This window comes from Spirosoma aerolatum (assembly GCF_002056795.1).
GTDB classification, from domain to species: Bacteria; Bacteroidota; Bacteroidia; order Cytophagales; family Spirosomataceae; genus Spirosoma; species Spirosoma aerolatum.
Genome location: NZ_CP020104.1, coordinates 403,699 through 750,000, shown reverse-complemented (window position 1 = coordinate 750,000; position 346,302 = coordinate 403,699). Strand labels below are relative to the sequence as shown.

Below are 346,302 nucleotides of genomic sequence, written 5' to 3'. Positions count from 1 at the left end.
TGTAACACCCATCGCTTTACAAACGGGCAAGCGACTTTTACGCCCACGGTTTAAACGAGTCGATGAAGCGGTGGACTGGTTGACCCAGAATCCGAACTGCTATGCTGAAATCACGCTGCAAACCCCAACGTACCTGACCAGTGAGGAGCGACGTCAGCTTCAACAGGCGCATACATCCCTGGTGACGATTATTCCGGATGTACGGGATATGGACGAACCTGAACAGGTAACAGCACCTGCCATCGATCTAACGCAAAGTATTGAATCGCTTTTCGCGAATTATTTTAAAAGCCGAAACAAAGGGCAGGAACCCAATGACCGCCTGCAACAATTGTTTCGGGAGATTTTAGCTACCGAACCTGAATGATTCCTATTAAACTGTCGATCCAGGGCCTTTATTCGTATCAGGACGTACAGACCATTGATTTTCAACGTCTGACCAGTTCCAATGTCTTTGGCATATTCGGGCGGGTGGGCAGCGGCAAAACATCGCTTCTGGAAGCCATCAGCTTTGCCTTATATGGCGAAACCGAACGACTGAACAGCCGCGACAACCGTCAGTATAATATGATGAACCTGAAGTCGAATCACCTACTGATCGATTTTGAGTTCCAGGCTGGCCCTCAGCAGCAGTTGTATAAGTTTGTTTATGAAGCCAGGCGGCATCCTAAAAAACACCACGAAATCAATCCTGGTGAACGACGCCTGTTTGTCCGTCAGGAGAACGACTGGCAACCCCTGGGCAATGAAAAGGAAGACGTTTCGGTAATGACCCGGCAGATTCTGGGCCTCGACTACGATAATTTCAAACGGACAATCATTATTCCGCAAAACCAGTTTCGGGAGTTTCTGGAACTTAGCCCAGTCGAGCGAACCAAAATGATGAACCAGTTATTTAAACTGGATCAATACGATTTGTCGGGACGAGTTAGCAAACTCAATAAAGCCAACGACGATCAACTCGCCGAATTACGTGGGTTGCTGGCTCCGCTGGAAACCGTTACGCCCGAATCGATTACGCTGGCAGAGAATCATATTGCTTCGACGCTGGATGCTGTCCGAGCCAAAGAAGTCGAAATTGATCAGCTAGAATCGGTTGAACGAAAGCTGGTGCAGGCGCAATCCCAGACGCAGACACTGATGAATCTGCAACGCGAACTGGGAGTTCTGCAAACTCAGGAAGCTACTTATCAACGCCTTCGGCAAACTATTGCGCTGTACGAAACCTGCCGACTGGTATTCCAAAGTGATTTGGTTAATCTGCGAAAATTGCAGGACAAACAAACAGGTCTATTACAGGCTGAAAAGAAAACGGCAGAGCAACTCTCGGAATTGACGGGCCAGTTAGTGGGGTTTCAATCGGTGTACGAAGCGACGAAAAAAGCGTATGAAGGTCGTGGCCATTTGCAAAAGCAGATTGATGAACTCGACACGGTACAAACCATACGAACGGTTCAGGAAGCGGTTGCGCTCCAGCAGCGCAACCGTCAGCACATTGTCGGTCAGCTTGAACAGGTACAGGAAGCCATTGAGCAGCATAAAACCAATCGAAAAAAGCATCAGGCACTCACCGAAGGGCTGTTTGGGCAAACATCCGAATTGGAGCGGCTTTATCAGATTGAAAAATGGTTTGCTGTTTACAAGCCTTTAAAGCAACAAGCCGATGACTTAGACAAGCAGTATGCCGACTACGAAGCTACGATCAATGAGATCAAACAACGAAAAGATACGTCTCTACTGAGCTTCCCCGCCGAATGGGGCCGCTTTACCCTTAAAACGCTCCCGGCACAGATCGATTCGGAACTGGTCCGATTGAAATCGGCCCGGAGAGCGCATGAAAAGGCTTATCAGAACGCATTCGTTCAACAGGAGTTAAGCCAGTTTACCGAGTCGTTGACCGAAGGGGCTCCCTGCCCACTTTGTGGTTCCGAACATCACCCCATTCGGCATCAGTCCCGCACAAAGCCTAACATGGAAGCAATTCGGCAACTGGTAACCGAAAGCGAAAAAACACTCCAGTCAGTCAGTCAGCAGATTGACGACACGACGGCGTTACGGCTCACAATCGAAGGATTGGAAAAAGAGCTGCGTAGTGCTCTGGAAAATAGTAAACGATTGATTCAGGAGCGAACCGCCGTGGTGCAGCGACTGACCGAACACGAAGATGCCTTTATCTGGACCGACTTTGATAAACGCCAAGAATCTGACCTGACGGATGCCATTCGGCTGCAAAGTGACCAGCAAAAGCAATTGCAGGAAGCGCAGAAGGCTATTCAGGAGTTGACGAAACAGATTGAAAGCCTGGAAGCAACTAAGTGGGAAGAAGAGCAGCATTTAAATGCATTCGACAAAGAGATTGCTGGACTGAACGGGCAGTTGAAAACCGCTGTTGAATCGCTGGAGAATTTTCGGCTGGCCGAAGTACAACAGTGGGATTTAGGCCAGATCACAGACCTGCGCGATTCGCTCATCAACGCCTACGAACAAACGAAAAGTAACTTCGAAACGGCTGATAAGCAGAAAGCCGACGCCGAAAAACGACAGGCGACCTTAACCGAACAACATCAGCAAGTCGCCCATCAATTAACGGAGTTAGTGACCGACATTCGGGAGATCGAGGCTGTTATAGCCCAGAATCTGGTTAAGCAAAACCTTACCCGTGATGTAGTCGAGCAGGTTTTACAGAGTACCGTCGATATCGATCAGGAACGGAGCCGTATTAATGAATACGACAAAAAATGTGCAGGGTTACGAAAACAGATTACCGATCTGGAGAGCGGCCTTGCCGAATCGCCTTTCGATCCGGTAGCCTTACAAACAGTTCAGACTCAGTTACAGGCCCTACACAAACAGAAAGACAATCTGAATAAGGAAATTGGGCAGCTTACCAATGTTCTGACAACCCTGAAACGCCAGTGGACCGAGAAGCAGGAGCACCAGAAACGGTATGATTTGCTAGACCTTCGGAAGCATGATTTAAAGAAGATGGACGAGATGTTCCGGGCGCAGGGATTTGTCAATTATGTTTCGTCGGTATACCTGAAAAACCTCTGCGAATCGGCCAATGATCGGTTTTTCAAGCTGACCAACAACCAACTTAAGCTGGAACTTGACGAGAAAAACAATTTTCAGGTACGCGATTACCTCAACGGGGGCGAAGTGCGAAGTGTAAAAACGCTCTCAGGGGGTCAAACCTTCCAGGCCGCTTTGTCGCTGGCACTGGCGTTATCAGACAATATTCAACACCTGACCAAAGCCAAACAAAACCTCTTCTTTCTGGATGAAGGCTTTGGCACCCTCGATAAAGATTCCCTGCAAACGGTCTTCAAAACCCTGAAGTCACTCCGTTCTGAAAACCGGATTGTGGGTATCATTTCGCACGTAGAGGAGTTACAGCAGGAAGTAGACACCTATATTCGGGCTGAAGCCACGGAAAACGGTAGCCGGATTATTCGAAGCTGGGAGGAATAAAGATAACCTCACTCCCACAGGAGAGGAGTGAGGTTAAATACCCTACTTCAATCCCCAATGCTCCACAATCAGCCCTTCATCCAGCCGGAAAACATCATAGAAGACCGTCGGTTTCTGCTGCCAGGTTCCTGACGACTGAACGACGACAAAATCCCCTTCGGCAATGATCAGAAGCACTTTTTCAACCGTTTGGTACTCCGGCTGTGGCTGCAAATAGGTTTTTAAACCCGAAAGGCCATTCGCAATTTCGGGCCGATGCTGTTTGAGCGTATCAGCAACGAAGTCGGAAAGCTTTTCTAGCTGACGATTTATAAAAATCTGCTCCATACAATCAGTAACCAAAGTTTTGTTCTGGCTTGTTGACTGTGGTGTTTCGCGGGGCAAAGGGCCATCGATGAGCGCGTGCCCATTCAGAGTCGTTTCGGGCTGGTCGGCCATAGCGTCCCAATGCTCCACAACCTGTCCATCCCGAAATCGGAACAGGTCAATAACGGCTTTCTGTTTACCCGCCCAGCCAAAGCTCATGTTTGTAACCACATAGTCGCCTTCGGCAATCAGGCGCATAAAAGGTGCTGATGTCGCAGGTGGTTTAGGCATCTGCTTCATATAGGCAAGCGCTTCCAGCAAGCCCGGCTTCCCAGGTTTTACGGTTGTACTATGCTGGATATAATCGTCGGCGATGATTTGTTCGGCAAAGGCCAGGTCGCCTTCCCCTACCGCCCGACGGTAGAAATCGCGAATGATTGATTTATGGATGGTTTCTTTTCCCATGATGATTCTGTTAGAAATTGATCGCCTGGCTGTCGTGCACGAAAACAACAGCCAGAAGGAGGCTGCCAGACACAACATCCCCGTGATGAAATGACACGATTTCATCGATTAGACATTAATTAATATGTGAATGATAACCGATGCCTAATCGTCGATATAGATTAAGCCTTTCGCTACACAGATTGGTGCAGCTAAACCGATGCAACCTGCCAGAACGTAGCAGTCGTTGTCGGCGCGAATCGGTAATAGGTGATGCGATCTTTCAGTACGGCAAAGTTAATAAATCTTGAACACACGCCAGAATCAACAGCGCCTATTTACTTTTACTACCCGAACCATTCGAAACGTTCTGATGAAAACCCTGCTTACGCTTCTCTCTTTTGGCACATTGATACTGGTTGGCTGCCACTCCACGAAACCCAGCACCGCAACGAATGATCAATCCCGGTCTGCTCCAACTGCCGACCCATCCAAGCCCATGACAACCATCGCTTTCGGCTCGTGCAGCGACCAGAAGCGCCCCAAACCGCTATGGGATGATATCGTGGCACAGAAGCCTGACCTCTGGATCTGGCTGGGCGATAACATCTACGGCGATTCGGAAAATATGGATACACTCCGGGCTAAATATGCCATTCAGAAAGCCAATCCGGGGTATCAGCAGTTGCGCCAAACCTCGACAATCATTGGCGTTTGGGATGATCATGATTACGGAGTAAACGATGGTGGAAAAGAATATCCAATGCGAAAACAAAGCCAGCAAGTGATGCTCGATTTTCTGGACGTGCCTACCGATAGCCCTTTACGCATGCAGGAGGGCGGTTATTCCTCGCACGTATATGGTCCAAAAGGACAACGAGTGAAAGTCATTCTGCTGGATGCCCGGTATTTTCGTGACCCGCTTAAGAAAGAGAATAAGAAAAATGTACCCGACCCAACGGGCGATATGCTGGGGGAAACCCAGTGGCAATGGCTCGAAAACGAACTGACTAACTCCGATGCCGATGTGCATATTATTGGCAGTGGGGTTCAGGTATTGCCCGAAGAACACGTCTATGAAAAGTGGGCCAACTTCACGACTGCCCGCAAACGGCTACTGGATTTATTGAGCAAGACCAAACCCAAAGGCGCCTTTTTCATCAGTGGTGATCGCCATATGGCCGAAGTATCGAAGGTTAACGTACCCGGTCTGTCCTATGACATATATGATATTACCAGCAGTGGGCTGACACACGTATCAGCTCCCCATGAAGAACCCAACCGCCACCGTATTGGCAACATGGTTACGGAACTAAACTATGGACTAATTACCATCAATTGGGCTTCAAAGCCATTAACGGCAACGGTACGGATCAACGGTGATAACCGGGCAACCTATTTAACCCAGGAGATGAAATTTTAGTGGAATGTCGTATCGGTTTTGAGAAACCTCTCAAGGTTAGATGTGAGTATCTGACCACACAACATGCAAAAAGGGATACGTTCATTCGTATCCCTTTTTGCATGTTGTGGCCCATCGCCAGCCTATACGACTCACTTGGCTCTTATGACACTTCAACTCACTTTCCTAACGGTTCGTACCGATGTGCCGAACGTTCCGACCTCAATCGCGCTCATACTAGTGAATCCATTTTAAAACAGTAAATACCATGACACGACACACGTCAATCCTATCACTAGGTCTGTTGCTGGCTTTGGCAGCCTGTCAATCCCAAACGCCCCTGCCTTCGACTCCCGCTAATTTGCCCGATCAGTCAAATGATTCGATTCATGTTTTCAAAAAAACGAAAGTCAGTTGGTCCGATACCGATTATAAGGAAGTCGAATACGACGCAGCCAATGTACCCATTCGGTATACGACCCAAAACCTGTACATCCAAAATACCAACCAGGTTCGGAAAGTAATCTACAATTTCCTGTACACCACTAACCGACTGACGCGTCTGGAAGCCTCCAACGGATCGTATGTGACCTACACCTACGATGGTAACAACGTCAGGCTCACGCAGGAGTTTGCGCCCAATGGCCAATTAGCAACCACGTACACCTATCAGTATTCAGCCGATAACAAGCTAACTCGGGTAGACATTACACAGGGTGAAGGGCCGAACAAAACCGAAACCGCTCGCACGTTTGCGTATGATGCTAAAGGAAATCTGACGCAACTGGTTGATTTAAGCAAAGATGATCAGACCGGAGGGTATCGGGAAGAGCTGGTTACTCGGTTTACGGGCTATGATTCGCACAAAAACGTATCGAATCTATGGACGCTTTACCCCTTTCTGCCCAACGTAACTTTTCAGGTGAATAACCCATCGACAATCACACAATTTACGAAAGGGCCCGATGGTAAGGAAATGCAGATTCATCAGTCGGTTTATACGTACCAGTACAACAGCCAGAAGTACCCGACCGCCCATACCCAAACGGATGCCGGTGGTACGCTAACCGCAGCGTATTCGTATGTAGGTTTGAATTAAATAACTAATCGAATAAAAAAGCAGCGTGGCTCGATATAGAACCACGCTGCTTTTTTATTCGATTAATTATTTATTACTCTTTCGTGATCAGATTCATTACTTCCTCCGAGATACCAGTCATCGAGAAGCCACCATCGTGGAAGAGGTTCTGCATGGTTACCATGCGAGTCAGGTCGGAGAAAAGGGTGATAACGTAGTCGGCGCATTGATCAGCCGTAGCGTTACCCAGCGGAGCCGTTTTGTCGGCAAAGTCAAAAAACTTGTCAAAACCACCGATACCGCCACCCGCTGTGGTTTGCGTTGGCGACTGCGATACCGTATTGACCCGAACTTTGCGGTATTTTCCATAGCGATAGCCAAAGCTACGGGCAATGGATTCGAGCATGGCTTTAGCATCCGCCATGTCGGTATAGAACGGGAATGTCCGTTGGGCAGCCATATAGGTAAGTGCCACTACCGAACCCCACTCATTGATAGCGTCGAGCTTGTAGGCGACCTGCATCATTTTATGGAACGAAACAGCCGAAATATCAAGCGTTTGTTTGAGCCATTCGTAGTTCAGATCGGTGTAGGCTTTGCCCTTACGGATGTTGGGGCTCATGCCGATACTATGCAGCACAAAATCGACTTTACCGCCCAGCACTTCCTGCGATTTCGTAAAAAGATTGGTCAGGTCGTCGACCGAGGTAGCATCGGCCGGAATAATTTCGGCTCCTGTTTGTTCGGCTAACTGTTTGATTTCGCCCATGCGCATGGCAATCGGCGCGTTAGTCAGCGTAATACTAGCCCCTTCTTCTTTCGCTTTCAGGGCGATTTTCCAGGCGATTGATTGTTCGTTCAGAGCACCCGAAATGATGCCGCGTTTTCCGTTCAGTAATCCGTAAGCCATATGTATTGATCAAAAATGGATAATGATTAATGGATAATGAATAATGGATTAGTAGCGTGAAGGCCACTCATTTTTCATTATTCATTGCACATTATTCATTAATCCCTCAAAGTTAGGTTATTTTTTTGTCGAATTGCCCTTGTGACTGAAAGCTACTCCTGCAACGAGTGTTGTGGCCTGAGGCAATTTTAGCACATCGCTCATAAAAGCTTCTGTTGCCCGATACACGCCTGGTAAGTCTTTCGATGTAAAATGCGAGGCTATTACATGCGCATCAGCATCTGGAAACGCTTCTTTTCGTTTTTTATCGGCAGGTGTACCCAATTCATCATACATCTTCAGCATGGCAGCTACCGATACCGTCTGATCTTGATGGTCTTCATCTTTATAATAATACCCCAGAAATACCGGCTGCTTCACCTGCTGAAACTGTTCGGGCGTCATGTAGGTATCGAGCATCGTCTGGAGCGTAATCAGACCGTTCGTATGGTATTTCGGCAACCAATACCGCGACCGTTCGCCACTGTAATGGGTATTAATCAGGTACTCGCCCTGAAATACCTGATCGAGAATCTGTTTTCCCCAGGGCCCCGTCACCAGTTTTAAAACCGGATTGGCAACGGCTATACAAGGTGAATACAAAATCAGCCCGTCAATTTCGGGGTGATGAGCCGCCAGATACAACGACAGCATACCTCCTGCCGACGTACCCATAACGATTACCTTTTCTCCCAAAGCCTTACCGATAGCCAGTGCCCGTTCGGCCGACGCTGCGTAGTTGGCAGGTGTAATGTTTTTAAAGGCATCGGGTGCGTTAATGCCATGTTCGGCTGGTCGGGCGAGGTACAGATTACAACCAAAGTGTTTGGCAATTTCTTTATGAATGGGGTCGCCTTCGGCCCAGCTCGCCGAAAAACCGGGCAGATACACGATGCTGTACGGTGTTCTGACTTTATGCAGGCTATCGACCCAGACAATCCGGGCTTCATTGTCGGGTCGTACATCCGACTGACGCTCCAACTCGGCAATACGTTGCTCCAGTTGTACCAGATCGGGATCAAGCGTAATAACCTCATCCTTAACGGCATCAGGATGTGCCGTTGGGCCGACCCAATACCCTATGCCGAGAGCAACCAGTAATAGACCAGAAATAGCGAATAGTCGTTTCATACGTATTCTTTTATATCCATCCGAATGCGCCAGTCTTTGGGCAGATAATTATTGACCCGATTGCCGACCCCTTTTACCCAGCCCAGATTCAGCCCCTTGTACCGAGCGAGTAACCAGCCTTTGACGGGCTCGTCGAATACCAGATTTTCTTTCTTAAAATACCGGAGCGCGTTTTCTTTACTTAGCTCAATAGCCGGTAGATTCTGATTACAGTCGGTACTGAGAGCCAGGGCGTGCGACGGAATAAAATCCTGCCCCTTGAACTGGCCCATCTCCAGGCCAAAACCTTTGTTGCGCAGGGCGCTATCCAGAAACAGAAACGTTTTTTCCAGCGATTTCGGTAAGGCCATCACGTCGCCGTTGGGCTTTTCCCAGAACGAAAAATTGGCGGGATGTTCCAGCCACTTCATGGCCGTCGATGTTTCGCGCGGACGCAGTGCCCGGATACTACGGAATGTGCGGGCATCCAGTTTGACAGACGCCGTAAAGGTCATTTTCTGAAAAACACTGATAAAAAAGCCTTCTCCCTGCACTCGATGTGGATAACATTGGTAACCAACGGAGTTATCCACATACTTTTCAACAATCTGCCAGTCAGCGGGTAAAATCAGCGGACGGTTCCTGAATCCGTTTTCAGTCAGATACCGAACATTGTCAAGATTCTCGCTGTCGTTGTAGGTACAGGTGCTATAAATCAAAATACCCCGTTCATCCAATAGTGGAATAGCCGCATCCAGAATCCGTTTCTGCCGGGCCGAGCAAAGTTGAACACTCGCTTCCGACCATTCCTGAATAGCGTCCGGGTCCTTCCGGAAAAGCCCTTCGCCCGAACAGGGTGCATCGACCACGACCACATCAAAAAAGCCTGACAGATTGGTCATGTCTTCGGGGTCGTGATTCGTTACCACTACGTTTGAATAGCCCCATTTGTCCAGATTTTCGCGCAAAACCGATACCCGGCTCCGAATCACTTCATTGCATACCAGCAAACTATCGACCGACAGAGCCGACGCTAGTAAAGTACTTTTGCCGCCGGGCGCAGCGCATAAGTCCAGCACACGGAGCGGGCGACTCAGCTTTACACTTTGCTTCAGGGCTTCGTACAACAACATCGACGAGGCCTCCTGCACATAATACGCACCCGCCTGAAACAGGGGATCTAGCGTAAAGCTCGGGCGTTCCGCTAAATAAAATCCCTGAATCGGCCCCTTATCGTTACACCAGGGAATCGGATTCAAATCAGTCGTATCGTAAACGGGCTTACGGGGGTTCAGACGGATGCTGACGGGTGCTGGCCTTGTCAATACTTGCTGGAAATCAGCGAATTCAGAACCCAATTGTGCCTGCATCTGGTCACGAAACGCAGAAGGAAGATCGGTCGGTGACCCGGAAGCCGTGTGGAGGTCATAAGCATTCATTGGACAAAAATACGGAACAGTCGTCCGGTTTTCACTAAACTTGCAGCATGGCAGCTATACAGGATCGCTTTACACACATCAAAACGTTCATATTCGATGTCGACGGCGTATTGACCGACGGCAGTGTTCATCTGCTGGCATCGGGCGAACGCTTTCGTTCCGTTCATATTCGAGATACTTACGCCATCGAGCAGGCTCTAAAAGCGGGGTTTCGGGTTGGTATCTTATCTTCGTCCAATGCCGATGGCGTTCGGAACTGGCTAACCAATATGAATGTAAAAGACATTTTTATGGGTGGCCCTTCTGATCAGAAAGTAAACGCCTACCTCGGCTACATTGCCCGCGACGGTCTGAACGAGTCGGAAATTCTCTACATGGGCGACGACCTTCCCGACTACACCATTCTGAGTCGCCCGGATGTATTGAGCGCCTGCCCAGCCGATGCGGTCGATGCGGTACAGGCCATCTGCAAGTATATATCGCCCAGGCCGGGTGGAGGGGGAGCCGTTCGGGATGTTATTGAACAGGTCATGCGTGCCCAGGGCAAGTGGCCTTTCTAAGCTTTATTACCGAAAAAATCACTACTATTCAACGTATTCCAATGAATGATTTAGCAGAACGCGACCGGGCTGTGATCTGGCATCCGTTCACGCAGATGCAAACAGCTCCTGCCCCCATAGCTATTGCAAGCGGCAAAGGCTCTGTACTTTACGGGACAGATGGCCGCGAGTATCTGGACATGATCTCGTCATGGTGGGTCAACTTGTACGGACATGCCCATCCTCATATTGCTCAACGGGTGGCCAAGCAGCTTCAAACACTTGAGCATGTCATTTTTGCCGATTTCACGCACGAACCAGCAGTTGAACTGGCCGAGCGCTTGCTGGCTATTTTACCCCAAAATCAGAAGCGGGTTTTCTATTCCGACAATGGCTCAACGGCTGTTGAAGTAGCTTTAAAGATGGCGTTCCAATACTGGCATAACCTGGGCAAACCCCGTCGAAAGGTAGTGGCGCTGGAGAATGCCTATCATGGTGATACATTTGGCGCGATGGCTGTTGGCGGTCGAAGTGCCTTTACAGCCCCATTTGCGCCTTTTCTATTCGATGTCGATTACCTGCCTACCCCTGTTCCTGGTCAGGAAACCGATGTACTGCAACAGGCCGAAGCTTTATTTACAGAAGACACAGCGGCTTTCATTGTCGAGCCCCTGGTACAAGGCGCAGGAGGTATGATTATGTATAAGCCCGAAGTACTCGACAATTTAATTAAGCTGGCACGTCGTCGGGGCACACTAGTTATTGCCGATGAGGTCATGACCGGCTTTGGGCGTACAGGCCGTCTGTTTGCTTCTGATCATTTGGTGGAAAAACCCGACCTGATGTGTTTATCCAAAGGGCTGACGGGCGGTACCATGGCCTTAAGTATAACCACCTGTACACAAGCTATTTACGAAGCCTTCCTATCGACCGACAAACATAAGACACTTTTCCACGGACACTCATTTACAGCTAATCCAGTGGCCTGTACAGCCGCCTTAGCCAGTATGGATCTGCTACTGTTGACCGAAACCCAGCAGGCGATTCAACGAATTACCCAAAAGCACACTGAGTTTGTCCAGGAATTAGCTAACCATTCAACGGTTGAAAATATCCGGCAACAGGGTACTTTACTTGCCTTCGATTTGAAAGCTGGCGAACAAACGTCATACTTCAATAGTATTCGCGATGTAGCGTATAGCTTTCTGCTTGAACGGGGTATTTTGATGCGTCCACTTGGCAATGTTTTATACCTGATGCCACCTTATTGTACTACGAATGCGCAATTGAATTATACCTATAATACGCTTAAAGAATTACTACGTACACTATAGCGCACCACTTGACATTTTGGTTTTAAACACACATTTTTGTGGTATAAGCGGGAATAGCTCAGTTGGTAGAGCGGCAGCTTCCCAAGCTGCAGGTCGCGAGTTCGAGACTCGTTTCCCGCTCACCCATAAAACCCATGATAATTAGCCGGTTAGCAGCGATGTTGATCGGCTTTTTTCACGCTATAGAAGTTCCGGTTGAGACGCTGATTGAAACATCTCCTCCTGATTCTTTCTTTCTCTTGATGAGGCAATTAGCCAGATCCAATTACTATCAATATTTTTCGCCTTCCAATAGTTAACGAAGCGGCTAACCTACTCAACAATTACTTATTTTATACGACTCCTAATTGGCCTGTTTCTGCTGCTTTCACTGACTTAGTGCAAAGAACCGTCCGTTACGGTCCCTAACGACATACCGGATTTTCTTGCCGACTGGGACCGCACTAGCTCACCCAGAAATTGACTAGCACGTACTTCCCCGGAAATCGCTTAGCTTCTGAGCGACACCCTTTTCACCCAAGCGTCACGGTCGGAATGCCGCACTACCGCCGTTGCGGTCCCGACCCTTTTGCCCACTTTTTTTGACAACGTACAGTATAATTCTAAGTAAGTTATTTTTAAGCGTTTAAGCTAGCTCTAGCCAGCTAACAGAACTCACCACTAACTTATTCATGAAAACCAGTACCTACCGTTTCATCGCTGCTTTGGGCTGCCTCCTGCTACAGGTTGTGGGCAGCGTCTCCGCCAACGCCCAGCAGGGACCTCCTGTGTCGCTCCCTGCCAACATTACCGCCATTCAGGCCATTACGCCCCAGGGGGAGTTACCCGGCCGGGTCATTCCGTATTACCTACGCAGTGGCGAAGGCGAACGCTACCTGGTTGGTGGCTTCGTCGCTTGTCTGATGGCCCGGGGTATCGATACCGATAACCTGTATGAGTGGACTGTGCTGACAGGTGGAAAGGGGGCGCTGCTGCCTTCGCATACCCATGCCCAAACGCATGAGGTAATTTTTGTGCTCGATGGCGAAATTGACTTGTGGCTTTCCGGCCAACATTACCGCATGATTAAAGGCGATTTCGCTAGCATTCCGCCCGGAACCACCCACGCCTTTCGGATGCAGTCGCATCATACTCAGTTGATGTCGATGAACAGCGGTCATCAGATGACCGCGCTTTACAGGACGCTGGGTAAACCGTATGCGGGGTACGTGCAGCCCTCAGATGAGATTTCCGCCTTGGACCCGGCCGCGCTCAAACAGGCTGAGAAAGCCGCCGACATCTACTTTGATGGCAAACCTCTATTGGAAGGCAACGCTCATCGCGTCGTTGACACCAAACTACCTAAAAGCGTTGTGCCGTATGTACTGGCCGCTGGCGAAGGGGATCATTATACCATTGCCGATCAGTTGTTTGGCATCCTCTGCGACAACGCGACCACCAACGGTAAACTGCTGGTAGTCACCTGCGAAGGCCCGGCTGGGCCGATGATCGGAAAACATTTTCACATGAAGCACTCTGAAACGTTTTTTTGTCTTGATGGGCAAATGCGGATGGTGTCGAACCAGGTGACGCTCGACGTATACCCCGGCGATCTTGTCACGCTGCCAGCAGGTACGATTCATGCTTATCAGCACCTGAAGCCGTATACGCATCACATAGGTTTGCTGACACCGGGCATTTTTGAGTTATTTTTCCGTTCGCAGGCCCCCTCCACGCAGCATGTCTATCCGCAACAGCCCACGGGAGGCCTCAACGCCAGCCGGTTTGCCGAGCTGGACATCGTGCCCTTGGAGCGTCCCGGCCCGCCACCCTCGCCCCGGCACTAATTTCTCAAACCAGCGAATGCCCAGCTTCTGAGCCGGGCATTCGCTGGTCACATATCCTCAGCTACGTCGCGCGCATTGTTTATTAATTCAATGCTTTTAGGAAAAGCTTCACCTGTGAAACACGCTTTTGCCACTGTGTCTGTCAAATAGACTGAGGCTCATATAGGCTAGTAAAAAAAGAAGAAAGCGGATTGCCAACTGGAAATAGTTCTCAGATTGAGCTCTCGTGGTCTGTCATTCCAGTGCGTTAATACTCTATAAACAGTAATGATACAAGCCTACCATTAAAAGGTAATTCTGAAAAAGACTCCTTACTTGGATGGTTTATTTTAATTACTCTCAACTACTATCCGTAGCATACGAAATAGTGCGAACAAATTCTTGGCGACGGCCAGTGTTTGCTGAGTCATTTCCTTATCTTGCTTACCTGTAAATCACTATGCTTATAAACATAAAGCTATTTTTCGATTTAAACCGTGGAACCAATTAACGCTATTAATCCAACCACCGGACGGGTCAGGTCCTTTTTGAAAAGCCTTCAACAATTAGCCTGGTTTGAATTATTTGAAAAATGGTTTGGCGTCGGCGTAAAACTGCTTTGGCTAAGCCTTTTTATTGCATTTTGTATTTACCTGCGCAAGGAGTATAAAAAAACCATTTACTACGTGCAGGATTTTAAAGTACCACCCGTTTGGGTAGAACAGGGCTACAGCGGAGAAGTCGTCAAACAAGCCATTCTCGATGAGATAGACACCATCATGGACGGTATTTATGGCATGAATCGGTCCATGGTGGGCAGTAATGAAGATAATACGGAATTTTTGAATGAGCTTTCCGTTGAAGGGTTTAACCTTCGGGCCGTTACTAAATCAATTCTGGCCCTGCTGGGCAAGCAAGATAAAACCATCGGAGGATACATTACCCTCAGCGACTCCAGTCAACACGTATCCATACAGGTATCTGAGCAGATCACCCAGCCCTTGTCCATCAGTCGACATGAACCCGCTCAAAACCTGATTCATAAAGCCGCGCTGGAGATTATGAAGGTGCGTTCGACGAAAGCCTTAATTACGTATTACATGATCAAGAAAGATTCGGTGATGGTGGATAAGGTGTATGCTTACCTGAAAAAACATCGGGAGTTGATGGCCGATTATTATTTCTACATGACTTCAGTTGCCGTTGCTTTAAATAGTCTGAACTATGAAGAAGCCTTTGCCTGGTCGGATAGTGCAGCCAGGCAATTCCCTAATGACAAGTTGGCTTATTATACCCGGGCAGAAATTTATATGACTTTAGCATCTCATAGTAAGGCCGATTCAGCAACGACCCGAAAACATAAGCAATTATTCGTTGACAACATGCGTAAAGTGGTAGAGCCAGGTCTACCGGCCCAGGCAGATAATTTGGCTCAGACCGCTACTTTTTATTTAGCCGGGTTCTATGCCCGGGAAAATGATGCAGAATCGCTAATCCATCTGATGGAGCATACTCGCCTGGAGACTAGACTGAGTGCTCCCATTTATAATGCATTAGCCTATGGCTACATAGCTCGCAAAGACTTTAAAAAAGCAGAAGAGGCTCTACACATTGCCATTGCTCAAGCGGGCCAGGTGGGCGACTATTGGGACTCCCTGGCTGAATTGCATAGCCTGAAGGGCAACGATTCACTAGCCGTAGTCTATCTAGGAAAGGCGTTAAAATCCCCTCAGAAATCAGAGGCCGTGTCAGCCAAAGCCTATCAGGGAGACTACCGCTGGCAGCGGCTACGCAAACGCACGGATTTTCAGCAATTGCTGAAACCGTATATGGCTGACGGCGTTTGACACGTATATAATAATCAATGTTCGCAATTCGCTCCCAAAAGAGACGACGGAGCGTTCATATATCTGAATCATAATTGGTGCGTTTGTAGAGACGCTTTTCTGCTTTATCTTTTTACCTGCCCAAGTCCTGCTATGCCTTTATCACTATTTTATCCTTATTCGTTAAGCGTCATGACCTGTCTAATTTTGAGGCACAATCCTAATAGTCGCTCACCTGGCCCGCTCACTGATCATGGCATTTAGCTATGGACTCCCTTGATATGTAGCCTGGTATGCATCGTAAATCCGGTCGTTGAGCAGCCCACTGATGGACTCAAATGACACGTTTTTGACCATGCCTGCTGCCTGTATACGACCTGCTTCCTGCTCTATAGCCGCCTGATACCAGCGGGATATCAGGCCGTTGTAAGCCCAGACATATAGTTCCCCATCGACGGCCACGTGGAATCCCCCATCATTCAGCTATTGAGTGTAAGCCAACTTGATGTCTCGCTTTAAAAAAGGACAGTTGACCACGCCTGAATAAATGCGTAGCTCTTCATCTTGATAACTTAGCTCGAAGTAGTCGAAATCGAGCTGGGTGAAGTTTACAGGCCCAGCAAACTGGCGTGGTCGTCCTTTGCCCTTGGTTTTAGCTCCCTTATCATGATAGCGCAGCGGGCATCTTGACATAATAAACTGATGATATGTAGATCCGTTTGCCTTGTAATTCGGTCAATAAAACTGGCTTTGGCAAAATTTGCCCTTTCATAGGCGTGTTGTGGTTTGGCTGTCAGATACCCAAAATTAACGCGCCTTTTTTATCCCTCCTCTTCTAGGAGATCATTGACGAACTATTGAATTAATTAAAGATTTGCTAAAAACGTCAACCCAACCAGAGCCCGCGTTTTTAGATTCCTAACCTAAGCTTCTTATTTATTGATTTTCGCCCTTATCACAGCTATATAACCTTTTCAAAATGACAAAAAACCTTACCATTTTGGTAAGGTTTTTTGTTTCCAATCTCTTTCACGATTGGCGTGCCCCTAAAATACACCATTGATAATCAGTCACATATACTCAACGACGAATGCTTTTGAAAAGTTTGGACACCTTTTTGGCACACTATAAAAAACTAAAACAGTAAAACTCGCAAACTATGGGTACGCTTCTGCTTCTACTGGGTTCGGCACTTGGCTGCTTTGTCATTTTCTACAAAGCCATTGAGTGGTTCGAAGGCATCTGATTTAACACGACTGACCATGATTACTCTCGTCTTTATTATCGCGTTGCTGGTTTTCGCTTACATGCTATACGTATTGATAAAACCAGAAAAATTTTAACCTATTTTTTAACTACACAATGACTAACGAAATTCTGGGCGTAGTGCTCATGTACGGTTTGACCGTTCTGTTAGCCTATCCCCTTGGCAAACTAATCGCCAACATCTACGCCAACAAGCCCAATCTATTCGACTTCATGGCTCCGCTGGAACGGCTATTGTACCGGATCGGGGGCGTTAACCCGGCGCAGCCGATGAACTGGAAAGAACATCTGGTAGCCCTGCTGACTATTAATCTGGTCTGGTTTCTGTACGGCTTTTTTATGCTGTTGTTTCAGGGTAGCCTACCACTTAACCCGGATGGCAATGCATCTATGACGCCTGACTTAGCCTTTAATACGGTTATCAGCTTCATTGTAAACTGTAATCTGCAACACTATTCCGGCGAATCAGGACTCACTTACCTGACCCAAACGGCGGTTGTCATGTTTTTTCAGTTCGTATCGGCTGCGGCTGGTATGGCCGCACTGGCCGTACTCTTTAAGGCTCTCAGCACACGGATGGGTACGGAACTGGGTAATTTTTACGAGTACTTCATCAAAAGCATCACCCGGATTTTGCTGCCGTTGTCGATCATTGTTGCCCTGATTCTGGTATTCAATGGCACGCCGGCCAGCTATACGGGCAAGGACACAATCATCACTATGCAGGGAGATAGTGTGGGCGTTTCGCGCGGACCAGCCGCGGGTATGATTGCGATCAAGCAACTCGGTACCAATGGTGGGGGCTGGTTTGGTGTCAACTCCGCTCACCCGCTGGAAAATCCAAGCTACCTGACCAATGTGGTAGAAGATGTTAGCATTATCCTCATACCGATTGCTTTAGTGTTTGCGCTCGGCTTTTATCTGAACCGACGAAAGCTGGCAAACTCGATTTTTCTGGTGATGACAGTGGGCTTTTTCTGTTTGCTGATTCCCTCGATCGTCGTTGAAATGAAGGGCAATCCAGCCATTGACAACCTGGGGATCAGCCAAACACTAGGTAGTCTGGAAGGAAAGGAAATGCGCCTGGGCTCGGCTGCGTCGGCTTATTGGGGCATTACTACAACAGCGACCTCCAACGGTTCAGTCAATGCCATGCATGACTCGATGACCCCTCTGTCAGGTGCTATGCAGATGCTCGATATGATGATCAATGCTTTCTACGGCGGGGTTGGCGTAGGGTTATTGAACTACTTCATCTTCCTGATCGTCGCCGTATTCATTGCCGGGCTGATGGTGGGCCGGACGCCGGAATTCATGGGCCGTAAGATTGAAGCCCGTGAGATGAAAATTGCCTCACTGATCGCCATCCTGCATCCCTTGCTGATTCTGGTTGGTACGGCATTAGCTTCGTATGTCTTTGTCAATTCACCTAACGCCGACTGGACCGTAAAACCGGCCAACTGGCTAAACAATCCGGGCTTTCATGGTTTTTCCGAGATGCTCTACGAGTACACTTCCGCTTCGGCTAATAATGGATCGGGTTTTGAAGGACTGGGCGACAACAATTTCTTCTGGAACTTCACAACCGGACTGGTGCTGATTTTAAGCCGCTATTTACCGATTGTCGGCCCCATTGCCATTGCTGGAGCACTAGCCAGTAAGAAATATGTCCCCGAAAGTGCGGGTACATTGGCCACCGATACAGCTACTTTCGGCCTGGTTACCTTCGCTGTCATTTTCATCATAGCAGCGCTGGCCTTTTTCCCGGCCCTAGCGCTGGGACCACTGGCCGAATTTTTCTCCCTCAAGTAACTGCTTCCGGCAAGTCCATCGAACAGGCTTACCGATAACGGATATTTATTAATTACTATGGCAAAGCAACAATCCCCGTCACTGTTCCAGGGTGAACTAGTGGGGTCCGCAATAAAAGCGTCATTTACCAAGCTGAATCCGGTACAGCTTATTAAAAATCCGGTGATGTTTACCGTCGAAGTCGGTACGTTCATTATGCTTGTGGTGTCAATTTACATTGCGCTTTCGGGCGATACGACTCAAGGCACGCTGAGCTACAATATTATCATTACGGCAATACTGCTGCTGACGATCCTGTTCGCCAACTTCGCCGAAGCCATCGCCGAAGCGCGCGGCAAGGCACAAGCAGAATCACTCCGTAAAACCCGTCAGGAAACACCGGCTAAAGTCATTCGGCCGGTTGGGAACATGAAACTGGACGAAATTCAAACCATTTCGTCCGCTCAACTCCAAAAAGGGGATGTATTCCTCTGCGAAGCGGGAGACATTATCCCTTCCGACGGTGAAATTATCGAAGGCCTGGCGACCATCGACGAGTCAGCCATCACGGGGGAGTCAGCACCGGTGATTCGCGAAGCGGGGGGCGATAAATCGTCAGTCACAGGGGGGACCAAGGTACTCTCCGACAAAATCAAAGTAGTTGTTACCACACAGCCGGGGGAGTCGTTTCTGGATAAGATGATTGCCTTGGTTGAAGGGGCATCACGCCAGAAAACACCCAACGAAATCGCTTTAACCATATTACTGGCCAGTTTTACGCTAATTTTCATTATCGTCTGCGTAAGTCTGAAACCCTTTGCCGATTATGCCAATACGCCCATTACAATAGCCGCGTTAATCTCGCTGTTCGTTTGTTTGATTCCGACGACCATCGGTGGGTTGTTATCAGCCATTGGGATTGCAGGTATGGACCGGGCTTTACGGGCTAACGTCATTGCCAAATCGGGTCGGGCGGTGGAAACAGCGGGTGATGTCGATACGTTGCTACTCGATAAAACGGGAACGATCACTATTGGCAACCGGAAAGCAACCAATTTCTATCCTGCCCCAGGTATCAAACAGGCTGACATGGTGCGAATTGCAGCGCTGAGTTCGCTGGCCGATGATACGCCGGAAGGAAAGTCGATTGTCGAACTGGCAGGAACGGAAGTCACGCGCAATTTGAATATGAACGGCGCTAAGCTGATCAAATTCACCGCCGAAACACGCTCGTCGGGTATCGATCTGCCAATTAATGGTCAGGCGAATGGTGGCGTGGTTCGGATTCGAAAAGGAGCTGTCGACTCTATACGAGCTATTGTTCAACGGGCTGGGAATCCGTTTCCGGCCGAAGTGGAAGCGACAGCCAACAAAATTGCAGCGAACGGGGGAACGCCGTTAGTCGTTATTGAAAATGAAGAGGTAAAAGGTGTTGTTGAATTACAGGATATCATTAAACCGGGCATTGCCGAGCGATTCGAGCGACTTCGCAAAATGGGTGTAAAAACGGTGATGGTAACCGGCGACAATCCGTTGACGGCCAAGTTCATTGCGAACAAAGCGGGCGTCGATGACTTCATCGCCGAAGCTAAACCGGAAGACAAAATGCAGTACATCCGCAAAGAGCAGACCGGTGGTAAGCTGGTGGCAATGATGGGTGATGGGACCAACGACGCGCCTGCGCTGGCGCAGGCTGATGTGGGCGTAGCCATGAACTCGGGAACGCAGGCCGCTAAGGAAGCGGGTAATATGGTGGATCTGGACAATGACCCGACCAAACTTATTGAAGTCGTTGAAATTGGCAAACAACTGCTCATCACGCGGGGCACGCTAACGACGTTTAGTATTGCCAACGATGTAGCCAAATACTTCGCCATTGTTCCAGCCCTGTTTGTGGCCAGCATTCCAGCGCTGCAAAGCTTAAATCTGATGCGGCTCCATAGCCCTGAATCAGCGATACTATCGGCGGTTATTTTCAATGCCATCATCATTCCGATGTTAATTCCCCTGGCACTGCGGGGGGTAGAATATAAACCCATCGGAGCCTCGGCTTTGCTACGTCGGAACCTGTTTATTTATGGTTTTGGCGGTCTGATAGCGCCATTTATCGGCATTAAGCTATTGGATTTGATCGTTGGCTTATTTCTTTAGTTTGTCTCACTTACCGTAGCGCTTATCGGGCAAAAAGCTGGGCGCTACCCCAAAATCATATAAAAATGAAAGCTCATATTGGACCGGCCTTGCGCCTAACGCTGGTATTACTGGTACTGCTGTCTGTAATCTATCCACTTGTCGTCGCAGGCATTGCCAAACTGGCTCCTGGCGGGGGCGATGGTGTCACCATTACCGCGAATGGGCGGGTCGTTGGCTATGCTCAGGTTGGCCAGAAATTTACGCAGGACCGCTATTTTAATTCCCGTCCGTCGGCGGTAGAGTATAACGCGGCCGGGTCGGGAGGCTCCAACAAAGGACCGTCTAACCCGGACTATCTGAAAACCGTTCAGGCGCGTATCGATACGTTCCTGGTTCATAATCCCGGTGTAAATAAGGCTGACATCCCGGCTGAACTGGTAACCGCTTCCGGCTCGGGGTTAGACCCGGACTTATCGCCTGCGGGAGCCAAAATTCAGGTAGCCCGCATTGCCAAAGTGCGGAATATCTCGGCGGAGCGATTGAATCAACTCGTTGATCAGCATACGGAAGGGCCATTGCTGGGTATTTTTGGGCCCGCCAAAGTGAACGTATTAGCGCTCAACGTAGCGCTCGACCAACTAAAGTAAGCGATTGCCAGTCAGTCCGGTTGATAACCGGGCTGACCGGTTCGTCAATCAGACAGCAGTATGATAACGCAGTATATAGGGCTTGAAGGCTTGTTTGGCCTTGCTGTCGGGCTGGCCGTCGTAGTTAGGCGCTACATGACTCGCGTGTTTAAAGACGAGCCGAACCCACAGTCGGAACTATTCCATCCTTGGAATGGACAGTAGCATCCATACGGCTATTAACTTTCTGACCAACACAAACCTTCAGCCTTATTCTGGAGATAGTGGGGCAACTTACTTCATTCAAATGGCAGTACAGACTTTTCTGCTGTTTGTGTCAGCGGGAACGAGTCTTGCTGTTGTCGTGGCGGTGTATTGGCAGACTCCTGTGTGAAAAAGCACTATACACCACCCACTACCGGCGTGTTGCCTACCGAGTCATGGACAATCGGACTGCTATTGACGGCCGGCTATCATCTTTATTATCGGGACCCCGGCAATTGGGCCAATCGCTGAGTTTTTAACCCAGGGTAACCTACCCTGATTTTCATCAATGCCTTCCTGTTCTACCACAAGCGTCGAGCAGGATCAACAACTTGAGTACAACAAAAACACAATTATGAAAACATTTTTTTCGACATCAGCCTTTATGGCTGGTGTATTGACCACATCGCTGGCCCAGACTACGGACACAACGACGACATCTGCCCCAACCCAGGCCCAGTCGACCATAGCGCCTAACTCGGGGCTAACCCTGTCGGGCTACATTGAAGCGTATTATGCTCACGATTTCACCGCCCCTAAAACGGTACAGGAACGCCCCGGTTTCATTTATAATCATAAACGAAACCGGGAGGTAAACGTCAATCTGGCGTTTATCAAAGGTGCTTACGCAGGTGAGCGCGTTCGGGCTAATCTGGCGCTTCAGGTCGGTACGTATGCGCAATACAACTACGCAGCTGAGCAGGCTCTGGTAAAAAACATTTTTGAAGCCAATGCGGGCGTTAAACTCAGTGGCAAGAAGGATCTATGGCTGGATGCTGGTATCTTCTCGTCGCACATTGGTTTTGAAAGCGCCATCTCCAAAGATTGCTGGACACTAACGAGGAGTATGCTGGCAGAAAACTCGCCCTATTACTTATCGGGTGCCAAACTGACGTATAACTCGTCGAATGGCAAATGGACCCTGTTGGGATCAGTACTAAATGGCTGGCAGCGAATTGCTAAACTGCCTGACTATAGTGGTCCATCGGTCAGTACGCAGGTGCAATATAGACCTTCCTCAACATTGACACTAAACTGGAGTACGTTTGTTGGTTCAGACCGCCCGGATTCGCTGAAACAGGGCCGCTTCTTTAATAATTTCTACGCCATCATTAACCCAGCGGGCAAGTTCGGGGTGATCCTGGGCTTCGATATTGGTTCGGATCGTAAACCTATCGTTAGCGGTGATCGCCGGGCAGGTAATGGCTCGTATGTATGGTATTCGCCAGTAATTATTGCTCGTCTGGCAACGAGTGAGAAAAGCTATTTGGCTGGCCGGATTGAATACTACGATGATAAAAACGGGGTCATCATCGCCACTGGCACCCCAAACGGATTCCAGACCTGGGGGTATTCGCTCAACTATGATTACGCGATCCTGCCCAATGCGCTCTTTCGAATCGAAGGCAAAGTGTACAATAGCAAAGACGCCATTTTTGAAACAACGAGTGGTTTTGGCCGTAGTAATACGTCGCTGACAACCAGTTTAGCCGTTTCTTTCTGACTACTTGATTCATAGTAAAGTCTAGATCAGTGGTAAGACAACTGACATGAGCGCATTTCTTATCACTGATCTTGCCATTACCCGGTACTGCTAAACCCTGGCCTTTTTACCATGTCTATTAAGTTGAAAGTCCAACTGCTGAGTTATGCGCTGACTGGCTTGCCGATTCTGGCCATTGCACTCGTCTGGAATCGGCTGCCAGATCGGTTACCCCTGCATTTTGATGAGCATGGCCAGGCCGATCAGTTCGGCACCCGTCAACAATGGCTAACCAACTTGGTCTGGTCGTTATTTTTGTTGAACCTACTTCGAAGGTTTTTTATGTACTGGGCCAATCGTCAACAGAATCTTCGTGCCAAACAACGCGTCATCCTCTGTCTACTCACGGCCGGATTTTTGACAGGGGTTTCGTTTCTACTGATCGCGCAGGGAGTGTGGGGCGTATCGCTTTATCAGCAATGGACACCCGTATTGTTTTTTCTGCTTGGCAGTGGCCTTGTTTACTATAGTGTGCCCCCTGATCTGCCTCTGGAGCAAAAAGAGCCGCACTTCGTTAACCTGACCCTGGTCAGGCAACTGGCCAACCGCCAGCGGATGCATATGCTATCGAGATTAGTGACCGTGCGGGTTAATTTGCTGGCCGTTCTGATCATGGTATTTGTTCCCGGTCAGGACCGATGGTCGGTGGGTATTCTGGCTAACCTGCTCGCCGTAGTTGGTTTAGCGGGTCTTTCCATTTACCTGCGTCGAAACGATGATTAACTTTAGTTGCATGATACTATCATTCACTCCCAATCTGATTAATGGCTGACGAACGAGATCAATCGGCGGAACAGTTTCTTCGACTTATCCAGGAATCGCGCCGGGGTAAGTTTAAGATTTATATTGGCATGAGCGCTGGGGTAGGTAAATCCTACCGTATGCTTCAGGAAGCGCATGCCCTTTTGCGAAGTGGCATTGACGTTAAAATCGGATTTATCGAAACTCATAACCGAGTTGAAACGCATGCCTTAATAGAAGGTCTTCCCATCATCCCCCGACGAAAGCTGTTTTACAAAGGTCGCGAGCTGGAGGAGATGGACGTGCAGACGGTTATCAATACCCATCCCGAAATCGCTATTGTCGATGAACTGGCCCATACGAATATTCCCGGCTCCAAAAATGAAAAACGATGGCAGGATGTACTGGAAATTCTGGATGCAGGGATCAGTGTCATCTCGGCGGTCAATATCCAGCATATTGAGAGTCTATACGATGAAGTCCATGAAATTACGAACATTGATGTGACCGAGCGCGTACCAGATCGGGTGCTACAAATGGCTGATGAAGTCGTCAATATCGACCTGACGGCTGATGAATTAATTACCCGGCTCAAAGAAGGGAAAATCTATGATCCGGCAAAGGTGCAAACCGCCCTGACGAATTTTTTCCAAGCCGAAAAGATCTTACACCTCCGCGAACTGGCCCTCCGCGAAGTGGCATCAGCGGTCGAGCGAAAAATCGAGACGAGTTTGCCAGCGAATTTGCAGGCAAAGTCGGAACGGTTTCTGGCCAGTATTAGCTCAAACCCGGAAGTGGCCCGTCGAGTGATTCGCAAAACAGCCCGGCTAGCGGCTTATTACAATTCCCGCTGGTATGTACTCTATGTGCAAACGCCTGATGAGTCGCCGGATCGGATACGGCTAGATCTGCAACGCCATCTGATCAATAATTTAAAGCTAGCTACGGAATTAGGTGCGGAAGTCATCCAGGCAAAAGGAAGCAATGTCGTCAGTTGCCTGATGGAAGAAGTGAAGCAACGAAACGTTACGACGGTCTGCATCGGCAAACCCCATTTTAATCTGATTCAAATCATTTTACGAACCTTTGCCTTTAACCAGCTGCTCAACCGGCTTTCCGAGTCGGATACAGACTTGATCATTCTTTCCTAACCTTGAAACGCAACAGCTAATGACCCTTAAAACCAAAGTATCACTCTCATTCGTTTTCCTCTTCGGTATTATTCTGGTACTAGGAGGACTGGGGGCATTTTATCTGAACCAGTTGGCTAACGATTCGAAAGCGATTCTGAAAGACAACTACATTTCCCTGGAGTTTGTCAGCAACATGCAGAAAGCTTTAGTCTCGCTGGACGATCCCGATGCGCTAAACGACTTTGAGACGAACTTAAAAAAGCAGGAGGCTAATCTGACCGAGGTCGGCGAGGGCGAGAATACCCGAGCTGTTCGTCGGGAGTTTAATCGGTTACGAGCGGGAGCTGTTGATGCTCCGACGATCAAACGAATCCAGCAGCATTTGTTTACTATTGAAGATTTGAACCGACAGGCCATTGTCCGCAAAAGCAATACGGCCGAAAAAACGGCAAAAAATGCGTTACTCTGGCTGGGTACGATTGGTACATTCTGTTTTCTGGTCGTGTTTTCGTTCGTAATCAATATTCCGTATTATATCGCCGGCCCCATCAAGGAACTGACCCAGGGAATCAAACGGATTACCGACCGACACTTTGAAGAGCGCCTGCATTTTCGGTCCAGTGATGAATTTGGAGAACTGGCCCGCTCGTTTAATTCGATGGCCCAAAAGCTCTATGAATTTGAACACTCAAATGTGGCTAAGCTTCTGTTCGAGAAAAAACGCATTGACACCTTGATCGAGATTATGAGCGAGGGCATCATTGGGCTGGACGAGAAGCGCCGAATCCTGTTTATCAATCCGGTGGCTGAGCGTTTACTGGGTGTTGAGCGAGGAAAGCTTATCGGCCAGTACGCTCCCGATGTAGCAACTTCCAACGATCTGTTGCGTTCGCTCATACAGGATATAATGATAGACACGGAGGCCACTCAAACCCCATTAAAAGCAGAATCGCGTCAGACGGTGCCGGGAGCGAGTCTCTTAAAAATTTATGATCCTGGCCTTAATGAAAAAGGGAAAGAAAGTTTTTACTCTAAAGAGATCCATACGGTTGAGGTAGTCCCAACCGGGGAATCTGAGCCCGTTCAGGCAGGCTATGTCATTGTGCTGTTAAATATTACTTCCTTCAAAGAATTGGATCTGGCCAAAACGAATTTTATCGCCACGGTCTCCCATGAATTGAAAACCCCAATCTCAGCCATCAAAATGAGCCTCAAACTCCTAAAGGATAGACGGCTTGGCACTTTAAAAAGCGAACAACAGGAAATGGTCACTCATATCGAGGAAAATACCGATCGATTACTTCGCTTAACCGGTGAACTGCTGAATATGGCCCAGGTCGAATCCGGCCAAATCCAACTTCAGATGCAATCTGTCAATCCATCTCATTTAATAGAGGTGGCTTCCAAGGCTTTAAAAACGCAGGCCGAGCAGAAACAAATTCGGTTTGTTCTGAAGCTGTCGCCTGATTTGCCTTTTGTTAAAGCTGATCCTGACAAAGCTTCCTGGGTCTTAATCAATTTTCTGTCCAATGCTATCCGGCACAGCCATGACCAGTCGCCTGTTGACATTATGGCCTGTCGTGTTAGCGATCAGGTCGAATTCACCGTTCGTGATTACGGACCGGGCTTACGAGCCGAACACCACGAACTCGTCTTTGATCGGTATTTTAAAGCCCCAGGCCTCAATGGTCAGTTTAGCGGGACGGGATTAGGGTTGGCTATTTCAAAAGAATTTATTCTAGCCATGGGTGGACAGATCGGTATACATTCAGGCGAATCACCGGGAGCTTCGTTTTACTTTCGGCTGGCAATCGCCTGACCCCTATGACTTAACCTGATTGGAATCGGAGCTTTATTTAGGGTGGTTGAAACAGTATGAAATGCTCAGAGACCTCCGGTTCTCATCGGCCGATCATTACATCACTCAATTAGTCTACTGAATGACTATGTACGGTTCAGTACTTGTCCATAATGAGGAATGAAACCCGTCGACTATTCCGGGTATGCATATACAACACCTGCCTCAGATCTACATGCAGGCTCATAGCGTTCAACGATGACGGCTTATGTTATCCAACCAATGCTAACCGAACTTAATAAATAGCCAAGTGCCTGTTTTATAAAACCAGGTGCAATCACACTGCCAGACTGATATAAAGGTCGTCGTCTGTAATCATCTAAGTTGAGCCATTGGTTTTTAACAACCACAGCTGGGTAAAAGCGGCCTGGAAAAAATGATCACCTTACTCTTCGGCCAGCGTTTGTGAAATGTTCATCCGGTAGACGCCAATGGCAGGCAACGCAGCCGCCAGCAGACCAATGCCTACAGCAGCTACCAGTAATAGCCATTCCTGAGGTAACAACCGAAAACCGGTTAAACTATAGTGGAATTCCTGGGCAATACCTGCCGAAAATAGTGCCAGTCCGATTCGGCTCAGGACAACGCCGAGTAGAAACCCGATCAGCGACAGAGCAAGCCCTTCCAGCAACAACATACCAAACAACTGCGTCCGTGTAGCCCCCATCGACAACATCAACGCCATTTCGTATTTCCGTTCCTTCAAGGAATTATACAGCGAAACAAAAACACTAATTCCGGAAATCACCATAATGGCCAGGGCCAGATATCGCAATGTATCCACCCCTACGCCCAGTAATGAGAAGAGTCTGTTGATCTCAATGGCCGGTAAAGCCGCCTGCAATTTGGAGTTACTGTTGATACCCCTCGCCAGCATCATGCCCAGCGGATTGCGAAACTGAATGAGCATGCTGGTAATCTCACGGGATTTTTCGGTCGGGTCGCGATCAGTCGGGCCGTCGCTCTCTGGCACCGGTGCCGGTGCGGCTTCCTGGTCAGCATGGGCTTCATCGGTTTGCGCTTCGCCATGCTCATGAACGGCCCAGACGCTGGCAATGGGTGTAAGAATCAAGCCATCAACGACCGAATTGCTGGGGTTTAGCAGGCCTACGACCCGATACGATTTGTCTTTATGCACATCACCTCCAGCATCCATCCCGTGCGAACCGTAAAACTGATCACCAATTTTTAACCCCGTCACCTGGGCGACACGAGTCCCCACAACTACTTCCAGGGATTTAGTGAATAGCCTCCCCTGCCCTACGGTTGCCCCATAATGCGTTAGGTAGGTGTGATTGGTGCCAACAATGCGAAAAGACTGGTAGTTGTCGCCCATGGCCAACGGAATGGCCGTTTTGACCATCGGATTGCGGGTTAACTGCTGGGCTTCGGCCAGCGGAATATTACCCGTCGGCGCATCGATCTGGTAGATGCTCGACAGGATCAGTTGCAACGGGCTGCCCTTGGCGCCCAGCACCATATCGACGCCCTTAGCATTTTTAGTAAACTGATCTTCCAACTTGTCATTGAGCAGTAACAACAACGAGATGATGGTAATACCCAGTGTCATCAACAGGCCACTTAGAAAACTGCTAAGCGGCTTATCGCGCAGGTTGGCCCAGCTAATGCGAACTAAATTCATGGGAAGGAAGAGTTAGAAAGACTTACAGCAATACCTGATTCATAAACTGGGTTTTCAATCGGGCATCGTGCGTCACCACAATCAGGCTGGAGCCAGCCTGTTCAGATTGTTCCCGTAGAAGCCCGATGACCCGGTTACAATTCTCATCATCCAGACTGGACGTAGGCTCATCGGCCAGAATAATCGACGGTTCGTTCATCAGTGCTCTGGCCAGACTTAGCCGCTGCTGTTCCCCCTGACTGAGTTGACTCGTTTTTTTGGTCAGGTGCTCCTGAAGACCTAACTGGCCAGCCAGCCGGTGCGCCCTGGCTGGCTTGGGAGCACGATCCGCGAAATAATTGGCCAGCAATAGGTTATCTTCTACCGTCAACGCGCTAACAAAATGGGGTTTCTGGTAAACAATGCCCAGATGTGCTGCCCGAAAGGAAGCCGTTTGCGCCGGACTCAGCTCCGTAAGTTCGGTTTTATCGATACGTATAGAGCCACTGACCGGTTTAAGCAGCGCAGCCAGCAGGTGGAGTAGTGTCGTTTTTCCGGTGCCTGATTTCCCCAGAATGAGCAGGGACTGTTTATCGCCACACTGCAGATCTGGAAACGTAAATTGTCGGTTTGAACCGTAAGCAAAGGTGAGTGCGTGCGTCGTAAGCATGGCTCTAAACTAAGAAAAACAAATCATTTTTGCAACCTTGTTGCAAATGATTTCACGATACAGCTAACCAACTACACACCTGCACGTTACAAGCGGTTATAAAAAAAGCTACAGCTATTTGCAACAATGTTGCAAATAGCTGTAGCTTTGCATTGGATTAAAAAGAGAATGGTATGTATATAGCCCAGTTGTGGCCTGGTCAGGAAAACCCTGAAGGCTTTATTAGTCAATCCGTTTACGCCTTACAGAATCGGTATGCTTTCGGCAATCAGTAGTCAGGCACTCCTGGCTGGGGTACTTATTTGCCTGGTCGCTTTGCTAGGTGGCGTGGCTTATTTTTTACCCGAGGCCTCGCTTCGCCGGGTCATTCCACTAGGTGCCAGTCTGTCCGTAGGTGTATTGCTGGGTGATGCCTTTTTGCATTTATTGCCTGAAGCCGTTGAGCGCCTTGGCAACGTGCAACTGGTCATGCAGTGGACATTAGGGAGTATGTTGATTTTTTTTGTTCTCGAAAAAGCTGTTCGCTGGTCTCATGCACATTCGCAACTGGATGTACTAACCCTGGCCGTCAAACCCATGGCTCCGATGAATTTGATGGGCGATGGCATTCATAATTTCATCGACGGCACGCTCATTGGGGGTGCTTTTCTGGTTTCACCCGAAGCGGGCTGGGCAACCACGCTGGGCATTGTCGTGCATGAATTACCCCAGGAAATTGGCGACATCGGGACACTAGTATGGGGAGGGTATTCGGTGCGCCGGGCCATCTGGTATAATCTGCTTTGCGCGACAACGAGCCTGCTGGGCGTGGGGGCTATTTTATGGACTGGATTATGGTTGGAAGGGTATACCGCTTATGCACTGCCACTAGCGGCTGGTGGATTTATTTATATCGCTGGGACGGATTTGATTCCCGAACTGCATCGGCAGACGGCCCGTCAGGCTCCGCTCTGGCAAAGTCTGTTTATTGCGCTGGGCGTGGGAATTATGATTTGTCTTAAATTTCTGGAATAAGTAAGCAAGAGTCACCCTGAACCATATGGATTTGGTAACCGATGAATTCCGATAAAACAATGAAAGGATGGCCTATACCGCTTCTTTTTACAGGACTGGAATGGGTATCTACTGGCGAGCTGTTTCTTCTGCGGAGGAGTTGGTCTCGAATCGATTGTTATGCTCAAGTTTGCCGGGGCTCCACGCCGTTATAAAACGGATGAACGGCAATGCTTTACGGGTAAGCTACGCCTGAACCGCACCGGCAGATAATATATATGAACTTAATAATATTCTGGAAGGAACGGTTGCCTGTTCGCCTTACTATATGGTTCCTGTTTGCTGCACCAGGCATGAATTAGTTCGCTGTTAATTCATTCACAACCTACTCTTACTCTTTACTAGCATATGAATCAAGCTGAACAACTGCTGCTAAGTAAGGGTGTCCGTAGCACACCGATTCGCAGCGAAGTCCTGCAACTTTTAATTCAATCGTCCAAAGCTTATTCACATGCGGAACTGGAACGCGCCTTTGGAAATGCGCTAGACCGGGTTAGTCTGTACCGATTTTGAATAGACTGATAAGAGCAGGTCTGGTTCAAAAACGGGTAGATTCAAAGGGGCATGGCTGCTTCTTTTACGCTCCGGCTTCCCCCCAGACCGTACAACCGCATTTCAAATGCTCCCAGTGTGAAACGGTTATCTCCTTACCCGAATTACCCGAAACCTACCTGAACACTGTACGTCAGTTTCACATTGATACGATTCAGGTTCTGGCGGAAGGTACCTGTGATACTTGCCGACATTTACTGCCCGAAAACAGATAATAAATCCATGGCAAAACCTGTAACTATACTGACGGGCTTTCTGGGAGCTGGTAAAACTACTTTACTGAATGCCCTGTTGGCTAGTCGGCCTCAAATTCGCTTCGCCCTTATTGAAAATGAGTTTGGTGAAGAATCTATTGATGGCCAGTTGGTGCTGCGGCCCGATATAGACGTGGTCGAATTGAGCAATGGTTGTCTGTGCTGTTCGCTGAATGACGATCTGCTATTGGTCTTAGAAACGCTGTCAGCTCGCCAAGCTACTTTTGACGAACTTATCATTGAAACAACGGGCATTGCCGACCCTACTGGCGTAGCTATTCCCTTTCTCATGCTCCCTAGTGTACAGCAAGGCTTCACGCTTAAACGCATCATTTGCGTTGTTGACGCCGAACGCATCGAGGAGCAGTTAAGCCAGACGGACGAAGCAATCGAGCAGATTTCGGGAAGTGATGTACTGCTACTCACTAAAATAGATGGCGTATCGGCTGAGGAAGGTATCCGGTTGACTCAGCTTTTGCAGGGGATCAATCCGCTGGCCAGAGTGATGGTCGGTCATCAGAAAGCCTATCCGCTGGAGGAATTGTGGACTGTCGAACGTGAAACGAGCCGTGCCAAGCAACCCACCAGGTTTCAACCCCTTTCTCTAAAAACCAACCCAATCCTATCTCGTCCGGCAGCGATTCCATTGGTCGAAAACCAGCCCGCACATCGGTATTATCGTCATTCGGATATTGTTTCGCTGAGCTTCTGCTTCGAGGAGCCATTTGATCTGGCTCAGTTATACCAGCGACTCATGACGTTACTGCTCTACCACGGTCAGGGCATTTACCGCGTGAAGGGTATCATTGCCGCTGCAGACCGTAAAGAACGGATGATTCTTCAGTCGGTGGGACGAACGATGACTTGTACCGAAGGGGCTGACTGGGCCGACCACGAAACCCGAATCAGTCGAATTGTTTTTATCGGCAAGTGGCTCAAACCAGCCGGTTTCGAGCTGTTACTGCAAGAAAGTTTAGCCAATGAGCCCTCAAAAACAAGTTTTGAGTCTACACAGTTGCCAACGACCCCTAAACTATCATGGAATAATCCATAGGTTCAACGGATTAACCGGCAATCTACAATCAGTAAATGACAGAAACAGACGGATTATCCATGCCTTTTTCTTCTACTAAGGTCTGCCAGTACCTGTTCCTGTTCCTACTGGTTATGATCACTTATTCGGTGGGGTCTGGACAAGCCATCGATTCAACGCTGGCTAACTACGTGCGGGAGAATCAGCAGGAGATTCGGCTAGTTGACGGGCAATTGCTGGGCTCAGGAGCCGATTGGCTCCGGCAGGAAGCCAATAAAGCACAGTTCTTTTTTGTCGGAGAAGAACACGATATGCGAGCCGTTCCCAATCTTCTGAGTGCGCTTTGGCCTGATCTGCTTCGAGTAGGCTATAAGCATGTAGCTCTGGAGGCAGGGCAATGGCTAGGCAATCGATTGGACACCTACGCCCGTTTTAGGGACCTCAATGCACTTTCCCAATTTCAACAAGCGGCTCTGCCACGCCGACCAAATATCAGCATCCCTCCATCCTCGGACGAGGACATCCGCTTTTACAACGTGCTGGCAAAGCACCGGCCCGCCGGTCAGAAAAGCGCTTTCATCTGGGGACTTGATTATGAATTCAAAACAACGCCTTTGCTCCAGCGGCTGGCAGCATTAACACCCTCACAGCCGAAGCTGCATAGGCAGGTCAATCAGGTATTGAATCAGGTAAGTACGGCTGAAGAAGCACATCAGTATTCGGTACAGCCGTTCAGAAACGATATCCTAACCATTCTTCGCTCATTGGACCCACGGCCAGGAACCGAAATTCAGTTTATTAAAGATGCGCTGCTTAAACGTGTGGGCGAAAGTACACCGGCTCCCGACCGAAGCGTCATCATGAAGCAGTTATTTCTACGAGCCTACCGGTCTGCCCAGCGTTTGGGAGAGCCAAAGCCGAAGGTATTACTGCGGTTCGGATCTTACCACGCCAAACGAGGCTTAATGAGCGATTATGGTACCTCGACATTGGCTAACTTCCTGGGTGAGCTGGCGGTGAGTGAGCGTACCGCTCTATTGACGCTAAAAATCATCTGCTGCTCACCTGACGAACGGAATTCTCCGGGAGCCCCTCGCCCCTGTACGCCCAGTGAACGGGTTTGGTTAAAGCCCATGCAGGCAGGTGCCAGCAATCCCTGGACGTTAGTAAACCTACTTCCATTACGAGAATCTGTTAAGCAGGGGAAGCTACAATTGGGGCCGGAACTGTTCGAGGTAATTACGGGCTATGATGCCGTTTTATTGGTAAAGCCCTATGAACCCAGTACATTTTCGACTGGTTCAATAGTTCGATAAGCCGTGTACAAGGCTACAGTACGCCCAATCGATCAGCTACTTAACGCTAACCGATTGGGCGTTTATCAATTACTTGCCAAACTGGTAGAAAATCCCCAACGTTCCATTGATATTACTGACGGGTTGGTTATAACCCGTAATCGTACGGCCCGAACTGTTGTTAATATTGTCGTAAGCGACCACAAACTTAGGCTTGGTGTTTGCATAATCTGCTCGCAGCGATAAACCCAGGTTTTTCACAATGGGAACCCGCAGGCCAGCACCCACCTGGTAAGCGAAGCCCGTAGCCGTAGCCTTATTTTGGGTGAAGGTTGACTGGTCTTCCAGCGCAACGCGCAGGGCCGGTAACGTAGCCGCCGAAATACCGACCAGCCCGCGTAGGTCAAGTGTTACCCGTCCGAAAGCAAACGAATAATAAGGACCGACCAGCAGATTATTAAATTTATAATGCTTGCTGGCCACGGTAGCCTCATCGACATCAAAATCTTCCCGATACCCATCGGCCAGGGCCATCGTATTGACGCCGTAATCGGACTGAGAAAGCGTAACGCCCAGGCCCAGATTACCACCGAAAAAGAAGGCTCCCTGCACGCCCAGTACGTACCCAGCTTTGGCAAAGCCCGAGGAGGCATTGCTATAATCGGCCTGACTAAAATTTCCGGAAACGGTATTGATGCCACCAAATACTTCGACAAACGCGTTAGGTTTGTTTTGAGCCTGTGCCTGAGCTAAGCTTATCAGCCCAATCAGACTTATGAATAATAGTTTTTTCATCAATTAAGCTAACTAAGAAGTGGGTTATTTAATCACGACAGGGAACGTAGTATCCAGATCGGAAGAACCGGGAGTGGCCGTGCCATTTTTAGAATTAGGCTGGTGACGCAGTACTACATTTAAGGAGCCCGTACCTGCCGTCGTCGTTTTGACATCATACGTAAGCCCAATCGGATAAGGTCCCGGCGATGGATTGGTATCCTTGTCGGTGATGGTGACGGTCAGCAGACTCGTAGGCGAGGGAGTATACACAAACAGGTGAATATTCTGGCGATCCTTGATTTCGGCCGTCACATCGGTCGCCGGTGTTTGCGATTTGTCGGATAATAGAATGACGCCTGAATACGTCGTGTTGGCTTTCAGATTGAGGGTTGCCTTACTGAAATCGGCCGATTTATCGAGGTTATCGACCGTTGCCGTGACTACGTCAGCCGAATTGGCTTTATTGGTCAGTTGTAGCGTAGCGGTGGTCAGTGACTCGTTGTCGATGGTTGGCGCTACGGACTGTTCTTCTTTGTTACAGCTACTTAGCCATAAAGTAAGTGGAACCAGCAGTAACCAGGATGGTTTGAATGAGTTATTCATAATGGTTGTACGATAATTTGTTACTTCATTTCACGGGTACATGCTTAAAGAAAATGCCAGGATGAAGCACTTGGCCGCTAGATGTACCGGTAAAACTACCTTTCCGCAACAAAGTTGCAAAAATGATGGATTAATTGAGTCGATTTACTAATTTTTAATGTATCAGGCAGCCCTGTGGAAGAAGGTAAGAAAGGATTAATGCACCAGCATTCGGCTGCTACGGGTCTGCTGGCTGGTCGACACCCGTACAACGTATAGCCCTGCTGGCAAACCGCTTACGGGCAGATTCAGTCGAGTGCTGGCTATGGCAGTATACGTCCAGTTACGCACCGGTCGGCCCCATTCGTCGAGAAGGGTTACTGTTAGGGGTTCGGTGCCGGTAAACTGAACCGAAACGGTGGTTTCCGTCAGGACGGGATTGGGCGAAAGCGTAACGGTAAGCTGGTCGGTGCCCGTTAACGGTGTCACCGTTTGAAACAGCCGGGCCCGTCGGGGGCTTAGTTGCAACACCGCTCGCATACGCTGGATTTGATCGGGGGTAAACAGACTCATGCATTGATCCGGCGAATAATCCATGTAATCTTCAATCAGATTACGGGTCTGAATGCCCTTACAGCTGGAATAAATGGGAGTACAATATAACGTCTGATTAGGCCCTTCGCAAGGTGGCGTGTCGGCCACATAATCATCCCCGCAGTCGCTATCACCCCAGGTATGAATCAGTCCCAGCCAATGCCCAATCTCATGCGTAGCAGTTCGTCCATACCCGTAGTAGCGGCTGGTGGCTGTGCCCGTCTGCCGACCAAAATACTGGTAGTCGATGATGCTGCCATCCAGACGATCATCCGCATCAGTAGGCAAACCGACGAGTGTATCGGCGGCTGTGGGAAACTGCGTATAGCCCAGGTAATTTCCGCTTAACGTAGTGACCCAAATATTGAGATAACGGTCACTGGGCCAGTCCACGATCTGCGAAAGCGTCAGGGCATCACTCAGGCTGTACGCCTGAAAGCTGGTCTGCTGGGGGTAGTAATGCCGGGTAATCCCATTAGTCGGTTGACCCTGAGGATCGGTCTGAGCCAGAAAAAATTCGATGCCCGTATCACTACCCGATGCATTGACAGCACCGGGTGTGCCCGCTTGGTAGCGGTAGTCCTCGTTCAATACCTGAATTTGGGAAGCAATCTGCTCATCGGAAATATTGGGATTATTATTGCCCCCGATTTGCCCACTGGGATTGGCGTGTACGACATGAACCACGATGGGAATGCGAAAGAGGGGCGTCGGCCCAGCCACGCGAGCCTGGCTTTGCTGGGCCGTAAACAGGCGGATTTTTTCATTCAGGGCGTTAAGCTGCAACCGACGAAGCGGATAATACCGCTGAAGAGTCTGCTCAAACTCGGTCGTACCGCAGCGGTGAACGCTTGAATCAAGGCCAACCGATTGAGACCAGCCCAGCATGGGCAACCAGAAACATCCTACAACCAACACGAGCTTGTATATGGACAGCCAACTCCCTATCCTCCTGGTAACACCACGATAAGCAACCGATATGACCGAACTAATTCTGTACAGGTTCATGCATCAATTCGATAGATAAGGTTGTTCTGATCAATTCGGTCTGTCCGTCGTTTATCATCTGTCCGAATAGGAGCGTTGAGGGGTCATCACTTCTCTGGCATGATCTCTCAACGCGCTACTGACGTATTCTTCATAAAAAATAGATTAAAATTTTAGCGGCAGCGCCAACTTTACACTCAGGTTTCTACCCGGCTCGTTGGTGAAATAACGAAATCGATTCAGGTAATCGCGGTAGGAAGCATTCGCCAGGTTACTGCCAGTCAGCACGACGTTGATCGGTTGACGACCCAAGGCTGCCGAAAAGCCTACCTCAGCACCCAGTAGAAAATAAGCGGCTGGTGGTGGAGCAAAATCGCCCGTAAAAATAACTTGCCCGTTCTCCTGTCGTTCCGTGACGGCCGGAGCGCGGTTCTGACGGGCAACGTATAGCCCACTTACCTGGGCATAAACGCGACTCAGTTTACCCCAGGAAGCCACTTCATAACGCAGGCTGTTATCCGTCCGGTTGGGTGGAATCGACACCAGATACCCATGATTGGTCTGGTCATAGGCATACAGTAGTGAGGTTTTCGACGTCAGGCTCAACTGATCGGTAAACTTATAGGTAACCGACGCATCGACGCCCCGAAAGCGGGCATTCACCTGCGTATAGCTATAGGCCGGAAAGGCACCCCGCTGGCGAATAATAGGAATTGAATCGGGTTTGAGATAGATATAGTTATTGATCTGATTATGATAAACACCGAGTTCAGCCGTTACCCGTTTTCCGCTGTAGGCCAGCACCAGATTGCCATTATAGGCCTGTTCGGGGCTAAGGTTCGGATTGCCAATCTCGTAGGCGACGGCGCTCTGGTGTAACCCATTGGAGTAGAGATCGGCTACGTTTGGCGCACGCCAGGCAGTGCTCAGGTTGGCTGTAAGGGTCAGGTCCGGGCGTAGTTGATATGACGCACCCAGCGAGCCGGTTACGTTCCCCCAACTGTGTGTCTGGGTATAGATCCGGTTGGTGGGTTCATCCAGAAAATAAGCGCGTAACCAGCGGTAGTCGTACCGCAGGCCCGCTTCCAGCGTCCAGCGATCGATCGCATAGCGCTGGATGGCAAACCCACCCAGACCATAATTGCGGAAGTTGGGAATGAGAAATAAAAATTCGCGCACATTTCCCTGTGTGATGCCATTAAGCCCTACACTGCCTGACCAGACGCCATTCGAGGGGTTGGGTTTAGCCGTATGTTCCCAAATCAGATCACCGGTATGGGTAACCAGTTTCAGGTATAATTCAGGGTTCAGTGAACCACTGAACGGGACATAATCATACTCCCGGCGCTCATTCTGCTGGCGGGCAAAGGTCGCGGTTAAGGTGCCACCCTGCGGGATACGCCAGTAAGCCCGCACTTTCAGCAAGCCGTGCGATACCTGTTGATTCGGTCGGTCGAGGGTATAGGAAAAGCCGGGCTGTGAAAGCGGTTCTGGTCGGCTCAGGGCTGCGTATAAATCGGCCAGACTACCCACCTGAGCGCCGGTAAATAAGCCAATTTTGGTATCGAACTGACTGTAATACACTTCAAGGCCAACCCGGCGATAGTCGTAGTGAATATCCCCCGAAAAATTGTTTTCGTGGTAACTCGTATTTTCCAGGAAATAGCCCGGTGCCCGCACGTAACCCGACCGCTTCAGCGTGCCCTGCAAGCGCCAGCTCAGACCGGTGAGTTTCTTGTCAAAAGCCCCTTCCAGATAGGCCGAGCCAACACCCATCCGCCCATTGGTAGCGCCCACCAGATTTACTTCTCCTCCGACGCCGGGCTGGGTTGGCATGGCCTTCGGTTCGACCAGGATCACCCCGCCGATGGCATCGGAGCCGTAGCGGATACTGGCGGCTCCCTTTATAACGGTTACCCGCGAAGCAATAAAGGGGTCAATCAGGGGAGCGTGCTCACTACCCCACTGCTGGTCTTCCTGGCGAATTCCGTTGTTGAGGGTAATAATTCGGTTACTGTATAGGCCGTGAATCACCGGTTTGGAGATACTGGGGCCGGTCTGGATGGAATACAATCCCGTTATCGTTTTCAGGCTCTCGCCCAGTGATTGACCCCGGGTTGCCGCCAGGGCCTGCCCCGATAATTCACTTTCCACCTGGAGTAGTTGCTGGGCTTCGGAGCGATGTTCGGTAACGACAACTTCCTGTAACGTAATGTTTTCTGTAATCAGGGTAATGACTGTATCCACCGGCCCGACCAGACCTGAATCCGAAACCTGAATCTGGCGCACCTGGGTTTCATACCCCTCAAAACGGTACTCGGCGGTATACTGGCCGGGACAAAGACCCGTCAACCGGAAGTGCCCATTCACATCGGTAACTGCTCCCTGGCGGGTTTCTTTCAGGTAGATGGTAGCACCCGGCAGGGGTGTGGCAAGCGCAGAGCCTTTGCGGTCTTTCCCCTGAATCAGCCCGGTCAGCGAATCCCGACAGGCGAGGCCCGGTGCAGGCTGGCTTGACCCCGTCTGGAGGGACCCGGTCTGGCTTAACCCGGTCTGGAGGGCCTGAGCAACTACAGCGTCAGCCAGCATGAACGAAATCAGTAAGGTTCCGATAAGCATACCTACCCATCTGTTGAACCAGTGGATGCCGGGCCGCTTCGGGTAATTAGTTGGCATATGTATTCATCACTTTATCCAACAAAACTACAACCTCTGCAACGATGTTGCAGAAAATTTTATCCTGCCGGTGAAAGCTGACCGAAAAAAATTATATTTGCAACATAGTTGCATTTACAATCAATCAGGTTCTACTCGCATGAATAAATTACCTGTTACGGTACTTAGTGGCTTTCTGGGAGCCGGTAAAACCACCCTGCTCAATCACGTGCTGCACAACAAGCAAGGCCTGAAAGTAGCGGTTATCGTCAACGACATGAGCGAAGTCAACGTGGATGCCCAGCTTGTGAAAGACCAGAATACGCTCTCCCGCACTGAAGAGAAATTGGTGGAGATGAGTAACGGCTGCATCTGCTGCACATTACGGGAAGATTTAATGCTGGAAGTGGAGAAACTGGCCCGCGAAAATCGGTTCGACTACCTGCTGATCGAGTCAAGCGGTATTTCTGAGCCGTTGCCGGTTGCCCAAACGTTCAGCTTTGTCGATGAGCAGCAGGGTATCGACTTGTCACGGTTTTCGCGGTTGGATACCTTGGTGACAGTGGTCGATGCCTTTAATTTTGGCCGCGATTTCGGCTCCGTCGATACGGTTTATCAACGACAACTCAACGACGACGCAGCCGATACCCGCACCATTGTCAATCTGTTGACCGATCAGATTGAGTTTGCCAACGTGATTATTCTCAATAAAACGGATCTGCTCAGCCGTCAGCAGGTGGGCGAGTTGAAAGCTATTTTACAGAAGCTCAATCCCAAAGCCAAACTCATCGAGAGCCAATTCAGCAAAATTGATCCAGCCCAGATTCTGAATACGAATCTGTTTGATTTCGACGAAGCTTCGCAATCGGCAGGCTGGATTCAGGAATTGCAAAATTATAAATCCGGTAAAGGTCATACGCCGGAAACCGAAGAATACGGCATCTCGTCGTTTGTGTTCCGGGATCGTCGACCCTTTCATCCGGCGCGGTTCTGGCACTATCTGAGCAAGAACTTTCCGGCGGGTATTATCCGTAGCAAGGGCCTGTTCTGGCTGGCCTCACGTCCGAACGATGCCTTGAATTTCAGCCAGGCCGGTGGCAGTCTGCGGGCCGAACACGCCGGGGTGTGGTGGGCCTCCATGCCATTTGCCAAACGAATGCAGTATGGTGCTTTTCTGGAAAATCAAAAAGCCATCGAAGCCCGCTGGCACAAGCGTTTTGGCGACCGCCAGAATGAATTAGTGATCATTGGGCAGGACCTGAACCAGGCGCAGATTACGGCCGAGTTACAGGAATGCCTGTGTACCGAACTGGAACTGAAGCACATGGAAAACCGGGGTGCGTTCAAAGACCCGTTCCCGGTTTGGGAATAAGTAAAACTCAACTATCATGGACTACGATGTGATGATTATTGGCGGGAGCTACGCGGGCCTGAGTACCGCCCTGGTACTGGGCCGCTCCCTCCGGCAGGTACTGGTCATTGATGCCGGGCAGCCCGCCAACCGACAGACACCGCATTCGCACGGTTTTCTGACCCGCGACGGAGCGACCCCAACGGAGTTATCGACCATTGCCCGTGCGCAATTAGAGACGTACTCGACGGTATCTTTTCGGGAGGATTTTGCCGTAACGGCGGTAGGCCAACCAGGCGGATTCAGCGTCACAACGGCGAATGGGCATTCGTTCACGAGCCGGAAACTGGTACTAGCCACTGGTTTGGTTGATCGTATGCCCGATTTGCCCGGCTTTGCTGAATGCTGGGGGCGTTCGGTACTACACTGTCCGTACTGCCACGGCTACGAAGTGCGTAATCAACCTGTGGGCATTTTGGCCAATGGCGATGTGGGGTATGAAATGGCGACGCTCATCCAGCACTGGAACGCTGCCTTGCACCTGTTTACCAATGGCCCGGCCACCTTCACGGAAGCGCAACGGCAGACCCTGCAACAACTCAACATTCTCATCATCGAGACGCCACTTACTGCCATTGAACACGACAATGGAGCACTAACGGCGCTGGTATTGGCAGATGGAAGCCGGGAACAACTCAAGGCGTTGTATGCTCGCCTACCCTTCAAACTTTCCTCTGATGTTGCCCAACAGCTAGGCTGCCAACTGACAGAACAAAATCTAATTCAGGCAACCGACTTTGGGGAGACAACCGTGCCGGGCGTGTTTGCCGCCGGAGACGCGACAACCCTGTTTCGGCAGGTCGCCATCGCGGTTGCCAGTGGTTCCAAAGCCGGAGCCTGGATCAATCGGGAACTGATCCAGGAGGACCTGCTGAACCGAATCGAAACGAACCTAATTGTGGGTTAAGTACTTTGTTGTGGGCGGGTGAGTATCCAAAGACAGCATGAGATGATTGGGTATTTTCAAGTTAGTCAAACACTCCCCGCCCGCCAAATTATATGCAGGTTTTAACTATACTATTTCTAAGCCGGTAGGATGCGAATTCTTTACTCGTTCGTCTTATTCGTTGTCATTGTCATGTGTGCCCAGGCACAGGATCGGGTTTCGGTTTCAGGCCATGTGAGAGACAGCTTAACGAAAGAACCTATAGCGGGGGCATCCATTCGGATTAAGGGAACATCGACCGGGGCCATAGCGAATGCAAAAGGGGCCTTTACGCTTCGAAATATAAGAAGTGGAGACCTGACACTCCGTGTGTCAAGTGTTGGCTATCAAACCGTCGAAAAATCGCTCACGGTTAACTCAACGATTGATGAACTTTCGGTGGATCTGTCACCTGAACTGACGGAGTTGCAAACCGTAGACGTTACCGGCACGACTGACGAACAGGCTGAAGAGAAGAAAATACGCAATAATGTGATGCCCGTGACGATTATCACGGCCCGGCAAATCGAAAACAGGGCCGGGAATCTAAACGAGATACTGGCTCGCCAGGCTGGGGTACAAATCCGGCTGAGTGGTGGCTTAGGCAGCGATTCGCGCATATCAGTCCGGGGGCTGGAAGGGAAACGAGTCCAGGTATTTATTGATGGCAACCCACTGAATACCCCCGACGGTACGCTGGGCATCAATGACCTGCCTATACAGATCATCGAACGTATCGAGATTTATAAGGGGGCCGTTCCTGCTTTTCTGGGGGGCGATGGCCTGGGTAGTGCCGTGAACGTCATCATCAAACATCGGGATGTCAGCTACATCGATGCAACCGTTTCGCGCCAGTCGTACAATACCCAATCATTGGGACTAATTCTAAAAAAAACCTTCGAAAAGTCCGGCATTGAGATCGGGGGCGGTATTTTCGACACCCGCAGCGATAACAACTACACTATGCAGTCGCCGTATCAACCCGACCTGCGGATTCAACGGGATCACGATCACTACCATTCGCTGCTAGCCGGAGGTTCCATCCGGTTTCACCACCTGTGGTTCGACGAAGTGGAACTGGAAGGGGCCTATGTCGCTAACAATAAACAGATTCAGGGCATCCAGCAAAATATTCAGCACGTCGAGAGCAACGGTTCATCGGGCGTGGGCGTGTTCAGCCTCACCAAAAAGAGCTTTGCCCACAACAAACTGGGGCTTCGGTACAATTTTATTTACGCCTATTTCAACGTCCAGTTCATCGACACCTCGTCGTACAATTATGACTGGTACGGCGGGCGCGTCCCCAGTCGGATTGGGCGGGGTGAGTTGGGCAACGGCCCCAATCTGTCGACCAATCTACAGCGCGACCATCGGCAGCGGTTCAACCTCGATTACCGCGTCAATAAGCTGCTCACGCTGAACCTGAATAACACGGCGCGGTATGTCTCCTATGATCCCCGCGACGATGTGGGCAATGCGTTTGCCGGAAAGAACCTCTACAACTTCCCCGGCTCCATTCATAACAGCATTACCGGGCTAACGGCAGAAACCCGCTTTACCAACGACAAACTATTGCTCTCGGCGGCCGTCAAACATTATTATAATCTGGTGCAGGGCTATAACACCAGCATTTACCTCAATAACACAACACCCGACCGGGTAAACACCCTGACGAACCAACCGGGCTATAATGCCGGATTTCGGTATAATTTCTCACCAGCCCTGCTGGCCAAAGGCAGCTACGAACGGGGCGTCCGATTACCCAACAATACGGAGCTTTTTGGCGATGGGGTGCTGATTACTCCCACCACCTACCTCAAACCCGAATTGTCGCACAACTATAATCTGGGGCTTGTGTATGATCACATCAACAGCCAGAGAAACCGGTTGCAGATCGAAGCGAATGGCTTCTACATGAATGTCGATAACCTGATTCAGCTCTCCGGTAATGGCCTGACGCTGGGGTATGTCAACTATGCCAGAGCCAACATCCGGGGGGTGGATATTGACGTAAAATACGACCTGACCAAAAGCGTTTACGCCAGCCTGAATACCACCTACCAGATACTGACCGACATTAACCGGTTTATTCCCGGCACAACGGTTCCTAACCCTACTTATAACCTGACGATTCCGAATACCCCCCAATTCTTTGCCAACTGGAATCTGGAATTTCATCGGGAGCACCTGGTTGGGCGAGACACCAAAACCCGGATCATCTACGACGGCAGCTTCATGAATCGCTACAATTACGGCTTCAACGTGAGTGTGTACGACCGGTTTTTTATCCCAACCTACGTCACACATACCCTTTCGGTAGAGCAGTCGTTCCGCCAAAGCCGCTACACGTTTACCGGAGAGGCCAATAATCTAACCAATGCATCGGTGATCAACAATTTCAATCAACCGTTGATGGGCCGGACGTTCCGTATCAAATTCCGTTACCTGCTGTTCGGGCCCGAATCGCCCGACCACCATCATTAACCAACCTGATTCATCTACTTTTTCTCAGTCAATCCATGAAACACACAATTACGCGCATCGGTGCCGCCCTGCTGGTTGCTTCGCTGGCCGGAGGGTGTTCCTCGTCGGAACCAACCGCCGACCCTTCTTCGGGTTTAGACAAGTTGCTTATTACCACCAACATTACCACGGCCAGCCCCATAGTTGGGTACGTGGGAACGTTGAAAGATTTAAGCGTTACGTCCTTCACCAATGCCAAATCCAGACAGTCGACGGAGTACCCGTATGTGACTGTGTATAAGAACGACGTGTTTGTGATGCCCCAACGCTTTGGCGACATTATACGGAAATACACCCGGCAAAGCGATGGCAACCTGGCCGAAGCCGGTACTGTGGTAGCCCCCGCCGGTTCTCAACCCATTTGTACGGTGATCGAAAGCGATACGCGGGCGTATACCACCTTGTTTGCAACCGGTAAAATTCTGGTGTTCAATCCCACGACGCTGGCGGTGCTGAACACCATCGATTTAACGAAGTATGCGCTGGGGGGCGATGGTAACCCCGATGCCAACGTGATGGCCTTCCGCGACGGAAAGCTGTACGTCGCCTGTAGCCAGACCAGCGACGGCTACACCAGCAAATTCCCCGTTCAGGTGCTGATTATTGACGTTACTAACAATTTCGCCATTACCTCGGCTACCGATAGCCGCAGTACCTGGGCGGGGAGTATCAACGAGCAGAAATCCATCTTTTTCGATGAAGCTGGTGATCTGTACATTTTCTGTGTAGCGTCTTACGGCTTTGGTGGCCCGACGCAGAAATGCGGCTTTTTACGCATTAAAAACGGCCAGACCGCCTTTGATCCCACGTACTTTTTCAACGTAGCCGATTACAGCATCACTGGTGTGCCGGGCAACAAAGTGGACTACTTACAGCGGATGCGTTATGCCGGAAATGGGATCGTTTACGCGACGGGTAACATTTACGCGCTGGCCAGCAACCCACCCAATTATGTGAACGACCGCACCTACGGTGCCTTTAAAGTGGATCTGGCCAACAAAACGATTACCAAGCTCAACCTGCCGTATTCGAACGGGTATGGTTCTTCGGTTGGCTTGTTTGAGAACAAAGTGCTGTTCGGCATTGCCGGTACGTCAGGGGTTGGGATTTATTCCTACGACCCAGCCACCAATACCGCCAGTCCATCGCCAATCGTCACAACGCAGGGTGACCCCAGTAGTATTGAGACGTTCTGATCAGGCTTATGCCTGTAAACAAGCCCCTGCTTCAACACGAGGCAGGGGCTTATTTGTGCAATTCTCCTGTTTCATATTTTTGCATCATTGTTGCAAAAACAGTAAATTGCTTCAAAATCCCAATCATAAGCCAAATGAAACCCTCGTTCGCCCCTGTATTGCTCCTGACGGCCTGCCTGTCTGCCTGTTCGTCGTCCGATAAGAAAGATCCCCTGATGGAAGAAGCCGCCGGGTATCACCAGCAGGCGACCGAGATTCAGGAAACGGTAGAGCCGAAAATTGAGCAGATTGACTCCCTGAAAAAAGTAATTCTGGCGCAGAAACTGCCGGATGCCCCGGCCCGGGTTGCCACGCTCGATAGTCTGAAAACGGCTTTTGAGGAATGGGAAGAGAATCTGGTCGAAGTGCCGGGTATGCCCCATGAGCACCACCATCATGGCGAGGGTGAGCATCATCACCATCATGATGCGACGCTGAAGGACCTGCCAGCCGATCAGATGCGGGATTTGCAGCGAGAAACACTCAACAATATCCGCCAGATCGAAGCCCGGCTGACGGCGGTGATGAAGTAAGTTATTTTTAACCATACAACCTCAATTCATGAAGCAAGTATTTACCGTACTACTTGTACTGGTTTCCTATTGCCTAAACGCACAGGCCATCACGGGCAAAATCGTCGATGCCACTACGGGCGATCCCGTTGTGGGTGCTACCGTCAAACTACTAACCACTAATCAGGGAACGGTAACGGATACCAGTGGGCAATTCATCCTCAACGGCAGCGGCACCCTACAGGTGTCCTTTGTCGGGTTTAAAACCCTCACCGCGAAAACCCGCGACCGCTTTTTTACCCTGGAACTCGTGCCCGAAACCGCCGAGCTGCAAACGGTGGAGGTAGTGGGCCGCGTCGCCAAAGACTATACCAGTGACTACTCCTTTTCGGCTACCAAGATTGCTGCGCTCAACAAAGATGTCCCTCAGTCGATCGGGACGGTTACGAAAGAATTGATGGCCGACCGGCAGGCGTTTCAACTGGCCGATGCGGTCAAGATTGTCAGTGGCGTTGCCCCCGCCAGCTTTTATAACCAGTACACCATTCGAGGTATCAGTCAGAACGAAGAAGGCCAGATCATCAACGGCATGCGCACCCGGCAGTATTATTTCCTGCAACCCCTGACGACCAACATCGAACGGGTGGAGGTGCTCAAAGGCCCGGCGAGTGCGTCGTTTTCCTCCGTCGATCCGGGTGGCAGTATCAATCTGGTGACCAAAAAGCCGCTGGCCGTCAACCGAAAGGAAGCAAGCCTGGGTGTGGGGAGTTTCAGCACGCTGCGAAGCACGCTGGATTTTACGGGACCACTGAATGCCCAAAAAACGCTGCTCTACCGCGTCAATGGGGCTTACCAGGAAGCCCGTAGTTACCGCGATCTGGTTCGCAACAACTCGGTGCTGTTCTCGCCCTCGTTTTCCTATGTCCCCAATACCCGCACGGCGCTGAACGCCGAGCTGATTTACAGCAACCAGTCAGGTACCCTCGACCGGGGGCAACCCATTTTCGGGGCTGTAGCCGGAAAAACGGACCTCAACAGTACACCGATTAGTCTGAATCTGGGAGCTCCGAACGACTTCTTTCAGTCGAAGCAGCTCATCATTATGGGCAATCTGACGCACAAGTTTACCGACCACATCAGCCTCAATGCGTCGTACATGAAGCAAACCTGGCAGGAAGATTTGCAGGAGCACCGGACTACCAATGCCTTTGCGGTTGACCTGACCAACAAACCCGTTACCTCGCTGGCAGGTATGCAGTTTGTGCAGCGGCAACAGTTCTGGAACGTCGACAACCTGAACGCCTACCTCAATGCCACGTTCAACACGGGAGCTGCCCAGCATGATCTGCTGGTGGGCTATGACCTGTCCGACTGGCATAAACTCAAAGGCGGAGGGCAGAATTCGGCGCGGGGATTTCTGCTTACCAACGGTACGGTAGCGGGCTCCTTTGTCCCGGCTAACGCAGCCAATTACCAGACTATCACGGTTGGGGGCGTAACCCTCCCCCGGCCAAACGTGAGCTATTTTGATCTGAATAACCCAACCTACACCATTCGGAATGTTAATGATTACGTACTGAATGCCCGTACCCCGCTGCCAGCCGCCCTGACGACCACCAATGCCATCTACGTGCAGGAGCAACTGCGCTGGAACAAGCTGTTGATCCTGCTCGGCTTACGACAGGAATGGTTTCGTGACATCACCAACTACCAGTCGCCGGGGGAACTGTCGTTTACGAAAACAGCCCTGCTGCCCCGCGTTGGCATCACCTATTCGGTACGCCCTAATTTGAATGTTTACGGTACGTATCTGGAAGGCTTTCAGGGGCAATCGAATACGGTAACGCTGCTACCCAACACCGGCAGTTTTTACAACACCGCCAAGTCAGCCAATCTATTCGAACCACTCCGCAGCGATTTGAAAGAAATAGGGCTGAAAGCCCAGCTTTTTGGGGGCCGCATCAGTCTGAATGCCGCCGTCTACGAGATCAACCAGCGGAACCTGCTGCTGAATGCCAACCTACCCACCTACCCCGACTCACTGGTGACGCGGGGAGCCGAACGCAGCCGGGGCTTCGAGATGGACGTAGCGGGTTATCTGTTGCCCAACTGGCAAATCAATGCCTCTTACAGCTACATCGATGCCATCATTGTGCAGGACAATGAAGCCAGTCTGATTGGCGCTCGTAAGCAGAACACCCCCGTTCACAGCGGCAACCTCTGGACGCGTTACAACTTCACGCCCAACTCGTCCCTGAGTGATCTGGGTATTGGATTTGGGATGCAATACAGCGGCAGTAAGATTCCCTGGTTTACACGCGACTTTGAGGTGCCCGCTTATACGCTCTTCGACCTGGCACTGTATTATACGCCCGCCCGAACCAACGTGCAGGTGGCCCTGAACATGAATAATGTATTCAATACTACGTACTGGATTGGTGCTCAGAACTACCTGCGGCTGTTCCCCGGTGCCCCCCGCAATACCATGCTGACGCTGACGTACCGATTTTAAGTGATCATGCTACAAACGCAACAACTTATTGCGGGCCAGGTCTGGTCAACGGCCTTTAAAAACCGGGCGGTTTTTGGCCTCCTGATCGGGATTGGGCTGCTACTGGCCTACGCAGCCGTAACGGGTTGGGTAAGCCTGCAGCAGCAGAACGAAACGGGCCGGAAGTACCAGCAACAGGCCCGGCAGGACTGGCTGTCTAACCCCGACAAACACCCGCACCGGATGGCGCACTACGGCCATTTTGCCTTCCGGCCCAAAGCCCCACTGAGTGTGTTCGATTTCGGAATGGAAAGTTTTCTGGGCAACACCATTTATCTGGAAGCCCACAAGCAAAACAGCGTCAACTTCTCGGAAGCGGGTTTTTCAACGGGACTGCTCCGGTTCGGCGAGATCAGCATGGCGATGGTGTTACAACTGCTATTGCCGCTGATGCTGTTTTTTCTGGGCTTCGGCACTGTGGCCACCGACCGCGAAACGGGTACGTTGAAGCTGCTGCTGAGTCAGGGCGTCAGCTGGGGGCAACTGCTGGTGGGCAAAAGCCTGGGGCTGATGGCCGTGATGCTCAGCCTGTATGGCCCGGTGATGGTGGTCACCGGTTTGCTGTGGTTCGGGTTACAGGGAGGAAGGGTCAGCGCTGATCAGACGATCCGGCTGTTGCTGTTGATGGGGGCTTATTTCCTGTATCTGGCTTTCTTCTGCGTCATCGCCGTGCTGGTGTCGGCCCGGAGCAAAACGGCCAAAACGGCCCTGGTGTCGCTCATTGGCCTTTGGCTGATGCTCACCCTGGTGTTGCCCCGTGCGTCGCAGGCCCTGGGGTCGTATTTGTATCCGGCCCCCTCGAAGGCCCGGTTTCTGGCCGACATTCAGGCCGATGTGCTCAAAGAAGGCGACAGCCACAACCCCAACGACCCGCACTACAAAGGGCTGAAAGATTCGCTGCTGACGGCGTACGGGGTCGATTCGGTGGGGCAATTGCCCTTCAATTACAGCGGGTTTGTGATGGCCGAGGGGGAGAAAATCAGTGCCCATCTCTACAACGACCACTTTGGGCGATTGCTATCGATCTACGACCGGCAGAACCGATTCGCCAAAGCGATGGCGTTTGTGGACCCCTACCTGGCCATTCGGAACCTGTCGATGGCACTGTCGGGCACGGACTTTGCCAGTTACGTCGATTTTCAGCGGCAGGCCGAACAGTACCGCTACGAGATGGCGCAAAAAATGAACGACTTGCAGATTCATTTCATCAGCAATAAGAAGCTCGGCCCAACCGACAAGCCCTACCAAATCGACAGGAAACACTGGGAGGAGGTGCCAGACTTCAGCTACCAGTCGCCGGGTGTCGAAAGCGTATTCGGGCACGAAGCCATCTCGCTGCTGGCGTTTGTCTTCTGGGCGGGGCTGCTGTGGTTTGTTATGGTGCGATTCACTAAAACCTTAACCGCTTTATGATCCGACTTGCGTTCATTCAGTTTATGCGTGCCGGTGGCACCCGAATTGGGCTTGTTTTTTTGCTGGTCGTTGGCATCATCTCGCTGTTTGTGGGGAAACAATTCGATCAGCGTCAGCAGCAGGCTGTTGCCGACGTTGTCCAGTTTCAGCAAACCGATTTTCCCCGGCAGGCGGCCATTCACCACGACGATCTGGGGTTGCTGCTGTATTATCTCAAATTTTCAGTCGTCAATCAAACCCGCCCGCTTACGGCCCTGGCCATCGGGCAGCGCGACGTGAATGCGTCCATACAGAGCGTAACGATCCGGGCGCTCGAAGGGCAGCAATATGATGCCGATCTGACCAACCCCGCCAACCTGCTGCTGGGCAATGTGGATTTCAGTTTTGTATTGATCTATCTGTTCCCGCTGCTGATCATTGCCTTCACCTATTCGATTATTTCGGCCGAAAAAGAGAACGGCACCTGGTCGATTGTCGCTGTGCAAAGCCGACACCTGCTGCGGTTTGTTGGGGGGCTTTTTCTGATTCGGCTGGGCGTATTGCTGGCGGTGTTAGGGATCATCATCGGTCTGGCCGTTCCGGTACTGGGTATCCCGATGGATAGTACGTTTTGGCTTTTCCTGGGTACTTCGGCGGGCTACATCCTGTTCTGGTTCAGCGTCTGTTTCTGGGTGGTCTCGCTGAAACGTTCGTCGAGCACCAACGCCATGCTGCTACTGGGTATCTGGCTGGTCCTGCTCATTGTGTTGCCAACGGGGGTCAATAACTACATCACCGCCCGCTACCCCGTGCCCGAAGCACAGGCCACTACGCTGGCCCAGCGAAAGGGTTACCACGAGAAATGGGATACGGACAAAACCGCAACGGTCGAGAAGTTCTACGCGCACTACCCGCAGTTCCGGCAGGTACCCACCGTGGCCATGCCCTTCGACTGGCGGTGGTACTACGCCATGCAGCAGTTGGGCGACGATGAGTCGGCGGAGCAGTCAGGCGAATTGCGGCAAAAGCTACAGCAGCGCGAAACGGCCAGCCGGACCATCGCTCAATTCATTCCTACGCTGCATACCCAGCTACAACTTGGCGAACTGGCCCGCTCGGGTCTGGGCAATCAGCTCCGGTTTCTGGAGTATACGGCCCGCTTTCACGAGAAGCTACGGCTGTATTTCTACCCCAAAATCTTTACGAATGCACCGGCCCTGGCCGAGAAGTGGACGGCTTTCAAAGTCGATACCTTCGCCGACGAAGCCCCGATTCATCCCGGGTCGGTTTGGGGACCGCTGGTTCTGTTTAGTACGCTCTTTGCGAGTCTGGGCTGGTTCCGGTTTCGCCAAACAATCTATCACCTGTAAACGCCCCAATGCCGTATGTTACAAGCTATTGAGTTAACCAAGCAGTACGTTCCGGGTCAGCCCCCTTCCCTCGACAAACTAAACCTAAGCGTTCAGCCGGGCGAAATCTATTGTCTGTTAGGACAGAATGGAGCGGGAAAAACCACGACCATCAATCTGTTTCTGGGCTTTCTGCAACCCACCTCCGGGCAGGCGCTGATCAACGGACTGACTGTGGCCGAGCATCCGCAGGAGACCAAGAAGTTTCTGGCCTACCTGCCCGAAACGGTCATGCTGTACCCCAACCTGACGGGCCTGGAAAACCTCGATTTTTTTGCCCAACTGGCGGGTTTTCGGCACACCACCGATGAACTGCACGGGCTGCTGAGTCGCGCCGGCCTCCAGACCGAAGCCCACGCCAAGCGGGTAGGTACGTTCTCGAAGGGCATGCGCCAGAAAGTGGGCATTGCCATTGCGCTGGCTAAACAGGCCAAAGCCCTGCTGCTCGATGAACCCACGAGCGGCCTCGATCCCAAAGCCAGCAACGAGTTTTCAGAAATCCTGACGACTCTGGCAGGGGCCGGTACGGCCATTCTGATGGCGACGCACGATATTTTCCGGGCCCGCGAAGTGGGCACGCGCATCGGCATCATGCGGGCGGGCCACCTGGTCGAATCGCTGTCGGCCAGTGACTTGACGGCCAACGAGTTGGAAGCTATTTATCTGCAAACGGTGTAGGCGAATAAGAAACACATAGCGATTGCTAATGCCATGATGAAAGAGTGGTTGAACAGATATCGTAACCGGATAGTCACGCTCTTCTGCGGCTCAATCATCAATGCAATCTTAGGAGGCTCTTTATTGGCGCAGGATGGCACGGTTTTCGCGCCGGAAAATCCGCCCAAAGAAATTACCGGGCTGAAAATTTCGGAGAACCTGCTCATCAATGGTCGGCTCGATGAGCCCGTCTGGCGTTTGGCCAAACCCGCCACCGGTTTTTTCCGGCAGTTTCCCGATCAGGGCGGAAAAGTGGCGTTCGATACCGAGGTTAAAGTGTTGTACAATGACCGGAACCTTTATTTTGGCTTTTTCTGCCCTGATTCGTTGGGTAAAAAAGCCGTGCGCGTACCCGACCTAATCCGCGATTTCGACTTCTTCAACTACGATCTCGTTGGGGTCAGCATCGACCCGTTTCTGGACCGACGCAACGCCATTGCTTTTCAGACGAACCCCTACGGTGCCCAACGCGATCTGTTATGCTTTGACGATACCTTCTTCGACCGTGAATGGGATGGTTTCTGGAAAGTACGCACCACCCGGACCGACTCGGGTTGGGTGGCCGAAATGCAGATTCCCTGGGCTACCCTGCGCTACCCTAAGCTCGGACCGCCCAACGCCAAACAGCAGGATTGGGGCATTCAGTTTGTGAGACGTACCCGCCGTATAGGCGAACAATCGTCGTGGTCGCCATTTCCACGGGCGTTTACGGCCTACCGCATGAATTACGCAGGCCTGCTCAAAGGCATTGAACCCCCAACGCCGTCGGTGAATGTACGCGTGCAACCCTACCTGCTGACCGATTACAAACGAACGTTTGTCGATGGCAAACAAGTGTCTGATACGTATGCCCCTAAGATAGGTGGGGAAATCAAGTGGGCCATTACCCCGCATACGGTACTGGATTTGACGCTCAATACCGACTTCGCCCAGGCCGACGTGGATCGGCAGGTGCAGAACCTGACACGGTTCTCGGTGCTTTTCCCCGAACGGCGGCAGTTTTTTCTGGAAAATGCCACGCTGTTCAACCTGGGCGACGACTTCAACCAACCCTTTTTCAGCCGTAAAATCGGGCTGTCCGACGATGGTACACCCATTCCGCTGGATGCGGGCCTGCGGCTGGTTAGCCGGAACTTAACCCAGAACATCGCCGGGCTACTGGTCCGTCAGCGTCAATCCGACGCAACGCAAACGGCTACAACGCATTTTGGCGTGCTGCGCTACAGCCGCAACGTGGGCAAACAAAATCGGTTTGGGGGCATGGTCACCGTCAACAGCAGCGAAGCCGGGTTTGGCAAACCAGCCGTCACCAATGCCACGTTTTCGGCGGATGGTTTTATTCGGATCAAAGACCCGTTCAGCTGGAATTTCATGGTCACCAAATCCCAAACATCGGGGGCGGGTGGCGACGGCTTTACGGCGCTCAGCAAATTTATCTTCAGCAACAATAACTGGTACGCCTTTCTGGTGCAGTCCATTATTACCAAAGACTACAATCCCCGGATGGGGTTCGTGTATGGGTCTAACCTGATCAACAACAACATCGGTGCGTATCACATTATCCGTCCGCGCTGGCGACCCAAGTTCATGCGGCAAATGGACCCTGGCGCCTACCTCGATGCCTACCATCGGGCCTCAGATGGTAAATTTCAACAAGCCGAGCTTACTATTTTTCCGATCTGGCTCATCGCTAATCGGGGCAACCGGCTGACGGGCAATGTCATTCCTACCTGGCAGGTCGTCGATGAGCCATTTCCCATCGTGGGCATCACCATCCCGACCGGCAAGTATTACTACACCCGGTACCGATTCTCGTATGATTCGGATTTGTCGAAGCGGTTTTCGGTGCAGACGCAACTCGAATTTGGCTCCTTTTACAATGGGCAACTAACGACGCTACAAGGTCAGGCCCGCTACTCGCCCATACCCAATGTATCGGTGAAGGTGGCTTACCAGCGGAATGGATTCAGGGAGGTTGGCGAAGACAACCAATCGGCCGTGACGCATTTGATTACGCCTGAGGTTCGGCTGTCGCTAACCCCCCGCTTCCAGCTTACGTCCTTTTATCAGCATAATTCAGTAGCATCCCGCGATGTCTGGAATATCCGCTTTGCGTGGGAATTCCAGCCACTATCCTTCCTCTATCTGGTGTATAACAGCAATAGTAACCAACTCTATAACAACTCGTTGAGACGCTTCGAAACGTACCGCAACGAGCAAAGCATTGCCAAGATTACGTACCTAAAACAGTTTTAACCATGATACAGAAACTGATTGCCCGAAATGAGTTTACTCAGACCCTGCGCGACCGCCGGTTTGTGGTGGCCGCTGGCGTGGTGTTGCTCCTGTTGTGCGTAGCTACCTGGACGGGATTCCGTACTTACCGCTCACTGGCTGAAAAACGTGAACAAGCCAACCAAACGGCGCGGGCTGCGTGGGTCGGCCAACCTGAAAAGAACCCGCATTCGGCGGCTCACTACGGCACCTTTGCCTTCCGACCCAAATCGTCCCTGAGTTTTCTGGATTTCGGGCTCGACACCTATACAGGGGCCAGCGTATACCTGGAAGGGCACCGGCAAAATGACGCTAAGTTCAGTCAGGCCGAAGATGCGACCGTGCTGATTCGGTTTGGGGAGATGACGGTCGCCTTTGTACTCCAACTGCTCATTCCGCTGCTGATTATCTTTTTGTGTTTCAGTGCCTTTACCCGTGAACGTGAAGAGCAAACGCTGAAGCTGGTTATCAGTCAGGGCGTTACGGCGCGTGAGGTGTTTTGGGGTAAAGTGATCGGCTACTGTCGGCTGATTGGGTTGGTGGTTGGCCCGGCATTGCTGCTGGCCGGCGTGCTGCTGTTCGCCCAAACGGGCTTTGAAGCAACCACCGACACCGCGCTCCGGCTCGTGCTGTTCGGGCTGCTCTACGCCCTGTACTTCTTTTTGTTTATTGCGGGGAGTGTGTTTGTATCGGCCCGCAGCGAGAGTTCACGGGGGAGTCTACTTACCTTGCTCAGTATCTGGATCGTAGCCTGTGTGATCCTGCCCAAAGCCACGGCCAACCTCGGCGAAAGCCTGTTCAGTGTCCCCTCGTCCTACACGTTCCGGGAAGCCATCAAAGCCGATTCCGAGAAAGGGATCGACGGTCACGATCCGGCCAGTGAACGAGCCAAAGCCCTACAGCAAAAAGTGCTGGCTCAGTACAACGTGGATTCGGTGTCGAAACTGCCCGTCAACTTCGACGGGATCGTGATGCAGGAGGGCGAGAAATACACGAGCATGGTGTATCAAAAGCACTTTGGGGCGGTGCAAAGCCAATTTCAGAAGCAAAATAGTCTGGCCACGATTGTCAGTTTTGTCAACCCGTATCTGGCCGTTCGAAACGTATCGATGGGCTTATCCGGGTCAGATTACGCCCACTTTCTGGATTTCAAGAATAAGGCCGAACAGTATCGGTTTGGGTTGGTGGAACGCTTAAACAACCACATGACGACGTTTTCTAAAACCGGCGACTGGGAGAAAACAGTCTCCCGCGACTTCTGGGCATCAATTCCTGATTTTCAGTACAATATACCGGCGGTGAGTTGGGTAATCGGGCAACACTGGCTTTCGCTGCTGGCCCTGTTGTTGTTTAGTGGGGGACTCCTCTGGCGCATAGCATCCGGCCTGAAAACGATTACACTTGATTAACGCTAGCTGATAGATGAACACCTTTCTACTGATTTTAAAAAACGACTGGCTTCGTCTATCGCGGGGTCGGGCGTTAAAACTGCTGGCGGGCCTGACTCTGGTAGCCGGGTTGTATGCGCTCCTGTACGGCCGGACGTTCGTGGGGCGGCAAAAAGCTACCATTGCCCAACTGACCCTGGACGAACAGACCCGACTCGACTCACTGGCCACCTGGGCGCGACTCGATACAAGTCTGGCAGCCAACAGAACCCCCGACCGGCTGGAAAAGTGGACTAAAGCCAGAAGTGCGTATGAGGTAAACGTACCTGAAGGCTATCACTTTGTGCCGCATGTCCCCTCGTCCCTGGCCCCCCTCTCGCTGGGTATGCGCGATCTGTTTCCTTATTACTATTATCTGTGGGGGGCTGCTTTTTACCGGCAGGTATTTACGCAGGAACTGGCCAATCCCCAAAAACTGTCCGTCGGCCATTTCGACTGGGCTTTTGTCGTAGTTTTTCTGTTGCCCCTACTGCTGATTGCCTTGTCGTATAACCTGCTATCGGCCGAAAATGAGCTGGGAACGTACACCTTGTTGCGGTCGCAACCCGTTACGCTGAGGCAAATCGTATTCGCCAAAGTGGCCTTCAGGCTGTTACTCATACTGGGCTTTTTAGTGATCGTCAGTGTACTGGCGGTGCCAATCCTGGGCATTAATCTGGCCGAAAGCGGCTGGTTACTGGCCAAGTTTCTGCTGGTATCGGTGGTCTACAGCCTGTTTTGGGGCGGGGTGATTGTTGCGGTCGTCTCTTTTCAAAAGACCTCGGCCTTCAATGCGCTGGTTTTGCTGGGGTGCTGGCTGGTGCTGGTGGTAGCCCTGCCAACAATGTTACAGCAGGTGCTCACGATCAGCCAACCCATTGACCGGACTACGCTGGAAAATCTGGTTCGCGATCAGTACAGTCAGCACTCACCCGACTCGGTAGTGCTCAAACCCTACTACGCCCGCCATCCGGCATATTACTTCCCCAGCGACACCGCCAAACGCGACCCGGAACTACGCCCGTACTATGCCCGTAACGAAGCGGTTGACCTCACACTTGGCCCGTTGGTCGAGCAGCACGAAGCCGCCGTGGCCGCCCGAGAGGCTACCGTCCAACAGTGGAGCTGGTTTTTACCCGCCGTCAACACGCTGGACCTGTTCAATGAATTGGCGGGTACATCGGCGGCTGCCCACCGCGATTACCTCCGGCAAATTCGGGATTTCCATAGCCGCTGGAACGCTTTTTTTCTGCCTAAAGTCTTTAAGAACGAATTATTGACCCCAGCCGATTATGACCGGCTTCCCGCCTGGCAGTTTCAATCGACAGCACCCGGTTTTGCCATTTGGGGTGGACTGCTGAAACTCCTGCTGGGTACGTTGCTGCTGGTTGGACTGGGCTGGTGGAAACTAAACAAATAACTGCTACGGATGGATAAGGTCGGTACGACGTACATACTAAATCGAGTGGCAACCTATTTACTGGTGGGTAGTTTACTGCTGTTCATGAGTTGCCAATCGGCTTCGCAGAGAGAGACCTCAAGCGGAAAAGCTACAGCGAGTCAGAACGATTATTTTCCGGCTAAAGCCGTTCCGGTTCATGCCAAACACTTTACCGTTTCTTATCACGGTAATTATAAAGTGGTGAAGACACAGGCCGAACTGCGAAGCTACGAGGGCAACGACCACGAAGACCAGCAGGACGTTCTGGTGCTGGTGCAACGCGGAACACCAGCACCGGCTCTGACGGGCGAACTGACTGGAGCTACCATTATCCCAATCCCGGCTCAGCGGATTGCGGTCAACCTGGAATCGAGCGAAGACTTTTTGACAGAGCTGGGTGCTAAAGATCGGATAGTAGCCGTCGGTGGATTGATTTCGTATGACGATACGCTTCGGCAGAAAGCCCAATCCGGTGCCATCGGGCAGATTGGTTACAGTTGGCTTCAACCGCCGAACGTCGAAGTGCTGCTGAAACGGCAGACCGACCTGTTTCTGATGCTGCTCGCCAATCTGGATTACAAATCTTCGCTGGCCAAATGCCGACAACTGGGAATCCCTACCGCGCCGGATTTCAACTGGGCCGAAGAGCATTACCTGGGGCAGGCCGAATGGATTAAGTACTATGCCCTGTTTCTCAACGCGGAAGCGCAGGCCAATGCCCTCTTTGCCGACATCGAGCAGCATGTGACCGACATCAAAAAACAGGTCGCTGCACAGCCAGCAAAACCCACGGCCATCTGGGGCTATTATGCCGGTAAAGACCGCTGGATCATCCATAGGAAAAGTGTTGAAACGGAGCTAATGGCCGACGCTGGGCTGATTAACGTATTTGGCAATCCAGCCGGCCCCTTGCGGAACAGCGGTGAGCCGATGACGGCCGAACAACTTTTGCAGGAAGGCAAAACGGCCCAGCACTGGATCATCGGCGACATTCACTCGGCGGCACTCCCGGCCGCTACGTTGCTGAACACGATGCAGGCCTGGCGCACCGGGCAGTTGTACCACAATTTCAAGCGCAGTAAACCAAAGGCCAACGCCTATGACTGGTACGGCATGGCCGTTGTATGGCCCGACCGGGTGCTGGCCGATCTGGTCAAGCTGACGCATCCGGGACTACTACCAGATCACCAACTGTACTTTATGGACGTATTCGATAAGACCACCAAATTCCCCGTCGAGGGGGGCGAACTCTGATGAGAAAAACGGTCTATTTCCTGCTATTGATTGGGGGGCTGCTGGTTTCGGCTTGCCAGTCTACAACAACGCGCACCTCCGACGATCCGAAATCGGACGTAGCCGGAAAGGACTATTTTCCGCATAAAGCCCAGGTCAACTACGCCAGACACTTTACGGTCTCGTATCACGGAAATTATAAAATAGTACGGACCAATTCCACCTTACGGGACTGGGGAACCAATGACCAAAGCCCCATTGAAGACGTAGTCGTGCTGGTGCAGCGCGGTACGGAACCGCCCTCCCTGAAAGGCGACTTAGCCAGGGCGCAGGTCATCATGGTGCCGGTAAAAAAGGTGGCCGTCAACATGGAGGGTACCGAAACGTACCTCGAAACGCTGGATTTGCTGCCGGGCCTGGTAGCCGTAGGTGGAACAAAATCATACAACGATTCGGTAAGGGCTCGAACGGAGCGGGGCGAACTGGGTCAGATTGGCTATAGCTGGTTTGAACCACCCAAGCTCGAAGTGCTGCTGCAACGGAAACCGGACATTTTCTTCATGGTTTTATCGCGGCTTTCCTTTGCGGGCTCGCTCGACAAATCGCGACAGGTAGGCATTGCCACCACACCGTTGTTCGATTGGGCCGAGATCGACTATCTGGGCCGGGCAGAATGGATCAAATACATGGCTTTGTTCTTTAATGAGGAAGAGAAGGCGAACGGGCTGTTTGCAACCGTCGAGCGGAACGTGGCCGAACTGAAGCAAAAAGTCAAAGACGTACCCCATAAGCCGGTTTGTGCCTGGGCGGAGTTTGCCGCCAAAGGGTTCTGGCTTTGTCAGGGAAATAATGTGGAAGCGCGTCTGTTACGCGACGCCGGAGCCACTAACCCCTTTGAAGATTTTTCTAAACCCGCCAGCGCCATCGGCGAAGCCTATACCGTTGAAGAATTTCTCGACCGCGCCCTCAACGCCGATTACTGGATATTGAGTAGCCGACCCTCGGTGGAATGGCCCCCTTCAGCCTACATGAATGGCTTTAAGGCCTGGCGGGAGGATAAGCTGCTGTACAATCACCTGCGCAGCAAGCCCGAGCATAACGCCTACGATTGGTACGGTCTGGGGCAGGTAAGGCCCGATCTTATTTTAGCCGACCTCATTCATCAACTGCACCCGGACGTATTACCCCATCACAAGCCCGTTTTCATTGGAAACTATGAACGAACAACGACGACTAAGTAGCGCGTGGGTGCTGGTCCTGCTGCTGGCTGCCGTGGGTTGCCGGACCGTGACTGACGAATCGAAAGGGGACGAAACTCAATCGGCCGGACCAGCCGTTGATTCGATTTCGACAAATCGGATGTCGATTCGGTACGCCCGTAATTTTTCGGTCAGTTACCACGACGCCTACAAAATCATTCGGCTGGCTTCCAATGATGAAGAGCATAACCAACTGAAGCCCCGGTACGTAGTCCTCGTCCAACGCGGCAGACCTAAACCCCAGTTGCCGGATAGCCTGGCGGATGCTTTAGTGATGGAGGTACCGGTCCGAAGCGCAGCGGTCAATGAAGACGGCGATGCGAGCCGAATCACGGCACTGGGGGAAATCGACAAGCTGATCGGCCTTGGGGGCGGAGAGATTTACGACCCCGAACTCCGTAAACGTTGGGAGCAAAAGCGGATTGCTTCTTTGGGCTACAGTTTTCATAGCCTTCCCGAAACTGAAGTGCTGCTTAGTTTACGGCCCGACGTGCTGTTTCTGTTTACCCATGACCCCGAGCAGATGAAGGGACTGGATCAGTTTCGGCAATTGGGCATTCGGGCCGTGCCGGTGCTGGCCTGGGATGAGCCTTCGTTTCTGGGTAAAGCCGAATGGATCAAGTTTACGGCTTTGTTCTTCAATGCCGAGGCCAAAGCCGACTCGCTGTTTACCCGCATCGAAACTCGTTGCCTTAAGCTGATGCAGTTAGCTCATCAACAGCGCCCACCGGTTAAAGTCCTGAGCTTTCATCCCTCCAACGGCCTGGGTTTCGCCCACCGCAACGATTTTTTTGCCTCCTACCTCACGGCGGCCGGGGGCGTCAATGTGCTGGCCGACCAGGGACCAAATCGAGTGGCCCGGATGACGAACGAAGAAGTGTACGCCCTGGCCCGCAACGCCGATGTCTGGATTGTGGCTGATACCTCCGATACCAGTTCTGAATGGCCCCCCGCCAGTTATCTGAACGGGTTCAAAGCCTACCGAAATGGGCAACTGTACCATTACCACCGGCGGGTTCATTATGCACATAATGCGTACGACTGGTACGAGACCGCCGAAGTTCGGCCCGATCTGGTACTGGCCGATTTAGTCTCGATTTTCTATCCCAATGTCCTGCCCGATCATTCGCTCTTCTTTTTCAAAAAAGTCCATTTGACGAAACAAAACTAGTCGTGACACCCCAAATGAAACTACGCTTGTTCTCCAATCCAGCCCTCCCGTACCGGCTTATCGTAGCGTTACTGGCGCTGGGTGTCCTGTGGCAATGTCGGTCGCGCTCTTCAGCGACTGCCGACACCAGTACCGGTGCAACGCAGCCCGATGCTTTTGCCCACAAAACGAGTGTCCGCCACGCCAGGAACTTCTCGGTTTCGTATCATGGCAATTACAAACTGGTCCGGCTATCCTGCTCGGCCGAAAACCGCAACATGGTCACCACGCAGTACGTCGTGCTGGTGCAGCGGGGTACGCCCAAACCCACGCTGCCCGACAGCTTAGCCGATGCTCAGCTCATTGAGATACCTGTACGAACAGCCGCAGCCAATGACGACGGCGACGTGATGCGGATCGCTACGCTGGGCTTCACCAATGCGTTGATTGCAATGGGGGGCGGTGGCATCTACGACACGACCCTGCGCAAACGCTGGGAACAAAAGAAAATAGCGTCCATCGGCTACAGTTTTCACAGTGCCCCGGCCCCCGAACTGATTCTGACCCTGAAACCCGATGTGCTGTTTCTGTACACCTACGACCACGAGCGGCTCAAAGCCTACGAAAAACTCCGACAGCTGGGTACCGGGGCCGTTCCGGTGTTTGCCTGGCAGGAATCCTCGTTTCTGGGCAAGGCTGAATGGATTAAGTTAACCGCCTTGTTTTTCAATGCCGAACAAAAAGCCGATTCGCTCTTTACAACCATCGAACAGCGATGCCAGGAGTTGACAAAGACGTATGGGCAGCAACGCCCCCAGACAACCGTTTTCAGTTACTATCCCCGAAAAAGCCCCGGTATAGCGCACCGCAACGACTTTATCGCCAGTTATTTTCCTGCTGCCGGGGGGCTTAATCTACTGGCCGACGAGGGGCCTCACAACCCCGTCGAGATGACCCACGAGCAGGTTTATGCCCTGGCCAAAGATGCCGATGTCTGGATCGTTGGCGACACCAGCGATGTCAGCTGGCCCCCAACTACGTACCTGAATGGATTCAAAGCTTACCGAACCGGGCGGGTCTACACGTATCAGGGGCGGGTGCGTCCGGAGCACGATGCCTACGACTGGTACGAAACGGCCGATGTCCGTCCTGACCTGGTGCTGGCAGATTTAGCCGCCATCTTTTACCCCAAAGCCCTGCCCGACCACCGCCTGTTTTTTTTCAAAAAAGTCCTACTGACCAAAGGGGCAAAAACCACGAACTGACGTCTCCATCAACCCGAAAACCGTATGCAATCAACTGCTTCACCCTTGCCAACAAAAGCGATTCCCGAACCGCTCATTCGCCCGTCCACAACGCCCCGTCGTGTGCTGGTTTTTAGCCTGATTAGTCTCGGGGTCATCGGCGTTTTTTTGCTCGAAATCAGCATTGGTGCTGTGTCGATTCCGGTTCGCGAGATCATAGCCGCCTTAACGGGAACCGCAGCTGATGACAGCACCGGCAAAATCATCATGGAACTGCGGCTCCCCCGCGCACTGGCGGCCTTGCTGGGCGGGGCGGCCCTGGGCGTAGCCGGAATGCACCTGCAAACGGTCTTTCGCAATCCCCTGGCCGAACCCTGGTCGCTGGGACTCATGGCCGGTTCGCAATTGGGTGTGGCACTGGTCGTGACGACGGCTTCGGTCGTAGGGTCGGCCTTTCTGGAGCAGCTGGCCTTTCTGAGCAACCTGAGCATTGTGGCCGGGTCGGCCCTGGGCTGTATCCTCGTGTTGCTGCTGATGGTGTCGGTTAGCCGGTACGTCAATACCGTTACCCTGTTGGTGTTCGGGCTGATGCTGGGTTTTCTGTCGCAGGGACTGGTCAGCATCATTCTGCATTTTACCAACCAATCGCAGGGAAAGGTGTTTGCGGGCTGGAATGACGGAAGCTTCGCGGGGGTGTTCTGGGAGCAGCTACCCTACCTGGCCCTGTTCGTGGGGCTGGGCTTAGCCGTCAGCATTGCGCTGGTCAAACCGCTAAACGCGCTGCTGCTGGGGGAGACCTACGCGCATTCGCTGGGATTGAACCTCAAGACAACCCGCATCGCTATTTTGTCCGCTACCGTTCTGCTGACGGCCCCGGTTACGTCTTATTGCGGTCCCATTCTGTTTCTGGGTATGATTATCCCGCATCTGACGCGGGGCCTGTTCGGTACGTCCGATCACCGGGTACTATTGCCGGGGGTAATTGGCGTGGGCGCATTGATTGCCATGAGCGCCGATCTGATGGTACACCTGCCCTGGGAACGGCATTTTCTGCACCTCAACGCCATTGCCGCCGTACTGGGTGCCCCCGTAGTGATGTGGATTATTCTGCGTAACAAACGGATGCGTTCCCTCTAATCCTACCGAGCCATGAAAAACGTGTTTCAGCTTCGTGACTTAACCATTGGGTACCAAACCACCGGGCGTCAACCGGTTTTGGTCGCCGAGAAGATCAACCTCGATCTGCGGGCGGGTGAGTTCGTATGCCTGCTGGGCCCGAACGGAGCCGGAAAGTCGACCTTGTTACGTACCCTGGCCGGCATGCAGAAGCCCCTGGCGGGTGTGGCCGAACTGGACGGAACCAATGTCCACGAATTGCCGCCCCGCGCCCTGGCCAAATACCTCAGCGTTGTCTTGACCGAAAAAGTGGACGGGGGTCTATTAACTTCCTACGAAATCGTCAGTCTGGGTCGCTACCCGTATACGAACTGGTCGGGGCAACTGACAGCGCATGACCACGAGCGGATTGCCTGGGCCATTGAGCAGGTTGGCGCTAATGGGCTGGCCCATCGCAGCCTGAACGAGCTGAGCGACGGCGAACGTCAGCGGGTGATGATGGCCCGGGCGTTGGCGCAGGAACCTCAGGTGATGTTGCTGGATGAAATTACGGCGTTTCTGGACCTGCCCCGTCGGGTCGAAGTCATGCAACTGCTCCAAAAAATGGCCCACGAAACCGGCCGGGCTGTGCTGGTCTCCACCCATGATTTGGACCTGGCCCTACGCAGTGCCGACCGAATCTGGCTGCTGGCCAAAGGTGGTGAACTGGTGGCTGGGGCACCGGAAGACTTGGTCCTGGACGGCAGCTTTGAGCGGGTCTTCGGCAACGACGGGCTTCTGTTCGACAGGCAAACGGGTGCCTTCCGGCTGGAAAAACCACTGACCCGAACCGTCACGCTGACGGGCGATGGCGAAACCTATACCTGGACGAAGCGCGCGCTGGAACGCAGTGGTTTCGCCGTAGAGCCCCTGGCCACCACCCGGATTACGATTGATTATGCGAACGGTCAACCCACATGGCTGCTGACCGAAAAATCGGAGCCCATCCGTTGCGATTCGATCTATCACTTAATGGCTACGCTGACACAATTGCACTGACTGAAGTAAATGACAATAATTCATTGTTTACAGTCAGGTGTTTGCTATAATTCGGTACTCATTATTCATCTACTACGTAATTGCCAATTTTTACTTTAATATACACTTCGAATGCCAAAACGCTTATTTCTCCATGCGCTCTTTGCGCTGGGCATCAACTCGGCCCATGCACAAACGAGTAATTACCCAACACATGCTCAAGTAGGGAGTCGCCTGACATCCCTGGCGGCTCAACACAAAGGTACTGCCAGTGTCAGCTCCATCGGTAAAAGCCGGGGTGATCGCGACATCTGGGTGCTGACAGTCGGCAAAGGTGATGCGGCCAAAAAACCAGCCGTACTCATCACCGCCGGTATCGACGGTACGCACCTGGCCGGTACGGAAATTGCCCTGCAAATGGCCGAGAAGATGCTGGCCAGCTCAGCCGACAGTGTAAAAAAACTGCTCGACAGCAAGACATTTTACTTTATTCCGAGCGTGAATCCCGACGCTCAGGCGCAGTATGCAGCCAAGCCACGCTACGAACGCCATGGCAACAACACGAGCTACGACGAAGACCGCGACGGCCATCTGGACGAAGACCCGGTTGAAGACCTCAACAACGACGGGTTAATTACGATGGTACGCGTCGAAGATCCGACCGGTACGTTTGTCGTCAGCAAGGATGATCCCCGGGTGCTGGTCAAAGCAGATCCCGCCAAAGGCGAAACGGGCAAATACCTCTACCTGACCGAAGGCACTGACAACGACAAAGACGGCGTGTTCAATGAAGACGGCCCCGGCGGAGTGGCCATCGATAAGAATTTTACGTTCGACTACCCGATTTTTACGACCGGCGCGGGCGATTACGCGGCCTCCGAACTCGAAACGCAGGCACTACTTCGGTTTCTGTACACCCATCCGGGCATTTTTGCTACGCTGACGTTTGGCCCGGCCAACAATCTGTCAGAGGCTCCCAGGTTTGACCCGGCTAAGGTGGCCAAACGGATTTTAACGGGTCCCTTAGCCAAAGATGCGACGGTTATGGATCAGGTATCCAAACTGTATAATGCCCGCACTGGCTTGAAAGATGCCCCGTCGATGCCGCAAGCCAGGGGAAATTTTGCTCAAACGGCTTATTTCCACGCGGGCCGGTTTAGTTTCACGACCCCCGGCTGGTGGGTTCCCCGTATCGAAACGCGGGGCGACAGTACCCGGCGTACCCCGCCATCTGGTGCCCCGAACGCAGGCGGAGCCCCTTCCACCACTCCGTCTGCCCCAGCCAGGGGCGGTGGCGGGCGTCCGGGAGGGGGGGCAACAGGTAGCACCCCGGCCCCGGCGGCTCCAGCTACGGGCGACGAAGACCTGCGGTTCCTGAAATGGGCCGACCGGGAAAAACTGACGGGTGTCTACACCAACTGGACTCCCGTTCGCCACCCCGATTTTCCGGATCAGAAAGTAGAAGTAGGTGGCCTTGTTCCGTTTGCCAAACTCAATCCACCGGTGTCTTACCTGACTGAGGCCGCCGATAAGCACCTGATCTTCCTGACGGGTCTGAGCGGGCAAATGCCGGAGGTCGATCTGGTCAATGTAAAAACGGAATCGCTCGGGCCAGGCTTGTCGCGGGTGACGGCCACCATAATGAACAAAGGGCTGCTGCCGACTTATGCCGAAATCGGAGATCGGGTACGTTTTGTGCAGAAAGTGAAAACGGAAGTAAAACTCAGCAACGGGCAGACCATCACCTCGGGTCGGCGACTCAACCTGCGGGCGGCCCTCGGAGCAGGTGAGAAAGAAGAGTACTCGTGGCTGATCACCGGTGCCGGTAAAGTCACTATCGAAGCGGGTTGCCCCACCGCAGGTACGAAATCAGTTGATGTCACAATTCGCTAAACGGCGGTTAAACCGGAAGCTTTGTTCTAAAAAATACGAACCATGAAATACCTCTCTTTATTTTTTCTGCTCGCGTGCACGGCCCTGCAAACGGCTTTCGCCCAGCAAACCGATCCCGATCTGAACGGGATGCGGGCCATTGGTACGCCCGCCAACCCCAAAGTCCCCTGGACGTGGAATTACTACATGGACTTTGCCGGCTACACCAAACTGGCCCAGGAACTGGCCAAAAAGCACCCCGATCTGGTGCGGGTCGAAAGCATGGGCAAGTCGTCGATGGGGCGCGATATGTGGGTGATTACGGTGAGCGATTTCAAAACCGGTAAGCCCGAACAAAAACCGGCCTTCTGGATCGATGGCAACATTCACGCCAACGAGTTGCAGGGAACGCAGTTCAGCATGTATACCGTCTGGTACCTGGCCGAAAATTTTGGCAAAGTCGATTTTATTACCCAGCTGCTGAAAGACAAAACGTTCTACATTTCGCCGTCACTCAACCCCGATGCTCACGAAAATTTTATGCACAAAGCCAACACGACCAGTTCGTCGCGCTCGGGTATGATTCCCCTCGATGACGATGGCGACGGGACGGCCGATGAAGACGATGTGGACGACCTCGACGGCGATGGGAATATTGTGCAGATGCGCCGTAAATCGCCGACCGGTCGTTGGAAAGTGGACCCCAGCAACCCCGTGCGCATGATTCAGGCCGCTCCCGACGAACCGGGTGAGTATGAACTACTGGGCAACGAAGGCATCGATAACGACGGCGACGGGCGGGTGAATGAAGATACGCCCGGTTCCTATGACCCGAACCGCGACTGGGGCTGGAACTGGCAGCCCGATTACGTGCAGAATGGCGCTTTCTACTTCCCCGGTACGCTGGCCGAAACTCAGAACGTAAAGAAATTTTTCTATAGCCACCCCAACATTGCCGGTGCCCAAAGTTACCATAATTTTGGGGGGATGTTTTTGCGCCCACCGGGTGCCGAGGAAGACCAGATGTACGTGCCCCAGGCCGACATTGCTGTATATGACCTGATCGGCAAGACCGGCGAGAAAATGATTCCAGGATACAAATACTATGTGCTCTGGAAAGACCTGTACACGGTCTATGGGGGAGAGATCGACTTTATCGGGTTGAATCGGGGTATCTTTATGTTCTCCAACGAAATCAATAACTCATACCGCCTATTCAATAAAAACTCAACAGCCGACCGGTTTTCCAACACGGAATTTGAGGAATTCGATAAGTTGTTGCTCCTCGGCGATGCCTACGTAAAGTGGAAGCCCATCAAACACCCCCAGTACGGCGACATTGAGATCGGGGGCGTAAAGCGAAACTATGTGCGGAATACGCCGGGCTTCATGCTGGAGGAGGAAGGCCATCGCAACATGGCGTTTACCTTGCTCCACACGTTCCATACGCCCAAACTGGAGATCATGGACATCAAATCCCGCGAACTGCCGGGGGGATATTCGGAGGTAACTGCTACGGTGATGAACCACCGCGCCATCCCGACCCACTCGGCCCAGGATCTTCGGTTTAAGATCGAACGGCCCGATTATATTACCCTCAAAAATGCACAGGTGGTGGCGGGGATGATTGTCGAGAATGCCGATCTGGGCCTAACCCGCGAACAGAAACGAAACCCGCAGACCATTGAAGTAGCCAACATTGGCGGCACGGTGTCAGGGGGCGGAGGCAATGGCTTCGGCGGTTTTGGTGGCGGGGGTAACTCGGTCCGGGTCCGCTGGATTGTTAAGGGCAAAGCCGACAAATACACCGTCGAAGTGGATAGCCGCAAGGGCGGGGTTGTAACGAAAACGATGTAATTCTTTTCAAGCGACTAAAAGCCACCCGTCTGGCCGACCGTGCTTTTGATGGTTGACCAGACGGGTGGCTTTTAGTCGCCTTCACTATTCCTTTTTTTACGTATACGTATATGCTAAAAAGACATCACGTTCTGGCTGTCCTAGTTTTCCTAGTCTCTATGGAGACGATGGCGCAAAATCTGAATTCGGTACGACAACAAATTCAGCACATCGTTGCCGGAAAGAAAGCCACGGTGGGCATCGCCTTAATGAGCGACGATGGGAAAGATACGGCCTCCATCTACGGTAACCGGCATTTTCCGTTGCAGAGTGTGTTTAAATTTCATATTGCCCTGGCAATGTTGTCGCAAATCGATCAGGGCAAGTTTTCGTTGGATCAACCCATCAAAATTCAAAAGAAAGACCTCTTACCGAAGCTGTATAGTCCGATTCGGGACAAGTATCCGAATGGCACTACGATGAACCTATCCGAAATGCTGGCGTATACCGTATCGCAAAGCGATAACGTGGGGTGCGACTTGCTGCTCAAACTACTCGGAGGGCCGGAAGCGGTAGAGCGCTACATCAAACAAAGCGGCACGAACGATATATCCATAAAAGTAAACGAAGAAACGCAGCAGGCGAATTGGGACCTGCAATTTAAAAACTGGACAACACCCAGGGCCGCCGTCAATGTACTGCAAACCTTTTATGTGAACCGGAACAAACGGCTGTCAACCCAAAGTCACGACTTTATCTGGACGGTGATGAAAGGCACCCAAACGGGTCAGGCCAGACTAAAGGGGCAGCTACCCAAACAAACGATTGTGGCTCATAAAACGGGTTCTTCGGGAACGAACAAGGCAGGAATAACCGCAGCCGTTAACGACATTGGCATTGTGTTTTTGCCCAATGGCCGCTATTATTTCATCAGTGTCTTTGTAAAGGACTCCAGAGAGAATGAAGACACGAATGAGAAGCTAATTGCCGACATTGGGAAAGCCACCTGGGACTATTTCATGAAACGGCTTCAGTGAACGGCACGATTACCGTTGACAATTCTTCCGGGCGAAATGCCCGGCTTTTATCATTCAGGCAGTAGGTAACGTCTACCAACCGGGAGCGTCTATCCGCAAAATCGCTTACTACGCCTGCAATAGTGATCAGTTGGGTAAATCTAAAAAACGGATCGCACCGGCCACCCTGCAAATTTGTCACTTGCCCCGATAGATGACGTAACCATCGCACTAATAGAGCGTTTACGTGAGACTGTTGTGTAGGCAATAATATTCTACAGTATTTCCAACTTCTAAAGGCCAAAAGCCATCACAGTCCGCAAAATCAGACCGCAGCTACGAACGGTCGCCGAAGCGGAACTTTTACGCTTAGTTAACCTTCTTTTACAGGCTATTGATAGATGATAAAAGCGAAACTTTTAGCTTTGAGGCCCACCGCAATGGTGGCTCAGCGCAATGGTTGATGTCCTTAAAAATAGAACGAGTAATGACTAAACGCGTATACGTTTGTGCTCTATGGATGCTTGTTTTGGGCACGTCCTGTAAAGGACAAAAAACAACACAACTCCCGAAAGATACTATCAATTACAATAGCAAAGACCCAGTCACTTCCTACGGGCCAAACTCAATGGTTCGGAATGTAAAGCAGGGTAGAAACGGAACTATTTTGATTGCCTCATGGAAGGGTATTCTTCGATACGACGGAAAATCGTTCACCAATCTCACCAGTAAAATAAGTTCGCCCAGCTTCTGGGATGTGCTGGAAGATCGAAAAGGAAACCTCTGGTTAGCTACCCGGGATTCAGGTGTTTATTATTACAATGGGAAGTCTTTTGAACATTTTACAACCAGGGAAGGACTTGCCAATAATTTTGTTTGTAAAATTTATGAAGATAGAGCTGGCATCGTTTGGTTTGGCACAGGAAATGGCCTGAGTCGTTACGACGGGAGATCCTTTCGAAATTTTACCACTAAAGAAGGCCTTTCCAACAATAGTCTTACTACGATCATGGAAGACAAAACCGGGAAATTATGGTTTGGCACCAGAGGTGAGCCCTGTTTTTATGATGGAAAGACATTTACTGTTTTCAGAACTAAAGAGGGTAAAGCTTTTACCAACGTTTGGTCGATCATCGAAGATAAAAAAGGGGCTATTTGGTTGGGTGACAATGATGGACTTTGGCGCTATGACGGCAGTAGCTATACATTGGTATCGAAGCGAGGTGCTTCAGCCATGATCGAAGATAAAAAAGGGAACATCTGGACTACTGGTAGCGTACATCCTCCGAATGGAAATGTCTGGGCACTTTCACGGTACGATCAAGCATCGTTGTACAAAGAAAAGCCAACTGTAACAGAAATCATGTCAATAGATGGACCGGGAATGCTTTGTGGGATTCTGGAAGCTACCGATGGGAGTATTTGGTTTGGCGCTTTGGAGGCAACAAGTGGCGTGTTTCGGTATGATGGAAAAAGCATTACGGACTTTAGACGGAAAGAAGATCAGAAATAATGTGTATACTATCTCTTTAAACGCCCTATTCACGAGATATAAAGATTCTCTGATCAGAGAATTCATACCATAAGGTATAGATCCTCACAATGTCATCCGCACCTGTGGCCCGGTCACAAATCAAACTCGAAATCTTACAAGCTTGCTGAGTTTGTGACCGGGCCACAGGTGCGGTCCCTTTTTTTAGATTTACCCTCAGTTGATGGGTAAAATACCGAGAAGCGCGACATCGTTCGTCCAACCAAGCGCTCTATTCCTCAGCAACCCCTTTGCTGGCCTGAACTCAACGGCAACAAGCCGTAAGACAAAAAAGTCTATACAAAATTTATAGCGCAGCTATTTGCAACGTTGTTGCAAATAGCTATTTTTGACTCGTAGATACAAATCGTTCGAATGATTCGGGCATGACGTTTATATCTTGAAGGTCTATGAACTATGCTTTACTGATTGATTAACCTGTTAAAAATCACAAGTTGGCGATGAAACAAATCACAGGTAGCATAGTGTGCTGGCTGCTTCTGAGTAGCCTGACGGTAGCTTCGGGACCGCCGGTTATTAGATGGGAACAACTGCGCGATGTACAGTTTAAGAAAAAATGGTATCCTGAAGAAAGTGTGGTCATGCTGTACCCTAAGTTCGGCCCTACAGTGAAAGCACTTAACGGGAAAGCTATCTCGATCACCGGTTATGTTATTCCCATCGACCTCGAAAGTGGGCTATACGTGGTGTCCGAGTTTCCTATGGCGGCCTGCTTTTTCTGCGGAGCTGCCGGGCCTGAGTCAATCATGACCCTGAAATTTAAGCGATTACCGCGCAAATTTCGTACCGACGAACGGCGTACCTTTTCGGGCACGCTTCGGCTGAATGCCGATAATATCTATGAGTTGAACTACATTCTGGACGGGGCCGAACTGCAATCCGACAACTCATGACCGTTTTGATCCGTACCTGCCTGTTGTTAGTTTTCCTGGTCGGTTTGCTACGGCCCGGTTATGCACAGGACCAGATGGACGCAAACCAGGGTGAAGCCGATACCTACAGCCAAACCTACGTAGCTCGTTTGCGCCGGGAATTAATAACTCTTGTCTGGTCATTCTATGCTCCCCCCTTCCGGCCAGGTGCTTTTGATTAACTACCTCCATTTGCTACATGACCGCAGGTTCTATACAAAAAACGGTTTTTTAGGCCGGATACATCGATTCAAACCACTACTGTGCTAGCCTATTCCTGATATGACTGAGGCTGAACAACTGTTACACAAAAAAGGTATCCGCATCACGACCCTCCGAACGGCGGTGCTCCACTTCCTGATGCAAGCCAGGAAAGCATTTACCCATGCTGATCTGGAACGGGCCTTTGATAAGCAGTTGGACAGGGTAAGCCTATACCGCTGTTTGCTGACACTGACCGAGGCTGGTATCGTTCAGAAATTGATCGACTCAGATGGCAACTGCTCGTACTTTTTCGAAGTAACGTCGGCAAACAGCCATCCCCATTTCAAATGTTCGCAATGCGAAACGGTTACTTGTCTGCCTGGCCTACCCGAAGACTACCTGAATACCCTGCGTCAATACCAGATTGATACACTTCACCTGCTAGCCGAAGGGCTTTGTGGCACGTGCAGGCAACAGGCAGACCGACAGAATCAATCGATAACAACCTCATTATCATAAGTTTAAACGAATAGTCATAACGTATTCTGCCACATCAGCGATCGTCCGCTGCGGCAATCTGATCCAAATCAATGAAACGTCGAGATTTCTTCCGCAATACAACAGCCGCTGCCCTGAGTACCTCACTGGTCGGGTCAGGCCGGGCTGCCGAGGCTAATTTGTCAACAAGCAAAGGCAAACGGGCCCAGAACATCATTTTTATGGTTAGCGATGGCATGAGCACCGGTACCCTGAATATGGCCGATCTGCTACGGCAGCGTAAAGAGGGCCGATCGAGCAACTGGTTAGGCTTATACCGCAACAACCGAGTACGGCGAGCCTTGATGGATACGGCTTCGGCTTCCTCCCTCATTACGGATTCGGCGGCTGCTTCCTCGGCCTGGGGCGGTGGCGTACGGGTCAACAATGGGGCCCTGAACGTAGGGCCCGATGGACAGGCTCACCGACCGATCCTCCAGAAATTCAAACAGGCAGGCAAGGCGGTTGGCTGCGTGACGACCGTACCCATCACCCACGCTACGCCCGCCGGTTTCTGCATCAACAGCAAAAGTCGGGGCAGCATGGCCGATATTGCTGAGCAATACCTGGGTCTGCGTTTCGATGTGATGATGGGGGGCGGTACCGAACAGTTCAGTGCCGATAAACGAGCCGATAAAAAAGACTTATTCAGTCAGTTTAGCCAGCAGGGATATCAGGTGGCGCAAACCCGCGCGGCCATGTTGGGGGCACCAGCTGGCCAGCCGCTGCTGGGCGTATTTCACGAAGATGGATTACCGTATTCGCTTGACCGGGCCAATAATACCGACCTGCAAAAAACCATTCCGACCCTGGCCGAAATGACTTCCACGGCTATCAGCCGGATGCAAGCCAATAAAAACGGGTTTGTGTTGCAGGTGGAAGGCGGTAAGGTAGACTGGGGAGCGCACGCCAACGACGTGGGAGCCCTGTTGTATGATCAGTTAGCGTTCGACGATGCGGTGCAGGTAGCCGTTGACTTCGCCGACCGCGACGGGAATACACTGGTGGTCATCACTACGGACCACGGCAATTCAGATCCCGCTCTACTCTACGGTCCGCAGGCCAACGCTAATTTTGACCGGATTCAGCAATTCCGGCATACGAATGAGTGGATTCTAACCGGAATTTCCAAAGACAGCACACCCGCTCAACTGATTGAACGGATCGAAGCCGCGCAGGGAATTGTCATTAAAGCCGATGAAGCCGCTGGCTTGTTGACGCATTACTCCCAGTTGGATGAGACGGGTGTGTACAATCCACGTAAACTTCCGTATCGGCAGTTAGCTGCCCTGCAAACGGCGCATACGTCGGTGGGTTGGGCTGGTATGGACCATACCGCCGACTTTGTGGAACTGGCCATGTTGGGTCCGGGAAGTGAGCAGTTACCGGGCCTGGTTAAAAATACGGATTTACATAACTTCCTGCTGAAAGCCGCTGAGGTGGACCACCAGACGGTAGACGCCAAATAAACCCATGCCAATAGACGTAACCTTACTAACGGGTTTTCTGGGGGCGGGCAAAACCACCCTACTCAACGCATTGATGGCCGACCGGCCCCAAACCCGTTTTGCCCTGATCGAAAACGAATACGGCGAAGAAGGTATTGACGGACAGCTTGTGCTTCGGCCCGATGCAGAAATTATTGAGTTGAGCGACGGCTGCATCTGCTGCTCCCTGAACGATAGTTTGCTCGATGTGCTGGAAGATCTCTACGACCGGCGCGACAGTTTCGACGAGCTGCTTATCGAAACCACCGGTATTGGCGATCCGGCGGGCGTAGCGGTTCCGTTTCTGATGCTACCGATGGTGCAGCGTGTGTTTACGCTCAAACGGGTGATTTGCCTGGTCGATGCCGAACTCATTGAGGATCAGCTACGCGATACGGAAGAAGCCATCCAGCAGATTTCCTTCAGCGACGTGTTGCTTATTAACAAAACGGACCGGGTTTCGGCCGTGTACCTTGCCAGCCTGGTCGAAACGCTGCGGGGCCTTAACCCATTCGCGCAGGTACTAACCGGCCAGAAAGAAAACTACCCGATTCGTGAACTAATGGCCATCGAACGGGAAACGGCCATCGCTCTGCAACCGGCCCGCTTTGTACCGGCCAAAGCGACTCCACGGCTAACCTTCCCCGGTTCACCGCCAACCCCTGCGAACCGCCCGCGTCCGCTGGGTACGTTGCCGCATCGCCACCATCATCACCGGCACAGTGATATTGTTTCGCTGAGTTTCCGCTTCGGAGAATCCTTCGATCTGATCCAGCTTCACCACCGGCTAACCATGCTGTTACTGTTTCAGGGCAAGGGTATCTACCGCGTTAAAGGGATCATTTACGATGCCAGCCGTCCGCAACGCTGGATTATTCAGTCGGTAGGCAAAAACCTGACGATGATCGACGGAGCCACCTGGGAAAACGACGAGCCGCGCCTTAGTCGCCTTGTGTTTATCGGCAAGTTGCTCAAACCGGCAGGCTTCGAGAAAATGCTGCGTCAGTGTTTTACCAAAGAACCTGTCTGGCAGATTACGAACCCGGCAGATTCGGGGTTCTCGGAGTAACGGGATGATGACGCCTACATGTACCGATCCGCTGTTCAACAGCACGAGTGGCTGCCATGTAATAGCTGACGTACCTGAAACAAGTTTAGCGTTCTTATAACATGGCCCATTCGTAATCAATCTAAATGCATCATTGTTGCAAAAACAGGCGAATAGATTATATTTGCAACAATGATGCATATATTCATTCTGTCTGATAACTTGTAAATGAACCGGTTGCTTTACATACAACTGGTTTTTGGCTGGCTTATACTCCTTATAAATCAGGCGCAGGCGCAAACGTACCGCTTGTCGGGGCAGGTGCTGGATACCAAGCAGCAGCCAATAGTCGGCGTCAGGCTGACTCTCGCCAACCGGTCATTATCGACGCTGACGGATTCAACGGGCGCGTTTCAGTTTATAGACTTGTCTCCGGGGTTTTACCAGTTAACTACGGAGCTATCTGACTATCAAACGCTTAGCTTTTCCGTTACCATTCGGCGAAGTCATGTCGTTATTCCACTGATTCTTCGACCTGCCCAAACGCAACTTGGGGAAGTAGTTGTGAAAGGCGATTACACCCAGGCCCGAAAACGGGATGAGTCGCTTAATCTGGAAGTGGTCAACCCAGACTTTATTCAGCGCTACTTGGGCGGAAGCCTGATGAAATCGCTGGAACGCTTACCAGGGGTCAAAACGATCGGCATCGGGTCGGGGCAGTCGAAGCCTCTGATTCGGGGGATGGGGTTTAACCGGATAGTCGTTGTGGATAAAGGTGTAAAACACGAAGGGCAGCAGTGGGGGGCTGACCACGGACTGGAACTCGATCAGTTTGCCGCCGGCGAGGTGCAGTTGCTAAAAGGAGCAGCCTCGTTTCTGTACGGTTCGGACGCAATCGGTGGGGCCATCGACGTAAAACCCGTTCCGTCACCGGCCCCGCACACGCTAGGCGGCTCGGTCGATCTAATCGGAAAAACCAACAATAATCTCTACGGTACATCGATCAATCTGTTTGGCCGCACACAGCGCTGGTTCGTTGATGCGCGGTTCACCGGACAGCGCTACGGCGACTACCGCGTGCCGACCGACCGGGTATACGTGTATGACTATGCCGTTGACCTGGACAAAAAACGCCTGCGCAACACGGCCGGACGTGAAACCGGGATGCACCTGAACATGGGTTACCTCAACGATCATTTCAGCTCCATCGTTTACGTCAGCCATACCTATAGCCAAAGCGGTTTTTTTGCCAATGCGCACGGGCTGGAACCCCGTCGGGTAGATCGCGAATTACACGACCGCTCGGATCGGGATATACTGATGCCCAGCCAGCAGGTAGCCCATGACAAGCTCATCAACCGAAGCGAGTATACTAAGGGAAACCACCGACTGTCGCTGGAACTGGGCTACCAGCATAATTTTCGGCAGGAATTCAGTCAGTATGTCAACCACGGCTATATGCCGCCAGTCTACCCCGACACGCTGGCAATTTCCCCTACCCTGGAGCGTCAGTTCGACAAACACGTGTATTCCATCAACGGACGCGACGAGCTGAGTCTGGGCCGGCACACGCTGACCGTGGGGTTTACGGGCGAGCGGCAGCAGAACCGGATCGGGGGCTGGAGTTTTCTGGTACCCGCCTTTACGCAAACGACATCGGGCGTGTTTGGGTACGATAAAGTACGGCTCAGCGACCAACTGGTGCTGCACGGGGCGCTCCGGTTCGACTACGGTCAGATTCACCTGTTGCCCTATACCGACTGGTTCCCCTCAACGGTGACGACCGGTACCACGACCGTTTCACAGCGATTGAACCGCGCCGAAGAACTTACCCGCACGTTTCGGAGTATGGTCTGGTCGGTAGGGGTAAACTACAACCGGGAAACGTTTGCCCTCAAAGCGAACCTGGGTAAGAGCTTTCGAATGCCCATTGCCAAAGAGCTATCAGCCAACGGGGTCAACTACCATTATTTCAGCTACGAGCGGGGTGATCCAACGCTTTCCCCGGAGCAGTCTTACCAGGCTGACCTGAGCGTAAGTGTGACTACCAGTAAGGTAACGGTGCAGCTCAGTCCATTTTACAACTACTTCCCTAATTACATCTACCTGAATCCCACGGCCCAGCACGACTACTTTTACGGAGCGGGAAACCAGGTGTTTCATTATGCACAAAGCCGGGTTATGCGCTATGGCGGGGAAATCCAGCTGAAATACAGGTTACTCAGTACCCTTAGCACGGAGTTACTGGGCGAATACGTGTATGCCCGGCAGCTATCGGGCGAGAAGCAGGGCTATACACTTCCGTTTTCGCCCCCGGCCTCAGTATTGTTCAACCTGACCTGGTCGCCTACCCTTAGCGGTAAGGTACACAACACGTATTTCTCAGTAGACTACCGGTTGTCGGCTGCCCAGAACCGGATTGTGCCACCTGAGAAGAAAACGCCGGGATATGGCGTGATCAATCTACAGGCTGGTACGCACCTGCATTTGTATAGCCAGCCGGTCAGGATCAGCCTCCAGGCGCAAAACCTGCTCAACACCAGGTATTTTAACCACACCAGCTTCTACCGGTTGATTGAACTACCCGAAGCCGGGCGGAACATCATTCTGTCGCTTACCATCCCCTTCTCATTGCTTACAACCAAATTAAAATAAACTAGTAATCAGTACAACCATGAATCGACAAGTCAACCAACGATTTGCCCACCTAAGCCGCACCATTTTTGCCTTTCTGCTTTGTGCCGCCACCTTTACCGCCTGTAAAAAAGACGAAGAACCCGCGCTGCCCATACCGACGGTTTCCAATGTGGAGATTGGTCTGGGCAACAACGAAATCGGGGTGATTGGCAAAGATTTTCATTTGAACGTCGAAGTATTGGCCGGCGACAAGATCGAAAACGTACAAATTAAAATTCTACCAAAGGCCGGAGAAACCTACGCCAAAGCCTGGCAACATGAGATCACCTGGACCGACAGCTATCAGGGTGTCAAAAATGCCACGGTGCATAAGCACTTTGATATTCCAGCCGACGCACCCGAAGGCAAGTATGACTTTCTGATTATTGTTAAGGATCAGAACGGTACTAAGCTGGAAGAGAAACGGAATGTTGCTCTCTACCTGGAGAAAAATCTGCCCGTTAACCCTGTTCTCTCGATTTTTCTTACCTACCGTAACAACGCACGGTATTACCGCAATGGAGCCTTCATCACGCCAGGTCAGGCATTAATAAAAGGGGACACGATCAAAACGCAGGCCACCATCTCCGGAGTGAAAGGTGATGGTAAGATGTACCTGCTGTTAATCAACAAGAAGCATAACCACCGCCCCGAGTCAATCGATAAAATTGACTTCAGCAAAGCCATTGTCTATGATGTCCTCGAGCACAAAGGCATGGCAACGGTAGGCGATTTTTCTAATGCTACGTTTGATCTGGTGTCGTTTAAACCGATCCGCGTCTTCCCGGCTTTTGCCATCGGAGCCGCCAATGACAACAATACGCCATCGCCCAGCCCGGTCAGCGGTGCTAAAGCCTGGGAATCAGGTACGTATTATTATGGGGTGATCTATAAAAACACGACCTACAACATGAGCTTCTTCCAGTACATCGAAGTTCCTGTTGAGATTAAGTAGGCCGTCAACGCAGGTTTGCCATAGCCGGCAAACCTGCTTCCCCGAATCCAAACGACCTGGCTCTGCCACTATTGGGCAGCAAAACCAAGCCATTTTCTAATGCATATGAAAACCAGAAGCTTTTCCGTGACGGTTGTTTTAGGCACTTTGCTGTTGCTTGGCGGCTGTAGTAAGGAGAATGAAATAACCCCCGATACCGAATATCCGGTAATCGACATTACGAGTGCCACGGCCTTTCCCAAGGGTTGTAGCACCGTCAACCGGGGCGGAACGTTTATGTTCCAGGCGCAGCTGAGCGACAACGCCCAGCTGGGCTCGGTGAGTGTGGATATTCACAACAACTTCGATCATCATAATCACAGTACGGAGATCGAAACCTGCAACCTGGACCCGGTGAAAACCCCAGTAAAACCCTTTCTGCTCATTCAGACGTACCCCATTCCGGCCAATTTGAAGACCTACGCCGTTCAGCAAGCCATTCAGGTGCCCGCCGACGTAGATCCGGGCGATTATCATTTCCTGATCCGGCTGACCGACAAGGAAGGCTGGCAGACCATCAAAGGCCTGAGCATCAAAATCAAGTAAATACACAATAGTAACTCATCCCAATTTTTATACTCATGAAGTTGACTAAATTCCCCTTTCTGGCGATTGCCCTTTCGGCATCGGTGCTGTTCTCCTGCGAAAAGGAAGAGCCTGCTGATCTTGTTAAACCTGAAGTGAAGACGTTTGAGCTGGGCACCTCCAACAGCCAGCAGGCCTACGCCGGTAAAGACATCCATATTGCGTCCGAGCTGGTAGCTGTCAATACGATCAGTAACATTCAGGTGAAGATTACGCAGAAAAGCAATGTAACGTATGCCTCGAAATGGCAAAAGGACACGACCTATACAGGCGTGTATGCCAATGTCAAGAATACTACGTTCCATGAGCACATCATTATACCGGTTACCGCAGGTACAGGCATGTACGATTTTACGATGCTGGTAAAGGATACTAAAGGCGGAGTAACGGAGGTAAAAAAAGATCTCGAGATTTTGTCCCTGAGTGATTTTACGCCCCCGGTCATTACCGTTACCGCTGCCCCTGCCAACGGCGCAACCTTTAAGAAAGGCGATGTTATTTCGATAAAAGGTACGGTTACCGAAGACAAAGGAATTGGTATCGTTTACGTGGGCCTGCTTCGGGAGGATCAAAAAATAAGCGACACCAGTCTAAACTCGACAAACTCGATTTCACTGGCCCTGGGGTACGATTTTAAAACGCCCACGATGGCCTACCCGTTTGACGCCAATATCACCGTTGGGGCGGCTAAGGACATGTTCAAGGATATCACGGGTACTAACGCCTGGCAATCCGGCAAGTATTACCTAATCGTCGTAGCGACCAACGCCTATGGCGCCAATTACGTCGTGTCTCCGCATTATCCCATTACAATCAATTATTGATTGTGAATTGGCGTGTTTGCAAACGGGTATTCTTTTCTCAACCAGATGCAGAAAGAACTACCATATGCCGATATACCTGTGAAGTACCTTTGTTGCAACCAAAAACGGACGACCTGATTGATGGTCGTCCGTTTTTGGTTGGTCATAGAGCCAGAACGTTACTGCTTCTTGCGGTGCTCAGCCATCATCTTTTCGTGGTCTTTGATCATCTGAGCTTCCTCGTCAATCATGCGCTTATCGTCCTGCATCATCTGCTCGTCTTCGGCCTTCATACGCTCATGATCTTTTATCATCTGTTCGTCCGACACTTCACCTTTCTCATGTTTAGCTTCCAGTTCGGCGTGCTCCTTCATCATTGCCTCATGTTTCGCTATGATCTGGGCATGTTCGACCAGCAGTTTTTCGTGTTTGGCTTCGATAGCTGCATGCTGGGTAAAGCTCTCGGGTAAGGCGTCATGAGCCGCTTTCATTTTTTCATGTTCGCCTTCCATCTGGTGATGGGTCGCTTCCAATTGCTGATGACTGGCTTCGAGTGAGTCGTGCTGAGCTATCAGCGTCTGATGCGATTCGCCCGATTTATTGTTTGATTGACAACCGACCAAAATGGCAATAACCAACGCAACGGCAGTCAGATAAGAAAAAAGTCGCTTCATGTATGTATAAGTTTGCCAAATGCAACAATGTAGCAAATATACTATTTTGGTTAGCCTATTGTTTGAGCTTCGACATTAAAATTTGACGGATTAAAAGTCAATGAATGGTCAATCCAATCAATTGCATAGTACCGGGCTACCTACATGATTGTCGGCTTTTTTATGGGTAGCGGATCTTTTCGGCTTCTCCCCGCTCAGAAATAAAACTCTGTTAATGAACAACTTATCGCAGTAATTGGCATTGACTAAAATCGTACGCGAAAACGTCGATCTATTTTGGCCTATTTATAATACGGATTACCTACTGAATCAATGGAGGCCCAGGGGTAGTGCCATTTGTCCATGTAAATATTACCGGGTGAAAAACTGTCGTTCGCATCCCGAAGTTTTTGCGTCAGTATTGTCTCCAGTTGCTGTTTGGTCTGGGCCATACCTGACTGATCGACCAAATTTGTCAATTGATACGGGTCTTTCAGATTGTCATACAATAGCCATGGACCATTCAGATCCCGTACATACGTGTACCGGGCTGTACGAATACCGCGATACTCGCGCCCACCCCGTGCGTAATTCCATTGGTGGAAGGGAACAATACAGGCAATCAGGGCTGCATCATCAGGACGAGGTGCACGCGGATTTCGGAAGAGAGCCGCAAAATCATGCCCTTCCACACTGGCAGGAATTTTCTGTCCGGTCATCGACAGTAAAGTCGGCATTACATCGGTTAAAGTAACGGGGACGTCGAGCGTGCTGCCTTTGCGGCTCAGTCCGGCGGGGTATTTGAGCAGGAAAGGGATGCGAATGGATTCATCCCAGGGTTTTTGTTTGTTGATCTGATCGTGCGAATACAGCATGTCGCCGTGATCGGACGTGAACACAAAGATGGTATTATCCTCCAGTTTGGCTTGTTTCAGGGCAGCCTGCAACCGACCAATGCAATCGTCGAGCGCGTTGATATGGGCGTAATAGCCTTTTAAAGCCCGGTTGGCTTCCATAGTATCCTTAACTGGTACATTTGGGCGCAACTGGATGGTTTGATTGGCGTATTTCTGGCGATATTCCTTCGGAGCTGTCTGGTAAGGATCATGCGGTGGGCCCCAGGCCAGTACCAGCAGGAAAGGCTTATCGCGGGGTTGAGTCATGAACGAAATGGCCGAATCGGTCTGGCTGATGGCGTCGTATTGTTGCCAGACAAACCGCTTGTTTACTTCATTGTAGTAAGGCGAATTGTTATAATCGTGGGTACATTCCAGAGCACGCCAATACTCGAAACCCTGCCGCCGATCGACCGGAATGGGCGCCAGTCGCCCCGGTGCGAAGTTCTTGTCCATTCCACCGTTGATGTGCCATTTCCCGATAAATCCCGTCCGATACCCATTTTGCTGACATACCTCCGCCAGCGTGACGGCTTCATTGCGAAGTGGTCGGTCATTATAAAATACTCCGTGGGTAGTAGCGTGTTGCCCTGTCAGCAGGCTTGCCCGGGTGGGCGAACAGACGGGCACTTCGGCAACGCACAGGCGGGCATTGACTGACTCACCGGCCAGTTTATCCAGATTGGGAGTGATCACCTGTTTATTACCTGCATAGCCAATATCCTGAGCCCGCCATTGGTCGGCCATTACGATCACAATGTTAGGTTTGCGACTACTGGGGGGAACTACGGCTGGGCGGCTAACGGGTGACGATGGTTTCCAGGCAATCAGGCCCATCAGGAATGCACCACCTACAAAAACAAAAGAATATTTCATAGCGGAATAAGCAGGTTATCGGGCGGCCTCTTTTAGTCGCTCAAAGATGGGCAGTAACGTTGTCTTCAGAGCCTTTCCCTGCGGCTGAGCCGCCAGATTGACAAGTTCCTTCGGATCGGCTTTCAGGTCATAGACTTCTTCGTAGGTATCGGCAGGTTCCCGAACGTTATAATAGTGAACGTATTTCCGATCAGCACTCAATACTCCTTCCGATTGCGGAATAAATACAGCCGGAATATTAATCGGATGCTCGAAATAGAATTCTTTTCGCCAGGGAGTTGCGGGGGTATCCATCAATTGGGTCAGCGTATGGCCCTGCATTCTGGCTGGTACCGACACCCCCGCAAACGTTAGCAGGGTTGGCGCAATATCAATGTTAAGCGTATACTGGTCCGTAGTTCGTCCGTGCCAGGCTTGTTGCCTAGGATCGTAGATGATCAGCGGTACCCGAATCGATAACTCATGGCCATACCATTTATCGGCAAAGCCATACTCACCTTCGTAAAAACCATTGTCGCTCGTATAGACGATGATCGTATTTTCTGATAAGCCACGCTGCTGCAACGAACGACGGAGCTGCCCCACCACATCATCTACCCCGGTAATCAGCCGATTGTAGGATTTGGTGGTTTGCTGAAATAGCGAATCGGTCGCAAATCGGCGGCTCCAGCGAATGCGGGACTCGTTCTTGTCGTTATGCCGAAACCACTCCGGAAATTGCCGATAATATTTATCCTGAGCCAGAACAGGGCGTTTTATGGTTTTGTCAGTGTAGAGTTTTCCGAAACGGTCGGCATAGGGAAATTCGGGATTAGCTGCATCCTGGGCGTGGGGAGCCTTAAAGCTCACCGAAAGGCAAAACGGCTTGCCCTGAGGGTTGGCCTGGAGGAACTCCTCCATTTGCTGGCCCATCAAATCGGTCAGATGAATCGGCTGGCCCTGGGCGTCCTTCGCAGCATAATTACCTTGTCCTCCGAAGCCACGCCAGTAGTCATAGGCTTCGGTCGGCATTTTGTTACCAACCCCATATTTGCCAATAAATCCGATTCGATAGCCTGCTTTTTTCAACAACATAGGATAGGTATTAGCCAACGCAGAATCGGTAAACGGGGTGGCAAAATCGATGATCCCATGACGGCGGGCGTATTGTCCGCTAAAGATGCTGGCCCGGCTAATGGCACAGATGGGAGTCGTCACATAGGAACGGCGGAAATAAAATCCATCGCGGGCCAGTCGGTCGAGGTTAGGGGTTTGGATGATGGTATTCCCTGCCACCCCAAGCGCATCCCATCGCTGGTCGTCGGCCAGCAAGAATATAATATTGGGAGCTGTGGGCAGCTTAGCTGAACAACGGTCCATCGGTCGAAAGCCGATGGCTACGATTCCGGCGACTAGTAAGAAAAGGAATGGTTTCAAGATGCTAAATATTAGTTGGGTTAATAGCCAGGATTCTGCTCAATTTTATTGATAGAAACCTCCGTATTCGGAATGGGCGCTACTAGTTTGGCGGGCGTAATAGCGTATGCTTCAGGATACAAGAACGATTTAAGCGATTTCTCCCGTTTGCCATGGGCAGTCATCACCTCAATCGCTTTTCCCGTTCGTTTTAAGTCATACCAGCGCTGATTTTCAAAACAGAATTCAACCTGCCGTTCTTTGGCAATCAGGGTTTGCAGTGCTGTCTTATCCAGGCCAGCCAGGGAATTTACCAAACCCGCTCGGGTACGAACCTGCTGCACGTAGGGAAGCGCTTCGCTCGTCCTACCGAGTTCATTAAGCGTTTCGGCATACATCAACAGTACATCGGAATAGCGCAAAACGGGCAGATTATCGCTACATCGATCGTCGGGAGCCGAAATAGGTGGTTTGTATTTGGCACAATAGGGTATGGAACGAATCTGAGAATCCCAGTCGACACCTTTCCAGAATCCGATGGAGACGTCTTTTCGTTTATCACCCGCTTCGAATGCGTTTATCAAATCCTGCGTGGGCTGATTCCACCCCGATCCAACGACACTGATATTCGGGCGTTTGGTTATCTCCCCGCCCGAAGTGTTGGGCGCAAACCAGAAAATGAACCGACTCGCCAGATCAGCGCTGCTTTCGGAGTACTGAATGGCAAAAAGTGTTTCTTTGTAATCCTTACTGGCTGGGTTAAAAACGTCAGCATAGTTGGGTTGCAGGCTATATTTCCCCGCCATAATCACCGATTTTAGCACCTGTTCGGCCTCGGCATAATTAAGTCGGGTCAGATACACCTTACCCAGCATGGCCAAAGCCGCCATTTCATTAGCGCGGCCCACCTCTTCCACATCCCTGGCGCTGGCAAAATGGGTAGCCGCCTGCTTGAGGTCGCTGATGATACTGGTATACACCTGCTCTTCCGTACTCCGTTTCACGTTTCCCGCTTCCTGCGACGTAATGGGCGTTAATACCAGCGGCACGCCCCCAAACTGCCGAACCAAATTGAAATAGTACAAGGCCCGCAAAAACAGCGCTTCGCCGGCACAGCGATCTTTATAGGAAATCTTTGACCAGCTTACACCGGTTCTTTCCAGTTCGCTGAGTAGTTTGTTGCACCGGGTTATACCGTTGTAGGAGAGGTTCCAGAAGCTGGAATAGGCTACGTTGTCGGAGGTGAAGATGAACTGGTCAATCACCCCTTTAGACGCTTCGCCCGTTTTGGTATTATACTGGAAACTGGCGTTATCGGAAATCAACTCCGCCATCACCCAGTGAATATTCTTTTCATAATCCCGAATCGGTACGTAACAACCATTGGCCAGTAAAATGTACTCCACTTCCGATTGGTAGAAATTCCCTTCGTTTAACGTCGTTTTGGGGTAGAGTTCCAGAAAACTGTTGGAGCAGCCTGTCAATACCAGGAGGAGGAATCCGCAAATGAGGTGTCTCATTTTGTTTGACGGTTAATGATGAATATAAAGCCCTGAACGAGTAGGATCAGAATTGTAAATTGAGGCCAAACGAGGTTGTCCGGGCCAGCGGATAGGACGTAATATCGAAACCGGGCGACAGCGTGTTGTCGATGCTTTTCGACTGTCCTTCTGGATTGGCGCCTTCGTAGCGGGTAAACATGGCCAGGTTTTGAATGGTCATGTACAGACGGCATCCCTCCAGAAAACCACTTTTCCGAACGAGTTTATCCGGAAGGGAATAGCCCAGCGATAGGTTGGCGATGCGTAAAAATGAAGCATCTTCAACCCACATCGTATTGACCCGGTGACCCCAGCTTGGCGTCAGCTTGGGCACTCCATATAACATACCCGTACCCGGATTGTCTGAACTCCGCCAGCGGTTTACCCACTCTTCGCGAACATTGAAAAATCCCTGCAGGTTATCGACCGTTTGCCGAAGTCCGTTCATTACGTGACCTCCAAAGGAGCCATTCACGATAATGCCCAGATTGAACCGCTTATAAGTCAGGTTATTCGTCAGCCCAAAAGTGAACTTTGGATAAGGATTGCCGATGATGGTGTAATCCAGCAAATCATTAACAATACCATCGCCATTGATATCCCGGTATTTAGGATTACCGGCATATACCTGTGCGGTTTTAGCCAGATTCGGATTGGCAATGTCGGCATCCGAATAAACGCCATCGAGTACAAAACCAAAAAACTGGCCAACAGGCTGACCCACAACGGTAACGTTCGTTGGATTGTTGTCGTTATTGCCCGATAAAATCCGGTCGCCATTGTCATTCAGGGAGAGTACTTTATTCCGGTTGAACGCGATATTAGCGCCAATGTCCCAGTTCAATGTACCCATAATGGGTTTGGCGCCCAGAGCAATTTCCAGTCCCTGATTGCGGACGTTGCCTTTGTTGACAACCGCTGTATTATAGCCCGTAATTGCCGGTATGACGTCGTTCAGCAGCATGTTTTTGCTTAACCGGTTATAGACATCGACCGTCAGCGAGAACCGCCCATTAAGGAATTCGGCATCCACCCCCGCATCGACCTGTTGCGATTCCTCCCAGGTTAAATAGGGATTGGCTAACCCTACATAAGAAGCGGATACCTGAGTCGATCCAAAAACGTAGGCACCTGAATTAATGGAGGCCAGATGAGAGTAATTACCAATGTTGTTGTTGCCGCTTTTGCCGTAGCTAACCCGCAGTTTAAGGTTATTTACGTACGGATTATTCTTCATGAACGCTTCTTCCGAGATTCGCCAGGCCCCAGCCAGCGACGGGAAATAGGCATACCGATTTCGGGAACCAAAGCGGGATGAGCCATCGGACCGGATGGTTGCCGTGAGCAGGTATTTTTCTTTGAATCCGTAGTTTATCCGACCCAAATATGAGATGATACTCCATTCGTCAATCGTTTGTCCCCAGGCACTGATGGCGGGGGCTGCGTTGATGGTCTGGATCAGGTCATTGCCGTAGGGGCCCGCCGTAAGGGTCAATGTATTCGTTGTATTTTTCTGGGTTGTGTAGCCCGCCACAGCATCGATTCGGTGATCACCGAACGCTTTTTTATAGGTCAGTGTGTTTTCGATGAGCCAGTTGAAACTCTGCCCGTTTGTATTGACCGAGCTTCCCGTTCCGGCTACCGGTGGCCGGTTTGACCCACCGACCGTACTGGGAACGTATTGCGAAAATTTGGAAGTCGACCAGATCGTATTGACGGAGGTTTTTACTTTCAGATCCGGGGTTATCGACCATTCGAGGAAGGCAATACCAATATTTTGAAATTGCTGCTGAGACTGGGTAGTTTCCCGAAGAGTAAACAAAGGATTAGCAAAACTCCAGGCCGAATGGTACTTACTTTGGGGCGAAACAATGTAGGGAATCAGGTTTCCGTTCGCATCATAGGGCGACATTACCGGGTTGGCCCAGTTCGCAACCCCAATCACATCTTCCCGGCTGGTGTTCGTATTAGTACGGGTTTGGTTGATGAAGGTTGGCTGGAGAGAAACGCCCACCCGAAACGCTTTTCCCAGATTCGAATCCATACCGAGCCGGGCACTGTATCGTTCAATACCGGTAAAACGCAATACCCCATCCTGTTTGAAATACCCAAGACTGGCACTCAGCCGCGAATCCTGTGATCCCCGGTTGAGATTGACGTTATAGTCCTGAATGGGTGCCGCCTGGAGAATCAGATCGTACCAGTCCGTTCCTTTTCCAACCAGTTGTTCGGGGTGCTGATACTCAGCTGGATAGTCGGCCAGGGTAGTGGCCCGATTTTCGGCCCGAAGCACGGCAATGTCAATTTTGTTGCGTTGCAGGTCAATAAACTCCTGCTGGTTCATCAATTTAGGCCGTCCTTTTTGGGGGACAACCTGAACACCCCGCATTACTGAGCCAGTGATCTGAGTGCGGTTAAACTGGCCTTGTTTGGTCGTAATCATGACCACACCATTCGCCCCGCGCGAACCGTAAATGGCGGTCGACGATGCATCTTTCAGAATGGTGATGGATTCAATGTCATTAGGGTTGATGAAGACCAGCGGATTCAAGTTTTGATTTAGCCCCGATGAATAAGGCATTCCATCGACTACGTATAAGGGCTCGTTACCAGCGCCCAGCGACCCACTCCCCCGAATGCGTATCGACGTACCCGCCCCCGGTGCTCCAGACACCTGCTGGATCTGTACACCGGCCACCTGACCAATCATCTTTTGATCCAGCGACGATACCGGCAAATCTTTAATTGCAGACTGGTTGAGGGTAGCTACAGCCCCCGTCACATCTTTAGCCTGCTGGGTACCATAGCCGACGACAACGACTTCTTTTAACGCTCGGTTGTCGGTCAGAAGGGCAACATTTACTATTGACTGATTGCCCAGAACCACTTCTTGAGGAATGTAGCCTACAAACGAGAAAATAAGAGTCGGATTTCCATCGGGTACCTTAAGGGAGTAGTTTCCATTATTATCGGAAGTTGTGCCTCGCTGGGTTCCTTTGATAATAACACTTACTCCTGGTAGTTCTTCCCCTTTTTCGTCTGTTGTTTTTCCGGTTACGGTACGGTCTGCCTTAGCGGGTTCGGCCATCGGCTCAACCGTTTCCAGCGTTGGGGGGATCATGAGGATGTCTTTTACATCGACCTGCATGTCGGCCCGTTGTCTGGGAAGCTCTTCCCTAGCGGTTGGCAACCGACGCACAACATAGCCGCCTTTAGCTAGTTTTTTATACCCAAATCCATTTGGGATCAGCACTTTGCGCAGGTTTTTTTCCAGTGAGCCGCTAAAATCAAGCTGATTGGCGGGCACCTTGATCTGCTGCATACTGGCCTCTTCGAATAGAATATCCACGTGATAAATCCGCTGCAGTTCCAGTAAGGCATCCTGCAAACGTATGGTTGAGGTTTGTGCCTGATAATAAGTTGGTTTTACGCGCGAGGTCGCCAGTAATTGCGCCGGTGCCGGAAAAAAAGAGAACAAAGCAAGTCCCCAGCAACTGGATAGTAGCCAAATTTTCATAGAGAAAAGGATTTAGAAATTAGTTTAGGGTCTTCGTTGAATCAGATAAAACCAGCTTTATTATCTTTCCCTGACGGATTACGTCAAACTCGAATAGTTCTATGAGTGCCTGTATGAGTTCATCTGCATTTTGCGCGTGAAATGTACCGGTAACACTCCGTTTGGTCAGGGCTTCATCCAGTTGAACCGTGACCCCGAAATTATCGCTGATCAGGGCTGCAATTTCCGGCAACGGTGTGTTTCGAAAGGTGTACTGATAATTTTTCCAATTGGCTCCCGTAGTTTGGTCAATGGACTGACGTCCTCGTTTTGGCCGTTCATTTGGGGTGAGGGTAACCCAATCGCCCGGTTTCATCGTCAGCGTATTGATTTGATTAGGCGTCGGATAACGTACCTTCACCTTACCCCGATTTAGTACCACCCGCGTATTATTCCGGCGCGTATTGACCGTAAATTCCGTTCCTAAAACAATCACTTCTACGTCATTGGCGGTATGCACTTTAAACGGGTCGTGCGAAATCGTATGCACGATAGCAAACTCTGCTTCTCCCTGTAAAAACACATCGCGGGATGAGGTTCTTAGGTGAAATCGGGGGATCTGAAGTTTTGAATTCGCGTTCAGCGTTACCCGGCTACCGTCGTCGAGTACCACAGATCGCACTTCCCCATAGTCGGTTGCAATGGTACGCATACTCCAGTACGGCTGGGTTAGGTACATAACGGCGAGCAGAAAAATTGCTACCGAAGCGGCCGCTAAAAAGCTCCTTACATGCCAACGTTTCAGTATGGGAACCTGACGGGTTGAGACGGATTGTGGTGATGCATCCAATTTGTGTAGAAACAGGGAATAAGCTTGATCGGGGTCGGTAAATACCTGTGGATTTTGGTGCTCCCATTCCTGTAACCAGCCATAATAAACCTGCTGATTCTCCGCCGTTTGCAGCCACTCCCGAAGCAGTTCGATCTGAAGCGGGGTGGTTCGCCCGTCGAAATGGGTGAATAGAAGCTCTTTGTTTATCGCAGTATTCATAGGTGAGGATTAGCTTACTAGTGCGTATAATAATCCTGGTAACAACAGACACAGTTCCTGACGAAGTAAATGCCTTAGGCTCGACAAAGCCCGTGTGATATGGCTTTCAACCGTTTTATGATTGATCTGTAACTCCTGGGCGATTTCAGCATGCGATCGACCGTCGAAACGGCTCATGATGAACACCCGCTGGGCTTGCAGCGGCAGCGTACGCACGATTTCATTAATACGTCGTAGCAGCTCATCCACCTGTAAAATTTGATCAGGTTGTTGAACGGTCGTATCCGGCTCGCTGTCATCAGGAAGTAAATCCAGCGAAGCCGATCGATTCAGATCAAATTTGATGTAGTTGAGCGCCCGATTCCGAACAGCGCGGAACAGATAGGCTCGATACGAAATGGTTATGGTTTGATAAACCTGATTATTCCAGAACAGCAGGAAAACTTCGCCGACAATATCTTCGGCTGCCTGACGGGAATAGACAAATCGGATGGCCGTACTGCACAAATCGCGGTAATAGGCCCGGAACAATAGTTCGCAACCCCGCTTCGGGTCGGTTTCAAAAGCCAGACGAATAAAATATTCGGCATCCAGCTCCTGGTTAGCATCGGTTGCTGACGGACCGGGTTCTGTGGGTTTCACGGAACGTTGTTGATTATACCTGAAAGCGACCGTCTGCATGGGCTCCATTCGTAGGGTTCGTAGCCTATAGACAATAAAAGCAGCCCTACCCCCGAGCCCAATTGAAACTTTTTTAGAAATTTATGAATCTCTCAAAGAATCCGGCTTAGTTTTAACGATTATTTTCTCCACTCCAGCGTAACTCGACTTAACAAATAGGAAAAGGCTGGGATGGCGAAGCGGCCCGACCAGAAGCGGCAACTTTTCTGACGAACGCATTAGGAAAAATCGCCCAAATGGTATCTATAGAGAACCACATATCAACTATGGGTCCCCTACCGTCTAATTCATTCCCAGGAAACCAGTCTGTTCGTCTGCTGCCTTCAAGCGGGCCTGATTCCATCGTATCGATGTATACTCAACGATGCTGACCGAAGCTATTGTTGCCGATCTGTTCAGCTTTTCTGGCAGAAGCGCCTGTTCGAGCGAATTACTTTTTCGTACCGGGCTTACCTGTATTGGGCCGTTCGTCAGCATTGTCTGCTTTACCTGCAACGGGAAGCTGGACATACGGTTTTGCAGGAACTGCTGTCAATTAACGAACAACTAAGCCCGACGACCCAGCCTTCCGAACAGCTTCATTTCGATGAACTCAGCGGGCAGATCGAAGGCCTTACTAATAGTTTTAGTCCACCCATTCGACAATGAAACGAGAAAATATTATTTAGTCAACGATCCCAATAATAACAGTTAGTGCATATCTTTCATCCACTGGTGGATCCGCCCAAACCACTCGTCGAACGCTGGGGTTTTGCCGAAGCCATGTTCGCCTTTGCTGTATATATGCAGGTTGGCTGGTACACCGTTTTGCTGGAGGGCCTCATAGAAGACCAAGCTGTTTTTAACGGGCACTTTCGAGTCATCACCCGCATGGGTTAAGAAAGTTGGCGGGGTCGTTTTGTCAATATGCAATTCGTTGGAATAGAGCCTGATTAGCTCCGGACTAGGTGACATACCAAGCAGATTTTTGCGTGTTTTCTCGCTGCCAATTTCATGCGACAGGCTAATTACCGGATAAATCAGGATCATAAAATCCGGTCGTAGGTTTATGGATTCAGGATTGTCGATGACCGGCTTTTGAAAATGAGTTCCGGCGGTAGCCGCCAGATGACCACCAGCCGAAAAGCCCATAATCCCGATTCGGTTTGGATCAACACCCCATTCGGTTGAACGTTGGCGAATGGTTCTCAGCGCTTGCTGGGCATCCTGCAAAGGACCAATAGATGGATCGATCATTGTTTTCTCACTGGGCAGCCGGTATTTCAGCACAAAAGCAGTCACGCCTATTTTAGCAAAGGCTTCGGCAATGTCGAAGCCTTCCCGTTTCATAACCAGCGTTTCGTAGCCACCGCCGGGGCAGACAATGACAGCCGTACCGGTGGCTTTTTCCTTGGCTGGTAAAAAGAGAGTCAGCGTTGGCCGAACGACATTGGATACACTCTGATCGGCTCGTTTTATTTCGTTGACCTCCGATGCTTTCACATTGGGTATGGCCCCCGTATACAACGGAATTTCTTGTTGAGCCAACCCGATGAGTGCTGAAAAGCAGCAGTAACCGATTAGTAGTAGTTTTTTTATCATGTTGAATGTGAAGCAAGATCACAGTTATAAAAGAAAACAATCACACAAGACGGTGGTGCTTTGCTCAATTACCAACCTATCATATAAGTAAATGGACAATGTAGAATGAAAATAAGATGAATATCAAGCATTCAGGGTCGGCCGTGCGGTTCATTTTACATTATTTATTGAACTATCCTTACCCTTTAATCGCTTTTGGCTTCAGCCCTGATACTTCTTCAATACGAACAGACTGACCGGTTTGCTTACTTTTGCGCGCGCAAATGCCGACCAGGATCGCCATGGCCCCATCCCGGCTTCCGGCCGTCTGGCGGAATGCATCCGGGGTGCTGGGGTTTCGAAAAATCTTATCCCGAAGGCGTGCATCCCCTCCGCCATGCCCTTCAGCCTGAGGCACTTTAATGTACTCGACCTCGCCAAAGTTTTTGGATAGCATGAGTTCGTCATAAGCTTCGATTGGCATTTTACCCGTTTCCTTGATCCAGGCTTCCAGTCGTCCCTTCGTTCCGTTAAAGGCAATCCGGTAACCTTCGTAAGGGGAATAGGTGGTCAGCGAATAACTGACATTAACCCCGTTGGCATACCGAATGGTAGCCGCCATTTTATCGTCGATGTTGACATCGTCTTTAAATACACAGCCATCTCGCAGGTAGCCATCATACTTCTCGTTGTCGACGTAGAGCGCCGTTAACCGTTTATCCTTCGTGATGTCCCAGTAAAAGTTACAGTCCTTCTTGTGGGAACAGCTTCGGCAGTTTTCCGCCCGGAAGGGCCCTTTTTTGCCGTAAAAATCTAACGTTCCCTGCGCATAAACCTGCTCCGGCTCGGACTCCAGCCACCAATTGAGCAAGTCGAAGTGGTGACTGGCTTTGTGTACCCACAAGGAACCGCTGTTTTCCTGGAGCCTGTGCCAGCGTCGGAAATAATCGGCCCCGTGATGAATGTCTAAATACCAGTGGAAGTCAACCGAAGTAATCGTCCCGATGACGCCTTCGCGCAGCAGTTCGTAGAGTTTCTGACGGTGGGGTGAATACCGATAATTGAAGGTGACCGTCACTTTTTTGCCTGTCCGCTTTTCGGCATCCAGAATAGCCCGGCATTTGGTTTCATCGGTGGTCATGGGTTTTTCGGTAATGATGTCGGCGCCCATCTCCATCCCTTTGATGATAAACTGATCGTGGGTCGCATCGACCGTGGTGACGATCAACACGTCGGGTTTGGTCTCCCGCATCATTTTGTCGAAGTCGGTATAGACCGGGCAGGTAACGTTCATCAATTTTTGGGCGGTAGTCGCTCGTCCAATGTTTTTGTCGCACAGCCCGACAAAATCGACGATATCACCAAATTCCTGCACGACGGGTATCCCCCACATACTGGTTCCCCGATGCCCAGTTCCAACCATGGCCACCCGACGTTTGGGCGCGTTTAATGTAAGAGAGGGAAGCGATGAGGCAGTAACCACACTGGCGGCAGCCATAGACGATTGTTGTAAAAAAACGCGTCGGGTAAGTTCGTTCGATTTCATTCAGGTATGTTTTGGTTGTCTATAAGCCGAAGACCAATTGATCAACGGGTCTTGGCGGGCCATTGCCAGTTCAGCAGGTCATCGCTCCAGGCAATGCCTATGGACGCATTTTTGTCGAAGTCTCCAGCCTCTTCACTCAGTGGCCCGGAACCGTGGAAGAGCATCACATATTTGCCAAAGGCAGGAACTTGTTTGAGGTTCAGGACCGCGCCCGCCGTCAGTCGCCCCTTGGCCCAGGGCCAATCCGACTGGCCCAGTGTTATGAGTCCGCCCCAGTCCTGCCAGCTTTTTAAATCCGTTGAGCGTTTTAAGCCGATACCGTTTTTCGGGGAATGCATCAGAATGTACTGGCTATCTTCGACTAACACACAGGCATTTTCGCCTGACTCGGTATGGCCGACAAAGGTCCAGTTACGTAGATCGTAAGAACTCGACATACTGACGCCATTCTGTTTATAAAAACACCACCATTTCCCCGGCGCGTCTTTGTCGGCCAGCAGATACGGATCGATCATTCGTCCCATATCCTTTTCTGTTACGGAAGACCCTTTCACGCGAAGCAACTCCGGGCTACTCCAGTGATGTAAATCCCGGCTGCGCATCGTAAAAATCCGGGCATCCTGGGTGGCATACCGAGGCATTTGATCAGTCGTATAATCGGGTCGGGGGTAAGTTTGCAGGCACAATACCCATTCGTCGCCCTGCCGGACAACATTGCCGGGACTACTGTAATTGAGCCGTTGGTCGCGGGGGGTTAGGGTGCGGATGGGTGTCCAATGCTGGAGGTCTTTAGTCCGACTCATGGCAACGTAAGCGTAAATTTTATGCTCCTCCTCAATGCGTACCAGTGTAAAAAAGACGTACAGACTATCCTGGTGATAGAGGAATGCCGGGTCGCGATAGGCCGTGTGCTCGTCACCTCGAAACAGAATAGGCGATGTCAATGCGGTCAACCGATTGTTAACGGGTGGCTCCGCTGGCCCAGACCGGGTAAATAACCCGGCGATCAGGTATAAAATCAGAAGCGGTTGCATACCAGTAGGCTAGCTTATTTTTTGTCATGCTGACGCAGGAAGCATCTTAACGCATCCATAATTATCAATGAGGAAATTTTGAGATGCTTCCTGCGTCAGCATGACAAAAACGCCTTTTTTTATAATCTATTTGTATCCCTAATAGACTAGCCCCTAGTGTACTTTTCTTCCGCCGATTGGCGGAAGAAAAGTACACTAAAATCAATACCCCGTGTTTTGCTTTAAAAGCGGGTTTATATCAATCTGCTGCTGGGGAATCGGGAACAGTAGATCCCGCTCCGAAACAGTCTTACCCGTTGCTTTCATCACCGTCAGGGCGCGGCCTGTTCGAACCAGGTCGAACCAGCGATGCCCTTCAAAGGCTAACTCAACGCGACGTTCCTGTTCCAGTGCGAGCCGGGCATCAGCCTGCGACAGACCAGTACGCTCCGCAAGTCCCGCCCGGACCCGAACCTGGTTGAGAAAGGGAAGCGCCTGACTGGTCTGCCCCTGTTCATTCAGGGCTTCGGCATACATAAGCAGCACATCCGCGTAACGCAATACAATCCAGTTGCCATCGCCATCATACGCAGTCGCCAAGGGGGTAATGAATTGCTTTTTTACGTAGGGATCATTGTACACCTGCTTACCATCGGTCCAGGTTTCGCTTAACGACACAGGTTTGCGCAGATCACCCGGCTCATAGGCGGCAATCATGTTCTGCGTAGGTCGGTTGTAGCCCTGCCCATTCCCCTGGCCCGTGACATAAACGGCGCCCCGTTTCGGCGAAAAATTGGTAGCATAGGTGCTGCCCTCACCTTGACTGCTGGCTTTATAGGCTACTTCAAAAATCGACTCTTTATTCTGCGCGTTGGCATCCAGAAACACGCTGGCGTAGGCAGGCAGCAAGCTGTAGGTACCAGCATCAATTACTGTTTTGAGCGTCTGGGTGGCTTTATCATATTGCTTTTGCGTCAGATACACTTTCCCCAGCAACGTTGCCGCAGCGCCTTTGGTGGCTCTACCTAGGTTGGCTCCGGTGTAACTCGCGGGCAGTTTTGCACTGGCATCGGCCAGGTCGGCTCCAATTTGGGTATAGATATCGGCTACTGGACTCCGATTGACTTGATAGGCATCGGCCCCGCTAATGGCCGTTGTTACCAGCGGAACATCGCCATACACCCGTACCAGATTGAAATAGGCTAGTGCCCGCAAAAATTTAGCTTCGCCGATCAACTGGTCTTTTTGGGTGGCGTCCGAAAAATTTACCGACGGTATCCGGCTCAGAACGGTATTGCACTGATTGATCAACCGATAATGGGCATTCCAGGCATCGGATATAAAACTGTTGGTAGACAGTAGGGTAAACGTATCAAAATCGCCATAGACCTGCGTGGTCCCTGCGTAATCTTCCTGTTCGGTATTGTCGGAGCGTTCTTCGGCAAATAAAAACCAGTTTCCGTACATGCCGCCCGTCTGTAAGGTCGAATATGCGCCCAGAATAGCCGTCTGAAAATCGGCCGGAGTCTGGTAAAATTTATCGATGTTGGCCGACGAAATCGGTGATAGGGCCAGGAAGTCGTCCTGGCAAGCCGAGGAGGCCAGTCCGAGTAGAAGGAGTAAGCTAGATGAAAAACGTTTCATGGAAAAGCTAGGGGTTAGAAGGAAGCATTCAGACCAACGGTGAAACTGCGAGCGAGTGGGTAAACCCCATAATCGACCCCTTCGACAAGCGGATTACCGCTGTAGTTTCGGTTGACTTCAGGATTGTAACCCGCGTATTTGGTAAACGTATAGAGGTTCTGGCCCGTCGTATAGATGCGTAAGCCCTGCATCCCGATGCGTTTGGCCCAGGGAGCCGGCAGTCGATACCCCAGCGAAACATTGCGAATCCGCAGATACGAGCCATCTTCCACATAGTAGGATGTTACCTGATTGGAGTTACCCGCCGGATACGCCCGTGGATGTTTGCCATCGCCCGGATTAGCTTCGCTCTGCCACCGGTTTACCACATCCGCATACGAATTGCTGGAATTGACGAAACCGAAGAAACGGCGCTGCAAATACAATACCTGATTTCCCTGCGATCCCTGTAGTAATATACTCAGGTCGAATCCTTTGTAGCTAATTGTGTTTGTTATTCCAAAAACAAATTTAGGGTAGGGCGTACCAATGACGGTCCGGTCGTTGGCGTCGATTTTTCCATCCCCATTGATGTCTTTGAATCGGAAATCACCCGGCCGGGTAATGACCGGTGCTGCCCAGGTTGGCCCCGCATCGACCTGCGCCTGGTTCTGGAAAATACCATCGACCTGGTAGCCATAATAATTGCTGATGGGCGATCCAATCTGGGTGATGTGCGTATCGGCTACGTCGGTAGAGCTACGAATAGGATCGCCTTTGGGCCCCAGAGCCAGCACCCGATTTCGGTTGAAGGAGATATTGGCGTCCGTAGTCCAGGTAAAGCCTTTCCCCACAATATTTCGACTCATTAGGCCAAACTCCAGCCCATAATTCTTTACCTGACCAATGTTTTGTAAGGCATTGGTAAAACCCGTGATCGACGGAACCGGCACATTCAATAGTAAGCCCGAGGTTAATCGGTTGTAATAATCGGCAGTCAGCAACAGGCGGTTGTTGAACAGACCAACTTCCAGACCGACATCTACCTGCTTGGATTTTTCCCAGGTCAGATCGGGGTTCGCGATGGATGAAGGTACCAGGCCATTGGCCAGCGCGCCCGTACCAGCCCCGGTGATGTAATTGGACGTGCTAATTAGCCCAATCGAGCCGTAGTTACTGATAAAATTATTTCCGTTTAGCCCGTAGCTGGCCCGCAACTTCAGGTCGCTAATCGCTTTGACCGACTTCATAAACGGTTCGTCGATGATTCGCCAGGCAGCCGCAACCGACGGGAAATTACCCCAGCGATTATTGGACCCAAACCGACTGCTGCCGTCCCGCCGGAAGCTAACGGTTAGCAGATACCGATCCTGGTAATTGTAGTTGATCCGACCCAGCCAGGACAAAAGGGCCCATTCGTCACGCGTTGTATTTCCCCCGTTAATCTGCCCCGCATTGAGGGTCGTCACCAGATCGTTGGGGAAATTGATAGCCGTTAAGGAGGTTCCATAATTCCGGTTTTTCTGAATGGTATACCCTGCCAGCGCCGTAAAGCCATGGTTTCCAAGCTGCCGGGTGTAGGTGGCGGTATTTTCGTTCAGCCAGTTATAACTCATCCCATCGTTGGCAAATCCTGACGGTACGGTTGGCGCTGGCTGGCCGGGGTTGCCAATTTTGGACGACCGAAACCGATCTTCCCGCGAGGCATTCAGGTCACCCCCAACGGTTACCCGCAGGTTGAGATCTTTCAGAAGGGAATAATCAGCATACACCGTTCCCAGCATCCGGTAGGCCAACTGCTGCCGATTTTCTTCATTGACAATCACCAGCGGATTTTCGGGCGTCTGAAACCCATACTGCATGTTGGTCATGGTACTATAGGTTCCATCGGGGTATTGAACTGGCAATTGGGGCAGGAAATTAAGCGTACCCGTGATTGCCCCCACCGACACGTGCCCTTCCACATCGACAACGCGCTGGGTTCGGACAGATGGCAGCAAACTGACCCCAATTTTGAGTCGGTCACTAGCCTGCGATTCGATATTGGCCCGAATAGAGTAACGCAGCAGGTTGGTATTGGGAATAATGCCCTGCTGGTTGAAATACCCAGCCCCTACCGAAAACGTAGTCCGTTCATTACCACCACTGACCGACACGTTGTAGCTACTGATGGGCGCGGCTCGGTAAAAGGCCTTCTGCCAGTCGGTATCGTATGGGCTGGGTTGAGTAAAGAAGGGCGGAATCAGGGCCAGACCGGCCGATGTTTTCTTCAATCGCTCTTCGTTGCTATCGGCCGGATTTCCCCCAATCACATCGCGATAATATTCATTTCGAGCCTCGATACCGATTTCGGCCAGTTGTGCGGCATTGAGCATCTTGATGGGTCGGTCCAGCGACTGGGTACCGACATACGCATCGAAATCAATCCGCGTTTTTCCGGCTTTTCCTCGTTTAGTGGTAATGATTACCACGCCATTTGACCCTCGAGAACCATAAATAGCCGTTGAGGAGGCATCTTTGAGTACGTTGATGGATTCAATATCGGCGGGATTGAGGGTCGTCAGCGGATTATAGTTCTGATCAAAGTTTCCCTGTACTGGATAGCCGTCAATCACATACAGCGGCTCGTTGCTGGATGAAATAGAGCCAGATCCCCGCACCCGTACTCGAACCCCACCACCTGGCGCGCCTGAGGGTTGGGTAACCTGAATGCCCGGTAGTTGCCCGGCTAATGCCTGATCAATACCGGCAACAGGCTGTGACTTTAGCTTTTCGGCTGTAATGGTCGATACCGCGCCAGTCACGTCCGATTTCTTCTGGGTACCATAACCGACCACCACGACTTCGTTAAGCGCTTTGGTGTCAGCGACCAGCTTGACGGTCAGTATGGTTTGGTTCTTAACGGCAACTTCCTGAGAGATGTAGCCGATGAACGAAAACACAACGATTTCAGCTTGATTGGGAATAACTAGTCGAAAATTGCCGTCCGTATCGGTAACGGTTCCCTTGCTGGTATTTTTGATCAGAACGCTAACCCCCGGCAATCCCTGCCCGGATGCGGCATCCACGACTTGCCCACTCAGGGTACGTTCCTGCACCTGCTCAAAAACGATAGAAGTAAGCGAAGGGGTAATGATTGGACGTGTGTCGGCAGTATTTGGTGATTCGGACTTTACTCCTTTTTTTGTACTGCTTACGGGTTGGATGACATAGGTGCGGGCATCGATCTGGATACACTGCAATTCCTTTGGTGCCAGAATCCGGTTCAGTGTTTCGGGAATATGCTCACTAAAATCGGCTAACGGGGGTGTCAAAATCGTAACCGAACGCACCAGGGCCGCCCGGTAATTAAAACGAACCCCATACTTACCTTCCAGTTGTCCAAGCAGGGTTTTGAGTTCCAGTGAATTGAGCGCTGGTTGGTTTACACCAGACGGGTTTTGATAACGAGCCAGGGCCAGGGTCTGGGCAGAAACCGAGCCGATTCCGCCCGTCAGTAGTGCCAACGCAGCAAAATGAAGGCACTCACGATGTAAGGGTTTAGGCATTTTTTACGTTCTTTGTTTTAGAATTTATAAATTGAATAGGCCACGCTCGCTGAGTGTGGTTTTATTTTTACAGGCCGACTGCCTGCGTCAGTTCACTGGACTGGGAATAAAGTAGATGCGGTTCTGGTACGGTACCGCTTTGAGCCCGAAGGTTTCGGAAAGAATGCGTAGGGCTTTCTCCTGATTATCGATAGGCAGTTCACCGGTAAATTGCTGATCGGCAAAGCCCTCGCCTTCCAGCACCAGTTGCACACCATATACCTCTCGGAACCGTTGCCCGAGAACCGCCATCGACGCATTTTCAAACACCAATAGTTTGTCGCGCCAGGCCGTCAGCGGGCGTTGCTGAGCGGCATTGACCTTGGCGAGTGTATAGCGCGATGCGCCTGTCTGGTAAGTTGCTAGCTGCCCTGGCTTCATCACGATTGTTTTTTGGCTAACCGGGTCGGTTAGAGCGATCCGCCCTTCTTCCAGCAACACCTGCGTCCGTTGAGATCTTGTATAGACCGTGAATCGGGTCCCCAATACGGCAATATCAGCCCGCTCGGCATGAACGATGAATTTTCGATAGCTTCCAGTCGCGTCGTTTTTCTGTTTCTGAACGGCAAAGAAACCTTCGCCCGTAAGCCAGACTTCCCGGTTCGACCGCCAATGGAAACGCGAGGGAATGCGCAGTCGACTGTTGGCATTAAGTCTTACCTCCGTTCCATCGTACAAGATAAGTGTCTGAAACTGGGCATTCCCGTTCTGAATCAGCCGTTCCTGAAAAAAATAGAGGTAGGCCCAAATGCCGATCAGTAGTGGAATCAGCGCGGCAGCGGCATAAGTCCAATACGATACGCGTGGCATGGGTCGGATCGTAGCGGTGTGCTCCACAGGTTCGGGCGTTCGATTGGCCAGCGTCCGCTGAAACAGATCAGCCGTGTATTCATCAGAAAAGGGAATCCAGGTAGCGGCCAGTCCCTGGGCGAGCAGCCGGGCTTGCTCAAACGAGTCACGCAGGTGTGGATAGGTTTCCACCAGCCCTTGCCAGTACGCCGTCATCTCTGGAGTTGGCTTCGCAATCCAGTCCCGAAAGGAAGCATCCATCAGAAATGCTTCGGTATCGTAAGGCAGGTAATCACTGTATGATTTCATACCATCAGGTTATTCTATCATACAGTGAAGAAAAAGCAGCCTTTTGTAGTATAAAAAATGTAAAAAATTTTCCTAATTGAAGAAAAAGAAGGAAATCAGTAAAGACAACTCTTTGTCTTTCAGAAGTATACGCAATTGTTTTAAACTCGAATAAATCTGTGAGCGGGCAGTTTGGTAGTTAATGTTCATCAACTCACAGATCTGCTCATACGACAGGTCGTTAAAGTAGCGGAGGTAAATTATTTCGCGTTGCCGGGGCGATAAGGCATTCATGGCCAGCCGGATTTTTTCGGCTCGCTCGGAATCAATATCCAGGGCGATGAGTTGCTGTTCAGCCGACGGCTCAATGCTAAACATCGATTGACCGACTTCATCCCGATCATCATCCCAGCCTGAAATAAACGGCTGCTCCCGTCGGTACTGCGCTTTGAGCCGGTTGCGAAGTGCCTTCAGCAAATAAAAGCGCACTGAAGCCGGCTGGGCAACCCGTTGCCGATAGTGCCATAGTTCGGTGAATACATCCTGAATGCAGTCTTCAACGGTCGCTAACGAGTCGCAAAGACGCAGCCCATAGTTGAGCAGATGCCGAATATGGAGTTGATAGAGTTGCTGAAAAGCCCCTTCATCGCCCGACTGGAACGTAAGCCAGAGTACTTGTTCGTTGGTCGGCGGTGTTACACTCATCTATCGACTGGTCTACTGGATTAAACAATCATTGCTCCACACTTCTAGTAAGCCTGATTACTGAAAAAGCTAATGATGAGAGGAAGTAGTTCAACGTGAACCTGTACTGGGTAGATTGGCTTTAAGTACGCGGGATTGCTTAAATTGGGCAATGATAGAGCCGCTTACCTGGCGATAAGGCAATTGGCTGCTTGGGGGAAGGCCAGAAGAGTCGTCAGCAAAAAAGATCCCCAAAGCAAGATTAATCGAAGCATCATAGAGGGTGAAGTTGAAAAGGATTCAGCTAATGTCCTCAATGACACCTGTGTAGTTAGAATGTTGCAGATTAGTAGCCGTCGTTTCCTGGTAATTGACTAGTTCGGCATGTAAGCTGGCCTAAGTACGAAAAACTTCATGTTGAAAAATAGGTCCCTTATGCGTTTCATGAAGCGCCGTTTATGTGGGTACACTTTATAGAAAAACAAACCGACTAATCAAAAGTAGTCGGTTTGTTTGTTCCTGCTAGGGCGCTTTATTGTATTCTTCATCCGTAACGGTTTGGAGCCAGTTGACGGCTCCTCCCTTACTCACGTTTGGATTGATAGCTATGTGGGTGAATTGGCCAGAAGGGCCTGCACCATGCCAGTGTGTCACCTGGGGAGGAATAGTAACCGAATCCCCTTCTCGGGGCACAGTAAAGAACTGATTATCGCGAATTTGGAATTGCTGCTGAAATATTGTTCCCGCTTTTACGACCGCCAATTTATGACCCGTGGGCATGTGAATCATGGGCTAATTGAACAATTTGAGCAGAAACTAAACGAATATTTATTAGGCGAAAAACTACGAACCGATGGCGTGCCAACGGTTGCTTACTTTGCCCAGGAGTTGCACTTATCACCCAATTACTTCGGCGATTTAATCAAAAAAGAAACGGGTAAATCAGCTCTGGAATACATCCAGCTTCATTTGATTGATCTAGCGAAAGAGCGGATTTTCGATACCAGCAAATCGGTCGGTGAGATTGCGTATGAATTAGGGTTCAAGTATCCCCAGCATTTTACTCGGTTCTTCAAGCAGAAAGTGGGGGTTTCACCTGTCGAGTGCCGAAGCTTAAACTAATTTAGCATTATCTGTGATCCCTGCAATGAAAGCTTGATATGCCTTACTGAATGCCTCATAAACCGCCCATTTTATGGAGCAAGGTTCTATATATCAGCATCCCCCTGCCAAGCTAAATACCGGTAAACCGTCGCTCGGCTTAAATGCAACAGACGACCGATCTCTAAAATAGAAGGCGTCTTGATGCTGCCTTAACTCCCTGAATGACTGGACAAAACTGTAAAGTCAGCCAGGGCACCGGTGCAATTAGCCCCTTTACATTCAGCAAATATGAGCAAATCAGGCTAAATTTCACCTCTGAAGATCGGTACTCTACAGTTCAGGAAGCCCTGCGTGAGGGCCATGCCGAAACCTGTCGTAAATGCAATCTGTAAGGTTGATATGCTCAGCCGAAAAGACAATCTCGCACTGACTAATTCGCGTTTGAGTCGTAGTATTATCTCTTCCAGTACCGTTGCTTTCTGTTCGCTCAGGCTGGTCAGCTTTTCCTAGGCCCCGACCTGCTTACAACTACGATAAAGCATTTCTCTTGGCATAAACTCAATAGTCTTCTAACGAAGTAGGTATAGCCATTAGATTCTTCGGTATCGCAGCGTCTTTCATGATGCCAAGCATGCAGATGTTCTTATCCTTTAGCTGCTTTTGACTTCGCCTGTAGCATTATAGCTCTTCAGCCGCCAATTGGCATTTTACCGAATCCAATTAACCATGCCTACATCCGACAACAACTATAGGTATTTTTCTCTACAGCAAATTAAGTAGTCCGCCCAGAAACACCAACAGCCAACTATTTAGCTATCTGTTAATTAGCAATCTATTCTTCCCCCAGTATAGCTTGGTACAATATTTAGGTGACCTACATATTAGTGTTTGTCTATTCAGTATGCGAAACGCTAGTCCATCATTAAAATATGGTTAAATTATCACCTAAACTAACGGCACGACAACCTGGTTTGACCAGCCTACGAGCGCTGGATGCTGCCAATTTCTTTCTGGCTGATGTTCGGGATGGCCTGGGGCCTTATCTGGCTATTTACTTATTAACAACTCTGCACTGGAATGCGCAAACTATCGGTATCGCTATGTCGGTGATGGGCATTGCTACTGTGGTTGCGCAAACACCAGCCGGTGCCCTGGTCGACCAAACCCGCCGAAAGCGTGCTTACTCAATCGTTGCTTCACTTCTGATTGCCCTGTCAGCCATCGTTACCATTACCGTACCAACCTACTCAGTGATTCTGGGAGGCCAAGCTATTATGGGCTTGGCAGCCGCCTGGTTTACGCCCGCTATTGCGGCCATCACACTAGGGCTGGTTGGCCCTAAAGGATTGGACAAACGAGTTGGGCGCAACGAAACGTTCAATCACGCGGGGAATGTTTTTGCTGCCATGCTGGCAGGCTTGCTGGGCTATTACGTAAGTACAAAAGGTATTTTTCTATTACTGGCGGCAATGTCTGTTCTGAGTAGCTTATCGATCTGGCGCATTCGAGAGGAAGACATCGACCATCAACGCGCCAGGGGATGTTCGGAGGAAGAGGAACAGGCGAACAACAACAGTTCAGGCTGGCAGGCATTACTCGGCAATCGGTCAATTCTCTTTTTTGCGCTGGCCTGTGTACTCTTTCATTTCGCTAACGCAGCGATGCTGCCACTGCTCGGTCAACGACTGGCCCAGGGAATCAATGCAGGGACATCTTCGGCATATATGTCGGCCTGTATCATTGTCGCTCAGCTCGTTATGATTCCTGTTAGTTACCTGACGGGGAAGCTGGCCCCGACCGGTCGCAAGCGGTTGTTACTGATTGGCTTTGCTGTACTGCCCCTTCGTGGCTTATTATACACCTTAACGGGCGATCCCATTTTACTAGTTGCCATTCAGGTTCTGGACGGTGTTGGTGCGGGAATTTTTGGTGTTTTGTCCATCCTGATTGTCTCGGATCTGACGCGCGGATCGGGCCTGTTCAATACTACGCAGGGAGCTATTGCTACAGCTGTTGGGCTGGGGGCCTCTCTTAGTAATGCCTTTGCCGGTATACTCCTGCAACAAACCAGTTACAATATCGCTTTTTTAACCCTGGCCAGTCTAGCCCTCATTGCCCTGGGTGTATTATGGTTTTTTGTACCGGAAACAGGGCCTCAGGCAAGCTAACTTCTTCAGCGCATAACTCTACCAATCAGGACGTTTTTATAAAACTGCCTTTACTAGATGACCAACTATAGCTTGTATCATATACCGAGTTTACTGGCCCAGTTAATTATTGTTGCTTCGCTAACCAAAGTTGCCAGTGATGACTGTGCGATTGATTCCAGCGGTTACAGCATAATGAAGACGGCTAGACGCTAACAATTTGACTTTTAGTAAGTTTTTAAGGAAACAACTTTATCTAATGAACGATGAACTTCCAGGAACTCATGCTCACCTACGGCTATCCGATGCTGTTTCTAGGCGTGCTGCTGGAAAGTGAAGCCTTTTTACTGGTCGGAGTGTATTTAGCCCAACGCGGGTATTTTTCTTTACCAGTCGTTATTGGCCTGGCCGCACTTTCCTCGTTTTGTATCACTCAGCTCTGTTTTCTGCTTGGTAACCGATACGGCTCAACCTTTATCAGCAAGCGGCCTCGCTGGCAGCTTCGTTATAATCGAATTGAGAAATTGATGAATCGTTATGGTACAGGACTGGTAGTAGGCTTTCGGGCACTATATGGCTTACGGGGAGCTATACCAGCCGCCGTAGGGTTGGCAGGCTTTTCCTCGATCCGCTTTATGACCTACAACGCCCTGGGGGCGCTCGTCTGGGCTATAACAGTGGCACTTATAGGGAACAATTTGGCCCAGGGGCTTCACCAGCTATACGATAGCCTTACTCCTCCCGAAACAATGATTCTTTCTGTAATAGCTGGTCTGGGCCTCTTATGGTTTCTTTACCGATTGGTGAAACGATCACGCTTAAAAAAACAGCCGTTATACAAACCTATAGAGTAGCAACATTCGATTTATGCGGTGAAGCCTTCATTAATTCAGAACGATCACCGACTTTCCAATCGATTTGCCCCGACGGGATTCCTGATAGCCTTGTCTGACATTTGAAATGGAGTATGTCTTGTCCAGTACAATCTGCAAGCCATTTTCAGCTAGTTCAACTAATTTACGGAATCCCTCAACGGTCGGCTTTAGGATCAGGATTTTCATTTTTTTTCCTGAAAAAAGATTATTTACAAATGAGTAAACAAGCGTCAGCGGGGAAGGTAGCGTACTGACAAAGAAGGCCTTGGGTTTCAATAAACGCTTGGCATCGGCAAAAGAGAGTTTGGTAGAAAGGTCAATCACTGCGTCGTACTGATTAGGCAGGCTACTGATTGGCTGTTTTGTATAGTCGATTACAGTATCTGCCCCCCATTTAGCGGCCTCGGCAACACCTTTCGTACTGACAACTGCCGTTACAGTAGCCCCGCGTTTTTTAGCAATCTGTACGGCAAATACACCAACACCGCCCGTAGCACCGTTTATCAATACGTCCTGACCAGGACTGATTGCGGCCAGTTGGTCAACAATTTGCAGGGCCGAGAGACCGGTTACGGGCAGAGCTGCGGCCTGCTCAAATGAAATGTTAGTGGGTTTTGCGGCAATATCTGTCTCTTTAACTACAATATAATCGGCCAAGGCTCCCCCTTTGAATACGTCCAGCAGGCCAATGACCGCATCGCCAGTTTTAAAGCGTGTAGCGGCACTGCCTGCCTGTTCAACAATACCCGAAAAATCGATGCCTACCGATTTGGGAAATTTAGATCCTGACATCAATTTCATTTCTCCACCATACACCTTCCAATCCAACGGATTGATGGAAACGGCTTTTACGCGGATCAGCAGTTGATCCTTGTTGATTTCTGGTACTGTCTGCTCGACTAATTCCAATATACTCTCGTCGCCAAACTGATTATAAATTACTTTTTTCATGTTGGTTAACTATTTTACGTTGAACAAAAGGCTCCAGGCCTGATGATAGCTTATCGGTGTATGCATGCACTTCTGGTTCCAGATCGACTGCCCTGATTTACCACTAGAGCTCAAACTCCCTAAAAAATGTTACTAAGTTGTTCTTTGCTCTGTGATGCGATTTTGTAGGGCAAAGTTGAAGCTTCCAATGAAGGGGAAATAGCGCAAAAAGCCAGAAAAATAGTCGAATCCGACAGCGCATCTCAGGCAAGCCATTCTCTTTCAGATACTCCTGTCTTATACTGGACAAGGATGTAAACGGATGTAATTTGGTTTGTCCCTGCGGGACTGGAAACGTTCTTCGAGGAGATTGGCCAACCGTTACATCCGGTCAGTTTCTGCTTCCGCCCCATATTGATGAAGTAACCATAAAAAACTACAGGTTATTGCCGAGAAGTACAGTAAGAAAGTGTTCTCGTCCAATTATTTGGGGGAAACTGCGCGTTATGAATACGAGTAGCGCTTCGGGTTCAGGCCATAGTGCTTTTCAAATATTCGGCTGAAGTGACTCAGATTGGAAAATCCCAGCTCATAGCCCACTTCGCCAACAGAGTGCTTGCCCTGCTTTAACAGAAATGCGGCTTCTTCCATTCGAGCCTGCTGGTAATAGTTGTAGATCGTGGTACCGAACGTTTGTTTGAACAGCTGTTTCAGTTTGGTTTCGCTCATGGCTGCGAGCTGCGCCAGGTCACGGATTACGGGCGGTACGCTCAAATCGCTGATGATTTCATTGCGAATGTGCAGGAGTCGTTCGGCATCAGCGTTGTTAATTGCCTGATGAGCAGCATTTTCCCGTAAAGATAATTTATAAAAAACCAGATAAAGCAGTTCCTGCACTTTGATCTGCATATAGAAGTGGCTCAGGCGATCATTCATATCTATGGCAGCCATGTTTTTAAGCAACAGCTTGGTTTCGGCTTCCATACGTTCGAAGAACAAAAAGGAATTACCACTGCCCGTAATGGTTTGAAGTACCGAATTAGGCTCTCTGAGGGCTAATAAGTCGGTTAAGCGAGGGGGCTTTATGGCAACAACGACGTAATGGATTGTTTGATGAGCAGGGAAGCGAATGGTTGAACTCATATCGTTAGACGTAACCTGGATAGCCGACTCATCGCGCTGCGAAAACTGTACTTGCGGGTCGTCATTGTAAGCAATTTCAAGAGCCTGGTCGTTGCTGTAAAAGAACACAGTGATCAGGTCATTTCCCTGGCCAGATGCATTGCGTTTAAGGACAAGCTCTTCCTTGAGTACGTACCGATGTATGGTTATTTTAAAGTCTGGCCCGAATGCTAACTTGCGTATATATCCCTCTCCTACATGATCTGGTATGACCAGTAGGCCGTTCTGTACCGTTGCCTGTATATACCTGGCAAAGTACGTCATAAAGTCAAAATCGGGGGTAGCGGTAAAACTGAATATCATGCCGATAAAACCTTCGGTTATTAACGTTCAGCTAATATTGCACAATGATGATCTATAAGAATAGGTTTGATAAGGAAAATGAATAGAGGCCTAAAATCCGTACAGAACATCACAGCTTGCACAGAACAGCAACCAAGCGTTGCGATTGCCTGCTGCGGGCAAAATAATGATCGAATCGCGTGGTTCAATCATCATACAGATTTAGAGCACAAACCCAGAGCCGATATTGGCTATCAACCAGCAACGCCGAGCAACTGTTGTCAGCGGCAATGGTTAAGGTCTGCCAGCTTTTACTGACAGGATCAGTTGGCCAAACAAGTAGGCGGCAGTGAGTCAGATTCAATATCTATATCATTAAGCGTACTATTGAGTGCAATAAGCCTATCTACGCCAAACCGTTTTACGAAGACCTACGTACCCACCAATCGTATTCGTATATAACTGACCAATATCGGCAGCAACGCTAGCCGTCAGCGAAAGCCCGTCTAACCAGTTCAGAGGCATACCTAATTGAATTACCGACGACAATTGTTTAGGCTTATTCGAAAAAAGAATGCCATAGGTACCCATATTCCGACTATATGACACCTTAGCCAGCAAACTGATTCGTCGCCCTACTCCGGCACGCATGGCTAAATGTGCTACCTGCACCCGGTTGTTATTGACGGCCAGGCTAGAGGGGTACACATACTCAGGGAGTACATCATCCTTTAGGGTAATAAACGGCGTACCTATAATACGATTTTTATAGGCCCAGCCCTCCTGGTACTGCCCATTGTTGAAATAATTATCATTGCCAGATAACCCATTCCATGGTTCAAATATCGGTCCTCCCTGGTCAAGCGTGCTAAGAAATTCAATTAGGAAATCGTCGACATGAAAGCCCGACGAACCTGATCTGACAGGCCGGATTCGTAACCCAGTCAATCCATCCGGTGCATTCTTAAAAAATACACCCGAGGCATCTTCATAGCTATGCTGATGATAAAGCATCAGATTAGCCGAGGGTAATCTCACTTCAACCCCCAGGTCGATACTGCCTACATGGTTCCCGTATAGATTTGTATAGTCGAACGAAGTGATTCGTGGATTATTTAGCCCATTGGTCCGAATCGCCAGAAATACATTCGGGAAATCACGAAGTTCGCCCGGAAGCTGGCCGTCAACCGCATAGTGGTAATCCAGATAATCGGAATGGCCGCCCCATTGAACGCTATGGTTGATACCCACATACCCTCGCACGGTGGCCGAAGGTTTACCAATTCGAAAAATAACCGATTTCTGATGCAGAAAGGAATGCTGCATGTACTCCGTATTGGCGAACCAACCATGAGCCATAAAGGCGTTGATGGCCAGCCACTGCTTGCGGCCCAGTGGTGCAAACCCCCGGGTTCCAAACTGAACCTTAGGAATCGGAAGCGCATTGCCAGACCAGGAATACGATCCCGATGTAAGAGTTGTATCGACTAACCCAATTACCTCTCGTCGACGACCAACGACAAACTCAATCTGCCGATGTGTGAGGGAAATGTAATACTCAGGGGCCAGCAGTTGGTTCTGTTTTCCGGCATTTCCTATGGCCTCGGCGCCATAAGTAAGCCGCCAGGCTCGATCTGGTGCTTTACCAAGTGTATCCGAAAGTACTACAGTCCCTTTAGCGCCCACACGCAGACTGCCAATTGGCGTCGAGTACGGAACAGTGCCAAACTGATTGGCCCGAAGCCAGAAGGGCGTTCGATCAGTTGACGAAGCCAAAGCCCCCACCTCTACATAAGCCTGATGAAAGCCTGCTGATTGGGCATGTAATAATTGATGAACACTAAAAAAGAGGATAGAAAATAAGTATATCTGCTTCATATGTAAAAATAGCTCTTTAATCTACAGAACTTCATATATGGGCAACTTTAGCTGTCTTTAAAAGCAATTTAGTAGTAATAGAAGCTCCAGATTATACAAATTGAACCCATGGTCGAACACATTCATTGGTACTTTTTTAGGCTGGGAATAGACTCAAACAACAAAGCCCGGCAAATGCCAGGCTCGTTGCAGCTTTTCTTAACTTAACCTATCTCATTCTATTGCATTGCAATTGTGCGGCTCGTTTGCTGAACGGGTTGAGTCGCCACATTAACCTGTTTGGTAATGCTGCCTTCAGCAGACTTAATTTCCAGTTCGTATTCGCCATCTGCCAAGTCGTTAATATTTAGCTTAACTGCGTATCGCGTCTCTTTTTTCCCCATAATCCGCTGATAGAGAACTTCTCCACCTTTATTACGAAGGAACACTTCAACTGGTTGATCGGCCGACTTCTGAACGGCCAGCCGAATTTGATGGTCAGCAGTAACATACGCGCTGGCATCGAAAGAAAGCGTTTTGGGGGTAGTCGGATTGAACAGAGTCGAAGCACTTAACAGGAAGGCAGCGGTCAGATTTGTCATTAGTGGTAACATGGCAGTTGTTGTGTTTACGTTTAACGATGTTGTTTACTGGTCTGCCCTAGTTAATCCAAAGCCTGTGCCAACTAAATCCACTAACTGATAATCAACATGTTAACTATTACATCTTACACATATAATGTCCACTAGTGGACAAGACCTGTTCGATGCCGGACAATGCGGACAACAAAAAGTCCCAACTTCCGCCGGGACTTCTAACTAGAAATAGCCTACCGATACCTACCCTCATAAACCGTTAATAATTCGGGCATACACATTGTTGGTGGGATTGGTATCGTACGTTCGACTACTATCATTCGTTACATTAATAGTTACATTAGCCGTACTGCCCGCATTGGCCGACGTTCGTGTAATCGTTACGCCCAGTATGGAAGTTTCTCCAGCACCGATGGATTGCCCGGAGTTCATTGTCAGTGAAAGTTGCTGGTTACTCACATTACGACTGATGGACCATTGGCCATTATTTACTGATGTCATTCCCGACCCCGATACATCGATGGTCGTCAATGACTGATTGAAGGAAAGCGAGTAGCCAGTCGGGGCCGAAACAGTAACGGTCACGCTACCCGGCGGTGTTGCGTAGCCTTCTGCCTCAAAAATAGTTACCGCAAAATTGCGAGAGTCGTTAGGGTTAAAATTAGATTGAGGCAACACGATTGTAGGGCTTAAGTCGGGAGCCTGATACATGAATTTGTAGAGCGCCCCCGCATCGCGACTCAGATAATATAGTTTTCCGTCCAGGCCCATCGATATGTTTAGGGAACTTCCCGGAAGGCCGGTAGCAAACGATGATGATGTAGCGGGAGTTGTCGACAGATCGAGGCTATAAATCCAGTTGCTGCATAAATCCTGGTAAAAATAGCGGCCAACAAGAGCAGGAGGATAGGTTGTACTGGCCGGATTAAAAAACGCTCCCCCCGTAATAGCACATCCACTCCCATTGCCTGAATGCGGATAAGCGAATACAGGGTTCGTATAAGCCTGGTTACTGCTGTTGCCTTCAGCATTGGGCCAGCCAAAATTCAAACCCGCCGTTGTTGCCTCATTGATCTCTTCCCAGGTACTTTGCCCAACGTCGTTTACAAAAATTCGCCCCGTGCCCGGTTGAACGGCTATCGTATATGGGTTACGCAGTCCATAGCCCCATATGCGTTTGCGCGGCTCCGACCCGGTTGGAAACGGATTATCGGCCGGTGCGCTTCCGTCGGCATTGATCCGCAAAATCTTCCCTAAATAATTGTCCAGGTTCTGGGCATTGGCGCCATTAGCGTTTTCACCAACGCCAACGTATAGTTTACCATCAGGCCCAAAACACATAGCCCCCCCATTGTGATTGGTAGCACTGCTCAGTGAGGTTAAATCCAGAATCACGACTTCGCTACCAGTCAGTACCACATCGCCATTGGCCGTATACCGACTGATTCGATTATGCGCTGACGAGCCTGGAACCGTATGGTACAGATAAAGGTAATGATTGGTGGTAAAACCAGGGTCAAGCGCTATACCAATGAGCCCGCGCTCACCAGAGTCATCGACCGTTAGCTGAATAAAAGGTGTAGGCAGCAACGATCCATTTTTTATCACCCGTAAAGCCCCTCCCTGTTCCGTTACGAAAATGCGGCCATCAGGCGCAAATGCCATAGCTGTTGGGCTGGTAAGGCCATTCGTTACCTGAACCTGGCTAAAGCTGGCAGGAAAGGTCTGAGCCTGAACACGACTCATTAACACCACCATCAAAGTGCCAACCAAAGTAATCAGCGTGCTCTTCTGAAGAATTGACCGATTAAGCTCCGCAAAATGGCCAGTTGAACCGTAAAAAGTTATCATAAAACGTTGGAATTATTGAAGAAATGGACATCTACAACAATCCAACAACAGAAGCCCTTACATCAATGTTTTTAAATATAAAATTCCGTATATATAATATAATTACATGATTTACTCTTAGGTAATTAGAGTAACAGACAAAATTGCTCCCCCAGCCAAAGGGTGTTATTAGATACCTTTATGCCAGCTATTCAGGCAGGTCATCACCTGTCTTACGGTATGCTGAAGTTCTTCTGCCGTATTCGGCTTTATTAGGTATTCGGCAGCACCTAAGTCAAGATAATCTTTCTTATCCTTCGAATTATATTGAGCGGAGAGCAGGTAAATGGGAATATCCTGACAACAGACATGTTCTAGAAAGGTAGTTAACCACGCTTTCTCCGATCCGTAGGGCACAATCCCATCCAGAATCATAGCCTTGGGCTTACTCTTTATTTCAGTAACGTTGGCGAGAAATGTTTCGGCCGAAAGAAACCAGTGAAGCTCAGTTGCATTGCCCCATTTTTTAAAGCCAAACTGCCAAAAGATAAAGTCTTCTTCATCTGCATCTAAAAAAGCAATCCATTGCTGAGGTACTACAGGTGCCATAGTCAATCCTAAATAAATACTCTATATACTTGTAGATCACCTGTAGTATACTCTGACTAAGCCAATTTTGTTTGGCCTCTCTTCATATGAAAGCGGATTAAAGCTGTTTAATCTTGCTTGTCAATAGAAAATATGCACATTAATTCTTTTATATTCACCTCAACTATACGTGTTATTATACCTTCCTTCAGCAGTAACCTATTCAGGCTAGTTTATTCACAGATGGCTCAACAGGAAATGCAGGCAGTGTTTATCGCTGACGATGATGAAGACGATCGTTTTTTATTACAACTCGCTTTTCAGGAGCATAGCCCTGAATGCCAGTTAGTATTTGCGGAAGATGGCATGGTATTAATTGATACACTTTTCCAGAGTCCGTTTACGCCCTGCCTGATCGTGCTGGATTTGAATATGCCGCGCTTAAATGGCTTTGAAGCGTTGACCGTTTTACGAAGTAACTCTCTGTATCAGCATACTCCGGTAGTTATCTTAACTACCTCAAATTCTCTAAGCGAACGTCAGTTGGCGTACGAGTTAGGAGCAAATGATTTTATTACTAAACCAATGAACCTAAAGTTGCTGGGGGATATTGTTCGCGAAATTCGGCAACACTGGCGATTGGATGCCTGCCTTTGATACTTCTGCATAAGGAGTTACTAAGGCTACCCTATATAGCCTTAGTAACTCCCACAACTGTCAGGCATCATCCTAATGAATTATCGGTTTTTAACAGTTCGGACAATACTGACAGTAGCCATTTTATTTCGGTTTCTATACGACCAATCAGTTCCTGTACCAATTTTGTCTCGAATTGTTCCAGATGTTCAGCTTCGAAGGCCATCTGGGCCAAAGCGGGCATACCTGCGCTCAAGGCTGTTCCTCGTAATTTATGCCCAGTCGCTTTAATCCCAGTTAAGTTCTCGTTGGTAAGCTGCTGCGAAAAAGCCGATAAGGCTCCCTGTAATTCGATTTCGGCCGCTTCGATTAGCATATTGGTAAAATCGGCATCATCCCCGGCCATCAATTTTATTACCTGAGGGTCAAAGTGTATCTCCTGGCTTTCACCCGGCTCCATTGGTTCGTCTCCATCCGCTGATGTTCCTAACCAGGTCTGGAATAGGGCAACAATGGCAGCTTCAACGATGGGCTTTGTGATGAAATCATCCATTCCGGCAGCAAGGCATTTTTCTCGTTCGCCTTTTACTGTACCGGCAGTCAACGCAATAATCGGAATAGGCTTTCCTTCTTCCAGTTCACGAATTTGCCGGGTAGCTTCATAGCCATTCATAATCGGCATCTGGATATCCATCAATACCAGATCAGGCTTATGTATGCTATAAGCCTGTACGGCCTCCTGTCCGTTAAACGCTTCAATCACCTGAGCGTCAGGCATAATCCGACCAATAATAGTTTTGGTCAGTAGCTGATTTACCATATTGTCCTCAGCCAGCAGTATCTTAACCGACCCGGCTCCCACCTGAACCGGCTGACTGGGAGAATCGGTACTTAACGGCTCGTCATGATGAACAATGCGCGATAAGGCCCGGTATAACTCTGTCATTTTAACGGGCTTAACCAGACGCTGGTTAATGCCTAGCGATTCACTGCTACGGATAATCCGCTCATCGTCGGATGAACTGTGTAATAGAATAATAACCTGCTCGTCGGCTAATGGTCCGAAGTTATCCCTAATCTTTTCAATCGTTTCCAGACCATCCATAAATGGCATATGGTAGTCCATCAGAATCACATCGAAGTGTTTGTTACGACTAATTTGCTGAAGGGCTTCGAATCCGTTACTGGCTTCTTCAACGTTGATTTGTCGCAGCAGAAACATCTGCCGTAAAATCAGGCGATTGTTTTCATTATCATCAACAATCAATACATTCTTAATCAGGCTTATATCGCGCCAGATAATGGGGTCGCCAGGCTCTGTTTTGAGCGTTACGTCGAAGAAAAAACAGCTTCCTTCGCCAGGTTTACTAACTAGTTGAAGACGGCTGCCCATCAGGCCCAGCAGTCGGTTCGAAATGGTTAGCCCTAACCCGGTGCCGCCATACTTTTTGGTCGTTGATGGGTCTTCCTGAGAAAAGGCATCAAAGATACGACCCTGCATTTCAGGCTTTATGCCAATACCCGTATCGCGCACTTCAAACCGGAACGTAGTAAACTCGTCTGTAGAGTCCCCTATGGGCATTATTTTCAGCTCGATCTCGCCTTTTTCGGTGAACTTCACTGCATTGCCCAGCAAATTGACCAATATCTGTTTTAGCCGTACCGAATCTGAATAAATAAAGCGCGGCAAATTGGCCTGGAGGTTGAGCAACATCTCAAGGCCTTTGTTCTGTGCCTGATAGGTAATAATATCGGCTGCCTGGCTGCTGATTTCGTAAATATCTATCTTTTCTAAAGCCAGTTCCAGCTTACCAGCTTCAATTTTAGAAAAGTCCAGAATATCGTTGATCGTGCTTAATAAGGCATTCGCCGACTGATCAACGATCGACAAATACTGATGCTGGGTTTCGGTTAAGGAAGTTTTCAAAAGTAGATCGGTGAAGCCAATCACCCCATTTAGTGGCGTTCGAATTTCGTGGCTCATGTTGGCCAGAAATTCGGATTTAGCCACACTAGCCTGCTCGGCCTGGCGCTTTGCTTTTTTGAGTTCATCACGTTGCTGGCAAGCTTCTGTAATATCCTGCGTGTACATCATGATGCCTCCAATGGAACCGTCGAACTGATACCACGGCCTTACTTCCCAGCACAAATACTGATCATGGTCCCAGCCCTCCGGTCGCCAGATGTACTCGTCCTGCCGTTCTACCGCTCCGTCAATACAGCGATTAATTATTTCCCGCCAGCTTTCCAACATACCGGGAAATACTTCGTAGAGCGACCGGCCAATTACGCTATCCGTCAGGTGGTAATCCTCCATCCACCGCTTACTGACCGCCAGGTAATTGACATTTTGATCAAACATAGCCACTGCCGCCGGTGCATGCTCAACGAAGGCCGCCAGCCGTAGCTTTTCATTAATTAATGCCTGCTCTGCCCTTTTTCTGTCGTCTATGTCCTGAAAGGCGCCATATACACGTTTGCAGATGCCGTTCTCAAATTCAGGTGTACCAACCACACGCACCCATATTTCCCGATCGAGCGCCGTAACAATCTGTAATTCGATATCGAATGGAGTGCCTTTTTCAATGGCCTGATCTACAGCAGCAACGATCAGCTCGTAATTGTTTCCTCTAAAGAACGTTTCGTCAGTATCGATCAAGGGTATATAATCGTCCGGTACGTCGTGAATAGCCTTGGTAACGGCCGACCATTGCATGGTTCTATGGATCATATCGGCTTCCCAGGTACCAATTCGGGCCACTTCATTAGTTTGTTCAAGCATCTGCTTGGTGGTTCGCAGATCAACTTCAAGCTGGTGACGACGCGTAATATCGATCGCATTGCCAATAACGTACGGCTCTCCATTCAGCTCATTTTCGAGAACATTTGTGAATAGCCAGATTTGCAACGACCCGTCTTTATGGATGGTGTGCATAATCCCGCTGGCTTTACCCGTTTTCTGGATACTTTTAAAATAAAAGCCTAACCCCTCCTGTTGTTCTGGGGGTACTATATCGTGCAAACGTCGGCCGACAATCTCTTCGGGTTTATATCCTAGTGCCTTGGCCCCTGCTGTATTGACGCTCAGGAATGTTCCATCAAGTGCATGGGTACACATCAACCCATGCGAGTTTTCAAAGAAGGAGCGAAATTTTGATTCGGACTGAAACAGTCGAATTTCTTTCTGTTTTTCTTCAGTAACGTCACGAGCAATGGCAAACAAGTAACCAGTTGCCGATTCGGGCGTAGCTACCCACTGCAAATGTCGATAGGAGCCATCCTGGCAGCGGAAGCGATAGGTAAAATTGAGCGTAGGTTTACCAATCGCCAACTGATTTATTTCCCGCTGAGCCTCCAGCCGGTCGTCGGGATGAACCAGGTCGAACAGAGAGGTAGCTAATAAGTACGCTTCATCCCATCCTAATACCTGTCGAAATGCCGGATTGATCTTCTTTAAAGAACCATCTGTTCCTGCTACAAAAATCAGGTCATTAGACAGGGTAAACAGGTTTTCAAAATAGATTAACTCCTGTTTCTGGCGATGCTCAACAATCAATCCTATAGCTATTTCGCCCAGCAACTTCAATGCCCTTTGCTGTTCTTCTGTTAGCTTTCGGGGGGTCTGATCGAGTACACAAAGAGTGCCTAATGCATTCCCGTCCGAATCCGTCATCGGATAGCCTGCGTAGAATCGAATATTTGGATTGTTGGTAACAAGAGGGTTGTCCCGGAATCGTTCATCCAAAGCAGCATCCTCTACTTCAAATAGGTGGTTATCCAGAATGGCATAGCTACAAAAAGCTATATCCCGGCTGGTTTCATCCATATCCAGCCCCACTTTCGCCTTAAACCACTGCCGATCTTTATCAATTAAGGATACTAATGAAATAGGGGTCTGGCAAATTAAGGAGGCCAACTCGGTCAACCTATCAAATGCCTCTTCTGGTAACGTGTCTAGGATTTGATAACGATGCAGAGCCTCCAGTCGCTTATCTTCGTTGAGTGGATAAGGCATATGTTTAATTGTTGATCTAAAAGAAAATAAAGATACAGACCCAAATCACACAAGTTCTCAATATCTATTATTCGTTAATTTTTAAGTATTGTTCTGTATTTTAACTATACAATATATTTCTAATATGAGCCATTTACGACCGATTAGCCTACTCAAGTCCGCTTACTAGTAGAATTATACCTTATCTTTAAACTAATTAATTACTAATGAGCCTGTTAATCATTTTGATAGATAGCTCAAAAAACGCTGATTCTAATAGAACCAGCGTTTCCAAATATCCTTTTTCCAGTCGTTCTCATCGACTTGGTAACAAAATAGATATAAATACAATAATTCGGTAACTTATTAATTATGCGGCCATCATTTTAGCGTGTTTTACAGGTGGCCTAGACGGCTAAAAATTAGATTTTTCCAATCAGCTTAAGGTAGGCTATAGGTTTAATTTATGCGTTAATAAGCCGGCTGCTGCCTATAGCAAGCTTAACAGGCCGACCTAAACCTGACTGTAACTCCCACATTTAATTTAGGGTAAGGGTTTACTTTAATATAACTGAGTTATTCTTATACCATAAAAGTAACAAATATCATTCTTTCATATACCATTTTATTGTTTTGATTGACATATAACCCATAAACTGTAAGTATCGGCACCATTTAATAGTTTTATGCAATTAAATTTTAACAATGAACCATAAAATAGGCATACCTATATTATATAATTTATATTTGTCAATAAAACCTAACCTATTGTTACCATAAAATCATGCATATGCCATTAAGTGATGAAGAAATGATTCGTCACCACTTACCTCATCAACCCAGTGAATGCTTTGAAACACTTTATACTCGGTATGTAAGCAAAGTTTATAAGCAGTGCTTATCGATGACTAAAGACAGTGAGCAAGCGCAGGACTTTACCCAGGATATATTCCTGAAGGTATTTAATAAACTAGATGCTTTTCAGCAGCGATCGAGCTTTTCTACCTGGATTTATGCAATTGCCTATAATTACTGCGCTGATCAGCTCCGCTTAGCAAAACGGCTTCCTACTGTAAATTTGGGCGACAGTATTGAGCAAACCTGGGACGGCCCGGCAGAAACGTCTGTTCACGATGATATGCTACAACTCGTGGCACAGGCTATGGAACGCCTTACCGTTGAAGAGCAAAAGTTGCTGAGGCTGAAATATGAAGATGGATTGAGCAACGAAGAGATTGCGGCCTTGTACAAAATCAACCTCAGTGCAGTAAAAATGAGGCTTAAGCGTAGCCGCGAACGAGTACAACGGTTGTATAGCCACTATTTGCAAGCCTGATCAACTATTTTCCTATTGCTTAAGAAATAGTCTGAATAGCCCGGTATTTAATCGGGCTATTTTCATAATCCATCGTGTAGACATACAACGTCTAGCCCTATATCTGGCCGACGCCCTTGTCATTCTTGAAGTTATTTATAGAACTGTCAACTCTTTACGGATACAGGACCAGCGCCGACGAGAAATCGGCAATGCCTGTCCCGTAGCCAGATGGACAAATACCCCGGTTGGCGTGAACTCAATCCGATCTATAAACTGACGGTTAACCATATAATGGCGATGCAATCGGATAAACCAGGTCGATGGGAGCTTAGCTTCCACTCGTTTGAGCGTGTAGGAAACCAAAACTCGCTGCCCATTCGTCCAGTGTAGCCAGGTATAATTCTCTTCTCCTTTCAAATAAACTAAATCGGCTACTGCCAGCCACTGTGCACCCCGTTCAGCATTATACACACGCATAGGGGGCCAGCAATGCAACTCCGATGAGTTCACTGCCGAAGAGTCGAAACGAAAAGTCATTGACAAAAAACGAATTTAACACCACGAATGCTAACCTGGTATATATCAGCAAAATGCGCCTTATAAACAATCAGTATCAATAAACTCTATCATCACCCTGTAAATACTAGTCCTATTAGTACCAGCATTTATCCTTCTCTTTTACGAGTTTACAATTATATCTACTTGATCACAATAATAAACAAATTATATAAATATAAACAATATCAGTAACAAAAATCATCTATTTATTAAACCTTGCTTTTGTCAAGTAGCTATTTCGTTAGTTCATTCGTTAGCTCACGTCATAGAGTTCGTATAAACTTTACCTATCAATTCATTCGTTGTATAGTACTATGTGATTTAGCGATCAGCCATTGACATTCATGCAAACAAGCTTACTTTCATAACAAGACTCATTTGATAGGAGCCGACATTCGTACGACAAAACAGACTCACTATGAACTACTATAACTCGATCATCGATACGATTGGGAATACTCCGCTGGTAAAACTAAATAAGGTAACAAAGGGTATACGAGGCACTGTTCTGGCCAAAATCGAATACTTCAACCCCGGCAACTCGGTTAAGGATCGTATCGCCATCCGCATGATTGAAGAGGCCGAAGCTCGGGGCATTATCAAACCGGGTGGTACAATCATTGAAGGTACGAGTGGAAATACAGGCATGGGGCTCGCCCTGGCGGCTATCGGAAAAGGGTATAAGTGTATTTTTACGATGGCCGATAAACAGTCGAAGGAGAAGATTGACATTTTACGTGCTGTAGGGGCTGAAGTAGTCGTATGCCCTACTAATGTTGCGCCCGATGATCCTCGTTCGTATTACTCCGTTGCCAAACGCCTTAACCGGGATATTCCAAATTCGCTATACCCAAACCAATACGATAACCTGGCCAACACAGCGGCTCATTATGAAACCACTGGCCCAGAAATCTGGCGCGATACCGATGGAAAAATCACTCATTTTGCCGCAGGTGTAGGCACAGGCGGTACGATCTGCGGCACATCGAAATTCCTGAAAGAACAGAATCCAGCTATTGTTTCCATAGGTCTGGATACCTACGGCTCCGTCTTCAAAAAATACAAGGAAACGGGTATCTTCGATGAGGGTGAGATCTATCCGTATCTGACCGAAGGCATTGGAGAAGATATTCTTCCTAAAAATGTTGATTTTGATCTGATCAACGAGTTTGTTAAGGTTACGGATAAGGATGCAGCTATCATGACGCGTAGACTAGCCCGGGAAGAAGGACTATTTGTAGGCTGGTCATGTGGCACGGCTGTACATGGTGCGCTGGAGTGGGCCAAAGACCATTTGACCGATGATGATGTACTGGTTATTCTTCTACCTGATCATGGCACTCGTTATCTGGCCAAGATCTACAATGATACGTGGATGAAAGATCATGGCTTTCTGGAAGATCGTGCATTCAAAACAGCCCGCGATATTATTCAGCATAAAAATGGCGGCCCCGCTGATCGCCGTTCGCAGCTTACGACGATCGGCTCAGGGGTATCGGTTAGCCAGGCTATTCATGTACTAAATCGGTACGGCATCTCGCAAATTCCGGTGACCGACGATACCGGACATATTGTGGGTAGTTTAACCGATTCAGCCATACTGAACAAGCTTATCGAGGACCCCACCGTGAAAGATCATCCCGTTAGTGAAGTGATGGATAAGCCCTTTAAATTCGTGGGGCTCGATAATACCATTGATGCCCTTTCTTCGCTTATCGACCGCGATAATAAAGCCCTGCTCGTTCGGGATGAAAAAGAACAGGTCCATATTATCACACAGGCCGACTTGCTGGCCGCTATGACAAGCTAACCGATTTACGCAGATTGCATAAGGCCATGGTGACGGAAACAACAACGCAGGAGCTGACAGCCCAACAGCCAATACCTTCCTACTTAATTTACGAAACCCTCAATGGACGCCCTCTTTATCGGAAAGGGTATAAGGAAGTATTTGCCAAACAAAAAACACCCGGCGAAATTATGGGTTGCAGGGACCTTCAAGCGATTATTGTATCGACTCTACACGCCTACATCTATAACCAGGCAAATCGGAAAGCTTACTGGATTGTTACAAACGAACCTGGTTAACAAATCCAATTGGGCGATAATTTGTCTAACGATATCGCGGTTTACGAGAAAGACAAGGTGACCGTGAAAGGCAAATTTTTCGATGTAGCCCCAAAGGTCGTTGTCGAAGTAGACATTAAAATTGACCAGGAAGCCTTTCCGGCGCGAGAGCAGGACTATATATATGAAAAGACCCAGTCTATGCTCGATTTCGGCACCGAACGGGTTATCTGGCTTACAACCAAATCGCGTAAGATCTTTGTCGCTAAGAAAGGCGAAAGCTGGCTTACGCTAAACTGGGATGCCACCGTTCCGGTACTGGATACCGTCACCCTAAACGTAGCCAATCTACTCACCGAAGAAGGAGTAATATAACTGTATGATGTAGGGTGTATGATGTATTTTGTTAGTACATACATCATACACCCTACATCATACATCTGTACCTTATCGCCGGTTGTCACTACCCTCCATCATGCTCAGATAGCTTAGATAACGGCTTTCCGCTATTTCACCTTCGGCAACGGCATCTTTGACGGCACATCCTGGCTCGTTGATATGCAGGCAGTTATGAAATCGACACTGATTTAGCCGATCGCGCATTTCAGGGAAATAATGACTGATCTCTTCTTTTTCCGTATCGATCAGCCCCAACTCCTTAATACCGGGCGTATCGATGATAAATGTATCGGGCGCTAGCTCAAACATTTCGGCGAAGGTTGTCGTATGAACCCCTTTATTGGCAAAGGTCGACACTTCGTTAGTACGCAAGTTCAGGTCGGGAGAAATAGCGTTTACGAGCGATGATTTCCCAACTCCCGAATGCCCTGACAGAAGAGTCACTTTGTGATCGAGCAGTTGCCGAAACGCATCAACACCTTCACCTTCGGTAGCCGACGTAGCCAGACACTGATAGCCGATTTGCTCATACATGTCCATAATCTCTTGCTGATAGGCCAGTCCTTCGTCGTTCAGAATATCGGTTTTGTTGAAAACAAGGGTAGTCGGAATCCGAAACGACTCTGCCGACACCAGAAAACGATCAACAAACCCTAATGAGGTTCGTGGTAATGTCAATGTTGCCAGTAATACAGCCTGATCAATGTTGGCCGCCAGAATATGACCATGAGCCGTTTTATGGACTGACTGCCGGATTATATAATTTTCGCGGGGCGCAATGTCGGTAATGACAGCCGTATTTTCGGCTTCATCCTCAACGTCAAAGGTTACTTTATCACCCACAGCAATCGGGTTCGTAACTTTGAGACCTTTAATCTTGAATTTACCCTTCAGCCGCCCTTGGTAAACGTGGCCGTCAATGGAACGGATGTCGTACCAGGAGCCTGTAGAGCGAATTATTAATCCGTGTTGCAAAATGTAAAGAGCGAAAGAGTGAAAGAGTGAATAGCTGAAAGGCGATGTTTGGATTTCGCTCATTCACTCTTTATTTGTTCTACCACCTGCATAACCTTTGCCGTTGCGCCAATGTTCCGTTGCACATATTGACGACTGATCCGGGCAGCCTCTGCCGGATTGCTGTATTGCCGGGAGAATGCTGTCATTAGTTCAGTTGTCGTGCTAACCGGGAAAGCAGCCCCTTCGGCTACTAAATCGACAGCCTCCTGGTATTTACTATACGCAGGGCCAAAAAATAGAGGCATACCAAACGTAGCCGCTTCCAGGATGTTATGCAAACCCTGCTTGAAAGCACCGCCAATAAACGCAAATTCGCCGTACTGGTACAAAGAAGAAAGCATGCCCACGTTGTCGATGAAAAGGATTTCGGCTCGCGAAGCATCAGCAGCACTTGCCTGCGAAAAACGGATCGACGATTTTTTCAGTAAGGTACGCCATTGTTCTATCTCGGCTTCCTGAATCTCATGCGGGGCAATTATTGCTTTTAAAGGCTTATCGAATGCATTCAGAAAGGGAATTATTACATGCATGTCTTCCGGCCAGGCACTCCCCACGACGAGAACCAGCTGGTTGTTCTTAAAGCGTTGAGCCAGGGGAATTTCCTGCTTCGCTGCAGCTACCTGCGCCACCCGATCGAAGCGCGTATCGCCCGCCAGTGTACACTGTTTTAGGTCAAGTTGTTTTAACAAATCCAGCGACTCCTGATTCTGTACCAGAATATGGTCGAAGTAGCGAAGCAGGGACCGATAAAAGCCGCCATACGGTTTAAAAAAAAGCTGATCAGGCCTGAAAATCGCAGAAAATGAAATGGTTGGTACTGCCGCCCGATTCAGTTCCCGAAGGTAGTTATACCAGAACTCATATTTGATAAAAAACGCTAGTTGAGGCTTTACGATCTCCACAAACTGACGAGCATTTGACGGTGTATCGGCTGGCAGATAGAGGATATAATCGGCACCATCATAGTTTTTTCGTACCTCATAGCCCGAAGGCGAAAAGAATGTCAACAGGATTTTATAAGCTGGATAGGTCTTTCGAAACGCTTCCATGACGGGCCTGCCCTGTTCAAACTCACCCAGCGAAGCGGCATGAAACCAAACAACAGGGCTTGTGTTACCTGCCAGCATTACCGTCAGTTTCTCGGCCCAATCGCGTCGGCCCTCATTCCACAGACGCGCTTTTGGATTGAAACGAGCAGCCAACTTCACGAGTTGCTGAAAAACAAGAATCCCTGCGTTATAAAGTCCCGAAAACAAGCTAATATGCGGTTGATTACACAAACAAAGCTACGAACTACTACGCAAACCTCCTGTTATGAAAGCCTACGACACATTGACCGACGCTCTGGAAGGACTCCGTCAACAAGGATTTACGAAAGATTACAACCTGAAACCCGATTGTTTGTATTGCCAGTCGGACAGTATCGAGCTACAACCCGCTGACTTCGACATTGTGGAGGTCTATCGCTTTGAAGGGATGACTGATCCAGGCGATGAGACGGTTCTTTATGCCATCGAAGCCCAGAATGGCGATAAAGGTACATTAGTTGATGCATACGGCACATACTCAGAAGCCATCTCTCCCGAAATGGCCGAAAAGTTGCGATACACACCCGAGAATTAGCGAACTTTTAAATTAATATATTAATTTTATATCAACAGAATGCATGTTGATACAATGAATTGGAATAAGTTAACAAGTGAAGCTCAGCTTGATACAATCAAAGAGGAATCGGTTAAGCGTCCAGTGATGATTTTCAAACATAGTACCAGTTGCTCCATCAGCCACATGGCACTCAGTCGGATGGAACGTAACTGGAACGACCAGCTCGGGGTTAAGGCCTATTATCTTGATTTGCTGGCCAATAAACCTCTCTCCAATAAAATAGAGCACGATTTCGGGGTTGAGCACGAGTCACCGCAAGTGTTGCTGATCAAGAACGGCACTTGTATTTATGATGCCTCGCATATGTCAATCTCTTTCGCCGGATTGCAGCAGGCAGTTTAACAAAGCATTAGGAGCAAGGGGTTAGTAGTGAGAATGGCGGACGCGTAATGTTTTTGCTTACGCGTCCGCCATTCTCACTACTAACCCCTTGCTCCTAATGCCAACTTTTACCCTTTCATCGTAATCCGGGCCCGGTGACATACTCCGCCAATGGGTGGATTAAATTTCGAAACGCTTACTTCAACAGCTTCTAAACTGTTGTAGCGGATTCGTATTTCCTGAATAATCTGATGAGCAATATGCTCGAGTAACCTAGCCGGTTGTTTCATCACATCCGCTGTGATCCGGTATAAGTCTTCGTAACTAACGGTATCACTCAAACGATCCCGACGCGCTGCCTCCGAAAAATCGGTTGTTACGAGTATGTCAACGGAATATTTATTACCAATCTTCTGTTCTTCGTCGTAAAATCCGTGATAGGAGAAAAACTCAAGTCCTTCTAACGCAATTGTTCCCATTTTCTAGCGCGAGCCGAAAACCCGCATAGTTCGTGGCGGGGCTTACCCACACTCCATTAAATCTGGTCGAAGAATGATCCGCCTTTCTTTACAGGAGCCTCTTCGGAAGCTTCTGGCTCTGGAGTTGTTGCTTCTTCCAGAACAGACTCCGGTACAGTGACATTGGTATGCTCTGACTGGGTTTCCTGAATAGCATCATCCAACTTTTCCAGGATATCTTTATCGTCTGGAATCGCTTCTGGAATTGACTCTTCCCGATCAACAAGAGGAGGCAATTCGCTTGCATCCGCACTACTGACCGGCTCCGTCTTAACGTCGTCCGATGTTTCGGCAGTGGGTTTAGTATCAGCTTCCTTTAGCTCATCTTTAATCTGACTTGACACCTCGTCGATTTTACCTTTCAGATTCTGCTTGCTGAATTTCTTCTCAAATCGGTCTACGCTATCTACCGCATTACTGGCTAATAATCGAATCTGAGACGCCAGATTTTCTTTATACCCTTCCAGGGCTTTAAAGTCATGTTCCAGCGATTTCAGGTCGTTGAGAATATTATCTTTCAGATAGCGTGCCTGATTTTCAGCGTCCTGAACCATCAACGCCGACCGTTTGCGGGCATCGGCGATGATCTCATCCGCTTTCTGTTTGGCATCGGCAATATATTTTTCTCCTGCTTTGTTGGCCTGTTCGGTAATATTGGCACTATTTTCCTCGGCGGTTTTCAAGGTTCGGAAAAGTGTCATTTCGATCTCCTTGAGTTTACCTAGCTCTTTTTCAGCTAACTCAAGCTGCATTTTCAGCATTTTATATTCCCCCGTTACACGTTCCCATTCCTGAGATAACGAAACCAAAAAGGCGTCAACGTCTTCGGATTTATAACCGCGCAACCCTTTCTCAAATGTGTGCTGCCGGATTTCGATAGGCGTAATTTTCATTGGTGCGCTACGATTTTAGAATTTATTGATACCAATAATGGTGAAATAACAGCCATTCCACGTATTTTACAAAAAATAGCCTGAAAAATAGGAGATTCCTATTTAACCGATAACTATTCCGACAATTTCCATACCGAAATCGTACGATCATCGCTGCCCGATACCAGTTGGTGCGAATCAATCCATAACAGCTTATTGACCGATGTACCATGACCTGCATGACGAGCCCGGTCAACTACTTTCAATAGCCGATACGTTTCGGCATTCCAGATCTTAATAGACTTATCCATGCTTGCCGTAGCCAGATACCGCCCGTCGGAACTGAACACTAGATGATTGATCGCAAACATATGGGCAACAATGGTATGTTGTAACGCGTACCCATTCTCGACATCCCATACCTTCAGATGGGCATCGCGCCCGGCCGTGAGCAGATACCGAAAGTCGGGCGAATAAGCGACCGTGAACACCGAGTTGGTATGACCTGAAATCGTTCGCTTGAGTTCATATGTTTCCAGATCGAAAATACGAATGTTATAATCGCTATAGCCTACGGCAAACTCCCGCTCCACCGGGTTTACGGTAATACAACGCGCCGATTGGCCAGAGGCTTTCAAGTGTTTCCGCACTACGAACTGATTGGCATCCAGCACAATCACAACTCCGTCGGAAAGAGCAACGAAGGCGTCCTGCTTATAAATCTTGATGTCGAAGATAGCAGCCGATGTAATTTTTAGTGAATGTATCTGCTGTTTCTGAACAGGGTCGATCCAGTGGATTCCCTCATAATTCTGTCCAACCCATAATAAACCTGTTGTCGGCTGAAAAGCCAGCGCATACACAGAGGCTGGTACGCTCGCTACCAGTCTTCCCAGATCAGGGCGGTCGAGTCGCCACTCGACAATTTGTCCATCCCCCCCGCCGAAAAAAACAGGTTCGGGGCCGATGCCTGTTCGAGTGTATAAACGCAGTCGCGATGCCCACCGAAAGTATCAATCTTTTCTACGATCACGTTGCAATGTAATTTTGGTTTGACGATCAACGATTCAGGCGCCTAATCATCAAACTAGCGAATCAAAGGTCGTAAACCTTTCTTTTTGTTCAGCTACTTCCGACTTTTGATTTGTGACTTTTCAGATAAACATAAACAGCGACTGCATCGCCACCCTCCGGGCGATCACCGATGATGAACAAGCTCTCAGGGAAAATCTACCGCTTACGGTTGCGGAAGAGAGCGAACTAGCCAGTATCACCCACCCCGCTCAACGAGTAGAATGGCTGGCCTGCCGTGTGGCTATTCAGCAGTTGACCGAGGCTCAGGGCGTATTGTACGTTGGCCTGCAAAAAGATGAGTATGGAAAACCGCACCTGATCGGGTCGCCCTGGCATATTTCCTTATCGCATACAAGTGGATGGGCGGCCGCTATTCTCCACCGATCACGACCTGTAGGAATCGATATTGAGCCGGTCCGTGATCAGTTCACGCGCGTTGTCCCCCGCGTGTTATCGGCCGACGAGATTGCCCATGCCGCCGGAAATCCGCATCGGCTGGCTGTATACTGGTGCGCTAAAGAGGCACTTTATAAACTCTATGGCAAACGGCAACTCACCTTTCGGGAACATCTGCACGTTGAGCCATTTGCCGACGATGCCAGCCAACTAATAGGGCATGTCCGCCTACCCGATCACGAAGAGGAACTAACTATCCGATGTTTTAAAACCGGCCCCGGATTGCTGGCGATAGCGTTTTAATGCATAATGAACAATGGATAATTCTCTTCAGATGCAGTTTATCCATTGTTCATTATGCATTAAAATGCTACCGCTGCGTATAATCGGACAAGGGTAATCCATCGCCGTCGTCGCGAACGGCAGCCATAATTTTTTCGACCTCCTGTACCCGATCCGTATCGCCATTTTTTTCAAACGCCAGCGTTAGGTTGCGCAGTACCCGCCGGACAATATCGGTATTGGTACAGGGTTGATAAAAGGCATCCAGCCGCTGAATATTCAACTGGTCGATGTACTGGTCAATATCTTTCGTCGTAAACACCAACCCCCGATTAAACACATTGATGTAGAACTGTACCCCATTGGTTTTATAAGTAAGCACAAACAGATTGGGGAGGTTGACTCCATACACCGGTAGATTCAGTCGACGGGCAATGAGCATATATAGCACACAAAGCGTGATGGGATTACCCCGTCGCGATTCGAGTACCTGATTGATCATCGAGTTGGCTGGCGAGTGAAAATGCTTTGTGTTGGGCGCGAATTTCAGTTTCGAGAAAAAGGCCGTATTCATAGCCTTGATTTGTTCGTCGGGATGCATATCGACTTTAAAATCGACCCACACATCGTAGAACAACTGCTCGACATCCTGCCGAAGTTTAGCCAGCGATAGGTCAGGATACTGATAGGTAGCAACGATCCACAATCCTTCCAGCAAATCCATGGCGCCACCGTTTTTCCAGTCGCGCATTCGTTCCAGAACGGATTCATATTGAAGGTCATGAATCAGTTCTTCAATCCGTTTTTGCAGTGCAGAATTAAAGCTCCCCTCCCATTCTGTTTCCAAAAGCGGAATCATTTGTCCCCCTATCTGCCGAATTCGCTGTTCGACATGCTCCACCACCTCCGGGTCCTCATCGTCTAGGAGCGAGATTAGGGCTTTCAATTCGTTGTCGTTCATTCGTTTATACCGCCTGAGAGAATTACCTCACAATAAAAACTGCTTTCGTAAACCTCCTGAATATACTACTTTTGTCTGGTTTTACGAGTCGCTATGCTACTATAGCAACAAAATTTTCCTAAAAAACGGTTTGACTCCTACAGATAATTCCTCCAAAATTCTGGTTACTGGTGGCGCTGGTTTTATTGGCTCCCACACGGTTGTTTCGTTGGTTGAAGCTGGTTTTGAACCGGTTATTGTCGACGACTTTTCGAATTCCGAACGCTCGGCGCTCGATGGCCTGCGGGCCATTCTGGGTCGAGATGTAACCTGCTACCCGGTCGACTGCAACGATGCAGCCGCCATGAACGATATATTTCAGAAAGAATCACCTTTGGGCGTCATTCATTTTGCCGCTTTTAAAGCCGTGGGTGAGTCGGTAGCAAAACCGCTGAAATATTACCGAAATAATCTCGACTCGCTAATGCTCCTACTGGAGCTGATGCCGAAGTACAACATACGCAACTTCGTATTTTCGTCGTCCTGCACCGTATACGGCCAGCCTGAACATCTACCTGTCACAGAAGCAACACCACGGCTTCCAGCTCAATCCCCCTACGGCAATACCAAATCCATCGGGGAAGATATCATTCGCGATACGGTACGGGCTCAAACGCCGGTCAAAGCCTTTGCGCTTCGGTATTTTAATCCAATCGGTGCTCATCCATCGGCCGAAATCGGTGAACTGCCTCTCGGTGTTCCGGCCAATCTGGTCCCATTCATTACCCAAACAGCCGCCGGTATTCGCTCCAGTCTGACGGTGTATGGATCCGATTACAACACACCCGATGGTACGTGTATCCGCGACTACATCGATGTGATGGACTTGGCGGATGCCCACGTTCAGGCGCTCCGAAAACTAATCGAAAGTGACGAAACGGCAAGTTACGACGTCATTAATATCGGTACAGGGCGTGGAGAAACCGTTCTGAATGTGATCAAAACGTTTGAAGAAGCCACTGGCGTTAAGCTAAACTATGTACTGGGCCCCCGTCGGCCCGGCGATGTAGAACAGGTATATGCCGATGTATCGAAAGCGAATCAGGTACTGGGCTGGACCGCAAGGCGTTCTCTGGCCGACTCGTTGCGCGATGCCTGGCGCTGGCAGCAAAAGATTAGTTAAAACGGTAGGCTGAAGCTTATAAACCAAACTAAAATGAAACTTTTAATTACCGGTGGAGCCGGCTTTATCGGGTCGCATGTGGTGCGCCTGTTCGTAACGAAATACCCAGAGTACCAGATTTATAACCTCGATGCGCTGACCTATGCCGGTAACCTGGCAAACCTGACCGACATCGAAAACGCGCCAAACTACACGTTCGTAAAAGGCGACATTACCGATGCCAAATTTCTGGAGGATATGTTTGCCGAAATGGGTTTCGATGGAGTCATTCACCTGGCGGCTGAGTCGCACGTAGACCGCTCCATCACCGACCCCATGTCGTTTGTCATGACCAATGTAGTTGGTACGGTAAACCTGCTCAATGCCGCTAAAAATAGCTGGAAAGGCAATTTTGAAGGCAAGCGGTTTTACCACGTTTCCACCGACGAAGTGTATGGCTCGCTGCACAACCCGGAAGATTTCTTCACGGAAGAGACGCCATACGATCCACAGTCACCTTATTCGGCCTCCAAAGCCGCTTCGGACCATTTTGTAAGGGCTTACGGAAATACGTATAAACTGCCCGTTGTGTTAACCAACTGCTCCAACAACTACGGCCCCAACCACTTCCCCGAGAAGTTGATTCCGCTGATGATTCATAATATTCGGAACAACAAGCCGCTGCCTGTATACGGTAAAGGAGAAAACGTTCGCGACTGGCTGTTCGTGGTTGACCATGCCCGCGCTATCGACACCGTTTTCCACAAAGGGACGCTGGGCGAAACCTATAACATCGGCGGATTTAACGAATGGAAGAACATTGATCTGGTGAACCTGCTTTGCCAGATTATGGACCGCAAACTAGGTCGGGAAGAAGGCACATCGGCCAAACTGATTACGTACGTCACCGACCGGGCTGGTCACGATCTGCGTTACGCCATCGACGCCCACAAAATCATGAACGAACTCGGCTGGCAGCCTTCGCTTCAATTTGAAGAAGGTCTCGAAAAAACCGTCGATTGGTTCCTGGCAAATCAGGAGTGGCTGGATAATGTTACGTCCGGTGCCTATCAGAGTTATTATCAGGGAATGTACGCGAATAGATAAATTTTGAATGATAGAGTGATTGAATGATTGACTGGTTTATCGCGTCAGCTATTCAATCATTCAATCACTCTATCATTCAATCATTCAGAAATATGAAAGGAATCATCCTCGCCGGGGGCTCCGGCACCCGCCTTCATCCGCTCACACTGGCTGTATCGAAACAACTGATGCCGGTTTACGACAAGCCGATGATTTATTACCCTCTGTCCATTCTGATGCTGGCAGGCATTCGGGAAATTTTGATTATCTCAACCCCGCACGACCTACCCCATTTTGAAAAACTACTTGGTGACGGCGAACGCCTGGGTTGTAAATTCACGTATGCCGTTCAGCCTAGTCCTGATGGGCTGGCGCAAGCCTTCATCATCGGCGAAGAATTTATTGGAAACGACAAAGTGGCACTGGTGCTGGGCGACAATATTTTCTACGGCTCAGGCCTGTCGAAACTTCTCCAGGCCAACAACGATCCTGATGGTGGTGTGGTGTATGCCTACCAAGTACACGATCCTGAGCGCTATGGGGTTGTTGAATTCGATAACGATTTTAATGTCCTGTCGATTGAAGAAAAACCGACCAAGCCAAAATCAAATTACGCGGTGCCAGGTCTGTACTTCTACGACAACGAAGTTGTGGACATAGCCAAAAATATCAAACCGTCGCCACGTGGCGAACTGGAAATTACGGACGTAAATCGGGTTTATCTGGAACGTGGTAAGCTAAAAGTAGGTGTTCTGGACCGTGGAACAGCCTGGCTTGATACAGGTACGTTCGAGTCGTTGATCCAGGCGGGCCAGTTTGTTCACGTCATTGAAGAACGACAAGGGTTAAAAATCGGCTGCCCCGAAGAAATTGCCTATCGAATGAAGTTTATTGATGCCGATCAGCTAGCTAAAATCGCTCAGCCGCTTGTCAAAAGTGGGTACGGAGCGTATCTGCTGAATCTGCTGAAATAAAACTTTTGTCATTCCACCGATATGAGGAATCTTAATTCATTCATAAATCAAGCTTGAGATTTCTCGTTCCTCGAAATGACAAAGCTCCGTAATAAAGAAGCCGGTCTCAGTAGAACCGGCTTCTTTATTAATCTATACAAAATTTTGAAATTCAGTTCAATCTATTAAATTCTGCGGGGCTGCCGACGCAGTTCAGACGGCAAAGCTTTCGCCACAGCCACAGGTGCGGGTTGCATTCGGGTTTTTGAACTGGAATCCTTTACCGTTCAGACCATCCGAAAAATCAAGCTCAGTACCCGCCAGATAGAGCAGGCTTTTGCGGTCGACCAGAATTTTAATGCCTTTATCCTCAACAACATGGTCGGTAGGCTGCTGGGTTGCATCGAACTGAAGGTCATACATCAGGCCCGAACACCCACCCCCCTGCACAGCTACCCGGATGGCATACTCGTCAGCCAGACCATCTTTCTGACGCAGTTCAATAATTTTGTTTTTAGCGATCTCTGATACCGTAACCATTGTCAGGAATGTACAATGAATAATGTATAATTGAATTGGCAATACAATCGTAGGTTTGCAGTGCCATCTAGTTAACTTTTACTGTATTGGAAAAGTTTCCTGATCATAGCCTCCATTATACATTGTGCATTAACCACTGTCATTCCGTGTATGCTTACCAACGTCGAACATATCGGCATTGCCGTTCGGGATATCGCTACGTCAAACGAACTCTTTACCAAATTGCTCAATGTAGCTCCCTACAAATCCGAAGCAGTTATCTCCGAAGGCGTAACCACGTCGTTCTTCCGAGTAAATGAGACGAAAATCGAGCTTCTCGAAGCAACGAATCCCGATAGCCCCATTGCCAGATTTCTGGAGAAAAAGGGCGAAGGTATTCATCATATCGCCTTTGAAGTCGACGATATTCTGTCGGAAATGGAGCGGCTAAAAGCCGACGGGTTTACGTTATTGAATGAAGTTCCCAAGCGCGGAGCCGACAACAAATTAGTGTGTTTCCTACATCCTAAAGGCACCAACGGTGTGCTGATCGAACTATGTCAGGAGATAAAGGAGTCTTAAGAATGAAAAAAAACAGTATCAACTTTCTGATTGGTTTACTAGCCCTGGTGGCGACTTCTGCCTGCTCGCAATCACCCGGTTATTTAGCTCGGTATACCCAGCCGGGCGTCGACGTTCAAAACTATGCCTTTTCGCTTACCTTAAGTGATTCGACCAACCTCATCCGTGGCGAAGCGACCATTCGATTTACCCGCGCCGACGATCGGCAAACCGTCTGGTTCGACCTGATCGGGGGCAAATCAGATACCTTACAAACGGGCATGACGGTTCGCTCGGTGAGTCTGGCCGATGGAAAGACCGCTCCTTTCAGTCAACGAAACGATAAAGTATTCATCAACCTGCCTGCCCAGCCGAATCAGGTAACCGAACTAACTATTCGCTACGATGGCACGCCGAAACAGGGATTGATCATCAGCCGGAACAAATTTGGCGACCGCACCTTCTTTGGCGACAACTGGCCCAACAACGCCCGGAATTACCTGCCCGTTGTTGACCACCCGTCCGATAAAGCCACCTGCTCGTTTGCGGTAAATGCCCCAGCCACTTACCGGGTCATTGCCAATGGCAAGTTTATGGGCGAAAGTAGCCTGACTAATGGCCGCAAACTCACCCGCTGGCAGGAAAATACCCCCATTCCAACCAAAGTGATGGTGATTGGTGCCGCCCGGTTTGCGGTAGATGAAGTAGGCTCAGTCAATGGAATTCCGGTGCAAAGCTGGCTATACCCCAACGACAGCCAGAAAGGGTTTGTCGATTACCGTCCCGCCAAAGAAATCCTACAATATTTCATCGACCGGATTGGCCCGTATTCGTATGAGAAACTGGCGAACGTGGAATCGACCACCATTTTTGGGGGCATGGAAAACGCAAGCTGCATTTTCTACAACGAGAAGGTAATTGTAGGACATAAAGATTCGGATGTGGAAGCACTGCTGGCGCACGAAATCGCCCATCAGTGGTTCGGCAACTCAGCTACCGAATCCGACTGGTCGCAACTGTGGCTGAGTGAGGGCTTTGCCACGTATTTCTCCGCCCTCTATCTGGAACATGCCTATGGCAAAGACACGCTCAACGCCGTTCTGAACCAGAATAAAGGGCAGATTTTTCGGTTTTCGGCTTTAAAGCCCAAAGGCACCATTGTTGACTCGACGGCGTCGAATCTGATGGATTTACTGAATCCGAATTCGTATCAGAAAGGTGGTTGGGTGCTGCACATGCTTCGGCATGAATTGGGCGACGATGTATTCTGGAAAGGGATTCGGGCTTATTATGCCACTTATCGCAACCGAAACGCTCAATCCAGCGATTTACAGGCGATCATGGAAAAAGAATCGGGTAAAAAGCTCAGCCAGTTCTTCCAGCAATGGCTTTATGAGCCGGGCTTCCCGGAAATCGTCTGGAGCTCCCGTTACGATGCAGCTAAAAAATCGCTGGTCATCGACGTTCGGCAGGCCCAACGAACGGGGCATCTGTTTACCATTCCGCTTACGTTTAGCCTTCGCGACAATCGCGGACGCGAACTGAGTCGTTCATCTAAGCTAACCCTCTCGGAGCAAACCCAGACGTACACGATTCCGGCAGCGACCAAACCCACCACCGTCGTCATCGACCCCGACAATACCGTATTGATGCGTAGTACCCAAATGGGCAACTAATTTGTTACTTTGCGCTTAACTAACCGCTTTACTACCATGCTCAAGCGCGTTTCCATTCAGAATTTCAAAAGCCTGAAAGACGTCACCCTCGACCTTCAAAAAGTCAACCTCCTCATAGGCCCGAACAACTCAGGCAAAACCAATTTTTTGAAGGCACTGGAGTTTTTTTTCCAAGCATTTTTATCCGACACTAATGCCATTGACCAAGGGAATACATATACTTTTAAGAAAGATGCTTTTTCCACAATAAGATTTAATTTTGATTTGATTCCTACTCTAAAATTGGAGTTAACTGCAAATGTTCCTATATCGTCTATACAAGCCAATAATATACAATTAAGTAAAAAAATTACCTTCCAAAACCGAGCGATAGATTGGCCAAACCGTGAAGAATATGATTTAGATGATGCTTTTATTGTACATGAACATATTCAAGTCCCATACAATAGTTTACTTATATACAAACCAGATCCTAATAAACTCAGTAAGCCAGGTCCTGTTGGAAGAGGAGAAGAGTCAGTTATTGCTGATGCGTCAAATCTTATTGCTTTTTTTGATCGAATTAGAGATGAGTATCCAGAATCTTTTGCCCAAATAAAAGCTGACATTTCTAAGTGTGTCCCAGAATTTACAGAAATTAATTTTCAGAACGTTGCGGCTACAGAAGCTTTAGTGAAAGAATTTGGTGACAAAACATTTAAACGAATTGGATTAACAGACGGGCGTCAAAAAACAATTTATTGGGCTAACGAGCTTTCCGAAGGTACTCTTTACTTTATCGCGCTCCTCTGCATCATCAATCAACCCAATCCACCAAAGCTTTTGCTTCTTGAAGAACCCGAAAAAGGAATTCATCCACGACGAATAGAAGAGGTCATCAATTTTATTTTTGGATTAGTTGATGATAAAGATATTCAGGTAATTATGACGACTCATAGCCCGGCCGTTGTCGATATGTTTAAAGATATGCCGGAGTCCGTTTTCATTTTTGACAAAGACGAAGAAGGAGCCACGCATGTAAAAAATCTTCAACGTGATATTATTGAACCAGAAACGGCCGAAAGCGAAAAAGCGGGCTTCGATCCTCCTCAATACCTCAATGGCTTAGGGGAAGCCTGGAAAGTTGGATTTATAGGCGGTGTACCTCGATGAATCAAGTAATTAGCTATGGCATTTTGTGCGAAGACAAAGCACATAAAAATTTCATTGAGCATTACCTCAACCAATGTCATCCAAACGTATTCCAACAAAATGACTCGTTTGGCTGGCAAATCAAAGCGTCAAACGCTAAAGAAGTAGAAGACGTCCTGCCCGATGCAACCCGACAAGCCTTCACAAAATTCAACTTAGATATTCTATTTGTTGGTAGGGATGCCGACTCTGTCGAAATCAGGCAAATCGACGCATTAAAGGTAAAATTAACGACACTCTGCCGGGCACATACAAAAGTGATTTTGATGATACCTGTCCAATGTATTGAACACTGGTTGCTTTACCTTCAATGGCGTCAGCAAAATCCAGGGTCAACTAAAAATGAGCCATTGGACCAAATGGCACGACATGAAGCTAAAGCAAAAATATACGGAGGCAAACTTCGGGTTGAAAAACAGCTTGAAAAAGCGAATGAAATCTTAGTTGATTTAGCTGCCGACTGGCTCGAATCTCGCTCTGGCAGTTTCAAGCATTTCCACAAACAGGTCGTTTCGTTTCTTGACAGCTATACCCGTTAAAACGAACCCGTTTCGCTGTTTGTCTTTACTTACAGCTACTTATGGAGATTGGTACCCGAAAGAAAATGGGATGCAGTAGATCTGCCTGCTCGCTGTAACTGACGTGAGGCAGGAAACTATAGGTTGTCAACTCAATGCGGGAGATCTGTTCTATTTCGAAAAGCTGCCATCGGCTGTTGGTTCTTGATACACAGGCCAGATCGCGGCAGTAGCCGTATAAAGTCAGTTTTCCAGAGCCTTGTCTGGGAAGCCCCAATTGGTACGGCTCCAACGTTCGCCAAGCTCCCTGAATGTTGATTTGAATGACGCGCTGATCCAAAATGGCCGACTCGATCGTAAAAAAGAGGCTTTTCTGAAGTATAGAGTTTTTCATCATAACGTTATGGTTTGTAGGCCGCAGCGAACCATGTCAGTTCACACATATAGCGTGCCAGTTTATTGGTTCACCTGCTGCATTTCCGTATGGCACACGTTTTTTACCAAGCTAAAGCCCTTACTGTAAGATACTGGTAATGAGTATTGTCTTATCTTGCTGGATAAACATTATTTACAACCTGCACTTCCTCATGAACTATTACCCTTCGTCGCTCACCGATCGGCGCTTATCCCTACGCTTTAGTAGCATCGTCGTTTATATTGTCTGTGCCCTATGGGCTACCTCTCCGGTATTGGCGCAGGCAGATACGGATATTTTTTTAGTCGATATCACAACATCACCACTAAAAGTGGGTATTCCGCAGAATATTACCCAGCGAAAAGGGTATGATAATCAACCGTCTTTTTCGCCTGATGGAAAAAGCCTGTTGTATACATCCATGCAGGTCGATGGGCAAACCGACATTTATCAGTATTCTCTGGACTCTAAAATCACTATACAATTAACCAGAACCCCCGAAAGTGAATACTCGCCAACCATAACTCCTGACCGGGCTTATTTTTCCGTCATTCGTGTTGAAGGTGATAAAACGCAGCGGTTGTGGAAATTCCCGTTGTCGGGTACTGGCGAATCCATATTGGTGCTTCCTGCCGTAAAACCAGTTGGTTATCATTGCTGGCTGGATTCTGACTGGCTGGCACTCTTTATTTTAGGGTCGCCCAATTCGCTCCAACTGGCGAAGGTAAGTACGGGCGATACCATTCGAGTAGCTACCAGCATTGGCCGAACACTGCTAAAAATTCCGGGGAAGCAGGCGTTGAGTTACGTTCATAAACAGGATGCTACCCACTGGGAAATACGGCAGCTTGACTTGAAAACACGAACATCAATGGGTATCGTACCAACTCTGGAGGGCAGCGAGGATTTTATATGGACGCCCGATGGCACGATTTTAATGGCCCGTGGGCCTGTATTGTATCAGTACAATCCTAAAACTACTTCAGGCTGGCAGCCCGTTGCCGATTTTAGTTCAGCCGGTATCACGCAACTTACTCGATTAGCCATTGATCCAGCCGGTAAAAAGCTGGCTTTGGTCGCCCAGTAAGAAACTTCGAATGGATGAAAAATATAAAATGCTGGCTCCTCTCAGACCAGCATTTTAGTTATTACTGCAACAATCAAGCCCATCGGTAGTTATGAAAAAGGCAAACACACTGGCTCTAAAAGAACCAGCGTGTTGCACTTTCCAACGGTGTTCTCTCAAACACCGTTGGAAGTGATTGCAATTTTTGGGCCGAATGTATTTATGCCTGAAGAGATGGAAATAAAATCTCAGGTGCCTACCTTCGTGCTATGAATACCAATAGCGACTACCAGGACCTGATTGATTTTTTTTCGGGCCGCGACCTACCTACTGGCCCTCAGCACATTAACGAATTCAGTGTTTTTTTTAACCTGTCCAGTGCAGTAAGCAACCGACTTAACCAGCTTAACAGCGACGTAGCCGCTACACGAAAGTCGGCCGCGCTCATGCTTACCGAAGTAAAACAGTGGCTACAGAATCAAGGGTAACCAGCTTATCGGTTATGTTCGCTTTTAGACACCGTTACTTCAGCGGGAGGAGGTAACAGCGGAACACCCACTCGAAATCTGAACTCATCCTGGTAGACACTTACCGATGGCTGGTCAAGCAGCTTATATTTCGTCATACTATCCTGCAAACCAGCCTGATTCGAAGCGGCTGTAGCCGTTCGGAGTTGACGGTTATTTTCTACATACAGCATCTTCTGCTCTGTATACACACGAATAGTTAGGGGCCGATCAGCCGAGATAATGTTGTGCCTGATGGCATTTTCGAACAGGAGCTGAAGGGTCAGCGGTGGTATCAGGCATAGCATAGCATGCTCATCTACAGCGATTTCCATAAATACTCCGTCACCAAATCGCGTCTTTAACAGATAAAAATACGATTTGATAAACCGGATTTCCTCGGCCAAAGGACACAGAGACCGCTCATCCTGTCGAAGCAAATACCGATATACTGACGATAATTCGTCCAGAAACAGCTCGGCCTGCTGGGCATCGGTGGTTATAAGCGACGAAAGTGAATTCAGATTATTGAATAAAAAATGAGGGTTGATCTGCGTTTTTAGCGAGTCGAGCTGGCTTTGTAAATTCACTTTTTTTAGCTCTTCGGCCTCTTCATAGGTCATTCGCCACCGCTGGTACAAATAAATGCCTTCGTAGACAGCCGCAATCTGAACAGTACCCACTACCGACACCAATGTATTAAAAAAATACGGCTTGAACTCAAACAATTCCGTTGAATGCCAAAGGCCTATCTGCTGGTAAAACCAAGTCTGGGTAATGCGAATAAAACTGGCAAAGACAACAAACCAACTGAACTGATAAAGCACCCGCTGCCATGTCTGCGTTTGTTCGGGGTAGCGTCGTCGGGAGAAAATGATGCCCCAGCGGTTAATTTCCCAAACGACTACACTACCCAGCACGAAAAAAAAAGGAATGCGCCAATCATCAGGATAAGGAACGTTGGTATACCCATACATAGCCCATTGGCCCACCAAGGCTAGCAATGGTACCCCCAGTATCCGCATCCATTTATCGTTCAGTGGCTGCATTCGGGCCTAACTATTAGTAAACGTATACAAAAAGGACAGAGTGATGGGTACTTACCATGTCTCTGTCCTCGTTCCTTACCCGTCTGGTCGTACGCGCTTAAAAAGCGAGTATTGTCTTCTCAATAATGTCACACGCTTCGTGAAGTTGCTCTTCGTTGATCACAAGCGGTGGTGCAAATCGAATCTTATCGCCGTGCGTTGGCTTGGTCAGCAAGCCGTTGTCTTTCAGTTTTAAACAGATCTCCCAGGCGGTTTCCTCCCCGAATTCCGGACGCTCGGAAATCACTATGGCGTTGAGCAGCCCTCTTCCCCGAACGGATTTCACGAGGTCGGTTTTCTGGCTTAATGCTGTCATACGAGCCCGGAACACCTCGCCCATTGCGGTTGCATTCTCGGCTAGCTTCTCATCGTCTACGACCTGTAATGCCTCCATCGTAACGGCACAAGCTAGTGGGTTTCCGCCATATGTACTGCCATGTTCACCCGGTTTTATAGTTAGCATAACCTCATCGGATGTCAATACGGCCGATACGGGCATCGTTCCGCCCGAAAGCGCCTTACCCAACACTAGTAAATCAGGTTTTACCCCTTCGTGATCGCAGGCAATACGGGTTCCCGTCCGCCCGATACCCGTCTGGACTTCATCAGCGATAAACAGCACATTGTACTTGGTACACAGGTCGCGTACACCACGTAGGTAACCCTCGTCGGGCACTACCACACCCGCTTCGCCCTGAATCGGTTCTACCATAAATCCGGCAATATTCGGATCACTTTTGAAGGTATCTTCCAGGGCGTTGAGGTCGTTGTAGGGAATCACAATGTAGCCCGGCAGCAATGGCCCGAAATCGTTGGTACTACTCGGATCGGTCGACGACGAGATAGCCGCCAGGGTCCGTCCCCAAAAGTTTCCAGCGGCATACACTGTTTTGGCCTGGTTCTGCGGAATCCCTTTCACTTTATACGCCCATTTGCGCGTCAGTTTCAGCGCCGTTTCTCCCCCTTCGGCCCCGGAATTCATCATCAGGGCTTTGTCGTACCCAAAATAGTCACAGAGGAATTTTTCGCAGATACCCGTCTGATCGTTGTAGAACGCTCTTGAGGTCAGGGTAAGCCGTTGCGCCTGCTTAATCAGAGCGTTGATAATTCGGGGGTGACAGTGGCCCTGACTGACGGCACTATACGCCGACAGAAAATCGAAATAACGCTTGTCCTCTACATCCCATACGAAGACACCTTCGCCCCGCGTCAATACCGCCGGGATAGGATGATAGTTATGCGCGCCATAGTGCCATTCGAGTTCCATGGCTTTATCGGCGGGCGATGTCGGGGTGATTGGTTCAATCGTCATAGCTACAAACGGTTAAAGTGAAAACGTTGATGAAGGCTTTTGGGCAGGTTGCAACTAAGCGGCTCCGTTGTCCGTTTATTTTCAAAAATACATGGATTTAGGCAGACCCACAACCCCTATGCCTGTACAACCTACCAGGAAGAAAGTCCCTGATTTAGTCGACGACGATTATTACTATACGCCGGAAGGCTATCTCGTCTTTACAGCAGCCTATCACCTCAAACGGGGTTATTGTTGCCAGAATGGCTGCCGACATTGCCCCTATGGTTTCAAAAAAAAGAAGCAATGACTTGCAGATTATGAATTATTTAGCGAATTTTGCGCCCTCATACGGAAAACGAGTACGGTAATGGCCAGAGTTTGTCAAATCACAGGAAAGCGCACCCGCGTCGGAAACAACGTTTCGCACGCTAACAATAAAACCAAGCGTAAGTTTTATCCGAACCTGCAAAAGAAGCGGTTCTTTGTTGAATCGACGGGTGAGTGGATCACGCTGAAAGTGGCTACGTCCGCTATCAAGACCATCAATAAAAACGGTCTGGAAGCCACCATTCGCAAAGCAGCTCAGCGCGGTACGCTGACCGCTTAATTTGCTACGATCTTATCTATAAGCCTCTTCCGGTCAGGAGGAGGCTTTTTGTGTTTGTTATTAGTGTCATTTGATAGTCATTCGTAATCATTAAGCCCCCTTGATTACGTTTAGCGATGAACCCTACAAATGCCACCAATGACTATCAAATGACCTGCTAAATGAAACTGAACTTTGAAGACCTCATTGTATTTGAAAATGAGGATTATATACTCATCAACAAGCCTCCGCATGTAGCTTCGCTCGACGAACGGACAACCGACCGGACGGGCATTAGCATTCTGCGGATGGCTAAGGAATATCATGCTGATGCGCAACTAGGCCACCGGCTGGACAAAGAGACATCGGGGATTCTGGCGATTGCCAGGAACCCGGAAGCCTATCGCCATCTGGCCATGCAATTCGAGCATCGGGAGGTGACCAAGCGCTACCATGCGGTTACCAATGGCGTACACAATTTCGATAACGTATCCGTCTACTTACCCATTTCGCCAATTAAAGACGGTACAGCTGTACGGATTGACCGGGAGAAAGGGAAGATTGCCGAAACGATTTTCAATACGCTACAGGCATTTCGGACAACAACGTTGGTGGAATGCATGCCCATAACGGGCCGAATGCACCAGATTCGGGTTCATCTGATGTGTCTTAAGGCACCCATTGTTTTTGATGCCACTTATGGAGGAGAGCCCGTCTATCTGTCTGATGTGAAGCGCAAATTCAACCTGAAGCAGGGCACTGAAGAACAGCCGCTCATCCAACGGGTAGCACTCCACGCCCATTCGCTGACCTTCGCCCTGTTGAATGGTGAAGAGCAAACGTTTGTCGCCCCTTATCCAAAAGATTTCAATGTGCTGGTCAAGCAGTTGGAAAAGTTTGCGTGAAGCAGACGTGAGGTAGAATGTACAATGAAAAATGCATAATGAACAATGATTTCTAGATGGATTCATTGTTCATTATGCATTTTTCATTGTACATTACCTAAATCTCCGTTCCTTCTTCGATTGGTTCAGGAATGTGGTGGCCAGAGGAATCAAGCGGGGTCGGTCGGGGCCGCTTACGGTTGATAATGTAGAATAAGGGCGGAATAATCAGCGGGGTAAACAGTAAGGTCGTCGTCAATCCGCCGATGATTACTGTAGCTAGTGGGCGCTGCACATCGGAACCGATACCACTCGAAATGGCGGCTGGCACCAGACCAATAATTGCCACGACCATAATCGCCATAATGGCCCGAAACTGTTCCTGAGCCGTGTCAATGGTAATTTCCATCAACGACTTCGGGTTATTGATCAGGTTACGATTCAGGGCCGATACCAGCAGTACGCCAGCCATTACCGAAATCCCAAAAATCGAGACGAAGCCCACACCGGCCGAAACGTTGAAGTTATACCCTCGCAACAACAAAGCCCCAATACCACCCGCCAGTGCAAACAGCAAACAGGTAAGCGTCAGAAAGGTATCCCGAACATTGCCGTAAAGCATAAACAGGAATAAGAAAACAACCACAATTGTCAGAGGAATCGAGATCGCCAGTTGACCGCCTGCCCGTTCGAGGTTCTCGTATTGCCCCCCGTAAATAACACTGTAGCCTTCCGGGATTTTTACGTGTTCGCGCACTTTCTGGCTAATCTCCTTGACAAAACCGCCCTGGTCGCGCCCCCGAATATTGGTTCGAACCGTCACCATGCGCTTGCCATTAATGCGGTAAATATTGGTTTGGCCCTGTACATAGCGAATGTCGGCCAGTTCGTTCATGGGAATCAATGCCCCCGAAGCCGATGGAACCTGAAGCAACCGGATGGCATCCATACTACCACGACTTTCGGGTGTGAAGCGAACCACAATATCGTACCGTTTGGCTTCGTCATAAATTGACCCGATGGCTTTCCCACCAATGGCTGCTTCGATCATGCTCTCGATTTCGGCCACGTTGATGCCATACCGGGCAGCCGCCGGCCGATTGATTCGAATGGCTAACTGGTCCTGCGGCCCCTCCTGCTCGATATTCACGGACACGGCCCCATTCATACCCCGTACCAGCGTGGCGATGCTATCGGCTTTACTGCGCATCAGCGATAAATCGCTACCGACAACCGAAATGGCCAGATCGGCAGCACTACCCGTCACAATCTCCATCACCTGGTCGATAATTGGTTGACCCGACGAGAAAAACGCGCCCGGAAAAGCCTCCTGCAACTGGTTCTGCATCGAACGGACAATCTCTTTCTTCGAAATCGTATCCGACCAGGTGCTGTAATCTTTGAGACCAATCAGAATTTCGGTACGGTCAGTTGGGAAGGGGTCGGTACCGTCATCGTTACGCCCGGCCTGGGTAATCACAAAGCTGACCGGCTTATAGGTACTGATAATATCCCGGATTTTAGGAGAGATCTTGGCATTTTCCTGAATCGTAATCCCCGACGGCATAAACGCCCGCATGAAAATGGACCCTTCATCCAACTCGGGAAGAAATTCAGTCCCCAGCTTCAGACCAAATCCAATCATGACCAGCACGACGATCATCCCTACGCCCACAACCAGACGTGGCACACGAAATAGTACTGATTTCAACAACCACTGATAACCGTGTTCCAATGGCGAAAGCAGCAGGTTTTTATGCTCTTTCAGCGGTTTGCCATCATGAGCCAATGCTTTCCGAAAAGCAAACGAGATCAAAACCGGGATTAAGGTCAACGCGCAGATCAGCGAACCAATGACGGCGAACGAAAGCGTCAACGCCATTGGACTGAACAGTTTTCCTTCTACCCGTTGCATGAGCAGAATGGGCATGTAGGCCAGAATGATGATCGTGACCGAGAAGAAAATTTCCCGTGCTACTTCGCCAGCCGACCGGGTTGTAACATTCACAATGCCCTGATTTCGCTCGGCCGGGCCCGACGATCGATATTTTCGGATCAGATGTTCGGCCATAACACTGGCACCATCTACAATAATACCGAAGTCGATAGCCCCCAGCGACAGTAGGTTGGCCGGAATACCGACCAGTTTCATCAGAATAAAGGCAAACAGCAGCGAAAACGGAATGGTGACGGTAACGACCAAAGCCGCTCGTAAACTGCCTAAAAACAGAACCAGCAAAATGGCAACAATCGAGATACCTTCGATCAGCGTGTGGGCAACCGTTTCGAGCGAATGGTCGATTAAAAAACCCCGGTCGTACAATACCCGCAGATGAACGCCACGCGGTAGTTCGCGGGCCTCCAGATCCGCTATTTTCGCCTTTAACAACTCAAGTACTTCGCTGGGATTTTCGCCCCGGCGGAGCAGCACAATTCCTTCGGTAGCGCCGATCACGTCCAGGTTTTCGTCGGGAATCCGATAGCCAAGAATCCCCGATGGCGACGGCGGGTTGATTTCGACACTGGCCACATCGCTCAGCAGAACCGGAACACCTTCGTTCGCTTTCAGGACGATATGCTGAATATCTTCGGGCGTTTTCAGCGCACCGAGCCCCCGAACGGCAAAACCCTGCCCTCCGCGCGCAATGATATTCCCGCCCGTATTCTGGTTGTTTTTCTGAACGGCATCGATTACATCCTGCAAGGTCAGGCTGTATTTACGCAGTTTTGCCGGGTCAGGAATCACCTGAAACTGCTTGATCGGCCCACCGAAGGTCGTTACATCGGCCAGCCCCGGCACCTGTAGCAACTGTGGAATGATAACCCAGTCCTGCAAATCCCGCAGTTGCATGGGCGTCATGCTCGGTGGCGCTTCGATTACATATCGATAGATTTCACCAACGGCCGTAGTCAGCGGAGCCAGTTCGGGCGATACGCCATCCGGCAGTTCGGCCCCCGACAGCCGTTCAATAACCTGCTGACGGGCAAAGTAGTCCGTAACGGTTTCATCGAAATTCAACTGCACCACCGACAACCCAAAGATGGTCCGTGAGCGTCGGTCGGTTACGTGTGGAACACTGTTCAGAACCCTTTCGATGGGAATCGTTACCTGCTGCTCAACCTCTTCAGCTGCCCGTCCGTCATACTTGGCAATGACAATGACGTTGGTATCGGCAATATCCGGATAGGCTTCAATCTTGAGCAGTTTGAAGCACCACAGGCCCAGGCCCATCAATGCCACGGCGCATCCGACGATGACCCAGCGGTTCCGGAGCGAAAATGTTATTAAATGCTGAATCATAATCAGTACCCGAAGCTCAACCCTTTCAATTGCAGGACATTGGCCGATACAACGGCCTCTCCGTCTTTCAATCCACTCTGCACCACAACCCGGTCGGCCCGTTGCTGCCCTAGCTGTACGGCCCGTCGTTCAATAGCCTGTGGCCCGGTTTTCACAAACACATAATCGCGTCCCTGCACCGTCACGACCGCATCGCGCGAAACAGTCATAAAATTGCCATCGACAACGCCAAACTGAACGGTAGCAAACATACCCGCCTTCAATCGACCATCGGGGTTAGCGACCGAAATGCGAAGTTTGATCTGGCGAGTGGTATTGTCGACGTAATCATTGACATTATCGATCACGCCCTGAAATCGCTCATTTGGAAACGCCGTAAAATTGAGCGTGCATTTCAACCCACTCCGAATACTACCAAACTGATTTTCAGGTATTTCACAAACCACTAAAATTGTATTCGGGCGGGCCTGCCGCAGTGCTTTCGGGTCGAAACCTGCTAGTTTCAGCGTCGCTTCGTCCGAAATGATGGCCGCTTCTTCATTGGCCAGTTGGGTTTGGGCTTCAATAACTTCCTTGCCCGATGCGGCCCCATGCGCCTGCAAATCCTTGATCCGTTCGAGATTCCCTTTCTGTGTCTGGATGTTGATCCGGTGTTGCAAAATGGCGGTGTAATTATCCGCCAAACCAGGGTCATCGAACAGCACCAGATGCTCGGCTGGATTTTCGACCGAACGAACCACCATAGCCGCGATATGGCCAGGAGCCGTAAAATCGGTGCGAACGGCCGACGAATGAACGGCCTGGGTTTCGAAGGCCCGCATCATAACCGCATCAGGAAACGTAATCTGGCTTCCGTCGGTGCTAATGGTCGGGCGAGGTATGGCTTTGACTACCGACCTGGGCTTTTCTTTACAGGCCGTTGACAAAAGCACGAAGGCAATAAGTATATGGCGAAAGGTCATGCTAGTATAAGTTGATCTGCCCGGTGACGTACAGCAACCGGACGTAATTCTGACGGTAGGCATAAAGACTCTGATAATAAGCCGTTTGGGTATCGAACCACGAACTTTCAGCCTGAAGCAGATCGATCAGCGTTGTGGCCCCCCGCAGATAGGCATACCGGACAGAAGCCAGTACCTGATCGGCATCGCGCCGAATGCCAACATACCGATCAATGTTCTGACGACTGGTCATAAACGACTGATACGCCGTTTGCACCTCCGCTCGGATTCGGGTCTGTACCAGCGTAGCCGCCTGACTTGCCTGCTCCTGCAATACCCTCGACTTCTGAATCTCCCCCTGATTGCGGCTATAAACAGGCAACTCAATGGTCAGGAATACACCTGCATATGGAATGGCATTCTGGGGGTTCCAGATAAAACCGGCCTCGTTACGCGGTCTAGCCAACACCTGCTGCAAGTCGACATTTCGTTTGGCCGATTCGATGTTGGCTTCAGCCGCCAGCACATCGGTTCGGTTGGCCGTAGCCAGTCGCAATAGGCTATCAGCCGTTGCAATAACGGTCGGGTATAATCTAAGTGGGTTTGTGAAAGCCGGATGGATGATCGAATCATTCATGGCCACATTCACACTATCGGCAATCCCCAGTACGAGCTGCAATTCATTCAGCCGATTGCGAAGATCCTGCTGGGCTGTACGGGTCTGGATGTCATACTGATCTGAAATCAACTGTGTTCGGGTCAGATCGGTGGTCGTAATAACCAGATTTTTCAGCCGTACCTTATTCAACTGTACCAGCGTATCCACATTGGCTTTGGCCCGCTGCAAGAGGGCTAGCTGAATACGGGCATACCAGGCATCGAGGTACCGATTGGCGGCCTCGAATAATAAATTCCGTTCCGTTTCGGCTACGCTCCGAATGGCCAGATTGGTATTGGCTTCGGCTGCCCGATTCCGGTACGTCCGTTTATGGTAAATATCAAACTCCTTGGTAGCTTGAAACCAGAATTGCCGCCGTTGCCGACTTAACAACCCAACGGCTTCGGAGCCCGGAGTAGGTGTTAACTGAACGAGCGTCTGGTTATTCAGCACCGGATTTGGCCGCAAATTTGCAGTTACCTGATCGGCCTGGGCCACATTGATATTGAGCCGTTCGACTCGGAGAGCCGGGCTATTAGTACGTACTTGTTGAAGCGTCTGTCGTAAGTTTAGTGTAACCTGAGCCGAAGCAGGCAAATAAAATAATCCAACAAACAGCAGAGAATATGATGCGATGTTTACCCTCATCCGCTTAGAAATGCCTAAACAAAATAACGCGTCATCAATTCGATTACCGAAGAATCAGAATTAAAAGGTAGTTAAATGTACTTATGGCTATTTTTACAAACTGTTAAAACCCGGCTGAATAGCCCAGGTCTTTAGAAAGGTGATTACTTAGAAAAAATACCTATACCTACTCTCAATACAGTACTATTATCCCTGGGTTGATACTATTTTCAAGCCATTGTCTACTTGTCAGCATTCCCACCGACTTTACCTGAAAATGAAATTCCTGATTTCCTTCTTCATCAGCTTATCCCTGTTCACCTCCTGCACACAACGCCCTCTACGAATCATTGACAAACCGATTGTTTTTGACGAGCAACGTCGGCAACTGTCTCTCGACTATCTGGCCAAACGGCACGGTCTTGAACAAACTGAACCATATATCAAGCCCAGGATGATTGTGCTTCACTGGACGGCTGTTCCGACGCTGGAGGCCACTTTCAATATCTTTAATCCTTCTGTATTACCGGGTCGTCCTGATCTTCAGGCAGCCAGCTCCCTAAATACTTCCGTCCCCTTCCTGGTCGATCGGGATGGCACCATCTTTCGCCTGTTGCCCGATACAACCTTTGCCCGGCACTGCATTGGCCTGAACTACTGTGCTATTGGGATTGAAAACGTGGGCAATAACGACCTGACCCGAGCGCAACTGAAAGCCAATGTGCAACTGGTACGGTACCTGAAACGTCACTATCAGGGAATCGACTACCTGATTGGCCATTACGAGTATACGGATTTCATCGGCACTCCGCTCTGGCGCGAAACCGATCCCAACTACCTGACCGGAAAGACAGACCCAGGCAAGTGGTTTATGCGTAAAGTCAGAAGTCGGGTCAGAGACTTACACCTGAAAGGCAGTCCCCGAAAACCCGACTCCGTCGATGTACCGATGTTATTACAATAGAAAGCGGGCTATTTCACTAGCTCACCTTTGCCAAACTTTGTTCCGAAGAAATCACCTTTGTTCCAGGTCGGGCGCTGCTCATCCTGGGCCGTCAGGTATCCTACTAAAAATTGCAGTTGGGCGTGTTTGGCGGCTGACTTAAAATCAAACGGCTGGTTCATATCGTCCTGGGGTGAGTGATAAATGGAGGCCCGCCAGTCGAGGTTGAGTTTGGTACCATCGAGGTTTGGATTACCCGTTTGTGACCCACTTTTAATGAACAGCGCCGGAATTCCCTGCCGAACAAAACTAAAGTGATCGCTCCGCATAAATACCGTTTGTTCGGGAATCGGGTCTGGACTAATCTCTACACCTAAAAAACTGGCTGCCTGTTTGACTTCTTTACTTAGGCTCGAATGTTCGGCTCCGTACGGCACAATGTCGAGTAGTGGATGAAAAAAGAAGGGCATATCGAGCGTCAGGTTCGCCACAATTTTGTCTTTGGGTACAGTTGGGTTTGAGGCAAAATAATCAGACCCAAGCAAGCCCATTTCTTCGCCCGTTACACATACAAAAAGTACCGACCGACGGGGCGCTTTGGGTAAAGACGTAAACAGCCTCGCCGTTTCGAGGTTGATCGCTACCCCTGATGCATTGTCATGAGCACCGTTGTAAATAGAATCCCCCTTTACTAAGCGACCAATCCCAAGATGATCGAGGTGGGCTACATACACCACATATTCGTTTTTCAACATGGGATCGGTGCCGGGTAATAGCGATACCAGATTAAATCCGGCCACATCTTCTACAAGTTCAGTCTGGGTCTGTATCCGCACCGACACATTGAGCGGAAAGGCCTGTGGGCGATTTTTATTAGCCTGTTTTATTGCATCGCTGAATGGCGTTGGTGCATTGGTAAAAAGCAGTCGAGCCGTTGAATCGCCCAGCGAAGCAGCCCCTTTGATTGCCGGGTAGGTGCGCTGGGGTTTCCCTTGCTTGTCGACCCAGCGATAAATACCCTGCCGATTGCGGGGCGCGGCTGTTTCGATGCGGTTGCGGAGGTCGGTAGGCATGCTAAAGGCAATGGTCCCCACAGCGCCATGCGCTACGGCATTCTCGGCCTTCGATGAGGAATAATACGCGCGTTGATTGGAGGGAAAACCAGCCGGAGCCCCATTCAGGAAAGCGACAATTTTGCCTTTTACATCGATACCGGCGTAATCGTCGTAGTCGAGTTCGGGAGCGGATACACCATAACCGACAAAAACGACCGAAGCCGATACCTCACTGGTTGGATGATCGGGATTCGGATTCAGGATAAACTGTTTGCCATATTGTAACGATTGTTCGCGGCCATTCGCAATCAGCGTCATCGAACTACCCGCTTCGTTAGTTTGCCAGCGACGCAGCGGTACGGCCTGCCGATACGACTTGTTTTCTCCTGCTGGCTGAAGCCCAAGGGCTTTAAACTGGGAAACGACGTAATCGGCCGCCATCGCAAAGCCGCGCGTACCTGGTTTCCGGCCTTTCAGCGAGTCGTTAGCCAGAATACGCATATGAATCTGAATAGCGTCGGGCCGGGCGGTTTTCACTACCTGTTGGGCATCGGTAGGAATGGCATTGGACTGTCCGAACGAAACACTGAGCCCGCAGAGTGTGAGGCATGAACTGAGAAGTGTTGTAGCAATTGAGCGCATCGGCAAATGAGGAAAGCAAACGAGTAGCTAAGATAAGCCGTCAATTCAGCAGAACCAATTGGAAACGTATGCCAACATATAGCTTTCCGGTCGGGTATGTACAAAGGTGATATATTTGGGCCCTCATATTTTTTGGGAAAGCCAGTCGAATGGCTGGCAAACACAACGCAAACGACAAACCATGAAGAAACGTCCGATAATTATAGATTGCGATCCCGGCCACGATGATGCCGTGATGCTCATGCTGGCCATTGGCAGCGACTTATTCGATATTAAAGCCATCACTACGTCGGCTGGCAACCAGACTCAGGCCAAGACGCTGAAGAATGCGCTGAAAATTATGGCCCTGACAGGTGCAAACATTCCCGTTTATAAAGGTGCCGATAAACCGTTGTTTCGTGAACTGATCATTGCCGATTATGTACACGGCGAAATGGGAATGGATGGCCCAAGCCTACCCGAACCTACGCTCCAGCCTGAGCCTTTATCGGCCGTTGAAGCCATCGCGAAGATGTTGACTGAGAGTGATGAAGCCATTACCCTTGTTCCGACGGGGCCCTTGACCAATATTGCCACGTTTCTGCTGGCCTACCCCCACCTGAAATCAAAAATTGAGCGTATCTCGATTATGGGCGGTGGGGCTTTCCGAGGCAATATGACCCCAACGGCCGAATTCAATATTTATGTCGATCCAGAAGCGGCTGCCATTGTATTTAGTTCGGGCGTACCCATTACGATGTGCGGCCTCGACGTAACCCATAAGGCGCTGGTATTTCAGGAGGATATTGAGCGGTTCCGATCCATTGGTAATCAATCGGGTACGGTGGTGGCCGAGTTGATGGACTTCTTTTCGATTTTTTATCGGCAGGAGCGTCCCGAACTCAACGGAGGAGCAGCCTTGCACGATCCCTGCGCCATTGCCTGGCTAATCGCGCCATCGCTGTTTGAGTCAAAATCGTGTTTTGTGGATGTCGAAACAGCCGGAAAACTGACTACGGGAACCACTGTTGTCGACTTTTTCAATGTTCTGAAAAAGACACCCAACGTCGAATTCGTGTATGATATTGACCGGGAAGGCTACCTTAATCTAATCTACGACGCCGTGCAGAAATTACCCTAAATTCTTTTTTCGACAGGATTTACAGAATTAACAGCCAGTAAAAACATCCTGTAAATCCTGTCGAAAACTTAAAACCACGGTCGCTTCACTTTAAAAGAGCGTTTCAAACCGCTGATCATCAGGAAGGCTCCTAACAGGCCGAAAATAATCGCGAGTGTGGTAATACCCAGAATAGCAAACACAACGGCTACCAAAATAACGATTACAGATGCTTTCAGTTTCCAGCTAATCCGTTGCCACCAGTTAAGCTCTTTCCGAAGCGGTATGCCCAGGCTTTGTCGAATCCGGTTGCCCAATCGAAGTTGATTCTTAGGCTTAGGCCGAGGGTCAGGCTGCTGGGTCGTTGTTTCTTTTTCTGTAGCCAACACACGCTCTACCCGCTGCATTCGCTGTTCGATCCGCAGCCGACTATCTACTTCATTTTTCAGACTCGCCACAGGCTCCGATACAAAAGCAGGCGCATCGGTTGTCGGTTGCTCGACAACAGAATCCACTTCCGGGACAATATCAGCAATTGGAACAGGTCGTTTTTCCACTAATAATCGGGTGGCTTCGGGATGAGGTGTGCGTTGAAAATAGGCAACGGGCCGATGGCATGACGACAGGAACAGGCAAAAAGTAGCTACTAAAAAAAGACTGTATTGTTTCATCAGGTCGCGGATTGTACAGATGACTGGCCAAAGCTAAAGTCCACTTTACAACGAATCAAAGCGGTCAGTTAATATGGCTCTGCCGAAAAAGCCTACCTTTGCCCCTATGAAACCAGAGAACGATCCTCGGCCCTGGCAGGTCGAAAGCTCCGAATATATCCATCAATTGCCGTGGTTTACGGTGCGCAAAGACGCTATTCGAATGGAGAATGGCGGTTCCATTCCCAACTATTTTATTTTCGAATATCCCGACTGGATCAACGTGGTTGCCGTTACAACCGAAGGGCAACTGGTTCTGATTCGGCAGTATCGACACGGTATTGGCGAGGTTCACTATGAGCTTTGTGCGGGCGTAATTGATCCCGGCGAAGAGCCACTGGTAGCCGCCCAGCGTGAACTACTGGAAGAAACTGGTTTTGGTGGTGGTACCTGGCAGCACCTGATGACCTTATCGGCCAACCCCGGCACGCATGCGAACCTGACATACTCATTCCTGGCTACGGGCGTCGAGTTGAAGCAGGCACAACATCTGGAAAAAACGGAAGAAATCACTGTCCATATCATATCGCGGGAACGGGCGAAGGAAATTATCAACGCGGGCGAAATGATGCAATCGTTGCACCTGGCCCCGTTGCTGAAATACCTTTTAGAAGCGGGATTAAGCTGATTTAGTGATTTATATGATTTTGTTTCTTATTGATCTAATAAGCTAGCACATTCTTTAAGCAAGTATCTTTGCAGTTTTAAATGAATGGATAGATAGATTTTAACGAAATCTGTTAAATCCTAAAATCTGTTAAATCCTGGTTAGAAGTGATTATCCCTCTTGCTCACCGCGCCGATCAGACGCAGGAATATTATTTTTCCGTTAAGCTGGCCGAAGTTCGCCGTCTTCAGGCCGCCGGTCACGACATTATCAATCTGGGCATTGGCAACCCCGATCTGATGCCTTCTGCCAATACCATCGGTGCGCTGATTCAGTCGGCCCAGCAGCCAACAGCTCATGGGTATCAACCCTACAAAGGAACCGTTGGCCTTCGCCAGGGCATTGCCAGTTTCTATAAGACTACGTATGGCGTTGATTTAAATTCCGAAACGGAAATACTACCGCTCATTGGCTCTAAAGAAGGCATTACGCATATTTCGTTAACGTTTTTGAATGAGAACGATGGTGTATTGGTGCCCGAACTGGGCTACCCGGCGTATCGGGCCGTTAGCCAGATGGTTGGGGCGCAGGTGAGCGAATACCCCCTTCTTGAACAGGGCGGCTGGCAACCCGACTGGGAAGCGATGACCGATCGGGTAAACGCATCGCCTGAAGGTTCCCCAACAAAGATTCTTTGGCTCAATTATCCGCACATGCCTACGGGCGCTCCAGCAACCTATGCGCTATTTGAAAAAGCAGTCCGGTTTGCGCATGACCATCAGATACTTATCTGCCACGACAACCCGTATAGCCTGATCCTCAACAAGAAGAAACCAATCAGTCTGCTGGCAGTCGATGGCGCAAAAGAGGTGGGCATTGAGTTAAACTCTCTCAGTAAATCGCATAATATGGCAGGGTGGCGCATTGGCTGGCTGGCGAGCAGCAAACCGTATGTGGACGCCGTATTGACCATCAAGAGCAACGTCGATTCGGGGCAGTTCAAACCGCTGATGGATGCAGCCGCCGAAGCATTGACTAATTCTGAAGCCTGGCATGAGGAACGTAATGCGGTTTATCAGGGTCGGCTCGATGCGGTTCACGCGTTTCTGGATGCACTGGGCTGTACGTACACGACCGATCAGGAAGGCTTATTCATCTGGGCCAAACTTCCCGATCATGTAGAATCGGCTGAAGCCTTTGTTGACGATCTGTTGCTCAACAAGCATATTTTCATAGCCCCCGGCTTCATCTTTGGCCCGAAAGGGAACCGCTACGTGCGTGTATCCTTATGCATGCCCAAGGAACGAATCAGAACCGGGATTGAACGGATTTTAGGATAAAAACGGATTTTGCTTTACTACTTCCCTCTTTTTACTCCTCAATGAATCTTGTAATGGAACAGATTTTTTTACGATTGTATATCCATTGAATTGATGCATCAGGATTACAAATATGGGGAGTTAACGCACCGTATTATCGGCTGTTCGATGGCAGTTCATCGAGTATTAGGTAATAGCTTTCAGGAAGTAATATACCAAAGGGCATTAGGTCATGAGCTTGGCATTTTTAACATAAGCTTTGCCCGGGAGGTCGATATGCCAATTTATTACAAGGGTGTATTGGTTGGTACAAGACGAGCCGATTTTCTTGCTGAAGACAAGCTGTTAGTTGAGTTAAAAGCGATTATTAAACTGGAAGAAGTACATCTGGCTCAAGCCATTAATTATCTGGAAGCGTACAATTTAGAAATTGGACCCCTAATCAATATTGGCGCTTCCAGCTTAGAGTTCAAGCGAGTTTTGAACCCTGATTTCCGCTTCATCCCAAAATCTGTTAAATCCCGGTTCAGATGACAGTTTCTATTGTAGGCATTGGTTTGTTAGGAGGCTCTTTCGCGCTGGCAGTTCGTGAAAAATACCCCAAAATGCGTTTTATCGGCGTCGATACGTCGTCGGTGAACGGGCAACTGGCGTTGGCCAAAGGGATTGTCGACGACGTACTGCCTTTGTCGGAGGCTATCGCTCAAAGTACACTGGTCGTCATGGCTACGCCCGTCAACACCATCATCGACTTATTACCAACCGTACTCGATCAGCTACCGACTGGGGCTACCGTCGTTGATTTAGGCTCAACTAAAGAAACCATTTGTGCCATTGCCGATGCCCATCCGAAACGTGCCCAGTTTGTCGCAGCTCACCCAATGGCCGGTACGGAGAACTCGGGGCCCGGCGCAGCTTTCCGCGAACTATTGCCGGGTAAAAACCTCATCATCTGCGACCGCGAAAAAAGTAACCCCGACAGTCTGAACCTGGTCGAAAGCCTATTCCGCGACATCGGTATGAAACTATTTTACATGACGCCCCAGGAACACGACCTGCATCTGGCCTATGTTTCGCACCTGAGCCACATCAGCGCCTTTGCCCTGGGCCTCACGGTGCTGGAAAAAGAGAAAGACGAAAAAGCAATTTTCGACATGGCCAGTACCGGTTTCAGTTCAACGGTACGGCTGGCGAAAAGCTCTCCGCAAATGTGGGCGCCCATCTTCGACCAGAATCGCGTCAACGTTTCCGACGCCCTGGCGGCCTACATCGAGTTTCTACAAAAGTTCAAACAGATTATCGACGAGCAGGATATTACGAATTCCCTCGAATTCATGCAGCGAGCCAACGTAATTCGACGGGTACTGGAGGGAATCGAGAAACGGTAAGGAAACAAAAACTTTACCGGGTTGCGGATACAAAAACGGTTTTAGATAGTTTATCAGGGGAACCTCCACCTATGGAGTATATACCCTGAATGATTAATAAAACCTATGCAATCAACTGAATCTGACGAATCAAAGCTGGCCGCACAGGCCGGAACAATTACAATTGGGGGCGATCTGACCGTCAACCGAATGGCTTATGGCGCCATGCGTATTACGGGCGATGGTATCTGGGGGCCTCCCAAAGACCATGACGAAGCCATCCGCGTATTAAAACGCACCCTGGAACTGGGTATCAATTTCATTGATACGGCCGATAGCTACGGCCCCTATGTATCGGAGGAACTGATCGCCGAGGCCCTTTATCCCTATCCAGATGGACTGGTTATTGGCACAAAAGGTGGCTTACTCCGAACCGGCCCCAATCAATGGCCCGTTGATGGCAGTCGCAAACACCTGGAAGAAGCGTTAAATGGCAGTTTGAAACGCTTAAAACTGGGCCGAATCGACCTTTACCAACTTCATCGTTTCGATACGAAAGTTTCGTCCGACGAATACCTCGGTTTTCTACAGGAAGCCCAGCAACAGGGCAAAATCCGGCACATTGGCCTGTCGGAAGTAGGTATTGATCAGATTGAGGAAGCCCGGAAGTATTTCGATGTCGTATCGGTGCAGAACAAGTATAATTTCGGGGATCAGACCTGGAACGACGTACTGAAATACTGCGAACAAAACGGCATCGCCTTTATTCCCTGGTTCCCGCTCAACGCCGGAAACGTTTCGGCCCAGCAAGCCATTCAGAAGGTGGCTGCCCGTCATCAGGTAGATGGTAAACCCGCTACCGATTATCAGGTTGCTCTGGCCTGGTTATTAGCCGCTTCGCCCGTAATGCTTCCTATTGCCGGAACGTCATCTGCCAAACACCTGGAAGAGAACGTAAAAGCTGTTACGATCAAATTAACCGACGAAGATCTGAAAGATATGCCTTTGCCTGCCTAAGTCAGAAGCCACCTGACGCAGCAAATAAAAATAGCCCGAAAGTTTGGAACTTTCGGGCTATTCTTTTCAAGGATGGTTCCCCTTAGGCTGCCTTTTCGAGCGACTTGATCCGATCCAGAGCGCTCTGCAATTCGGTCAATTGCTTCTGCAAATCCTCTTTGATGTAGGCTGGAATGTGATCTTTCTCAATCGCATCCTGATAAGCTTCAACAGCCGCATTTTCCCCGAACTCAACCGAGCTAAGGATGGAATCCCGGTCTTTGCCCGTCAGTGCTGACTTAATATCGATCCAGGCCCGGTGAATTTTGCTGGTTACGTCGGTTGATGTAGCGTCGGACACGGCCAGTCCATCGATTCGGACGATGTGGTCGGCCAGTTGGCTACGAAAGTTTTGGCTCTGCACTACATAGTGCCGGAAGATATCATCCAGCCCGGCATCTTCATTATCTTTAATCGCTTTTTCGTATCCCTGAATGCGGTCGTTATTGATTTTGACCAGTTCGTTCAGATCATCAACAATTTCGTCGTTCGTAATCATAACAGTTGATATTCGATTGGTTATTACTCGAATTTACAACTTGATGTACGGCCAAATGTTTACGAAAAGTCTGTTAAGAAATTATTTTAGGGAGTTGCCGTAATACTTCGTATCCGAACCGTTGACCCTTTCTCAAATTGGTATTGGCTTTCGGGACTGGTTAAGGATATCTGGTTGATGACACCGTCCCATCCAGCCAGTTGGCTGGTATTAATTTCGTACGTTCTGAATTGCCCGTCGCCAATAATTGGGAAATCGACATAACGACCGGGTATTTCGATAATGGCAATATCGCCAGGCTTTCGCCATACAAACCGAGCCACCGTTCCTTTCGTCTGAAAAGCGGCCTGTATGTAAATTTTCGGCACATCTGAAGCTTTCCAGTAGGCCATCGGGCTTATGATTCTGAACTCTCTTGCCGTTGGGTCGGCGCGGTACCAGCGCACATTCAGCTCATTCTGAATGGGCCAGCCCTTGTCGCGGGTATTTCCATAATACCACCCCTGCCGATCGGTAACAAATTTATAATTAGGTGCAGCAGGAGGCCGAGGTTGGTTATAGGCAAACTGCCGGATATCGGCCAATGACCCCACGATTAAATCGCACTCATATTCATACACGCCATTATAATCGACCAGTAAAGCGGGCTGGCTACATACATACCCGGATGACACATCAAACTCACCCCCTTCTTTCGTGACACCAAAACCCGCAGAGCTGAACCGCACCTCGCCTTTGGGCTTGTATAACCCAACCCCTCGTCCTGACGTATTGAGTAAGGCAATCCAGTTTTCAGTACCATACCGATTGATATTATCCTGTTCGCTGTATTCAGAAACAGCATCGTTCGTGAACGGCTTCAGACCATCATAGGTGATAATGCGGTAGTACGGGCCATTCAGGTACACACACGGAAATTCCTGCGTACGCGCTTCATACTGCGTTGTATCGGTCCGGTTGACCGTCATCCGACTGCGCATATGAACGGTATTTTCTTTCAGTTCAATCCAGTGTTCAAAGAAACAATCAGCGGGTTCGTTGAAGAGCGGCCATATAAGCGGAATTGTCTTGACATACAACGTGTTCTGTCCCTGCTGGTAACTGACAACCTGGGCCGGATGATTGAAATAGTCGCCCGTCTGAACTGGATTCCAACCCAGATTCCGCCACTGTTCAACAGGGTTTTTACCATTTACGCTATACGGATAAGGCCCTGCATAAAGGGAGGTCTGAATCTGACGGCCCAGGTCGTTGTTATTGACCATGTTCACATTACTGCCAGCTTCCGATAGATACGTGATAGCCCCACCAGCGTTTAGATCAATTGCCATACGAATTTTATCGTTGGCCAGATACAGTCGTTTCTGCGACGACTCCTGCGTTTGAGAAGGCAATCCCCCCCAGCCGGATTGGTTACAGCCGGTGCTTTATGTGGATCGGTCGATGGATAATCCCGAACGCAGGTGACAGCCAGGCAACTAATAAGAACGCAAACAATAAGTAAATAAGGTCGAGTCATAACGTAGTGACGTTTCGAATCTAAATTAGTAAAAAGAGCTCGTACGAAATAGTGTGCACTCCATATCTTATCCTGCGTTTTGTTCCGGCTTTGGCGCTTACGACCCCTCAGCAGTTACTCGTCCGATTGTATCGCATACGGGTGTCAGATTGGTACAATCTTAATAAGTACTGCCAGTATTCATCAACTTTTAGGATTCAGCTGCGTACTAAAAGGTTGTAAGCAATCCACAGGTACTTCACAAGCTATGTTCGTGATTCAACTAACTACTGACGGCTATAGCCAAAATAAATACCCATACACATCAAAAATGCTTACTTCTTATTTTATTCTGACATTCTCCTTTTCCATTCCCCGGTAAACCCCTAATTTTGCAGGATTTTTGACCGCCCCCTCCTACCAGGGGTCGCCAGATACTGCGCTTAGCTTATTGTTCATTCGGGGCCGCCCAGCCAATCCACTCGTGTGGTGGACATGCTCATGCGGTTCATTGCCCTGCTGAAAAATGCCTAAAAATACCAACATTCGCTCAGTACTGATTATCGGCTCAGGCCCTATTGTGATCGGCCAGGCTTGTGAATTCGATTATGCCGGTTCGCAGGCAGCCCGCTCCATCCGCGACGAAGGCATCGAAGTAGCTCTGATCAACTCCAATCCGGCTACGATCATGACTGATCCGATCAACGCCGATTATGTTTATCTGTTGCCGCTGGAGAAGAAGTCCATCGTCGATATCCTGAAAAAACATCAGGAGATGGGGAAACCCATTGATGCCGTTCTGCCGACAATGGGTGGCCAGACGGCCCTGAACCTGGCTATCGACTGTGACAAAGCCGGTATCTGGCAGAAATACGGTGTTCAAATCATCGGTGTTGATATCAAAGCCATTGAAACGACCGAAGACCGCGAGAAATTCCGGTTGCTGATGCTCCAACTAGGTGCAGGTGTCTGCAAAGGACGTACGGCCCGCTCGTTTCTGGAAGGCAAAGAAATTGCTCAGGAAATTGGCTTCCCGCTCGTTATTCGGCCTTCGTTTACACTGGGGGGCACGGGTGGTGGCTTTGTCAACACGCCCGAAGAATTCGATAAAGCCCTGACTCACGGCTTACATGCATCGCCCGTCCATGAAGTACTGGTGGAGCAGAGCGTTATGGGCTGGAAGGAATACGAACTGGAACTCCTGCGGGATAACAAGGGGAATTTCATCATCATCTGCTCCATCGAAAACTTCGATCCGATGGGTATCCATACTGGCGACAGTATCACGGTGGCACCAGCGATGACCCTGCCCGATACGCTGTATCAGCAAATGCGCGACCTGTCGATCCGGGTTATGCAGGGCATTGGGCAGTTTGCAGGGGGATGTAATATCCAGTTCTCAGTGAATCCACAAACCGACGATATTATTGTTATCGAAGTGAATCCGCGCGTGAGTCGTTCGTCGGCACTGGCATCGAAAGCAACGGGGTATCCGATTGCCAAGATTGCGGCCAAAATGGCCATTGGTTACAACCTCGACGAACTAATCAACCCCATTACGGGAACCACCTCGGCCTTCTTCGAGCCTGCCATCGACTATGTGATTGTGAAAGTGCCCCGCTGGAACTTCGACAAGTTTCCGGGTGCCGATCGGTCGCTGGGGCTACAAATGAAGTCGGTAGGGGAAGCGATGGGGATTGGCCGGAACTTCCAGGAAGCCCTGCAAAAAGCCTGTCAGTCGCTCGAAATCCGACGCAATGGTTTGGGTGCCGATGGTCACGAACTGACCGACCGGGCCGCTCTGACCGAAAGCCTGAAACACCCAAGCTGGAACCGGCTGTTCCATATCTACGATGCCTTCAAGGCCGGGATGTCGTTCCGAACCATTCAGCAACTGACCCGCATCGACCCCTGGTTCCTGCACCAGATTGAAGAACTGATCGAACTCGAACGCGAAATTCAGCAGTACGATCTGGAAGACCTCCCTCCCGAACTGTTGCGTACAGCTAAGCAGAAAGGCTATGCCGACCGCCAGCTGGCTCACCTGCTTCAGGTAAAAGAAAGCAAGGTGTATCAGTATCGTCAGGCGCACAACATTCGTCGTGTGTACAAGTGCGTGGATACCTGTGCGGCTGAGTTTGAGGCAAAAACGCCGTATTACTACTCAACTTTCAACAATCAGGTGCCCATCACGACCGACCACGCTGAGCCGGTTTCGGATCTGCCAGGCAACGAATCCATTCGGAGTAATCGCAAAAAAGTGGTCGTTCTGGGTTCGGGTCCTAACCGGATTGGGCAAGGTATCGAGTTCGACTATTCGTGCGTACATGGCGTACTGGCGGCTAAAGAAGCGGGTTATGAAACCATCATGATCAACTGCAATCCGGAAACGGTTTCGACCGACCCCGATATTGCGGATAAACTGTACTTCGAGCCGGTTTTCTGGGAACACGTTCACGCCATCATCATGCATGAGCAACCCGAAGGGGTTATTGTTCAGTTAGGTGGTCAGACAGCCCTGAAGATGGCGGAAAAGCTGACCCGGTATGGCATCAAAATCATCGGTACGAGCTGGGAAGCCCTCGACCTGGCCGAAGACCGAGGCCATTTCTCGGAAATGCTCCGCAAACTGGACATTCCGTATCCAAAATTCGGTACGGTTCGGGAATCCGAAGGGGCCATCGAACTATCGCGCGAATTAGGATTCCCGCTGCTGGTGCGTCCGAGCTACGTGCTCGGCGGGCAGAGCATGAAGATCGTCATCAATGAGAACGAGTTGGAAGCGCATGTGATGAAGATTCTGGAGACAATTCCCGACAACAACATCCTGCTCGACCATTTCCTCGAAAACGCAATTGAAGCCGAAGCCGACGCGATCTGCGATGGCGAAGATGTGTATATCATCGGTATCATGGAACACATCGAACCAGCGGGTATTCACTCCGGCGATTCATATGCCCTATTGCCACCCTTCGATCTGAGCGAAAACGTACTCAACCAGATTGAGGAATACACCAAGAAGATAGCCGTAGCGCTGAAAACCGTTGGGTTAATCAACATCCAGTTTGCCATCAAGGATGAGCAGGTGTATGTAATTGAAGCCAACCCACGCGCCAGCCGGACGGTTCCGTTTATCTGCAAAGCATACCAGGAGCCATACGTCAACTACGCAACGAAGGTGATGCTGGGTGATAAGAAGGTTAAGGACTTCACGTTCAAGCCTGTCAAGAAAGGCTATGCGATCAAAATTCCGGTGTTCTCGTTCAGCAAATTTCCGAACGTCAACAAGGAACTTGGCCCCGAAATGAAATCGACTGGCGAAGGCATCTACTTCATCGATGACCTTACCGATGATTACTTCCAGAAGGTCTACTCCGAGCGAAATTTATACCTGAGCCGGTAGTTTCCAATACACGAAGCGCCCCAACCTTTTCCAAAAGTTGGGGCGTTTTGTTTTTTCATCGGATGAAGATATGGCTGAACCCATCCGTAATATCGATGTCGTACAGAGTCAATTTCCCTGTCTGAAAAATCATCTGCTGATTGCCGTACAGAACCGGAACAAAGTTTTTGACAGCTCCCGAATACACCTTTTTATTGCTGACTGTTAGTACATACTCGTCAGGATTTTTCGCTTGCTGAACGCTATAGTCACTGGAAAAGAAAAGCGTATCGGAGCGCGTAATCGTCAGTTTTCCAGCTTCATCGAGTCGTAAAAGAACCTGCTCCCCTGCCTTGGGCTTATAGACGATTCCGGCAAAGCCACCTGCCGACTGCGACCATATCCAGTTTCCGACATAAGCTGGTGAGGCCGTTTCTTTATGGCAACCTACCAGCAGCATAGCTCCCAACAGCACAAAGACGAGTCGTTTCATACCGTATTATATCAACTTTCTGATAAGATACACCCGAAAACCGAAACGTTGGAATCAGAACCTTAAAAATCTGTTTACCAGCCAATTCTGTTAAAAACAACTGACCCACTTTACATCACGTAAAGTGGGTCAGTAAACTCCGAACCTGATTAATTAAAAGCCTAAACCGAGTGTAAAACCACGCACGGTTGGGTTACCAGAAAGGGTTGTACCTGCCGTAGCTGCCCCCGTTGCCAGATTAATGGTGTACACGCGTGTGGTGCCGCCAACACGCAACAAGGCATACGCTGTACCACTGGTACCGCCAATATCGAATCCATTGGTACTCTCAACCTCCACACCCAGAGATCCTACGCTCACCAGCGTGCCATTGTTGGGAGGATTTTGCTGAAACAGAACAGCCCCACCCGAACGAACATCAATATCGTACAACACTGTCGAGGTGGCTCCGGCAAAATTATTTGTGTACGCGGCTGCTGACACATTGGGCGCACTACCCGGTGGTGAAAAAGCTAAAGCGCCATCGGTAGCCGCCAGGGCTCCATTCGTAGGGTCCAGACGCAGGTTTTGTCCCGTATTGCTCACCACCCGAATCCGATCGACGGTAGGGTTGAAATCGAACCCAAAATCCGTTCCCGACAGCGTAAATAAACCAGGATTACCAACCGTTGTAACACTCCAGGTAGCTGAAGCGGCCACGGCGATGGTATAGAGTCGGTTCGAGCTACCCAGTACATAGAGTTGTCCATTGACCGGGCGCGTATCGATACCCAGCAGGGTTTCGCCGGGTTGCAATCCAGAGAGCGTCTTCGAAGTAATAGTGGTTGCACTTTGTGGATTGAAGATCAACAGGTTATTCGACCCATCCAGCGCATAGGCAACTGGCTCAGTCGGAATAGCCAGGCCGATTACATTGTTCTGCAAATCCCCCAATTTCTGCAATCGACCCGTCGACAGATTAATTTGTTGTAGTTCCGACTTCCCATTGAACGTCACCGCTACTAATCCTTCGCCCGTTGGAGCAATATCGAATCCGGCTGCTCCGGTGATATCCAGCCCTAGTGGGCCTACATCGACCAGCGTACCGTTATTGGGCGGATTCTGAATATACAACCGATCCGTTGCCGGGTCAATATCGTAGAGGGTCGTTGTCGTAGCGCCCGCCCGGTTATTGGTATAGGCTACTTCAGAAATGGCCGCTCCTGGTACGCCATTGATCGGGCTATCTGTTGCGGCAATCATCCCTGTTTCCGGATTTAGCCGTAAATCAATGCCCGTGTTGGTCACCAACCGAATCCGATCGACGGTAGGATTAAAATCCAGACCCATAATGGTACCAATATCACTAGATGTAAACGGAGTCTCCGTCAGTGGGCGAGCAACACCCGACGTTGGATTAATGATAAACAGGCGCTTCATATTACTCACGCCATAGAGTTGACCAGTAGCCGGACGAAAATCGATCGATAGAATCCGTTCGCCCTGCGGTCCACCCATCGGGAAGGTAATCGGTACAAAGTTCGAAGGGGCCGATGGGGTTCTGACACTGACCCGCCAAAGCTGATTGGCATCTGTCAATACATAGATATTCACATCAGGCAATAAATTCAGATCGGGCACCATGCGGTGATCCTGACAAGCGTTGAGTGTTACCAGACCGATCATCGCCAGGAAACCAGCGAAATGTCTGAGTAGTTTTTTCTGATTCATAATCGTATGGTTAAAATGGCATTAAAAACAATCAATGCCTATACGACCAGAGATCGAAAACGGATTTACAAAAATTAAAATTTGATTAAAATTTTTAATCTGAATAAACAGCTATGCTGATACTTTACCAAGCTTTTCTGAGACTTATGTAGCTTCCGAACGAGTCGGGCAATAGCTCACCCCGGTCCAGTGCAACCAACGTTGTCAATACCGTTCGAGATCGTTTTCCGATAGGCCATTGCGCTCCTAAGCTGCTCGAAAACTGGTGAAGTACATCCAAAAAAGGCTGCTTATACGAGCCAAAATTCCGACTGTACGACACGCGTGCTGTTAAGGCAGGCCCATTTCGAAACCCACCCATTGCGCCTATATACCACATCACTACCCGGTTGTTCGGATAATACCCGTTTCCGGTATACGCGTTATTGACATCCGGCCTGAAATCGGTACGGGGAAGGATAAACGGCGTTCCCAGCGTACGCCCTTTATACGACCATCCCTGAATATACTGACTGTGGTTGAAGTAATTATCGGCTCCCTGCCAGCGTGCATATGGGTCGAAAATAGGGCCGCTCTGGTCAGTCGTCGTCAGCCATTCGAGCACAACCCGCTGAAATCGAAATGTCGTTTTTGTGGGTGAATGATTCAAAAAGCGCAGCCCGGTCAGCCCATCAGGCAGGTTTTTTAGGGCTAATCCCGACGCATCATCATACATATGCTGGTGGTATAGCAGCCAGTTAGACGCCTTACCCTTCCATTCCATCGCTACATCATAGCTACCGACGTGATTGCCCAGCCGATTGGTACCATCGAATTCCGTAAAACGGTCATTCTGAAGCGCATCAGGGTACTTGCCCGTCACCAGGGAGAGGTAATCCTGAAACGACGTAGACAAACTTCCATTCACCGCTAATGGTGTACCAATCAGGTAATCGGCATGGCCACCCCACTGCACCTGATGATTGAGGCCTGCATAGAATTGAAAGCGCCAATGTGGTTTTCCAAGACGTCCGTACAGGTATTTCTGATGCAGATAACTTCCTTGTATATACGTATTTACCAACCAGCCGTGTGCATAGCCAACCCGAAACGCCAACAGTTTTTTAGTAAAGCCGATGGGTACAAAATTGGGCGTATGCAACTGAATTTTGGGGAAAGGCTGTGCATTACCCGACCAGGCCACAAAACCTGATGTGAGGAGTGAGTCGCCCAGGCCAGCCACTTCCCGCCGATTACCACCAAACAGTTCGAACTGCCCAAATCGTAATTTAACAAAGGCATCGGGTAGTAGAATAGCCGGATTGTCGGACGTAGGTTGCGGCCCGGCATTTCCTACAGCATATACCCCAAAGCCCCAGTCGAAGCGGGATTTTCGCCGGGCTGTCGTATCCGGGCGCCGTTTATAATCGCGTAGTATACCCAACCGAAGCGTACTGAATGACCCGCGAACAGGCACTGTATTGTACTGGTTCGTTCGCAGCCAGAACGGATTCTGAGGGGCCGATGTATAGCTCCCTCCCACTTCTACTGAATACCGAATCATAGTGGTATCCCGGACCAGCTGCGCCCAGGTCGACGGCACACTAAACACCAATAAAACAGCAACCAGACAGTGCGTTCGCATAGCCATTTCCAACACTCATGACAACGGTTGACAAACATACAGTTATCCTTCCTAAATCGTTTATCAGCCGTACAATTATACATACGGTCGAAACATATTTGGCAGTTTTTAGATTATATGGGGATAACCTGTCAGAGAACATATGAACGAAACCGTTACGTTAAACAATGGTGTTGAAATGCCTTTGCTCGGACTCGGTGTGTATGCCCCAAGTCAGACGAATGAAGTACAGCAGGCTGTAGAATGGGCGCTCGAAGCCGGTTGTCGCCTGATCGATACGGCAGCCGCCTACGGAAACGAACGCGAAGTAGCGGATGCGATCCGAGCTAGCGGCATACCGAGAAGCGATATTTTTATCACCACCAAAGTATGGAACGACGACCAGGGCTATAACCGAACCCTACGTGCTTTCAACCGAAGCCTGGAACGCCTTCGCATCGACTCTGTTGATTTATACCTTGTCCATTGGCCCGTTAAAGCCCATCAGCATGACACCTGGCGAGCCCTCGAAAAAATTTACAGCGAAGGCCGAGCCCGCGCCATTGGTATTGCCAATCATTATCCAGCTCACATCGACGAATTACTGACTCAATCCACTATTACCCCGGCCCTTAATCAAATCGAATTGAGTCCCTATTGTTATGTTCCAGAAGTGCTAGACTATTGCCAGCAAAAGCAAATTCAGGTAGAAGGATACGCGCCGTTGGTTCGGGGTCAGAAAAAAGATGATCCGAGATTGATAACACTAGCCAAAAAATATAGCAAAAGTACCTTCCAGCTCCTGATTCGCTGGTCGTTGCAGCATGGTGCGGTTACCATTCCGAAATCCGTTAAACGGGAACGCATTCAGGAGAATTTCGATGTCTGGGATTTCACGATTTCCGATGACGATATGGCCCTGATGGATACCTTTTATGATAACACCCGCATAGCCGATGATCCCAGAACAATGCTTTAAGGAGCCACATTAGCGTATGGGTAATGGTTCCCGAATGACACATTCGATCGGGAAGTTCGCACGCAATTGATCGGCCAGTGCCTGTAACCCCCATTCTTCACTACGACGGTGCCCTACGGCAATGACGGCTATACCCGTTTCATCGACTGCTTGCTGACCCGGTTTTCGATAGGCCCCCGTCACATACAGGTGTGCCCCTCGTTCAGACGCTTCCCGAATCAGTGTGTTCGTCATTGCCCCTACTACGGCAACGCGTGAACTCATGGGCTGCCAGGTGGCCATACTATGCCCGGCTTCGGCCCGATCGTAGCCACCAAACAGTTCCTGAATGGTATCGAGCCACTCATCAAATTCCCGCTGTGCTACATCCACAAGCATACCCAATGGACGTTGAGGCAACACGTTCCCATTTTTGGCCGAATCCTGCTTATATCCTAGTGGTTTCACATCGCTTGTTGCTCCCAATTGGGTCGCGAGCTGCCGATTATACCCAATCGATAACGATTCATCGAATGGCAGGTGATGGGTCAAAACACCGAAATCGTTAGGGAGAGCCGTCAAATCAAGTTGCCAGGGACGATGTAACCAAAGAGCATCCAACTGATTTTCCAGCACCCAATCGGGCAGCTTTAAGAACGGTTCTAATGCCAAACCAATCCGATGGATAGGTCGGCTGGATGGGTAGTAAATCCCGCCCCGTTCGGTTTCGGGGTATCGGTCGAGGGCTAAGCTGGCTTGTAGAAACCGGTCTATATCAGCCAGATAAACGGGTGCACTGTGCATTCTTGCTTAACTACTAATTTAGCAAAATGTTGAATGATAGAATGATTGAATTGTTGAATGGCAATCGCAAGCAGTTTTAGTCAACAATTCAATCATTCTATCATTCAATCATTACCTTTCACCCGTTTACTCAGATGAATTTGGATTTACCGAAAATAAAGTTGTAGTTTTGCAGCCTAAACTGGCCTCCTCAATGCCAGTCGATCAAAGCCGATGAAGTTCCTCGCTTAAAAACCCACGTGGTTTTTTCTTCTTCTCTCTAGTGTTGCTGCTCACAGGAGCAGTCGATTTCATTTCCATTTCACTCATGTAGTGCCTGTAGCTATTCAGCTATGGTCTAGTCTTTTTGTTCAATGACCAAATACATTCGGTTGTTACTGGACGCATTGCGCGGTTCAGAAACCAATTTTACATCGGGTAGCATCAACCGGGCTATCTTTCTTTTATCGGTCCCGATGATTCTGGAAATGGTGATGGAGTCACTGTTTGCGGTCGTCGATGTGTTTTTTGTGGCGAAAATCGGGACGCAGGCAGTTGCCACCGTGGGATTAACGGAATCGGTACTCACCATTGTGTACTCCATTGCAATTGGCTTAAGCACAGCGGCTACAGCTATGGTATCCCGGCGAGTAGGTGAAGACAATCGGCGGGGAGCCGCTCAGGCAGTAGGCCAGGTCATTCTGGTTTCGCTGGTTATGGCGATCCTGATGGGCGTACCAGGCTTTATCTTTGCCGAAGATATTCTGCGGTTGATGGGTGGCGACGAGCAACTGATTGCCAACGGAGCGAATTTTACCCGGATGATTTTTGCCAGTTCGCCCGCCATCATGTTATTGTATACCCTAAGCGGTTGCCTACGGGGTGCAGGTGATGCGTCGATGGCCATGCGGTCGTTATGGATCGCCAACGGATTCAATATTATTCTGTGTCCAGTGCTTATTTTTGGCTGGGGGCCTTTTCCGGAATTGGGCGTTATGGGTTCGGCAGTAGCCACCACGGCAGGCCGTTCATTGGGTGTATTGTATCAATTATATGCCCTGACACGTCAGAAAGGCGGAATTCAGGTTCTTCGCTCCGATCTCACACCCGATATGGAAGTTATTCGGAACATCGTCAGTCTGGCTATAGGTGGCACGAGTCAGTTTCTGGTGGGATCGGCTAGCTGGATATTTCTGACCCGCATCCTGTCGACTTATGGCAGCGATGTAGTGGCTGGGTATACCATTGCCATCCGAATCATTATCTTCACGATTCTGCCTTCGTGGGGTATGGCCAATGCAGCCGCTACGCTGGTGGGACAGAATCTGGGGGCGGGCCAACCCGAACGGGCCGAAATTTCAGCCTGGCGAGCTGCGTTCTGCAATATGATCTTTCTGGCTACGGTTGGCATAGGCTTTTTTCTAGGTGCAGCCGAAGTCGTAAGTCTGTTTGATAACAATACCAACGTGGTTGATATTGCCGTTCAGTGCCTGCGCGTATTTTGCCTGGGATACCTGTTTATGGCGTATGGCATGGTGTTAAGTCAATCGCTCAATGGCGCTGGCGATACCCGTACACCAACGATCATAAATATTGTATGCTTCTGGCTAATTGAAATTCCGCTGGCCTATACACTCGCCCATGTCTTCAACTGGGGTCCTCCCGGCGTATTCTGGTCGGTGGCCATCAGCGAAACGTTATTAGCCGTTATTGCCATTCTGGTGTTCCGTCGAGGGCGCTGGAAAACCGTTCAGGTATAATGAAAACCAAGTCGTTATGCCTGTTTTTACCGAAACTTTTACCCCTAAGGGGCCGTTCTAGTTATGTATGATGTATGATACAGGCAGTATGCTTAACTCCGTCCATACGGCCTGCATCATACATCCTATAACCTCCATTTTTTTATATGATTGAAACACACAAACAACCTGAAACCGCTGTATTGGTCGCGCTGATTACGCAAAAGCAGACAGCCGATCAAACCAAGGAATATCTGGACGAATTAGCATTTCTGGCAGAAACATCGGGGGTTGAAACGATAAAAGCATTCACCCAGAAGCTCGATCGGCCCGATACCCGCACGTTTGTCGGCAAAGGAAAGCTGGAAGAGATTCAGACCTTTATCATCGACAACCCCGTCGATTCCATCATTTTTGATGACGATCTGACACCAGCCCAGGTACGTAACCTGGAAGCTGAGTTCAAGGACATCAAAGTACTGGACCGGAGTCTGCTGATTCTGAACATATTCTCGATGCGTGCGCAAACGGCTCAGTCCCGCGTACAGGTCGAACTGGCCCAGTATCAATACCTTTATCCACGGTTAACCCGCATGTGGACGCACTTGAGCCGCCAGAAAGGGGGAACCGGGATGCGTGGACCAGGTGAAAAAGAGTTGGAAACTGACCGCCGGATTGTAAAAGATCGGATTGCGTTCCTGAAAGAAAAACTCGCCAAAATCGACAAACAAAGCGTAACGCGCCGGAAAGAGCGTGATCGACTGGTGCGGGTCGCGCTGGTGGGTTATACTAACGTAGGAAAATCGACACTGATGCGTACGATGGCAAAAACCGATGTATTTGCTGAAAACAAGCTGTTTGCAACGGTCGATTCGACGGTTCGGAAAGTAACCCTAGGCAACATTCCATTTTTGCTGACCGACACGGTTGGATTCATCCGTAAACTGCCGACCACGCTGATCGAGTCGTTCAAATCGACGCTTGATGAAGTTCGGGAAGCTGATATTCTGCTGCATGTAGTCGATGTATCGCATCCTAATTTTGAAGAGCAAATCGAGGTGGTCAATTCGACCCTGGCCGACATTAAAGCTGCCGATAAACCGATGGTGCTGGTCTTCAACAAAATGGATCAGTTTGTTCCGAAAGACGAATGGACGGGCCAGCTTGATCAGGATGATGACGATTCGCACGAAGAAGTGGCCATCCCGGTAGCCGTACGACGAAAAACAGCGCTGGAATATCTGAAGAAAACGTACCTGACCCAGAAAGCCGATTATGTTGCTTTTATTTCGGCGCAAACAGGCGAAAATGTGGGCGAGTTACGTGAGTTACTCTACGACCTGGTGAAAGAGAAGCACTACCAGATTTATCCAAACTGGTTGCATGTCCCACTCTCAGAATCAGCCGAATACGGCGATGGTTTGGCAGGCTGATGGTTTTTCGACAACTTTGCGTGATTACACTTCACCCCATCCCCTCTCCTGCCAGGAGAGGGGCTACTTTTGGTCCTGTAGTTCAACGGATAGAATAAGCGTTTCCTAAACGTTTGATACGGGTTCGATTCCCGTCGGGACTACGAAAAGCCCGTTTCTGATCCAGAAACGGGCTTTTTATATGGTAAGGTTAATTGCTTGATGTTACCATCCCATAATTTAGCGATTTCTCTCGACGGTCGAATCAATACCGAATCCACTGATAGATAACCATCAAAAGAAACTTGGTGCCACTTTATTTATACATATGTGAAAAATCTATTCTCAGAACAAGCATAGACTCTTTTTACCAGGAACATATTACCTAATCCAATAAGTACTATTACTTAAAATTATTTTAAATAAAAATTTATCATATACTACTACATCAAAGTAAGTAGTATCTGTTTTGTAGCGAGGTAAAGGGATAAAGGAAATAGCTAAAAATTACAAAATGCTGACCATTAATGGATTAATAAATAAACTAGGTTTAGGCTAACCATTTGCTCAAAAACTGGCTACTAGCTAAAACTTTTTAAAAATGGGGGAGTTTACAAACTGTTCAGCCTATAAAATTAGTCATTTGTACTAAGATCCATACTACATATTGTAGTCTTCATTACTTTATTACTAACTGATGAATCGTTTTATCACTGCCAACAGCCAGGCAACCCTTACTTGGGAGCGAGCCTTGCCTACGATCCATGATCGACAGAGACGTTCAATAAACCTGATTTGCTCCGGCCAATCTCTTTTTGCATACTACCCAAGTACGTTCCGAGCCCAACGCTCCTTCCCATCTCCTCAGCGTTCGAAACATCGCTCGCTCTCCAGGCTAACGGCCCATTTTACCACTGCCTATGCCACGCCCGTTCCTTACGGCCCATTGATTCTATAGGCGGCTTCTGTCATTCTCCTTTTGCAAATCTACGTCTGTTGAAACGGTAGGGACTTTTCCTTGAAGTCTTTCATCGAGTCAATCAGCATGCGTTCAGTATTGTCCATTGATGCAATTCGTTGGGATCAGTTTCTATGTCATTCAGAAATTGCTTAGCCCACTTTGCTATTAACCACTCACGCTATGATTTCTTCTGCTGACCAGATTACCCATTCTATTAAAATTCCGGGTTATTCAGAACCTGTTCTGCTAAACACGATTGTTCGCTTGCAGGGCGAAAGCAATTATACCTGGCTTCACCTTCAGGCTTCTAAAAGACCAATGTTGATCGCCAAAAATCTCAAATGGTTTGAAGAGATGCTACCAGATTTTGTGCGGGTTCATAAATCGGATTTGATCAACCCCAGTTTTGTTCAAAAGTATGATTATGCCAACGCAACCACGCTGGAAGTGAGTCTGCCTAACCAACAGACTATTCGAGTATCTCGCCGTCGAATTGATCCAGTCTTGCTGAAACTAAGGCATCACCGATCTAGTCTGCACTAACCTATAATGTATAATCATAAATTAACCATATCATGAGACAGTCCTTGTTGATGATGAGTAGTGTGCTGGCCAGCCTACTCGGTTTTATGGGTTACTGCTGGTTGCTGATCGACTGGTACCAGGACATGAAGTATGGACACTATGAGCGCGAACCTCTGGAAACGATTGTGGAATCGGGGGTCATCATTGCCTATTGTTATGTTGCCTTTCGATTTATCCAGCCTAAAGTAAAGAATATACAAGCATCTGCCAATCCAGCGGAAGATGACTTATCCACAAGGACTAAGAGTTCATCAACAGGCTGGTTAGGCAGGCTAATGATGCCCAGCACGCGTGCCAGGTTTGAGGGCGAAGCAGATCTGGGCAGCCGCCCCTACCAATCTAAGTAGCCGTCCATCAGTGGGACACTTACTCTCTCTTTCCATTTTCACCATTCACGTTTCAGTTGGCGCTGAAGACTTTTCAGCGCCAACTCTTTTCCGATTGCTACTCTCGTTATAGCTACACCTTTTATGTATGCTCTGCTTTAGGTACTCTTTTTCAGTCCCCATCTAACCAGTCGGTCTCAGGGAAGGCAAAAAATCCGTTATCGGACTGAAGTCGGTTTTTATGCGGCCTCCTCCACAACTCACTCTTTCTAGCTACAGGCTGCGTAATAACTATTTTGAAAGACGTAACCGCCCGCTCCTCCATTGCAACCGATATAGGCGATTTGTAAACCAATTCAATGGGTTTTAGTTGGGCATTCGAATAGATGGCTATTCGCAGCCTAAACAAAAATGAGTAATTCTAATCAAGCAAAATCAATAAAAACCCTATCGCAATATTGCGATTAATATTTTTACTAGTACCTTTGTGCTATGGGAGTTACGAAAACGGAAATTTTCACTGAACAACAAAATCGGATGGCCGATTTGGCTAAAGCGTTTGCTCATCCGGCACGGGTAGCCATCCTGCAACTACTGGCGCAAAGGAAGGCCTGTGTCTGTGGCGATTTAGTAGATGAACTGTCATTGGCCCAGGCAACTGTTTCGCAACACTTGAAGGAATTGAAACGCATTGGCATCATTCAGGGAGAAATCAACCCACCCCGTGTCTGCTACTGCATCAACGAAACCGTATGGGAAGAAGCCCGGCAAGCCTTTGGGGCACTGTTGGATACGTTTGTAGTAGCTGCTACCTGCTGTTAAGTCAGTGGCTATTTTTTTGGCCATATCAATCGTAATATTACATTAAACCGATAGATTAATCATGGAAACTACTGAGCAAATTAAAGAGGTCGTGCGCCAGAAATATGGTGCCATTGCCGAACAGCCTGAATCGGATGGCTGCGGCTGCGGACCTACCTCCTGCTGCGACCAATCCAGGCCGGGACTTAAGCTTGAAGCAAATGTGCCGATCATGATGGCGCAGGACTACAAGGAATTGGCGGGCTATGTTGCCGATGCTGACTTAGGTTTAGGTTGCGGTTTACCCACTCAGTTTGCCCACATCAAGTCCGGCGACACAGTCGTAGATTTAGGTTCTGGGGCAGGTAATGACTGCTTCGTAGCTCGTGCCGAAACCGGCGAAACCGGTCGGGTCATTGGCCTGGATATGACCCCAGCGATGATTGACCGAGCTCGTAAAAATGCGAAAACCCGGGGCTATACCAATGTTGAGTTTGTCTATGGTGATATTGAAGATATGCCCTTGCCCGACAACCTGGCCGATGTAGTGGTTAGTAACTGCGTCATGAATCTGGTTCCTGATAAGCAAAAAGCCTTTGCCGAAACCTTCCGTATTTTAAAGCCCGGTGGTCATTTCAGTATTTCCGATATTGTGCTGAACGGTGATTTGCCGCAGGGCTTACAGCACGATGCCGAACTGTATGTAGGCTGTGTATCCGGTGCTATCCAGAAAGATGCCTATCTGCAACTTATCAGAGACAACGGTTTCACTACCATTCAGATACAGAAAGAGCGGGAGATTCATTTGCCCGATTCTGTACTACGAAATTACCTGACCGAGGCAGAAATCACTAACTACCGTCAGCAGGAGCGTGGCATTTATAGCATTACTGTTTTTGCCCGCAAGCCCGTTCGCCTGACAGACAGTAAACCAGCGGCTACCGCTTGCTGTGGACCTAATTGCTGTAACTAATCCTAAAACCAAACTGATTTATAATGAAACGTATCCTCGTACTCTGTACAGGTAATTCGGCCCGCTCACAAATGGCGGAAGGCTATTTGCGATTCTTTGCCGATCAGTCGGAACACACTGAGCGAGCCGACGTTTATAGCGCGGGTGTAGCTCCTCACGGCGTAAATCCCCTCTCCATTCAGGTCATGGCTGAAGATGGCGTCGGTATTTCTCATCACACTTCCAACCATGTCGATGAGTACCTAGCTATTCCCTTCGATTATGTGATTACGGTATGCGACAATGCCCGCGAGCAATGTCCGCTCTTCCCGTCGAGCGCAGAAACGATTCACCACAGCTTTCCCGATCCGGGCCACCAGCCGGGTGTTGATACCCTGACGTCATTCCGTCAGGTTCGCGACCAGATTAAAGTTTTCGCCAAAGAATTCATCGAAACCAAGTTAGCCCATCACTAACTCATCCATCATGGCCATTCATATTGACACCGCTCAGCTCGACGATCAGGCAGCCGTTGAGAGCCTTTTAGCGCAAAGCGATCTACCCACTCAGGACTTACCCACAGGTCTACCCAATTTTTTCATTGCCAAAGAGGGCGAAACGCTGGTCGGCGTAGCCGGGCTGGAATCCTTTGGCTCGGTTGGTTTGTTACGTTCGGTTGCAGTTGATCCAACCTATCAGGGTAAAGGCATTGCAGCTCGGCTGATTGATCGCTTAGTAGATATCGCCAAGGCAGCCACTCTGTATTCGGCGTCAATTCGGGGGCTGCTTTTGCGGCTGTCATTGGTCCACTTATCGAAGTGCCAGTGCTGATATTGCTAGTCAATTTTGCCTTAAAGCAGCAAAATCGCTTCAGCACTCCTGCTTGAGAAGGCCAGCCTGCTAACGAATAGTAACTCAAGACCAGTGGATCGCCACATTCAACAGGAAGCTCCAAAGGCTGGCAATAATAAGAAGATTGATTAGGCCAGATGAATGGGTACAGGCCTTCCGAAGCCTTCACGTAAGGCAACACGGGCAGCATGATAGCCACACATGCCGTGTACGCCCCCGCCGGGCGGTGTGGATGACGAACAGATAAACATGCCGGGAGCCGATGTTTTGTAGGGCGATAAGGTTATGACCGGACGCGTATACAACTGCCCGATGTCGATAATACCACCGTTGATGTCGCCCCCAATGTAATTAGGGTTATAGGCTTCCATCTGTACGGTATTCATGGTGTGGCGGGCCAGAATCCTGTCGCGAAACCCCGGCGCAAACCGTTCGACCTGTTTCTCGATGGCCTCGGTCCGGTCAACGGTCGAGCCGTTTGGCACATGACAATATGCCCAGGCCGTATGCTTCCCGGCTGGGGCTCGGCTGGGATCGAACAGACTTTGCTGAGCCAGCAGGATAAATGGCCGATCAGGGTGGCTTCCATCAGAGGTTTCCTGCTCGGCCTGCGCTATCTCTTCGAACGTACCGCCAATGTGTATTGTACCCGCCTGCCGGCATTCGGGAGCGGTAAACGGAATTGGTCCATCCAGTGCCCAGTCGATCTTAAAAACACCCATGCCATAGCGGTACTGTTCCAATTGCCGACGATACAGGGACGATAAGCGATCTCCGGCAATGGAAAGCAGTTGCTTCGGTGTCAGATCGAACAGAACCACCCGCGTCGATGGAATATCGTTCATCGAGCGCACCAACCGCCCCGTCTCGATCCGACCTCCCAACGATTGAAAATAGGAGGCTAGTGCATTGGCTATCGTCTGTGAACCACCTTTGGGGATGGGCCAATTGTATAGGTGCCCGGCTGTAGTCATCACCAGGGCAATGGCCGATGTGGTTAGATTGCTCAGGGGCTGAATGGAATGAGCGGCCATACCAGCCAGTAATCCACGGGCTTCTTTGGTTTTGAACCGTTTGACCAATTGCGTAACGGGCAGCAGGGCATCCAGGCCAAAGCTAGCCAGATCGATAGGATGTTTTGGAAAACGCAAAGGCCCTAATACATCTGGTGCCAAACCCGGCCAGTGTCGAACAAGCGGTTCAAATAATTTCCGGTATGTTTCCTGGTCAGCGCCGAGCGATTGGGCCGTTTCTGTCAATGAATACCGAAGGGCTGCTGCCGTGCCATCGTCAAACGGATGGGCGGCTGCCACTGGGGGATTGATGAATTCCAGCCCATGTTCGGCCAACGGCAATTGCTGAAACAAAGGCGAACCTACGGCCAGCGGGTGAATGGCAGAACAAACGTCATGCACAAAACCGGGCAGGGTCAGTTCGGCCGAGCGCGTTCCTCCGCCAATGGTTTCCTTGGCTTCCAGCACCAGCACCGATAGCCCGGCCCGTTGCAGCGTAATGGCCGCACTAAGCCCATTGGGACCCGACCCTACGACTACGGCATCTACCTCGGTTTTCGCCATTTGCTTATTGTTTTAAATACATTCGTTTACTGTTTAGTAGGGTCAGATTCAAGAATCTGACCCTACTAAACAGTAAAATTCACCTTTCGGGTCGGTTCAGTACGCGCCCATCGGATTTGATTTGCCAGGCCGTGATGGGGTTAAAATGGTAGCCGCCATCCGAGCCCCTCGCTTCGATCAGTTGGGTAAACGTCGGCTGAATATAACCCGTTTCGTCGGTAACCCGGCTCATAATCTCGGTTTCAACGCCATTCCAGTACCACAGATAACGGAATCCGGTATGCGCTTTATCCAGGATCGGGTCCTGAAGGATGGCCAGTTGCCAGTTTTTGCCAAAATCGGTACTCACCTCTACACGCACGACTTTCCCCCGGCCGCTCCAGGCAATGCCCCGAATGTCGATCCAGCCTTTTTCAACCGTTTTCGGATAAGCCGGAAAGGTGATAATCGAGCGCGCATCCATGTCGAAGCTAAACTGCCGGATTTTACCGCCTTTGATGCTTTCGGTATATTTCGAAGTTTCTTCCCGTGTATGCCAGGGTGCATCGCCAAGCTCGATGCGTCGGAGCCATTTCACATTCGTATTACCTTCCCAACCTGGCAGAAACAACCGAACCGGATAGCCCTGTTCGGGTCGTAAGGCTTCGCCATTTTGGGCGTAGGCAATAATCGCATCATCCCAGCCTTTTTTGACGGGGATACTCCGGGTCATTACGGCCGCATCGCCCCCTTCGGCCAAAAACCAGCTTGCACTCGGCTTCACCCCGACTTCCCGAAACAGCGTAGCGAGTTTTACGCCCGTCCATTCGCTCTGACTCGTCAGGCCACAAATATCCTGCGGACTCATGGTTTCTTTACCTGTCCGAAAATTCCCCGAGCATTCCAGAAACGCAATCCGCGATACGGAAGGAAATCGTTTCAGATCGGCGATAGTAAACACCAGTGGCTTATCGACCAGCCCGTGAATCAGCAGCTCATGCCTGGCCGGATCAATAATCGGAATACCCGCATGATGGCGCTCGAAGTGTAGATCGGATGGGGTGATGATGCCGTAAAAATCCTGAAGGGGCGACCGCGATGAAATATCCGACGGTTTCTTGACAAGCTTTTCAAACGACGACCGCGTACCGACCTCGCCCGCCAGGGGACCTACACGCTTCGTCGGATCATCGGGTAGCAGTTCGGCAATAGATACACTTTCCTGAACAGTTTTTCCCTGCGCAGTCTGGACAATAGCCACAGCCGCCGTAGCGGTTCCGCCCAGCATGGCTCGTCGGGAAAGCTTCGTCGTCAGTTGATTGAGTCGAAGGATTTTCTTCATAGTACATACTTTAAACTAAACCGCTAGGGCGCAAAGACGCAACGAATAATCATCGGTTTTTAAAACTTTGCACCTTCGCGTCTTGGCGGCTTAATTCAATAACATCACTTTATCTCCGGTCCACCTTTCCGATCATCGGGGATGAATAGCGGTTGGGCTGGCATCTTCACGTTAGGAAGCGTTTGGGCATTGATTACGGTTTTTTCGTCGATAATACCGTTAGCAGTCAGCAAATAGGCAGTCAGGCTATACACCTCCTCGTTAGTGAGTGAACCCGGTTCGCTGAACGGCATGGCCCGCCGGATGTAATCGAATACGGTGGTGGCATACGGCCAATAATTGCCAACGGTTTTCTCCGGTCGTTTTTTCGTTCCTTCGGAAGCCGTTGTCACCAGCGATCCGTTTGGTCCACCAATTCCCCCTACACCGTGGCAGGCTGCGCATTTCTGAGCGAAAATCAACTTACCCACGGCTGGTTTCCCTTCGCCTGGGGGTAAGCCTTTCCCATCGGGCCGTACATCAATATCGAGCCGGGCAATTTCGGTCGAAGTCGCGGCCCGGCCAATGCCAAACGTAGCTGGAAATGTATCTCGAACAACTACAGGTGTTTTATCATATAACCAGCCCTGGCCTTCTGAATCAGGCAAAAAACTCACCCAAAACGTAACGATTGCAGATAACCACAGCAGGGTACTGTTTAGACTTTCCATAATGGTTTTTTTTGTCATCCCGAGGAACGAGGGATCTCAAGCGTCAGGATATTCGGGATCCCTCGTTCCTCGGGATGACAAAAAACTATCGAAACAAAAACTTAAACAACTTATCCGTTAATAACTCCCGGCTTTGAGGGTACTTTCGGATAAGGCGTATGGCCGCTGAACCCGATCAAGCACCACATAAATGGAATCTTTTTTCTCGTTAATACCCTGTAATATAACCCGTTGACCACCATTTTGCGCGGTATAGCTCAGAATCATCCGGTTTCGTTTTGTGGGTCGATTTTCGGCTTCAATCCCTTTGGTCCGACGAGTAGAGCGGGCAAGCGGATTAATTTTGGGGTCTTCCGTACCGATAATTGCCAGCGCTTCTTTCGGAATCCAGTTATCAGCCTCTTGCTTGTCTTCTTTTCGACGCTCTCTTCTCGACCGGGCTTTGGCTCCTTCGGCTGAACCACCCAAATCACGGTTATTGCCCAGAAACTCCCGGTTTTCCTGGTTACGCGCTCCCCGGTTCTTATCCTGCAAATACAGCACATGATGTACCGTATCTGCTTCGTAATAGAACACCCGCTGGCCACCTGCCACGCCCGTCAGTTCAAACGTCCGGTTAATGTCGCGCATGGGAGCTCCCCCACCGTTCGACAGGTCCAGTTCAACAGGTTTGTTCACTTTGAAGGTCAGCGTTGTCCAGTTTTCGAACGTAGCCTGTTGCCAGCGAAGCGAGTCGAGGGGTGAGTAAGGCAGTTCGGCCCCGTTTAGTTTAAACTGCGTCACGTTATAATTACCGCGTAGCTCGTTCAACCCTTTCTGAGCCGGTTGTTTGTAGGGATCGTACCGGAAATTGACATACTGAAGCCAGAACAACAATACCAGAAACAGCCCTATCGTGATCGTTTTCAGGCCAATACGCGCATATTGCTGCCAGCCGACAAACACGGGAGCAAAGTAATGAGGAATGGTTAATTGCTCCCGAATCAGCAGATTATACAGGTCTTTGATGTAGTAGATCAACAAAAAGCCCGACAGCAATACGAAATATGAGCTATAGCCATGCACCCCGCCATCGTAGGCAAAATTGACGTAAACAATATCGGCCAGTGCCCCAAACAGCAGGACACTACCCCAGAACGTGGTGGCCCGGAAGAATAGTAACGCACCGGCCAGAACCTCCACCACACCCGTAAATACTTCGTACCAGGGCACAATACCAATGGATAACCAGTAGATTTTCTGAGCCGTCAGATCCCCGAAATTCGTATTCAACACCCCCAGCGATGGATAGGGCAACTGCGTTGGCATAAGCTTGGTAAACCCAAAACCAATGATCCCAATACCAGCCCGATACCGTACCACCACTCGTAGCCAGTAATAGAGTAGGTTATAGTTGATAATCTGTCGATTCCGAACAACAGCCGTCCAGATCAACCCAACCACCGTAGCAAAGATGAGTGTGATAATCCAGGGGGCGTAGCCGTTTAGCGTACTGCCAAATAGCTTGTTACCAAACAAGGTCAGCCCGGAGCCGAAACGGGCAATGTCGTACAAATCGCGGTAATGCAGATGCAGCCAGTCGAACGAGACGAGTTCCTTGTACCAATCGATACTATTGGGCAGCGACATGCTGATGAAAAACACAAACGCAATGCGGAACAGAATCTTCTGGCTTTCGGTCCAGGCCGTATCTGGGTCAGCCTGAACGGATTGGCGGTCAACGGATGGTTTACCGCCGGTAACGTTTGAGTCAGACGACGGCGAAGCGATTAATTCTTCTGGCGTAATTAGGCCTAAATCAGCACGTTCGGGAGTTATATTGTGAGTTGCCATGATTCAGAAGGAGGTTAGAGTTTGAGCGATCCCCGCCGACCCGCTTTGGCAGCCTCGTCGATCAGGTATTTTTTATTCAGCTTGTCCAATACCGCATACACGGAGTCCTGCTTTTCATCGACACCCGCCAGCACAATACGGCCATCACCAGCTTTAGTATAGCTCAGTTGCAGGGTTTCGTTAGGGTAATGCGGATTCGCATTTTTAAGCGTCAGTAGTCGGCCAGTTGGGTCAACGGTGTAGCGATAATAGTGCCGTCCCTGCGAGCCTGCATATTCATAATCGCGCCCGGCATCTGTGGCCGACAGTTGCTCGGTATTATCATTCACCAGGTCAACGGGTCGGTTCGATTTAATACTAATGGTGTTCCAGGTTTCAAAAACCAAATCCTGCCAGCGAATGGGGTCTGTTTTCGAATACGGCAGCGTTTTACCAGCCAGCTTAAACTCACTGACATTGTAAATACCGGCTGCTCCGGTTAATCCGGGCGTTTTCGGAAAACGGACAGAACCCTGCCGATAGGTCGTGTACGTTGTGAAACCATAGAGCAATACAGTTAGCCCGATAAATGCCCCTTTCAACGACAGCCGACCGTATTGTTGCCATTGCTCACGCCATATCGGATGAAACCGATTGGGCACGGCCGCCACTTCGAGCGAAACCAGCCGAAACAACCGAACTGCATCGAAGGCAAACAGAACCAGTCCGAAGGAAATCAGCAGGCCACTATATACGTACTCACCCCCTTCATAAGCCAGGTTGGAGAAGAACACGTTGCCTAAAAACGGCAGCAGAATCAGCGTACCGATAGTCGACGTTTTCCGATGCAGCAACAGCAAGCCACCCACCAATTCGACCAGACCCAGAAACGACTCATAGGAGGGCACAATCCCCAGCGACAATGAGAAAAGTTTCCAGGCTGTATGATCGCCATAGGCCGTGTTCAGATTACTGATCGACGGGAAGGGTGCCTGCAACGGGAAGAGTTTGATAAATCCATACGCAATCACACCCAGTGCCAGTCGATACCGCAATACGACCCGCAGCCAATAAAACAAGGCATCGTAATTCGCTTTTCGATCATCGCGTTGCGACCAGACAACCGCACCAATCAGAGCCACAAGGGCAACGATACCCCAGTTAGCAAAACTATCTTCAGTACCCACAAAGCGGGGGGCATAATGCGACAGATTGAACAGGTAGCGCGTGTACCCGCCATCGAACGAAACCAGATTTCGGAAAAACTGCGGATCGAGTGGCAGAATCTGGATTAGGAAATAGAGGAATATGAACCGGAAGAGGCCTTTTTCGGCCGATGTCCAGCCACTGTCGGTTGGTAACTCGGCCTGTTGGTAGGTTTGCGGACTAGCAAACGTAGTATCAGAATAAGGCATAGTTAAGGAGTTTAGAAAGAATCAGTAGCCCGGATTTTGAGTAAGTGCTTTGTCGGTTTGTAGCTGCTGAACCGGAATCGGTAGTACGAACCGATTGGCATCGGTTAAGTTGAAAACCGCTCCGGCCCGACCCGTGCGAACAATGTCGAACCAACGATGAGGTTCCAGCGCAAGCTCGACTCGTCGCTCGTTTTCAATCGCCAGCAGCACGGCCTCTTTTGTCGAGGTCGTCGTAGCGGTCAGAGCCGTTAGTCCCGCCCGGTCACGAATGGCGTTCAGGTCGGTCAGCGCATCGGCCAGCTTATCCTGTTGCGCCCGAGCCTCCGCCCGAATCAGATAGGCTTCGGCAATGCGGAATATGTAGGATGGGTCGGAGCCGGGGTTGCGGTAGTAGAGGTTGCCATACCAGCGATTCTGATTGTCTTTCGCGACCAAGACCGAGCGATTGCCCCCAACAGCCGGATCGTTCAGCAAGGCAACCAACGCATCGTTAGGTGCCCATTGCCGGGTACCGCCGTTGGTTTGCGGCTGCCATTGCCCTCGGTGACTGTTCACTTCGGTGGTGCCGTTGTAGAAAATCTCGAACACCGACTCTGCCGTTCCCCGCGCATCATTCTGGAAGAAAGCCCCATACGGTTTCAGCAGCTTGTAGTTGGTCGCATCGCTGATGAGTCGGCTGGCGTAATCTTCGGCTTTGGCGTAATCTTTCTGATATAGATAGAAGCGGGATTTCAGCGCAAAAATGGTTTTCTGCGTAATTCGGTAGCGATCAACCGTGGTGGGTAACAGCGGCTCGGCGGTTTCGAGGTCTTTCAGCACCTGCGCGTAGGTTTCGGCCTGCGTGCTCCGCTTGATACCCGAATTGTCGGTTGGTTTGATGGTCGGGTCGGTAATGATCGGAACGCCACCAAACGTACGGGCCAGGTCGAAGTAAGCGAGTGCCCGTATGGCATAGGCTTCGCCCAGATACTGGTTTTTCAAGGCAGTAGTCAGGGCCGGGTCTGTTACGGTTGGGACTTTGGCAATAATATTATTAGCCCGGTTGATGGTCCGGTAAATCGCAATCCAGACACTCGAAATGGTCGAGTTATCGGCGTTCACCTTCTTGTTGATAAACTCCTGTACCTGCGACTGTGAGCCTGTCCATTGAATATTATCGCCCGACAGATAGCCAATCGACTGAAAACTTGTACCGTAATAGTCGCCACTGGCCAGAGCACTATATACACCCCGCAGCGCGGTCAGTGCCGAATTCTGATCGGTAATCGTTTCCGTATCGGAGATCGACTCCAGCGGTTTTACATCTAAAAAATCTTTACAACTACTGACCGTGACCAGCAGAAGCAGAAAAAAGAGAGAGTTGATTGATTTCATTGGTTTATGTATGATTGGTTGTACCACCTCACCCCCAGCCCCTCTCCTGATTTCAGGAGAGGGGTGACTCATCAAGGGTAGCTGTTTTTCCATAAGACCATGAGTTTCCTTTGGAAAGCGCCCCTTTCTTAGGATGGGTGGGGCAAATTTTATAAAGTCAAACTAATGCCCCCCTGAATACCAACAGGTTGCGGAGGTGTACCGAGGTCGATGCCTTGTGCGTTCTGGTCGCTGCTGGAACTGGATTCGGGATCGAGGCCGGTGTAGTTGGTAAGCAGCCACAGGTTGGTGCCAACGGCGTACACACGAACGTTTTGAATACCTAATCGGCTCGTGATTGCCTTCGGGACCGTATAGCCTACTGTCAGCGATTTTAGTCGTAGGAATGAACCATCTTCCAGCCAGCGACTTCCACCATCCCGGTAGTTGTTGACATTGATGCCATCGGGACGAGGCACGTCGGTCACGTCGCCCGGTTTCTGCCAGCGGGCCAGATTTGATTTAAAAATGATCCGAGCGTCGTCACGCGCTCCACCGCCTTCCCCGAAGAATCGATTGTGGTTATAAATCTTATTGCCGTACTGATACGAGAAGAACAGGTTCACATCGAAGCCCTTGTACGAAAAGCTGTTGGTAAGGCCACCAAAGAATTTCGGCCAGATACTACCTACCAGTTGCCGGTCGTCGACGGTGATTTTACCGTCTTTGTTTACGTCGTCGTACACCACGTTGCCCGTTTGCGGATCAACATACAATTGTTTGTACACCCAGAACGAATACAGTGGAAAACCCTGCTGTTGGAGAATCAGGTCGCGGCTACCGTATTTGAGTGGCGTCGCCAGCTTTTCGATCCGGTTCACGTTCTGCGCCACGTTAAAGCTGGTTGTCCAGGTCAGGCCACTTTGGCGGAGGTTAACCGTGTTGATACCCAGTTCAAAACCTTTGTTACTGATTTCGGCCGCGTTGCTCCAATAGCTGCTAAAGCCCGTTGTTCCGGCCAGTGCGATTTGAAACAGGCCGTTGGTGGTGTATTTATCGTATACGTTCAGCTCCAGCCCAATTCGGTCGGTAAAAAGCGATACATCCAGCCCGGCACTAATTTGCCGGGTTCGCTCCCATTGCAGATCGGGGTTACCCAGTTGCTGAGGGGCAATACCTGGGCTTCCCTGATAGCCCGTGCCACCCGTCCAGAGGCCTTGTGCGGCAAAATTGCCGATGCCATTCTGGTTCCCCGTTACGCCCCAGCTAGCCCGCAGTTTTAAATCGCTGATAGCCGTAACGTCCTGTAGGAACGATTCCTGTTTCACGCGCCAGGCCACTCCTACCGATGGGAAATAGCCCCATTTACGGGACGATCCGAAACGCGACGATCCATCAGCACGAAGGCTGGCATCGATCAGGTATCGACCGGCGAAGTTGTAATCGGCTTTGGCGAAAAACGACGCCAGGGTACTCTTGCTCCAGTTTTGCGAACTAGCTGTGGTGGCCGCCGATGAAATCTGCGTAAAATTATCGTTCGGGAAGCCGCGTCCTTCGGCATAGGTACGGGTCAGGTTATCGCTCTGTAACGTATTTCCGATCAGCACCCCAAAGGAGTGACTGGAACCTATCTTTTTCCGGTAGGTCAGTGTTTGCTCATTCAGCCAGGTGGTATACTGGCTAATACTCGAGGTGGCATAGCCGTTTGGGCTACCCGAAATCAGCTTGGAATTCCAGTATTCCGACTCGTTGTAGTTGTTGTAATCGATGCCGAAGCTGGTCCGCAATTTCAGACCGGGTAGCAATTGGGCATCCGCATACAGGTTACCGATATACCGCAGGCTGGTCGTATGAACATTGTAGTTGTTGATCAGCAAGGTCAGGTTGTCGAAGCCAGCCCGTCCTACCAGCACACCCTGATCGTTGGTCGGCGACAGGTACGTAGGCGTATGCAACGCTGCCTGTAACAATCCACCCGCAGGGCCATCGCCTGCCCGCCCCTGATTGCGGTATGTCCGGGTGAACGTATTGCTGACACCCACCTGTATTTTGTCGTTTACCTGCTGATCCAGATTAACCTTAAAACTGGCCCGGTTAAAGTTGATGGGCCGAATAATGGCTTCCTGCGTGTTGTAGCCACCTGCGATGTAGTATTTGGTGGATTGGGTACCACCAGACAGGGAGATGTCGTAATTGCGGAGTTGAGCCGTTCGAAACAGTTCGCCCAGTCGGTCGTAGGTTTTCTGATCTTCGGGTAAACCACGTCCCCCTTCTGAAACGGGTCGGAATGGGCGGTTGGCAAACGTTCGGTTCAGCGACGGTGTATCTTTACCCGTATTTACCCACCATTCATTCACCAGGGTGGCATGTTCGGGGCCAGTGGTTAATTCCCAGAGTTTGGCAGCTTTCGCGGCACCTGCCGATGCATCGATTTTCAGCGTCGACCGCTGCCCGAAAGCACCGCGCTTGGTGGTGATCAGTACCACACCGTTGGCCCCACGAGAGCCGTATAATGCCGTAGCTTCAGCATCTTTCAATACCTCAATACTCTCAATATCAGACGGATTAATATCAGCAATGGGCGAGGTAGCTTTTCCTCCGGTACCAATCGTCTGAAGGCTGTTGCTGTTAATAAATACCCCATCGACCACGTAGAGCGGGTCGTTACTGGCATTGATCGATGTAGCCCCACGCACGCGAATGTTGACCCGTTCACCCGGTACGCCCGTAGCACTCGAAATCTGAACGCCCGGTACTTTTCCCTGCAACTGGGCATCCACACTACCCACAGGAATGGATTTGGTATCGGCCGGATCGATTTTGGCAATGGAACCAATCAGATTTTTCCGTTCCGATGTGCCGTACCCGACTACGATAACCTCGCTAAGTTGCCGTGAATCAGTTGATAACTGCACTTTTAATGGTGCCGTTCCATTGACGCGCACTTCGATGGTTTTATAGCCAATGGCCGACAGAATAAGCTGATCACCTGGTTTAGCCGACAAGCTAAACTGCCCGTTTGCATCGGTAACGGTCCCTTTCGACTGACCTTTCAGAACAATATTGACACCGGGAAGTACTTCACCGTTATCGGCCCGGACCGTGCCGGAAAGTGTAGCTAGTGAGGAATTAGCGGATCTGTCGGTTGATTGAGCAATCAGATCCAGCGAAGTGAGTAAAAAAATTACCCATACTGCATAGAGTTTTTGCATTACTTTGTAATGGTTACGTGAGAAACAGGGTAGTCCACCCGGCGTCGCAAGCGCCTGATGGATCAAAAACTAGCTTGTTGTGACCTGCCGAAACGGTTGCCGCCGTTTCGGCCTTTTTATTCATCCCACCTATACCGGTTGCCGCCAGCCTAAGTGGTTTGATCGGTTATAAACTTGACAATTATGAGCCTTTGGTATGACCCCGATGGGGTCATACCAAAGGCCAAACTCTAGATTGCTTAGTCATTTACCTTAGCAAATAACCGGATGTAATACGTATACACGTAGCAGCCAGCGCAAAAGCCGACAATCGACTCAAGAGCCGCAAAAACGGCCAGTACACTAACTGGAATTAGGGTTGAAATGCCTGCTAATCGTAGTCCTGTTATCAGAATGGCAAAGCCGAAGCCAATGCGGGCCGCGAATTGCTTGGGAGCCTGATCGGTGCCTTTATAAGGCAAATGAAAAGTATTTACCAGGCTGTCGGCAATTGTTCCCAAAGGACTGTATTTTCCCAAATCGGTACTTCGAAGACCGAAATCGATAAACAGTAAAAGTGGCAAAGCCAGCCAATTCGTTAGCCAATACACGATGGCTATAAGCAGGACAAGGCCTGCCACCAGACGAACCTTCGTCTCATTGATCTGAACCCCACTCGTGGGACATATAAGCTGGTTGTTTATGTTTTTAGTTGTTTTCTGTATTCTTCGTCAATCACTCTGCCGAACACTAACCAGCCCCTGAATGGCGGATAACTGCCGATGAATCCGGGCCAGCCGATTATCGTCCTGTACCCAGACCGTCAGACGGCCATCCACCCGAACACCATTGCCCACAAACGACAGGCCCGTAATTCGACACTGGTCATCCTGCGGGACGGCATTGGCTACGTCATCTACGAAATTCAGTCGGTCAAACCCGATAATCTGGTAGACCAGTTGGCGGTTTCCTGTTGTTGAAGCTGATAGCATACCGGAAGCGAATTGTCGTTGAACGTTGTTGTTTGTTGATGAAGTGTAGATTAAAAAATATTTAATCTATGTATTTAATATAGATTTAGATAAACACTTAACTTTGTCTGTTGATCAAGGAATCGAACGGATATGGGACTAGTTAATCAAGGAATTACCAGAACTGGAACCGATGAAACTACACGGCTACTATCCTCAGATTAACAAGGATAATGGTCTATTTCACAACAACATCGAAGCAGGCAGAAGTCCATTACGAACTGAGTTTGTGGTCATTGACGACGTAAAGGTAAGTGGGAGATTTTTTATTTTCCAAATTACTATACAAAATTTATCGGATAAATATATTACCCTAAAACTCTATCGAAATCACACACTAAATAAAATACTATATGATCTCTAAAAGAGCAAAATACGCGATCAAAGCCATGAAAGCGTTGACCCAGGCGTATGGGAACGGCCCCGTGCTGATTGCTCGCATTGCCGAGCAGGAACACATTCCTCAGAAATTTCTGGAAGGCATTTTACTGGAGCTACGCAATCATGGGTTGCTGCAAAGTCAGAAAGGGAAAGGGGGTGGCTACATGCTGCGGGTGGAGCCGGATCGGATCACACTGGCCCAACTCGTCCGTATTATCGACGGCCCCATAGCACCAACGCCTTGTGTGTCCCTTCATTTTTACACCCGCTGCGACGACTGTGACAGCGAAGACACCTGCAAGATCAGACCTATCATGCTACGTGTTCGAGACGCCAACCTGGCCGTTTACGAAAAAACAACCTTGCAAATGCTCGTTGCTGGTATGAAGGAGCCAACTACGCTGATACCTGTATAATCCAGCGCTGGCTTTTGCTACATTTGCTCTACACAGGCAATGCAAACGCTGATTCGGTATGGCCCCGCTTACACGCCGACAACATCTTTACCTCCGCCTGGCGCTGGTGCCCATCGCTGCGCTGGTCGCTTCGCATGTGGTGTTTGGTCAGCTATTTCCGGGGCAACCGGGCTATCAGTTTCCCTGGCCTTATTTTCTGACGGTAGCTACGGTAATGGCTTCCTGCTGGGAGGTGAACCTGGTTGTTTTTGACTGGCTTGATTCTCGACTACCGTTTGGTCAGCAACCCACCCGGCGTTTGGCAGCTCAGTTCGTTCTGGGCGGAGTAGCTACGTTACTAACCTTTGCCGTTGTCTTTCCGCTTGCTCAACGGCTGTATACACACCACTGGCCAGCCCTGCCAACGGTGTTGAAAGGAATAACGGTTTGTATTACGCTGGCGTCTCTGCTGAATGGTGGTTACGTAGGGCTTTATATTTTACGGGCTTTTTTGACCGAGCGTGAAACAAAAAACCGGTCCATTTCCGAAAGTTCTGCGGGCTCCAACTCAATCGCTACGCCTTTATCAGTGCCCCAACTGGTTACAGTAGCCATGCATACGGGTAAACTCCGGCTCCCTGTCGATCAGATTGCTTATTTCTATTCAACGGGTGGGCTGATCTTACTGGTCAAAACTGATGGACAGCAGGTGCCTACGTCCTATTCTTCCTTTGCCCAATTAACACCTCAGCTCGACAATCGATCCTTTTTTCAGCTTAATCGCCAGTTTCTGGTGGCTCAAAACGCCGTTCGGACGGTTCAGGACGATACCAATCGTAAGCTGGCCGTACTGCTTGTTCCGGCCCTGCACAAGCAGCAACCGCACGAAGAGGTGATGGTTAGTCGGTATCGGCGTCCTGATTTCAAAAAATGGTTTGAGGCTAGTCCAATCGCCTGACCATTCATCGTTCGTTTGGATACCATTCATCGTCAGAGCGCTCTGTCCATTGCATTTCTGTCTGACGACTGACCTTCCTTTGCCATTGCAAGTAATAAGACTTGCGGTAACAGGCCGCTATCATGCAACCCAATCTTTCTCATCTATACGAAACGACACCGCTCTGGCTCGACGCTTTTTTTGGAGCAACAACGCTCTTAACTGGTTATTTTCTCTACAGCATGGTTCGACAGGTTTCCAAGCGCGCTTCGAATCGACTAATACCTGGCGTATTGATCTGGCTAACCAGTTTAGCTCTACTAGCCTACAATCAGACTTTTCTCCACCTCGATGCCAGACCGCCAGGTTTAGTACTGGTTATTGGTCCACCATTACTTTTTATAATAAGCCTATTCATTACACCCCATGGGCGGCTCTGGATCGAAAAACTACCGTTGTCGGCACTGACCGTTCTCCATGTTGTACGGGTTCCTGTCGAGCTAAGTTTGTACGGACTTTATCTGTACCATCAGGTGCCCCAATTAATGACGTTTGAAGGTGGTAATTTCGATATTCTGTCAGGGCTGACGGCCCCTGTTGTGGCTTATTTTACGTTTCAACGCCACCAGTTGTCAAACCGATGGCTCTTAGCCTGGAACATGCTGGCGTTGGGCTTAGTGCTGAATATTGTGATTCATGCCATTTTGTCGGCCCCCTTACCTTTTCAACAATTCGGTTTCGACCAACCCAATGTGGGCATTCTGAAATCCCCCTACGTCTGGCTGCCAGGTTTCATTGTTCCTACCGTTTTTTTCGCACACCTGGTTGCCATTTATCGGCTGATAAAGAAGACGGTTCATAACAAGCCAATCTGAACGATGTGTCAATTACTTACACATCTACCTCTACAGTAGTGCCTTCTTCGGCAAAAACCCGAAAGGTGCCGCCCAGTTCCTGCGCGCGGGTTTGCATGTTCTGAAGGCCGTAGTGATGACTCGATACAACAGTATTGTTCCAGTTGAAGCCGCAGCCATTATCATGAATTCTGAGATTAATCCGTCCGCCCGAACTCACCTGCAACTGCACGTTGGCTACCGTAGCCTGAGCATGCTTAACAACGTTGTTCAGGGCTTCCTGTACAATTCGGAACAGGTTCAGTACCTGAGTCGATGAAAGCCGCTGCGATTGCGAACCCGTCACCTGGACATCTACGTGCAGACCATCCGGCTCGTGGAAGTAGCGATTGATATACTGGTTCAATCGCTCGTCAAACTCTTCGACGGTAAAGCTTTCCTGATGAATGGCCCAAATGGTTTCGCGAAGTAGCTTGACAGCTTCGCGGGTGTGCATAACAATCGTTCGTAAGCGCGACGCCCATTGCTTTCCTTCTTTCGTCGATTGTTTTTCGGCCTGATCGCTAATGTGTGTCAGATTGGTCACAATGAAGGCTAAGTGCGCCCCTACGTTATCGTGCAAATCGCGGGCAATCCGCTCTTTTTCGACCAGAAGGCTATTTTTCAGCGCCAATGTCTGCACTTCGGCTTCGTAGGCCCGTTGCTGCTGATCGGTGCTTTCTTTAATAAGCCGCTCGGTCCGGTCGCGCTCCATTTTGTAGCGATAGGCCAAACCAATGGTCAACACCAGTACCTCAAACAAAGCCGCTACGGCATAATACGTAAAATTGGCGACCGGCTCAACCGTAGGAATCAAACCAAAATTGGCGAAGACCTGCCCAAGATTAAGGGCGTAGAATGGCGAAACGGCAATCAGATACAACCAGGCTTCGCCAACGTGATACCGCCGAACAATTCCCACCACAATATAGGCCCCAATCACGGGCATGGGAAACCAGTAAAAAATCGAGAAGATTCGCACCATAATCAATTCGACAGTGGGCGAAAAGGGGGTAATCAGTTCAATAGTCAGACCAAGCAAGCAGAAAAGGCCACACCAGAGCACCACCGTTCCGATGGTATGCCAGTGCCGGGAAGGCGTATTTTTGACCGATAGAAAGGTACGGACGAAGGTTAGCTGCGAATAGAACAGAATCAGAGGGAAGAGGAAATAGATATTCTGCCGGGGCAACCAGAACTGAAGCTCGAAGCCAAACTGATTCAGAAAGCCGTCGTTGATGACAAAAAAGCCGACCAGACCAAGCAGGCAGAAAATGTATTTCGAATAAATTTGGTCGAGCGTGGTCAGAAAAAAAATAAGGCTCATAACTGCCACAAACGTCAGCGCAAACAGCACACCTCCCCAAAATAAGTAGCCTTTCTGAACCAGCGATTCATAGGCCGACTCTCGAACCAGGCTAATGGGTACAAGTTGTGTACCCCGCTGTTTATACATGCGAAAATAGGCCGTTACGCGCTCATGAGCGGGTACAGTAAACGGAAACCAGTAGTGACGGTGATACCGCAGCCGCTGGGTAGCAGGCGTCTTCCAGCCGATTACCGGCGACGCCGACAACACTCGATTATGGCTATCGACAATAAAAAGCTGGAGGGAATCGAACGACCAGAAATCAATTTCGACGAGCCAGGCTTGTGACGTTATCGAACCGTTTTCCATCCGAAATCGTAACCAGACAGGCCGGGCCGCTTTTATACCCGTTACATAGCCAAAATTAGGAACTGGGGTGGCTATAGGCTGGAATGCAGCATTGGAAGATAGGCTGCTCACCTCCGAAATGGTCAGATTAGCCAGCGAGTCGCGAAGATAAGCTAGTTTCCCGCTTAACGACACTTTATCACCCTGAGCAGGCAAACGAATGACGGGCTGCTTACTGAGCGGTTGTGCTGCCAGGCGAAAAGTCAGTAAGCAACAGCTTAAAATAAGAAATACCTGTTGACTAAAATGTCGCATCAGTGATTTGAGGTACCACTAATGTAGGCATTGAATATGTTTAAATTTATGCTGTAATAATTTTTTTGTCATCCCGACGCAGGAGGGATGACAAAAACACACCTATTAGGAAGGAATTTTTAACGTTTAAACAGGTTCACTCTTTCGCTCTTTCACAACGAGTAGCCGCCATTGTATTGCCGCCTGACAAACTGGTTGGCATAGTCGAAGTTGGTAATCTTCATGGTATCGCCATCCCAGAGAAGCCGTTTACGCCCCGTAAACTTGCCCCCTTCGCGAGCCATGTAGGAGCGCGTGGCTAAATTCCCCATCAGAACCGTTTCGGTAAGCGGCCCCGACTGATCAAACGACGACGATGTATAGGCGCCATACCCTTGTTTGCAGGCTTTCACCCATTGCTGCTGATGCCCTTCCGTTTTGCCTTCGACCAGCGGTTTTTCGGGAGCAGGCAAAGCCGTATTGGCAAACTTATCGGCCGGAAGCAGTTTCGGATCGTTGCCGAACAGGCCACCCGTCAGCATTCCTTTGGTACCAATAAACAGAATACCGCCATTATTATCCCGGAATACCTCCTCATACGCTACCCCTTCGGGCAGTTGGGGCCGAATTCCCCCATCGAACCAGGAGAATTTGATCTCTTTTACTTTTTTATCGTCTGACGGAAAGGTCAGGTGAATGGCCGACGAGGGGGGGCAACTATCGTCAAAGAAGGCTTCTTTAAAGAAATCGGCATAGACCGAACCGACGCTGCATTCTACGGAAGTTGGGTATTTGAGTTTTAGGGCACGGAAAGGTACATCCATGAAGTGGCAACCCATATCGCCCAAAGCGCCGGTGCCAAAATCCCAGTAGCCCCGCCATCGGGTCGGCATGTAGGCTTCGTGATAATTGCGGTAGGGAGCGGTTCCGAGCCAAAGCGGCCAATTAACTTCGGGCGGTACAGGCTGCGACTCACCTTTGTCTTTGGGCGACCGTACCCCCTGCGGCCAAACCGGGCGATCAGTCCAGCAGTAAACCGTGTGTACATGGCCAATCATCTTTTTCTGAATGGCCGTTTCGATAATCCGCGTAGCATCGCCCGAACTCCCCTGATTGCCCATTTGGGTGACTACTTTATAGCGTTCGGCAGCCTGTGTCAGCATCCGGGCCTCGTAAATATCGTGGGTTAATGGTTTTTCGACGTATACATGTTTGCCTAGCTGCATAGCGGCCATCGCAATAGGCGCGTGCATGTGATCGGGCGTACTGACAATGACGGCATCGAAGCTTTTGCCAGCCTTATCGAACATTTCGCGATAATCCTGAAAATACGGGGCATTCGGAAACTGAGCCCGGTATTTTTTCGCCTGACGATCATCGACATCACACAGGGCGACGATGTTATCAGAACCATTATTATACGCCAATCGGATGTTTACATCGGCTTTACCCCCACACCCAACGGCGGCAATAGCCAGTTTATCGGATGGAGCAATAATTCGTGAGCCATTAGCCGATTTTCCACCCAGCACATGACGCGGAACCAGCAGAAAACTGGCCGCAGCCAGGGTACTATTTTCCAGAAATTGACGACGAGAGGGCTTAGGCATGACTGAATGATTGAATTGTTGAATGATTGAATAAGAATTAAATGGAATATGCTTACTTATCCATTCAACAATTCAATCATTCAACAACTCAATAATTTAATCACCCCATAATCTGGCCCATTTTCATGGCGATGCCCATATCGCCTTTGATTTTGAGTTTCCCCATCATAACGGCCATCATCGGGTTCAGGTCGCCGGAGCTCATTTTCACCAGGTTATCGATTGTTACCTGCAAATCGCAATCGGCGGGTTTGTCTTCGTTCGACACGACAGCCGGTGATTGTGTGGCATCGATATACACAACACCCTGGTCAGTTACGAGCTTAACGGTAGCGTTGATATTATCGGTATGTGTAACTTTGGTCCGAATTTGCTCGGTCAGTTCTTGCAGAGTCATTTGCTTTGGTTTTCGTTGGTATGTAGGAAACTCTGCCACGAAAATAAGGTTTTGGGAAGTTACATACGCTACTTCCTTTTAACAGGTTCTTAAAGGCGGAGATAAATCCGTTAGTATTAAACAGGCGGACATCCTGTCCGCGTTACTATGCGCTCTCAATTTTTAACCCTTCTTTGTATTCTTACCTTTCTGAGTTGTGCCTGGGGAATAGCGGATGCTGTCATATCGTTTTCGCAAACCGAAGCCGTATCCGAAACAACGCAGATCGAGCGAGAAAACAAGTCTGGCGAACAATCGCCCAAGCAGTATTATGAGGATCGCTCGTCGGGGAATGTACCCCTTCCCAACGATCAGGAGCTGGTTCGCCTACTGGCAATTGCCTCTTTTATTTACTCACTGATTACCTTGATTGGGGCCATTTTCATGTTCCGGCTACGTCGTATTGGCTTCTGGATTTACGTGGCCGGGGTTATCTGCGGATTTGTTTTACCCGTGGCACTGGCCGGGTTTGAAGCCCTGAGTGTTTCGTTTGGTGTATTTTTCAGCCTGCTCTTTGTAGCGCTATACTGGCTATCAATCAAAGAAATGCATTGACCATTTTGCTCCAAACGTATTCCATCATGAATTACTTTGCTTTTGGATTAACCATTCAAACGGCCATCAATTTTGAAGGTGTTTTACAGCCGTCGAATGAATCGGCCGATATTACGATTACGGAAGGGGCTGTTCCTGAAAAAGCAGGGCAGCTCACCCGTGTCCAGCGACGGGGGGTACGGGCAAAATTCGGCCGGACAGCCGATGCCATCATTATCAACTGGGACGGAATCGGCAAGTTTCGGATCAGCGACGGCAACCAGATTGTGTACCAGAATCTTGGTGCCGACGAAGGAACGCTGCGTCTATTCCTCCTCAGCGAGGTGTTTGGAGTCATTCTGTACCAACGTGGCTTATTTCTGCTGCATGCCAGCGCCGTAGAGGTGAACAACCAGGCCATCGTTTTTATGGGCATACCGGGTGCCGGAAAATCAACTACGGCAACGGCATTTGGGAAAGCAGGCCATACCGTACTGTCGGACGATCTGGTGGCAATACAATTGATCGACAACAGGGCCTATGCCATTCCTGCGTTTAGTCAGTATAAAGTCTGGAGACAGGCGCTAAACGGGCTGGCTATCGATGCTTCTGCCCTGTCTCCTTCTTTTGAAGGGGCGGAAAAGTTTCTGATCACCCAGCCACTGGATACATTTCCTAAAGAGCCGGTTCTGCTGCGCCAGATCAACATTCTTTTCCCGCCTAACTCCCGCGTCAACGAAGGCCAAATCAGCGCCATACGCGCTCCGGTCGAATTACTTCGGCATTTTCCGATACCCGTTCAGCTTTTAACCAAACCCTACCTACCCCAACATTTCCAGCAATCATTGCAAATTGCCCAATCAGCATCGATTCATTTCATGAAACGTACCAAAGACTTTCAGGCACTGGAAGCGTATGTAGCTGAGCTTGGGGGCGAACGGGTAGATTAGGAAGTTACTCGCTGCGTTAGCAGGACAAAAGTAATCTGGCCAGTCATTAAACCTTAGCTAGCAAAGCAGGATCATATACAGGTCGGCATGATTTTTCGTTTACTACGCTGACAAGTCGTCTGCGAATTAGTTATACATCAAAATCACTGCCTCAACTGTCTTATGAATCTATTTCGTTTCGCCATTTTCCTGCTCATAGTATCCCTGATAACTCCTTCTTTCGCCCATAACACCGACGACCCTGATGCGGTGCTGGGAAAATGGCTTAGCTCAAAGAAGAGGAACCAGGTCCAGATCTATAAACAGGGGAATAAATATTACGGCAAACTGGTCTGGATGCTTGAGCCGAACGATCCATCTACCAACAAGCCGAAAGTTGACACTGAGAATCCAGACGAAAAGCTACGGAATCGCCCTCTGATCAATATGGTATTGCTGAAAGATTTGGTTTACAAAGGCAACAATGTCTGGAGTGGCGGAGAAATTTATAACCCGGAAGATGGCAAAACCTACAATTGCGACCTGACGCTGAAAGACGCCAACACGCTCGATTTTCATGGCTACGTAATGGGAATCAGCCTATTAGGCAAAACCCGAACCTGGACGCGGGTACGCTAAATCCTATTCAACAATCCAGCGATTGAGCGAATTATGCCTGCCTTCCAGCACAACCTTCACAAAGCCGGAAGGCAGTTTGGGCACATCGAGGGTAGCGGCTTCGGCACTGGCAGGAACTTCGGCCAGTAAACTGTATTGGTCGCGTTGTCCTTCTTCAAAGTGATTGGTTGTCGATACCCAAACTTTTACGCTACCTTCCTGATCGACAGCTTTCCAGTTCAGTAAAAGCTTACCGGATTCTTTTCGGGCTTTAGGCTCTGTAATGGAGATTTTACCTGTCAGTGGAACACCGTCGAGTTCAAAGGCCTGCTCTTTCGGAATGGTTATGCCTAAATGACGGGCCATGGTTGGCATGATATCGACAATGGCGGGCGTGGCTGTTTTAAACTGGCTATTGAGGTCTTTGGCGTTCGTCACAATCCAGGTAGCCCGCTCCCGATCCGACTGCCCGCCATGGTTTTTGCCTGTATCGGCACTACGGCCATGATCGGTCGTGATGAAAAGCTGCCAATCTTCACCAAACGTTTTCTGACGATATTGAATGGCTTTCCATAAACGGCCCATCTGATCGTCCATTAGGCCAACGGCTTTATAAAACTGTTCGCTGTCGCCGTATTTATGCCCCATATCGTCGGTATATTCCAGATACACCCACGACAGATCCGGGCTTTCGTCCTGAATATATCGGCACGCTTCGGCAACTACTTTTTCGTCGATCCGGTGGATATAGTCTGATTGCTTATCGTGCGGAAAAAGCAGCGTATCATGTTCCAGGCCATCGAAAGAATAGTCGATCCGTAGGTTTCCGGTTTGGGGCAGGTCTTCGCCCACCAGTTTGGTCCGGTTATCGAGCCAGGTTGAAAAAACGGCTGTTTTCCGGGCGGGATATTGCTGTTCAAAAAAGCGAAAAATAGTCCAGTAGGCGTAGTTGGGCGCTTTGATGCTGTTGTCCCACACGTTGTGCTTATTGACCCAGGTGCCTGTAAGCAGGCTGTTATACCCAACCGCCGAAATGGTTGGCGTTTGCGAATAGCTGCTTTTTTGTCCGCCTACATAAGCCCGAGCGTAGCCACCCTCTTTGGCAATAGCTTTCAGATTGGGCGTCGGCTGTTTCTCGATGACGTCGGGCGGAATGCCGTCCACAATTACAAACAAGGCTTTTTTAGCTTTCGTTTGCGCCCAACTAGGCTGAGTAATGAGCAGGTAAGCGGCAATAAACAGGAGCAATTCTACAATCCGTTTCATGGGAACCAGTACGCCATTTTGCCCCAAAATAAGTGCAGTTCGGTGAATACTGGGCGGTCGGCCCGAAAACTTTACAGTTGGTTAATACCAGAGAACTGTTTCGTTTTTTGTCATTTCGACCAGGGGAGAAATCTCAAGCTTACTAATAGGCAAGTTTGAGATTTCTCCCCTGGTCGAAATGACAAAAAATGTTAAAATCCAATTGAATTACCGCCATCGACTGGCAGCGACACACCCGTAACATACCGGGCCGCTTCAGAAGCCAGAAAAACAGCCGCCCAGCCAATATCGGATGGTTTTCCGAACGCGCCCATGGGGGTTCGACGCATGGCGCGGGCAAAACGGTCAGGATCACCACTCATGGCCGTTTTGCTCATGGCCGTTTCAATAAAGCCCGGTGCAATCGAATTGACCCGAACCCCGTTGCCCGAAAATTCCGACGCCAGCACTTTCACCATGCCTTCCACACCCGACTTGGAAGCCGCATACGCAGCCACCCGGTCGATACCATAATAGGCCGCCATCGACGAAATCATGATGATCGAACCGCTTTGGCGCGCCATCATCCGTCGGGCACAGGTACGCGTCAGGCTAAAAACCGAGTTCAGGTTGGTATGTACGATCCGGTCGAAATCAGCGTCGGAGACCTCCAGAGCGGGCTTTTTCATATTGATCCCCGCATTATTCACCAGAATATCGATGGGCCCCAGCTCGAACTCAATTTTTTCGACCAGTTCCTCCAGCGATTCGCGGTCAGTTACGTCGTTAACCTGATAATGGGCGCGTTCGCCTAAAGCCTGTACAGCTTCGTTTAGCGGCTCTTCCCGACGGCCTGTGATGACGACACGGCCACCCGATTCTACCATGCAGCGGGCAATATCAAAACCAATCCCACTACCTCCGCCGGTGATTAGCGCTAGCTTACCTTCAAGTGAAAATACGGCTGGATATGTCAAATTTTCTGTTTGTGTCATTACGATTATACATAAATTTATCGAACGCAGATTTTTATGATGATTATGATTTGTTAAGATTACAAAATCATTTACAACTAACAATTGCCTGATTATTAGAAGCTTATCAAAGGATTATGATCTATAAAAATCATAATCATCATAAAAATCTGTGTTCTATTGTGCCAACAGCTATATTAATGGTATTACTCTATCGACTCTAAACTGCGCTCGATACCCAGTTCAAGCCCCCGCAGCTCAGCCAGACCGCGTAAGCGCCCGATGGCAGAATAACCGGGATACGTTTTTTTATGTAAATCATCAAGCATCTGATGGCCATGATCGGGCCGCATGGGAATAGCCGTTTCACCGATGCCTGCCTTTGTGCGTCGTTTCTGTTCCAGAACTATTTCTTTCATAACCGCATACATATCGACATCGCCCGCTAAGTGATCGGCTTCGTGAAAGTTACGTGGATCGGCTTCGCGCTTGGTCGTGCGCAGGTGAATAAAATGGATACGATTGCCAAACCGCCGAATCATTCCCGGCAAATCGTTGTCGGGTCGGATGCCCAACGAGCCCGTACAAAACGTAATGCCGTTCGCAAGTACATCGCAGGCATTCATGAGTTGTGCCAGATCAGCCTCCGTACTGACTACGCGGGGTAAGCCCAGCAATGGCCTTGGTGGATCGTCGGGATGAATGCACAGGTTGACACCCACCTCCTGCGCTACCGGAGCCACCTGCTGAATAAAGTAATACAGGTTTTCCCGTAATGCCTGATCGCCAATCTGACTATACTCATTGAGTAAGCCCTGAAAGGTATCCAGCGAAAAAGCCTCTTCGGAACCCGGCAATCCAAGCAAAACGGTATTGGTCAGTTCGGCAACCTGTTCAGCCTTCATTTGCGCCAGTTTCTGTCGGGACGATTCGATGATCTCCGGTTCGTAATCAGCTTCGGCACCGGGTCGTTTCAGAATATAAAGGTCAAACAGGGCGAAATCTTCCCAGACGAACCGAAGGGCCAGTGAACCGTCGGGCATTTCGTACTTAAGATTGGTTCGCGACCAGTCCAACACCGGCATAAAGTTGTAACAGACCGTTCGGATGCCACAAGCGGCCAGATTTCGGATGGATTGCTGGTACGTCTCAATATACCCAGAGCGGGTTGGCCGTCCTTTCTTGATATCTTCATGAACGGGCAGACTTTCCACGACTGCCCAGTGCAGTGATGAATACCGCTCGTTATCGGCTTCAATCAACTGCTTGCGTTTGGTGATTTCATCGATGGTCCACAGGTCGCCTACCGGAATCTGATGCAGGGCGGTCACAACACCCGTGCAACCTGCCTGCCGAATAGCCATCAGCGAAACTGCATCGTTCGGCCCGAACCAACGCATAGTTTGTAACATACTCATTTGATATAGTCAATACAATTTAAGTATCACCGCGAGGACGCTAAGGCGCTAAGAATTGACTATCAATCCATTTTAACCCTTGCGCCTTAGCGTCCTCGCGGTGAAAAATAGGGCTTGCATACTGATAGTTGACGAACGTATAGTTCGTTTAGGTCCCAGTCTCAAACTTACACAAAGAACGGAACATCTTTGGGGGCGTATTTCCGCATACCCTCTTCGTTGATTTCAACGCCAATACCGGGTTTTTCGGATAATGGAATAAACCCTTTCTCCACCATCGGCCCGTCGAAGGTAACGATCTCTTTGAACATAGGCTCCTCGTGGAAGTAAATCTGCCATTCCAGAATCAGGAAGTTGGGCACCGAGGCACATACATGGCTTGACGCCATAGCCCCCAGATACGACGCTACCATGTGTGGTGCAAACGGTACGTAATAGAGATTCGCCAGATTGGCAATTCGTTGTGCTTCACCCAATCCACCTGCTTTCTGCAAATCGGGCATAATGATGTCGACAGCACCAATTTCAAGCAATCGCCGGAAGCCGTGGGCCAGATAATGGTTCTCGCCCGCGCAAATAGGCGTTGTGGTAATCTCCCGGATTTGCCGATACGCTTCGGGATTTTCGGCCGGAATGGGTTCTTCCAGAAAGAGCAGTTTAAGCGGCTCCATCATCTTGGCGACCCGTCGGCCGGTCGTCATGTCGTATCGCCCGTGCATGTCTACGCAGATGTCGATTTTAGGGCCAACAGCTTCCCGAACCCCCGCAATCTGGTTGTACATCCGCTCTAACTCGCCGGGGCTGGCGGTCCAGTTGTAGGCATCATATTTATTGGGGTCGTTGCGCTCGTCGATGTCGTATTTTACGGCCGTAAAGCCCATATCGACCGCACGCTTGGCACTTTTACCAAACGACTCCGGGCTTGTATCCGTCTCCCGGTAGGCACCTGTATCGCAGTACACCCGGATTTTATCCCGAAATTTCCCACCGAGTAACTGGTACACTGGTAGGCCAAGCGCTTTCCCGGTCAAATCCCAAAGCGCGGTTTCGACAGCCGACAAAACTGATACATATATACCGGCCTGCGCTCCCTCAAAAAAGCCCGACTTCCGAACATCTTCGAAAATACGGTTGACATTCAGCGGACTTCGACCTTTAATCCGCTGGCCAATCAGTTTGACCAGGTGGTAGGTTCCGACCGACGCATCGACGGCTTCTCCACACCCCCAGATGCCCTGATTGGTATGCACTTTCACAAACAGACTATGGCCACCGCGCGTGTAACCACATTTGATGTCAGTAATTTTCAGATCGGACGGGGCCGATGATAACGGAGTCCGCTCGATGGCGGTTTCCAGCCCTTCGCCAAAGCTGGACAGCGCGCTGCCACTAAATACACTGGCTAACGCACTTTTGGTTAGAAATGAACGTCTTGAGGTTTTCATGAGGTTTTAGGAACGCTAGGTTTACCTATTTTTACCAGGTTCGATTTTTGAGATAATCCTGAATCTGCTCTTTTGGAACAGGAAGCTCATTAATGTGCGAATTCAGCCACTGCGAGAAGTCTTTTTCGATTTCATCCGACCAGCGTGTGTCGATTTGACCGGGCGTATATTTCTGCTCGCGCAGACGCTGATGGCCGAACATATCGCGCAGGCGAATGATCTCGGAGGTTTTCACCACTTTTTCGGCCAGATGGGGAGGAATGAAGCAAACTCCTCCATCGCGTCCTAGGACGATGTCGCCGGGCATAACCATCACTTTTCCGATTCGGGTGGGGCGATTGATGCCGACTAAGGTTGTGTTGAGATCGCCTTCCGGGTTATGGTGCGAGGGGTGATAGCTACGAAAATACGACGTAAAGCCACCAATTTCCTTCAGTCCGGCGATGTCGCGAACCGCTCCTTCGTACACGATACCATTGCCCGTTTTGGCGTAGATCGAATTACCCAGATTGTCGCCAATGGTTGGGCCATCTTCGTGCATATCAAACTGATCGACCACATACACATCACCTTTGACCAGCAAATCAATCGGCCAGGCATTCTGTGACTTCACCCGACCATCTTTGGTATGGCCTTTTTCATCCGTAACCCGATGAACATCAGGCCGACCCGGCATAAACGTAGCGGTTACCGCCCGGCCTACCAAAACACTGTCGGGGTTAATGGTTTGCCAGCCACCCGCATACTGGTAGCGGTATTTTTCGCCTTTCAGAACAGCCCAGGCTTCTTCCTGCGTAACCAGTTTCATCCGCTTCAGAATGGCATCGGGTACTTTGGGTCGCCCATCCGGAAAACGTTCACCTTTCCAGTCGGGCGTCAGGAAGATTAGCTCTTCCTTTGAAATCTGTTGTGCAACCGATTGCACGGTATGACCAAGTAAGATTAGCATGGTCAGCCAAATGAATACATGCTTCATATAGATTAGGATGTAAGGGGGTTTACAGAAGGTTTGTCAATTACAATGACAGCAACTATTTCTCTTTCTTCCAAAGCATATTCAGCGATTATCCTACCCTCGATAAGTAAAGGCAACCACAGGCCGGGTTTAAGATATAGTTTTAATAATCTGAAAAACTCCACTGCCAATGCGCAATAGCACAATTCAGTACACATCAACTCTTCTTTTCTTACTTTTTCTTACGGGTTGGACACAGGCCCAAACCCTGCGCCCCCCCGCTTATCCACTCATCACGCACGATCCTTATTTTAGTTTGTGGAGTATGACCGATAAACTGACCGACTCCCCTACCCGCCACTGGACGGGTAAGCCTCAATCGCTGGAGGGCATTATTCGGGTCGATGGTAAGCCGTATCAGTTTTTAGGTGCCGTACCGACAACCTACGAACCCATTCTGGCATCGGGTGAGTCGAAGCCTTATTCGGCTAAGTACACGCTGGAAAAACCCGACAAAGGCTGGGAGAAGGCTGATTATGATGATAGTAAATGGATGTCGGGCACAGGTCCTTTTGGCGATACCCCCGATGCGCATACCAAATGGGTCAACAGCCAGACCATGAAAGAGGGTATCTACGTTCGTCGGGAATTTACCTATGATGGAAAAGCCGATCTATCAAAACTTCTGCTGGTACTCAATCATGACGACGACGTAGTGATCTACCTCAACGGCACCAAAATTCTCGATAAACCCGATTACGTCAACGAATACATCTATCTGCCGTTCCCCGAAGCAGGTCAGAAGGCACTTAAAACGGGCAAGAACGTGCTGGCCGTTCACTGTGTAAGTCCACGCGGAGGGTCGTTTATTGACGTCGGTATTGTTAACCCCATCACCAACTCGTCGGTCTCCGCAGCAACGCAAACGGATGTGACGGTATCGGCAACGCAAACCCGCTACACCTTTATAGCCGGGCCTGTCAATCTAACGGTCAACTTCCTGTCGCCCCTATTACTCGACGAACTGGAGGTAGCGGCTCGCCCTGTAAGCTACGTTTCCTTCGATGTACAATCGTCGGATAAGAAGCCCCACTCGGTACAGGTATTTTTTAGTGAATCGGGCACCATTGCGACCAACACCATCGGCCAGGAGGTGATTACGAAAACGGCCCAGACCAGTGGCCTCACCTATCAGGTGGTTGGCACAGAAGCCCAGCCCGTATTAGGCCGTAAAGGAGACAATGTCCGTATTGATTGGGGGTATGCCTATCTGGCTGCTCCCCAACAGGCCGGAAACCAAACCGCATCGGGCTTGGCTAATGGGCTAAAACAGGGTTTTCTGGCAAAAGGCCAGTTGCCAGCTACGGGTACCCGACCAGGACCTAAGGCGGCTGTCGATATAGCCCTCGCTGCCGTGCTGGACTTCAACAACATAACCGGCCCAGCTACCAAACATCTCCTGCTGGGCTACGACGATCTGTATTCGGTGCAGTATTTCAAGCAGAATTTACGGGCCTGGTGGCGTCGGGATGGAAAAACGTCTATGGCCGATCTGTTGCAGATAGCCGAGAGCGATTACAACCGACTTCGTCAGAAATGCACCACGTTCGACGCCAAACTCCGTGCCGATGCCCAGAAAGCAGGCGGCAAAGAATACGCCGACTTGTGCGTACTGGCCTATCGTCAGACTATTGCTGCCCATAAGATTGTAGCCGGTCCCAAAGGAGAAACATTCTTTTTCTCAAAAGAGAATTTCTCGAATGGCTCCATCGGTACGGTCGACATCACCTATCCGTCGGCTCCACTCTTCCTGCTATATAACCCGCTTCTGTTGAAAGGCATGATGGAACCCATTTTTCAGTATTCGGAAAGTGGCCGATGGACCAAGCCTTTTGCCGCTCACGACGTAGGGACGTACCCCCTGGCAAATGGGCAAACCTATGGTGAAGATATGCCCGTGGAGGAATGTGGCAATATGTTGATTCTGACGGGTGCTATTGCCAAAGCCGAAGGCAATGCCAACTACGCTAAGCAACACTGGAAAACGCTGACTACCTGGGTAGAATACCTGAAAAAGGATGGATTCGATCCGGCCAATCAGCTTTGTACCGACGATTTTGCCGGTCATATCGCCCGAAATGCCAACCTGTCGTTGAAAGCTATTCTGGGTATTGCCGCTTACGGCCAACTGGCAGGGCAACTGGGCGACAAAGCCACGGCTGAAAGCTACCTCAAGACGGCGAAAGAAATGGCCGCTAAATGGCAACCCCTGGCTCTGGACAAAACCGCATCGGATAAAACGCATTACGACCTTACGTTTGAAAATCCGGCCGACACCTGGAGTCAAAAGTATAATCTAGTGTGGGATAAGCTTTTAGGTATCAACATTTTCCCCAAAGACATTGCCCAAAAAGAAATCGCCTACTACCTGACCAAGCAGGAGCCGTATGGCCTGCCACTGGACAGCCGCAAGACCTACACCAAGTCAGACTGGATTATGTGGACCGCTACGATGGCGAGTTCATCCAAAGATTTTCAGGCGCTGATAAGACCTGTCTGGCGGTATGCCAACGAAACCCCCTCGCGGGTGCCCCTTTCCGACTGGCACGAAACCGTCAACGCCAAACAGGTTGGTTTTCAGGCCCGATCTGTAGTGGGTGGTTATTTTATTAAAATGCTCGAAGGCAAACTGGCTAAATAAACGACCATGAAAAACCAACGTATCCGTGAGCTAACTATCGGAAATACCACTCTCAGCCTACTTTCCACCTTCCTCACTACCCAATTTGCGTTTGCTCAAACACCAGCCGTCAGCCAGCTTCAGCCTGCCCCCATTATGAGTCGCTGGGAAAAGCAGGTAACCCCCGAAAATGCCTGGCGCGAATACCCGCGCCCGCAATTGGTTCGGAAACAGTGGCAAAACCTGAATGGCTTATGGGAGTATGCCATTACGCCAAAAACAGCCCCGAAGCCAACCCAATTCAGTGGTCAGATTCTGGTTCCGTTCGCCGTTGAATCCACCCTGTCGAAAGTCACGAAATCGCTCTTACCCGACCAACGATTGTGGTATCGTCGCACCATCAGTTTACCACAGGATTGGTCTGGGCAACGGGTAATTCTCCATTTTGGCGCGGTCGATTACGAATGTAATCTGTGGGTCAACGATGGGTTGGTCGGCTCGCATACCGGCGGCTCCGACGCCTTTAGCTTCGACATAACCGATTACCTGAAAGAGGGCTCCAACGAACTGGTGCTGGGTGTAACTGACCCCACCTCAACGGGTGAGCAACCACGCGGGAAACAATTACTTAACCCCAACGGCATCTGGTACACGCCCGTATCGGGTATCTGGCAAACGGTCTGGATGGAGCCAGTTCCCAAACAAACCTATATCGAAGAAGTACGGCTCACCCCCGAACTGGATTCCAGCCGCGTTCGGGTGGAAGTATTGCTCGACAAACCCGCTAATAACTTTACCACAGCAGTTCGGGTAACGGCTTTAGACGGTAATCAGACAGTGGCCTCAACGCTGGTACGCGCTGGACGAGTTGCCTATTTATCGCTGAAAAATCCGAAACTCTGGTCGCCCGACAAGCCATTCCTGTACGATTACCGGGTTGACTTAGTGACCGTTACCGACCCCTTTGGCGATACGCCCCGCAACCGACGCCCACGCCAGGACGAAGCATTACGAACAGCTTACGCCAATGCCACCGTTACAGGGAATCCGCTGGATGTGGTAACAGGCTATTTCGCCATGCGCAAAATTTCGGTTGGACCGGGCCCCATTGCCAACCAACCGGTTTTATTGCTGAACAATAAGTTTGTGTTCCAGAATGGCCCGCTCGATCAGGGCTGGTGGCCGGGTGGTTTGCTGACTCCCCCTTCCGACGAGGGGATGACATTTGAAATCGATTTTCTCAAAAAGTCGGGTTTCAACATGCTTCGCAAGCACATCAAGGTTGAGCCTGAACGGTATTATTACCTCTGCGATAAGTTGGGGATACTGGTCTGGCAGGATATGCCATCGGGTTTTCTGGAAGGACAAAACGAATCGCCCGGCGATCAGTCGGAACCCATACGCCGGTCGAAAGGGAAAGAGCAGTTTGAGCTGGAATTGCGCCGAATGATGAACCGCTTGTACAACCATCCAAGCATCGTAACCTGGGTGGTTCATAACGAAGGCTGGGGCCAATACGATAACAACCGACTGGCCGATTGGGTAAAAGCTATCGATCCAAGCCGGACCGTCAACGCAGCCAGTGGCTGGAACGATCGTGGTGCCGGTGAATTCTATGACATTCATACGTATCAGGAAGAGCCCAACGCACCGGCTGCCAAAGCAAATCGGGTTGTTGTAATTGGTGAGTTTGGTGGTATTGGCTGGCCAGTTCAGGGGCATCTCTGGAATCCGAACATGCGTAACTGGGGCTATCAGACCTATCAATCGGCCGATGTAGTGGAGCAGGCTTATCGGAAGAAATACGCCAAAATCATTGAGTATTACCAAAAGCAGGCTTTATCGGCAGCAGTGTATACGCAGACAACCGATGTGGAAGGTGAAGTTAACGGCCTGCTCACCTACGACCGGGAAGTCATTAAAATTCCCGTTGAAACGCTTCGGCAAATCCACGCGCCGTTGTTTAAGTGAGTATAATCTGTGAGGTTGGGGTTACGAATCCGACCTCACAGATTATCGGTGAATTACCGTTTTTGTCATGCTGACGAAGGAAGCATCTTCGGAAATGACCTTTTATCCTGCCCCGAAGATGCTTCCTTCGTCAGCATGACAGAAAGACCCTAAACCTTACACCATCATGAAACGTAGAACCTTCCTAAACCAGTTGACCAGTGCTTCGGCACTTGCACTCAGTCCTGTAGTCGCTAGCCAGGGCGCTACGTCGCTTTTCGATTACGCGGGGGGCGACGATCTGATGAAGCACAAAATTGCGGATGTCAATTATACAGAGGTTCAACTGAAATGGCCACGTTTCGTAGGGAAAAACGCCCGTCGCGATATACACGGCTACGGCCCCAAAGTGACAGTCTGCACGCTCACCACCGATCAGGGAGCAAAAGGCTGGGGCCAGCCCAACGGTCGGCGGAATGACGAGGTGATTGCTTACATAAAAGGCAAACGAGTTGCCGACTTATTTCAACTAGCCCAGGGCGTTACTGATGCTAAAGCACTGGCCTTCGATGTTCCGCTGCACGATCTGGCGGGTGTTATTCTCAATAAGCCGGTTTACCAACTCATGGGCCAGAAGAAACCCATCCTGACCAAGTGCTATAGCGGCATGATTTACTTCGACGAGCTGGAGCCGAAAGAAGGGAAAGTAGGAACCCTGGCCAATGGATTCGACAAGATTCTGGAAGAATGTAAGCACGATTACGACATGGGCTACCGCCAGTTTAAGCTCAAAATCGGTCGGGGCAATATGTGGATGGAGAAATCGGCTGGTTTGCAGCGCGACATTGAGGTGACCAAACTCGTCGCCAAGACCTTCCCCAACTGCGACATTCTGGTCGATGGCAACGATGGCTTTACGCCCGACAGCCTGATTGCGTACGTAAAAGGCATTGGCGACATTCCCTTGTTCTGGATCGAAGAACCCTTTGCCGAAAACGTAGCCGATTACCGGAAACTGCGGGATTGGTTAACGGCAAATAAGATAAAAACACTACTGGCCGACGGCGAATACGACCCCGACCAAAAGCTCCTTCGCGAACTCGAAACGCAGAAACTAATCGACGTACATATTACCGATATCATGGGATATGGTTTTACACCCTGGCGAAAAATCATGCCCGAATTGCAAAAGATGGGCATTCAGGCTTCACCCCATGCGTTCGGCGAATTACTCAAAACCTACTATACCGCTCATCTGACAGGCGCTTTAGGCAACACCGTCACGATTGAAGGCGTCCCCTGCACCAGCGATGATATTGACTTTGGTGATTACAAACTGGTTGGTGGGCAACTGGTTCCCTCATCGGCTCCAGGCTTCGGCATGAAACTATTGAAAACCACCTAGTACCTTCCGATATGCTTCTTAGCAATTGCTATTTTTTCAGTAGCCCATTATGAACCAACTAGTTACTCTCCTGTTCGCAACCATATCCTTTCTGTGGATTAGCCTATCTACACCAGCAATAGCGCAAACGCCCGGTCCGAAAATGCTCTTTGCCGATAGCACTCACCAAAAGCCAGGTTTTTCGAAAGATCCACATGTAGTCTGGTTCAGGAATCGCTATCTGCTGTATTATTCACTACCGCTCTACAAAGACTCAGCCGGAGCCGAGCATTGGGGCATCGGCATTGCGGAAAGTCATAACCTAATGAACTGGCAGAAAATCGGCGAAATTGTCCCCACAACGGACTATGAGCAAAAAGGGTTATGCGCTCCGGGTGCGCTCATTCGCGATGGGGCCGTGCATTTGTTTTATCAGACTTACGGAAATGGCCGCAACGATGCGATTTGCCATGCCGTTTCGAAAGATGGGATTCATTTTGACCGAAATCCGACCAATCCTATTTTCCGCCCGGCCATCAGTGACTGGTCGTGCGGGCGAGCCATCGACGCGGACGTGATTCAATTTAAAAACCAGTATTTTCTCTATTTCGCGACACGCGATCCAGCCTTTAAAATTCAGCAGTTAGGCGTAGCGGTTGCTCCGGCCAACACGAATTTCAACCGGAGCGACTGGCGCCAGCAGGCGATCAATGGGCCGATTTTAAAACCTGAATTGCCCTGGGAAGGTGCGTGCATTGAAGCCCCATCAGTCATTGAGCGGAATGGTGTACTCTATATGTTTTATGCAGGTGCCTATAACAATTGGCCGCAGCAGGTCGGCATTGCCAAAAGTCAGGACGGATTGCATTGGGAACGGGTCCAGAATGAGCCTTTCCTGAAAAACGGCCAGCCGGGTTCCTGGAATGCCAGCGAATCGGGGCACCCACATATTTTTACCAATCCAGGCGGTAAAACCTACCTATTCTTTCAGGGTAACAACGATAAGGGCAAAAGCTGGTATTTGTCCAACGTACCCGTCAACTGGACTGCTTCAGGGCCAGTTTTGCCGAAATAGACGAAGAACCTGTTTTAACTTTTGTCCTAATCGCTTTTTTGTCATCCCGAGGAACGAGGGATCTTCGGATGAGCTGATTGAATAATCTCCATCCGAAGATCCCTCGTTCCTCGGGATGACAAATACACCCATCGTAGCTTGATTAGAGAAAGTTAAGATAGATTCCTATTTTTTTACAAAAAATAACTAATCATTTAGTTGTAAAACTAATTCATTAGTCATACTTTCGTTCAGTAAAGAAATAGCTGTGAACCTTATGCCGATTCGCGAACTCACCAAGGCTGAAGAAGAAATCATGCGTGTGCTTTGGCAACTCAAAAAGGGCTTTGTCAAAGATGTACTGGCCGAACTACCGGAGCCTAAACCTGCCTATAATACCGTTTCGACCATTATCCGCATCCTGGAAAAAAAGGAACTGGTTGGCTATACGGCCTATGGGAAAACGCATGAGTACTATCCGTTGATTACAGAAGAAGAATATCGCCGTTTTCAGACCGAGCAACTGATGGCAAACTACTTCGATAACTCACTTAAAAAACTGGTGTCGTTTTTCGTAAAAGACAAAAATATCAGCCTGAACGAAGCCGACGAAATCATCAAACTCCTAAACCAGCAGAAAGACCAATGAATACGCTCGACTATTTCCTTAAAGCCAACCTATATGGCCTCCTGTTCGTAGGCTGCTATTGGCTCCTGCTCCGTCGGCATACGTTTTTCAGCCTGAACCGGGCGTATCTACTGGTTTCAGCCCTAATCTCGCTGGTACTGCCACTTGCCAGTTTGCCCATAAGAGCAGTGGAGACACTGCCAGTACCTATGGGCGTGATTGTACTTCCTGTGTCTGCGATAGCAATGCCTGAGGAAACAGGGCCTGACTGGGCCGAAATCGGTTTTGTAGCCTATGGTATTTTTGCTTTGCTACTCATTCTGCGGCTGATTGTCCACGTCGCTCGATTAATGGCCTTTATCCGCCAGTCGAATCAGCATGTGTTCGAAGACTATGTAGTCGTAGAACCAACGAACACAGTCCCAACCTTCTCCTTTTTCCGGTATCTGGTTTTAAATCCAGACGACAAAAACAACTCAGTAATTATCCGTCACGAACTCGTTCATATCCGCCAGTACCACAGCCTTGATGTATTGGGCATGGCATTGTTAAAAGCGGTCTTCTGGGCCTGTCCGGCCTTGTGGTTAATTGACCGCATGCTCCGGCAGGTGCATGAATTCCTGGCCGATAAGGCCATTTCGCAACCAAGCGATTACGCCCATTTTCTGGTTCAGTACACTTTCGGTCAACAACCCGATGCGCTGGTAAACGGCTTTTTCAATCCATCATTGCTTAAGCAACGGATTCTGATGCTCCATCAGAAAGCCACTACGCGCTGGGCGCTGGGCAAATACATATTAATTCTCCCACTAGCGTTAGGGTTGCTGGCTATGACTACAGCCCGCGAGCAGATAACGGATATGGTCAGTCAGGTAACCGACGAGACGATCACCGTTTCAGGACGAGTGACAAACACTGCGGATGGAAAGCCATTGCCGGGAGTGAGTGTTATTCTTAAAAATACCAATGTGGGAACAACAACAGACATAAATGGCAGGTATCGACTGACCAAAATACCAAAAACCGCTTCGTTGGTCTTCAGTTTTGTTGGTTTTGAGACAACCGAGCTAGAGGTAAACGGTCGTTCATCAATCAATGCCAACCTGCGGATACAAAGCAATAAGTTGAATGAAGTGGTTGTCGTTGCCTACGAACCGGTCTCCAAGCCTACTAGCCAAACATATACAACGAACAAAGCCCAAAGCTCCTCTACAAGTAAGGGTGAAATTTTTACCGTTGTCGAGCAGGTGCCTGAATTTCCGGGTGGTATGCAGGCACTAGGTCTGTATCTCGCCCGTAATCTACGCTACCCCAAAGAAGCGCAGCAAAACCGGATACAAGGCCGAGTATTCGTACAGTTTGTTGTTACGCAGGAGGGTGATGTTCAAAACTTGCGTGTGTTGAAAGGAATTGGTGGCGGTTGCGATGAAGAAGCGGTCCGGGTTGTGAGCCAAATGCCCAAATGGAATCCCGGCAGGCAAAATGGAGAGGCTGTAGCGGTACAATACAACCTGCCCATTCAGTTCCAGCTAGAAAAGGTCGAAGATAAACGGACAGGGCAGGTATTAAAATCAGAATCTGATTCGTCACCCAATCGGGTTGCGCTCCACACTGATGTGGTTACTCCTGTACTTCGTTCACCTGACTCAAGCTTTACATTTATGAATGACAATCCAACTGTTCGTATTTCAGGCAATGGATTTCGAACCAGCGAGCCCTTATACATTATCGATGGCGTTGACGTGCAAAAGGAATCAAAGTCGAACGCTACACTACGCTTTAAAACGGTTCAGCAGTTGAATCCACATGACATTGAAAGCATCACTGTATTGAAAGATGCAGCATCCATTGCAGCTTACGGCGAACGGGGTAAAAATGGTGTCATTATCATAACTACGAAAAAGAAATGAATGCCTTTGCTTATCTCCTGACGGCTAGCCTGTTTCTTATCCTGTTCTACAGCTGTTACGCAGTATTACTTCGGCGAAACACCTTTTTTGGATTAAACCGGGCCTATCTACTTCTGTCTGTTGGGCTATCGCTGGCTTTACCCTTTGTCGAGCTTCCCGGCAACCCGCTTGCCTCCCTTCCGACGGGTACGATAACCTTACCGACGTTCGAGGTTGGTCAATCGACTAAAAGCCATTCCTCCTTAACGCTAGCCGATTGGGTCAGTATCGTCTATGCCCTGGGGATACTTATTATGCTTACGCGGTTAGCACTCAATGTATGGGCCGTTTTCCGGCTCATGCGTTTGGGGACGATTGAACGCCGGGCAGCTTATACATTGATTCGGCTTCCTGAAGATTCATCACCATCATTCTCGTTCGGGCCTTATCTGGTTCTGAATCGAACAGATGCGCTTATTAAGCCTGATGCGTTGCTCCGCCACGAGGAAGCTCACATCCGTCAGCGTCATACGGTCGATATACTCGCTCTGGAATTGATACAAGTAGTTTTCTGGTTCAACCCTGTGCTCATTTACTACAAACGTGCCTTACAGGAAGTCCACGAATTTCTGGCCGACCGCGCTGTTCTGAAAACGCCCCAACCCAACTATCCACACCAGTTAGTTGCCTACGCGCTCAACGTATCACCTTCGGCACTTATTACCCCTTTTGTCTCTAAATCAACCCTTAAACAACGCATTATTATGTTACAAAAACCTGCATCGAAACGCCGGGCGTTATTCGGTTATGCATTGGTTCTGCCGTTAGCAGCCTGTCTGCTTATGTGCACACAATCGGAACAAGATATGCCCGTTTCGTCGGCACGAAAACCCGTGAAAGTAGACGGTGAGGTATTTACGGTTGTAGAGCAGCATCCCGAATTTCCAGGGGGCATGGCCAAGCTGGGTGAATACCTGAGCGAAAACCTAAAATACCCGGAAGCGGCTATAAAAGCCAAGGTACAAGGTAAAGTATTTGTCAATTTTGTTGTGACAACTAAAGGCGAAATCACCGACGTAAAAATACTAAGAGGGATCGGCCACGGTGCCGATGAAGAAGCGATTCGGGTGGTTGAGCAAATGCCTAACTGGATACCTGCCCGCCAAAAGGGTAAAGTGGTTAATGTACGGTATAATCTGCCTATAAAATTTCAGTTGGAAGAAGATGACAATGTATCCGCAGTTAATGAGTTTTGGAATGATCTTAAAAAATACAGGAACCTAACTCTGGATAGTCAGCCTGTTAGTGAACAAGTTTTAAGAACAACCATTCAGGAAGCTCAACTTTCTGGAAAGCATATTTCGTTTGCGATTAACAACCAAACAAATACAGTGGCTTTCCAACACGTTGACAATTAGTGAACCAATAAAACCGTATAAGAAATTGGGCTAGTAAGGTACGAAAGCCACGCACCTTATTAGCCCAATTTTATAAAATCAACGAAAAGTCGCCTATTTCAGTCGTTCCTGCAAAATCGTCAGAATTAACTGTTGCGTTTGCTCCAATCTTGCCTGACCACTTTTTAGCTCAGACACATCAGATTTTAACTCTGAAATATCTTTCTCCACCCGATCAAATCGCTCATCTACCCGATCAAATCGGTGATTAACGGTTACTGTTAAATCGGCTACACCTTTGGCAATGGTTTCGATTTGCCGTCCGTGATCAACAGCAAGGGTTTCTAATTGTTCGACGCGTTCTTCCAGGTACATGGTCAAATATACAATTTTATTGGATACACGTACTAAGATGTCAGCAAGAACCAATCGTCATTCCTTATTCTTTTATTAATTTTCGGTTTGCTTTCCCATTCACGGTTTGCACCTCCAGCACATAGAATCCCTTGGGCAACTGGCTAATGTCCAGTGTAGCGTTACGCTGCCGGTCCCGTACAAGCGGTTGCAGAACAGTAGCGCCCGTTAGGGTACGGATTGATAAACGTTCAATGGTTTCGGTACCGGGAAGCTCTACGGTGAGCGTTGTATTGACCGGGTTCGGATAAACCGACAAGGCATCGGCCCAAGCCGGTTCAGTCCCGGTAACCGCCAGTATGTTGAACGTTCGCTCAACGGTAGAAGCAGCCGCATATTGATCATTCCCGTTCTGGAAAGCCTGTACCGTCACCTTACCTACCCCATTGAATTTCAGCGTTGAGCCACTGAGCGTTGCCGGGCCACTTTTCACTAGAAAGCCGACAGTCAGATTCGAGGAACAGGTCGCTTTCAGCACCAGATCACCCTGATTGACATACCGATCCGAAATCGCATCGAATGTAATCGTCTGAGCTGTTTTCTGGGCACGGGCAGCCGTCGTGTACCAGACAGGCCATTTCGCTCCAGTGTATAAAACGGAAGCATTGCCCGAAGCCGCAATTTTATTGGTTGCCAGATTAATGCCCAACACATCGTCGTTGGCCCCTGAAAACACGAGCATATTATCCAGCCGTGAATAGCTCGGGAAGCCCAGATCTTTGTTGTCGTAAATAATGTTTGCCTTGCCGGTACTTAGGTCGACCCCTACCACCTGATAGGTATCGTCGTTCTCGTTGAGGTAATCGAAGGCCAGCACATCAGGCGAATTTTTGGAGAATGAAGGGTTACCAATGCTTTCGCCTGCATCAAGGTTCGTAAAGAGCTTTTCGATTTGTCCCTTGGCGAAATTGCCTGTACTGTTGTTCCAGACATTGATAAAGCCTACGTCCCAATAATCAATATTGGCCCCGGTACTGCTTTTCAAGGCATTATAGGCATCATACACAATGTTTTCTCCCGTAAAATCCCACTCAAACGAATCGGCATACTGAACATCGCCCGTTTGAACGCCCTGTGCCGAAGTCGGATTATAGAGTTGAAACTGTAACCATTGCTGTTTGTCGTAGCTATACACCCAAATTGATCCATCAAGATCAGAGGTCAGAGCTGCCAGTTTCTTGCCATCGCGCGAAATGGCTACGTTATCCCAGATTGTCTCGTTGGAAATGATCGTTTCATTAGGTGTACCTGTCAGGTTAACGGCCCGAATGCGCTTATCGGTCGTAACATAGTAAGCATATTTTCCATCATCGGTAACGCTGGGGCGATGGAGCAACCCTAATGTCGATTTGAGGTCAAATTTGGCGGGCGAAACCCCAACGGTGGTCGAATAAACTTTCGAAGTGCCGGCATCAGCCAGTAAAACCAGATCCTGGCCCGATGCCGCAGGGATATCAGGTTGTTTGCCAGGGTTTGACTGGGTTCCATCAGTAATACCCACTGCGTCGAAGGCATTTTTGGCCGCCGTTACTTCAGCACCATTGGCCCCGTACAAATCGCCAGCGGCTTTAATAACTGCCAAGCGTAAGTCCAGAAACTGAGATGTACGTACCAGGTAGGTTGTCAAAGCCCGGTAGTACACCTGTTCGGCTTTGTCTTTCCCAATGGCCGTGGCGAATTTATAGAACGCAAAATTTGGAATACCGCTATTGGTATGAACGCCACCGTTATCCTCGCTGGTGTTTTCATACTGCGACATGGTAGCGGGCTGGTAGCCATTGGGATCTCTCGTTTTACCACCCTGATTCGGATTCGACAGATCGCGTAGGGCTCCTGAAGGCAACAAGGCAGGGGTGGCTATCTGTTCGCCTATAGTCCAGTTGGCACGGTCGATCATGGCGCCGAAAACATCGGCCATCGACTCATTGATAGCCCCCGACTGACTCTTATACTGCAAATTGGCAGTATTCTGAATAACGCCATGTGTCATTTCGTGTCCAGCCACATCCAGTCCACCAGCCAGTGGTTTCAGCAGTTTCCCGTTACCATATGCCATGAATTTCCCATTCCAATAGGCGTTATCCATCGCTTTTCCATCGTCATCAGGCATATTGACGATGGAAACCATCGTCTCGCCCGTACCACTAAGGGCGTTCCGTTTGAACGTATTCAGGTAATATTCGTAGGCAACTCCTCCGTTATAATGAGCCGAAACAGCCGTAGGGCTCCAGTCGGCGTTGCTGGTGGAGGTAATCTGGTAAAATTTCTGACTACTACCAGACGTATTTCGGGCATCAATCGTCCAGAGTGCCCCAACGGGGCTATCCGGCATTTTCGACGACGCCGATTTAAACATTGCCCGTGATGCATCGATCAGGTAATACGAATTGCCCGACTGCTGGTAGGTTTGAAATGATCGGGTTACGCCATTGAGGTCTTTACCCGCTGCTTTGATTGGCCCCACAAATGAGCAGGTATGGTTGTATTTATCCAGCACATCGCCAGTTTGTGCATCAATCACATATTCCCAGCGTTCGAGCATATTGGGCCGAACGGTCAATGCGTAGGCTAGTTTCGCCGATCCATCAGGCATCGTAAAAATGCAAAGTTCCCCTTCCGACGACTTTAAGTTCAGCAGATTATCCCCAAATGACCGAACAGTCGATGTTTTCCGAACATCCTTAAGCGCCAGATTCGACGCTTCAGCCAGGGCGAATGTAGGCGTTGTAGCTAGCCCTTCGGGCGCTGGCTGATATCGACCGTTGATCGACGTTACTTCGCCATCGGTCAGGTGGGCCACCAGTTCGGCTCCAAGTACCGGGATTCCTCGAAACGTCTGCGCCAGCCGAACGTGAGTTTGGCCAAGCTCATCCGTTTCAGTGCGGGAAATGGTAAAGTTCTCTTCGGGTTTATCGAGCTTCAACAGATCACGAACCTCTCCCATAAACTGAAACGTGACCGACACAGCCGCTGCCGCCGACAGTCGGGCTCCACTTTTCTGGGTAGTATTTGCCCCGAAAACATTCGCCTTTTTGCGCTCAATAAAAACAGGCAGGTTGGTCGTGGTATCCCGAACTACTCGTAGGCGAATGGGTTCAAGCGTCGATGGAGAAACCCCTTTGGCCAACAGCATCTGACCAGCCGAACGATTATTAGGCAGCGGCACAACGGTTGCATTTAGTCGCTGGGCCAGCCCCGCCGTGGGTGCCGAGGTTTTCAATTTGCGGCTAAATCCGGTAGTAGGCTGTTGCGCCATGGATACCCCTGTGGTAAAGAGTGCCAGAGCGAGTAGATGTGGTTTCATTAGGATTTGAGGTTTACAATATGAAGGCTTCGGTGTTCGGCAAATGACCGCATCCCTATTTCCAGGATAATCCCACCGGACACCAAATGCGCAGGCCCAACTTTATTTCAGGCGCAGCGAAGCCGGAATCATGGCCATGAACGAGTCGTAGAACTTCGGGTAATTCTCCGGAACCTTTTTATCGACAGCACCCCAGGTTACTTTGTGACTGACCTTACCTTTTCGCCACTGCACAAACTTGTATAGATTACCCGGCTGGTCGAACTTCGTTGCCTTGATTTTGCAGTTGACTTCGGCTATGGTAAATACCCGTTTGGTATTGGCCGCCGTCTGTTGGCCGATGAAGGTAAACGTAGTGTCGCGCGTCCGACGGCCATAAAGCTTTCCATTTTCCAGCAGGTAATAGGCCGAAGACGCCCCAGTAACCCCTCCTCCACTGCCTACAATAATCTGCCGCCCTTTATAATTGGTGGGTGTGCTGGCCGAAGCGGTTTTACGTACTTGCGGCATCTGATCGGCAGCCGCCCGGATGCCCTGCCCATAAGTATCAGACAGGTTACTCAGTACTGAAAGTGAAAGTAGGGTTAAGAATAGGTATTTCATGAAAAGACTAGGAAGACGAAACAAAAGTATTGAGCTATAGTAGGCTCGACAATACTGCATTTGTATGATTTGTGCAAAACAGCGTATAAGACGGTATATTACCTGGATGAGTCACTTATGGGGGCGTAGGCTGGCCGTAGATCGTCTGGGAGAACGATATCGATTTACCAAATACCCCTCGCTTCACATCGACTCTGAATAGGTTATCAAAATCCCCTGATTCGATCCGGGTCATTGTCGGTTGAGCCCCTAACCCTTTTGCAATTTCCAGAATGGTATTGCTGTGCCCAACAACCAGTAGTTGCTTTCCCCGAATCAGAGTGACCCGGTTCACAATAGCCTCGGTCGGCTTTGCCGGATAATCGATTAGTGGAAGTCCCAGCCGCGTGGCCAAGGGCTGAGCCGTCTGGCGCGTCCGTCGATAGGGCGTTGTAAAGATCGAATCGATGGAAGCATTACCCAGTTGATCCGCTAAGGCAGCCGCGCGAGCATAACCAGCAGGTGTTAAATTCGTCGTATCGGCTTCAGATACCTTTTCGGCATGGCGAACAATGTAAACCGTTGTGGTTGAACAGGCTGTCAGCCCTAAAGAGACAATAAGAGAAAGTACGTATATCAATCGCATAGCACGTAAGGCATGATTTTGAGCAAACAATGATACGAAAAAGCCCCCGGCCATAGGTCGAGGGCTTGGTTGGACTTCGTAAACGGTCAACCTTTACAATTCCCGAATCCAGATATTACGGAAACCAACAGGGTTGTTGTGGTCTTGCAGCAGAATTGGGCCCGCGCCATGTGCCTGAACTTTCGGATACCCAATGTATTCAGTTGTTCCCCGAATAGCGGTATGGTTCTGCACCAGAACGCCGTTGAGCAGCACCGTTACGTAGGCAAATTCGGTCATCATACCCGCCTTGTTGAATTTAGGAGCCTGATAGATAATATCATAGGTTTGCCACTCACCGGGTTTGCGGCTAGGATTCACCAGCGGAATCGCCTGCTTATAGATCGAACCGACCATACCATTTACGTAGGTTGGGTTGTTGTAGTTATCCAGTACCTGTAGCTCATAACGACCTTGCAGGAAAATACCACTGTTACCCCGTCCCTGACTAGTCCCTTCTACTTTTTCGGGTGACTTAAACTCAATATGCAGTTGAAAGTCTGTAAACTCTTTTTTCGAGCGAGCCGAAAAACCTCTGGTCGAGTACATCGCGCCATCTGTTACTGGCCATTTCAGGGGCCCTTCGTTGGTCTTTTCCCAGTTGGCGGGTGCATACCCTTTAATGGCCACCCACTCGTCCGTATTTTTTCCATCGAACAACACAATTGCATCGGATGGAGCGGTTGTTCCCGAAGCATTAGGCGCACTGGTCCCTGGAGTTACGACGGGGGGAACAGGCTCCCAAATCTCGGTTGATTGAGGATTTTGCTTGGCAGGCTCCGTTTGAGCCATAGCCCGACTGGCAACGAAAAGGCTGGCGATTCCGAGGCAGGCCACAAACGATAACGGTACGTTTTTCATGGAAAATGTTTCGAGTTAATGGATTCGTTGTAAAACGGTCAAAGATAAGTCGAACTAATCATTCGCAGTCTTTTAGCCGGAAAAAATGTAACTTTCGCCCTTCAAATCTTATGATAAATCTATGGTAAACCTATCCCTTTCAGCTCGTTTTAGCGGGCTAGTGGGCATTTTATGGGCCCTTGGAGCTGGACTTTCGCTGGGCCAACCGGCTCCGTCACCAGGTATTTCGCTACCCCTCAACGACTTAAGCGCATTTGTATCACCAACTCCCAACTGGCGTATTGTTGGTGGTGTTCGGGCCGATTTAGCCAAAGAAAACAGCCTTGTCACCACAAAAGGCACGGGTATTCTGGCAAACATTCCACTGGCTCACCCAACAGCCGATCCTAAAAATCCGTACAAATATGATCTGTTTACGACCCTGCAACACGGTGATATTGATCTGGAGCTAGAGTATATGATGGCCTCCAAATCCAATTCGGGCGTGTATCTGCAAGGCCGATACGAGATCCAGCTTCGCGATAGCTGGGATGTGCGGGCGCCAAACGTACACGATAATGGGGGCGTTTATGAACGATGGGATGAAAAACGGCCAGAAGGTCAGAAAGGCTACGAAGGCCATGCCGCTCGTCAGAATGTCAGTCGTGCCCCCGGTTTGTGGCAACATCTGAAAATCTCGTTTCAGGCACCCCGGTTCAACGCCAACGGACAAAAAACTGAAAATGCCCGTGTCATTCGGATTGAATTAAACGGCGTGGTGATTCAGGATGATGTTGAGCTGACCGGCCCAACGCGCGGTTCGGCCTTCGATACGGAAAGTGCCATGGGCCCTATCCGTATCCAGGGCGATCATGGTGCCGTAGCCATCCGCAACATCCGCTATGTGATGTACGACAAGCCCCGGCCAGAGCTGTTGAACCTGACGTATTCGGTCTATAAAGGGAAGTTTCAGAAAGAGCCCGAATACGACAAAACAGCCCCTGAATCGGAAGGGGCTACCAAAGTTTTGTCGGCTGCGGTGAGTCGGATTCCGAACGAGTTTCTGATTCGGTATCGGGGTACGCTCCGCGTTTCAGAACCGGGCGAATACCGGTTCAATCTGGGCGTACCGGGTGGTGGTGGTCAAATGAAAATCAACAATCAGGTTGTTGTAGCTCCTGGCGAATGGAATGCCAGCGGCAAAGCGACACTCCCTAAGGGCGACCTGCCGTTTGAGTTGCTCTATTCGAAATTTGTCGACTGGGCTCAACCGGCTCTGGGGTTAACCGTTGCCGGTCCGGGAGTACGGGAATTTGTGATCAGCGAAGGCGCTGGCAGCACTGGCGAAGAAGTTGACCCGATCATCGTTGAAGCGCCAACCAATACCATCCTGCGTAGCTTTATGGATATGCCGGGCGAAAAGAATACGCAGGGCCGCACACTTCGGGTTACCCACGCGATTTCTGTAGGGAGCCCAGAGCAGGTGCATTACACCTATGATCTGGACAAAGGAGCATTGGTACAGGTCTGGCGGGGTGGGTTTCTGGACGCGACGCCCATGTGGCACGATCGGGGTGATGGCTCGTCGCGCCCAAGAGGTATGGTGCAGCGACTGGGTGCTCCCGTGCTTTTCCTGAGCAAGTTATCGTCGCCCCAGGCCAACTGGGTAGCCGATACAACAGGCTCCGGTTTCCGCCCAAAAGGGTATGTCCTTGACGAAAACGACCTACCTACATTCCGGTATCAGAGTTACGGTGCTTCGGTCGATGATAAAATTCGGGTACTTAGCGATGGGCATGGTATCCAGCGTGAGGTGACCGTCACCAACCCTGCCAGCGATTTATATGCCCGGATCATCAGTGGTGCCAGCATCAGTGCCCTCGAAAATGGGATGTATCTGGTCGACGATCAGGCTTATGTTCGCATCGACAACGTAGCGGGCGCTAAACCGGCTATCCGCGAAAGCAACGGTCGGCAGGAGTTGATTGTGCCGGTAAAAGGGAAAGTGACTTACACCATCTTATTTTAATGAATAATTGACAATGAGTATTGCGGGCTGGTTGCTAAAATCCGCTTCCATTATTCATTCTTCAACGATATATCGTCATGAAAAAGATACTGACAACCCTCTTTTCCCTAGGCCTCTTTTCGGTGGCGGTGGCGCAGGAATCGCCCAAGGAAGAGGACTTTTTTAGAATTCTGAAAGTTAGTGCTCCCGAAGGCACGCTGCTCGAAGTGGGTGGCCTGACTACCTTACCCGATGGCAATATTGGGGTAGCTACCCGCCGGGGTGATGTCTGGATCATTGAAAATCCGACCAGCCGAAAGCCTTTTTTCCGCAAGTTCGCTTCAGGTCTGCACGAAATATTGGGACTGACCTACAAGGATGGGGCACTCTATTGTGCACAGCGGGGCGAACTCACCAAAATGATCGACTCAAACAAAGACGGGAAAGCCGACATTTTTGAAACAGTCTACGCCTGGCCACTATCAGGCCATTACCATGAATATAGCTTCGGGCCTAAAATTGCGCCCGATGGCCAGTTTTTCGTAACGGGAAACGTAGCCTTTGGTGATGAAGAATGGTGGCGGGGCGAAAGCCGCGTTCCCTGGCGGGGCTGGACCATGAAAATCAGTGAAAATGGCACCATGCAACCCTGGGCCACGGGCATGCGCTCTCCCTGCGGACTGGGCATTTTTGACGGTGAGCTGTTCTATGCCGATAACCAGGGCGACTGGATGGGCTCGGGAGGTGTTGTGCATGTGAAGAAAGGGGCCTTTGTCGGCCACCCTGCCGGTTTACGCTGGTCGAGCATGGCTAATTCGCCCGTTAAGCTAACTACTGAGCAATTCGATGCCAAGATCGACGAACGCAAACGCCGGGACGAAAACGGTCGGGCCATCAAACCCGAAAACGTGGTGAATGAAACGCCGAATCTGCTCTATCAGATGAAAGAGAAATTCCCCAGTGCCGACATCCAGACCCCTGCGGTTTGGCTGCCTCATGGTATTCTGGGTATCTCAAACTCCGAAATTCTGGAAATTCCGCAGGGTACATTCGGCCCCTTTTCGGGTCAGTTGCTGGTGGGCGATCAGGGCATGAGTAAAATCTCGCGGATATTCATGGAAAAGGTCAATGGCGAATACCAGGGCGGTGCTATCGAGTTTCGGAACGGGTTCCGGTCGGGCGTGTTACGAATGGCCTTTGCCAAAGACGGTTCCCTGTTTGTAGGCGAAACCAACCGGGGCTGGGGATCGGCTGGGGATGCCAACGAAGGTTTACAACGGCTGGTCTGGAATGGTGCTATCCCGTTTGAGATGCGTACCGTAAAAGCCATGCCCGATGGGTTTGAAGTCGAATTTACGAAGCCCGTCGACCGGAAAACAGCCGAAGACCTGGCCTCTTACCGGGTCGAAAGCTTTCTGTACAAATATCACCCGGTTTATGGTAGTCCAACCATCAACAAAGAGGCTTTACCTATCAAAGGGGTAAAAGTATCGGCCGATGGTCTGAAAGCCCGACTCATCGTTGGCGATCTGCGTCGGTATTATATCCACCAGTTGACCCTCGATGGCGTTCGTGGAGCCGAAGGGTCTTACTCACTGGTTCACCCTATTGCGTATTATACACTCAACAACATCCCAGACGGTGAAAAGCTGGCGATGAGCGAAGTAAGTACGAAAAATTCGGCAGCAGCACCCGCAACAGCTCCAGCCCCTGCGCCCGCTACTACCACTCCGGCAGCCGGCAAAAAGGCGCCCGCTAAAGCAACTACCGGCGGCAAACCCAAGTTGGTAGAAGGTCAGGCCGTGACGATGGCGAAAGCTCCTACCTACGAAGAAGTAAAAGGGTTGCTCACGCGGCATACCTGTGTTGCCTGCCATCAGGCCAATAAGCGTCAGGTAGGTCCGGCTTTTGCCGATGTTGCCAAACGCAAATACACCAACGACCAGATTGTGGAGTTGATCTATAATCCGAAGCCTCACAACTGGCCCGACTATGCGACCGAAATGCCACCCATGCCGCAGGTGCCTAAAGCCGACGCGCTGAAAATTGCAGCCTGGATCAACTCCCTTGCTCCTGCGGCTGGCAGTACATCGGCCGGAGAGCCTAAGCCTTAAAAAGGTAGTACACCCACCTGGCTCACTACGTAGTGAGTCAATCTTAAAAGCCGGATTAACGAAGCCTTCTGATTTCGTTAATCCGGCTTTTTTAGGTAAATCCCACAACGTTTTTCAAGCTGGCAAAAACCGGATTTTTCACTTAATTAAGCTACTATTAGCTATTTCACAGACAATTCGCCAGATAATAAAGTTAACAAAGAGCCTTCCTGATAAGTGGTAAATTTATCCATATAAACTTCCTCTATCATGACTATCCAATCTAATATTTCTGGCACAAATTCACCGGCCGGGAAAGCGAATCCATTTCGGTTATACATTAAATGGCTCACCTTCCGACGCCGGTGCCCCACCTGCCAGGATGCCCAGGCGCTGGACCGAACTCCCCGCCCTTTTGTACTCAAGTACCTACTGTTTTTCATTCCGACCCGCACTTATTTCTGCTACAAGTGCCGACACCGAGTGATTCGAATCGGTTAAACAGAATTTCAGCTTAGCCCACGACCGTATACCTAGCGCCAGCCTATTCATGTATTCGTAGCTGTACAATCCCTAAATCTGATACCTTTACGTCGGGTTATATTCAGAAATCATCATGAAAATCTGGCGGCTATTACCATTCCTATTTATTTGTCACCTAGGTTTGGCACAAACTTCCGATCAGGAGTTAAGCGATGATCCGGTGTTTACTACTATACTGAAACGTCGGCTCAAGTATCCGCGCGATGCCGAGTGGGTGGGTAAATACATGCGAATTTTTGCCGGATTTACTGTTGGCGATAAAGGCCGCGTTCAGAATATAACCATCCTGAATCAAAGCCCTACAGGAGCTCATCTGGGCTTTGAACCTATGGTTTTAGCTGCATTAAAAAAATTACCGTCGCTCAATCTACGGTATATAGGTAGTTATATTCTTCCGGTATCGTTCATCTATGTCGATTACCGTCATAAGGATCAACCATACATTCCCAAGAACACATTGTTCGTTGATGACTTGAAGGGCCGGGTCATTCTGAAAGAAATCAATGTATTTGGCAGTAGTGTAAACAGTCGGGAACGAGTACTTGCTGCTGATAAGAACCAGTCTTACTAACAACTCTTGCTTGTAAAACGGGGTCTTATCGGCAGCTTTATGAACTTCTATCTCTTCTTTCGCAAAAAATTGCGTATTTGTAGCGACAGTTTTCATCAGCACTATGATTACTTCCTCCGAAATGACGATTAAGCCGGCCATTCAGGAAAAGTTCGAGCACCTCTGGCATCTGGTGGGTAACACGCCCATGCTGGAGCTTTTTTATACCTACCAAGGCCAGCCCCGTTCCCTCTACGTGAAATGCGAGCATTACAACCTGACCGGTAGCATGAAAGACCGTATGGCCTTGCACGTATTGCATCAGGCGTATCGTCAGGGGCATATCCAACCCGGCGACCGGATTATTGAAGCCACCAGCGGTAGTTCGGGCATTGCGTTTTCGGCCGTTGGGCGGGCGCTGGGGCACCCGGTTACCATCATCATGCCTGCCGGTATCAGTCAGGAACGCATCGATATTATCCGAAGTCTGGGTGCCGATATTATTCTGTTTACAAAAGAAGAGGGTGGTTTTCTGGGCGCTATCCGACGATCGGAAGAAATGGCAGCTGCCGACTCGCATGTATTTTTGCCCCGTCAGTTTGCCAATCAATACAATGCTGAAGCCCACCGGCTCACTACGGGTAAAGAAATCTGGCTCCAGCTTCAGGGAGTCGATATTACGCCCGATGCCTTTGTGGCTGGCGTCGGAACGGGTGGCACGGTCATGGGTGTAGGGCGGTATCTGAAGTCGCGCAAACCCGATATTCGCGTCCACCCACTCGAACCAGCCGAATCGCCCACGTTATCGGTCGGGCACAAAACCGGCTCACACCGTATTCAGGGCTTTTTCGATGAATTTATTCCCGACATCCTGAAGCTAAACGAACTTGACCCAGTAGTTCAGGCCAGCGACGGCGACTCGATTCTGGTAGCCCAAAAATTAGCCTTACAGTTGGGCGTGGCCGTCGGGATTTCGTCGGGAGCCAATCTGATTGGAGCCATCAATTTACAGGCCGAGATGGGCTCCGAAGCACGGGTTGTCACGATCCTCTGCGACAGCAATAAGAAATACCTAAGCACCGATCTGGTCAAAGAAGAACCCATTAAGCCGGGTTATATAGCCCCCTATATCGAATTTACTGACTACCGCCCAATCAGCCGCTTGCTAGTCGGCCGTCCGGGTATATTCTGATCTATTTTGCGTTCTTTCTACCATAAGGTGTACACACGTACCGAAGTAAAGACTTTCGTTGCTTGAATCACTCAGGAACGTAAGCCCACATGCGTTACTAACTGACTCACAACCTCCGTAATCACTTCGTCCAGTTTTGTAATTAAGTTTTCCAATTGTAAAGAAGCCTGGTAGGTTTCCGCATTTTTATCCATGTCTTTCAGCACATCGGTTATAGAATGAATGCCAAGTGTCGCCACCGAAGGGTGCAACCGATGAGCAACCTGGCCAACTTTTTTGAAGTCGTTTGCCTGATACGCTGTTTTAATCTCTTCCAGCCCTGCAGGTGCCAGATCAATAAACATGGTAACCATTTCCAAAACAAATTCTTCATCGCCCTGAGCAATGGATCGCAGTTCTGCCAGGTCAAATAAGCTATCCTGCTTTTGAGCTTTGGCATGGGGCGTCGGGATGTACTCGTCTTTCCCCAACCATTTTGTTACGACAGTCAGCAGACTTGACTCATCGAACGGTTTGGCCAGATAATCGTTCATACCAGCCTTCAGAAACTTTTCGCGGTCGCCCGGTATGGCCAGGGCTGTCAAAGCAATAATTGGCAATTGGTTCTCTAAGGTTGCCCGAATCTCGCGGGTGGCTTCCAGGCCATCCATAACCGGCATCTGAACATCCATCAAAACAAGGTCGTAAGGCTGCTGTTCGAGTTTTTCAATCGCTTCGAGCCCTTGCCGTGCCTCCCCTATCACGGCCCCATAATTTTTGAGGATGGTAGCTGCCACTAGCCGGTTCATTTCGTTATCGTCCACCACCAGAATCTGACTTCCCGAAAGCAAATCGGTATTGATTTGTTCCTGCTGTTTTTGCGGCAAATGCCAGGATTCGCCTTTCCGAAAAGGAATAGTAAATGTCACACAGGTACCTGCTTCTTTTTGGCTTTCTACCCGTATCTGCCCCCCCATTAGTTCAACCAGATTCTTGCAGATACTCATACCGAGTCCCGTCCCGCCAAAACGGCGGCTGATTGAAGCGTCCTCCTGGCTGAAGGTTTGGAAAATCGTTTGGACAAACTCTTCATCCATACCAACACCGGTATCCTGTACTGTTGCCCGAATGGTTTGCTGTGTATCCTCTCCATCAATAACCTGACACCGTATATCGACCCCACCTTTATCTGTAAACTTAATCGCGTTCGAAATCAGGTTAAGAAATATTTGTGTTAGCCGGTAAGGGTCGCCTATTAAAACGGGTGCAATTCGGTCATCGAAAAATGAATTCGTAAATAACAATCCTTTTTCTTCGGCCCGGTGACTCATAATTTGCATCACCTTCTTAATAACCTGATGAGGCTCAAAGCCAATCTGTTCGATGGTCAGTTTACCGGCTTCGATTTTTGATAGATCGAGGATATCGTCGATGATAACCAGAAGGTTATCAGAAGCCGATTGGATCGTGTTAAGATAAAATAGCTGCTGATCGGTTAGCGGGGTCTTTTTGAGTTGATTGCTCATTCCCATAATGGCGTTCATGGGTGTTCTGATTTCATGGCTCATGTTGGCCAGAAACAGTTCTTTTGAGCGAGTTGATTCTTCGGCAACTTCCTTGGCGCGTTTGAGCGCGATTTCCAACTCTTTCTGATGAGTAATATCAATGTGCGTACCAATGATTTTTAACGGTTTTCCGGCGTCATCCTGCTCTATGACTACGCCCCGATCCAGTACCCAATTAATTGATCCGTCTTTATGAATGACCCGGTATTCAATCGAATGGCGGGTCAATACGCCTGCTCTATACTGTCGGTCATTTCCTTCCAGTAAATGCCGATCGGTCGGATGAACCTGACGCCACCATAAACTGGCGAGATCGGTTGACTGGTCGATTGGAAAGCCTAATAACTTGTTCGTTGGATTGGAAAAGTAGGTTTTCTGGGTGCGAAAATCATGCTCCCAATAATTATCGCCAACGTTTGTTAACGCCATCCGCAACTTTTCTTCATATTCTTTGAGCTGTCGCTGCACAATTTTTTCCTGGGAAATGTCTTCCACCATTAAAAAATAATGCGTAATTGTCTGCTCTCTGTCGGTAATGGGTTGACCACTTATGCGCGCCCAAAACCAGCTTTTATCCTGCCTGTAATAAACCCCTTCATGGCTAAAGCTTTCTCCGTTTTTAAACGCTTTGTCCATAAAAGCCTGATCCGTGGTATCCGTATGAGGCCCCCGGCACAACTCAAGCAGGGACTTACCTACAACCTGATCAACACCACATTGAGTGAGCTTTTGAAAGCCATCGTTCGACCAGAAAATTTTATTGTCCAGGCCGACGAAGATGATCCCGTTTTTATTGGCACTGGCCACGAGCGATAGTTTTTCCAGCTCGGATTCATTCTTTTTACGTTCAGATATGTCCCGGATAAACGAACAGAAGAATTCATCATCCCCCTGCTTTAAGGGAATGATGTATAACTCAATAGGAAATGTTTTTTGGCTACGATTTATGGCCGATAGCTCTAGTTGTTTGCCCAGCACAACACCTCTCTTCGTTTTTACATAGTCTTGTAAACCCCGTTCATGACCACTCCGATGGACAGCCGGAATAATGAGGTCGGCTAATTTCTGGCCAAGTACCTCCTGGCTTGTCCATCCAAATATTTTTTCGGCCTGGGGATTCCAGAATGTAATAACTCCTTCAATGTCAATCGTAATTATAGCGTCTAAAGCCCCATTCATAATCAGGCGGCTTTTCAACTCACTCTGCTCAAGGGCATCACGGCTCTTCTTCTGTTCGGTTATGTTGGTATAACTCCAGAGATGGCCTTTGTAATTTTCTTCAAGAAATATGGGGATATAATCTCGTTGGTAAATACTACCATTTGCCAGTTCCAGAATTTCGCCCCGAACCAGCTTTTTCTCAGCCAGAATGGTATTAATACGATGAACAAACCAATCGGGGTCTTTGAACAGGTGTTTAGACGCTTCGGCTGCATTGGTACAGTCGACGCCCTGGAGCGACTCGGGCGATGCAGGTATGGCAAATAAATCGCAAAAAACCTGGTTGGTAAAGACAACAGCCCGATTTTCGTCCTCTACCAGAACCCCATTCTCCATATTGGTGATCAGGGAGGTGAATATCTTCTCGGCATTTTTTCGTTTGTTGATTTGCTGATGAAGCAACCGGGCTATTGCCAATAAATCGTTGGAGTCTGTCTGGATTTCCGATCCACTGATCGTGTTAACAGCTTCTTCCAGCTTTTGAACGGAAAGTTTCTTTACTTCCAGCTCACGTTTTAATCGGGTGTGTAGCTCAATATAGTCTTTTTCACTAATAGCAAAGGCTCGTTCGGTTAATTCACGGTCCCGTTCATAGGCAAGGTATGAATGCTGAACAGACTCCAGGAATTTGGCCATCTCGGGCCGCTGCTGAAGCTCCAGGGGTAAATAGCGGTTAATCTGACGTACAAGCAACTGAGAATACTCCATACGGTGAGGTTAATTAATATGGAGAACTGATTGACCAGAAATCAAAGCTACCCATCGACAAAAAGGACCTGACCTTCAGTCCAGATAAGCCATTTAAATGTCATCAATTCTGCCAGCCATCCAGAAAACTTCAAATACTCTATATAGACTGTATTTTTTAAAAAAAGGTCAGGTAATCAGCCAGTTGAAGCGCGTCATTACAGGAATATTTATACATATTATGAGATAGATTACAAATATTACTTTATAAAGGGTAGCTCTCATAGAACGTTGATCATAAACTCTGCTGAAATCGATCAGTCAGGGCACATTACCAGGCGCTATTTGATGGCCTGTGCTACAGCGTACGCAGGCTTATCTCTGATAAGTTGAGTAGGTTTTCAGAAAAGTTTTACGCATTCTCCTTCCTTTCTGTTGATTGGGAATACGAAACGTTGGGGGCGCCACCTCCGTTAGAAGCTACGGCTTAACATCTACTATTTAACCGACAAGTTAAAGCTCAACTTGTTACCAACAATACCATAAGCTAAATTAGCATACATTCTTTAAGCCTATCAAGGCTTTAGTAGTAAATAAATACAACACAAAAAGCGTCTCTGGGTAATTCCAGAGACGCTTTTTGTGTTGTTAGAATCAATTATTATTTCAGCGAGATAACCCGGCTAGGGGCGGTAGGTTGCTGAGTAGATACGGTTACGGTATGGGTCGTTACCTCACTACCATTCGAAATCTCAACCTGATACACACCGTCGGGTAATTCATTTACGCTTAAACGGCTACGGTATGTATTTTCATTTTTGCCGAGGTGGTAGCTATATAGCACCTGACCGTTGTTGTTTTTCAACTTAATGTCGGCTGTGCTGCCTTTCTGTTTATCAAGCGCGATGCTAATTTTACCACTGTTGGTCGTATAAACCGCCGACTGATATGAAGCCGTTTTATCGGGGTTACTACCGGGGTTGGTTTCAGCAAAGGTAGCAGCCGATGTAACGATACCCAGGGTAAGAGCGAAAGCGAAGGATTTGATGAGCGTTTTCATTGTAGTATGTTGTTTATGTTATTGTTCGAAGCAGGTCGGGTTCTGTCCCGATTTGTTGCACCAAAGTTATAGGCAGTAGATGGTACTATGCATAACAAACTACCGGAACGGTTGCCGAATTGGATGAATGGTCGGAAATGCAGGACGACTGAGCGAATGGTATCGCTTTAAATCGGCTGAGTTAACAAAGAGCCTGTTCAACCGTTTATCCTTTCAGGCTGGAAGCGTTACTACCTTAAAAATAGCTCCTAAAAAAGTCTGCAATCCGGGAAACGTGTTGCCTCATTTTCCGGTTGAAAAAGTACCCATATCCTTTGCATAAAAGTGATCACATCACATCGTTTATGAATTTAGTACAGCGATACCAGCAGGTACGGGCGCGTAGCGAAGCCATTTGCCAGGGGCTGCACGCCGAAGATTTTGTCGTTCAACCCGTTGTGGATGTTAGCCCGCCCAAATGGCATTTAGGCCACACTACCTGGTTTTGGGAAACGTTTGTGTTGCTTCCTAACGCGGCAGGTTACTCGGTGTTCAATAGCCAGTACAATTACGTCTTCAACAGTTACTATGAAACTGTTGGTGCACGGGTTGTTCGTACAGATCGTGGGAACCTCTCCCGGCCTTCGGTAGCGGATGTGCAGGCGTACCGATCCTACGTCGATACCGCCATGATTCATTTTCTAACCGAACAGCGCCCCTTGTCAGACGCCTTACAAGCCACCATCCAGCTTGGACTAAATCATGAGGAGCAGCATCAGGAACTATTAATTACCGATATTAAATACATACTGGGCAACAATCCATTGCTTCCCGCTTATCCAACGGAGTATCCGAAACCCGATGTGCCTACGATTACGACTGAATCCTGGGTTAGTCTCTCAGAAGGTGTTTATGAAATCGGGGCTACTGGGGAGGGTTTTTGTTTCGATAATGAATTAAACCGTCATAAAGTGTATCTGGCTCCCTATCAGATTCGTCAGGAACTGGTTAGCAATCAGGAGTATCTGGATTTTATCCGGGCAGATGGGTATCAGGATTTTCGCAACTGGCACGCCGAAGGTTGGGAGTGGGTCAAATCCAATGCAGTGAAAGCTCCTCTGTATTGGCATCAATTAGACAATGAATGGTATCAGTATACATCCAACGGCCTTACACCCCTGATTAAGAATCAGCCGGTTTGCCACATCAGCTATTACGAAGCCTGGGCGTATGCGCAATGGCGGGGTGTTCGCCTGCCCACCGAAGCCGAATGGGAAGTAGCGCAGACCCGAATAGAGTGGGGCGCCCGTTGGGAATGGACCGAAAGTGCCTACCTGCCTTACCCTGGTTTCACGAAAGCCGAGGGAGCCATCGGTGAATACAACGGTAAATTCATGGTCAATCAGATGGTACTTCGGGGCGCTTCCGAAGCGACTACACCCGGACATAGCCGACCTACTTATCGAAATTTTTTCCACGCACCTTTACGTTGGCAATTCACAGGCATTCGCTTGGCCCGGTCCTGTTGATCAACGTAATCGGTCATTTTTATAAGCTCAACGCTTCGGAACGGGCATCCTGACAACGCCCGACACGTTTTGAAAGATATGAACGAAACACTTGTGGCTAGTACGTTCCGGCAGGATGTGCTCAAGGGGCTGAGCGCTCCTCACAAATACCTTCTGTCAAAATACTTTTATGATGCCAAGGGGGATGCGTTGTTTCAGCAGATTATGCGTTGCCCAGAGTATTACCTGACCCGAGCAGAAGCTGAAATTCTCGTGCTACAAAGTTCGCAAATCCTGCAACGCTGCCTGGATGTTGACCATCCATTTGACATCGTTGAACTGGGCGCGGGTGATGGCTCCAAAACGATCTTTCTACTAAAAGAAGCCCTGCGAATGAACGGTAGCCAGCAGTATTACCCAATCGACATTTCGCCCGATATTCTTTCGTATCTGAAACAAACACTTACCCCCAAGCTCCCCGGCATGCAGATCAGTAGCCTGGCCGGTGAGTATTTTACCCAACTGGAGCAACTACAAACGATTTCGGACCAGCCCAAACTGGTGTTGTTTTTAGGGGCAACCGTTGGTAACATGCTTCCCGATGAAGCACTCCAGTTTTTTCAGCAGCTCAAATCGTTTTTACGAGAGGGCGACCATTTACTCGTTGGCTTCGATCTCAAGAAGAACCCTCAAACGATACTGAATGCCTATAACGATGCGGGCGGCCTAACCAAGGCATTCAATCTTAATCTGTTGCATCGCATCAACCGGGAGTTGGGAGCTGATTTTAACCCCGATCAGTTTACCCACTATCCGATGTACGACCCTATAGCGGGCAGTTGCAAAAGTTACCTGATCAGCCGATGTGCGCAACAGGTAACTTTCGACAACGGCACAGTAATCAAGTTTGACTGGGATGAGCCGATCTATATGGAAGTATCTCAGAAATACAGCCTAGCGGACATTCACCAACTGGCGTTACAAGCAGGATTTAAACAGGTCGACGCTTTTTTTGACTGCCGACATCAATTTACCGATGTCCTATGGCGCGTACCCAATTCCGAATTATTACCGGGTCAATAACCCTGCATCCAGCACAAATTGAGCGCCTGTAACATAACGGGCTTTGTCGGATGCCAGATAGAGTACCATCGCCGATACATCTTCAGGTTCCACCCAGGGAACAGGTAACAGATTACCCGCCGACCGTTCGGCAATTTCCTGCGTGGTAGTGCCTTCCAGCGCGGCCAGACCGTCGTTCATGGGCGTATTTACACCGGTCGGATGAATGGAATTAACCCGAATGCTATGCGGAGCGAGTTCAATAGCCCAGGATTTGGTTAGCCCTACCAGCCCCCATTTCGATGCTGCATAATGACTCAGCCGATTCATACCGCGCAGGCCCGCAATCGATGAATTATTAATAATAACCCCTGATTGCTGCCGAATCATTACCGGAATAACCCGACGAGCGACTAGCCAGGCCCCTTTCAGGTTAATGTCGATCATGGCATCCCACTCGTCTTCTGGTAGTTCATGGGCAAGGCCATAGGCGCAAATACCAGCGTTGTTGAACAGAATGTCGATTCGGCCAAATCGAGCGACGGCCGCATCGACGGCATGAACAATATCCTCATCGCGTCGAACATCGCCCTGGGCAGTCATACATTGAGAACCCAGCGTTTCTACTTCTCGTTTCAGACCATCCAGCTCACTTTCCGAGCCGAGCGCATAGCCCGGATACGCCATCGGTTTAGCCAGATCGAAGGCCACAATGCTAGCGCCTTCGCCAGCCAGCGCCAGAGCTACGGCCCTTCCCTGTCCGTGAGCCGCTCCGGTAATAAATGCCACTTTATTCTGAAAATCAGCCATCAGGATTGCGCATGAATGGGGCCGGTCAACGGCAGATAAGGATATAGATACTCGTCGATGTTCACTTCCAGCACATTGTTGAATACGTTGGTCGCAATCATCTGGCCCGCAAAAGCAACCAAAATCACCTGTTGGGACTCGGAATAATGTTCGCCCATTGGCGCATACAGTTCGTCGGCAATAGTGCCTTTGTTTTGAGCAATCGCACTGCCAAAGTCAATCACCGCCTGTTCATGAGCTGTCAGCGTGAGATTTTCGGGCTGCTCACCATTATCGATAATGATCCGGCGGAAAAACGTCGTACACAACGGGCAGTTAGACCCTTCGGAGATGGCATGGGCATAGAGATAGGCCAGGCGAGGGCCAAGAATTTTCTTGACCTCTTCGTAGAGCGGATACCATTGCATATACACCTGAAACGCCAGCAATGAACGTCCTAGCGTGGCTTTCATATTCGTAATGCGGCTACCCGGATAGTCGCTAACGTGTGCATCAAAAGCCTCCTGAACGTCGGGAGTTGCTTCTGTTGCGGGCAAGGGGGTAATTCGGGGCATACACTAGCTGGTTAAGATACAGAACAGACCTGAGATGTTTTTACAATCGACTCAACCGTTCGGCGGCTTCCTGAAGAATAGCATCGTCTTTAGCGAAGCAGAACCGGAGTATTTTATAATCATTCTTCTGATGGTAAAACACTGAAACCGGAATGGCAGCAACCCGAATCTCTTTCGTGAGCCGAATAGCTAATTCATAATCCGACTCGTCGGTGATGGCTTTATAAGAAACCGTCTGAAAAAAGCTGCCTTCGGCGGGGGTACACGTAAAGCGGGAGCCTTTCAATCCATCCAGAAATACATCGCGTTTCCGTTGGTAAAAGTCGGGGAGTTGCTGATAATGAGTCGGATTTTGCAGGTAATCAGCCAGTGCATACTGAATCGGCGTAACTGTACTGAATGTCAGATACTGGTGAATCTTCCTAAACTCTGTGGTCAGTTCAGCCGGTGCCAGGCAGTAGCCGATTTTCCAACCCGTAATGTGAAATGTTTTCCCAAATGAGCCAACCACAAACGTACGTTCCTGAAGCTCAGGGTGGGTCATGAGCGAGTGATGCGTCCGGCCATCGAACAGGATGTGTTCGTATACCTCGTCGCTCATGAGCCAGATAGGGCGGTCGCGAATCAGCTCGGCCAGTTGATTCAGGTCATCAGTTGTCCAGGTATAGCCGGTTGGGTTATGGGGAGTATTGACCAGAACCATCCGGGTTTTAGCCGTTATCTTCTGACGAACTACTTCCCAGTCAACCGCATATTGAGGTGGAGTGAGGGTTACGTATACGGGTACGCCCCCGTTGAGTTCAATGGCCGGTACATAACTATCGTAAGCGGGTTCCAAAACGATCACCTCGTCGCCCGGACGAACAACGGATGCGATAGCCGCAAAAATGGCTTCGGTTGCACCCGACGTGACGGTAATCTCGGTATCAGGATTATAAGCTACTTTATACTGCTCGAAGGTTTTTTGGGCCAGTGCTTCTCGTAATGCCGGCACACCCGTCATGGGTGCATACTGGTTGAACCCTTTCCGCATATAAGTTTCCACCAGCCCAACCAATTCGGGGGAGCAATCGAAACCCGGAAACCCCTGCGACAAATTGATGGCTCCTACCTCAGAAGCCAGCTTCGACATGACCGTAAAAATCGTGGTGCCTACATTAGGAAGCTTGGAGGTCAAACGCGGTGCAATAGATGAATGCATAGGTACGAATCGGTCAGTACGACAACAGACCTGTTAACGAAATCTTGTCAATATACGGCTCTAATTCATTTGTATGATCCAGAACACGCAGCAATTCGATATCGTATCGTCGCTGACAAATCCACATTTCAACAAAAAATACATTGACCGCATACAAATGCAGCCAGAATCCGGGAATTCGACGTGCTTCGATCAGCTTTCCCTGCCGCCAGATCAGGTTTAACTGGTCTTCATAAGGCAGTTGGTGAAAGAATGCAGCCCCCTCATGGTTTTGTCCCATATACATACAAAGTCTCCAGCGAATGTTCGGGTTGATCAATGCGTTTCATAAGACGTTTCGTTTACCGTACGAACGACATGGGCAATGGCCTTCAAATCGAGTGACTGATCGAAATTGTCATCCAGAAAATGGTAGGCAATCTGGCGGTCAGGCCCAATTACATACAAGGCCGGGGTAAATGCTTCTTCCGAAATGCCCGAAATACGCTCCCAAACCGGATCATCCTCGCTATATACCCCGAACCGCTGTGCTACAGCCGATTCGGCATCGAAGGCTACCCGAAAGTCCAGGTCTGGTATCTGACGAGCTAGTACTTTAGGTGATTCATTGGAAAACACCACCAATTCGGCATCTTCACTCAATAATCGCTGATGGAGCCGAACCAGCGACTCAAGATAGGGCTTGGCATACCGCCCCCAGCAGGGGCAATAAAAGCTGACAATCAGCGGACGCGTGCCCACCAGATCGAAAATTGATGTAGCCTGCTCGGTCGGTTTCTGACCAAATACCGAAACACGCCAATCGCTGGCTGCGCCGGTCAGGCTAAAGAAGGGCGCCAGATCGCCCGTCAGCAATGGGCGTTTACGGGCCGTTCTCGGGCGGTTGAGCGCACTGGTTACGCTGCGGATGTGGCCTAGTTCGTTTTCAAATTCAAGAGTCATCGCTGTCGTTATGTTAGGTTATTAAGCTGTGAGCTGTATAGTCAATTATGAAATGGCCTGTTGTCCATAGATCAGACGCAGGTATCGTTTTTGCACCAGGGAGAAGTAGGCCCATAACGATAGAGCACCAATGTAGGCTAGTACAATCAGCATCGGATCGCCCAGTACAGCATATAGGCCCAGCCACAATATGGCCACCCGCCCGATTTCGAGGTAAAGAACCCACTGACGCTGTTCAAGCAGTGCCCCGCAGTTGATCAGAGTCAGTAGAATAAACAGGGCTGTCAGACACTGAAGGTGTCCCGGTACGGAGGCTTCGAAAAGCAGAAAAACAAACAGTATAAGCAGCGCACCGGCCAGTTGCCCAACCACATATCCGCGAAACCGTCGACTTTTTTGGTTTACAGCCGAACGACTCACCGCATCGGTCGCTAAAAACCGTTCTTCCAGTTCGGCCCGAATGCCTGGGTCGATCAAATCGGGCCGTCCAAAAATGATTTTTAGTTTTGCCGACCAGCCCGTTGCGCGGTAAGCAGCCACAAACACTTCGAGCAAGCCGTGAAAATGCTGCCACAAAAAGCTATGGCTATCCAGTGGCTTAGTCAGTCCATACACGGGTTCTGCCTTCTCTTCAATAAAAGTACCAAAGAGCTTATCCCAGATAATCAGCACATCGCCATAGTTTTTATCCAGGTATTCGGGATTACTGGCATGATGAACCCGATGGTGTGAAGGGGTCACGAATACATGTTCGAGCCAACCCAGTTTGCCAATTGTACGGGTATGAACAAAAAAAGGATATAGTCCATGTACCAGTAAAATAATCGTGATCATTTCGGCCGGAAACCCAATTATGGGCAAAACAGACCAGAACAGCGTACGAACAGCCGCCTGAAACACCGTAATCCGGGCCGAAACGGTATAATTAAAATCGTCGCTCTGGTGATGCACGACATGTACGGCCCAAAATACATTCATCTCATGCGCCAGCCGATGGTACCAGTACCACACAAAATCCGTCGCAATCAATAGGCCGATCCAGGTCCAGATACTGGCCTGAATATCGAACAGGGCGTAATGTCGGTGCAGGTAATCATACACAAAGTAGAATAGCCCAACCGTAAAGCTATCGAGTAACCGCTCGGCAATACCCACGTTCAGATTAGCTACCGAATTCGTAAACCGGAAATAGTTCTTTTTCTGAATCTTTGATACAAGGTATTCCAGACCTATAAAAAACAGGAACAGCGGGATGGCAAAAGCAAGCCAATTCATGGTTGTAATCATTTATCGTCAATGATGAGTCGATGCTACCACAACTCGCCCGAGCAGAAACGTTATTTAAGAATTTTTGCGCCTAGAACATGGTAAAACGGCGTTTTACTGGCGGCATGTTTTGGCTGATAATCACCCGTAATGATGGGAATGTACATCACCCGACGTCGGCTTTCGGCCCCCAGCTTCGGCGACTGCTCGACCCGGTGCCAGAGGCTACCATTATGGATGGTCAAGTCACCTGCTTCAATATCAAATCCAACTTCGCGTCGGTCGGGTCGATGATCAATAAATTGCCGTTTACGGAAGAGCGTCATCAGGGTATTTTGCCGATGCGTACCCGGTAAAACCCGTAATCCGCCATTGCTTTGGGGGCAATCGTCCAGATGAAGGCCCACATTCAGCATGGGCCGGATTCGGTGACCCAGAAACAGATCGCGCGGACTATCGGTATGCCAGCCCATTCTGGAAAAATTACTCTCCGGAGTACGAACGTAATGATTCACCACCAGGCCATCCTTTTCTTCTTCGCTGATTCGTCCTTCATAGGGTCGCAAAAGCGTTGTCAGTGCCTGCAATTCAGGGCTTTGCAGAAAGGTACTCAATACAGGGCTGAATAAGGAGGCAAAGGCAAACCGTTGCACAATAAGCTGGCCATGTTCATCGCGACCATATTTGATGGGCGTGCCATTTATTTTATCTACTTTCTCGGCAATCCAGTTGGCTTCTATACGCTGCAACGCCTGTATAAAAAGCCGTACGGTATCCCGACTCACAAAATTTTTGATATGGAGGAAGCCATTTTTTGAAAAAGAAGCTACCTGTTCGGCCGTCAGCCCGTCGATTGATTGTGGAGAAATTAGCGGTTCGTTAAGTACCATTGGTGTTCATGTTTTTTGATTCACTATTTAATATATAGAATTAGTATAGTAAATCGATTAATGAAAAGCAAACTGAGTGTTTGCCGAAAAAATTTGGTAAGTAAAAATACTTTATCAAAAACAGAACAGTAAAAAGTGTCTCAATGACATCTTTTGCCTGCAATCTTCATTTCAATTGTTCAGGTCAATGAATTATTTATTGGTTATCAACCGATTGACTAAATGAACTTTCAAACGTAGCCGCTTGCCTATCTCTAATCCTCTTTATTGATAGACAAAGGTGAATAACCAAATTTATAATTCCAAATATTTTTTGAATGATTGCTATGAAGAAAGTAGATAGATCAAATTTAATCCTTTCTTAATGTATAATTTAGAAAGAAAATTTTGTCTTTTTCAAATAATAAACCTACAACCAACTCTCTTATTCTGATGAAACACAGTTTATCAATGAAGGGTGGCACCTGCTGCCTCCTGCTTTGGGTCGCTTTCCTGATTAGTCAGGTAGCCCAGGCTCAGGACCGCCGGGTGACAGGCCGAGTCATTTCGGCAAAGGATCAACAACCTATTCCGGGTGTCAACATTCTGGTGCGGGATTCGCAGTTAGGTACCACGACCGATGGCAACGGAAATTTCGTGCTCAATGTGGGCCCCAACGCTACGCTGGTTTTCAGTGCGATCGGCTTTGCCGGACAAACGCAAGCGATTGGGAATCAGACGCAATTGACCATTACGCTTCAGGAAGCCGAACAGAACCTGGGCGAGGTTGTCGTAACAGCACTGGGGATTAAGAAAGAAGCCAAGCGACTAGGCTATGCCACCGCCACGGTTGCCCCCGACCAAATTACGACGAACCGGACGGTTAACTTTATGAATGCCCTGCAAGGCAAAATTGCCGGGGTTAACATTTCGAGCCTGGGTACAGGCGCAGCCGGTACTAGTAAAATCCGTATTCGCGGTCAATCGTCATTCTCAGGCCAGAACAACCCACTTATCGTTGTCAACGGGGTTCCCATTGACAATACCAACTTTGGACAAAACAACGGTAACGTGGGTGGCGACAACTCAGTGGCCAGTCGCGACCGAAACTATTCCGACGGAGGTGATGGTCTTTCGTCGATCAACCCCGATGACATTGAGGGCATGACGGTTCTGAAAGGAGGCACGGCGGCCGCCCTTTACGGCTCAAGGGCCAAAGACGGTGCCATTCTGATTACAACCAAAACGAGAGGTGCCAGCCAGGGTATTGGTGTTACCTACAATACAAACTTCACCACCGACCGTCCACTCGATTATACTGACTATCAGTACGAGTATGGTCAGGGTGAGTATGGCGTTCGGCCAACAGCCCCCAACCCAACATCGGGCGTTTGGAGTTTCGGCGAAAAATTCGCCGGGCAAACTCAGGTTCTGTTTGGTGGGGTAACGGTTCCCTATGAGCCGGTTCGTAATCGCATCAACAAGTTTTACCGAGACGGCTCAACCTGGACCAACTCGATAGCCGTATCGTCGAGCAGTGAAAAGGGAGGCTTTAACCTGTCTTTATCGAATACGGACAACAAAGGAATTACCCCCAACAACTCATTCAACCGGAAAACACTCAACCTGGGCTTCAGCTACAACCTATCGTCGCGGCTGACCGTAACGGGAACCATGAACTACTCGAACGAGTACAACAAGAACCCACCCCAGATTGCCCAGCAGGACAACAGTACGCCAACGGTCATCTACACCCTGGCCAACTCGATGCCACTCGATGTCCTGGAAGCCAATCAGATCAACCCAGCAACCGGCAATGAGTTCATTTACTCGCGCTTCATGAACCGGACCAATCCCTATTTCGTTCTGAATTACAAGTTCGAAAACATCCGTCGGGATCGTCTGTTCGGTAACGTATCAGCCCGGTATAACGTAACCGACTGGCTGTATGTGCAGGGGCGTGTTGGGCAGGATTACTGGTCGCGCGATCAGGATTATAACTTCCCCACCGGACAGGCTTCCCTAGCCGCAGCTCCGGCCGGTTATGTGAATGGTGCTTACGTACAGGAAGTTCGTCGGTTCCGCGAGTTGAACACCGACTTTCTGATTGGCGCTAATCGTAAATTCGGCTCAATTGGAGTTGACCTTACGCTTGGCGGCAACCAGCTCTACCGCCGGAGCGACCTGAATAGCACGATGGTAACCGATTTCGTCATTCGTGGGTTATACGTACCGCAAAACGGCCGTTTAAAAGATCCTACCTACGGACTTAGCGAGCGAAAAGTTAATTCGCTGTATGGAGCTGCTGAATTTTCGTACAAAGACTTCCTGTATCTGAACGGAACGGTTCGTAACGACTGGTTCTCGACACTGGCTCCGGCTAACCGAAGCATTCTGTATCCATCGGTAACGAGCAGCTTTGTCTTTTCGCAGGCGTTCAATAACCTGCCAGCTTGGCTGAACTTCGGTAAGTTACGGGCAGCTTATGCCGAAGTTGGTAGCGACGGCGACGTATCTCCTTACTCGAACAACCTGTTCTACTCAATCAACTCAGCCACCTTCGCGGGTCAGCCGGTCGGCAACATCACGTCCAGCACCATTCCCAGCTCTACGCTACGCCCAAGCCGCACGGCCGAAACCGAGTTTGGTCTGGAACTGAAGCTGCTCAACAACCGAATCGCCCTCGACATGGCTTACTACAACAAAGTCACCAGCGATCAGATTGTAGCGGCTCAGGCATCGGATGCATCGGGCTACACGACGAAGCTGATCAACAGTGGCGAAAGCCGCAACCGTGGGGTAGAAGTGTTGCTCACCTTATCGCCCGTACGAACCAAGAATTTCTTCTGGGATGTCATTCTGAATGGCTCATATAATGAAACCAAATTGTTGCGCCTTCTAACCGACTCGCCTGGTGAATCGATCGTGGTTGGTAATGGGATTTACGTAGGCGAACTGCGGCAGGTAGTGGGTATGCCCCTGGGTCAATTGTATACGTACGGTTACGCACGCGATGCACAGGGACGTATCATACATGGGGGCGATGGCCAGCCTAATCGTACGGCTACGCCGATCTCGTTTGGTTCGGCTATTCCGAAATATGTTGGCGGTATTACCAATACATTCAACTATAAAGGCATTAACCTGTCGTTTCTGATCGACTTCAAACTGGGTGGTAAAATGATCTCGGGTACAAACCTGAATGCGTTCCGGCATGGTTTACAGAAAGAAACCCTGGTTGGTCGCGGAGAAGCCGACAATAAAATGGTGGGTGTAGGGGTTAACGAAAAAGGTGAAACAAACGCTGTTCGGGCATTTGTACAGGATTACTATTCGGTAGGTCGTACAAAGAGTCTGGGTGAGCAGGTGGTCTACGATGCCGGTTTCTGGAAACTTCGCCAGATCAGCCTCGGTTACGACTTCACGCATTTCTTGCCAAAATCGCTGTTTATCAAAGGCATTCGGGTAAGTGCTATCGCCAACAACGTAGCCATTCTGAAGAAATGGGTGCCAAACATCGATCCTGAACAATTCGGCTTTAGTTCCGATAATCTGGTTGGTCTGGAATCAACAGGTCTGCCCACCACACGCAGTATTGGCTTTAACCTGAACGTTAAATTTTAAACGGGTTACGATCTGCGGTTTTACAGAACTCGGTTACGCAAAGCGGCCTTGTGTCGGCCACCGAAAACAGAAAACCGAATATCGTAAATCGACAACTCTTCTATCATGAAAAAGACATTTCTCTATACACCACTAATCGCGGCCTTGGTTGGCTTGAGTAGCTGCGATAAAGGGTTCGATCAGTTGAATATCAACCCAACGGCGGCTACGTCGTTAAATCCGACGTTTACGTTTAACAACGCTATCATTAATACGGCGTTTCCGGGGTCTACGTTAATTTTTGAAGAGGGCATCGTCCAGCAGATTTTTACCCCTAACTCAGGTATTAATTCGGGCGGAAATTTCAACATCGACAACCGAGGGCCCACGGGCAACAATGGTGGTCTGTGGCGTCAGTATTACCAGAATAATATTCGGTACCTGATTGATGTCATTACTCAAACCAAGTCGGATGCCAATCGGACCAACCTGTACAACATGGTCCGCATCTGGAAAGCGTATTCGTTTATGGTACTTACCGATACCTATGGTGACATCCCGTACACGGAAGCTGGACTTGGGTATCTATCGCAAAACACGACGCCCAAATACGACACGCAGGAGAGCATTTACAACGACATCATTAAGGAGCTAACCGAAGCTTCGGCTGCCCTCGACGCAGCGAAACCTACCGAAGCGGGTGAGGTTATGTATGCCGGTAATATTGCCAAATGGAAGAAGTTTGGCTATTCGGTCTTGCTACGGGCGGGTATGCGTTTGTCGAAAGTGAACCCAACGCTGGCTCAATCCACCGCTCAGAAGGCCATAGCTGGTGGTTTAATGCAGTCGAACGCTGACAATGCGGTCGTGAAGAATGATGCGAACTACAAAAATGGCGTTGGTAATACACTGACATCTACGGAAGCAGCAAACTTTTATCTGACCAAGAATTTTGTCGATTACCTCAAATCGACTTCTGATCCACGGTTGACTTCGATAGCCGTTCGGTACGTCGGTGCTAAAAGTGGTCCCGAACAGACAGCCGCTCGGGCCAGTAAAGACCCAGCCGTCCAGATCGGTATGCCAATGGGCTATGATAACGGTACGATTCCAGCGCGTGTTACGGCCGATGGCCTGGCGAGTTTTTACGATTATTCGCAGCTAGACCGTACGCGAATGGGCAAATTTGACGCCCCCTGCTACCTGGTAACCTATGCACAAACGCAACTGCTGCTGGCCGAAGCCGCTCAACGGGGCTGGACAACCGGAAATCCGGCTGATTTCTATACGGCGGCTGTAACGGCGGATATGCAACGGTTAGGCGATTACGATGCCACTTCACTGGTACCGACTGCTGCTATTACGGCTTATCTGCAACAGAATCCATATGTTGCCGCTACCGGACTGGAGCAAATCAATACTCAGTACTGGATTGCGTCGTTGCTAAACGGCCCCGAAGCGTTTGCCAACTTCCGGCGGAGTGGTTATCCGAAGCTCACCCCCAATCCCTACCCAGGTAAGGAAATCAAAGGGAACTTTATTAACCGCCTTTCCTACCCTGACTCCGAAGCCTCAGTAAATCTGGCGAAGCTAACTGAAGCTATCAACCGACAGGGCCCCGATAATCTGGATACCCGCGTCTGGTGGGATAAACAGTAAAACAAAAAATGAAACGAGGGCGAATGTCCTCGTTTCGCTTTTTAATAGGATACGATTTGCTCATCAACATAGCACCACAACCACCGCTCACCCGGTTCAGCCGATGCAATAACCGGATGCTCTGTCCGGTGAAAATGTTTTGTAGCGTGTTTGTTGGGCGATGAATCGCAGCAGAGCGTAACCCCGCACGTCTGGCAAGTTCGCAGATGAACCCATGAACTCCCTGTTCTGATGCATTCCTCGCAGACATACTCCTGTGCAGTCCGTAATTCGGCCAACGAGGCAATATGATTGCAAATGGTTTGTTTAAGCATAGGATTCTTGACAATGGATCATGAATAATGTGCCTCTGAAGACAGCCGCCCGTTCTTCATTGCTCATTGTCCATTTTTTTAGTTTTCTGCCAGGTATTTATGGACGAAGCTGACCGCCATCGCTCCCTCGCCTACAGCCGATGCCACCCGGTTCATGGCGCCCGACCGAACATCGCCAGCCGCAAAGATGCCTGCACTGCACGTTTCAAGCACATAGGGTTCCCGATCATGTTTCCAGACCTTTTTGAAGTCTGCATAGCGAGCCAGGTCGCGACCCGTGGCGATAAAGCCCCTATCGTCTTTAATGATATTCATCTCAATCCAGTCGGTAAACGGTTTTGTACCGATAAAGATAAATAACCCGGCGGCTGGTACTGTCGTCCGCTCTTTGGAGTTCATATTTTCCAGTACCAGACACTCCAGTTGCTCCTTACCCAATCCTTCAACTACTTCTGTGCAGCCCATCACCCTGATATTTGGCGTATTGGCAATCTGATCGATCAGGTACTGCGACATCGTTTCGGCCAGGTCGGGGCGACGGACACAAATGACCACTTCCGAAGCCGTTCGGGATAAATACATGGCTCCCTGCCCTGCCGAATTGCCACCGCCCACCACATAAACAGGCTTCCCTTTGAATGCATAGGCCTCGGTCGTAGCGGCTCCATAATACACGCCAGCCCCGGTGAACTTGTCCAGGCTTTCATTTTCCAGCTTATGATACGCAACACCCGTACTCAACAGAATGGCCCTTGCCACCACCTCGCTCCCATCCGCCATTTTGATATGCTTGTACTGCTCTCCCTGCGACCTGATGGAAACAACTTCTTGTGGAGCCAGAAATTCGACCCCAAACCGTTGCGCCTGACTGATGGCCCGCCGGGTTAGGTCGGCTCCGCTCAAGCCATTCGGGAAACCTAAGTAATTTTCGATTCGCGAACTAGTTCCGGCTTGCCCTCCTGGTGCCCGCTTGTCGATCAGAATGGTACGCAAACCTTCCGAACCGCCATACACAGCAGCCGCCAAACCTGCCGGGCCAGCACCGATAATAGCCAGATCGTATAAACTCTGGGATGCCTTTGGTTTTAAACCCAGCTTTTCGCCTAAATCGCTCAGCGAAGGTCGCGTTAATGCGGTTCCATCTTCAAGGACTACAACGGGGAGTTGATCGCGGCTTAAGCCATGTAAATCAAGTAATTCCTGTGCCTGAGAATCAACTCCAATATCGAGCCATTGATACGGAAACAGATTGCCCGCCAGAAAATCTTTTAATTCGTGCGACCGAGGGGAAAACTGATACCCAATCAATTTTAGTCCTTCGAAAGCTGGTCGATAATCGGATTGCCAATCATCCAGCAGGTCATCCAATACCGGGTAAAGTTTCTCTTCAGGCGGGTCCCAGGGTTTCGCAATGTAGTAATCCAGTTGCACCTCGTTAATGGCTCGGATAGCCGCTTCGATGTCGGAATAGGCTGTGAGTAACACCCGCTTGGCGTTTGGAAACAACGCACGCGCCTGCGCCAGAAATTCAACGCCGGTCATGTCGGGCATCCGTTGATCCGATAAAAACAGGGCTACTTCTTCGCCTTTTTTCTTCAGATCGGGCAATGATTCCAGCGCTTCGCGGGCCGAACTGGTTGAAAGGATACGGTATTTTTTTCGGTATTGTTTTCGCAGGTCATACTGAATAGCCTGCAATACCTGCTGATCGTCGTCGATGGAGAAAATAATGGGTAGTTTCATGGGTAAAGAGCGAAAGAGTTATCAATGATTGAATTGTTGAGTGATTGAATTGTTGAATGAAAAAGCTTGCGCCAGCTATTCAATCATTCAACAATTCAATCACTCAACAATTCAATCATTGAACAGGTAGGCAAACACAAAACTCGGTCCGGCCCGGTGCCGACTGGACTTTGATGGAGCCGTTGTGATGTTTCACAATGCCCTGCACAATGTCGAGGCCAAGCCCAGTGCCTTTGCCAATTTCTTTGGTTGTAAAAAAAGGTTCGAATATCTTATCCTGAATATCGGTCGGAATCCCGCTGCCGTTATCGATAACTTTGGTGAGCACAAAATCCAGCCCGTTGGCCTGATGGTCGGGCTGGCTGCTGATTTCAATTTGTCCACCCTCAGGTAGCGCATCAATGGCGTTATCGATCAGATTGGTCCATACCTGATTCAGCTCGCCCGGCCAGCCACATACAGCGGGCAGGTGATCAGGTAAGTTAAGATTGACGGTAATGTGCTTACTCTTGACTTTGTGATTCAGGAGCGTAAGCGTGTTCCGAATCCCTTCGGCCAGTTGAACTGATTCTTTACCAGCGCCCCGATCCATATGCGTGTAGTTTTTTATGGAGCCTACCAGCGTGGAAATGCGTCGGGATGCTTCACTGATGTCGAACACCAGATTTTCAGTAACGAGGTTATTAACCAGCCAGTTAACGACTCCGCCCAGGTTCGCTTCGCCAATTTTATCCAGAATCCAGTCCAGATCCGTTACCGAAAAGCAATATTCGACCAGAGGCCCGGCCAGATCCAACGAATCATCAACGCCATGATCATCGAGCCAGTCGGTCAGTTCATCCTCCAGACTACTACGCTCCAGCAAGGTTAGCGGTGCCGACGCGCCTTTAGCCAGACAAGCATCCAGTTTTCCGAAAAAGACCGTGTTGACCGAATCGACCTGCTCATTGGTAAGCCTGAGGTTCATGACAGTTTTGAAGGCCTCTGGCGTTGCCCGCAGGTGCGCTTTGAGTGTTTCAGCCGATCGAACCACTGCCGCAACCGGGTTATTCAGTTCATGAGCCAGCCCCGCCGACAACCGACCAAGTGAAGCCATTTTCTCATTTTGCTGGGTCAGCTTGGTAAAATCTCGCACCCGCGTGGTCATCTGATGGACCAATACTTCGGTAAGTTCATAGCAAGCCCGAATTAATGCCTGAAGATGATCACGATGAAGTTGAAGGATGCGTGAGCCTTTATCCGCAATCAATCGATTCGGAATGCTTTTCATGCGCGAAAATGGCAACACGCCAAGAATGGCATGCTGTTCGTAAACAATCAGTTCATCACCCGATCCATTGGACGCTGCTTCGACCCGGATTCGCCCTTCGAGTAGTAAGATCAAAAACTCTACTGGCTCACCGGGTTTAAATAGAATCGTTTCGTCGGGAAATAGTACGACTTCAGCGCGTTCGATTACCCATTGCAATTGATCGTCAGGTACGGATTCAAACGCTGGAAACTGGCGAAGATTCTCTAACAGAGTCATATTGACTGGCGTTGAGGGCTACACAATAGTACAACTTTTGACAAGTCAGTCAGGTAACGAATTGTTCCTCCGATTGGTTACCCAATAGCCATTGATTGCGATTTTTCTGAAAATTGCAGAATTTTTGGTAAGAAAACTTCACTATACCGCAAATGCGACTGACTTTGTTTGCTCTTTGCCTGATGGCCTTCTCCTTTCGCCCTGACAAACCGGCCTACCGACTGTATACATCCACGTTGAAAGCAACGACCTACGCGAAGCTTCTTCATCAGGCTACCGAAGCCGATGTGGTTCTGTTTGGCGAGTTGCACAACAACCCCATCTGTCACTGGCTCGAACTTCAACTCACTAAAGACGTACAGACGGCAAAAAAAGGAAGTTTGGTACTTGGCGCGGAAATGTTCGAAACCGACAACCAAACCGCCCTCAGCGATTATATTCAGGCTAAAACGACAGCCAAAGAACTCGCCACACAGGCCCGGCTCTGGCCAAATTTCACAACCGACTATAAACCAATTACCGATTTTGCCCGTGAGCAACATATTCCGTTCATCGCCACCAATGTACCTCGCGTTTATGCCCGACTAGTGTCGCGCCAGGGGCTGTCGGCACTCGACACACTTTCGGCCGATGCCAAACGCCAGATAGCCCCCTTACCGCTGACTGTTGATCTTACGCTGCCTGGTTACCAAGCCATGATCGACATGATGGGCAATGCTTCACACAGTGGAACAACCAACCCGCAGACAACGACCAGCAGCAAAACACCCAGCGACATGGCTGCCAATTTTGCCCGTGCCCAGGCAATTAAGGATGCGACCATGGCCTATTTTATTTTGCAAAACCACCAATCAGGCCAGACGTTCCTGCATTTTAATGGCGACTATCACTCCAAAAATTTCGAGGGTATTGTCTGGTATCTGCGACAGAAACAGCCCGATCTGAAAATTATGACGATCTCTTCCGTCGAAGTACTTGATGTCAATAAGCCAGCCGCCGAAAACCAGAACCTGGCCGATTTCCTGATCACTATACCTGTTGACATGACCAAAACGTATTGATCCTGACGGTTAATAAGTTTTTAAGATGTATGGCTTTGTTTCTGGTTCTTTCTTCAGACGTATTCGACCAACACCATGCTCAAAGACTTATTCAATCTACGTGGTAAAAATGCACACGGTCAATAACCTCTCACCCGGTGTCGTCGAAACGCCCCGAACCGACGAACCAACCCCACCCATTCCTGACGACATTAGCCAACGCATGAGCATACCGGTCGGATTCGAAGGCCAACCCAACGACATTGCCGGTATGGCTCTCTTACTTTGTTCCGACGCAGGTCGTTACATCACCGACCAAACCATTTTCGTGGATGGCGGAATGGGACTTTAGCTTTAATGATTGACTTGTTGAATAGCTGAAGCAAGTCGTATTCAACAAGTCAATCATTCAACAAGTCAATCATTAAATACTCCGCTACCAGCGCCCAGCTATGAGCTTCGCAGTGCCAGCGCATCTGAACGATGGAGCGATCGGCAAACCGACGGAGCCAGGGTTGCTGGTAAGCGGTTAACAGGCCAGCAATGAAAAAGTGGAAGGTTTTGACATCTGACTCGATAGTATCCAGCAAGATGGATGGACGCGATTCGCCTAGCCGTTGCAACGCCGTAGCCAGCATACACTGCTCAACTGTATTGGTAGCCTGGCCCAATTCCTGATAAGCATCTGCAATAAGCCGTTCACGAATAAAGGCCAGGTCAGGAATCGGGAAAGCAGCCATCAAGCGAACTATATGGTAGACAATAAGCGATGTACGGGCGTAGTGAGGAGCGCACTGAAACGGTTCAGATCGATAGCGCCCCGTTTCTACGATGGAGCGCAGATAATACAAAGAATCGGCATCATGCTGATTAAGCGGTAAGTTGTAGCGATAAATACAGTAGAGCATATTACTCAATGCACAGGCATCAAAATCGACGCCCATGTTTTTACCAAACCAGGTCGAATAAGCCCGCAAATGACGGTAATCGGGAAAAGTGTTCCGAATCTGGTGGCGCTGGCTTCCATTGGCGTGCTGGCTGAGTTTGTCTTTTAACCACAGCGTATCAGCCGATGATGGTTCACTCGTCAGATAAACCATGGCCGTATCATCGATATCATCGGGAATACGAAAGTGTTCAAACCGACGAAACAGATAGCCATTAGGAAAATGTCGGGACGGTTGCGTTGGCCAGAAGTTGTACGTATTCAATCCGTCTTTATTCCGAAAAATCGGATAGGCCCTTCGCGCCCGCTCGATCATCTGATCGATCAAAGACTGGCTCGTTGGCGATACGTTTTGCCGCAGGTATTGCAGTGTAAAAACCGTAATAGCCGTAAAAAATACATTCGTATCGGGCCGACGATACCCCAGTTGGTCATTCCGGCGAATGGCGGGAAATAAGCCATCATCATCCTGCAAACTGGCGATGCGCCGGATTATAAAATCGATCGTCGGGGAAGCCATAGTTTTGGTAAAAGTACTGTTTCATGTGTTCTCTTTTTCCAGATTAAGATCAGATATTTGCTTCCTGATCCAGTGACCTCTACTCAATGCCAAACCTCATTTTATTCGACGATCCGGTTATACGAACCGCTTTGCTACCCTTTACGTTCACCCGGCCAGTGGCCGACATCCGTGTTGGTATTCTGACGATAGCCGAGAAGTGGGCAACCCGTTTATCGACTACCGCTTCGTTTCTGACAGAACCTTACCTCCAAACAAAATATCCGTTCGTTTCCAGCTCCGACAATGTATACATTAACGGAGCCCTATGCCCTACCGACGAGTTGACGGACGCCGTTAAACAGTTGGCGCTGGGCGAGAGTCTGGTAGCCTCTGATGGTCTACTCCTGGCCTTACGTACAGACCAGACCCTTTCTTCAGGCTCTAGTCTAGCCAATCTGCGGCAACAGGTTACTTTGTTTGAGGCTCATGTACCAACTATGCGTCACCTTTGGAGCCTTATTGCAGCTAATGGGAATCAAATAAGTTCGGATTTCGCCCTTCTTACGGCAGGGCGTAAATCACAACCTATTACCGACCCATTTACCCGTTGCTATGCTCCCGAAAACGTATTTATTGAAGAGGGAGCCGTCATACGAGCCGCTACACTAAATGCCGAAGATGGCCCCATATACATTGGCCGGAATGCCATTATCAGCGAAGGTAGTATCTTGATTGGCCCCTGTGCATTTGGTGAAGGAACTATGGTGCATTATAATGGTAAAATGCGCAAGAATACCAGTGCTGGGCCGTACTGCAAGATAGGGGGCGAAATTGGCAATTCGATCTTATTTGCCAACAGCGGTAAAGGACATGAAGGGTATCTGGGTGATTCGGTTGTCGGCGAATGGTGTAACCTTGGAGCTGGCACCAACACGTCGAACCTCAAAAACGACTATACCAACGTCAAGTTACATAGCTATTCGACCAATGGGCTGGTCGATACAGGGCGACAGTTCTGTGGGCTTATGATGGGCGATTTCACTAAAGCCGGTATTGGCACCATGTTTAATACCGGAACTGTCGTGGGAGTCAACGTGAATGTGTTTGGTAGTGGTCTTCCTCCAAAACATCTTCCGTCGTTTTCGTGGGGTGGAGCCATCAATGGCTTTACAACCTACCGACTGGAGAAAGCCCTTCAGGTAGCCGCAGAAGCGTTCAAACGACGCAATAAAGTATTCGATGATGTAGAGGCAGCGATTTTAGAAGAGATTTTCAGGCTTGAACGTACCCGGTCTATCGACCCTTCAGCTTCTTTTGATTTGTAGGGCCCTCCTCTCCTGAACAGTTCTTCAGGAGAGGAAGTGAACCCAATTATGTTGATTTATGCAATTTTCTGAAATAATCGGTCAGGACGACACCAAACAGTTGTTGCTACGAGCCGTACAAACGAACCATCTGGCCCATGCCCTGCTGTTCGATGGCCCGGAAGGAAGTGCCAATCTGGCCCTGGCTCTGGCCCTGGCGCAGTATGTCAACTGCGAAGATCGGCAAGCGGGTGACTCGTGCGGACGATGTGCATCGTGCATAAAAACCCAGAAGCTCGTTCATCCTGACCTGCATATGGTATTCCCGGTCGCGAATCTGGCGAAAGGCAAAACCTCCGAAGCGTATCTGGCCGACTGGCGGTCATTTCTGCTCGAATCGCCTTATCGTACCTTACCTAACTGGCTCGAATCGGTAAACGCCGATAATAAGCAGGGCAACATCTCGGCCGAAGAAGCCCGTGCTATTTTACAGAAGTTGTCGCTAAAAGCGTACGAAGGGGCCTATAAAATCATGCTCATCTGGCTTCCCGAACTGATGAATACATCGTCGGCCAATGCGCTGCTGAAAGTATTGGAAGAGCCGCCCGCCCAAACACTGTTTTTGCTGGTGACCAATCAGCCCGATAAACTGCTCATCACGATTCTGTCGCGAACACAGCGGGTAGCCATACAGGCCTTTACGGATGAAGAAGTGGCCACTTACCTACGCCAGCATCTGAATTTCGACGAAACCACGGCCCGGCGGCTGGCTTATCTGGCCGATGGGAATCTGGCCGAAGCCCTGAATCGCAGCAAGCAGGATACCGCGTCCGTCGAACAGCACAACTGGTTTGCCGAATGGATGCGTACCTGCTATCGTCAGGATTTAATCGAACTGGTCAAACAGGCCGATCAGTTTGACGGTTTCAGTAAAGAGAAACAGAAAGGGCTGCTGGAATACAGTATTCGGCTCTACCGTGATCTGTTCCTCTGGCAACAGGGTGCCGCCGAGCTGTTACGATTGCCCGACAATGAAATGGCTTTCGTTAAAAACTTTGCCAAAATACTGACAACTAACCATATCGAACGCATTGTCAACGATCTGAATGAAGCGACTTATCATCTTGAACGGAATGCCCGCGCCAAAATGATTATGCTCGATATGTCACTTACATTCAGCCGATTAATTAAAACGAAGCTATAGCACAATAAAGTTTTTTTTACCCAGGCATACACCTCCTACTTTATATCTCTGCAACATTATAACTTTACAGCTCTAGCATGAAGCCTCGTATGTCTAAGCCCAAGAAACTGATTGGCATGACAGACCTTGTCGATTTTCCAGATCTGGAGCTTATGAATGTGCAGGCAAAAATTGATACAGGTGCTTATACATCATCACTACACTGCAAAAAAGTCCGTCTGATTAAGTCGGGGACACAAACAAAATTGCGTTTTTCGCTCATTGGCAAAACAGGCGAGCCCCATCGGGAGTTTTACAGCGACCAGTTCAGCCAGCGTATGATTCGCAATTCGTTCGGAGTCGCCGAAAAACGGTACGTTATTAAAACTCGCATTATTCTCTTTGGGCGCACCATCCGGGCGGAGTTTACCCTCGCCGACCGTGAAAATCTAAAAAACCCGGTACTGCTGGGTCGGAAACTACTTCGCAATCGATTCATCGTTGATGTCTCGCAAAAAAATCTCTCTTATCAAGCTAAGCAACAGTCTATGGTTATCAGCCAGTAGCCGCTAGTACCCTGCTACACATTCTATACGGCTCTCGACTGACAACTTTCTACGACTGACTATCGACTTTCTCACGTTTATGCGTATTGCCATATTATCGGCCAAGCCCGATCTATACTCAACACAACGCCTTCTTGGCGCCATTCACGCTCGGGGCCACGAAGGCTGTGTTATTAACCATCTGAACTGTCAGATGATGATTGAAGGAGGCCGTCCATCGGTCTTGTATGAAGGCGAAGAACTTTCCTCCTTCGATGCCATCGTACCTCGTATTGGCGCTTCGGTAACCGACTATGGGTGCGCCGTTGTTCGGCAGTTTGAAATGATGAACGTCTTCACAACGGGTAAATCGCAGGCCATCATGCGGTCGCGGAATAAGCTACGCAGCTTACAGGTGCTGTCAAAAGCGGGCGTAGGTCTACCCAAAACAATGTTTGCCAATCATCCTAAAAATGGCGACGTTACCCAACTTATCAAGCTTGTGGGTGGCCCACCCGTCGTTATCAAACTGCTGGAAGGTACACAGGGCATCGGCGTTGTGCTGGCCGAAAGTATTAAAACCGCCAAATCGACCATCGAAGCCTTTTATGGTCTGAAAAAGAACGTACTGGTGCAGGAGTTCATTGCCGAAGCTAAAGGTTCTGACATCAGAGCGTTTGTGGTAGGGAGTCGGGTGGTAGGGGCTATCAAACGACAGGGACTCGACGGCGAATTTCGTTCCAATCTCCACCGAGGGGGCAATGCGGTATCGATACAACTCACTGCCGATGAAGAACAAACAGCTATTTCGGCAGCCCGCGCACTGGGGTTGAAAGTAGCGGGCGTGGATATGTTACCTTCCGAACGCGGCCCTCTCGTACTGGAAGTTAACTCGTCGCCTGGTCTGGAGGGCATCGAAACAGCTACGGGTGTCGATATTGCCGCCGAGATCATTGCCTACATCGAAGAAAAAATCAAAGCCGACGAAGGCGATACGGTAGGCGTATAAATTTCGAATGATTGAATTGTTGAATGATTGAATGGGTGGGTTAACTACTTACTACACTGTAAACTAAATTTTCTAGCATTTTCTGTCATTCCGAGAAACAACCAAAAAAATGCTAGAAAGCTTTTATTATACTGTACCCACTCACTCAGTTATTCAGCAATTCAACTATTCAGTCATTCAGTCATTCTATCATTCAAAATTGCCTTATGCCTGCGCTTGACCCTGATCTGAAAAAAGCGATTGTCCGAATGCCGGGTGCGGAAAAAGACAAACTACTTCTGCGGCTTATCACCAAAGATGCTGTACTGACTGAACGACTTCAGTTTGAATTGGTTGAGGGTGGTAAAACCATCGATGAACGGCGGGGCTTAATTCGGGACTTTATTGACCGGACGGCCAAACTCCATGCTGATACGGCTGGCTGGCTCATGATGGACATGCGAACAGTCAGTGGCTACATCAGCCGCCATTTGAAGGTTACGAAAGACAAATACGGCGAGGTCGAGCTAATGCTGTATATGCTCAATACGTTTTATGAGCACAATGCCCATTTGCTCCAGAAATACAATTCACGCACCGATAAAGCCGCTGAGTACATCGCCAAACGAGCCGAACAAGTCTTAAAAAAAGTCGTTAAGCTCAATCCTGACTATTACATTGAATTTGCCGACGACATCAATAGGTTACTCAGTTGGGTACATTACACAGCACCAGCGCATTATGCCCGGCAGTTGGGCTTGCCGAAGGAGTGGGATCTGTGAATAAACAGATGCCCCTTAAACCCTATGATTGAACATAGGGTTGTAGAGTTGACCATTCCATTCACACGTACACATGCAGCAAACGGTTTTAATTACAGGAGGCACTGGCACCATCGGTCGGCGGCTCACTCAGCTATTACAGGCGCAGGGGTATCAGGTGGCACTACTAAGCCATTCCACCAAAACGCTTCCGGGCCTGACAGTTTATAGCTGGGACATTGAAAAAGGAGAGATTGATTTGAAAGCTATCCAAACGGCCGATCACATCATTCACCTGGCTGGCGAAGGCATTGCTGATGGAAGATGGACAGACAGCCGAAAAGAAAAAATTCTGAACAGTCGCATTCAATCAACGGATTTACTGGCAAAGGCACTGGCTGAAAACGATCACCGTGTAAAGTCATTCATTGGTGCCTCAGCCATAGGATTTTATGGGGGCGATACGGGTGATCGGCCTTTGACTGAAACCAGCGAGGGTGGTTCCGACTTCTTAGCGCAGGTGGTACGAGCCTGGGAACGGTCAGAACTGCAAATTGCATCGCTTGGCATTCGAACAGTAATTTTACGAACAGGCGTTGTGCTGACGGCCGAAGGAGGAGCGTTACCCAAAATCGCTCAGCCTATCCGCTTAGGAGCCGGAGCTCCGATTGGCTCAGGGCAGCAATACATCGCCTGGATTCATCTGGACGATATGTGCCGGATGTATAGTCAAGCCTTAACCGATACAACCTGGCAGGGTATCTATAATGCAGTGGCTCCGAATCCGGTCACGAACGAAACGCTTACAAAAAGCATCGCCGATGTGCTGCATCGTCCACTCATACTACCCAATATTCCAGAGTTCACCATCAAGCTACTCTATGGCGAAATGGCCATTGTGGTAACAGGCGGTAATTACGTCCTAAACAAACGCATTGCCGATGAAACGACCTTCACCTATCAATACACTGATTTAAAAACGGCACTGGAGGATTTGTTAACGTAAGGCGGGCGGAAGCCCGTGCAGTCGTATAGCAACATAAGTAAGTCTACTACTGCACGGGCTTCCGCCCGCCTTACAGACTAACTCCACTCCCGGTCTGCCGAATCGCGGGTATTCCAGGAGTCGGTTGGGGCAAACCAGGTGGCCCCTTTCTTCAGGAATTTTTTAGCGACTTCTTCGTTCAGTTCAACGCCCAGACCAGGTTTCTCGGGTACGCGGACAAAGCCTTTCTCAACGATGGGTTTCATGCCCGTTACCAGATCTTCCCAACCTACCACATCAACGCCGTGGTGTTCCAGCGCAACAAAGTTTTCGGTAGCTGCTGCGCAGTGCACGTTGGCCATCATCGAGATAGGCGAACCGGCAAAGTGCATAGCCATTGGAATGCCCGCTTCTTCAGCATAGTCGCCAATTTTTTTGGTTTCCAGCAAACCACCCGACGATGCCAGATCCGGGTGAATCATGTCAACAGCCCGCGCATCAATCAATTTCTTAAAGCCTTCCTTCAGATAAATGTCTTCGCCCGTAAGCGTTGGCGTCTCAATCGCATCCGAAATCTGTTTCCATTGGTCGGTATAAAACCAGGGAACAAGGTCTTCCAGCCAGGCAAGTCGGAAAGGTTCAACAGCTTTCCCGATTTGAATAGCCGTATTCACGTCGAAATGGCCAAAGTGATCGGCGGCCAATGGCGTATCGTAGCCAACAATTTCACGTACTTTTCCAACGTGTTCAGCCAGTCGATCCAGTCCTTTTTTAGTAACCTGAATTCGGGTGAAGGGGTGTTTTGTATTGGCGTAATTTCCCAGCTTACCGGGTTCAGCATCGCTCCATTGACGCTTCACGCTCCAGTTATTTGCATTTACCAGCATACCCGGCTGATCGGCCAGCATACCGATACCAAAGTCCATTTTCAGGAATGTATAGCCCTGATCCCGGCGCTTCTTCATATTCTGGGCAAACCCTTCGTAGGTATCCGCTTCGGGTGTATCGGCATAGAGTCGGATAAAATCACGGTATTTGCCACCCAGCAATTGATAGGCTGGAACGTTATAGGCTTTACCGGCCAAATCCCAGAGCGCCATTTCAACGCCACAGACCCCACCGGCTGCGCGGCTTTGGCCACCAAACTGTTTGATCTGCTTAAAAATCTGCTCAACGTTGCAGGGGTTTTTGCCCAACAGTCGGCTCTTCAGCATCAGGGCGTAGTTAGCGCTGGCTCCGTCGCGTACTTCGCCCCAGCCAACCAGTCCCTGATTAGTATCAATTCGAATGATTGGGCTGGTAAACGGAACGCCTTGCAATACGGCAATGCGCATATCGGTAATCTTCAACTCGGCAGGCTTTGAGTCACGATTTACCTTCTGGGTAATAAACTCCAGTTCCTGATCGACAACATGCGGGCCACCAAGTTTGTCGAACATCATACCAAGAGACAGGCCACCTAATCCGGCGTTGCGGATAAAATCACGGCGGTCAGATGCGTTGCCGGGCGACGACAATCGGGAGAAAATGTTTTTCATGGGAAAAAGTCAGGGTGTTATAGCGATTCACTCATAAAATGAATCAATGGCAGTAATTTACTTATCACAGTGCCTTTTATGTGTAGAATAGCCTTAAACCCCTTTTTTTTCATATGAATAAATTGGCTTTACGTAAAACAATGGTAAAGAGATCGTTACTTACCGTAAGCGCCATCGTTACCTTATGCATTTCAGGCCAGGCCCAGCGCATTGGCTCTTCGGCCGAATACGTTACGGCCCTAACCGCCAATTGGAAAGGTGAGCGTTTTGCCGACGGCCGTCCGAAAGTACCTGATATTGTGCTGGAACGATTACAGAACTGTACGCTGGAGCAAATCTGGGGGTATCTGGGCAACAAAGGCTATCGCAATCAGGTCGAAAAGAACTGGGTCATTCTGAAACCCGGCGAAACCATGACGGGCCGGGTTGTAACGGCGCAATTCATGCCTACCCGCCCCGACCTCGATAGTCTGGTTCGCGCCCAGGGAAAGGCCGAAGGACGTTCGCAAAAGGGAGGCATCAATATCTGGCCAATCGACATTTTGACCAAAGGCGATATTTATGTAGCGGATGGATACGGTAAAATCAAAGACGGGACCTTAATTGGTTCGAGCCTCGGGAACGCTATTTTCGGCAAAACAGGCAAAGGCGTTATCTTTTACGGTTCTATACGCGATATGCAGGAATTGAAGGATACGCAAGGCTTCAACGCCTGGGTAAAAGGGCACGATCCTTCGTACATTAAAGACATGACGCCTACTTCTATCAACGCCCCCATTCGGATTGGTGAAGTCACTGTACTTCCCGGCGATGTGGTTTTCGCGAATGAATATGGTGTCGTATTTATTCCGGCACACCTGGTCGAAGGGCTGGTTTCGGCATCCGAAATGACGGCTTTACGGGACGAGTTTGAACGATATCTTCTCCAGCAGAGCAAATACCCTTCCGGCGAAATACATGGCGACTGGTCAGAAAAGATTAAAGGCGAGTTTAGAACCTGGGTTGGAAAATACCCCAAGAAGCTAGCCGTTACACAGAAAGATATAGAAGCATATTTAGCAAAAGAGGGCCATAAATAAGCCCACAACTAATTTGAAACGGTCATCTCCTGTGTAAAACCTACTTTTGCTCAGGAGATGACCGTTTCAGCATCCCTCCTACTATCTGTTACCTAAAAAGTTGATTTAATGAACTTCCGCCTTGCCAGCGCCTTGTCGCTTCTCATTGCCTGTTTTCTTTCGAACGCCCTGTTCGGCCAAACACTTCCCAAAGAAGAGCTTCTGTTTTTAACCTCTGAATGGAAAGGCGAGCGGTTTCCTGATGGGCGACCCAAAATTTCCGATGCATTGGTTGAACGCGCCAAACACATTGGTATCGACGATGCCTGGACCGTACTGAAAAACGAGGGGTACGTCAATCAGTTTGAAGGGAGCTGGAAACTGATTCACAATGATGTACCCGTGGTCGGTCGTGCCGTTACGGCCATGTTTATGCCCAGCCGCCCCGATGTAGAGAAAAATATTAAAGAACGAGGCATCAGCAAACAGGGCCGCAAAGGGAATACAAATGCCTGGCCAATTGAAACCCTGACCAAAGGCGATGTGTACGTGGCCGATGCATTTGGTAAAATTGGTGGAGGAACCCTTATGGGCGCTACTTTAGGAAACGCCATTTTCAGCAAGACCGGTAATGGTGTCGTATTTCACGGTGCGGCCCGCGATTTGCAGGAACTGGAAAATATCAAGGGGTTCAACGCCTTTGTCCGCGATTTCCACCCATCTTTTCTGGAAGAAATGGTACTTATGGGATTAAATACCCCCATCCGTATTGGGAGTGCGATGGTACTTCCGGGCGATCTGGTTATTGCGCAACGAGAGGGAGTTTTATTTGTACCAGCCCATATGGCCGAGCAGGTCATCAGCACCTGTGAATTTGTTGTTCGTAAAGACCAGTTTGGCTTTGAAGTCGTTAAGTCAGGTCGATATACAACAGGGCAGATTGACAGCCAATGGACCGATGAAATCAAAACCGAATTTCTGGCATGGCTCAGTAAACATCCAGAGCTAGGCACCATGAGCCGGGCTGAGCTTGACAAAATGATGAGCAAGCGAACCTGGTAATCCAACATCCATTTGAACCTGTTATGTAGAGGGACGAGCAGTTTAAGATTAAGAGACTCTAACTCTGGTTAAAGAGGCTTTATTCCTTAGCATGACAAAACACACCGATTGGGAAGCAGTGGTTAAAAGGTTAAACAGGTTCATAATTAAATGGATGCATACTCAATTCGCAAACAAAAAAGCCACCGTTTCGAGCGGTGGCTTTTTTATACTATCGATGGTCAGTTACTAATAGAACTTAGCCCGACGGTCTTCAACTTTAGCAGCGTCCTTAATGGCTTCGTTGATGTAGAAACCGATGCGAGACGAGTTATTTTGTTGAATTTGAGTCTTATACATATTGTAGTCGGCAACGGCCGGAGCAGGTGTCAACGAGGTTGTTTCCATAACCAGCACACCTCCTTCACCAGCAAATGGCTTCGTACGTTTGCCTGGCTTCAGACCAAAAGCTTTACCCAAGGCAACTGGATCAACACCGGCACTACGCAGGAAACCGGTGGCCAGATTAATATCGTCGGCGGTTTCGACCAGCGCACCCGAACCATATTTCTCAGCGATGGCATCGAGTTCGCCCGAAGCGTTACCCAGCTTGCTGATAATTTGTTGCGCTTTTAATTCATTCCGAACTTTAGCTGTCAACTCATTCCGATAATCGTCAACAGTTACTTTATCTTTATCGGTTTTGTTGGTCAGCACAGCAATGACATACTGATCACCTACTTCAAAAGGCTCTGATACATCACCAACATCGGTTTTGTCGTTATACGCCCAACGAACGATCTGACGAACTTCCTGCCCTGTCAGCGCATTGATTTGTGCAGCTCCTTCCGGAATCCGGTCGGCGGTAGCAATTACCAGCGATTTATCTTCTTTAACTTTCGCATCAAATTCTGCTTTGGTATGCACATCGGCAGCAAACTGATCGGCTTTTCGAAGGGCTTCGTCACGCGTGGTCTGGCTTGGGGCAATGGTTTTACCGATAGCTGCTACCCGGTACAGTACGTTCGATTTAGGCTCCGTCACTTTGATGATATGGTAACCAAATTCGGTTTCAACCAAGTGAGGAATCAGCCCAGCCGACGTAGCGCCAAACACAGCCGCTTCGAAGGGTTTTACCATCTGGCCGTTGTTTTTGAAATAGCCCAGATCGCCACCTGCCTGTGCCGAACCATCCTGACTATTTGTTTGCGCCAAAGCCTCGAAGCTGGCTCCACCCTGAATTTGCTTCAGGATACCCTCTGCCCGACGACGTGCATCTGCTTTCGCTGAATCGGCCAACCCTTTGGTCTGAATCAGGATATGGCTGGCACGGGCCGTGAAGTTGGTGTCTTTTTTTGAACCGCCGTACTTATAGATAAAGTACGTGTTGCCTTCGCGGAACGGACCGTAAATACCACCCGGTGCAAACGTCGGAATCGAAGCCCGTAGTTGTTCTGGCATTTCGCCTGCTGTCATGTAGAGCGGCACTCGAACGTCACTATTTTGCTGGGCAAACGTCGAGTCATTTTGGGCAGCGCCGAGGCCACGAGCCAGCGATTTAATTTCGTTATAAAGCGTAGCGCTATCCTCTTTCGATGGAGCCACCGAGAAGGTTACGTACTGAATTGAACGGCTGTCCGAGCCAGGATAATCGTCTTTGTGCTTATTGAGGTATTCTTCCAATTGCGCATCCGTCACTTTCACGGTCGTATCGTTGATCGTGTAGTACGGCACAAACAGGAATTTCACGTTGGCTTTCGTGTTCTGAGCCTGATATTCTTTCTGCGCTTCGGCTGTAGTAGCAAATACCGACAGCCGCATCAGGCCTTCATATTTCTCCCGAAGCCGGTCTGAACTCAGGTTTTTCTCAAAACTAGCCCAGGCAGCCTGTTGCTGAGGAGGCAGGTTTTTGAGCCCTTTCAGGTAGCTGATGATCGAGCTTTTATCGAAGACGCCCGTTTGAGGATTTGTAAATGCCTGACGAACGGCGGGGCTGATGTTGTTACCCTGCACCATATCGACGAGTTCTTCGGATGATACTTTCAGGCCGAGCTTATCGAACTCTTTCTGGTAGGCGATGTCAAACAGAAGCTGATTCCAGGCTTGTTCCCGAATCTGAGTCATTTCCTGATCGGCTGGAGCGCGGCCTGTTTGTTGTTCGTACTGCGCCCGCAACTCGTCTACTTTAGCATTGAAATCCTGATAATCAATCGATTGACCAGCAATCTCACCCACTTTCTGTTGGTCTCCCCCGAACAGTAAACTCCGACCGCCGAGCAAATCACCACCCACAATAAACAGAATCAGACTCACGGCAATAATACCGACGGCCAACCCTGAACGTTCTCTGATCTTATTAATGACAGACATTTCGCTTTTAACAGACAATTTAGCCCGCAAAATAACAATTTTCCTCGCTGGAATACAAGTAGTAACTGTATATCTATCCTCAAAAGTGAGGAGCGGATTCTACACCCCTTAAAGCATAAAAGGTGCCAACTTTTCAGTGAGTTAGCACCTTTCCCGCAAATTTATTGTGTCCGATTACTCTTTCTTGAGCTTCTCCCCTGCCTTATCGAAGGCATCGCCAATATCGCGTCCGGCGCGCTTAAAGCCTTTTTTTACATCCTTCCAGGCATCAGCTGTGGCATTTTTTGCATTATCAATATCTTCCGAAAGCTCTTTACGTTCATCTTCCAGCTTGGCTTTTTGGCGCTCAGTTTCGGCTTTAGCCTTATCCTTCTGCTTATCGGCTTTCGCTTTTAATTCATCAATTTTAGCGTCTAATTTTTCTTTCTGAACCTGCATTTTAGCAACAGCTTCATCCCGTTCACGCTTAAAATCAGCACTAATCTCTTCCGATTTGTCTTTGGCTTTATCGCCAGCTTCTTTCAAATCTTCTTTTGCCTCTTCGGTAGCCTCTTTAGTATCAGCCGAAATGGCATCACCTGTTTTTTCCAGCGCATCTTCCGTACGCGATTCTTTTTTGCCGTCGGAGCCACAAGCCTGCAACAGCGCCAATGAGGCAACGAGGAGTAGCGTACCTGCTACATGTCTGATTTGCGTAAAAATTAACACGGGCTTTTTCATAGTAGTTTGTGTAGTTTGATTTCACAAACCAGTTTGACAAACGATGTGCCAGAACAGGAGGAACCCCTGCAAAGACATATAGCCGAAAGGGGGACACCAATCGGCTATATGTCTTTGCAGGGGTTAGCCTACTTCCAATTAATTGCGCAGCCAATCGGCTTTGTAATCGGCGATTGAACAGGTTTACCTGTCAGCAGACTACCTACGGCCTCATCGACATAACGGCGATGCACACTGGCACTATCCTGTGGGTTGTCGTCAATCGTTCCTATATATTCAAGAAAAAACTGGCCATCTTTCTGGTTCAACACATATACCTGAGGAGTACGGATTGCGCCAAAAGCGCGGGCAATGTTCTGGGTTTCATCAATCACATACGCAAATCCATAGTCTTTTTCCTGAGCACGCGCTTTCATCTTGTCAAACGAATCTTCTTCATAGGCCGCCGGATCGTTTGGCATAATGGCCAGAACAGGGTAGCCTTGCGGAGCAAATTTTCGATCCAGTCCAATAACCCGATCTTCGTAAGCTTTCGCAAACGGACAATGGTTGCTGGTAAACACAACGATTAGTCCTTTTTGCGAACGGTAATCAGCCAGAGAGATGGTCCGCCCATCCACATTTTTCAGGCGAAAATCACCAACAGCATCACCAATATTATAGCCTTTCGGCTGGGCATATACCACTACTGTAGCTGCCAGCATGAGCAGTATACCTAGTGAGAGACCGATTCGATTACCTGTTTTCAATGGAGTATGCTTTTTGTACTTAGATAACAAATTGGCCCTAAAGATTAGTTTACTCCCGATTTAGGCTTACTTTTCTTTATTCTATTGCATGCCTTATTAACCAATTGACAGGCCCAATAGCCCACCTTTAGCAAAACAAACGAATAGGCGTTCCTACTCCAATGAACCGACGATTACTTTGGTTGATTTATGCGTGCCTGATGACGAATATCGCCTTCGGACAAGGCATCCGTATTACGCGTGGTGACGATGACGTAAAGCGATCTAAATGGCGTTTTAAGTCTGGCGATAATCTTCACTGGGCCGATTCTGCGTACAACGACCGTCAGTGGAAAGTTTTAATCGACATCAATGCCACTAAACTTACTAAAGATATAGGGCCGGGCCATAAAGCATGGTTTCGCCAGGTTATCGCTGCCCGTCCGAAGCGTCTTAACCATCCGCTTCAGCTAGTCGTTCAACAGTTCGGTGCCTCCGAACTATACCTCGATGGGCGGTTGTTGGCTGTACTCAAACCACCTCGTTTCGACTCCGGAGGGACACAGCGATTGGTTCAGTTCATTCCGTTTCAGTTGGCCGATACTAACCGGCATGTACTGGCGGTGCGTTACCAGATTCGGCAGGATCCGGTTATTCAGCCATCAACCGACGTTGACCTAATCAGAATTGATATTTTACCTGCCGATCAGGCTGGCAACACCGTAGTTAGCGAAGCCCACTGGACATCAATACTCAATGGGTGCTTTACTGGCGTTTTTGCCATTTTGGCACTCCTCCACTTTTTATTCTATCGCGCCAATCGGAGCCAGTCTATAAACCGAACTCTGGCCTTGACAATGCTTTTTTTCGCATTGATTTTTGCTACGCCTGAGCTGGATAATTACATCGGTACGCTTACGTATATTTCTATTACCGATATGATCAGCGATTTAAGCCTTCACGCAGGCTTTGTCTTGCTGCTCACAGCTGTTTATCAGTATCTGCATTTACGGCGCACCTGGATCTATTACACAGTGGTTTTTGTAGTAGTGGCTACCCAGATGTACCGTCTTTTCGTAGGTACTCCTCAGAATGAACTAGTCGGCATTCCATTCATACTGGTTCTTATCGACTACATACGGGTTAGTTGGAAAGGCCGAAAAAGCAAGGATGCCGACGCCCGATTGCCCTGGAACTCGCTTAAAACTGCTTTGTATTGCTTCCTGCTGGTTATCGTGTTCTCCGTAAGTGCAGGCATTTTAGAAAGCGCCATTCATTTTAATATGGAATACATGCTAGCAATCGATATTGCGCTCAGCGCGGTAGCTATGTTCAGTATTCCGGTTGGGCTATCGCTTTCGCTGGTGCGCGATTATACCCGAACTTACAAAGCCTTGGGCGACAACCTGCGCGAAGTAGAGCAATTATCGGCCCGGACACTGGCGCAGGAGCAAGAGAAACAACAGATTCTGGCTCGTCAGAACGAACTACTCGAAGAGCAGGTCCAGAAACGAACGGCTGAACTCCACAAGTCGCTGGACGAACTAAAGACCACCCAGGACCAACTCATTCAGCGGGAAAAGCTGGCTTCGCTGGGTGAACTCACGGCAGGCATTGCCCATGAAATTCAGAATCCGCTCAACTTCGTAAACAACTTTGCAGAGGTATCGGTCGAATTAGTGGAGGAATTGAACGAAGAACGAGAAAAGCCTATCGATCAGCGTGATGAAGAGTTGGAAACCGATTTACTAAGCGATCTGAGTCAAAATGTTCAGAAAATCAGCGATCATGGCAAACGAGCCGCCAGCATTGTTCGTGGAATGCTTCAACACAGCCGGGCCAGCTCAGGACAGAAACAGTCTACCGACCTAAATAGTCTTGTCGATGAATATCTCCGACTAGCCTATCATGGTATCCGGGCGAAGGACAAGGCCTTTAATGTTCAATTGGTTACTGATTTCGCCCCCAATCTACCAACCATTAAACTGGTTCCAGAGGACATTGGGCGCGTGCTGGTCAACTTGTTCAATAATGCTTTTTATGCGGTTCAGGAAAAAAGTAAATCTACCGCTGGCTTCGTACCCACCGTTTCTGTACAAACAGCTCAGGATCATGAACAGCTGGTTATTCGGATAAAAGATAATGGTATTGGCATTCCTGACGGGGTTCGAAATAAAATCTTTCAGCCTTTCTTTACTACTAAACCTACTGGCGAAGGAACGGGTCTTGGCCTATCGCTTAGTTACGATATTATTTCGAAAGGCCATAATGGGTTACTTAATGTAGAGACGGAACCGGAGCAATATACAGCGTTTACTATATCGCTTCCTGTTGCCTAGATACTACGTCTGATAAGCCCCTTTTATCGATTGAAACTGGGCTTTATATACCTATTTTCTGTCATTCCGGCCAGAAGAAGGTATTCCAAACCTGCCAATCAGGAAAGTTTGAGATTCCTCCCTCCGGTCGTTATAACAGAAAAAGGTTTAGCCTTCAGCTTAAAACGTGTAAACAGCTTCTTAACTAATCTGGTTAAAGCGCGACTTCTTCTGGAGTAAATACTTTTTTCTTATGCACTTTCCCATTCAGGAATAGGCCAACAAAGGTGCCTCGTACCAGGTAGTGATAACTGACCAGCGAAAGGAGACAAGTAGCAAAAAAGGTAATGAAAAACTTTAAAAAGACGGACAGCGGAGCATCAAAAAGCAGCCCGACTACGAATGTGATTATAGGTAGGTGAACGATATATACCCAGTAAGACGCATCCACCAAATAATTTAACTGAGGTGAGTACCGGTTGAAAAACGCCAGAAAACGCATACAGAGCCAGAAAATACAAAAAACACAATTGCCCCATGTGAAAGAAACTGGCCGGTTACTGAAGCTTCCCAGCCAATTTGCTGTGGCGAAGGCGCCTGAATAAGTTTGGCTCCTAAGTAGGCAAAGACAAAGGCCTCTAGCTGATTTACGATCAGCCTACAAGCCAGCAACGGCAGTACAATCCGTTTGAACCGATTAAGTAGATCACATTAGGCCCTTTTCGGTGCAAAAGCAAAGCGGCAAAAAAGCCAGATGCCACAAAAAACACAGGCATCTGAAAGCTAGGCAATCAGGTTAAAGAATAAGCTCTTGGCTGGATCAGAGAGTGGCCATAACTCAGTTTTAGTGCCATGTAGGCTGGCGAACTATGAATGACAATGCCAGGAAGCATCATGACAACACGTGAGGCATCGCGTCCATAGACGCGTTCGCTGTTTTGTATTTGATTGGTTTTCATTGGTAGAGTCTATAAGCCGGGACTTAATCTTAACGAATTGCCGATGTATTAGGGAAGGCTAAGCAGCAATCAGATCGGTTGTTTTTCTTCGCCAGGGTTGGATTTTCCAATGGGTCAATGTACGCCAGAGCCATTCTATCGGCCCATACTGATAGTAGACAAACCATCGATTGGCAAACACTGTGAAAACCCCAAAAGTAATTATACCTAAGCCTACTGAAGCGGCCATGCCTAACTTGCCTAATTGACCAAGTCCGTAACCCATATAAATCAGTGCGCCAACAATAGATAGACCGATATATAGAGTCAGTCCCATTCTTCCTGTCAGAATCAGGGGTTGTAGGAACCGGGCCTGTTTATGCCAAATCAGAAGGGTAACCCCAGCTATGTATACGGCTGTTAATGACACCCATTGAGTTGTGTAAGCTGTTTGAGCAAATACTTCCTGCCAGCCAGGTAAAGGTGCCCAGCCTGAAAGAGCATTGGTCAGATAGGCCCATATAGCCGTTGAAAGGATAGCAATTATACTGGATATAAGTAATAGTGAACGGAAAATAGCGCGATGATTGGGGGTATCTGTAAACAAACGTTGCCGACCAACCCATAGTCCCAGCACAAACAATCCAAAGGATATAAACATCCTACCTGTTACAAACTGCCCAAAAAACACATTTTTCACGCCAATACTTGCCGTTAAACTCATAATGTCGGCCAAGGAACCATTTTGTTTGGTATAATATTCTACTTCGGCCAGCTTCATAAAATTGACCAGAAAGGCTTTACTAGCAGCTACCTGAGCTGCATTGGGTGGAGATAATACGGATCCAACTCGAAGAAGAAACCAGGGCATATTAAAAGTAAAAAACAAGCCGATCCCTAACAAAACCCAATTTCTAGCCCGTCTTAATGGAATCAGAAGCAACCCAAGCACAGCATACATCATTAGTACATCGCCTGTATAAAAGAGACTATGAACATACCCAATTCCGAAAAGTACGACCAAACGCCAGACCATTCGCCAAACAAAAGGCTGCCCTATTTTAGCCGTCTGATCCATCTGGATAAAGAAGCTGATACCAAATAAGAGCGAGAATATAGGGAATGGTATTCCCCAGAAAAAAATCGACTGCATCTGATCGACCAGTATGTCTAACGCAGAAAAGTCGGAAGGCGAAACCGGATTGTAAGGGTGGAGCGAAGGAGGAGGGACTGTTGCTAAAAAATGTCCGCCAAAATGCACAACCGCAATGCCCAAGAGCGCAAATCCCCGTAAGGTGTCCAGAATGTAAATACGGTTAGATAATACAGGTCGATCAATTGCATATATAGTTTTCATCAATAGAGGATTTAGGATTAGGCAATCAGTAATTAGTTGATTGTAAGGGCATAAAGGAATGAGTTCACTTTATGACAAACTCATCATCACTAATACCAGTGTTTAACTGGTAGCTTTCTATTTTAAGCGTGCCCGTTCCCGGATAAAGCACGAACGGAAGTTTGATGCCGTTTACGTCCCGATAGTCGGCGTAGAGGTTTATCTCCCCAACCGATTGCCCTGGTACATAGAGCTTTACTTTTAGGCCTGTTTGGGTATCATAATATGTATGCCAGGTGCTGCCGTCGGGCATGGTGTGCGTAAGTTTGTAGGCTTCCTTGCCTTCAACCGATTCCTTACCAGCAAAGGTGGTTTTTACGCCCCGATCGGCTAAACACAACTCGGGCATCATCTGCAAGGTCAATATATAACGATCCATTACTGCGCGACTCATAGGGACTTTGTTGCTGCCTATAAGCATCGTGGCATCCTTGCCATCACAAATAAATTTGTATACAACCTGGCCCTGCGGTGTACTCGATGTGATAACCTGTTTGAACGGAACCTTGTACGTACCAACAGCCGGAAAGGAAGCGCCGTTGCCTCCTGAAGCACCTTTCCAACTAAGGTCTTTGATGTTCAGTAGGGCTTTCTTCCCGCCGATCGCTTTATAATACGCATTCAGTACGTCTTCGGCGGTTGATAGGTTCTGAGCATTGATTGTCGTGGTCATACAAACGGAGGAGATCAGGAGCAGGGCTATGGCTAGCTTTTTCATGATTTGTTTAGAGGTCTGGTTTTGTGTTTTGAACAGAACAAAGGTCTTCTCGACGTCTTAGTTAAGCTGTCAATTTTGGGTCAGATGCTGGCAATTTTGAGAAATGAATAGTCCACAAGCCGGTATAGCTCTTTGCACAGGTAAGAAATTGAATGTCAAAACGGATACTAGATCTTTTCAGGATAGCTAGCTGAAATGAACTGTGCTTTGATCAGCAAACTGGTTCCAGGTAATCCTCATGAATGGAGAACGTGCCATGAAATAGGGGGCCTATTTAGCATATAGGGACGTGTTTATTAACCCTTCAGTAGATAATGACTTACCCAGTAAGCAAGTGAATAAAAGCTAACTATAGCCAATATACGTAAAGTCCAATAAAGCAATCTGGATTGGTTCGTCTGCATCACGAAACGGAGAGCAGGTTATATGTGTTCTCGTGAAAAAAGCAATAGATTCGTCCGATACGGATAGAACAAAAGTCTTCTCAGCAGCTCAGTTACGCTGTCACATTTGGGTCAAATACTGCTAATTCTGGGTAATATAAAGGCTGAAGTGCCCTATCGATTAGTGAGATCGATTGGCTACGACTAGCGAATGGTTAACTAGGTAGTTGCACAATAAAGGTGGCTCCATTGCCTTCCTGACTATCGACAAGTAAGGACCCAGCATGACCTTTCGTGACAATATCATAACTCAGACTCAGCCCTAATCCTGTACCTTCTCCCGGTGGCTTGGTCGTGAAAAAAGGTTGAAACAGTTTGCCTTTGACCGATTCCTGAATACCGATCCCATTATCCTTGATTCGCAGGCTTACATAGCCATTTTGCTTGTAGCTGCTCACCTCCAGCACCGGCTGGAAACCATTACCCTGCTGCCTTTCCCGTTGCCGAACAGCGTAAAATGCGTTGTTATACAGATTCAGCAATACCCGACCCATATCCTGACCAACCAGATGAACAGCAGGAATCGTCGGGTCAAATGAGGTTACTAGCTGACAAGTGAATGAATTATCTTTCGCTCGCTGGCCCTGATACGCTAGGCGCAGGTACTCATCGGCCAGCTTATTAAGATCCGCCAGATGCCGTTCGCCACTACTGGCCCGCGAGTGTTCCAGCATCCCTTTTACGATGGTTTCTGCACGACGGCCGTGGTGAGCGATTTTTTGCAGATTCTGAGTGAGGTCATCGGCAAGGAAGCCAACTTCGTCCAGATCGCCTTTCGCTAAAGCTTCCTTCTGCTCTTGGATTAGCTCGGCAGAGACCTCCGAGAAGTTGTTAACGAAATTGAGCGGGTTTTGAATCTCATGGGCGATGCCAGCGGTTAGCTCGCCCAAGCTAGCGAGTTTCTCTTTCTGAATGAGTTGAGCCTGGGAGGCTTTGAGTTCGGCCGTGCGCTGTTCGACTTTTTCTTCCAGCACCCGGTTTTGCGTTTCGATGAGGGTTTGGTTCTCCTGAGTTAGCCGCAGTTGCTCAAGGATAGCTTCCTCCTGTTTCTTTTTAAGCTGATTGATCTTATAGGTAAGCCCTAACAGATAGCATATAATTTCGGCAATATACCCGATAACCAGACTATTTCGTGCCCAGAAATTAAACGGTAGCACACCACCTTGACTTAATGCAAAAATGGTAACACAAGTGAGCGAAGAGAATTGGCCAAAGGTGAAAAATAAGGCCGGCACGTACCGTTTCATTGAAACGACAATGCCTGCTATCAGACGAAACAAAAGCCCTGTAAATGTTATTAGCAAAGCAAAATAATACTGTAGCTTTCCATCTGGTTCACCTGTCAGATACAATCCCAGTATACCCAAGCTACCAATGGCATAAATTCCTAAAAAGCCATTCCCTACCCAATATAACCCGTTAGCTCGCTGCCGAAGCTGTAAAAAGGAAATTGTAAATAAAATACTAACGCAATTGCCAACTCCTAAAAGAACACCGTAATTATGCTTGAGCACAATTGGCCAGTTGCCCGGAAATTCGGAGAAGGCTCCATAAGTCTGAGCTGTGCTTATTCCCGATATAATAATGACAATGGCGTAAAGCACATTATCCCGATCTTTTAAACGGATACCTAGTAGCAAACTATAGATAGTAATGATAAGGATAAAGCCGTACCCAAGTCCATAAAATAGATCTTGGTAATGTGTATCCTCAGCCAGCATTTGCGACGACATAGCACTAACATGTAACGTTGGTATGCCGTCCTGGTGAACATAAATGAATAAGGTGTGAGTTTGCCCCTCTCGAAGTTGTAGTGGGATAATACCCCGACTGTGCTGAAATCGATTGGTAGTAGCCACTCCATTTAAATCAACCTGCCACGTGTTAATTAATTGGTTTTTGTTTACTTCAAACCCCCTATACACCATGTCGCCAAGTTGGAGGAAACGCAGGAAGTAGTTATCGGGTGTAGGATTAGTCAGATCGACCTTGAGCCAATAGAATCGGTTGGCATTTGGTAGAATGGACGTTTGCTTGAGGGGCGCAAACGAGTACTTCTCTGGATGGTGCAATAAGGAATCAATAGTGATTTTTTGTCCCGGCTCAACCGGGAGGGCAGCACAGTTCTCAAAAATGAGGTAGGTCTGATCCGGGTTGCTCAGGGTCACGGATTGAGCCTGAACAATTTTAACAACTAAAAAGAGAAAAAGAGTAAACAGTAACGATTTCATGTACGGTAGGTTGGTAAAAGCAAATATACGTATAAGCATTAATACCTACCGGCCAGTGCTGTTTATCTATTTTCGATCTATTACCTCAAATAAATATAAACTATACAAACCATGGTAACTTACTTAATCAATTCCTCATGTAGTCGGTGGGTGTTTGCTGGTAAAACTCTTTAAAAACCTTGGTGAAATACGAAGGCGATTCAAAACCCACCAGATAAGCCGTTTCGGAGGCATTGTGACCCGCTTTGAGTAAATCAATCGATTTGCGGAGCCGATACTGACGAATGAGTTCATTCGGCGAGAGTTGCAGCAGGTTCTGTACTTTCAGATAAAGCGTCTTACGGCTTACTGCCAGCTGCTCAGCTAACCATTCAACATTCAGCGAAGAATCGTCCAGGCGCTCCTCAATCAATTGATATAACCGACGAAGAAAATGATCCTGCACGGTTGCCAAGGGAGCTGATGTACTGGTTTGAGCAAACTGCTGACGATATTGGTCGCGCAACTTCTGTTGTCGGCTCAGAAAATTGCGCAGCCGTAAGCGCAGTTCGCCCACGTTAAATGGCTTAGTTATGTACTCATCAGCGCCATATTCAAAACCTTTCCGCCGACTATCGGGGGCGACACTGGCCGTTAAGAGGATGACAGCAATATGATTGGTTGCCGAATCATTTCGTACCTGTTCAAGAAGCGCGTAACCATCCATTCGAGGCATCATCAGATCAGCAATAATTACATCGGGTAATTCTTCCTTTGCCAGCAGCCAACCCTCATAGCCATTGGCTGCGGAGCGAACCCGATACGTAGTCGCTAGTTCGGCCACGATAAACTCGCGCAGTTCAGTATTATCCTCAACGACTAGAATAAGGGGCAAATTCTCTCGACGGTCGCTATTCAAATCGGGGGCTACGGCTGGGAGCAGATCAAGGGTTGGTAGGGGTATCTGAAGTTGATGAGCCTCCTGATAATCACTGATTCGTTGAACAGGTATTTCTACCAGAAAATGGGTACCCGATGGCTGGTCAGTTCCCTCAACATGGCTTCGAACGCTGATTGTACCACCTAAGCGCAGGATCAGTTCATAGACCAGAGCCAACCCGATACCAGTTCCCTCATAGGGTCGGATTCTGGAGCTGTCGGCCTGGTAGAATCGATTAAAAATATGAGGCAGTTTATCGCCCGGAATCCCTACACCGGTATCACGGATGGCTAGCTGGGCACCTTTGGGTGTCTGATTGAGGCTAATAGTGATTCCACCCGTTTCGGTAAACTTAATGGCATTCGACAACAAATTGAAGATGATTTTTTCCCATTTACCCGTATCGAACAGGTAATTGCCGGGCGGCACATCGGTCTGATAGATCAGCGCCAATTGTTTCAACTCGGCCGATGGCCGAAACAACTCCACAAGTTGACCGACAAAACCGGGCAAGTCGCCTACCTCATTGACAAGGTCCATTTGGTGGGCTTCCAGCTTATTGATATCCAGCAACTGGTTAATGAGTCTCAGCAATTGTAGGGCATTTCGCCGAACGGTCGACAACTGTTTTTGATAAGAAGCAGGCAGGTCGGAGGATTCCAGCAGCTTATCAACCGGCGACACAATGAGTGTGAGGGGAGCGCGAAGTTCATGGGTGATGTTGGCAAAAAAACGGGACTTCATTTCGTCCAGAGCCTTCAATTCGGCAGTTTCCCGCAGTTGATTAACGTAGCGGATCGTTTTTTCCAGCGTAGCCTCCAGGTCTTTAAAATTGACAGGTTTGGTAATAAAGTCAAAAGCACCCCGGTTCATTGCCGTGCGAATATTATCCATATCCCCAAACGCTGTGACCATTACGGTTCGAATAATAGGATGACTTTCGGCTAGTTTAGCCAGTAGCGTCAGCCCATCCATACCTGGCATATGAATATCACTCAGGACCACATCGATATCGGGATGTTGCTCAATAACGGTTAGGGCTTCCAATCCGTCGCGAACATACAGAAATTCATACTGCCTGGTTTGAATCTGTCGTCGGAAAAGCTGCTTGAATAAATCTTCCAGATCATCTTCGTCATCGACCAGCAGAATCTTCGTTTTCATCAATATGTAAACTTAAGTCACATAGTATTAACTCGGCAAAAATAATCGGCTTTACAAGCAAAGCAATAGGAAACAATTGATCGTAAGCATCTTAAGTCGTTAGTTCAGAATCGACCGTTTGATCAACAAAATCAAAAAAATTTCTGATCATCGCTTGTTTAATAAACAGTGTTCAGTAAGTTTGCAATGTTAATGAAACAAACTAATGGGAATTGTAGAGCGCAAAGAGCGGGAACGGGAAGAAATGCGAAAGCTGATTCTGGAGGCTGCCCAGAAATTATTTCTGGCTAATGGCTATGAAAAAGTAAGCATCCGCAACATTGCCGATGAAATAGAATACAGCCCTGCCACAATTTACCTGTATTATAAAGACAAGAACGAACTGTTCTTTGCTTTACATCAGGCCGCTTTTACAAAGCTTATTCAGGAATTTACCCCGATTACCGAGATTGAAAACCCGTTCGATAAACTGGTTGAGATGGGGCGCCTGTACCTGAAATTCGCGGTCGCCAATCCAGAATTGTATGATTTGATGTTCATTATGACGGCTCCTATCGACACCCTAGACTGTCGCAACGATGTATGGGAAGATGGCCATCATGCTTTCTTACTGCTGCAAAATGTAGTGCAGGCGTGTATCGATATGGGGTTACTTAAACATAAGGATGCTGAGCAGGCAAGTCTGATGATCTGGAGTATGGTACATGGCATAGTGGCCCTGTTTCTACGTCGACGGTTAAGTATGTTTGGCGACGATCGGGTCGTACCCCTTATGGAAGAATCTTTCCTTCTGTTCATCGAAACGCTTAAAACTGGTCTTTGATATTTTTTTGACATTACACTAAACACTGTTCATTAATTGATAGGCGATTATGATACTCATACTTAAACACATTCGCTATCTGACTCTGCTGCTTCCGCTATCTATGTCAGCGCAACCTGCTCCACCGAGCGTATCACCGATTCTGGAAAACTACATTCGGGAAGGAGTGGCTAACAATCTGGGGCTTCGTCAGGAATCGCTGGAGATTAGCCGAGTCACCGAGTCTTTGCATCAGGCTCGTTCTCTCTTTTATCCGCGTGTGGCGTTCAATCCTACTTATTCGCTGGCGGCAGGTGGCCGACGGCTGGAGTTTCCGGTAGGTGATTTGCTTAATCCGGCGTATAAAACGTTGAATCAGATTATTGGTGCAGATCGGTTCCCAACCAATATTGAGAATGTCAATCAGCTATTGGCTCCCAATAATTTCCACGATACGAAACTTACGATCAGCTACGCGATTTTCAACACGGATATTCAGTACAATTACCTCATCCAAAAACAATTGCTTTCGGCTCAGGAGGCTCGTAAGCGGGTGGTTGAGAATGAACTGCGCTACAATATCGCTACCGCTTACTATCAATACCTTCAAACGCTCGATGCTATTCGGATTTACGAAAACTCGAATAAAGTTCTGAATGAACTGGCCCGCCTGAATGAAAAACTGATTGCCAATAATGTAGCCACAAAAGAAGTGTTGACTTCAGCTCGCTACGAAATCAGTAAAGTCGATCAGCAATTAGCGGTGGCCCAGAAAAATCGTGAAACGGCCAAAGCATATTTCAACTTCCTGCTGAACCGGGAGCTCAACGCGGGCATCGATGTCGATTCGTCGCTTACGAGAATCTTACCTGAGTCAAAAGAAAATTTGACCGACTTACAACAAACGGCCCTTCGTGGTCGGCAGGAACTGACTCAGTTGACTGGATCGCTGGATGCCGCTCGAACGGCCGTAAAGCTTAATGAGGCTAATGCCAAAATTCCGAATGTATATATCGGTGGCAACACGGGCTTCCAGGGATTTGGCTATACGTTTCAGAATCAGGCGTATGTAGTGGCACAGGTTGGCCTGCAATGGGATTTGTTTAAGGGTTACGAAAAACGTTCGAAGATTCAGCAGGCTAAAATTCAAACCGACGCGCTACAAACTAAACTCGCCGAAGTGCAGCGACAAATCCAGTTGCAGGTCTTACAAGCATATTATGACCTGAATGCGGCTACTGAAAGCCTGGCTGCTACGCAAAGTGGTGTGCTCAATGCCGATCAGACGTTCCGGGTTATCGACAGTAAATACCGCAACGGCCAATCGCTGCTGATTGAGTACATACGCTACCAGAATGATCGCCAAACGGCCCAGCTACAACACTCGCTTGCCCGCATGGACGTCCTTGTCAAACGCGCTGCACTCGACCGGGCGGTAGCCGTACAGTAATTGAACAACTCAATCCTAATAATGGCTTCGCTTATGAACGAATTAAACCCTGTTTTACTTTCGGCCATACCTTCGGGTTGACCAAGTCTGATTACTAGTCAATCCAGTTATAGTCTTGAATTATGTTCTGCTTGAAAAGTTCCTTGATTTTATCGACAAATGGAAGAACGCTTTCGTACCGATTGTCAACCGTATTTAGCACAATCCGTTTTACGTTCCACTTGCGATAGTTTTGTTGATAGCTCAAGTTTTTATCGGCTGTAATCAGGAATTCAAGTTCTTCCTGGCTCATTGCTCGGAGTAGTTCACCATTCTGAAGCGATTGTCAGCCTAACTCAGGAACGGTTTTTACATCAAAACCTTCACCAAAACGGTACTTAAGTTTTTGGGGCAGGTTTTCGTCGAGAAGAAGTTTGAACACAGGCAGGTGCGTTAAGTGTTACGGTCGATTCGGCCAAGTCCAGCACTGCTAAAGCCTGATCAAACCTCACCGAAGGGAAATCATCAATAAACTCAGCAATTGTATGTCCTCCCTTCACATAATCGAACAAGTTCTTGATTGGAACCCGTGTATTGAAAAACACAAGTGTTCCACTCTGGATATCCGGGTGTATGGTGATGAGTTGGTTCATAGCTGAGCGCATTACAACTGGAAACAAATACAACTTAGCAAAAGTGTTCAGGTAAACAAGAAAGCATATGAAATTCTCCCAAATTCTCCTATCAATCCTACTCGCCGTGGCCATATGGGCGTGTGGTACGAAAGCCGAAAACAAACAAGCCGAAAAAACCGACGAAACAGTCGTTCCTATCAAACTCGCGCCCGTAAGTACTGTGGTCCGCGCTGAACCTGTTATTGCTTCGGGATTGGTCTCTTCGGACCAGGAAGCCCGGCTATCGTTCAAAATCGGCGGTATTATCAATCGTATGTTCGTGGATGAAGGACAAACTGTCCGCAAAGGTCAATTGCTGGCAACCCTCGATCTGACTGAAATTAATGCCCAGGTCAATCAAGCCCAACTGGCTAGTGAAAAAGCAGAGCGTGATCTGAGCCGGGTGAAAAGCCTGTATGCCGACACTGCCGCCACGCTCGAACAGCTTCAAAATGCCACAACCGGCCAGAGTGTAGCAAAGCAAAACCTGACCATTGCGCAGTTCAACCAGAATTACGCCCAAATCCGCTCAACGGTCGATGGGACTGTTACCCGTAAAATCGCCAATGCAGGAGAGATAACCGCCCCAGGCGCTCCCATTTATCTGATTTCATCGAACCGGCCCAGCGATTGGGTTGTGCGCGTAGGCGTATCCGATAAAGATTGGGCACGGCTTCGGATTGGGAACAAAGCCAGCATCAAACTCGACGCCTATCCCGACCGAACGTTTACAGGTGCCGTGACTGAACTGGCCCAGGCTGCCGATCCAGTTAACAAATTGTATGAGGTTAAAATCAGCATCAATGCTGGCGGTGCAAAACTGGCCCCGGGTCTATTTGGCAAAGTAACGCTTGTACCCGCCCAAAGCCGCAGCTATTCGCTTGTGCCCGTCGAAGCCATTGTTGAAGGCAATGGTAAGGATGGCTTCGTTTACGTGCTGGCCGATGACAACCGGGGCACCGGGCCCTTACACGTTCGAAAAACTCCGGTGCAGATTGGCTTCCTGGACGGCGATAAAGTACTACTGACCAACGGCTTAGCCGGAGTAAAGGATGTGGTCACGGCTGGCTCGGCCTATCTGACCGAAGAATCAAATGTGGTAATTAAATAATCCTCTGTGTATCTCTGGTACCTCCGTGTAGCTCAGTGTAATAACTGTAACACAGAGTGGACCAGAGATAGCATGGAGATTCACAGAGAAAAGCATATGAATCTCTCCGAATTTTCCGTCAAAAACTGGCAGTTTATGCTGGTGCTGTTTCTAGGCGTAGCTGCACTCGGTATTAACTCACTACTGAATATGCCTCGGGGCGAAGACCCTGAATTTACGGCCCCCACCTACATTGTAGCGGTTATTTATCCGGGTACCGACGCCCTCGATATGGAGAAACTGGTTGTGGACCCAGGCGAAGCCCGTTTTAATTCGCTAGAAGATATGGGGCACGTCATTACCAATGTAGATGATGGCCTGGCCGTATTTCGGATTGAATATGATTACGGCGTTGATCCTGACGAAAAATACCAGGAAATAATTCGGGAAGTAAATGCACTTAAGAGCGAACTTCCTTCCGACATCTACCGAATCGACATCAAGAAATTTTCGCCCACCGATGTCAATATTGTACAAGTCGCACTTTTATCGGAAGTGGCTTCCACAAAAGAACTGGGCGACTATGCCGACAAGCTGAAAAAGGAATTTGAAAAAATCAAAAGCCTCAAAAACGCTGAAGACTGGGGTTATCCGGCATCCGTTGTCCGGGTATCGCTCAATATCGAGAAGATGGCTCAAAACGGGATAGCTGTCAACCGCGTACTGGGTGCCTTGCAGGCCGAGAACTTAAATATTCCGGGTGGAAATATTCAGGCCGGAACGCGAAAGTTCAACGTCAAAACTTCAGGTGATTACCAATCACTGGACGAAATCAGAAATACGATTGTATCGACCAATGGGCAGAAAATCATTTACCTGCGCGATGTAGCCGATGTTGATTTCAACTATGAAGACGAAACCTACCTTACCCGACTTAATGGCCATCGGGCGGTATTGGTAACGGCCGGACAAAAAACGGGGGAAAATATTGCGAAAGTAGGTCAACTATTAAACCCAGTTATCGACCGATTTGCGAAGACGCTTCCTCCTCATATCACGCTTGTTAAAAACTTCGACCAGACGGTCAGTGTCAACAAACGGCTCGATCATTTCGTACAAGATTTCGGACTGGCTATTCTGCTGGTATCACTTACCCTACTCCCGCTGGGGTTCCGGGCGGCTATAGTGGTCATGATTTCGATTCCACTGTCATTGGCCATCGGGCTGGCTGGCCTCGACCTATTAGGCTTTAGTATCAACCAGTTAAGCATTGTTGGGCTTATTGTGGCTTTGGGTATCCTGGTCGATGATTCAATCGTCGTCGTCGAAAATATTGAACGTTATCTACGCGAGGGCTATTCCAAACGCGAAGCAGCTATTAAAGCCACCAGTCAGATTACTCTGGCCGTAATTGGCTGTACAACAACGCTGATTCTGGCATTCCTACCACTTCTTTTCCTGCCCGAAGCCTCCGGCGATTTCATTCGTTCGCTGCCGATGGCCGTTGTCACAACCATACTGGCTTCGCTGTTTGTTTCGCTGACTATCGTTCCCTTTCTATCGAGCCGGATTTTGAAAGAAGAGCATAACCCCGAAGGCAACATCTTTATGCGGGCGCTGAAAAAACTCATCAGCGGGTCGTATAGTCGTCTATTGCACTGGGGCTTGCGCCATCCAGTTGTTACGTTGCTCGTTGCGGGTGTGTTATTTACCGGGGCCTTATACATGTTCAAACTGGTTGGATTTGCCCTGTTTCCCGCTTCGGAAAAGCCCCAGTTTCTGATCAATATTGAAACCCCTGATGGCACCAGTTTGTCAGAAACCGACCGGGTCGCTCGCTACGTAGAAGGAGAGTTGAAGCGCGAACCGGAGGTCAAATACATCACAACGAATGTAGGCCGTGGTCAGCCCCGGATTTATTATAACGTTATCCAGCGGAACGAATCGCCCAACTACGCTCAGTTTTATGTGCAGTTGGTCGATCTTGAGCCAGCCGAAAAGCGTGTCCTGATCGACAAGTTACGTGAGCGGTTTAAGTATTACCCCAATGCCAAGATTGAAGTAAAGGATTTCGAGCAAGGCCCCGACCAGGAAGCGCCCGTTGCTGTTCGTGTATTTGGAGAAAACCTCGATACGCTAAAAGTAATGGCATCACGCGTAGAAACGGCTTTCAAACAAACTCCCGGTCTGATTTACGTCAATAACCCTCTTTCTAATCAGAAGACGGATTTACGCGTACGTATTAACAAAGAAAAAGCCGGTTTATTAGGGATTTCGATTGCTGATGTAAACCGTACCATTCGACTAGCCATTGCTGGTCTGAATGTAGGCACATTTAAGGAACCCAACGGCGACGATTATACCATTAATGTGACGCTACCCAAAGGCAAAGTGGCCGATCAACGCGTTTTAAGCGATCTGTATGTCAATACATTAACGGGCTCGGCCGTACCCCTTCGCCAAATTGCGGATCTGGAATTTGAGAGCAGCACGAACCAGATTCGCCACTACGACAAAGACCGCTACGTAACCATTACAGGGTTTGTAAAAACAGGCTATCTGGTCGATAATGTCTTCAACGATGTGTTGGCAAAACTGGACAGGATGAAGTTTCCCAGTGGCTTCACCTACAAAGCGGCAGGCGAACTCGAAAGCCGGGAGAAATCGTTCGGTGGGTTAGGCACTATTATCCTGATCACCATCTTCGGATTTATTGCCGTACTGGTATTGGAGTTTGGCACTTTCAAGAGTACACTGATTGTCTTGTCGGTGATTCCGTTAGGGGTGATTGGCGCGGTGCTGGCGCTGTACTTTACCGGCAATCCGTTCTCGTTTGTAGCAGTTATCGGCTTGATCGCCTTAATCGGGATCGAGGTTAAAAACTCGATTCTGCTGGTCGATTTCACCAACCACCTGCGCGAAGAAGGCATGTCGCTCATCGATGCGATTCAGGAAGCGGGCGAAATTCGTTTTGTGCCGATTGTCTTAACCTCACTAACTGCCATTGGTGGCCTGATACCACTGGCTATTGAAGGAAATCCGCTGTATTCGCCACTAGCCTGGGTACTTATCGGCGGGCTCATTTCCAGCACCTTACTTTCACGTGTGGTAACACCTGTCCTGTATAAGTTGCTACCGCCACGGGTTGAGGTCAAAGCGATTGAAGCAGAACCTGAGTTAGTATAACGTTCAACTCCCCGAAAGCTCAAAACTTTCGGGGAGTTGCTTATAACTAGCGTACCATCACCTGAATCACTTTTCGGTGATTATTCGTCTGTATGTCGAGCCAGTATAATCCTGCTGTTAATGGCTGCTCGACAATGAAATCGGCTTCACCAGACTGGCGCTCCAATCGACCCGAAACGGCTTGTCCTGTGCGTGTTACTAGGTGCATGGTAGCTCCTTCGGCGTTCCACAAGCGCAGGTGAATACGGTCTGGATTAGCAGGATTTGGAAACACCGAAATAACGGGTTCACTCAGTTGAATAATGGCTGATATAGGCTTATAGACATGAATCGTCCCGTCGACATCAACTTGCTTCAACCGGTAGTAGTTAATTCCGGGGAGTGGGTCGCTATCGATCAGGCTGTAGTTCTGGCGCTCGTCCGTAGTTCCTTTGGCCGCCACTTCGCTAACCTGCACAAATTCGCCTAAATCGCTACTCCGCTCAATCACAAATCTATTGGCATTATACTCTGAGGTTGTTATCCAGGCCAGTTGAACGCGGTCACCGTCAGGTTTAGCCGTAAAGGAAAGTAATGTAACAGGCAATGAGGAACCGTTAATTTTAATTTCATCGATTCGCAACGTGCCGTTACTAGACGTAGGGTTACAGCCATATATGCGAAATGTTATTCCCGATGATTGGCTGGTAAACCCTCCTCCGTTAAGTGAAATAGAAGCAGCCTGATAGTTTGCACCAACACTGTTGGTATAAATATCATTACCAAATCCGTCTGCACTAGATCTGACTGTAATCTGCTGGGGGCCTTCATCGGAGCGAGAAAATACAAACGATAGCGTAGTGAGGGTTATTTGTGCCGTTCCCTGTGGTTGTACTGTAAATTGAGCGTATTCATTATGATTGCAAGCTGTGGCTGACCAGTGCTGTAAACTTATGCCTTGGCCAGAATAGCCTGATTGATACGAATTAAAGAGTTTATTGACCCCTGCATAACTAACCGACGAAACAGAAACTAACGGATTTGAAGAACTTCCATTATCGTTCCCTTCAAAACTCCATGTACCTGTAAACGGAGCCGTTTGGGCCAATGCCATCCGGCCAATAAGCAGTCCGGCCAAAACAGCAATCCCATACAATTTTCCCATACCATACGGACCATTTAGCGAATTTGCCTATTGGACCGGAAAACAGGAATAAGTCACTTAGTACACAAATTCACCGACTTCGCTCTTAATGGTCACACGCTTCCCTTCGTAGGATTCTACATGCCCGATTAGCTGCGCAGCAATCCCGAACGATTGAGAAATCTCGATGACACGCTGGGCGTATTCTTCCGGCAAATAAACCTCCAGCCGATGCCCCATGTTGAACACCTTATACATTTCCTGCCAAGCTGTTCCGCTTTCGCTTTGGATCAATTGAAACAAAGGAGGAATAGGGAACAGATTGTCTTTGATGATATGCAGGTTATCGACAAAGTGAAGCACCTTTGTCTGTGCTCCTCCCGAACAGTGAACCATACCGTGAATCTGCTGTCGAAGCTCATCCAGCAGGACTTTGGCTACGGGCGCATAGGTACGGGTAGGTGAAAGAATTAGTTGCCCAACGGTGGGGTGTATCACTTGCGAATCCGTAGTAGCGATGTCGAGAGTATCCGTCAGCTTTTTTGAACCACTATAAACCAGGTTGCGGTCAACAGCCGGGTCGAAACTCTCAGCATATTTGTCGGCCAGGTAATGCGCTAACACATCATGTCGGGCGGAGGTCAGGCCATTACTGCCCATTCCCCCATTATAATTCGTTTCGTAGGTTGCCTGCCCAAACGAAGCCAGCCCAACAATGACATCGCCCGGCTGAATACGGTCGTTGCTAATAACCTGGTCACGTCGCATCCGGGCAATAACCGTACTATCCACAATGACAGTACGAACAAGATCACCCACATCGGCCGTTTCACCACCTGTGCTGTAAATCTCGATGCCATGCTCACGTAGCATCTGAAGCACCTCTTCGGTACCGTTGATGATCTCGGCGATGACTTCACCCGGTATCAGGTTTTTATTACGCCCAATGGTCGACGAAAGCAGCATGGGCCCAGTGGCACCCACACAAATCAGGTCGTCGGTATTCATCACCACTGCATCCTGAGCAATGCCTTTCCAGACACTCAGGTCGCCCGTTTCACGCCAGTATAAGTAGGCTAGTGACGATTTAGTGCCCGCTCCATCAGCATGCATGATGGTACAAAATGCTGGATCGCCCGCAAGCGTATCGGGTACGATTTTGCAAAATGCTTTGGGGAAAAGGCCCTTATCAAGGTGGGCAATGGCGTTATGAACGTCTTCTTTACTAGCGGATACCCCGCGCTGTGCATAGCGGTCCATTCGACAATGAATAATGGATAATGAACGATGAATACAGGACAAAGGTAACTACGTTCTACCAGTCGCTCCTCATCGTTCAGTATTCATTATCCATTTTACAGGCTTCTTCAATAAACAATCCCCGCTTCTGCCCGAACTGTATCCAGTAATTGCATCAGGTTCAGGCTATCGTTGAGCGACCAGAGCGGACTTTCTGTTTTGCCTTCTGCCAGGCAGTTCATTACGTGTTTAGCTTCGTAATCGTACCCGTGGGTATCCCGGTCGAAAGCGAATGTTTCGGACGTGCCATCTTCGCGATTCAGGGTAATGCCCTTGGTTTCATGAAACCGACTGTGAATCCGAATCTGTCCGGTTTCGCCCTGAATGATACCCAGACAATCCGTAGCCGCCAACAGGCAGCAATCTAATAACGCCACCTGTCCGTCGGCATAGGTCAATACCATACCACATTGTTCATCAACATCTGTAGAACTGAACGTTGCCGACGCCTTAACGGTAGTTGGTTTCCCTAAAATCAGGTACGATAAAAACAAGGGGTAAATCCCAATATCGAGCAGAGAGCCGCCACCCAGAGTCTTATTGAACAAGCGTTTTTCGGGTAAAAACGGTGCTTTAAAACCAAAATCGGCTTTTACTGAAACCACTTTACCCACAGCACCCGATTTAACCAGATCCAGAGCAAACACAATACCGGGCATAAATCGACTCCAGAGCGCTTCCATCAGAAATACGCCTTTCGAGCGGGCCGCTTCAACCATTTCCTGAACCTGTTCGCCATTCATCGCAAAAGGTTTTTCGCCCAATACAGCTATACCACCGTTTAGCAGCATCATTACATTTTCATGATGTTTGACATGGGGCGTGGCTACATATACTACGTCTAGATCCGGCAGCGTTAGAAGCGCTTCATACGAGCCTAAAGCGTGTGGAATTGAATACGTTTCAGCAAATTCAGCTGCCCGTTGCTGGTCGGAGGAGGCAACGGCATAGAGTTGGGCATCAGGCACTGTAAGTAAGTCCTGTGCAAATTTGTGGGCAATACGGCCCGGCCCTAAAATTCCCCATCGGGTCATGGTACGTTCAGTTAATTGGGCTATAGGATAAAATTGAGTCGTTTGACACCTGCCAAATAAGCTCTTTTTTTCTAAGTTGCGACCTCACCAATACCTCTTTCTGTGAAATACGCTACGTTATGGCTCTTTTTGACCGGTTTTCTTTTCGTCTGTTCGCCCATAAACGCTCAGATCGTTGAACAGCCTGACCCACTACGACCTTCAACGCCTACTGCTGATTCTACCAAAACGAACGCCAACACAGACTCAACAAAAATCAACTCGGTCACCGTACATCAGGATACTGTAGTGAAGCCGTCCGACCCGATCTTCCGGTATCGACTTACAACCGATGGTACCATTACCACTGGTAACGTCAATAGAACCTTACTTCAACTGACCGGCTCCTTCGATTATCAGCTTAGTGATTACTTCAAGCTGTCGAGCAACCCCTCATTTGTATATGGTCAGCAAAGCGGCATCCTGGCAGAACGGGAATGGTTTGGTGATTTTCGTACAACGTTTCGGCATGAAAAGCGGCTATATTATCTAGCCTTTGGGTCCTACGAACGAAGTAATTTGCGGCAGATCAATCACCGTTGGACAGTGGCCGCCGGGATGGGCTATAAACTTCTGAATCGAAAGCGGGCGTATATTTCGATCACAGATGTGCTTATGCAGGAGTATACGGATTTTATCGAACTGGCAGATATAAACATCTTCCGAAATTCAACCCGGCTGTTTGGTGAGTACTCGTTTGATAACGACCGTTTTAAAGTCACCCATACAGCCTACTATCAGCCCGCTTTAGGTCAATATAACGTCCGGTGGAATGCCAGCGTGAGTGTTCAATTTCAATTCACAAAAGTGGTTAGTCTGCGTTCGACGGTTGCCAACGCCTATGAAAGCCTGGTTGTACCGGGTCGACAGAACAACGATTTTCGCTTTACGATGGGATTGGTATATGAGAAACAGTAATAGTACCTATTACTGTTTCTACTGTTTATCGGGGAATGGAATAATCAGTTTTTCGCCACGGGTTGCTATATCTTTTGTGCGTTTATTAGCTCGCATGATAGCCTCTTTGCTAACCCCATACTTTTCAGCGACAACACGTAGCACATCGCCCGGCCCAACGGTATGAACGGCCATCACTTTCACATTCAGTTTTGTAATTCCGGCTTTGACATCACTTTCCGACACGCCCGGATTCATTTCTTTAAGCGTGCTGATTTTCATATTATACCGATTGGCGACCCCATAAAACGTTTCACCTGAACCGACTGTATACGTACTTGTCACCCCGCCTGGCTTAATCTTTGGTTTTTCGATAACCTCTTCGGTTTTAGGTTTATCCTCTTTCGGCTTTTCTTCCTTCGGTTTATCAGCAGGCTTTTCAACTTTCGGTTTTTCTTCCTTTGGCTTTTCAGCAGGCTTTACGGCTTCAGGCTTCTCTCCAGGAGCTGGTTTGCCATCCGTTGTTTCCCGGTTATCTTCCGCGACCTCCTCCGCATTGGCATTCGCTTCAGGAGCATCGTCAGGGGGTGCCGCCTGAGATAAGTCGACTGGTGCCGGCTGCGACGATGTATCTATCTCTTCAGGCGACATCAGCATGTCGGGGTCGTTCTGCGCCAGTGGTTGCTGCGACGTGGTATCAAGGGCTACGTTTGTCAGTTCATCCGAACCGTTTGTGTCGTCTGTAATATAGTCGTAACCGATGTATAGCAAAGCAGCAATCAGCCCTACCAGCACGACAAGCGTGATGGCTGGCAAATTCGAGTTTGCGGCTGGACGTGGATTGGATTGTTGGCTTTCCGTTGCCATGGTTTACTTAATTACAGGTAGTGAATAACGTAAAGTAGCAGATTCCATTCATTTCGCACTGTTGGCTAAGTCAGAACTCATCTGGGCGACCTTTTCCTTCAGACCTTCTTTAAACTGACTCAGTTTTTCAGCAACGGTATTATCAAACGTCCCGACGATTTGAGCCGCCAGAATCCCGGCATTACGAGCGCCATCGAGAGCCATAGTTGCCACAGGTACACCGCCAGGCATTTGCAGGATAGACAAAACCGAATCCCAGCCATCAATGGAATTGCTTGATTTTACAGGAACGCCGATAACGGGCAACGTAGTCAGCGACGCGACCATTCCAGGCAAGTGAGCGGCCCCGCCTGCGCCAGCAATAATTACCTTAATTCCCCGATTGCGGGCCATTTTGGCATACTCAACCATTTTTTCGGGCGTCCGATGGGCCGAAACGATATCCATTTCCCACGTTACCCCCAACTCATTCAGGATGTCGGCAGCCTCCTGCATCACCTTCCGGTCCGAAAGGCTACCCATTATAATACCTACCATTCAGATGAACTAACTTGACTCTCTGCGAAATAACGCAGATTACCGGACAATCACGCACCGTCTTCACTAATTTTTATTTGGCTGTGAAATCTAAAGCACTGGTCATAAATGGTTAATCGCCTTTCAACCTAAGTTATAGTCGCATAACGACTAAAGGTTTGTAGCGAAATAAACTACGTTTAAAATTCCCCTGGTTGCGTAGCGACTAACAAAGGCATTTGTTAAAATTTCGCAACAAATGTTAAAAGCTTATTAACTAGCCCAAAAAATGCACTGATTTGTCGGACTCAAAATCAGGAACAATGAAGCGATGGCTATTTTTTTTCTCCTTCTGGTCAATCGGCCAAACCTACGCACAGACTACCCGGCTTGACGATCTATGTCAGGTATTCCATTTGCCCGATGGTAAAGACACCACCACATTTATCGTTTTTGGTACCAAAGAAGACCTGAAGGTTAGAAAGCCACTATTCCTATTCCGGCAGGGTTCTCAACCCATGCCGCTCATTGTCCAGGATAGTGGCAAGTACTATATTATAGCTTCTCCGTTTCATTTTCGGCCCTATAAAAACTCGTATCATTTTGTTATGGTGCAAAAACCAGGGGTTCGTCTGGTGGCTACACAGCAATTTCTGGATAACTACCAGAAAGCAATGCATACAGGAAATGCTACCCCCGAGTTTATCAGTCAGAAATACATCGAGAATAACTACCGCGAACGATATGTAGCCCAGTGCAACCAGGTCATAAATTACCTCGTCAAACAACCTTGGGTCGATACACGTAAAGTAGTATTTTGTGGCGGCTCGGAAGGGTTTACAGTTGGCGCCGATTTGGTCGCCAATTACAATCGGTACATAACCCATACGATTCTGTTTTCAGGCCATGCGGGCCGACGGTTCGAAAATCCAATTTATTCAACACGCCAACAGATCGAAAAAGGAGAAATAAGCGCCGAAGAAGGCCAGAAACAGATTGAGTCCCTATATGCCTGGTGGGCCGACATCCAGAAACACCCTACGGCCCTGACCAATTCACCCGGCGATACATACCGAGCCTGGAAATCGTTTTCGATCCGCAATTTGGATAACCTGTTACGCATTAATACCCCTTTATATATTGCTTATGGTACGGCCGACAAAGAAATAGCCCCAGGACTCGATTATCTACCGTTGGAATTTATTGAGCATGGCAAGGCAAACCTTACCCTGAAAGCCTATCACGACCACGACCATCAGTTTTTCAAACTCAAACGCGATTCAACCAGACAAATTATTGATAAAGAATACAACGGCGAGGCCGTAGCCAAAGAATGGATGGAATGGCTCGACCAAAACCCTATCAAAACTTCTTTAAAATAAATTTTCTATTTCTCACAACTATTTACTAATTTTGCACTCCCAAACTCGAATACACAAATCAACAACATACGAGGGTGAAGGTCCGTACTGCGGAAACCACACCTGACTTTTGGGTAAACAAGCCTTGCTAGCCAAGTTTTTGTATGCCCGTGAAAGGTCAGGTGCAGTGCGCCCGACCTTTTTTGTTGTTTCTGGGGCTGATTTTTAGGCAGATATAGGATTCGTCTAATTATTTCTCTAATTTTGCGGCCCGATTCGGAAGGTCCGAGTTGGAAAAGCGTATCTAAATTTTACCTGCTTACTTTAAACAAACACAAATGTCTGGTTTAATTGGCAAGAAAATCGGGATGACCAGTGTGTACAATGCGGACGGGCAGGCTCTGGCATGTACAGTCATTGAAACGGGTCCCTGTGTCGTAACACAAGTTCGTAGCATCGAAAAAGATGGCTACAAAGCTGTGCAGCTTGGTTATGGCGAAAAGAAAGAAAAGCACAGCAACAAGCCGGAGTTGGGCCACTTCAAAAAAGCGGGTACCACGCCTAAGCGCAAACTGGTTGAATTCAAAGAATTCGAGCAGGATCTGAATCTGGGCGATACACTTACGGTAGCCGATGTATTTACTGAATCTGACTTCGTAGATGTAGTTGGAACAGCAAAAGGTCGTGGTTTCCAGGGCGTTGTGAAACGTCACGGATTCGGTGGTGTGGGCGGTCAAACGCACGGTCAGCACAACCGGGGTCGTCACCCAGGTTCGATTGGTGCCTGTTCGTTCCCATCACGCGTGTTTAAAGGTCTTCGTATGGCCGGTCGTATGGGCGGCAACCGCGTAACGGTGCAAAACCTGCGTGTTCTGCGTATTCTGCCTGAGCAAAATCTGATTGTTATCAGCGGTTCAGTTCCCGGAGCTAAAAATTCATACGTTATTATCGAGAAGTAGGCCATGGAAGTAATCGTATATAACAGCAAGGGCGAAGACACAGGCAAAAAGGTCACCCTTTCGGAAGAGATCTTCGGTATTGAACCGAATCAACACGCGATTTACCTCGACGTGAAACAGTACCTGGCCAACCAACGTCAGGGAACCCACAAAGCAAAAGAACGTGCTGAAGTTGCCCGTTCGACTCGCAAGCTGAAGAAACAAAAAGGTACAGGCGGAGCCCGTGCAGGTAGCGCCAAATCGCCCGTTTTCGTGGGTGGTGGTACCGTTTTCGGACCCCGTCCCCGTGACTATAGCTTCAAGCTGAACAAAAAAGTAAAATCGCTGGCTCGTCAGTCGGCTTATGCCGTTAAAGCTCGGGCGAATAGCATTTCGGTTATCGACAGCATCTCGCTGGAAGCTCCCCGCACAAAAGATTACATTCAGTTCCTGAATGATCTGAACGTATCGGGCCGCAAAACGCTGCTGATTCTGCCAGACGTAAATACGAATGTTGTGCTGTCGAGCCGGAATGTTCAGAAGGCAAAAGTAACGACCGCTGCACAGGTAAATACGTACGATCTGATGAATGCCGATCAACTGCTCATCAGTGAAGAAGCGCTGTCAACCATCCAAACCTTGTTTGAGAAATAATCATGAGCGTACTGAAACGACCAATCGTCACTGAAAAAATGACGGGCCTTAACAAGCAGGGGAAGTATGCTTTTGAGGTTGATCTGAAAGCCAACAAACTCGAGATCGGCAAAGCCATCGAGAAAATGTATGGCGTTAACGTTGAGTCTGTCAACACCATCCGGACTTTCGGAAAGCGTCGCAGCAAAAACATCAACGGACGCATTGTATCGGGTAAAACCCCTACAACGAAAAAAGCAATCGTAACGGTTGCAGAGGGCGAAGTAATTGACATTTACGCTGACCTGTAAACCGAGCCTTGCTCTATCACTTAATCAGTCATGGGAGTTAAAAAACTAAGACCCGTAACACCGAGTACACGTTTTCGCGTGGCACCCGATTTTGCGGAAATCACCACCTCCAAGCCGGAAAAAAGCCTGCTGGAGCCCCTCAGAAAAACCGGTGGCCGGAATAACGAAGGTCACCGCACTATGCGCTACATAGGTGGCGGTCATAAGCGGCACTACCGTATTATTGACTTCAAGCGCGACAAAGTCGGCCAACCAGCCGAAGTTTTGACTGTAGAATACGATCCAAACCGTTCGGCCCGCATCTCGCTGGTACAATATGCCGATGGTGAGAAACGCTACATTATCGCCCCTCAGGGAATCACCGTTGGTCAGAAGATCACATCGGGCACCGGTTCTACACCTGATGTAGGCAACGCACTGCCACTGTCTGAAATGCCGCTTGGTACAATTGTACACAATATTGAGCTGACGCCTGGTAAAGGTGGGTCAATGGCCCGCTCGGCAGGTACCTACGCTCAATTGGTAGGTCGTGAAGACAAGTATGCAATCCTTCGTCTGCCATCGGGTGAAACCCGTCGTGTGCTGAGCGCTGGTATGGCAACCGTTGGTTCGGTGTCAAACCCCGACCATATGAACGTTGTGATCGGTAAAGCCGGTCGTAAGCGCTGGATGGGTATCCGTCCTCGTGTTCGTGGTGTTGTAATGAACCCAATCGATCACCCAATGGGTGGTGGTGAAGGCCGGGCTTCTGGTGGCCACCCACGTTCGCGTAACGGTCAGATGGCTAAAGGTCAGAAGACCCGTAACCGCAACAAGGCATCTGAAAGCATGATTATTAGCCGACGCAAAAAGTAACAGATAACAATGGCACGTTCACTTAAAAAAGGCCCATATATTGATTTCCGCCTGGACAACAAAGTACAGGCACAGAATGAATCGGGCAAGAAATCGGTCATCAAAACCTGGTCGCGTCGTTCGATGATTTCGCCAGATTTCGTGGGCCACACCTTCGCCGTTCACAACGGTAATAAGTTTATCCCGGTTTACGTAACGGAGAACATGGTAGGTCACAAGCTTGGCGAGTTCTCACCAACCCGCAATTTCCGGGGGCACACCGCAAAGAAAGACAAGGGCAAACGATAAACTAGCATGGGGCAGGGAGCCAGGTGCAGGGCGATAGAAACCCCAAGCACCAAGCACCTCGCTCCGAGCCATAAAAAAACATGGAAGCAGTAGCAAGACTTAGAGATGTGCCCACGTCGCCCCGTAAGATGCGGTTAATCGCCGACCTGATTCGTGGTCAGCGCGTTAGCCGGGCGTTGGGTCTATTAAAATATCAGCCACAGGCTGGTGCCGCCATATTGCAGAAAGTGCTTTTGTCGGCCGTTGCCAACTGGCAGCAGAAAAATGAAGATGAGCGGATTGAAGACGCTGATCTGTATGTAAAAACGGTTTTTGTTGATGGCGGTCCTATGCTGAAGCGTCTTCGCCCAGCTCCCCAGGGGCGCGGTCACCGGATTCGGAAGCGCTCGAACCACATCACAATCGTGGTTGACAGTGCGGCTCAATCGTTGTTGCAATCGGCAGAAGCAGAAACCCCTGAAAACGAACAATAAAAAGAAATGGGACAAAAAATAAATCCAGTTGGCCTGCGACTTGGTATTGTTCGGGGCTGGGAATCGAGCTGGTACGGTGGAAAAGAATTTTCGGACAAACTCGTTGAAGACGAAAAAATCCGGAAATACGTAGCCGCCCGTATTCCGAAAGGAGCCATTGCTCGGGTAGTTATCGAACGTACGCTGAAGCGCGTAACGCTCACGATCCACACAGCTCGGCCAGGTATTGTGATTGGTAAAGGGGGCGGAGAAGTCGATAAGATCAAAGAAGAATTGAAAAAGATTACGGGCAAAGATGTCCAGATCAACATCTTCGAGATCAAACGGCCAGAAATTGATGCCAAACTGGTTGGTGAAGCCATCGCTCAGCAGTTACAGGCTCGTATTTCGTTCCGTCGTGCCATGAAGCAGGCCATTCAGTCGGCGCTTCGCGTTGGTGCTCAGGGTATCAAAGTGAAAGTATCGGGTCGTTTAGGGGGTGCTGAAATTGCCCGCTCTGAGCAATATAAAGAAGGTCGTGTGCCTCTTCATACGCTCCGCGCCGATATCGATTACGCTATCTCTGAAGCCCAGACGGTATACGGTAAAATCGGTATCAAAGTGTGGATTTTCAAAGGCGAAGTGTATGGCAAGCGCGATCTGTCGCCAGCAGCCATGATGAGCCAGGCACAAGCCGGAGAGCGTTCTGCCTCTTCTAACGATCGCGGTGATCGTCGTGGTCCACGTGGCGACCGTGATGGTAACGATCGGGGTGGTCGTGGTGGCCGCAACCGGGGTGATCGCGATAATAACGATCGGGGTGGTCGTGGTGGCCGCGGTGGCAATGACCGGGGTGGCCGCGGAGGACAGAAACGATAAACGAGTTTTTAGTTTACGGTTTACAGTTTACGGCAGGCTGATGTAAGATTAGCTAGCGTAAAGACCGAAACCGAAGACCGAAAACTGTAAACTTCTTCATAAAGATGTTACAGCCAAAAAGAACAAAATTCCGCAAACAACATAAAGGACGGATTCCTGGTATCGCATCACGCGGTCATGAGATTTCCTTCGGTACGTTCGCTATTAAATCGCTTGAGCCCGGTCGTATTACGGCTCGCCAGATTGAAGCAGCTCGTATCTCCGTAACGCGGGCGATGAAACGCGAAGGCCAGGTTTGGATTCGTATTTTCCCCGATAAGCCAATTACCAAGAAGCCAGCCGAAGTACGGATGGGTAAAGGTAAAGGTGCTCCCGAATACTGGGTGGCCGTTGTAAAACCCGGCACGATTATGTTCGAAGCGACGGGGGTTGATCTGGCAACGGGTATGGAAGCCCTGCGTCTGGCCGCTCAAAAGCTGCCCGTTCGGACCAAATTTGTGGTTCGGCGCGATTATCAGGAGCAAACCGCTGAATAATACCTCAAGCGACGAACAAAATGAAAAAAGAAGATTTAAAAGGATTGTCGGCTGAACAGATTCGTACCGAGATTGGTGCTGAACAGGACCGACTGCTGAAATTGAAGTTTGCGCATGCTGTATCTCCTGTAGAGAATCCAATGCGTATCCGCGAGAGCCGTAAACGGATTGCTCGCCTGAACACGGAACTGACAGCTAAATCGCGGCAAGCCTAATAAGACACGACGATGGAAGAGCAACAAGCACCAGCACCGCAGGAAGAAGTAAGCACGCCAGCGGCAGCTATAACAGAACAGCCGACAGCAGCCGCTCCAGCAACGAGCGAAGCGAACTCGGCTTCGGAGCGCAACGCTCGGAAAGAGCGTATCGGACGGGTGACCAGCAACAAGATGCAGAAAACCATTACTGTTGCTATTGACCGCAAGGTGAAACACCCTTTGTACCACAAGTTTCAGAATAAAACGAAGAAACTGACGGTTCATGATGAGAACAATGCGTGTGGAATCGGCGATATCGTTCGCGTGATGGAAACCCGCCCATTGAGCAAAAATAAGCGTTGGAGATTAGTCGAAATCATCGAGAAGGCGAAGTAAGCCATGGTACAGCAAGAATCAAGATTAGGAGTAGCCGATAACAGTGGCGCCAAAGAAGTGCTGGTTATCCGCGTTCTGGGCGGTACAGGCAAGCGGTATGCATCAGTCGGTGACAAGATTGTCGTGACAGTAAAGCAAGCTCTGTCGTCCAGCAGTATGAAAAAAGGTACGGTTTCGAAAGCCGTAGTTGTTCGGACCAAGAAAGAAGTACGCCGGAAAGACGGTTCGTACATTCGCTTTGAAGACAACGCAGCTGTGTTGCTCAACAATAACGATGAGCCACGTGGCACCCGGATTTTCGGGCCTGTAGCCCGCGAATTGCGCGAGAAGCAATTTATGAAAATCGTATCGTTAGCCCCAGAGGTACTGTAAGCAATGGAAAAGAAAGTAACGCTACCGAAACACAAATTCCACATCAAAACGGGCGATACCGTTCTGGTGATTGGCGGTAACTCGAAAGGCCAGCGTGGTGTTGTGAAAGAAGTAATCGTAGAAAAAGATCGTGCTCGGGTTGAGGGCGTGGCTATGATTACCAAGCACTTGAAGCCCACGGCTTCGAACCCACAGGGAAGCCTCGAAAAAACGGAAGGATCAATCCATATCAGTAATCTGAAACTGGTTGATCCGGCCACTGGCGAACCTACCCGCACAGGTCGTAAGTTGAATGAGAAGGGTAAACTGCAACGGTATTCGAAGAAAACCGGCAATTTCATCCCAGACGTCCGCAAATAATAAAGGTCTAAGAAAATGGCAACGCCAAGACTGAAAGATAAATATTTAACTGAGGTAGTAGCTCAGTTGAAAGACAAGTTCCAGTATAAGTCGGTTATGCAAGTACCGCGTCTGAGCAAGATTGTCATCAATAAAGGTATCGGAGCCGCCGTCGCTGATAAAAAATTGGTAGACGTAGGTGTTGACGAACTAACGCAGATCACTGGTCAGAAAGCCGTTGCGACGTTGTCGAAAAAGGCAGTCTCGAACTTCAAACTTCGGGAGAAAATGCCGATCGGTGCAAAAGTAACGCTGCGTGGTGAGCGGATGTATGAATTCCTTGACCGGCTGACAACGGTATCGTTGCCTCGGGTTCGTGACTTCAAAGGCATCAGCGATAAAGGGTTCGATGGTCGCGGTAACTATACGTTCGGCGTGCAGGAACAGATTATCTTCCCTGAAATCAGCATCGATAAAGTAGCCCGCATCTCGGGAATGGACATCACGTTTGTGACGACAGCCAACACCGATAACGAGAGCTACGAGCTGCTGAAAGCAATGGGAATGCCGTTTGCTAAAAGTGGTAAATAATAACCGACACAAAGGCTAAAACAATGGCAAAAGAATCAATCAAAGCACGGGAACGGAAACGCGAAGCGTTAGTTGCCAAGTATGCTGCCAAGCGTAAGGCACTGAAAGAGGCTGGTGATTACATCGGTCTGGATAAGCTGCCCAAAAACGCATCGCCAGTTCGTCTGCACAACCGTTGCAAACTGACCGGCCGTCCTCGGGGATACATGCGCAAGTTTGGTATCTCTCGGGTTACATTCCGCGAGATGGCATCGGCAGGTAAGATTCCAGGTGTAACCAAGGCAAGCTGGTAGTTCCAGACTCCATTTCAATTTGTAATTCAGTTTCCGTAATTTTGCGAACTTTCCTGGAAAGCAGGAGTTTGCAAGTAACGCAACGCTTAGAATGAATACAGATCCTATAGCAGATTACCTGACACGCGTCAGAAACGCTATCCGGGCAAAGCACCGGGTTGTGGAAATTCCTGCTTCCAATATAAAGAAAGAAATTACCAAAGTGTTGTACGACAAAGGCTACATCCAGAACTATAAGTTCGATGACAGCACAGCACAGGGCACTATCAAAATCGCGCTCAAGTACAACCCAACAACGAAGCAATCCGCTATCGTTGACCTGCAACGTATCAGCCGCCCAGGTCTGCGTCAATACCGGGGAGCCGATAACCTGCCACGTATCCTGAATGGCCTTGGCGTCGCTATCCTTTCAACTTCGAAAGGCGTAATGACGGATAAAGAAGCCAAAACGCTGAACGTTGGTGGAGAGGTATTGTGTTACGTCTATTAATCCGAACTGAACGATGTCACGTATAGGTAAGAAACCCATCGCCCTGCCCAGCAACGTTACGTTGTCCGTCGACGCCCAAAACGTCGTAACGGTAAAAGGGCCTAAAGGCACCCTGACCCAATCGGTTGACCCGGACATTTCGGTAGCAGTCGAAGAAGGCCAAATCCAAGTATCGCGCCCAACCGACCAGAAACGCCACAAGGCGATGCACGGTCTGTACCGCTCGCTGGTCAACAACATGGTAACCGGTGTTAGCACGGGCTTTAAACTGGACCTCGAAATTATCGGGGTAGGTTATAAAGCCGCCGTTACGAATAACGTTCTTGAGCTTCAACTAGGCTATTCACATAATGTGTACGTAGCTGTTCCAAGCGAGATCAAGGTAACGGCCGTAACCGAAAAAGGTCAGAACCCCAAAGTGTATCTGGAAGGTTCGGACAAACAACTGCTTGGTGATGTAGCGGCTAAAATCCGGTCGTTGCGTAAAGTTGAGCCTTACAAAGGCAAAGGTATCCGCTTCATTGGTGAACAAGTTCGCCGGAAAGCTGGTAAAACTTCGTCGAAGAAATAAGTTATCTTCTGTCATTCAATTGTCATTTAATAGTCATTCCTTTTTTTTATGGCTTTACCAAGTGACAATTATGACAAGTAGATGACAACTTACTGACAATTAAAACAGCCTATTTGGTCGGAATCAAATAACATGGCAACGAATAAACAAGAAAGAAGACAGCGGATTAAATACGGTATCCGGGCAAAAGTATCGGGTACGGCAGAACGCCCTCGCCTGTCGGTTTTCCGCTCTAACAAAGCGATTTACGCTCAATTGATCGATGATCTGGCAGGTCGTACACTTGCATTTGCTTCATCGGTTGAATTAAAAAGCGAAGCCGAAGGAAATACAATCGAAACGGCGAAAAAAGTAGGCCAGCGCCTGGCCGAGAAAGCAGTTGCTCAGAACATTAGCACGGCTGTGTTCGACCGTAACGGCTACTTATATCACGGTAAAGTAAAAGCACTGGCCGATGCAGCCCGCGAGGGTGGCCTTAAGTTCTAAGCGATGAATATTAATTCAGCAAGACCGACAAAATTCAACGAAGCCGACCTGAAAGAACGGGTGGTAGCCATCAACCGCGTAGCGAAGGTGGTAAAAGGTGGTCGCCGGTTCAGCTTCTCGGCAATTGTTGTCGTTGGCGATGGTAACGGCGTAGTAGGATACGGACTAGGTAAGGCAAATGAAGTAACCGACGCTATTGCCAAAGGCGTAGAAGACGCAAAGAAAAACCTGGTACAGGTTCCTCTTCTGAAGCGCACGGTTCCCCATGAAATGGAAGGTAAATTCAGCGGTGGCTTTGTCCTGCTGAAACCAGCTGCTCCTGGTACAGGCGTGATTGCCGGTGGTGCTATGCGTGCCGTTCTTGAATCGGCTGGTGTACACGACATCCTGGCAAAATCGAAAGGGTCGTCGAACCCGCACAACGTAGTAAAAGCTACGCTGGATGCCCTGCTGAAAATGCGCTTGCCGCATCAGGTAGCTTTCCAGCGTCAGGTTAGCTTGGCGAAAGTATTTAACGGTTAATTTAAAAGGAGCAACAGACATGGCACGAGTACGCATCACGCAGGTCAGCAGCACCATTAAGCGGCCGTTATCTCAGAAAAATGCCATCAAGTCGTTAGGCTTGGGCAAGATCAACCGCAGCGTTGAACTGGAATATACCGACGCGCTGAAAGGTGCAATCAATAAGGTGCAGCACCTGGTGAAAATTGAAGAAATTTAAGTACCTTTGCGATTCTTTTGGTTTTCGGTCCGCTTTTTGTAACATCAAAGCGGCTACGAACAGCCAAAAGAATCACTTTTTACAAATAAACCAATGAATTTAAGCAACCTTACACCGGCAAAAGGTTCCGTTAGGGAGCGCAAGCGAGTCGGACGCGGTCAAGGATCAGGTATGGGTGGAACCTCTACCCGTGGTCACAAAGGGGCGCAATCACGCTCAGGTTATAGTCGTAAAACACACTTCGAAGGTGGTCAGATGCCCCTGCAACGTCGTGTTCCGAAATTCGGCTTTAAGAATATTAACCGCGTCGAATACAAACCCCTCAATCTGGATAGCATCCAGACACTCGTTGATGAAACCAAGACAACTGTTGTTGACCTGGATTTTCTGCTTCAGCATGGACTGGTTAGCAAGAAAGACCTGGTTAAAGTACTGAGCCGTGGTGAACTGACCAGTGCTGTTGAAATCCATGCGCATGCTTTCTCGGCCAGTGCAAAAGAAGCCATCGAAAAAGCAGGGGGAAAGGCCATTGTGCCAGTTAAAGAAGCGAACGAGGAAGCAGCTAACTAAGTCGTAGCACGGCAACAGTCGACCTACTTTTATGAACCGACTCATCACCACGTTTAAAAATATTTTTGCAATTGACGAGTTGCGGAGTCGAATCCTCAACACGCTGTTGTTTATTACAGCGTTCCGTCTTGGCACGGCGATCGTACTGCCAGGTGTAGATCCCCAAAAATTGAACCTAAATCCGCAGGGTTTACTCGGTTTGTTGGATACTTTCCTAGGTGGTGCTTTTAGTAAAGCGTCCATTTTCGCACTTGGGATCATGCCGTATATATCGGCTTCGATTGCTATTCAGCTTCTAACGCTGGCTCTTCCTTACTTCCAGAAAATGCAGAAGGAAGGCGAATCGGGTCGGAAACGGCTGAACCAAATCACGCGGGTACTTACGATTGGTGTAACGGCTGTTCAGGCCATTACGTACGTACGTACAACTATTCCGGCAGAAGCTTTACTGATTGATCGAGGTTTATTTACCATCTCGTCTCTGTTTGTGCTAACTGCAGGTACTATTTTCTGCATGTGGCTGGGCGAACGGATTACTGATAAAGGAATTGGAAACGGGATCTCTATGATCATTATGATCGGGATTGTATCGCGGCTTCCAGGTGCTATTATTGGTGAGCAGCAATCGAGAGGTTCGGCTGGTATTCTGATTTTTGTTCTGGAACTGGTTGCCCTCTATTTTGTTGTGATGGGTGCGGTAGTCCTGACTCAGGCTGTACGTCGGATTCCAATTCAATATGCCAAGCAGGTTATCGGAAATAAAGTGGTTGGTGGGCAACGTCAGTATCTGCCTTTAAAGTTGAATGCTGCGGGCGTTATGCCAATTATTTTTGCTCAGGCACTGATGTTTATCCCAACCTATGTAGCGGGTCTGTTTGCGGAGAAAAGTGATTTTGCAGCGAGTGTCCAAAACGCTTTCCAAAGCTATACAACCTGGCAATACAATGTTTTGTTTGGGTTGCTGATCATCATCTTCACGTTCTTCTACACGGCTATTTCGGTTAACCCGACACAGATTGCCGATGATATGAAGCGAAGTGGAGGTTTTATACCCGGTGTGAAGCCAGGTGTTCAAACCTCAGATTACATCGGTACCGTTCTTGACCGAATCACGCTACCTGGCGCTGTTATGCTGGCTATTGTAGCCATTTTACCAGCGATTGCCAATCTGTTGGGGATGACCAGTGGATTTGCGCAGTTCTTCGGCGGCACATCGTTGTTAATTATGGTTGGTGTTGTATTGGATACGCTGCAACAAATAGAAAGCTATCTGCTCATGCGTCGCTACGAAGGTTTGATGAAATCAGGCCGTGTACAAGGACGTACCAATGAAACGGTAGCCGCTTAATTGAAATGGCTGGTTCTGACAAAAAGGACAAGATGATTTACATTCGAAGCGAAGAAGAAATCGCTTTGATGAAAATCAGTGCACAGGTTCTGGGAAAAGCGCACGCTGAAGTTGCAAAACTTATCCGACCTGGGGTTCAAACGAAGGAACTGGATAAGGTCGCAGAAACGTTCATTAAGGATAATGGTGGCACGCCTTCATTTTTAGGATATAATAAGTTTCCGGCTTCGCTCTGTATTTCCGTCAATGATGTGGTGGTTCATGGTTTTCCAAGCCGCTACGAACTGCGTGATGGAGATATCGTTTCCATCGATTGTGGTGTAAAACTAAATGGTTATCATAGCGATAGCGCCTATACCTATCCTGTCGGTAATGTGACCCCGGCCACTCGCCGGTTGTTGGCAAGAACGAAGGAATCTCTTTACATCGGTGTTGAAAAAGCGATTGAAGGGAATAGGGTGGGCGACATTGGATATGCGATCCAGACGTATACAGAGAAATTCGGTTATTCGGTTGTTCGGGAACTCGTAGGCCATGGCGTTGGCCAGAACTTACATGAAGCTCCTGAAGTACCCAACTACGGCAAACGTGGTCAAGGGCCTAAGTTGTATGAAGGGATGATTCTGGCAATTGAACCCATGATTAACTTCGGCAAAAAAGGAGTTGTGCAAGAACGTGATGGCTGGACCATTCGGACTATTGATCGTAAACCTTCTGCACACTTTGAACATACGGTAGCTGTACGAAAAGGGAAACCCGAGATTCTGACAACCTTCGAATACATTGAAGCAGTCACCGCGAATACAAGCCTGATGATCGAAACTTCCGAACTGATGGTAGCTTAAGCGAATATGGCAAAACAGAATTCTATAGAACAGGACGGCGTTATTTTGGAAGCCTTATCGAATGCGATGTTCCGGGTCGAACTGGCAAATAAGCACGAGGTAATTGCTCACATCTCCGGTAAAATGCGGATGAACTACATCAAAATTTTGCCCGGCGATCGCGTAAAATTGGAAATGTCGCCTTACGATTTGAGTAAGGCGAGGATTGTGTATAGGTATAAATAAGTTTTCCGTTTTCAGTTTACTGTTTTCAGCTATGCTAATGTGCCTGACTGAAATACGAACTGAAAACTGAAAACCAGTAAACTGAAAACTTTTATCATGAAAGTTAAAGCGTCAATCAAGAAGCGCAGCGAAGACTGCAAAGTGATCCGTCGGAAAGGGAAACTGTACGTGATCAACAAAAAGAATCCCCGTTACAAACAAAGACAAGGCTAAGAATGGCACGTATTGCAGGTGTTGATATTCCAGACAAGAAGCGTGGCGAGATCGCGCTGACATACATCTTCGGCATTGGTCGGAGCCGGGCAAAAAAGATCCTGACCGACGCAGGCATCAGCGTTGATAAAAAAGCCAGCGAATGGACAGACGCTGAAGCTAGTGCTGTTCGTAATGCGATTTCGAACGAATACAAAGTAGAAGGTCAGCTACGTTCGGAAGTTCAGTTGAGCATCAAGCGATTGATGGACATCGGTTGCTACCGGGGTCTGCGTCACCGGAAAGGCTTGCCCGTTCGTGGTCAGCATACGAAAAATAACTCCCGTACCCGGAAAGGGAAACGGAAGACAGTTGCCAACAAGAAAAAAGTAACGAAATAATTAATTGGTCGCTCATCGTCATTCGGACCATTTGGCGCCATTTCAGTAACTGGAAATGGCAAGTAATGAGCTCCACTGACATATTGACGATTACCTAAAACAATGGCTCAAGCAAAACGCAAAGACAAAGCGAAAAAGCGAGTGGTAGTGGTTGAACCCGTAGGTCAGGTACACATCCGGGCTACGTTTAACAACATCATCATTTCTCTCACAAACATGAACGGTCAGGTTATTTCCTGGTCTTCAGCGGGTAAAATGGGCTTCCGTGGCTCAAAGAAAAATACCCCTTATGCTGCTCAAATGGCCGCGCAGAACTGTGCCGCTGTTGCCCACGATCTGGGTATGCGTAAAGCAGAAGTGTTTGTGAAAGGTCCAGGCTCCGGTCGTGAGTCGGCAATTCGCACCATCCAAAACTCGGGTATCGAAGTAACGACTATCCGGGATATTACCCCGCTGCCGCACAACGGGTGCCGGCCGCCAAAACGTCGTCGCGTATAATACGGATGACATGAATAGGGACAGGCGACATTCGGTTGTGTCTGTCCAATGTTTCACAATTATTCATTCATTGAAGAATGGCACGTTACATTGGGCCAAAAGCCAAAATTTCGCGCAAGTTCAACGAACCCATAATGGGTCCGAGCAAAGCGCTCCAGAAAAAAAATTACGGACCGGGTATGCACGGTCGGGGCCGCAAACGGAAACAGTCCGAATATGCGCTCCAATTAACTGAAAAACAAAAAGTTAAGTATACGTACGGCATTCTGGAACGTCAGTTCCGGGCTTTGTTCCACCGTGCACAGGTTCGGGAGGGTATTACGGGTGAAAACCTCCTTAAATTATGCGAAGCCCGTTTAGATAACACAGTTTATCGGTTGGGTATAGCTTCATCACGTCGGGCTGCTCGTCAGTTAGTATCACACAAGCACATTATTGTGGATGGCGAAGTAGTAAATATTCCTTCTTACTCATTGAAACCCGGTCAATTGATCGGCGTTCGTGAGAAATCGAAGTCGCTTGAAGCCATTGCCGGTAGCTTAACTGCCCGGAATACAAAGCGGTATAACTGGGTTGAGTGGGATGCACAGCAAATGACGGGTAAGTTTATCAGCTACCCTGAGCGTGATCAGATTCCAGAAAACTTCAACGAGCAGGCCATCGTCGAATTGTATTCGAAGTAATAAATGGTTTTGGGTTTATGGTTTACGGTTGGTCAACGCAGTTTTTGTTCGTTATCCCATCGCAAATCATAAACTTGAGCCCAAACTAGTTTAGTCTTCACGCCAGGCAGAGAACTGCTTAAAAAATACGAAACGTATGTCCATATTAGCGTTCCAGATGCCCGACAAAGTCGTAGTGGAGAAAGCTGACGACTTTCACGGGGCGTTTGAATTCAAACCCCTTGAAAAAGGATACGGTGTAACCATCGGCAATGCGCTTCGTCGCATTCTGCTGTCATCGCTGGAAGGATACGCCATCACAAGCGTAAAATTTCCCGGTGTGTTGCATGAGTTTTCTTCAATTGAGGGCGTAGTTGAAGACGTGACCGAGATCATTCTGAACCTGAAAATGGTTCGGTTTAAAAAGATTTCGGACATGGTTGACAACAAAATCACCGTCAACATTAAGAAGCAGCCAGTTCTGAAAGCTGGTGATATATCGAAATTTTCGCCATCATTCGAAGTGCTGAATCCTGAACTGGAAATCTGCCACATTGATGATACGCGGGATTTTGAGATGGAAATTATCGTGGAAAAAGGCCGTGGATATGTTCCGGCCGACGAACCACGGGCCAATGAGCTGCCTTTTGGTCATATCCCAATTGATGCCATTTACACGCCAATCAAAAACGTGAAATATGGTGTTGATAACACACGGGTAGAGCAAAAAACGGACTACGAGCGCCTTCTTTTGGATATTGAAACGGATGGTTCGGTACACCCTGAAATTGCGTTGCAGGAAGCCGCCAAGATTCTGATCCAGCACTTCATGCTGTTCTCGGATCAGACCATGACGTTTGAAACGGCTAAGCCAGAAGAAGAAAACGTAGTAGACGAAGAAGTTCTGCATATGCGGAAACTGCTGAAAACCTCGCTAGCCGACCTCGATCTGTCGGTACGTGCTTACAACTGCCTCAAGTCGGCAGATGTACGGACGCTGGGCGATCTGGTTCGGTTAGAAATTTCGGATATGATGAAGTTCCGCAACTTCGGGAAGAAGTCGCTTACGGAATTGGAGCAACTGGTAGCAGAGAAAAATTTGACATTCGGGATGGATGTCAGCAAATACAGATTAGACGAAGATTAAGAATGCGTCGGGCATGGGGCTAAGGGCACAGGGATAACACTCTCAGCCCTAGGCCCTTAGCCCCAAGCCAACATAACAATGAGACACGGTAAAAAAGATAATCACTTAGGCCGGACACATTCGCACCGCGAAGCGCTGTTACAAAATCTGGCGACATCGCTGATTATGCATAAGCGTATTGAAACGACGGTTGCAAAGGCGAAAGAACTCCGCAAATTTGTAGAGCCCATTCTGACGCGAGCAAAAGACGATACCTATCAGAATCGTCGGGTGATCTTTCAGACACTCCACAATAAAGAAACCATCAAAGAATTATTCGGTACGGTTGCTGACAAAATTGCCAGCCGTCCTGGTGGTTATACACGGATCATTAAATTAGGCAGCCGTCTGGGCGATAACGCAGAAACCTGTCTGATCGAGCTGGTAGATTTCAATGAGTTGCTGATCGCTGCTGCTGCTGAGAAAACGGCTGCTACGACAAAAACTCGTCGGAGCCGTCGGAGTGGAAGTGCCCGTCAGGCAGTTGCTGCGACCGATGTTGAAGCAGCTCCTGCAACGGAAGCGCCAGCCGAAGAAGCTCCGGTTGCTGCCGCCCCATCGGGCGATGATCTGACCAAGATCGAAGGTATTGGCCCAAAAATCGCTGAGTTGCTGAATAACGCAGGTATTACTACCTTTGCCCAGCTGGCCGACGCACAAGACGAAGCTGTTCAACAAGTATTGGTTGATGCTGGTCCTCGTTTCAATGTGCATGACGCTACAACCTGGAATGAACAGGCAGCTCTGGCCCGCGATGGCAAATGGGATGAACTGGCAGCGTTACAGGATCGTTTGAAAGGTGGTAAAGAAGCCGAAGAATAGTGATTCAGAAACACGTCATATGGAAATGGGTTAACCTCAACGGTTAGCCCTTTTTTTTAATATTTCAAGCTCAAACGCATACATGAAACATACGAAGCAACCTGAAGCATTGTTGGTTTTACAGGATGGAAGCGTATATCGCGGTCTGGCGCTGGGTAAAATCGGAACAGCCGCTGGCGAAATCTGCTTCAATACCGGCATGACCGGCTACCAGGAGATTTATACAGATCCCTCCTATTATGGCCAGGTAATTATTAACACAACCTCACATATTGGTAATTATGGTGTGTTAAACAATGCCGAGCAAGAGTCGAACGGAGTGAAAATCAGGGGAATGGTGTGCAACTTCTTCTCAAATATTCATTCACGCTATACCGCCGACGGGTCGCTACAGGAGTATTTCGAACGAGCCAATATCGTTGGTATTCACGGGGTAGATACTCGTCAGTTGGTACGCTACATCCGATCCAAAGGGGTAATGAACTGCATCATTTCTTCGGAGATTCTAGATCCGGCGCTTCTGCTGGCCGAACTCCAAAAAGTACCTGACATGGCCGGTTTGGAACTATCCTCGGAGGTATGTACGCAAGAAGCGTATGAGCAGGGCGACCCAGAAGCCAAACTTCGGGTAGCCGTACTGGATCTGGGCGTTAAGCGTAGCATTATCAGCAATTTCAATGAGCGAGGTGTATTCTGTAAGGTGTTCCCAGCCCGCACTCCACACGAAGAATTAGCAGCCTGGAAGCCAAACGGTTATTTTATTGCCAATGGTCCTGGTGATCCTGCTGCTATGCCATATGCTGTTGAGACGGTCAAGCAGGCACTGGAAACCGAGAAACCTTTGTTCGGTATTTGTCTGGGCCATCAGATTCTGTCACTGGCCAGTGGCATTTCAACCTATAAAATGCACAATGGTCACCGAGGGCTAAATCACCCCGTTAAAAACCTGATTACGGGTCATTGTGAGGTTACATCTCAAAACCATGGCTTTGCTGTTAAAGCTGAAGAAGTGATGGATACAGCAAACGTTGAGTTAACGCACATCAATCTGAACGACAAAACCATTGAGGGTATCCGTCGCAAAGACAAACCGGCCTTTTCGGTACAATACCACCCCGAATCATCGCCTGGTCCACACGACTCACGCTATCTGTTCGATCAGTTCGTGCAGATGATGACCGAATAACAACGAAAAAGCCTGAGATTGACCTCAGGCTTTTTCGTTGTATAATACTAACAGTATTAACTAGACAGTACATACCGGCGGTAATTACTGGGCGTATCGTTATAATAGCGTTTAAATAGCTTGTTCAAATGGCATACGTCGGCAAAACCAAACTCGTCGGCGATCTGAGAAATGGTCATTGCGCTTAAGCTCAATCGGGTTTCGACGCGTTTGAGTTTGTACCGGATAATGTATTGCTGGATCGATTCACCTATATGTTCTTTAAACAGCGCTCCCAGATGACCGGGTGAGTAATTAAACACATCGGCCATTTTGTCCATTCGTAACGAATCAGGCTCGGTTATATGCTGGCAAACATAGCTGACAATACGTTGAATTAAAGCCAATGAAGTCGATGATCTTGGTGTTGTTGCTAACGACTGCTGAGCGAGCTGGCGGTCTGTTAAACTCAAAATAGTCTGCATTAAAGAATCCACCACGAGGTTGGAGGTTATTTCCTGCGCTTCCTGATGCTCTGCCAAAATGATCTCGATTAAAGCCATCAGTTTGCGGGAGGCTACCGGATCAGCCAATAACTTTCCAGAATCGGAAGGTGTATTCTCCTGAATATGACGCCAGGGATACGGGCTACCCGCTATTAAGCCTGCCAGATAAGACGGCGTGAATAAAAGGCTGCAAAAACGGGTTTTCTGCTGCACTATAAAACCGTAGTAATCGGCAGGGCACAGCCAGAACAGATCACCTGGCTCATAAGCAACCTGATTCCCATTTATCAGATGATATCCATTACCAGCCTGGACCCCTATCAGTTCATAATAGTTATGGTCATGCAGCGGAATAATCCCCTCATCGAGGATAAACTGTTGGATACGCAATGGCTCCTGTACTGTGAAATGTTTCATAACGAATAGCCTGTAAATAGGGTTAGCTGGAGAAGTACCTATTGTAATACGAACATAGTGCCAGTCTAAAAAAAAGAATATAAATACCTGATAATCATTTATTTAGCAAGTAAGGCCACCTCCAATATAATAGAGTCTCCAATATATTGGAGGACACCGTTGGAGTTAACAATACCTTGTATCTTTACTGTCAATCAATTAGAATCGACATGGCTTATGTTTCTGAATCGACTCGCCTGCCCACCCTTCTTATTGTAGAAGATGAATTTCTAATTGCCCATGATCTAAAACGGATTCTGATAAAAGCAGGTTACCAGGTAGTGGGAGTAGCTGGATCAGTTGATGAAGCCCAGTTCATCATTGGAGATCAACGGCCCGACATTGTCCTGCTCGATATTTTTCTGAAAGGTCATAAAACGGGTATTGATCTGGCGCACTGGCTTAATGACCAGTCGATTCCCTTTGTTTTTTTGTCTGCAAATCTGACAGATCACTTGCTGGAAGCGGCCAAAATAACCCAGCCTTTTGGCTTTTTGACCAAGCCCTTTCGGGAGAAAGATGTCTTAACAGCATTAGAAATAGCCCGTTATCGGCACGCACATAGTGAAGAAGCTAAACTTCGCCAGCAACAGACGATCCAGATTGCCGTCAACAATGCCATCGTCACAATTCAGGACCGGGAACAGTTATGCCTCGCCATTGCCGATCAGATTAATCGCCTTGTCCCTTTTTCGTTCCTAAATCTTCGGATTGGTCTGCCCGACGAAGCATCTTTTTACTGGCTCATGCTCGAAAAAACAGCGGCCAATGCCTTTATACGGGTCAATCTGTCTGCCTTACTACAGGAAGACTCAACCGAATTGCTTGAGAAACTGGATCGGGAAGCGCCCGATCAATTGGGCGAGCTAAGGGGAATATTTACGGGCAATGCTTTTGATCAACTCTGTGAAACCTACATCACGGCTCGATCTTGCCGGGATCATTTCGGCGTACGTTCATTGGCGCTGTTTCCAATTCAATTGAAGCGACATTCATTAACAACCATTATTCTCTCCAGTACAGAGCCAGATGGATTTTCAACGAAAGAATACCAGGCAATTAATCTTATCATCCCTCAGATTGCCTTAGCTCTGGATAATCTTCTGGCCTATGAAGAACTAGCAGCCCGGCAACAGATTAAAGCCATCGAACTGGCGATCGTCAATGCCTTCCGGAATGGTATCGATATAGGGGCCATATTAGCGCAGGTGGCTCAGTCGATCAACGAATTACTTCCCGCTGATCTGGTGGGTATTTACCAACTCGGACGGCAGGCTACTTCAGCTAATCTGGATAGTACGGTGCAAAAAGTAAACGGTGTTTTTGTGACAACTACCGATCATCTGACAACGCCATACCCTCCTACAGTTAGCCCAGTTGACCAAAGTGATGCCCGGTCCTGGCTGATTAAGCCAGCTCTAAATGTAGGGGTTCAATTTATCGATCGTATACCCGATCCTCCATTTTACCCTAGGTCGATGGGCTTGCAGTCGTCGTTAAACGTGCCTATTTTCGTTAAGGACCAGCTTATTGCATCGCTCGTGCTTGCCAGCAAGGCAGCCTTTGCGTTTACGTATAAGGATCTTCGCATCATGCAGGATATTAGCGTTCAGATGGGGTTGGCTCTGGAAAATTTACTGGCTTTCGAGCGAATTAAAGTACTAAGCGAACAACTGGAGCAGGAGAAAACGTACCTGACCGAAGAGATCAAAACCCGCTACAATTTTGAAGAAATCATCGGGGCTAGCCCTGCCATGCAAGCCGTTTTTACGAGTATTGGTCAGGTAGCTCCAACCGATGCTACCGTACTGATTATGGGCGAAACCGGGACGGGTAAGGAATTGGTAGCCAGAGCGGTACACAACCTGTCAGCCCGAAAGGTCCGAACCATCGTCAAAATAAACTGTGCCGCCTTACCTGCGCAACTCATTGAATCCGAATTATTCGGTCATGAACGAGGCAGCTTCACAGGAGCCACTGAAAAGCGAATCGGGAAGTTTGAACTAGCCAACGGCGGTACGTTGTTTCTGGACGAAATTGGTGAATTACCCCTCGAATTGCAGGCCAAACTACTTCGGGCTATTCAGGAAAAGGAAATCGAACGAATAGGGGGCAAAGGAACGATTCGAATCGATGCCCGAATTATTGCCGCTACTAATCGAAATTTACAGCAGGAAGTAGCACAGGGCCGGTTTCGGTCCGATCTATATTATCGACTGAACGTGTTCCCGATTGTGATACCTCCTCTACGCGAACGGCCGGACGATATTCGGCCACTGGCGATGCATTTTCTCCGCCGGATCAGTAAAAAACTAGGCAAATCGCTATCGAGTATTGCTAATGATTCCCTGGCGCAATTGTTATCCTATAGCTGGCCGGGCAATATCCGGGAGCTGGAACACGTACTGGAACGGGCGGCCATTCTCTCGTCAACCTCCACCCTACATCTGGCCGAACCTCTGCGCTCAACTCCGTTAGCTGTTCTGCCCATAAACACGCACCCATCGACCGATGTACAACCGATTGAAGAAACCATGCGTACCGCTATTATGGCGGCCCTGGCTAAGTCAGGCTACCGAATCCGTGGGATTGGCGGAGCAGCGGAATTGCTCAATTTAAAGCCGACAACGCTGGAAGCCCGTATGAAAAAACTACATATTAATTCCTATCCAAAATCGGATTAGTTCGGAAATTATCAATTATGCAATGATAAGGACATCTTGGTAGCGCTCTGTTTTGGATTAAATAACAACTGAATATGAACACCATGATCCTGATAAATGGCTAATTGTCCATCAATCTGCTGACTTAACCCACGCATCATGGTCATACCTAAGGTGTCGCTACGGCCAATGTCCAACCCAGCAGGTAGCCCTACACCATTATCGCTGATGGTTAACTGATAAGTCTGTTCTGTTGTCTCCCGGAGTACTACGGCTATACGTCCTGGCTGCTTATTCGGAAACGCATACTTCAGCGAATTGGTAACGGCTTCATTCAGAATTAATCCGATGGGAATAGCCAGGGCGATGTCCAGTTGAACAGGAAGCACATCAAATTGAGCCCGTACAGAGGCTTGCTGCGTAAACGAGTCGATCAGGTAGTCAACGATTTCTTCCACAAACTCGGGCATATTCACCTGCGCCAGATTTTCGGACTGATAGAGCCGCTGGTGAATCAAGGCCATGGCTTGCACCCGGTTCTGGCTATCCCGAATTGCCATCAGGGCTTTGGGATCCTGTAAAAAATCAGATTGCGCATTGAGCATGCTGGAAATGATTTGCAGATTGTTTTTAACCCGGTGGTGAATTTCTTTCAACATCCACTCTTTTTCTTCCAGCAGTTTTTCTTTTTCCAGCAGAATCTGCACCAGCGATTCGTTTTTGAGGTTGATCTCAACTTGCTTGGCTTCCAGTAGTTGATTACTTCGACGTTTGAGCCGATACCGGTTATAAATCAATCCTAGCAGCAAAATCAGCAAAATAACGCCTACAATGATGCTGTTCCGCTGCAGATCGCTTTCCCGTATTCGGGCCTGCTGGAGCTGATTCTGGCGGGTTAGCAAGTCAATATCCTGCTCTTTTTTGCGGGTATTGTACTGAATTTCCAGATTGGCAATCTGCTGGCTTTTCTTTTCGTTAAAGATCGAATCGCTTAAAGACTTGTACTTTTGGAAATGATCGATGGCCGCTATGTAGTTGTGCTGGGCGGAATCGACTTTAAATAATTGAAGATGTACACTAGGCGTACCTCGCGTCATACCAACCCGTTTCAGCATTCCCAGGGCCTGATTCAGGTATTCACGGGCTTTATCGTAGTTTTTAACAATGCCATAAAATGTACCGATCTTGATATAAGAGGCTATGGTGGCATTATCAGGCGTTTTCCCCGCGTGTATCGACGCCATTTTAATATAATAGGTTTCAGCCAGCGTGTAATTCTTGAGAGCCAGATGACACTCGGCCAGCGTCATGTAAGCATAGAACCATTCTGCCGAACGATTGGGAAGCGGATACTGTCGTAGGATTTGCGAATAATAGGCCAGGGCTGCTGCTGGGCTTTCATGAACAATTTGCAGGCTGCACAGGCTATGCGCAATCACATGCACCATGGGAATAACGTTGCTTTCGCCAAACAACACCAGCGCTTTCTTGTAGTACGGAATAGCGGTTTTCCACTGTTTCAGTTCATCATACAAGACAGCCAGATTTAGATTAAAGCTACCCAGATAGAGGCTGTCGCGCGTAGTTTGTGCACTTTCTATGGTCATTAAGGCATACTTTAGCGCCTTATCGTAGTTGTTGAGTCCGTGATAAATCGAAGTCAGCAGGTCGTAGGTATAGTGTAGATATGGATAGTGAATGGATCGATACAGCGCCAGTACCTGAAACAACTCCTGCTCCGCCAATGCCGAATTACCTTGCATGGCATGCATATCGGCAATGGTCTTGAGCATATATGCCTGCTTATCGACCTGGCCCAATTGCTGATACAACTGCCTGGCCTGCTCATAGCATTCTATCTTCCGAGGTAGCCCTTCGCTATCACGCTCATAAACTGTCCCAGAAAATACCAGGTTGCAGCCTGTTCCGACTTAGCCCCTTGTTTGGTATAATACGCCAATACGTTTCGAAGCCATTGTTCGGCCCGTTTCCGGTCGCCCTGAATCGCTTCAATTCGTCCCAGAACGCAGGTGCTCTGGTTTTGACCGACCTTGAAATGCAACTGCTGGCTGAGTTGCTCAGCCTGTTTTCCATAGGCATAGGCATTCCCTAAATCGCTGTCAAACTCTTCGTGCCGGGTAATCAGATCCGTACTCAGCGCCAGTAGTATCTTAATCCGGTTCGTATCCTGCCGACTTGCCGATAGTAACGTGTTCAGGCTATCGACCGATTTTTGAGGCAGTAAGGGAAACAGAGGTTCGCCCCAGGCAACAGAGGCAGTGACAAAGAGGGCAAAGAAGAGGAGGCAATGCTTCATAGCCAATCAACAGATAAACCGGCTTTAGCCACAGTTTCTTCGTTTAAAGATAAGGCTATCGAAGCGGTATTGATACGATAAAGGGAATAGGTAGACCATGCGTGGCATACCTATTCCCTTTTCAGAAAATCACGTTAGAACGTTACTTGAGGTGAGCCCGCAACATCCAGGCAATTTTTTCATGCTTTTCCATCAGACCCGTTATGTAATCACTGGTTCCGGCGTCTTTGTGAGCCTCCTGAAAATCAGCGATATTTCCCCGCAGAAACACAATGATGCTTTCATGATCACTCAGTAACTTTTCAATCCAGCTCCGGCTTGTATTGCCTTCAGCCTCCTGCTCGGTCAGATGCGTTAACTGAAGAAAGTTTTTCAACGTAGCGGGGGCATAATGATCCAACTGACGAATCCGTTCGGCTACATCGTCAACAATCTCGGCCGACTGCTTGTAAAGCTCTTCGAAGTACAGATGCACCGAATGAAAATCCATGCCCTCCAGATTCCAGTGGGCATTCAGTGTTTTGGTGTAGAGTACAAATTCGTCGGCCAGCAATTTGCTCAACTGATGAGCTACTACTTCCCGGTTTTGGGCGGTAATGCCAATGATGGTTTCCATAAGATTAAAATGAACAGAGGGAGTTTATTATATACGCTTTAATTTAACTAATGCGTTCGGCCAGGTAGGCGGCCACTTCGGCTAGTCGATTCGAAAAGCCCCATTCGTTGTCATACCAGGCCGCTACCGACAGCAGGTTACCTTCTTTGGCGGTGAGCGGCAGATCAATGATCGATGAGTGTGGATCGGCGACAATTCGCGACGAGGCCCACTGGTCTTCCAGCACATCCAGCACACCCTGTAAAGGCCCTTCGGCTGCGGCTTTACGGAATGCATCATTTACTTCCTGTACCGAACAGTCTTTTTCGGTAATCAGATTTAATTCAGCGATACTGCCGGTTCGGGTAGGTACGCGATAGGCTTTTCCTGTGATTTTAAGGTCTTTCCAGATAAACTGTAAGGCCCGCGCTGCGCCCGACGAAGAGGGAATAATATTTTCGGCGGCCGCCCACGAATCGCGCCGGTCTTTCATCGGCTGATCAGTCAACGACTGCGTGTTCGTGTACGAGTGTACCGTCGAAAAAAGACCGTACTGAATCCCGAAGTTTTCGGAAATTACTTTGACAACCGCTGCCAGTGCATTGGTCGTGCAGCTTCCCATGCTGATCAGTTTATGCTGCTCAGGATCGAACGTTTCCAGATTGATCCCTTTCAATAAAACGGCATCACAGTCGGCCAGCGTTTTACTGGGTGCACTGATGAGTACGTATTTAGCACCTCGGTCAATATGCGCCTGGGCACCGGCCCGTGTCGTAGCTCTGCCCGTACAATCCACCACCAGATCGACGCCAAGGGCTTTCCAGTCGGGCACTTCTTTAGCCGAATTGATATACGGAATGCTTTGATCGCCAATGGATAAACTTCCTTCCTTTCCAGATACGGGTTCAGGCCAGCGACCATAGTTGGTATCGACCGCAAACAAGGCTGCCAGCGTTGGCTCGTCGCGAATGTCGGCTATGGCGGTTGGAACAAACAATTTTTTCTGAAGCCCGATGCGTAGAAACTGCCGCCCAATGCGGCCAAATCCGTACAAACCAATGGTTGTCATAAGAATTGATTGAGTAAAATAACTGATTATGAACCTATATAAGCTTTAATTCGACCTTGTCCCTCGACAGGGCAAAGCAAACCAATTGTAGGTTGATAACGGAAAGTACAACTAAGTTGGTTCTTAAAACCAATACCGTACGTAGATCTTACAACAACTTCAGTACCGGGAGCGTCTTTTCAATTTTCGCTCTCGATCCTTCATATTGTTTGGGTAGTTTCAGGGTATTTCCCAACTCGTCTAGTGGTTCATCGACCGTAAAGCCTGGGTTATCGGTAGCGATCTCGAAGAGTACGCCACCTGGCTCACGGAAATACAGCGAAAAGAAATAATCACGGTCGATCTTCGGGGTGATTTGCAACCCACTTTCCAGAATTTTCTCCCGAAACTCCATCTGAATGGCATCGTTCGCTACCCGAAAGGCTACGTGATGGTTGGTTCCGGCGGCATTCCGCCCAACTCGCCCTTCGGATTCTTCCAGCAGATCGACAATCGAGGCCTCTGGCACAGCATCCGTCTGGAAACGATAGCGGTTACCGTCCTGTGCTACCAACCGATACCCAAAAATATCAGTCAGCACCCTGGCCGTAGCCTCTATTTTTTGCAGCGTCAGCGTAACGCTGTGAAAACCTCGTAATGCCATATCCGATTTGATAGCTTCCGTTTCCCAGCCCGTTCGGCGGTCGAACTGCTTCGGTACGATCAGAGCAATGGACAGCCCATCAGGATCAGTAAAAGACAGGTATTGTTCGCCAAACCGTTCGGCCAATTCACCTGCTCCAACACCCAGCTCGTTAAACCGACCCAGCCAGTTATCCAGGCTATCGGCCGGTACTGAATACCCGATTTCGGTAGCCATGCCAATACCATTCCGCCCCGGTCCAATGCCCTCCCACGGAAAAAAAGTCAGAATGGTTCCGGGCGATCCGCCTTCATCACCATAATAAAAATGGTAGGTACTGGGATCATCGAAATTGACCGTTTTTTTGACCAGTCGAAGGCCGAGTACATGTGTGTAAAAATCATAATTACGCTGAGCGTTGTTGGCAATGGCCGTAATGTGGTGCAGGCCCAGAATAGATTCGTTCATGGTAAAGAGGTTAGACGTTCAGGAAGTGGATAGAAAAACCACCATGGTAAAACTATACATCGGTCGGCTCTGATTGCGTACACCACCAAAGCCGACCGATGTTGCAGTCACTTAAGAATTGATGAAAGCCAGAATATCAGCGTTGATCGTAGCCGCTTCGGTGGTTGGCATACCGTGTGGGAAGCCTGGATACGTAATCAGCTTACCGTTTTTCAGCAGTTTAGCGGCCTTTAACGCTGTAATCTGATACGGTACAATCTGGTCGTCTTCGCCGTGAAGTACCAACACAGGCACTTCCACATTTTTCAGGTCTTCGGTAAAATCACTTTCCGAAAAGGCCTTCACGCATTCGTAATGGGCCAGAATGCTACCCATCATGCCCTGCCGCCACCAGTTGTCACGAACGCCCTGTTTTTCAACGGCTCCTTCGCGGTTATAGCCATAGAATGGAATCGAGAAATCCCGGAAATACTGCTGGCGTTGGGTAGCGGTCAACTGCCGGATTTCGTCAAAGATGCTTATGGGAACGCCATCTGGGTTGCTCTCGTTCTGCACCATGATCGGCGTTACAGCGCTTACCAGAACGGCTTTAGCCACCCGACCTTTGCCATATTTGTTTACGTAGTGGATCACCTCGCCACCACCCGTCGAATGGCCGATGTGGATAGCATCTTTCAGATCCAGCGCTTCGACCAACTGAGCGACATCCGAAGCGTAGGTTTCCATTTCGTGCCCACCCGACGTTTGACTAGAGCGTCCGTGCCCCCGGCGATCGTGCGCAATAACCCGAAATCCATGTTGTAAGAAAAACATCATCTGGGCATCCCAATCATCGCTCGATAAGGGCCATCCATGATGAAAAACAATTGGCTGACCGGTGCCCCAATCCTTGTAGAATAGATCTGTACCGTCTTTTAATGTTAAAAAGCTCATGTTGTTATTGGTTAAAATTGACAACACAAACCTACTCCACCAGCACGGGCTGGTCGCGGTAAGAATCGAAGGTTGTACGGTAATTTGACAGGTTTCTTCATAGGATATGTTAGAACTATTTCGCATTCCCAACGGGATCTTCTTTCAAATGGCTACTATTAGCAAATTCTTAGTAAGTCCATTCTGGTGCGATTAGTTACTTATGATCTAAAACCGCGTCCATAGGAAACTAGATTCTTTTCATAAATGTAGTTTTTTATGAATGTCTTAAGACTCCTTCAGTGGGCCCTGCTAATCAGTATGATGGCCTGTAATCATTCGAATATTGACCCAACGTCCACGCCAATTCGCTGTAAAACCACATCCGAAATAACTTATCTTGATGGCGTCCAGAATGATAAGACGCTGACTACCTATGATGACCACTTTTCTGCAGTTAAAGAAGTAAGATACTCTGGTACCTATGGTCCAAACATCACCATCTATCAAAACACCTATGAGGGAGATCTGCTAATCAAATCGATACCGTTTGAAAATAATATCTCGTATGGCCAAACGGTATACACATACCATCAAAACAAGCAAGTAAAGAGTAAGATATCCACATTTGACTATCCTTACAGTCACTTAATGCAAATAAGTGAGTATGATGATCGGGGAAATCAGACCCGAGACCGTAACGAATCGAATTCCCCTTCAGGTAGTCAATATCTTCAGGAGACCCTGACCACATATACCTCCGAGAATGCCATCCTAAAGCAGAACTACACACAAAATATAAATGGCGATGTTAAGACTTCAGAGGTACTTAACGAGTACAACAACCAAAATCAGCTAGTTAAATTTACCAGTACGATCACAGATAATTATAGTAATTCAAGGTATACTACCGATTACACCTATCACAATGGGAAGCTCACGCAAGAAGATTACTCCATTAATGGCCTAAAAACAGGCCTTATGGTCCACGATTACAATGCTAACAATCAGCTAGTTAAGTCAACTTATTCTAATAGCTTGGGGCAGAATGTCACCAATTACAGCTATACCCAACAAGGAAAATTATCGGTGAAGGCCACAGAATATAGCTTTAAACAGAGTATGGACTGGGTAGAATATAGCTATTATCCAACAGGTGACCTCCAAACTAAGTCGACTTATTTACTAACTGATAAAAGGAATAGTGCTACGAAAACACTGGAATCCATGTACCGTTATGACGAGCGAGGGAATAGACTGGAGTTGATTATTAACGGCGATGGCATTTATTATGTTAATGGTGGTGTTACACCAGCAAAAAATCTTCGAACCGTCACCGAATATATCTGCCGATAAACAATGAAGTGGTGAAGGGTAGCGGTAGACCCGGCCCAAATGACCTACTTAGGGGAGTCAATCAGGTAATAAATTGGGTAGTTGTGGGTAAGCCAGCCTGTCCTTAACCCAAAGCTCATCAAACAGTCTATCCACGCTTTAGTATTTGTTGATGACCATGGTCTGAATTCGCCGACAGTATCCCTTTGAAAAAAATACACCTATCACTGCCTCACGCTTTTAGTCGTTCGACTAACTCCCGACGATAGGTCAGTCCTACGGGCAGGGCCGTCTCGCCGATAAACACTTCGTTGCCACTCATCCGGTGTATTTTAGCCAGCGGAACCAGATAGGATTTATGAACCCGGATAAATTGATCGGAGGGTAATCGACGCTCCACTTCGGTCATGGTCATGGACGTCACGTAAACCTGTTGGGCCGTAAAAAGCTTGACGTAGTTTCCCCAGCTCTGAATATACTCCAGGCTACTATACGCAATACGAACCCAGTCGGCATCCACTTTTACCATTAACGATTGCTCGGGAACAGCCGGGAGTTGAACCGGTTGTTTTTCAGTCTCTGTTGACATGACTTTGTCAATTGCTTTCAGAAACCGGGGGAATTCGATGGGTTTCAGCAAGTAATCAACCACACCGTAGTCATAGCTCTCCAGCGCAAACTCCGAATAGGCGGTAGTAAGAATGACGCGGGGCGGATTGGCTAAGGTTTGCAGGAGTTGTAAGCCGTTAATTTGCGGCATGTTAATATCCAGAAACAACAAATCGACCGGATGGCGGTGCAAAAAATTAATCGCTTCCAGAGCATCGTAACAATTACCCACCAGCGTCAACTGATCGACTTGCCCGATGTAATGCTGCAATACATAGTGTGCAGCCTGTTCGTCATCAATAAGTAAACACCGCAACGGGTTGGACATCGGCTCGGGTGGCTAGCTGAATTTCTAACAGGGTAATATATCGGTCGGACTCCTGGGTTAAGGCCAACTGGTATTTTTCGGGATACAGCATATCGAGTCGTTGGCGGGTATTCTGTAGACCCAGGCCGGTTGATGTACCGTTTAGCTTGTGACAGGACAGCGAGTTTTCAATAGATAGCCGTAGTCGGTTATTTCGCAATTGCAGAACGATATGGACAAAGCACCCTTTGATGTCGCCCGTCCCGTGTTTAAACGCATTTTCGACCAGCGGCATCAACAGGAGTGGTGCCAACTGGAAGGTTTGCAGTTCATAGTCGTCAGTAGGGTACTCATAGCTGATCTGGCAACGTTTCCCCAGCCGCTCCTGCTCCAGCGTGACGTAACTAGTAATGAACTCGATCTCCTGCTGCAGCGATACCCACGACCGACGGCTGCTCTCGACCTGATACCGCATCAGCTTCGATAACTGCATCAGCAAATCAGGCATTCGGCCAGGCTCATGCAAACTGATTCCGTAGAGGTTATTAAGCGTGTTGAAAAAGAAATGCGGATTAAGCTGGGCGTGCAAAAATCGAATCTGTTCGTCCTGATGCAGCAACTGGTCGGTATGGCGCTGTTGCTGCTGCTGATAAAACCGCTGGATCAGAAATACCCCAACAAGCACCATCAGGCTAACCAGGTAGGTGGCCAGCAGAAAAAGCCCGGTTTCGCGCCACTCCTCGATGGGGCAAGACTCTGGGTAAAGCCAATGATTTACGCCGTATACCAGAAAACTGCCCACTACCAGTGCCGGAACCGTCCACAAAATGTATTGCCTGATCTGTTGCTTAAACAATAGGGGGAATAAGACAAAGCGGTGAAACTGAGCCTGCCCATACAGCGTCAGAAAAAAGAGCAGTGCCCGCCCCAGGTCGTTCCAGGAAGTGAGCCGGTTCCAGGAATTCAGCGACATCAGAATAAACAGGAACACAAAGGCCAGTACTTCCCGCAGCCAGACTTTTTGCTTTCCGTTCTTGTTAAACCAACTCATCCTTCTTCGCGATTTTTAAACAAAAAAACCGAATGTTGGCCGACATTCCAATTGAAAATGACCAATCGAATACGTCATCCAAAAGCACACGTTTGTCATTTTTAGTGGGATGATGCCAGAAGCAGAATTGTACTTTGTGCCCAGATAACCAGCAATAGGCTATCAATATAGTATTAATGAACGCTCTACGATTCTATTTTATCCTTTCTTTTCTGTCGATAATAATCCAGGGAAAAGGCCAGCAGGTACCAACCAGCCCGATAAATCCGAACATAAAAGGACAGCTATCGGGCATGTTGACCGACTCCACCACCCGTCAGCCAGTGCCGTTTGCAACCGTAGCGCTACTGACAGCAACTGGAACGATTATAACGGGTCAAACCACTACCGAAACAGGCCATTTCACGTTTACCGGGCTGGCAATCGGGACCTACGGTGTCCAGATCTCTTACGTCGGCTACCAACCCCGCACCCTGATAGGGATTACAATTTCGGCCCGTCAACCTAAGCGGGACTTAGGCACCATCCTCCTGCGATCCGAAAGCCGCCAATTGAACGAGGTTCGGGTAACGACGCAGAAAGCCTTGATTGAAGAAAAACCGGACCGACTCGTCTATAACGCAGGCAGCGACATTACCAACAAAGGCGGTACGGCCGTCGATGTGCTACGCAAGGCTCCTATGCTTACCGTCGATGTGTCCGGCAACGTTCAGATTCGGGGAAGTTCCAGTATCAAGGTGCTACTGAATGGTCGGCCATCGGGCTTGCTGGCCCGCAATCTGAGTGAAGCCTTGAAGATGATTCCGGCCAATACGATTCAGTCGGTTGAAGTGATCACCAGTCCGGCGGCTCGCTACGATGCCGAAGGCGCTGGCGGAGTCATTAACATCATTACCAAAAAACAGTTGAAAGGCTCCAACGGTAGTCTGGATGTAACGGCGGGCAATTATGTTCAGTCGCTAGGTGGCAGCTATGGATTCAAGCATGAGAAATTTGGCCTGACGTTTTCGGGTAACACCAATGCCGAACGCGAAAAGAGTATTATTGAAACAACCCGTATGTCGCTGGTAAACGGCCAACCGGCCGGAGAGTTGTTTCAACGAATCAGCGCCAACAACATCCACCCAGGCTGGTTTGGCGATCTGAGCATGGAGTATGCCTTCGACACACTGAACCGGGTTAATCTGTCGGTTAGTAGCTGGGGGGGCGCCTGGCCCACATCTAATACCGGCTATTATCGGTTTCGGAACTCCGAAAATCAGATTAGCCAGGAATACAACCAGGTAGTCGATCAACAGAACCCCTTTGGTAATATCGAATGGAATCTGGGGTATACCCGCACCTTTCACAAACCGAAGCAGGAACTTAGTGTGCTGGGCCAGTATAGCTACACCTTCGATAATTCCCGCTACGCCATCGATCAGCTCAGCCTGACCGATCAGCCCATATACCGGGAAACGAGTACTAACCGCAGTCATAACCCCCAGTGGACGTGGCAGATTGACTATGTTCATCCGTTTTCGCGCAATGGGCAGCAGGTATTTGAGGTAGGGGCTAAAATGGTCCGTCGGGATGTCAGCAGTACCTACGAGGTCTACACCAGTCAACCGGAAAACATCGCGCTTCTACCTCTCAGCGCCGACCGATCCAATACATTCACGTATGACCAGCAGGTAGCTGCGGGCTATGTCTCCCTGAAGCTGTCAAACCGGACGCACTGGACACTTCAACTGGGTACCCGGCTGGAAAACACCATTATGAGCGGTCAATTCGTCCATACTATTTCTCCGTTTCGGGTGCAGTTCAACAACTTCATACCCAGTGTTATTCTATCAAAACAGCTCACCGAACAGCAATCCGTTAAAGTAACCTACACCCAACGGATTTCCCGCCCTATGATCTGGGATCTGAATCCGTATGTTAATGCCAGCGACCCGAAAAACCGGATGGCAGGTAATCCGCAACTTCGGCCGGAACTGGCGCATGTGGCCGAAATCTCATACAGTTTAACGACAAAAAAAGGTACCTACCTCAACCTGGCCCTATACCGCCGACAAACCGATAATTCCATCGAAGATGTTCGGACCGTCGATACGTCGGGGGTATCACTAACTACCCGACAGAATGTAGCCCGCAATGAGCGGACGGGATTGAACGTAAATGCGTCCGGGCAACTGGGTCAAAACTGGAAACTAAACGGTGGGGGTGAGTTTTATTACGCCCATTTCAGTAGTCCGGCTTTACAGGTGCAGAATTCCGGCTGGCTCTGGCAATTCACGCTGAATCTGGCTTACCAGTTACCACGCCAATTTACCGTGCAGGCCAATGGTATTTACAGTACGGGCTGGGTGCTGTTGCAGGGAAAAAATTCGGCCTGGTACGATTACAGCCTGGCGGTTCGCAAAGAATTCTGGGATAAAAAAGCCAGTCTGACGCTAGGCGTCAATAATCCATTTACCTATCCCTTCCGTCAGCAGAACGATTCGCAGGCGAGTACATTCTGGGCTCATACTACCAATCAATATTTCACTCGTTCGGTCAAATTAACCTTTAGCTGGCAGTTTGGGCAGATCCGCGCCAGCCACGACGAACCCATCCGAAAAATAACCAACGACGATGCCCGCACGAAATAACCGTCATTCTAAACAGGACAGCCAGTTAGCCAAACCAATTCATACAATGCAATTTACACAACCTACTTCGCCTACATCCTGGACAGTGAACAGTGCCACCTTATGGTTACGCCTGGGATTAGGCATCACTATGATTCCCCACGGTTACGACAAACTGACCCACTTTGCTGACTATCAAAGCTCCTTTATGAGTTTTCTGGACCTGAGCCATTCGGTCTCGCTGGCTCTGGCTATCGGTGCGGAGTTCTTCTGCTCTATCCTACTAATGTTGGGGTTGTTGACACGGCCAGCACTGATTCCACTGATTATTACCGCATTTGTTATTGTTTTTGTTGCACACGAAGGCGACATAGCAGGCGATGGGTCGGCTGGGTTTCTATTACTGATCGGTTACCTAACCTGCCTACTGCTCGGTCCCGGAGCATTTAGCCTGGATGCAATCATCTCCAAACAACGAACTTTATCTTGAATGATCGCTGAGCCTATGTATTGCTAGTATAGTCATGTGTCATGCTTTAGCCTTTCTTGCGCCAGTACTCCCGGCTCCAGACTCGGCGGAAAGGCCACTTACGGGTTGTCAGCGCAATAGGCAGGTAAGCATGGGCCTGTTTAGTTGTCTGCTGATAATAGGCATCATCATCGGTAAGTACCAATGACTCGTAGACATCATTAGCCTTAACGGTTAAATCGGCAAAGGGCAGTTCAGGACGCCAGGTTGGGTACTCTATTGCCAACCTGGTTTTTAATAAGGAACCCGAAGGCAAGGGTTGTTCCGGCTGCGGTGTGGGCTGAAACTGCTCCTGAGCCACATTCAATGCGTAAGCCAGGTAAGCTTTGAGTAACTTGGGGCCCTCATTGGCCGTATCTGCTACGTTCAGTTGGTCGGGCCACAGGCTCGTAATCACATAAATTCGCTCACGGGCCCGCGTAACCGCTACATTCAATCGGTTTTCACCGCCACGTGCATTCAGACTACCAAAATTTGTCGATACACGGCCGCGCTCGTCGGGCGCGTACCCCATGGAGAAGATAATAATATCACGTTCGTCGCCCTGTACATTCTCAATATTTTTGACAAACAGATGTGACGCGGTGTTAGAAAGTAACGCGGGCGAACTGTCGGATTGTCGTACCTCCGCTTTACTTTCCAGCATATCCTGAATTAGCTGCTGCTGTGGGTAGTTAAAGGTCACAACACCGATAGAACGGCCCGGCATTTCGGATTGCAATTGCTCAAGAAGTTGCACGACCGCTTCGGCCTCAACAGGATTGGTATTCTGTTGCCAGACGCCTTTTACATTCCGATAACGGATGGCAGGTTCATGCTGGTTAACCTCATCAAAATGGGGCAATAGCGAAAGCCTGTTCTGATAAAAGTGCGCATTCGAAAAGCTGATCAAATCGAGTGAACGACTGCGGTAGTGCTCCGTTAAGGAAACCTGCGGCAACTGCTGTGCGGCCAGTTCGAGCAAGGACTCAACCTCCAGAGCCACAGGCGTTTCTTCCTCCTGCTCATTTTCGTCCAGACGAGTTCGGTACAGATCGCTGGGGCGAAGCTGCTGATTATCGCCCGTTACAACTACTTGTTTGCCCCGTACAATAGCCGGAATACCGTTTTCAGCAAAACATTGCGAGGCTTCATCAAAAATCACCAGATCGAACAAGCCTTCCTGCAACGGAAACATTGCGGAGACCGACTCGGGCGAGGCCAGCCAACAGGGAACTAACTTAAACACTTCATCGGCGAAAGATTCCATCAACTTCCGAACGGGCCACACATTTCGCTTCTTGGTGGTCTGATGAAGCAAATCGCGGTAAGTAACCACGTTGTTCAATCGATTGAACGTCAGGTTTCGATACGTTTGCTCACGAAGTTTCACTAGCAAAATATCGCGGCTGAGCGTTTGCTTTCGCCGAATACTTTCCTGCAAAGCCTGCTCCCATTGCGCCATTTTGAGCGACGATACACTCCGTAGCTCTGGATGTAGCCCCTCCAGGTGATCGAGCCAGGCCCGGCGTAAGCTTTTGTCAAACGCCTGTGTCCAATCTGCCGGATGTAGGGTTTGTAGCCGATCTATAATGAGTTGCTCCGCTTCCGAAAAACCTTCTGTCAACCGATCAGCTTCGATAAGCAAATCGAAATCATGCCGAAGCGCTTGACGCAGATCGGTAGCGAATGCATCATCCTGCCAGATCCGTTCAAGTTGATCGCTGGTCAGATAGGTCGATGCGGTAGTACGTTGTTGCTCTATAGTGGTTGAAAGTACCAGAAGCAGCTTGACCAGTTCCGCAAATCGCTCATGTGTTCGCCAGCCTGACTCAGGCAATTGCCGCAGAGGTTCTATGGTTCCTAATCGTTCTACTATGTGCTGTGCCCGACGCAGGAGTCGCAAACTCTCCGGAGCTTCCGACAAGGGTAAACCCGCCAGCAACATACTGGCTTCATGACGGACAGCTTCTAACCGTATGCGTTTATCCACTTTTACGGCCAACGTCTGTAAAGCCGATTCCGATACATCCAGCGAATTGGCCGAAAGTACCGTCTGCAACTGAGTTTTACCCACATTCGTCAACTGCCACCATTGCCAGCTCATCCACGACGACCGAGCGGTAATCGCTTCGGCCAGGAGCGTACGGAAAGCGCGTAAATCAGGTGTTGAAATGGAAGACTCTGGCCCCGGAATTTCCAGGGTTTCGTCCCACGCCTTCGCCAGTTGTTCCAGCTTTGTTTCGTCGGTAGTCAGGGCCAGATGGTTGGGCGTTCGTCGTAACTGCTGTATAACCTCCCAAAGTTGGGTGGCATCGTCCGTATCGAGTAAGGCCAGCAGGGCGGTTAGTTCCCAATCGTGCGCCAGCCAGTCTGTTAGTTGACTCAGGGAGAGCGATTGACCGACTATCTGAGTAGTCTGTTGATTAGCCGTCTCACGCAGTTGTATCCACCGAACAATCGCCTGATCTGCTTTTCCTAAATCGGCATTGGAAAAGGCTGCGAAGCTCACCCGCTCTTTCCACAGATGCTCAGTGCCTAATCGTTGTTCGTAAGCAGCAAAATCGGCAAGTCGCCGAACAAAGTTATCCACATTAGACAAGTGGAATTGTGGATAAGTATCACCCAAATCCACACTAAGTGCATCCGAATCGGTAGTCAGGTAGAGTTCCTTAGCCGAAACACCACACTCACGGGTATCGAACAGGGCATTTTTAAAGGTTTCCAATTCAGCGACTGTTTCATCGATACGCCGACTTTCCACCTCAAAATCACGTTCGAGCAACACAGCATTCAGACTATTGTTCTGTTGTCGATACTCATCCAGCCGGTTGACCTGTTCGGCAATTTGTGCATATAAAGCGCGTCGGTCATCCTGAAAATCGTGGATCAGGGCTAAAAACGGCTCCATACCCACCTGACGCAATCGTTCCTGCACCACATCGAGCGCTGCCCGTTTCTGACAAACCAGCAACACACGCTTTCCCGACGCGGCCGCATCGGCCATCAGATTGGCAATGAGTTGCGACTTACCCGTACCCGGCGGTCCCTGCACAACCAGACCATAACCTGCCTTCACCGCCCGCAAAGCCGCTTCCTGCGACGCATCCATAGGTAGGGGTGTGTGGATGGACTTTTCTAGCAGGGAGCGGGGAGCAGAGAGCAAGGGGTCGGGATACCGAAATGAAGACAACGTTGAAATGGATTCTTCATTTACCTCAATGCCTTCACTACTCGCCCCCTGCACCCTGCTCTCCACTCCCTGCTTCTCCATCAATTCATCATAATCCGGCACCAGAAACGAGCCCGCCTGCGGAAAAATACCCAGCACCGCTTCTGGAAATAGCTTCAGCTCACCTGTCCGTTCGAGCTGCGTTAAATCTTTACCGGATTGCTTGTTGAAAAAATGAAGCGAATCCGTAAATAATTCCTGATTGAAATTGATTTCGAGCGGGGTGGTTTTGAGCCATTCGTATAGCTGCGTTCGGAAAACAAGCGAGTCGCGGTCAAACTCATCAAATGTTTTTTCAACCACTTCGTCGGGCACCTTCACCTGGTTAAACTGCCCATAGGCTAGTGCCAGAGTTGGATTCAGAAACGCCAGCTCATCGCCCCGACGAGTGAGTTTCCAGAACTTCCCCTGCTGCTCAATCTGCACTGGAAAAAATAGCAACGGCCCATGAATGACAGTATCGTCCAGAAATTTGCCCTTTACGAACGGCCAACCTATATATAAATCTTCGGTTCCGCGCTCTTCTTCAATAAATCGGGCGGTTCGGGCAATCCGGCGAAGTTTCCGGCTTACTTCGTTACTCCGCTCCTGACGGGGGTCCAGTACGTCGCAGAGTGCAATGGCAGGCTTTCGGCCAATGAGATCAGCGATGATGGAAAAGGCAGACTTGTTAAGTAGAAAATCCGTTTCCTGTAAATCCAGAAACTGACCAGCGGGTAAACTGGTCAGTAGCAACGAACGGTTACGGCTACTCAGGTTGGTTAAACGTCGGCGAAACGTGCGTAGAACGGCTTGTGACGGGATATTCACTGTAGGTTATGACAGGATTTACACGATTATCAGGATTATAACGCACTGCAAGGTAAAAAATCCTGTTCATCCTGTAAATCCTGTCAAACAACCCGGCTCATTGGTCGATGCGCCGTTTTCGTAGGCGTTGCTGTTGTAACGGGTAGTTTTGCATTTTTCGATTTTTTCTTTCGACGGCCCCACCAGATGATAAAGCCCGAAACGGGCAGACTAGCACAAACCAGACTGGCACAAAACGCTAGAATTTTTCCGGGTAAACTCAATATAGCTCCGGTATGAATATCGTAATTCATCCGGCGTAGTTTATCCCCAAACCCGGCTTTAGTATAAGTCCCGGAGTAAGGGCCACCGATATCCAGCGGTTTAAGCGTCTGTTGATCGAAGGTGTAATAATCGAGCTTGTAATACGTGCCCGGTTTGTAATTGACGTACGCAAAGATTGACTCTGACGGTTTCTCGGGACAGGAAATATAGATTCCGGCCGTAGCAGGTTTACGAATCGATAAGCGCTGCCAGACAGCATCGAGTGGCGAATTGGGCAGTTTGGCAGCCGCTGTATCGGATAAAGGAATTTGAAACGCTGGCAGGGCTTTCCCTCCTGTTGTCACCCAGTAAACCGACTTCGAAAACCATTGCAGGCCAAAAACCAGGCCCGTCAACGCCAACATCAAGGCGAATACAAGCGCATAAAAACCTGGCACATTATGCAGATCGTAATTGACGCGTCGCCATTGCGCTTTCCATTTAATGGTAAAGCTCTTTTGTCGGTTCGTCTTGTTGAGGTTTTTCGGCCACCAAAGTACCAGTCCTGTAATCAATAGAATCGTAAAAACCAGGGTTCCGTAAGCCACAACCGGCTGGCCGATTGATTCAGGTAACCACAGATAGTAATGACCGTGTAGAATGAAATGAAAAAAGTCCGTCTCTTCGTCCGTTATGTGGAGCAATTTTCCGGTGTAGGGATTTAGGTATACCTGATAGAAATAATCAGGAGCGGCTCCGTAAAACGAGACAATCGCACTTCGGCCAATACCCCCATAGGTGACAGCTTTAGCCATCTTCCCTGTGATTTCTTTTTCGGCGATAGCTTTTAATCGGGAAGGTGGCAACGTCGCTCGCTTATTGGCTGCCTCTACAAATTGATAAGGCCGTAGAACCGTCTTTATTTCCTGTTCAAAAGCCAGAATACAGCCTGTAATCGCCACAATAAACACCAACAGCCCCGACGCCAGCCCGAGCCAAAGGTGTAGTTTTCCAACCAGTTTTTTTGCCGTCATTGTTAGGTATACTTTGACTATCAGTTCTTAATCAAGCCTCTATTTTATCCCTTCTTCTGGTTTCATAGCTAACCGGGGAGGAGTTTACACCACCCTAAACCCCTCCCCTGCTTTCAGGGAAGGGTTTAGGGTGGTGTAAACTGTTTAAAACTTATACCCCAGGCTTAAGCGGAAATTGCGGGGAGCCTGTGCCTGCCAGTAGTAGGCATTACTCCATGAATAGTAAGCGCCCGAATAGATATAGGCATCGAACAGGTTATTCACATTCAGCGCTACGTTGAAGGGACCGGTTTGCCAGGAAATAGCCGCATCAGCCTGAAACGAATTAGGCAGTGTAGGATTCTTATCCACAGCATCCGAAAACCAGCCGTAGCGGTCAAGCTGCCATTGGTATCCCAGTGAAAGGCCAAGTCCCTGTACGGCACCTTTTTGGACACGATATGACAACCAGGCATTAGTAACATGTTTGCTAAAACCCGGAACTGGCAGATCCACATTTTTAGCTTCAGTATCCCTCGTGATTTTCGAATCCGTATAGGCGTAATTGGCAATCAGATTCAGGCCCGATACGATTTCGCCCCGGATGTCGAACTCAACCCCACTCGTTTGTGTCTGTCCAAGCTGAATCGAAAAATTCGGGTTGGTCGGATCGGTTGTCAGGACGTTATTCTTCGTGATTTTGTACGCCGAAATGGTCGAGTTCCAGCGGCCACCCGCCCAGTCTTTCTTGAGGCCAATTTCGGTATTGTTGCCGGTGATGGGTTTAAACGCATTTCCTTGTCGGTCAGCCCCTGCCTGCGGAACAAATGCCTGATCGTAGAGCGCGTAAACAGATGTTTGCTTGTTCAGCGAAACACTCAATCCAACCCGTGGTGTCGCTTTGGTTACATCCGAACCCGCACCGTATTGACTGTCTTTTGTTGATGTAATCCGACCGGCCAGCGTCAGACGAACTTTATCCTGCAAAAACCGGAGTTCGTCCTGCACATAGAGCCCACTGTATGACTGACTCAGCACGTTGGCCCCTGCCCGATTGATCAGGCTTTGCGAACGATCGAACCTAGGTAGTAAATTGGTGGGCAAGTAATAATTGGGTGTATTCGCGTTGAAGACGAAATCCTTATCATAAAGCGGGAAGCTTTGGCCCCAGTCAGCATAATATTTTTTGCTGCCCAAATCCAGACCAGCCAGAATACGATGCGTAACAGATCCCGTCGTTACATCGCCATTCACAAAAATCTGCGCGAACTTGCCCTGGTTAGCCGCATCCCAGATACTGACACGACGGTAAATATTACCATTGGCCTTAGCCGAATCGGCCCACATCGAGCTACCAATCTGCGTCGAATTAAAATAGGCCAACTGCCCCGTCAGTTTCCAGTTGGGACTAAGCTGATGCTCCAGAATCAGGAAAGAGCTATGATCATTTATTTTCGTCGGATCGAGGTTGGCCGAGGCTAGTGAAATATTCCGGGGGTAAACGCCCAACCCCGTACCCGAAAAAACATACGCAGAACCAATCACCGACATCTGCGAATATTGATAGGTATATTCAGCCGTAATGGATGTCTTATCGCTCAGTTTATATTTCAGAACGGGCGCAATGGTGTATCGGTTGTTGTATTCAAAATCGCGGAACGAGCCTTTCGACTGGCCCATAATGTTCAACCGATAGAGCAGATTGCCATCCTGGCTCAGCTTTCCATCCAGATCGAGCGTAGCCCGGTAGGTATCGAAACTACCCGTTGTCATGGCAAATTCGCCCTTCGTAACGCCAGTCGGTTTCTTGGTCACGACATTATAAAACCCACTCGGTTCGCCATTCGCCATCATGAACCCAGCCGGACCTTTCACAAATTCGATCCGTTCCACCATCGACATATCTTCCGCCAGCGGGCCCCAGGTCGATTCCACATTCATCCCATTGCGGAAGGGTGCTACCCGCGAACCCCGCATATTCAGACGAGCGTAATTATCCCAGTGTTCCATGCGTGTAACCCCACTCACGTTGCGCGAAACACCTTCCAGCATATCGAAAATCTGTTGGTCGGCAATCAGTTGGCGATTTATTACCTGCACATTCTGAGGTAGTTCGATCAGGGGCGTCTTAATCCGAAGGCTATTCGATGGGATATCGGCTTTATAGGAGTTTTTCCCCTCAACGGTTACCTCCTGAAGAGATTCGGCCGTTTCCAGCAATGTCAGATCCGTCAGTCGGGTTGTTTCGCCTGCAACCACATTCACCGTCTGTCGAACCCGTCCGTGTCCAATACGGCTGATAACGATGGTTTGCTCACCAGCCGGCACCCGTTCAAGAACAAACTCGCCCTGATCGTTTGTCGTAGTACCGACCCGGCTATTTGTCAGGCGTACCGTTGCGTGAGCCAGTGGTTGCGCCTGCGCCGTTATGATCCGTCCGGCGATGGTTCCGACTGACTGAGCATAACTAACTGTATATAAGAAAGCTCCCCATACCAACAGGGTAGCTGTTAAGAAATAACGTAGTGTAGAACGTTTCGTATCCATTTTATTTAGACTAATTCTAAAACAAAAGTACAGATCGCTCAGTAACACGCACGCTTTGCCTCTAAAAATTTATGAAACTTCTTTTTTTTGTTATTTTCTCCATTAAAAACGGCCTATGGATTCATCCTATAGGCCGTTTTTAAGCTTGTAATCAACTAGGCTAATACTATTCTTTCTTTTCAGGAATGAGCCAAGAGGCCAGAACGCTTATAGTCAGAATTCCAATAATTACATACAACGAGTAAACGGGCTGAAAGCCTTGCTCCTTCAGCCAATGTTCGGCCAGCATTTTCGCCCCAATAAAGGTCAATAAGAAAGCCAGACCAATTTTAAGGAAACGGAACTGGCTCATGATGCTCGACAGGAAGAAGAACATGGACCGTAAGCCCATAATGGCGAATACATTGGAGAAGAAAACGATATACGGGTCTTTCGTAATCGAGAAAATAGCCGGAATGGAATCGACCGCAAAGACCAGATCGGTAAACGCAATCACGATTACAATAATGAACAATGGAGTAACAAATAACTTTTGATCCGACTTCCGGCGAATGAAAAAATTGTCCGTCACATTCCGGTTATACACATTCAGGTATTTGCTGACAAACCGTACAACCGGATGTTTGGCCGGTTCAATTTTTTCATCTTCTTCTTTCTGAAAGAATAACTGAACGCCCGTATAAACCAGAAATGCCCCGAACAGGTACATGATCCATTCGAACCGTTGAATCAACGCCGACCCTACGAAGATGAAAATAAACCGCAGGATAATAGCCCCCAGAATGCCCCAGACCAGGATTTTCTTGTAGTAGCGTTCCCGAACCCCGAACGACGTAAATATCAGGATGAAGACAAAGATGTTATCGGCCGATAGTGAATATTCGACCAAATAGCCCGTAATGTACTCCAATGCCATATTGTCCTGAAAACGGGCTAAACTGGCCGCAAAATTGCCGGGAACAAATTCAACGTGGTCGGCATAGCTATCCCGCACCTCTTTCAGACGGGCAAACGTGTCTATACCATGTACCAGATAACCGTAGTTTTTCAGGAAGATGTAAAAGGCAATGGATAATGCTACCCAGATCGCACTCCAGATAGCGGCTTCTTTAAACTGAACGACATGGCTTTGACGTTTCGAGAATACACCCAAATCCAACGCCATGATAAGAAGAACGAAAGCTGCAAAGGCAAGAAAAAATACGGTTTCGCTTGAAAACATAAGTTGAAAGTATACAGGCAATTAAGCCTCTAAAGCAGGCAGGCTGCCGGATAAACAACAAATCTACACCCAATATGGCTAAGGATACGGCTCCAATTGTCAAAATTATTGGTATCGTAATATTCTGCTTTTAATTTTGCCCCCATGTTCAATAACAAAAAAGTAGTTGTGGTGATGCCAGCCTACCGGGCAGCACTAACACTGGAACGTACCTACCGCGAAATTCCACTTGATCTGGTCGACGACGTTATCCTGGTCGATGATGCCAGTCCTGATAATACGGTCGAAGTAGCACGTAGCTTAGGTATCAGGCATGTGATCCGCCATGATAAAAACAAAGGCTACGGCGGTAACCAGAAAACCTGCTACGCAAAAGCAATTGAGTTAGGTGCCGATATTGTCATCATGGTACACCCTGATTATCAATACACTCCTCTGCTGATACCTGCTATGACGAGTATTATCGGGAATGACTTGTATCCGGTCGTCTTTGCGTCACGCATATTAGGCAAAGGAGCTTTGAAAGGGGGCATGCCCATGTACAAGTATATAGCTAACCGATTCCTGACGTTTACCCAAAATCTACTGATGAACCAGAAGCTGTCGGAATACCATACGGGCTATCGGGCTTTCTCAGGTGAGGTATTACGAAGTCTGGATTTCACGCATAATTCCGACGATTTCATCTTCGACAACGAGATGATCGCCCAGATTTTCTACAAGGGTTACGAAATTGGTGAGGTAACCTGCCCAACCAAATATTTTGACGAAGCGTCTTCGATCAACTTCAAGCGTAGTTCAATCTACGGACTTGGGGTTTTACGGACATCGCTCCTTTACTGCTTCACCAAGCTGGGCATTACCCACTGGAAGATTTTAAAGTAGTACATAAATGAACAATGGATAATGCAGAAAGAATAATGATTGTCTATCTGGTATCATTATTCTTTCTGCATTATCCATTGTTCATTTATTACAGGTGAATCGCTTCACCATAAGCCGCTTCGGTAGCATCTTTAATCGCTTCCGACATAGTTGGGTGCGGGTGAACGGCTTTCAGAATCTCTTCGCCAGTGGTTTCCAACTTACGAGCTGCCACAACTTCGGCAATCATTTCGGTTACGTTGTTACCGATGAAGTGAGCGCCCAGGAATTCGCCGTATTTGGCATCGAAAATCACCTTCACAAACCCTTCGGGAGTACCGGCTGCTTTGGCTTTACCCGACGCTGAGAACGGGAATTTACCGACTTTCAGCTCATACCCGGCTTCGCGGGCCGCTTTCTCGGTATATCCTACCGACGCAATTTCGGGGGTGCAATATGTACAACCCGGAATATTGTTGTAGTTGAGCGGCTCAACATGCGGCAGGCCAGCAATTTTTTCTACGCAAATGATGGCTTCGGCAGAAGCTACGTGCGCCAGCGCCTGTCCTTTTGTGCAGTCGCCAATGGCATAATAGCCATCTACATTGGTCCGGTAATAATCGTCCGTTACAATTTTACCCCGATCTACCGAAATACCCGTTTCTTCGAGGCCAATATTTTCAATGTTAGCCACTACCCCTGCCGCCGACAGAACAATATCGACATCGAAGGTTTTCTCGCCATCGGGAGTTTTCACAAACACTTTGCAACCATTGCCGCTGGTATCGACTTTAGTTACTTCAGACTTCGTATAGATATCGATGCCAATTTTTTTGTATTGCTTGGCCAGTTCTTTCGAGATATCTTCGTCTTCAACCGGAACCACGTTCGGCAGGAATTCAACGATAGTCACTTTCGTACCCATGCTGGCGTACACATAGGCAAACTCAACGCCAATAGCCCCTGAACCAATCACCAGCATCGAGTCGGGCCGTTTTTCCAGCGACATGGCTTTCCGGTATTCAATCACTTTCACGCCATCGATGGGGACACTTGGCAATTGACGGGCCCGCCCGCCAGTGGCAATAATGATATGTTTGGCTTCGTACTCGGTTACTTTCCCATCGGCAGCTGTCACGTCGATTTTCTTACCGGGTTTTACTTTTCCGTTACCGTAAATCACATCAACTTTATTCTTTTTCATCAGGAACTGTACGCCTTTGCTCATGCTTTCGGCTACGCCCCGACTCCGCTTGATCACAGCACCAAAATCGGGTTTCGACTCACCCGAAATCGTGATGCCATAATCGGTAGAGTGCTTGATATATTCAAAAACCTGCGCCGATTTCAGCAGGGCTTTGGTAGGTATACACCCCCAGTTCAAACAAATACCACCTAAGCTTTCGCGCTCGATGACGGCGGTTTTTAATCCCAACTGCGACGCGCGAATGGCAGCTACATAGCCGCCCGGCCCGCTACCCACAACGATTACATCGTACTGTGAAGCCATTATCTATGAATGAATAATGTAGAATGATTAATGAAATGCTCTTACCAAGCAAACGCAAAGGTAGGGCGAAAAGTTGATACGGGAATTACCTTGCTGATTTAGGCCGATTCATCATTGGTAAACGGTATGTATTGGCCCGAAACCCTGGCCCACACAGTTTTGTTCTATCTTTGTATGTTGAATGATAGCACAGCGATACACAGAGGCCCATTGAGATGGACAGACGTTTTCTGTCTTCTCTTTGTATTTCTTTGTTATCACTACTTTTAAAACGTTTACGACAAGTTCATGACAACTGACCAGTTGACCGACTTGAGAGCCAGAGTAGAGGCTCTGAGGGGGTATCTTTGACTACGATTCCAAGAAAGAACAATTAGCTGAACTCGAACAGCAAACCTTCCAGCCCGAATTCTGGAATGATGCCGCCCGTGCCGAAGGGGTAATGAAACAGGTTCGTGGCCTGAAAGGCTGGATTACTGGCTTTGAAAACCTGAATAGCCAATTCGGTGACCTCGAAACCCTTTTCGAATTTTACGAAGCTGGCGAAGTGACCGAAGAGGAAGTCGATGAGGAAGGTAAAAAGGTAAAAGCCACCCTGGAAGACCTTGAACTCAAAAAAATGCTCGGCAACGAAGAAGACCAGCTTAGTGCTGTACTCGAAATCAATGCCGGAGCGGGTGGCACTGAAAGCCAGGATTGGGCCGATATGCTGTACCGGATGTACATGCGCTGGGCCGAAAAACATGGCTATAGTTTGAAACAGGTCGACTATCAGGAAGGAGATACGGCCGGAATAAAATCGGCTACCATTGAGGTCGACGGCCCACTGGCGTATGGTTTTCTGAAATCCGAAAATGGCGTTCACCGACTCGTTCGGGTGTCGCCTTTCGATTCCAATGCCCGTCGGCATACTTCATTTGCGTCTGTTTTTGCCTACCCACTGGTCGATGATACTATTCAGATCGACGTTAACCCGGCTGATATTGACTGGGATACGTTCCGGTCGGGTGGTGCAGGTGGCCAGAACGTCAACAAGGTAGAAACGGCCGTTCGGTTGCGGCACCGACCATCGGGGCTTATTATCGAATGTCAGCAGGAACGCAGCCAGTTGCAGAACAAAGAAGTAGCCATGCGTCTGCTGAAATCGAAATTATACGAGATTGAAGTGCAGAAACGCAATGCCGCTCGTGCCGAAGTCGAAGCCGGAAAACAGAAAATTGAGTGGGGTTCACAGATTCGTTCGTACGTTCTGGACGACCGCCGGGTGAAAGATCATCGCACGGGCTACCAAACATCTAACACCGACGCAGTATTGGACGGAGAGTTAGATCCGTTCATCAAAGCCTTTTTGCTAGAACAGGAAGTTTAAACCGGAACCAGGATTTTGGAGATCGAACTGATTTTGTTGATGATAAAGGGTATCGGGTTAGAAAACTCGATGCCCTTTGTTTTTAAACTCTATTTTGCATCAATCTGTTGAGTAGGCAAATTCTTCACTACCATGAAAACGATATTGATTACGGGTGCCTCGGGTGGGCTAGGCCAGGATGTGGTGGCTTATTTACACGAACAGGGTTATTCTATTCTGGCAACGGTTGGCTCAGACCGTCATCGGGATGCGTTCAAGGAATTACCGAATGTGGCCACCAGCGTGCTGAATGTGGTTGATGAAAAAGGCGTAGCTGATTACTTAGTTGCCCATCAGTCCATCCATATTCAGGCGGCTGTTTTGTTGGTAGGTGGTTTTGCGATGGGTAACCTTCAGGAAACGACACCCGATTTGATTCAAAAGATGGTTGACATCAATTTTTTGTCGGCTTTCAATCTGGTCAAGCCGTTAATGAGCCGATTTGAGGCACAGGGCGGAGGTCAGTTTGTTTTGATCGGTGCGCGTCCGGCACTTCGGCCGACCGACGGTAAAAATGTGGTGGCCTATGCCCTCAGCAAATCCCTGATTTTTCAGTTGGCCGACCTGATTAACGCCGATGGGAAATCCAAAGGTATCACCGCATCCGTACTTGTACCAAGCACCATTGATACGCCTACTAATCGGGAAGCGATGCCCGATGCCGATACCAGCCAATGGGTTCCGGCCCGCAACATTGCCGAGACAATAGGATTTCTGCTCAGCGATACGGGTCAGATGATGCGCGAAGCGATTATCAAACTCTATAACAAAGCCTGATTGCCAAAACCAGCCGGGCGACAACAGCTATGATAAAACTGATGCTTTCCTTCGCCCCACTTCTATTGGCCTCGCTACTACCTATCCCGGAACCTACTCAGATGAACTCATCCACTACGCTGGCTGCGTATTCCTTTTTGTCGCTTGGTGATTCGTATACCATTGGCGAACGTGTTGGTGAAGCGGATCGTTGGAGCGTTCAACTGGCTGGCCTGTTACGCAAAGAAGGTATTGATGTAGGCAACCCAACCATCATTGCCCGAACGGGATGGACTACGGCCGAACTTCAGGAAGCCATTAATGCCACTGGCAATCGGAAAACATATAGCCTGGTTTCACTGCTTATCGGCGTCAACAATCAGTATCGAGGGCAGTCGGCAGATCGGTATCGTACGGAATTTCGGGAGTTACTACAAACCGCTATTCAGTTTGCGGGCGGAAAAGCCGCGCATGTATTTGTACTGTCAATTCCAGACTGGGGATCTTCCCCTTTTGCTGCGGGTCGTGATAAGGCTAAAATTGCTCAGGAGATTGATCAGTTCAACAGCATTGCCAAAGAGGAATGCCAGAAAGTACACATCTCTTTTGTCGATATTACACCCCTAACTCGCTCTTCGACTGGTGATGCCACGCAATTTGCCTCGGATGGGCTGCATTATTCAGGCAAGCAGATGAAACAATGGGCCGAAAAAGCATTACCTGTAGCCAGAGGCCTATTGAAAAAATAGAATCTTCTATCTGGAGCGATCCTTGTCAACTGGCTACAAATCGCTGATTTCCATCTGTATTATAATCAAGCCTGGCCTTATGCCACTACAGTCACTTTTGGGGCATTAAATTTCTTTTTGTAATACGCCACTGTTCGGCCAATGAGCATACCCCCAACTAGGCTAGGAACAATCCACCCAGCAGTATACATCCATTCGGGCGCACTAGAGGGCAGCAGGCGAGGCAAATTTGTTACCAGAGCCGCCGTAAATGTAGCAATATACGAGCCACCCATACGGGTAAAATGTTGAAAGAACCAATGCATTTTCTCAACAGGTTTCGTCATAAACTGTATATCTCGCCCGGCAAATACCAGCGTCAGGGTTCCGAAGAATGAGAATAAAATGGGAAAGAACGAAGCCCCTCGTGTCAGTAATAAATATCCACCAAAACCGATCATAGCGAGGCTAACGACCAGAGTAGCCCATGTAAGCCCTTTATCGAAAGACGAAAGGCCTGCCTTTTTCTGTTTCGTAGCCCGCCAGCCTGTCATGCTCAGATAAAAACTGAATACTGCGATGCCTGTCAGAAACAGCCGCATCATTTTAAAGGGTTGTAAACCGCACAGAAGCAAGGCCGTAATGGCTACGGTTATCATACAATAGACATAGACGAGTCCAGCCCGATTATGCAGGCGACCTCCTTTTTTAGCGATCATCGGAATCAGGCCAACCAGTAGAGCAATTGAACCCGTGGCCACATGGAGGATAAGCAGGGAACTAATGAGCGTTTTCATGACCGTTTTTCGGTTTGTTGTTCGTTGAGACAAACCTACAAGAGCCAAGCGTTTAACTACTGGAAAAAGGGGCAAACGGCATCATTAGGGATGTTTAGCAAGCCTACTATGTATCAGGGACTAATGGTGGGATAGCTTACAAGGCTTTCAGTTCGGCTACGAGCGTTTCGTTATACTGTCGGGCCACCGGAATCTGGAACTGTCCGCCGAGTATATGGAGTTTATAACCCTGTGCATTGCCCGTTACGCGCTCTACCCGGTTCAAATTGACAACATAAGACCGATGGCACCGAACAATATGAAGTTGCGCAATCTGTTTTTCCAGACGGCTCAGGCTACTACGAAGAAGAGGCTTTACAATCTGATCCTTTTTGAAGTAAACAACGGTGCAATAATTATCGCTCGATTCGATGTATAGCAGATCATTGGCAGATAGTATCAGATTATCTTTCTCGTTATCAGCCACCAGCGTTAGTAAATGCGCAGGTTGCCGAATCACTTCAGCTTCAAGCTCCTTTTCCACTAGTTGATCGTCGGCAGACACGCTATGAATGGGTAGCTTAGCAGCCGCCTGGCTGTACTTCTTAAGCTGCCGGATGTAGTTGAGCGATACCAGCCCTACAACCGGAAAAATCCCTACCGAAAACGTTATCAAAATGGTCCCAAACCAACCTATACCTCTATGACCAGTAGCCCCCAACAGCGTTCCTAAATAAAACTGATTGGTAATGGCAATGAGCAGAATGTTAGCAATAACGAAGATAATTTCCCGGCCTACGGTCCATCGTTCTTCGCTAAATGGCTTGGGAAACAATCGGCGCCAGACAATGAAATTGAAGGCTGTTACAATAAATGTTACGGCTCCAAAGCCTGCAATTTTAAGGTCTTTGTTGGGCGTATCCCAGTTGTTGATACCAAATGGTTGAAACACCCATAAAAACAGGCCGACAAACAAGCCAATGAACGCTGCTTTTTGCAACTCCCGGCCCGGCGAGTCCTCAGATGGATAAGGCTGGTTGAGGAATCGGAACATAGTTGGTATTAAAACAGACGCCAGGTCGAAATCTGTTCGAAAAACTGGGGAAGTACTGGTGGATACACAATAATCATAAACAAAACGCCAAACAACGCGCCATAGAAGTGTGCATCGTGATTGATCGCACTCATCCCCCGACGCGACTCATAGTAGGAATACGCCAGATACAAAGGGCCGAAAATGAATCCAGGAATGCCAATCGGAATAAAAAACAGGTAGAGTGGATTCAACGGCCTAAATAGGATACCCGCAAAAATAATGGCCGATACCCCACCCGAAGCACCGAGCGAATTATAATTCGGATTGTTTCGATTCTTGAGCAGCGTCGGAATGTCCGATACAATAATCGCTACCAGATAAAACCCGATCAGATAAATGGGTCCACTACCGCCAAAAAGTGCATAAAACACCTGCTCCATAAAGCCTCCAAAAAAATAGAAGCTGATCATATTGAAAATGAGGTGCCCCCAATCGGCATGTAAAAAACCGGAGGTGATGAGTCGATAGTATTGACCTCGATGCACCACCTGATATGGATTCATAACCCAGCGATCCATCAGGCTGTAATCTCTCCAGGCCATCATGCTGATGATGACTGTAACCACAATGATTAATAGCGTAATACTCATAAGTTATATAGGATGCATGGTGTATAATGTATGATGCAAACTACATCCTATATCATACGTCATACATAATTTTAGCTTTCTCTCTCGACCAATTGTCGGGTAAATTGAATTAACACATTTTTTCGGTCCTTATCCGCTTTCACCTGATCGAAATTGGCGAACCCACGGGCAAAATAGTCATTAATGCGGGCTTCGGTCTGCTGACGGATACCCAATTGGTCGTAAATAGCGGTTATCGCTTTCACTTTTTCACGCTTATCGAATTCAGTTTTCGCAAGCCAGCCCGTCAGTTCATCCAGTAGCGGGCCTTTTGCCTGTTGCAAGGCCTCGATGAGTAGAAACGTTTTTTTATTAGCGATAATATCGCCCCCTACCTGTTTACCAAACTTCGCCGGGTCGCCGTATACGTCCAGCAGATCATCTTTTAACTGAAAACCAATGCCAATGTTCATACCGCCTTCATAAAGATGTTGGGTCGTCTCAGCATCAGCCCCGGCAATCAATCCCCCCAATTCGAGCGCGTATCCGAGCAGGACAGACGTTTTAAGACGGATCATGTCGATGTATTCGGATTCGGCTACGTCCCAGCGCGTTTCAAAATTCATATCCATCTGCTGACCTTCACACACTTCGGCAGCTGTTCGGCTAAACCGCTCCAGGACAGGTTTAAGTCGGTCAGGTTCTACATCCAGCAACAATTGGTAGGCATTGACAAGCATGACATCGCCCGATAAGATGGCCACGTTCCCGTTCCATTTTTCATGAACGGTAGGCTGTCCCCTACGTAAGGGAGCCTGATCCATAATGTCGTCGTGCATGAGTGTGAAGTTGTGAAATACTTCCACGCCCAGCGCGGGTCGAACGGCTTTTTTCCAGTCGTCAATAAACAGAGACGCGGCCATCAGAGTCAGCAGCGGTCGCATCCGCTTGCCGCCAAGACTCATAATGTACCGAATCGGGTCGTAGAGTTCAGGCGGGTATTGCCCATATTGGAGGGTTTGCAGTTCGGCTTGAAGGGCATCAACAAAAATTGCTGGACTCATTCGGGTGGGGCAGGGTCAGTTCTGCAAAGTGAGAGGTCAAAAATAAGCAAAAGCCCTCAAAACCCTAGCGTCCAATCATCCGGCGGTAACTTCGCTGACGTGGGGTAATAATCACAAATACCACCCGTGCCATGACCACGAAATAACCGTCGTTTTTACCGGTATTGCCGCGTATTTCACCGGGGAGGTTCAGGGTTGTTCCCAATTCGGCGCGTCGGTCAGCCAAAGCAGCTCCTATTGCACTCATGCCCGTTTTGTCGCGATAAAACGAGCTCACATCATCCAGATAATCGCTCAACACGTGCGTATACGTACCTTCCAGATTGACTCGAAAACGTTCGGTCGCCATCAAAGGTAGGCCCAGCCCATACCGAACAATGCCCGCCAGCCGATTGTAGCCTATTCCCTCCGTTTGCAGTGGTGCTAAACTTACTGACTGGCCCTGATAAATGGCCTTGGGAGTCATATGGGTAAGCCCACCCCCTACCAATGCGTAAGGAATAGTGGCCCGGTATGGATCATCGATGGGCCAGAAGTCCACCTGCACCCCGCCCCAGACATCAGGATTCAAGCTTCGAAACGACAGGTTATTGTAGTAATTGCGGGTATATTTCTGCTGGGCGTAGATGTAATACAACTGAGCCTCGATCCGATAGGAAAGTCGAGTCGAGGCTCGGTACGAAGCCGCCAGGTTAAACGCACCACCGAGTTGCAGATGGGCCAGATTACCAAACTGAGCCAGATCACCCGTATAGTGGGTTATGCCTGCACCAGCATGAAGTAGCCAGGTCCCAGGTTGTTCTGCCCAGATTCTTGAGCGTTGCGCCAGCGATACGCTTATACAAAAAAGATAAGTCGTTACCCCAATTATATACCTTAGAAACGTCACAAAGGCAGGTCGTTACAATGACAGCTATGTGACGAATCAATCAAACAAAGGTAACTTAAGATTAGTTTTACAACTCCCCTATATCCTCGTTCCAAAGGGTTGGTTTTTCAGCGATGAACTGCTCCATCATCTCCACGCATTCCGGCAAATCGAGGTCAATGACTTCAACCCCATGCTGTTCCATGAAAGCACGTGCTCCGGGAAACGTCCGCGACTCACCAACAATCACTTTCGGAATCTTAAACTGTACAATGGTTCCAGCACACATATAGCACGGCATCAGGGTCGAATAAATAACGGTATCCTTGAACGAACCAACGCGCCCTGCATTATTCAGGCAGTCCATTTCGCCATGCAGAATCGGGTTATCTTCCTGTACTCGTTTGTTGTGTCCCGATGCGACCAGTACACCATTTTTCACAAGTGACGATCCAATCGGAATTCCGCCTTCACTTAAACTTTTTCGGGCCTGACGAATGGCCTCCTGCATAAATTCGTCCATAGGTTTTCGGTTTATGATGTACAGTGGCTGACGCATGGATTATTTTCGCATCAGCCCCTGTAAACTATAACAATTTCATTGTGTCGTAATCGCCGACGTGCTTTAAATAGAGGAAATTAAGTAAAAGGCCATTGACGTTCGTGATCAGTTTATGGGACTCAGGAATCGTAGCTACTACACTAACAATACGTTCGTGTTCCGACTGACTTCCCATGTTTTTATGATGGAACGACATGATTTCTTCCCGCGTCATTTCGCGCTCGACATAGAAAAAATGCATACCCTCGTCGCTGGTACCTGTGCTTGGGTACCACACGCGTGGATTTAATTTGGTTAGTTCGCTGGCCGTTACGGTCAGGCCCACTTCTTCTCCAATCTCCCGGGCGGCCACATCATCGGCGGCATCACTGGCATCGACCATTCCAGCCGGGTGCTCATAGATTTGAGAGCCATCTGCAATGCGCCGTTGCTTGACCAGTACCACAAATTTTTCCTTCGTCTCTTTGTCGATCAGGCAGACTAGCATAGAAGCAGCATGCCCTTTCAGAAACAGCGCAGGCGGAATTTTATCCCCTTCAGGCGTATCGGCATCTACTTCGAGCATGGCAAATAACACTTCGCCATTATGTCGTCTACGAATGTAAAAATCGTTGATCGTATTGATTTTCATCCCATTCGCTTCCATCTGGCTTTTCCAGTAGCGAAACTTATGGGCATCTTCCAGCGCTTCAGTCGTTTGGTTATCGCTCATATCCGTTGGTTAATAGTCAGCAAAAATAAACCGCTAAGGCGCAATAGACGCAAAGAATTATTGATAGGCAATTCTTTGCGTCTATTGCGCCTTAGCGGTTTGTAAACTAATTCAGCGCAGGCATCTATTTGATTTTGAGTCGAACTTTTCCGCTTGAAATCGCGATTTCGTCTTTCTTATCCTGCTTTTTATACCCGTTTCCTTCGGGGTCAATATCGGAGTCATAGCCCGATGCTTTGGTGATGGCTTTGTCTTCCATTTTACTCATCAGCCGACCAACGCCACCGAATACTGTAGCGGATGCTTTCTCTTTCCAGTAGGTTCCGGCCAGTTTACCCGAAAAAGTGGCTTCCAGCGTTCCATCGGCAGCCTTAGTGACCACGACCGTCTCATCATTGTTCTGCGAATCGCCTACGTGGTACTCCATGCGGGGCTCACGCGTTTCTTCGATGTAGCGGATAGCGGCAATGCCTTTATATTTTTCCAGCCCTTCGTATTTTTCCCGGTACTCCTTCCGATAGGGGTCACGGGCATCGACCACCACGTACGTACCGGGTTCGAGTGCATCCTCACCATTGAAACTTCCTAGCCAGATACGGAGTGATTTATCCGGCTTAACGGTATTAGCGGTTATCCACCAGTAGTTACCGATTCTGATTCGGCGTGGTTGTGTCGTAAAGTCCTTTCCATCAACTTGAGCAGTCAGTGTATTGTCGTTTGCGATCTGGCCAAATGAGGCTGTTGCTGTTAAGAGTAGGCTAAAAAAAAGTAAACGCATAAGGGTATGTATCTAAGACGAGTAACAGCGGTAAACTTATTCAAATAAATACTACGATGCTATTTCGCTTGAGTGTTCGGTCAATGACTTTAGTCGACCCGTTGTTTACCGGATTATCAGGGCATTACTAACGGGTCGTTCGCCGGTATGAATCCATTGCTTGCTATCGGATGGATAGTTGACTACCCCCTGACTGTCTTTACCTACCGCCTTGATCCAGAGCGTTGTAGATCCTCCTCCATCGAAATTAATAGCATCACGGCAACCTAGCCAGCGCATAAGATTCGTCAGTTCATGCAGGTTCATCCCTTGTGCATTGGCGTTACGCCCATCGACTGTTGCCAGAACAAGTCGTTTACGTGGCCCAACGCATAAACAGGTACGTGGATGGCGGTTGTCGTTGAAGGCATTCGCTAGTAGCTTATGGGGTTCACCGTTTTGTAGCAAAAGTGGCCCGGTCGTCATCACATGTTCGTCTGAAAGCTGACGATCCCAGCCGGGTTTATTTCCGCCGAAAATAATCCTTACCTGGTTATTGTGAATAACAATAGCGGCCTGCTGGTGTTCAATCAGGGATTTCCCCGTCACCCGCGTCGTATCCATCAGTTTCCCATCCACTTTTATAAAATCGACCGAGCCACCGTTTTTAGTATCGAAGAAGGTGCCATTCAGGGCAACTAACGCGCCAAATTTCTCACCAAACCAGCTTGTGGGTTTAAGACTATCCCCCGCCGAGGCCAGCGCCACCGTCGGACGTCGGCGTCGGTTTTTCAGTACAATCAGATTAATATTCTGTTTGGACCCAAACAAGCTATCGAAATGAGCTTCCTGCCAAACAACTTGCCGGGTTATACGGGTTGTTCGCCAGGTTACTTTTTTGACTTGTATCGAATCGAGCGTTGGTTGCGCATAGGATGCAATTGCTATACATTCAATCAGTATCAGCAGTACATAGTTTTTCATGACTGAGCGGTTAAAACAAATAGAGCCGTATCAATAGAACGCAGATTTCTATGATGATTATGATCTTAATGAATCATAAAAATCTGCGTTCTATTGATACGGCTCTATTAAACTTGTATTATTTCTGCGACAACCCCTGTGCTTCAGGGCCTATATACCGCTCAAAGAATTCGTAAATACGCAGCAGCCGGTCAATTCGCTGCCGAACATTCCCCGAGCGACTCAGCTCGTGGGTAGCGCCGGGCATACGGACATACTCAACCGGTCGACCGAGGATTTTCAGGCTTTTGTACATCATCTCGCTCTGAATTGGTCCCGTCCGCAGGTCGTTTTCACCATGCTTGATGAGTAGTGGCGTTTTAATGTTCTGAACGAATGTATAAGGGGAATTGGCATCCAGAACCTTAGCTTCGGGCGTCCAGGGGTAGGCGAAATAATTAGGAACCAGTCGCCAGGCATTGCCTTCGCCCAAAAAAGTCGTAAGATCATACACACCCCGTTGTGCAAAAGCGGCTTTAAATCGGTTATCGTGACCAACAATCCAGGCGGTCAGATAGCCCGCATACGAACCACCCGTAATCACCTGACGACTGGTATCGACCCAGGCTTCTTTGGCAGCAGCACTTTCGGCCGCCAGCACATCTTCAGCAGGTCCGGTTCCCCAGTCCTTAATATTAGCTCGTTGGAAAGCGATGCCGTACCCACCCGAACCACGCGGATTGGCATACACGATGCCATAGCCCTGCGAACACATGTACTGAAACTCGTGCCACATGGACGCTTCGCCTGGCCCCCACATGGCCGTGGGGCCACCATGCATATTAAGCAGAAGCGGGTATTTTTTAGAAGCCTCAAAAAAAGCGGGCTTCATAATCCAGTAGTCGACCGTTTGGCCCAGCGAATTCTTGTACGTATGTTTTTCAGGAAAACTAAGCTGGCGTTGGGCTACCCAATCGTTGTGATTACTCAGTTTCGTTTGTGACTTAGCCGACGCATCGGCAACGTACAGTTCGGAGGGGTTAGCCACTTCGGTTTTTGCCAGAACTACCTGATTATTGGCGGCATCGAAACCTGTAACTCCACTGTCAAAATCAGTAAGTTGCGTTACCTGTCGGGTTGCTGGGTCAAGCTTATAAAGCGGAATGCCACCGTTAGAAGAAGCCGTAAAATAGATCGCATAGCTGGAAGTGGCCTTTTTGCCTTTTGCAACGGTAGCTACTTCAGTCCACACCAGATTACCAGCCGCCCGGTCGAACGTAACGAGTTGAGGGTTCGAAGCGGTTGAGCCGTTCAGGGTAGCCAGCCCGATTTGCGGGAAATTAACCCCTTCGGACGGACTAACCAGAAAGGCCAGTTGTTTCCCATCGGGAGAAATTTCAGGAGCCCCGTAGCTCTTACCTGCTTCGCCCAACACCATCGTTAACTTTCCTGAGCCATCAGCCGGAACAAACACAATGGCGTTATCCTGCTCCCGGTCAGGGTGTTTCAACGTATCGCGGTCGGTAACCGCCAGTAACCCCTGCCCATTGGGAAGCCAGTTAGCCGCCTGAAAGGACTCAAATCCCCGCGTTAGTGGCTTCGGTTTGGCATTTTCGGCTACGTCCGTAACGTACAAATGCTGGAACGTGATGTCGGGTTCGGTCGTGGCCTCACCCTGAAAATTAAGTCGATTAATGACTTTGGCTTTTTTATCCTCCACATCTTTCGCCAGATAGGCTCGAATTTCGGCCAGCGACCCGTCAGGATTCGGTTTAATCTTCTTATCGACCTTTACAAAATCATTATTGGCAAAACCGGGCTTTTCTAACGACCAGGAAGGTCCACCTTTATCAGGATTCAGTAGCGAATCGGTGAGCATCTGGTTCATGGTTACGCCCCCTGTAAACACAATTCGTTTACCATCCGGCGACCACAGCGGATTAGATGCACCGTAGTTACTATTGGTCAGTTGCCAGGCTTCGCCCCCATCCAGCGGCATAATAAAAATCTGGCTTTTACCTTTCACCGTCCGGACAAACGCCAATCGCTTACCGTCGGGGGCCCAAACCGCCTGACGAGCTGATTCGGCCCCATGCGTCAGCGCTCGTGAATCGCCGGGTTTCAGGCTGGTCAGATAGATATGGGTTTTGTAGTCGTATTCTTCGGGGCGGCCATCCGCTTTCTGGTCGGAGTTCGACTCAATTGTCGTGATCGTATAAACAGCCTGTTTGCCATCGGGTGATAGTTCAATGCCCCCCACCTGTTTGATGCGGGTCAGGTCGGTAACGGTGACCTTCGATTTTGGTTGGGCAACAGCAATCTGCGCCGAAATGGCGGTAAAGAGGAGGATTCGTTTCAGCATAGTTTGTTTATGAAAGTAGCGGTAAATAGCGTTCGCGGATAATGTTGACGTGGTGTTTCGCATGGCCGACCAGCACGAACCCCAGCGCCACTACGGATATGGTCCGGTGGAAGCAAATGCCCGTTCTGAGGAGCATTTCATTATCAAAACTCTTGAAGAGGGCAATACTCGACTGCCGCACCAGGGCATATTCTTCATACAAATCGGCAACGGTTCGACGGCTACCGTTGGCGGTTTGGCCAAACAGTTCTTCGTCATAACCGGGTAGTTCGGTCTTGTCGTTACGAGCAAATCGAAGCGCTCGGTAGGTCATAATGCGCTCATTGTCGATAATGTGCTGCAGGATGTCGGTTACCATCCACTTACCCGGTGCATACCGACGGTCACCAAGCGCTTCGAGCTTATAGGCCGGAATCAGACTTTCGAACGAAGCCGATTGTGTGAGGGCATCAATCAGAAAAACGTTATCGGCCAGGTTGATATACCGGTCGAAAAAATCGGGCATTACCGGAATTTCAGACTTAGTCATAGTCAGGTTGGAACGGTTAAAACACAAACTCCCCGAAAGTACTAAACTTTCGGGGAGTTTACATGGCTAAGTTTACGTTAACATCAATGGTACGACCCCGATGGGGTCGAATGTCTATAGAAACAATTACCGTTATAAACCTTCGACCCCATCGGGGTCGCACTCAACCGTTTTCTATATCTTTTCAGCTATGACACCAAGAAGCTTTATTTCTTTTTGGCCGTTGCTGGTTTTGAGGATACGCCTGTACCTGCCAGTTCACTCACCAGTCGGTCGGCTTTGTAGATGTACTTGAGGGCGGCAACAATGCCTCCAGTATGTACGGATATGGTCCGGTTAGCATCCGGTACGAAAATAAACTCACCCGGAAGGCTTTCCATATTGCCATCGAACGCCAGTCCAACTGCTTCCCGGTTTTTATTAATCATCGGGCTACCTGAATTACCACCAATAATATCGTTGGTCGAAATAAAGCACATGGGCTGTTTGAGCAACTCCATCGGCGGGGTTTTCCAGCGGGTAGGTAAATCCCAGGGCGCTTTGTCGCCAAACGAGTAGTTACGGTCGTAAAGCCCGGCAAAAGTGGTCATAATCGGGGCTTTTGTACCGTTGTAATTATACGATTTAACCACTCCATCGTTGATTCGAAGCGAGAAGGTAGCGTCGGGAGGTACCGCCGTTCCGTACACATCGTACAGCATTCGACCCAACTGGCCCCGCAACACTTCCTGACGCTGACTGATTTGCCGGGCCTGAAGGGCGGCTGTCCGATAACGTGGGAATCCAATCTTCGCCAGTGCCAGCATGGGATCATTTGAAGCCGCAGCCGCATTCGGACGCGTAGCTAACTCACTAATAAAAGCCGGATCCAGCAGTTTTGTGTTTTTGAACAGGTAAGCGGCTGCTTCCTTCGGTGTTCGGGATTTACCATCGGGGCCGGTCAAGGCTAATTTTATATACGGGTCATCGTTGCCCAGGGCCTGTTGCGCTTCCGAAAGATGAGCTGCCAGATACGCCTGGTCCAGCGTCAGATTCTTTATGGTGGGTACTACCATCAATGGTCTTGCGCGCTCGGCGTCCTGTGGCCGGGTTGCCAGAATCTCGCTGAATTGAGTTACCAGATTAGCAAAGGTCATCAGTTCACCCATGGTCTGTTCGCTAGGACCGAGGTAGCTGGCATCCTTGAATACACTTCGAAGCTGAGCCGTATTCGACGCGATCTCATCCCAGGTTTTCAATTGGTCGGCAGGAAGGTTTTTGGCTTTTGCGGCTGCCTTAAACTGATTTTCAAAAACAGCCTTCCGGCTCAGAAGGCTCGCATCACGTAACCCTTCGAGCTGACCGCCATAAGCTTTCAGACTATTCTCCAGGCTAAAAATTTCGTTCAGTACGC

301 protein-coding genes, 2 tRNA genes and 4 pseudogenes (2 of these 307 cut by a window edge) are annotated in these 346,302 nt (G+C 49.0%); 174 read left to right on the top strand and 133 right to left on the bottom strand.

Annotation, left to right across the window (positions count from 1 at the left end):
• Together B5M13_RS03210 and B5M13_RS03205 are read left to right on the top strand one after the other, a co-directional pair.
• Positions 1 to 367 carry the 3' portion of a metallophosphoesterase family protein gene (locus tag B5M13_RS03210; RefSeq protein ID WP_080054271.1) on the top strand. It extends 860 nt beyond the left edge of the window, so only the last 367 of its 1,227 coding nucleotides appear in the window; its start codon lies off the left edge, out of view; the stop codon is at positions 365 to 367.
• Positions 364 to 3,471: an AAA family ATPase gene (locus tag B5M13_RS03205; RefSeq protein ID WP_080054270.1), complete on the top strand. Its 3,108-nt coding sequence runs from the start codon at positions 364 to 366 to the stop codon at positions 3,469 to 3,471. The genes B5M13_RS03210 and B5M13_RS03205 overlap by 4 nt, the downstream gene beginning before the upstream one ends.
• 42 nt (positions 3,472 to 3,513) lie before the next feature.
• Here B5M13_RS03205 and B5M13_RS03200 read toward each other — a convergent pair whose 3' ends face one another.
• Positions 3,514 to 4,242, bottom strand: coding sequence for a nuclear transport factor 2 family protein (locus tag B5M13_RS03200; RefSeq protein ID WP_245859743.1), 729 nt, complete (start codon positions 4,240 to 4,242; stop codon positions 3,514 to 3,516).
• Positions 4,243 to 4,594: 352 nt separating this feature from the next.
• Between B5M13_RS03200 and B5M13_RS03195 the strand changes: the two genes are divergently transcribed.
• Both B5M13_RS03195 and B5M13_RS03190 read left to right on the top strand, forming a co-directional pair.
• Entirely contained in the window at positions 4,595 to 5,644 is a 1,050-nt protein-coding gene (locus tag B5M13_RS03195) for an alkaline phosphatase D family protein (RefSeq protein WP_080054268.1), read from the top strand.
• Positions 5,645 to 5,891: 247 nt separating this feature from the next.
• Complete coding sequence (locus tag B5M13_RS03190; protein ID WP_080054267.1) at positions 5,892 to 6,722, top strand: hypothetical protein; 831 nt, start codon at positions 5,892 to 5,894, stop codon at positions 6,720 to 6,722.
• Between the two features lie 73 nt (positions 6,723 to 6,795).
• On the opposite strand, the gene B5M13_RS03185 is transcribed toward B5M13_RS03190, so the two are convergent.
• From B5M13_RS03185 to B5M13_RS03175, 3 genes are all read right to left on the bottom strand, one after another.
• The gene (locus B5M13_RS03185) at positions 6,796 to 7,611 is read right to left on the bottom strand and encodes an enoyl-ACP reductase FabI (protein ID WP_080054266.1); all 816 of its coding nucleotides are present in this window, start codon (positions 7,609 to 7,611) and stop codon (positions 6,796 to 6,798) included.
• A gap of 117 nt (positions 7,612 to 7,728) precedes the next feature.
• Positions 7,729 to 8,781: an alpha/beta hydrolase gene (locus B5M13_RS03180; RefSeq protein ID WP_080054265.1), complete on the bottom strand. Its 1,053-nt coding sequence runs from the start codon at positions 8,779 to 8,781 to the stop codon at positions 7,729 to 7,731.
• Positions 8,778 to 10,199, bottom strand: coding sequence for a methyltransferase RsmF C-terminal domain-like protein (locus tag B5M13_RS03175; RefSeq protein WP_080054264.1), 1,422 nt, complete (start codon positions 10,197 to 10,199; stop codon positions 8,778 to 8,780). Before B5M13_RS03175 ends, B5M13_RS03180 begins: the two co-directional genes overlap by 4 nt.
• Before the next feature lie 47 nt (positions 10,200 to 10,246).
• On the opposite strand from B5M13_RS03175, the gene B5M13_RS03170 reads away from it, so the two are divergent.
• The 5 genes from B5M13_RS03170 (at position 10,247) to B5M13_RS03150 (ending at position 15,724) form a co-directional block, all read left to right on the top strand.
• The gene (locus B5M13_RS03170) at positions 10,247 to 10,759 is read left to right on the top strand and encodes a KdsC family phosphatase (RefSeq protein ID WP_080054263.1); all 513 of its coding nucleotides are present in this window, start codon (positions 10,247 to 10,249) and stop codon (positions 10,757 to 10,759) included.
• Between the two features lie 41 nt (positions 10,760 to 10,800).
• Entirely contained in the window at positions 10,801 to 12,072 is a 1,272-nt protein-coding gene (gene bioA / locus B5M13_RS03165) for an adenosylmethionine--8-amino-7-oxononanoate transaminase (protein ID WP_080054262.1), read from the top strand.
• A 47-nt stretch (positions 12,073 to 12,119) separates the two neighbouring features.
• Positions 12,120 to 12,192, top strand: a tRNA-Gly gene (locus B5M13_RS03160).
• Positions 12,193 to 12,743: 551 nt separating this feature from the next.
• Positions 12,744 to 13,898 (top strand): quercetin 2,3-dioxygenase, encoded by a 1,155-nt coding sequence (locus B5M13_RS03155; protein WP_080054261.1) that lies wholly within the window; start codon positions 12,744 to 12,746, stop codon positions 13,896 to 13,898.
• Positions 13,899 to 14,374: 476 nt separating this feature from the next.
• Positions 14,375 to 15,724 (top strand): tetratricopeptide repeat protein, encoded by a 1,350-nt coding sequence (locus B5M13_RS03150; RefSeq protein ID WP_155297174.1) that lies wholly within the window; start codon positions 14,375 to 14,377, stop codon positions 15,722 to 15,724.
• Positions 15,725 to 15,967: 243 nt separating this feature from the next.
• Here the strand turns inward: B5M13_RS03150 and B5M13_RS03145 are convergent, their stop codons facing one another.
• Entirely contained in the window at positions 15,968 to 16,165 is a 198-nt protein-coding gene (locus tag B5M13_RS03145) for a DUF2255 family protein (RefSeq protein ID WP_218919474.1), read from the bottom strand.
• 800 nt (positions 16,166 to 16,965) lie between these two features.
• Here B5M13_RS03145 and B5M13_RS34580 point away from each other — a divergent pair.
• From B5M13_RS34580 to B5M13_RS03095, 10 genes are all read left to right on the top strand, one after another.
• Entirely contained in the window at positions 16,966 to 17,046 is an 81-nt protein-coding gene (locus B5M13_RS34580; protein WP_080054258.1) for a potassium-transporting ATPase subunit F, read from the top strand.
• Between the two features lie 19 nt (positions 17,047 to 17,065).
• Positions 17,066 to 18,781, top strand: a complete 1,716-nt coding sequence (kdpA, locus tag B5M13_RS03130; protein WP_080054257.1) for a potassium-transporting ATPase subunit KdpA — start codon at positions 17,066 to 17,068, stop codon at positions 18,779 to 18,781.
• Positions 18,782 to 18,838: 57 nt separating this feature from the next.
• Positions 18,839 to 20,911 (top strand): potassium-transporting ATPase subunit KdpB, encoded by a 2,073-nt coding sequence (kdpB, locus tag B5M13_RS03125; RefSeq protein ID WP_080054256.1) that lies wholly within the window; start codon positions 18,839 to 18,841, stop codon positions 20,909 to 20,911.
• Positions 20,912 to 20,976: 65 nt separating this feature from the next.
• Complete coding sequence (locus B5M13_RS03120; RefSeq protein WP_080054255.1) at positions 20,977 to 21,540, top strand: K(+)-transporting ATPase subunit C; 564 nt, start codon at positions 20,977 to 20,979, stop codon at positions 21,538 to 21,540.
• Between the two features lie 60 nt (positions 21,541 to 21,600).
• Complete coding sequence (locus B5M13_RS33245) at positions 21,601 to 21,744, top strand: hypothetical protein (RefSeq protein ID WP_155297173.1); 144 nt, start codon at positions 21,601 to 21,603, stop codon at positions 21,742 to 21,744.
• Positions 21,734 to 21,913, top strand: coding sequence for a potassium-transporting ATPase subunit KdpA (locus B5M13_RS34575; RefSeq protein WP_080054254.1), 180 nt, complete (start codon positions 21,734 to 21,736; stop codon positions 21,911 to 21,913). Before B5M13_RS33245 ends, B5M13_RS34575 begins: the two co-directional genes overlap by 11 nt.
• 225 nt (positions 21,914 to 22,138) lie before the next feature.
• Positions 22,139 to 23,287, top strand: coding sequence for a porin (locus B5M13_RS03110; RefSeq protein WP_080054253.1), 1,149 nt, complete (start codon positions 22,139 to 22,141; stop codon positions 23,285 to 23,287).
• 111 nt (positions 23,288 to 23,398) lie between these two features.
• The gene (locus B5M13_RS03105) at positions 23,399 to 24,049 is read left to right on the top strand and encodes a DUF1648 domain-containing protein (protein WP_080054252.1); all 651 of its coding nucleotides are present in this window, start codon (positions 23,399 to 23,401) and stop codon (positions 24,047 to 24,049) included.
• A 41-nt stretch (positions 24,050 to 24,090) separates the two neighbouring features.
• Positions 24,091 to 25,218 (top strand): sensor protein KdpD, encoded by a 1,128-nt coding sequence (locus B5M13_RS03100; RefSeq protein ID WP_080054251.1) that lies wholly within the window; start codon positions 24,091 to 24,093, stop codon positions 25,216 to 25,218.
• A gap of 19 nt (positions 25,219 to 25,237) precedes the next feature.
• Complete coding sequence (locus B5M13_RS03095; protein ID WP_080054250.1) at positions 25,238 to 27,019, top strand: ATP-binding protein; 1,782 nt, start codon at positions 25,238 to 25,240, stop codon at positions 27,017 to 27,019.
• Between the two features lie 424 nt (positions 27,020 to 27,443).
• On the opposite strand, the gene B5M13_RS03090 is transcribed toward B5M13_RS03095, so the two are convergent.
• Together B5M13_RS03090 and B5M13_RS03085 are read right to left on the bottom strand one after the other, a co-directional pair.
• Positions 27,444 to 28,700, bottom strand: a complete 1,257-nt coding sequence (locus tag B5M13_RS03090) for an ABC transporter permease (protein ID WP_080054249.1) — start codon at positions 28,698 to 28,700, stop codon at positions 27,444 to 27,446.
• Between the two features lie 22 nt (positions 28,701 to 28,722).
• Complete coding sequence (locus tag B5M13_RS03085) at positions 28,723 to 29,349, bottom strand: ABC transporter ATP-binding protein (RefSeq protein WP_080054248.1); 627 nt, start codon at positions 29,347 to 29,349, stop codon at positions 28,723 to 28,725.
• A gap of 255 nt (positions 29,350 to 29,604) precedes the next feature.
• Here B5M13_RS03085 and B5M13_RS03080 point away from each other — a divergent pair, with 255 nt between their 5' ends.
• The 4 genes from B5M13_RS03080 (at position 29,605) to B5M13_RS03070 (ending at position 33,557) form a co-directional block, all read left to right on the top strand.
• A complete protein-coding gene (locus B5M13_RS03080) occupies positions 29,605 to 30,363 on the top strand; it encodes a ZIP family metal transporter (RefSeq protein WP_080054247.1) in 759 nt (252 codons plus the stop codon).
• A 387-nt stretch (positions 30,364 to 30,750) separates the two neighbouring features.
• Positions 30,751 to 30,915, top strand: a complete 165-nt coding sequence (locus tag B5M13_RS33240) for a helix-turn-helix domain-containing protein (RefSeq protein ID WP_155297172.1) — start codon at positions 30,751 to 30,753, stop codon at positions 30,913 to 30,915.
• Positions 30,916 to 31,176: 261 nt separating this feature from the next.
• On the top strand, positions 31,177 to 32,262 hold the full coding sequence (locus B5M13_RS03075; RefSeq protein WP_080054246.1) for a CobW family GTP-binding protein: 1,086 nt from the start codon (positions 31,177 to 31,179) through the stop codon (positions 32,260 to 32,262).
• Between the two features lie 35 nt (positions 32,263 to 32,297).
• Positions 32,298 to 33,557, top strand: a complete 1,260-nt coding sequence (locus B5M13_RS03070) for a hypothetical protein (RefSeq protein ID WP_155297171.1) — start codon at positions 32,298 to 32,300, stop codon at positions 33,555 to 33,557.
• Positions 33,558 to 33,626: 69 nt separating this feature from the next.
• On the opposite strand, the gene B5M13_RS03065 is transcribed toward B5M13_RS03070, so the two are convergent.
• The 4 genes from B5M13_RS03065 to B5M13_RS03050 all read right to left on the bottom strand — a co-directional run bounded on the left by B5M13_RS03065 (position 33,627) and on the right by B5M13_RS03050 (position 39,152).
• Positions 33,627 to 34,331, bottom strand: coding sequence for an outer membrane beta-barrel protein (locus B5M13_RS03065; protein ID WP_080054244.1), 705 nt, complete (start codon positions 34,329 to 34,331; stop codon positions 33,627 to 33,629).
• A 24-nt stretch (positions 34,332 to 34,355) separates the two neighbouring features.
• Positions 34,356 to 34,916 (bottom strand): hypothetical protein, encoded by a 561-nt coding sequence (locus tag B5M13_RS03060; RefSeq protein ID WP_080054243.1) that lies wholly within the window; start codon positions 34,914 to 34,916, stop codon positions 34,356 to 34,358.
• A 195-nt stretch (positions 34,917 to 35,111) separates the two neighbouring features.
• The gene (locus B5M13_RS03055) at positions 35,112 to 36,377 is read right to left on the bottom strand and encodes a M43 family zinc metalloprotease (protein ID WP_245859741.1); all 1,266 of its coding nucleotides are present in this window, start codon (positions 36,375 to 36,377) and stop codon (positions 35,112 to 35,114) included.
• A gap of 264 nt (positions 36,378 to 36,641) precedes the next feature.
• The gene (locus B5M13_RS03050) at positions 36,642 to 39,152 is read right to left on the bottom strand and encodes a TonB-dependent receptor (RefSeq protein ID WP_245859739.1); all 2,511 of its coding nucleotides are present in this window, start codon (positions 39,150 to 39,152) and stop codon (positions 36,642 to 36,644) included.
• Positions 39,153 to 39,291: 139 nt separating this feature from the next.
• On the opposite strand from B5M13_RS03050, the gene B5M13_RS03045 reads away from it, so the two are divergent.
• The 31 genes from B5M13_RS03045 (at position 39,292) to B5M13_RS02895 (ending at position 79,509) form a co-directional block, all read left to right on the top strand.
• Positions 39,292 to 40,503, top strand: coding sequence for a GTP-binding protein (locus B5M13_RS03045; RefSeq protein WP_080054241.1), 1,212 nt, complete (start codon positions 39,292 to 39,294; stop codon positions 40,501 to 40,503).
• Between the two features lie 16 nt (positions 40,504 to 40,519).
• Positions 40,520 to 41,449, top strand: a complete 930-nt coding sequence (locus B5M13_RS03040) for an NAD(P)/FAD-dependent oxidoreductase (RefSeq protein ID WP_080054240.1) — start codon at positions 40,520 to 40,522, stop codon at positions 41,447 to 41,449.
• A 129-nt stretch (positions 41,450 to 41,578) separates the two neighbouring features.
• Positions 41,579 to 43,951, top strand: a complete 2,373-nt coding sequence (locus tag B5M13_RS03035) for a TonB-dependent receptor (RefSeq protein ID WP_080054239.1) — start codon at positions 41,579 to 41,581, stop codon at positions 43,949 to 43,951.
• Positions 43,952 to 43,986: 35 nt separating this feature from the next.
• Complete coding sequence (locus B5M13_RS03030; protein WP_080054238.1) at positions 43,987 to 45,186, top strand: hypothetical protein; 1,200 nt, start codon at positions 43,987 to 43,989, stop codon at positions 45,184 to 45,186.
• A 134-nt stretch (positions 45,187 to 45,320) separates the two neighbouring features.
• Positions 45,321 to 45,758 carry a hypothetical protein gene (locus B5M13_RS03025; RefSeq protein ID WP_080054237.1) on the top strand — a complete coding sequence of 146 codons (438 nt, stop codon included), beginning with the start codon at positions 45,321 to 45,323 and terminating at the stop codon, positions 45,756 to 45,758.
• Between the two features lie 28 nt (positions 45,759 to 45,786).
• Positions 45,787 to 48,249, top strand: coding sequence for a TonB-dependent receptor (locus B5M13_RS03020; protein ID WP_080054236.1), 2,463 nt, complete (start codon positions 45,787 to 45,789; stop codon positions 48,247 to 48,249).
• Between the two features lie 6 nt (positions 48,250 to 48,255).
• Positions 48,256 to 49,701, top strand: a complete 1,446-nt coding sequence (locus tag B5M13_RS03015; protein WP_170061081.1) for an ABC transporter permease — start codon at positions 48,256 to 48,258, stop codon at positions 49,699 to 49,701.
• Complete coding sequence (locus B5M13_RS03010) at positions 49,698 to 51,050, top strand: DUF3526 domain-containing protein (RefSeq protein ID WP_080054235.1); 1,353 nt, start codon at positions 49,698 to 49,700, stop codon at positions 51,048 to 51,050. Before B5M13_RS03015 ends, B5M13_RS03010 begins: the two co-directional genes overlap by 4 nt.
• Before the next feature lie 15 nt (positions 51,051 to 51,065).
• Positions 51,066 to 51,767 (top strand): ABC transporter ATP-binding protein, encoded by a 702-nt coding sequence (locus B5M13_RS03005; RefSeq protein ID WP_080054234.1) that lies wholly within the window; start codon positions 51,066 to 51,068, stop codon positions 51,765 to 51,767.
• 48 nt (positions 51,768 to 51,815) lie between these two features.
• Positions 51,816 to 54,062, top strand: coding sequence for a carbohydrate binding family 9 domain-containing protein (locus tag B5M13_RS03000; protein WP_155297170.1), 2,247 nt, complete (start codon positions 51,816 to 51,818; stop codon positions 54,060 to 54,062).
• 2 nt (positions 54,063 to 54,064) lie between these two features.
• On the top strand, positions 54,065 to 55,489 hold the full coding sequence (locus tag B5M13_RS02995) for an ABC transporter permease (protein ID WP_080054232.1): 1,425 nt from the start codon (positions 54,065 to 54,067) through the stop codon (positions 55,487 to 55,489).
• A 13-nt stretch (positions 55,490 to 55,502) separates the two neighbouring features.
• Positions 55,503 to 56,927: a DUF3526 domain-containing protein gene (locus B5M13_RS02990; RefSeq protein WP_080054231.1), complete on the top strand. Its 1,425-nt coding sequence runs from the start codon at positions 55,503 to 55,505 to the stop codon at positions 56,925 to 56,927.
• A gap of 45 nt (positions 56,928 to 56,972) precedes the next feature.
• On the top strand, positions 56,973 to 58,202 hold the full coding sequence (locus B5M13_RS02985; RefSeq protein WP_170061080.1) for an ABC transporter substrate-binding protein: 1,230 nt from the start codon (positions 56,973 to 56,975) through the stop codon (positions 58,200 to 58,202).
• Positions 58,202 to 59,422 carry an ABC transporter substrate-binding protein gene (locus B5M13_RS02980; protein ID WP_080054229.1) on the top strand — a complete coding sequence of 407 codons (1,221 nt, stop codon included), beginning with the start codon at positions 58,202 to 58,204 and terminating at the stop codon, positions 59,420 to 59,422. The genes B5M13_RS02985 and B5M13_RS02980 overlap by 1 nt, the downstream gene beginning before the upstream one ends.
• Entirely contained in the window at positions 59,397 to 60,611 is a 1,215-nt protein-coding gene (locus B5M13_RS02975; RefSeq protein WP_080054228.1) for an ABC transporter substrate-binding protein, read from the top strand. Before B5M13_RS02980 ends, B5M13_RS02975 begins: the two co-directional genes overlap by 26 nt.
• 14 nt (positions 60,612 to 60,625) lie before the next feature.
• Positions 60,626 to 61,855 (top strand): ABC transporter substrate-binding protein, encoded by a 1,230-nt coding sequence (locus B5M13_RS02970; RefSeq protein WP_080054227.1) that lies wholly within the window; start codon positions 60,626 to 60,628, stop codon positions 61,853 to 61,855.
• Positions 61,856 to 61,879: 24 nt separating this feature from the next.
• Positions 61,880 to 62,971, top strand: coding sequence for a FecCD family ABC transporter permease (locus tag B5M13_RS02965; protein ID WP_080054226.1), 1,092 nt, complete (start codon positions 61,880 to 61,882; stop codon positions 62,969 to 62,971).
• Between the two features lie 12 nt (positions 62,972 to 62,983).
• Positions 62,984 to 63,988 carry an ABC transporter ATP-binding protein gene (locus B5M13_RS02960; RefSeq protein ID WP_080054225.1) on the top strand — a complete coding sequence of 335 codons (1,005 nt, stop codon included), beginning with the start codon at positions 62,984 to 62,986 and terminating at the stop codon, positions 63,986 to 63,988.
• A 111-nt stretch (positions 63,989 to 64,099) separates the two neighbouring features.
• A complete protein-coding gene (locus B5M13_RS02955; protein WP_080054224.1) occupies positions 64,100 to 65,860 on the top strand; it encodes a M14 family metallopeptidase in 1,761 nt (586 codons plus the stop codon).
• A gap of 42 nt (positions 65,861 to 65,902) precedes the next feature.
• A complete protein-coding gene (locus B5M13_RS02950) occupies positions 65,903 to 67,696 on the top strand; it encodes a M14 family metallopeptidase (RefSeq protein WP_080054223.1) in 1,794 nt (597 codons plus the stop codon).
• Between the two features lie 167 nt (positions 67,697 to 67,863).
• Complete coding sequence (gene bla, locus B5M13_RS02945) at positions 67,864 to 68,712, top strand: class A beta-lactamase, subclass A2 (RefSeq protein WP_245859737.1); 849 nt, start codon at positions 67,864 to 67,866, stop codon at positions 68,710 to 68,712.
• 373 nt (positions 68,713 to 69,085) lie between these two features.
• On the top strand, positions 69,086 to 70,204 hold the full coding sequence (locus B5M13_RS02940; protein WP_245859732.1) for a ligand-binding sensor domain-containing protein: 1,119 nt from the start codon (positions 69,086 to 69,088) through the stop codon (positions 70,202 to 70,204).
• A 479-nt stretch (positions 70,205 to 70,683) separates the two neighbouring features.
• Positions 70,684 to 71,136, top strand: a complete 453-nt coding sequence (locus B5M13_RS02935; RefSeq protein WP_080054220.1) for a DUF3299 domain-containing protein — start codon at positions 70,684 to 70,686, stop codon at positions 71,134 to 71,136.
• Positions 71,133 to 71,336: a hypothetical protein gene (locus tag B5M13_RS02930; protein ID WP_080054219.1), complete on the top strand. Its 204-nt coding sequence runs from the start codon at positions 71,133 to 71,135 to the stop codon at positions 71,334 to 71,336. The genes B5M13_RS02935 and B5M13_RS02930 overlap by 4 nt, the downstream gene beginning before the upstream one ends.
• Before the next feature lie 100 nt (positions 71,337 to 71,436).
• Positions 71,437 to 71,877, top strand: coding sequence for a Fur family transcriptional regulator (locus B5M13_RS02925; protein ID WP_080054218.1), 441 nt, complete (start codon positions 71,437 to 71,439; stop codon positions 71,875 to 71,877).
• Positions 71,878 to 71,948: 71 nt separating this feature from the next.
• Entirely contained in the window at positions 71,949 to 73,364 is a 1,416-nt protein-coding gene (locus B5M13_RS02920) for an alkaline phosphatase (protein ID WP_080054217.1), read from the top strand.
• 4 nt (positions 73,365 to 73,368) lie between these two features.
• On the top strand, positions 73,369 to 74,451 hold the full coding sequence (locus B5M13_RS02915) for a CobW family GTP-binding protein (RefSeq protein ID WP_080054216.1): 1,083 nt from the start codon (positions 73,369 to 73,371) through the stop codon (positions 74,449 to 74,451).
• Positions 74,452 to 74,658: 207 nt separating this feature from the next.
• Complete coding sequence (locus tag B5M13_RS02910) at positions 74,659 to 77,085, top strand: TonB-dependent receptor (RefSeq protein WP_080054215.1); 2,427 nt, start codon at positions 74,659 to 74,661, stop codon at positions 77,083 to 77,085.
• Positions 77,086 to 77,104: 19 nt separating this feature from the next.
• Positions 77,105 to 78,061, top strand: a complete 957-nt coding sequence (locus tag B5M13_RS02905) for a DUF4625 domain-containing protein (protein ID WP_080054214.1) — start codon at positions 77,105 to 77,107, stop codon at positions 78,059 to 78,061.
• A 105-nt stretch (positions 78,062 to 78,166) separates the two neighbouring features.
• Positions 78,167 to 78,646 (top strand): DUF4625 domain-containing protein, encoded by a 480-nt coding sequence (locus B5M13_RS02900; RefSeq protein WP_080054213.1) that lies wholly within the window; start codon positions 78,167 to 78,169, stop codon positions 78,644 to 78,646.
• A 35-nt stretch (positions 78,647 to 78,681) separates the two neighbouring features.
• Entirely contained in the window at positions 78,682 to 79,509 is an 828-nt protein-coding gene (locus B5M13_RS02895; RefSeq protein WP_080054212.1) for a DUF4625 domain-containing protein, read from the top strand.
• 158 nt (positions 79,510 to 79,667) lie between these two features.
• On the opposite strand, the gene B5M13_RS02890 is transcribed toward B5M13_RS02895, so the two are convergent.
• The 16 genes from B5M13_RS02890 to B5M13_RS33785 form a co-directional block, all read right to left on the bottom strand.
• Positions 79,668 to 80,162, bottom strand: a complete 495-nt coding sequence (locus B5M13_RS02890; RefSeq protein ID WP_080054211.1) for a hypothetical protein — start codon at positions 80,160 to 80,162, stop codon at positions 79,668 to 79,670.
• A 281-nt stretch (positions 80,163 to 80,443) separates the two neighbouring features.
• Positions 80,444 to 81,913, bottom strand: a complete 1,470-nt coding sequence (locus tag B5M13_RS02885) for a sulfatase family protein (protein WP_080054210.1) — start codon at positions 81,911 to 81,913, stop codon at positions 80,444 to 80,446.
• Between the two features lie 15 nt (positions 81,914 to 81,928).
• Positions 81,929 to 83,329, bottom strand: coding sequence for a sulfatase family protein (locus B5M13_RS02880; RefSeq protein ID WP_245859729.1), 1,401 nt, complete (start codon positions 83,327 to 83,329; stop codon positions 81,929 to 81,931).
• A gap of 20 nt (positions 83,330 to 83,349) precedes the next feature.
• Positions 83,350 to 84,828 (bottom strand): RagB/SusD family nutrient uptake outer membrane protein, encoded by a 1,479-nt coding sequence (locus tag B5M13_RS02875; protein ID WP_080054208.1) that lies wholly within the window; start codon positions 84,826 to 84,828, stop codon positions 83,350 to 83,352.
• Positions 84,829 to 84,874: 46 nt separating this feature from the next.
• Positions 84,875 to 88,366 (bottom strand): SusC/RagA family TonB-linked outer membrane protein, encoded by a 3,492-nt coding sequence (locus B5M13_RS02870; RefSeq protein ID WP_080054207.1) that lies wholly within the window; start codon positions 88,364 to 88,366, stop codon positions 84,875 to 84,877.
• Between the two features lie 19 nt (positions 88,367 to 88,385).
• Positions 88,386 to 89,396 carry a FecR family protein gene (locus tag B5M13_RS02865; protein ID WP_080054206.1) on the bottom strand — a complete coding sequence of 337 codons (1,011 nt, stop codon included), beginning with the start codon at positions 89,394 to 89,396 and terminating at the stop codon, positions 88,386 to 88,388.
• A gap of 9 nt (positions 89,397 to 89,405) precedes the next feature.
• Positions 89,406 to 90,038: an RNA polymerase sigma-70 factor gene (locus B5M13_RS02860; protein ID WP_245859727.1), complete on the bottom strand. Its 633-nt coding sequence runs from the start codon at positions 90,036 to 90,038 to the stop codon at positions 89,406 to 89,408.
• 321 nt (positions 90,039 to 90,359) lie between these two features.
• Positions 90,360 to 90,587, bottom strand: coding sequence for a hypothetical protein (locus B5M13_RS02855; protein ID WP_080054204.1), 228 nt, complete (start codon positions 90,585 to 90,587; stop codon positions 90,360 to 90,362).
• 180 nt (positions 90,588 to 90,767) lie between these two features.
• The gene (locus B5M13_RS02850) at positions 90,768 to 91,658 is read right to left on the bottom strand and encodes an alpha/beta hydrolase (RefSeq protein ID WP_080054203.1); all 891 of its coding nucleotides are present in this window, start codon (positions 91,656 to 91,658) and stop codon (positions 90,768 to 90,770) included.
• 178 nt (positions 91,659 to 91,836) lie between these two features.
• Positions 91,837 to 93,183 carry a Gfo/Idh/MocA family protein gene (locus tag B5M13_RS02845; RefSeq protein ID WP_080054202.1) on the bottom strand — a complete coding sequence of 449 codons (1,347 nt, stop codon included), beginning with the start codon at positions 93,181 to 93,183 and terminating at the stop codon, positions 91,837 to 91,839.
• A 41-nt stretch (positions 93,184 to 93,224) separates the two neighbouring features.
• Positions 93,225 to 94,217 (bottom strand): glycoside hydrolase family protein, encoded by a 993-nt coding sequence (locus B5M13_RS02840; protein ID WP_080054201.1) that lies wholly within the window; start codon positions 94,215 to 94,217, stop codon positions 93,225 to 93,227.
• 201 nt (positions 94,218 to 94,418) lie between these two features.
• Entirely contained in the window at positions 94,419 to 95,840 is a 1,422-nt protein-coding gene (locus B5M13_RS02835) for a RagB/SusD family nutrient uptake outer membrane protein (RefSeq protein WP_080054200.1), read from the bottom strand.
• Between the two features lie 14 nt (positions 95,841 to 95,854).
• The gene (locus tag B5M13_RS02830; protein WP_080054199.1) at positions 95,855 to 99,367 is read right to left on the bottom strand and encodes a SusC/RagA family TonB-linked outer membrane protein; all 3,513 of its coding nucleotides are present in this window, start codon (positions 99,365 to 99,367) and stop codon (positions 95,855 to 95,857) included.
• Between the two features lie 87 nt (positions 99,368 to 99,454).
• The gene (locus tag B5M13_RS02825; RefSeq protein ID WP_080054198.1) at positions 99,455 to 100,504 is read right to left on the bottom strand and encodes a FecR family protein; all 1,050 of its coding nucleotides are present in this window, start codon (positions 100,502 to 100,504) and stop codon (positions 99,455 to 99,457) included.
• Between the two features lie 72 nt (positions 100,505 to 100,576).
• The gene (locus tag B5M13_RS02820; protein ID WP_080054197.1) at positions 100,577 to 101,188 is read right to left on the bottom strand and encodes an RNA polymerase sigma factor; all 612 of its coding nucleotides are present in this window, start codon (positions 101,186 to 101,188) and stop codon (positions 100,577 to 100,579) included.
• Between the two features lie 501 nt (positions 101,189 to 101,689).
• Entirely contained in the window at positions 101,690 to 101,947 is a 258-nt protein-coding gene (locus B5M13_RS33785; RefSeq protein WP_179950449.1) for a cupin domain-containing protein, read from the bottom strand.
• Here B5M13_RS33785 and B5M13_RS02805 point away from each other — a divergent pair.
• From B5M13_RS02805 to B5M13_RS02795, 3 genes and pseudogenes are all read left to right on the top strand, one after another.
• Positions 101,858 to 102,289, top strand: a pseudogene (locus B5M13_RS02805) (helix-turn-helix domain-containing protein); the annotation flags it as partial. The gene B5M13_RS33785 and the pseudogene B5M13_RS02805 sit on opposite strands and share 90 nt — an antisense overlap.
• Before the next feature lie 911 nt (positions 102,290 to 103,200).
• Positions 103,201 to 104,439 (top strand): MFS transporter, encoded by a 1,239-nt coding sequence (locus B5M13_RS02800; protein WP_080054195.1) that lies wholly within the window; start codon positions 103,201 to 103,203, stop codon positions 104,437 to 104,439.
• Positions 104,440 to 104,684: 245 nt separating this feature from the next.
• Positions 104,685 to 105,272 carry a DedA family protein gene (locus tag B5M13_RS02795; protein ID WP_080054194.1) on the top strand — a complete coding sequence of 196 codons (588 nt, stop codon included), beginning with the start codon at positions 104,685 to 104,687 and terminating at the stop codon, positions 105,270 to 105,272.
• A 30-nt stretch (positions 105,273 to 105,302) separates the two neighbouring features.
• Here B5M13_RS02795 and B5M13_RS02790 read toward each other — a convergent pair whose 3' ends face one another.
• The 6 genes from B5M13_RS02790 to B5M13_RS02765 form a co-directional block, all read right to left on the bottom strand.
• Positions 105,303 to 106,244, bottom strand: coding sequence for an NAD(P)-dependent alcohol dehydrogenase (locus B5M13_RS02790; protein WP_080054193.1), 942 nt, complete (start codon positions 106,242 to 106,244; stop codon positions 105,303 to 105,305).
• Between the two features lie 483 nt (positions 106,245 to 106,727).
• Positions 106,728 to 107,708, bottom strand: coding sequence for a helix-turn-helix transcriptional regulator (locus B5M13_RS02785; RefSeq protein WP_080054192.1), 981 nt, complete (start codon positions 107,706 to 107,708; stop codon positions 106,728 to 106,730).
• A gap of 381 nt (positions 107,709 to 108,089) precedes the next feature.
• Positions 108,090 to 109,565: a capsule assembly Wzi family protein gene (locus B5M13_RS02780; protein ID WP_080054191.1), complete on the bottom strand. Its 1,476-nt coding sequence runs from the start codon at positions 109,563 to 109,565 to the stop codon at positions 108,090 to 108,092.
• Positions 109,566 to 109,783: 218 nt separating this feature from the next.
• Positions 109,784 to 110,146 carry a DUF3244 domain-containing protein gene (locus tag B5M13_RS02775; RefSeq protein ID WP_080054190.1) on the bottom strand — a complete coding sequence of 121 codons (363 nt, stop codon included), beginning with the start codon at positions 110,144 to 110,146 and terminating at the stop codon, positions 109,784 to 109,786.
• Between the two features lie 243 nt (positions 110,147 to 110,389).
• Complete coding sequence (locus B5M13_RS02770; protein ID WP_080054189.1) at positions 110,390 to 111,991, bottom strand: PQQ-dependent sugar dehydrogenase; 1,602 nt, start codon at positions 111,989 to 111,991, stop codon at positions 110,390 to 110,392.
• A gap of 168 nt (positions 111,992 to 112,159) precedes the next feature.
• Positions 112,160 to 112,579, bottom strand: a complete 420-nt coding sequence (locus B5M13_RS02765; RefSeq protein ID WP_080054188.1) for a response regulator — start codon at positions 112,577 to 112,579, stop codon at positions 112,160 to 112,162.
• A gap of 222 nt (positions 112,580 to 112,801) precedes the next feature.
• Here B5M13_RS02765 and B5M13_RS02760 point away from each other — a divergent pair, with 222 nt between their 5' ends.
• Positions 112,802 to 113,215 carry a response regulator gene (locus B5M13_RS02760; protein ID WP_170061079.1) on the top strand — a complete coding sequence of 138 codons (414 nt, stop codon included), beginning with the start codon at positions 112,802 to 112,804 and terminating at the stop codon, positions 113,213 to 113,215.
• A gap of 67 nt (positions 113,216 to 113,282) precedes the next feature.
• Here B5M13_RS02760 and B5M13_RS02755 read toward each other — a convergent pair whose 3' ends face one another.
• The gene (locus B5M13_RS02755) at positions 113,283 to 117,209 is read right to left on the bottom strand and encodes a PAS domain S-box protein (RefSeq protein ID WP_080054186.1); all 3,927 of its coding nucleotides are present in this window, start codon (positions 117,207 to 117,209) and stop codon (positions 113,283 to 113,285) included.
• A gap of 763 nt (positions 117,210 to 117,972) precedes the next feature.
• Between B5M13_RS02755 and B5M13_RS02750 the strand changes: the two genes are divergently transcribed.
• Positions 117,973 to 118,524, top strand: a complete 552-nt coding sequence (locus tag B5M13_RS02750) for an RNA polymerase sigma factor (protein WP_080054185.1) — start codon at positions 117,973 to 117,975, stop codon at positions 118,522 to 118,524.
• 135 nt (positions 118,525 to 118,659) lie between these two features.
• On the opposite strand, the gene B5M13_RS02745 is transcribed toward B5M13_RS02750, so the two are convergent.
• The gene (locus B5M13_RS02745) at positions 118,660 to 119,043 is read right to left on the bottom strand and encodes a LytR/AlgR family response regulator transcription factor (protein WP_245859725.1); all 384 of its coding nucleotides are present in this window, start codon (positions 119,041 to 119,043) and stop codon (positions 118,660 to 118,662) included.
• A 439-nt stretch (positions 119,044 to 119,482) separates the two neighbouring features.
• Between B5M13_RS02745 and B5M13_RS02740 the strand changes: the two genes are divergently transcribed.
• Genes B5M13_RS02740 through B5M13_RS33940 form a run of 3 tightly spaced genes read left to right on the top strand, consistent with a single transcriptional unit; the run spans position 119,483 to position 121,506 of the window.
• Positions 119,483 to 120,874, top strand: a complete 1,392-nt coding sequence (locus B5M13_RS02740) for a cystathionine beta-synthase (protein WP_080054183.1) — start codon at positions 119,483 to 119,485, stop codon at positions 120,872 to 120,874.
• 26 nt (positions 120,875 to 120,900) lie between these two features.
• Complete coding sequence (locus tag B5M13_RS33945; protein ID WP_245859723.1) at positions 120,901 to 121,152, top strand: hypothetical protein; 252 nt, start codon at positions 120,901 to 120,903, stop codon at positions 121,150 to 121,152.
• Positions 121,153 to 121,173: 21 nt separating this feature from the next.
• Positions 121,174 to 121,506, top strand: a complete 333-nt coding sequence (locus tag B5M13_RS33940) for a hypothetical protein (RefSeq protein WP_245859721.1) — start codon at positions 121,174 to 121,176, stop codon at positions 121,504 to 121,506.
• A gap of 72 nt (positions 121,507 to 121,578) precedes the next feature.
• Here B5M13_RS33940 and rsgA read toward each other — a convergent pair whose 3' ends face one another.
• A complete protein-coding gene (rsgA, locus tag B5M13_RS02730; RefSeq protein WP_080059773.1) occupies positions 121,579 to 122,505 on the bottom strand; it encodes a ribosome small subunit-dependent GTPase A in 927 nt (308 codons plus the stop codon).
• 59 nt (positions 122,506 to 122,564) lie between these two features.
• Positions 122,565 to 123,803, bottom strand: a complete 1,239-nt coding sequence (locus tag B5M13_RS02725; RefSeq protein WP_080054182.1) for a 3-deoxy-D-manno-octulosonic acid transferase — start codon at positions 123,801 to 123,803, stop codon at positions 122,565 to 122,567.
• A gap of 58 nt (positions 123,804 to 123,861) precedes the next feature.
• On the opposite strand from B5M13_RS02725, the gene B5M13_RS02720 reads away from it, so the two are divergent.
• Positions 123,862 to 124,170 carry a phosphoribosylpyrophosphate synthetase gene (locus B5M13_RS02720; RefSeq protein ID WP_080054181.1) on the top strand — a complete coding sequence of 103 codons (309 nt, stop codon included), beginning with the start codon at positions 123,862 to 123,864 and terminating at the stop codon, positions 124,168 to 124,170.
• Between the two features lie 54 nt (positions 124,171 to 124,224).
• A complete protein-coding gene (gene ytxJ, locus B5M13_RS02715) occupies positions 124,225 to 124,554 on the top strand; it encodes a bacillithiol system redox-active protein YtxJ (RefSeq protein ID WP_080059772.1) in 330 nt (109 codons plus the stop codon).
• 107 nt (positions 124,555 to 124,661) lie between these two features.
• On the opposite strand, the gene folB is transcribed toward ytxJ, so the two are convergent.
• From folB to B5M13_RS02700, 3 genes and pseudogenes are all read right to left on the bottom strand, one after another.
• On the bottom strand, positions 124,662 to 125,012 hold the full coding sequence (folB, locus tag B5M13_RS02710) for a dihydroneopterin aldolase (RefSeq protein ID WP_080054180.1): 351 nt from the start codon (positions 125,010 to 125,012) through the stop codon (positions 124,662 to 124,664).
• A gap of 56 nt (positions 125,013 to 125,068) precedes the next feature.
• On the bottom strand, positions 125,069 to 125,944 hold the full coding sequence (locus B5M13_RS02705; RefSeq protein ID WP_080054179.1) for a DivIVA domain-containing protein: 876 nt from the start codon (positions 125,942 to 125,944) through the stop codon (positions 125,069 to 125,071).
• A gap of 113 nt (positions 125,945 to 126,057) precedes the next feature.
• Positions 126,058 to 126,956, bottom strand: a pseudogene (locus B5M13_RS02700) (WD40 repeat domain-containing protein).
• Between the two features lie 113 nt (positions 126,957 to 127,069).
• Here B5M13_RS02700 and B5M13_RS02695 point away from each other — a divergent pair.
• Positions 127,070 to 127,696, top strand: coding sequence for a 4'-phosphopantetheinyl transferase family protein (locus B5M13_RS02695; protein WP_245859718.1), 627 nt, complete (start codon positions 127,070 to 127,072; stop codon positions 127,694 to 127,696).
• Positions 127,697 to 127,763: 67 nt separating this feature from the next.
• Here B5M13_RS02695 and B5M13_RS02690 read toward each other — a convergent pair whose 3' ends face one another.
• Positions 127,764 to 128,636, bottom strand: a complete 873-nt coding sequence (locus B5M13_RS02690) for a transglutaminase-like domain-containing protein (protein WP_080054178.1) — start codon at positions 128,634 to 128,636, stop codon at positions 127,764 to 127,766.
• A 130-nt stretch (positions 128,637 to 128,766) separates the two neighbouring features.
• On the opposite strand from B5M13_RS02690, the gene galE reads away from it, so the two are divergent.
• From galE to rfbA, 3 genes are all read left to right on the top strand, one after another.
• Positions 128,767 to 129,798 carry a UDP-glucose 4-epimerase GalE gene (galE, locus tag B5M13_RS02685; protein ID WP_080059770.1) on the top strand — a complete coding sequence of 344 codons (1,032 nt, stop codon included), beginning with the start codon at positions 128,767 to 128,769 and terminating at the stop codon, positions 129,796 to 129,798.
• A 33-nt stretch (positions 129,799 to 129,831) separates the two neighbouring features.
• Positions 129,832 to 130,884 (top strand): dTDP-glucose 4,6-dehydratase, encoded by a 1,053-nt coding sequence (gene rfbB / locus B5M13_RS02680; RefSeq protein ID WP_020601086.1) that lies wholly within the window; start codon positions 129,832 to 129,834, stop codon positions 130,882 to 130,884.
• A gap of 92 nt (positions 130,885 to 130,976) precedes the next feature.
• Positions 130,977 to 131,837: a glucose-1-phosphate thymidylyltransferase RfbA gene (rfbA, locus tag B5M13_RS02675; protein WP_080054177.1), complete on the top strand. Its 861-nt coding sequence runs from the start codon at positions 130,977 to 130,979 to the stop codon at positions 131,835 to 131,837.
• A 192-nt stretch (positions 131,838 to 132,029) separates the two neighbouring features.
• Here rfbA and B5M13_RS02670 read toward each other — a convergent pair whose 3' ends face one another.
• A complete protein-coding gene (locus B5M13_RS02670; RefSeq protein ID WP_080054176.1) occupies positions 132,030 to 132,356 on the bottom strand; it encodes a HesB/IscA family protein in 327 nt (108 codons plus the stop codon).
• A 150-nt stretch (positions 132,357 to 132,506) separates the two neighbouring features.
• On the opposite strand from B5M13_RS02670, the gene mce reads away from it, so the two are divergent.
• From mce to B5M13_RS02650, 4 genes are read left to right on the top strand one after another with little or no spacing between them, the layout of a single operon-like run.
• Positions 132,507 to 132,917, top strand: coding sequence for a methylmalonyl-CoA epimerase (gene mce, locus B5M13_RS02665; RefSeq protein WP_080054175.1), 411 nt, complete (start codon positions 132,507 to 132,509; stop codon positions 132,915 to 132,917).
• A 2-nt stretch (positions 132,918 to 132,919) separates the two neighbouring features.
• A complete protein-coding gene (locus B5M13_RS02660; RefSeq protein ID WP_080054174.1) occupies positions 132,920 to 134,572 on the top strand; it encodes a M1 family metallopeptidase in 1,653 nt (550 codons plus the stop codon).
• A 36-nt stretch (positions 134,573 to 134,608) separates the two neighbouring features.
• Positions 134,609 to 135,724, top strand: coding sequence for an AAA family ATPase (locus tag B5M13_RS02655; protein ID WP_080054173.1), 1,116 nt, complete (start codon positions 134,609 to 134,611; stop codon positions 135,722 to 135,724).
• Positions 135,721 to 136,302: a hypothetical protein gene (locus B5M13_RS02650; RefSeq protein WP_080054172.1), complete on the top strand. Its 582-nt coding sequence runs from the start codon at positions 135,721 to 135,723 to the stop codon at positions 136,300 to 136,302. Before B5M13_RS02655 ends, B5M13_RS02650 begins: the two co-directional genes overlap by 4 nt.
• Before the next feature lie 25 nt (positions 136,303 to 136,327).
• On the opposite strand, the gene B5M13_RS02645 is transcribed toward B5M13_RS02650, so the two are convergent.
• Entirely contained in the window at positions 136,328 to 136,678 is a 351-nt protein-coding gene (locus B5M13_RS02645) for a WYL domain-containing protein (protein WP_080054171.1), read from the bottom strand.
• Positions 136,679 to 136,868: 190 nt separating this feature from the next.
• Here B5M13_RS02645 and B5M13_RS02640 point away from each other — a divergent pair, with 190 nt between their 5' ends.
• Together B5M13_RS02640 and B5M13_RS02635 are read left to right on the top strand one after the other, a co-directional pair.
• Positions 136,869 to 137,783, top strand: coding sequence for a TolB family protein (locus B5M13_RS02640; protein ID WP_080054170.1), 915 nt, complete (start codon positions 136,869 to 136,871; stop codon positions 137,781 to 137,783).
• 248 nt (positions 137,784 to 138,031) lie between these two features.
• Positions 138,032 to 138,250 carry a DUF6965 family protein gene (locus tag B5M13_RS02635; protein ID WP_080054169.1) on the top strand — a complete coding sequence of 73 codons (219 nt, stop codon included), beginning with the start codon at positions 138,032 to 138,034 and terminating at the stop codon, positions 138,248 to 138,250.
• A 5-nt stretch (positions 138,251 to 138,255) separates the two neighbouring features.
• On the opposite strand, the gene B5M13_RS02630 is transcribed toward B5M13_RS02635, so the two are convergent.
• Complete coding sequence (locus B5M13_RS02630; protein WP_080054168.1) at positions 138,256 to 139,317, bottom strand: sensor histidine kinase; 1,062 nt, start codon at positions 139,315 to 139,317, stop codon at positions 138,256 to 138,258.
• A gap of 97 nt (positions 139,318 to 139,414) precedes the next feature.
• Positions 139,415 to 140,668: an ornithine--oxo-acid transaminase gene (gene rocD, locus B5M13_RS02625; RefSeq protein ID WP_080054167.1), complete on the bottom strand. Its 1,254-nt coding sequence runs from the start codon at positions 140,666 to 140,668 to the stop codon at positions 139,415 to 139,417.
• 118 nt (positions 140,669 to 140,786) lie between these two features.
• Here rocD and B5M13_RS33680 point away from each other — a divergent pair, with 118 nt between their 5' ends.
• The 3 genes from B5M13_RS33680 (at position 140,787) to B5M13_RS02615 (ending at position 142,141) form a co-directional block, all read left to right on the top strand.
• Positions 140,787 to 140,957, top strand: a complete 171-nt coding sequence (locus B5M13_RS33680) for a DUF5522 domain-containing protein (RefSeq protein WP_170061078.1) — start codon at positions 140,787 to 140,789, stop codon at positions 140,955 to 140,957.
• 60 nt (positions 140,958 to 141,017) lie between these two features.
• On the top strand, positions 141,018 to 141,257 hold the full coding sequence (gene rpmB / locus B5M13_RS02620) for a 50S ribosomal protein L28 (RefSeq protein WP_020601072.1): 240 nt from the start codon (positions 141,018 to 141,020) through the stop codon (positions 141,255 to 141,257).
• A 161-nt stretch (positions 141,258 to 141,418) separates the two neighbouring features.
• On the top strand, positions 141,419 to 142,141 hold the full coding sequence (locus B5M13_RS02615; protein WP_080054166.1) for an RluA family pseudouridine synthase: 723 nt from the start codon (positions 141,419 to 141,421) through the stop codon (positions 142,139 to 142,141).
• A 97-nt stretch (positions 142,142 to 142,238) separates the two neighbouring features.
• Here B5M13_RS02615 and B5M13_RS02610 read toward each other — a convergent pair whose 3' ends face one another.
• From B5M13_RS02610 to B5M13_RS02600, 3 genes are read right to left on the bottom strand one after another with little or no spacing between them, the layout of a single operon-like run.
• Positions 142,239 to 145,421: an efflux RND transporter permease subunit gene (locus tag B5M13_RS02610; protein ID WP_080054165.1), complete on the bottom strand. Its 3,183-nt coding sequence runs from the start codon at positions 145,419 to 145,421 to the stop codon at positions 142,239 to 142,241.
• Positions 145,422 to 145,423: 2 nt separating this feature from the next.
• On the bottom strand, positions 145,424 to 146,383 hold the full coding sequence (locus B5M13_RS02605; protein WP_080054164.1) for an efflux RND transporter periplasmic adaptor subunit: 960 nt from the start codon (positions 146,381 to 146,383) through the stop codon (positions 145,424 to 145,426).
• 1 nt (position 146,384) lies between these two features.
• Entirely contained in the window at positions 146,385 to 147,668 is a 1,284-nt protein-coding gene (locus B5M13_RS02600) for a TolC family protein (RefSeq protein ID WP_080054163.1), read from the bottom strand.
• Between the two features lie 256 nt (positions 147,669 to 147,924).
• On the opposite strand from B5M13_RS02600, the gene B5M13_RS02595 reads away from it, so the two are divergent.
• Positions 147,925 to 148,611 (top strand): peptidoglycan recognition protein family protein, encoded by a 687-nt coding sequence (locus B5M13_RS02595; RefSeq protein ID WP_080054162.1) that lies wholly within the window; start codon positions 147,925 to 147,927, stop codon positions 148,609 to 148,611.
• Positions 148,612 to 148,619: 8 nt separating this feature from the next.
• Here B5M13_RS02595 and B5M13_RS02590 read toward each other — a convergent pair whose 3' ends face one another.
• A complete protein-coding gene (locus B5M13_RS02590) occupies positions 148,620 to 150,287 on the bottom strand; it encodes a M28 family metallopeptidase (RefSeq protein WP_080054161.1) in 1,668 nt (555 codons plus the stop codon).
• A 181-nt stretch (positions 150,288 to 150,468) separates the two neighbouring features.
• Between B5M13_RS02590 and rihA the strand changes: the two genes are divergently transcribed.
• Positions 150,469 to 151,407 (top strand): pyrimidine-specific ribonucleoside hydrolase RihA, encoded by a 939-nt coding sequence (gene rihA, locus B5M13_RS02585; protein ID WP_080054160.1) that lies wholly within the window; start codon positions 150,469 to 150,471, stop codon positions 151,405 to 151,407.
• A 68-nt stretch (positions 151,408 to 151,475) separates the two neighbouring features.
• Here rihA and B5M13_RS02580 read toward each other — a convergent pair whose 3' ends face one another.
• On the bottom strand, positions 151,476 to 152,057 hold the full coding sequence (locus tag B5M13_RS02580) for a hypothetical protein (protein WP_080054159.1): 582 nt from the start codon (positions 152,055 to 152,057) through the stop codon (positions 151,476 to 151,478).
• A gap of 106 nt (positions 152,058 to 152,163) precedes the next feature.
• Here B5M13_RS02580 and B5M13_RS02575 point away from each other — a divergent pair, with 106 nt between their 5' ends.
• From B5M13_RS02575 to B5M13_RS02555, 5 genes are all read left to right on the top strand, one after another.
• Positions 152,164 to 152,724, top strand: a complete 561-nt coding sequence (locus B5M13_RS02575) for an NUDIX hydrolase (protein WP_080059769.1) — start codon at positions 152,164 to 152,166, stop codon at positions 152,722 to 152,724.
• A 146-nt stretch (positions 152,725 to 152,870) separates the two neighbouring features.
• The gene (locus B5M13_RS02570) at positions 152,871 to 154,043 is read left to right on the top strand and encodes a pyridoxal phosphate-dependent aminotransferase (protein ID WP_080054158.1); all 1,173 of its coding nucleotides are present in this window, start codon (positions 152,871 to 152,873) and stop codon (positions 154,041 to 154,043) included.
• Between the two features lie 93 nt (positions 154,044 to 154,136).
• The gene (locus B5M13_RS02565) at positions 154,137 to 154,556 is read left to right on the top strand and encodes a GxxExxY protein (RefSeq protein ID WP_080054157.1); all 420 of its coding nucleotides are present in this window, start codon (positions 154,137 to 154,139) and stop codon (positions 154,554 to 154,556) included.
• Complete coding sequence (locus B5M13_RS02560; protein ID WP_080054156.1) at positions 154,553 to 155,410, top strand: prephenate dehydrogenase; 858 nt, start codon at positions 154,553 to 154,555, stop codon at positions 155,408 to 155,410. The genes B5M13_RS02565 and B5M13_RS02560 overlap by 4 nt, the downstream gene beginning before the upstream one ends.
• 105 nt (positions 155,411 to 155,515) lie before the next feature.
• Positions 155,516 to 156,406: an aldo/keto reductase gene (locus B5M13_RS02555; RefSeq protein WP_080054155.1), complete on the top strand. Its 891-nt coding sequence runs from the start codon at positions 155,516 to 155,518 to the stop codon at positions 156,404 to 156,406.
• 82 nt (positions 156,407 to 156,488) lie between these two features.
• Here the strand turns inward: B5M13_RS02555 and B5M13_RS02550 are convergent, their stop codons facing one another.
• Both B5M13_RS02550 and B5M13_RS02545 read right to left on the bottom strand, forming a co-directional pair.
• Positions 156,489 to 156,944 (bottom strand): ferritin-like domain-containing protein, encoded by a 456-nt coding sequence (locus B5M13_RS02550; RefSeq protein WP_080054154.1) that lies wholly within the window; start codon positions 156,942 to 156,944, stop codon positions 156,489 to 156,491.
• A gap of 86 nt (positions 156,945 to 157,030) precedes the next feature.
• On the bottom strand, positions 157,031 to 158,338 hold the full coding sequence (locus B5M13_RS02545) for a hypothetical protein (protein WP_245859708.1): 1,308 nt from the start codon (positions 158,336 to 158,338) through the stop codon (positions 157,031 to 157,033).
• Between the two features lie 630 nt (positions 158,339 to 158,968).
• Between B5M13_RS02545 and carB the strand changes: the two genes are divergently transcribed.
• On the top strand, positions 158,969 to 161,845 hold the full coding sequence (gene carB, locus B5M13_RS02540) for a carbamoyl-phosphate synthase large subunit (RefSeq protein ID WP_080054153.1): 2,877 nt from the start codon (positions 158,969 to 158,971) through the stop codon (positions 161,843 to 161,845).
• 55 nt (positions 161,846 to 161,900) lie between these two features.
• On the opposite strand, the gene B5M13_RS02535 is transcribed toward carB, so the two are convergent.
• The 3 genes from B5M13_RS02535 to B5M13_RS02525 form a co-directional block, all read right to left on the bottom strand.
• A complete protein-coding gene (locus tag B5M13_RS02535) occupies positions 161,901 to 162,317 on the bottom strand; it encodes a hypothetical protein (protein ID WP_080054152.1) in 417 nt (138 codons plus the stop codon).
• Positions 162,318 to 162,470: 153 nt separating this feature from the next.
• Positions 162,471 to 164,027, bottom strand: a complete 1,557-nt coding sequence (locus B5M13_RS02530; RefSeq protein ID WP_080054151.1) for a DUF4394 domain-containing protein — start codon at positions 164,025 to 164,027, stop codon at positions 162,471 to 162,473.
• Between the two features lie 124 nt (positions 164,028 to 164,151).
• Entirely contained in the window at positions 164,152 to 165,651 is a 1,500-nt protein-coding gene (locus B5M13_RS02525; RefSeq protein WP_080059768.1) for a capsule assembly Wzi family protein, read from the bottom strand.
• A 142-nt stretch (positions 165,652 to 165,793) separates the two neighbouring features.
• On the opposite strand from B5M13_RS02525, the gene B5M13_RS02520 reads away from it, so the two are divergent.
• On the top strand, positions 165,794 to 166,609 hold the full coding sequence (locus B5M13_RS02520) for an aldo/keto reductase (protein WP_080054150.1): 816 nt from the start codon (positions 165,794 to 165,796) through the stop codon (positions 166,607 to 166,609).
• Positions 166,610 to 166,618: 9 nt separating this feature from the next.
• On the opposite strand, the gene B5M13_RS02515 is transcribed toward B5M13_RS02520, so the two are convergent.
• Positions 166,619 to 167,392 (bottom strand): Nif3-like dinuclear metal center hexameric protein, encoded by a 774-nt coding sequence (locus tag B5M13_RS02515; RefSeq protein WP_080054149.1) that lies wholly within the window; start codon positions 167,390 to 167,392, stop codon positions 166,619 to 166,621.
• A 353-nt stretch (positions 167,393 to 167,745) separates the two neighbouring features.
• On the opposite strand from B5M13_RS02515, the gene B5M13_RS02510 reads away from it, so the two are divergent.
• From B5M13_RS02510 to B5M13_RS33930, 11 genes and pseudogenes are all read left to right on the top strand, one after another.
• A complete protein-coding gene (locus tag B5M13_RS02510; protein WP_080054148.1) occupies positions 167,746 to 169,131 on the top strand; it encodes an MATE family efflux transporter in 1,386 nt (461 codons plus the stop codon).
• A gap of 146 nt (positions 169,132 to 169,277) precedes the next feature.
• Complete coding sequence (hflX, locus tag B5M13_RS02505) at positions 169,278 to 170,543, top strand: GTPase HflX (protein ID WP_080054147.1); 1,266 nt, start codon at positions 169,278 to 169,280, stop codon at positions 170,541 to 170,543.
• Positions 170,544 to 170,614: 71 nt separating this feature from the next.
• Positions 170,615 to 170,686 (top strand) — tRNA-Arg (locus B5M13_RS02500).
• 533 nt (positions 170,687 to 171,219) lie between these two features.
• Positions 171,220 to 171,480: a hypothetical protein gene (locus B5M13_RS33235; RefSeq protein WP_155297167.1), complete on the top strand. Its 261-nt coding sequence runs from the start codon at positions 171,220 to 171,222 to the stop codon at positions 171,478 to 171,480.
• Positions 171,481 to 171,663: 183 nt separating this feature from the next.
• Entirely contained in the window at positions 171,664 to 172,026 is a 363-nt protein-coding gene (locus B5M13_RS02495; protein WP_080054146.1) for a LytR/AlgR family response regulator transcription factor, read from the top strand.
• A 32-nt stretch (positions 172,027 to 172,058) separates the two neighbouring features.
• Positions 172,059 to 172,415 (top strand): hypothetical protein, encoded by a 357-nt coding sequence (locus B5M13_RS02490; protein ID WP_155297166.1) that lies wholly within the window; start codon positions 172,059 to 172,061, stop codon positions 172,413 to 172,415.
• A gap of 471 nt (positions 172,416 to 172,886) precedes the next feature.
• Positions 172,887 to 173,216, top strand: a complete 330-nt coding sequence (locus B5M13_RS02485) for an ArsR/SmtB family transcription factor (RefSeq protein ID WP_080054144.1) — start codon at positions 172,887 to 172,889, stop codon at positions 173,214 to 173,216.
• Positions 173,217 to 173,277: 61 nt separating this feature from the next.
• Positions 173,278 to 174,168, top strand: coding sequence for an arsenite methyltransferase (locus B5M13_RS02480; protein ID WP_080054143.1), 891 nt, complete (start codon positions 173,278 to 173,280; stop codon positions 174,166 to 174,168).
• 23 nt (positions 174,169 to 174,191) lie between these two features.
• A complete protein-coding gene (locus B5M13_RS02475; RefSeq protein ID WP_080054142.1) occupies positions 174,192 to 174,623 on the top strand; it encodes an arsenate reductase ArsC in 432 nt (143 codons plus the stop codon).
• A 10-nt stretch (positions 174,624 to 174,633) separates the two neighbouring features.
• Positions 174,634 to 174,843 (top strand): annotated as a pseudogene (locus tag B5M13_RS33935) (arsenic resistance N-acetyltransferase ArsN2); the annotation flags it as partial.
• A gap of 62 nt (positions 174,844 to 174,905) precedes the next feature.
• Positions 174,906 to 175,034, top strand: a pseudogene (locus B5M13_RS33930) (arsenical-resistance protein); the annotation flags it as partial.
• Between the two features lie 93 nt (positions 175,035 to 175,127).
• On the opposite strand, the gene B5M13_RS02465 reads toward B5M13_RS33930, so the two are convergent.
• From B5M13_RS02465 to B5M13_RS02425, 9 genes are all read right to left on the bottom strand, one after another.
• Positions 175,128 to 176,576: a phytoene desaturase family protein gene (locus B5M13_RS02465; RefSeq protein WP_080054140.1), complete on the bottom strand. Its 1,449-nt coding sequence runs from the start codon at positions 176,574 to 176,576 to the stop codon at positions 175,128 to 175,130.
• Positions 176,577 to 176,655: 79 nt separating this feature from the next.
• Positions 176,656 to 177,897, bottom strand: a complete 1,242-nt coding sequence (gene soxC / locus B5M13_RS02460; RefSeq protein ID WP_080054139.1) for a sulfite dehydrogenase — start codon at positions 177,895 to 177,897, stop codon at positions 176,656 to 176,658.
• Between the two features lie 104 nt (positions 177,898 to 178,001).
• A complete protein-coding gene (locus B5M13_RS02455; RefSeq protein ID WP_080054138.1) occupies positions 178,002 to 178,607 on the bottom strand; it encodes a c-type cytochrome in 606 nt (201 codons plus the stop codon).
• Between the two features lie 117 nt (positions 178,608 to 178,724).
• Positions 178,725 to 180,440, bottom strand: a complete 1,716-nt coding sequence (locus B5M13_RS02450) for a hypothetical protein (RefSeq protein WP_080054137.1) — start codon at positions 180,438 to 180,440, stop codon at positions 178,725 to 178,727.
• 14 nt (positions 180,441 to 180,454) lie between these two features.
• Positions 180,455 to 181,834 carry a hypothetical protein gene (locus tag B5M13_RS02445; RefSeq protein WP_080054136.1) on the bottom strand — a complete coding sequence of 460 codons (1,380 nt, stop codon included), beginning with the start codon at positions 181,832 to 181,834 and terminating at the stop codon, positions 180,455 to 180,457.
• A gap of 21 nt (positions 181,835 to 181,855) precedes the next feature.
• A complete protein-coding gene (locus tag B5M13_RS02440; protein ID WP_080054135.1) occupies positions 181,856 to 183,208 on the bottom strand; it encodes a RagB/SusD family nutrient uptake outer membrane protein in 1,353 nt (450 codons plus the stop codon).
• Positions 183,209 to 183,357: 149 nt separating this feature from the next.
• Positions 183,358 to 186,399: a SusC/RagA family TonB-linked outer membrane protein gene (locus tag B5M13_RS02435; RefSeq protein ID WP_080054134.1), complete on the bottom strand. Its 3,042-nt coding sequence runs from the start codon at positions 186,397 to 186,399 to the stop codon at positions 183,358 to 183,360.
• A gap of 239 nt (positions 186,400 to 186,638) precedes the next feature.
• Positions 186,639 to 187,019, bottom strand: coding sequence for a DUF4395 domain-containing protein (locus B5M13_RS02430; RefSeq protein WP_245859705.1), 381 nt, complete (start codon positions 187,017 to 187,019; stop codon positions 186,639 to 186,641).
• A 90-nt stretch (positions 187,020 to 187,109) separates the two neighbouring features.
• Positions 187,110 to 187,370, bottom strand: coding sequence for a hypothetical protein (locus B5M13_RS02425; protein ID WP_080054132.1), 261 nt, complete (start codon positions 187,368 to 187,370; stop codon positions 187,110 to 187,112).
• A 392-nt stretch (positions 187,371 to 187,762) separates the two neighbouring features.
• Here B5M13_RS02425 and B5M13_RS02415 point away from each other — a divergent pair, with 392 nt between their 5' ends.
• From B5M13_RS02415 to B5M13_RS02405, 3 genes are all read left to right on the top strand, one after another.
• Positions 187,763 to 188,206 carry an RrF2 family transcriptional regulator gene (locus B5M13_RS02415; RefSeq protein ID WP_080054130.1) on the top strand — a complete coding sequence of 148 codons (444 nt, stop codon included), beginning with the start codon at positions 187,763 to 187,765 and terminating at the stop codon, positions 188,204 to 188,206.
• Positions 188,207 to 188,264: 58 nt separating this feature from the next.
• On the top strand, positions 188,265 to 189,143 hold the full coding sequence (locus tag B5M13_RS02410) for a LytTR family DNA-binding domain-containing protein (RefSeq protein WP_080054129.1): 879 nt from the start codon (positions 188,265 to 188,267) through the stop codon (positions 189,141 to 189,143).
• A 122-nt stretch (positions 189,144 to 189,265) separates the two neighbouring features.
• A complete protein-coding gene (locus B5M13_RS02405) occupies positions 189,266 to 189,997 on the top strand; it encodes a hypothetical protein (RefSeq protein WP_080054128.1) in 732 nt (243 codons plus the stop codon).
• Positions 189,998 to 190,013: 16 nt separating this feature from the next.
• On the opposite strand, the gene B5M13_RS02400 is transcribed toward B5M13_RS02405, so the two are convergent.
• The 3 genes from B5M13_RS02400 to B5M13_RS02390 all read right to left on the bottom strand — a co-directional run bounded on the left by B5M13_RS02400 (position 190,014) and on the right by B5M13_RS02390 (position 193,973).
• Entirely contained in the window at positions 190,014 to 191,987 is a 1,974-nt protein-coding gene (locus tag B5M13_RS02400) for a sensor histidine kinase (RefSeq protein ID WP_080054127.1), read from the bottom strand.
• A 152-nt stretch (positions 191,988 to 192,139) separates the two neighbouring features.
• On the bottom strand, positions 192,140 to 193,576 hold the full coding sequence (locus B5M13_RS02395) for a Gfo/Idh/MocA family protein (RefSeq protein WP_080054126.1): 1,437 nt from the start codon (positions 193,574 to 193,576) through the stop codon (positions 192,140 to 192,142).
• A 100-nt stretch (positions 193,577 to 193,676) separates the two neighbouring features.
• Complete coding sequence (locus B5M13_RS02390; protein ID WP_080054125.1) at positions 193,677 to 193,973, bottom strand: SCP2 sterol-binding domain-containing protein; 297 nt, start codon at positions 193,971 to 193,973, stop codon at positions 193,677 to 193,679.
• Between the two features lie 147 nt (positions 193,974 to 194,120).
• Here B5M13_RS02390 and B5M13_RS02385 point away from each other — a divergent pair, with 147 nt between their 5' ends.
• From B5M13_RS02385 to B5M13_RS02375, 3 genes are all read left to right on the top strand, one after another.
• On the top strand, positions 194,121 to 194,567 hold the full coding sequence (locus B5M13_RS02385) for a hypothetical protein (RefSeq protein ID WP_080054124.1): 447 nt from the start codon (positions 194,121 to 194,123) through the stop codon (positions 194,565 to 194,567).
• Between the two features lie 26 nt (positions 194,568 to 194,593).
• Positions 194,594 to 195,496: a phosphoenolpyruvate carboxykinase (ATP) gene (locus B5M13_RS02380; RefSeq protein ID WP_080059767.1), complete on the top strand. Its 903-nt coding sequence runs from the start codon at positions 194,594 to 194,596 to the stop codon at positions 195,494 to 195,496.
• Positions 195,497 to 195,658: 162 nt separating this feature from the next.
• Positions 195,659 to 196,114, top strand: coding sequence for a DUF2147 domain-containing protein (locus B5M13_RS02375; protein WP_080054123.1), 456 nt, complete (start codon positions 195,659 to 195,661; stop codon positions 196,112 to 196,114).
• A gap of 3 nt (positions 196,115 to 196,117) precedes the next feature.
• Here the strand turns inward: B5M13_RS02375 and B5M13_RS02370 are convergent, their stop codons facing one another.
• The 5 genes from B5M13_RS02370 to B5M13_RS02350 all read right to left on the bottom strand — a co-directional run bounded on the left by B5M13_RS02370 (position 196,118) and on the right by B5M13_RS02350 (position 202,124).
• Positions 196,118 to 197,359 carry an alkaline phosphatase family protein gene (locus tag B5M13_RS02370; RefSeq protein WP_080059766.1) on the bottom strand — a complete coding sequence of 414 codons (1,242 nt, stop codon included), beginning with the start codon at positions 197,357 to 197,359 and terminating at the stop codon, positions 196,118 to 196,120.
• A gap of 191 nt (positions 197,360 to 197,550) precedes the next feature.
• The gene (locus tag B5M13_RS02365) at positions 197,551 to 198,333 is read right to left on the bottom strand and encodes an SDR family NAD(P)-dependent oxidoreductase (RefSeq protein WP_080054122.1); all 783 of its coding nucleotides are present in this window, start codon (positions 198,331 to 198,333) and stop codon (positions 197,551 to 197,553) included.
• A 185-nt stretch (positions 198,334 to 198,518) separates the two neighbouring features.
• On the bottom strand, positions 198,519 to 199,712 hold the full coding sequence (gene uxuA / locus B5M13_RS02360) for a mannonate dehydratase (RefSeq protein ID WP_245859703.1): 1,194 nt from the start codon (positions 199,710 to 199,712) through the stop codon (positions 198,519 to 198,521).
• Positions 199,713 to 199,897: 185 nt separating this feature from the next.
• Positions 199,898 to 201,175: a mandelate racemase/muconate lactonizing enzyme family protein gene (locus B5M13_RS02355; protein WP_080054120.1), complete on the bottom strand. Its 1,278-nt coding sequence runs from the start codon at positions 201,173 to 201,175 to the stop codon at positions 199,898 to 199,900.
• A gap of 31 nt (positions 201,176 to 201,206) precedes the next feature.
• Entirely contained in the window at positions 201,207 to 202,124 is a 918-nt protein-coding gene (locus B5M13_RS02350) for an RraA family protein (RefSeq protein WP_245859694.1), read from the bottom strand.
• Positions 202,125 to 202,320: 196 nt separating this feature from the next.
• Between B5M13_RS02350 and B5M13_RS02345 the strand changes: the two genes are divergently transcribed.
• The 7 genes from B5M13_RS02345 to B5M13_RS02315 all read left to right on the top strand — a co-directional run bounded on the left by B5M13_RS02345 (position 202,321) and on the right by B5M13_RS02315 (position 213,133).
• Complete coding sequence (locus tag B5M13_RS02345) at positions 202,321 to 204,831, top strand: glutaminase family protein (RefSeq protein ID WP_080054118.1); 2,511 nt, start codon at positions 202,321 to 202,323, stop codon at positions 204,829 to 204,831.
• A gap of 6 nt (positions 204,832 to 204,837) precedes the next feature.
• Complete coding sequence (locus B5M13_RS02340; RefSeq protein WP_245859692.1) at positions 204,838 to 206,781, top strand: glycoside hydrolase family 2 protein; 1,944 nt, start codon at positions 204,838 to 204,840, stop codon at positions 206,779 to 206,781.
• Between the two features lie 166 nt (positions 206,782 to 206,947).
• The gene (locus B5M13_RS02335) at positions 206,948 to 208,165 is read left to right on the top strand and encodes a mandelate racemase/muconate lactonizing enzyme family protein (RefSeq protein ID WP_080054117.1); all 1,218 of its coding nucleotides are present in this window, start codon (positions 206,948 to 206,950) and stop codon (positions 208,163 to 208,165) included.
• 49 nt (positions 208,166 to 208,214) lie between these two features.
• Complete coding sequence (locus tag B5M13_RS02330) at positions 208,215 to 209,219, top strand: family 43 glycosylhydrolase (protein WP_080054116.1); 1,005 nt, start codon at positions 208,215 to 208,217, stop codon at positions 209,217 to 209,219.
• A 256-nt stretch (positions 209,220 to 209,475) separates the two neighbouring features.
• Positions 209,476 to 209,847, top strand: coding sequence for a BlaI/MecI/CopY family transcriptional regulator (locus B5M13_RS02325; RefSeq protein WP_020601010.1), 372 nt, complete (start codon positions 209,476 to 209,478; stop codon positions 209,845 to 209,847).
• Complete coding sequence (locus B5M13_RS02320; protein ID WP_080054115.1) at positions 209,844 to 211,736, top strand: M56 family metallopeptidase; 1,893 nt, start codon at positions 209,844 to 209,846, stop codon at positions 211,734 to 211,736. The genes B5M13_RS02325 and B5M13_RS02320 overlap by 4 nt, the downstream gene beginning before the upstream one ends.
• Positions 211,733 to 213,133: a M56 family metallopeptidase gene (locus B5M13_RS02315; RefSeq protein WP_080054114.1), complete on the top strand. Its 1,401-nt coding sequence runs from the start codon at positions 211,733 to 211,735 to the stop codon at positions 213,131 to 213,133. The genes B5M13_RS02320 and B5M13_RS02315 overlap by 4 nt, the downstream gene beginning before the upstream one ends.
• A gap of 93 nt (positions 213,134 to 213,226) precedes the next feature.
• On the opposite strand, the gene B5M13_RS02310 is transcribed toward B5M13_RS02315, so the two are convergent.
• From B5M13_RS02310 to B5M13_RS02290, 5 genes are all read right to left on the bottom strand, one after another.
• Complete coding sequence (locus B5M13_RS02310) at positions 213,227 to 213,487, bottom strand: hypothetical protein (RefSeq protein ID WP_080054113.1); 261 nt, start codon at positions 213,485 to 213,487, stop codon at positions 213,227 to 213,229.
• A 64-nt stretch (positions 213,488 to 213,551) separates the two neighbouring features.
• On the bottom strand, positions 213,552 to 216,830 hold the full coding sequence (locus B5M13_RS02305; RefSeq protein ID WP_080054112.1) for a M4 family metallopeptidase: 3,279 nt from the start codon (positions 216,828 to 216,830) through the stop codon (positions 213,552 to 213,554).
• 102 nt (positions 216,831 to 216,932) lie between these two features.
• Positions 216,933 to 217,433, bottom strand: a complete 501-nt coding sequence (locus tag B5M13_RS02300; RefSeq protein WP_080054111.1) for an FAD-binding oxidoreductase — start codon at positions 217,431 to 217,433, stop codon at positions 216,933 to 216,935.
• A 115-nt stretch (positions 217,434 to 217,548) separates the two neighbouring features.
• Positions 217,549 to 218,058: a histidine phosphatase family protein gene (locus B5M13_RS02295; protein WP_080059764.1), complete on the bottom strand. Its 510-nt coding sequence runs from the start codon at positions 218,056 to 218,058 to the stop codon at positions 217,549 to 217,551.
• 93 nt (positions 218,059 to 218,151) lie between these two features.
• Positions 218,152 to 218,958: a 3-keto-disaccharide hydrolase gene (locus B5M13_RS02290; RefSeq protein WP_080054110.1), complete on the bottom strand. Its 807-nt coding sequence runs from the start codon at positions 218,956 to 218,958 to the stop codon at positions 218,152 to 218,154.
• Between the two features lie 121 nt (positions 218,959 to 219,079).
• Here B5M13_RS02290 and B5M13_RS02285 point away from each other — a divergent pair, with 121 nt between their 5' ends.
• From B5M13_RS02285 to B5M13_RS02265, 5 genes are all read left to right on the top strand, one after another.
• Positions 219,080 to 220,966 (top strand): family 16 glycoside hydrolase, encoded by a 1,887-nt coding sequence (locus B5M13_RS02285; protein WP_080054109.1) that lies wholly within the window; start codon positions 219,080 to 219,082, stop codon positions 220,964 to 220,966.
• 77 nt (positions 220,967 to 221,043) lie between these two features.
• Positions 221,044 to 223,059 (top strand): c-type cytochrome, encoded by a 2,016-nt coding sequence (locus tag B5M13_RS02280; RefSeq protein WP_080054108.1) that lies wholly within the window; start codon positions 221,044 to 221,046, stop codon positions 223,057 to 223,059.
• Between the two features lie 249 nt (positions 223,060 to 223,308).
• Positions 223,309 to 223,539 (top strand): hypothetical protein, encoded by a 231-nt coding sequence (locus tag B5M13_RS33230; RefSeq protein WP_155297165.1) that lies wholly within the window; start codon positions 223,309 to 223,311, stop codon positions 223,537 to 223,539.
• Between the two features lie 163 nt (positions 223,540 to 223,702).
• Positions 223,703 to 224,152, top strand: coding sequence for a hypothetical protein (locus B5M13_RS02270; protein ID WP_155297164.1), 450 nt, complete (start codon positions 223,703 to 223,705; stop codon positions 224,150 to 224,152).
• A 103-nt stretch (positions 224,153 to 224,255) separates the two neighbouring features.
• Positions 224,256 to 225,323, top strand: a complete 1,068-nt coding sequence (locus B5M13_RS02265) for a PLP-dependent cysteine synthase family protein (protein WP_080054105.1) — start codon at positions 224,256 to 224,258, stop codon at positions 225,321 to 225,323.
• A 71-nt stretch (positions 225,324 to 225,394) separates the two neighbouring features.
• Here B5M13_RS02265 and B5M13_RS02260 read toward each other — a convergent pair whose 3' ends face one another.
• Positions 225,395 to 228,796, bottom strand: a complete 3,402-nt coding sequence (locus tag B5M13_RS02260; RefSeq protein ID WP_080054104.1) for a PAS domain S-box protein — start codon at positions 228,794 to 228,796, stop codon at positions 225,395 to 225,397.
• 640 nt (positions 228,797 to 229,436) lie between these two features.
• On the bottom strand, positions 229,437 to 229,835 hold the full coding sequence (locus tag B5M13_RS02255; protein ID WP_080054103.1) for a PPC domain-containing protein: 399 nt from the start codon (positions 229,833 to 229,835) through the stop codon (positions 229,437 to 229,439).
• 344 nt (positions 229,836 to 230,179) lie between these two features.
• Here B5M13_RS02255 and egtB point away from each other — a divergent pair, with 344 nt between their 5' ends.
• The gene (gene egtB, locus B5M13_RS02245; RefSeq protein ID WP_080054101.1) at positions 230,180 to 231,343 is read left to right on the top strand and encodes an ergothioneine biosynthesis protein EgtB; all 1,164 of its coding nucleotides are present in this window, start codon (positions 230,180 to 230,182) and stop codon (positions 231,341 to 231,343) included.
• A gap of 78 nt (positions 231,344 to 231,421) precedes the next feature.
• Positions 231,422 to 232,405, top strand: coding sequence for an L-histidine N(alpha)-methyltransferase (locus B5M13_RS02240; protein ID WP_080054100.1), 984 nt, complete (start codon positions 231,422 to 231,424; stop codon positions 232,403 to 232,405).
• On the opposite strand, the gene B5M13_RS02235 is transcribed toward B5M13_RS02240, so the two are convergent.
• The 7 genes from B5M13_RS02235 to B5M13_RS02205 all read right to left on the bottom strand — a co-directional run bounded on the left by B5M13_RS02235 (position 232,391) and on the right by B5M13_RS02205 (position 238,047).
• Complete coding sequence (locus B5M13_RS02235; RefSeq protein WP_080054099.1) at positions 232,391 to 233,194, bottom strand: mycofactocin-coupled SDR family oxidoreductase; 804 nt, start codon at positions 233,192 to 233,194, stop codon at positions 232,391 to 232,393. The genes B5M13_RS02240 and B5M13_RS02235 overlap by 15 nt on opposite strands.
• The gene (locus tag B5M13_RS02230; RefSeq protein WP_080054098.1) at positions 233,194 to 233,748 is read right to left on the bottom strand and encodes a carboxymuconolactone decarboxylase family protein; all 555 of its coding nucleotides are present in this window, start codon (positions 233,746 to 233,748) and stop codon (positions 233,194 to 233,196) included. The genes B5M13_RS02235 and B5M13_RS02230 overlap by 1 nt, the downstream gene beginning before the upstream one ends.
• Before the next feature lie 40 nt (positions 233,749 to 233,788).
• On the bottom strand, positions 233,789 to 234,949 hold the full coding sequence (locus B5M13_RS02225; protein WP_080054097.1) for a methionine aminotransferase: 1,161 nt from the start codon (positions 234,947 to 234,949) through the stop codon (positions 233,789 to 233,791).
• Positions 234,950 to 234,962: 13 nt separating this feature from the next.
• Entirely contained in the window at positions 234,963 to 235,235 is a 273-nt protein-coding gene (locus B5M13_RS02220; protein ID WP_080054096.1) for a hypothetical protein, read from the bottom strand.
• 29 nt (positions 235,236 to 235,264) lie between these two features.
• Positions 235,265 to 235,891 carry a redoxin domain-containing protein gene (locus tag B5M13_RS02215; RefSeq protein ID WP_080054095.1) on the bottom strand — a complete coding sequence of 209 codons (627 nt, stop codon included), beginning with the start codon at positions 235,889 to 235,891 and terminating at the stop codon, positions 235,265 to 235,267.
• 45 nt (positions 235,892 to 235,936) lie between these two features.
• A complete protein-coding gene (locus tag B5M13_RS02210) occupies positions 235,937 to 237,166 on the bottom strand; it encodes a sterol desaturase family protein (RefSeq protein WP_080059763.1) in 1,230 nt (409 codons plus the stop codon).
• 62 nt (positions 237,167 to 237,228) lie between these two features.
• Entirely contained in the window at positions 237,229 to 238,047 is an 819-nt protein-coding gene (locus B5M13_RS02205) for a phytanoyl-CoA dioxygenase family protein (protein ID WP_080054094.1), read from the bottom strand.
• A gap of 432 nt (positions 238,048 to 238,479) precedes the next feature.
• Here B5M13_RS02205 and B5M13_RS02200 point away from each other — a divergent pair, with 432 nt between their 5' ends.
• Positions 238,480 to 241,650: a SusC/RagA family TonB-linked outer membrane protein gene (locus tag B5M13_RS02200; protein ID WP_080054093.1), complete on the top strand. Its 3,171-nt coding sequence runs from the start codon at positions 238,480 to 238,482 to the stop codon at positions 241,648 to 241,650.
• Positions 241,651 to 241,755: 105 nt separating this feature from the next.
• Entirely contained in the window at positions 241,756 to 243,288 is a 1,533-nt protein-coding gene (locus tag B5M13_RS02195) for a SusD/RagB family nutrient-binding outer membrane lipoprotein (protein WP_080054092.1), read from the top strand.
• 41 nt (positions 243,289 to 243,329) lie between these two features.
• On the opposite strand, the gene B5M13_RS02190 is transcribed toward B5M13_RS02195, so the two are convergent.
• The 3 genes from B5M13_RS02190 to B5M13_RS02180 form a co-directional block, all read right to left on the bottom strand.
• On the bottom strand, positions 243,330 to 243,602 hold the full coding sequence (locus tag B5M13_RS02190; RefSeq protein ID WP_080054091.1) for a UBP-type zinc finger domain-containing protein: 273 nt from the start codon (positions 243,600 to 243,602) through the stop codon (positions 243,330 to 243,332).
• Positions 243,603 to 243,680: 78 nt separating this feature from the next.
• The gene (locus B5M13_RS02185; RefSeq protein WP_080054090.1) at positions 243,681 to 245,345 is read right to left on the bottom strand and encodes an FAD-dependent oxidoreductase; all 1,665 of its coding nucleotides are present in this window, start codon (positions 245,343 to 245,345) and stop codon (positions 243,681 to 243,683) included.
• A gap of 115 nt (positions 245,346 to 245,460) precedes the next feature.
• Positions 245,461 to 246,873: a sensor histidine kinase gene (locus B5M13_RS02180; RefSeq protein ID WP_080054089.1), complete on the bottom strand. Its 1,413-nt coding sequence runs from the start codon at positions 246,871 to 246,873 to the stop codon at positions 245,461 to 245,463.
• Positions 246,874 to 247,025: 152 nt separating this feature from the next.
• On the opposite strand from B5M13_RS02180, the gene B5M13_RS02175 reads away from it, so the two are divergent.
• A complete protein-coding gene (locus tag B5M13_RS02175; RefSeq protein ID WP_080054088.1) occupies positions 247,026 to 247,934 on the top strand; it encodes a ChaN family lipoprotein in 909 nt (302 codons plus the stop codon).
• 109 nt (positions 247,935 to 248,043) lie between these two features.
• Positions 248,044 to 248,265 (top strand): SDR family oxidoreductase, encoded by a 222-nt coding sequence (locus tag B5M13_RS02170; protein ID WP_245859690.1) that lies wholly within the window; start codon positions 248,044 to 248,046, stop codon positions 248,263 to 248,265.
• A gap of 49 nt (positions 248,266 to 248,314) precedes the next feature.
• Here B5M13_RS02170 and B5M13_RS02165 read toward each other — a convergent pair whose 3' ends face one another.
• Positions 248,315 to 249,379 carry a hypothetical protein gene (locus B5M13_RS02165; RefSeq protein ID WP_080054086.1) on the bottom strand — a complete coding sequence of 355 codons (1,065 nt, stop codon included), beginning with the start codon at positions 249,377 to 249,379 and terminating at the stop codon, positions 248,315 to 248,317.
• Between the two features lie 86 nt (positions 249,380 to 249,465).
• Between B5M13_RS02165 and B5M13_RS02160 the strand changes: the two genes are divergently transcribed.
• The 6 genes from B5M13_RS02160 to B5M13_RS02135 all read left to right on the top strand — a co-directional run bounded on the left by B5M13_RS02160 (position 249,466) and on the right by B5M13_RS02135 (position 255,148).
• The gene (locus B5M13_RS02160) at positions 249,466 to 250,686 is read left to right on the top strand and encodes a putative sugar nucleotidyl transferase (RefSeq protein WP_080054085.1); all 1,221 of its coding nucleotides are present in this window, start codon (positions 249,466 to 249,468) and stop codon (positions 250,684 to 250,686) included.
• Between the two features lie 58 nt (positions 250,687 to 250,744).
• Complete coding sequence (gene holB / locus B5M13_RS02155; protein WP_080054084.1) at positions 250,745 to 251,869, top strand: DNA polymerase III subunit delta'; 1,125 nt, start codon at positions 250,745 to 250,747, stop codon at positions 251,867 to 251,869.
• 89 nt (positions 251,870 to 251,958) lie between these two features.
• Entirely contained in the window at positions 251,959 to 252,414 is a 456-nt protein-coding gene (locus B5M13_RS02150) for an ATP-dependent zinc protease family protein (RefSeq protein WP_245859688.1), read from the top strand.
• Between the two features lie 79 nt (positions 252,415 to 252,493).
• On the top strand, positions 252,494 to 253,402 hold the full coding sequence (rimK, locus tag B5M13_RS02145) for a 30S ribosomal protein S6--L-glutamate ligase (protein WP_080054083.1): 909 nt from the start codon (positions 252,494 to 252,496) through the stop codon (positions 253,400 to 253,402).
• Between the two features lie 206 nt (positions 253,403 to 253,608).
• A complete protein-coding gene (locus B5M13_RS02140) occupies positions 253,609 to 254,163 on the top strand; it encodes a hypothetical protein (protein WP_080054082.1) in 555 nt (184 codons plus the stop codon).
• A 73-nt stretch (positions 254,164 to 254,236) separates the two neighbouring features.
• Positions 254,237 to 255,148, top strand: coding sequence for a TIGR01777 family oxidoreductase (locus B5M13_RS02135; RefSeq protein WP_080054081.1), 912 nt, complete (start codon positions 254,237 to 254,239; stop codon positions 255,146 to 255,148).
• Positions 255,149 to 255,225: 77 nt separating this feature from the next.
• On the opposite strand, the gene B5M13_RS02130 is transcribed toward B5M13_RS02135, so the two are convergent.
• Positions 255,226 to 256,665 (bottom strand): mandelate racemase/muconate lactonizing enzyme family protein, encoded by a 1,440-nt coding sequence (locus B5M13_RS02130; RefSeq protein ID WP_080054080.1) that lies wholly within the window; start codon positions 256,663 to 256,665, stop codon positions 255,226 to 255,228.
• A 140-nt stretch (positions 256,666 to 256,805) separates the two neighbouring features.
• On the opposite strand from B5M13_RS02130, the gene B5M13_RS02125 reads away from it, so the two are divergent.
• Together B5M13_RS02125 and B5M13_RS02120 are read left to right on the top strand one after the other, a co-directional pair.
• Positions 256,806 to 257,744 (top strand): RraA family protein, encoded by a 939-nt coding sequence (locus B5M13_RS02125; protein ID WP_080059761.1) that lies wholly within the window; start codon positions 256,806 to 256,808, stop codon positions 257,742 to 257,744.
• Positions 257,745 to 257,852: 108 nt separating this feature from the next.
• A complete protein-coding gene (locus B5M13_RS02120; protein ID WP_080054079.1) occupies positions 257,853 to 258,785 on the top strand; it encodes an RraA family protein in 933 nt (310 codons plus the stop codon).
• A 228-nt stretch (positions 258,786 to 259,013) separates the two neighbouring features.
• Here the strand turns inward: B5M13_RS02120 and B5M13_RS02115 are convergent, their stop codons facing one another.
• From B5M13_RS02115 to B5M13_RS02105, 3 genes are all read right to left on the bottom strand, one after another.
• Positions 259,014 to 261,134 carry a peptidylprolyl isomerase gene (locus tag B5M13_RS02115; protein WP_080054078.1) on the bottom strand — a complete coding sequence of 707 codons (2,121 nt, stop codon included), beginning with the start codon at positions 261,132 to 261,134 and terminating at the stop codon, positions 259,014 to 259,016.
• Between the two features lie 174 nt (positions 261,135 to 261,308).
• Positions 261,309 to 261,854: a sll1863 family stress response protein gene (locus tag B5M13_RS02110; protein WP_080054077.1), complete on the bottom strand. Its 546-nt coding sequence runs from the start codon at positions 261,852 to 261,854 to the stop codon at positions 261,309 to 261,311.
• 128 nt (positions 261,855 to 261,982) lie between these two features.
• Positions 261,983 to 262,558, bottom strand: a complete 576-nt coding sequence (locus B5M13_RS02105) for a thioredoxin family protein (protein WP_080054076.1) — start codon at positions 262,556 to 262,558, stop codon at positions 261,983 to 261,985.
• A gap of 206 nt (positions 262,559 to 262,764) precedes the next feature.
• Between B5M13_RS02105 and B5M13_RS02100 the strand changes: the two genes are divergently transcribed.
• On the top strand, positions 262,765 to 264,921 hold the full coding sequence (locus tag B5M13_RS02100; protein ID WP_080054075.1) for a sensor histidine kinase: 2,157 nt from the start codon (positions 262,765 to 262,767) through the stop codon (positions 264,919 to 264,921).
• A 770-nt stretch (positions 264,922 to 265,691) separates the two neighbouring features.
• On the opposite strand, the gene B5M13_RS33225 is transcribed toward B5M13_RS02100, so the two are convergent.
• From B5M13_RS33225 to B5M13_RS02075, 5 genes are all read right to left on the bottom strand, one after another.
• The gene (locus B5M13_RS33225; RefSeq protein WP_155297162.1) at positions 265,692 to 265,859 is read right to left on the bottom strand and encodes a hypothetical protein; all 168 of its coding nucleotides are present in this window, start codon (positions 265,857 to 265,859) and stop codon (positions 265,692 to 265,694) included.
• Between the two features lie 58 nt (positions 265,860 to 265,917).
• Complete coding sequence (locus B5M13_RS02090) at positions 265,918 to 267,195, bottom strand: DUF418 domain-containing protein (RefSeq protein WP_080054073.1); 1,278 nt, start codon at positions 267,193 to 267,195, stop codon at positions 265,918 to 265,920.
• Between the two features lie 64 nt (positions 267,196 to 267,259).
• Entirely contained in the window at positions 267,260 to 267,952 is a 693-nt protein-coding gene (locus B5M13_RS02085; protein ID WP_080054072.1) for a hypothetical protein, read from the bottom strand.
• A 598-nt stretch (positions 267,953 to 268,550) separates the two neighbouring features.
• Positions 268,551 to 270,626, bottom strand: a complete 2,076-nt coding sequence (locus tag B5M13_RS02080; RefSeq protein ID WP_080059760.1) for a 7TM diverse intracellular signaling domain-containing protein — start codon at positions 270,624 to 270,626, stop codon at positions 268,551 to 268,553.
• 127 nt (positions 270,627 to 270,753) lie between these two features.
• The gene (locus B5M13_RS02075) at positions 270,754 to 272,709 is read right to left on the bottom strand and encodes a response regulator (RefSeq protein WP_080054071.1); all 1,956 of its coding nucleotides are present in this window, start codon (positions 272,707 to 272,709) and stop codon (positions 270,754 to 270,756) included.
• A gap of 205 nt (positions 272,710 to 272,914) precedes the next feature.
• On the opposite strand from B5M13_RS02075, the gene B5M13_RS02070 reads away from it, so the two are divergent.
• Both B5M13_RS02070 and B5M13_RS02065 read left to right on the top strand, forming a co-directional pair.
• Positions 272,915 to 273,532, top strand: a complete 618-nt coding sequence (locus B5M13_RS02070; protein ID WP_080054070.1) for a TetR/AcrR family transcriptional regulator — start codon at positions 272,915 to 272,917, stop codon at positions 273,530 to 273,532.
• Positions 273,533 to 273,581: 49 nt separating this feature from the next.
• Positions 273,582 to 274,961 (top strand): TolC family protein, encoded by a 1,380-nt coding sequence (locus B5M13_RS02065; protein WP_170061077.1) that lies wholly within the window; start codon positions 273,582 to 273,584, stop codon positions 274,959 to 274,961.
• A 94-nt stretch (positions 274,962 to 275,055) separates the two neighbouring features.
• On the opposite strand, the gene B5M13_RS02060 is transcribed toward B5M13_RS02065, so the two are convergent.
• Positions 275,056 to 275,253, bottom strand: a complete 198-nt coding sequence (locus tag B5M13_RS02060) for a hypothetical protein (protein ID WP_080054068.1) — start codon at positions 275,251 to 275,253, stop codon at positions 275,056 to 275,058.
• 85 nt (positions 275,254 to 275,338) lie between these two features.
• A complete protein-coding gene (locus B5M13_RS02055) occupies positions 275,339 to 275,593 on the bottom strand; it encodes a DUF433 domain-containing protein (protein ID WP_080059759.1) in 255 nt (84 codons plus the stop codon).
• Positions 275,594 to 275,660: 67 nt separating this feature from the next.
• Here B5M13_RS02055 and B5M13_RS02050 point away from each other — a divergent pair, with 67 nt between their 5' ends.
• Together B5M13_RS02050 and B5M13_RS02045 are read left to right on the top strand one after the other, a co-directional pair.
• On the top strand, positions 275,661 to 276,725 hold the full coding sequence (locus B5M13_RS02050; protein WP_080054067.1) for an efflux RND transporter periplasmic adaptor subunit: 1,065 nt from the start codon (positions 275,661 to 275,663) through the stop codon (positions 276,723 to 276,725).
• A 96-nt stretch (positions 276,726 to 276,821) separates the two neighbouring features.
• Positions 276,822 to 279,890, top strand: coding sequence for an efflux RND transporter permease subunit (locus tag B5M13_RS02045; RefSeq protein ID WP_080054066.1), 3,069 nt, complete (start codon positions 276,822 to 276,824; stop codon positions 279,888 to 279,890).
• Between the two features lie 46 nt (positions 279,891 to 279,936).
• Here B5M13_RS02045 and B5M13_RS02040 read toward each other — a convergent pair whose 3' ends face one another.
• The 3 genes from B5M13_RS02040 to B5M13_RS02030 form a co-directional block, all read right to left on the bottom strand.
• Complete coding sequence (locus tag B5M13_RS02040; RefSeq protein WP_245859686.1) at positions 279,937 to 281,034, bottom strand: T9SS type A sorting domain-containing protein; 1,098 nt, start codon at positions 281,032 to 281,034, stop codon at positions 279,937 to 279,939.
• 57 nt (positions 281,035 to 281,091) lie between these two features.
• A complete protein-coding gene (locus tag B5M13_RS02035) occupies positions 281,092 to 282,273 on the bottom strand; it encodes an AIR synthase related protein (protein WP_080054065.1) in 1,182 nt (393 codons plus the stop codon).
• Positions 282,274 to 282,380: 107 nt separating this feature from the next.
• The gene (locus B5M13_RS02030) at positions 282,381 to 283,346 is read right to left on the bottom strand and encodes a Gfo/Idh/MocA family protein (protein ID WP_080054064.1); all 966 of its coding nucleotides are present in this window, start codon (positions 283,344 to 283,346) and stop codon (positions 282,381 to 282,383) included.
• 102 nt (positions 283,347 to 283,448) lie between these two features.
• Between B5M13_RS02030 and B5M13_RS02025 the strand changes: the two genes are divergently transcribed.
• A complete protein-coding gene (locus B5M13_RS02025; protein WP_317046971.1) occupies positions 283,449 to 284,303 on the top strand; it encodes a DUF481 domain-containing protein in 855 nt (284 codons plus the stop codon).
• A gap of 18 nt (positions 284,304 to 284,321) precedes the next feature.
• Here the strand turns inward: B5M13_RS02025 and B5M13_RS02020 are convergent, their stop codons facing one another.
• Both B5M13_RS02020 and purE read right to left on the bottom strand, forming a co-directional pair.
• Positions 284,322 to 285,149 (bottom strand): LysM peptidoglycan-binding domain-containing protein, encoded by an 828-nt coding sequence (locus B5M13_RS02020; RefSeq protein WP_080054062.1) that lies wholly within the window; start codon positions 285,147 to 285,149, stop codon positions 284,322 to 284,324.
• A 48-nt stretch (positions 285,150 to 285,197) separates the two neighbouring features.
• The gene (gene purE / locus B5M13_RS02015; RefSeq protein WP_080054061.1) at positions 285,198 to 285,686 is read right to left on the bottom strand and encodes a 5-(carboxyamino)imidazole ribonucleotide mutase; all 489 of its coding nucleotides are present in this window, start codon (positions 285,684 to 285,686) and stop codon (positions 285,198 to 285,200) included.
• 302 nt (positions 285,687 to 285,988) lie between these two features.
• On the opposite strand from purE, the gene B5M13_RS02010 reads away from it, so the two are divergent.
• From B5M13_RS02010 to carA, 31 genes are all read left to right on the top strand, one after another.
• Positions 285,989 to 287,047: a dienelactone hydrolase family protein gene (locus B5M13_RS02010; protein ID WP_080054060.1), complete on the top strand. Its 1,059-nt coding sequence runs from the start codon at positions 285,989 to 285,991 to the stop codon at positions 287,045 to 287,047.
• Positions 287,048 to 287,364: 317 nt separating this feature from the next.
• On the top strand, positions 287,365 to 287,985 hold the full coding sequence (gene rplC / locus B5M13_RS02005; protein WP_080054059.1) for a 50S ribosomal protein L3: 621 nt from the start codon (positions 287,365 to 287,367) through the stop codon (positions 287,983 to 287,985).
• Positions 287,986 to 287,988: 3 nt separating this feature from the next.
• Positions 287,989 to 288,618 (top strand): 50S ribosomal protein L4, encoded by a 630-nt coding sequence (gene rplD, locus B5M13_RS02000; protein WP_080054058.1) that lies wholly within the window; start codon positions 287,989 to 287,991, stop codon positions 288,616 to 288,618.
• Positions 288,619 to 288,620: 2 nt separating this feature from the next.
• The gene (gene rplW, locus B5M13_RS01995) at positions 288,621 to 288,908 is read left to right on the top strand and encodes a 50S ribosomal protein L23 (RefSeq protein WP_080054057.1); all 288 of its coding nucleotides are present in this window, start codon (positions 288,621 to 288,623) and stop codon (positions 288,906 to 288,908) included.
• A gap of 30 nt (positions 288,909 to 288,938) precedes the next feature.
• Positions 288,939 to 289,763: a 50S ribosomal protein L2 gene (gene rplB, locus B5M13_RS01990; protein WP_020600952.1), complete on the top strand. Its 825-nt coding sequence runs from the start codon at positions 288,939 to 288,941 to the stop codon at positions 289,761 to 289,763.
• A 9-nt stretch (positions 289,764 to 289,772) separates the two neighbouring features.
• Positions 289,773 to 290,051 (top strand): 30S ribosomal protein S19, encoded by a 279-nt coding sequence (gene rpsS, locus B5M13_RS01985; protein WP_020600951.1) that lies wholly within the window; start codon positions 289,773 to 289,775, stop codon positions 290,049 to 290,051.
• An 80-nt stretch (positions 290,052 to 290,131) separates the two neighbouring features.
• Positions 290,132 to 290,524, top strand: coding sequence for a 50S ribosomal protein L22 (gene rplV, locus B5M13_RS01980; RefSeq protein ID WP_080054056.1), 393 nt, complete (start codon positions 290,132 to 290,134; stop codon positions 290,522 to 290,524).
• Positions 290,525 to 290,530: 6 nt separating this feature from the next.
• Positions 290,531 to 291,382, top strand: coding sequence for a 30S ribosomal protein S3 (gene rpsC / locus B5M13_RS01975; protein WP_080054055.1), 852 nt, complete (start codon positions 290,531 to 290,533; stop codon positions 291,380 to 291,382).
• 104 nt (positions 291,383 to 291,486) lie between these two features.
• Positions 291,487 to 291,918 carry a 50S ribosomal protein L16 gene (gene rplP, locus B5M13_RS01970; RefSeq protein ID WP_020600948.1) on the top strand — a complete coding sequence of 144 codons (432 nt, stop codon included), beginning with the start codon at positions 291,487 to 291,489 and terminating at the stop codon, positions 291,916 to 291,918.
• Between the two features lie 20 nt (positions 291,919 to 291,938).
• The gene (gene rpmC / locus B5M13_RS01965; protein ID WP_080054054.1) at positions 291,939 to 292,133 is read left to right on the top strand and encodes a 50S ribosomal protein L29; all 195 of its coding nucleotides are present in this window, start codon (positions 291,939 to 291,941) and stop codon (positions 292,131 to 292,133) included.
• Between the two features lie 12 nt (positions 292,134 to 292,145).
• Positions 292,146 to 292,511, top strand: coding sequence for a 30S ribosomal protein S17 (gene rpsQ / locus B5M13_RS34505; protein WP_080054053.1), 366 nt, complete (start codon positions 292,146 to 292,148; stop codon positions 292,509 to 292,511).
• 3 nt (positions 292,512 to 292,514) lie between these two features.
• Positions 292,515 to 292,883: a 50S ribosomal protein L14 gene (gene rplN, locus B5M13_RS01955; protein WP_018618706.1), complete on the top strand. Its 369-nt coding sequence runs from the start codon at positions 292,515 to 292,517 to the stop codon at positions 292,881 to 292,883.
• A gap of 3 nt (positions 292,884 to 292,886) precedes the next feature.
• Entirely contained in the window at positions 292,887 to 293,243 is a 357-nt protein-coding gene (gene rplX / locus B5M13_RS01950) for a 50S ribosomal protein L24 (protein ID WP_020600945.1), read from the top strand.
• Between the two features lie 15 nt (positions 293,244 to 293,258).
• Complete coding sequence (gene rplE / locus B5M13_RS01945) at positions 293,259 to 293,813, top strand: 50S ribosomal protein L5 (RefSeq protein WP_080054052.1); 555 nt, start codon at positions 293,259 to 293,261, stop codon at positions 293,811 to 293,813.
• A gap of 23 nt (positions 293,814 to 293,836) precedes the next feature.
• Complete coding sequence (gene rpsN / locus B5M13_RS01940; protein WP_020600943.1) at positions 293,837 to 294,106, top strand: 30S ribosomal protein S14; 270 nt, start codon at positions 293,837 to 293,839, stop codon at positions 294,104 to 294,106.
• Positions 294,107 to 294,197: 91 nt separating this feature from the next.
• The gene (rpsH, locus tag B5M13_RS01935) at positions 294,198 to 294,596 is read left to right on the top strand and encodes a 30S ribosomal protein S8 (RefSeq protein WP_020600942.1); all 399 of its coding nucleotides are present in this window, start codon (positions 294,198 to 294,200) and stop codon (positions 294,594 to 294,596) included.
• Between the two features lie 13 nt (positions 294,597 to 294,609).
• A complete protein-coding gene (gene rplF, locus B5M13_RS01930; protein ID WP_080054051.1) occupies positions 294,610 to 295,167 on the top strand; it encodes a 50S ribosomal protein L6 in 558 nt (185 codons plus the stop codon).
• A gap of 132 nt (positions 295,168 to 295,299) precedes the next feature.
• Positions 295,300 to 295,653 (top strand): 50S ribosomal protein L18, encoded by a 354-nt coding sequence (gene rplR / locus B5M13_RS01925; protein ID WP_080054050.1) that lies wholly within the window; start codon positions 295,300 to 295,302, stop codon positions 295,651 to 295,653.
• A 3-nt stretch (positions 295,654 to 295,656) separates the two neighbouring features.
• Complete coding sequence (gene rpsE, locus B5M13_RS01920; RefSeq protein ID WP_020600939.1) at positions 295,657 to 296,175, top strand: 30S ribosomal protein S5; 519 nt, start codon at positions 295,657 to 295,659, stop codon at positions 296,173 to 296,175.
• 19 nt (positions 296,176 to 296,194) lie between these two features.
• The gene (rpmD, locus tag B5M13_RS01915; RefSeq protein ID WP_020600938.1) at positions 296,195 to 296,374 is read left to right on the top strand and encodes a 50S ribosomal protein L30; all 180 of its coding nucleotides are present in this window, start codon (positions 296,195 to 296,197) and stop codon (positions 296,372 to 296,374) included.
• Between the two features lie 93 nt (positions 296,375 to 296,467).
• Positions 296,468 to 296,944 carry a 50S ribosomal protein L15 gene (rplO, locus tag B5M13_RS01910; protein ID WP_080054049.1) on the top strand — a complete coding sequence of 159 codons (477 nt, stop codon included), beginning with the start codon at positions 296,468 to 296,470 and terminating at the stop codon, positions 296,942 to 296,944.
• 31 nt (positions 296,945 to 296,975) lie between these two features.
• Complete coding sequence (gene secY / locus B5M13_RS01905) at positions 296,976 to 298,292, top strand: preprotein translocase subunit SecY (RefSeq protein WP_080054048.1); 1,317 nt, start codon at positions 296,976 to 296,978, stop codon at positions 298,290 to 298,292.
• Between the two features lie 32 nt (positions 298,293 to 298,324).
• Positions 298,325 to 299,137 (top strand): type I methionyl aminopeptidase, encoded by an 813-nt coding sequence (gene map / locus B5M13_RS01900; protein ID WP_080059757.1) that lies wholly within the window; start codon positions 298,325 to 298,327, stop codon positions 299,135 to 299,137.
• Between the two features lie 6 nt (positions 299,138 to 299,143).
• Positions 299,144 to 299,362: a translation initiation factor IF-1 gene (infA, locus tag B5M13_RS01895; RefSeq protein WP_009284801.1), complete on the top strand. Its 219-nt coding sequence runs from the start codon at positions 299,144 to 299,146 to the stop codon at positions 299,360 to 299,362.
• Positions 299,363 to 299,458: 96 nt separating this feature from the next.
• Positions 299,459 to 299,575, top strand: a complete 117-nt coding sequence (gene ykgO, locus B5M13_RS01890; RefSeq protein WP_018618719.1) for a type B 50S ribosomal protein L36 — start codon at positions 299,459 to 299,461, stop codon at positions 299,573 to 299,575.
• Between the two features lie 2 nt (positions 299,576 to 299,577).
• Positions 299,578 to 299,955 carry a 30S ribosomal protein S13 gene (rpsM, locus tag B5M13_RS01885; protein ID WP_020600934.1) on the top strand — a complete coding sequence of 126 codons (378 nt, stop codon included), beginning with the start codon at positions 299,578 to 299,580 and terminating at the stop codon, positions 299,953 to 299,955.
• A 102-nt stretch (positions 299,956 to 300,057) separates the two neighbouring features.
• Positions 300,058 to 300,453, top strand: a complete 396-nt coding sequence (rpsK, locus tag B5M13_RS01880) for a 30S ribosomal protein S11 (protein ID WP_020600933.1) — start codon at positions 300,058 to 300,060, stop codon at positions 300,451 to 300,453.
• 77 nt (positions 300,454 to 300,530) lie between these two features.
• Positions 300,531 to 301,136, top strand: coding sequence for a 30S ribosomal protein S4 (gene rpsD / locus B5M13_RS01875; RefSeq protein WP_080054047.1), 606 nt, complete (start codon positions 300,531 to 300,533; stop codon positions 301,134 to 301,136).
• A gap of 136 nt (positions 301,137 to 301,272) precedes the next feature.
• Positions 301,273 to 302,262 (top strand): DNA-directed RNA polymerase subunit alpha, encoded by a 990-nt coding sequence (locus tag B5M13_RS01870; RefSeq protein ID WP_026262621.1) that lies wholly within the window; start codon positions 301,273 to 301,275, stop codon positions 302,260 to 302,262.
• A gap of 78 nt (positions 302,263 to 302,340) precedes the next feature.
• Entirely contained in the window at positions 302,341 to 303,123 is a 783-nt protein-coding gene (gene rplQ / locus B5M13_RS01865; RefSeq protein ID WP_080054046.1) for a 50S ribosomal protein L17, read from the top strand.
• Between the two features lie 82 nt (positions 303,124 to 303,205).
• A complete protein-coding gene (carA, locus tag B5M13_RS01860) occupies positions 303,206 to 304,309 on the top strand; it encodes a glutamine-hydrolyzing carbamoyl-phosphate synthase small subunit (protein WP_080054045.1) in 1,104 nt (367 codons plus the stop codon).
• 56 nt (positions 304,310 to 304,365) lie between these two features.
• Here the strand turns inward: carA and B5M13_RS01855 are convergent, their stop codons facing one another.
• On the bottom strand, positions 304,366 to 305,211 hold the full coding sequence (locus B5M13_RS01855) for an AraC family transcriptional regulator (protein ID WP_080054044.1): 846 nt from the start codon (positions 305,209 to 305,211) through the stop codon (positions 304,366 to 304,368).
• A gap of 209 nt (positions 305,212 to 305,420) precedes the next feature.
• On the opposite strand from B5M13_RS01855, the gene B5M13_RS01850 reads away from it, so the two are divergent.
• On the top strand, positions 305,421 to 307,934 hold the full coding sequence (locus tag B5M13_RS01850) for a sigma 54-interacting transcriptional regulator (RefSeq protein WP_080054043.1): 2,514 nt from the start codon (positions 305,421 to 305,423) through the stop codon (positions 307,932 to 307,934).
• Between the two features lie 11 nt (positions 307,935 to 307,945).
• Here the strand turns inward: B5M13_RS01850 and B5M13_RS01845 are convergent, their stop codons facing one another.
• From B5M13_RS01845 to B5M13_RS01820, 6 genes are all read right to left on the bottom strand, one after another.
• The gene (locus tag B5M13_RS01845) at positions 307,946 to 309,706 is read right to left on the bottom strand and encodes a tetratricopeptide repeat-containing sensor histidine kinase (protein WP_080054042.1); all 1,761 of its coding nucleotides are present in this window, start codon (positions 309,704 to 309,706) and stop codon (positions 307,946 to 307,948) included.
• Positions 309,707 to 309,768: 62 nt separating this feature from the next.
• Positions 309,769 to 310,230 (bottom strand): hypothetical protein, encoded by a 462-nt coding sequence (locus B5M13_RS01840; protein WP_080054041.1) that lies wholly within the window; start codon positions 310,228 to 310,230, stop codon positions 309,769 to 309,771.
• Positions 310,231 to 310,372: 142 nt separating this feature from the next.
• A complete protein-coding gene (locus tag B5M13_RS01835; protein ID WP_080054040.1) occupies positions 310,373 to 310,846 on the bottom strand; it encodes a Dps family protein in 474 nt (157 codons plus the stop codon).
• 43 nt (positions 310,847 to 310,889) lie between these two features.
• Entirely contained in the window at positions 310,890 to 311,894 is a 1,005-nt protein-coding gene (locus B5M13_RS01830; RefSeq protein ID WP_080054039.1) for a type I glyceraldehyde-3-phosphate dehydrogenase, read from the bottom strand.
• Between the two features lie 148 nt (positions 311,895 to 312,042).
• On the bottom strand, positions 312,043 to 312,984 hold the full coding sequence (locus B5M13_RS01825) for a ring-cleaving dioxygenase (RefSeq protein WP_080054038.1): 942 nt from the start codon (positions 312,982 to 312,984) through the stop codon (positions 312,043 to 312,045).
• A 111-nt stretch (positions 312,985 to 313,095) separates the two neighbouring features.
• Positions 313,096 to 313,917 carry an alpha/beta fold hydrolase gene (locus B5M13_RS01820; protein WP_080054037.1) on the bottom strand — a complete coding sequence of 274 codons (822 nt, stop codon included), beginning with the start codon at positions 313,915 to 313,917 and terminating at the stop codon, positions 313,096 to 313,098.
• A gap of 258 nt (positions 313,918 to 314,175) precedes the next feature.
• Here B5M13_RS01820 and B5M13_RS01815 point away from each other — a divergent pair, with 258 nt between their 5' ends.
• Complete coding sequence (locus B5M13_RS01815) at positions 314,176 to 315,252, top strand: hypothetical protein (protein WP_155297161.1); 1,077 nt, start codon at positions 314,176 to 314,178, stop codon at positions 315,250 to 315,252.
• Between the two features lie 211 nt (positions 315,253 to 315,463).
• Here B5M13_RS01815 and B5M13_RS01810 read toward each other — a convergent pair whose 3' ends face one another.
• Both B5M13_RS01810 and B5M13_RS01805 read right to left on the bottom strand, forming a co-directional pair.
• The gene (locus B5M13_RS01810) at positions 315,464 to 316,168 is read right to left on the bottom strand and encodes a LytR/AlgR family response regulator transcription factor (RefSeq protein ID WP_080054035.1); all 705 of its coding nucleotides are present in this window, start codon (positions 316,166 to 316,168) and stop codon (positions 315,464 to 315,466) included.
• Positions 316,137 to 317,198 (bottom strand): sensor histidine kinase, encoded by a 1,062-nt coding sequence (locus B5M13_RS01805; RefSeq protein ID WP_080054034.1) that lies wholly within the window; start codon positions 317,196 to 317,198, stop codon positions 316,137 to 316,139. The genes B5M13_RS01810 and B5M13_RS01805 overlap by 32 nt, the downstream gene beginning before the upstream one ends.
• A 176-nt stretch (positions 317,199 to 317,374) precedes the next feature.
• Between B5M13_RS01805 and B5M13_RS01800 the strand changes: the two genes are divergently transcribed.
• Entirely contained in the window at positions 317,375 to 319,831 is a 2,457-nt protein-coding gene (locus B5M13_RS01800; protein WP_080054033.1) for an outer membrane beta-barrel family protein, read from the top strand.
• A 46-nt stretch (positions 319,832 to 319,877) separates the two neighbouring features.
• Positions 319,878 to 320,300, top strand: coding sequence for a DoxX family protein (locus tag B5M13_RS01795; RefSeq protein WP_170061076.1), 423 nt, complete (start codon positions 319,878 to 319,880; stop codon positions 320,298 to 320,300).
• 46 nt (positions 320,301 to 320,346) lie between these two features.
• Here the strand turns inward: B5M13_RS01795 and B5M13_RS01790 are convergent, their stop codons facing one another.
• The 4 genes from B5M13_RS01790 to B5M13_RS01775 form a co-directional block, all read right to left on the bottom strand.
• Positions 320,347 to 324,285: an AAA domain-containing protein gene (locus B5M13_RS01790; RefSeq protein ID WP_080059756.1), complete on the bottom strand. Its 3,939-nt coding sequence runs from the start codon at positions 324,283 to 324,285 to the stop codon at positions 320,347 to 320,349.
• Positions 324,286 to 324,443: 158 nt separating this feature from the next.
• Positions 324,444 to 325,637, bottom strand: a complete 1,194-nt coding sequence (locus B5M13_RS01785; protein WP_080054031.1) for a PepSY-associated TM helix domain-containing protein — start codon at positions 325,635 to 325,637, stop codon at positions 324,444 to 324,446.
• A gap of 144 nt (positions 325,638 to 325,781) precedes the next feature.
• Positions 325,782 to 328,163 (bottom strand): TonB-dependent siderophore receptor, encoded by a 2,382-nt coding sequence (locus B5M13_RS01780; protein WP_080054030.1) that lies wholly within the window; start codon positions 328,161 to 328,163, stop codon positions 325,782 to 325,784.
• A gap of 166 nt (positions 328,164 to 328,329) precedes the next feature.
• The gene (locus B5M13_RS01775; RefSeq protein ID WP_080054029.1) at positions 328,330 to 329,385 is read right to left on the bottom strand and encodes a TerC/Alx family metal homeostasis membrane protein; all 1,056 of its coding nucleotides are present in this window, start codon (positions 329,383 to 329,385) and stop codon (positions 328,330 to 328,332) included.
• Between the two features lie 144 nt (positions 329,386 to 329,529).
• Between B5M13_RS01775 and B5M13_RS01770 the strand changes: the two genes are divergently transcribed.
• Complete coding sequence (locus B5M13_RS01770; RefSeq protein ID WP_080054028.1) at positions 329,530 to 330,270, top strand: glycosyltransferase family 2 protein; 741 nt, start codon at positions 329,530 to 329,532, stop codon at positions 330,268 to 330,270.
• 88 nt (positions 330,271 to 330,358) lie between these two features.
• On the opposite strand, the gene lpdA is transcribed toward B5M13_RS01770, so the two are convergent.
• Positions 330,359 to 331,759, bottom strand: a complete 1,401-nt coding sequence (lpdA, locus tag B5M13_RS01765; protein WP_080054027.1) for a dihydrolipoyl dehydrogenase — start codon at positions 331,757 to 331,759, stop codon at positions 330,359 to 330,361.
• Between the two features lie 288 nt (positions 331,760 to 332,047).
• Here lpdA and prfB point away from each other — a divergent pair.
• From prfB to B5M13_RS01750, 3 genes are all read left to right on the top strand, one after another.
• Positions 332,048 to 333,128 (top strand): peptide chain release factor 2 gene (prfB, locus tag B5M13_RS01760; RefSeq protein ID WP_155297160.1). Its coding sequence is split into 2 segments (ribosomal slippage): positions 332,048 to 332,107 and positions 332,109 to 333,128, totalling 1,080 coding nucleotides; the frame shifts between segments, so codons are not numbered across the junction.
• A 132-nt stretch (positions 333,129 to 333,260) separates the two neighbouring features.
• On the top strand, positions 333,261 to 333,944 hold the full coding sequence (locus B5M13_RS01755) for an SDR family NAD(P)-dependent oxidoreductase (RefSeq protein WP_080054026.1): 684 nt from the start codon (positions 333,261 to 333,263) through the stop codon (positions 333,942 to 333,944).
• 29 nt (positions 333,945 to 333,973) lie between these two features.
• Entirely contained in the window at positions 333,974 to 334,672 is a 699-nt protein-coding gene (locus B5M13_RS01750; RefSeq protein WP_080054025.1) for an SGNH/GDSL hydrolase family protein, read from the top strand.
• A 77-nt stretch (positions 334,673 to 334,749) separates the two neighbouring features.
• Here B5M13_RS01750 and B5M13_RS01745 read toward each other — a convergent pair whose 3' ends face one another.
• The 12 genes from B5M13_RS01745 to B5M13_RS01690 all read right to left on the bottom strand — a co-directional run.
• Positions 334,750 to 335,448: a DUF2306 domain-containing protein gene (locus B5M13_RS01745; protein ID WP_080054024.1), complete on the bottom strand. Its 699-nt coding sequence runs from the start codon at positions 335,446 to 335,448 to the stop codon at positions 334,750 to 334,752.
• 136 nt (positions 335,449 to 335,584) lie between these two features.
• Positions 335,585 to 336,481, bottom strand: a complete 897-nt coding sequence (locus tag B5M13_RS01740; RefSeq protein ID WP_080054023.1) for a LytTR family DNA-binding domain-containing protein — start codon at positions 336,479 to 336,481, stop codon at positions 335,585 to 335,587.
• Positions 336,482 to 336,489: 8 nt separating this feature from the next.
• Complete coding sequence (locus B5M13_RS01735) at positions 336,490 to 337,113, bottom strand: rhomboid family intramembrane serine protease (protein ID WP_080054022.1); 624 nt, start codon at positions 337,111 to 337,113, stop codon at positions 336,490 to 336,492.
• A gap of 71 nt (positions 337,114 to 337,184) precedes the next feature.
• Positions 337,185 to 338,156, bottom strand: coding sequence for a polyprenyl synthetase family protein (locus B5M13_RS01730; protein WP_080054021.1), 972 nt, complete (start codon positions 338,154 to 338,156; stop codon positions 337,185 to 337,187).
• A gap of 64 nt (positions 338,157 to 338,220) precedes the next feature.
• Positions 338,221 to 339,045, bottom strand: coding sequence for a hypothetical protein (locus tag B5M13_RS01725; RefSeq protein WP_245859683.1), 825 nt, complete (start codon positions 339,043 to 339,045; stop codon positions 338,221 to 338,223).
• 67 nt (positions 339,046 to 339,112) lie between these two features.
• Positions 339,113 to 339,547, bottom strand: a complete 435-nt coding sequence (locus B5M13_RS01720) for a nucleoside deaminase (RefSeq protein WP_080059754.1) — start codon at positions 339,545 to 339,547, stop codon at positions 339,113 to 339,115.
• 64 nt (positions 339,548 to 339,611) lie between these two features.
• The gene (locus B5M13_RS01715) at positions 339,612 to 340,298 is read right to left on the bottom strand and encodes an NUDIX hydrolase (RefSeq protein WP_080054020.1); all 687 of its coding nucleotides are present in this window, start codon (positions 340,296 to 340,298) and stop codon (positions 339,612 to 339,614) included.
• 124 nt (positions 340,299 to 340,422) lie between these two features.
• Positions 340,423 to 341,076, bottom strand: coding sequence for a hypothetical protein (locus B5M13_RS01710; protein ID WP_080054019.1), 654 nt, complete (start codon positions 341,074 to 341,076; stop codon positions 340,423 to 340,425).
• 105 nt (positions 341,077 to 341,181) lie between these two features.
• On the bottom strand, positions 341,182 to 342,039 hold the full coding sequence (locus B5M13_RS01705; protein ID WP_080054018.1) for a phosphodiester glycosidase family protein: 858 nt from the start codon (positions 342,037 to 342,039) through the stop codon (positions 341,182 to 341,184).
• A 118-nt stretch (positions 342,040 to 342,157) separates the two neighbouring features.
• On the bottom strand, positions 342,158 to 344,380 hold the full coding sequence (locus B5M13_RS01700) for a S9 family peptidase (RefSeq protein WP_080054017.1): 2,223 nt from the start codon (positions 344,378 to 344,380) through the stop codon (positions 342,158 to 342,160).
• 7 nt (positions 344,381 to 344,387) lie between these two features.
• Complete coding sequence (locus B5M13_RS01695; protein WP_080054016.1) at positions 344,388 to 344,909, bottom strand: DinB family protein; 522 nt, start codon at positions 344,907 to 344,909, stop codon at positions 344,388 to 344,390.
• Positions 344,910 to 345,115: 206 nt separating this feature from the next.
• On the bottom strand, positions 345,116 to 346,302 hold the 3' portion of the coding sequence (locus B5M13_RS01690) for a S46 family peptidase (RefSeq protein WP_080054015.1). The gene runs 949 nt beyond the window's last position; only the last 1,187 of its 2,136 coding nucleotides appear in the window; its start codon lies off the right edge, out of view; the stop codon is at positions 345,116 to 345,118.

Excerpts from the sequence above, each read along its gene's own strand:
- B5M13_RS03205 (WP_080054270.1), top strand. The coding sequence starts at position 364 with ATGATTCCTATTAAACTGTCGATCCAGGGCCTTTATTCGTATCAGGAC.
- B5M13_RS03200 (WP_245859743.1), bottom strand. The coding sequence starts at position 4,242 with ATGGGAAAAGAAACCATCCATAAATCAATCATTCGCGATTTCTACCGT.
- B5M13_RS03195 (WP_080054268.1), top strand. The coding sequence starts at position 4,595 with ATGAAAACCCTGCTTACGCTTCTCTCTTTTGGCACATTGATACTGGTT.
- B5M13_RS03190 (WP_080054267.1), top strand. The coding sequence starts at position 5,892 with ATGACACGACACACGTCAATCCTATCACTAGGTCTGTTGCTGGCTTTG.
- B5M13_RS03185 (WP_080054266.1), bottom strand. The coding sequence starts at position 7,611 with ATGGCTTACGGATTACTGAACGGAAAACGCGGCATCATTTCGGGTGCT.
- B5M13_RS03180 (WP_080054265.1), bottom strand. The coding sequence starts at position 8,781 with ATGAAACGACTATTCGCTATTTCTGGTCTATTACTGGTTGCTCTCGGC.
- B5M13_RS03175 (WP_080054264.1), bottom strand. The coding sequence starts at position 10,199 with ATGAATGCTTATGACCTCCACACGGCTTCCGGGTCACCGACCGATCTT.
- B5M13_RS03170 (WP_080054263.1), top strand. The coding sequence starts at position 10,247 with ATGGCAGCTATACAGGATCGCTTTACACACATCAAAACGTTCATATTC.
- bioA (WP_080054262.1), top strand. The coding sequence starts at position 10,801 with ATGAATGATTTAGCAGAACGCGACCGGGCTGTGATCTGGCATCCGTTC.
- B5M13_RS03155 (WP_080054261.1), top strand. The coding sequence starts at position 12,744 with ATGAAAACCAGTACCTACCGTTTCATCGCTGCTTTGGGCTGCCTCCTG.
- B5M13_RS34580 (WP_080054258.1), top strand. The coding sequence starts at position 16,966 with ATGATTACTCTCGTCTTTATTATCGCGTTGCTGGTTTTCGCTTACATG.
- kdpA (WP_080054257.1), top strand. The coding sequence starts at position 17,066 with ATGACTAACGAAATTCTGGGCGTAGTGCTCATGTACGGTTTGACCGTT.
- kdpB (WP_080054256.1), top strand. The coding sequence starts at position 18,839 with ATGGCAAAGCAACAATCCCCGTCACTGTTCCAGGGTGAACTAGTGGGG.
- B5M13_RS03120 (WP_080054255.1), top strand. The coding sequence starts at position 20,977 with ATGAAAGCTCATATTGGACCGGCCTTGCGCCTAACGCTGGTATTACTG.
- B5M13_RS33245 (WP_155297173.1), top strand. The coding sequence starts at position 21,601 with ATGATAACGCAGTATATAGGGCTTGAAGGCTTGTTTGGCCTTGCTGTC.
- B5M13_RS34575 (WP_080054254.1), top strand. The coding sequence starts at position 21,734 with ATGGACAGTAGCATCCATACGGCTATTAACTTTCTGACCAACACAAAC.
- B5M13_RS03110 (WP_080054253.1), top strand. The coding sequence starts at position 22,139 with ATGAAAACATTTTTTTCGACATCAGCCTTTATGGCTGGTGTATTGACC.
- B5M13_RS03105 (WP_080054252.1), top strand. The coding sequence starts at position 23,399 with ATGTCTATTAAGTTGAAAGTCCAACTGCTGAGTTATGCGCTGACTGGC.
- B5M13_RS03100 (WP_080054251.1), top strand. The coding sequence starts at position 24,091 with ATGGCTGACGAACGAGATCAATCGGCGGAACAGTTTCTTCGACTTATC.
- B5M13_RS03095 (WP_080054250.1), top strand. The coding sequence starts at position 25,238 with ATGACCCTTAAAACCAAAGTATCACTCTCATTCGTTTTCCTCTTCGGT.
- B5M13_RS03090 (WP_080054249.1), bottom strand. The coding sequence starts at position 28,700 with ATGAATTTAGTTCGCATTAGCTGGGCCAACCTGCGCGATAAGCCGCTT.
- B5M13_RS03085 (WP_080054248.1), bottom strand. The coding sequence starts at position 29,349 with ATGCTTACGACGCACGCACTCACCTTTGCTTACGGTTCAAACCGACAA.
- B5M13_RS03080 (WP_080054247.1), top strand. The coding sequence starts at position 29,605 with ATGCTTTCGGCAATCAGTAGTCAGGCACTCCTGGCTGGGGTACTTATT.
- B5M13_RS33240 (WP_155297172.1), top strand. The coding sequence starts at position 30,751 with ATGAATCAAGCTGAACAACTGCTGCTAAGTAAGGGTGTCCGTAGCACA.
- B5M13_RS03075 (WP_080054246.1), top strand. The coding sequence starts at position 31,177 with ATGGCAAAACCTGTAACTATACTGACGGGCTTTCTGGGAGCTGGTAAA.
- B5M13_RS03070 (WP_155297171.1), top strand. The coding sequence starts at position 32,298 with ATGACAGAAACAGACGGATTATCCATGCCTTTTTCTTCTACTAAGGTC.
- B5M13_RS03065 (WP_080054244.1), bottom strand. The coding sequence starts at position 34,331 with ATGAAAAAACTATTATTCATAAGTCTGATTGGGCTGATAAGCTTAGCT.
- B5M13_RS03060 (WP_080054243.1), bottom strand. The coding sequence starts at position 34,916 with ATGAATAACTCATTCAAACCATCCTGGTTACTGCTGGTTCCACTTACT.
- B5M13_RS03055 (WP_245859741.1), bottom strand. The coding sequence starts at position 36,377 with ATGCTGGGCTGGTCTCAATCGGTTGGCCTTGATTCAAGCGTTCACCGC.
- B5M13_RS03050 (WP_245859739.1), bottom strand. The coding sequence starts at position 39,152 with ATGCCAACTAATTACCCGAAGCGGCCCGGCATCCACTGGTTCAACAGA.
- B5M13_RS03045 (WP_080054241.1), top strand. The coding sequence starts at position 39,292 with ATGAATAAATTACCTGTTACGGTACTTAGTGGCTTTCTGGGAGCCGGT.
- B5M13_RS03040 (WP_080054240.1), top strand. The coding sequence starts at position 40,520 with ATGGACTACGATGTGATGATTATTGGCGGGAGCTACGCGGGCCTGAGT.
- B5M13_RS03035 (WP_080054239.1), top strand. The coding sequence starts at position 41,579 with ATGCGAATTCTTTACTCGTTCGTCTTATTCGTTGTCATTGTCATGTGT.
- B5M13_RS03030 (WP_080054238.1), top strand. The coding sequence starts at position 43,987 with ATGAAACACACAATTACGCGCATCGGTGCCGCCCTGCTGGTTGCTTCG.
- B5M13_RS03025 (WP_080054237.1), top strand. The coding sequence starts at position 45,321 with ATGAAACCCTCGTTCGCCCCTGTATTGCTCCTGACGGCCTGCCTGTCT.
- B5M13_RS03020 (WP_080054236.1), top strand. The coding sequence starts at position 45,787 with ATGAAGCAAGTATTTACCGTACTACTTGTACTGGTTTCCTATTGCCTA.
- B5M13_RS03015 (WP_170061081.1), top strand. The coding sequence starts at position 48,256 with ATGCTACAAACGCAACAACTTATTGCGGGCCAGGTCTGGTCAACGGCC.
- B5M13_RS03010 (WP_080054235.1), top strand. The coding sequence starts at position 49,698 with ATGATCCGACTTGCGTTCATTCAGTTTATGCGTGCCGGTGGCACCCGA.
- B5M13_RS03005 (WP_080054234.1), top strand. The coding sequence starts at position 51,066 with ATGTTACAAGCTATTGAGTTAACCAAGCAGTACGTTCCGGGTCAGCCC.
- B5M13_RS02995 (WP_080054232.1), top strand. The coding sequence starts at position 54,065 with ATGATACAGAAACTGATTGCCCGAAATGAGTTTACTCAGACCCTGCGC.
- B5M13_RS02990 (WP_080054231.1), top strand. The coding sequence starts at position 55,503 with ATGAACACCTTTCTACTGATTTTAAAAAACGACTGGCTTCGTCTATCG.
- B5M13_RS02980 (WP_080054229.1), top strand. The coding sequence starts at position 58,202 with ATGAGAAAAACGGTCTATTTCCTGCTATTGATTGGGGGGCTGCTGGTT.
- B5M13_RS02975 (WP_080054228.1), top strand. The coding sequence starts at position 59,397 with ATGAACGAACAACGACGACTAAGTAGCGCGTGGGTGCTGGTCCTGCTG.
- B5M13_RS02970 (WP_080054227.1), top strand. The coding sequence starts at position 60,626 with ATGAAACTACGCTTGTTCTCCAATCCAGCCCTCCCGTACCGGCTTATC.
- B5M13_RS02965 (WP_080054226.1), top strand. The coding sequence starts at position 61,880 with ATGCAATCAACTGCTTCACCCTTGCCAACAAAAGCGATTCCCGAACCG.
- B5M13_RS02960 (WP_080054225.1), top strand. The coding sequence starts at position 62,984 with ATGAAAAACGTGTTTCAGCTTCGTGACTTAACCATTGGGTACCAAACC.
- B5M13_RS02955 (WP_080054224.1), top strand. The coding sequence starts at position 64,100 with ATGCCAAAACGCTTATTTCTCCATGCGCTCTTTGCGCTGGGCATCAAC.
- B5M13_RS02950 (WP_080054223.1), top strand. The coding sequence starts at position 65,903 with ATGAAATACCTCTCTTTATTTTTTCTGCTCGCGTGCACGGCCCTGCAA.
- bla (WP_245859737.1), top strand. The coding sequence starts at position 67,864 with ATGGCGCAAAATCTGAATTCGGTACGACAACAAATTCAGCACATCGTT.
- B5M13_RS02935 (WP_080054220.1), top strand. The coding sequence starts at position 70,684 with ATGAAACAAATCACAGGTAGCATAGTGTGCTGGCTGCTTCTGAGTAGC.
- B5M13_RS02930 (WP_080054219.1), top strand. The coding sequence starts at position 71,133 with ATGACCGTTTTGATCCGTACCTGCCTGTTGTTAGTTTTCCTGGTCGGT.
- B5M13_RS02925 (WP_080054218.1), top strand. The coding sequence starts at position 71,437 with ATGACTGAGGCTGAACAACTGTTACACAAAAAAGGTATCCGCATCACG.
- B5M13_RS02920 (WP_080054217.1), top strand. The coding sequence starts at position 71,949 with ATGAAACGTCGAGATTTCTTCCGCAATACAACAGCCGCTGCCCTGAGT.
- B5M13_RS02915 (WP_080054216.1), top strand. The coding sequence starts at position 73,369 with ATGCCAATAGACGTAACCTTACTAACGGGTTTTCTGGGGGCGGGCAAA.
- B5M13_RS02910 (WP_080054215.1), top strand. The coding sequence starts at position 74,659 with ATGAACCGGTTGCTTTACATACAACTGGTTTTTGGCTGGCTTATACTC.
- B5M13_RS02905 (WP_080054214.1), top strand. The coding sequence starts at position 77,105 with ATGAATCGACAAGTCAACCAACGATTTGCCCACCTAAGCCGCACCATT.
- B5M13_RS02900 (WP_080054213.1), top strand. The coding sequence starts at position 78,167 with ATGAAAACCAGAAGCTTTTCCGTGACGGTTGTTTTAGGCACTTTGCTG.
- B5M13_RS02895 (WP_080054212.1), top strand. The coding sequence starts at position 78,682 with ATGAAGTTGACTAAATTCCCCTTTCTGGCGATTGCCCTTTCGGCATCG.
- B5M13_RS02890 (WP_080054211.1), bottom strand. The coding sequence starts at position 80,162 with ATGAAGCGACTTTTTTCTTATCTGACTGCCGTTGCGTTGGTTATTGCC.
- B5M13_RS02885 (WP_080054210.1), bottom strand. The coding sequence starts at position 81,913 with ATGAAATATTCTTTTGTTTTTGTAGGTGGTGCATTCCTGATGGGCCTG.
- B5M13_RS02875 (WP_080054208.1), bottom strand. The coding sequence starts at position 84,828 with ATGAGACACCTCATTTGCGGATTCCTCCTCCTGGTATTGACAGGCTGC.
- B5M13_RS02870 (WP_080054207.1), bottom strand. The coding sequence starts at position 88,366 with ATGAAAATTTGGCTACTATCCAGTTGCTGGGGACTTGCTTTGTTCTCT.
- B5M13_RS02865 (WP_080054206.1), bottom strand. The coding sequence starts at position 89,396 with ATGAATACTGCGATAAACAAAGAGCTTCTATTCACCCATTTCGACGGG.
- B5M13_RS02855 (WP_080054204.1), bottom strand. The coding sequence starts at position 90,587 with ATGTCCAGCTTCCCGTTGCAGGTAAAGCAGACAATGCTGACGAACGGC.
- B5M13_RS02850 (WP_080054203.1), bottom strand. The coding sequence starts at position 91,658 with ATGATAAAAAAACTACTACTAATCGGTTACTGCTGCTTTTCAGCACTC.
- B5M13_RS02845 (WP_080054202.1), bottom strand. The coding sequence starts at position 93,183 with ATGAAATCGAACGAACTTACCCGACGCGTTTTTTTACAACAATCGTCT.
- B5M13_RS02840 (WP_080054201.1), bottom strand. The coding sequence starts at position 94,217 with ATGCAACCGCTTCTGATTTTATACCTGATCGCCGGGTTATTTACCCGG.
- B5M13_RS02835 (WP_080054200.1), bottom strand. The coding sequence starts at position 95,840 with ATGAAACGTTTTTCATCTAGCTTACTCCTTCTACTCGGACTGGCCTCC.
- B5M13_RS02830 (WP_080054199.1), bottom strand. The coding sequence starts at position 99,367 with ATGCCTAAACCCTTACATCGTGAGTGCCTTCATTTTGCTGCGTTGGCA.
- B5M13_RS02825 (WP_080054198.1), bottom strand. The coding sequence starts at position 100,504 with ATGAAATCATACAGTGATTACCTGCCTTACGATACCGAAGCATTTCTG.
- B5M13_RS02820 (WP_080054197.1), bottom strand. The coding sequence starts at position 101,188 with ATGAGTGTAACACCGCCGACCAACGAACAAGTACTCTGGCTTACGTTC.
- B5M13_RS33785 (WP_179950449.1), bottom strand. The coding sequence starts at position 101,947 with ATGCCCACGGGTCATAAATTGGCGGTCGTAAAAGCGGGAACAATATTT.
- B5M13_RS02800 (WP_080054195.1), top strand. The coding sequence starts at position 103,201 with ATGGTTAAATTATCACCTAAACTAACGGCACGACAACCTGGTTTGACC.
- B5M13_RS02795 (WP_080054194.1), top strand. The coding sequence starts at position 104,685 with ATGAACTTCCAGGAACTCATGCTCACCTACGGCTATCCGATGCTGTTT.
- B5M13_RS02790 (WP_080054193.1), bottom strand. The coding sequence starts at position 106,244 with ATGAAAAAAGTAATTTATAATCAGTTTGGCGACGAGAGTATATTGGAA.
- B5M13_RS02785 (WP_080054192.1), bottom strand. The coding sequence starts at position 107,708 with ATGATATTCAGTTTTACCGCTACCCCCGATTTTGACTTTATGACGTAC.
- B5M13_RS02780 (WP_080054191.1), bottom strand. The coding sequence starts at position 109,565 with ATGAAGCAGATATACTTATTTTCTATCCTCTTTTTTAGTGTTCATCAA.
- B5M13_RS02775 (WP_080054190.1), bottom strand. The coding sequence starts at position 110,146 with ATGACAAATCTGACCGCTGCCTTCCTGTTAAGTGCTTCGACTCTGTTC.
- B5M13_RS02770 (WP_080054189.1), bottom strand. The coding sequence starts at position 111,991 with ATGATAACTTTTTACGGTTCAACTGGCCATTTTGCGGAGCTTAATCGG.
- B5M13_RS02765 (WP_080054188.1), bottom strand. The coding sequence starts at position 112,579 with ATGGCACCTGTAGTACCTCAGCAATGGATTGCTTTTTTAGATGCAGAT.
- B5M13_RS02760 (WP_170061079.1), top strand. The coding sequence starts at position 112,802 with ATGGCTCAACAGGAAATGCAGGCAGTGTTTATCGCTGACGATGATGAA.
- B5M13_RS02755 (WP_080054186.1), bottom strand. The coding sequence starts at position 117,209 with ATGCCTTATCCACTCAACGAAGATAAGCGACTGGAGGCTCTGCATCGT.
- B5M13_RS02750 (WP_080054185.1), top strand. The coding sequence starts at position 117,973 with ATGCATATGCCATTAAGTGATGAAGAAATGATTCGTCACCACTTACCT.
- B5M13_RS02745 (WP_245859725.1), bottom strand. The coding sequence starts at position 119,043 with ATGACTTTTCGTTTCGACTCTTCGGCAGTGAACTCATCGGAGTTGCAT.
- B5M13_RS02740 (WP_080054183.1), top strand. The coding sequence starts at position 119,483 with ATGAACTACTATAACTCGATCATCGATACGATTGGGAATACTCCGCTG.
- B5M13_RS33945 (WP_245859723.1), top strand. The coding sequence starts at position 120,901 with ATGGTGACGGAAACAACAACGCAGGAGCTGACAGCCCAACAGCCAATA.
- B5M13_RS02720 (WP_080054181.1), top strand. The coding sequence starts at position 123,862 with ATGAAAGCCTACGACACATTGACCGACGCTCTGGAAGGACTCCGTCAA.
- ytxJ (WP_080059772.1), top strand. The coding sequence starts at position 124,225 with ATGAATTGGAATAAGTTAACAAGTGAAGCTCAGCTTGATACAATCAAA.
- folB (WP_080054180.1), bottom strand. The coding sequence starts at position 125,012 with ATGGGAACAATTGCGTTAGAAGGACTTGAGTTTTTCTCCTATCACGGA.
- B5M13_RS02705 (WP_080054179.1), bottom strand. The coding sequence starts at position 125,944 with ATGAAAATTACGCCTATCGAAATCCGGCAGCACACATTTGAGAAAGGG.
- B5M13_RS02690 (WP_080054178.1), bottom strand. The coding sequence starts at position 128,636 with ATGAACGACAACGAATTGAAAGCCCTAATCTCGCTCCTAGACGATGAG.
- rfbB (WP_020601086.1), top strand. The coding sequence starts at position 129,832 with ATGAAACTTTTAATTACCGGTGGAGCCGGCTTTATCGGGTCGCATGTG.
- rfbA (WP_080054177.1), top strand. The coding sequence starts at position 130,977 with ATGAAAGGAATCATCCTCGCCGGGGGCTCCGGCACCCGCCTTCATCCG.
- B5M13_RS02670 (WP_080054176.1), bottom strand. The coding sequence starts at position 132,356 with ATGGTTACGGTATCAGAGATCGCTAAAAACAAAATTATTGAACTGCGT.
- mce (WP_080054175.1), top strand. The coding sequence starts at position 132,507 with ATGCTTACCAACGTCGAACATATCGGCATTGCCGTTCGGGATATCGCT.
- B5M13_RS02660 (WP_080054174.1), top strand. The coding sequence starts at position 132,920 with ATGAAAAAAAACAGTATCAACTTTCTGATTGGTTTACTAGCCCTGGTG.
- B5M13_RS02655 (WP_080054173.1), top strand. The coding sequence starts at position 134,609 with ATGCTCAAGCGCGTTTCCATTCAGAATTTCAAAAGCCTGAAAGACGTC.
- B5M13_RS02650 (WP_080054172.1), top strand. The coding sequence starts at position 135,721 with ATGAATCAAGTAATTAGCTATGGCATTTTGTGCGAAGACAAAGCACAT.
- B5M13_RS02645 (WP_080054171.1), bottom strand. The coding sequence starts at position 136,678 with ATGATGAAAAACTCTATACTTCAGAAAAGCCTCTTTTTTACGATCGAG.
- B5M13_RS02640 (WP_080054170.1), top strand. The coding sequence starts at position 136,869 with ATGAACTATTACCCTTCGTCGCTCACCGATCGGCGCTTATCCCTACGC.
- B5M13_RS02635 (WP_080054169.1), top strand. The coding sequence starts at position 138,032 with ATGAATACCAATAGCGACTACCAGGACCTGATTGATTTTTTTTCGGGC.
- B5M13_RS02630 (WP_080054168.1), bottom strand. The coding sequence starts at position 139,317 with ATGCAGCCACTGAACGATAAATGGATGCGGATACTGGGGGTACCATTG.
- rocD (WP_080054167.1), bottom strand. The coding sequence starts at position 140,668 with ATGACGATTGAACCAATCACCCCGACATCGCCCGCCGATAAAGCCATG.
- B5M13_RS33680 (WP_170061078.1), top strand. The coding sequence starts at position 140,787 with ATGCCTGTACAACCTACCAGGAAGAAAGTCCCTGATTTAGTCGACGAC.
- rpmB (WP_020601072.1), top strand. The coding sequence starts at position 141,018 with ATGGCCAGAGTTTGTCAAATCACAGGAAAGCGCACCCGCGTCGGAAAC.
- B5M13_RS02615 (WP_080054166.1), top strand. The coding sequence starts at position 141,419 with ATGAAACTGAACTTTGAAGACCTCATTGTATTTGAAAATGAGGATTAT.
- B5M13_RS02610 (WP_080054165.1), bottom strand. The coding sequence starts at position 145,421 with ATGATTCAGCATTTAATAACATTTTCGCTCCGGAACCGCTGGGTCATC.
- B5M13_RS02605 (WP_080054164.1), bottom strand. The coding sequence starts at position 146,383 with ATGACCTTTCGCCATATACTTATTGCCTTCGTGCTTTTGTCAACGGCC.
- B5M13_RS02600 (WP_080054163.1), bottom strand. The coding sequence starts at position 147,668 with ATGAGGGTAAACATCGCATCATATTCTCTGCTGTTTGTTGGATTATTT.
- B5M13_RS02595 (WP_080054162.1), top strand. The coding sequence starts at position 147,925 with ATGAAATTCCTGATTTCCTTCTTCATCAGCTTATCCCTGTTCACCTCC.
- B5M13_RS02590 (WP_080054161.1), bottom strand. The coding sequence starts at position 150,287 with ATGCGCTCAATTGCTACAACACTTCTCAGTTCATGCCTCACACTCTGC.
- rihA (WP_080054160.1), top strand. The coding sequence starts at position 150,469 with ATGAAGAAACGTCCGATAATTATAGATTGCGATCCCGGCCACGATGAT.
- B5M13_RS02580 (WP_080054159.1), bottom strand. The coding sequence starts at position 152,057 with ATGAAACAATACAGTCTTTTTTTAGTAGCTACTTTTTGCCTGTTCCTG.
- B5M13_RS02575 (WP_080059769.1), top strand. The coding sequence starts at position 152,164 with ATGAAACCAGAGAACGATCCTCGGCCCTGGCAGGTCGAAAGCTCCGAA.
- B5M13_RS02565 (WP_080054157.1), top strand. The coding sequence starts at position 154,137 with ATGCATCAGGATTACAAATATGGGGAGTTAACGCACCGTATTATCGGC.
- B5M13_RS02560 (WP_080054156.1), top strand. The coding sequence starts at position 154,553 with ATGACAGTTTCTATTGTAGGCATTGGTTTGTTAGGAGGCTCTTTCGCG.
- B5M13_RS02555 (WP_080054155.1), top strand. The coding sequence starts at position 155,516 with ATGCAATCAACTGAATCTGACGAATCAAAGCTGGCCGCACAGGCCGGA.
- B5M13_RS02550 (WP_080054154.1), bottom strand. The coding sequence starts at position 156,944 with ATGATTACGAACGACGAAATTGTTGATGATCTGAACGAACTGGTCAAA.
- carB (WP_080054153.1), top strand. The coding sequence starts at position 158,969 with ATGCCTAAAAATACCAACATTCGCTCAGTACTGATTATCGGCTCAGGC.
- B5M13_RS02535 (WP_080054152.1), bottom strand. The coding sequence starts at position 162,317 with ATGAAACGACTCGTCTTTGTGCTGTTGGGAGCTATGCTGCTGGTAGGT.
- B5M13_RS02530 (WP_080054151.1), bottom strand. The coding sequence starts at position 164,027 with ATGAATCAGAAAAAACTACTCAGACATTTCGCTGGTTTCCTGGCGATG.
- B5M13_RS02525 (WP_080059768.1), bottom strand. The coding sequence starts at position 165,651 with ATGCGAACGCACTGTCTGGTTGCTGTTTTATTGGTGTTTAGTGTGCCG.
- B5M13_RS02520 (WP_080054150.1), top strand. The coding sequence starts at position 165,794 with ATGAACGAAACCGTTACGTTAAACAATGGTGTTGAAATGCCTTTGCTC.
- B5M13_RS02515 (WP_080054149.1), bottom strand. The coding sequence starts at position 167,392 with ATGCACAGTGCACCCGTTTATCTGGCTGATATAGACCGGTTTCTACAA.
- B5M13_RS02510 (WP_080054148.1), top strand. The coding sequence starts at position 167,746 with ATGACCAAATACATTCGGTTGTTACTGGACGCATTGCGCGGTTCAGAA.
- hflX (WP_080054147.1), top strand. The coding sequence starts at position 169,278 with ATGATTGAAACACACAAACAACCTGAAACCGCTGTATTGGTCGCGCTG.
- B5M13_RS33235 (WP_155297167.1), top strand. The coding sequence starts at position 171,220 with ATGAATCGTTTTATCACTGCCAACAGCCAGGCAACCCTTACTTGGGAG.
- B5M13_RS02495 (WP_080054146.1), top strand. The coding sequence starts at position 171,664 with ATGATTTCTTCTGCTGACCAGATTACCCATTCTATTAAAATTCCGGGT.
- B5M13_RS02490 (WP_155297166.1), top strand. The coding sequence starts at position 172,059 with ATGAGACAGTCCTTGTTGATGATGAGTAGTGTGCTGGCCAGCCTACTC.
- B5M13_RS02485 (WP_080054144.1), top strand. The coding sequence starts at position 172,887 with ATGGGAGTTACGAAAACGGAAATTTTCACTGAACAACAAAATCGGATG.
- B5M13_RS02480 (WP_080054143.1), top strand. The coding sequence starts at position 173,278 with ATGGAAACTACTGAGCAAATTAAAGAGGTCGTGCGCCAGAAATATGGT.
- B5M13_RS02475 (WP_080054142.1), top strand. The coding sequence starts at position 174,192 with ATGAAACGTATCCTCGTACTCTGTACAGGTAATTCGGCCCGCTCACAA.
- B5M13_RS02465 (WP_080054140.1), bottom strand. The coding sequence starts at position 176,576 with ATGGCGAAAACCGAGGTAGATGCCGTAGTCGTAGGGTCGGGTCCCAAT.
- soxC (WP_080054139.1), bottom strand. The coding sequence starts at position 177,897 with ATGAAGAAAATCCTTCGACTCAATCAACTGACGACGAAGCTTTCCCGA.
- B5M13_RS02455 (WP_080054138.1), bottom strand. The coding sequence starts at position 178,607 with ATGGAAAGTCTAAACAGTACCCTGCTGTGGTTATCTGCAATCGTTACG.
- B5M13_RS02450 (WP_080054137.1), bottom strand. The coding sequence starts at position 180,440 with ATGGCAACTCACAATATAACTCCCGAACGTGCTGATTTAGGCCTAATT.
- B5M13_RS02445 (WP_080054136.1), bottom strand. The coding sequence starts at position 181,834 with ATGCCTTATTCTGATACTACGTTTGCTAGTCCGCAAACCTACCAACAG.
- B5M13_RS02440 (WP_080054135.1), bottom strand. The coding sequence starts at position 183,208 with ATGAAATCAATCAACTCTCTCTTTTTTCTGCTTCTGCTGGTCACGGTC.
- B5M13_RS02435 (WP_080054134.1), bottom strand. The coding sequence starts at position 186,399 with ATGCAAAAACTCTATGCAGTATGGGTAATTTTTTTACTCACTTCGCTG.
- B5M13_RS02425 (WP_080054132.1), bottom strand. The coding sequence starts at position 187,370 with ATGCTATCAGCTTCAACAACAGGAAACCGCCAACTGGTCTACCAGATT.
- B5M13_RS02415 (WP_080054130.1), top strand. The coding sequence starts at position 187,763 with ATGATCTCTAAAAGAGCAAAATACGCGATCAAAGCCATGAAAGCGTTG.
- B5M13_RS02410 (WP_080054129.1), top strand. The coding sequence starts at position 188,265 with ATGGCCCCGCTTACACGCCGACAACATCTTTACCTCCGCCTGGCGCTG.
- B5M13_RS02405 (WP_080054128.1), top strand. The coding sequence starts at position 189,266 with ATGCAACCCAATCTTTCTCATCTATACGAAACGACACCGCTCTGGCTC.
- B5M13_RS02400 (WP_080054127.1), bottom strand. The coding sequence starts at position 191,987 with ATGCGACATTTTAGTCAACAGGTATTTCTTATTTTAAGCTGTTGCTTA.
- B5M13_RS02395 (WP_080054126.1), bottom strand. The coding sequence starts at position 193,576 with ATGCCTAAGCCCTCTCGTCGTCAATTTCTGGAAAATAGTACCCTGGCT.
- B5M13_RS02390 (WP_080054125.1), bottom strand. The coding sequence starts at position 193,973 with ATGACTCTGCAAGAACTGACCGAGCAAATTCGGACCAAAGTTACACAT.
- B5M13_RS02385 (WP_080054124.1), top strand. The coding sequence starts at position 194,121 with ATGCGCTCTCAATTTTTAACCCTTCTTTGTATTCTTACCTTTCTGAGT.
- B5M13_RS02380 (WP_080059767.1), top strand. The coding sequence starts at position 194,594 with ATGAATTACTTTGCTTTTGGATTAACCATTCAAACGGCCATCAATTTT.
- B5M13_RS02375 (WP_080054123.1), top strand. The coding sequence starts at position 195,659 with ATGAATCTATTTCGTTTCGCCATTTTCCTGCTCATAGTATCCCTGATA.
- B5M13_RS02370 (WP_080059766.1), bottom strand. The coding sequence starts at position 197,359 with ATGAAACGGATTGTAGAATTGCTCCTGTTTATTGCCGCTTACCTGCTC.
- B5M13_RS02365 (WP_080054122.1), bottom strand. The coding sequence starts at position 198,333 with ATGACACAAACAGAAAATTTGACATATCCAGCCGTATTTTCACTTGAA.
- uxuA (WP_245859703.1), bottom strand. The coding sequence starts at position 199,712 with ATGCGTTGGTTCGGGCCGAACGATGCAGTTTCGCTGATGGCTATTCGG.
- B5M13_RS02355 (WP_080054120.1), bottom strand. The coding sequence starts at position 201,175 with ATGAAAACCTCAAGACGTTCATTTCTAACCAAAAGTGCGTTAGCCAGT.
- B5M13_RS02350 (WP_245859694.1), bottom strand. The coding sequence starts at position 202,124 with ATGCTAATCTTACTTGGTCATACCGTGCAATCGGTTGCACAACAGATT.
- B5M13_RS02345 (WP_080054118.1), top strand. The coding sequence starts at position 202,321 with ATGCGCAATAGCACAATTCAGTACACATCAACTCTTCTTTTCTTACTT.
- B5M13_RS02340 (WP_245859692.1), top strand. The coding sequence starts at position 204,838 with ATGAAAAACCAACGTATCCGTGAGCTAACTATCGGAAATACCACTCTC.
- B5M13_RS02335 (WP_080054117.1), top strand. The coding sequence starts at position 206,948 with ATGAAACGTAGAACCTTCCTAAACCAGTTGACCAGTGCTTCGGCACTT.
- B5M13_RS02330 (WP_080054116.1), top strand. The coding sequence starts at position 208,215 with ATGAACCAACTAGTTACTCTCCTGTTCGCAACCATATCCTTTCTGTGG.
- B5M13_RS02325 (WP_020601010.1), top strand. The coding sequence starts at position 209,476 with ATGCCGATTCGCGAACTCACCAAGGCTGAAGAAGAAATCATGCGTGTG.
- B5M13_RS02320 (WP_080054115.1), top strand. The coding sequence starts at position 209,844 with ATGAATACGCTCGACTATTTCCTTAAAGCCAACCTATATGGCCTCCTG.
- B5M13_RS02315 (WP_080054114.1), top strand. The coding sequence starts at position 211,733 with ATGAATGCCTTTGCTTATCTCCTGACGGCTAGCCTGTTTCTTATCCTG.
- B5M13_RS02310 (WP_080054113.1), bottom strand. The coding sequence starts at position 213,487 with ATGTACCTGGAAGAACGCGTCGAACAATTAGAAACCCTTGCTGTTGAT.
- B5M13_RS02305 (WP_080054112.1), bottom strand. The coding sequence starts at position 216,830 with ATGAAACCACATCTACTCGCTCTGGCACTCTTTACCACAGGGGTATCC.
- B5M13_RS02300 (WP_080054111.1), bottom strand. The coding sequence starts at position 217,433 with ATGAAATACCTATTCTTAACCCTACTTTCACTTTCAGTACTGAGTAAC.
- B5M13_RS02295 (WP_080059764.1), bottom strand. The coding sequence starts at position 218,058 with ATGCGATTGATATACGTACTTTCTCTTATTGTCTCTTTAGGGCTGACA.
- B5M13_RS02290 (WP_080054110.1), bottom strand. The coding sequence starts at position 218,958 with ATGAAAAACGTACCGTTATCGTTTGTGGCCTGCCTCGGAATCGCCAGC.
- B5M13_RS02285 (WP_080054109.1), top strand. The coding sequence starts at position 219,080 with ATGGTAAACCTATCCCTTTCAGCTCGTTTTAGCGGGCTAGTGGGCATT.
- B5M13_RS02280 (WP_080054108.1), top strand. The coding sequence starts at position 221,044 with ATGAAAAAGATACTGACAACCCTCTTTTCCCTAGGCCTCTTTTCGGTG.
- B5M13_RS33230 (WP_155297165.1), top strand. The coding sequence starts at position 223,309 with ATGACTATCCAATCTAATATTTCTGGCACAAATTCACCGGCCGGGAAA.
- B5M13_RS02265 (WP_080054105.1), top strand. The coding sequence starts at position 224,256 with ATGATTACTTCCTCCGAAATGACGATTAAGCCGGCCATTCAGGAAAAG.
- B5M13_RS02260 (WP_080054104.1), bottom strand. The coding sequence starts at position 228,796 with ATGGAGTATTCTCAGTTGCTTGTACGTCAGATTAACCGCTATTTACCC.
- B5M13_RS02255 (WP_080054103.1), bottom strand. The coding sequence starts at position 229,835 with ATGAAAACGCTCATCAAATCCTTCGCTTTCGCTCTTACCCTGGGTATC.
- egtB (WP_080054101.1), top strand. The coding sequence starts at position 230,180 with ATGAATTTAGTACAGCGATACCAGCAGGTACGGGCGCGTAGCGAAGCC.
- B5M13_RS02240 (WP_080054100.1), top strand. The coding sequence starts at position 231,422 with ATGAACGAAACACTTGTGGCTAGTACGTTCCGGCAGGATGTGCTCAAG.
- B5M13_RS02235 (WP_080054099.1), bottom strand. The coding sequence starts at position 233,194 with ATGGCTGATTTTCAGAATAAAGTGGCATTTATTACCGGAGCGGCTCAC.
- B5M13_RS02230 (WP_080054098.1), bottom strand. The coding sequence starts at position 233,748 with ATGCCCCGAATTACCCCCTTGCCCGCAACAGAAGCAACTCCCGACGTT.
- B5M13_RS02225 (WP_080054097.1), bottom strand. The coding sequence starts at position 234,949 with ATGCATTCATCTATTGCACCGCGTTTGACCTCCAAGCTTCCTAATGTA.
- B5M13_RS02220 (WP_080054096.1), bottom strand. The coding sequence starts at position 235,235 with ATGTATATGGGACAAAACCATGAGGGGGCTGCATTCTTTCACCAACTG.
- B5M13_RS02215 (WP_080054095.1), bottom strand. The coding sequence starts at position 235,891 with ATGACTCTTGAATTTGAAAACGAACTAGGCCACATCCGCAGCGTAACC.
- B5M13_RS02210 (WP_080059763.1), bottom strand. The coding sequence starts at position 237,166 with ATGAATTGGCTTGCTTTTGCCATCCCGCTGTTCCTGTTTTTTATAGGT.
- B5M13_RS02205 (WP_080054094.1), bottom strand. The coding sequence starts at position 238,047 with ATGGTACTTAACGAACCGCTAATTTCTCCACAATCAATCGACGGGCTG.
- B5M13_RS02200 (WP_080054093.1), top strand. The coding sequence starts at position 238,480 with ATGAAACACAGTTTATCAATGAAGGGTGGCACCTGCTGCCTCCTGCTT.
- B5M13_RS02195 (WP_080054092.1), top strand. The coding sequence starts at position 241,756 with ATGAAAAAGACATTTCTCTATACACCACTAATCGCGGCCTTGGTTGGC.
- B5M13_RS02190 (WP_080054091.1), bottom strand. The coding sequence starts at position 243,602 with ATGCTTAAACAAACCATTTGCAATCATATTGCCTCGTTGGCCGAATTA.
- B5M13_RS02185 (WP_080054090.1), bottom strand. The coding sequence starts at position 245,345 with ATGAAACTACCCATTATTTTCTCCATCGACGACGATCAGCAGGTATTG.
- B5M13_RS02180 (WP_080054089.1), bottom strand. The coding sequence starts at position 246,873 with ATGACTCTGTTAGAGAATCTTCGCCAGTTTCCAGCGTTTGAATCCGTA.
- B5M13_RS02175 (WP_080054088.1), top strand. The coding sequence starts at position 247,026 with ATGCGACTGACTTTGTTTGCTCTTTGCCTGATGGCCTTCTCCTTTCGC.
- B5M13_RS02170 (WP_245859690.1), top strand. The coding sequence starts at position 248,044 with ATGCACACGGTCAATAACCTCTCACCCGGTGTCGTCGAAACGCCCCGA.
- B5M13_RS02165 (WP_080054086.1), bottom strand. The coding sequence starts at position 249,379 with ATGGCTTCCCCGACGATCGATTTTATAATCCGGCGCATCGCCAGTTTG.
- B5M13_RS02160 (WP_080054085.1), top strand. The coding sequence starts at position 249,466 with ATGCCAAACCTCATTTTATTCGACGATCCGGTTATACGAACCGCTTTG.
- holB (WP_080054084.1), top strand. The coding sequence starts at position 250,745 with ATGCAATTTTCTGAAATAATCGGTCAGGACGACACCAAACAGTTGTTG.
- B5M13_RS02150 (WP_245859688.1), top strand. The coding sequence starts at position 251,959 with ATGTCTAAGCCCAAGAAACTGATTGGCATGACAGACCTTGTCGATTTT.
- rimK (WP_080054083.1), top strand. The coding sequence starts at position 252,494 with ATGCGTATTGCCATATTATCGGCCAAGCCCGATCTATACTCAACACAA.
- B5M13_RS02140 (WP_080054082.1), top strand. The coding sequence starts at position 253,609 with ATGCCTGCGCTTGACCCTGATCTGAAAAAAGCGATTGTCCGAATGCCG.
- B5M13_RS02135 (WP_080054081.1), top strand. The coding sequence starts at position 254,237 with ATGCAGCAAACGGTTTTAATTACAGGAGGCACTGGCACCATCGGTCGG.
- B5M13_RS02130 (WP_080054080.1), bottom strand. The coding sequence starts at position 256,665 with ATGAAAAACATTTTCTCCCGATTGTCGTCGCCCGGCAACGCATCTGAC.
- B5M13_RS02125 (WP_080059761.1), top strand. The coding sequence starts at position 256,806 with ATGGTAAAGAGATCGTTACTTACCGTAAGCGCCATCGTTACCTTATGC.
- B5M13_RS02120 (WP_080054079.1), top strand. The coding sequence starts at position 257,853 with ATGAACTTCCGCCTTGCCAGCGCCTTGTCGCTTCTCATTGCCTGTTTT.
- B5M13_RS02115 (WP_080054078.1), bottom strand. The coding sequence starts at position 261,134 with ATGTCTGTCATTAATAAGATCAGAGAACGTTCAGGGTTGGCCGTCGGT.
- B5M13_RS02110 (WP_080054077.1), bottom strand. The coding sequence starts at position 261,854 with ATGAAAAAGCCCGTGTTAATTTTTACGCAAATCAGACATGTAGCAGGT.
- B5M13_RS02105 (WP_080054076.1), bottom strand. The coding sequence starts at position 262,558 with ATGCTGGCAGCTACAGTAGTGGTATATGCCCAGCCGAAAGGCTATAAT.
- B5M13_RS02100 (WP_080054075.1), top strand. The coding sequence starts at position 262,765 with ATGAACCGACGATTACTTTGGTTGATTTATGCGTGCCTGATGACGAAT.
- B5M13_RS33225 (WP_155297162.1), bottom strand. The coding sequence starts at position 265,859 with ATGAAAACCAATCAAATACAAAACAGCGAACGCGTCTATGGACGCGAT.
- B5M13_RS02090 (WP_080054073.1), bottom strand. The coding sequence starts at position 267,195 with ATGAAAACTATATATGCAATTGATCGACCTGTATTATCTAACCGTATT.
- B5M13_RS02085 (WP_080054072.1), bottom strand. The coding sequence starts at position 267,952 with ATGAAAAAGCTAGCCATAGCCCTGCTCCTGATCTCCTCCGTTTGTATG.
- B5M13_RS02080 (WP_080059760.1), bottom strand. The coding sequence starts at position 270,626 with ATGAAATCGTTACTGTTTACTCTTTTTCTCTTTTTAGTTGTTAAAATT.
- B5M13_RS02075 (WP_080054071.1), bottom strand. The coding sequence starts at position 272,709 with ATGAAAACGAAGATTCTGCTGGTCGATGACGAAGATGATCTGGAAGAT.
- B5M13_RS02070 (WP_080054070.1), top strand. The coding sequence starts at position 272,915 with ATGGGAATTGTAGAGCGCAAAGAGCGGGAACGGGAAGAAATGCGAAAG.
- B5M13_RS02065 (WP_170061077.1), top strand. The coding sequence starts at position 273,582 with ATGATACTCATACTTAAACACATTCGCTATCTGACTCTGCTGCTTCCG.
- B5M13_RS02060 (WP_080054068.1), bottom strand. The coding sequence starts at position 275,253 with ATGAGCCAGGAAGAACTTGAATTCCTGATTACAGCCGATAAAAACTTG.
- B5M13_RS02055 (WP_080059759.1), bottom strand. The coding sequence starts at position 275,593 with ATGAACCAACTCATCACCATACACCCGGATATCCAGAGTGGAACACTT.
- B5M13_RS02050 (WP_080054067.1), top strand. The coding sequence starts at position 275,661 with ATGAAATTCTCCCAAATTCTCCTATCAATCCTACTCGCCGTGGCCATA.
- B5M13_RS02045 (WP_080054066.1), top strand. The coding sequence starts at position 276,822 with ATGAATCTCTCCGAATTTTCCGTCAAAAACTGGCAGTTTATGCTGGTG.
- B5M13_RS02040 (WP_245859686.1), bottom strand. The coding sequence starts at position 281,034 with ATGGGAAAATTGTATGGGATTGCTGTTTTGGCCGGACTGCTTATTGGC.
- B5M13_RS02035 (WP_080054065.1), bottom strand. The coding sequence starts at position 282,273 with ATGGACCGCTATGCACAGCGCGGGGTATCCGCTAGTAAAGAAGACGTT.
- B5M13_RS02030 (WP_080054064.1), bottom strand. The coding sequence starts at position 283,346 with ATGACCCGATGGGGAATTTTAGGGCCGGGCCGTATTGCCCACAAATTT.
- B5M13_RS02020 (WP_080054062.1), bottom strand. The coding sequence starts at position 285,149 with ATGGCAACGGAAAGCCAACAATCCAATCCACGTCCAGCCGCAAACTCG.
- purE (WP_080054061.1), bottom strand. The coding sequence starts at position 285,686 with ATGGTAGGTATTATAATGGGTAGCCTTTCGGACCGGAAGGTGATGCAG.
- B5M13_RS02010 (WP_080054060.1), top strand. The coding sequence starts at position 285,989 with ATGAAGCGATGGCTATTTTTTTTCTCCTTCTGGTCAATCGGCCAAACC.
- rplC (WP_080054059.1), top strand. The coding sequence starts at position 287,365 with ATGTCTGGTTTAATTGGCAAGAAAATCGGGATGACCAGTGTGTACAAT.
- rplD (WP_080054058.1), top strand. The coding sequence starts at position 287,989 with ATGGAAGTAATCGTATATAACAGCAAGGGCGAAGACACAGGCAAAAAG.
- rplW (WP_080054057.1), top strand. The coding sequence starts at position 288,621 with ATGAGCGTACTGAAACGACCAATCGTCACTGAAAAAATGACGGGCCTT.
- rplB (WP_020600952.1), top strand. The coding sequence starts at position 288,939 with ATGGGAGTTAAAAAACTAAGACCCGTAACACCGAGTACACGTTTTCGC.
- rpsS (WP_020600951.1), top strand. The coding sequence starts at position 289,773 with ATGGCACGTTCACTTAAAAAAGGCCCATATATTGATTTCCGCCTGGAC.
- rplV (WP_080054056.1), top strand. The coding sequence starts at position 290,132 with ATGGAAGCAGTAGCAAGACTTAGAGATGTGCCCACGTCGCCCCGTAAG.
- rpsC (WP_080054055.1), top strand. The coding sequence starts at position 290,531 with ATGGGACAAAAAATAAATCCAGTTGGCCTGCGACTTGGTATTGTTCGG.
- rplP (WP_020600948.1), top strand. The coding sequence starts at position 291,487 with ATGTTACAGCCAAAAAGAACAAAATTCCGCAAACAACATAAAGGACGG.
- rpmC (WP_080054054.1), top strand. The coding sequence starts at position 291,939 with ATGAAAAAAGAAGATTTAAAAGGATTGTCGGCTGAACAGATTCGTACC.
- rpsQ (WP_080054053.1), top strand. The coding sequence starts at position 292,146 with ATGGAAGAGCAACAAGCACCAGCACCGCAGGAAGAAGTAAGCACGCCA.
- rplN (WP_018618706.1), top strand. The coding sequence starts at position 292,515 with ATGGTACAGCAAGAATCAAGATTAGGAGTAGCCGATAACAGTGGCGCC.
- rplX (WP_020600945.1), top strand. The coding sequence starts at position 292,887 with ATGGAAAAGAAAGTAACGCTACCGAAACACAAATTCCACATCAAAACG.
- rplE (WP_080054052.1), top strand. The coding sequence starts at position 293,259 with ATGGCAACGCCAAGACTGAAAGATAAATATTTAACTGAGGTAGTAGCT.
- rpsN (WP_020600943.1), top strand. The coding sequence starts at position 293,837 with ATGGCAAAAGAATCAATCAAAGCACGGGAACGGAAACGCGAAGCGTTA.
- rpsH (WP_020600942.1), top strand. The coding sequence starts at position 294,198 with ATGAATACAGATCCTATAGCAGATTACCTGACACGCGTCAGAAACGCT.
- rplF (WP_080054051.1), top strand. The coding sequence starts at position 294,610 with ATGTCACGTATAGGTAAGAAACCCATCGCCCTGCCCAGCAACGTTACG.
- rplR (WP_080054050.1), top strand. The coding sequence starts at position 295,300 with ATGGCAACGAATAAACAAGAAAGAAGACAGCGGATTAAATACGGTATC.
- rpsE (WP_020600939.1), top strand. The coding sequence starts at position 295,657 with ATGAATATTAATTCAGCAAGACCGACAAAATTCAACGAAGCCGACCTG.
- rpmD (WP_020600938.1), top strand. The coding sequence starts at position 296,195 with ATGGCACGAGTACGCATCACGCAGGTCAGCAGCACCATTAAGCGGCCG.
- rplO (WP_080054049.1), top strand. The coding sequence starts at position 296,468 with ATGAATTTAAGCAACCTTACACCGGCAAAAGGTTCCGTTAGGGAGCGC.
- secY (WP_080054048.1), top strand. The coding sequence starts at position 296,976 with ATGAACCGACTCATCACCACGTTTAAAAATATTTTTGCAATTGACGAG.
- map (WP_080059757.1), top strand. The coding sequence starts at position 298,325 with ATGATTTACATTCGAAGCGAAGAAGAAATCGCTTTGATGAAAATCAGT.
- infA (WP_009284801.1), top strand. The coding sequence starts at position 299,144 with ATGGCAAAACAGAATTCTATAGAACAGGACGGCGTTATTTTGGAAGCC.
- ykgO (WP_018618719.1), top strand. The coding sequence starts at position 299,459 with ATGAAAGTTAAAGCGTCAATCAAGAAGCGCAGCGAAGACTGCAAAGTG.
- rpsM (WP_020600934.1), top strand. The coding sequence starts at position 299,578 with ATGGCACGTATTGCAGGTGTTGATATTCCAGACAAGAAGCGTGGCGAG.
- rpsK (WP_020600933.1), top strand. The coding sequence starts at position 300,058 with ATGGCTCAAGCAAAACGCAAAGACAAAGCGAAAAAGCGAGTGGTAGTG.
- rpsD (WP_080054047.1), top strand. The coding sequence starts at position 300,531 with ATGGCACGTTACATTGGGCCAAAAGCCAAAATTTCGCGCAAGTTCAAC.
- B5M13_RS01870 (WP_026262621.1), top strand. The coding sequence starts at position 301,273 with ATGTCCATATTAGCGTTCCAGATGCCCGACAAAGTCGTAGTGGAGAAA.
- rplQ (WP_080054046.1), top strand. The coding sequence starts at position 302,341 with ATGAGACACGGTAAAAAAGATAATCACTTAGGCCGGACACATTCGCAC.
- carA (WP_080054045.1), top strand. The coding sequence starts at position 303,206 with ATGAAACATACGAAGCAACCTGAAGCATTGTTGGTTTTACAGGATGGA.
- B5M13_RS01855 (WP_080054044.1), bottom strand. The coding sequence starts at position 305,211 with ATGAAACATTTCACAGTACAGGAGCCATTGCGTATCCAACAGTTTATC.
- B5M13_RS01850 (WP_080054043.1), top strand. The coding sequence starts at position 305,421 with ATGGCTTATGTTTCTGAATCGACTCGCCTGCCCACCCTTCTTATTGTA.
- B5M13_RS01845 (WP_080054042.1), bottom strand. The coding sequence starts at position 309,706 with ATGCTCAAGACCATTGCCGATATGCATGCCATGCAAGGTAATTCGGCA.
- B5M13_RS01840 (WP_080054041.1), bottom strand. The coding sequence starts at position 310,230 with ATGAAGCATTGCCTCCTCTTCTTTGCCCTCTTTGTCACTGCCTCTGTT.
- B5M13_RS01835 (WP_080054040.1), bottom strand. The coding sequence starts at position 310,846 with ATGGAAACCATCATTGGCATTACCGCCCAAAACCGGGAAGTAGTAGCT.
- B5M13_RS01830 (WP_080054039.1), bottom strand. The coding sequence starts at position 311,894 with ATGACAACCATTGGTTTGTACGGATTTGGCCGCATTGGGCGGCAGTTT.
- B5M13_RS01825 (WP_080054038.1), bottom strand. The coding sequence starts at position 312,984 with ATGAACGAATCTATTCTGGGCCTGCACCACATTACGGCCATTGCCAAC.
- B5M13_RS01820 (WP_080054037.1), bottom strand. The coding sequence starts at position 313,917 with ATGAGCTTTTTAACATTAAAAGACGGTACAGATCTATTCTACAAGGAT.
- B5M13_RS01815 (WP_155297161.1), top strand. The coding sequence starts at position 314,176 with ATGAATGTCTTAAGACTCCTTCAGTGGGCCCTGCTAATCAGTATGATG.
- B5M13_RS01810 (WP_080054035.1), bottom strand. The coding sequence starts at position 316,168 with ATGTCCAACCCGTTGCGGTGTTTACTTATTGATGACGAACAGGCTGCA.
- B5M13_RS01805 (WP_080054034.1), bottom strand. The coding sequence starts at position 317,198 with ATGAGTTGGTTTAACAAGAACGGAAAGCAAAAAGTCTGGCTGCGGGAA.
- B5M13_RS01800 (WP_080054033.1), top strand. The coding sequence starts at position 317,375 with ATGAACGCTCTACGATTCTATTTTATCCTTTCTTTTCTGTCGATAATA.
- B5M13_RS01795 (WP_170061076.1), top strand. The coding sequence starts at position 319,878 with ATGCAATTTACACAACCTACTTCGCCTACATCCTGGACAGTGAACAGT.
- B5M13_RS01785 (WP_080054031.1), bottom strand. The coding sequence starts at position 325,637 with ATGACGGCAAAAAAACTGGTTGGAAAACTACACCTTTGGCTCGGGCTG.
- B5M13_RS01780 (WP_080054030.1), bottom strand. The coding sequence starts at position 328,163 with ATGGATACGAAACGTTCTACACTACGTTATTTCTTAACAGCTACCCTG.
- B5M13_RS01775 (WP_080054029.1), bottom strand. The coding sequence starts at position 329,385 with ATGTTTTCAAGCGAAACCGTATTTTTTCTTGCCTTTGCAGCTTTCGTT.
- B5M13_RS01770 (WP_080054028.1), top strand. The coding sequence starts at position 329,530 with ATGTTCAATAACAAAAAAGTAGTTGTGGTGATGCCAGCCTACCGGGCA.
- lpdA (WP_080054027.1), bottom strand. The coding sequence starts at position 331,759 with ATGGCTTCACAGTACGATGTAATCGTTGTGGGTAGCGGGCCGGGCGGC.
- B5M13_RS01755 (WP_080054026.1), top strand. The coding sequence starts at position 333,261 with ATGAAAACGATATTGATTACGGGTGCCTCGGGTGGGCTAGGCCAGGAT.
- B5M13_RS01750 (WP_080054025.1), top strand. The coding sequence starts at position 333,974 with ATGATAAAACTGATGCTTTCCTTCGCCCCACTTCTATTGGCCTCGCTA.
- B5M13_RS01745 (WP_080054024.1), bottom strand. The coding sequence starts at position 335,448 with ATGAAAACGCTCATTAGTTCCCTGCTTATCCTCCATGTGGCCACGGGT.
- B5M13_RS01740 (WP_080054023.1), bottom strand. The coding sequence starts at position 336,481 with ATGTTCCGATTCCTCAACCAGCCTTATCCATCTGAGGACTCGCCGGGC.
- B5M13_RS01735 (WP_080054022.1), bottom strand. The coding sequence starts at position 337,113 with ATGAGTATTACGCTATTAATCATTGTGGTTACAGTCATCATCAGCATG.
- B5M13_RS01730 (WP_080054021.1), bottom strand. The coding sequence starts at position 338,156 with ATGAGTCCAGCAATTTTTGTTGATGCCCTTCAAGCCGAACTGCAAACC.
- B5M13_RS01720 (WP_080059754.1), bottom strand. The coding sequence starts at position 339,547 with ATGGACGAATTTATGCAGGAGGCCATTCGTCAGGCCCGAAAAAGTTTA.
- B5M13_RS01715 (WP_080054020.1), bottom strand. The coding sequence starts at position 340,298 with ATGAGCGATAACCAAACGACTGAAGCGCTGGAAGATGCCCATAAGTTT.
- B5M13_RS01710 (WP_080054019.1), bottom strand. The coding sequence starts at position 341,076 with ATGCGTTTACTTTTTTTTAGCCTACTCTTAACAGCAACAGCCTCATTT.
- B5M13_RS01705 (WP_080054018.1), bottom strand. The coding sequence starts at position 342,039 with ATGAAAAACTATGTACTGCTGATACTGATTGAATGTATAGCAATTGCA.
- B5M13_RS01700 (WP_080054017.1), bottom strand. The coding sequence starts at position 344,380 with ATGCTGAAACGAATCCTCCTCTTTACCGCCATTTCGGCGCAGATTGCT.
- B5M13_RS01695 (WP_080054016.1), bottom strand. The coding sequence starts at position 344,909 with ATGACTAAGTCTGAAATTCCGGTAATGCCCGATTTTTTCGACCGGTAT.